General features: G+C 61.9%; 395 protein-coding genes, 1 tRNA gene, 8 pseudogenes and 1 riboswitch (2 of these 405 cut by a window edge). Of the genes and pseudogenes, 217 read left to right on the forward strand and 187 right to left on the reverse strand.

Features of this window, described 5'->3' with window-relative positions; genetic code table 11:
- The 6 genes from E0D86_RS06780 to E0D86_RS06805 all read left to right on the forward strand — a co-directional run.
- Window positions 1–708, forward strand: partial view of a PA0069 family radical SAM protein gene (locus E0D86_RS06780; RefSeq protein WP_131649233.1) — the 3' portion only. The gene continues 357 nt to the left of window position 1, outside the view; only the last 708 of its 1065 coding nucleotides appear in the window; its start codon lies off the left edge, out of view; its stop codon occupies window positions 706–708.
- Window positions 709–932: 224 nt separating this feature from the next.
- Window positions 933–1193 carry a hypothetical protein gene (locus tag E0D86_RS06785; protein ID WP_131649234.1) on the forward strand — a complete coding sequence of 87 codons (261 nt, stop codon included), beginning with the start codon at window positions 933–935 and terminating at the stop codon, window positions 1191–1193.
- A 209-nt stretch (window positions 1194–1402) separates the two neighbouring features.
- Window positions 1403–2536 (forward strand): cytochrome c oxidase subunit II, encoded by a 1134-nt coding sequence (gene coxB / locus E0D86_RS06790; RefSeq protein ID WP_131649235.1) that lies wholly within the window; start codon window positions 1403–1405, stop codon window positions 2534–2536.
- 12 nt (window positions 2537–2548) lie between these two features.
- Window positions 2549–4177 (forward strand): cytochrome c oxidase subunit I, encoded by a 1629-nt coding sequence (ctaD, locus tag E0D86_RS06795; RefSeq protein WP_131649236.1) that lies wholly within the window; start codon window positions 2549–2551, stop codon window positions 4175–4177.
- Between the two features lie 276 nt (window positions 4178–4453).
- Window positions 4454–5035: a cytochrome c oxidase assembly protein gene (locus E0D86_RS06800; protein ID WP_131649237.1), complete on the forward strand. Its 582-nt coding sequence runs from the start codon at window positions 4454–4456 to the stop codon at window positions 5033–5035.
- A complete protein-coding gene (locus E0D86_RS06805) occupies window positions 5032–5931 on the forward strand; it encodes a cytochrome c oxidase subunit 3 (protein ID WP_131649238.1) in 900 nt (299 codons plus the stop codon). The genes E0D86_RS06800 and E0D86_RS06805 overlap by 4 nt, the downstream gene beginning before the upstream one ends.
- Window positions 5932–5953: 22 nt before the next feature.
- Here E0D86_RS06805 and E0D86_RS06810 read toward each other — a convergent pair whose 3' ends face one another.
- Window positions 5954–6154, reverse strand: a complete 201-nt coding sequence (locus E0D86_RS06810; RefSeq protein WP_131649240.1) for a twin transmembrane helix small protein — start codon at window positions 6152–6154, stop codon at window positions 5954–5956.
- An 83-nt stretch (window positions 6155–6237) separates the two neighbouring features.
- Between E0D86_RS06810 and E0D86_RS06815 the strand changes: the two genes are divergently transcribed.
- The 5 genes from E0D86_RS06815 to E0D86_RS06835 all read left to right on the forward strand — a co-directional run bounded on the left by E0D86_RS06815 (window position 6238) and on the right by E0D86_RS06835 (window position 10309).
- Window positions 6238–6945, forward strand: a complete 708-nt coding sequence (locus E0D86_RS06815) for an SURF1 family protein (RefSeq protein ID WP_131650007.1) — start codon at window positions 6238–6240, stop codon at window positions 6943–6945.
- A gap of 5 nt (window positions 6946–6950) precedes the next feature.
- Window positions 6951–7532: a hypothetical protein gene (locus tag E0D86_RS06820; protein WP_131650008.1), complete on the forward strand. Its 582-nt coding sequence runs from the start codon at window positions 6951–6953 to the stop codon at window positions 7530–7532.
- Between the two features lie 140 nt (window positions 7533–7672).
- Window positions 7673–8740 carry a heme A synthase gene (locus tag E0D86_RS06825; protein WP_131649241.1) on the forward strand — a complete coding sequence of 356 codons (1068 nt, stop codon included), beginning with the start codon at window positions 7673–7675 and terminating at the stop codon, window positions 8738–8740.
- Between the two features lie 16 nt (window positions 8741–8756).
- Window positions 8757–9656: a heme o synthase gene (gene cyoE, locus E0D86_RS06830; RefSeq protein ID WP_131649243.1), complete on the forward strand. Its 900-nt coding sequence runs from the start codon at window positions 8757–8759 to the stop codon at window positions 9654–9656.
- A gap of 20 nt (window positions 9657–9676) precedes the next feature.
- Complete coding sequence (locus tag E0D86_RS06835; RefSeq protein WP_131649244.1) at window positions 9677–10309, forward strand: SCO family protein; 633 nt, start codon at window positions 9677–9679, stop codon at window positions 10307–10309.
- Window positions 10310–10469: 160 nt separating this feature from the next.
- Here the strand turns inward: E0D86_RS06835 and E0D86_RS06840 are convergent, their stop codons facing one another.
- The 3 genes from E0D86_RS06840 to E0D86_RS06850 are packed head-to-tail and all read right to left on the reverse strand — an operon-like array spanning window position 10470 to window position 12974.
- Entirely contained in the window at window positions 10470–11243 is a 774-nt protein-coding gene (locus E0D86_RS06840) for a MetQ/NlpA family ABC transporter substrate-binding protein (protein ID WP_131649245.1), read from the reverse strand.
- Window positions 11244–11301: 58 nt separating this feature from the next.
- On the reverse strand, window positions 11302–11967 hold the full coding sequence (locus E0D86_RS06845; protein ID WP_131649247.1) for a methionine ABC transporter permease: 666 nt from the start codon (window positions 11965–11967) through the stop codon (window positions 11302–11304).
- A complete protein-coding gene (locus E0D86_RS06850; RefSeq protein WP_131649249.1) occupies window positions 11967–12974 on the reverse strand; it encodes a methionine ABC transporter ATP-binding protein in 1008 nt (335 codons plus the stop codon). Before E0D86_RS06850 ends, E0D86_RS06845 begins: the two co-directional genes overlap by 1 nt.
- Window positions 12975–13240: 266 nt before the next feature.
- Here E0D86_RS06850 and katE point away from each other — a divergent pair, with 266 nt between their 5' ends.
- Complete coding sequence (katE, locus tag E0D86_RS06855; protein ID WP_131649251.1) at window positions 13241–15376, forward strand: catalase HPII; 2136 nt, start codon at window positions 13241–13243, stop codon at window positions 15374–15376.
- 116 nt (window positions 15377–15492) lie between these two features.
- Here katE and E0D86_RS06860 read toward each other — a convergent pair whose 3' ends face one another.
- Genes E0D86_RS06860 through zur form a run of 4 tightly spaced genes read right to left on the reverse strand, consistent with a single transcriptional unit; the run spans window position 15493 to window position 18036 of the window.
- Window positions 15493–15990, reverse strand: a complete 498-nt coding sequence (locus E0D86_RS06860; protein WP_131649252.1) for a M48 family metallopeptidase — start codon at window positions 15988–15990, stop codon at window positions 15493–15495.
- Window positions 15991–15996: 6 nt separating this feature from the next.
- Window positions 15997–16782, reverse strand: a complete 786-nt coding sequence (gene znuB / locus E0D86_RS06865) for a zinc ABC transporter permease subunit ZnuB (RefSeq protein WP_131649254.1) — start codon at window positions 16780–16782, stop codon at window positions 15997–15999.
- Between the two features lies 1 nt (window position 16783).
- Entirely contained in the window at window positions 16784–17554 is a 771-nt protein-coding gene (znuC, locus tag E0D86_RS06870) for a zinc ABC transporter ATP-binding protein ZnuC (RefSeq protein ID WP_131649256.1), read from the reverse strand.
- Window positions 17551–18036 (reverse strand): zinc uptake transcriptional repressor Zur, encoded by a 486-nt coding sequence (gene zur / locus E0D86_RS06875; RefSeq protein ID WP_131649258.1) that lies wholly within the window; start codon window positions 18034–18036, stop codon window positions 17551–17553. The genes znuC and zur overlap by 4 nt, the downstream gene beginning before the upstream one ends.
- Window positions 18037–18068: 32 nt before the next feature.
- On the opposite strand from zur, the gene E0D86_RS06880 reads away from it, so the two are divergent.
- From E0D86_RS06880 to E0D86_RS06890, 3 genes are all read left to right on the forward strand, one after another.
- Window positions 18069–19082: a zinc ABC transporter substrate-binding protein gene (locus E0D86_RS06880; protein ID WP_371924045.1), complete on the forward strand. Its 1014-nt coding sequence runs from the start codon at window positions 18069–18071 to the stop codon at window positions 19080–19082.
- Between the two features lie 165 nt (window positions 19083–19247).
- Complete coding sequence (locus tag E0D86_RS06885) at window positions 19248–21398, forward strand: adenosylcobalamin-dependent ribonucleoside-diphosphate reductase (RefSeq protein ID WP_131649261.1); 2151 nt, start codon at window positions 19248–19250, stop codon at window positions 21396–21398.
- A gap of 50 nt (window positions 21399–21448) precedes the next feature.
- On the forward strand, window positions 21449–22144 hold the full coding sequence (locus E0D86_RS06890) for an NrdJb (RefSeq protein ID WP_131649263.1): 696 nt from the start codon (window positions 21449–21451) through the stop codon (window positions 22142–22144).
- A 189-nt stretch (window positions 22145–22333) separates the two neighbouring features.
- Here E0D86_RS06890 and ppnN read toward each other — a convergent pair whose 3' ends face one another.
- The 6 genes from ppnN to E0D86_RS06920 all read right to left on the reverse strand — a co-directional run bounded on the left by ppnN (window position 22334) and on the right by E0D86_RS06920 (window position 27920).
- Complete coding sequence (ppnN, locus tag E0D86_RS06895; protein WP_131649265.1) at window positions 22334–23707, reverse strand: nucleotide 5'-monophosphate nucleosidase PpnN; 1374 nt, start codon at window positions 23705–23707, stop codon at window positions 22334–22336.
- Between the two features lie 376 nt (window positions 23708–24083).
- Window positions 24084–25016 (reverse strand): phosphatidate cytidylyltransferase, encoded by a 933-nt coding sequence (locus tag E0D86_RS06900; protein WP_131649267.1) that lies wholly within the window; start codon window positions 25014–25016, stop codon window positions 24084–24086.
- A 1-nt stretch (window position 25017) separates the two neighbouring features.
- The gene (locus E0D86_RS06905) at window positions 25018–25638 is read right to left on the reverse strand and encodes a 1-acyl-sn-glycerol-3-phosphate acyltransferase (RefSeq protein WP_131649269.1); all 621 of its coding nucleotides are present in this window, start codon (window positions 25636–25638) and stop codon (window positions 25018–25020) included.
- Between the two features lie 70 nt (window positions 25639–25708).
- On the reverse strand, window positions 25709–26317 hold the full coding sequence (locus tag E0D86_RS06910) for a CDP-alcohol phosphatidyltransferase family protein (protein ID WP_131649270.1): 609 nt from the start codon (window positions 26315–26317) through the stop codon (window positions 25709–25711).
- Between the two features lie 340 nt (window positions 26318–26657).
- A complete protein-coding gene (locus E0D86_RS06915) occupies window positions 26658–27608 on the reverse strand; it encodes a homoserine kinase (RefSeq protein WP_131649271.1) in 951 nt (316 codons plus the stop codon).
- 30 nt (window positions 27609–27638) lie between these two features.
- Entirely contained in the window at window positions 27639–27920 is a 282-nt protein-coding gene (locus tag E0D86_RS06920) for a DUF2782 domain-containing protein (protein WP_131649273.1), read from the reverse strand.
- Window positions 27921–27994: 74 nt separating this feature from the next.
- Here E0D86_RS06920 and polA point away from each other — a divergent pair, with 74 nt between their 5' ends.
- The 8 genes from polA to E0D86_RS06960 all read left to right on the forward strand — a co-directional run bounded on the left by polA (window position 27995) and on the right by E0D86_RS06960 (window position 40772).
- The gene (polA, locus tag E0D86_RS06925) at window positions 27995–30733 is read left to right on the forward strand and encodes a DNA polymerase I (RefSeq protein WP_131649275.1); all 2739 of its coding nucleotides are present in this window, start codon (window positions 27995–27997) and stop codon (window positions 30731–30733) included.
- A 623-nt stretch (window positions 30734–31356) separates the two neighbouring features.
- Window positions 31357–32328 carry a TRAP transporter substrate-binding protein gene (locus E0D86_RS06930; protein ID WP_131649277.1) on the forward strand — a complete coding sequence of 324 codons (972 nt, stop codon included), beginning with the start codon at window positions 31357–31359 and terminating at the stop codon, window positions 32326–32328.
- 85 nt (window positions 32329–32413) lie between these two features.
- The gene (locus E0D86_RS06935; RefSeq protein ID WP_131649279.1) at window positions 32414–32938 is read left to right on the forward strand and encodes a TRAP transporter small permease; all 525 of its coding nucleotides are present in this window, start codon (window positions 32414–32416) and stop codon (window positions 32936–32938) included.
- A 53-nt stretch (window positions 32939–32991) separates the two neighbouring features.
- Entirely contained in the window at window positions 32992–34278 is a 1287-nt protein-coding gene (locus tag E0D86_RS06940; RefSeq protein WP_177493031.1) for a TRAP transporter large permease, read from the forward strand.
- A 67-nt stretch (window positions 34279–34345) separates the two neighbouring features.
- Window positions 34346–35137, forward strand: coding sequence for an enoyl-CoA hydratase/isomerase family protein (locus E0D86_RS06945; protein WP_131649281.1), 792 nt, complete (start codon window positions 34346–34348; stop codon window positions 35135–35137).
- Window positions 35138–35170: 33 nt separating this feature from the next.
- On the forward strand, window positions 35171–36358 hold the full coding sequence (locus E0D86_RS06950; protein WP_131649283.1) for a CaiB/BaiF CoA-transferase family protein: 1188 nt from the start codon (window positions 35171–35173) through the stop codon (window positions 36356–36358).
- A 10-nt stretch (window positions 36359–36368) separates the two neighbouring features.
- A complete protein-coding gene (locus tag E0D86_RS06955; protein WP_231752150.1) occupies window positions 36369–37649 on the forward strand; it encodes an alanine--glyoxylate aminotransferase family protein in 1281 nt (426 codons plus the stop codon).
- A 117-nt stretch (window positions 37650–37766) separates the two neighbouring features.
- Complete coding sequence (locus tag E0D86_RS06960) at window positions 37767–40772, forward strand: FAD-binding and (Fe-S)-binding domain-containing protein (RefSeq protein WP_131649285.1); 3006 nt, start codon at window positions 37767–37769, stop codon at window positions 40770–40772.
- A 153-nt stretch (window positions 40773–40925) separates the two neighbouring features.
- Here E0D86_RS06960 and E0D86_RS06965 read toward each other — a convergent pair whose 3' ends face one another.
- Complete coding sequence (locus tag E0D86_RS06965) at window positions 40926–41576, reverse strand: GntR family transcriptional regulator (protein ID WP_131649287.1); 651 nt, start codon at window positions 41574–41576, stop codon at window positions 40926–40928.
- 331 nt (window positions 41577–41907) lie between these two features.
- On the opposite strand from E0D86_RS06965, the gene E0D86_RS06970 reads away from it, so the two are divergent.
- Window positions 41908–42369 carry a heme-binding protein gene (locus E0D86_RS06970; RefSeq protein ID WP_131649289.1) on the forward strand — a complete coding sequence of 154 codons (462 nt, stop codon included), beginning with the start codon at window positions 41908–41910 and terminating at the stop codon, window positions 42367–42369.
- A 136-nt stretch (window positions 42370–42505) separates the two neighbouring features.
- Here E0D86_RS06970 and E0D86_RS06975 read toward each other — a convergent pair whose 3' ends face one another.
- The 6 genes from E0D86_RS06975 to E0D86_RS07000 all read right to left on the reverse strand — a co-directional run bounded on the left by E0D86_RS06975 (window position 42506) and on the right by E0D86_RS07000 (window position 46289).
- Complete coding sequence (locus E0D86_RS06975) at window positions 42506–44440, reverse strand: DUF4105 domain-containing protein (protein WP_131649290.1); 1935 nt, start codon at window positions 44438–44440, stop codon at window positions 42506–42508.
- 20 nt (window positions 44441–44460) lie between these two features.
- On the reverse strand, window positions 44461–44781 hold the full coding sequence (locus E0D86_RS06980) for a DUF2388 domain-containing protein (RefSeq protein WP_131649291.1): 321 nt from the start codon (window positions 44779–44781) through the stop codon (window positions 44461–44463).
- A gap of 25 nt (window positions 44782–44806) precedes the next feature.
- Window positions 44807–45100: a DUF2388 domain-containing protein gene (locus E0D86_RS06985; protein WP_131649292.1), complete on the reverse strand. Its 294-nt coding sequence runs from the start codon at window positions 45098–45100 to the stop codon at window positions 44807–44809.
- Window positions 45101–45186: 86 nt separating this feature from the next.
- Complete coding sequence (locus tag E0D86_RS06990) at window positions 45187–45504, reverse strand: DUF2388 domain-containing protein (protein ID WP_131649293.1); 318 nt, start codon at window positions 45502–45504, stop codon at window positions 45187–45189.
- 88 nt (window positions 45505–45592) lie between these two features.
- Window positions 45593–45793 carry a DUF1127 domain-containing protein gene (locus E0D86_RS06995; protein ID WP_131649294.1) on the reverse strand — a complete coding sequence of 67 codons (201 nt, stop codon included), beginning with the start codon at window positions 45791–45793 and terminating at the stop codon, window positions 45593–45595.
- 181 nt (window positions 45794–45974) lie between these two features.
- The gene (locus tag E0D86_RS07000) at window positions 45975–46289 is read right to left on the reverse strand and encodes a putative quinol monooxygenase (RefSeq protein ID WP_131649295.1); all 315 of its coding nucleotides are present in this window, start codon (window positions 46287–46289) and stop codon (window positions 45975–45977) included.
- Between the two features lie 165 nt (window positions 46290–46454).
- Between E0D86_RS07000 and E0D86_RS07005 the strand changes: the two genes are divergently transcribed.
- Window positions 46455–47039, forward strand: a complete 585-nt coding sequence (locus E0D86_RS07005) for an NAD(P)H-dependent oxidoreductase (RefSeq protein ID WP_131649296.1) — start codon at window positions 46455–46457, stop codon at window positions 47037–47039.
- Between the two features lie 63 nt (window positions 47040–47102).
- On the opposite strand, the gene E0D86_RS07010 is transcribed toward E0D86_RS07005, so the two are convergent.
- The 7 genes from E0D86_RS07010 to E0D86_RS07040 form a co-directional block, all read right to left on the reverse strand.
- Window positions 47103–48554 (reverse strand): NAD(P)(+) transhydrogenase (Re/Si-specific) subunit beta, encoded by a 1452-nt coding sequence (locus tag E0D86_RS07010; protein WP_131649297.1) that lies wholly within the window; start codon window positions 48552–48554, stop codon window positions 47103–47105.
- Complete coding sequence (locus E0D86_RS07015) at window positions 48551–48883, reverse strand: NAD(P) transhydrogenase subunit alpha (RefSeq protein ID WP_131649298.1); 333 nt, start codon at window positions 48881–48883, stop codon at window positions 48551–48553. The genes E0D86_RS07010 and E0D86_RS07015 overlap by 4 nt, the downstream gene beginning before the upstream one ends.
- 12 nt (window positions 48884–48895) lie before the next feature.
- Window positions 48896–50017: a Re/Si-specific NAD(P)(+) transhydrogenase subunit alpha gene (locus tag E0D86_RS07020; protein ID WP_131649299.1), complete on the reverse strand. Its 1122-nt coding sequence runs from the start codon at window positions 50015–50017 to the stop codon at window positions 48896–48898.
- A gap of 555 nt (window positions 50018–50572) precedes the next feature.
- Window positions 50573–51148, reverse strand: a complete 576-nt coding sequence (locus E0D86_RS07025) for a type II secretion system protein N (RefSeq protein WP_165914212.1) — start codon at window positions 51146–51148, stop codon at window positions 50573–50575.
- Window positions 51055–53829 (reverse strand): M66 family metalloprotease, encoded by a 2775-nt coding sequence (locus tag E0D86_RS07030; protein WP_131649301.1) that lies wholly within the window; start codon window positions 53827–53829, stop codon window positions 51055–51057. The genes E0D86_RS07025 and E0D86_RS07030 overlap by 94 nt, the downstream gene beginning before the upstream one ends.
- Window positions 53830–53921: 92 nt before the next feature.
- Window positions 53922–56189 (reverse strand): type II secretion system secretin GspD, encoded by a 2268-nt coding sequence (gene gspD, locus E0D86_RS07035; protein ID WP_131649302.1) that lies wholly within the window; start codon window positions 56187–56189, stop codon window positions 53922–53924.
- Window positions 56186–56590 (reverse strand): type II secretion system protein N, encoded by a 405-nt coding sequence (locus E0D86_RS07040; RefSeq protein ID WP_165914213.1) that lies wholly within the window; start codon window positions 56588–56590, stop codon window positions 56186–56188. The genes gspD and E0D86_RS07040 overlap by 4 nt, the downstream gene beginning before the upstream one ends.
- Before the next feature lie 271 nt (window positions 56591–56861).
- On the opposite strand from E0D86_RS07040, the gene gspE reads away from it, so the two are divergent.
- The 9 genes from gspE (at window position 56862) to E0D86_RS07085 (ending at window position 64473) form a co-directional block, all read left to right on the forward strand.
- A complete protein-coding gene (gene gspE / locus E0D86_RS07045; RefSeq protein WP_131649304.1) occupies window positions 56862–58358 on the forward strand; it encodes a type II secretion system ATPase GspE in 1497 nt (498 codons plus the stop codon).
- A gap of 93 nt (window positions 58359–58451) precedes the next feature.
- On the forward strand, window positions 58452–59666 hold the full coding sequence (gene xcpS / locus E0D86_RS07050; protein ID WP_131649305.1) for a GspF family T2SS innner membrane protein variant XcpS: 1215 nt from the start codon (window positions 58452–58454) through the stop codon (window positions 59664–59666).
- 5 nt (window positions 59667–59671) lie between these two features.
- On the forward strand, window positions 59672–60106 hold the full coding sequence (gene gspG, locus E0D86_RS07055; protein WP_131649306.1) for a type II secretion system major pseudopilin GspG: 435 nt from the start codon (window positions 59672–59674) through the stop codon (window positions 60104–60106).
- Window positions 60107–60109: 3 nt separating this feature from the next.
- Window positions 60110–60685 (forward strand): type II secretion system minor pseudopilin GspH, encoded by a 576-nt coding sequence (gene gspH, locus E0D86_RS07060; protein ID WP_131649307.1) that lies wholly within the window; start codon window positions 60110–60112, stop codon window positions 60683–60685.
- The gene (gene gspI, locus E0D86_RS07065) at window positions 60682–61086 is read left to right on the forward strand and encodes a type II secretion system minor pseudopilin GspI (RefSeq protein ID WP_131649308.1); all 405 of its coding nucleotides are present in this window, start codon (window positions 60682–60684) and stop codon (window positions 61084–61086) included. Before gspH ends, gspI begins: the two co-directional genes overlap by 4 nt.
- Window positions 61086–61790: a type II secretion system minor pseudopilin GspJ gene (gene gspJ, locus E0D86_RS07070; protein ID WP_131650011.1), complete on the forward strand. Its 705-nt coding sequence runs from the start codon at window positions 61086–61088 to the stop codon at window positions 61788–61790. The genes gspI and gspJ overlap by 1 nt, the downstream gene beginning before the upstream one ends.
- Window positions 61787–62818 carry a type II secretion system minor pseudopilin GspK gene (gene gspK, locus E0D86_RS07075; RefSeq protein WP_131649309.1) on the forward strand — a complete coding sequence of 344 codons (1032 nt, stop codon included), beginning with the start codon at window positions 61787–61789 and terminating at the stop codon, window positions 62816–62818. The genes gspJ and gspK overlap by 4 nt, the downstream gene beginning before the upstream one ends.
- A 3-nt stretch (window positions 62819–62821) precedes the next feature.
- Window positions 62822–63964: a type II secretion system protein GspL gene (gspL, locus tag E0D86_RS07080; protein WP_131649310.1), complete on the forward strand. Its 1143-nt coding sequence runs from the start codon at window positions 62822–62824 to the stop codon at window positions 63962–63964.
- A complete protein-coding gene (locus tag E0D86_RS07085; RefSeq protein WP_131649311.1) occupies window positions 63961–64473 on the forward strand; it encodes a type II secretion system protein M in 513 nt (170 codons plus the stop codon). The genes gspL and E0D86_RS07085 overlap by 4 nt, the downstream gene beginning before the upstream one ends.
- A 51-nt stretch (window positions 64474–64524) precedes the next feature.
- Here the strand turns inward: E0D86_RS07085 and E0D86_RS07090 are convergent, their stop codons facing one another.
- From E0D86_RS07090 to E0D86_RS07100, 3 genes are all read right to left on the reverse strand, one after another.
- Entirely contained in the window at window positions 64525–65928 is a 1404-nt protein-coding gene (locus E0D86_RS07090; RefSeq protein ID WP_131649312.1) for an aminoacyl-tRNA deacylase and HDOD domain-containing protein, read from the reverse strand.
- Between the two features lie 77 nt (window positions 65929–66005).
- A complete protein-coding gene (gene recG / locus E0D86_RS07095; protein ID WP_131649313.1) occupies window positions 66006–68078 on the reverse strand; it encodes an ATP-dependent DNA helicase RecG in 2073 nt (690 codons plus the stop codon).
- Window positions 68079–68082: 4 nt separating this feature from the next.
- Window positions 68083–69003 (reverse strand): hydrogen peroxide-inducible genes activator, encoded by a 921-nt coding sequence (locus E0D86_RS07100; protein WP_131649314.1) that lies wholly within the window; start codon window positions 69001–69003, stop codon window positions 68083–68085.
- A gap of 166 nt (window positions 69004–69169) precedes the next feature.
- On the opposite strand from E0D86_RS07100, the gene E0D86_RS07105 reads away from it, so the two are divergent.
- From E0D86_RS07105 to E0D86_RS07115, 3 genes are all read left to right on the forward strand, one after another.
- The gene (locus tag E0D86_RS07105) at window positions 69170–70030 is read left to right on the forward strand and encodes an NAD(P)H-binding protein (RefSeq protein WP_131649315.1); all 861 of its coding nucleotides are present in this window, start codon (window positions 69170–69172) and stop codon (window positions 70028–70030) included.
- A 219-nt stretch (window positions 70031–70249) separates the two neighbouring features.
- The gene (locus E0D86_RS07110) at window positions 70250–71422 is read left to right on the forward strand and encodes a zinc-dependent alcohol dehydrogenase (protein ID WP_131649316.1); all 1173 of its coding nucleotides are present in this window, start codon (window positions 70250–70252) and stop codon (window positions 71420–71422) included.
- A gap of 69 nt (window positions 71423–71491) precedes the next feature.
- Window positions 71492–72016 carry a transcriptional regulator gene (locus E0D86_RS07115; RefSeq protein WP_131649317.1) on the forward strand — a complete coding sequence of 175 codons (525 nt, stop codon included), beginning with the start codon at window positions 71492–71494 and terminating at the stop codon, window positions 72014–72016.
- A 135-nt stretch (window positions 72017–72151) separates the two neighbouring features.
- On the opposite strand, the gene E0D86_RS07120 is transcribed toward E0D86_RS07115, so the two are convergent.
- Window positions 72152–73171, reverse strand: a complete 1020-nt coding sequence (locus E0D86_RS07120; protein WP_131649318.1) for an AraC family transcriptional regulator — start codon at window positions 73169–73171, stop codon at window positions 72152–72154.
- A gap of 143 nt (window positions 73172–73314) precedes the next feature.
- On the opposite strand from E0D86_RS07120, the pseudogene E0D86_RS21860 reads away from it, so the two are divergent.
- From E0D86_RS21860 to E0D86_RS07140, 5 genes and pseudogenes are all read left to right on the forward strand, one after another.
- Window positions 73315–73887, forward strand: a pseudogene (locus E0D86_RS21860) (TauD/TfdA dioxygenase family protein); the annotation flags it as partial.
- Between the two features lie 77 nt (window positions 73888–73964).
- On the forward strand, window positions 73965–74213 hold the full coding sequence (locus tag E0D86_RS21865; RefSeq protein ID WP_371924047.1) for a TauD/TfdA dioxygenase family protein: 249 nt from the start codon (window positions 73965–73967) through the stop codon (window positions 74211–74213).
- Entirely contained in the window at window positions 74210–75001 is a 792-nt protein-coding gene (locus tag E0D86_RS07130) for a 2-keto-4-pentenoate hydratase (protein ID WP_131649319.1), read from the forward strand. Before E0D86_RS21865 ends, E0D86_RS07130 begins: the two co-directional genes overlap by 4 nt.
- Window positions 75002–75446: 445 nt before the next feature.
- A complete protein-coding gene (locus E0D86_RS07135; RefSeq protein WP_371924048.1) occupies window positions 75447–76694 on the forward strand; it encodes an MFS transporter in 1248 nt (415 codons plus the stop codon).
- A 326-nt stretch (window positions 76695–77020) separates the two neighbouring features.
- Window positions 77021–77953 carry an AEC family transporter gene (locus tag E0D86_RS07140; protein ID WP_131649321.1) on the forward strand — a complete coding sequence of 311 codons (933 nt, stop codon included), beginning with the start codon at window positions 77021–77023 and terminating at the stop codon, window positions 77951–77953.
- Window positions 77954–78030: 77 nt separating this feature from the next.
- Here E0D86_RS07140 and E0D86_RS07145 read toward each other — a convergent pair whose 3' ends face one another.
- Together E0D86_RS07145 and E0D86_RS07150 are read right to left on the reverse strand one after the other, a co-directional pair.
- Window positions 78031–78978 (reverse strand): class I SAM-dependent methyltransferase, encoded by a 948-nt coding sequence (locus E0D86_RS07145; RefSeq protein WP_131649322.1) that lies wholly within the window; start codon window positions 78976–78978, stop codon window positions 78031–78033.
- 36 nt (window positions 78979–79014) lie between these two features.
- Window positions 79015–80466, reverse strand: coding sequence for an iron-containing redox enzyme family protein (locus E0D86_RS07150; protein ID WP_131649323.1), 1452 nt, complete (start codon window positions 80464–80466; stop codon window positions 79015–79017).
- A 190-nt stretch (window positions 80467–80656) separates the two neighbouring features.
- Here E0D86_RS07150 and E0D86_RS07155 point away from each other — a divergent pair, with 190 nt between their 5' ends.
- Together E0D86_RS07155 and E0D86_RS07160 are read left to right on the forward strand one after the other, a co-directional pair.
- Window positions 80657–80875: a hypothetical protein gene (locus tag E0D86_RS07155; protein ID WP_131649324.1), complete on the forward strand. Its 219-nt coding sequence runs from the start codon at window positions 80657–80659 to the stop codon at window positions 80873–80875.
- A 166-nt stretch (window positions 80876–81041) separates the two neighbouring features.
- Complete coding sequence (locus E0D86_RS07160; RefSeq protein ID WP_131649325.1) at window positions 81042–81374, forward strand: PilZ domain-containing protein; 333 nt, start codon at window positions 81042–81044, stop codon at window positions 81372–81374.
- Between the two features lie 130 nt (window positions 81375–81504).
- Here E0D86_RS07160 and E0D86_RS07165 read toward each other — a convergent pair whose 3' ends face one another.
- The 7 genes from E0D86_RS07165 to E0D86_RS07195 form a co-directional block, all read right to left on the reverse strand.
- Window positions 81505–83601 (reverse strand): flagellar biosynthesis protein FlhA, encoded by a 2097-nt coding sequence (locus E0D86_RS07165; protein ID WP_131649326.1) that lies wholly within the window; start codon window positions 83599–83601, stop codon window positions 81505–81507.
- On the reverse strand, window positions 83598–84737 hold the full coding sequence (gene flhB / locus E0D86_RS07170) for a flagellar biosynthesis protein FlhB (protein ID WP_131649327.1): 1140 nt from the start codon (window positions 84735–84737) through the stop codon (window positions 83598–83600). The genes E0D86_RS07165 and flhB overlap by 4 nt, the downstream gene beginning before the upstream one ends.
- Entirely contained in the window at window positions 84730–85509 is a 780-nt protein-coding gene (gene fliR, locus E0D86_RS07175; RefSeq protein WP_131650012.1) for a flagellar biosynthetic protein FliR, read from the reverse strand. The genes flhB and fliR overlap by 8 nt, the downstream gene beginning before the upstream one ends.
- 20 nt (window positions 85510–85529) lie before the next feature.
- On the reverse strand, window positions 85530–85802 hold the full coding sequence (locus tag E0D86_RS07180; protein ID WP_131649328.1) for a flagellar biosynthetic protein FliQ: 273 nt from the start codon (window positions 85800–85802) through the stop codon (window positions 85530–85532).
- Between the two features lie 989 nt (window positions 85803–86791).
- A complete protein-coding gene (gene fliP, locus E0D86_RS07185; RefSeq protein WP_131649329.1) occupies window positions 86792–87547 on the reverse strand; it encodes a flagellar type III secretion system pore protein FliP in 756 nt (251 codons plus the stop codon).
- Entirely contained in the window at window positions 87544–87915 is a 372-nt protein-coding gene (fliN, locus tag E0D86_RS07190) for a flagellar motor switch protein FliN (RefSeq protein ID WP_131649330.1), read from the reverse strand. Before fliN ends, fliP begins: the two co-directional genes overlap by 4 nt.
- Window positions 87912–88751, reverse strand: coding sequence for a FliM/FliN family flagellar motor C-terminal domain-containing protein (locus E0D86_RS07195; RefSeq protein WP_131650013.1), 840 nt, complete (start codon window positions 88749–88751; stop codon window positions 87912–87914). Before E0D86_RS07195 ends, fliN begins: the two co-directional genes overlap by 4 nt.
- 443 nt (window positions 88752–89194) lie before the next feature.
- Here E0D86_RS07195 and E0D86_RS07200 point away from each other — a divergent pair, with 443 nt between their 5' ends.
- From E0D86_RS07200 to E0D86_RS07280, 17 genes are all read left to right on the forward strand, one after another.
- Window positions 89195–90586: a sigma-54 dependent transcriptional regulator gene (locus E0D86_RS07200; RefSeq protein WP_131649331.1), complete on the forward strand. Its 1392-nt coding sequence runs from the start codon at window positions 89195–89197 to the stop codon at window positions 90584–90586.
- Window positions 90587–90613: 27 nt separating this feature from the next.
- Window positions 90614–90934 carry a flagellar hook-basal body complex protein FliE gene (locus E0D86_RS07205; RefSeq protein WP_131649332.1) on the forward strand — a complete coding sequence of 107 codons (321 nt, stop codon included), beginning with the start codon at window positions 90614–90616 and terminating at the stop codon, window positions 90932–90934.
- 20 nt (window positions 90935–90954) lie between these two features.
- Window positions 90955–92628, forward strand: a complete 1674-nt coding sequence (fliF, locus tag E0D86_RS07210; RefSeq protein WP_131649333.1) for a flagellar basal-body MS-ring/collar protein FliF — start codon at window positions 90955–90957, stop codon at window positions 92626–92628.
- Window positions 92600–93667, forward strand: coding sequence for a FliG C-terminal domain-containing protein (locus tag E0D86_RS07215; protein ID WP_131649334.1), 1068 nt, complete (start codon window positions 92600–92602; stop codon window positions 93665–93667). Before fliF ends, E0D86_RS07215 begins: the two co-directional genes overlap by 29 nt.
- A 6-nt stretch (window positions 93668–93673) precedes the next feature.
- Complete coding sequence (fliH, locus tag E0D86_RS07220) at window positions 93674–94372, forward strand: flagellar assembly protein FliH (RefSeq protein WP_131649335.1); 699 nt, start codon at window positions 93674–93676, stop codon at window positions 94370–94372.
- A gap of 1 nt (window position 94373) precedes the next feature.
- Window positions 94374–95705, forward strand: a complete 1332-nt coding sequence (gene fliI / locus E0D86_RS07225) for a flagellar protein export ATPase FliI (RefSeq protein WP_131649336.1) — start codon at window positions 94374–94376, stop codon at window positions 95703–95705.
- Window positions 95702–96127 (forward strand): flagellar FliJ family protein, encoded by a 426-nt coding sequence (locus tag E0D86_RS07230; protein ID WP_131649337.1) that lies wholly within the window; start codon window positions 95702–95704, stop codon window positions 96125–96127. Before fliI ends, E0D86_RS07230 begins: the two co-directional genes overlap by 4 nt.
- Window positions 96128–96398: 271 nt before the next feature.
- Entirely contained in the window at window positions 96399–96674 is a 276-nt protein-coding gene (flgM, locus tag E0D86_RS07235) for a flagellar biosynthesis anti-sigma factor FlgM (protein ID WP_131649338.1), read from the forward strand.
- Window positions 96671–97111, forward strand: coding sequence for a flagellar protein FlgN (gene flgN / locus E0D86_RS07240; RefSeq protein WP_131649339.1), 441 nt, complete (start codon window positions 96671–96673; stop codon window positions 97109–97111). The genes flgM and flgN overlap by 4 nt, the downstream gene beginning before the upstream one ends.
- 324 nt (window positions 97112–97435) lie before the next feature.
- Window positions 97436–98743, forward strand: a complete 1308-nt coding sequence (gene fliD / locus E0D86_RS07245; protein ID WP_131649340.1) for a flagellar filament capping protein FliD — start codon at window positions 97436–97438, stop codon at window positions 98741–98743.
- The gene (gene fliS, locus E0D86_RS07250; protein ID WP_131649341.1) at window positions 98740–99138 is read left to right on the forward strand and encodes a flagellar export chaperone FliS; all 399 of its coding nucleotides are present in this window, start codon (window positions 98740–98742) and stop codon (window positions 99136–99138) included. Before fliD ends, fliS begins: the two co-directional genes overlap by 4 nt.
- The gene (locus E0D86_RS07255; RefSeq protein WP_131649342.1) at window positions 99122–99442 is read left to right on the forward strand and encodes a hypothetical protein; all 321 of its coding nucleotides are present in this window, start codon (window positions 99122–99124) and stop codon (window positions 99440–99442) included. The genes fliS and E0D86_RS07255 overlap by 17 nt, the downstream gene beginning before the upstream one ends.
- Complete coding sequence (locus E0D86_RS07260) at window positions 99439–100647, forward strand: flagellar hook-length control protein FliK (protein WP_131649343.1); 1209 nt, start codon at window positions 99439–99441, stop codon at window positions 100645–100647. Before E0D86_RS07255 ends, E0D86_RS07260 begins: the two co-directional genes overlap by 4 nt.
- A 37-nt stretch (window positions 100648–100684) precedes the next feature.
- The gene (fliL, locus tag E0D86_RS07265) at window positions 100685–101146 is read left to right on the forward strand and encodes a flagellar basal body-associated protein FliL (protein WP_131649344.1); all 462 of its coding nucleotides are present in this window, start codon (window positions 100685–100687) and stop codon (window positions 101144–101146) included.
- A 10-nt stretch (window positions 101147–101156) separates the two neighbouring features.
- A complete protein-coding gene (locus E0D86_RS07270; protein ID WP_131649345.1) occupies window positions 101157–101891 on the forward strand; it encodes a FliA/WhiG family RNA polymerase sigma factor in 735 nt (244 codons plus the stop codon).
- Window positions 101892–101893: 2 nt separating this feature from the next.
- On the forward strand, window positions 101894–102766 hold the full coding sequence (motA, locus tag E0D86_RS07275; protein WP_131649346.1) for a flagellar motor stator protein MotA: 873 nt from the start codon (window positions 101894–101896) through the stop codon (window positions 102764–102766).
- Window positions 102763–103674 (forward strand): OmpA family protein, encoded by a 912-nt coding sequence (locus E0D86_RS07280; RefSeq protein WP_131649347.1) that lies wholly within the window; start codon window positions 102763–102765, stop codon window positions 103672–103674. The genes motA and E0D86_RS07280 overlap by 4 nt, the downstream gene beginning before the upstream one ends.
- 454 nt (window positions 103675–104128) lie before the next feature.
- Here E0D86_RS07280 and E0D86_RS07285 read toward each other — a convergent pair whose 3' ends face one another.
- The 5 genes from E0D86_RS07285 to flgA form a co-directional block, all read right to left on the reverse strand.
- Window positions 104129–104611 carry a hypothetical protein gene (locus tag E0D86_RS07285; protein WP_131649348.1) on the reverse strand — a complete coding sequence of 161 codons (483 nt, stop codon included), beginning with the start codon at window positions 104609–104611 and terminating at the stop codon, window positions 104129–104131.
- Window positions 104608–105489: a transcriptional regulator gene (locus E0D86_RS07290; protein ID WP_131649349.1), complete on the reverse strand. Its 882-nt coding sequence runs from the start codon at window positions 105487–105489 to the stop codon at window positions 104608–104610. Before E0D86_RS07290 ends, E0D86_RS07285 begins: the two co-directional genes overlap by 4 nt.
- Before the next feature lie 340 nt (window positions 105490–105829).
- Window positions 105830–106768, reverse strand: coding sequence for a lateral flagellin LafA (lafA, locus tag E0D86_RS07295; protein ID WP_131649350.1), 939 nt, complete (start codon window positions 106766–106768; stop codon window positions 105830–105832).
- Between the two features lie 97 nt (window positions 106769–106865).
- Entirely contained in the window at window positions 106866–107705 is an 840-nt protein-coding gene (gene lafA, locus E0D86_RS07300; protein WP_131649351.1) for a lateral flagellin LafA, read from the reverse strand.
- 218 nt (window positions 107706–107923) lie between these two features.
- On the reverse strand, window positions 107924–108613 hold the full coding sequence (gene flgA / locus E0D86_RS07305; protein ID WP_131649352.1) for a flagellar basal body P-ring formation chaperone FlgA: 690 nt from the start codon (window positions 108611–108613) through the stop codon (window positions 107924–107926).
- Between the two features lie 212 nt (window positions 108614–108825).
- On the opposite strand from flgA, the gene flgB reads away from it, so the two are divergent.
- From flgB to E0D86_RS07365, 12 genes are all read left to right on the forward strand, one after another.
- Complete coding sequence (gene flgB, locus E0D86_RS07310) at window positions 108826–109191, forward strand: flagellar basal body rod protein FlgB (RefSeq protein WP_131649353.1); 366 nt, start codon at window positions 108826–108828, stop codon at window positions 109189–109191.
- Window positions 109192–109195: 4 nt separating this feature from the next.
- The gene (flgC, locus tag E0D86_RS07315) at window positions 109196–109624 is read left to right on the forward strand and encodes a flagellar basal body rod protein FlgC (protein ID WP_019340573.1); all 429 of its coding nucleotides are present in this window, start codon (window positions 109196–109198) and stop codon (window positions 109622–109624) included.
- The gene (locus E0D86_RS07320) at window positions 109624–110304 is read left to right on the forward strand and encodes a flagellar hook capping FlgD N-terminal domain-containing protein (RefSeq protein ID WP_131649354.1); all 681 of its coding nucleotides are present in this window, start codon (window positions 109624–109626) and stop codon (window positions 110302–110304) included. Before flgC ends, E0D86_RS07320 begins: the two co-directional genes overlap by 1 nt.
- Window positions 110305–110354: 50 nt before the next feature.
- Window positions 110355–111545, forward strand: coding sequence for a flagellar hook protein FlgE (gene flgE, locus E0D86_RS07325; RefSeq protein ID WP_131649355.1), 1191 nt, complete (start codon window positions 110355–110357; stop codon window positions 111543–111545).
- Between the two features lie 9 nt (window positions 111546–111554).
- A complete protein-coding gene (gene flgF, locus E0D86_RS07330) occupies window positions 111555–112283 on the forward strand; it encodes a flagellar basal-body rod protein FlgF (protein ID WP_131649356.1) in 729 nt (242 codons plus the stop codon).
- 14 nt (window positions 112284–112297) lie between these two features.
- A complete protein-coding gene (gene flgG / locus E0D86_RS07335; RefSeq protein ID WP_131649357.1) occupies window positions 112298–113083 on the forward strand; it encodes a flagellar basal-body rod protein FlgG in 786 nt (261 codons plus the stop codon).
- Between the two features lie 8 nt (window positions 113084–113091).
- A complete protein-coding gene (gene flgH, locus E0D86_RS07340) occupies window positions 113092–113754 on the forward strand; it encodes a flagellar basal body L-ring protein FlgH (RefSeq protein WP_371924049.1) in 663 nt (220 codons plus the stop codon).
- Between the two features lie 15 nt (window positions 113755–113769).
- The gene (locus E0D86_RS07345) at window positions 113770–114882 is read left to right on the forward strand and encodes a flagellar basal body P-ring protein FlgI (RefSeq protein ID WP_131649359.1); all 1113 of its coding nucleotides are present in this window, start codon (window positions 113770–113772) and stop codon (window positions 114880–114882) included.
- Between the two features lie 62 nt (window positions 114883–114944).
- Complete coding sequence (locus tag E0D86_RS07350) at window positions 114945–115976, forward strand: transglycosylase SLT domain-containing protein (RefSeq protein WP_131649360.1); 1032 nt, start codon at window positions 114945–114947, stop codon at window positions 115974–115976.
- Window positions 115973–117340 carry a flagellar hook-associated protein FlgK gene (flgK, locus tag E0D86_RS07355; RefSeq protein WP_131649361.1) on the forward strand — a complete coding sequence of 456 codons (1368 nt, stop codon included), beginning with the start codon at window positions 115973–115975 and terminating at the stop codon, window positions 117338–117340. The genes E0D86_RS07350 and flgK overlap by 4 nt, the downstream gene beginning before the upstream one ends.
- 37 nt (window positions 117341–117377) lie before the next feature.
- Window positions 117378–118277, forward strand: coding sequence for a flagellar hook-associated protein FlgL (gene flgL, locus E0D86_RS07360; RefSeq protein ID WP_131649362.1), 900 nt, complete (start codon window positions 117378–117380; stop codon window positions 118275–118277).
- Between the two features lie 15 nt (window positions 118278–118292).
- Complete coding sequence (locus E0D86_RS07365) at window positions 118293–119324, forward strand: hypothetical protein (RefSeq protein WP_131649363.1); 1032 nt, start codon at window positions 118293–118295, stop codon at window positions 119322–119324.
- 17 nt (window positions 119325–119341) lie between these two features.
- Here the strand turns inward: E0D86_RS07365 and E0D86_RS07370 are convergent, their stop codons facing one another.
- Window positions 119342–120538: a lactonase family protein gene (locus E0D86_RS07370; protein ID WP_131649364.1), complete on the reverse strand. Its 1197-nt coding sequence runs from the start codon at window positions 120536–120538 to the stop codon at window positions 119342–119344.
- A 140-nt stretch (window positions 120539–120678) separates the two neighbouring features.
- Here E0D86_RS07370 and E0D86_RS07375 point away from each other — a divergent pair, with 140 nt between their 5' ends.
- The 4 genes from E0D86_RS07375 (at window position 120679) to E0D86_RS07390 (ending at window position 123253) form a co-directional block, all read left to right on the forward strand.
- Window positions 120679–121035, forward strand: a complete 357-nt coding sequence (locus E0D86_RS07375) for a YciI family protein (RefSeq protein WP_131649365.1) — start codon at window positions 120679–120681, stop codon at window positions 121033–121035.
- 45 nt (window positions 121036–121080) lie between these two features.
- Window positions 121081–121548 carry a nuclear transport factor 2 family protein gene (locus E0D86_RS07380; protein ID WP_131649366.1) on the forward strand — a complete coding sequence of 156 codons (468 nt, stop codon included), beginning with the start codon at window positions 121081–121083 and terminating at the stop codon, window positions 121546–121548.
- 67 nt (window positions 121549–121615) lie between these two features.
- Window positions 121616–121972 carry a YciI family protein gene (locus E0D86_RS07385; RefSeq protein ID WP_131649367.1) on the forward strand — a complete coding sequence of 119 codons (357 nt, stop codon included), beginning with the start codon at window positions 121616–121618 and terminating at the stop codon, window positions 121970–121972.
- A 3-nt stretch (window positions 121973–121975) separates the two neighbouring features.
- Window positions 121976–123253 carry an RNA polymerase sigma factor gene (locus E0D86_RS07390; RefSeq protein WP_131649368.1) on the forward strand — a complete coding sequence of 426 codons (1278 nt, stop codon included), beginning with the start codon at window positions 121976–121978 and terminating at the stop codon, window positions 123251–123253.
- A 296-nt stretch (window positions 123254–123549) separates the two neighbouring features.
- On the opposite strand, the gene E0D86_RS07395 is transcribed toward E0D86_RS07390, so the two are convergent.
- Both E0D86_RS07395 and E0D86_RS07400 read right to left on the reverse strand, forming a co-directional pair.
- Window positions 123550–124902, reverse strand: a complete 1353-nt coding sequence (locus E0D86_RS07395) for a sigma-54 dependent transcriptional regulator (protein ID WP_131649369.1) — start codon at window positions 124900–124902, stop codon at window positions 123550–123552.
- Between the two features lie 25 nt (window positions 124903–124927).
- On the reverse strand, window positions 124928–126691 hold the full coding sequence (locus E0D86_RS07400; protein ID WP_131649370.1) for an ATP-binding protein: 1764 nt from the start codon (window positions 126689–126691) through the stop codon (window positions 124928–124930).
- A gap of 150 nt (window positions 126692–126841) precedes the next feature.
- Between E0D86_RS07400 and E0D86_RS07405 the strand changes: the two genes are divergently transcribed.
- Both E0D86_RS07405 and E0D86_RS07410 read left to right on the forward strand, forming a co-directional pair.
- A complete protein-coding gene (locus tag E0D86_RS07405; RefSeq protein ID WP_131649371.1) occupies window positions 126842–128041 on the forward strand; it encodes an HD-GYP domain-containing protein in 1200 nt (399 codons plus the stop codon).
- 222 nt (window positions 128042–128263) lie between these two features.
- Complete coding sequence (locus E0D86_RS07410) at window positions 128264–129751, forward strand: SulP family inorganic anion transporter (protein WP_131649372.1); 1488 nt, start codon at window positions 128264–128266, stop codon at window positions 129749–129751.
- 30 nt (window positions 129752–129781) lie between these two features.
- On the opposite strand, the gene cfaB is transcribed toward E0D86_RS07410, so the two are convergent.
- The 7 genes from cfaB to uvrD all read right to left on the reverse strand — a co-directional run bounded on the left by cfaB (window position 129782) and on the right by uvrD (window position 139389).
- A complete protein-coding gene (gene cfaB / locus E0D86_RS07415; RefSeq protein ID WP_131649373.1) occupies window positions 129782–130963 on the reverse strand; it encodes a C17 cyclopropane fatty acid synthase CfaB in 1182 nt (393 codons plus the stop codon).
- Window positions 130964–131166: 203 nt separating this feature from the next.
- Window positions 131167–131262 (reverse strand) — tRNA-Sec (locus E0D86_RS07420).
- Between the two features lie 43 nt (window positions 131263–131305).
- Window positions 131306–133225, reverse strand: coding sequence for a selenocysteine-specific translation elongation factor (selB, locus tag E0D86_RS07425; RefSeq protein WP_131649374.1), 1920 nt, complete (start codon window positions 133223–133225; stop codon window positions 131306–131308).
- The gene (gene selA, locus E0D86_RS07430; RefSeq protein WP_131649375.1) at window positions 133222–134631 is read right to left on the reverse strand and encodes an L-seryl-tRNA(Sec) selenium transferase; all 1410 of its coding nucleotides are present in this window, start codon (window positions 134629–134631) and stop codon (window positions 133222–133224) included. The genes selB and selA overlap by 4 nt, the downstream gene beginning before the upstream one ends.
- A gap of 430 nt (window positions 134632–135061) precedes the next feature.
- Window positions 135062–135904: a Tim44 domain-containing protein gene (locus tag E0D86_RS07435; RefSeq protein ID WP_131649376.1), complete on the reverse strand. Its 843-nt coding sequence runs from the start codon at window positions 135902–135904 to the stop codon at window positions 135062–135064.
- 133 nt (window positions 135905–136037) lie between these two features.
- Window positions 136038–137147, reverse strand: a complete 1110-nt coding sequence (locus E0D86_RS07440) for a TRAP transporter substrate-binding protein (RefSeq protein ID WP_131649377.1) — start codon at window positions 137145–137147, stop codon at window positions 136038–136040.
- Between the two features lie 49 nt (window positions 137148–137196).
- On the reverse strand, window positions 137197–139389 hold the full coding sequence (gene uvrD, locus E0D86_RS07445; protein WP_131649378.1) for a DNA helicase II: 2193 nt from the start codon (window positions 139387–139389) through the stop codon (window positions 137197–137199).
- A gap of 230 nt (window positions 139390–139619) precedes the next feature.
- Here uvrD and E0D86_RS07450 point away from each other — a divergent pair, with 230 nt between their 5' ends.
- The 5 genes from E0D86_RS07450 to E0D86_RS07470 all read left to right on the forward strand — a co-directional run bounded on the left by E0D86_RS07450 (window position 139620) and on the right by E0D86_RS07470 (window position 148542).
- Window positions 139620–142460, forward strand: a complete 2841-nt coding sequence (locus E0D86_RS07450; RefSeq protein WP_131649379.1) for a bifunctional diguanylate cyclase/phosphodiesterase — start codon at window positions 139620–139622, stop codon at window positions 142458–142460.
- 185 nt (window positions 142461–142645) lie between these two features.
- Window positions 142646–144772: a type VI secretion system tip protein VgrG gene (locus E0D86_RS07455; RefSeq protein WP_131649380.1), complete on the forward strand. Its 2127-nt coding sequence runs from the start codon at window positions 142646–142648 to the stop codon at window positions 144770–144772.
- On the forward strand, window positions 144769–145623 hold the full coding sequence (locus E0D86_RS07460; protein WP_131649381.1) for a DUF4123 domain-containing protein: 855 nt from the start codon (window positions 144769–144771) through the stop codon (window positions 145621–145623). The genes E0D86_RS07455 and E0D86_RS07460 overlap by 4 nt, the downstream gene beginning before the upstream one ends.
- A complete protein-coding gene (locus E0D86_RS07465) occupies window positions 145620–146375 on the forward strand; it encodes a hypothetical protein (protein ID WP_256681158.1) in 756 nt (251 codons plus the stop codon). Before E0D86_RS07460 ends, E0D86_RS07465 begins: the two co-directional genes overlap by 4 nt.
- A gap of 7 nt (window positions 146376–146382) precedes the next feature.
- A complete protein-coding gene (locus tag E0D86_RS07470; protein ID WP_256681159.1) occupies window positions 146383–148542 on the forward strand; it encodes a lipase family protein in 2160 nt (719 codons plus the stop codon).
- 133 nt (window positions 148543–148675) lie between these two features.
- Here E0D86_RS07470 and yegQ read toward each other — a convergent pair whose 3' ends face one another.
- Window positions 148676–150031, reverse strand: a complete 1356-nt coding sequence (gene yegQ / locus E0D86_RS07475) for a tRNA 5-hydroxyuridine modification protein YegQ (RefSeq protein ID WP_131649382.1) — start codon at window positions 150029–150031, stop codon at window positions 148676–148678.
- Window positions 150032–150211: 180 nt separating this feature from the next.
- Between yegQ and E0D86_RS07480 the strand changes: the two genes are divergently transcribed.
- The 12 genes and pseudogenes from E0D86_RS07480 (at window position 150212) to E0D86_RS07530 (ending at window position 160533) form a co-directional block, all read left to right on the forward strand.
- On the forward strand, window positions 150212–150679 hold the full coding sequence (locus E0D86_RS07480; protein ID WP_131649383.1) for a DUF2243 domain-containing protein: 468 nt from the start codon (window positions 150212–150214) through the stop codon (window positions 150677–150679).
- 3 nt (window positions 150680–150682) lie between these two features.
- On the forward strand, window positions 150683–151540 hold the full coding sequence (locus E0D86_RS07485; RefSeq protein ID WP_131649384.1) for a cytochrome c oxidase assembly protein: 858 nt from the start codon (window positions 150683–150685) through the stop codon (window positions 151538–151540).
- A gap of 739 nt (window positions 151541–152279) precedes the next feature.
- Window positions 152280–153023, forward strand: a complete 744-nt coding sequence (locus E0D86_RS21870; protein WP_371924056.1) for a methyl-accepting chemotaxis protein — start codon at window positions 152280–152282, stop codon at window positions 153021–153023.
- Window positions 153024–153071: 48 nt separating this feature from the next.
- Entirely contained in the window at window positions 153072–153440 is a 369-nt protein-coding gene (locus E0D86_RS07495) for a response regulator (protein WP_131649386.1), read from the forward strand.
- A gap of 2 nt (window positions 153441–153442) precedes the next feature.
- Window positions 153443–153772, forward strand: a complete 330-nt coding sequence (locus E0D86_RS07500) for a lipid asymmetry maintenance protein MlaB (protein ID WP_256681160.1) — start codon at window positions 153443–153445, stop codon at window positions 153770–153772.
- Window positions 153769–155982 carry a chemotaxis protein CheA gene (locus E0D86_RS07505; RefSeq protein WP_131649387.1) on the forward strand — a complete coding sequence of 738 codons (2214 nt, stop codon included), beginning with the start codon at window positions 153769–153771 and terminating at the stop codon, window positions 155980–155982. Before E0D86_RS07500 ends, E0D86_RS07505 begins: the two co-directional genes overlap by 4 nt.
- Window positions 155867–156511: pseudogene (locus tag E0D86_RS21875) on the forward strand (MCP four helix bundle domain-containing protein); the annotation flags it as partial. The gene E0D86_RS07505 and the pseudogene E0D86_RS21875, both read left to right, overlap by 116 nt.
- A gap of 105 nt (window positions 156512–156616) precedes the next feature.
- A pseudogene (locus E0D86_RS21880) lies at window positions 156617–157474 on the forward strand (methyl-accepting chemotaxis protein); the annotation flags it as partial.
- A gap of 161 nt (window positions 157475–157635) precedes the next feature.
- A complete protein-coding gene (locus E0D86_RS07515) occupies window positions 157636–158166 on the forward strand; it encodes a chemotaxis protein CheW (protein WP_131649388.1) in 531 nt (176 codons plus the stop codon).
- Window positions 158150–158986, forward strand: coding sequence for a protein-glutamate O-methyltransferase CheR (locus tag E0D86_RS07520; protein ID WP_131649389.1), 837 nt, complete (start codon window positions 158150–158152; stop codon window positions 158984–158986). Before E0D86_RS07515 ends, E0D86_RS07520 begins: the two co-directional genes overlap by 17 nt.
- Before the next feature lie 9 nt (window positions 158987–158995).
- Window positions 158996–159466: a chemotaxis protein CheD gene (locus E0D86_RS07525; protein ID WP_131649390.1), complete on the forward strand. Its 471-nt coding sequence runs from the start codon at window positions 158996–158998 to the stop codon at window positions 159464–159466.
- Between the two features lie 29 nt (window positions 159467–159495).
- Complete coding sequence (locus E0D86_RS07530; protein ID WP_131649391.1) at window positions 159496–160533, forward strand: chemotaxis response regulator protein-glutamate methylesterase; 1038 nt, start codon at window positions 159496–159498, stop codon at window positions 160531–160533.
- A gap of 58 nt (window positions 160534–160591) precedes the next feature.
- On the opposite strand, the gene E0D86_RS07535 is transcribed toward E0D86_RS07530, so the two are convergent.
- From E0D86_RS07535 to zwf, 6 genes are all read right to left on the reverse strand, one after another.
- Complete coding sequence (locus tag E0D86_RS07535) at window positions 160592–162022, reverse strand: aspartate kinase (protein WP_131649392.1); 1431 nt, start codon at window positions 162020–162022, stop codon at window positions 160592–160594.
- 99 nt (window positions 162023–162121) lie between these two features.
- Window positions 162122–163039 carry an ectoine hydroxylase gene (thpD, locus tag E0D86_RS07540; RefSeq protein WP_131649393.1) on the reverse strand — a complete coding sequence of 306 codons (918 nt, stop codon included), beginning with the start codon at window positions 163037–163039 and terminating at the stop codon, window positions 162122–162124.
- Window positions 163040–163185: 146 nt separating this feature from the next.
- Window positions 163186–163584: an ectoine synthase gene (locus E0D86_RS07545; protein ID WP_131649394.1), complete on the reverse strand. Its 399-nt coding sequence runs from the start codon at window positions 163582–163584 to the stop codon at window positions 163186–163188.
- Between the two features lie 12 nt (window positions 163585–163596).
- Window positions 163597–164874 (reverse strand): diaminobutyrate--2-oxoglutarate transaminase, encoded by a 1278-nt coding sequence (gene ectB, locus E0D86_RS07550; RefSeq protein ID WP_131649395.1) that lies wholly within the window; start codon window positions 164872–164874, stop codon window positions 163597–163599.
- A complete protein-coding gene (gene ectA / locus E0D86_RS07555) occupies window positions 164871–165404 on the reverse strand; it encodes a diaminobutyrate acetyltransferase (RefSeq protein WP_131649396.1) in 534 nt (177 codons plus the stop codon). Before ectA ends, ectB begins: the two co-directional genes overlap by 4 nt.
- A gap of 655 nt (window positions 165405–166059) precedes the next feature.
- On the reverse strand, window positions 166060–167484 hold the full coding sequence (gene zwf, locus E0D86_RS07560; RefSeq protein ID WP_371924057.1) for a glucose-6-phosphate dehydrogenase: 1425 nt from the start codon (window positions 167482–167484) through the stop codon (window positions 166060–166062).
- Between the two features lie 177 nt (window positions 167485–167661).
- Here zwf and hexR point away from each other — a divergent pair, with 177 nt between their 5' ends.
- Both hexR and E0D86_RS07570 read left to right on the forward strand, forming a co-directional pair.
- Window positions 167662–168528 carry a transcriptional regulator HexR gene (gene hexR / locus E0D86_RS07565; protein ID WP_131649398.1) on the forward strand — a complete coding sequence of 289 codons (867 nt, stop codon included), beginning with the start codon at window positions 167662–167664 and terminating at the stop codon, window positions 168526–168528.
- Between the two features lie 88 nt (window positions 168529–168616).
- On the forward strand, window positions 168617–168832 hold the full coding sequence (locus E0D86_RS07570) for a PA3496 family putative envelope integrity protein (RefSeq protein ID WP_131649399.1): 216 nt from the start codon (window positions 168617–168619) through the stop codon (window positions 168830–168832).
- Here E0D86_RS07570 and E0D86_RS07575 read toward each other — a convergent pair.
- A complete protein-coding gene (locus tag E0D86_RS07575) occupies window positions 168774–169721 on the reverse strand; it encodes a LysR family transcriptional regulator (RefSeq protein WP_165914223.1) in 948 nt (315 codons plus the stop codon). The two genes, E0D86_RS07570 and E0D86_RS07575, sit on opposite strands and share 59 nt — an antisense overlap.
- 248 nt (window positions 169722–169969) lie before the next feature.
- On the opposite strand from E0D86_RS07575, the gene E0D86_RS07580 reads away from it, so the two are divergent.
- The 4 genes from E0D86_RS07580 (at window position 169970) to E0D86_RS07595 (ending at window position 174622) form a co-directional block, all read left to right on the forward strand.
- The gene (locus E0D86_RS07580) at window positions 169970–171385 is read left to right on the forward strand and encodes an acetyl-CoA carboxylase biotin carboxylase subunit (RefSeq protein ID WP_131649401.1); all 1416 of its coding nucleotides are present in this window, start codon (window positions 169970–169972) and stop codon (window positions 171383–171385) included.
- Window positions 171386–171395: 10 nt separating this feature from the next.
- On the forward strand, window positions 171396–173210 hold the full coding sequence (gene oadA, locus E0D86_RS07585; RefSeq protein ID WP_131649402.1) for a sodium-extruding oxaloacetate decarboxylase subunit alpha: 1815 nt from the start codon (window positions 171396–171398) through the stop codon (window positions 173208–173210).
- Window positions 173211–173382: 172 nt separating this feature from the next.
- Window positions 173383–173820 carry a CBS domain-containing protein gene (locus tag E0D86_RS07590; protein WP_131649403.1) on the forward strand — a complete coding sequence of 146 codons (438 nt, stop codon included), beginning with the start codon at window positions 173383–173385 and terminating at the stop codon, window positions 173818–173820.
- 106 nt (window positions 173821–173926) lie between these two features.
- A complete protein-coding gene (locus E0D86_RS07595) occupies window positions 173927–174622 on the forward strand; it encodes a carbonic anhydrase (protein ID WP_131649404.1) in 696 nt (231 codons plus the stop codon).
- A 45-nt stretch (window positions 174623–174667) separates the two neighbouring features.
- Here E0D86_RS07595 and E0D86_RS07600 read toward each other — a convergent pair whose 3' ends face one another.
- Both E0D86_RS07600 and E0D86_RS07605 read right to left on the reverse strand, forming a co-directional pair.
- Entirely contained in the window at window positions 174668–175120 is a 453-nt protein-coding gene (locus E0D86_RS07600) for a thioesterase domain-containing protein (RefSeq protein ID WP_131649405.1), read from the reverse strand.
- A 123-nt stretch (window positions 175121–175243) separates the two neighbouring features.
- Window positions 175244–175648 carry a YkgJ family cysteine cluster protein gene (locus E0D86_RS07605; protein ID WP_131649406.1) on the reverse strand — a complete coding sequence of 135 codons (405 nt, stop codon included), beginning with the start codon at window positions 175646–175648 and terminating at the stop codon, window positions 175244–175246.
- A 191-nt stretch (window positions 175649–175839) separates the two neighbouring features.
- On the opposite strand from E0D86_RS07605, the gene E0D86_RS07610 reads away from it, so the two are divergent.
- The 5 genes from E0D86_RS07610 to E0D86_RS07630 all read left to right on the forward strand — a co-directional run bounded on the left by E0D86_RS07610 (window position 175840) and on the right by E0D86_RS07630 (window position 181005).
- On the forward strand, window positions 175840–178299 hold the full coding sequence (locus E0D86_RS07610) for a glycogen/starch/alpha-glucan phosphorylase (protein WP_131649407.1): 2460 nt from the start codon (window positions 175840–175842) through the stop codon (window positions 178297–178299).
- Window positions 178300–178494: 195 nt separating this feature from the next.
- Window positions 178495–179505 carry a class 1 fructose-bisphosphatase gene (locus E0D86_RS07615; protein WP_131649408.1) on the forward strand — a complete coding sequence of 337 codons (1011 nt, stop codon included), beginning with the start codon at window positions 178495–178497 and terminating at the stop codon, window positions 179503–179505.
- Between the two features lie 3 nt (window positions 179506–179508).
- The gene (locus tag E0D86_RS07620) at window positions 179509–180111 is read left to right on the forward strand and encodes a DUF924 family protein (protein ID WP_131649409.1); all 603 of its coding nucleotides are present in this window, start codon (window positions 179509–179511) and stop codon (window positions 180109–180111) included.
- Window positions 180112–180198: 87 nt separating this feature from the next.
- On the forward strand, window positions 180199–180453 hold the full coding sequence (locus tag E0D86_RS07625; RefSeq protein ID WP_131649410.1) for a hypothetical protein: 255 nt from the start codon (window positions 180199–180201) through the stop codon (window positions 180451–180453).
- Between the two features lie 9 nt (window positions 180454–180462).
- A complete protein-coding gene (locus E0D86_RS07630) occupies window positions 180463–181005 on the forward strand; it encodes a lipocalin family protein (RefSeq protein WP_131649411.1) in 543 nt (180 codons plus the stop codon).
- Between the two features lie 5 nt (window positions 181006–181010).
- On the opposite strand, the gene E0D86_RS07635 is transcribed toward E0D86_RS07630, so the two are convergent.
- The gene (locus tag E0D86_RS07635) at window positions 181011–181442 is read right to left on the reverse strand and encodes a hypothetical protein (protein WP_131649412.1); all 432 of its coding nucleotides are present in this window, start codon (window positions 181440–181442) and stop codon (window positions 181011–181013) included.
- 78 nt (window positions 181443–181520) lie between these two features.
- Here E0D86_RS07635 and pip point away from each other — a divergent pair, with 78 nt between their 5' ends.
- Both pip and dtd read left to right on the forward strand, forming a co-directional pair.
- On the forward strand, window positions 181521–182492 hold the full coding sequence (gene pip / locus E0D86_RS07640; RefSeq protein ID WP_131649413.1) for a prolyl aminopeptidase: 972 nt from the start codon (window positions 181521–181523) through the stop codon (window positions 182490–182492).
- Window positions 182492–182929, forward strand: a complete 438-nt coding sequence (dtd, locus tag E0D86_RS07645; RefSeq protein WP_131649414.1) for a D-aminoacyl-tRNA deacylase — start codon at window positions 182492–182494, stop codon at window positions 182927–182929. The genes pip and dtd overlap by 1 nt, the downstream gene beginning before the upstream one ends.
- 203 nt (window positions 182930–183132) lie before the next feature.
- Here the strand turns inward: dtd and E0D86_RS07650 are convergent, their stop codons facing one another.
- The 16 genes from E0D86_RS07650 to trmL form a co-directional block, all read right to left on the reverse strand.
- Entirely contained in the window at window positions 183133–183552 is a 420-nt protein-coding gene (locus E0D86_RS07650) for a UPF0158 family protein (protein WP_131649415.1), read from the reverse strand.
- Window positions 183553–183657: 105 nt separating this feature from the next.
- Window positions 183658–184365, reverse strand: a complete 708-nt coding sequence (locus E0D86_RS07655) for a 16S rRNA (uracil(1498)-N(3))-methyltransferase (RefSeq protein WP_131649416.1) — start codon at window positions 184363–184365, stop codon at window positions 183658–183660.
- A complete protein-coding gene (gene tatC, locus E0D86_RS07660; RefSeq protein WP_131649417.1) occupies window positions 184362–185162 on the reverse strand; it encodes a twin-arginine translocase subunit TatC in 801 nt (266 codons plus the stop codon). Before tatC ends, E0D86_RS07655 begins: the two co-directional genes overlap by 4 nt.
- On the reverse strand, window positions 185159–185548 hold the full coding sequence (tatB, locus tag E0D86_RS07665) for a Sec-independent protein translocase protein TatB (protein ID WP_131649418.1): 390 nt from the start codon (window positions 185546–185548) through the stop codon (window positions 185159–185161). The genes tatC and tatB overlap by 4 nt, the downstream gene beginning before the upstream one ends.
- A gap of 3 nt (window positions 185549–185551) precedes the next feature.
- Complete coding sequence (tatA, locus tag E0D86_RS07670) at window positions 185552–185782, reverse strand: twin-arginine translocase TatA/TatE family subunit (protein ID WP_131649419.1); 231 nt, start codon at window positions 185780–185782, stop codon at window positions 185552–185554.
- 24 nt (window positions 185783–185806) lie between these two features.
- Complete coding sequence (locus E0D86_RS07675) at window positions 185807–186139, reverse strand: phosphoribosyl-ATP diphosphatase (protein ID WP_131649420.1); 333 nt, start codon at window positions 186137–186139, stop codon at window positions 185807–185809.
- Window positions 186132–186527 (reverse strand): phosphoribosyl-AMP cyclohydrolase, encoded by a 396-nt coding sequence (hisI, locus tag E0D86_RS07680; RefSeq protein WP_131649421.1) that lies wholly within the window; start codon window positions 186525–186527, stop codon window positions 186132–186134. The genes E0D86_RS07675 and hisI overlap by 8 nt, the downstream gene beginning before the upstream one ends.
- A 49-nt stretch (window positions 186528–186576) precedes the next feature.
- Complete coding sequence (gene ubiB / locus E0D86_RS07685; protein ID WP_131649422.1) at window positions 186577–188187, reverse strand: ubiquinone biosynthesis regulatory protein kinase UbiB; 1611 nt, start codon at window positions 188185–188187, stop codon at window positions 186577–186579.
- Window positions 188184–188807 carry an SCP2 domain-containing protein gene (locus E0D86_RS07690; RefSeq protein WP_131649423.1) on the reverse strand — a complete coding sequence of 208 codons (624 nt, stop codon included), beginning with the start codon at window positions 188805–188807 and terminating at the stop codon, window positions 188184–188186. Before E0D86_RS07690 ends, ubiB begins: the two co-directional genes overlap by 4 nt.
- Window positions 188807–189577 (reverse strand): bifunctional demethylmenaquinone methyltransferase/2-methoxy-6-polyprenyl-1,4-benzoquinol methylase UbiE, encoded by a 771-nt coding sequence (ubiE, locus tag E0D86_RS07695; RefSeq protein ID WP_131649424.1) that lies wholly within the window; start codon window positions 189575–189577, stop codon window positions 188807–188809. The genes E0D86_RS07690 and ubiE overlap by 1 nt, the downstream gene beginning before the upstream one ends.
- Before the next feature lie 142 nt (window positions 189578–189719).
- Window positions 189720–190589 carry an alpha/beta fold hydrolase gene (locus tag E0D86_RS07700; RefSeq protein ID WP_131649425.1) on the reverse strand — a complete coding sequence of 290 codons (870 nt, stop codon included), beginning with the start codon at window positions 190587–190589 and terminating at the stop codon, window positions 189720–189722.
- Window positions 190590–190834: 245 nt separating this feature from the next.
- Window positions 190835–191209: a gamma-butyrobetaine hydroxylase-like domain-containing protein gene (locus tag E0D86_RS07705; RefSeq protein ID WP_131649426.1), complete on the reverse strand. Its 375-nt coding sequence runs from the start codon at window positions 191207–191209 to the stop codon at window positions 190835–190837.
- Window positions 191210–191309: 100 nt separating this feature from the next.
- On the reverse strand, window positions 191310–192650 hold the full coding sequence (gene hslU, locus E0D86_RS07710) for an ATP-dependent protease ATPase subunit HslU (protein WP_131649427.1): 1341 nt from the start codon (window positions 192648–192650) through the stop codon (window positions 191310–191312).
- A 27-nt stretch (window positions 192651–192677) separates the two neighbouring features.
- Complete coding sequence (gene hslV / locus E0D86_RS07715) at window positions 192678–193214, reverse strand: ATP-dependent protease subunit HslV (RefSeq protein ID WP_131649428.1); 537 nt, start codon at window positions 193212–193214, stop codon at window positions 192678–192680.
- Window positions 193215–193513: 299 nt separating this feature from the next.
- A complete protein-coding gene (locus E0D86_RS07720; protein ID WP_131649429.1) occupies window positions 193514–195877 on the reverse strand; it encodes an FdhF/YdeP family oxidoreductase in 2364 nt (787 codons plus the stop codon).
- Between the two features lie 106 nt (window positions 195878–195983).
- Entirely contained in the window at window positions 195984–196445 is a 462-nt protein-coding gene (gene trmL / locus E0D86_RS07725; RefSeq protein WP_131650018.1) for a tRNA (uridine(34)/cytosine(34)/5-carboxymethylaminomethyluridine(34)-2'-O)-methyltransferase TrmL, read from the reverse strand.
- Here trmL and E0D86_RS07730 point away from each other — a divergent pair.
- Window positions 196444–196899: a hypothetical protein gene (locus tag E0D86_RS07730; RefSeq protein WP_131649430.1), complete on the forward strand. Its 456-nt coding sequence runs from the start codon at window positions 196444–196446 to the stop codon at window positions 196897–196899. The genes trmL and E0D86_RS07730 overlap by 2 nt on opposite strands.
- A 27-nt stretch (window positions 196900–196926) precedes the next feature.
- Here E0D86_RS07730 and ntrC read toward each other — a convergent pair whose 3' ends face one another.
- The 5 genes and pseudogenes from ntrC to glnA form a co-directional block, all read right to left on the reverse strand.
- Window positions 196927–198363 (reverse strand): nitrogen regulation protein NR(I), encoded by a 1437-nt coding sequence (gene ntrC, locus E0D86_RS07735; protein ID WP_131649431.1) that lies wholly within the window; start codon window positions 198361–198363, stop codon window positions 196927–196929.
- Window positions 198350–199441, reverse strand: coding sequence for a nitrogen regulation protein NR(II) (glnL, locus tag E0D86_RS07740; protein WP_131649432.1), 1092 nt, complete (start codon window positions 199439–199441; stop codon window positions 198350–198352). The genes ntrC and glnL overlap by 14 nt, the downstream gene beginning before the upstream one ends.
- Before the next feature lie 167 nt (window positions 199442–199608).
- Window positions 199609–200217 carry a DUF4124 domain-containing protein gene (locus tag E0D86_RS07745; RefSeq protein WP_371924058.1) on the reverse strand — a complete coding sequence of 203 codons (609 nt, stop codon included), beginning with the start codon at window positions 200215–200217 and terminating at the stop codon, window positions 199609–199611.
- Window positions 200153–200753, reverse strand: a pseudogene (locus E0D86_RS07750) (DUF4124 domain-containing protein). Before E0D86_RS07750 ends, E0D86_RS07745 begins: the two are co-directional and overlap by 65 nt.
- A gap of 222 nt (window positions 200754–200975) precedes the next feature.
- Window positions 200976–202382 (reverse strand): glutamate--ammonia ligase, encoded by a 1407-nt coding sequence (glnA, locus tag E0D86_RS07755; RefSeq protein ID WP_131649435.1) that lies wholly within the window; start codon window positions 202380–202382, stop codon window positions 200976–200978.
- A gap of 336 nt (window positions 202383–202718) precedes the next feature.
- Here glnA and thiI point away from each other — a divergent pair, with 336 nt between their 5' ends.
- The 4 genes from thiI (at window position 202719) to E0D86_RS21460 (ending at window position 218112) form a co-directional block, all read left to right on the forward strand.
- On the forward strand, window positions 202719–204173 hold the full coding sequence (gene thiI, locus E0D86_RS07760) for a tRNA uracil 4-sulfurtransferase ThiI (protein ID WP_131649436.1): 1455 nt from the start codon (window positions 202719–202721) through the stop codon (window positions 204171–204173).
- Window positions 204174–204342: 169 nt separating this feature from the next.
- Window positions 204343–206166 carry a translational GTPase TypA gene (gene typA / locus E0D86_RS07765; RefSeq protein ID WP_131649437.1) on the forward strand — a complete coding sequence of 608 codons (1824 nt, stop codon included), beginning with the start codon at window positions 204343–204345 and terminating at the stop codon, window positions 206164–206166.
- A 225-nt stretch (window positions 206167–206391) separates the two neighbouring features.
- Window positions 206392–208098 (forward strand): ShlB/FhaC/HecB family hemolysin secretion/activation protein, encoded by a 1707-nt coding sequence (locus E0D86_RS07770; protein WP_131649438.1) that lies wholly within the window; start codon window positions 206392–206394, stop codon window positions 208096–208098.
- Between the two features lie 93 nt (window positions 208099–208191).
- Window positions 208192–218112 carry a hemagglutinin repeat-containing protein gene (locus E0D86_RS21460; RefSeq protein ID WP_371924059.1) on the forward strand — a complete coding sequence of 3307 codons (9921 nt, stop codon included), beginning with the start codon at window positions 208192–208194 and terminating at the stop codon, window positions 218110–218112.
- A gap of 370 nt (window positions 218113–218482) precedes the next feature.
- Here E0D86_RS21460 and E0D86_RS21885 read toward each other — a convergent pair whose 3' ends face one another.
- Entirely contained in the window at window positions 218483–218596 is a 114-nt protein-coding gene (locus E0D86_RS21885) for a SymE family type I addiction module toxin (protein WP_131650019.1), read from the reverse strand.
- A 362-nt stretch (window positions 218597–218958) separates the two neighbouring features.
- Between E0D86_RS21885 and E0D86_RS07785 the strand changes: the two are divergent.
- Window positions 218959–219654: pseudogene (locus E0D86_RS07785) on the forward strand (hemagglutinin repeat-containing protein); the annotation flags it as partial.
- Window positions 219655–219750: 96 nt separating this feature from the next.
- On the opposite strand, the gene E0D86_RS07790 reads toward E0D86_RS07785, so the two are convergent.
- From E0D86_RS07790 to E0D86_RS07800, 3 genes are all read right to left on the reverse strand, one after another.
- Window positions 219751–220953 carry an MFS transporter gene (locus tag E0D86_RS07790; protein WP_131649441.1) on the reverse strand — a complete coding sequence of 401 codons (1203 nt, stop codon included), beginning with the start codon at window positions 220951–220953 and terminating at the stop codon, window positions 219751–219753.
- Window positions 220954–221277: 324 nt separating this feature from the next.
- Entirely contained in the window at window positions 221278–221724 is a 447-nt protein-coding gene (locus E0D86_RS07795) for a DUF2147 domain-containing protein (RefSeq protein WP_131649442.1), read from the reverse strand.
- Window positions 221725–221832: 108 nt separating this feature from the next.
- On the reverse strand, window positions 221833–223458 hold the full coding sequence (locus E0D86_RS07800; protein WP_131649443.1) for an NAD(P)/FAD-dependent oxidoreductase: 1626 nt from the start codon (window positions 223456–223458) through the stop codon (window positions 221833–221835).
- 332 nt (window positions 223459–223790) lie between these two features.
- Here E0D86_RS07800 and E0D86_RS07805 point away from each other — a divergent pair, with 332 nt between their 5' ends.
- The 3 genes from E0D86_RS07805 to E0D86_RS07815 all read left to right on the forward strand — a co-directional run bounded on the left by E0D86_RS07805 (window position 223791) and on the right by E0D86_RS07815 (window position 226139).
- Entirely contained in the window at window positions 223791–225065 is a 1275-nt protein-coding gene (locus E0D86_RS07805; protein WP_131649444.1) for a sorbosone dehydrogenase family protein, read from the forward strand.
- 74 nt (window positions 225066–225139) lie between these two features.
- Window positions 225140–225484, forward strand: a complete 345-nt coding sequence (locus tag E0D86_RS07810) for a cytochrome c (protein WP_131649445.1) — start codon at window positions 225140–225142, stop codon at window positions 225482–225484.
- Between the two features lie 196 nt (window positions 225485–225680).
- A complete protein-coding gene (locus tag E0D86_RS07815; protein ID WP_131649446.1) occupies window positions 225681–226139 on the forward strand; it encodes a DUF1456 family protein in 459 nt (152 codons plus the stop codon).
- Between the two features lie 597 nt (window positions 226140–226736).
- Here the strand turns inward: E0D86_RS07815 and E0D86_RS07820 are convergent.
- Complete coding sequence (locus tag E0D86_RS07820; RefSeq protein WP_131649447.1) at window positions 226737–227123, reverse strand: DUF4168 domain-containing protein; 387 nt, start codon at window positions 227121–227123, stop codon at window positions 226737–226739.
- 149 nt (window positions 227124–227272) lie between these two features.
- Between E0D86_RS07820 and E0D86_RS07825 the strand changes: the two genes are divergently transcribed.
- The 4 genes from E0D86_RS07825 (at window position 227273) to E0D86_RS07840 (ending at window position 234020) form a co-directional block, all read left to right on the forward strand.
- Window positions 227273–228760 carry a sensor histidine kinase gene (locus E0D86_RS07825; RefSeq protein WP_131649448.1) on the forward strand — a complete coding sequence of 496 codons (1488 nt, stop codon included), beginning with the start codon at window positions 227273–227275 and terminating at the stop codon, window positions 228758–228760.
- The gene (locus E0D86_RS07830) at window positions 228747–230153 is read left to right on the forward strand and encodes a sigma-54 dependent transcriptional regulator (RefSeq protein ID WP_131649449.1); all 1407 of its coding nucleotides are present in this window, start codon (window positions 228747–228749) and stop codon (window positions 230151–230153) included. Before E0D86_RS07825 ends, E0D86_RS07830 begins: the two co-directional genes overlap by 14 nt.
- Before the next feature lie 203 nt (window positions 230154–230356).
- Complete coding sequence (locus E0D86_RS07835) at window positions 230357–231322, forward strand: TAXI family TRAP transporter solute-binding subunit (RefSeq protein ID WP_131649450.1); 966 nt, start codon at window positions 230357–230359, stop codon at window positions 231320–231322.
- Between the two features lie 151 nt (window positions 231323–231473).
- Complete coding sequence (locus E0D86_RS07840) at window positions 231474–234020, forward strand: TRAP transporter permease (protein ID WP_131649451.1); 2547 nt, start codon at window positions 231474–231476, stop codon at window positions 234018–234020.
- A gap of 448 nt (window positions 234021–234468) precedes the next feature.
- Here the strand turns inward: E0D86_RS07840 and E0D86_RS07845 are convergent, their stop codons facing one another.
- Window positions 234469–236154, reverse strand: coding sequence for a Na/Pi cotransporter family protein (locus E0D86_RS07845; protein ID WP_131649452.1), 1686 nt, complete (start codon window positions 236152–236154; stop codon window positions 234469–234471).
- Window positions 236155–236380: 226 nt separating this feature from the next.
- Between E0D86_RS07845 and recC the strand changes: the two genes are divergently transcribed.
- The 4 genes from recC to E0D86_RS07865 all read left to right on the forward strand — a co-directional run bounded on the left by recC (window position 236381) and on the right by E0D86_RS07865 (window position 246034).
- On the forward strand, window positions 236381–239695 hold the full coding sequence (gene recC, locus E0D86_RS07850) for an exodeoxyribonuclease V subunit gamma (protein ID WP_131650020.1): 3315 nt from the start codon (window positions 236381–236383) through the stop codon (window positions 239693–239695).
- Between the two features lie 181 nt (window positions 239696–239876).
- On the forward strand, window positions 239877–243422 hold the full coding sequence (gene recB / locus E0D86_RS07855; RefSeq protein WP_131649453.1) for an exodeoxyribonuclease V subunit beta: 3546 nt from the start codon (window positions 239877–239879) through the stop codon (window positions 243420–243422).
- 196 nt (window positions 243423–243618) lie between these two features.
- Complete coding sequence (gene recD / locus E0D86_RS07860) at window positions 243619–245472, forward strand: exodeoxyribonuclease V subunit alpha (protein ID WP_131649454.1); 1854 nt, start codon at window positions 243619–243621, stop codon at window positions 245470–245472.
- Between the two features lie 118 nt (window positions 245473–245590).
- Entirely contained in the window at window positions 245591–246034 is a 444-nt protein-coding gene (locus tag E0D86_RS07865; RefSeq protein ID WP_131649455.1) for a hypothetical protein, read from the forward strand.
- On the opposite strand, the gene E0D86_RS07870 is transcribed toward E0D86_RS07865, so the two are convergent.
- The gene (locus E0D86_RS07870) at window positions 246035–246964 is read right to left on the reverse strand and encodes an AEC family transporter (RefSeq protein WP_165914225.1); all 930 of its coding nucleotides are present in this window, start codon (window positions 246962–246964) and stop codon (window positions 246035–246037) included.
- Between the two features lie 144 nt (window positions 246965–247108).
- Here E0D86_RS07870 and E0D86_RS07875 point away from each other — a divergent pair, with 144 nt between their 5' ends.
- On the forward strand, window positions 247109–248332 hold the full coding sequence (locus tag E0D86_RS07875; protein WP_131649456.1) for a diguanylate cyclase: 1224 nt from the start codon (window positions 247109–247111) through the stop codon (window positions 248330–248332).
- On the opposite strand, the gene E0D86_RS07880 is transcribed toward E0D86_RS07875, so the two are convergent.
- Complete coding sequence (locus E0D86_RS07880; protein WP_131649457.1) at window positions 248318–248719, reverse strand: acyl-CoA thioesterase; 402 nt, start codon at window positions 248717–248719, stop codon at window positions 248318–248320. The genes E0D86_RS07875 and E0D86_RS07880 overlap by 15 nt on opposite strands.
- Window positions 248720–248937: 218 nt before the next feature.
- Between E0D86_RS07880 and E0D86_RS07885 the strand changes: the two genes are divergently transcribed.
- The 5 genes from E0D86_RS07885 (at window position 248938) to phoU (ending at window position 255992) form a co-directional block, all read left to right on the forward strand.
- A complete protein-coding gene (locus E0D86_RS07885; RefSeq protein ID WP_131649458.1) occupies window positions 248938–249909 on the forward strand; it encodes a PstS family phosphate ABC transporter substrate-binding protein in 972 nt (323 codons plus the stop codon).
- Window positions 249910–250125: 216 nt separating this feature from the next.
- On the forward strand, window positions 250126–252402 hold the full coding sequence (locus tag E0D86_RS07890) for an ABC transporter permease subunit (RefSeq protein ID WP_131649459.1): 2277 nt from the start codon (window positions 250126–250128) through the stop codon (window positions 252400–252402).
- A gap of 126 nt (window positions 252403–252528) precedes the next feature.
- On the forward strand, window positions 252529–254145 hold the full coding sequence (gene pstA / locus E0D86_RS07895) for a phosphate ABC transporter permease PstA (RefSeq protein WP_165914226.1): 1617 nt from the start codon (window positions 252529–252531) through the stop codon (window positions 254143–254145).
- Window positions 254146–254250: 105 nt separating this feature from the next.
- Complete coding sequence (gene pstB / locus E0D86_RS07900; RefSeq protein WP_131649461.1) at window positions 254251–255078, forward strand: phosphate ABC transporter ATP-binding protein PstB; 828 nt, start codon at window positions 254251–254253, stop codon at window positions 255076–255078.
- Window positions 255079–255266: 188 nt separating this feature from the next.
- Window positions 255267–255992, forward strand: a complete 726-nt coding sequence (gene phoU, locus E0D86_RS07905) for a phosphate signaling complex protein PhoU (protein WP_131649462.1) — start codon at window positions 255267–255269, stop codon at window positions 255990–255992.
- 236 nt (window positions 255993–256228) lie between these two features.
- On the opposite strand, the gene E0D86_RS07910 is transcribed toward phoU, so the two are convergent.
- Window positions 256229–257602: a GTPase/DUF3482 domain-containing protein gene (locus tag E0D86_RS07910; RefSeq protein ID WP_131649463.1), complete on the reverse strand. Its 1374-nt coding sequence runs from the start codon at window positions 257600–257602 to the stop codon at window positions 256229–256231.
- A gap of 84 nt (window positions 257603–257686) precedes the next feature.
- Window positions 257687–259081, reverse strand: coding sequence for a DUF2868 domain-containing protein (locus tag E0D86_RS07915; protein WP_371924050.1), 1395 nt, complete (start codon window positions 259079–259081; stop codon window positions 257687–257689).
- A 199-nt stretch (window positions 259082–259280) separates the two neighbouring features.
- On the opposite strand from E0D86_RS07915, the gene E0D86_RS07920 reads away from it, so the two are divergent.
- On the forward strand, window positions 259281–259526 hold the full coding sequence (locus tag E0D86_RS07920; RefSeq protein ID WP_131649465.1) for a DUF4282 domain-containing protein: 246 nt from the start codon (window positions 259281–259283) through the stop codon (window positions 259524–259526).
- A 37-nt stretch (window positions 259527–259563) separates the two neighbouring features.
- Here E0D86_RS07920 and E0D86_RS07925 read toward each other — a convergent pair whose 3' ends face one another.
- Window positions 259564–260685: a glycerophosphodiester phosphodiesterase gene (locus E0D86_RS07925; RefSeq protein WP_131649466.1), complete on the reverse strand. Its 1122-nt coding sequence runs from the start codon at window positions 260683–260685 to the stop codon at window positions 259564–259566.
- 150 nt (window positions 260686–260835) lie between these two features.
- Between E0D86_RS07925 and E0D86_RS07930 the strand changes: the two genes are divergently transcribed.
- Both E0D86_RS07930 and E0D86_RS07935 read left to right on the forward strand, forming a co-directional pair.
- Complete coding sequence (locus tag E0D86_RS07930; protein WP_131649467.1) at window positions 260836–261351, forward strand: dihydrofolate reductase; 516 nt, start codon at window positions 260836–260838, stop codon at window positions 261349–261351.
- 85 nt (window positions 261352–261436) lie between these two features.
- Complete coding sequence (locus tag E0D86_RS07935; RefSeq protein WP_131649468.1) at window positions 261437–262084, forward strand: YitT family protein; 648 nt, start codon at window positions 261437–261439, stop codon at window positions 262082–262084.
- On the opposite strand, the gene E0D86_RS07940 is transcribed toward E0D86_RS07935, so the two are convergent.
- Entirely contained in the window at window positions 262081–262536 is a 456-nt protein-coding gene (locus E0D86_RS07940) for a metallophosphoesterase family protein (RefSeq protein WP_131649469.1), read from the reverse strand. The genes E0D86_RS07935 and E0D86_RS07940 overlap by 4 nt on opposite strands.
- 103 nt (window positions 262537–262639) lie before the next feature.
- Between E0D86_RS07940 and E0D86_RS07945 the strand changes: the two genes are divergently transcribed.
- Window positions 262640–263740: an NAD(P)/FAD-dependent oxidoreductase gene (locus E0D86_RS07945; protein WP_131649470.1), complete on the forward strand. Its 1101-nt coding sequence runs from the start codon at window positions 262640–262642 to the stop codon at window positions 263738–263740.
- On the opposite strand, the gene E0D86_RS07950 is transcribed toward E0D86_RS07945, so the two are convergent.
- The gene (locus tag E0D86_RS07950) at window positions 263741–265129 is read right to left on the reverse strand and encodes a nucleobase:cation symporter-2 family protein (RefSeq protein ID WP_131649471.1); all 1389 of its coding nucleotides are present in this window, start codon (window positions 265127–265129) and stop codon (window positions 263741–263743) included.
- Window positions 265130–265291: 162 nt separating this feature from the next.
- Here E0D86_RS07950 and E0D86_RS07955 point away from each other — a divergent pair, with 162 nt between their 5' ends.
- Window positions 265292–265651, forward strand: a complete 360-nt coding sequence (locus E0D86_RS07955; RefSeq protein WP_131649472.1) for a DUF1090 domain-containing protein — start codon at window positions 265292–265294, stop codon at window positions 265649–265651.
- Window positions 265652–265745: 94 nt separating this feature from the next.
- On the opposite strand, the gene E0D86_RS07960 is transcribed toward E0D86_RS07955, so the two are convergent.
- The 3 genes from E0D86_RS07960 to E0D86_RS07970 all read right to left on the reverse strand — a co-directional run bounded on the left by E0D86_RS07960 (window position 265746) and on the right by E0D86_RS07970 (window position 271109).
- Window positions 265746–267287 carry a nucleobase:cation symporter-2 family protein gene (locus E0D86_RS07960; protein WP_131649473.1) on the reverse strand — a complete coding sequence of 514 codons (1542 nt, stop codon included), beginning with the start codon at window positions 267285–267287 and terminating at the stop codon, window positions 265746–265748.
- A 334-nt stretch (window positions 267288–267621) separates the two neighbouring features.
- Entirely contained in the window at window positions 267622–269460 is a 1839-nt protein-coding gene (ilvD, locus tag E0D86_RS07965) for a dihydroxy-acid dehydratase (protein ID WP_131649474.1), read from the reverse strand.
- A gap of 287 nt (window positions 269461–269747) precedes the next feature.
- Window positions 269748–271109: a dicarboxylate/amino acid:cation symporter gene (locus E0D86_RS07970; RefSeq protein ID WP_131649475.1), complete on the reverse strand. Its 1362-nt coding sequence runs from the start codon at window positions 271107–271109 to the stop codon at window positions 269748–269750.
- A 253-nt stretch (window positions 271110–271362) separates the two neighbouring features.
- On the opposite strand from E0D86_RS07970, the gene E0D86_RS07975 reads away from it, so the two are divergent.
- Both E0D86_RS07975 and E0D86_RS07980 read left to right on the forward strand, forming a co-directional pair.
- Entirely contained in the window at window positions 271363–273204 is a 1842-nt protein-coding gene (locus tag E0D86_RS07975) for an ATP-binding protein (protein WP_131649476.1), read from the forward strand.
- On the forward strand, window positions 273197–274552 hold the full coding sequence (locus tag E0D86_RS07980) for a sigma-54 dependent transcriptional regulator (protein WP_131649477.1): 1356 nt from the start codon (window positions 273197–273199) through the stop codon (window positions 274550–274552). The genes E0D86_RS07975 and E0D86_RS07980 overlap by 8 nt, the downstream gene beginning before the upstream one ends.
- A 153-nt stretch (window positions 274553–274705) precedes the next feature.
- Here the strand turns inward: E0D86_RS07980 and E0D86_RS07985 are convergent, their stop codons facing one another.
- Both E0D86_RS07985 and E0D86_RS07990 read right to left on the reverse strand, forming a co-directional pair.
- On the reverse strand, window positions 274706–275902 hold the full coding sequence (locus E0D86_RS07985; RefSeq protein WP_131649478.1) for a class I SAM-dependent rRNA methyltransferase: 1197 nt from the start codon (window positions 275900–275902) through the stop codon (window positions 274706–274708).
- Between the two features lie 345 nt (window positions 275903–276247).
- On the reverse strand, window positions 276248–276787 hold the full coding sequence (locus E0D86_RS07990; RefSeq protein ID WP_131649479.1) for a type 1 glutamine amidotransferase domain-containing protein: 540 nt from the start codon (window positions 276785–276787) through the stop codon (window positions 276248–276250).
- A gap of 180 nt (window positions 276788–276967) precedes the next feature.
- Here E0D86_RS07990 and mutM point away from each other — a divergent pair, with 180 nt between their 5' ends.
- Window positions 276968–277780, forward strand: coding sequence for a bifunctional DNA-formamidopyrimidine glycosylase/DNA-(apurinic or apyrimidinic site) lyase (gene mutM, locus E0D86_RS07995; RefSeq protein ID WP_131649480.1), 813 nt, complete (start codon window positions 276968–276970; stop codon window positions 277778–277780).
- A gap of 112 nt (window positions 277781–277892) precedes the next feature.
- The gene (locus E0D86_RS08000) at window positions 277893–278234 is read left to right on the forward strand and encodes a multidrug transporter (RefSeq protein ID WP_131649481.1); all 342 of its coding nucleotides are present in this window, start codon (window positions 277893–277895) and stop codon (window positions 278232–278234) included.
- 119 nt (window positions 278235–278353) lie between these two features.
- Here E0D86_RS08000 and E0D86_RS08005 read toward each other — a convergent pair whose 3' ends face one another.
- From E0D86_RS08005 to E0D86_RS08025, 5 genes are all read right to left on the reverse strand, one after another.
- A complete protein-coding gene (locus E0D86_RS08005; protein ID WP_131649482.1) occupies window positions 278354–278605 on the reverse strand; it encodes a YfhL family 4Fe-4S dicluster ferredoxin in 252 nt (83 codons plus the stop codon).
- A 137-nt stretch (window positions 278606–278742) separates the two neighbouring features.
- Complete coding sequence (coaD, locus tag E0D86_RS08010; RefSeq protein ID WP_131649483.1) at window positions 278743–279225, reverse strand: pantetheine-phosphate adenylyltransferase; 483 nt, start codon at window positions 279223–279225, stop codon at window positions 278743–278745.
- Between the two features lie 94 nt (window positions 279226–279319).
- On the reverse strand, window positions 279320–280915 hold the full coding sequence (locus tag E0D86_RS08015; protein ID WP_131649484.1) for a GMC family oxidoreductase: 1596 nt from the start codon (window positions 280913–280915) through the stop codon (window positions 279320–279322).
- Between the two features lie 32 nt (window positions 280916–280947).
- Window positions 280948–281475, reverse strand: coding sequence for a twin-arginine translocation pathway signal protein (locus tag E0D86_RS08020; protein WP_131649485.1), 528 nt, complete (start codon window positions 281473–281475; stop codon window positions 280948–280950).
- Between the two features lie 11 nt (window positions 281476–281486).
- Window positions 281487–282917, reverse strand: a complete 1431-nt coding sequence (locus E0D86_RS08025; RefSeq protein WP_131649486.1) for a coniferyl aldehyde dehydrogenase — start codon at window positions 282915–282917, stop codon at window positions 281487–281489.
- 129 nt (window positions 282918–283046) lie between these two features.
- Here E0D86_RS08025 and E0D86_RS08030 point away from each other — a divergent pair, with 129 nt between their 5' ends.
- From E0D86_RS08030 to E0D86_RS08060, 7 genes are all read left to right on the forward strand, one after another.
- Entirely contained in the window at window positions 283047–283709 is a 663-nt protein-coding gene (locus E0D86_RS08030) for a TetR/AcrR family transcriptional regulator (protein ID WP_131649487.1), read from the forward strand.
- A gap of 184 nt (window positions 283710–283893) precedes the next feature.
- Entirely contained in the window at window positions 283894–284349 is a 456-nt protein-coding gene (locus E0D86_RS08035) for a hypothetical protein (protein WP_131649488.1), read from the forward strand.
- Window positions 284340–285125, forward strand: coding sequence for a cellulose biosynthesis protein BcsQ (bcsQ, locus tag E0D86_RS08040; protein ID WP_131649489.1), 786 nt, complete (start codon window positions 284340–284342; stop codon window positions 285123–285125). The genes E0D86_RS08035 and bcsQ overlap by 10 nt, the downstream gene beginning before the upstream one ends.
- A gap of 15 nt (window positions 285126–285140) precedes the next feature.
- Window positions 285141–289520: a UDP-forming cellulose synthase catalytic subunit gene (gene bcsA / locus E0D86_RS08045; protein WP_131649490.1), complete on the forward strand. Its 4380-nt coding sequence runs from the start codon at window positions 285141–285143 to the stop codon at window positions 289518–289520.
- On the forward strand, window positions 289517–293569 hold the full coding sequence (locus E0D86_RS08050) for a cellulose biosynthesis protein BcsC (RefSeq protein WP_131649491.1): 4053 nt from the start codon (window positions 289517–289519) through the stop codon (window positions 293567–293569). The genes bcsA and E0D86_RS08050 overlap by 4 nt, the downstream gene beginning before the upstream one ends.
- Window positions 293566–294036: a cellulose biosynthesis protein BcsD gene (bcsD, locus tag E0D86_RS08055; protein ID WP_131649492.1), complete on the forward strand. Its 471-nt coding sequence runs from the start codon at window positions 293566–293568 to the stop codon at window positions 294034–294036. The genes E0D86_RS08050 and bcsD overlap by 4 nt, the downstream gene beginning before the upstream one ends.
- A complete protein-coding gene (locus E0D86_RS08060; protein ID WP_131649493.1) occupies window positions 294026–295060 on the forward strand; it encodes a glycosyl hydrolase family 8 in 1035 nt (344 codons plus the stop codon). The genes bcsD and E0D86_RS08060 overlap by 11 nt, the downstream gene beginning before the upstream one ends.
- A gap of 26 nt (window positions 295061–295086) precedes the next feature.
- Here the strand turns inward: E0D86_RS08060 and E0D86_RS08065 are convergent, their stop codons facing one another.
- Genes E0D86_RS08065 through E0D86_RS08080 form a run of 4 tightly spaced genes read right to left on the reverse strand, consistent with a single transcriptional unit; the run spans window position 295087 to window position 299617 of the window.
- On the reverse strand, window positions 295087–296106 hold the full coding sequence (locus E0D86_RS08065) for a hydrolase (RefSeq protein ID WP_131649494.1): 1020 nt from the start codon (window positions 296104–296106) through the stop codon (window positions 295087–295089).
- A 37-nt stretch (window positions 296107–296143) separates the two neighbouring features.
- Window positions 296144–296737, reverse strand: coding sequence for a 16S rRNA (guanine(966)-N(2))-methyltransferase RsmD (gene rsmD, locus E0D86_RS08070; RefSeq protein WP_131649495.1), 594 nt, complete (start codon window positions 296735–296737; stop codon window positions 296144–296146).
- Window positions 296737–298269 carry a pitrilysin family protein gene (locus E0D86_RS08075; RefSeq protein WP_131649496.1) on the reverse strand — a complete coding sequence of 511 codons (1533 nt, stop codon included), beginning with the start codon at window positions 298267–298269 and terminating at the stop codon, window positions 296737–296739. The genes rsmD and E0D86_RS08075 overlap by 1 nt, the downstream gene beginning before the upstream one ends.
- A complete protein-coding gene (locus E0D86_RS08080) occupies window positions 298262–299617 on the reverse strand; it encodes a pitrilysin family protein (RefSeq protein ID WP_131649497.1) in 1356 nt (451 codons plus the stop codon). The genes E0D86_RS08075 and E0D86_RS08080 overlap by 8 nt, the downstream gene beginning before the upstream one ends.
- Before the next feature lie 236 nt (window positions 299618–299853).
- On the opposite strand from E0D86_RS08080, the gene ftsY reads away from it, so the two are divergent.
- From ftsY to rpoH, 4 genes are all read left to right on the forward strand, one after another.
- On the forward strand, window positions 299854–301161 hold the full coding sequence (gene ftsY, locus E0D86_RS08085; protein WP_131649498.1) for a signal recognition particle-docking protein FtsY: 1308 nt from the start codon (window positions 299854–299856) through the stop codon (window positions 301159–301161).
- Entirely contained in the window at window positions 301158–301829 is a 672-nt protein-coding gene (ftsE, locus tag E0D86_RS08090) for a cell division ATP-binding protein FtsE (RefSeq protein WP_131649499.1), read from the forward strand. The genes ftsY and ftsE overlap by 4 nt, the downstream gene beginning before the upstream one ends.
- Window positions 301826–302836: a permease-like cell division protein FtsX gene (ftsX, locus tag E0D86_RS08095; RefSeq protein ID WP_131649500.1), complete on the forward strand. Its 1011-nt coding sequence runs from the start codon at window positions 301826–301828 to the stop codon at window positions 302834–302836. Before ftsE ends, ftsX begins: the two co-directional genes overlap by 4 nt.
- Before the next feature lie 111 nt (window positions 302837–302947).
- Window positions 302948–303802, forward strand: coding sequence for an RNA polymerase sigma factor RpoH (gene rpoH, locus E0D86_RS08100; protein ID WP_131649501.1), 855 nt, complete (start codon window positions 302948–302950; stop codon window positions 303800–303802).
- A gap of 83 nt (window positions 303803–303885) precedes the next feature.
- On the opposite strand, the gene E0D86_RS08105 is transcribed toward rpoH, so the two are convergent.
- Together E0D86_RS08105 and mtgA are read right to left on the reverse strand one after the other, a co-directional pair.
- Window positions 303886–306441: a CHASE domain-containing protein gene (locus E0D86_RS08105; RefSeq protein WP_131649502.1), complete on the reverse strand. Its 2556-nt coding sequence runs from the start codon at window positions 306439–306441 to the stop codon at window positions 303886–303888.
- A gap of 180 nt (window positions 306442–306621) precedes the next feature.
- Window positions 306622–307332 (reverse strand): monofunctional biosynthetic peptidoglycan transglycosylase, encoded by a 711-nt coding sequence (mtgA, locus tag E0D86_RS08110; protein ID WP_131650022.1) that lies wholly within the window; start codon window positions 307330–307332, stop codon window positions 306622–306624.
- Between the two features lie 71 nt (window positions 307333–307403).
- On the opposite strand from mtgA, the gene E0D86_RS08115 reads away from it, so the two are divergent.
- From E0D86_RS08115 to E0D86_RS08135, 5 genes are all read left to right on the forward strand, one after another.
- Complete coding sequence (locus E0D86_RS08115; RefSeq protein WP_131649503.1) at window positions 307404–307778, forward strand: DUF423 domain-containing protein; 375 nt, start codon at window positions 307404–307406, stop codon at window positions 307776–307778.
- Window positions 307779–307880: 102 nt separating this feature from the next.
- Complete coding sequence (thiS, locus tag E0D86_RS08120) at window positions 307881–308081, forward strand: sulfur carrier protein ThiS (RefSeq protein ID WP_131649504.1); 201 nt, start codon at window positions 307881–307883, stop codon at window positions 308079–308081.
- 83 nt (window positions 308082–308164) lie between these two features.
- Window positions 308165–308959, forward strand: coding sequence for a thiazole synthase (locus tag E0D86_RS08125; RefSeq protein WP_131649505.1), 795 nt, complete (start codon window positions 308165–308167; stop codon window positions 308957–308959).
- A 100-nt stretch (window positions 308960–309059) separates the two neighbouring features.
- On the forward strand, window positions 309060–309731 hold the full coding sequence (gene trmB, locus E0D86_RS08130) for a tRNA (guanosine(46)-N7)-methyltransferase TrmB (RefSeq protein WP_218568017.1): 672 nt from the start codon (window positions 309060–309062) through the stop codon (window positions 309729–309731).
- 155 nt (window positions 309732–309886) lie between these two features.
- Window positions 309887–311224, forward strand: a complete 1338-nt coding sequence (locus E0D86_RS08135) for a DUF1329 domain-containing protein (RefSeq protein WP_131649507.1) — start codon at window positions 309887–309889, stop codon at window positions 311222–311224.
- Window positions 311225–311902: 678 nt separating this feature from the next.
- On the opposite strand, the gene E0D86_RS08140 is transcribed toward E0D86_RS08135, so the two are convergent.
- From E0D86_RS08140 to E0D86_RS08185, 10 genes are all read right to left on the reverse strand, one after another.
- Complete coding sequence (locus E0D86_RS08140; RefSeq protein ID WP_131649508.1) at window positions 311903–312226, reverse strand: DUF3392 domain-containing protein; 324 nt, start codon at window positions 312224–312226, stop codon at window positions 311903–311905.
- Between the two features lie 9 nt (window positions 312227–312235).
- A complete protein-coding gene (gene hemW, locus E0D86_RS08145; RefSeq protein WP_256681164.1) occupies window positions 312236–313447 on the reverse strand; it encodes a radical SAM family heme chaperone HemW in 1212 nt (403 codons plus the stop codon).
- On the reverse strand, window positions 313444–314040 hold the full coding sequence (gene rdgB, locus E0D86_RS08150; protein WP_131649509.1) for an RdgB/HAM1 family non-canonical purine NTP pyrophosphatase: 597 nt from the start codon (window positions 314038–314040) through the stop codon (window positions 313444–313446). Before rdgB ends, hemW begins: the two co-directional genes overlap by 4 nt.
- Window positions 314037–314459, reverse strand: a complete 423-nt coding sequence (locus E0D86_RS08155; RefSeq protein WP_131649510.1) for a DUF4426 domain-containing protein — start codon at window positions 314457–314459, stop codon at window positions 314037–314039. Before E0D86_RS08155 ends, rdgB begins: the two co-directional genes overlap by 4 nt.
- A 26-nt stretch (window positions 314460–314485) precedes the next feature.
- Window positions 314486–315085 carry a methionine biosynthesis protein MetW gene (metW, locus tag E0D86_RS08160; RefSeq protein WP_131649511.1) on the reverse strand — a complete coding sequence of 200 codons (600 nt, stop codon included), beginning with the start codon at window positions 315083–315085 and terminating at the stop codon, window positions 314486–314488.
- 9 nt (window positions 315086–315094) lie between these two features.
- Complete coding sequence (locus E0D86_RS08165) at window positions 315095–316234, reverse strand: homoserine O-acetyltransferase (protein ID WP_131649512.1); 1140 nt, start codon at window positions 316232–316234, stop codon at window positions 315095–315097.
- An 81-nt stretch (window positions 316235–316315) separates the two neighbouring features.
- The gene (locus tag E0D86_RS08170) at window positions 316316–318277 is read right to left on the reverse strand and encodes a dynamin-like GTPase family protein (RefSeq protein ID WP_131649513.1); all 1962 of its coding nucleotides are present in this window, start codon (window positions 318275–318277) and stop codon (window positions 316316–316318) included.
- Between the two features lie 120 nt (window positions 318278–318397).
- Window positions 318398–318988 carry a YggT family protein gene (locus tag E0D86_RS08175; protein WP_131649514.1) on the reverse strand — a complete coding sequence of 197 codons (591 nt, stop codon included), beginning with the start codon at window positions 318986–318988 and terminating at the stop codon, window positions 318398–318400.
- A 10-nt stretch (window positions 318989–318998) separates the two neighbouring features.
- A complete protein-coding gene (proC, locus tag E0D86_RS08180; RefSeq protein WP_131649515.1) occupies window positions 318999–319826 on the reverse strand; it encodes a pyrroline-5-carboxylate reductase in 828 nt (275 codons plus the stop codon).
- Between the two features lie 12 nt (window positions 319827–319838).
- Window positions 319839–320552, reverse strand: coding sequence for a YggS family pyridoxal phosphate-dependent enzyme (locus tag E0D86_RS08185; RefSeq protein ID WP_131649516.1), 714 nt, complete (start codon window positions 320550–320552; stop codon window positions 319839–319841).
- A gap of 66 nt (window positions 320553–320618) precedes the next feature.
- Between E0D86_RS08185 and E0D86_RS08190 the strand changes: the two genes are divergently transcribed.
- Window positions 320619–321653 (forward strand): type IV pilus twitching motility protein PilT, encoded by a 1035-nt coding sequence (locus E0D86_RS08190; RefSeq protein WP_131649517.1) that lies wholly within the window; start codon window positions 320619–320621, stop codon window positions 321651–321653.
- 79 nt (window positions 321654–321732) lie between these two features.
- Complete coding sequence (locus tag E0D86_RS08195) at window positions 321733–322878, forward strand: PilT/PilU family type 4a pilus ATPase (protein WP_131649518.1); 1146 nt, start codon at window positions 321733–321735, stop codon at window positions 322876–322878.
- A gap of 130 nt (window positions 322879–323008) precedes the next feature.
- On the opposite strand, the gene E0D86_RS08200 is transcribed toward E0D86_RS08195, so the two are convergent.
- Both E0D86_RS08200 and E0D86_RS08205 read right to left on the reverse strand, forming a co-directional pair.
- The gene (locus tag E0D86_RS08200) at window positions 323009–323836 is read right to left on the reverse strand and encodes a TIGR03915 family putative DNA repair protein (RefSeq protein ID WP_131649519.1); all 828 of its coding nucleotides are present in this window, start codon (window positions 323834–323836) and stop codon (window positions 323009–323011) included.
- Window positions 323836–325047 carry a putative DNA modification/repair radical SAM protein gene (locus E0D86_RS08205; protein ID WP_131650024.1) on the reverse strand — a complete coding sequence of 404 codons (1212 nt, stop codon included), beginning with the start codon at window positions 325045–325047 and terminating at the stop codon, window positions 323836–323838. The genes E0D86_RS08200 and E0D86_RS08205 overlap by 1 nt, the downstream gene beginning before the upstream one ends.
- A 162-nt stretch (window positions 325048–325209) precedes the next feature.
- Here E0D86_RS08205 and E0D86_RS08210 point away from each other — a divergent pair, with 162 nt between their 5' ends.
- Complete coding sequence (locus tag E0D86_RS08210; RefSeq protein ID WP_131649520.1) at window positions 325210–325608, forward strand: TM2 domain-containing protein; 399 nt, start codon at window positions 325210–325212, stop codon at window positions 325606–325608.
- 46 nt (window positions 325609–325654) lie between these two features.
- On the opposite strand, the gene E0D86_RS08215 is transcribed toward E0D86_RS08210, so the two are convergent.
- The 7 genes from E0D86_RS08215 to gshB form a co-directional block, all read right to left on the reverse strand.
- Window positions 325655–326926 (reverse strand): dihydroorotase, encoded by a 1272-nt coding sequence (locus tag E0D86_RS08215; protein WP_131649521.1) that lies wholly within the window; start codon window positions 326924–326926, stop codon window positions 325655–325657.
- Window positions 326926–327942, reverse strand: a complete 1017-nt coding sequence (locus tag E0D86_RS08220; RefSeq protein WP_131649522.1) for an aspartate carbamoyltransferase catalytic subunit — start codon at window positions 327940–327942, stop codon at window positions 326926–326928. Before E0D86_RS08220 ends, E0D86_RS08215 begins: the two co-directional genes overlap by 1 nt.
- Before the next feature lie 8 nt (window positions 327943–327950).
- Window positions 327951–328463, reverse strand: a complete 513-nt coding sequence (pyrR, locus tag E0D86_RS08225; protein WP_131649523.1) for a bifunctional pyr operon transcriptional regulator/uracil phosphoribosyltransferase PyrR — start codon at window positions 328461–328463, stop codon at window positions 327951–327953.
- Between the two features lie 20 nt (window positions 328464–328483).
- The gene (ruvX, locus tag E0D86_RS08230) at window positions 328484–328912 is read right to left on the reverse strand and encodes a Holliday junction resolvase RuvX (RefSeq protein WP_131649524.1); all 429 of its coding nucleotides are present in this window, start codon (window positions 328910–328912) and stop codon (window positions 328484–328486) included.
- On the reverse strand, window positions 328909–329478 hold the full coding sequence (locus E0D86_RS08235) for a YqgE/AlgH family protein (RefSeq protein WP_131649525.1): 570 nt from the start codon (window positions 329476–329478) through the stop codon (window positions 328909–328911). The genes ruvX and E0D86_RS08235 overlap by 4 nt, the downstream gene beginning before the upstream one ends.
- 135 nt (window positions 329479–329613) lie before the next feature.
- A complete protein-coding gene (locus tag E0D86_RS08240) occupies window positions 329614–330513 on the reverse strand; it encodes an energy transducer TonB (RefSeq protein ID WP_131649526.1) in 900 nt (299 codons plus the stop codon).
- 159 nt (window positions 330514–330672) lie between these two features.
- Complete coding sequence (gshB, locus tag E0D86_RS08245; RefSeq protein WP_131649527.1) at window positions 330673–331623, reverse strand: glutathione synthase; 951 nt, start codon at window positions 331621–331623, stop codon at window positions 330673–330675.
- Between the two features lie 235 nt (window positions 331624–331858).
- Here gshB and pilG point away from each other — a divergent pair, with 235 nt between their 5' ends.
- The 8 genes from pilG (at window position 331859) to E0D86_RS08285 (ending at window position 344967) form a co-directional block, all read left to right on the forward strand.
- Window positions 331859–332266, forward strand: a complete 408-nt coding sequence (pilG, locus tag E0D86_RS08250) for a twitching motility response regulator PilG (protein WP_131649528.1) — start codon at window positions 331859–331861, stop codon at window positions 332264–332266.
- A gap of 43 nt (window positions 332267–332309) precedes the next feature.
- Window positions 332310–332675: a twitching motility response regulator PilH gene (gene pilH, locus E0D86_RS08255; RefSeq protein WP_021206021.1), complete on the forward strand. Its 366-nt coding sequence runs from the start codon at window positions 332310–332312 to the stop codon at window positions 332673–332675.
- A 38-nt stretch (window positions 332676–332713) separates the two neighbouring features.
- On the forward strand, window positions 332714–333250 hold the full coding sequence (locus tag E0D86_RS08260) for a chemotaxis protein CheW (RefSeq protein ID WP_131649529.1): 537 nt from the start codon (window positions 332714–332716) through the stop codon (window positions 333248–333250).
- 79 nt (window positions 333251–333329) lie between these two features.
- A complete protein-coding gene (locus tag E0D86_RS08265; RefSeq protein WP_131649530.1) occupies window positions 333330–335378 on the forward strand; it encodes a methyl-accepting chemotaxis protein in 2049 nt (682 codons plus the stop codon).
- Window positions 335379–335437: 59 nt separating this feature from the next.
- Complete coding sequence (locus E0D86_RS08270) at window positions 335438–336304, forward strand: CheR family methyltransferase (protein ID WP_131649531.1); 867 nt, start codon at window positions 335438–335440, stop codon at window positions 336302–336304.
- An 11-nt stretch (window positions 336305–336315) separates the two neighbouring features.
- Complete coding sequence (locus E0D86_RS08275; protein ID WP_131650025.1) at window positions 336316–343455, forward strand: Hpt domain-containing protein; 7140 nt, start codon at window positions 336316–336318, stop codon at window positions 343453–343455.
- Window positions 343448–344500 (forward strand): chemotaxis protein CheB, encoded by a 1053-nt coding sequence (locus E0D86_RS08280; protein WP_131649532.1) that lies wholly within the window; start codon window positions 343448–343450, stop codon window positions 344498–344500. The genes E0D86_RS08275 and E0D86_RS08280 overlap by 8 nt, the downstream gene beginning before the upstream one ends.
- Window positions 344497–344967: a chemotaxis protein CheW gene (locus E0D86_RS08285; protein WP_131649533.1), complete on the forward strand. Its 471-nt coding sequence runs from the start codon at window positions 344497–344499 to the stop codon at window positions 344965–344967. The genes E0D86_RS08280 and E0D86_RS08285 overlap by 4 nt, the downstream gene beginning before the upstream one ends.
- 73 nt (window positions 344968–345040) lie before the next feature.
- Here E0D86_RS08285 and E0D86_RS08290 read toward each other — a convergent pair whose 3' ends face one another.
- Both E0D86_RS08290 and E0D86_RS08295 read right to left on the reverse strand, forming a co-directional pair.
- The gene (locus E0D86_RS08290; RefSeq protein ID WP_131649534.1) at window positions 345041–345757 is read right to left on the reverse strand and encodes a 16S rRNA (uracil(1498)-N(3))-methyltransferase; all 717 of its coding nucleotides are present in this window, start codon (window positions 345755–345757) and stop codon (window positions 345041–345043) included.
- Window positions 345758–345843: 86 nt separating this feature from the next.
- Complete coding sequence (locus E0D86_RS08295; RefSeq protein WP_131649535.1) at window positions 345844–347250, reverse strand: adenosylmethionine--8-amino-7-oxononanoate transaminase; 1407 nt, start codon at window positions 347248–347250, stop codon at window positions 345844–345846.
- A 167-nt stretch (window positions 347251–347417) separates the two neighbouring features.
- Here E0D86_RS08295 and E0D86_RS08300 point away from each other — a divergent pair, with 167 nt between their 5' ends.
- The 5 genes from E0D86_RS08300 to adeC all read left to right on the forward strand — a co-directional run bounded on the left by E0D86_RS08300 (window position 347418) and on the right by adeC (window position 354516).
- Entirely contained in the window at window positions 347418–347972 is a 555-nt protein-coding gene (locus E0D86_RS08300; RefSeq protein WP_131649536.1) for a cytochrome b, read from the forward strand.
- Between the two features lie 22 nt (window positions 347973–347994).
- Window positions 347995–348570: a YceI family protein gene (locus E0D86_RS08305; RefSeq protein WP_131649537.1), complete on the forward strand. Its 576-nt coding sequence runs from the start codon at window positions 347995–347997 to the stop codon at window positions 348568–348570.
- Window positions 348571–348802: 232 nt separating this feature from the next.
- On the forward strand, window positions 348803–349930 hold the full coding sequence (locus E0D86_RS08310) for an efflux RND transporter periplasmic adaptor subunit (protein WP_131649538.1): 1128 nt from the start codon (window positions 348803–348805) through the stop codon (window positions 349928–349930).
- A 24-nt stretch (window positions 349931–349954) separates the two neighbouring features.
- Window positions 349955–353092: an efflux RND transporter permease subunit gene (locus E0D86_RS08315; RefSeq protein ID WP_131649539.1), complete on the forward strand. Its 3138-nt coding sequence runs from the start codon at window positions 349955–349957 to the stop codon at window positions 353090–353092.
- Window positions 353089–354516 (forward strand): AdeC/AdeK/OprM family multidrug efflux complex outer membrane factor, encoded by a 1428-nt coding sequence (adeC, locus tag E0D86_RS08320; protein WP_131649540.1) that lies wholly within the window; start codon window positions 353089–353091, stop codon window positions 354514–354516. The genes E0D86_RS08315 and adeC overlap by 4 nt, the downstream gene beginning before the upstream one ends.
- Before the next feature lie 99 nt (window positions 354517–354615).
- On the opposite strand, the gene E0D86_RS08325 is transcribed toward adeC, so the two are convergent.
- The 3 genes from E0D86_RS08325 to ahcY all read right to left on the reverse strand — a co-directional run bounded on the left by E0D86_RS08325 (window position 354616) and on the right by ahcY (window position 359013).
- Window positions 354616–356430 carry a DEAD/DEAH box helicase gene (locus E0D86_RS08325; protein WP_131649541.1) on the reverse strand — a complete coding sequence of 605 codons (1815 nt, stop codon included), beginning with the start codon at window positions 356428–356430 and terminating at the stop codon, window positions 354616–354618.
- Window positions 356431–356666: 236 nt separating this feature from the next.
- Complete coding sequence (metF, locus tag E0D86_RS08330; RefSeq protein ID WP_131649542.1) at window positions 356667–357518, reverse strand: methylenetetrahydrofolate reductase [NAD(P)H]; 852 nt, start codon at window positions 357516–357518, stop codon at window positions 356667–356669.
- Window positions 357519–357603: 85 nt separating this feature from the next.
- Window positions 357604–359013, reverse strand: a complete 1410-nt coding sequence (ahcY, locus tag E0D86_RS08335) for an adenosylhomocysteinase (RefSeq protein WP_131649543.1) — start codon at window positions 359011–359013, stop codon at window positions 357604–357606.
- Between the two features lie 23 nt (window positions 359014–359036).
- A riboswitch (S-adenosyl-L-homocysteine riboswitch) is annotated at window positions 359037–359188 on the reverse strand.
- A gap of 240 nt (window positions 359189–359428) precedes the next feature.
- Between ahcY and E0D86_RS08340 the strand changes: the two genes are divergently transcribed.
- Window positions 359429–359863, forward strand: a complete 435-nt coding sequence (locus E0D86_RS08340; RefSeq protein ID WP_131649544.1) for a hypothetical protein — start codon at window positions 359429–359431, stop codon at window positions 359861–359863.
- A 67-nt stretch (window positions 359864–359930) separates the two neighbouring features.
- Window positions 359931–360377 carry a cytochrome c gene (locus tag E0D86_RS08345; RefSeq protein WP_131649545.1) on the forward strand — a complete coding sequence of 149 codons (447 nt, stop codon included), beginning with the start codon at window positions 359931–359933 and terminating at the stop codon, window positions 360375–360377.
- 30 nt (window positions 360378–360407) lie between these two features.
- Here E0D86_RS08345 and E0D86_RS08350 read toward each other — a convergent pair whose 3' ends face one another.
- On the reverse strand, window positions 360408–360785 hold the full coding sequence (locus E0D86_RS08350; RefSeq protein WP_131649546.1) for a DUF1090 family protein: 378 nt from the start codon (window positions 360783–360785) through the stop codon (window positions 360408–360410).
- 55 nt (window positions 360786–360840) lie between these two features.
- Window positions 360841–362511 carry an NAD-dependent DNA ligase LigB gene (gene ligB / locus E0D86_RS08355; RefSeq protein ID WP_131649547.1) on the reverse strand — a complete coding sequence of 557 codons (1671 nt, stop codon included), beginning with the start codon at window positions 362509–362511 and terminating at the stop codon, window positions 360841–360843.
- 350 nt (window positions 362512–362861) lie between these two features.
- On the opposite strand from ligB, the gene E0D86_RS08360 reads away from it, so the two are divergent.
- From E0D86_RS08360 to E0D86_RS08370, 3 genes are all read left to right on the forward strand, one after another.
- Window positions 362862–363791, forward strand: coding sequence for an ABC transporter ATP-binding protein (locus E0D86_RS08360; RefSeq protein ID WP_131649548.1), 930 nt, complete (start codon window positions 362862–362864; stop codon window positions 363789–363791).
- Window positions 363788–364549, forward strand: a complete 762-nt coding sequence (locus E0D86_RS08365; protein WP_131649549.1) for an ABC transporter permease — start codon at window positions 363788–363790, stop codon at window positions 364547–364549. The genes E0D86_RS08360 and E0D86_RS08365 overlap by 4 nt, the downstream gene beginning before the upstream one ends.
- Before the next feature lie 63 nt (window positions 364550–364612).
- A complete protein-coding gene (locus E0D86_RS08370) occupies window positions 364613–365182 on the forward strand; it encodes a DUF2780 domain-containing protein (protein WP_131649550.1) in 570 nt (189 codons plus the stop codon).
- Between the two features lie 73 nt (window positions 365183–365255).
- Here the strand turns inward: E0D86_RS08370 and E0D86_RS08375 are convergent, their stop codons facing one another.
- From E0D86_RS08375 to E0D86_RS08400, 6 genes are all read right to left on the reverse strand, one after another.
- Window positions 365256–365894, reverse strand: a complete 639-nt coding sequence (locus tag E0D86_RS08375) for a DUF2931 family protein (protein ID WP_131649551.1) — start codon at window positions 365892–365894, stop codon at window positions 365256–365258.
- On the reverse strand, window positions 365891–367798 hold the full coding sequence (locus E0D86_RS08380) for a PAAR domain-containing protein (protein WP_131649552.1): 1908 nt from the start codon (window positions 367796–367798) through the stop codon (window positions 365891–365893). Before E0D86_RS08380 ends, E0D86_RS08375 begins: the two co-directional genes overlap by 4 nt.
- 201 nt (window positions 367799–367999) lie before the next feature.
- Window positions 368000–369190, reverse strand: coding sequence for a methionine adenosyltransferase (gene metK / locus E0D86_RS08385; protein ID WP_131649553.1), 1191 nt, complete (start codon window positions 369188–369190; stop codon window positions 368000–368002).
- 14 nt (window positions 369191–369204) lie between these two features.
- Window positions 369205–370206, reverse strand: coding sequence for a metalloregulator ArsR/SmtB family transcription factor (locus tag E0D86_RS08390; protein ID WP_131649554.1), 1002 nt, complete (start codon window positions 370204–370206; stop codon window positions 369205–369207).
- Between the two features lie 79 nt (window positions 370207–370285).
- Window positions 370286–370888: a LysE family translocator gene (locus E0D86_RS08395; protein ID WP_131649555.1), complete on the reverse strand. Its 603-nt coding sequence runs from the start codon at window positions 370886–370888 to the stop codon at window positions 370286–370288.
- Window positions 370885–371781, reverse strand: coding sequence for a TauD/TfdA family dioxygenase (locus E0D86_RS08400; RefSeq protein WP_131649556.1), 897 nt, complete (start codon window positions 371779–371781; stop codon window positions 370885–370887). The genes E0D86_RS08395 and E0D86_RS08400 overlap by 4 nt, the downstream gene beginning before the upstream one ends.
- A gap of 164 nt (window positions 371782–371945) precedes the next feature.
- On the opposite strand from E0D86_RS08400, the gene E0D86_RS08405 reads away from it, so the two are divergent.
- The 7 genes from E0D86_RS08405 (at window position 371946) to fba (ending at window position 379276) form a co-directional block, all read left to right on the forward strand.
- Entirely contained in the window at window positions 371946–372866 is a 921-nt protein-coding gene (locus tag E0D86_RS08405; RefSeq protein ID WP_131649557.1) for a LysR substrate-binding domain-containing protein, read from the forward strand.
- A gap of 91 nt (window positions 372867–372957) precedes the next feature.
- Window positions 372958–374955, forward strand: coding sequence for a transketolase (gene tkt / locus E0D86_RS08410; RefSeq protein ID WP_131649558.1), 1998 nt, complete (start codon window positions 372958–372960; stop codon window positions 374953–374955).
- Window positions 374956–375122: 167 nt separating this feature from the next.
- Window positions 375123–376169 carry an erythrose-4-phosphate dehydrogenase gene (epd, locus tag E0D86_RS08415; RefSeq protein WP_131649559.1) on the forward strand — a complete coding sequence of 349 codons (1047 nt, stop codon included), beginning with the start codon at window positions 375123–375125 and terminating at the stop codon, window positions 376167–376169.
- A 49-nt stretch (window positions 376170–376218) separates the two neighbouring features.
- The gene (locus E0D86_RS08420; RefSeq protein ID WP_131649560.1) at window positions 376219–377382 is read left to right on the forward strand and encodes a phosphoglycerate kinase; all 1164 of its coding nucleotides are present in this window, start codon (window positions 376219–376221) and stop codon (window positions 377380–377382) included.
- Window positions 377383–377473: 91 nt separating this feature from the next.
- The gene (locus E0D86_RS08425; RefSeq protein ID WP_131649561.1) at window positions 377474–377668 is read left to right on the forward strand and encodes a hypothetical protein; all 195 of its coding nucleotides are present in this window, start codon (window positions 377474–377476) and stop codon (window positions 377666–377668) included.
- A gap of 27 nt (window positions 377669–377695) precedes the next feature.
- A complete protein-coding gene (locus E0D86_RS08430) occupies window positions 377696–378028 on the forward strand; it encodes an MliC family protein (protein ID WP_131649562.1) in 333 nt (110 codons plus the stop codon).
- Between the two features lie 183 nt (window positions 378029–378211).
- Window positions 378212–379276, forward strand: a complete 1065-nt coding sequence (gene fba, locus E0D86_RS08435) for a class II fructose-bisphosphate aldolase (RefSeq protein WP_131649563.1) — start codon at window positions 378212–378214, stop codon at window positions 379274–379276.
- 248 nt (window positions 379277–379524) lie between these two features.
- Here the strand turns inward: fba and E0D86_RS08440 are convergent, their stop codons facing one another.
- Window positions 379525–379902: a response regulator gene (locus E0D86_RS08440; RefSeq protein WP_131650026.1), complete on the reverse strand. Its 378-nt coding sequence runs from the start codon at window positions 379900–379902 to the stop codon at window positions 379525–379527.
- Window positions 379903–380145: 243 nt separating this feature from the next.
- On the opposite strand from E0D86_RS08440, the gene E0D86_RS08445 reads away from it, so the two are divergent.
- The 5 genes from E0D86_RS08445 to E0D86_RS08465 all read left to right on the forward strand — a co-directional run bounded on the left by E0D86_RS08445 (window position 380146) and on the right by E0D86_RS08465 (window position 382791).
- Window positions 380146–380766, forward strand: coding sequence for a bifunctional 2-polyprenyl-6-hydroxyphenol methylase/3-demethylubiquinol 3-O-methyltransferase UbiG (locus E0D86_RS08445; RefSeq protein ID WP_131649564.1), 621 nt, complete (start codon window positions 380146–380148; stop codon window positions 380764–380766).
- A 202-nt stretch (window positions 380767–380968) separates the two neighbouring features.
- Window positions 380969–381247, forward strand: a complete 279-nt coding sequence (locus tag E0D86_RS08450) for a DUF3509 domain-containing protein (RefSeq protein WP_131649565.1) — start codon at window positions 380969–380971, stop codon at window positions 381245–381247.
- A 127-nt stretch (window positions 381248–381374) separates the two neighbouring features.
- A complete protein-coding gene (locus tag E0D86_RS08455; RefSeq protein ID WP_131649566.1) occupies window positions 381375–381848 on the forward strand; it encodes a hemerythrin domain-containing protein in 474 nt (157 codons plus the stop codon).
- 322 nt (window positions 381849–382170) lie between these two features.
- On the forward strand, window positions 382171–382545 hold the full coding sequence (locus E0D86_RS08460) for a hypothetical protein (protein WP_131649567.1): 375 nt from the start codon (window positions 382171–382173) through the stop codon (window positions 382543–382545).
- Window positions 382546–382602: 57 nt separating this feature from the next.
- Window positions 382603–382791, forward strand: coding sequence for a hypothetical protein (locus E0D86_RS08465; protein WP_131649568.1), 189 nt, complete (start codon window positions 382603–382605; stop codon window positions 382789–382791).
- Between the two features lie 31 nt (window positions 382792–382822).
- Here E0D86_RS08465 and E0D86_RS08470 read toward each other — a convergent pair whose 3' ends face one another.
- Window positions 382823–384007, reverse strand: coding sequence for an NAD(P)/FAD-dependent oxidoreductase (locus E0D86_RS08470; RefSeq protein WP_131649569.1), 1185 nt, complete (start codon window positions 384005–384007; stop codon window positions 382823–382825).
- Window positions 384008–384159: 152 nt separating this feature from the next.
- Between E0D86_RS08470 and E0D86_RS08475 the strand changes: the two genes are divergently transcribed.
- On the forward strand, window positions 384160–384918 hold the full coding sequence (locus E0D86_RS08475) for an ABC transporter substrate-binding protein (protein WP_131649570.1): 759 nt from the start codon (window positions 384160–384162) through the stop codon (window positions 384916–384918).
- Here E0D86_RS08475 and yccS read toward each other — a convergent pair.
- Window positions 384909–387095: a YccS family putative transporter gene (gene yccS / locus E0D86_RS08480; protein WP_131649571.1), complete on the reverse strand. Its 2187-nt coding sequence runs from the start codon at window positions 387093–387095 to the stop codon at window positions 384909–384911. The genes E0D86_RS08475 and yccS overlap by 10 nt on opposite strands.
- A gap of 191 nt (window positions 387096–387286) precedes the next feature.
- On the opposite strand from yccS, the gene E0D86_RS08485 reads away from it, so the two are divergent.
- Window positions 387287–388765, forward strand: a complete 1479-nt coding sequence (locus E0D86_RS08485) for a PhoX family phosphatase (protein WP_131649572.1) — start codon at window positions 387287–387289, stop codon at window positions 388763–388765.
- Window positions 388766–388830: 65 nt separating this feature from the next.
- Here E0D86_RS08485 and dbpA read toward each other — a convergent pair whose 3' ends face one another.
- On the reverse strand, window positions 388831–390210 hold the full coding sequence (gene dbpA / locus E0D86_RS08490; protein WP_131649573.1) for an ATP-dependent RNA helicase DbpA: 1380 nt from the start codon (window positions 390208–390210) through the stop codon (window positions 388831–388833).
- Window positions 390211–390392: 182 nt separating this feature from the next.
- Here dbpA and E0D86_RS08495 point away from each other — a divergent pair, with 182 nt between their 5' ends.
- The 4 genes from E0D86_RS08495 to E0D86_RS08510 all read left to right on the forward strand — a co-directional run bounded on the left by E0D86_RS08495 (window position 390393) and on the right by E0D86_RS08510 (window position 394210).
- Window positions 390393–390902 (forward strand): ATP-dependent zinc protease, encoded by a 510-nt coding sequence (locus E0D86_RS08495; protein WP_131649574.1) that lies wholly within the window; start codon window positions 390393–390395, stop codon window positions 390900–390902.
- A 647-nt stretch (window positions 390903–391549) separates the two neighbouring features.
- Window positions 391550–391813: a DUF4212 domain-containing protein gene (locus tag E0D86_RS08500; protein WP_045163945.1), complete on the forward strand. Its 264-nt coding sequence runs from the start codon at window positions 391550–391552 to the stop codon at window positions 391811–391813.
- A gap of 6 nt (window positions 391814–391819) precedes the next feature.
- On the forward strand, window positions 391820–393589 hold the full coding sequence (locus E0D86_RS08505; protein ID WP_131649575.1) for a sodium:solute symporter family protein: 1770 nt from the start codon (window positions 391820–391822) through the stop codon (window positions 393587–393589).
- A gap of 99 nt (window positions 393590–393688) precedes the next feature.
- Window positions 393689–394210: a hypothetical protein gene (locus E0D86_RS08510; RefSeq protein ID WP_131649576.1), complete on the forward strand. Its 522-nt coding sequence runs from the start codon at window positions 393689–393691 to the stop codon at window positions 394208–394210.
- A gap of 35 nt (window positions 394211–394245) precedes the next feature.
- Here the strand turns inward: E0D86_RS08510 and E0D86_RS08515 are convergent, their stop codons facing one another.
- The 12 genes and pseudogenes from E0D86_RS08515 to E0D86_RS08565 all read right to left on the reverse strand — a co-directional run bounded on the left by E0D86_RS08515 (window position 394246) and on the right by E0D86_RS08565 (window position 408330).
- Complete coding sequence (locus E0D86_RS08515; protein WP_131649577.1) at window positions 394246–394461, reverse strand: hypothetical protein; 216 nt, start codon at window positions 394459–394461, stop codon at window positions 394246–394248.
- Window positions 394458–395579: a PepSY domain-containing protein gene (locus tag E0D86_RS08520; protein ID WP_131649578.1), complete on the reverse strand. Its 1122-nt coding sequence runs from the start codon at window positions 395577–395579 to the stop codon at window positions 394458–394460. The genes E0D86_RS08515 and E0D86_RS08520 overlap by 4 nt, the downstream gene beginning before the upstream one ends.
- Window positions 395579–398011 (reverse strand): TonB-dependent receptor, encoded by a 2433-nt coding sequence (locus tag E0D86_RS08525; RefSeq protein ID WP_131649579.1) that lies wholly within the window; start codon window positions 398009–398011, stop codon window positions 395579–395581. Before E0D86_RS08525 ends, E0D86_RS08520 begins: the two co-directional genes overlap by 1 nt.
- A 127-nt stretch (window positions 398012–398138) precedes the next feature.
- On the reverse strand, window positions 398139–399125 hold the full coding sequence (locus E0D86_RS08530; protein ID WP_131649580.1) for a FecR family protein: 987 nt from the start codon (window positions 399123–399125) through the stop codon (window positions 398139–398141).
- Complete coding sequence (locus tag E0D86_RS08535) at window positions 399122–399640, reverse strand: RNA polymerase sigma factor (protein WP_131649581.1); 519 nt, start codon at window positions 399638–399640, stop codon at window positions 399122–399124. The genes E0D86_RS08530 and E0D86_RS08535 overlap by 4 nt, the downstream gene beginning before the upstream one ends.
- A 131-nt stretch (window positions 399641–399771) precedes the next feature.
- A complete protein-coding gene (locus tag E0D86_RS08540) occupies window positions 399772–400476 on the reverse strand; it encodes a PolC-type DNA polymerase III (protein WP_131649582.1) in 705 nt (234 codons plus the stop codon).
- Window positions 400473–402407, reverse strand: coding sequence for a putative nucleotidyltransferase substrate binding domain-containing protein (locus tag E0D86_RS08545; RefSeq protein ID WP_131649583.1), 1935 nt, complete (start codon window positions 402405–402407; stop codon window positions 400473–400475). The genes E0D86_RS08540 and E0D86_RS08545 overlap by 4 nt, the downstream gene beginning before the upstream one ends.
- A gap of 180 nt (window positions 402408–402587) precedes the next feature.
- Window positions 402588–402992: a phosphate ABC transporter substrate-binding protein gene (locus tag E0D86_RS08550; RefSeq protein WP_131649584.1), complete on the reverse strand. Its 405-nt coding sequence runs from the start codon at window positions 402990–402992 to the stop codon at window positions 402588–402590.
- An 11-nt stretch (window positions 402993–403003) separates the two neighbouring features.
- Window positions 403004–404152 carry a hypothetical protein gene (locus E0D86_RS08555; protein ID WP_131649585.1) on the reverse strand — a complete coding sequence of 383 codons (1149 nt, stop codon included), beginning with the start codon at window positions 404150–404152 and terminating at the stop codon, window positions 403004–403006.
- 20 nt (window positions 404153–404172) lie between these two features.
- The gene (locus E0D86_RS21890) at window positions 404173–405057 is read right to left on the reverse strand and encodes a methyl-accepting chemotaxis protein (RefSeq protein ID WP_371924060.1); all 885 of its coding nucleotides are present in this window, start codon (window positions 405055–405057) and stop codon (window positions 404173–404175) included.
- Window positions 405031–405795, reverse strand: a pseudogene (locus tag E0D86_RS21895) (HAMP domain-containing protein); the annotation flags it as partial. The pseudogene E0D86_RS21895 and the gene E0D86_RS21890, both read right to left, overlap by 27 nt.
- Before the next feature lie 354 nt (window positions 405796–406149).
- On the reverse strand, window positions 406150–408330 hold the full coding sequence (locus E0D86_RS08565; RefSeq protein ID WP_131649587.1) for a malate synthase G: 2181 nt from the start codon (window positions 408328–408330) through the stop codon (window positions 406150–406152).
- 275 nt (window positions 408331–408605) lie between these two features.
- Here E0D86_RS08565 and E0D86_RS08570 point away from each other — a divergent pair, with 275 nt between their 5' ends.
- Complete coding sequence (locus E0D86_RS08570; protein WP_131649588.1) at window positions 408606–409124, forward strand: glycine cleavage system protein R; 519 nt, start codon at window positions 408606–408608, stop codon at window positions 409122–409124.
- 29 nt (window positions 409125–409153) lie between these two features.
- On the opposite strand, the gene rarD is transcribed toward E0D86_RS08570, so the two are convergent.
- Window positions 409154–410047 carry an EamA family transporter RarD gene (rarD, locus tag E0D86_RS08575; protein ID WP_131649589.1) on the reverse strand — a complete coding sequence of 298 codons (894 nt, stop codon included), beginning with the start codon at window positions 410045–410047 and terminating at the stop codon, window positions 409154–409156.
- 190 nt (window positions 410048–410237) lie between these two features.
- Here rarD and E0D86_RS08580 point away from each other — a divergent pair, with 190 nt between their 5' ends.
- On the forward strand, window positions 410238–411005 hold the full coding sequence (locus E0D86_RS08580; RefSeq protein WP_131649590.1) for an SDR family NAD(P)-dependent oxidoreductase: 768 nt from the start codon (window positions 410238–410240) through the stop codon (window positions 411003–411005).
- On the forward strand, window positions 411002–412615 hold the full coding sequence (treF, locus tag E0D86_RS08585) for an alpha,alpha-trehalase TreF (protein WP_131649591.1): 1614 nt from the start codon (window positions 411002–411004) through the stop codon (window positions 412613–412615). The genes E0D86_RS08580 and treF overlap by 4 nt, the downstream gene beginning before the upstream one ends.
- A gap of 130 nt (window positions 412616–412745) precedes the next feature.
- On the opposite strand, the gene E0D86_RS08590 is transcribed toward treF, so the two are convergent.
- The 3 genes from E0D86_RS08590 to E0D86_RS08600 are packed head-to-tail and all read right to left on the reverse strand — an operon-like array spanning window position 412746 to window position 415399.
- The gene (locus E0D86_RS08590) at window positions 412746–413243 is read right to left on the reverse strand and encodes an LEA type 2 family protein (RefSeq protein WP_371924061.1); all 498 of its coding nucleotides are present in this window, start codon (window positions 413241–413243) and stop codon (window positions 412746–412748) included.
- Between the two features lie 14 nt (window positions 413244–413257).
- Window positions 413258–414019, reverse strand: a complete 762-nt coding sequence (locus E0D86_RS08595) for a slipin family protein (protein WP_131649592.1) — start codon at window positions 414017–414019, stop codon at window positions 413258–413260.
- Between the two features lie 3 nt (window positions 414020–414022).
- Window positions 414023–415399 carry a nodulation protein NfeD gene (locus tag E0D86_RS08600; protein WP_131649593.1) on the reverse strand — a complete coding sequence of 459 codons (1377 nt, stop codon included), beginning with the start codon at window positions 415397–415399 and terminating at the stop codon, window positions 414023–414025.
- Between the two features lie 213 nt (window positions 415400–415612).
- On the opposite strand from E0D86_RS08600, the gene E0D86_RS08605 reads away from it, so the two are divergent.
- From E0D86_RS08605 to E0D86_RS08635, 7 genes are all read left to right on the forward strand, one after another.
- Window positions 415613–416446 carry an MBL fold metallo-hydrolase gene (locus E0D86_RS08605; RefSeq protein WP_131649594.1) on the forward strand — a complete coding sequence of 278 codons (834 nt, stop codon included), beginning with the start codon at window positions 415613–415615 and terminating at the stop codon, window positions 416444–416446.
- Window positions 416446–416667 carry a hypothetical protein gene (locus E0D86_RS08610; protein WP_131649595.1) on the forward strand — a complete coding sequence of 74 codons (222 nt, stop codon included), beginning with the start codon at window positions 416446–416448 and terminating at the stop codon, window positions 416665–416667. Before E0D86_RS08605 ends, E0D86_RS08610 begins: the two co-directional genes overlap by 1 nt.
- 390 nt (window positions 416668–417057) lie before the next feature.
- Window positions 417058–417216 (forward strand): YqaE/Pmp3 family membrane protein, encoded by a 159-nt coding sequence (locus E0D86_RS08615; RefSeq protein ID WP_131649596.1) that lies wholly within the window; start codon window positions 417058–417060, stop codon window positions 417214–417216.
- A gap of 385 nt (window positions 417217–417601) precedes the next feature.
- Window positions 417602–421114, forward strand: coding sequence for a response regulator (locus E0D86_RS08620; RefSeq protein ID WP_131649597.1), 3513 nt, complete (start codon window positions 417602–417604; stop codon window positions 421112–421114).
- A 1-nt stretch (window position 421115) separates the two neighbouring features.
- Window positions 421116–421934, forward strand: coding sequence for a protein-glutamate O-methyltransferase CheR (locus E0D86_RS08625; RefSeq protein ID WP_131649598.1), 819 nt, complete (start codon window positions 421116–421118; stop codon window positions 421932–421934).
- A complete protein-coding gene (locus E0D86_RS08630) occupies window positions 421931–422533 on the forward strand; it encodes a chemotaxis protein CheB (protein WP_131649599.1) in 603 nt (200 codons plus the stop codon). The genes E0D86_RS08625 and E0D86_RS08630 overlap by 4 nt, the downstream gene beginning before the upstream one ends.
- 3 nt (window positions 422534–422536) lie before the next feature.
- On the forward strand, window positions 422537–423733 hold the full coding sequence (locus tag E0D86_RS08635; protein ID WP_131649600.1) for a hybrid sensor histidine kinase/response regulator: 1197 nt from the start codon (window positions 422537–422539) through the stop codon (window positions 423731–423733).
- A gap of 37 nt (window positions 423734–423770) precedes the next feature.
- Here E0D86_RS08635 and E0D86_RS08640 read toward each other — a convergent pair whose 3' ends face one another.
- The 3 genes and pseudogenes from E0D86_RS08640 to E0D86_RS21570 form a co-directional block, all read right to left on the reverse strand.
- Entirely contained in the window at window positions 423771–424919 is a 1149-nt protein-coding gene (locus tag E0D86_RS08640) for a catalase family protein (protein WP_131649601.1), read from the reverse strand.
- Between the two features lie 57 nt (window positions 424920–424976).
- Entirely contained in the window at window positions 424977–426848 is a 1872-nt protein-coding gene (locus tag E0D86_RS08645; protein WP_131649602.1) for a di-heme-cytochrome C peroxidase, read from the reverse strand.
- Window positions 426849–427151: 303 nt separating this feature from the next.
- A pseudogene (locus E0D86_RS21570) lies at window positions 427152–427423 on the reverse strand (transposase); the annotation flags it as partial.
- A 220-nt stretch (window positions 427424–427643) separates the two neighbouring features.
- Between E0D86_RS21570 and E0D86_RS08655 the strand changes: the two are divergent.
- Window positions 427644–427846: pseudogene (locus E0D86_RS08655) on the forward strand (UTRA domain-containing protein); the annotation flags it as partial.
- Window positions 427847–427897: 51 nt separating this feature from the next.
- Here the strand turns inward: E0D86_RS08655 and E0D86_RS08660 are convergent.
- The 11 genes from E0D86_RS08660 to E0D86_RS08710 all read right to left on the reverse strand — a co-directional run bounded on the left by E0D86_RS08660 (window position 427898) and on the right by E0D86_RS08710 (window position 447152).
- Window positions 427898–428977, reverse strand: a complete 1080-nt coding sequence (locus tag E0D86_RS08660; protein ID WP_256681165.1) for a DUF6708 domain-containing protein — start codon at window positions 428975–428977, stop codon at window positions 427898–427900.
- 7 nt (window positions 428978–428984) lie between these two features.
- Window positions 428985–430085, reverse strand: a complete 1101-nt coding sequence (locus tag E0D86_RS08665; RefSeq protein ID WP_256681166.1) for a DUF6708 domain-containing protein — start codon at window positions 430083–430085, stop codon at window positions 428985–428987.
- 17 nt (window positions 430086–430102) lie between these two features.
- The gene (locus E0D86_RS08670; RefSeq protein ID WP_131649604.1) at window positions 430103–433420 is read right to left on the reverse strand and encodes a toxin VasX; all 3318 of its coding nucleotides are present in this window, start codon (window positions 433418–433420) and stop codon (window positions 430103–430105) included.
- On the reverse strand, window positions 433417–434310 hold the full coding sequence (locus E0D86_RS08675; protein WP_131649605.1) for a DUF4123 domain-containing protein: 894 nt from the start codon (window positions 434308–434310) through the stop codon (window positions 433417–433419). Before E0D86_RS08675 ends, E0D86_RS08670 begins: the two co-directional genes overlap by 4 nt.
- On the reverse strand, window positions 434300–436411 hold the full coding sequence (tssI, locus tag E0D86_RS08680) for a type VI secretion system tip protein TssI/VgrG (RefSeq protein ID WP_131649606.1): 2112 nt from the start codon (window positions 436409–436411) through the stop codon (window positions 434300–434302). The genes E0D86_RS08675 and tssI overlap by 11 nt, the downstream gene beginning before the upstream one ends.
- A gap of 192 nt (window positions 436412–436603) precedes the next feature.
- Entirely contained in the window at window positions 436604–437122 is a 519-nt protein-coding gene (locus E0D86_RS08685) for an Hcp family type VI secretion system effector (protein ID WP_131649607.1), read from the reverse strand.
- A 281-nt stretch (window positions 437123–437403) separates the two neighbouring features.
- On the reverse strand, window positions 437404–438864 hold the full coding sequence (gene selO, locus E0D86_RS08690) for a protein adenylyltransferase SelO (RefSeq protein ID WP_131649608.1): 1461 nt from the start codon (window positions 438862–438864) through the stop codon (window positions 437404–437406).
- 84 nt (window positions 438865–438948) lie between these two features.
- Window positions 438949–442239: a mechanosensitive channel MscK gene (mscK, locus tag E0D86_RS08695; protein WP_131649609.1), complete on the reverse strand. Its 3291-nt coding sequence runs from the start codon at window positions 442237–442239 to the stop codon at window positions 438949–438951.
- Window positions 442240–442348: 109 nt separating this feature from the next.
- Window positions 442349–444094 carry a potassium/proton antiporter gene (locus tag E0D86_RS08700; RefSeq protein WP_131649610.1) on the reverse strand — a complete coding sequence of 582 codons (1746 nt, stop codon included), beginning with the start codon at window positions 444092–444094 and terminating at the stop codon, window positions 442349–442351.
- 234 nt (window positions 444095–444328) lie between these two features.
- A complete protein-coding gene (locus tag E0D86_RS08705; protein ID WP_131649611.1) occupies window positions 444329–446131 on the reverse strand; it encodes an acyl-CoA dehydrogenase in 1803 nt (600 codons plus the stop codon).
- Window positions 446132–446249: 118 nt separating this feature from the next.
- Window positions 446250–447152 (reverse strand): polyprenyl synthetase family protein, encoded by a 903-nt coding sequence (locus E0D86_RS08710; protein ID WP_131649612.1) that lies wholly within the window; start codon window positions 447150–447152, stop codon window positions 446250–446252.
- A gap of 115 nt (window positions 447153–447267) precedes the next feature.
- Here E0D86_RS08710 and fni point away from each other — a divergent pair, with 115 nt between their 5' ends.
- The 5 genes from fni to E0D86_RS08735 are packed head-to-tail and all read left to right on the forward strand — an operon-like array spanning window position 447268 to window position 453234.
- A complete protein-coding gene (fni, locus tag E0D86_RS08715) occupies window positions 447268–448317 on the forward strand; it encodes a type 2 isopentenyl-diphosphate Delta-isomerase (protein WP_131649613.1) in 1050 nt (349 codons plus the stop codon).
- Between the two features lie 46 nt (window positions 448318–448363).
- A complete protein-coding gene (locus E0D86_RS08720; protein WP_131649614.1) occupies window positions 448364–449653 on the forward strand; it encodes a glycosyltransferase in 1290 nt (429 codons plus the stop codon).
- Window positions 449646–450809 carry a lycopene beta-cyclase CrtY gene (crtY, locus tag E0D86_RS08725; protein ID WP_131649615.1) on the forward strand — a complete coding sequence of 388 codons (1164 nt, stop codon included), beginning with the start codon at window positions 449646–449648 and terminating at the stop codon, window positions 450807–450809. The genes E0D86_RS08720 and crtY overlap by 8 nt, the downstream gene beginning before the upstream one ends.
- On the forward strand, window positions 450806–452311 hold the full coding sequence (locus tag E0D86_RS08730) for a phytoene desaturase (protein WP_131649616.1): 1506 nt from the start codon (window positions 450806–450808) through the stop codon (window positions 452309–452311). The genes crtY and E0D86_RS08730 overlap by 4 nt, the downstream gene beginning before the upstream one ends.
- Window positions 452308–453234, forward strand: coding sequence for a phytoene/squalene synthase family protein (locus tag E0D86_RS08735; protein ID WP_131649617.1), 927 nt, complete (start codon window positions 452308–452310; stop codon window positions 453232–453234). Before E0D86_RS08730 ends, E0D86_RS08735 begins: the two co-directional genes overlap by 4 nt.
- A 144-nt stretch (window positions 453235–453378) precedes the next feature.
- Here the strand turns inward: E0D86_RS08735 and E0D86_RS08740 are convergent, their stop codons facing one another.
- Both E0D86_RS08740 and E0D86_RS08745 read right to left on the reverse strand, forming a co-directional pair.
- Window positions 453379–453873 carry a sterol desaturase family protein gene (locus E0D86_RS08740; RefSeq protein ID WP_131649618.1) on the reverse strand — a complete coding sequence of 165 codons (495 nt, stop codon included), beginning with the start codon at window positions 453871–453873 and terminating at the stop codon, window positions 453379–453381.
- A gap of 87 nt (window positions 453874–453960) precedes the next feature.
- The gene (locus E0D86_RS08745; protein WP_131649619.1) at window positions 453961–455004 is read right to left on the reverse strand and encodes a nitronate monooxygenase family protein; all 1044 of its coding nucleotides are present in this window, start codon (window positions 455002–455004) and stop codon (window positions 453961–453963) included.
- Between the two features lie 131 nt (window positions 455005–455135).
- Between E0D86_RS08745 and E0D86_RS08750 the strand changes: the two genes are divergently transcribed.
- Window positions 455136–455975 (forward strand): 23S rRNA (adenine(2030)-N(6))-methyltransferase RlmJ, encoded by an 840-nt coding sequence (locus E0D86_RS08750; RefSeq protein ID WP_131649620.1) that lies wholly within the window; start codon window positions 455136–455138, stop codon window positions 455973–455975.
- A gap of 169 nt (window positions 455976–456144) precedes the next feature.
- Here the strand turns inward: E0D86_RS08750 and E0D86_RS08755 are convergent, their stop codons facing one another.
- Both E0D86_RS08755 and E0D86_RS08760 read right to left on the reverse strand, forming a co-directional pair.
- The gene (locus E0D86_RS08755; protein WP_131649621.1) at window positions 456145–457119 is read right to left on the reverse strand and encodes a serine/threonine protein kinase; all 975 of its coding nucleotides are present in this window, start codon (window positions 457117–457119) and stop codon (window positions 456145–456147) included.
- A 179-nt stretch (window positions 457120–457298) separates the two neighbouring features.
- The gene (locus tag E0D86_RS08760) at window positions 457299–458009 is read right to left on the reverse strand and encodes a ComF family protein (RefSeq protein ID WP_131649622.1); all 711 of its coding nucleotides are present in this window, start codon (window positions 458007–458009) and stop codon (window positions 457299–457301) included.
- A gap of 93 nt (window positions 458010–458102) precedes the next feature.
- Here E0D86_RS08760 and bioB point away from each other — a divergent pair, with 93 nt between their 5' ends.
- The 4 genes from bioB to bioC form a co-directional block, all read left to right on the forward strand.
- The gene (gene bioB / locus E0D86_RS08765; protein WP_131649623.1) at window positions 458103–459158 is read left to right on the forward strand and encodes a biotin synthase BioB; all 1056 of its coding nucleotides are present in this window, start codon (window positions 458103–458105) and stop codon (window positions 459156–459158) included.
- An 84-nt stretch (window positions 459159–459242) separates the two neighbouring features.
- Window positions 459243–460424, forward strand: coding sequence for an 8-amino-7-oxononanoate synthase (gene bioF, locus E0D86_RS08770; RefSeq protein ID WP_131649624.1), 1182 nt, complete (start codon window positions 459243–459245; stop codon window positions 460422–460424).
- Window positions 460417–461139, forward strand: a complete 723-nt coding sequence (locus E0D86_RS08775; protein ID WP_131649625.1) for an alpha/beta fold hydrolase — start codon at window positions 460417–460419, stop codon at window positions 461137–461139. The genes bioF and E0D86_RS08775 overlap by 8 nt, the downstream gene beginning before the upstream one ends.
- Window positions 461136–461373 carry the 5' portion of a malonyl-ACP O-methyltransferase BioC gene (bioC, locus tag E0D86_RS08780; RefSeq protein WP_131649626.1) on the forward strand. Its footprint extends 584 nt past the window's final position, so only the first 238 of its 822 coding nucleotides appear in the window; its start codon is at window positions 461136–461138; its stop codon lies off the right edge, out of view. The genes E0D86_RS08775 and bioC overlap by 4 nt, the downstream gene beginning before the upstream one ends.

Below are 461373 nucleotides of genomic sequence, written 5' to 3' on the forward strand. Positions count from 1 at the left end.
GGCTACGTGCCGCAACCCATCGCGCTGGGAGTCAATACCGACGCCTATCAGCCGCTGGAGCGCGAGCAGCGGCTGACGCGTCAGGCATTGGAAATACTGCTGCGCTTCAAGCATCCGGTGCACATCATCACCAAGGGTTCGCTGGTGCTGCGCGATCTGGATCTGCTGGTGCCTTTGGCCGAGCAACGGCTGGTCAGCGTCTCGGTCAGCCTGACCACCCTGGATGACGAGCTCAAGCGCATCATGGAGCCTCGCGCGGCCTCGCCCGCGGCGCGCCTGCGCGTTTTGCGGACTCTGCACGAGGCGGGTGTTCCGGTCAGCGTGATGTGCGCGCCGATGATTCCAATGATCAACGACATGGAGCTGGAGCGCATGCTCGAGGCCGCGCGCGAGGCCGGTGCGGCGTCGGCGGGTTATGTCCTGCTGCGCCTGCCCCACGAGGTGGCGGAGCTATTCGAGGCCTGGTTGACCGAGCATTTCCCGCAGCGCGCGGCGCATGTGATGAGCCTGGTACGCCAGTCGCGCGGCGGTAAGGACTACGACAGCCGCTTCGGCAGCCGCATGCGCGGAGAAGGGCAGTTCGCTCAGCTACTCGCTCAACGGTTCCAGCTGGCCTGCAAGCGCCTGGGCTACAACCGTCGCGATCAGAACTTCGGTCTCGATTGCAGCCGCTTCGCGCCGCCAGGGCAGCAATTGAGCCTGCTCTGAGCTGTCTATGGAAGCGCCTCGGCAGCCTGCATTCGCCGCGGGGCGCGGCCTCTACAAATCGCCACGGGAGGCTTACTCGTGTGAACTGCTCGGCGCGATGCTTCTCGGTTGCCGGCAGGCCTAAACCGTCTGGTGCACGGAACCAACCCTAGCGGCGAGCGCACCAAACCCTATATTCCTGCGAGCCGGCCGGCACGGCGCTCGCTTCCGTAGGTGGAGGTGATGTGGACTGGATCGATCTGCTGCAATGGCCGGCTATGGTCATCACCGTTTTGGCGGCGTGGTTGATCGGCTCGCTGAAACCGAGCCGGCGCACGGTGGGCTTCTGGTGTTTTCTGCTGAGCAACCTGCTTTGGGTGATCTGGGGTTGGCATGCCCAGGCCTGGGCGCTGATCACGCTGCAGGTGTGTCTTGCGCTGATGAATATCCGCGGCGTGAAGAAGAACGATCAGCCGCGCGAAGCGGAAGCTAACCCGAGCACCTGATGAAATTGCCAGTCGGAGAACGCTGTCTATACTCCGATCGTAAGCGTACCGATTGAATCCGACTGCGCGTGCAAAGCGAAGGCTGGTGACCAGGAATTGGGGGGCACCGGATCAAGGCGTAGTCAGGCCGTCGAAGTGAGCGTGGCTCCCTTCGCGTCCGGACAACAGGCCAGTCGGCGGGATAACAAGAACCATAAGGGGAACCCGCAATGTCGCGACATCCACGAGTCTGGATGGGGATTGGGCTGTGGTCGCTATTCGGTCAGGCCCAGGCGGCCTGGGACGTGAATATGCGACCTGGTGTAACGGACGTCAGTCGCTCCGTATTCGATTTGCACATGACCATCTTCTGGATCTGCGTGATCATCGGCGTGCTGGTGTTCGCGGTGATGTTCTGGTCGATGTTCGCTCATCGGCGTTCCAAACGACTGGAATCGGCGCACTTCCACGAAAATACCAAGGTCGAGGTTCTCTGGACCGTCATTCCCTTGTTGATCCTGATCGCCATGGCCGTGCCGGCGACGCGCACTCTCATCCACATCTATGACGCATCCGAATCGGACGTGGATATCCAGATCACCGGCTACCAGTGGAAGTGGCATTACAAGTATCTGGGCGAAGACGTCGAGTTCTTCAGCAACCTCACGACACCGCGCGACCAGATCAACAATCAGGCGCCCAAGGGCGAACACTATCTGCTGGAGGTCGACGAACCGCTGGTGATTCCGGTGGGCGCCAAGGTGCGCTTCCTGATCACCGCCGCGGACGTCATCCATTCCTGGTGGGTACCGGCGCTGGCGGTCAAGAAAGACGCGATCCCCGGCTTCATCAACGAATCCTGGACGCGTGTCGAGGAGCCCGGCATCTATCGTGGCCAGTGCACCGAGCTGTGCGGCAAGGATCACGGCTTCATGCCGGTCGTGGTCGAGGTCAGGACCGCCGAGGACTACGCTGCCTGGCTGGGTGAGAAGAAGGCCGAAGCGGCCAAGCTTGCCGAGTTGACCAGCAAGGAATGGACGCTCGAAGAACTCGCCGCTCGCGGCGAACAGGTTTACCAGACCAATTGCGCATCCTGTCACCAGCCCACGGGTGAAGGCCTGCCGCCAATGTTCCCAGCCCTGAAAGGCTCGCCGATCGCCACCGGCGAAGCCGAGGACCACATCAGCATCGTTGTCAAGGGCGCGCCAGGCACCTCGATGCCTGCGTTCGGCCCGCAACTGTCCGAGGTCGACCTTGCCGCCGTGATTACCTACGAGCGCAACGCGTGGGGCAACGACAAGGGCGACATGGTCACGCCGAAAGACGTGCTCGTCTTCAAACAGGCCGAAGAAGCCACCCAGTAAGAGGATCAGGTGATGAGTGCAGTGATCGACGATCATGGTCATGCCGAGCATGACCATCACCACGGCCCAGCCAAGGGCCTCTCACGCTGGCTGCTGACCACCAACCACAAGGACATCGGCTCGATGTACCTGTGGTTCAGCTTCTGCGCCTTCCTGCTCGGCGGCTCGATGGCGATGGTGATTCGCGCCGAGCTGTTCCAGCCGGGCCTGCAGATCGTGCAGCCGGAATTCTTCAACCAGATGACCACCATGCACGGCCTGATCATGGTGTTCGGCGCAGTGATGCCGGCCTTCGTCGGCCTGGCCAACTGGATGATTCCGCTGATGATCGGCGCGCCGGACATGGCGCTGCCGCGGATGAACAACTTCAGCTTCTGGCTGCTGCCAGCGGCATTCGGATTGCTGGTGTCGACGCTGTTCATGGAGGGCGGAGGGCCGAACTTCGGCTGGACCTTCTATGCACCGCTGTCGACCACCTATGCGCCCGAATCGGTGACCTTCTTTATCTTCGCCATCCACTTGATGGGCATCAGCTCGATCATGGGCGCGATCAACGTGGTCGCCACCGTGCTCAACCTGCGCGCGCCGGGCATGACGCTGATGAAGATGCCGCTGTTCGTCTGGACCTGGCTGATTACCGCCTTCCTGCTGATCGCGGTGATGCCGGTACTGGCCGGCGTGGTGACCATGATGCTAATGGACATCCACTTCGGCACCAGCTTCTTCAGCGCGGCGGGCGGCGGCGATCCCGTGCTGTTTCAGCACGTGTTCTGGTTCTTCGGTCATCCCGAGGTGTACATCATGATCCTGCCGGCGTTCGGCGCGGTCAGCTCCATCATCCCGGCGTTCTCGCGCAAGCCGCTGTTCGGCTACACCTCGATGGTCTACGCCACCGGCGCGATCGCCTTCCTCTCGTTCGTCGTCTGGGCGCACCACATGTTCACCGTCGGCATTCCGCTGACCGGCGAGCTGTTCTTCATGTACGCGACCATGCTGATCGCCGTGCCGACCGGGGTGAAGGTGTTCAACTGGGTGTCGACCATGTGGCGCGGCTCGCTGACCTTCGAGGCGCCGATGCTGTTCGCCGTGGCCTTCGTCATTCTCTTCAGCATCGGTGGTTTCTCCGGATTGATGCTGGCCATCGCGCCGGCTGACTTCCAGTACCACGACACCTATTTCGTAGTGGCACATTTTCACTACGTGCTGGTGCCGGGAGCTATCTTCGGCATCTTCGCTTCGGCCTACTACTGGCTGCCCAAGTGGACCGGGCACATGTACGACGAGACGCTGGCCAAGCTGCACTTCTGGATGAGTTTCGTCGGCATGAACCTGGCGTTCTTCCCGATGCACTTCGTCGGGCTGGCCGGCATGCCGCGGCGCATCCCGGACTACAACATGATGTTCGCCAACTTCAACATGATCTCGTCGGTGGGCGCCTTCATGTTCGGCGCCACACAGCTGCTGTTCCTGTTCATCGTCATCAAGTGCATTCGTGGTGGCCCGGTCGCCGCTGCCAAGCCTTGGGACGGTGCCGAAGGGCTGGAATGGAGCGTGCCGTCGCCGGCGCCTTACCACACCTTCAGCGTGCCGCCGAGCATGGAAGAGCTGCATGAGCACCGCACGGGGCCCAAGCATGATTAGGGTGAAAGCCGCCGAAGGCTTGGCGGCTGGAAGTCGGGTGGCTTCGATGGCGTGCTCTGCGGCTGCTCGGGTAGTGGCTGATGGTTGTTTTGGTGGGCTGAAGCCCACCCTACGGGTTTCCCATGGTGGGCTGAAGCGGAGCGCCGCCCGGCTCACCCTGCATCCGCATAGTGTCGAGCTTTTTGTAGGGTGGGCTTCAGCCCACCAGGGCGGCTGCGAAAGGGCTGAGCAGGCCCCTGCGCTGCGCGATGAACGGCCCTGCGCGAGGAGAATGCAATGAGCGATTCCCTGCCCACCGCCCGCCTGGTGCGCCGTCTGCTGTTCGTCGTGGTGGCGATGTTCGCCTTCGGCTTCGCACTGGTGCCGATCTACGACGTCATGTGCCAGGCCTTCGGCATCAACGGCAAGACGGCCGGCGCCTACGAAGGAACGCAGACGACGGACGTAGCGCGGGAGATTCGCGTGCAGTTCTTGGCCACCAATGCCGCAGGCATGGAATGGGAATTCGGTCCCCAGGCCGATCAGCTCAGCGTGAATCCCGGTGCCAGCCAGGAAATGCGCTTCGTCGCCTACAACCCCACGGACAAGCCGATGACGGCCCAGGCCGTGCCCAGCGTGTCGCCCTCCAAGGCAGCTGCGTACTTTCACAAGACCGAGTGCTTCTGCTTTACCCAGCAAGTGTTGCAGCCCGGTGAGCGCATCGAGATGCCGGTGCGCTTCATCGTTGATCGTGATCTGCCCGCAGACGTGCGTCACCTGACGCTCGCCTACACCCTGTTCGACATCACGTCTCGCCAACCCCCCGTCGCCGCCATCCATCAGGCGCCCGTGGTGGCGGCCAAGGAGAGTCTGCAATGAACAAACAGACCACCACGCACGAGAATTACTACGTCCCCGCCCAGAGCAAGTGGCCCATCGTTGCCACGGTTGCGCTGCTGGTCACCGTCTACGGCCTCGGCAGCTGGTTCAACGACCTCAAGGCCGAGCGTGCCGACTCCAACGGTCCGCTGATCTTTTTCATCGGTGCGCTGCTGATCGTTTACATGATGTTCGGCTGGTTCGGCTCGGTGGTTCGCGAAGGTCGTGCCGGCCTTTATAGCGGACAGATGGATCGATCTTTCCGCTGGGGCATGACCTGGTTCATCTTCTCCGAGGTGATGTTCTTCGCTGCGTTCTTCGGCACGCTGTTCTACATCCGCTACTGGGTCGGCCCCTGGCTTGGTGGCGATGGCGACAAGGGCGTCAGCAATATGCTCTGGCCCAACTTCGAATACACCTGGCCGCTGCTGAACAACCCCGATCCCCAACTGTACCCGGCGCCGGAAGGCACCATCAGCGCCTGGGGACTACCGCTGATCAACACCATTCTCCTGGTCACCTCCAGCTTTACGCTGACCTGGGCGCACCACGCACTGCGCAAGGGCAATCGCAAACACCTCAAGCTCGGGCTAGGGCTGACCGTGCTGCTCGGCGTGGCTTTCCTCATCCTGCAGATCGAGGAGTACGTGCACGCCTATACCGAACTCGGCCTGACGCTAGGCTCGGGCATTTACGGCGCGACCTTCTTCATGCTTACCGGCTTTCACGGAGCCCACGTCACCATGGGGGCGATCATCCTGACGGTGATGCTGGTGCGCAGTTTTCGCGGCCACTTCACGCCTGAACAACATTTCGGCTTCGAGGCGGCGGCCTGGTACTGGCACTTCGTGGACGTGGTATGGCTCGGCCTGTTCGTCTTCGTTTATGTGCTTTGAAGCTGCAAACCCGCTGTAGGCGCTATCCGAAGCCAGGCTGCAGCAGCCCGGAGTAAAAGCCCCAGGCGATCAGCGCGACAGTCAATGCAGTGAGGGAGACACGAACGAACAGGGCGGTTACCAGACGGGAGGTGCGGCCTTCGTCCTTGACCAGAAAGAACAGTCCACTGAACAGACTGACCAGCGTGGCGACTAATAACAGAATAATCACCGCCTTGAGCATGAGCGGGTCCGCCGTGATAGGTGAACTGGGGGAAGTTGGGGGTGGAGTATAGCCAGCCGGATAAATACGTCGCGGGGCGCGGCATGAGCGGCTTCAAGCCGGGTTTGCTGCCAACGATGGTGGTGCTGTGCCTGTTGCCGCTGCTGGTCTGGCTGGGTTTCTGGCAGCTGGAGCGCGGCGAGCAGAAGCGCGACATGCTGGCGCGTCAGGAGGCCCGCCAAGGGGCTGCGCCAGTGTCGCCAGAGCAGATCGAAAATCTCGAAGACCCCATCTACAGCCGCATCCATCTACAGGGCAGTTTCGATGTCGAGCACAGCTTTCTGCTGGACAGCCGCACCCGCGACGGCCAGGTCGGCGTCGAACTGCTGCAGCCGTTTCAGGATCAGGCCAGCGGCCGATGGGTGCTGGTCAACCGGGGTTGGCTGCCATGGCCGGATCGCCGCATCCCGCCGAAATTCGACACACCGGATCGCCCGTTGAAGTTGGCGGCCTGGGTCTACGCCCCTTCGGGCGAGCCGTTCATCCTTAGCAAACGCATGGCTGAAGGCTGGCCGCGGCTGATCAATCACGTCGATGTCGACGAGATCTGGCAGCTGCTCGATCGCGAGGGCGTCAGCTACGAGCTGCGACTGGAGCCGGGGCCCACGGCATATCGCGCCGACTGGCCGGTGACCTTCATGAAGCCGCAGCAGCATGTGGGTTACGCGGTGCAATGGTTTGCGCTGGCGGCAGCGTTGCTGGCGTTGTTCATCTACTTCGGCGTGCACCAGGCACGGGAGAGCAAGCAGTGACCACGATGAATCCGACCTTCAACTCTGCGCCGCCGCAGCGGCGCCGTGGGCGGCTGCAACTGCTGCTGATCCTGGCCGTGGTGATCGGCCCCATGCTGCTGGCCAGCGCGATGTACCACTTCGGCTTCTGGGTGCCGCAAACCCGAACCTATGACGGCGCTCTGGTCGCGACCGGACAGGGCCGCGATGCGCTCGGGATCAGCACGCCGGTCGCCGCCGAACCGCGCTGGGAGCTGCTGGTCACGGCACCGCAAGGCTGCGCCGAGGACTGCCAACAGCTGGTCTATCTGGCCCGTCAGATCAATATCGGTTTGGCTCGCGAAGCCGGTCGCGCCGGCCATGCACTGGCCAGCGCGGAGCCTCTGGCCAACGATCATGACCAGCGGCTGCAACGTGAATATCCGCAACTGCAACGCTACTCGCTGGACGCAACCGTGTACGGCGCCAATCCCGACGTGCCCACCGGCCCGCAACTCTGGATCGTCGACCCACACGGGAATCTGGTGCTGCGCTATGACGCGAAAGCAGACGGCAAGGCGATTCTCGATGACCTGAAGTACCTGCTGAAGATTTCGCAGATAGGTTGAAAAGCAGCCTGAAGCTGGAAGAAGCACTGAGCCAACCCCCTCTCCCTCAGGGAGAGGGCTGGGGTGAGGGGAGCAAGCCAAGCCCTACGTTGAAATTGGGCACTGCACCTGCCTACAAGCTTTTCGATAACGAGGACCCTATGTCGCCAAGATCACGCCCCGGTTATCGCCTTGCCGTATTCGCCACGCTGCTGGCTGTGGTGGTGGTGTTGCTAGGCGCCTACACGCGGCTGACCCACGCTGGCCTTGGCTGCCCGGACTGGCCCGGCTGCTACGGGTTTCTCACCGTGCCCATGAGTGAAGACAAACAGAGCCTGGCCGCGCTGCGCTTCCCCGAAGCACCGCTGGAGGTGCACAAGGGTTGGAACGAGATGGTCCATCGCTACTTCGCCGGTGCGTTGGGATTAGTGATTCTCGCGCTCGCCGTGCAGGCTGTGCGCCGCCGCGCCGAGCCCGGTCAACCGGTCAAGTTGCCGTTGCTGCTGCTGGCGGTCGTGATCGCCCAGGCGGCGTTTGGCATGTGGACCGTCACCCTGCAACTCTGGCCGCAAGTGGTCACGGCGCATCTATTGGGCGGCTTCGCCACCTTGAGCCTGCTGTTCCTGCTGAGCCTGCGCTTGTCCGGTCGACAACCGGCGATCCCGAACGTGGCGCGTTGGGTCAGAACGTTAGCGGTGATCGGCATGCTGGCGGTGATCCTTCAGGTGGCGCTAGGTGGCTGGGTCAGCAGCAACTACGCCGCGGTGGCCTGCACGGATTTCCCCACCTGCCATGGCGAGTGGTGGCCGAAGATGGATTTCATCAATGCCTTCAATCTGACCCACCACGACATCGGTCCGAATTACTTGGGTGGCATGCTCTTCGGCGAGGCGCGTACGGCCATCCACGTCACTCACCGCCTGGGTGCGCTGACCGTGACGCTCATTCTGTTGGCCCTGAGCTGGCAGCTCTGGCGCAACGGGTTGCCGCGTCTGGCCGGGTTGCTGCTGGCCGCGCTGGCTCTGCAGGTCGGGCTGGGCATCAGCAATGTTCTGTTCAATCTACCCCTGGCCGTCGCCGTCGCCCATAACGGCGGCGGAGCGCTGCTGCTGCTGGTTACCGTACTGATCAACCTTCGTCTCCTGAGTCAGGGCGCCGTCGCGGCGCGCGAGCCTGCACCTCAGGAGCGCCCGAACACCGTAGGCGGGCTCGACCTGCCTCGCGCTTGACCACAAGGAGAACCCCATGGCGACTCTACTCAGCGAACGCGGCGCCCAGGCCAGCTGGCGCGATTACCTGGAGCTGACCAAGCCGAAGGTGGTGCTGCTGATGCTCATCACCTCCCTAGTGGGCATGTTCCTGGCGACGCGGGCAGGCGTGCCCTGGACCGTGTTGGTGTTCGGCAACCTCGGGATTGCGCTCTGTGCCGGGGGCGCGGCGGCGGTCAATCATGTGGTTGATCGGCGTATCGATTCAGTGATGGCGCGCACTCACAAGCGGCCACTGGCCGAGGGTCGGGTATCGCCGGCTGCCGCGCTGTTCTTCGCGTTACTGCTGAGTGTGGCGGGAATGGGCCTGCTGCTGACTTTCACCAATGCGCTGGCGGCCTGGCTGACGCTGGCTTCGCTGGTCGGTTATGCGGTCATCTACACCGGCTTTCTCAAGCGTGCCACGCCGCAGAACATCGTCATCGGCGGGCTCGCCGGCGCTGCGCCGCCGCTGCTCGGCTGGGTCGCGGTGACCGGCCAGATCACTGCCGAGCCGCTGTTGCTGGTGCTGATCATCTTCGCCTGGACGCCGCCGCACTTCTGGGCGCTGGCGATCCACCGCAAGGCCGAATACGCCAAGGTCAACGTGCCCATGCTGCCGGTCACCCATGGCGAGCACTACACCAAGGTGCACATCCTGCTCTACACGGCGGTGCTGCTGGCGGTGAGCTTCATGCCCTTCGCCATTCACATGAGCGGCCCGCTGTACCTCGCGGCGGCGGCGCTGCTGGGCGCGCGATTCCTGTTCTGGAGCATCGTGCTCTATCGCGACAGCCGGCCTCATGCGGCGATCAAGACCTTCAAATTCAGTATCTGGTACCTGTTCGCGCTGTTCATCGCGCTACTGGTTGATCATTATCTGCTGCTCAATATCTGAGCCGCTCGACAAGGAACCCCATGACCCGCATCCAGAAAACCGTATTAGTTCTCGTCGCGCTGGTCGCGCTGGTCATTGGCCTGACGGTTTCCAAAGTGCTCAATACCGAGCGCCAGCTCGATACCGCCGAGCTGCTGGATGCCGGCATCGTGCTCTTGCCCCAAGGGCGCGACATGCCGGAGCTGACGCTGACCAACCAGGACGGCGAATCGGTGTCGCTGCAGCAACTGGAAGGGCAGTGGAACCTGCTGTTCTTTGGCTACACCTTTTGCCCAGATATCTGCCCGGCGACGCTGGCTGAACTGCGCCAGCTGCGCGGCATGCTGCCGGAGGAGACGCGCCAACGGATGCAGCCGATCCTGGTGAGCGTCGACCCCGAGCGCGATACGCCGGAGCAGCTGAAAACCTATCTGGATTATTTCGATGCCGGATTTATCGGCCTTACCGGGCCGCTGGATGACATCCAGACGCTTGCCAACGCCGCTGGCGTGCCCTTCATTCCGGGCGACACCTCGAAAGAGAATTACACCGTCGACCACGGCGGCAATCTCGCGCTGATCGGCCCGGACGGCCGTCTGCGTGGCTTCATCCGCGCACCGATGCGTACCCAGAAGCTTGCAGAGCAATTGCCGATGGTACTGGCGCTGGAGTAAGCATCGCGCTTTGGGCCAGCCGGCCCGCTCTAAAAACGAAACCTTTCCGTAGGGCCGAACTTGTTCGGCCATTGCCAATTCGTGGCCGAATAAGTTAGGCCCTACAGCAATTAACGACGAACCCCGCACGCGGCGGGGTTCGTTGTCAGCTCGCAAAGGATCAGAAGGCGGGAACGACCGCGCCCTGGTACTTCTCTTCGATGAACTTGCGGACCTCTTCGCTATGCAGCGCGGCAGCCAGCTTCTGCATGGCGGCGCTGTCCTTGTTGTCCGGCCGGGCGACGAGGATGTTCACGTAGGGCGAATCGCTGCCTTCGATGATCAGGGCATCTTCGGTGGGGTTGAGTTTGGCTTCCAGCGCGTAGTTGGTGTTGATTAGCGCCAGATCGACTTGGGTCAGCACGCGCGGCAGCGTTGCGGCTTCCAGCTCACGGACCTTGATGTTTTTCGGGTTCCCGGCGATGTCCTTCGGCGTGGCGGTGATGCCGGCGCCTTCTTCAAGGGTGATCACGCCGGCTTTGGCCAGCAGCAGCAGCGCACGGCCGCCATTGGTGGCATCGTTGGGGATGACCACATTGGCGCCTTTCGGCAGATCGTCCAGCGATTTCAGCTCGCTCGAATAGGCGCCGAAGGGCTCGATATGCACCCCAGCGACGCTGACCAGCTCGGTGCCCTTGCCCTTGTTGAATTCATCTAGGTACGGCTGATGCTGGAAGAAGTTGGCGTCCAGGCGCTTTTCGGCAACCTGAATGTTCGGCTGCACATAGTCGGTGAAGACCTTCACCTTCAGATCGACGCCCTGTTCGGCCAGCTGGGGTTTGATGAATTCGAGGATTTCCGCGTGCGGAACGGCGGTTGCAGCGACGTTCAATTCGTCAGCAGCCTGGGCAGAGAAGGCCGTGACGGCGGCAAAGGCGGCAAGCAGTTTTTTCATCGTTTGGTTCCTTCAGAAGATGATCGGGTTGCGATGGTTCGCTCGCCCTGGTTGCGGTTCATTTGCGTGAAAAATGGGTGACCAGCTTGTCGCCGACGCTCTGCAGTACCTGCACCAGTACCAGCAGCAGGACCACGGTGACGACCATCACATCGGTCTGGAAACGCTGGTAGCCGAAGCGGATCGCCAGGTCGCCGAGACCGCCGGCCCCTACCACACCGGCCATCGCGGTGTAGGACACCAGGGTGATGGCGGTGACGGTGATAGCCGCGATGATGCCCGGCCTCGCCTCCGGCAGCAATGCGCTGAAGATGATCTGCCGCGTCGTCGCGCCCATGGCCTGGGTCGCCTCGATGATGCCGCGGTCGACTTCGCGCAGCGCGGTTTCCACCAGCCGCGCGAAGAACGGCGCGGCGCCCACCACCAACGGCGGGATGGCGCCGGCCACGCCCAGCGAGGTGCCGGTCAGCAGCACGGTGAAGGGAATCATCACGATCAGCAGGATGATGAACGGCAGCGAACGCAGCACGTTGACCACGAACGACAGCAGCGCATACAGCGGGCCGTTCTCGAACAATTGGCGCGGCCCGCTGAGAAACAGCAGCACGCCCAGCGGCAGGCCGAGCAGGATGGTGAACAGCAGCGAACCGCCGAGCATCAGCAGGGTGTCCAGCGTCGCCAGCCAGATTTCGTACCAATCCACATTGGTGAACAGAGCATCCATCAGCGCAGCACCTCCACGTGAACATCGGCGCTATCGAAGCGGGACAGGGCGGCTTGCATGTCGCCGCCAGTGAGCGCCAGGGTCAGCTGGCCGTAGGGGGTGTCCTTGATGCGATCGATACGCCCCGAGAGGATGCTGAAATCGACCCCCGTCTCGCGCGCCACGGTGCCTAGCAGTGGCTGGTAGGTCGACTCGCCCTGAAAAGTCAGGCGCAGGATGCGGCCCGGCACGTGGGCGAAGTCATCGCGCTGCTCACCCTCATCCACCGCCTCGTCTTCCAGCACGAAACGCTGAGTAGTCGCATGCTGTGGATGCAGGAAAACATCGGTCACCGGGCCCTGCTCGACAATCAGCCCGCCATCCATCACCGCCACGCGATCGCAGACGCGGCGGATCACGTCCATCTCGTGGGTGATCAGCACGATGGTGAGGTTCAGCTCGCGGTTGATCTCGGCCAACAGTTGTAGCACTTGGGCGGTGGTCTGCGGGTCGAGAGCGCTGGTGGCCTCGTCGCAGAGCAGGATGTCGGGCTCGGTGGCTAGCGCGCGGGCGATGCCGACGCGCTGCTTCTGTCCGCCGGACAGCTGCGCGGGGTATTTACGTGCGTGGTCCTTCAGGCCGACCCGCTCCAGGAGGGCAGCGACGCGGCGTTCGATATCGGCTTTCGAGTAGGTGCCGGCCAGGCGCAGCGGCATGGCGACGTTATCGGCCACAGTCTTGGACATCAGCAGGTTGAAGTGCTGGAAGATCATCCCGACACGCTGGCGGAAGCGGCGCAGGCCGTCGGCCTCCAGTGCGGTGACGTCTTCGCCGTTTACCAGAATGCGCCCGCCGGAAGGTTCTTCCAGTCGGTTGATCAGGCGCAGCAGGGTACTTTTGCCGGCGCCGGAGTGGCCGATCAGGCCGAACACTTCGCCGGCTTCGATACGGAAGCTCGTCGGCTGCAGCGCCATCACGTCGCGGCTGGCGACGCGATAAGTCTTGTGGACGTCGTGGAATTCGATCACGGGCGAACCTGTAGATGGGGCGATACCGGCAGCATCTGCCGGCAAAAGATCGGCATTCTACCGCATCCGACGCACAGGCTCAGCCGCTGGGCGCATGGGCTGTCGGCGCCGATCATTGAGGTCCCCTATCACCGTCATGAGAAAAGCAAATTGGCGCAAGACCGACCTTGTACACGTCGTGGCTGTCAGTTTACCGAGCGCCGTGGAAAAGCCGGGTCAAGCAGACGGTCCGCCACGGCTTGCGCAACCCATTGCGAGGCCCCTCCATGACCGACATCAATGCCCCACGTAACGAAATAGCCGGCACCGACACGCCGGACCGCGCCAACCGCAACGCCAAGCTCGACCAGCTGGAAAACGTCCGCTCCGACGCCACCGGACAGGCCCTGACCACTAATCAGGGCGTGAAGATCGCTGACAACCAGAACACCCTTCGGGCTGGCGACCGTGGCCCCTCGCTGCTCGAAGATTTCATCATGCGCGAGAAGCTCACCCACTTCGACCACGAGCGCATTCCCGAGCGCATTGTCCACGCGCGCGGCTCGGCGGCCCATGGCGTGTTCGTCAGCTACGGCGACCACAGTTGGCTGACCAAGGCCTCGTTCCTCGCCTCCGAAGGCAAGGAAACCCCGGTATTTGCGCGTTTCTCCACGGTGCAGGGTTCGCGCGGCTCCGCGGACACGGTGCGCGATGTGCGTGGTTTCGCCACCAAGTTCTACACCGACGAGGGCAACTTCGATTTGGTCGGTAACAATATGCCGGTGTTCTTCATTCAGGACGCGATCAAATTTCCGGACTTCGTGCATGCGGTCAAACCCGAACCGCACAACGAGATTCCGCAGGCGCAATCGGCCCACGACACCTTCTGGGACTTCGTCTCGCTGACCCCCGAATCGGCGCACATGGTGCTCTGGACCATGTCCGATCGTGCTTTGCCGCGCAGCTTCCGGGCAATGGAAGGTTTTGGCGTGCACACCTTCCGCCTGATCAATGCAGAGGGGGTCTCCCGCTTCGTCAAGTTCCACTGGAAGCCGGTGGCCGGCGCCTTCTCGCTGGTCTGGGACGAGACGCTGAAGATCGCCGGCAAAGACCCGGACTTCAACCGCCGCGACATGTGGGAGGCCATCGAGAGCGGCGATCCCTTCGAATGGGAGCTGGGCGTGCAGGTGGTCGAGGAAGCCGACGAGCACAGTTTCGACTTCGACCTACTCGACCCGACTAAAATCATCCCCGAGGAGCTGGTGCCGGTGCAGAAGCTCGGCAAGATGTCGCTCAATCGCAACCCGGACAACTTCTTCGCCGAGACCGAGCAGGCGGCCTTCCACATCGGTCACATCGTGCCGGGCATCGATTTCACCAACGACCCGCTGCTGCAGGGCCGGCTGTTCTCCTACACCGACACTCAGCTGCTGCGCCTGGGCGGCCCGAACTTCCACGAGATTCCGATCAACCGGCCGCTGTGCCCGCTACACAACAACCAGCGCGATGCGTTCCATCGCCAGGCCATCCACAAGGGCCGCGCCAACTACGAGCCCAACTCCATCGATGGCGGCTGGCCCAAGGAAACCCCGCCAGCGGCGCAGGGCGGCGGCTTCGAGAGTTATCCGGAGCGCGTCGAAGGGCACAAGATTCGCAACCGCAGCGCATCGTTCGGCGACCATTTCTCACAGGCCACGCTGTTCTGGAACAGCATGAGCGAGCCGGAGAAGGAGCACATCATCGGCGCCTACACCTTCGAGCTGGGCAAGGTGGAGCGGGTGTTCATCCGCGAGCGGCAGGTCAACGAGATCCTCGCCAATATCGATCTGGAACTGGCCCGCCGCGTGGCGGACAACCTCGGCCTGCCGGCGCCGAGCGCGCCCACGGTGGCGAAGAAGGAGCCGAAGGCGTCGAGCTCACCGGCGCTGAGCCTAATGAACCATGCGCCGGGCAACATCAAATCGCGCAAGGTGGCGATCCTCGTGGCCAACGGCGTGGACGGCGCAGCTATCGATGCGTTCAAGGCCAAACTCGCCGAAGAGGGCGCCTTCGCCAAACTGATCGGCCCGACGCCTGCGCCGGTAAAAACCGCCGAGGGCAAGGCGCTGGTGATCGATGCGGCTATGGATGGTATGCCGTCTGTGATGTTCGACGCCGTGTTCGTGCCCGGCGGCGCCGACGCGGCGGCGGCCATGGCTCAGTCCGGCGAGGCCAAGCACTATCTGCTCGAAGCCTACAAGCACCTGAAGCCGGTGGTGGTGATAGGCGCGGCGCGGCCGTTGCTGGCGTCGCTGAATCTCGTGCCCGACGCCGGTCTGCTGGAAGGCGATGACGTGGACGCGGTATTCGGAGCCTTCGTTCATGCGCTCGGCCAGCATCGCGTCTGGGCACGCGAGGCGGCGGCCAAGGCGGTGCCGGCGTAGGCACCTTCGCCTCCGGTCCCTCGACCTGCTATCGCCGCGAGGACGGGCCTCCTACCGGTGCGCACCGCGTGCTTTTGTAGGAGGCTCGCCCTCAGGGCGAAGCTTTCCGAGCACCGTCAGGCGCTCTGCAGCTCGCGCCAGTGTAGGTACAGTCGCAGGTCGAATTCGATCTGGCCGTAGCCCGGCAGCATGTGTTCGCAGAGCTTGTAGAAGGCGCGGTTGTGGTCGGATTCGCGCAGGTGCGCCAACTCGTGAACGACGATCATCCGCAGAAATTCCGGTGCCGCGTCCCGAAACAGCGAGGCGACGCGGATTTCCTTCTTAGCTTTCAGCTTGCCGCCCTGCACGCGTGACACCGCGGTGTGCAGGCCAAGGGCGCGGTGGGTGAGGTCGAGGCGGTTGTCGTAGAGCACCTTGTCGATCGGCGGCGCGCTTTTCAGGTGATCCTGCTTCAGGCGCTGGACATAGCCGTACAACGCCTTGTCGCTTTGGTGCTCATGGCGGCCCGGATAGCGGCGCTGCAGATAGTTGCCCAGACGCTGTTCAGCGATCAGCTGGCGGACCTGCTCCAGTAGCGGCTCGGGATAGCCACGCAGATATTTCAGATCAGTCATGGCCGTTCAATTGCGCTTGCGCCAGGCGAAGCTGAGTAGGAACAGCGCGGCGGCGCTGACCACGATGGACGGCCCGGCCGGCGTGTCTTCGTACCAGGATAGCGCCAGCCCCAGACACACCGCGACGATGCCCAACAAGCTCGCGCCCAAGGCCATCTGCTCGGGCGTTCGGGCGTGTCGCTGGGCCGCGGCGGCCGGAATGATCAGCAGCGAGGTGATCAACAGCACGCCAACGATCTTCATCGCCACGGCGATCACCATGGCGATCAGCAGCATCAGTGCCAAGCGGATGGCTGCGACGGGCAGGCCTTCGACCTTCGCCAATTCCTCATGCACCGTCACCGCCAACAGCGGACGCCACAGCGGAATCAGCACCAGCAACACTAGCGCACTGCCGCCGGCGATCCAGGCCAGGTCGGTCGGGCCCACGGCCAGCAGGTCGCCAAACAGGTAGCCCATCAGGTCGATGCGCACGTCCTGCATGAAACTCAGCGAGACCAGCCCGAGCGACAGCGTGCTGTGCGCGAGAATGCCGAGCAGCGTGTCGGAAGCTAGCGGCTGGCGCTGCTGCAGGGTCACCAGCAACACTGCCAGCAGCACGCAGCAGACGACGACCGCGAGGGTCAGGTTGACCTCCAGCATCAGTCCCAGCGCTACGCCGAGCAGCGCGGAGTGGGACAGCGTATCGCCGAAATAGGCCATGCGCCGCCAGACTACGAAAGAGCCGAGTGGGCCGGCGACCAGTGCCAGGGCGAGACCGGCGAGCAGGGCGTTCAGTAAAAAGTCAGGCATGTCAGTGCTTGCAGTTCGGACCGTGGACGTGGGGTTTACCGGTGATCACGCTGCCATGCAGGTCGTGGCTGTGATCGTGCTGGTGATGGTAGATCGCCAGACTGCGCGCGTCCTGACCGAACAGCTCGATGAAGGCCGGGTCGGCACTGACCTGTTCCGGATGCCCGGAGCAACACACGTGGCGGTTCAGGCAGACCACCTGGTCGGTGGCGCTCATCACCAGATGCAGGTCATGCGAAACCATCAGCACGCCGCAACCGTAGCGCTCGCGTAGCCGGCCGATGAGGCGATAGAGCTCGGCCTGCCCGGCGACATCGACGCCCTGCACCGGCTCGTCGAGTACCAGCAGTTCCGGTTCGCGCAGCAGCGCGCGGGCCAGCAGTACCCGTTGCATTTCACCGCCCGAAACCGATTGCAGCGGGCTGTCGATCACCTGTTCGGCACCCACTTCGCTCAGTGCGCGAAGGGCCGCGGCGCGATCCACGCCTGGGACCAGGCGCAGGAATCGCAGCACTGACAGTGGCAGTGTTGCGTCGACGTGAAGCTTCTGCGGCATATAGCCGACACGCAGCTTCGGCTTGCGCCAGACGGTGCCGCTGTCCGGTTTCAGCAACCCCAATACCGCGCGCACCAGCGTGGTCTTGCCGGCGCCGTTGGGGCCGATCAGCGTGACGATCTCGCCACGCTGCACTTGCAGCTGCGCGCCTTCGAGCACCGCCTGCTTGGCGAAGTGGACATGAATGTCATCCAGGCGGATCAGCGCCTCGCTCATGCCGCACTCCGGCAGGTCGCGCAAAGACCGACTACTTCAACGGTCTGGCCTTCGACTTGGAAATTCACGCTGTGCGCAGCCTGATTGATGGCCTCGCTGACGATCGATTGCTCGAGCTCGATCGCGGTATGGCAGTTGCGGCAAATCAGGAATTGCCCCTGATGTGGATGCTCGGGGTGGTTACAGCCGATGAAGGCGTTGAGCGATGCGATGCGATGCACCAGGCCGTTTTCCAGCAGAAAGTCCAATGCTCGGTAGACGGTTGGTGGTGCGGCGCGACGGCCGTCCTGCTCGGTCAGCGCGCCGAGAATGTCGTAGGCGCCGAGTGGCTTGTGGCTTTGCCAGACCAATTCCAGCACACGCTTGCGTAGCGCCGTCAGACGCACACCTGCGCGCGCGCAAAGCGCATCGGCTTCGGCCAGCGCGCTACTGACGCAGTGGTCATGATCATGAGGAGTGCAGGCCAGCGGGATATTGGGCATGGGCGGAGACGAGGCTTTGGAGAGACGTTATTATGTTACCCATTCAAACCAGCCGAGTGTTGCCCGTGTTCCGCCTTTTTTCGTTGCCTTTACTTGTAACTCTCATCTTTCTCGGCAGTGCGCCGGCCCGCGCCGAGGTGGCTCTTGTCACCAGCATCAAGCCTCTGCAGCTGATCGCTGCGGCTATCCAGGACGGCGTGGGCGAACCGCAGGTGCTGCTTCCGGCGGGCGCCTCTGCTCATCATTACGCGCTGCGGCCATCCGACGTACGGCAGATTCGCAGTGCCGATCTGTTTTATTGGATTGGTCCGGATATGGAAGCTTTCCTGGAACCGGTGCTGAAAGGCCGCGAAGGGCCGAGCGTTGCTGCGCAGTCGCTGCCGGGGCTGACGTTGCGTCATTTTGGTGATGAGCATGCCCAGTCTCACCATGGTCATGACGAGCATGCGCACGAAGCCGACAATCATGATCACGATGCACATGAAGCTCACGCGGCCGGCGGTCACCATGATCATGCGCACCGCCCCGGCAGTCTCGATGCTCACCTCTGGCTGTTGCCGGCCAATGCCTTGGTCATAGCCGCGAATATGGCCGACAAGCTTGCGGCCGTCGATCCAGCCAATGCATCGCATTATCAGGCGAATCTCGAGGGGTTCCGACAGCGTTTGGACGCGCTCGATCAGCGCCTGACGAAGCGGCTAAGCGATACCAGCAAAAAGCCCTTCTTCGTCTTTCATGAAGCCTACGACTATTTCGAAGCAGCCTATGGCCTCGCGCATACCGGTGTGTTCGCCGCTGGCGAGGCCCAGCCGGGGGCGCGTCACGTCGCCGAGATGCGTCAGCGCCTGGAGCAAGCCGGCCCCAGCTGCGTATTTTATGAGCCGCCGATCCGTCCGCGTCTGGCCGACAGCTTGATCCGTGAATTACCGGTACAGGTCGCCGAGCTGGACGCCATGGGTCAGGGCATCGAAGCCACCGCTGGCGGCTACGAGCGTCTGATCGAAAATCTCGGGATGTCGCTCGTTGAGTGTTTGGAAAGTCTGTAAGTAACGGGCAGCCAAGGCAATTTGCTCTAACCGGGGTTAGCGTCATCCCAATCGCCACCGGTCAGGAATAGCCCTTAGGCATCGGCAACTTGATGAATGTCATCCCAAGCCCTGCCGTGCTGGCTTAAGCTTGCGTCTTTTCCCATTTGCATGAGGATGCGCAGCATGGCGAAGACCGACGGGCCGATCACGGCAGACAGTAAAACCACCGCCGGAATCGCCCTGCAGGCGGCTTCAGAGGACATCTGGGCGCAGAAGTACCGCCTGACCGACAAGGACGGTACGCCCGTCGACGACAGCGTCGACGCCACCTGGCAGCGGGTCGCCCGTGCCTTGGCGGAGGTCGAGTCGCAAGATAAGCGCGAGCACTGGTACGAGCGCTTCCTGTGGGCACTGCGCAACGGCGCCATCCCGGCGGGGCGGATCATTTCCAACGCCGGCGCGCAGGACTACAAGCCGGCCACCTCGACTATCAACTGCACTGTTTCTGGCACCATCGACGATTCGATGGACCAGATCCTCGGCAAGGTCCACGAGGCCGGGCTGACGCTCAAGGCCGGCTGCGGCATCGGTTATGAATTCAGCACCCTGCGCCCGCGCGGCTCCTTCGTTTCCGGGGCTGGCGCGCATACCAGCGGGCCGCTGTCGTTCATGGATATCTTCGACAAGATGTGTTTCACCGTCAGCTCCGCCGGTGGTCGTCGCGGCGCGCAGATGGGCACTTTCGACGTCGGCCATCCGGACGTGCGCGAATTCATACGTGCCAAGCGCGAAGACGGCCGCCTGCGCCAGTTCAACCTCAGCCTGCTGATCACCGATGAATTCATGCAGGCGGTGGAAAACGACGCCGAGTGGCCGCTGATCTTCCCGCTGCACCTCAAGGAAAAGGCCGAGCTGGATCTGGACGACCCCGAGCAGATCGTCTGGCGCGAGTGGCCGAGCCACGAGGGCTACATCGTCCGCGACGATGGCCTAGTCGCCTGCAAGATCTACGGCCGGGTCAAGGCGCGGCACCTGTGGGACATGATCATGGTCTCCACCTACGACTACGCCGAGCCGGGCTTCATCCTCATCGACCGCGTCAACCAGTTGAACAACAACTGGTGGTGCGAGGCGATCCGCGCGACCAATCCCTGTGGCGAGCAACCATTGCCGCCCTATGGGTCCTGCCTGCTGGGTTCGATCAACCTGACCAACTTCGTGATTGATCCATTCGGTGCCGATGCCCGTTTCGACTGGGACAAATACCGCGAAGTGGTGCGTCTGTTCACCCGCATGCTCGACAATGTCGTGGAAATCAATGGCCTGCCGTTGCCGCAGCAGCGTCACGAGATCGAGCAGAAGCGCCGTCACGGTATGGGCTTCCTCGGCCTCGGCTCGACCCTGACGCTGCTCAAACTGCGTTACGGCAGCCCGGAAGCCTGCGTATTTACCGAAGAAGTCGCGCGCGAAATGGCGCTGGTCGGCTGGGAAGAGGCGCTCGAACTGTCGAAGGAGAAGGGGCCGGCGCCCCTGCTTGCCGAGACCTTTGAAGTCACCGCCGAGATGCTGCGCAAGCGCCCGGAAATGAAGAAGCACGGTTACAAGGCCGGCGACCAGGTGCCGGGTCGCGTGCTGCACGCCAAGTATTCGCGTTACATGCAGAAGATCGCCGAATATGCGCCCGAGCTGATCGAGGCGCTGGCCGAGCAGGGCGCGCGCTTCACTCATCACAGCTCCATCGCGCCCACCGGCACCATCAGCCTGAGCCTGGCCAACAACGCCTCCAACGGCATTGAGCCGAGCTTCGCCCATCATTACTCGCGCAACCTGATCCGCGCCGGACGCAAGGCGAAGGAAAAGATCGAGGTGTTCAGCTATGAGTTGCTGGCCTATCGCACTTTGATCAACGAGCGAGCCAAGCCGGGTTCCGACGTGCCGGGCGAGAAGCTGCCCGACTACTTCATCACCGCCGACGACATCACCCCGACTCAGCATGTCGACATTCAGGCGGCCGCGCAGAAGTGGGTCGACTCGTCGATTTCCAAGACTGCCAACGTGCCCACCGACTATCCGTTCGAGGCCTTCAAGGACATCTACCGCTACGCCTGGCGCCAAGGCCTCAAGGGTTGCACCACCTTCCGCTTCAACCCGGCGGCGTTTCAGGGCGTGCTGGTCAAGGAAGCCGACCTGGAAAAGACCCTTTATCGCTTCGTTCTCGAAGACGGCAGCGTGGTCGAGTTGAAAGGAAATGAAGAGGTCGAATACGACGGCGAGGTCAATTCCGCCGCCAACCTGTTCGATGCCCTCAAAGAAGGCTATTACGGCAAGTATTGAGCCCCGATCAGTAGCCGGGCGGCGCGCGCCGCCCGGATGGAGAACCTGTAATGACCGTCAAGATTACTCAGCGCATCAAGGGCTTCAAGGTTGTCGATGAGACCCTCGAACGCCCCGCCGTAACGCCCGACAGCAACGCCAGCAAGGCGAAGGTGGTGGAGATGGACGAAAGTCTGCAACGCCCGGAAACGCTGGTCGGCATGACCTACAAGATCAAGTCGCCGCTGTTCGAGCACGCACTCTACGTCACCGTTAATGATGTTGTGCTCAACGCCGGTACGCCCCACGAGCAGCGCCGGCCGTTCGAGATCTTCATCAATTCGAAGAACATGGATCATTTCCAATGGATCGTCGCGCTCACTCGGATCATGTCCGCCGTGTTCCGCAAGGGCGGCGACTGCACCTTTTTGGTCGAGGAGCTGAAAGCAGTATTCGATCCGCGTGGCGGCTACCTGAAGAAGGGCGGCGTTTACATGCCGTCCATCGTCGCCGAAATCGGCGGCGTGCTGGAGCGCCATTTGATAGCCATCGGAATGCTCGAAGGTCACGCGCTGGACGAAACCCAGCTCAAATACCTGGCTGAGAAACGCGCCGCCTACGAAGCCAGCCAGGGCGCGGTGGCGGTCGAGCCGGGCGAAGGCTTCCCGGCTGGCGCGCAACTTTGCAACAAGTGCAACACCCAGGCAGTGGTGCAGATGGATGGCTGCGCTACGTGTTTGAATTGCGGGAATTCGAAGTGCGGATGAGCGGGCGTACGTTCAGCTAGTAGCGGGCATACGAACCCGCTGTCATCACCTGCGGTGGTTGCGACAAGCTCCAATGCCTCCGCCGGAAATGGAAGGCCCGCCGCGGAGGCGGGCCTCTCCCTCAAAAGCGCGCTTATACGTTAGAAAACACTTCGCCCCTGGCTCGGGCCTTGGGGCGGGGCTGCGCCTTCAGCTCACCACTCGATAGCACGGCTCGTAAGGGCGTCCGCCGGGTAGCTTCATCCGATGCTGCAGGACGAACGCCTGCAGCAACTCGTCCAACGGTTTCATGATCGCCGCGTCGCCGTGGATCTCGTAACGGCCGAACTTTTCGATGCGGCGGATACCCTTGTCCTTCACGTTACCGGCGACGATGCCGGAGAACGCCCGGCGCAGGTTCGCCGCCAATTCATGGGGCGGTACGTCGCGGGTCAGGCGCAGGCTGGCCATGTTCTCGTGGGTCGGGTCGAACGGATGCTGGAAACCTTCGTCGATCTTCAGCAGCCAGTTGAAGTGGAAGGCGTCGTTGCGTTCGCGACGGAACTGCTTGACGGCTTTCAGCCCCTCGACCATCTGCCGGGCCACCTCGGCCGGGTCGTCGATGACGATCTGATAGTGGCGCTGGGCTTCTTCGCCGAGTGTCGCGCCGACGAAATCGCGTAGCTGCTGCAGGTAGGGCGCGGCGCTTTCCGGACCGGTGAGGATGACCGGGAAGGGCACGTCGCGGTTGTCCGGATGCAGCAGAATACCCAGCAGATAAAGGAATTCCTCCGCCGTGCCGACACCGCCGGGGAAGATGATGATGCCGTGGCCGACACGGACGAAGGCCTCCAGACGCTTCTCGATATCCGGCAGGATCACTAGTTCATTGACGATCGGGTTCGGCGCTTCGGCGGCAATGATGCCCGGCTCGGTTAGGCCCAGATAGCGGCCGCTGACGATGCGCTGTTTGGCATGGGCGATGGTTGCGCCCTTCATCGGGCCTTTCATCACGCCTGGGCCGCAACCGGTGCAGATGTTCAGGTTGCGCAGGCCCAGCTCGTGGCCGACACGCTTGCTGTACTGGTATTCCTCGGTGCTGATCGAATGCCCGCCCCAGCACACCACCATGTTCGGCTCGATGCCGGAGCGCAGGGTGCGTGCATTACGCAGCAGGTGGAAGACGTAGTCGGTGATGCCGGCGGAACTGCTCAGGTCGATGCGCGAGCTGCCCAGTTCGCTCTCGGTGTAGACGATGTCACGTAGTGCGCTGAAGAGCATTTCGCGCGTGCTGGCGATCATCTGCCCATCGACGAAGGCATCGGCGGGCGCGTTGATCAGCTCCAGGCGGACGCCGCGGTCCTGCTGATGAATGCGGACCTCAAAGTCGTCGTAGGCCTCCAGGATGGTCTTGGCGTTGTCGATGCGCGCGCCGGTGTTGAGGATCGCCAGGGCGCACTGACGGAATAGCGTATAGGTGCTGCCCGAACTGGCTTCGCTGAGCTGTTGTACTTCTCGCTGGGACAGTGTTTCCAGGCTGCCCTTGGGGGCTACCGAGGCATTGATTACATAGCGTGAGGTCATTCGTTCTGTTCCCTGAAAACAATGCCACCGAGCCAGGCAGGTCAGGTGCATCAGGTTGGTAAGCGCAGCGCGGTGTGGTCGCGCACAGTGCAATCGTCCAGGCTAGCATCGCGCCAGCTTCTTCAGTGGCAATGCCTGCTTTCAGATCGCCACGACGTCAGCCAGCTGAGACCGGCCATCTTACACCTGCCGCAGCGGCGCGCATGGCAGGGTTCACTTGACGCCCAGGACATGAGAAAGGTTCCGCACGATTAGCCATCGGTTGAGTTGGTTGGTATGCATCCGGCGCGTCTGGCCACCGGACGGTTCGACAGTGTCGGCGCAGTTGGACTGCGCCGCCTTAGTCTGTTTCGTCACAGCAGCGGGGTGCTGCGGCTCACGCCCACCAATAACGCACCGTGTGGAAAAAAATCGGCGCGGCGAAGCATACCGAGTCGAGGCGGTCGAGCATGCCGCCGTGCCCTTCGATCATGTGCCCCCAGTCCTTCACGCCACGGTCGCGCTTGATCGCCGACATCACCAACCCGCCGAAGAAGCCGAGCAGATTCAGCAGCAGTGCGATCAGCGCCGCCTGCCAGAAGGTGAAAGGCGTGATCCAGAACAGCGCCGCGCCGATCAGCGTTGCCAGCGCGATGCCGCCAACGAAGCCTTCAACGGTTTTCGATGGCGACAGGTTGGGCGCGATCTTGCGCTTGCCGGCGAGCTTGCCGCAGACGTACTGCAGCACGTCGGAGAGTTGCACCACCATCACCAGCCAGGCGATCAGCAACAGGTTGCGGCCTTCGAAACCGGCGATTTCCAGCGTCAGCAGCGCCGGCACATGCGACACGCAGAACACCGCGATCATCAGGCCCCATTGCACCTTCGAGGCACGCTCAAGATAGCGCGTGGTGTCGCCGCCCAGCGAGGCGAGGATCGGCAACAGCAGGAAGATGTACACCGGAATGAAGATCGCGAACAGGCCGTACCAGCCGATACCGACCAGCAGGTATTGCACCGGCAGCACGAAATAGAACGCCGCGACCAATGCCGGATAATCGCTGCGCCGGGTCGGCGCCAGGGTCATGAACTCGCGCAGGGCGAAGAAGGAAACCATATAGAAAAGGATCACCACCGCCGTGTGCCCGAGCCAGAAGGCGATGCCGATCACCGCGACCATCACCCACCAGGCGTTGATGCGCGCGTTGAGGTTGTCGACTACCGGGTTCTCGGCGTCGCCACTGCGGCGCTTGAGTACGAAGCCGATCAGCGAGGCCAGGGCGAGCAGGGCGCCGATTCCGGCGAACAGCATGAGTGTGTTGTTGTCCATGTCAGGCTTCCTCCGGCGCCAGTTCCAGCAGCGCCTCGCGGGCGCGGGTCAGGAAAGCGTCCTTGTCTTCGTTCTCGTCGATGCTCAGCGGCGCGCCGAAACTGACCGTGCACAGCAGCGGCAAGGGCAGCGAGCGGCCCTTCGGCATCACGCGGTTGAGGTTGGCGATCCATACCGGCACCAGCTCCACCTCGGGTCGCGCCTGGCCGAGACGGAAGAGCCCGCCCTTGAACGGCAGCAGACCCTCTTCGAGATTGCGTGTGCCCTCCGGAAACAGGATCAGCGAATGCCCTTCATCCAATGCATCGAGCATTGGCTGCAACGGATCGACCGACGGGTCGCGACGCTCACGGTCGACTAGCACGCCGTGAAACACGCGATTGATGATGAAGCGGCGCATCTGTCCCTTCTGCCAGTAATCCGCACCGGCTACCGGTCGGGTTCGTTTGCGCAGCTCGGACGGGAGGGAGGCCCAGAGCAGCACGAAGTCGCCGTGGCTGGTGTGGTTGGCGAAATAGATACGCTGAGTGCGGGTCGGCGCGCAGCCTAGCCAGAGACTGCGCGTGCCGGTGAGCAGGCGCGCCGCGGAGGTGAGAAGGAAAGCGGACAGGTAGCCGAGCATCTATGGTTCCTCGGGGGCATCGACGGTTGACGGGGCGCAGAGCTGAGCGCAATGAGAAACTTGCGAGAAATCAGGCCGCCGTTTCGTTCAATCCCTGGCGTACACGGTTGATCAGCGTGTACAGCGCAAGGGCGGCTATCAGCAGCAATGCGCCATTGATCCAGCTTGCGGACAACCAGCCGCAGGCCACGCCAGCGGCCAGCACGCCGAAGGCAAAGGCGCGATCGCTTTTGCCCATGGGGCCGTCGTAGCGGCGCGAGGCGCCCACCATCGGACCCAATACGCCGGCGTACTCACTGAACAGCGCCAGCAGGACGACTAGCACCACGGCCATCGCCGAAACGCCTGGCAACAGGGCGAAAGGAAGGTAGAGGGCGCTATCCGCGACCACATCGCAGAGCTCGTTGAGATAGGCGCCCAACCGGGACTGCTGGCCGAATTCGCGGGCCAGCATCCCGTCGATGGCATTGAGCGCCATGCGCAGGAGCATCCAGACGGGGATCAAGGCGAAAAGCCAGGCGAGCTCCACCCACAGCGCGACGGCGCCAGCGACCAGTAGCGACAGCACGAGGGCAGCGATGGTGACTTGGTTGGCGGTAATGCCGAGCGCGTGGAGGCGCTGCACCAATGGGCGCAACAGATCCTGGAAGCGTGGCTTGAGCTGATAGATGGAAAGCATCATCGATTCCTTTCGATGTGGGCATCGTGTGCGCGAATGATTGTGCAAGCGGCGAAGCGCGATCAATCGGAGCCGGACTTTGGGGAAAAACAGGGCGCGTGGCAAGTAGGCTCAGCGGTGCGCCGCTGTTTTTGGGAGATGGTCGGCGTCAATAGTAGAAGGACCCGCTATGGCGCTGGGTTCACTGCGAATTGATGTGCCAGCCAAGTATCCAACGCTCGGAGATTCACCCCGGGCTTCGGTACATGACTGCTCAGTTCGGCCAGATTTTCGATGCCTGTGGTCCGGCGATTCCTTGCGTTCGCGGTGTTCCGCCGTGTTCAACCTCTTGGCCTGGCTGCTAGAGCGCAAACGGCAATGTGCTATGGCATTGCCGGCGGGCGGCGAGCAGGCGGTGGAATTCTTCAGGGTCCTTGATCAGCACGGGTTGTCCGGCGAAGTTCTGCGCGGCGATCAGGCGCGAGAGCCAGAACCGCACGCCGGCCACGCGCAGCATCGGCTGCCATAGCTCAGCCTCGGCCGGGGTGAAGCGGCGCAGGCTGGAGTAGGCGGCGAGCAATGCCTGGCTGCGTTCCTCGTCGAGCTCGCCGTTGGGGTGGCTGCACCAGTCGTTAACCGTGATGGCGATGTCGTAGAGCATCGGCCCGGAGCAGGCGTTATAGAAGTCGATCACGCCGGTCAGGTGACCCCCCTCGAAGAGCACATTGTCGCGGAACAGATCGGCGTGCAGGTTGGCGCGGGGCAAGGCGAGGATCTTCGGCTTCAGCTCGGCGATTTCCGTCAGGCTTTCGCGCAGTAGCGGTAGCTGGTCCTCCGGCAGTCCCATGGCAATGCTGGGGCCTTCTTCCTGCATCCAGTCCAGGCCGCGGTCGCTGCGTCGCTCGAGGATGTGTTCGCGCGTCGCCAGATGCAGGCGCGCCAGCAGCCGGCCCACTTCGCTGCAGTGGTGGGCATTGGGCACCGCCACGTGCCGGCCCGGCAAGCGCGGTTGCAGCAGCGCCGGCTTGCCTGCCAGGTTGCGCAGGGCTTCGCCGTCCCGGGTGTGTAACGCGTAGGGCACCGGCAGGCCGGCTCGGTGCAGTACCTCGAGCAGCTCGATGAAGAACGGCAGGTCCTGGGTCGGGCCGCGCTCAACCAGGGTCAGAACGTACTGGCCCTGTTCCAGGCTGACGAAGAAATTGCTGTTCTCGCTGCCTGCGGCGATGCCCTCGAATTCTTGCAGACGTCCCAGTTGATAGGGCGCCAGAAAGGCTTCCAGTTCTTCGTGTTGCAGCGGGGTGAATACCGACATGAGTGGCCTTCCGTTATCGTCGTCGCGGCGTTACCAGCTGAAGATTTCCCAGGCAGGGATCAGCATGTCCGGCTGGTCGGCTCGGATGAAATTGCTGTCGCCATCGGCGCGCACCAGAAAGTAGGGTTTGCCCGACTTTGGGGTGATCTTCACAGCATAGAGGAAGCCGTTGACGCGATATTCCTCGACGGTCCGCTCACCTTCCTGGCGAATGGTCACATCGGGCTCACCCTCGACCGACTCCTGGGCAAAACCGGTCAGCGGCACGAGCGCCAGCAGGCCGGCCAGCATCAGAGGTTTGAGCGTACGCATGATAACCTTGCCCTTTATCGTCAAGTGGTCCCTGCATTCTAGCCCCGGACCCGCCGAAAAGGTTGATCCCGCTCATGAGTCAAACGCCCCTGGTTCTGGTGGACGGTTCGTCCTACCTCTATCGCGCCTTCCATGCCCTGCCGCCGCTGACCACCTCGACCGGCAAACCCACCGGCGCGGTGAAGGGTGTGCTGAACATGCTGCTGTCGCTGCGCCGACAATATCAGGACAGCCCCTTCGCGGTGGTCTTCGATGCCAAGGGGCCGACGTTCCGCGACACGTTGTTCGCCGAATACAAATCCCATCGCCCACCGATGCCGGACGACCTGCGTGGTCAGGTCGAGCCACTGCATGCCAGCGTTCGCGCGCTCGGCATGCCGCTGTTGTGCGTGGACGGGGTCGAGGCCGACGACGTGATCGGCACCTTGGCGCGCCAATGCGCAGCCCTCCAGCGCGACGTCGTCATCTCCACTGGCGACAAGGACATGGCGCAGCTGGTCTGCCCGCACGTCACGCTGGTCAACACCATGACCGGCAGCGTCTATGACATCGAGGGTGTACGGACCAAGTTCGGCGTCGGTCCCGAGCTGATCATCGATTTCCTCGCGCTGATGGGCGACAAGGTTGACAACATCCCCGGCGTGCCCGGCGTTGGCGAGAAGACCGCCTGCGGCTTGCTCAATGGCATTCCCGGCGGTCTGAAGGGGCTTTACGAGAACCTCGAAAAAGTCTGCGATTTGCCGATTCGCGGTGCCAAGTCGCTGGCCGCCAAGCTCGAAGAACACCGTGATGCGGCGTTCATGTCCTATGAGCTGGCGACGATCAAGATCGACGTGCCGCTGGATGTGCAGGTGGCCGATCTAATGCCGGGCGAACCGCATCGCGAGGCGTTGATCGCGCTGTACCGCGAGCTGGAATTCAAACAGTGGCTCGACGAGCTGCTGCGCGAGGCCAAGGCGGCGAACTGCGAAGTTACGCCTGAGGAATGCTCGATCCAGGCGGAAGCCGAGTACGACACTGTCCTCGATCAGGCCGAATTCGACGCCTGGCTGGCGCGTCTGCAGGCTGCCGACTGCTTCGCCTTCGATACCGAGACCACCAGCATCGATGCGCAGAAGGCGCAGCTGGTGGGCGTTTCATTCGCCATCGAGACCGGCAAGGCCGCCTACGTGCCGCTGTGTCACAGTTATATGGGGGTGCCGCAGCAGCTCGACCGTGACGCGGTGCTCGCTGCCCTCAAACCGCTGCTGGAAGACCCGGCCAAACGCAAGATCTGCCAGCACGGCAAGTACGACATGAACGTGCTGATGCACTACGGTATCGAAATGCGCGGCATGAGCTGCGACACCATGCTCGAATCCTACGTGCTGGACGCCACCGCGACCCGTCACGACATGGACAGCCTGGCGCTGAAATATCTCGGCCGCGGCACCATCCGCTTCGAGGACATCGCCGGCAAGGGCGCCAAGCAGCTGACCTTCGACCAGATCGCCATCGAACAGGCCGGACCCTACGCGGCCGAAGATGCCGACGTTACCCTGCGCCTGCACCAGACACTGATGGAAAGGCTCGAAGCCACGCCCTCGCTGCTCAAGGTACTGAACGAGATAGAGATGCCGTTGGTTCCGGTGCTGGCGCGTATCGAGCGCAACGGTGCGCTGGTCGACGCCAATCTGCTCGGGCTGCAGAGCGTCGAGCTGGGCGAAAAACTCGTCGCTCTAGAGCGTGAGGCTTATGACATCGCTGGCGAGGAGTTCAACCTCGGTTCGCCCAAACAGCTGTGCGCCATCCTCTATGAAAAGCTCGGCTGTCCGGTATTGTCGAAGACCGCTGGAGGCCAGCCCTCGACCGCCGAAAGTGTGCTGGCCGACCTTGCCGATAAGGATTACCCGCTGCCCAAGGTGATCATGCAGCACCGCTCCCTGAGCAAGCTCAAGGGCACCTACACCGACAAGCTGCCGCAGCAGATCAACCCTCGCACAGGACGTATCCACACCAGCTATCACCAGGCGGTAACGGCGACCGGCCGGTTGTCTTCGTCGGACCCGAATCTGCAGAACATCCCGATCAGAACGGCTGAAGGGCGGCGCATTCGCCAGGCTTTCGTCGCGGCACCCGGCTACAAGCTGCTGGCCGCCGACTACTCGCAGATCGAACTACGCATCATGGCCCATCTGGCCCAGGATGAAGGGTTGCTGCATGCTTTCCAGAACGATCTGGATGTCCACCGCGCCACCGCCGCCGAGGTCTTCGGCGTATCGCTGGATGAGGTGAGCAACGACCAGCGCCGCAGCGCCAAGGCAATCAACTTCGGTCTGATCTACGGCATGAGCGCCTTCGGCCTGGCCAAGCAGATCGACGTCGCGCGCGGCGAAGCGCAGGCCTATATCGATCGCTACTTCGCGCGCTACCCCGGCGTGCTCGCCTACATGGAGCGCACCCGTACCCAGGCCGCCGAGCAGGGCTACGTGGAGACCCTGTTCGGTCGCCGGCTGTATCTGCCCGAGATCAACTCCAAGAACGGCGCCATGCGCAAGGGCGCCGAACGCACCGCGATCAATGCGCCGATGCAGGGCACCGCGGCGGACATCATCAAGCGCGCCATGATTAGTGTGGACAACTGGCTGCAGAACAGCGGCCTGGATGCACGGGTGATCCTGCAGGTGCACGACGAACTGGTGTTGGAAGTGCGCGAGGATCTGGTCGAGCAGGTGCGCGCAGCCATCTGCCCGCTGATGAGCCAGGCCGCCGAGCTGGACGTGCCGCTGTTGGTGGAAGCGGGCGTGGGCGACAACTGGGACGAGGCGCACTGAAGGGGCGCAGACGAAGCGAGACGAAATTATTTTTTCTGACTCATTGAACTCATGACGCAAAAGGCGAGTCATAGGCTTCGGAGGGTGTCAAAACCCTTCGATGCTCCTTGTTGTGTTAAGTGTTGGCAGATCATCTGGACCTCGCCCTAGCGGTCCGGATTTGGAACCTCGAACTTCCCCCTCCCCCAACGAAGTTCGAGGTTTTTTTTCGCCTGGACAAAACACCGGCCCAGACGAGTCTTCGCGCTCGTCCGGCTGTGCTTTGACGAACCACATTTCAACGTCCCTTCTTCTTGGCGGCGAACACCTGTGTTGGCTGCAGATATCACTGCGAGAACCGCTGATCGCCAGCCATCGCAGCGCCTGATTAGGCGCTAAAAAAGCAAAATGAAATTAATGGAAAAGCCATTTGCTAGGCTGCGAATCTTAGACTAACGTCCAAAAGTGAATTATGAATTCATTTTGATCAGTCAGCTGCGCGCCCGGCAAATGCAGGGAGTTCTACTCGTCACTCTTCCCGTTCGATAGCTGCAAAAGAACAGCAACGAACTGACCGAACGGGAAAGAAATTCGGGCTTTGCGGCGTTGGGTACCAACAAAAATAACAATGAGTGGAGATCCACATGAAAGGCTCAAAGAAAGCGCTTCTTGCATCAGTACTGGCCCTCGGCGTTTCGGTAGCACAGGCTGCTGATACCCAAATCAAATTCGGCCATGTGGGCGGGCCAGGCTCCCTATTCGAGATAACAGCTAACGAATTCGCTCGGATCGCTAACGAAAAACTGGATGGGTATGAGGTTGTGCCTTACGGCTCCAGTCAGCTCGGTAGCGATTCGCAAATGCTAAACAAGCTCAAGTTAGGCACGCTTGATCTCGCATTGCCCTCCACGGTCATGAGCAGCGTCAGCCCCGAGTTCTCGCTGTTCGAAATGCCGTACCTGATCAAGGATCGGGAACACATGAAGAAGGTTCGCGACGAAGTAGTGCGCGATGTCATGTACACAGCGGCGGAAAAAAGGAACCTGAATATCATTGCCGTGTGGGAAAACGGCAGCCGGCAGATCACCAATAACAGCCGTCCGATCGTAGTACCCAAAGATCTCGAAGGGCTAAAGCTAAGAACGCCGAACGGGATCTGGCGCGTTGAAATGTTCAAGGGCTACGGCGCTAATCCTGCGCCCATGGCGCTCTCCGAAGCCTTCGTTGCATTGCAGACCGGCGCGATGGATGGCCAGGAAAACCCGCTCGTCCAGATTTACTCGCAGCGCTTCCATGAGGTTCAACGCTTTCTTTCCTTGTCCAACCATGTCTACACCCCGGCGTTTGTGGTGGCAGGCGCCAGCTGGAAGCGTTTGCCGGAAGAGGTGAGAACAGTGCTGTCGGATGCAGCGATGGAAGTTGAAGACTTTGCTCTAAAGCAAGGCGAGGAGCTCGATAACAGCCTTGTCGAAAAGATGAAAGAGGCTGGCATGGAGGTCAACGAGGTCGACCAGCAAGCGTTTATTGACGGCTCGGATGCAATTTATGCGAAGTTTTCCGAGGAAGTTGATGGCGGCAAAGAAATGCTGGAAAAAGTAAGGCAGCTCCGCGACTGATAGGTGATATCTCCGTTGTGCATGACTTGCTCATCCCGCAAGTCATGCACGGAACAATTGAGGGTCGATATATCAGGAGGAGCTGATGAGCTCTTTTAAAAAAGGTTACTTCAAGCTTCTTGAAGTCATCGTTGTAATCAATATTATCGCGCTGGCAGCGGTTGTTACAATTGGCTTTGTTTCACGCCTGGTCGGTTCGCCCTTTAGCTGGTACGACGAAGTTGCATCTGTAGGATTGGCTTGGCTGACCTATTACGGAGCCGCACTGGCTGCGGCAAAGGGCGCCCACATAGGCTGCCCAAGTGTCATTAATTACTTCTCCCCCAAGGTACGGCTGCCGATTGCACTTATCGCAGAGGCGATCACGATCGGTTTTTTCGTACTGCTCGCATATACCGGCATGCAGGTAGTGACCATTCTCGAAGGCTCAACGCTGGTCAGCCTGACCAACGTTTCGCTGCAGCTTACGCAATCAGTTATCCCGATTGGTGCAGCGATGTTCATTCTTGCCGAGTTATTACGCCTGCCCGATGTCATTGCGAGCGCCAAAGGCGCTGGGTTCGTCGACCATGAACTGGAAGAGCTAGAGGTTGAGCTCGCGAAAAGCTGAGTTCCGAACGACCCCATCGAGCCCGCAGAACTGCGCGCTCAGGAGAATAAAAAATGACGATTCTTTATATGTTTCTTGGCCTTGTCGTGCTCATTCTGATCAATGTGCCTATCGCGGTAGCGCTCGGTCTCATCGGCGCCGCTGCGACCTTCGCCACTTATGGTGTCTCGGCACTTCCCAACATAGGCATGGTGATGTTCGACGGGGCGACCAGCTTCCCGCTGATTGCGATTCCGTTGTTCATCCTGGCCGGTGCCATCATGAATGCTTCAAGCATTTCACGACGCCTCATTGATCTCGCATCAGCGATGCTGGGGTTCATAAAAGGTGGACTGTCGATGGTGACCATTGGCGCCTCTATCTTTTTCGCGGAAATTTCCGGCTCTGCGGTAGCAGGCGTTTCGGCCATTGGTAGCATCATGATTCCGGCGATGAAGAAGAAGGGGTACTCCAAGGAGTATTCGGCGGCTCTTTCATCCTCTGCCGCCAGTCTGGCGATCATCCTGCCACCTTCGATCCCCATGATTCTTTATGCGGTTATGTCTGGGGAATCAGTGGTCAAGATGTTTGTTGCCGGCATTTTTCCAGGGATTCTCGGGGCCTTGGGTTTAGCCGCCATGTGCTACTACTTGGCTAAAAAGAACAACTTTCCATCGGAAGGAAAGTTCCGGGCAGGAAAACTCTGGGAAGCATTCAAAAACTCCATCTGGGCGTTGTCGATTCCGGTAATTATTCTTGGAGGGATTTTCGGTGGCATTGTAACCGCGACAGAAGGTGCCGCACTGGCGGTCGTTGTTGCCATTTTCATCAGTGCTTTCGTATACCGGGAGTTCACCTTCAAAACTTTCTATAAGGCATGCCTTGATGCAGGTATACAAACTGCAGTGGTCATGCTCCTTGTTGCAAGCTCGGCCGTAGTTGGCCTCTATTTGACCGAGACGCAGCTTCCACAGCAGTTGGCCACCTCAATCAGCGAATGGACCAGCAACAAGTATGTAATCCTGGCGTTGTTGAACGTGATCTTCCTGATACTTGGGGTCTTTCTGCACTCAGCCGCTGCGATAATTCTGGTTGTGCCGATTGTATTGCCGCTGGTTCTTGCGGTTGGCATCGACCCCATTCACTTCGGTTTGATCGTCACGCTTAATTTGGCAATCGGGCAACAAACACCGCCGGTAGCCAGCGTTCTGATCGCTTCCTGCTCGATAGCCAAGTCGGATATTTGGGCAACCAGCCGAACCAATCTCTGGTTCCTCGGCGTGCTCTTCGCAATCCTGATCATGAACACTTACATCCCGGCCGTTGCGATGTCGCTGGTCAACTTTGTGTATGGCAGTTGATAGGCGCTGATGTTTCCAGCCTTCTGCTACCAATACCTGGCGGCAACGAACCGAAGGAATGAGAGAGATGAGTGATCAGAACCAGGGCACCGTTGAATGCCATATCGATCAAGGCGTGGCTTGGGTCGGATTCAATCGCCCCGAAAGCCGCAATGCCATGACCTGGCATATGTACGAATCGCTGGCAGCTATATGCCAACAAGTAGATGCTGACCCGGCGGTGAATGCGGTGATATTCCATGGCCGCGGGGGCGATGCCTTTGTCGCCGGTACGGATATCAAGCAGTTCACCGGTTTCGATGGCGAGCAGGGTGTTGCATATGAGCGCCGTATCGATAGCGCCATCGCCGGCCTGGAAACCATGCGCAAACCTACCATTGCCATGCTCGAAGGGTTCTGTGTCGGTGGTGGCGCGGCCATTGCCTTGGCCTGTGATTTTCGCTACTGCACGCCGTCATTGAAGTTCGGCGTTCCGATTGCCAGGACGCTAGGCAACTGCCTGTCCGTGACCAATGTTTCACGCTTGATGGACTTGATAGGCGTCGCGCGCACCAAGGAAGTGCTCATGGCCGCGAAGTTCATCGAGGCACCCGAAGCAGCCTTGATCGGTTTGGTCAACGAAATCTTCGACGCGGACGCTATCAGGCAGGAAGTCAACAACCGAGCGCAGGCATTCGCCAGTCGAGCTCCGCTGACGGTTCAAGCATCGAAAGAGGTCATCAATCGCGTGCTCGCACATCGACGTGCGGCCGCAGATGCCAGTGACGACTGGGTGCGGGCCTGTTACGGCAGCCAGGATTTCAAGGCAGCGGTCGGCAAGTTCGTTCACAAGACATCCTTTGAATGGACCGGGCGATAGCCTTCCGATCAATTTCCGGCAGTGAGGAATTCCATGCTCCCGTTGAACAATATAAAAATACTCGATGTATCCCAGATCATGGCCGGGCCATACTGCACCATGGTTTTGGGAGACATGGGCGCAGAAGTCATCAAGGTTGAGAAGGCCAACGGCGGCGATGACAGCCGGCAAATGGGCCCATACGTTAATGACGAATCCACCTGTTTCTCCCAGATCAACCGGAACAAGAAGAGCATTTCGCTGAACTTGAAGGATCAGCGGGCCAAGGACGTGTTTTACCGACTGGCCAATGAGGCCGATGTAATCGTGGAGAACTACCGCCCCGGCGTGACTCAGTCTCTGCAAATCGATTACGAGACCATCAAAAAGCTCAATCCGGGCATCATTTACTGCTCCATTTCCGGCTATGGGCAGACCGGCCCATACAGCAACAAGGGTGGTTTCGATCTGGTTGCGCAGGGCATGAGCGGCCTCATGTCGATGACTGGCGAGCCGGGTCGACGCCCTGTAAAAACAGGTATTGCGGTATATGACATAGGCGCGGGGATCACTGCGGTCTATTCCATTCTCGCGGCATACATTCACAAGATGAACACCGGAGAAGGGCAACATATCGATATCGCCATCACCGAATGCGGCTTGCCGTGGTTCAGCTGGGAGGCAGCCGCCTATTTCTCGGAGGGGAGGGTACCGGAGCCAACAGGGTGGCGACACCGAGTCTCCGCGCCTTATCAGGCATTCAAGACCCAAGACGGCTTTCTTATGCTCGGTTGTGCCAACCAGCGGACCTGGGAGCGCTTTTGCCTCGATGTCATAGCACGCCCCGAGCTGATCGATGATCCGCGCTTTGCAACGAATAGTGACCGCGGGCGCAATGTTGAAGTGCTCGAAGCCGTTATCGAAGACATCCTGACCCAACAGAACATGGACCACTGGCTTGAGCTTTGTGATGTGGCTGGCGTCCCGGCAGGCCCGATCAATAACTTCGCCCAAGCCATGGAAGACGAACATTTTCTCGCCCGGGGCATGGTTCAGGAGGTCGATCATCCGGTGATCGGCAAAATGAAAACGATTGGTTTCCCGGCAAAGTTCTCCCGCACGCCTCTGCAGATTCGTCGGCCGGCACCGCTTTTTGCCCAGCATACAGACGAGATCCTTCGCGGCATTGGTATCAGCGAGGAGGAAGTGGGCCGATTAAGGGGGGAGGGTTGCATCAGGTAAGCGTGGATTTTTGTTATTTAACGATGAATTCAAAACGCAAAATACAAAAATAACCAATAGCGAAAGGCTACGGAGATATCCCATGTTGAAGCTCGATTTTCATCCATCTGGCCGCCATTTCCTCCAAATTCCCGGCCCTTCTCCTGTACCGGATCGCATCCTGCGTGCCATGAGCCTGCCGACTATCGACCACCGTGGTCCTGAATTCGGCGCGTTGGGGCTGGAGATACTGGGCAAGATTCAGAAGATTTTCAAAACGGTGCATCCCGTTGTCATTTATCCCGCTTCAGGCACAGGCGCTTGGGAAGCGGCGCTGGTGAATACGCTGTCAGCCGGTGACAAAGTGCTGATGTTCGAGACCGGCCACTTCGCCACGCTATGGGAGAAGATGGCGCGTCGCTTGGGCGTGGAACCGGAGTTTCTCGGGTTGCCAGGGTATGAGGGTTGGCGCGCTGGAGTGCAGGCCGACATGATCGAACGGCGCCTGAGGGAGGACACCGGACACAGCATCAAAGCGGTTTGCGTCGTTCACAACGAGACCTCCACTGGCGTTACCAGCGATATTCCTGCGGTACGACGTGCCATGGATGCGGCGGGGCACCCGGCGCTGTTGATGGTCGATACCATTTCCGGGCTGGCCTGTGCCGATTATCAGCACGACGCCTGGGGTGTCGACGTCACGATTTCAGGGTCGCAGAAGGGCCTGATGTTGCCGCCAGGCATCAGCTTTAACGCGCTGTCAGATAAGGCGCTTCAAGCCAGCCGTCCCTCCCAATTGCCAAAAAGCTTCTGGGCCTGGGACGAAATCGTCGAGGCCAACAAAACTGGCTACTGGCCGTACACACCCAATACCAATCTGCTTTATGGCTTGAACGAAGCGCTGGACATGATCCTGGGGGAAGGCCTGGATAACGTGTTTCTCCGTCATCAGCGCTGGGGGGCGGGAGTGCGCACCGCTGTCGAAGCCTGGGGATTGGAAGTGCAGTGCCTGGACCCTGCCGTCCACTCACCGGTCCTGACCGGCGTCGTAATGCCAGAAGGTGTAGATGCCGATGCGGTTCGCCGGCTGGTTTACGAGCGTTTCGATCTCTCCTTAGGCATGGGGCTCGGCAAGGCCAAGGGAAAGATGTTCCGTATCGGTCACTTGGGTGATTGCAATGACCTGACTCTGATCGCGGCCCTCGGTGGCTGCGAGGCGGGAATGAAGTTATCCGGTGTTGAGTTGAAGGGAAGTGGAGTGTTGGCGGCGCTGAATTACTTTGCCGCTAATCCCCTGCGGACCGCCAACTGACACAGCATAAGCATCGCGGCTTAAGTCGCTCCTGCCGTGGGAGCGGCGCTAGCTGCGAACGGTGCTTTTTGGCGTAAGGCTCGCCACTGCCGCCCTGATGGAAACCGGGAGTTTGTGATGACTTCGTTTACTGAACAAAAATTAAAAGCGCGCAGCGCGCAAGTAGGCCTTGTCTCTGATCTTGCAGCACGCTTGCAGCGAGAGATTGCCGGCGATGTATTTTTCGATAAGGCCTCCCGGGGGCGCTATTCGACGGACGCATCGATCTACCAAGTCATGCCGGTTGGCGTAGTCATCCCGCGCCACCAGCAGGACCTACAGATTGCCTTGGATATCGCGCGTGACGCGAAGATTCCGGTACTCGCGCGGGGAGGCGGAACCAGCCAGTGCGGGCAGACGGTCGGGGAAGCGATCGTGCTGGACACTAGCCGTTGGCTGAACCAGATCGTTGAGTTCGACAAAGAAAGGATGACCGTCGTGGTCGAGCCCGGCCTCGTTCTCGATGATCTCAATCGCTGGCTGAAGCCACATGGGCTCTGGTTTCCGGTTGATGTATCGACAGCTGCGCAATGCACCATTGGAGGAATGGCCGGCAATAACTCCTGTGGGTCGCGATCGATCCGCTACGGCAACATGGTCCATAACGTTCTCAGCATCGACGCGTTACTGGCGGACGGCTCACAAGGCCATTTCGACTATATCGAGAACCTTTCGGCCGGCGGCAGAGTGCAGCGCATCGCTCAGCAACTCCAACAAATTGCCAGCCGCGAAGATGCAAATATCCTCGAGAACTTCCCCAAGGTATTACGCCGTGTCGGCGGTTATAACCTGGATATCTTCAACTGCCAGAACCCGCTGCCCTACGACCGTGACGGCCGTATCAATCTGGCACATCTGTTAATAGGGTCCGAAGGGACCTTGGCACTAACTCAACGCATCAAGCTGAAATTGGCGCCTTTGCCGAAGCAGAAAGTTCTGGGTGTGGTCAACTTCCCTACCTTTTATCAGGCGATGGACATGACCCAGCATATCGTCAAGCTGGAGCCTACGGCTGTCGAACTTGTCGATCGCACCATGATCGACCTGTCGCTTGAGAACCCAGCATTCCGCCCGGTTATTGAAAAAGCGTTAATCGGTGCACCCAAGGCCATTCTACTTGTCGAGTTCGCTGGCGATGACATGCAGGAGTTGCATCAGAAACTTGCCGGTTTGAATGAACTTATGGGCGATCTCGGCCTGCCGGGAAGTGTCGTGGACATGGTCAACGGTGCTGAGCAGACAGCACTTTGGAATGTCCGCAAGGCGGGGTTGAACATCATGATGAGTATGAAAGGCGACGGGAAGCCGGTGTCTTTCATCGAAGACTGTGCAGTCCCGTTGGATGGACTCGCCGAATACACCGATAAACTAACTCAGGTATTTCACAAGTACGGTACTGAGGGTACTTGGTATGCCCACGCCAGCGTAGGAACCTTACACGTACGCCCGATACTGGATATGCGCCGTGACGGCGGAGAGAAGATGCGTGCCATTGCCGAAGAAGCATCGGCTTTGGTCAGGGAATACAAGGGCGCCTTTTCTGGCGAACATGGCGACGGTATTTGCAGAGGCGAGTGGGTGGCCTGGCAGTTCGGCCCGCAGCTCAACGCCGCGTTCACGGAAATAAAGCAGATATTTGATCCGGAAAATCTGCTCAATCCGGGCAAGATCGTCGATACACCTCGTATGGACGATCAGAACTATTTCCGCTTTCCCAAGGACTATCAGGCGATCCCGGTTAAACCAGCACTCGATTGGTCCGGTTGGGATGTATTGCGTGATCCGCTCACTGGAGAGCAAAGTGAGCCTGGGAGCGGTGGTGATCCCACGTCAGGCCTGATCAAAGCAGTGGAAATGTGCAATAACAACGGCCACTGCCGTAAATTCGACGCGGGTACGATGTGCCCGAGCTTCCGCGCCACACGTAATGAACAGCATCTGACCCGCGGCCGCGCCAACACCTTGCGCTTGGCTTTGTCGGGTCAATTAGGGCCGGAAGGGTTAGCCAGTGAAGACGTAAAGGAAGCGCTTGATCTTTGTGTTTCCTGTAAGGGCTGCAAGCGGGAATGTCCAACCGGCGTGGACATGGCCAAAATGAAAATCGAAGCCCGCGTGGCCTGGTCGAAAACGCACCCGATGCCGCTTCGTGAACGCCTTGTAGCCGATATGCCGCAATACGCACCGTACGCCAGTTACTTCTCAGGACTGGTAAGCGCAGTCGAGCGCGTGCCGGCAGTGGCTGACTGGGTCAAGAAGAGCCTGGGGTTGGCTACGCAACGGGCGCTGCCGAGTTTTCAACGCAGCTTCCTCAGCAACGCGGGCGAGGCGCAAGGCAACGCAACACAGACGAAAGAAGTCCTGTTGTTTGTCGATACGTTCAATAACTACCTTGAACCAGCCAACGCCGAAGCCGCCCATCGGGTGCTGGTTGCAGCCGGATATAAAGTCCATTTCAACAAGGCAGCCCGCGAGCGACCACTTTGCTGCGGACGAACCTATCTGGCGTCCGGTCAGGTAGACAAAGCCAAAGCCGAAGCGAAGCGCACACTGGATTTCCTGATGCCATTCGTTGAGCGCGGGGTCAGCATTGTTGGTCTGGAGCCTTCCTGCTTGCTAACCATGCGTGACGAGTTTCTGCATTACGGATACGGCGAACAAGCCAAGGCATTGGCCAACGCCGCTCTGCTGTTCGAAGAGTTCTTGGTTCGCGAGCATGACGCCGGTCGTCTGGACCTGAAGCTGAAGGCGCTGGGTGCGTCCCGGGCGTTGTTGCACGGGCATTGCCACCAAAAAGCATTCGACGCCATGCGACCCGTGGAACAAGTGCTGCGCTGGATTCCCGAGCTGAAGGTCGAAACCATCGAAACGTCATGCTGCGGGATGGCAGGGAGCTTCGGCTACGAAAGCGAGCATTACGAAGTGTCCATGCAAATGGCCGAGATGAAGCTATTACCGGCCATTCGTCAGGCTAAAGCGGAGGATCTAGTGGTTGCAGACGGGACCAGTTGTCGCCACCAGATTCATGACGGTGCAAGCAAGGCGGCCTTGCATGTCGCCAAGGTCCTAGAGCAGGCATTGGCCTGAGCCTGACACGGCAATCGAGGGGGCGTCGGGATTGAGTTGTACTGCAACTGAAGCCTGAGGCGCTGAGGGACGGTAATGGAAAGAGACTTTTTTTACCTACCCAGCGCCTTCCATCGCAGCAGCAAATAGCTCGCTGCGAGATTTCAACAAGCTTTAAGCCACACCCGAAAGATTTTCAGCTTCAAGCTTGTGATTCAAATGTTCTCGAAGAATATCACCGAGCCTTTTGCTGTCGCGTTCCTGCAAGGCTTTAATCATTTCTTCATGGTCGTTCACTGCTTTCTGCCAAAACTCAGGGCTCATCTCTGCAGTGAAACGAAACCGTTTGATCCGTTGACTCAGATTGTTATACATCTCTAACAGTACAGCGTTACCTGAGGCGGCAAGAATACGCTCATGGATTTGTCGGTTGGCTTGGAAGTAAGCCTGCAAATCTTGGCGATTAAAATAATCAAGCATCTGTCTGTGGAGCTCGATAATGGTCGATAACTCATCTTCTGTTATACGGCGACAGGCCGCTTCGCCCGCAAGGCCTTCCAATGCGCCCATTACATCGTAGGTGTGCTGCACATCACTTAAACTGAGGCGGCTTACCCGCGCTCCTCGATTGGGGAGTATTTCTATCAATCCTTCGGAAGTGAGGACCTTCAGCGCCTCACGAAGTGGCGTCCGTGAGATTCCGAACTTGTCGCAAAGCTGTTTTTCGGAGATTTTCTCTCCTGCGGTAAGTACTCCATGCTCAATTAATTCTCGGATTCTGTCAGCCGCTTCCTGGTAAAGGATTCGGTGTTGAATTTTTTCCATAGTGGTCTCGCGAATAGAGTGCGGTTCGTTTGGCATTATATTAGACGTTAACTTAAGTTCGTCCCGTTACTATTTTTTGTGGCCGTCGTGCCTGAGGCGATACCTAACGTTAAAAATAATATCCAACCAATACACAGGCTGCGCAACGGTGCGCTTACTTATTTCAATAGCAGAAAATTACAGGAATTGCATTAAGAATTCGATCTGAGGCAAGATGATTTCAGCCAGGCTAGTTGGCGTCCGGCAAAAATCATTCAAAGCATTAATCGTCACACCGTTCCGGCGCGTTCAAATCCTGCATTAAGTATTTATCGAAAACTTGGAGGCACTAATGGCAGGCAAGGTTTTTCGTTCCAGCGTGAAAATTACCCGAGCCCAGGCTCGGCGGATTCTGGATGCAGCATTTTCTCAGGCGAGGTTGCAGGACATGGACCCGTTGACGGCGTTTGTCATGGATGGAGGTGGAAATCTGATTGCCGCCGAACGGGAGGATGGCTGCGCGCCGTTGAGACTTCCGGTGGCGCGCGGTAAGGCGTTCGCCGCGCTCGGGAATGGCGCATCCAGCCGGACGATAGGCGAGCGAAACGATCTCCGTCCGGCCTTCCTCGCCTCGGTCGCGGCTGCGTCTGATGGCACCTTCATTCCGGTGCCGGGCGGCGTTCTGATTCTCGACGCGAATGACGAAGTGATCGGCGCTGTGGGTGTGAGCGGCGCCTCCTCGGATGAAGATGAGCAGGTGGCTATCGTGGGTATCGAGGCTGCGGGCTTCAAGGTCGGCCTCGCACCCAAATAGGCCAGGGGAGCAATGTGAATGCGCCAACTATGGGCTGCGTTCGCCTCTTTCACTCAGGTGCCGTTCGGGGTTATCCGGCGAATAGCGGAAGGAACGATGGACGAAAATGCGGTTCCGGGAACCCGAGCTGCATGCATTAAGGCAGCTCCAGCCCACCGCCCGCCTTGTGCAAGGTACGTAAATGATCGCCGATCTGCGCCAGATTGGCTTCCACGTTTTCCAGCTCGAGCCGGCGTTCCTTGCCCAACAGCAAGCGGACTTCCGCGTTCAGTGTCTCGGTGAGCTGCAGCAGCCGTGCCTGGCGTTGGCTGCTTTCCTGCTCCAGCCGCGTCCATTCGCTGGCCTGTGGCAGGCCGTAGCCGTTGCCATCGAGCAGCTCGGCCGGGCGGCTCAGGTAGCCGCTGTTGGCAAGGATGCCTTGCAGCGTATCGTCAGCCTTGGCCAGGCTTTCATCGCCGCGTTCGCGGCCGCTCAGGTAGCGCTGTTTCAGTTCTTCCTGTGCCAGCAGCAGGTGTCGGCGCAGCGCCGCCTGTTCGACTAGTAGCAGAGCGGCGCTAGCGCGCAGGTCGGCTTGGGCGATCCAGGGGCGGCGTTGCTCGGCGCTGAGCTCCAGCCATTGCTCTACGCTGGTCTGCGGCAAGTCCAGCCGTTCGCGCAGCACCACGAACATGGCCTGATACCGGTCGCGGTAGGAGTCGAAGCGATAACCCAGACGCAGCGCCTCGCGCGGGTCGTCGAGCACGCTGGCATCGGCCAGACCACGATTGATCAGGATCTCCAGCAATCCGCTGGGCAGGATGCTGTCCAGCGCGTCGAATTCGGGACGGGCCGTTCCGCTGCGCAGCAACTTGAGGGTTTCCACCGCGCAGTTGTTGGACAGGAAGTAGTAGTCGCCGTCATAACTCCAATGCATCTCGGCGCTGCGCTCGACCAGCATGTCGATCTCGCGACGCTCCAGCTTCAGCGGAATCGAGGCGAGGCTGCGCAGCTCGACCTTCGTGTACTCATCGATCACCTGGCCCAGCGGCAGGACGAACAGGCGCGATGGGTAGACGCCGGTCAGACCATCCCAGCTGGATAGCTGCACATCACCGACGAAGGCGCGGAAAGAAAGCACTAGATGGTGATCGAGATCTAGCCGGCAATCTGGCCCGCGTGGACGGCCCGGCGCGCAGATCACCAGGCGCAGCATGCTGTGGCCCCAGCGGCTGACCCAGGCGTCATTGGCTTCGGCAAACAGATAGTCGACTTCATAGACGCGCTCCGGATCGAGTTCGATCAGCGGCGTGCGCGCAAAGTCGTGACCGGCGTTGAGGATCGGTAAGCCGCTCGCGCATTCATCCCCGTCTTCTGGCTGCCAGCCGAAATGGTCGCGGAAATAGCGATGCAGCGAAGGGCGGCGGCAGGCGTAACTGGGGTCCAGCAGGAAGTACTCGAGATTCACCGCGACGAATTCAAGGGGATTGGTCAGCTCGTAGAGATCCGGGCTACGGGCGGCCTGGGCATTGCTGACTTCCCGTTCGCCGCGTTGGCCGACGCGCTGGGGCCAGCCCGCCAGATCGAGCAGGCGTGGGTCGTCGCTGAGGGTGAAACGGCGTTCGGTCTGTCCGCGACAGGCATCCGGCAATCCCACCAAGCCGAGGCTGGCGGCGCGCTGGCTACAAAAAGCCAACTGCCGATGGCCCTCCGGCGACCAGAGCCGGGCGCGATCGTAGAGGTGGGTGATTTCGTGAACCAGCGTGGCCAGCAGCTCGCGGCGCACGGTGCCATGCGGGCGGCTGGTGCGTTGCGTGGCGGCGGAGCCATCGCTCAGCGCCGGCAGCAGACGGCGGTTGAGCAGCAGCAGATCGCCGCCGGCACTTCCGTAGACGTCGTGCGTCAGCCCATCGTGCCAGCGGACGCGTACGTCCCGGTCGAGGTGCTCGACCATCCGCGGTGGCAATGCCGCCATGGCTTCATTCAGTAACTGCTGACTGGCTGCCCACTCGGCCGGGTGCAGGTCGCGGTCATCCAGTGTCAGGCGCAGGTCGGCCTGAGCAACATTAGCGAACGCGGTGAGCGCAACGGCCATCCACCAGGCGCGAGATGATTTCACTGCGCGAGGATGAGTTCAGCCAGTGTCTGGTCGCTGGCTTGTCGAGCTTCGGGAAATGCGCTGCGTAGCCCGCCGAATGCCGCTTCCAGACGAGCACCGCGAATCTCGCCGCCGCTGGCGACGAAGCCGGCGGCGTCGTCACGCGCTTCGCTGACGACTTTCATGTCGCTGATGCGGCTGGTCACATCCGAGGTGAAGTTGATGCTGCGATCCAGCGCGTTGACGAGAATGTTGCTGGTGGCGACCAGCGTCTGCGCCTGTGCACCGCCGACGAACAGAACCAGTGCGAGCGGCACGGCGATCAGCTTGAAGTTCATAAGGGTTCTCGTAAAACGGGGTGGGTCATTGGACGAGGATTGCCTCGGCCAGTTCAAGGTCGCTTGCGGCTAGCTGCGGGTGGGTTTCACGCAGCCAACGCAGCGCCGATTCCAGCCGCGCTCCGCGGATCTCGCCATCGCTGGCGACGAATCGAGCGGCTTCGTCTCTGGAGTCGAGGATTAGCTTGTTGTCGAACGGGGCGCTGGTCACCTGGGTGGCGACATAGGTAGAAGCGACGCTGCTGGCAAGAAGGCTATCGAAGGCCTGCGCGCTGCCGCAAAGGCAACAGCCGGCCAATACAAGGTAAAGCGAACGCATGCGGATCCTGATGCCGAAAAAACAGCCTCATAGGCTAGCGAAACGCTAGCCCCGGGGCTAGCGCACGCTTGCTATAAAGCTCTGCGTCAGAGCGCCAGGATGGCGCTGGCCAGCTGCAGATCGCTGGCTTCGATGCCCGGCCGCTCACTGCGGATGTGTTTCAGCGCGGCTTCCAGCTGAGCACCACGCGCCTCGCCATTGCTGGCCACGAAACGGGCCGCATCGTCCCGCGCGTCGCGTACCAGCTTGTCGTCGCCCAGGTTCGAGGTGATGTCGGAGGTGCCTTCGACAGTGTTGACCAGCGAGGCGCCGATCGCATCGATGGTCCCGGTGACGCTGCCGGCGTAGGCCGTTCCGGTGACCAGGCAGGCAGCGGCGGCAACTGACAATAGATATTTGTTCATACACTTCTCCAGAGCTGAGCAACTTCGACCCGTGGCCGGGCGATGCCGTTCAGCTTATGCCGCAAGGTGTTATCAGAGAAGTGTGACGTTAACGCCAGAACGGCTTGCTCAGCTCGTCCATGCGCTCGCTGTGGCTGATGCCGACGTCGGATAGCTGGTGATCGTCCAGCGCTGCCAGATGGCGTCGGGTGCGCGCGCGTTGTTGCCAGAGCCGCAACAGTTGCAACAATCGGCGAAGCGGTGCCGTGCTAATACGGAGGGTGAGCATGCGGGGCAGTACGCGCTCCATGTGCCTCTCCTTCCCGCCGTTTCGCGGGGATGGGTTATGGGCAAATAGAGTCGCTTGCCGCGCTGTTGCGTAACAGTCACAGGCGTTGTGGATTGTGCCGGTCCAGTTGCGAGTGGAAGCGAACTGTATGGCTGGTATTCCAGCGGAACTGTTCGTCGAAACGGGACCTGCTTGGCCTGGTTCAGCCCGTAGCGGATGACGAGCTGATCATTTCGATCGGGCGTATCTCGAACTCACGCGTCAGGAAATCCATGCGCTGTTCGTGGAAGCGACGCATGTGCGGCAGCGCACTGTGCGCCTGGAGATGTTCGGACGATTGCCAGACCTCGTAGAAGATGAACAGCGTCGGGTCTTCGCTATCGCGCAGCATGTGGTATTCGATGCAGCCGTCTTCGGCCCGGCTCGCGGCGACGTAGCTGCTGAACAGCCCTTCGAACTCGTCGGCTTTTTCCGGTCGCGTGTAGGCGTGGAGGATGAAGGCACAGGTGTCGCTCATGAGTTTTACTCCGTAAGGGCAGTGGCTGGTTGCAAACGCTACCGCATGAGCCGACCAAGCATTCGTGATTTTCAGTCAATTCGTTTTTGTTGAAAAGGCTCTGTTTCGGCGGGTTAGTAATCGTTAGGCTGCTCGCCATTCGTAACTGATCAGGTCAACCTGTCTATGAAAAACGTATTGCTGCTCAATGGCGGAAAACAGTTCGCCCACTCGGATGGCCGCTACAACGCCACCCTTCACGAAACCGCGTTGAGCTTTCTTGATCGTGCCGGCTTCGACGTCAAGGAAACTCAGATCGATGCCGGCTATGACCTGGCCGAGGAAGTCGCCAAGTTTCTCTGGGCCGACGTGATCATCTACCAGATGCCCGGCTGGTGGATGGGCGCCCCCTGGACCGTGAAGAAGTACCTCGACGAGGTGTTCACCGAAGGGCATGGCAGTCTCTACGCCAACGACGGTCGCACGCGCTCCGATGCGTCGCAGAAGTATGGCAGCGGCGGTTTGTTGCAGGGCAAGCAGTACATGATCTCGGCGACCTGGAATGCACCGCAGCAGGCTTTCGACGACCCGACCGATTTCTTCGAAGGCAAGGGCGTCGATGCGGTGTATTTCCCTTTTCACAAGGCTAACGAGTTCCTCGGCATGAGCGGCCTGCCAACCTTTCTCTGCGTCGACGTGATGAAGCGGCCTTCGATCGAGGCCGACACCCTGCGCTACGAAGCGCATCTAGCGCAGGTCTTCGGTCTCTAACGTCTAGAAAAACAAAACCCCTCGCGGCGATGCCGAGAGGGGTTCTGGTGGCGCAGGGTGCGGTTATTCCACAGCTTTGACCATGTCCTCGACGACCTTCTTGGCATCGCCGAAGACCATCATGGTCTTGTCCATGTAGAACAGCTCGTTATCCAGACCGGCGTAACCGCTGGCCATGGAGCGCTTGTTGACGATGACCGTCTTGGCCTTGTACGCCTCCAGGATCGGCATGCCGGCGATGGGCGACTTGGGATCGTTTTTCGCCGCCGGGTTGACCACGTCGTTGGCGCCGAGCACCAGCACCACATCGGCCTGGCCGAATTCGGAGTTGATGTCGTCCATCTCGAACACCATCTCGTACGGCACTTCGGCCTCGGCCAGCAGCACGTTCATGTGCCCGGGCATGCGGCCGGCAACCGGGTGGATCGCGTACTTCACGGTCACGCCCATATGCGTCAGCTTTTCGGCCAGCTCCATCAGCGCATGCTGCGCGCGAGCCACCGCCAGGCCGTAGCCGGGGACGATGATCACGGTGTCGGCGTTCGACAGCAGGAAGGCAGCGTCATCGCTGGAGCCGGATTTGACCGGACGCTGCTCCTTGCTGCCCGTGGCCGGGCCGGCATCCGCGTCGCCGCCGAAGCCGCCGAGGATGACGTTGAAGAACGAACGGTTCATCGCCTTGCACATGATGTACGAGAGGATCGCGCCGCTCGAACCCACCAGGGAACCGGCAATGATCAGCATCGAGTTGTTCAGCGAGAAGCCGATACCGGCCGCCGCCCAGCCAGAGTAGCTGTTGAGCATCGAGACCACCACCGGCATGTCGGCGCCGCCGATGGGGATGATGATCAGCACGCCGATCACGAAGGCCAGCGCCACCAGAATCATGAACGCGGTGAAATTGCCGCTGAAGGTGTAGATCAGGCCCAGCACCAGAATCGCCACGCCGACGGCGAGGTTGATCTTGTGCTGGTTGGGGAACGACACCGGCGCGCCCTGGAACAGGCGGAACTTGTACTTGCCGGACAGCTTGCCGAAGGCGATCACCGAGCCGGAGAAGGTGATGGCGCCGATGGCTGCACCGAGGAACAGTTCCAGACGGTTACCGGCCGGGATCGGATAACCGATGGCCTGGACGATACCCAGCGACTGCGGCTCGAGCACCGCGGCGATAGCGATAAACACCGCGGCCAGCCCGATCATGCTGTGCATGAAGGCGACCAGCTCGGGCATCTTGGTCATTTCGACGCGCTTGGCCATCAGCGTACCGATGGTGCCGCCGATCAACAGGCCGAGGACGATGAAGCCCAGACCGCCCCAGGGGCTTGCGCTCTCGACCAGCTGATCGCCAAGCTTGAACACTAGGAAGACCGTAGTGACCACGGCGATGCCCATGCCGATCATGCCGAACAGGTTGCCGCGGCGCGAGGTGGTGGGGTGCGACAGGCCTTTAAGGGCCTGGATGAAACTCACCGAGGCGACGAGGTAGAGCAGGGTGATCAGGTTCATGCTCATGGCTTGACCTCCGCCTTGGTGCTGCCCGCAACGGAAGCGCGCTCTTTCTTCTTGAACATTTCCAGCATGCGGCGGGTGACCAGGAAGCCGCCGAATACGTTCACGGCAGCCAGGGTCACGGCCAGGGTGCCCATCAGCTTGCCCATCGGGGTGACGGTCAGAGCAGCGGCCAGCATGGCGCCAACGATGATGATCGCCGAAATGGCGTTGGTCACCGCCATCAGCGGCGTGTGCAGCGCGGGGGTGACGTTCCAGACCACGTGGTAGCCGACGTAGATCGCCAGCACAAAGATGATCAGGTTGTAGATGCCATCAGAAATCATGTCCATGTTCGGGCTCCCTTAACCGTTGGTCCGCACGACCTGGCCGTCGCGGCACATCAGGCACGCGGCGACGATGTCGTCTTCAAGATTGAGCTGGAACTTGGCTTCGCCATCGATCACCAGCTTGAGGAAGTCCAGCAGGTTGCGTGCGTATAGCGCCGAGGCATCCGCCGGCACGAGGGTCGCCAAGTTGGTGTAGCCAACCAGGGTCACGCCGTGCTTGACCACCACCTGATCGGCTTCGGTCAATGGACAGTTGCCGCCCTGAGAGGCGGCGAGGTCGATCACCACCGAGCCAGGCTTCATCTGCTGCACGGTTTCTTCCTGCAACAGCGTCGGCGCCTTGCGGCCCGGAATCAGCGCAGTGGTGATGATGATGTCGGCCTGCTTGGCGCGCTCGTGTACGGCCTGCGCCTGGCGTGCCATCCACGAAGCGGGCATCGGCCGGGCATAACCGCCGACACCTTCGGCGCACTCGCGCTCTTCATCGGTCTCGCACGGCACATCGACGAACTTGGCACCCAGCGACTCGATCTGCTCCTTCACTGCCGGACGCACGTCCGAGGCTTCGATCACTGCGCCCAGGCGCTTGGCCGTGGCGATGGCCTGCAGACCGGCGACGCCGGCACCGAGGATCAGCACCCGTGCGGCCTTCACCGTACCGGCGGCGGTCATCAGCATCGGCATGAAGCGCGGGTAGTGATGCGCGCCAACCAGCACCGCCTTGTAACCGGCAATGTTGGCCTGCGAAGACAGCACGTCGAGGCTCTGCGCGCGCGAGGTGCGCGGCGCGGCTTCCAGGGCGAACGCGGTGATGCCGCGTTCGGCCATGCGTGCGATGTTTTCATTGTCGAAGGGATTGAGCATGCCGACCAGAACCGTACCGGGCTGCATCTGCGCCAGTTCGGTATCGCTCGGTGCGTTTACCTTCAGCAGGATCTCTGCTGCGAACGCCGCAGCGGCATCGGCGATGGTTGCGCCTGCCGCTTCGTAGGCACTGTCCGGGACGCTGGCTTGTAAGCCTGCACCGCTCTGCACAGTGACCTGATGCCCTTGGCCGATCAGCTTCTTGACGGTTTCCGGTGTCGCGGCGACGCGCGTTTCACCGGGCCTGGTTTCGAGAGGAACACCAATGTGCATTGTTCTTGTTCTCCTGCTTGATCGTAACCAGCAGCTCAGCTCGGGAGCCGGTTATTGGCCGCTGGTGGTCTGTTCGTCCGGCCACTGCGTATGGCGGTCGGGCGTTCGTAACGGCTAACGGGCCCCTGCACTGCTGGTTGGGCCTGCTGCGGCGCAGCATTCTGCTATCGCCGAGAAAATCAAACAACTGTTTTAAATAAGCGATTGCTTTTGACGTAATGGTCAATGCATGACCATCAGTTCGTCGGGCACCGCTGCAGACGGCGCCACCCATGGCGTTACGGCTGACATGAGGTTGTAGCGCGGCGGCGCGGAAGGGCGAATCATGAATGACCCACCATTGACGCGGTATTCGTCATCGGTGCCGGGCATCTTCGACCGGGCGGAGGCGACGGTGTTCGCACGGCTTGCGATTAAAGTTCTGTCAGCGTTGCGCTGAAAGCGCAGCCGGCGAGATTGTCAGACTTTGCCGCTGAGCCCGTCGATGGTGCTTTCGTACTGCATTGCTATGCCGTTGTGCTTGGGTGTCACCGGGCGTTCGGACTGTTGCTGCGCTTACCTGAAGCAGACGCCAAGGCTTTGCAGTTCCTCGCGTTGTGCCTGATCGAAGCGCGCCAGAGCGTTGCACGCATCGGCGTAAGGGGCGGAGGCAGGTTCGAATGGCGTCGTGGCGATGGATGCCTGCGAAGGCAGAGGCAGCGATTCCGTCGCGCTTTGCGTGCGACCATGCAGGATCAATTGGAATGTACGGCCATCGCGTGCCAAGAGAACGCGGTCGTGAGCGATTGCCTGCAGCCGAAAACCGCCTGGTAGGAATTGGCCGATCCGTGCGGCCATGGGTTCCTGTCCCTGATTACTCACCAGTGCAGTGGAGCGGGCCATATCGGAACTGGCGAAAATGCCTAGAAGCTGTAGCTGCAAGGGAGCGTCGGCTGATGCAGTACCGATCATGGCCAGCATCGCCGCGGTACGGAAAAAAGCAGGGAAGAATGGCATCTGGTTGTCGGCCCGGTCGCTAGGCGACCGGGCCTTTTCACTCAGGGCTGGATAGCCAGCCGCAGCAGCGGCTGCAGGTTGCGGTTCTGCAGCAGCGGCAGCAGGAGGTTGTCGTTGCGACTGATGCCCTGCCACTTCTGGTTGCCACCATTGGTGCAGTTGTAGGTGATGAGCGTGCCACGGCCTTCGCTGAGGAAGCCGTTCTTCAGATCCAGGCAGCGGGACTCGCGCTTGACCTGCGGCAGCGCGGCGAGATTCCAGCTCTGTGCATCGGCATTGCTGTCGCATTCGCTCAAGCCGACTTCGCTGCTGCCGCCGCGGTCGGTGAGGCACAGATGCGGGTTCTGGGTATTGCGAATGCGGCCATTGGCGTCCGTCAGCCAGGTCTCGGCAGCCTCACCTTTGCACTGGGCTGCGGCGATAATGACTGGTGTGATCACGCCACCAACGCTCTCGGCCCGCAGGCAGTTGTTGTTCACCTTCATGGCTTGTGCCGGCGGCAACAGCGGGTCGCTGCGCAGGCCCAACTGCTCGATGAAGCCGAGCAGCGCCTTCTCCACTGCCGGATCAGCGGCCTTCAGCTGAGCCTGGTAGGCGTCCATCCAGCGGTTCAGGCGCAGGGCCTTCTGCTGCAGGCCGCGATAGCGCTCAAGCTGCGCGCGGGCCGGAGCGGAGAGTTCCGCCGCGTGTTGTGCATAGCTGTCGTAAAGCACCTTGGCCTGGCCGTTCAGGGTCGGTACCGCCTGGTTCTGCAATTTGAGCAGGGCCTGTTCCAGTTCGGGTAGTTCGATGCGACGCAGGGCCTGGTAGCCTGCCTCGCGACCGATGATGACCGGCGGTTCGATGGCAGGCAGATTCTGCGGGAAGCTGACTCGGTGCAGTTCCCGCGCCGTGCCGCCGGCTGCCTGGCAGTGCAGGCTGGCCTGCTGCGGGTTTTCATCAGCGGCCACTTGCACGTGCAGTTTATTGGCGTTGCCTTGCATGCGGTTGGGCGCCAGGGCGATGCGCTGGTTGCGTCCGCCGGCATAGTCGACGCTCAGCCAGCATTGGGCTGCCGTGGCGTCGGCGGTGGGTTGCGGCAGATCGAAGACGTTGCCCCAGTTGCTGCGCGCCGGTGGGTAGAGCAGGCCGACCCCGTTCACCGGGTCGTAGCCGCCGAGCAGGGTGAAGACAGTGATGCCCTGGCGGCGAGGTTTGGGGAAGTTGCCGGCGACGCCGTTGTACCAGACCTGGTTGGACGCCGGTTGCTTCGGCTGGAAGTTCTCCATCTTCCGGGTCGTTGCGTTCCACTTGCGGTAGCCGGTGGGCGAGCCAACGGCGAGCACGGCCTTGTCGAGCGACGGCTGGATTTTCAGGTGGGTGCTGTAGCCCGTGTAGTGGGTGTAGCGCGACAGGCTGCTGCCGGGCCAGCCACCGGACATGGAATCCCAGTTGTAGTTGTACTGTTTCTGGAACTGAGGCACCTCGGCGGGCTTGTACTTTGCCCAGTCCAGGTTGGCGCGCATGCGCTGGCGATGACCGATGTAGCCCCAGCCGCTGTCAGCGTGATGGCGGTCCCAGAGGTTCTTCGGTTCCACGTTCTGGCCCGGGTAGTGGCCCAGCCCATAATGGTGGCCGATTTCATGACTGAATTCGTTACCCACCGAGTCGATCAACGTGAGGATGCTGTTGCCGCCGCTCAGCCCGTGGTTGACCTGGCCGTTCTGATAGACGCCGCGCGCATGGTGCACCACCACGCTCTGGGTAACTTGTGGCTGCTGCTGGCTCTGCATGCTGGAGCTAGTGACGCCCCAGTTGGCCAGGTTGATGCCCACGCTGAAGGTGGACTTGGCGGTGTTCTCGCGCATGTCGCCGGCATAGACGCTGCCTTCGACGGCGCTGGCCGTGTCGTAGATGGTGCCGCTGGCGACCATCACCTTTTGCAGGATCACTTCGTCGTACTTGGCCACGATCAAGCGAGAGACGGGCACGGTCTGGAAGTAGTCGGTACCGGCCCGGGCCGGCTCCAGCAGCATGTAATGGCCGTTGCTGCGCGGCGGCTCGGTGAGCAGGCCCAGGCGCACATTGTTGATCACCAGTTCGGCCGGCGCGGCAATGTCGATCGCATCGCCGGCGAGCACGCCGTTGCGGCCACGATCGTCACTGATGGACAGGCTCATCCCCGGCTTGACCCAATCCCAGGGCAGCACGGCCGACCAGGCGCGCCGTGAATAGCGCACGTCGGGACGCGCGTCGCTGGCGTTGCGATCAGCTTCAGGCAGCTCGTCGGGATGGCGCAGGGTGACGGCGGGTTTGGTCTGGCCGTCGACCGTGACGCTCAGGGTCAGGCCGCGTACCTCGCCCTGGTCCGGATCGGGTGTGACCAGCAGCAGGGCTTCGCGTTCGCTGGTGAGCATGGGCATGTTCTTCGCGGCATTGCCCGAAGGGTCCACCGAATGGTTCTGGACGAACTGCACCATGGCGGGCAGGTTGCCGCTCAGGTCGTTACGCACGGCGCGTGGCTTGCCGCTGGCGTCGATGTCGTAGAAGCCCTCGGCACTGATTTCGTCGCGAACCGCGCCGCTGGGTTCGGGAAAGGCGGGCGCGGGCGCAGTGGTTTCCCCATCCGGCTGGGGTTGCGGATCGAGCGGCGGTACGACGGGCGGCTTCTCCGGCTCCGGCTCCGGCAGCGTCTCGTCCGGCTGCGGCTCTTCAGGAATACTGGTAGCCGGGGGCGTTTCGGTGTGGTTCGGTTTCTTGCTGCCGCCACCTTCATCGAGACAGCCGGACAAGGAGAGGGAAAGCAAAGCCAATAGCAACAAACGTTGATTTTTCATGCCGACACAAGCGAAGTGGAAAAATCCATTTTCAGCAATACGTCAACTTTTTGTCGGACGCTCTTCGCAAAATTCTCAGACTTTTCCGCTACTTAGCTGCCATCTTGACTGCGTGAGACGATGAAAGCGCCGTTTTTCGGCAGTTCTGGCGGAATAGTGTCAAGTGCCTGACGCGCAAGTTCTTTGCTTGGGTAATCGCCATAGGTCAGCGAATACCATGGTCCGCCCTGCCTCTGGCCTTGGAGCAACCGCAGTGGCTGTTCGGGATGGCGTTCGACCAACGCTCGCATCCGCTCGGAATTGCTGCCAGCGACCAGCTGAATAGTGTGGCTCTGGTGTGTTTCTGCGGGCTTGATGTCGATGATTGCCGGCGTGGGTGGCGCCAGTTGCAATGCCGGTTGTGGTGGTATCGCAAGCGCCCGAGGGGCTTCATCCGGTGCTGGCTGGGCGCGCAAGTCCAGCTCTGGCTGCGTGCCGCTTCGGTCGAAGAGCCTGCGCGGATCATCTGGCAGCGAACTGCCACTGAAGGCTTCGCTCCGGCTGAGGCCGTGCATCTCCTGGTATTTACCCAGGCTGAGGCTGCTCAACCCGGCGCCATCGCGGGTGACGCTTGGGCGCAGGAAGACCATCAGGTTGCGCTTGACCCGGCTATCGCGACTGGAGCGGAACAGCCGGCCCAGCAGAGGAATGTCCCCCAGCAGCGGCACTTTGCTCATGCTCTGGGTGACGTCGTCCTGGATCAGACCGCCCAGCACGATCACCTGGCCGTCGTCGGCGAGGATGGTGCTCTTTATGGAGCGCTTGTTGGTGATCACATCCGCCACCTGGATGCCGGTGGGGGCGTTTACCAGGGTCGAAATTTCCTGCTCGATCTCCAGGCGCAGGGTCGAGCCATCGTTGATGTGCGGGGTGATTTTCAGCGAGACGCCAATATCCTCGCGCTCGATGGTGGTGAAGGGGTTGCTGGCGCCGTCGCTGGTGGTGGTATAGGAGCCGGTCTGAAAGGGTACGTTCTGGCCGACCAGGATCTCCGCCGGCTGGTTGTCCAGGGTCAGCAGCGTCGGGGTGGATAGCAGGTTGCTTTTGCCGGTGGCCGACAGCGCCGTGATCAAGGCGCCGAAGTTGTCGTTGCCCACGCCCACGATGGCGCCGTTGGGCAGCGCGCCGGCCAGCCGACTCGGATCTTCCGAGCCGAGGGCGCCGAGCAGGGTACCGATGGATAGCCCGGTATTGCTGAAGTTTACGCCGCCGAGGCCGCCGTTTCGCCCGTCGATGGCCCACTGCACGCCCAGGGCTTCACTGACATCTCCGGACATCTCGATGATCGCCGCCTCCACCAGAACCTGGGCGCGCGGGACGTCCAGCTGGCGTACCAGGTCCTCCAGTGCGCCGAGCATGTCCGGCTCGGCGAGGATCACCAGGGCATTGAGGCTTTCGTCGGCGCGGATCATGACCTGGCGCGGTCGGGTGTTGCCGCTGGCATCCGGCTCGACCATGCTTTCGGCCAGTTCGCCGAGCGTGGTGGCGAGGTTCTTGGCATCGCCGTAACGCAGGCGGATCACCCGCGTGTTGGACGAGCGCGAGCTCGGTGTGTCGAGGGACTGGACCAGTTGTAGCAACCTGGCCCGGGCTTGTGGTGGGCCCAGCAGGATGAGCCGGTTGGCGCGGTGGTCGGCGATCACTTGGGTGGCGTCGGTCTGTCCGTGTTTCAACGACTCGCCAAGCACCTGTGCGGCATCGCGCACCCAGATATGGCGCAGCTCATAGATGCTGTAATCGCGCTGCTGGCGGCTATCGAGCTGACGCAGGACGTCTTCGATGCGGGCGATGTTGGCCGGCCGGTCGCTGACGATCAGGCTATTGGCCGAAGGCACAGCGGCAAGATGCCCATAACCGGCCACCAACGGGCGGATCAGCGCCGCCAGTTCGCCGACCGAGCCATGCTGCACCTGCAGCACGCGTGTCTCCAGGTTGCCGCCGCTGCCGGCTTCCGCCCTGGCCTCCACGTTGGGGACGATGGCGGTCTGCGCGCCCTGTGGCAGTACAGCGAAACCGTGAGTAGCCATCACCGAGAGGAATAGCTGATAAAGCTCGGCCAGGCTCAGAGGCTCTTGAGCGATCACCGTGACCTGGCCCTTGACCCGCGGATCGACGACGAAGGTCTGACCGCCGATGCTGGAAACCTGCTCGATGAAGTCACGGATGTCCGTGTCCCGCATATTGATCGTCCAGCGCTCCTCGCTGCTTTCGGCAGCCGGATTTGCCGCAATGACCAGCGACGGGATGCAGATGGATGCCAGGCAGCTGGCGGCGATCAGCCCCGTCAGCAGCACCTTGTTCGTTCGCCTGGTCAGGCTCATGGCCGTTGCTCTCCCGGGACGCGCCGCAGCCATACGCTTTCCAGCCGGCCGGCATGCGCCAGCTGCACGTGATCATGGTGGATGGCCGACAGCCTCATCCCGGGCATTACTTCGTCACCCTGAAGGAGGCGTCGAGGGCGATCGTTGTCCACAATGATCAAAGCACTGGAACGGCTCGGGTCGGAATGCACGAAGCTGGCGCGCAGCCGTAAACGTTGTTCGTTGGCGCGGGCAGACTCGCTCTTTGCACCGAACAGGCGATCCATTGCCGGGTTCATATCAACAGAATGGCGTTCGGGAATCGCGACAGGAGCGGGAATGAAGGCGGGTTGCGTCAGCCAGTCCCTTAATTCGAGAGCCTGCCAGGTGAAGCTGGCGATGGCTGCCAGTGCGATAGCCACCGGTGCTGCCCAGCGCAGAGCGGGCCATCTGTTGGTCGGTGGGTATCTATCGAACGCTCGGGACGACACTGCTGACTCCGCTGATTCCGTTGGCGACGGAGGCATGGCCGCCCCGTTCTAGGCGGCGCGAGGTTAAACAGAAGTTCCCCTACCCGCTCGGCGAGAATCCCGGACTGTGTGTGTTGTCACAGTTGGTATCGAGAATCGGACAGCATGCGATTTTTTCAGCAGAATTCTAGACTTTACCCAAGCTCCAATCAGGAAGTTTTCTATGTTGCCCCCGTCCGCCGAAGGTAATCTGCTCCCCGCGCGTCTGCCCTTCGCCTTCGCTCGGCGCCATGGTGTGATCCTGCTGGATCGTCCTGAAGGCCTGCGTTTATGCGTGCGCGAGGGGGCGCCGTTGACTGCGCTGCAGGAAGCTCAGCGCGTGGCCGGTGGGCCGTTGCCGATGCAATGGCTGACGCCAGAGGCGTTCGATCAGGCGCTCGGTGCCGCCTACCAGCACGACTCTTCGGCTGCGATGCTGATGGTCGAGGGGTTGGGCGATGAGATGGACCTGCACAGCTTGGCCGACCAGATTCAAGAAACTGAGGACCTGCTCGAACAGGAAGACGATGCGCCGATCATTCGTCTGATCAACGCCATTCTCGGTGAGGCGATCAAGGAAAACGCCTCGGATATCCACGTCGAAACCTTCGAGAAACGCTTGGTAATCCGCTTCCGCATCGACGGCATCCTCCGTGAAGTGGTGCAGCCCAAGCGCGAGTTGGCGGCATTGCTGGTGTCGCGGATCAAGGTCATGGCGCGGCTCGACATTGCCGAGAAGCGCATCCCCCAGGACGGCCGTATTTCCCTGCGCGTCGGTGGTCGCGAAGTGGACATTCGCGTCTCGACCCTGCCGTCGGCCAACGGCGAGCGGGTGGTGCTGCGTCTGCTCGACAAGCAAGCTGGGCGGCTGACGCTGCGCCATTTGGGCATGAGCGACCGGGACCGGCGGGTGATGGAGCAGGCGGTGCAGAAGCCGCACGGCATCATCCTAGTCACCGGTCCGACCGGCTCGGGTAAGACCACCACGCTTTATGCCAGCCTGGTCACGCTCAACGACCGCACGCGCAACATCCTCACCGTCGAGGATCCGATCGAATACAACCTCGAAGGCATCGGCCAGACCCAAGTCAACACCAAGGTCGACATGACCTTCGCTCGTGGGCTGCGCGCCATTCTGCGCCAAGACCCGGACGTGGTGATGGTCGGCGAGATTCGCGACCAGGAAACCGCGGACATGGCGGTGCAAGCGTCGCTGACCGGTCACCTGGTGCTCTCCACGCTGCACACCAACAGCGCCATTGGTGCGGTGACGCGCCTGGTGGACATGGGCGTGGAACCGTTCCTGATTTCCTCGTCGCTGCTCGGCGTGCTGGCCCAGCGCCTCGTGCGGGTGCTGTGTAATGACTGCAAACGCGCCTATGTCGCCGATGAAGCCGAATGTGCACTGTTCGGTATCGACCCGAGCGAGGCGCCGACGCTGTATCACGCCGAGGGTTGCGACGTCTGCCGGCAGCTGGGCTACCGTGGACGGACCGGCATCTACGAGCTGGTGATGTTCGATGACACCCTGCGCAGCATGATCCACACCCGCTTAGCCGAGCAGGACATGCTTCGTCACGCGCGTCGGCTGGGCCCGAGCATTCGCGAAGACGGGCTGCGCAAGGTGCGCGAAGGCGTGACCACCATTGAAGAAGTGTTGCGCGTGACACGTGAGGAGTGAGATGAACGCCATTGACCGGCAGGCGCCATACAGGCATGCAAGCGGATCGGATTTATGTGGAACCGATAGCCGGCTTGCCGGAGATCTTGTCTGATGGCCGCCTTCGAGTACCTGGCGCTCGACCCGCGCGGCCGCGAGCAGAAAGGCCTGATCGAGGCGGACAGCCCGCGTCAGGCACGGCAACTGTTGCGCGAGAAGCAATGGTCGCCGCTGGAGGTCAAGCAGGCCAAAGCCAAGGAAGACACCGGCGGCGGAGGGTTCGCCTTCGGCCGCGGTCTGTCCGCCCGCGATCTGGCCTTGGTGACTCGCCAGCTCGCCACCCTGGTCCAGGCTGCACTGCCTATCGAAGAGGCGCTGCGCGCGGCGGCGGCACAGGCGACTTCGCAGAAGATCAAATCGATGTTGCTGGCGGTCCGCGCGCGGGTGATGGAAGGGCATAGCCTGGCGGGATCGCTGCGCGAGTACCCCTCGGCATTTCCCGAGCTGTACCGCGCCACCGTCGCGGCCGGTGAGCATGCCGGGCATCTGGGGCTGGTGCTCGATCAGCTGGCCGACTACACCGACCAGCGCCAGCAATCGCGGCAGAAGATTCAGCTGGCGCTGTTGTATCCAGTGATCCTGCTGGTGGCCTCGCTGGCTATCGTAGTGTTGCTGCTGGGTTACGTGGTGCCCGATGTGGTCAAGGTCTTCGTCAACACCGGACAGGAACTACCGGCGCTGACTACCGGACTGATTGCCGTGAGCGAGGCAGTGCAGCGCTGGGGCTGGCTGATGTTCGTGGGGATCGTCGTGGCCGCGATCGGCATGCGTCAGGCGTTGCGCGACGAGAAGATCAAGCGCCGCTGGCACGCGGTGATCCTGCGCATTCCTCTGGTCGGGCGACTGGCGCGGGCGACCAACACCGCGCGTTTCGCCTCGACTTTGGCGATCCTCACCCGCAGCGGCGTGCCGTTGGTGGATGCGTTGGGCATTGCTGCGGCGGTCATCGCCAACCTGCGCATCCGCGACAAAGTTATCGAGGCGGCGCAGCGCGTGCGTGAAGGCGGCAGTCTGACCCGCGCGCTGGACGCGACTAACGAGTTTCCGCCGATGATGCTGCACATGATTGCCAGCGGCGAGAAATCCGGTGAGCTCGATCAGATGCTCGCCCGCACTGCGCGCAATCAGGAAAACGACCTGGCCGCGCAGATCTCGTTGCTGGTAGGTCTTTTCGAACCCTTCATGCTGGTATTCATGGGGGCCGTGGTGTTGGTGATCGTCCTGGCGATCCTGCTGCCGATCCTTTCTCTCAATCAACTGGTGGGCTAGTGAGCATGACGTTGAACGAACGCAAGCAGAGGGGCTTTACCCTCATCGAAATCATGGTGGTGGTGGTGATCCTCGGGATTCTCGCCGCGCTGGTGGTGCCACAGGTGATGAACCGTCCGGATCAGGCCAAGGTGACCGTGGCCAAGGGCGATATTAAGGCGATCAGCGCCGCCCTCGACATGTACAAGCTGGACAACTATTCCTACCCCAGCACCCAGCAGGGCCTCGATGCGCTGGTGGAAAAGCCGGGCGGCAATCCGCAGCCCAAGAACTGGAACCGCGACGGCTACCTCAAGCGTGTGCCGAAGGATCCTTGGGGCAACGACTACCAGTATCTGTCACCGGGCACCCAGGGCCAGTTCGACCTGTACTCCTACGGGGCCGACGGCAAGCAAGGCGGCTCCGACCTGAACGCGGACATCGGTAACTGGGACCTCTGATCCATGCATCGAGCGCGCCGGGAGGGCGGCTTTACGCTGATCGAGTTGCTGGTAGTGATCGTCATCCTCGGCGGCCTGGTGGGCCTGGCGGTGCTCTCGATCGGCGGTACCAACTCATCGCGCGAGATTCGCGACGAAGCGCAACGCCTGGCGACGCTGATCGGCCTGATGGCAGACGAGGCCGTGCTCGACAGCCGAGAGTACGGGCTGTTGTTCAGCCGCGACGGTTACCGAGTGATGCACTACGACGAGGCCGAAGCACGCTGGCTCGATGCCGGCGACGGCCAGGCGCACCGGGCGCCGGAGTGGATGCGTCTGGAACTCGAACTCGAAGGCTCGCCGCTAAAGTTGGTAGCACCGGTCAAGCGTGAGGATGATCCTATCGGCCTGTCCGATGACGAGGATCGTGAGCGCCGCCGCGCGCCGCGCGTGCAGCCGCAGTTGTTGATCCTGTCGAGCGGCGAGCTTTCGCCCTTCACCCTGACCTTCTCCGACGAAAGACCGGGCGGTACCGGCTGGACCGTGTCCAGCGATGGCTTTCGCATGCCCCGCGCCGAACCGCTGGAAGAGCGCCGATGAGCAACGGCCTGCCGCGAGCGCGGGGGTTCACCCTGCTGGAAGTACTGGTTGCACTAGCGATCTTCGCCATCGTCGCGGCAGTGGTACTGACCGCCGCCGGCCGCAGCGTGAGCAACGCCGGACGGCTGGAAGCGCTGACGCTGGCGGGCTGGATCGCCGATAACCGCCTCACCGAACTGCAACTGCAACAACCGGCCCCGAGCATCGGTCGCGAAGATCGACAGCTGGAATTCGGCGGCCGCCAGTGGCAGACCCTCAGTGAAGTGGAGACCAGCGGAACGCCCGGCCTGTTGCGCATCCGCGTCTGGGTGGCGGCCGCCGAATCGCGTCACGGCAATACCGGTTCGATAGAGAGGCGCGCCGTCACCAGCCTGACCGGCTTCGTCGGAGTCGATCAGTGATGCGTCGTGCCGTGGCGGGCTTCACTCTGCTCGAACTGTTGATCGCCATCGCGCTGTTCGCGCTGCTGGGGTTGGCGACCTATCGCATGCTCGAAGCCGTGTTGCGCAGCGATGAGGTGGTACGTGCTCAGGAAACCCAGCTGCGCCAGTTGGGTCGCGCCGTTTGGCGCCTCGAACAGGATCTGATACAGGCCGTGCCGCGACCGGTGCGCGATGGCTACGGTGACGAGCAGAATGCCCTGGTCGGTCAACTGTCGAGTTTCGAGGGCGGCGCCGCCCTGGAACTGACCCGCAGCGGTTGGCGCAATCCCACCGGGCTGCTTCGCTCGAATCTGCAACGGGTTCGCTGGCGCCTCAGTGGTGACAGCCTGGAACGGCTCTACTGGACCGTGCTCGACCGTGATCTGGACAGCGAACCGCGTGTGCAACGGGTGCTGGACGATGTCACCGAGCTGCGCCTGCGTTATCTCGACGCTGAAAACAGCTGGCACGAGGAATGGCCACCGTTCGACTTCGGCCGCGGCAATCCGGAAGAACAGGCGCGACGCTTGCCGGTTGCGGTGGAGGTCTCGTTCGACCATATGCGTTACGGCACCATCACCCGGCTGCTGCGCCTGCCCGATGGCCCAACGCCGGCGCCGCAATTCATCCAGCCGGACTCCCAGGGGGTTCCTGAACCTGACCCCGAAGGAGAGATGCAATGAAAGCCCAGCGCGGCGTCGCGCTGATTACCGTGCTGTTGGTGGTGGCCATCGTCACGGTGGTCTGTGCCGGCATGATCGCCCGCCAGCAACTGTCGATTCGCGGCACCGCCAACCAGGCGCAGGCGCGCCAGGCCTGGCACTACGGGTTGGGTGGCGAAGCCCTCGCGCAGTCGATATTGCGCCGCGATCTGCGCGCGTCCAGCGCCGGGACTGGCACAGGCACTGGAATCGATAATGGCACCGAAAATGGCAACGGCACCGGGCAGCCGTCCGTCGACCACCTACTCGAACCCTGGGCGTTGCCGCAGCCGGCTTACGACCTCGACGAAGGCCAGGGCCAGGTGCAGATCCGCATCGAGGACCTGGCGGGACGTTTCAACCTCAACAGCCTGGTGCAGGAGCAACAACACAATGCGGCCGCGCTGGCGCAGTTCCGCCGCCTACTGCTGCGCCTGCAAATCACCGAGCCCTATGCCGAACGGCTGCTGGACTGGCTCGATAGCGACCAGCAACCCAGCGGCGAGCTGGGCGCCGAGGACAATGCCTATCTGCTGCTCGACCCGCCCTACCGCACTGCCGGGAGTCGTATGGAGGACTTGTCCGAGTTGCGCTTGCTGCTCGACATGCGCGACGAAGACTTCCAGCGGTTGGCGCCCTATGTCACCGCGTTGCCGGCCGATACCCCGTTGAACGTCAACACCGCCAGCGCAATGGTGCTGTCGAGCCTCGCCGACAGCCTTAGCCTGAGTGCCGCCGAGGCGCTGGTCCAGGTGCGGCAGGCTGGCGGGTTTCGCGATGTTGCGAGTTTCACGGCGCAACCGGCGCTTGGCGGTGTCCAACTTGAGGGCATCCGTCTGGCGGTGGCGAGTCAATACTTCCAGGCCACTAGCGAAGTGCGGCTGGCCGATCGGCGGATGGCCCTGGTGAGCCGTCTGCGGCGCGAGGAAAACGGTGATGTCCGCGTCCTTCAGCGCAACCTGGGGCAGCCGCCACGACTGCCTCGTCAAACCAACGATGGAGAGCGATAGCTGATGGATTGCCTGTTTCTGCCCGCCGACTGCGGTGCCCGGCTCGCCACCGATACCCAGGTCTACTGGTTGCCGGGCGACGGCGAAGGCGGCTGGATGCCACTCGCCCAATGCGCCGAGCAGACGCCGGTCGCGGTGACGCTGGTGCTGCCGGCCGAGGCCTGCAGCTATTTCGCGGTCAATCTGCCGACGCGCAAGGCACGCTGGATCAGTCAGGCGCTGGCCTATGCGGTCGAAGAGCTGCTGGCTGAGAACGTCGACGATCTGCACCTGACCCACGGCGACGCGCTGGAAGATGGCCGCCGGCGGGTCATCGCGATTCGTCGGCAGCTGCTGGCCGATTGGCTGGAAGATTTACGGGCCCTGGGGCTGACCATCGTCGCCATTCACGTCGATGCCGATCTGCTGCCCCGTGACGATACCCAGCTGCTATTCATCGGCGAGCGTGCGCTACTGGGCGGCGCGCCGGAGGCGAGGCTGGCTTTCGAAAGCAGCCAGTGGCCGCATTTGGCCGCCCAATGCCCGGCACCTCGTCATGCGCATGGCAACCTTGCTGACGCACCCGAGCCGCTCGATGATTATCAGCACCTGGGCGATCCCTACCGCTTCCTCGCTTCGGGCCGTGCCGCCGCACTGAACCTGGCGCAGGGCGACTTCGCCATGCAGACCGCCGGCAGCGGGCTGGGGCAATGGAAGCCGGCGCTGATCGTACTCGCGCTGGTGCTCGCGGTGCAGCTGGTCTTCAACTTCGCGCAGGCCTGGTCGCTGGAGCGCCAGGCCGATCGTTACGCCGACGCCAGCCGAGCGCTTTACACCGAGCTGTTTCCTGAGGATCAGCGCATCGTCAACCTGCGTGCGCAGTTCGACGAACACATCGGTCAGAGCTCCGGCACCTCGGCCGAATTCATGCGTCTGCTCAACGAAGTAGCGCTGGCCATGGCTGAGGGCGTTCCAGTGTCGATCAGCCAGCTGGATTACAACCAGGCCCGCGGCGATCTGGCCCTGCAGGTTCGCGCCAGCGACTTTGCGGCGTTGGAGCAGTTGCGCCAGCGCCTGGGTGAAACCGGCGAGCCTGTCCAGCTGGGCTCGGCCAGCCGTGATGGCGACGCCGTCAGTGCCCGCGTGGTGATAGGAGGTCGGGGATGAACCTGAAACAACAGATGCAGGTGCGCCTGGCCGAGTCGCCCACGTGGTTGCGCTGGCAGCGCCTGCAACCGCGCGAACGCCTATCGCTGACGCTGCTCGGCTCTTTTCTGCTGGCGGTGCTGTTCTACCTGCTGCTCTGGCAACCGGCGCAACAGCGGGTGCACGACGCCCGAGATTATTTTCAGCAGGAGCGTGAATTGCACGCCTACCTGGAGCAGAACACCGAACTGGCGCGGCAGATGTCGCGCAGCAACCCGGTCTCGCTGGCGCCCGAACAGCTGCAGGGGCTGGTGACCCAGAGTGCACAGCAGAGCGGTCTGGTCATCGAGAGCTTCGACATCGGTAATGACGGTAGCCTGCAAGTGACCTTGCCCGGCGCGTCCTACGCCAGCCTGCTGCGCTGGTTCGATGAGTTGCAGGCCGCAGGCGCGGGGCTGGTGGAGGTCAGTATCAGCCAGGTCGGCGACGGGCTGGTGGATGCGCGGGCAAGTTTCCGCGCCGGCGGCTAGAGCTGCATCATCAGGGCAGCGCCATGAGCGGCGCTGCCTTTCATCGATCAATCAATGCGGCGGTTGCAGTTGCATCGCCAGGGCGCGCAAGGCGACTTCGGCGTCCAGCACCTTGTTCACCACATCGTTGGCCTTCTCGCGGCTTAGGCCGAGGCGATCGAACAGCTCTTGCGGAATTTCGCTGTAGGCGCCGGAGCCGATACCGCGATTGCGCAACAGGCGTATCGCCAGACAGACTAGATTGGCATGAGCGGCATGTTCGCCCTGGTAGAGCGGGTCGTGCTGGAAGCGCAGTGCGGTGGACAGCTCGTCCGGCATGCCCCAGTAGCGCATCAACCAGGCGCCGATCTGCTCGTGGGTGATACCCAGAAGGTGCTTTTCGATGACGCTGTGGCTCAGGTGCGGATTGACCTCCAGATGCCGGCAGATCAACGAGAAATGCGGCGGAAACACATGCGCCAGCACCAAATAGCCGAAGTTATGCAGCAGCCCGGCCAGATAGCTGATACCCGCCTCCGGACGCTGGACACGGGGAATCGCGCGGTTCAGTCCTTCGATCACCGCCGCGGTGTAAATCGCCTGTTGCCAGTAGGGTGTCGCCTGCTGCGGCTGATCCTTGGGCAGGCTCAGGGTCTTGCCCAGCGCCAGACCCAACGCCAGATTGATTACCAGATCGAAGCCGAGCACCCGCACGATGGCATCTTCCACCGAACGGATCTTGCCGGGCGCGGCGTAGTACGGCGAGGCGGCCCAGCTGACCACTTGTGCAGCCAGCGCCGGGTCGGTCTCGACCACGCCAGTGATGTCATCCACCGTGGCGTCGGGATCGACGCGCAGCTTGATGATCTTCTGTGCCGTTTGCGCCAAGGGTGGAATTTCGATGGTTTCTTCCAGACGCTTTTGGATGCGCCGGGCTGTGAAGCTTTGCACCGCCTGGGTGATTTCCGCGCTGTCTTGTTCGGGGCGGTCGAGGTTGAGACGGATCTCGCTCAGCGGCACGGCGAACCGGCCTGCGCTGGCCTTGCTGAGCAGCTGCTTGAAGTCGCCGCTTGACAGCGCCAGGAGCAACCCGGGCTGTCCCGACTCGATCATTAGCTCCGGCTGCTCCAGCAGTCGTTCCTCGTACAGGCAGGGCGAACTGGTCAGCGGCGGCAGGCCAGGCAATACCTGCAGATCGTGCTTGGACAGCATGCGGGTCAACCGCTCGGGTTTGACCGCGACCAATTGGCGCCCGGTCAGCTCCACCAGCCTCGGCAGATCGAGCAAATGATCGCGGGGGTAGAGCACCAGCAACGCGCCGATGGCGTCGTCGACCAATATGGCCTGCACGCGCCGAGCCGGGTCCAGATCGGAGCGGTCCTCACAGGTGCGGTAAGGCAACGCCAGCTTGTCGAGAAGCTGGATGATCATTGGCGGAAGCGAGATTTGTGTTGTTGTGTCGACAGCCGAGTTCATGAGCAAGTGATCCGTCTTATTCCCATGCGGCGCAGTATAGCCTTAGGTTTAGTGCGGTTTGGGTTTACCGACGAGCGTCAGACTTGCCCGTATTGCTGGCCGTGGCGCAACCAGCGCTCAAGCAGTGGGCTGACGTGCTGCGGCCAGCGCGCCAGCAGGGCCTGCGCGGCGTCACGCACGGCGGGTAACAAATCGGCGTCGCGCATCAGGTCGGCGACCTTGAATTGCAGCAGGCCGGTCTGGCGGGTGCCGAGCATTTCGCCGGGGCCGCGCAGCTCCAGGTCCCGTTCGGCAATGACGAAACCGTCGTTGGTGTCGCGCATGATCGCCAGCCGCTGACGACCGATCTGCGACAGCGGTGGATGATAGAGCAGCACGCAATGGCTGGCGGCGCTGCCGCGCCCGACTCGGCCCCGCAGCTGGTGCAGCTGGGCGAGGCCCAGGCGCTCGGGGTTCTCGATGATCATCAGGCTGGCGTTGGGCACGTCGACGCCGACCTCGATTACCGTGGTGGCGACCAGCAGTTGCAGCCGGCCCTCCTTGAATTCGTGCATCACCGCAGCCTTTTCCGCTGGCTTCATACGGCCATGGATCAGCCCGACGTTGAGCCCGCCCAGCGCCGCTGATAGGTCTTCGAAGGTGGTTTCGGCGGCCTGACAGGTGAGTTCCTCCGATTCTTCGATCAGGGTGCAGACCCAATACGCCTGGCGGCCCTCGTTGCAGGCGGCGCGCACCCGTTCGATGACTTCCAGACGGCGGCTGTCGGCGATCACCAGGGTGTTGACGGGCGTGCGGCCCGGCGGCAGTTCGTCAAGGATCGAGGTATCCAGGTCGGCGTAGGCGCTCATCGCCAGGGTGCGCGGGATGGGCGTGGCGGTCATGATCAGCTGATGCGGGCAGAGCCGGCCGTCGATGCCCTTCTGCCGTAGCGCCAAGCGCTGCTGCACGCCGAAGCGGTGCTGCTCGTCGATGATCACCAGCGCTAGCTTGCGAAAGCGCACCTCGTCCTGGAACAGCGCATGGGTGCCGACCACCATCGGGCAGCCACTGGCGATCTGTTCCAATGCAGCAACGCGGGCCTTGCCCTTGAGCTTGCCGGCCAGCCAGGCGACCTCGATGCCCAGGGGGTCGAGCCATTTGCAGAAGGTGATGAAGTGCTGCTCGGCAAGAATCTCGGTGGGCGCCATCAGCGCCACCTGATAGCCAGCTTCCAGCGCCTGTAGTGCGGCCAGCGCGGCGACCACCGTCTTGCCGGCACCGACGTCGCCCTGCACCAGGCGCAGCATGGGTTCGTCCTGGGCCAGGTCATAGGCGATCTCGGCACCAACGCGCTGCTGCGCGCCGGTGGGTTGGAAGCCGAGGTTGTTCAGATAGCGCTGCGGCAGGGTTCGTGCCGGTGGCAGCTGCGGTGCCTGTTGCGCGCGCACGCTTTCGCGCAGGCGTTGCAGCGATAACTGATGGGTCAGCAGTTCCTCGAAGGCCAGGCGATGCTGGGCCCAGTGGCGGCCCTCGGCGAGCTCTTCCAGATCGGCATCCGGCGGCGGTCGATGCAGGTAGCGGATGGCCTCGTCGAGCTTCGCCAATCGGTAGTCGCGCGACAGCTCTTCGGGCAGCCAGTCGGGCAGACTGTGCGGGCCGAGACGGGTCAGCGCTTGTTCGCTGAGGTTGCGCAGGCGCTGCTGAGTCAGGCCTTCGGTGGTCGGGTAGATGGGCGTCAGCGTCTGCTCGACCGGCGCTGGCTCGCTGGTCAAAGCACGGTATTCGGGGTGGTAGATTTCCAGTCCCGAGGCGCCGGGACGGGCTTCGCCATAGCAGCGCAGCTGAGTGCCGCGCTTCATGGCTTCCTTCTGGGCGTTACTGAAATGATAGAAGCGCAGACTCAGCGTGCCGCTGCCGTCCTGTAGGCGCACCAGTAGGCTGCGCCGACGGCCCATGACGATGTCGGCGCCGGTCACCACACCTTCGATCACCGCGTCCTGACCGGGGCGCAGCGCACCGATGGGCACCACGCGGGTGCGATCCTGATAGCGCAGCGGCAGGTGAAAGAGCACGTCCTGCAGGGTTTCCAGGCCGACTTTGGCGAGCTTTTCGGCCAGCGCCGCGCCGACGCCCTTGAGCGCCGTGACCGGGACGGTCGCAAGCTCGCTCATGGGTTCAGGCGTTCGCGGCCGGTGGTTTAGCGACCGAGCACAGGCGGATGGAGTCGGCCAGCACCTCGATGGCCCTCGGGCGGGGAAAGCTGGCGCGCCAGGCGATCGCCACGGTGCGGAACGGGACCGGCGGCGTCAGCGGACGGATGTCCAGCACACCGGCGGAGTAGTGATGGCTGTCGACCGCCGACAGCGGCAGGATGGATACACCCAGCCCCGAGGCAACCATATGACGGATGGTTTCCAGTGAGGAGGATTCCACCGTGGTGTGGGTCGGCGCCTCGCCCTTGCGGGTGGTCGGGCAGGCTTCGAGCACCTGATCGCGGAAGCAATGGCCTTCGCCGAGCAGCAGCAGGCTCTTGTCGTTGAGCATTTCGGCGTCGATGGTTTCTTTCTTGGACCATGAATGGTTGGCCGGCATCAGCACGTAGAACGGCTCGTCGTAGAGCGGCAGTGTCAGTACATCGGCTTCCTGGAAGGGCAGCGCGATGATGATGGCGTCCAATTCACCGGTACGCAGTTTGTCGCGCAAGACGTGAGTGAAATTTTCCTCGATATACAGCGGCATGTCCGGCGCCACGCGGTGCAGCTGCGGGATCAGGTGCGGAAACATGTAGGGGCCGACGGTATAGATGGCGCCGACCTTGAGGGGTGCGGCCAGCTGGTTCTTGCCCGCCTGAGCCAGTTCGCGGATGCTCTGCGCCTGCTCCAGAACCTTCTGCGCCTGGGTGACGATGCCTTCGCCCACCGGCGTCAGCCGCACCGCGCTCTTGGTCCGCTCGAAAATCAGCACGCCGAGTTCGTCCTCCAGCTTCTTCACCCCCACCGAGAGGGTGGGCTGGCTGACGTGGCAACGTTCGGCGGCGCGGCCGAAGTGTGATTCCTGGGCGAGCGTGACGATATAGCGCAGTTCAGTCAGTGTCATAGCGAGTTTCCATCAGAGTGCCGGCTAGCATAGCCTTTGCTCGTGTTCGAACCAACTGGCCAGTAGCCGTTCCATGCAAGCTGATCAGCGGCCAAGCCACGGCAGCGTTACACTCAGGCAAGGCGGGCCGACTGGGTGGTCCGCAACGGTTAAGGAGTAACCGACCATGGCAAATCGTCCTTCGGTAATGATCGCCGGCTGCGGTGATATTGGCATTCGTCTTGGGCTGCAACTGAGCAGAGCGGGCTGGACGGTCTACGGCCTGCGCCGCCAGGCAGCGAGCCTGCCGGTGCCGATCCTGCCGGTCAAAGGCGATCTGGCTTCCGTCCAGGTTCCGCGCAGCTGGCCCAATGGCACGCTGGACTATCTGGTTTACGCCGCATCGGCCAGCCAGCACGACGAACCGGGCTACCGCGCCGCCTATGTCGATGGGCTGCGCAATGCGCTCGGCTGGCTGCAACAGCGCGGCCAGCGTCCCAAGCGTTTGATCTTCCTCTCCAGCACCGGCGTCTATGCGCAAAATCAGGGTGAATGGATCGACGAGACGTCTGCCACTGAACCCACCGGCTACACCGGGCAGGTAATGCTCGAAGCCGAGCGGCTGGCGCTTGGCAGTGACATCCCGACTACGCTGGTGCGGATGGCCGGGCTTTACGACCCGGACCGCCCGTGGATGCAGAATCAGGTCCGCGCGGGCTTGCGTGTCGATCGCGAACCGCCGCAATACAGCAATCGCATTCATCGCGACGACGCCGCCGCGCTGCTGGCCTGTCTGCTACAGACCGATCTGCGTGGAGGTGATCTGCAGGACTGCTATCTGGGCGTCGACGACGACCCGGCGCCGCTGCATGAAGTCATCGACTGGCTACGCGAGCGACTCGGGGTAACCCACTGGGCGGAGCAGACGATGACGCGCCGGGCCGGCAGCAAGCGCTGCAGCAATGCCCGTGCGCGGGCGCTGGGCTGGACGCCGCACTATTCGAGCTATCGCAACGGCTACGCCAGTGTCCGTCCCGGCAAGGGTTGAGCCGCAGCCACAACAACAGCCCGTCGGTGTTTTGGCCATCATTGCGACATTTAAGGCAACTCTGGCGGCGCGGCGCTTACTAAAAATTTGTTAGCACGCACGCCGCACGCCCTGCCATATGGCGGCAGTCGGGTCAGGAGCAGCTGCCGCCCCAAGCGGCGATCAATCAGGAAGAACCACCACGGCGGCGTTTTCGAACACCGAACCAGGAGATTTTTCATGAGAGCCCTACGCTGGCACGGCAAGCACGATATCCGCTGTGACAACCACGTCCCCGACCCCACCATCGAGGACCCGCGCGACGCCATCATCAAGGTCAGTTCCTGCGCCATTTGTGGCTCCGACCTGCATCTATACGACGGATTCATGCCTGGCATGAAGCACGGCGACATCATGGGCCACGAGTTCATGGGCGAGGTGATGGAGGTCGGCTCGGCCAACAAGAAGCTCAAGGTTGGCGACCGCGTGGTGGTGCCCTTCACCATCGTCTGCGGCGAATGCGACCAGTGCCGGCGCGGCAATTTCTCTGTGTGCGAGCGCACCAATCGCAACAAGGACATGGCCGACAAGGTCTTCGGCCACACCACCGCCGGGCTTTACGGCTACACCCACCTCACTGGTGGTTACGCCGGAGGCCAGGCCGAATACGTCCGCGTGCCCTACGCCGATGTCGGCCCGGTGGTCGTCCCCGACGGCATGACCGATGAGCAGGTGTTGTTTCTCGGTGACATCCTGCCCACCGGCTGGCAAGCCGCGGCGCAATGCGACATTCAGCCCACCGACACCGTGGCCGTTTGGGGCGCGGGGCCGGTCGGCCAGTTCGCCATTCGTAGCGCGATCATGATGGGCGCCGAGCAGGTGATCTGCATCGACAACGTACCCGAGCGGCTGTCCATGGCCCGCGCCGGCGGCGCCATCACTATCAATTTCGATGAAGAGAGCGTGCTCGAACGGCTCAAGGAACTGACTCGCGGCAAAGGCCCGGAAAAGTGCATCGACTCGGTGGGCATGGAAGCGCACGCGGCGCGCTCCATCGACTCCATGTATGACCGCGCTAAACAGGCGCTGATGCTGGAGACCGATCGCCCGCACGTGCTGCGCGAGATGATCTACGTCTGCCGTCCGGCAGGCATCATCTCCATCCCCGGCGTCTACGGCGGGCTGATCGACAAGATCCCGTTCGGCGCCGCCATGAACAAGGGCCTGACCTTCCGCATGGGCCAGACCCACGTCAATCGCTGGACCGACGACCTGCTCAAGCGCATCCAGGAAGGCCAGATCGATCCGTCCTTCGTCATCACCCACAGCGTCAGCCTTGAGCAAGGTCCGGAGATGTACAAGACCTTCCGCGACAAGCACGACGGCTGCATCAAGGTCGTTCTCAAGCCCTGAGGGCTTCGCTCTGCTTCCCTGCTGCAGGGAAGCGGGCGGCTTCTCCACGCCCCGAGGAGGGACTGATTCATGAGCGTTCCACATCGAGTAACCCGTACCAATCATTCGGCCCGCAAGCTGGCCCGAGGCCTTGGCTGGTTCAGCATTGGCCTGGGCGTTGCGCAATTGGCTATGCCAGGCACGCTGGCGCGTTTCCTGGGCGTACCCGGCAACGAAGGGCTGATCCGTGCCTGCGGAGCCCGGGAAGTGGCCACCGGCCTCGGCCTGTTGTTGAGCGACGATCCCAAGCCCTGGATCTATGCCCGCATCGGTGGCGATGTGTTGGATCTGGCCGGGCTCGGCATGAGCATCGAGAAGGGCACCGAACAGGTGAATGCGGCGATTGCCGCAGGCGCCGTGGCCGGTGTGACTGCGCTTGACCTGTCGTGTGCCAAGGGGCTGGCGGCGGAAAGCGAGGAGGTCATTGAGTGGGATTACAGTGATCGCAGCGGCTTCTCGCAGTCGCCTGATGCCATGCGTGGGCGCGTCGAGGCGGAGTTTGCGGCCATGCGGGCTGAGCCTAATGGGTATAGTCCGTCGGCCATGTTGCACTGACGCTTGGTGAATGGCTGCAAAATCGCAGCGTCGGAGTTCCACGGGTTCAAGGTTTCCTGCCCGTGGGGCGCTGACGCACGGCACGCGGTGTGCCGATTGTCGCTTGGGGACTCAAAAATCTCAGCCGCGGCCGATCTATAGTGAGTTCCGGCGTTGCCAATGACGGGGCGAGCAGCCGGTCCAGCGGCTGAACGCCCGGGAAAAGCTGGCTGCCTCGGCATAACCCAGGCGCTGTGCAATGTCGTTGAGGTCCAGGCGCGACTTGCTCAGCAGGCGCTCGGCCAGGCGTTGTTTGATCTGCTCGTTAAGCTGTTGGAAGGCATGGCCCTCAGTCGCTAGACGGCGGTACAGCGTGCGCTCAGAAAGGCCTAACCGCTCGGCCACTGTGCGCCCGCTGAGCAGGTTGACCGAATCGCGTATCAGCACCTGCTGCACCAGACGCGCGGTGGGAGGCTTGACCAGACTGTGAGAAATCTCGACACACAGCCGCTCGCACAACTGCTCTCCCTCGCTGTGAGCGCCGATATGCGCTTGTGGAAGGCTGGACTGCAGATCGGCATGGGAAAACAGAATGCCGTTGCGCGCGGCGTTAAATTGCACTGGATAGGGAAAGTCACGCTGCAACAGGGTCACATCGGTTGGGGCGTCACAGGTCATCTCTACGACCAAGGGAGCGACCGGTCGCTGCAGCAACTCGGCAGCCACGCCCAGGCAGGCCGACAGGCCGCGCTCGATGACGAAAGCACGGGCATCCTGAGGTAGAACACTGGCATCGAACAGCAGCCAGAGGCCGCGCCGATCCGCCTCGATGTGTCGTGGACAGAGCGTCAACCCCAGCAAATGGAAACGGCCGAAGGTGGCGAACGCTTCGCCGAGGGTGCGGCTGGCCAGCATGGTAAAGCCCAGCAGCCCCAGCGAAGTCAGGTGGTAACGCTGCCCTACGGTGAAGCCCAAGCCCTGCCGTCCGGCATGTTCGATCAGGTTACGGATCACCGCTAGCTCCTGCCAGGCTTCGATCTGAGCATTCGGCTGGTGCATTGCATCGCGGGTGATAGCACTGCCAATCAGGCAGGTTGCGGCGTCCACGCCTTCCGCCTGGGCGGTTTCCAGCAGGTAGAGCACGCCAGTGAGTGGGCGGCTTTGACGCCAATCCATCAGGTGTTCTCCTCACGTCAAGCCGCGTTCGCAAACAGCAAAGCCGCTGGCAGTAACTGTCATTTATTGGCAGTCATGATCATAGATGAACGTGGCGCTCGCATCGCATCCTGCTGATACCCATCTCCACATGAGTGTTAGCCATGAGCGAGTTCATCTACACCCTGCCCAGCCACAATCGCGCAGCCGACTACCGCCATTTCCGTGTGACCCCGACGACCGGGGCCATCGGCGCGGACGCCGCAGATGTCGATCTCACTCGACTGGACACCGATGGCTTCGCCGAGCTACGCCAGGCGCTGCTCGCGCACAAAGTAATCTTCATTCGCGACCAGGCCCTGAGCGTCAGCGACCTGGAGCGGGTTACCCAGCACCTTGGTGAGTTCGGCCGCGAGCCCTATGTGACTTGCATGAAGGATCACCCGCACGTGGTGCACGTGGTCAAGGAATCCAACGAAGAGGCGCCCTTCGTGTTCGGCGGTGCCTGGCATACGGACTGGACCTTCCAGCAGCGTCCACCGGCCTTCACTCTGCTCTACGGCCACGACATTCCGCCCTACGGCGGTGACACCTGCTTCGCCAACATGGTGCTGGCCTACGAATGGCTCTCGCCGGGCATGCAGGCGCTACTGGAAACCCTCGATGCGGTACACAGCCCGGAGCGCGCCTATGGGTCGAACGCCAACCACAACGCGCTGCTGGAGAACATGACAATCAACTATGGCAGCGATACCTCGCAGGACATGCATAGCCACCCGCTGGTGATCCGGCATCCAGGGAAACCGGCAAGAAGGTGTTGTTCATCAACCCGGCATACACCTCGGGAATCAAAGGCTTGCGCGCCGATGAGGCACGGCCGTTGCTCGACTATCTGTTCAACCTGGCGACCACGGAGGCCTTTACCTGTCGCATGCGCTGGCGCCAGGGCACCCTGGCGATCTGGGACAACCGCAGCACCTGGCATATGCCAGTAGCCGACTACCATGGCATGCGCCGCGAGATGTTCCGTACCACCGTGGTCGGCGAGGTGCCAAGCCGATGAAGCAAACCATCAGCGACGCGCGCCTGCTAGCCGCGGCCAGCAGCCTGGCCGTGGCGCGTAGTCAGCGTCAGCCTGGGCCACGGGTCAGCGAAACCTTCGCCCTGGCCAGCCTGGACGAAGCCTATCAGGTGCAGACGGCAGGCCTGCAGCTCGCCCTGACGGAGGGCCGCAGCTTGAGCGGCGTGAAGGCCGGGCTGACCTCTGTTGCACTGCGGGCGGCACTCAAGGTCGAGGAGCCGCTGTATGGCTGGCTGTACGCCGACACGGCTTGTCGCTCGGGTGCAACCATCGCCTGGGAAAGTCTGCTGCAACCCAAGGTCGAGATTGAGCTGGCACTGCTGCTGGCCCACGACCTGCCGGCTGGCGAAATCAGTCAGGAGCAATTGCTGGCCAGCATTGCCGGGGTGATACCGGCGCTGGAAATCAACGACTCGGCCATCGATGGCTGGCAACTGACTATGCTCGACGCGGTTGCCGACAACCTGTCTTCGGGACTCTATGTGCTAGGCAACCAGACGGTTCCATTGGCGCAACTGCAAGGGCAGACACTGCTCGCCGACCTGTACAAGAATGGAGAGCCGGTGCAGACCGATATCGCCCTCTCGCTGCATGGCTGCTTGAGCACGGCGCTGTGGCTGGCGCGCAAACTGACCGCGCTCGGCAGGCCGCTGAGGGCTGGTGATGTGCTGCTGACCGGGGCGTTGGCGCCGATCGCCGAAATCGCCCGTGGCGACCGGCTGTGTTTTCAGGTGACGGGACTGGGCGAAGTGACGTGTTCATTCAGCTGATGGTACCAGGTGTTGTGATCAACCGGGACGCCCTTAGAGGTCATGCATTAGGGGGCCCGCTACGCGCGCTGGCACTGGGCCGACCGAGGCGTCCTGCCGACAGGCAACACACCGAAGCGCGCACGCATCCGCGACGATGGAATACTTCTCGGGCCTAGAGGAAGACCCAGACAGCAGGCGCTTGTTCTTCAGCGACTAAGGGAGGCCATTAGCGCGTGACGTGCCGGAATAAAGGCAGTGGGCAAACCGGGACCGGCAAGGTATATCCGAACGCAGCCTGGCTAGCCATGTGAGCTCGATCCGAAGAACAAAACTAACTAAGGTCGGTTGCAATCCAGAGGAATAATCAATGACAGCGATTCCACTGCCGAAGGGTGAGGCGATCGTCGAGAGCGATGCCGAAAAGGCAATCTTCTCAAAGATCAATTGGCATATCCTGCCGCTATTGCTGGTCGCCTACTGCTTCGCCTACATCGATCGCATCAATGTTGGATTCGCACAGCTCCAGATGAAGAATGACCTGTACTTCAGTGATCATATCTTCGCCCTTGGCGCCGGCCTGTTCTTCGTCGGCTATTTCCTCTTCGAAGTACCCAGCAACCTGGTGCTGGAGAAGATCGGCGCGCGCAAGACGATCCTGCGCATCATGCTGTGCTGGGGCGCCTGCGCCACGGCCATGGCCTGGGTCACGGCACCCTGGCAGTTCTACGTGCTGCGCTTCCTACTGGGGGCGTTCGAGGCCGGCTTCTTCCCTGGCGCGATCCTCTACTTCACGTTCTGGTATCCGCCTGCGCGGCGGGGGAGAGTCATCGCCACCTTCATGACGGCGACCGCCATTGCCGGGATCCTCATCGGGCCGCTCAATGGAGCGCTGATGAAGTTTGGCCAGGGCCTCATGGGCTATCACGGCTGGCAGTGGATGTTCATCGCCAACGGCGCACCCTGCATCCTGATCGGCGTGCTTGCCTACCTCCTGCTGAGCGACGGCCCGGCCACGGCATCGTGGCTGACGGACCAGGAAAAGAGGATATTGACCGAACGCTTGGCAAGGGATCGCGTCGCATCGACTCCAAGCGGCCATAGTGCCCTGCGCACTCTTCTCAGCGATCCCAAGATTTACATCCTCTCTGCGGTCTACTTCCTCATGAGCGGCGCGGTCTATGCGCTGCTGTTCTGGGCACCCACGATGATTGCGAGCTGGGGCGTAAAGGATGTGTTCCATATCGGCCTGCTCAAAGCCCTGCCCAACATCGTCGGCGCCGTCGGCATGGTGCTCATCGGGCTGAGCTCCGACCGCATGAACGATCGGCGCGGGCACTATGTGTTCTGCGTGGGCCTGATCGCGGTCAACTTCGTGGCCATGGGATTCGCCAACGACGACCTTGTGTGGTCGATGATCTTCTATTGCATCGCATCGATCGGCATCGCATCCCTCACACCACTGTTCTTCGCCTTCGTCAGCGAATATCTATCGAAGGAAACGGCGGCAGGCGGGATCGCGCTCATCAGCTCGTTGGGAAATCTGGGGCCAGCGGTGACCCCATCCATCAGCACCTGGATCCTCACTTCCACGGGGCAGAACCGGTACAGCCTGTTCTTCATCGTCTCGCTGTATGTCATGGCGGCCATCATCATGGCCGTTGCGGCGCGGCCAAGAAGGCAGGCCACGGTTGGGGTGGCTCAGCCTATTTAAAGGCGCGAACAGCCGATGCTCTGTTCCGGACTGAGTGGGCGCGGGCTCAAGGTGGAAATGTCCGCCGCAAGGAGTGTCCATGATCCATGGCTAGAACATGTTTTCCGCAACCCTTCAAGGGCGAGGCGGTGCCGGTACACCGCTTCGTCATGTGATTCTGGCGCTGGCATCGCTGAAAGCCTGCTGGCAAATGAAACGTCAGCAGGAACAGCGCTCCGATAACTCGCGAAGAAGCATTTCTGCTAAGGTTTGCCGCCATTCATTCCGGCCGCACCGCCGTTCCCGCGCCGCCAGCCTGCTGTCGGCAAGCCTGCCGTTGAGAAACCATGTCTGCCGTTGTCAATGTCGTCCTGCCGGTTTTTGCCCTGATTTTCCTTGGCTTTCTGTGCCGCCGCACGGGGCGCATGGGCCCGAACGGAGCGTCCGAACTGAATCGCTTTGTCGTCTGGCTGGGGCTGCCCGCGCTGCTGTTCAGCGTGATCGCCACCTCGACCTGGGAACAGCTTTGGCAGCCGGGCTTCATCGTCGCCTTCACGGTGGGCTGCCTCGGCGTATTCGCTTTCACCCTGATTTATCGGCTGTTGCAGAAGCAGCCGCTGGTCGATGCCAGCCTCGATGCGCTGGGCGCGTCCTACGCCAATACCGGCTACGTCGGGATTCCGCTGTGCATGCTGGTGCTCGGTGACGAAGCGCTGCAGCCGGCCATGGTGGCGTCGATCATCGTTGTCTGTGTGCTGTTCGCCATCGCCTTGGCTTGCGTGGAAACCGGGTTGCACGCCGGACAGGGCTTCACTCGTACGCTGGGTAAGGTCAGCGGCGCGCTGCTGCGCAACCCGCTGGTGGTGGCGCCTTTGCTGGGTGGCGTCTGGGCCGCGAGCGGGCTGGTGTTGCCGGTGCCGCTGGCGACCTTGCTCGAGTTGCTGGGCGCGGCGGCGGCGCCCTGCGCATTGGTGTCGCTGGGACTGTTTCTGGCCCAGCCGCAGCCTGGCGGCACGGCAACCGGCGTTTGGCCGCTGGTGATGTTGAAGCTGGTGGTGCAGCCGCTGATTACTTGGTATCTGGCTTTCGAGGTGTTCGAGCTGCCGGCGCTGTGGGCCTATTCGGCGTTGCTGCTGAGTGCGCTACCCACCGGTACCGGCCCGTACATGCTCGCTGAATTCTATGGTCGCGAGGCGTCACGGGTTTCGCGGGTGGTGCTGTACTCGACCCTGGGCTCGCTGATCACGCTGTCGGTGTGCCTAGTGCTGCTGCCAGTCTGAGCCGAGCGCTGCCCGGAGCGCCGGCCGACTCATAGGATGGATGCAACTCAACAATTCCCACTGACGCGTCGCGTCGATCACCTTGCCGGCCGGGTCACTTCCAGCACCACCGCGGCGATCCGGTCGCATTCGGTGTAGGCGCCATCGAGTAATTCTTCGCCGAACACGTCCGGGTCGACTTCGCGGTAGCGCCATTGCAGGCCACGACCTTCGAGGCGCTGGCTGACTTCCTTCAGGAAGGGGTCCCGATTGTCGACCATCGCCACGCCTGTATAGAGCAGCAGCGTGCCGCACGGGGCGAGGCGCTCCAGCGCACTGTCGAAGATCGCCAGCGACAGCCCGGCCCCTAGCGGCCCGCCTCCGTGGCGGTAGGCGCGCTCGCTGGGGTCGATCAGATAGGGCGGGTTAGCCAGGATCAGATCGAATTCGCCATCGACATCCTTGAGCAAGTCGCTGTGCTGGGCTCGCAGGTTGTCAGCACCGGCCAGCGCCGCGTTGATGCGGGTCAGGCGCAGCGCGGATGGATTGATATCCACCGCCAGCACTTCAGCCTGTGGTCGAGCCAGTGCCGTGAGCACGGCGCCGGCCCCGGAACCGCAGCCAATATCCACGGCACGAGAGATATTGCCCTGATGATTATTCAGGTGCGCCTGAATGGCGTTGGCGAAACGGTAGGTATCCGGACCGAAGAACACCGCGTCCGGCGCATCGGTGGGGTAAGCCGAATGTACGAACAACTGACCATCCAGACTCGACAGCCGTACCCGGCTGCGCCATCGCGAATCGCTGGGTGCCAGCACGCCAGCCTGATCCATCAGACTGAATAGCGCCGGTGGCAACAGCTCATGCTGGAACGGCCGGCTCCAGCCGAAGACGCCGCTCAGGTCTTTGGCCAGTGCGTTTTCGATCCGTTGATTGACCCGCTCGTGGGTCAGCGGAGTGGGGGTGATGAAGTGATAGCCGCGCTCGCGCAGCGCCTGAGCCAAGTGCAGCAGCGCACGGTCCTGGGCATTTTCCAGCGTCATGGGGTTCCCTGGCGAATTCGCCTCAGTTGAACGGTTTCAGTTGAAGAGTCCAGTGAAGATCCTGGTGGCCAAAAGGCCGGCGGCGCTGTGGTGGCGCGTCGGAGACAGCAAAGGCAACAGGTGACGCATGCGAGCGTCACGATTCGGCAGTTGTGCCAATTGCTGTTCTAGCAATTGCGTTTCCTGATCGAAGTCACTGACCATCTGGCTTCGGTTCTGCACCAATGCCGGCTTGGCCGGACGTTCGTTAGCCACCTGTCGGCGACCGCTGAATTGGCTCTGGCGCTGCGCCAACGCGGGGTGCGGCTTGCCGCGGGTCGATGGTTGCTCGGCCAGCCAGTCGCCAGCAATCCAGTCGTGGATCAGCTGCTGCTCGTGGGCGCTGAATACGCCGAACATCGGCCCTTGTTCGCCCGCCATCAGCTGCCAGAAGCGGCTGTGCTGCGGGTCTTCGTGGCGCTTGATCCAGCCGCGGCGCTGCAGGGTATCGAGAAACTGCGGAATCTGTTCCGGCTCGGCCAGCCATTGATTCACCGTGCGACCATCGAAGCGGCAGTAGTCCGAATGCACGAACTGCCCGACACCGGCTTTTTTTTCCAGCACGCGCAGCACTTCCTGCTCGGCGTTGAAGCCTCCAATCACCGACAGCGTGCTGGCGCCAAGCTCGTTGAGGCGATAGCCGTTAATGACCCGACGATAGAACTTCTCGCTGTCCCCGATCTGCGGCCAGGCCGCTAGCAGGCCCTGTATGGCCTTCTTCGCATGGCCGTTGTCGGCGTTGTCGACGGTGACATGCAGCGTGAAATAGTAGGGATCGATGCCCAGCTCGGTGAGCTCGTACGAGCTGATCAGCAGATGCAGGGGCAACTGTTCGTAACCGAGATTGAAGCCGATCACTTCGGGCAGGAAATGCTCGGCGTGTTCGGCCAACGCCAACTGGATCGCGCCCTGGATGAAGTTCTCGTCATCCAGATTCTGCCAGTCGTCGCAACCCTGGCTGGCGAGCAGCTTGCGATAAAGCACCACGTGATTCTTTTCCGGTTGACCCTCGCCGAGTTCTTCGAGATAGGTTTGGATCAATGCCGTGAAGCGCGCGTCGTCCCAGCGCTGCAACAGGCCATAGAGCCAGGCGCCGTCGACCAGTTTGGTCGGCGCTACGCCTTGCAGAAAATGCAGCGCGTGGGCCTTGCTGGAGAAATAGCGGCGCGGCGCACCGGCGCGGCGTGCATCGAGATAGCTTTGATATTGGCCGCCGACGCTGGCGGTATGCGCTTCGAGCCATTCGCCGAGCCCTGACGGGTCTGGCGGTAGATCGCAGGGCAGTGCCGCCGCGGTCTCCAACTGAGCGTTGAGATACTGCGCGGCGTCAGCACGCACGCTCTCGCTGGCCGGCGCATCGAACAGCGCGAAATAGAGCGCTCGGGACGGCGCTGCGATCTCGGGCGCAACGGGAGCAGCATCCATGGGTAGGCTTCGAGTCAGTTGCATAAGCTCACACAGCGGCTAAGGAGGAAGTCCCCGATGCTGTTTTGGCCTTTACCCACCCGTATAAGTTCAGCGCACCCGTCGAGTGGCCGGTCATCCCGCAAGGTGAGTCTTCATGCAACTTCCGAGAGGCGTCGTCTTCCTACCTATTAGGTACACAGATGTCTTCCAGCGAAACCAGAGGAGGTCCCTCATGAACCCATCCGAACGCGGCAAGGAAAATCTCGACGCCATCACCGACCGCGACGACCAGCGCATCGACCGGGCCGGTGGCAAAACCAATGGCGAAGCTGCCGGCGGCGACCGCAGTGACGTACCCGGCGGCGCTTACAACGTGCCGCCGAACATGGCCGACGAAGTCAGCGAAGACGACGCATTGCAAAATCGTAAACCGCAGAAGCCGGAGCGCTAGCTGCTTGCGTGGAGTAGGTGCGGGCCTGAACTGCCAGGGGAAAAATATTATCCCCAGCGCTTAATTTTCCCTGCGATCTGGTCGCCTGCTGCCTTTTACACCACGCCCGTCGCCGCGGCCGCGGTGACACCGGCTGTTGCCGAACAAAGGACTGCAGAGTTTCGCCATGCGCCAACACAGCCGCCTTACCTTCCGTCATCTGAGCCGTATTCAGGTGACCAATCGTCTCAGCGGCGATCCCATGGGCTACATCGGCGACCTTTCCATCGGCGGTCTGCGTTTAGTGGCCAGGCAACCCCTGGTCATTGGTGGCTGCTATGAGATGTGCCTACACGTGCCGGATCACGGCGAGCGGCTGCGCGAGGTCGATGTTGTTGTGATCTGCCAATGGGTGCGCAAGGATTCACGGCGTGATTCATTCGAGATGGGCTTTGCTCTCGATCGCCCTTGCCCAGCTTTCGTCGAAATGGTTGCGCAACTGCTGCCCAGGCGGCGTTGATCTGCGCTGGCAACCTGCGGCGGAGCCGGTTAGGCGAGGCATATTCGCAGCAGTGCGGCAACGCTTACGGGGCGACTGGGTGCCGCCACCAGACGGATGCCGCAAGGCATAGTCCTAGACCTGTTAGTTGCTAGCCTAACGTGCCGAGAATGTTCACGCCCACCCGGTCCGGAATCTCGTTTTGCGACAGCACATGCAGGCCTGGGCTGAACACCCGCGCGTAGCGTGACAGCAGCGGGCGCAACTGCGGCATCACGGTGAGGATCGGCGGATGGCCATCCTTGCGCAGCTTTTCCTTCACCACCGGCATGCTGTTCTGCAGCTGGTTGAGCAGGCTCGGCTCCACCGGAATGTTGTCCAGGCTCACCTGACCGGCCTGCTGGGCGATGGCCAGCGCGTTGAGCAGGGTGTTTTCCAGCGCGTTTTCCAGCACGAACACGGCCAGTTCGCGGCGATCTCCAGCGATCATCGAGACGATGCTGCGGCGCAACGCGTAACGCACGTCGGCTGCCAGCAGCACCGGGTCCTTGGTGGTTTCGCTGCATTCAAGCAAGGTGCTGGCGATGGTTTCGATGTCACGCAGTGACACTTCTTCCAGCAGCAGCTGGCGGTAGACGCGCATTTGCTGGGTATAGGTCAGCGCGGCCTTGAGGCTTTCGGCGAGCTTGGGCGCTTGCACGGTCAGACGCTGCATCAGGTGCTCGACATCGTCGTGCTTGAACAGGTCCGGCAGATGCTCACGCACCACCTTGTTCAGATGCGTGGCGACCACGCTGGCGCAGTCGATTACCTGATAACCCAGGTTCAACGCGCGCGACTTGTCGGACGGCTGAATCCACACCACCTGCATGCGGTACGCCGGGTCGATGCCGAGGATGCCGTCGATCTCGCCGTAGAGTTCCGGTGAAGGAATCGCCATCAGACGGTCAGCGTGCAGCTCGGCGCCATCGATCTTCTCGCCGTTAATGTAGATGTCGTATTGCGAAGCCTTGAGCCGCAGACTGTCGCGAATCTGCACTTCCGGCAGCAGAAAGCCCAGGTGCTCGGACAGCGTCTGGCGAACGCCGCGCACCCGTGCCGGCAAGGGCGCACCGGAGGCTTCGTTGACCAGCCCTACCAGCTTGTAGCCCAAGGAAATCGACAGCCGCTCGACCAGCGGAATGTCTTCCCAGGCCAGGCTCTGCGCCTTTTCCTTGTCCATCGCCTGGCCGATGGCCTGGATTTCCTTGAGATCGGCGCCGGCAGCTGGCGGCTCTTGCAGCGAGACACGCCAGCCGATGAATGCGATCAGCGCGGCGAAGCCGATGAAGGCCAGGTGTGGCATGCCCGGCACCAGGCCGATGACGAACAGGATGCCGGCCACGGTGTACAGCGACGCTGGATTGGCCAGCAACTGGCGCTGTACTTGGCTAGTGATGTCGCTGGATTCATTGATCCGGGTGACGATGATCGCTGCCGCCGTAGCCAGCAGCAGCGCCGGGATCTGCGCCACCAGACCGTCACCGATGGTCAGCAGGGCGTACTGCTTGAAGGCCTCGCCCGCCGCCAGATCGTGAACGAAGACACCGATGGCGAAACCGCCGAAGAGGTTGATCAGCAGGATCAGGATGCCGGCGATGGCGTCCCCGCGAACGAACTTCGAAGCACCGTCCATCGCACCGTAGAAGTCGGCTTCCTTGGCTACTTCCTGGCGCCGCGCCTTGGCTTCCTCGTTGGTCACCAGGCCGGCGTTGAGATCGGCGTCGATAGCCATCTGCTTGCCCGGCAGGGCGTCCAGAGTGAAGCGCGCGGTGACTTCCGATATCCGCTCGCCGCCCTTGGTGATGACGATAAAGTTGATGATCATCAGAATGATGAACACCACCAGGCCGACGATGAAGTTGCCGCCGATCACCACCTCGCCGAAGGCTTCGATCACCTTGCCCGCCGCGCCGGTGCCGGTGTGACCTTCGAGCAGCACCACCCGGGTCGATGCGACGTTAAGGCACAGGCGCATGAGCGTGGTGATCAGAATCACTGTCGGGAACAGCGAGAAGTCCAGCGGGCTTTTCGACGACACACTGACCAGCAACACCAGAATCGACATGGCGATGTTGAAGGTGAACAGCACGTCCAGGAGCTGCGGAGGCAGCGGCAGGATGATCATCGCCAGGATCGACAGGATGATCAGCGGGATTCCAATCCGACCGCTGCTGATGGTCGGCGTCAGTTTCTGAATCAGGCTCATGATCGGGCTCGGTTGAACAGTTCTTCGGGAATATGGATGTCGCTTGCCAGCTTGGGCTTGGCCCGCCGACCCTGCTTCCAGGCCTTGAGCTGGAGGATGTAGGTCAGCACATGGGCGACCGCGGTATAGAGCGGTGCCGGGATCTGCTGGTTGACCTGGGTGCTGAAGTAGATCGCCCGCGCCAGCGGCGGTAGTTCGACCACCTCCAGCCCGTTGGCCTGGGCCAGCTTGCGGATGTACAGCGCGGTTTCATCGACGCCACGGGCAATAACGAAGGGCGTCTCGGCCTTCTTCGGGTCGTACTTCAAGGCCACCGCGTAATGCGTCGGGTTGACGATCACCACGTCGGCATCCTTTATCACCCGGCTGATCTGGCGCTGGGCCAGCTGGCGTTGCAGCTGCTTGATACGCGCCTTCACTTCGGGGCGGCCTTCCTGATTCTTGTGCTCTTCCTTGCGCTCCTGCTTGGTCATGCGCATTTTTTTCAGAAAGAAGAAGCGCTGCAGCGGGATGTCGATCAGTGAGAACAGCACGAATACCAACAGCAGCGAGATGGCCAGGTTGAACGTCAGCGAAAAGGCACCGCCGATGGCGTTGGCGATATCGGTTCGCTGCAGGGCGATCAGCTGCGGCGCTGCGTAATACAGCTGGCCGATGGCGACGCCCAGCAGCGTTGTGATCTTCAGCAGCGACTTGAGCAGCTCGGTCCAGTTCTGCGCGCCGACCATCCGCCCCAGGCCCGTGATCGGGTTGAGCTTGCTGAACTTGGGCGCGAAGTTCTTCGAGGCGAATACCCAGCCACCCGGCACCAGACCAAAGGCGATGACCAGAATCGGTGTGATCAGCAGCGGCAACAGCACGCTGACGAACAGCAGCAGGTTGTGGGTAAGAATCAGCTGCAGATCGTCGAGGCTCATCTCGCTTTCGTGGAAGTTGATGTATGAGTAGCTGAACGCCTGCTGCATGCCATCGAAAAAGAAGCCGATGCTGAATTTGAGTACCAACAGCGTCACCAGCAGCGAGACCGTGGTGGCGACGTCCTTGGAGCGGGTGACCTGGCCGTCGTCGCGACTCTTCTTGAGTTTCTGCTCGGAGGCCTCTTCGGTTTTGTCCTGGCTGCTGTTCTGCTCAGACATCGCGGCCGCTCCGCAGGATCTCGCCGATGTTATCCAGCAGCTCACGCGTCAGGTGCAGATAGGCTTCCGACAGGTTCGGCAGGGTCAGGTAGATCAATACCAGCCCGGCGATGATGGCCATGGGGAAACCCAGGGAAAACAGGTTCATTGCTGGAGAAATGCGGTTGAGCAGGCCGAAGCAGAACTGCACGATCGTCATGCAGAAAACGATCGGCAGGGCAATGAGCAAGGCTGCCGAAATCACCCAGCTCATTGACCAGGCGATGGTTTGCAGCCCGTCGAAATGGATGCCGCTGCCGATCGGCCAGTAGACGAAGCTTTGGTAGATGATGGTGACGGTTACCAGATGCCCGTCGATGGCGAAGAACAGCAGCGCCAGCAGGATGAAGTACAGCTGATAGATGATCGACGCCGACGACACGCCGTTCATAGGGTCGTTGAACACTGCCATGGACAGCCCCAGCTGGGTCGAGACGATATCGCCGATCAGGGTGAACACGGTGAACACCAGCATCAGCGCCAGGCCCAGCAGCAGGCCCATGGCTATCTGCTCGAACGCGGTGAGAATGCCCTTGAGCGACAGCGGGTCGAGCGCCGGCGCGGCTGGGAGCGCGGCCGTCAGCACCACCGTCAGGGCGATGGCGAGCAGCACGCGGACGCGCACGCTTAGCGATTTGTGGCTGAACATCGGCGCCAGGCTGAACACGGCCATGATCCGGCAGAACGGCCACCAGTAACCCAGCAACGATTGCAGGTACTGACCGGCCTGCATGATGGGTTCGTTGCCCATGGCTAACCGACCAGCCGCCCGGCTTGGGTGAAGGTTTCGATGAACAGGTCGCTCAGCGTGCTCAGAATCCAGTGTCCGGCGAATACCAACATGCCCAGGGTGATCAGCAGGCGCGGGAGGAAGCTCAGCATCTGTTCGTTGATCTGAGTGGCGGCCTGGAAAATGCTGATCAGCAGACCGCCGAGCAGGCTCGGCACCACCAGCACGCAGACCACCAGCACGATGATGTGGACTGCGTTGGAAATGATATTGACGGCGGTGTCGGGGGTCAGCATGGGAGCACCTGGAAGGTGAAGGCGTTTCGTGCGATTCGGCTCACAGCACTGCTATGTAGGAGCGAGGGGGACGCCGAGTTCTTGGCTCGCGAAGCTTTTATGCTTGGGGCACGGCTTATTAGCGGAGTTGCCCGACACATTGGTTTCGCCCTACTGGGGGACTCACTTTTTTCAAACGCGAAAAAAGTAAGCAAAAACGCTTGCCCCTGCATCCGGCCCCGGCTGCGCCGAGGTTCCCTCGCTCCGGTGACGCTCCAGGGGCCCGCCGCGAAGGGCCATCCATGGCTCATCGCGGCTCTCGCGGCATCCATGCCGCTCAACCCCTTCCGCGCCACCTGCGCTCGGCCTCCTGAAAGGGGCGATACGGTGGCGTCTGATGGGCCGTGCAACGAAGCGGATATACGGGCTACAGGGGCGCGTAGGGTGGGTAATGCGGAGCTTACCCGCCGATTTTCGCAGCCGGAGTTCGACGTCAGTTCCTGCGTCGATGTCGGCGGAAAATGCTTCGCAGTTTTCCGCCCTACAGAATTTTCGTCTTTGTTCTGGGCGTAAACGCCGCAACGTTGGGTCGAGATGCTTTTCCGATTTTCCTGCGCACGATCCAGCAGACGCCGCCGGACGCCCCTTTCAGGAGGCCGAATGGAATCCGCGGGGAGGGAAGCGAGCGGCATGGATGCCGCGAGAGGCGTAAAGGGCCAGGGATGGCCCTTGTACGCCGGCCCCCGGAGCGCGGATGGAATGAGGGAAGTCGAGCGAAGCGAGACCCGGATGCAGGGGCAAGACCTTTTGGTTCCTTTTGGGGCAACTGCCAAAAGGGACACGCCCAGCAGGGCGAAACCAATGCTTCGGCCCAGTTCGATAATGAGCCTGATGCACCGAACCCAAATCCCGAAAGCTCCGCGAGCAAGGACTAGGCGTCCCCCTACGCCCCTACCAAATCGGCCGATGAGTGGGTTCAAGCGCGCACGAGCAGCATTCATCACCGCCATCTAAAACGGCTGCACGCTGGTCGTCAGCGTACCCATCAACAGCGCCCAGCCATCCACCAACACAAAGATCATCAGCTTGAACGGCAGCGAGATCATCATCGGCGACAGCATCATCATGCCCATCGCCATCAGCACGCTGGCCACGACCAGATCGATCACCAGAAACGGCACGAAAATCATGAAGCCCAGTTGGAAAGCGGTCTTCAGCTCGCTGAGCACGAAGGCTGGCAGCAGCAGCGAAAAGTCCAGATCATCAAGGTTTTCCGGGATCTGCTCGCCCGCCAAGGACACCATGGTCTCCAGTGAGGTCTTGTTGGTCTGCGCCAACATGAACCCTGAAAGGCTGTCTTTGGACAGGTCCAGCGCCTGCTCCAGACTGATCTCGTCATTCTGGAACGGCTCGAAGGCCGTGTTGTGAATCTCCTGCCAGACCGGACGCATCACCAGCAGCGTGACGATCAATGCGATACCGACCAGCACCTGATTCGGCGGGCTCTGCTGCAGGCCGATGGCCTGGCGCAGGATCGCCAATACAATGATGAAGCGGGTGAAGCAGGTCATCATCATCAGCATCGCCGGCAGGAAGCCGAGCAAGGTCATGAGGATCAGAATCTGAATCTTGACCGAGAATTCCTGACCGTTCTCGGTATCGTTCAGGTTGAACAACGTGATCTCACCGCCGGCAGCCTGAGCCACCAGCGGGAACAGGCTGACCAGCACCAGGCACAGCAGCACCAGCCCGCGACGCAGTTTCATTGGGTCAGTGCATCCAGGCTGGTGCCCGACAGTTCGACGATGCGCAGGCCGTAGCTGCCGTTCATTACCACCACTTCAGCCTTGGCGAACAGGGTTCCGTTGACCTTCACGTCCAGCGGCTCGCCGGCCACTTTGTCGAGCACGATGACGCTGCTGGTGTCGCACTCCATCAGTTCTTTCAGCGAGATTTCCGCCGAGGCCACTTCCAAGGTGACATTGACCGGGATCTTGCCGAAGAAACTCAGGTCCTGGCGCGGTACCTGCGGCTGCGGGGTGGGGGCGACGGCTGACTCTTCGGCCGCGTCGAGGCTCAGGTCGCCCTCGTTGATGAGGTTCTCGAATTCGTTGTCGGACAGTTGACCGGTCATTGGGATTTCACGCTTTCAAGTGAAGTGAGGAACAAGGCGCCGTCTTCTTCAAAGACAGTCCCCCGGAAAAGCTTCTGCTGATTGATGCGCACCTCATAGCGATCCAGCGGACGCACCATGAGGATGTCGTTGAGCTGCAGGCCGAGCACCTGCGACAACGGCATTTGCGCCGAGGCGACCACGCAGTCCAGGCGTACCGGAAGATGCTTGATGTGATCGACCGGGTTGCCGCTCTGCCGATTGGGCAGCGGGCCGGCCAGGCGACTGGTCAGTTCATCGACCAGATCAGTATCCAGATGAATGAAAATCGACGAGCGGCTGTTGGTCAGATGGCTGATGTACTCGAACTCCGCCACGTACTCCCAGCTGGTTTCTTCGTAGTCATTTTCATACCGCTCGAGTTCGCCAAAGGTTTCACCGGACAATATCGAGCGCGCAAATATATAAGTCAGGTCAAGGCCCAAGCGATTACGCATCCGTTGTTCGGATGTGCTGATCGGTGGTGTGTCCTGGCTAGGTACGATAGTTCCGCCGTAATAACACTCTAGCGCCTCGGTAAGCAGGGCGCGATCAATGGAAAAACCAACTTTCCCCATCGGGGATCGATAGATGCAGTCTGGCGGCCTTTTATTGGGCTCCTGCACATCGACTTTGCTCAGTTCCAGGCTAATACGGTAATTACGCAGGAAGTAGTCACCAATCAAGCGCGGATTCTTGTTGGTGGTTTCTTTTATGAACTGAGGAATCTTGTGATGATGCCGGCCAAGCTTCTGCGGTTTCAATACAGTCAGGCTTTGGGCGGGCACGCCATGATGGACTTTGGAATTGCCAGACATGTTGTGAACTGTATGTCCTGGTTCTTGCGCGGCCGGCGAGCCGGCAACACGGGGTATAAGCAGAAGATTATTTGGCCAGGGCGGATTTTGCGGCGCCCGAGATTCAGGCACGGCTCTAGCGTGCCGCCAGTCTAGGCATAGGCGCGAGGAAGGATTAAATCAATAAGTATCAAATGACCTTTTTTGAGATCACTTGCGAGCTTCTGATTTAATTTTAGCGGAACTGATTGGGCGGCTCCTGGAGGGCTTGTTAACGTGCGCGCATTGTTTCGGGGCAGTTAGCTATTGTTGGTCGTTCGTTCTGGTTGAGTTGGACAGGCAGGGCGACGGAAGTTCCGGAAAAGTTAAATATTTTTTCTTCGGCGAAATCCGGCGTTGTGCTCGAGCGAGTCGACAGGCGCGTCAGCGCCAAGGTGGTCACATTGAAAAGTGTTAGTCATGCAATGAGCTACTCATGCGAAGAGCTATTTGCTCCGGCGCCGGCATCAGCGCGCAAGAAAGTCATCATTTTCGATAATGCCGCCGAGACGGGTAGTGACTTCCTTAATGCCGGGTTGCGCAAGGAAGGTTGCGCGGTCTTTTCCTATGCAAGCCTGAATGATCTGGACAATGCGGCGCTGAAAGAAACCGCCCTGGTTTTTGTATTTATCGGCGGTGTGGAAGAGCAAACTTTATATACGCAGGTTGAATCACTGATGCGGCGCGGCCGTAATATCAGTGTCATTCCGGTTGTGCAGTACGCGGATCAGGAGAAGGCCGCGACATTGCTTGAGCTGGGGTGTGTGGATTACCTGCTGTCGCCGTTCAGCGACAGCCAGCTCAGCGCCCTGTTGCGCCGTCAGGAATACGCCGATGCAGCGCAAGAGAGCTTCGTAACCTGCTCTCAGGCTGGCCGTCGCTTGTTGGCCATGGCCCAACGCGTATCGCTGACCCGCGCACCAATTCTGATCACCGGCGAAACCGGCACTGGTAAGGAGCTGATGGCGCGTTACATCCATCGTTTCTCCGCCAACGCCGATGCTCCCTTCATTGCAGTGAACTGCGCAGCCATTCCCGAACAGATGCTCGAATCCATCCTGTTCGGACATGAAAAAGGCGCCTTCACGGGCGCGGTGACAGCCCAGCCCGGTAAGTTCGAGCTGGCCAATGGCGGCACCTTGCTGCTCGACGAGATCGGCGAGCTGCCGCTGGGCCTGCAAGCCAAGCTGCTGCGTGTGCTGCAAGAGCAGCGTGTCGAGCGCCTGGGCGGCCGCAAGGAAATCGAGCTCAACGTCCGAATCATTGCCGCGACCAACAGGGACCTGCAGCTGGAGGTCGCCGAAGGGCGCTTTCGCTCGGACCTGATGTTCCGTCTCGACGTGTTGCCGCTGCATATCAGCCCTCTGCGCGAGCGTAAGGAAGACGTGCTTCCGCTGGCCCGCCGTTTCGTTGCCAAGTACGCACCGCAGGAAGCCGGCGAAGAGCTGTTCACCAGCGACGCCTGCCGCGCCCTGTTGCAGCACGACTGGCCGGGCAATGCCCGCGAGCTGGAAAACACCGTGCAGCGCGCGCTGGTGCTGCGTAACGGTCTGTTCATCCAGCCGCAGGACCTGGGCCTGGCGGCGCAGCCGCAGGCGGAAATGCGTGCCGAACGCCCGCCGCAGCCCATCGTCGAGACGGGCAAGGCCGCCCTGCGTGCCAGTGGCAAGTGGGCCGAGTACCAGCACGTGATCGACACCATTCGCAGGTTCGACGGGCACAAGTCCAAGGCCGCCGCCAGCCTCGGCATGACCTCGCGGGCCCTGCGCTATCGCCTCAATGCCATGCGCGAGCAGGGCATCGAGTTGAATTTCTAATTCCGACGTATCAAGGGAGAGCCAGCGATGAGTTCAATCATGCAGGTGCAGCAGGACATGCTGGGCCGGATGCAGCAGCTTGCGAATGTCGCCGAGGGCCCGGGCATCAAGCCAGCCAGCCAGACGGCGCCGGACGCGGGCAACGTATTCATGGCGGCGATGCGTTCGGTGGATGCTCAGCAGCATCACGCCAGCGCGGCAGCGGCTGCGGTGGATAGCGGCAAGAGCGACGATCTGGTCGGCGCGATGATCGACAGCCAGAAGGCCAGCGTGTCGTTTTCCGCGTTGCTGCAGGTGCGCAACAAACTGACCACGGCGTTCGACGACGTCATGAGAATGCCGCTGTGATCGGGCGTGAGAGCTAAGACGTGCTTGAGAAATTAAAGAGCAAGCTGCCTGCCGGCGGCCTTCAATTTGACCCGCGGGTAACGCTCGCCGGCATGGCGGTGATCGCCGCCGCGCTGGCCGTGGCCGTGGCGTTCTACCTGTGGCGCGACAATGGCTCGTTCCGCCCGCTGCATGGCGCCGGCGAGGCCTTTCCAGTCTCAGAGGTGATGCAGGTGCTCGATGGCGAGGCCGTGCAATACCGCATCCATCCGCAGAGCGGACAGATTCTGGTGCGTGAGGAACAGCTGTCGCATGCGCGCATGATGCTCGCCGCCAAGGGCGTGAAGGTGGCGATGCCGGCCGGCTACGAGCTATTCGACAAGGAAGAGCCGTTAGGCACCAGCCAGTTCGTTCAGGACGTGCGTCTCAAGCGCAGCCTGGAGGGCGAACTGGCGCGTACGGTGATGTCGCTCAAGGGCGTTCAGCACGCCCGGGTTCACCTGGCACAGGAGGAGAACAGTTCCTTCGTGGTCAGCAAGCGTGCCCCGGCCAAGGCATCGGTGATGCTGCAGCTGGAACCCGGCTACAAGCTGGGCGCTGATCAGGTCGGCGCGATCGTCAATCTGGTCGCCGGCAGCGTGCCCAACCTCAAGCCCGAAGATGTCGGCGTGGTCGATCAGTACGGCGCGCTGCTCTCGCGCGGGCTGAATGTCGGCGGTGGCCCGGCGCAGAACTGGGGCGCGGTGGAGGATTACCAGCAGAAGGCCGTAGCCAATATCGAGCAGGTGCTGGCGCCGGTGCTGGGCAACGGCAACTACCGCATCAGCGTCGCTGCGGACATCGATTTCAGCCAGAAGGAAGAGACGTTCCAATCCTATGGCGATACGCCGCGCCTGCGTCGCGAGGTGCTGAGCAACGAAAGCGCACTGGATCAACTGGCACTGGGCATTCCCGGCTCGTTGGCGAATCGCCCCGTGGCGCCGCCCCAGGAAGGCGAGGAAGCGCCGGCCGAAGGCGAAACCAAGGGCGCGACCTCCCTGCGTGAGGAATCCACGCGCCAGCTGGACTACGACCAGAGTGTGGTCCATGTGAAACACGCCGGCTTCGCCCTGCGCCAGCAGAGCGTGGCGGTGGTGCTCAACGCCGATGCCGCGCCCGAGGGCGGCTGGTCCGACGAGGCGCGCGCCGAGCTTGAAGCCATGGTGCGCAGCGCTGTTGGTTTCAAGCAGGAGCGCGGTGATCTGCTGACCTTGAGCGTGCTGCCCTTCGCCGCGGTGGAAGTCGTCAATGAACAGGTGCCTTGGTGGGAGAACACCCAGATCCATTCGCTGGTCAAGCTCGGCGTAGCGGGCCTGATCGCCTTGTTGCTGTTGCTGATCGTGGTACGCCCGGCGGTACGCAGCCTGACAAAGCGCAATGACGAACCCGTCACAGAAACGCTTGAAGGCGCGCTCGCCTCTGCCCCGGTGCAAAGCGCTATCGAAGCCGAGACCCGCGCCGCCTTGACCAGCCCGCGCCCGACGGCGACCGATGGGGCGCACATTTTCGGTGAACTCAACCCGCTCTCGGAAATCCGCCTGCCGGCGCCGGGCTCGGGTCTGGAACTACAGATCGAGCACTTGCAGATGCTCGCCAAGAACGACCCGGAACGCGTTTCGGAAGTCATCAAGCACTGGATAGGCCGCAATGAAAGAGACCTCAACCCAGCCAGCTGAGTCGGCATCCGGCTCAAGCAAGGAAATCAAGGCGCGCCCGGTGCAGCTGCGCTCGGTGAGTTCGCTGGACCAGGCGGCGATCCTCATGCTGAGCATGGGCGATGACATTTCTGCCGGCATCCTGCGCAACTTTTCTCGCGAAGAAATCATCAGCATCAGCCAGGCGATGGCGCGGTTATCCAACGTCAAGCAACCAATGGTTTCCGACGTGATCAGCCGCTTTTTCGACGATTACAAAGAGCAGAGCAGCGTCAAGGGCGCTTCGCGCACCTATCTGTCGGGCATGCTCGGCAAGGCGCTGGGCGGCGACATCACGCGCAGCCTGCTGGACTCCATCTATGGCGAGGAAATCCGCGCCAAGATGGCCAAGATGGAATGGCTCGATCCCAAGCAGTTCGCCGCGTTGATCGCCAAGGAGCACGCGCAGATGCAGGCGGTGTTCCTCGCGTTCCTGCCGCCGGGCATGGCCACCGATGTGCTCGAATGCATGCCGGCCGAGCGGCAGGACGAGCTGCTCTATCGCATCGCCAACCTCAACGAGGTCAACAGCGACGTCATCGCCGAGCTCGAGCAGCTGATCGACCGCAGCCTGCAGGTGCTCTCGAACCAGGGCTCGCAGGTGCGCGGCGTCAAGCAGGCGGCAGACATCATGAACCGCTTCAAGGGCAACCGTGACCAGATGTTCGAGCTGTTGCGCGCGCATAACGAAGACCTAGTGACCAAGATCGAGGACGAGATGTATGACTTCTTCATCCTCTCGCGGCAGAACCAGGATGTACTGCAAACCCTGCTTGAGGTGATCCCGCTGGAAGAGTGGGTGGTTGCGCTCAAGGGCGCCGAGCCCGCGCTGGTCAAGGCAATTCAGGCCGCGATGCCCAAGCGTCAGGCGCAACAGATGGAGTCGATCAACCGCCGCCAAGGTCCGGTGCCGCTGTCGCGGGTCGAGCAGGTGCGCAAGGACATCATGGCGGTGGTCCGCGAGATGTCCGCCGACGGCGATCTGCAGGTACAGCTGTTCCGCGAACAGACGGTCGAGTAAGCGCCGATGAGCATCAAGATAATCAAGGGCGAAGGCCGCTCCTGGCGGCCGTTCCGTTTTCCGCCGCGCGTGCGCACCGCCGCTGAGATGTCCGACAGTGTTGCCGGGGACCCGGCTGCGCTGCAACGCGCCGTCGCCGATGGTTTTCAGGAAGGTATCGACAAAGGCTACGAGCAGGGGCTGGAGCAGGGCCGCGAAGCTGGCCACCGCGAAGGCTTCGAGCGCGGTATCGAGGATGGCAAGGCCATCGGTCGCGAGGAAGGCCGTGCCCAGGGCCGGAAGGCTTTTGACGAGGCGGCACGGCCGCTGGATCAGCTGATCGAAAGCGTCGAGCGTTTTCGCCACGATTTCGAGCAGGCGCGTCGCGAGCAGTTGCTGGAACTGGTGCAGAAGGTCTCCAAGCAGGTGATTCGTTGCGAGCTGACTCTCCATCCGACTCAGCTCTTGAGCCTGGCCGAGGAAGCCTTGGCGGCCATGCCCGGCGATCAGGAGGACGTGCGCATCCTGCTCAACCCCGAAGAGTGCACCCGGATCAAGGAACTGGCGCCCGAGCGGGCGGCGGCCTGGCGTCTGGTGCCAGATGAAAAGCTGGCGCTCGGCGAGTGCCGCGTAATTACTGCCGAATCCGAAGCCGACATCGGCTGCCAGCAGCGTCTGGATTCGTGCATGGATACGCTGGCCGAACACATCAAGGCAGAAGCCTGAAATGTCCCTGCGCGAGAGCTTCCGACTCGATGAGGCCCTGCGCTCGCTGGACACGGTGCAGTTGGCCAAGGTCAGCGGCCGGCTGGTGCGCGTCTCCGGCATGCTGTTGGAAAGCCTCGGTTGCCAGCGCATGACCGGCCAGCGCTGCTTCGTCGAACAGGGCGACGGCAGCATGCTCGAAGCGCAGGTGGTGGGCTTCAACCGTGACATCACCTACCTGATGCCGTTCAAGAAACCGGTTGGTCTGACCTCGGGTTCCCGAGTGTTTCCAGCGCCGGATGACGCCAAGCTGCACATTGATGAATCCTGGCTTGGCCGGGTGGTCAACGGCCTTGGCGAGCCGCTGGACGAGCTGGGCAAGCTCAGCGGGCGCGACCCGTTGCCTGCCGAGCTGCCGTCGGTCAATCCGCTCAAGCGCAAGCCGGTCAGCGAACCGCTGGATGTCGGCGTACGCGCGATCAATGCTACCCTGACCTTGGGCAAGGGTCAGCGTGTGGGCCTGTTTGCCGGCTCCGGCGTGGGCAAGAGCGTGCTGTTGGGGATGATCACGCGGCAAACCAAGGCCGATGTGGTGGTGGTCGGGCTGATCGGTGAACGCGGTCGTGAGGTGCAGGAGTTCCTGCTGCATTCGCTCGGCGAGGAAGGCCTGAAGAAAGCCGTGGTGGTGGTCGCGCCGGCCAACGAGTCGCCACTGATGCGCCTCAAGGCTACCGAGCTGTGCCACAGCATCGCCGCCTATTTTCGTGACCAGGGCAACGATGTGTTGTTGTTGGTCGATTCACTGACCCGCTACGCCATGGCCCAGCGCGAAATCGCCTTGGCGCTGGGCGAGCCGCCGGCGACTAAGGGCTATCCACCGTCGGTATTCGGCATGCTGCCGGAACTGGTGGAAAGCGCCGGCAATGGCTCCAACGACAATGGCAGCCTCAGCGCGCTCTACACCGTGCTGGCCGAGGGCGACGACCAGCAGGACCCGATCGTCGATTGCGCACGGGCGATTCTCGACGGGCACATCGTGCTTTCGCGGCGCCTGGCTGATGCCGGGCACTACCCGGCCATCGATGTCTGCGCTTCGGTCAGCCGCTGCATGAGTCAGGTCGGCCAGCCACCGCACCTGGGCGCGGCGCGCCAGCTCAAGGAGCTTTACAGCACTTACGAGAAGATCAAGGAGCTGATCCCGCTGGGCGGCTATACGCCCGGAGCGGACATCAAAACCGACCGCTCCGTGCAGCTCGCGCCGACCATCGAGCGTTTTCTGCGCCAGGAAGTGGGCGAGGCGGCGGAGCTGGAAACCAGCCTTACTCTCCTGCAGAGCATCATCAGGAAGCCATGAAACAGCAGATCGAGACGCTCTCGCGCCTGGCCAGCCTGCGCAGCAACCGGGTCAAGCAGATGCTTGGACAGGTGCAGTACCAGCAGAACCTTTGTCAGCGCTATCGCAACAACATTACCGGTTTGAGCCGTCTGTGTGGCTTCAGTGTGCCGATGAGCACCCCGTTGCAGCGTGATAATCAGCAGCGTTACAAAGCCACGTTGTACAAGATGGTCGAACTGCAGCGCCGCGAACTGGCTGTAGCCGAACAGGCGCTGGCGCGCATCCAGCAGGAGCTGATGCAGGCCATGCGCAGCGAGAAGGTCGTCGAGCATGTGATCGATGCCAAGATCCAGCAGTGGCAGCAGCTATTGCTGGCTCAGGAACAGAAGATTCAGGACGGCCTGGCGGCGCAGAGCTGGTGGCGGGGTCGGATTGCCTAGTGGTTGTTTGAAGTCGGGAGTCGGCTCGGCTCCGCCCCCTCACCCCGGAAGGGCGAGAGAGAGAGAAGGCCGCCGCGGCGATAATCAGCCCGCACGGCCAGCACCCTCTCCCCGCTTGCGGGGAGAGGGTTGGGGTGAGGGGCGATCCTACGCCAGTCGTTGTTTGTGGTGAGCAGCAAAGGACCCGCCTGTCAGCCGTGCGAAAAATTATTTAAGGTTTCCGTCCGAGCGGTCGCTTGTTAGGCAGTAACCACCGAGTTGGAAAGAGAACATGGAAATCAGCCGGCATTTCAAGCCCGCCATTGCGACACCCACCGAGACGGCTCCCGCTCGTCCGGCCAGCGTCCGCCCCGCCGCGCAGTCCGCTGCCCGCCCGGCCGAGAGCCTGCCGCTCGAGCAGATGCATGAAGCCTTGCGCGCAATGCCCGAGATCGATCTGGACCGCGTTGCGGCGATCAAGCAGGCGCTGCAGCGCGGCGAGATATCCACAGACATCGGTCAGTTGGCGAGCAGCATGCTCAGCTATCACCGCAGCAACGACGCGTGACCCAACGGGACAAACTGCTCGCCGTCGTCGATGACGATCTGCAGCAGGACTGCGGCGACTACCTTGCCCTGCGCGAATTGATGCAGGAGCTCTACGGTCGTCTGCTGGAACGCGATGTGCCCGAAATCGATCGCATCAATTTGCAGATCACCCTTCGCGTCGAAGCCATTGCCGCCCGCGCCCAGCGCCGCAGCAAGGTGCTTGCAGCTTTCCGTCTGGATCCAACCGGGGCTGGTATGCGCCGCCTGCTGTCCAGCTGCTCGGGCGAGCGCGGCGTGTCGTTGCAGCAACACTGGCAGCAGGTCGGCGATCTCGCCGTGCAGTGCCAGCTGTTTAATGAGCACAACGGCAAGCTTCTTGCCATGCACCACGACATCCTGCAGCAACTGCTCGCTGGCAATCAGGATGCCCGCCTCTATACACCGCAGGCTTACTGAGCCGCTTCGCAGACTTTCTGTCCGCTGCTAGTCAATGACTTGCGTAGCGTTCCCGCCAAATCCGGCCATCGTGCCGAGCCGATTCCTCGCGCGGTGCGTCCCATGGCAAATGGGTCTTCGGCCCGCTAAATAAACCGCGCGTCCAAGTCGCCTTTATAGAGCGTCGTTCCGTCATCGCCACAGGAGGAAGCGGTGTTTCCCCGTTTCCTCGTCACGTCGCGTTGCGGAAGCCTTTTTTCTGCATGGCTGCCTCTCGAACGCCCGTAATGCGGCCTTTTCGACTTGGCACCCAATTTGCTCAACAGACATCAAGAGGGGATGGTGATGGCTATAGATTCCGATTACGTACAGCAGATGTCGACGCAGTTGGCGACCTACGAAGTTCAGTCTTCGCTGGATCGGCTGAACCGCAACGAATCAAACTACAAGGCCCAGCGTGATGCGCTGAGCTCGCTGCGCAGCTCGTTGACGACCTTCAAGTCGGCCATCACCAAGCTCAATAGCAGCACTTCGAGCATGCTGACCAATAAAGCGACCTTTAGCCAGGACGGTTATGCCAGCGCTACGGTTGGCACCACCGCGCAGGCTGGCAGTTACGACTTTTTCGTCAAGCAGTTAGCCAGCAAGGATCAGATCGCATTGCAGGGCCTGACTGACGCCAGCTTGGCGGGCGGCGGTACGCTCACCATCGGCCAGGGCGGTGTGGATTCGTTCGATGTCGATATGACCGGCATCACCACCCTTGACGGCCTCGCCAGCGCGATCAATGACGCGGTCGATAACAGCGGCGTTCGGGCCACCCTGGTACGCAGCGACGGTGCGGTCAATCTGGTCCTGACCACTGAGGAAACCGGAGCCGCACAGAGCATCAGCCTGAGCGCCTCAGGCAACTCGGCGGTCGAAGCCGCAATTGCCAGCCCGACTCGTCTGTCCACCGCAGCGGACGCCGAGGTATATCTCGGTCGGGATGCCTCGGGGATCAAGCTGACCAATGCCAGCAATACCTTCGAGAACGTCATTGAAGGCGTCAGCATGACCTTCACCAAGGCGCATGCCACCGGTGAATCACCGCTAACCCTTGATATCGCGCAAGACAAGGAAGGCACCCAGGCCAAGGCTCAGAGTTTCATCGATGCATTCAATACGCTGATGGGCAGCTTCGACTCGCTAACCGCCAGCGGCAGCGAAAGTGCGGCGCGCGGCGTCCTGGCCGGCGATTCCAGCATCCGTTCCATCGAAAGCCGTCTCAATGGCCTGCTGCGTACCGATTTCGGTGGCACCAGTCTGATCAATTTCGGTATCAGCGCCGATCGCAACGGCAAGTTGACCATCGACGCCAAGCGCTTCGAAGCTGCCGTCGCCAACGATCCGGAAGGCTTCGAGGCGCTGTTCACCGGCAAGGACAACCTGCTCGAGAGCATCGACAAGACCGTCGCCAGCTATACCAGCAGCACCAACGGCATGCTGAAGAACCGTATGGACACGCTGGACATGAGCCTGCGCCGTATCGACGAGCAGTTCGAGAACCTCCAGCAGCAGTACGACACCCACTACAGCCGCTACCTCAAGCAATTCACTTCCATGATGCAGACCATGCAGAGCATGGAGCAGACCTTCGGATTGTTCGGATGAGCACCTACCTCCAAAACGACAGTTACGACAGCTACCGCTCGGTAGACCTCGAAGCCCGTGCGGCCTCCGCTTCGCCTTATGAGCTGGTGCTGGTGCTGATGGATGGCCTACTCGATGAGTTGGCCCGCGCTCGCGGACATATCGAGCACAAGCGTTATCAGCAGAAGGGCATTTCTCTGGAGAAGTGCATGAACATCCTCAACGGCCTCAACGGCGCGCTCGACGAAGAGGGTGGCGGCGAAGTGGTTCAGGGGCTGGCGCGACTCTACGAATACTGCATCTATCGTCTTTCCGATGTCAGCGTGTCGCTGTCGCTGGAAGGGCTGGATGAAGTCATCAACCTGCTCGGCATTCTGCGTGAAGGCTGGGAGGGTGTCAGTGCCGCTCGTAAGTGACAGCGAACGCCTGACGGAGCTGCACGAGCAGTTGCGCCAGGCGTTGCATGCCAGCGATTGGGGCGCCGTGGCGGTCGCCGATAAGGCCATCCGTCAGTGCCTCGAAGCACTGGCCGGTCAGGAGCTCGACGAGCCGGCCCACGCCGCCAAAAGCCAGCTCAAGCAGCTTCACGGCGAAGGTCTGCAAGCCTGCACCGACGAATGCGAACGGCTGCGCCTGCTGTTACTGAATCACCTGGAGTACGCCGAAGGGCGTGCGGCCTATCAGCGAATTGACATGTTCCAAGCCGGAGACAGGCGATGATCCAGCCGATCTCAAATGCCCACCCTTCCGCTGCGCCAGCCGACGCCGGTGGTACTCCCGTTGCTGCTCGTGGCATTGCCGCAGGTAAGTCGGGTACAGGTTCCCAGGCGGTGCCGGGAATTGGCTTCGGCGCGCGTATGAGTCTGATCGCTGGCGAAAGCGGCTCACTGCCGAATGCAGCGCTTCCGGGAGGCGTGCTCTCAGGCAAGGCGTTTCCGGCTTCGCCGCAGGCCGCTTTATCGGCAGCCGAACTGAATGAACCGTTGACCATGGGCACGAAGGCCGAACAGGGCGACGACGCACTACCCGAGCTCACGCCCGAGCAGTGGTTGCTGGGCATGATCGACCAGCAACAGACCGAGATTCAGGCGCGCGACTCCGCACGCCTGGGTGGCGTGACCGAAGAGCCGCTCTCCGATGCCTTGCCGACGTCATCGATAGCGGAACAGGCCGATGCGCTGCTTGCATGGTTGCCCGAGTCCCTGACGGGGCAGCAGGCGACGGCCCAGGCCGATCCCTTCGACGCGCTGGCCGGTCATGGCTGGCAACGCGCACCCGTCGATGCAGGTGCGATAGGCGCGCCTTTACCGCGTATGGCGGCGGAGCTGAATACCGGTTTGACGCAAGCGGCGACAACGCCGCAGCTCGCCGCCGACGTTCTGGCCGAGCCGGCACTGGAGCCGCTGCTGAGTGCCGCCGAGCCGGCGGAAGCGGGCGAGCCGCTGACGGCCACGGTTGAGCGCGGACAGGTGCCACAGCCTCAAGCCGTCGACCGCGCGCTGAAACTGCAAGCGCCAGAATCCAAGTGGGGCGAGCAGATGCTGCACGCCTTGCGCGAGAACGTCGATCTGCAGATCCAACAGAAGATTCAGAGCGCCACCATCCGCCTTGATCCGCCGGAGCTTGGCAGCATGGAAATCCTGCTCAGCCATGAATCGGGACGTTTGAACGTTCAGCTGTCTGCCGCGAATGCCGATGTGGCTCGTCTGCTGCAACAGACCAGCGATCGCCTGCGCCAGGAGCTGGTCGGCCAGCACTTCGTTCAGGTCAATGTGCAGGTGGGAGCCGATAGTGGTGGCCAGCAGGGTCAACAGCGCCAGCGTACGGCGCTGACCGGTGAGGAGCTTCCGCAGGCGGCCCGACCGCATGAACAGGAGCAGAGCCGGCAGAGCGGCCGGCCCCGAGATGTATTGATCACGGTTTGACCCGATTCAACCTAATTAGCCAATTTGTGAGTGTGTTATGTCGACGCCCCGTCTCGTCCTTCTGATGCTGCTGATCAACGTGCTGACCGTTGCCGGTGGCGTCGGTGTCAGTTATTGGCTGCTCAAGCCCGGCATGGAAGGTGCCGTTTCCGAGGAGGTCGTAGCAGACGAGCCGGCTGAGCCCTCGGAATACGAGTTCTTCCCGGTGGAGAAAGTCATCGTCAGCGTGCGTGGTGACGGTCGTGAGCATTACTTCGTGCTGGATCTCGCGTTGCAGGCGGATGCCTCCGAAGAACCACCGAAGTTCGAGCAGGCCGAACCGCTGGTGCGTAATTCGGTGGTGGGTTACCTGTCGTCGCTGCCGTTCGAAGAACTGCGTGGCCTGAAGATCAGTGATCTGCAGGATCGTCTTGAAACTGTCCTGTTCGCCGATTTTGCCTCCAAGAACGCAGCCGTGCCGTTCAAGCACGTGCTAGTCAACAAGTTGATCGTGCAATAAAGGCCACGCCATGAGCGCCACTTGCCCCATCAACTATTACGGCGCCACGCCGGCCAGCCCATCGGTGTTCGCTCCGGCGGTCGAGCAGCGCTGGCTGATGCAGTATCTGCCATTGGTCAAGCGCATCGTCAGGCAGCTATCGCTGCAGGCCAACCAAGTGCTCGACCGCGAAGATATGGAGCAGATCGGCATGATGGGCCTGCTCGAAGGGCTGCGCCGCTACGGTGAGCCGGACGAGCAGTTCGGCAAGTTCGCCGCGTTGCGTGTCCGTGGCGCGATTCTCGATGAGCTGCGCCGTCAGGATTGGCGCCCGCGCCAGGTCCGTCAGCAGGCGCACAAGGTGCGTGACGCGATTCGCGACCTGTCGCGCCAGCTGGGCCACGAGCCCAGCGACGAGGAAATCAAGGCGTATACCGGCCTGGCCGACAAGGAATACCAGGACTTCCTCTGGGCCGATTCTTCGGAGGCCATCGAGAGCCTTGATGAACTGCTGCAGAGCGGTCACGAGCATTTTCCCGACGCCACTGAGTTGTTCGAGGAGCGCCTGATCAAGGAGCGTGTTCTAGAGCAGGCGCTGGCGCGGCTGGACGAGCGTGAGCGGCTGGTGCTGACGCTCTATTACCAGCACGAACTGAGCCTGAAGGAAATCGCCCTGGTGCTGGAAGTCAGCGATGCCCGGGTTTGTCAGCTGAGCAAACAGGCGATCGGCAAGGCCAGTCGCTTTCTAACCGAGAGAAGTCAGTAGTCATGCAGAAAGTATTAGGTGCCTTGATCATCATCGGTTGTGTGCTGGGTGGTTATGCCATGGCCAACGGGGACATGCGCGTGCTCTGGCAGCCAGCAGAAGTGGTCATCATCCTCGGCGCCGCGCTGGGCAGCTTGGTGGTGGGCAACCCGAAGGAGGTGCTGATCGAGATGCTGCACCAGATCAAGGATGTCTTTGCCTACAAACGTCGTGGCGAGGAGTTTCAGCGCCAGTTGCTGATGCTGCTTTACGAACTGCTGGAAATGGTCGACGTCGGCGGCCTCAAGGTGCTCGATTCGCATATCGAGGAGCCGGAAGAGAGCGACCTGTTCGTTCGCTATCCATTGATCCTGCAGGAAAAGAACCTGATGGCCTTCATCGCCGATAACTTCCGGTTGATGGCCATGGGGAAAATCAGCGCCCACGAATTGGAAGGATTCCTCGAGCAGGAACTGGAGGCCATGGAGCACGCGCTGCTGCAGCCGGCTCGCTCGCTGCACAAGATCGGCGAGGCCATGCCCGGCTTCGGCATTCTTGCGGCGATCATGGGCATCATCATCACCATGGGCAGCATCGGCGGCAGCGTGGCGGAAATCGGCGCTCACGTGGCGGCGGCCCTGGTGGGTACCTTCCTCGGCATCTTCTTCTGCTATTGCCTGATGGACCCGCTGTCCAACGCTATGTCGCAGCGGATCAAAACCGAACTCTCGGCATTGGAATGCGTGCGCACCACCCTGGTCGCCCATGTGGCCGGCAAACCTACGCTATTGGCTGTGGATGCCGGCCGCAAGCTGATCGAGCAGGACGTCAAGCCCGCCTTCCGCCAGCTGGAAAACTGGGTCACCCAGTATGAGGAAGAAAGGGACGCCGCATGAGAAGCCGGGACAAGGGCAAGGGCGGCGGCGAGCACGAGATCATCATCAAGCGCCGCAGTAAGAAGGGCCACGGCGACGAGCACGGTGGTGCCTGGAAGGTGGCCTTTGCCGACTTCACCCTGGCGATGATGGCGCTGTTCATGGTGCTCTGGATCATCCAGCCGCAGATGGAAAAAACCAACCCCTCGTATGGGGAGATGGAAAGTAACCCGCTGATCGATGGCGGCGCCGGGATTTTCGATGGCACCAGCACCTCGCCGCTGGAACTCGATGGCGTGCCGGTGCGCCCGCCGCAGACTGAAGAGGCGGACAGTCGCGCGTCGAAAAGCGAACAGGACGGCAGCCGCAACTATGGCTCGACCGAAGAGCTGAAAAAGCTCGCCGAATTGATGCGTGAAGTCGCCAGCGAAGTCGATGCCCTGGCCAATCTCGAAGTGGACGTGGTCCCGCAGGGGCTGCGCATACTGATCAAGGACGACCAGCAGCGCTTCATGTTCCAGCGCGGCAGTGCCACGCTGAATCCTCATTTTCAGAAGCTGCTGGGTGTGCTCGCTGGTGTGCTGGCCAAGGTCGATAACAAGCTGATCATCAGCGGCCATACCGATGCCACGCCGTATCGGCAGAAGAACGGCTACAACAACTGGAATCTTTCCGGCGATCGTGCCCTGCGTGCTCGCCGTGCGCTGGTCGATGCCGGCCTGGCCGAGCGCTCGGTATTACAAGTGACCGCACAGGCCGACATCATGCCGTTGCGCCCTGAAGATCCGCAGAATGGTGCCAACCGTCGGGTCGAAATCCTGCTGCTGACCGCCTCGGCCGAAGCGCTGTACAAGGAGCTGTTCGGCGACAGTTACGGGCGGGTGCGGTTCTCAGAGAGCGGCGCGAGCTATAGCGGCGAGGGTTCCTGACGCCGGACGTGCAACCGGCCTGACGGGCGGGTAAAGCTGCACCATCATGAAAACACCGCGACACCCCCCTGGCGCCTGCGAGAGCGTTCACCGGCGTCGAGCCAGTCCGCCGAATAGCTGCCTTTTGCCTTCCCGGTGAGCGTTGGCGGCAACGAGGCCAGACGGCGCGGTAGCACGCTGACCGCCGCCGACCAAACCCGGCGCCCTCCTGAAAAGACTGCGGCATCCCCTAGCGTCTGCCAGCGAACAGCGACGTGGAGCTACTCTCCAGACAGCCCCTTCCCTGCAGGGAGAGAGTCGGGGTGAGGGGTAGAGGGGCCAGGCGCGAGATTAGGGTGCAAAGGTCCGCCGATGAGTTGTCAGCCGACCTGATAGCGTGTGGACAGTGATTTAGCGCAGCGCTCCAAGCGAGCGTTTCGCGATGGAGCGCCACGCGCCGAGCGCGGAACTGCTTTCAACCGCGATGCGGGTGATCGTCGGCGCAATAGACCTGCTGGGTCTCGACGCCGTACAGGCAGGCACCGACCTGCTCGAGGGTAATCCGTGCGCCCTTGTGTGCGCCGTAGAAGAGATTGAACAGCAGTTCGTCGTCCATCTGGTCCTGGGGGCCGAGCCCATGAACCTGGCCCTCTTCCACCACCAGCGATGCACGCCCGAGCAGGTCCGTCTCCAGCCGACCCGAAGCCTCGACGATGGCCGGTGCGTTTCGGGTCATCGAGTAAAAGCGGCCCTTGTTGAAGACCAGGCTCTGACTGACTTTCACGCTTGTGCCGTCGCTCAGCAATACCTGACCGCTGGAGCTGTACTGACCATCGAGTTTCGAGGACATGTTTCCCGTCGTGCCCATTGCCACAAAAGCCCAGAGCAACAATGCCGATGGCACCATTACCTGAAGCATGCGCTTGCCGACTGCGCCGGTTTCGTTCTGGCTGTTCATTGCAGGCACCCTTGTAGATGGTCACTGGGGATCGTCTGGATCTGGCTTTTGTGAACCTTTAGCCAATTGACCCGACCGTCGCCTTGCAGGCAACGGATCTCATAAAACCCAGGGGACATATTGACGATCAGCCGAGCCGGCTCGGCATTCATGTCGCTCATGGTATCGACCAGCATGCGCGTTTCCTTAATCAGCGAATCAAGCAGGTGCTGGTTTTTTTCGACGTAAAGTACCTCCAGATCGTCGACGGCCAATGTCTGCGTGAGGGAGGGAGTCGATGTGCTGGCCAGACGAAAGCCAAGGGTTGCCAGCCCCAACAAGACCATCATTCCCGTACCGGCGAGCGCGGCGGTCTGCCACGAGCGGTAGCGCCGGATCGTTCTGGCCGAGCCTGGTATCACTGCCTCATGAGGTGCCACTAGCAGCTGCGTCAGCACAGCAGCTGGCTCTTCGGGAGCTGTAGGAACAGACGTAGTGGCGGAATTAGCTGGCGAAGCCGGTTGTTCGACAATCAGATGCTGCGGGTTGAACAGGTAGCCTCGCCGCGGCAACGTCTGGATGACCTGGTTACGGCCGTCGAACAACGCCTGGCGCAGGGTGTAGATCTGCTGATTCAGACTGCCCTGACTGACGACCCGCCCCTCCCAGGCGTAATTCAACAGCTCCTCGCGAGAAACGACCTCGCCGGGCGAGTGCAGCAAACGCTCCAGCACGCGGCTACCAGAGAAACCGAGGTCTAGTGTTTCCTCATGTTCGTCATGGTTCAGCACGAGTTGGTAGAGCGCACGATCGAAACGAGCCGAACAACCGTCTCGACCGGTTTTCAACAGCGGGCAGATGATGGCATCGGTGGCCGTAAGGGACAGAGATGAAGTCATGAGCGCCTGATATGAAGGGAAAGTTTCCGGTGTGACAGGGTTGGCAAACCGGGCGGCGGCATATTGGCGCCGTTTTTTTGATACTACAAGCCGGTTGTTACACGAAATGCCGAACGGGCATCGGAGCGAGAAAGAAACGAAATCGTGAGCGCGGGGCAGATGTGCCGTGCGAAGCGGCAAGTTCGCCGCATAACAGGGCATATCTTGTGTTTGAGCCGTCACGCTAGACGGACTGCCGCTGGTCGGGTGACAACGATTCTCACGTTTGGAAATAAAAAAGCCCCGAAACAATCGGGGCTTTTCGAAGCCGGTCGTTGCGACCAGCGCTGTTGCGTACCGCTTAGCCCAGCAGGCCCATGACCATGCCTGGCATCTGGCCGGCTTGCTTGAGCATGGAGATGCCCGACTGCATGAGCATGGAGTTCTTGCTCATGTTGGCGCTTTCTACAGCGAAGTCGGCGTCCATGATCCGACCCTTGGCCATGTCGGTGTTGTCCTTCATGTTGGCCAGGTTGTTGTTGGTATGGTTCAGACGGTTGATGTTGGCGCCGAACTGAGCGCGTACGGAACCAATGTCGTTCAGCAAGGTTTCTAGCTTCGTAATCGTTCCGTTAGCGTTGTTCACTGCCGTATCCGGAGCGGGGGCGGTACCAGCCGTAATCGTGGCAATGTCAGTGCCAACGAAATCGGCTGTGTCGCCGTTGTCCGCGAACATAAGCGATGCTGCTTTAAGCGAACCGGCAACTGAACCCAGTGCGGTCTGAAGATCAAAACTCAGTGTTTCGCTGGAGCTTGCGCCGATTTGAAAGGTAACTGCAGCGGCACCGAATTTGCCTGTGTCGCCGTCGACGCCGGCACCGTCGCTAAACAGATTTTCGCCAGCGTACTTTGTATTTTTAAAGATGTTGCCTAGCTCTTTTCCTAGCTCGTCGTATTCAGCCTGGATGGACTTGAGGTCGGATACGCCATTGGTTCCGTTCGCCGCTTGAGTCGCAAGATCTTTCATGCGCTGCGCGATGTCGGTCATCTCGCTGAAGGCGCCCTCGGCTGTTTGGAGCATGGAGGTGGCGTCGCCTGTGTTGCGGATGGCTACGGCCATACCGCGGCTCTGGGCGTTCAGGCGAGTAGCGATCTGCAGGCCAGCAGCGTCATCAGCGGCGGAGTTAATGCGCAGGCCGGTACCCAGACGCTGTTGGTTGGTCGCCAGGGCGTTGTTGGACTTGTTCAGCGCGGTGTTGGTGGTCAGCGCGGAATAGTTGGTGTGAATGGACAAGGCCATGATCGAAATCCTTTAATTTATAGCGTTGAGCCCAATGAGAGGGCGCGGTTGCGGCGAGGTCCGGTCATGGAGTCTCGCCGCAGCCCTAAGCGATGGCTTAGCCCAGCAGACCCATGACCATGCCTGGCATCTGACCGGCTTGCTTGAGCATGGAGATACCGGATTGCATGAGCATGGAATTCTTGCTCATGTTGGCGCTCTCGATGGCGAAGTCGGCGTCCATGATCCGACCCTTGGCCATGTCGGTGTTGTCCTTCATGTTCGCCAAGTTGTTGCTGGTGTGGTTCAGGCGGTTGATGTTGGCGCCAAACTGGGCTCGCATGGCGCTCACGTCATTGAGCGAAGCTTCCAGGTTGTCAATGGCGGTCCCGGCGTTGGCGGCGGTGTCCAGCGTGCTTGCTTTGGACGTAGCCCAGTTCGTATTGATCGTGGTCAGCGCCCCGGAGACGTCCATGGCCAGCGTCTCGGCCGAGGACGCGCCGATCTGGAAATTGACCGCAGCGGTGAACTTACCGCCAGCTGCAAACAGCGACTCGCCTGCATACTTGGTGTTGGTCAGAATGTTGTCGACTTCTTTGGCCAGCTCATCGTACTCGGATTTCAGCGAAGTACGGTCGGATGCTCCGTTGGTGTCGTTCGCCGCCTGGGTGGCCAGATCCTTCATGCGCTGCAGAATATCGGTGACTTCGCTGAATGCGCCTTCGGCGGTTTGCAGCATCGAAGTGGCGTCACCGGTATTGCGTATGGCAACCGACATGCCGCGGCTTTGGGCGTTCAGGCGGGTTGCGATCTGCAGGCCAGCAGCGTCGTCAGCAGCGGAGTTGATGCGCAGGCCGGTACCCAGACGCTGCTGGTTGGTTGCCAACGCGTTGTTGGACTTGTTCAGCGCGGTATTAGTGGTCAGAGCGGAATAGTTAGTGTGAATGGACAGAGCCATGATGATCATCCTTCGTGCGATTGGCTGTTAGGAGCTGGCTTGACTGCCTGCTGAATAGATAGGGCGACAGCGCTGCGCGAAGGATTAAATCCTGACGTCAAATATTCTGTGCTTTCTTCGAAGGGCCGCTGGTGCATGCGGCTGGAGCTTAATCGCCTGCGGCGAAACCCCGGGAGCTGGGGTACGGTCAGACGATCAAATTCTTCCGGCCTCCGCCCTTAAAACATACTCGTCACCACGCCTTCTTCTATTACCTTCGCATCGATTACCTTCCCGCTGCGTACATTGCGCACGCGGATGACGTCGCCGGGCTGGCCGTCGGCGAGGGCTTCGCCGGAGGTGGAGGCTTCGATGCCTTCATTGTTGGCAACGATCTTTACCGGCTGGCCGCGTTTGACCGCCATGGCCTGTTCCAGCAGGGCCGGAGTAATGCTCTGGCCGGCGCGGATGCGGCGTTTGGCAGCCAGGCCAATTACCTCTTCGAGGCGGTTGTAGTAGCCGCGGCGGGCTTTGGCGATGTTGATGCGCTGCAGCTTGAGGTCGTTGGCGGTCAGGGTCTGGCCGCGGTCGATAATGCCTTCAGCGTGAACGGCGGGCAGAAAGACATGGGCCTGGCCGGTAGCGTTCAGTGCCCAGCCGGGCGCATCGGGGCAGCGAATCTGCAGTTGTTGACGTTCCATGGCCGAAGGTGCCTCACCGGTGGCGCGGACCTGCAACGCCTCGGAGCACATCGGCAGGTTGGTCGAGCTGGCCGGCACGCTGATGTCGTAGCGTAGCTGCATGCCGTGCCAGCCCTGGCGCGCGGCCTGTTGTTCGAGCATCTGGCGCAGATGATTTTCCACCGCCTGTCGGGCCTGAGTCGCAGCGTCAGCGCGAGCCTCGACCGATATGGCCAACAACAGCAGCATGGCGACGAAGCAGGCGGAAGGGGCTTTTCCGCTTCCGCCCGATCGCGCTTTGCCAAGCGGAAAAATACGCTTGGTGCGCGCTCTGTTCTCTGTAGAGTTTTCTATGTAAATCAAAGGATTACCTTGTAGATACGGCTTCGGCACGCTTTCTGCTATTCACATGCAAAAGCGGTGGGCTGGATTCAGCCTACTCAGGCTGCAAGGGTATCGAAATGAGTATACGGATTGACGACGCTCTGGGCGTTCACGAACGCGCCCTGGGTTTGCGCATGCAACGCAGCGAGATTCTCGCGGCGAACCTGGCCAACGAAGACACGCCCGGTTTTCAGGCGCGGGACATCGACTTCAGCAAGGAAATGCAGCGGCTGGACAGCGGCACCTCGCCGCGCGTGAGCATTGCCGGCACCGATCCGCATCTGCTGTTCCGCGTGCCGAGCCAGGCCTCGCAGGATGGCAACACAGTCGAACTGTCTACCGAACAGGCGCAGTTCTCGCGCAACTCCATGGATTTCCAGACCAGCCTGACCTTCGTCACGATGAAATTTCGTGGTTTGAAGCAGGCCATCGAGGGACGTTGAAGCCATGTCATTCGATTCCATCTACCGCATCGCCGGCTCGGCCATGAACGCCCAGACCGTGCGCCTCAACACCGTGGCCAGCAACCTGGCCAACACCGACTCGGCGGCCAACAACGCCGCCGACGTCTATCAGGCGCGCAAGCCGATGTTCGCGGCGGTGTACGAGAACAACTCGCTGACCCGTGGCGTCGGCCTCGGCGGCGCCCATGTGCAGGTGCTCGATGTGGTCACCTCCGGCGCCGAGCCCAAGCGCCGCTACGAGCCGGGCAATCCCCTGGCCGATGGCGAAGGCTACGTCTACTACCCCGACATCAACGAGATCGAAGAGATGACCGACATGATGTCGGCCACCCGTAGCTTCGAGACCGGCGTCGAGGTGCTCAATCGCGTGAAAAGCATGCAGCAGAGCCTGCTGCGGTTGGGAGAATCCTGATGGCGACGGTTAATTCCGCACTGGACGGCAGCCTGGCGAGCAATTCGATCGATCAGGTCAAGCGGGCGGTGAACATCAGCGATGCCGCGACGATGGAGAACAACTTCATCAGCCTGATGGTCGCGCAGATCAAGAACCAGGACCCGACCAAGCCGGTGGACAGCACTGAGTTCCTCAACCAGTACTCGGCGATGTCACAGGTCAAGAGCATGGAAAACATGTCCAGCCTGATGCAAAACAACCTGGTGCTGACCGACAACCTGCAGACCCTCACCGCCGCCGGTCTGGTTGGCCAGCAGGTGAGCGTCGCGGTCGAAACGCTGGACCTGAGCGGGCAGGCCGTTAACGGCCAGTTCGACCTGAGCCATGCCTCGAACCGCGCTGCGTTGTTGCTGACCGATTCCAACGGCACCCAGACCCGTATCGAGCTTGGCGCGCAGTCCCCCGGTAAGGTGCCCTTCGTGATCGATCCGGCCAAGCACGGCCTGCGTGACGGCCGGTACAGCATCAGCATCGAGTCGGAAAACGGCGAGTTTCCGCAGGTGGAAGTCGCCGGCCAGGTCTCCAACGTGCGCGTCAGCGCCGAGGGTCCGGTGCTTCAGGTTCAGGGTGTCGGTTCGGTGCCCTTCTACAACATCCTCGAATTCGCCCAGGCCGATGCCGGGCTGCTCGGCGGCTGAGCCTAGTTGCACGCCAGTCTTCATTCCATCTATCGCATCGAGATCAGCCCATGAGCTTCAATATCGCCCTGACCGGCCTGTCTGCCGTCAACGAACAACTCAACACCATCGGCAACAACATCGCTAACTCCGGCACCGTGGGCTTCAAGTCCTCGCGTACCGATTTCGGCAGCCTCTATGCCGAAAGCCAGGCGATGGGCGTCGAGGTTACCGGCACCACTCAGAGCATCAGCCAAGGCGGCGCGCTGACTACCACCAATCGCAGCCTCGATCTGGCGATTTCCGGTGGCGGCTTCTTCGTCACCCGCGCCAGCAATGGCGATGTGGCCTACACCCGCGCCGGCGTGTTCGGCACCGACAAGGACAGCTACCTGACCAATAGCCTCGGCCAGCGTTTGCAGGGCTATCCGGCCGATGCCACCGGCAATCTGCAGACCGGGACCGTTGGCGATCTTCAGCTGCGCTCCGGCGGAATACCGGCCAAGGCCACCGATGCATTGAGCTTCGTCGCCAACCTCGATGCGAACCAGGAAGTGCCGGCTGTGGCCTTCGATCCGCTGGTTGCTGACAGCTACAACTCCACCTACACCACCAAGCTGTTCGACTCCCAGGGCAAGGAACACACCCTGACCCAATACTTCGCCAAGACGGCCGATAACAGCTGGAACGCTCATTATTACGTCGATGGCGCGGCGCTGCCGGGTGCGCCTCAGGCACTGACATTCGACGGTGCCGGTACGCTCACCGCGCCGATCGGTACGGTCGCGCTGACCGCCACGCCGGGCGGCGGCGTCGATCCGCTGAACATCCAGCTCGACTACAGCGGCACCAGCCAGTACGGCTCCGAATTCAGCGTCACCAGCAACCGCGCCACGGGCTATGCCGCGGGCGAGCAGACCGGCATGAGCGTCGAGAAGGACGGCAAGGTCTACGCCAGCTACTCCAACGGCGAGCGCATGCTGCAGGGTCAGGTGGTGCTGGCCAGCTTCGTCAATGCCGAAGGCCTGAAGAACATCAGCGGCACCGCCTGGACCGAAACGGCTGCCTCCGGCGCGGCCATGCTCGGCGCGCCGGGTGTCGGCCAGTACGGCAGCCTGGCGTCTGGCGCGCTGGAAAGCTCCAACGTCGACCTCACCCAGCAGCTGGTGGGTTTGATGGAAGGCCAGCGCAACTATCAGGCCAACACTCAGGTGATTTCCACCAACAAGGAACTCACCCAGACGCTGTTCAACGCCATCTGAGGCTGATTCATGGATCGTTTGGGATACACGGCGATGACCGCCGCCAGCCGCACGATGATGTCGCTGCAGGTGCGCTCCAACAACCTCGCCAACGTCAACACGCCGGGCTTTCGCGCGGACCTCGAGCGCGCCCAGGCCGTGGCGGTGGAAGGCTACGGCTACGACAGCCGACACATGGCGGTGGTTGAGAACAACGGCGTCAGTCTGGCAGCCGGCCCGATGATTGCGACCGGTCGCGAGCTGGACTTTGCGGTCAAGGGCACCGGCCTGATTGTCCTGCAAGACGGCGAAGGCGAGGCCTATACCCGCCAGGGCAGCATGCAGATCGATGCCGAGGGTCGACTGACCCTCAACGGTCGCGCCGTGATGGGCGAGGGCGGGCCGATCGAGCTGCCCGAACATGACCGCGTGGAAATCGGTAATGACGGTACCGTCTCCGTCATGGCGCCGGGCGACTGGATGATGGCCGAGGTCGACCGTATCCGTCTGGTCGACGTAGCGGCTGCAGACCTGATGAAGAACGAGGCTGGCCTGCTGGTGACGCGCAATGGCGAGCCCGCCGCGCCCAGTGAAGACGTGCGCCTGGCCAGCGGATTCCTCGAGTCGAGCAACGTCTCGGCGATCGACGAGCTGGCCTCGACCATGAGCCTCAATCGCCTGTTCGAAACCCAGGTAAAGATGATGAAAGCCGCCGAGGACCTTTCCGACGCCGGCAACCGAATGATCCGCGGCAGCTGATCGGGAGATAACGAATGAATTCCGCACTTTGGGTCAGCAAGACCGGCCTGGCCGCCCAGGACAAGGCCATGTCCACCGTCGCCAACAACCTGGCCAACGTCAACACCAACGGCTTCAAGAGCGACCGCGCGGTCTTCGAGGATCTGTTCTACAGCATCGAGAAGCAGCCGGGCGCCCAGGCCGACGAGATCAACACCGTGCCGTCCGGCATCCAGCTGGGCAGCGGCGTGCGCGTTGCCGGTACCCAGAAAGTGTTCACCGAAGGCAGCATCCAGACCACCGGCCAGCCGATGGACCTGGCGATCGTCGGGCGTGGCTTCTTCCAGGTCGAGGCGCCCAACGGCGACCTTCTCTACACCGAGAACGGCCAGTTCCAGCTCAACGCCGAAGGCATGATGGTTAACGCCCAAGGACTGCCGCTAGCGCCAGCCATCGACGTACCGCAAGGCGCAACGGGCTTCACGGTCGGTGCCGATGGCATCGTCACCGCTGTGCTGCCTGGCGACACGCTGCCGTCTGAGCTGGGCCAGATCACGCTGGTCAACTTCACGAATCCGGCCGGCCTTGAAGCCCTGGGCGGCAATCTCTATCGCGAAACCGTCGCCAGCGGCGAGCCTGTCGAGGGCGTGCCGGGCGAAGAGGGTCTCGGCCAGCTCAAGCAGGGCGTGCTGGAAGGCTCCAACGTGCAGGTGGTCGAGGCCATGGTGGCGATGATCGCCATCCAGCGCGCTTACGAAGCCAACGCCAAGGTGCTCGATGCCGCCAGCGGCATGCAGCAGTTCCTCAACCAGACCGTCTGAGACCGATGATGCGTACCCCCGCTCTGCTCGTCGCGCTGACCCTTCTCGGCGGCTGCGCCAGCTTCAACGAGATGCTGCCGGAAGAGCCATCGACCGAGTTCGAACCGCTGGAACTGGACTACAGCCTGCCGCCGACCACTGGCGGGGGACTGTTCCGTTCCGGCTACAGAGGCTCGTTGATCAGCGACAACCGCGCGGTGCGCGTCGGCGACATTCTCACCGTGGTGCTCGACGAGTCCACTCAGTCGAGCAAGAGCGCCGGCACCAGCTTCGGTAAGGAATCGAGCGTCGGTATCGGCATTCCGACGATTCTTGGCAAGACCTATCCCGACGTTGAAACATCGGCCGGTGCCGAGCGCGAGTTCGACGGCTCGGCGAAAAGTTCGCAGCAGAACACCCTGCGCGGCGCCATCGCCGTGACCGTCCATCGCGTGCTGCCCAACGGAACGCTGCTGATCAAGGGTGAGAAGACCCTGCGGCTGAACCAGGGTGACGAATTCATTCGTCTCGCCGGGCTGGTTCGTGTCGATGACATCAACCGCTACAACCAAGTGTCGTCGCAAAGCGTGGCCAACGCGAAGATTTCCTATGCCGGGCGCGGCGTGCTGAACGACAGCAACTCGGCCGGCTGGTTGACGCGTTTCTTCACGTCGCCGCTGTTCCCTCTTTAAGTGATAGCCCCTGATATGACTAGCCCGAAGCGATCCCTGAAGCTGTTTTTCGCCGCCGTCGCGCTGTGCTGGCAATTCCCCGCGCAAGCCGTGCCGCTGATGGATCTGGTGGATGTCGAGGGCATCCGCGGCAACCAGCTGATCGGCTACGGTCTGGTGGTCGGGCTCGATGGCACCGGCGACAAGAACCAGGTCAAGTTCACCAGCCAGTCGGTGACGAACATGATCAAGCAATTCGGCGTGAACCTGCCGCCGAATGTCGACCCGAAGCTGAAGAACGTCGCTGCGGTGACCATTACCGCTACCGTGCCGCCGTCCTACAGCGCCGGCCAGACCGTGGATGTCACCGTCTCTTCATTGGGCGACGCCAAGAGTCTGCGCGGCGGCCAGTTGCTGATGACCCCGCTGCAGGGTGTCGATGGCGAGATCTATGCACTTGCCCAAGGCGCGGTGATCGTCGGTGGCGTGAACGCCGAGGGCGCCAGCGGCTCCAAGGTCGCGATCAATACCTCCAACAGCGGGCTGATTCCCAACGGCGCGACGGTCGAGCGGATGATTCCCAGCGACTTCACCGAGCGCCCGGACGTGATGCTCAACGTACGCCAACCCAGTTTCCAGACCGTCACTCGCGTGGTCGATGCGGTCGATGCCTACTTTGGCAAGGGCACCGCCACGGCCCTCAATGCCACCAAGATTTCGATCCGTGCGCCGGTCACCAGCACCCAGCGCATGAGCTTCATGGCCATGCTCGAACGGCTGGAAGTGGAAGAGGGACGGACCCGGCCGAAGGTGGTGTTCAACAGCCGCACCGGGACCGTGGTTGTCGGCCAGGGCGTGCGGGTGAAAGCCGCGGCTGTCGCCCACGGCAGCCTGACGGTGACCATCAGCGAGCGCCCTCAGGTCAGCCAGCCGAATGCGTTTGCCGGCGGCGAAACCGTGGTCACGCCGCAGTCCGATGTCGCCATCGAGCAGGACCGCAAGGCCATGTTCAAGTGGCCGGAAGGCGCCAGCCTGGAAAGCATCATCAACACCATCAACAGTCTCGGCGCCACGCCGGACGACGTGATGAGCATCCTGCAGTCGCTGGAACGCGCCGGCGCATTGAATGCGGAACTGATCGTGATGTAAGCGCTTGTCCTTGACCGGACAGGCCCGACGCGCAGCAGATTTGAACAGGTTCCAAGGCGACCATGAGCATCGTTTCCCTCCCACAGCACCTCAATACCCTGCGCCAGCGCGCCGACGGCCCGAACGCGGCGCGGCGTCAGCAACTGGAAGTCGTTGCCGAGCAGTTCGAAGCGATGTTCCTGCAGCAGATCCTCAAGCAGATGCGCAAGGCCGGCGACGTGCTCGGCGCGGGCAACCCCATGCGCAGCCGCGAGCTGGACACCATGCGCGACTTCTACGACGAGGTGCTGGCCGACACACTGGCCGGCAAGCGGCAGACGGGGATCGCCGATATGCTGGTGCAGCAGTTGAGCGGCGATGCACCCGGCACGGCGCCCGCGCCGACTGCCCTGGCCGGCCACGCCGGTAGCGGCCTGCAGGCGGGCGGTCTGCACGCACTGCGTGGCACCTGGCAGCGCGGCGTCGAGGCGCTTGATAGTGCCTGGGAAAGTGGCAAGGCAGGCTTTAAGTCGCTGGTCGACAGTGTCATCAAGCATGAATCGAGCGGCAACATCGCGGCGGTCTCGTCCAAGGGCGCTCGCGGCCTGATGCAGCTGATGCCAGGTACTGCACGCGATATGGCGGCCGAGCTCGGCCTGCCGTTCAGCGAAGCGCGGCTGACCACCGATGCCGAATACAACAAGCGCCTGGGCAGCGCCTATCTGAGCAAGATGCTCGACCGTTACGATGGCCATCAGGCGCTGGCGCTGGCCGCCTACAACGCCGGCCCTGGCAAGGTGGACGAGTGGCTGAAGAGCCATGGCGACCCGCGCAAGGGCGAGATCGGCATGACTGCCTGGGTGCAGAAGATTCCATACGCGGAAACTCGGAATTACACCCGCAACATCCTCAACGATCTGCGTGCGGCGGTACCGAGTCCGGTCGAGCCGCGCGCGCAGATCCAGCCGGCCGCCCACCCGCTGCAGCCGGCGCTTAATTCCGCGGCCGATGCGGTCGCTCTTTCCAGTCAGCAGCGTAGTGTCGTCGGCGGCAGCCACCTTTCCGTGGCGTTCGCTCAGTCGATCCGGATCGAGTCGAAGGAAATCGTGTCGTGAGTATTCTTGGTCAAATTGGCTACAGCGGCGTTCGCGCCACGCAGATCGCCCTGACGGCGACCGGGCAGAACATCGCCAACGTCAACACTCCCGGTTTCAGCCGTCTGACGCCGGAGCTGCATTCGCTTGGCGGGCAGACCTCGGTCAGCATTGGCGGCGGCGTTCAGGTCAGCAGCATTCGCCGGTTGTCCAACGACTTCCAGAACCAGCAGCTGTGGCGCGCGACGACCGACAAGCAGTACTTCAGTACCAATCAGCAGTACCTGACAGCGCTGGAGGGTTTGATCGATAGTGAAGGCTCCAGCGTCAGCGTCGGCCTGGACAATTTCTTTGCCGCCCTCAGCGAGGCCAGCTCGACGCCCGAATCCATCGCCCTGCGCCAGCAGATCATCGGCGAGTCGAAGCAGCTGGCGCAGCGTTTCAACGGCCTGAACAGCAACATCGGCACCCAGCTCAACGCCCTCCAGGGCCAGCGCGTGGCGATGGTCAGCGAGATCAACGGACTGTCCGGCAACATCGCCGAACTCAATGCTCAGATTCGCGAGATGGAATCGACCGGGCGCGACACCGCGACCCTGCGTGACTACCGCGAGAACCTGGTCAAGGATCTGAGCCAATACGCTGGCATCCGTGTTCAGGAATCCTCGGACGGCACCCTCGATGTGTCTCTAGCCAATGGTCAGCCGCTGGTGGCCGGAATCACGGCAGGGCAGCTGAAAATCAGCGAAAACATCGCTGGTGAGCAGGAAATGTCGCTGGTCTTCGCCAAGACCACTTTTCCACTCGATCAGCAGGGACTCGGCGGCTCTCTGGGCAGCCTCCATGACATGGAATACGGCGCGTTGCGTCCGGCCCAGCAGGATCTGCACGACATGGCATCGGCGCTGGCGACGATGGTCAACGACACGCTCGCAGGCGGCTTCGACCTCGACGGCAATCCTGGCCAGCCGCTGTTCGTCCACAACCCTGGCAGCACCAGCGGCATGCTCGCGGTCAATCCACTGGGGGCGACCGAGTTAGCGTTTTCCTCGATACCGGGCGAAGTGGGTAACAACAAGAACCTGCTCGCGCTGCTCGACTTGAAGTCGCAAGGCATCACTGTCGCCGGCAACACCGTGCCGCTCAACGACGCCTACGCCGGTCTGGTCGGACGCGTCGCCAGCGCCAGCCGACAGAATCAGGCGGACCGCAGCGCCGCGACCACTGTCGCCGAGCAGGCGCAAGCCCAGCGCGACAGCGTAAGCGCCGTGAACCTGGACGAGGAAGCCGTCAACCTGATGGCCTACGAGCAGGCCTACCAGGCCAACATGAAGGTCATCAGCACCTCCAACGAGCTGTTCAACGCCGTACTGGCGATGTTCTGAGCCGGCGCAAGCCGATTCGACTGACGAGTAAAAATACATGCGCATCTCCAACGCCCAGATCACCGCCATGATGCATGGCTCGATGAATACCAGCTCCGAGAAGCTCGGCAAGCTGATGCAGCAGATGGCGACCGGCGAGCGTATGTTGATGCCGTCGGACGATCCGATTTCTGCGGTGCGCGTGCTGCGTATCCAGCGTGAGGAAGCCACACTGACGCAGTACCGCACCAACATCGCAAACGTCTCGGGCAACCTGTCCAAGCAGGAGGCCAACCTCAAGGCCGCTTCGGACACCATGCTCAACGTGCGCGACATGCTGTTGTGGGCGGCCAACGGCAGCAATACCAGCGAAGATCTGGCGGCCATTGCCAACGAGCTGGGGACTCTGGAGAAGACCATTCTCAGCTTTGCCAATGTGCGCGACGAGGAAGGCCGCTATCTTTTTTCCGGCACGCTGAGCGACCGTGCGGCGATCACCTTCGATGAGGCGACCGAGACCTACAGCCTGACCGGCAACGATCAATACCGCCAGGCGGCTGTCGCCAACGGCGTGCTGGTCGAGGAAAATGTTACCGCCGCGCAAGTTTTCGGTGCCGATGCCGACATGCTCAATCAATTGCATGCACTGGTGAAGAGTCTCGCCGACCCGACAGTCGATTCCAGCGCGCAGATCAGCGACACCCTGGCCAGCCTGGACGCCACTCATAGTCAATTGCTCGGCGCGGTTACCGAACTGGGCGGCCGGCAGAACACCCTGACGTTGTTGTCGAGCAGTAACGAAGACGTGTCGCTGGTGAACCAGAAGATCGAAGGCGAGCTGTCCCAGCTCGACTACGCTGCGGCCAGCATCGACCTGAACAACTATCAGCTGTCGCTGCAGGCGACGCAGAAGACCTATTTGAAGATCAACGGGCTGTCGCTCTTCGGCATGCTCTGACCGAGGTAGCCGTGAATGAAGATTGGTAGACAGCTACCGGGTGTCGCCGTCATAAATCCGCAGGAGCGCCGTGAGGCCTTGCTGCGCAATGCACCCGCGCCGCTGCGTGTCGGGACACCGAGTGAAACGTCGCACTCGGAACCGACGACAAGCAAGAGCACCAGCTTCAGCCTGCAGCTCAACCAGCAGCTATCTTCGATGCAGTCGGCCGACAGCTACCTCGGCGATCTGCAGACCCATCTGTCACAACTCAAACTGACTCTCAGCCGCCAGATCAGCTCGCCGCCGCCCAACGGCGAAGAATCCATTCAGCAGGCGGTGCAAGAGGTCAACGCTCTGCTCAAGGAGCGCAGCAAGCGCTCTGCCAACTCGCTGGACGCCAATTTCAAGCTGCGCCTGACCGAGCCGGTACGCAGCCGCTTCAGCCTGCAGGGGTTGGAGTCGCTGGAGAAGATTCGCCAGTCGGGGCGCGAAACGCTGCTGTTCAGCGGTGGTCGCCAGCTGGCCGAGCCGGTAGCGGTGGTGCTCGATGACGAGATGAGCGATGAGCAGATCCTGCGACGTTTCAATGGGAGTCTGGGCCAGGCCGGTATCCGCGCCGAGCTGGATCAGAATGGCGAGCTGAAATTCTCCGCTCGCGAAGGGGACTGGCAGAAGCTGAAAGACCAGCTGGCGGTGCAGGGCGAGGGCAAGCTGTTCGACAAAGGCAAGTACGTCCGCGTACAGCATCAGGAGGAGCAACTGCTGAGTTTCCCTGAGGAGCTGCAGCTCGATTCCTTCCGCGAGCTGCGGCGCCTGCTCGACTCGGTGGTCGCCGGGCTCGATAAGGTCACCTCGCTGCGCGAGCAACTGAGCAACCGCCAGCAGGAAATCCGCGAGTTCCTGGCGCGCCAGGCGCATGCCGACGAGAAGCAATGGGCGATGGACTTCTCGCGTTCGGTGTTCAATCTGATGCAGCGTAGCCCCTCCAGCTACGCCGCTGTTACCCAGACGGTGGTGGCCCAGGCCACCATCAGCCGCTTCGCGGTGGTCAGCCTGCTGTCCTGATCATCCGGCTGCGGCGCTCAAAGGCCGGTACGGTCGATGAATTTCACATCCGATGGTCGACTCATCGGCAATATCTGCAGTGTGTCACCGAGCAGCCCGCTGTCGGGGTCGCGTTGCAGCACCACCAGCTGATCGCTCTTCTGATTGGCGATGAGCATGAAGCGACCGCTCGGGTCGATGGCGAATTCGCGTGGCTCCCGCCCCTCGCTGGCGCGCTGCTGGATTTCGCGCAGGCTGCCGGTTTCCTCGATGGCATAGACCATGATGCGGTTTGCCTCGGCGCGGTCGCTGACGTAGAGAAAGCGGCCATCCCGCGAGGGATGAATGGCGCCGGGCGAATGCGCGTCCAGGTTGCCGTTCTCGGCCAGATCGACCAGCTGGCGTTGTATCAGGCTGCCGTCGACATGATCGAAACGAGCGACCTGCGCGCTCAGCTCCAGGGTCGCGTAGGCCTGGCTGCCGTCCGGGCTGAATACCAAGTGACGTGGGCCGCTGCCGTCGGGCAGGCCGATGAAGGGCGACTCGGCAGGTGACAGCGGGCGTTCGGCATTGGCCGGGTTGTATTCGTAGATGAAGATTTTGTCGGCGCCCAGGTCGCTGACGAACAACCGTTTGCCGTTCGGCGACATCACCGCCGAGTGCACGTGCGCCGACTTCTGGCGCTGAGGATGTTTCTCGCTGGCCTTATGCGTGGCGAGTTGGGTCACGGGCGACAGGGTGCCATCCTCTGCCGTGGGAATTACCGCCAGGCTGCCGCCGGGGTTGGGCGCAGAGCCATAGTTGGAGACGAACAGATAGCGCCCGTCACGACTCTGGCTCAGGTGCGTGGGCTCATCGCCAAGGGTGATCTGCTGGGCCAGCGGCGACAGTTGCCCGCTGGCCGGCGCCATGGTGAACGCGCTCACCCGGCCTACCGGGTCCGGATGGCCCGGTCCGTTCTCGTTCGCCGCGTACAGCCGGTTGCGATTCAGGTCCAGCGTCAGCCAGGACGGGTTGTGGGTGCGCACCACCTGCAAAGGCTGGGGCTCGATATAGCCGCGCTCGGCATCGAATTGCATGCGGTAGATCCCTTCGCTGCCGCCCTCGCTGGTGTAGCTGCCGATCAGTAATTGATACATGGGTGCCGCCACTCCCGAAGTGCTGAATGCCAGAAGGGCCACGGCGAGGCCGAGGCGACGGTAGTGATTAAATAGACCGCGCAGTGGACCGGCCATGCCTCGCTCCTGTCTCGCTGAGTTTGTTTAGTCCCGGACTGACTTTGAGCACCGCAGGCGAAAAAGATTTGTCGGCGCTGTCGATTTTTCCCTTTCCACCTCGACTATCAGGTAACAGCAACCATCTCGGGGGCGCCGCAATGCGTTATCTGTGCCTGGTGTATCTGGATGAGCAGGTTTTGGCCAGCCTGTCGCCTGGCGCGCAGGCGGCGATGGATGCCGAATGCCGCGACTATCGCGAACGGCTTCAGCGCAGCGGCCAGCTGATCATTGGCGAAGCGCTGCAGCCAGTCCTCAGCACCACGACTGTGCGTCTGCAGGGCGACACCCTTTGCTTGCACGACGGGCCGGTGGTCGACAGCCGTGAGCAGCCTGCGGCGTTCTATCTGTTCGAGGCAAGCGACCTCAACGACGTGATCCGGCTGGCATCGCGCATTCCCCCGGGGCGGCTGGGCTGCGTCGAGGTCCGCGCCCTGCACCCAAGGGCGCCACCCTGACCCGTGCCGCAACGACCGTCAGCCATCAACCAAGAGGCAACTCGCATGAACAACTCAACTGAAAACCAGACCGGCGAAGCCCGTATCCGCGAACTCACCAACGAGTGGGAGCGCGCGGTCTGCGCCAAGGACCTCGACCGCATCATGGCCCAGTACGCCACCGACGTGCTGGCCTTCGATGCGGTAGGCCCGCTGCAATTCAAGGGCGCCGAGGCGTACCGCCAGCACTGGCAGAACTGCTTCGAATTCTGTCAGGGCGAAGGCTTTTTCGAGATCAGCGAGCTGGGCATCCACGCCAGCGCAGACCTGGCCTATAGTCATTTCCTGAACCATTGCGGCGGTACCAACGAAAAAGGCGAAATGCAGACCGGCTGGATGCGCGGCAGCCGCTGCTGGCGTCGCCAGGGCAACGACTGGAAGGTCGTCCACGAGCACTTCTCGATGCCGTTCGACATGGCCAGTGGGCAAATCGACTTCGGGATCGAGCCCTCCCAGACGGGAGCTGTCGGCTGAACCGCAATACTCGAACCGTCTCGCGGCTGCCATAGCGGCAGCCGGCGGGGCACCACCGGAGACTGAAATGAAATACCTGTGCCTGGTCTACTACGACGAACAGCGCGTCGACTCGATGACCGACGAGCAGTGGGCCGCGTTGGTCGAGCAATGCATCGCCAATGGTGAGCGCCTGCAGGAGAGTGGGCACTTCATCGCTGGCGAGCCGCTGCAATCGGTGCGTACCGCCAAGACGGTGCGAGTGCGCGAGGGCGCGGTGTCCGTGGTCGACGGCCCGTTCGCCGAAACCCGCGAGCAGCTGGCAGGTTTCTACCTGCTGGAAGCCCAGGACCTGGACGAGGCGCTGCGCCTGGCTGCGAAGATCCCGCCGGCGCAATTGGGCAGCATCGAGGTTCGCCCGTTGCGCCAGCTGCCCGATCGCTGATCGATGCATGAACGGGGCAGGCCGCCCTCGTCCGACCTAACCAGTGGGCCGACGCGGGCGGAGATCGACACCCTCTACCGCAACGAGTCGCGGCGGGTGCTGGCGACCCTTATCCGTCTGCTGGGCGACTTCGAGCTGGCCGAAGAGGCGCTGCAGGACGCCTTCTTCGCCGCGGTGCAGCAGTGGCCGCGCGACGGAATGCCGGACAACCCGCGCGCCTGGCTAGTCTCGGCCGGGCGTTTCAAGGCCATCGATGGCCTGCGTCGGCGGGCACGCTTCAACGCCTCGCTGAATGTGCTGGCCGATCAGCTGGACAGCGCCGAAGAGCCGGACTGGGACCGCGACATGCTGGAAGACGATCGCCTGCGGCTGGTCTTTACCTGCTGCCATCCGGCGCTGCCGGCCGACGCGCAAGTGGCGCTGACCCTACGTGAAGTCTGCGACCTGAAGACCGAGGAAATCGCCCGCGCCTTTCTCGCCTCGCCCAGCACCATCGCCCAGCGCATCGTGCGCGCCAAGCAGAAGATCCGCGATGCCGCGATCCCCTACCGTGTGCCTTCGCGCGAGGAGCTGCCGGCACGTCTGGATAACGTGCTGCGGGTGATCTATCTGGTGTTCAACGAGGGCTATTCTGCCTCCAGCGGCACTGAACTGACCCGCACCGATCTGAGCGCCGAAGCGATCCGGCTGGGCCGGCTGCTGCTCGAATTGCTGCCAGACCCGGAACTGATGGGGCTGCTGGCGCTGATGTTGCTGCACGACTCGCGCCGCGTCGCGCGTACCGATGGCTCGGGCGAACTGGTGCGCCTCGACGAACAGGACCGCAGTCTGTGGGACCGGGCGCAGATAGAAGAAGGCTCGGCGTTGGTGCAGCGAGCCCTGGTTTCGCGACGTTTTGGTCCTTACACCTTGCAGGCGGCGATCGTCGCCGTGCATGCCGAGGCGCCCAGTGCCGCGCTGACCGATTGGACGCAGATCGTCGGGCTCTATGACGTATTGCTGCGAGTCAGCCCGTCTCCGGTGATCGAGCTGAACCGCGCGGTGGCGGTTGCCATGCGCGACGGGCCGGAAGCAGGGCTGGCGCTGATCGACGATCTATCGGCCCGCGGACTGCTGCGCGACTATCACCTGCTGCATTCGGCCCGTGCCGATTTCTGCCGCCGCCTCGGCCGCCTGGACGAAGCACGAACCGCCTACCGCAGCGCACTGGCATTGGCGCAGCTGGAGCCGGAACGGCGTTTTCTGCAGCAACGACTGGACGAGCTGGACGGGCTCGATTGAGGGAACGCCGCCCGGCTCGCCCTTCCAGCTTGTAGGGTGGGCTTCAGCCCACCATTTGCTCTGGCACCGCCTTCATAAACGCCTCGCCTGGCCTGTGCAGCCGGCGCCGAGCTCTGGTGGGCTGAAGCCCACCCTACGGGCTGAAACGCAACGCCGCTCGGCCCACCCACCAGCTCATTGATGGTCTTTTCCACGCTCACAATGTGGGACCGATGTGTTGGACGTTCTGCGTCCATCGACGCGGAGCGTCGCAGTAACGCCCCCGCCCGGAGCATGGAGCGTTCGCCTGAGCAGAGTCAGCTATCGCTGCTGCCCGCCGGCAGATAGTCACCACGACTCAAACCGTGGCGCTGCATCTTCTCGTTGAGGGTGCGGCGGGGCAGCTGCAGTTGGGCCATGACCTCGGCGATGTTGCCTTTGCATTGCTGCAGAGCGTTGTGCAGGCATTGCGCCTCGAAGGCTTCCATCTGCTCGGCCAGTGATCTGCCGGTGTTGTCGCTCGGAGCGTTGGGCGGCGGCGGGTTCAGCCCGAGGGCGTGGCGTTCGGCGGCGTTGATCAATTCGCGGACGTTGCCCGGCCAGTCGTGGCTCAGCAGCTGCGCCAGTTCGGCGGGGCCGGCCGGCAGGGGCTCGCGGCCGTGGCGCTGGGCGGCCTGGCTGACGAAGTGGTCGAACAGCAGCGGTATGTCTTCACGACGCTCGCGCAGCGGCGGGATATGCAGTTCGGCGACGTTCAGGCGATACAGCAAGTCTTCGCGGAAACGTCCGCCGCGTACTTCTTCCAGCAGGTCCGGCTTGGCCGCGCTGATCACTCGCAGGTCGACTTCGATGCTGCGGTTGGAGCCCAGCCGTTCCAGGGTTCTTTCCTGCAGCACGCGCAACAGCTTGACCTGCTGGGCCAGCGGCATGCTTTCGATTTCATCGAGGAACAGGGTGCCGCCGTGGGCATGCTCGATGCGACCGATGCGCTTGCCCTGGGCGCCAGTGAAGGCGCCGCTTTCATGGCCGAACAGCTCGCTCTCGAAGATGCTTTCGGGGATGGCCGCGCAGTTCAGCGCCACGAATGGATGGCGTGCGCGCGGGCTGAAATCGTGCAGGCAGCGCGCCACCTGTTCCTTGCCGCTGCCGGTGTCGCCGCGAATCAGCACGTTGACGTCCGTGCCGGCCAGTTCCAGCACCTGCCGGCGCAGGTTGTCCACGGCGCGCGAAACCCCCAGCAGCATCGATTCGATACGGCCCTTGCGGGCGAACTGCTCACGCAGCTGGCGGTTTTCGCAGACCAGTCGGCGCTTGTCCTGGGCGCGGCGCACGCTGTCGAGCAGGCGTTCGGGGGTGAAGGGCTTTTCGATGAAGTCATAGGCGCCCTGGCGCAGCGCCTGCACCGCCATCGGCACGTCGCCATGGCCGGTGACCATGATGATTGGCAGTTCGGGATCCAGCGCGACCAGCTTCTCCAGCAGGCCGAGGCCGTCCAGGTCCGGCATGCGTACGTCGCTGATCAGTACGCCCGGAAAGTCACGGTCAATCAGGCCCAGCGCCTCGTGCGCGCTGGCGCAGGTGCGCACGCTGAAGCCGGACAGTTCCAGCCATTGCTGGACCGCTTGGCGGATCGCCGCTTCGTCGTCGATGAAGATGACCTGACCGCTCATGTTTCGCTCCTTTGCCGGTGCCAGTCTACTCGGTGAGGTGCTCGTCGGCTGCCGGCAGCCGAATCTCGAATACTGCACCCTGCGCATCGTTGCTCACGTCGAGATTACCGCCCAGATCGCGCACGATACCGTAGGAAACCGCCAGTCCCAGCCCGAGGCCCTGGCCGACCGGCTTGGTGGTGAAGAAGGGCTCGAATACCTGATCCAGATGTTCGCGGGCGATGCCGCCACCGCTGTCGGCGACGCTCAGTCGCCAATGGTTCGCATCGCGGCGGCAGTCGATGCGCAACTGCCGGACGGCGCTGTCCTGCATGGCATCCAGCGCATTGTTCAGCAGGTTGATCAAGACTTGCTCCAGGCGGATCGCATCGGCATTGACCCAGGCATCGGCGGATACCTGACGCACGACTTCGACGTCTTCGCCGCGGATACGCGGACCGAGTAGCTGTAGCGCCTGTTCCAGCACCTCGTCCAAACGTACGCGCTGCGGCAGCCCGGCGGGATTCTTACGGGCAAAGGTCTTCAGGTGGCTGGTCAGTGCCGCCATGCGTTCGATCAGGCCCTCGACCTGACCCAGACCTTCGCGCACTGCCTCGCTGCGGCCGCTGTCGAGCAGCAGGCGCTGGCTGGCCAGCTGCATACGCAGGGCGGTCAGCGGCTGGTTGATCTCGTGGGCGAGGGCGGCGGACATCTGCCCCAGGGCGGCCATCCGCGCGGCGTGCACCAGACCATCCTGCGCGGTATGCAGCTCGCGGGTGCGGGCTTCGACCAGCCGTTCCAGCTCGTTGCGGCTGCGCTGCTCGACCCGACGGGTTTTGCGCCGCTGGGCCAGGTAGAGCAGCAGGAAGGCCAGCGTCATCCACACGCCCGCCGCGGCCAGGCGATAGCTGCGTATGCTGGCGGCCACCAGTTGCGGCTCTTGCAGGAGGTGCAGCGTCCAGTCTTCCTCGGGCAGCGGCAGGCGCTGCCAGAAATAGGTGTGGCGGCCGTCCGGTCCTTCGACTTGGCGGCGCTCGCTGTTTTCGTCGATGCGTTGCAGGCGTCTGCTGTGCAGCGGCTGCAGATTCTGTTCGGCGTAGCGGCGGGCGGCGACCAGGCGGTCGCGTATCTCGTCGCTGAGCGGTTGCAGGTAGCGGAAGCGCCAGGCCGGTCGATTGCTTAGGATGACGATATCGAGCGAGTCGGTGATCAGCAGAATGCCGGACTGGCCGGCCCATTCGCGCTGCATGTCTTCCAGCTCCAGCTTGACCACCAGTACGCCGAGCACCTCGCCGGCGGCGTTCTTTACAGAGCTGGAGAGAAAATAACCAGGAACTCCGGTGGTCACGCCCACTGCGAAATAGCGGCCGCTGTCCTGGGTCAGCGCATCGCGAAAGTAAGGGCGAAAGCCGTAGTTGTAGCCAACGAAGCTGCTCCATTCGCGCCAGTTGCTGGCGGCCAGGGTGTCGCCATGACGGTCGATCAGGTACAGCACCGACGAGCCGGCGGCCTGGTTCTGCTGCTCCAGGCGGCGATTGAGGCGGGCGCGCAGTTGCCGGTCATCGGGATTGGCCAGCAGGCTGCGGATGTCGCTGTCCAGCGCCAGTAGAGCTGGCACCGAGCGGAAGCGCTCGACCTGCGTGTGGATCGTCTGGGCGTAGAGTTCCAGCTGCTCGCGGGCTTCCTGGCTGCGCTCGGCCCAGGCGCGCTGTTCGGCGAGCCGCCCGGCCCCGTACATGCTCAGCAGCAGGCCGGCGAGGATCAGCAGCACGATCAGGACGACGCGGTAGCGGTTGGCGTGGGCGGACATGAGCGGCTCTATTTGTAAGAACGGCTATGTTAAGCCAGAGCGGCGGATTGCCAATCACTGCCGATGGTCCGTTTTGCCGTTAACCGCGCATAACCGGACGGCGTCGATGGCTATGATTGCCACTGCGGTTATCCCCTGCAGAGGTATTGAGTGCTCAGGAAAATCTCCACAAACCAGCTCCGGTTCGGGATGTACATTCAGGCCATCGACGGGAGCTGGTTTTCGCATCCGTTCTGGCGAACCCGCTTCGTCCTCAACGATCCGTCGGATCTGCAGGCGCTGCGCAGTAGCGGGGTGCCGGCTGTCTGGATCGATACCGAGCAAGGTGTGGATATCGCCGATGCAGCTGCGGCGACAACCGAACCCCATCCCGCCGTCGAGGCACCTATCAACGAGTTACCCGCGCGGGCCGCAACCTGCAGCGCCCGCGATGAAATGCAGCGGGCCTCTTGCGTGCTCGACCGCTCGAAGCAGGCAGTGGCTTCGTTGTTCAACGAGGCGCGTCTGGGCAATGCCGTGGACGCGCAGGCGTGCCTGCCGGTGGTCGAGGAAATCAGTGAATCCCTCGCGCGTAATGCTTCGGCGTTGATCGGTCTGGCCAGGCTGAAGGATCGTGACGAGTACACCTACATGCACTCGGTCAGCGTCTGCGCCTTGATGGTGTCGCTTGCTCGCCAGCTTGGACTGAATGAAAGCCTCACTCGCGAGGCCGGCCTGGCGGGGCTGCTGCACGACGTCGGCAAGATGGCAATGCCACCGCAGGTGCTCAATAAACCCGGCAAGCTGACCGATGCCGAGTTCGACATCATGCGTGCTCATCCCGAGCGTGGCCACGCGATGCTCGTGCACAGCGGCACGATGCCCGAGGCGGTACTGGACGTTTGCTTGCACCATCATGAAAAGGTCGATGGCAGCGGTTACCCGCACGGGCTGAAGGGTGAACAAATCAGCCTGTTCGCGCGCATGGGCGCGGTGTGCGATGTGTACGATGCGATCACCTCCAGGCGCCCCTACAAGGAGGCCTGGGATGCCGCCGGTTCGCTCTCGCGAATGGCGCAGTGGAAGGGGCATTTCGATACCGGCGTGTTTCACGCGTTCGTCAAATCGGTGGGCATCTATCCGCTCGGTACGTTGGTCCGGCTGGAATCCGGTCGGCTGGGCGTGGTTGTCGACCAGAACCCCGGCAAGCTGACGGAGCCGGTGCTGCGCCTGTTCTATTCGACCAGAACGAAGATGCCCATCGCCCCGGAGGAACTGGACCTGTCGCGCCGTCACGGTGAAGACCGCATCGTCAGCCGTGAAGACCCGGCTACCTGGGGCTTCGCCAATCTGGATGATTTCTGGCGCTAGCGATGCAGGCTATCAGGTGGCCATCGCCGGTTGCGGCGTGATCCGCTATCCTTCGCCGCCCTTGCAGCGACTCTCCGCCTGAGCAGCAGCTCGGCGCGATCAATCTGCATTCCCCGCGCTTCGATTAGCGCGGTTCGCCCTACATTCGAAACTGGAACGGCTCTGTCAGCCGGCGCATCGCGTCGGGTCTGCAGCTGCCGCTTTTTCCCCTTTGGATAGCCCATGCTCCACTCGATCAAGCAAAACTGGTTCGGCAATATTCGTGGCGACGTGCTTTCCGGCCTCGTCGTCGCCCTGGCGTTGATTCCCGAGGCCATCGCCTTTTCCATCATCGCCGGCGTCGACCCTCGGGTCGGCCTGTACGCCTCCTTCTGCATCGCCGTGGTGATCGCCTTCGTCGGCGGCCGGCCGGCGATGATTTCCGCCGCCACCGGCGCCATGGCGCTGCTGATGGTGACCCTGGTGCGCGAGCACGGCCTGCAATACCTGCTGGCGGCGACGCTGCTTTGCGGCGTGCTGCAGATCATCGCCGGCTACCTGCGGCTGGGCTCGCTGATGCGCTTCGTCTCGCGCTCGGTGGTGACCGGCTTCGTCAATGCGCTGGCGATCCTGATCTTCATGGCGCAGCTGCCGGAGCTGACCAACGTCACCTGGCACGTCTACGCGATGACGGCGGCGGGCCTGGGCATCATCTACCTGTTCCCCTACGTGCCGAAGATCGGCCGGGTGATTCCGTCGCCGCTGGTGTGCATCCTCATGCTGACGGCCGTGGCCATCTATCTCGGCCTGGATATCCGCACCGTCGGCGACATGGGCGAGTTGCCCGACACCCTGCCGATTTTCCTCTGGCCCGAGGTGCCGCTGACCTTCGAGACCCTGCAGATCATCTTCCCGTACTCCGCCGCGCTGGCGGTGGTCGGCCTGCTGGAATCGCTGATGACCGCGACCATCGTCGATGAGATGACCGACACCGGCAGCGACAAGAACCGCGAATGCAAGGGCCAGGGCGTTGCCAATATCGCCTCCGGTCTGTTCGGCGGGATGGCTGGCTGCGCGATGATCGGCCAGTCGGTGATCAACGTGAAATCAGGCGGCCGCACCCGCCTGTCGACGCTGATCGCCGGCGTGGTGCTGTTGCTGTTGGTGGTGTTCCTCAGCGACTGGGTCAGCCAGATCCCCATGGCGGCGCTGGTGGCGGTGATGATTATGGTCTCCATCGGCACCTTCAGCTGGGATTCGATCCGCAACCTCCGGCGCTACCCGCTTTCCACCAATATCGTCATGGTGGTCACCGTGGCGGTCGTGGTCCTCACCCACAACCTGGCCTATGGCGTGCTGGCCGGCGTGCTGCTGGCGGCGATGTTCTTCGCCAACAAGGTCGGCCATTACCTGCATATCGACTCGGAGCTGGATGCCGAAGGCGGGCAGCGAACCTATCGTGTGGTTGGCCAGGTGTTCTTTAGCTCGTCGGAGAAATTCACCACGGCCTTCGACTGCAAGGAAGCCCTCGCCAGGGTCGTCATTGACCTCAGCCATGCGCATTTCTGGGACATCACCGCCGTCTCGGCGCTGGACAAGGTGGTGCTCAAGTTCCGCCGCGAGGGCGCTGAGGTCGAGGTGCTGGGCATGAACGAAGCCAGCGCGACCATCGTCGACCGCTTCGGCACCCACGATAAGCCTGAAACCACCGATACGCTGATGAGCCATTGATCGCGTACGCGCCAGGCAAGTGTCTGGCGCCTATCGGTACAGATCGGCCCGCGACCAGGGCACCTCATGGGAGCCATCCGGTAGCGGTTTGCTCGCCAGGATCTGGTGCAGGTTGATCCAGTTGCGACGGAAACCATAGGCACAGCCGGCCAGATAGACACGCCAGATGCGCAACGCACGCTCGGGAATCATCTGCCGGGCCTCGGCCAGATTCGCTTCCAGGCGCTGGCTCCAGAAATCCAGCGTACGTGCGTAATGCAGGCGCAGGCTCTCCACGTCGACGATTTCCAGCCCCGATTCGCTGATGCAGGCACCGATCTTCACCAGATGCGGCAGCTCGCCGTGGGGGAACACGTAACGGTCGATGAACTCGCCGGCGCCATGCCCCACCGGTCGCCCATCGATGTGCCGCGAGGTGATGCCATGGTTCATCACCAGACCACCGGGGCGCACCACTTCCGACAGTTGCTGACAGTACAGCGGCAAGTTGGCGTGGCCGACATGCTCGAACATACCGACGCTAACCACCTTGTCGAACTGGCCGTTCCTGGGCAGGTCGCGGTAGTCCATCAATTCCAGCTGCACTTGGCCTTCCAGTCCTTCGGCGGCGACGCGCTCGCGCCCAAGTTTGAGCTGCTCGCGACTGAGGGTGATGCCGAGCACTTCTGCGCCGAACTCCCGCGCGGCAAAGCGCGCTAGCCCACCCCAGCCGCAGCCGACATCCAGTAGACGATCACCGGGCTTCAGCCGCAGCTTGCGACACAGATGGCGCAGCTTGGCCTGCTGGGCCTGGTCGAGATCTTCCGTGCCGGTCTCGAAATAGGCGCATGAGTAAACCATGTCGCGGTCCAGCCAGAGCTGATAGAACTCGTTGGACAGGTCGTAGTGATAGGAAATGGCCTCGGCATCGGTGGTCTTATCGTGGGATTCGCGCGTCGGCAGGACGGTGGCATCGCCACCCAGAGCGCGGGTGATTTCATCGCCGATGCGGATTACCTCTTCAAGGGGGCCGTGCAGATCGATCTTGCCCTCGACGTAAGCACCGCCCAGCAGGGCGAGACTGGGATGAGCCAGCTGCGCGATCAGGTTCGGATCCTTGATCTCCAGCGTCACGCTCGGCGCGGGACCGATGTCGATTTCGTTGCCGTCCCATAGCCGCAGACGCAACGGCAACGCCAGGTTTTGCAGGGCCGGAAGCAATGTTGCCAACATGCTCGTTCTCCTTTTCCACGCGTGTTGAAAAGGCTAGACCAACAATTCGAGTTTGCAGCGGGCTAGGAATAGTTTTTAGCTATCGGGCAGATAGGCAAGCGGCTCAGAGCGAACCGTCGACCAGCCAAGCTCTACGAGAAGGTGCCTACAGACCTGCGCGCCGTGAGCGCCCGGGAATAGGGCGAATTGAGCGAAGCGGATAATGGCGGAAGGCAGTGGGAGTCGAACCCACCCGGGAACGGCTGCCGCCCCCAACCGGGTTTGAAGCCCGGCCGCACCACCGGGTGCGATTGCCTTCCAGAGACGTGCCCGAACGGGGCTGGAATCTGGACGTGCTGCAGCCTACCCGACCTCAGCCTCTGAGGCCAAGGCGCTGTCGGGTCGCACCTTGCGTTCGTTGCCGAAGCGCCGGGTGAGGCCGATGCGGTCGAAGTGCTCGAGCAGCTGGATGCTGCGCTTGCGGCCGAGCTGAATCTGGTCGCGGAACGCGGCAGCGCGGATCACGCCGTGTTGCCGTTCCATATCCACTACCCGATTGGCCAGCTGGCGGATGGTGGAGTCGGTGTAGAACAGGTCTTTGACGACCTGTTGCAGCATTCCTATGCGGGACAGCTTGCGCAACAGATGACGAACCTTGTCCTCGTCGATGCGCAGTTCGCCGGCCAGATCGCGGACCCAGGGTGGATCGAAACGGGCGGATTCCAGCAGCGGCCATAGCCGGGCTTTCAGCGCTTCTTCCTCGTCGCTCAGCCGAACGCGGTGCCCAGGCAGGTGCAGCCAGGGACCGCTGGCTTCGATCTTTCCGGCCGCCAGCGTTTGTTCCAGCAACGCTAAATATATCGGTCGCTCGAGCTGAGGTAGCGCGTAGCGGCGCAGGCGGTCGCGATCCGGACCCAGCTCGTCCGGTTGGGCTTCGTGGAAGCGCTGCAATGCCGCCACAAGACTTTGGCCGAGGTAGTCCCAGGTGTCGCGGTCGAACAAGCGCGGGCCAAGCCGTGTGGTAATTTCCAGGGCTTCGTCCGGCAGCTTCCAGGTGTGTCGCGGACGGTTGAACTGCCGTTCCAGCAACGCCGGCTCCAGACCGTTGATCGCGCTGGGCAGCAGCCCCGGCAGGATGTGTTCCAGTGTTTCGCCGTCCAGTGCGCGCAATACCGCTAGGCGTGCCTGGCGGTGCCGATTGCGCGGCGGAGCGAAGGGATCGAGCACCCGTCCGCCGCCCAGGGTTCGCTGTGCGGATTGGTCGCGCAGTATCACGCGATCGCCGTGTACCGCATGAGCCGGCGCATTCAGCAACAGCTGCGCATGCACGCGGCCGCCGGGCGCCAGGTATTCGCCTTCCAGCAGGGCAATCCGGCCGGTGACGTCCTGCGCACCAAGGTGAATGTGTACCGGCGTCCAATGGCGCAGTTCGCGAACTTCGCTGGGCAACAGGGTGAATTCGATATCGATGCGCTGGGTTGCGGCCTGTAGCTCGGGTTTCAGCAGCCAGTCGCCCCGGCTGATTTGCTCTGTCGCAAGGCGTTCGCCGGCGAGGTTCAGGGCGACCCGCTGACCTGCATGGGCCTCGTCGGAAGCCTGGTTCTGCGCGTGCAGTCCGCGTACCCGAACGGTTCGTCCGGCTGGGCTCAGGGTCAGTTCGTCCCCCACGCGCACCCGGCCCGCGAAGGCCGTGCCGGTGACGACGACGCCGGCACCGACGACGCTGAATGCGCGGTCAATGGCCAGGCGGAAATAGCCGTTGCCGCAACCCGAGCGTACCTCTGCGGTCTGCTCGATCAGCGCCGAACGGAGCGCATCGATCCCTTCGCCGCTGATGCTGGACACCGGGAAGATCGGCGCGCCGGCCAGCGGACCGGCCTGTAGCAGCGCTTCGACTTCCTGGCGCGCTTGGTCAGTGCGCGCTGGGTCGACCCGGTCGATCTTGGTCAGCGCCACCAGCGCGCGGCGAATGCCCAGTAGTTCGATGATGGCCAGATGCTCGCGTGTCTGCGGCATCACGCCGTCATCGGCAGCGACCACCAGCAGCACGCAGTCGATGCCGCAAGCACCGGCCAGCATGTTGTGCACGAAGCGCTCGTGACCGGGTACGTCGATGAAACCGGTGAGGTTTTCTGAATTGCCAAGCGAGGCGTACAGGTAACCGAGGTCGATGGTGATGCCGCGCAGGCGTTCCTCGCGACGACGATCGCCCTCTTGCCCGGTCAGAGCCTTGAGTAAAGCCGTCTTGCCGTGGTCGATGTGGCCGGCGGTACCGATGATCATGACATCAGCTCCCGCTGCAGGTGCGGCAGCTGTTCCAGCAGTGCCGCCTCGTCGTCCAGTTGCCGAAGGTCGAGCCAGAGCGCGTCTTCGGCGAGCCGGCCAAGGAGCGGGATCGGTAGGCAACGTAAGGCTTCTTCCAGCTGGCGCAGGCTGCGACCGCGCAGCCGCTTGGGTTGCAGCGGGCTGATACAAACCGCGGCACTTGGCAGTCGTGCCACCGGCTGTGCGCCGCTGCCGATCATGCCCAGCGCGTCGCGGACGGCAACCTGCCAGTTTTCGCCGAGCGCCGTGGCGATTGCCGGCGCAATTCGTTCGGCTTGTGCACGGATCTGCTCCTGCGGGCGGCTGAGCAGGCGCAGGCTGGTCAGGCGTTCGGCGAGGCGATCAGGGTCGCGATAGAGATTGAGCACCGCTTCCAGTGCAGCCAGGGTCAGTTTGTCGACGCGCAGGGCGCGTTTGAGCGGGTTTTTCTTGATCTTCTGGATCAGCTCGCGGCTGCCTACGATCAGCCCGGCCTGGGGGCCGCCGAGCAGTTTGTCGCCACTGAAGGTGACGATATCGGCGCCGTCGCGCAGGGCTTCCTGCACGGTCGGCTCCTTCGGTAGGCCCCAGCGCGACAGGTCGACCAGACTGCCACTGCCTAGGTCCTCCAGCAGCGGCAAGCCATGCGCTCGGGCGATGGACGCCAGCTCAGCTGTGGCGACGCTAGCAGTGAAGCCCTGCACGCTGTAATTGCTGGTATGTACACGCATCAGCAGGCCGCTGCGCGGGCCGATGGCGTTTTCGTAGTCGCGCACGTGGGTGCGGTTGGTGGTGCCCACTTCATGCAGCTTTACCCCGGCACGCGCCATGATGTCGGGAATGCGGAAGGCGCCGCCGATTTCGATCAGCTCGCCGCGAGAAATGATGCCTTCCTTGCGTGCACCTAGGCTGTTGAGGGCCAGCAGAACGGCGGCGGCATTGTTGTTGACTACGGTGACGGCTTCGGCACCGGTCAGCTCGCGGATCAGCCCTTCGATCAGGTCGTCACGGTCGCCGCGCTTGCCGCTGGCCAGATCGAATTCCAAGTTCAACGGGTAGCGAGCTGCGAGGGTGATCGCCTCGATGGCTTCGTCGGGCAGCAGCGCGCGGCCGAGGTTGGTGTGCAGCACCGTGCCGGTAAGGTTGAATACGCGACGTATGCGGCTGCGGTGCTGGCTGGCGAGGCGCTCTCCGGCGCGCCCGGCAAGCACGGCCTCTGACAGCTCCAGCGCGGCGAGCTGACCGTGGTGGGCCGGCTCGCGTAGCTCGTCGAGCAGATCGCGTAGCGTGCCGAGCAGCGCTTCGCGGCCGTAGCGCTGCTGCAGGGGCGCGCAGGCAGGCGCGCGCAACAGACGGTCGACCGAGGGCAGGCGAACGCTGCTCATGGCTGATTATCCGGTCGGTGGCTCGGTACGAAAGCGGCGATGGGAGCGCTCGTCGTGCTGACGACGTAAAACCCTGTCATGAGGTTGCCTGACACGCAGGACTCCATTCTTTTTAGTATTTTCCGAGCAGCATAGACGCTTAATTCTTCACAGGGTTCAGCCGAGCTGCGCGCTTCCTGCTGCCAAAAACGAAAAAACCCGGGCAAGCCGGGTTCAAAGTGCAGTTAAAGGAAACAGCGCCGCTCGGAGGGCGGGTCCTAAGTCGTTTCGCTGACCCTTTTTGCTGAGTTGTAGGCTCATGGTTGATGAGATCGGGTCAGGACGAGCCGCAATAAAACGATTCGCCTTAAAAACGAAACCCCGCAGCTAGCGGGGTTCGTTATCCAACTGAACCCAATTAAGCCGGGGCTCTCGGCTACGCCTGCGTGTATCAGGCGTTCTGACGGATACCCGCGACCAGCCACGGCTGGTTCTCGCCCTGTGCACGCTCCATGCGCCAGCTTTCGCTGAAGGGCTCGCCCTGATCGAAGCGCGAGTTTTTCGCGACGCCGGTGAAGGTCAGCGTGGCGGTGGTCTTCTCGGCATTGTCGTCCACGCCGTCGAGCTGGATCTGCAGATCGTCGACATAGGTCGACTGGTAGGCATCACCAATCTCGGCGCGTTCGCGCTTGAGGAACTCGAGCAGCTGCGGCGTGACGAACTCGGCGATCTTGTCCATTTCGTTGGCATCCCAGTGCTGCTGCAGCGACAGGAAATGCTCGCGAGCCGCACCGACGAAACTCTGCTCGTTGAACCAGGCGGGCGCGTTGATTACCGGTGCCTTGGCTACAGCTGCGCTGCTGCCGCCGAAAATGGACGGTTGCTGCGGCATTTCGCGCTGCATCGGTGCATGCCCTGCCACGGCTGGCTGCTGCTGGCGACGGCGGGCAGCCAGGAAGCGGAACAGCAGGAAAGCGATCAGGCCGAAGATCAGGATATCCATGAACTGAATACCCTCGAAGCCGTCGCCCATGAACATCGAGGCGAGCAGACCGCCAGCGGCGAGGCCGGCCAGCGGGCCGAGCCAGCGTGAAGCACCGCTGGCTGCGGCCGGCTGTTGGCGTCCTGCTTGCTGCGCGGCTGCGTCATTGCGTTGTTGAGGCTGCGCCTGACGGGTCTGGTGGCTGGGCGCCGAGCCAAAGCTCTTGCCGCCGCCGAAACGCTTGGCGTGCACGTCGAGACTGAGAGTCAGGCCGATACACAGCGCCATGAAAATGCTGAGCACACGTTGCATTTGGTATTCCTGGTATGGGTGAAATTACAGGCTGATGTTGCACGGCCCGCTCGGGCCGCGCCAGTTGGAGAGTGTTTCGGGTTTTTGCTCGCTGCGCTTGTTGGATAGACGACAAGCGCAGCGAGTCTTTGGCTCATCGCCAGTTGTACAGCTCTTTTTCGGAAATTTCATGCATGGGTTTGACCTGCGCCTGGAACGCCTTCATCGACGCCCAGATACGGCCGTTCAGCTCGCTTTGTGCGGCCAGCTCGCCTAGGACGGCATCGGACTGCTCACGCATGGCGGCCAGCACCTCGTCGGGGAAGCGCTTGAGCTCAGTGCCCTGCTGCTTCAACTGATCGAGCGCGAGGGCGTTGTTGTAGACATAGTCGTCGATCATGTCACGGCTTGCTGCGCCGGCGGCCTCGGTGAGAATGGCGCGCAGATCGTCCGGCAGGCTGTCGAGCGCTTTTTGATTGACCAGCAACTCCAGCACCGCCTGCGGCTCCTGCCAGCCGGGGTAGTAGTAGTACTTCGCCGCCTTGTGCAGGCCGAAAGCTAGGTCGTTGTAGGGGCTGACCCAGTCGGTGGCATCAATCGCGCCGGTCTGCAGCGCTGTGAAGACTTCGCCGCCCGGCATGTTGACGGTGGTCGCGCCGAGCCGGCTCAGCACTTCGCCGCCCAGGCCGGGGGTGCGAATCTTCAAACCTTGAAGATCCTGCAGCGAGTTGATTTCCTTGTTGAACCAGCCGCCCATCTGCATGCCGGTGTTACCCACGACGAACGGCTTGACGCCGTGCGGTGCGTAGGCTTCGTCCCAGAACGCTTGGCCGCCGCCACGGGTCAGCCAGGCATTCATTTCGCTGGTCGAGAGGCCGAAGGGAACCGAGGTGAAGAATTGCGCCGTGGGCACTTTGCCCTTCCAGTAATAGGCGGCGCCGTGGCCGACTTCGGCGGTGCCGCGCGAGACCGCGTCGAATACCTCGAGGGCAGGCACCAGCTCGCCGGCGGCATAGACCTTGATGGTCAGCCGCCCATTGCTCATGGCATTGACGCGCTCAGCCAACCGTTCGGCTGAAGTGCCCAAGCCTGGATAGTTCTTCGGCCAGGCGGTGACCATCTTCCAGTTGTAGGTTTTAGGCGCTTCGCTGGTGGCCGGTTGCGACTCAGCGGTGGATTCGACTTTCTTCTCATCGTTACAGCCTGCAAGGCCGAGCGTTGCAAGCAGGGCAGCGGCGGCGCCAAACAAGTGACGGCGTTTCATGAGTGAGGTTTTCCTTTGACGATTTTATTAGTATCGGTTGACGTGCACGTCATAGCGTTTGGAGTTTGGCATAACTGAGCATCAACCACTTGCTGCCTTCGCTTTCGAAATTCACCTGAACGCGAGCTTGTGCGCCGGAGCCCTCGAAGTTCAGGATGGTGCCCTCGCCAAATAGCGAGTGCGAGACGCGTTGGCCAAGATTGAATGGCGTTTCCGGCACATTGGCGCCGTCGAACAGGGAGCCGCCGCTCATGCCCCGGCTGTTGAAGCTACGACTCACGGTATTGCTCAGGCGGACTTCGCTGATCAGCGCGGGCGGCACTTCGCGGATGAAGCGCGAGATCTTGTTATAGGTCTCGCTGCCATATAGCCGGCGTGTTTCGGCGTAAGTGACGATCAGCTGCTGCATGGCGCGGGTGATGCCGACGTAGGCGAGGCGGCGTTCCTCTTCGAGACGGCCCGGTTCTTCCAGGCTCATCTTGTGCGGGAACAGCCCTTCCTCCATGCCCACCAGGAACACCAGCGGAAACTCCAGGCCCTTGGCGCTGTGCAGTGTCATCAACTGCACGCTGTCCTCGTGATCGCCTGCCTGCTGCTCGCCGGCTTCCAGCGAAGCGTGGTCGAGGAAGGCGGCCAGCGGTGTCTGCTCGTCTTCTTCCTCTTCGCTGTAGTTGTCGAAGGCGCGTGCGGCGGACACCAGTTCCTCAAGGTTTTCCACCCGCGCCTGGGCTTTCTCGCCTTTTTCGTCGCGGTGATAGGCGAGCAGACCGGATTGCTCGATGACCAACTGCGCCATGTTGTGCAGCTGCATGCCTTCGACTTTGAGCGCGAGGCTATCGATCAGCTCGACGAAGGCGTTCAGCGCACTGGCCGCGCGGCCCGAGACCACCTTGGTGCCGACCGCTTGGTGCAGCGCGGCCCACAGCGACAACCCTTGCGCGCGGGCCAGCTGGCGCAGCGCCTCGACAGTCTTTTCACCGATGCCGCGTGCCGGCACGTTGATCACCCGCTCCAGCGCCGCGTCGTTATCTCGGGTCTGGATCAGGCGCAGGTAGGCCATGGCGTTCTTGATCTCGGCGCGCTCGAAGAAGCGCTGGCCGCCGTAGATGCGGTAGGGAATCTTCTCGCGCAGCAACGCCTCTTCCAGCACCCGCGACTGGGCGTTGGAGCGATAGAGGATGGCGATTTCGCTGCGCGCCAGGCCTTCTTTCTTGATCGCGCTTTCGATGCTCTCGACCACATACCGCGCTTCGTCGTGTTCGTTGAACGCGGCATAAAGGCTGATCGGCTCGCCTTCGCAGCCTTCGGTCCAGAGCTCCTTGCCCAACCGCCCATGGTTGTTAGCGATCAAAGCGTTGGCGGCCTTGAGGATGCAAGCGGTGGAGCGGTAGTTCTGCTCCAGGCGGATGGTTTCGGCGTCTTGGAAGTCTTCGCTGAACTGGTGCAGGTTTTCGACCCGCGCGCCGCGCCAGCCGTAGATGGACTGATCGTCGTCGCCCACCACCATCAGGCTCTCGCCACCCTTGGCCAGCAGGCGCAGCCAGGCGTACTGCACGGCGTTGGTGTCTTGGAACTCGTCCACCAGAATGTGGCGGAAGCGGCGCTGATAGTGGTCGAGCAGCCCCGGGTTGTCGCGCCACAGATCCAGGGCGCGCAGCAGCAGCTCGGAAAAATCGATGACGCCTGCGCGCGCGCAGGCCTCTTCGTACGCCTGGTAGATGCTCAGCATCGTTGCCAGGAATAAGTCGCCGCTGGGCTGGATGTGCTTCGGCCGCAGCCCTTCATCCTTCTGCCCGTTTATCCACCATTGGGCCTGGCGCGCCGGCCAGCGCTGTTCGTCGAGCCCCAGTTCGCGGATCACCCGCTTGACCAGCCGCTGCTGGTCGTCGGAATCGAGGATCTGAAAGTTCTGTGCCAGCTTGGCTTCCTGCCAATGCGCGCGGAGCAGGCGGTGCGCCAGCCCGTGAAAGGTGCCGACCCACATGCCCTGCGGGTTGACCTGCATCAGCTGTTCGATACGCTGGCGCATCTCGGCGGCGGCCTTGTTGGTGAAGGTCACCGACAGAATCGAATGCAGCGAGGCGCGCTCGACCTGGTGCAGCCAGGCGATGCGATGCACCAATACGCGGGTTTTGCCCGAGCCGGCGCCAGCGAGGACCAGTTGGCGACCCAGCGGCGCGGCCACGGCCTGGCGCTGGGCGTCGTTGAGGGAGTTCAGGAGGAGAGAGAGATCGTCATGCATGGGCGCCATTCTATCCGCAAACCGGTTCGGCTCGCTCGCGCAACGGACGGGCGCGTTGACTCGCGCGCCAGCGGGTCGGGTTTGCCGCGCCAGACGCAACGCCCAGGATGCAAAGGCGTTCTCGTTCGTTGGTCGGAACGCACTGTTGTCTTTGGCCGGCAACATGCCATCATCCGGACCATCAGCTGCGGCGAACAATGCCTTTCAGACACCTATAACAAGAGTGCTCGATGATCGATTCCGCACAGGCAACCCAATCGGCGTTACTGACCCAGGACGACCAGGCAGTTCTCGCCTGCGCTGATGTCGAGCAGCGAACCGAGCGTACACGGTTGCTTTATCAGAGTTCCCGGATCTCGCTCGTGCTGTTGCTGGTCGCCGTTGCGGTGTTCCTCGGCCTGCTCTGGAACAAGGCCCCGCTACTGGAATTGACGTTGTGGTCGGGCTGCACCCTGTTGCTGGCGCTGTGGCGGTTGCAGCAAGCGAGCGCATTCGACAGGGCCGCTGCGCAAGATCAGCAACGACCGTATTGGCACCGGACATTCTTGCTGGGCAGCGGTATGACAGCGATCACGCTGTGCTATGCGATCGTGGCACTGGTGCCTGACGACAGTTTCATCCAGCAAACCCTGCTCTACGGCGCGACCGGGTCGGTGGTCGTTACCGGCGCCGTGACCAGCGGCGTATCGCTTCGTGCCTTCTTCATCTTCACCATACCCAGCCTGCTGCCCTCCGCCGTCGTGCTGTTGAGCAGCGACCAGTTACAACAGCTGGGCTGGGGCGTGTTGACCGTCGTGGTGCTGCTGACGCTCTGCATGATTGCCTGGCAGACCAATCACCTGCTGACTGCGAGCTTGCGCCAGCGCTATCACAACCAGCAGCTGATCGCGCGCCTGCAGCTCATGCACAGTGAGGCCACTCAGCTGAACGACGAGCTGGCAGGCGAGGTCGAGCAACGGCGGCACGCCGAAGGCCTGCTGCGCGAGACGCTTGACGGGCTCGAACAGCGTGTGACCGAACGCACGGCGGAGCTGAGCGAAAGCGAGGCGCGATTGAACCTAGCGCTCGAAGCCAGCGGTCTGGGGTTGTGGGATTGGGATCTCGAGCATGACGAGGTCCATCATTCGCGTATGGAAGTGGTGTTCGGCATTGGCCAAAGCGCCCGGTTATTGCTGGCCGACCCGCTACGGCCCAAGGTTCATCCTGATGACCTGTCGCAGGTGCGAAACGCCGTCATCGCCCACCTCAAAGGTGAAACCGAGCTATACACGGCGCGCTATCGTGCGGTGAAAGCGGACGGCAGCTGGCTGTGGATGGAAGATTGCGGGCGGGTCATCAAGCGTGATGCCAATGGCCGTGCGCATCGGATGATCGGTACTCGTCGCGATATCAGCGAGGCTCATCGACAGACCGAGCAGCAGCGTCTGGCGGCCACGGTATTCGACGCCGCTGGCGAGGGCATGGCGATCATGGATGCTGACTTCCGCCTGCTGGCGGTCAACGATGCCTGTTGTGCACTGTCCGGCTATTCGCGGGAGGAACTCATCGGGCGTAGTGTCGCGCGGCTGGCCAGTTCCGAAGACAGTCGGCAGCAGTATGCGGCGATTCGAGAATGCCTGGAGCGGGAGGGAAGCTGGCAGGGTGAGCTGATCGAAACCCGCAAGAACGGTGAAGTTTATCCTCAATGGGCGCAGTTGCATGCGGTTCGCGACAATGAGGGCAAGGTCAGCAATGTCGTGGCGTTCGTATTCGACCTCAGTGTTCGGCGGCAGGTGGAAGAGCGCCTGCGCTACCTCACGCATTTCGATGAACTGACCGGGCTGGCCAATCGCAGCCTGCTCAAGACCCGCCTGCACGATGCCTGCGAGCGGACGCACGCCAATAGCCGCGGTCTGGCGGTGCTTTATATCGACCTAGACCGTTTCAAGATCCTCAACCAGAGCCTCGGACACGAAGCGGCCGACCAGCTGCTGCGCGAAATGTCCCGGCGGCTGTCGCATACCTTTTCCGATGCGGACACCATCGCGCGGCTGTCGGGCGACGAGTTCGTGGTAGTGCTCGAAGGCTACGGCAGCCTGTCGAACCTTGCGCATAGTGGCGGCCGTCTGCTGTCACGCATCAGCAAGCCCGTGTTGATCGGTGATCAGGAACTGGTGATCAGCGCATCCATCGGTGTCAGCCTGATGCCCGACAATGCGCGCGATGCCACGTCCCTGCTGCTGCAGGCCAATATGGCGATGCAACATGCCAAACACCTGGGCGGTAACACCGTGCAGTTCTTCACCGAGCGCTTACAAAGCACCAGTCTGGAAAATCTGAAGCTTGAAAACCAGTTGCGCCAGGCACTCGAAGAGGGGCAGCTGGAAGTCTTCTATCAGCCGCGCTTGAACGTGGCGGAGGATCGCCTCGACGCAGCCGAAGCGCTGGTGCGCTGGCGTCATCCGCAGCAGGGGCTGATGGCGGCGGGTCACTTCATTCCGCTGGCCGAAGAGACCGGTCTGATCGTCCAGGTGGGCGAGTTCGTCCTGCGCGAGGCTTGCCGGCAGGCCCGCCAATGGCAACTGGACGGGCTCGCGACGATCCGGGTTTCGGTGAATCTCTCGGTCAAACAGCTGCGCCAGGGCAATTTTGTCAGCCTGGTGCGGCAGGTGCTGGTGGAAACAGGTCTGCCGGCAGAGTTGCTGGAGCTGGAGCTGACCGAGAGCCAGCTGCTCGACGACATCGACAATGCTGCCAGCATCAGCCATCAGTTGCGTGCGCTCGGCGTGAAACTCGCCATCGATGATTTCGGTACCGGCTATTCGTCGCTCAGCTACCTGAAGCGTTTCCCGGTGAACTACGTCAAGATCGACCGCTCGTTCATCTCGGAGTTGGATCAGGTCGGCGAGGACTCTGCCATCGTTCGGGCCATCATCGCGATGGTCCACAGCCTGGAGTTGAAAGTGGTCGCCGAGGGCGTGGAAACCCAGGCGCAGATGGATTTCCTCAAGGAACAGGGCTGCGACGAAATCCAGGGCTACCTGATCAGCCGCCCGGTGCCGGCCGGGCAGTTTGCCGAGTTGTTGGCGTAGGGCAGGCTGCAGCTGAGCGCCGTCTGGCTCGCACCACGATGCGAATTCGGATTCGAGCGCGACTGGCCTTGCCGGGGCCGCCCGAAACGTGATTCGAGTCATGCTGCGGCCTTGCCATCATTGAAACGGGCGTCCTCGTCGGTCAACCTCCGGCCTTCGCCTGACTCAAGGATGGAGGCCAAGGCATGCTGGATGCCAATCAAGCGCATATCACCCTCGCCATTACCGGCGCCGAAACCGATCTGCAGGTACTGGGTTTCGAAGGCCATGAAAAGCTCAACCAAACCTACCGCTTCGATATCGAAGTGGTCAGCGAACGGCCTGACCTCGATCTCCAGACTCTGATCAACCGCCCTGCCTATCTCGCTTTCGGCCCCGCTGGCAGGGGCGTGCACGGCGTGATCCATAGCATCGGCCAGGGTGACTCCGGCAAGCGTCTGACCCGCTATACCCTGAATCTTCGTCCGCAACTGGCCTATCTGGGTCACAGCCATGATCAGCGCATTTTCCAGCACCTCAGCGCGCCGCAGATCATCGCCCAGGTGCTGGAAGCCCACGGCATCCAGGCCGACGCCTACCGCTTCCAGCTTGGTCACGCTTATCCCGAGCGCGCCTACTGCGTGCAGTACGACGAATCCGACCTGCATTTCATTCAGCGGCTATGCGAGGAGGAGGGCATCAGCTTCCACTTCCAGCACAGCGAAGCCGGCCACGTCCTGGTGTTCGGCGACGATCAGACGGTGTTTCCGAAGCTGGCGCCGGTGGCCTACCAGCAGGATTCCGGCCTGGTCGCCGACCGGGCAGTCGTCAAGCGTTTCGGCGTGCGCCTGGAAACCCGAAGCAGCCATGCCACCTTCCGCGACTACGACTTCGAGCAGCCCAGGCTTCAGATGGAAACCGGCTACGGCAGCGAGTTCGCGCCGACGCTGGAGGTCTACGACTACCCCGGCCGCTTCACCACCCGCGTCCGTGGCAAGCACTTGGCTAAACGCAGCCTGGAGCGCCTGCGCGCAGACTACGAACTGGCCGAAGGCCTCAGCGACGCTTACCTGGCGTGCGGCCATTTTCTCGCCCTCACCGACCATCCCCGGCAACAGTGGAACGACCTCTGGCTGCTCACCGAAGTGTTCCATCAGGGTAAGCAGCCACAGGTGCTGGAAGAGTCGATTAATGATGTCTCGGATGCGCTCCGTCCTGCCCCCTCTCCCCGCTGGGGCGCCCGGCTTAGGGGGGAGGGGAAAGGCCACACCGACTTTCAACAAGGCTACCGCAACCATTTCACCGCCACTCCCTGGGACATCTTCTACCGCCCCCAGCTCGACCACCTCAAACCCAAAGTCTTAGGCAGCCAAACCGCCGTCGTCACCGGCCCTGCCAGCGAAGAAATCCACTGCGACCAATACGGCCGAGTGAAAGTACAGTTCCATTGGGACCGCCAGGGCCAGGCCAACGACAAGGCAAGTTGCTGGCTGCGCGTCTCCAGCAGTTGGGCTGGCGATCGCTATGGCGGCATCGCCATCCCGCGAGTCGGCATGGAGGTACTGGTGACCTTCCTCGAAGGCGATCCCGACCAGCCATTGATTACCGGCTGCCTGTACCACGCCGAACATGTCGTGCCTTATGAACTGCCGGCCCACAAGACCCGCACCGTCTTCAAAACCCTCAGCTCACCCGGTGGCGAGGGCTACAACGAACTGCGCATCGAAGACCGTAAGGGCGCCGAACAGATCTACGTGCATGCCCAGCGCGACTGGGACCAGAACATCCAGCACGACCAGAAGATCCGCGTCGGCCACGAACGCCACGATACCGTCGAGGCCAGCGCCTACAGCGAATTCCAGGCCGAAGAACACCGCACTACTCACGGCGATCGCAAGACCGAAGTCAGAGCCAGCGACCACCTCACCGTAGGCGACAGCCAGCACGTCAGGATCGGCAGCGGCCAGTTCGTCGAAGCCGGCAATGAAATCCACTACTACGCTGGCAGTAAAGTCGTCATCGACGCCGGCATGGAACTCACCGCCTCAGGCGGCGGCAGCTTCCTCAAACTCGACCCCAGTGGTGTCACGCTGAACGGCGCTGCCATAAAAATGAATTCGGGAGGGGCGCCGGGCAAGGGTTCGGGGTTGAAGGTGCTGGCGTCAGTGCTACCTAACGAGGCGGACAAGGACCAGGCCGGCGCCAAGCCAAAACTGGCCCTGGCCAACACTCAGCTACAGATGGCCCGTAAAGCAAGGCAGATCGGAGCCAGCCGCTGCCCCATCTGCGAAGCCTGCAGAGAGGGCGTCTGCGGCATCGGTGCGGCCACATGAATGATCAAGTGCGACAGTGGCTCGATGAACAGCAGGCGCAACAACGGCAACTGCTGCTCATCATCGACAGCCTGGCCGAACCCAGCCCCATTCAGGAGCTGTTTGTCAGCGACCTGATGCAGGATTACATCAATCTCTATCACGGAACCGAATTCGCCGATTTGGCGGATATCGGTCCATGGCTGGTTGCCGTAAGCGCCTCCGAGGTTGCGCAGATTCAGCCAATGCTTGATGCGCCTGAGCGCAACTGGGGCTGGCTGGCAAGTGCCGACCGCATCGATCTAACTGCCCTTGCGCAGCACTGGCGGGAACGCATGCAGGTCGATGAGAAAGGGCAGCGCTCGCTTTACCGATTTCAGGACAGCCGCGTTATCGCTCGCCATCTTGCCGAACTTGCACCGGCACAGCAGCCGTTGCTGCTCGGCCCCCTGAACAGCGCTCTTTGCTGGGATGGTGAGTGTTGGCAGTGCTTCGATAATGCACGACCGGGACAATACCCCGCTCCATTCGAAGCAGCCTGGCTGACCTTGCCTGAGCCGGATACCGTGGTGCGGGAAATCCAGCGCCATAACTTGACGCTTTGGCTGTGGCAGAACCATTCGGCGGCCACCGCTCGACTGGCCGAAACGCGAGTGCTGAGCGATTGGCTGGACGAGCAGCTCGATAAAGCCGAGCGCTGGCAGTGGAAGCCGTTGGAATACCTACAGTTCCTGCTGCGTTACCAACTCGATCCTGAATTCGCAGAAAATCCCGCCTGGAAACCTGAGGCGCGGGAATCTCCAGAGTCGCATTTCGTCAGGCTCAGCCAATTGCTAAACGCAGCTTCTACTGCACGGGAACAACAGTCATGACCTATTTCCCTAAGACGTCACGCATCCCAACGCTACTTTTACCTTGTCTACTGGCGACTTCCCTAAGTGCCTGTAGCGCACTCGGCTCGCTCGGTGAAGCAACCTTTACTTTTGAAGGCGAGCTGCCGCCCGATTTCTCCCTCAAGGCGCAAGCGGAATATGACGTCGCCAACGAGTGTAGTGGCCGCAGCCAGGTTAAAACATTCGAGGAGGATTATGGAAAATCCTCCCAACAGTATCGTTTTAAAATCCCAGTCAATTACCGCTCCGGGCTTTGCGAGATGCAACTGGGTAAGGTCAAGCTGTTTATATATGGCCGCTATGGTGAAAAAGACTGGCAGCGAACCTATGACAATGGTGGGTTAGTAATTGTCGATAAGCTTCCGGAAGGTGCGTCAGCCTTCCAAGCAAACGGGACGTTTACCAAGACGGCAAGATGTTCGTGGTTATTTCAACTAAGTAAGGCGCAATCTCGACAGGGTGAAATTAGCAAATTACTTAGTTGCAAAGGGGCAGGAGCCCATCTCACATTCGATCAGCTCGCACGGAAAACCGTACGATTAGATTTTGAAGTCGACAAGCAAGAACAGCCTTATATGAAGGGGTACTGGCTAAAGACTCAGCGCGGTTGGAAGCCCTGTACGGGACGCTGGGGCACGAGGTTTGAAGAGCTTTGCACAGACCCACCGCAGGTTCGCACGTTCATGATGAACGACCGCGAATGCATCGTTTACCCAAACTGCATAGAGTGATTCAGGGATGAATGATTCCGTTAGTTCGGTCAGACCCAGCTGCCCAGTTCGCCGCGAGTGGATTAGCTTTCGTTTAGTAGATGAACATGGGAATGGTCGTCCTTTTTCCGGCCTTGCTTACCAATTACACGACAGCCTCGGGCAAACTTACACGGGTGCATTGGATGGCGACGGGTATGCCCGCGTAGAGCCGCTCTATTGTGGACTGGTAGTTTTACAGCTATCGGATAGCTATACAGGTAGCGATCAGTGGTATGCGGCTATTTCCCGCCGGGAAAAATTCACGCTTCCCTTAACTACTTTGCAAGTAATGGCTGAACACTCTTCCTCCGGCCCACGCCGCGGCGATGGCGAAACCTACCTCGCCGAAAAGCGCGCAATAGAGGAGGGTGCCCGCTTTTTTCGTGTTGAAGTCAGCGACTTTGCCGAAGCCACTGGCCATTTACCGGAACCCGATACGTCGTGGGGTCCGCGGCCATCGGTCATGCTTAAACAAAGTGCCGGCCTGGCGGAAGACCAACCGGGAGTCACCTTGGCGTTGAACACTCACCACGTGCTCGAAGTTAAAGCGTTGCGCGCCTATAGCCCGCTTTTCTCTCGGAATAAAGATTTTTGCGCACTGAATGCCTATCACTTGGCCGTAATGAGCGCCTTTGCCTATGCGCCTTTTAGCAAAGAGCCGGGAGTCTTCGAACGCTACGAATCATCGCCGCCGCCATATACGTCTCTCGGTACCATCGGTCATGTATTGCAGAACCAGCTGGGCTGTCTGATCAAGCCAACACTATTTAACAAAGCCGGTCCCTACCATTTGTTATGCGAGGAAGTGCCCTACTCGAAACGTCTGGAAATCATGCCCTACGATCCCGAGCGCTACGTGAAAGAAGCAGAGGAGGAATGGAGGAATCCCGAGGACGTGCACTTTCTACATCACGACAAATCCAATACCCAGGCATTCATCACGCACAACGACAAAGTTGTAGTTGTCTCGGTACGCGGCACCCAAGAAATGCGCTTTGACGTCCCTACTGACCTAGACGCGCGTCAGGTCCCCTATGAAGGTAAAGGACAGGCCCACCGCGGCTTCTATGACGGCTTTGTGGCGATGAAGCCCTTTGTGGAGCGCTACCTAGAAGCTTTTCACACTGGCGAGCAGACCCTGATCGTCTGCGGTCATAGCCTCGGTGGTGCCATCGCCCTGCTGCTGGCAGAGTGGCTACGTCAGGAATGGTCCGGCAACATCCAACTTTATACCTACGGTGCCCCTCGCGCCGGCGACCGTACGTTCGTTCAGGCTGCTCAATCGCTGACCCACCATCGCATCGTCAATCACGATGATCCCATTCCCGCCTTGCCGCTACCTTGGATGGATGCCGAGTGGAAACTGGCGCTGCCTGGTACTGCGCTGCTTTTCAGTTCTCCGGTGGTGGGCATCGTGTTGTTGCTGGCAGGACTGGTCAATCTGCACGGTGATCCCTACGAGCACCATGGCGAGCAGCGGCACTTCATGCCACGCAAGCCGGGCGGCGGGAGCGAGGCGGCCGTTCTCTGGCAGCCGGGCTGTGCACTTATCGACGAGCAAACCTGCGCGCGCTACGTGGGTGAGATCGCCCTGGACGGGGATATGCCCAAACGCATTCCGCTGTGGGGACCTCATCATTCCAGCGATAGCGGCTACGCTCGGGCTGCCCTGACGACGCTGCTGCGCTGGCATGACAGCGCCGAGAAACGTGAAGGAGCATTGTTCACCGATGGTGAAATACGCGATATCTACGCTCAGGTAAGGAGCGTCCAGCAACTCCTGGAGAGCTGGCAGCCACGCTCCTTCAATGAGTTCCGTTGGGAGGCCCGGCGCAGCGGCGACATGCGTTTCTATGGCAAAAGTGATCTGGAGCTACGCGCCATTTATGCCGACGCGCTCCAGAAAGGCCAACATCTTCGTAACGAGCAGGAGCAGGCCCTCTCACGTGCACAGCAGCGCTTGCTGGCCCAAGCCGAGCGCGTCGTGACGCAGCGCAGCGTATTTGGCGAGCATGCGGGGCGAGCGGAAATAGTCGAGCTGGTTGCGCAATGGCGGGCCCTTGAAGAAAACCAAGCGGCGGAGAAGCTGGCTGGGGTCAGTGTCAAAACTTACCCAGCTATGCCTAGAGGCAAATCGCTCGCCTAACCCGGGGCTCGATGGTGCTGTCGGAAATTTATCGGCGCGTTCGCTGTAATAGGGCGCGACCGAAACACTTGGGACGCGAGGCTTGGTTTGACTGTCCGCCTGCGGAAACTTCGGCCTCCAACTCCGCGCTGCCTCACCCTCTCGTCGTCCCACCCTGCAACTCACGCATCAATAGCCCATATCGCAGATCTATATCTTCCGGCACTGGCAGATAGACGGTGTGGCCGTCGCCGGGAGCGACCTTGATGGCTTCGCCGCGCTTGTTCTCCAGTGCTTCCAGGCGCAGGTTGAGGTTGCCTTGTGGTGTCATCAGTTCCAGCTTATCGCCGACGGCGAAGCGGTTCTTCACCTTCACTTCGGCCAGGCCGTTGCGGCGTTCGCCGGTCAGTTCGCCGACGAACTGCTGGCGCTCGGACAGCGAGAAGCCGCGTTCGTAGTTCTGGTATTCGTCGTGCACGTGACGGCGCAGAAAGCCCTCGGTGTAGCCGCGGTGGGCGAGGGATTCGAGGGTGTCCATCAGCGACTTGTCGAACGGCTTGCCGGCCAGCGCGTCGTCGATGGCCTTGCGGTAGACTTGGGCGGTGCGCGCCACGTAATAGTGCGATTTGGTGCGGCCTTCGATCTTCAGCGAATGCACGCCCATCTGCACCAGACGCTCGACGTGCTGCACGGCGCGCAGGTCCTTGGAGTTCATGATGTAGGTGCCGTGCTCGTCCTCGCTGACTTCCATGAACTCGCCGAGGCGGCTGGAATCCTCCAGCAGGAACAGCGCATCGGTGGGCTTGCCTATGCCAAGAGTGGGCTCGGTTCGTTGCACGGCAATCGGCTCATATTGGTGCACCACTTCGCCGAGTTCGTTCTCCTTGGCTTCGTGGGTCTTGTATTCCCAGCGGCAGGCGTTGGTGCAGCTGCCCTGGTTGGGGTCGCGCTTGTTGATATAGCCCGATAGCAGGCAACGACCGGAATAGGCCATGCACAGCGCGCCGTGGACGAAGACCTCCAGCTCCATGCCCGGTACCTGCTGGCGGATCTCGCCGATTTCATCCAGCGACAATTCGCGCGAGAGGATCACCCGGCTTACCCCCTGCGTGTGCCAGAACTTTACCGTGGCCCAGTTCACCGCGTTGGCCTGCACCGAGAGGTGGATGGTCACCTGCGGGAAGTGCTCGCGCACCAGCATGATCAGGCCGGGATCGGACATGATCAGCGCATCCGGGCCCATCGCCACCACCGGCTCCAGGTCCTTGATGAAGGTCTTCAGCTTGGCGTTGTGTGGCGCGATGTTGACCACCACGTAGAACTGCTTGCCCAGCGCATGCGCCTCGTCGATGCCGAGCTTGAGGTTGGCATGGTCGAACTCGTTGTTGCGCACCCGCAGGCTGTAGCGTGGCTGCCCGGCATACACCGCGTCGGCGCCGTAGGCCAAGGCGTAGCGCATGGATTTCAGGGTGCCGGCGGGCGACAGCAGTTCAGGGTGCGAGCGGGGCATGGTGGGTGACTCTATACCGATAAAAACGTGCGGATTCTAAGGATCTGCCCGGTGCTTTCACTGAGCCAGATCAAGAACGTGGCGAACTCAGCCGCCGAACCTCAGTCACTCATAAACAGGGCTTGGGTCGACTGCCACACGTTCCGATGCGAGCCAAACCGCCCATAACCGGAGGCCATCGTGAGTGCCAAGCCTGTCGATGCCAGGGGCAGTCTGATCGCAACGATCTTTCTCGGGATCGGCCTGATGGCAGCGGTCGATGAGATCGTCTTTCATCAGATCCTCGCCTGGCACCACTTCTTCGATCGCTCGACGCCTGCCATCTCGCTTCTGTCCGATGGTTTGTTACATGCAGCCGAGCTGCTGATGCTAGCGGCCGGGTTCTATCTGTTCGTCAAGCTGAGCCGCGAACGAGCTGTCTCGCGCCTACATGCCTGGGCCGGTTTGTTCTTTGGCGCAGGCGGCTTCCAGCTGTTCGATGGCATCGTCGATCACAAGCTGCTGCGTCTGCATCAGGTGCGGTATGTCGACAATCTCTTGCCGTACGATCTAGCCTGGAATGGCTTTGGCATTTTGTTATTGGTGATTGGCGTGGTGATCTGGCGACGCGCCGGCGCCAGCCGACCGACTCCCAGGCCGGCCGCCTAGCCGATGGCGCACGACGCCCATCTACTGACACTGGCGGGTGCCTTCGTACTGGTGATGCTGACGCTGAACCTGTGGTTCGCCTATGTGCTCGGTGTGTATCGCCAGCGCAGGCGCCGCAAGGTCTGGAGTTGCTCGCGGCTGGTCAGCTTCACGTTCGGCTGTGTTTTGCTGGTCTTCGCACTTTCGCCGCCTATGCTCGAGTGGGGTCATGCCGACCTGCGCGGGCACATGTCGCAGCACCTGCTGCTTGGGATGTTCGCGCCTATCGCGCTGATGCTCGGTGCGCCGGGTACCTTGCTGCTGCGTAGCGTGCCGGCGACGACTGCGCGGCGCATCATGGAGATTGCGAGCACCCTACCGGTGCGCTGCCTGACTCATCCGATTGCCGCGCTGCTATTGGATATTGGCGCGCTCTATCTGTTGTATCTCACACCGCTCTACCGGCTGAGCTTCAGCGAGCCGCTGTTGCACCTGTGGTTGCATGTGCATTTCGTGCTGGCTGGTTACCTCTTCAGCTGGTCGATCGCCGGGCCTGATCCCGCGCCATATCGGCCAGACATGCGGGTGCGGCTGGCCGTACTGTTCGTCGCCACTGCCGCTCACGCCGTGCTCGGCAAGCTGATGTATGCCTACGGTTTTCCACGGAATGCCGGCCACGACTTGGCAGAAATCGAAGTAGCCGCGCAATTGATGTACTACGGCGGCGACTTCGCCGAGCTGCTGCTGGCCATCGTGTTCTTTGCCGCCTGGTATCGGCGGGGTGGGCGGCAACGCTTGTCTATCGGCAACGAAGCGCAGTATCCAGCCAGCGCAGACGGTCATCCAAATGGAAGCTGTGCTACGGCCTGCCGGGACTCTTGAAAATCGGCTGGCGCAACGATAGCGCTGACAGAGTCGAGTCAGCTAATCCTGACCCGACGCTATGCTTAACGCGGTACCCCGCGCGTTAACGTCTGCCCTTTGCTGGTTGAGGAGTCAGACGAATGGCGTCAATATTTTCTTAAGGTTCTCGTCCTTACAGTCGTTATGGATATCGTCGAGCTGCTTGGCTCGGTATATCTACCCTCTCGGCAATCGAGGACGTATGACTGAAAACATTGGGCGTCCCTCGCAGGGAAAGCCGCATTCCTACTCCCAAACAGACGTGCTTTCGCGTCTGGGCTGTGCGACGGAGAGCCCGGCGCTAGCGAGCCAGATCGGGTCCTGGCTGTTATCTCCCTACATCGGTGCATGCGTAGGCTCGGGCGCGCTGATTGCTGCCGCCCCGCTCGCCGTTGCCGCCCCGGTGTCAGCCTTTTTGTGGCTGATCGCAATCGTGGCTGAACGGAAAAGGCACCGTTCCCAGCGCCTGCTCGCCATTGCTGAGCAATCGCAACAGCACAGTGCCGATGCGGTTCGAGACGTCTTGGATCGCTTGTACCGCCCAACTCTTTCGGGCTTTGCCGAGCAGCTGTTTCCGGTCTGGGAGCGGCAGATCGAGAACGCCCGCACCCAGACGGAAGACTCGGTCGTTGAACTCTCGGGACAGTTTGCGCGAATGAGCGTCGAGCTCGACCAGGCCACGCAGCTCTTCTCCGGCATGGCGCTGGATGAGCGCGGTATGGGCGCGCTCTTCGAGCGCAGTGAAGAGCGGCTGCTCAATGTCGTGCAGGCACTCAAGACCGCGCTCGCCGAGAAGCAGTCGCAGCTCGAGCAGATCCAGCATCTGAGTTCTTTCATCGATGAGCTCAACAAGATGGCCGGCGATGTGGCGGCTGTCGCGTCGCAGACCAATCTGCTAGCCCTCAACGCTTCGATCGAGGCGGCGCGCGCTGGCGAGCAGGGGCGTGGCTTCGCAGTGGTGGCGACCGAGGTGCGCGAGCTGTCGCGCCGCTCAGGCGAGACGGGCAAAAACATCGGCGTGAAGATCGCCGCAATCAACGAGGCGATCCGCAGCACTTGTGAGGCGGCCCTCGAAGCCGAAGCGCGCGACCAATCGGTTCAGCTCTCAGAGACCGCTATCAGCAAGGTCCTCGAAGACTTCCGCCATATGGCCGAGAGCCTTGCCAGCTCGGGGCAGCATCTGCAGGAAACCAACGCGCAAATCCAGGCCGGAGTAAGCCAGGCGCTGATGGCGCTCCAGTTCCAGGACCGCACCAGCCAAATCCTTAGCCATGTGCGCGACAACATCGGCAGTGCCACGCATGCCGCTCGGGCCCAGGCGGATTCCGATGTCCAGCCCACAGCGGTGGATGTCGAGGCATTGCTTACGGAGATCGAAAGCTCTTACGCCATGGCGGACGAGCACAGCGCTCACAGTGGCAAGGCGGCCGGCGGCGATTCGGACGGCATTACATTTTTCTAGGGCATCCCAAGCGAAAGCTTGAATAACTGTTAACGAGGTGGAAGCGGCATGGCCAAGACAATACTCATCGTCGATGACTCGGCGTCCATCAGGCAGGTCGTTGGGATCGCCTTGAAAGGTGCGGGTTACGACGTCATCGAAGCCACGGACGGGCAAAACGCGCTCAATAAGCTCACCGGTCAACGGGTCCATTTGATCATTTCGGACGTGAACATGCCGGTAATGGATGGCATCACGTTCCTCAAGCAGGTCAAGACGCGGCCAGAATACAAGTTCACGCCCGTCATCATGCTTACTACCGAATCGGCCGAGGGCAAGAAGGCCCAGGGCCAGGCTGCGGGCGCCAAGGCCTGGGTGGTCAAGCCGTTCCAGCCGCAGCAGATGCTTGCTGCGGTATCCAAACTGATCATGCCCTGACCATGAGCTGCGAAATCAGCGTCATGGGCGAGGGACGCTCAAGCCTCGTCGGAGAACTCTGCGTGTTCCATGCCGCAGAGCTCAAGCCTCGGTTGCTCACAATCGCCACGACCGATTCCGATCAGGAAATCGATCTTGCCCAGGTGAGCGAAGTGGATACCGCCGGCGTCCAGCTCCTGCTGCTCGCCAAGCGTGAGGCGGCACGCGCAGGTGGCCGGCTGTCCTACGTCAATCACAGCGATCCAGTGCTGGAAGCCCTGGCGCTTCTCAACCTCGCGCCTGATTTCGGCGACCCGTTGTTGATGCCAGTCGATCAAGGGGCGGCACGATGAACCTGGACGAGGTGTTCCATACGTTCCTCGCCGAAAGCCGCGAAATGCTCGAGGAAATGGAGCGCTACCTGCTGGAAATCGAGGCGGGCGCCCAGGACTCGGAACAGCTCAATGCACTGTTCCGCTGTGTGCACACCATCAAGGGCTCGGCCGGGCTCTTCGCTCTCGACCATGTGGTGGCATTCACTCATGTAGTCGAGAACGTGCTGGACCGACTGCGCGAAGGCGAAATTGCCCTCGATCATGACCTGGCGGCACTGCTGCTCAAGTCACGGGACCACATCGCGTCGCTCATCGACTGCGATGCTGACAGCGTTCCCCCTGCGTTGACGGCGGCGGGCCATATCTTGCTGCTCGCCCTCGCCGATTATCAGGATGCGGTAGCGGACGTGCCTGTCCCTGCCGTGAATGACGCGCCTGTCGCTTTCGCTTCGGGCTGCAGCGGCGGCAATGAGAGTTGGCACATCTCCGTGCGCTTCGGCCCTGACGTGCTGCGCCACGGCATGGATCCGATGGGGTTTATCCGCTATCTGGAGACACTCGGCGAAATTATTGGTGTCGCGACGGTCACCGATGCGCTGCCGGCCGCCGAAGAAATGGACCCTGAGAGTTGCTATCTGGGCTTTGAGATCGATCTTCGCGCCGATACCGATAAAGCCGCGATCGAGGCGGTGTTCGAGTTCGTGCGGGAGGATTGCCAGCTCCGTATTCTGCCGCCGGGCAGCGAAATTGAGCGTTACATGACGCTGATCCAACAGCTACCGGAAGATGACGCGAGGCTGGGCGAAATACTGGTAGCCAGCGGCGCGTTGACCCGCGCCGAACTCGAAGCGGGCCTGGCATGCCAGCAAGCGCCCGACGGTACGGCCGAGCACGCGCCACGTATTGGCCAGGTTCTCGTGGAAAATGGGGTCGTGCTGCCCGAAATAGTGGGCGCCGCCCTGGGCAAGCAACAGCAAGCCCGCGAGACGCGCACTCAGGCGAGCCAATACGTTCGGGTGCAAGCAGACAAGCTGGATGCATTGATCAACCTGGTCGGCGAGCTGGTTATTGCCAGCGCGGCCGCTGGGCTCTGCGCCCAGCGCAACGGCGATACCGCCACCCAGGAAGCCGTGGCGGTGGTTGCCGGCTTGGTCGAAGAGATTCGGGACGGCTCGCTGGAGCTTCGGATGGTGCCGATAGGCGAGACCTTCCAGCGCTTCCAGCGCGTGGTGCGGGACGTTTCCCAGGAGCTGGGCAAAGACATCCAGCTGCATATCAGCGGTGCCGATACCGAACTCGACAAGACCGTCGTGGAAAAGATTGCCGATCCGCTCATGCACCTGGTGCGCAATGCCATGGACCATGGCATCGAATCGGCCGAGCGGCGATTGCAATCGGGCAAGCCCAGCCAGGGCACCGTGCGGCTCAACGCCTTCCACGAAGCCGGCAGCATCGTCATCGAGGTTGGCGACGATGGAGGCGGGCTCAACCGCGGAAAGATCCTGGCCAAGGCGCTGGAACGTGGCGTTATCCAGAGCAGCGAAGGCCTCATGGAAAGCGAGATCTTCCAGCTGATTTTCGAGCCGGGTTTCTCCACGGCCGATGCGGTTACCAACCTTTCCGGTCGCGGCGTGGGCATGGATGTGGTGAAGCGCAACATCGAAGCGCTCCGGGGTACCGTGGATGTCGAGTCAGTGGAGGGTCGCGGCACGACGCTGCGCATCCGCCTGCCGCTGACTCTCGCCATCATCGATGGCTTTCTCACCGGCGTGGGCGATGCGAGCTATGTGGTGCCGCTCAAGAGCGTGGTCGAGTGTGTAGAGCTCACGGCAGAGCAACACAAGGAAACGCGACGCTGCAGCTTCATCAACCTGCGCGGCGAAGTGCTGCCCTTCATTCGCCTGCGCGACTACTTCGATCTTGATGGGCAAGTTGGGCGCCGCGAGAACATCGTGGTGGTGAGTTATGGCGGCCACAAGGCGGGGTTGATCGTGGATGCGTTGCTGGGTGAATACCAGACCGTGATCAAGCCTCTCGGGCGGCTCTTCGCCAATTTAAGCGGTATTAGCGGCTCCACCATTCTCGGCAGTGGTGAGGTGGCGCTGATTCTCGATGTACCCGCGCTTGTGCAGCGGGCAGTGGAACAGGAAACCCGCTCGGCCCAGTTCGCGGGCGAGCGGTACAAATCGGTCACTTCGGACAGTGCTGTCCGGTCATGGGGTAAATAACGTGCTTAAGAATCTGAAAATTGGCATGAAAATGGGACTGGGCTTCGGCTTGGTGATCGTGCTGTTGATAATGATTATCGTGGTTGGCCTTGGCTCGCTCGGCTCGCTGAACGACAGCATCAGGACGCTCATCGACGATCGCTATCCCAAGACAATGGCGTCGAACAATGTAAAGAACAATCTCAATGAGTCGGCACGCGCATCGCGTAATCTTCTGTTGTTCGAAGGCCAGGCATTGATTGAAGAGCGCGAGCGAGTCCAGCGTCAGCGCGTACAGATCAGCGAGGCCTTGGAAAAGCTCGCAGCGACTCTCAATACTGACGAAGGGAAACGATTGTTCGCGGGCGTCACACATGCGCGCGAAGCTTATATCGTGGCCCAGGACGAGTTCCTCGGGTACGTGGATCAGGGCATGAGGGAAGCTGCCATTGCCGTATTGCGCGGCGCGCTGCGGTCTGCACAGACGGAGTACTTCGCTGCCATTGATGCCCTGCTCGGCTTCCAGCGTGAGCAAATGCAGAAGGCAGGTAGCGAGGCCGCTGAGGACTATGCAAGCAGCTGGATGCTCATGGTCTCGCTGGGTGCCGGTGCTTTCCTGATAGCGGTTTTTTCAGCCTGGGTCGTGACCCGCAGCATTACTCGGCCTCTCGGAGAGGCAGTGAGGGCGGCTGGCCAGTTGGCTGAGGGCGACATGACGGTGAAACTCGATGCGACATCTAAGGACGAAACAGGCCAGTTACTGCTTGCCATGCAGACCATGGTCGATCGTCTGACGCAGACCATCGGTGAAGTTCGCTCTGCCGCTGACAGCTTGGCCTCCGCTTCTGAAGAAGTGAGTGCGACCAGCCAGGGCCTTTCTCAGGCCTCCAGCGAGCAGGCTGCCTCGGTCGAAGAAACGTCCGCGTCGATGGAGCAGATGACCGCCTCGATCCAGCAGAACACCGAAAACGCCAAGGTCACTGACGGTATTGCCACCAAGGCCTCGAAAGATGCCGTCGAGGGCGGCGAAGCGGTGGAGAAAACCGTGGCAGCCATGAGAAACATCGCCGCCAAGATTTCGATTATCGACGATATTGCCTACCAGACAAACCTATTGGCGCTCAACGCGGCGATCGAAGCGGCGCGTGCTGGCGAGCACGGTAAGGGCTTCGCAGTGGTCGCCGCCGAGGTGCGCAAGCTGGCAGAGCGCTCTCAGGTGGCCGCTCGTGAAATCGGCGAAGTGGCGGGCTCTTCCGTGGAACTCGCCGAGAAGGCTGGAGAGCTGCTGGGCACCATCGTGCCCTCGATCAAGAAAGCAGCCGACCTCGTGCAGGAAATTTCTGCCGGCTCCGAGGAACAATCCTCCGGCGTCGGTCAAATCAACGATGCCATGGAGCAGCTCAATCAGCTGACGCAGCAGAATGCCTCTTCTTCCGAAGAGCTTTCAGCGACCGCTGAGGAGATGAGCGCGCAGGCTGAGCAGCTGCAGGATCTGATGAGCTTCTTCAAGCTGGAAAGCCAGGCAGTTTCTGGTCCCGCAAAGGCGGTTCGGGCTGGTGCGACCAAGCAGGGCTCCAATGGTTGGGGCAAGGCAAACGCCAGCGTGCAGACAAAGAGAAAGCTCGTCGCCGAGCCTGATGAAGCCGAATTCGAGCGCTTCTAGGAGAAGGGACTATGGGCGAGTTGACTAACGTGGAGCGGCCGCAGCGTGCTGCGGCTGCCGACAACCAGCAGTATCTGACCTTCCTGCTCGCCGACGAAATGTTCGCAGTGGGTATCCAGCGGGTACGTGAAATCATCGAGTACGGCAATGTCACCACCGTGCCGATGATGCCCCGCTTCGTCCGAGGTGTTATCAACCTGAGGGGCAGCGTGGTACCGGTGATCGACCTGTCCGCGCGTTTCGGCCGCGGGGTCAGCGATATCCATCGGCGCACCTGCGTCGTTATCGTCGAGATTGAGCACGAAGGTGCGAAGCAAGAGCTGGGAGTGGTTGTCGACGCAGTTTCTGAAGTGCTGGATATCCCGCAATCGGAAATCGAGCCGGCACCAGCCTTTGGGGCCAGGATTCGTGCCGATTTCATCAGCGGTATGGGCAAGGTCGGCGGGCGGTTCGTCATTTTGCTCAATGTCGATCGCGTGCTCGCGGTCGAAGAGATGGCGACGTTGTCGGAGCTGGTCGATCGGGATGCCGGTCGTGAGTGACGCCGCTGTTGCAGGGCGCGGCATTTTTTCCATCAGCGACTCGGAATTCCGGCTCTTCCAGCAATTGATGTTCAACGAGGCTGGGGTGACCTTGGCCTCTTCGAAGAAGGCGTTGGTAAACGGCAGGCTGTCCAAGCGCCTGAAAGCGCGAGGTTGTGCGAGCTTCAGGGCCTATTACGACTTGCTGGGCCAGGATGCGGAAGAGTGGCAATGGGCGATCGATTTGCTGACGACCAACGAAACCTATTTCTTTCGCGAGCCCAAGCATTTCGACTACCTACGTGAGAAGGTACTGCCAGCCCACGTCAGTGGGCGGCCCTTTCGTGTATGGAGTGCGGCCTGCTCCAGTGGGGAGGAGACATACAGCATCGCGATGGTGCTGGCCGACACGTTTGGTGGCGATGGCTGGTCCGTGATGGGCTCGGATCTCAATACACAAGTGTTGGCCAAGGCGCGCAGCGGTCACTACGGCATGGCGCGTACCGAGGGTATCCCTCGTTCTTCGCTGGAGCGGTACTGCCTGAAAGGCAAGGGAAGCCAGGCTGGAACCTTTCTAGTAGGCCGGCCGCTGCGTGAGCGACTTGAGTTTCGCCAGATCAATCTGAACACGAACCTTCCGAAGCTCGAGCAGTTCGACGTGATATTCCTGCGCAATGTCATGATTTACTTTTCGCAGGAGACCAAGGCCCAGATCGTGCGGCGTGTTCTCGGACTGCTCAAGCCCGGCGGCCACTTCTTCATCGGTCATTCCGAAAGCCTCAATGGCATTGCAGACGGCCTTGAGGCGGTGCGGCCTTCGATCTACCGCAAGCCGGCGTGATACGCAGCCTTGGCAATTGATCTGTTCATTCATCCCGGTGAATACGAATTCGCCGATGAAAACTTCTGCATTCGCACAACGCTCGGCTCCTGTGTGTCCATCGTGCTGTGGCACCGAGAGCGGCGACTCGGCGGGATGTGCCATTACATGCTGCCACGCCGGGAGCGGCGCGTCGGGCAGGCGCTCAATGGCAAGTACGCCAACGAAGCACTTGAGCTGATGCTCCGTGAGGCTCGCATATTGGGCACCAGAACCGAGCAATACGAGGTCAAGCTATTTGGCGGTGGCGATATGTTCCCTAACTATAAAAAAGGCGGGCGAACGGTGGCAGGTCGTAACATCGAAGCCGTGCGCGGTTTGATCGCAGCGCATGGGCTGCGTATCACTTCCGAAAGTTTGGGCGGTGTGGGTTATCGAAATGTGATTTTCGAGATAGCCAGCGGAAACGTTTGGGTCCGTCACGTCAATGTCGTACGTTAATTCTCCCGGACTCGATAAGGGATTCAGCTGTGAGTAAGAAAATCAGCGTCTTTATCGTCGACGATTCGGCGGTGGTCCGTCAGGTCGCCGCGGCAGTGTTGGGGCAGGATCAATCGATAGAGGTGATCGGCTCGGCAGCCGATCCGCTTTTTGCCCAGCAGAAGATGCAGGCGCAATGGCCCGACGTGATCCTGCTCGACGTCGAAATGCCGCGCATGGACGGTATCACCTTCCTGAAAAAGATCATGAGCGAACGCCCAACGCCGGTGGTGATCTGCTCCACGCTGACCGACAAAGGCGCGCAAACCAGTGTGGATGCGCTGGCCGCCGGTGCGGTGGAGATCATCACCAAGCCCAAGGTTGGGCTGAAGGATTTTCTGAACGAGTCTTCCAGCGCCCTGATCCGCGCAGTCAAGGCGGCCGCCCGGGCTCGGGTGGGTACGGCTACGGTTCGGGTTGCGGATGAGGTGCCGGCAACCACGCCTGTCCAGCGTGCGATGACCAAGACGACCGAGCGCGTCATCGCGCTGGGCACCTCGACCGGCGGCACGCAGGCATTGCAGACGGTATTGACGGGCCTGCCGGAGGACTGTCCCGGGATTGTGATTGTTCAGCACATGCCGGAGAAGTTCACCGCCGCCTTTGCCGAACGGCTCAACCGCCTTTGCCGTTGCGAGGTGAAGGAGGCCGCCAATGGTGATCGCGTGCTGCCGGGCAGGGTGCTGATCGCGCCGGGCGGGCGCCACATGCAGCTCAAACGCAGCGGAGCCCAATACTGCGTGAACATCCTCGACGGCCCGCCGGTGAACCGGCACAAGCCGTCGGTCGATGTGCTGTTTCGCTCGGTGGCGCGGGAAGCGGGCAAGAACGCCATCGGCGTGATCATGACCGGCATGGGCGACGACGGCGCCCGCGGGCTGCTGGAAATGCGCGAGGCCGGCGCGCTGACCGCGGCGCAGGATGAAGCCAGTTGCGTAGTATTCGGTATGCCGAAGGAGGCCATCGCTCGGGGCGGTGCCGCCCATGTCGTCGGCCTGGATCAGATTGGTCGATTCATTCTGAACTAGGGCCATTAATGGAACGTGCCCGGCGAAGGCTGCTTCGCCGGGCACGCAACGGCTGACGTTACGCCGCAGCGATCACGTCTCCGTGGTTTTCCGGCTCGATCAGCGCGCGGTGCAGGGCGGCGATGGCGGCGTCGTAATCTTCCTCGTTGACCACGCACTGCATCTCCACCTGGCGAATCGACTGGTGGATCGCCTGGATGCTGATGCCGGCACCGGCCAGCGCCGCAACGGTCTTGGCGAGGATGCCTTTGACTTTGAGATCCGAACCGATGGCCGAGACGATGGCGACGTTGTGCACCGTGACTTCCGCCGCCGGATAGCGCTCCTCGATCAAGTTGGCCGCGCGATTGATCAGCTTGCGCGAGCCGGAGGCGTAGTAGGTGATGCTGTTGGCGTCCGAGTCCTTGTTGACGACGTAGAGCTTGAGCTGCTTGAGCAGCTTGGTGATCTCGATGTCGTAGGCCACGTCGCCGAGCATGTCCTGATCGAACACCTCGATGCCGAAGACGTCCTTGCGTCCTGCGATGATCTCGACGCAGGGCCGCTCGCTTTTATAGTCCTGGCTGATCAGCGTGCCGGCGTGCTGCGGCTCGAAGGCATTCTTGATGCGCAGCTCGATGCCGGCGCGGCGCAGGGTCTTGGCGGCGCGTGGATGGATCGCCTCCATGCCGAGATTGGACAGCTGGTCAGCCACGTCATAGTTGGTGCGGCCGATGGTCACCACCTTGTCGGCGCCGACAAGGTTCGGGTCGGCGGAAGACAGGTGGAATTCCTTGTGGATGATCGCCTCGCGCGCGCCGGTGGCGGCGGCGATCTGGGCGAAGGTGATCTCGCTGTAGCCGCGGTCGAAGGTGTTCATCAGGCCTTCGCTGCAATGGGTGTAGCCGGTGGCGATGACCAGTTCGCGGCTCAGGTCGACGCCTTCGAAGCTCTCGCGCACCATCTCCTCGAAGGGCAACGGCGAGTCGCAGTGCCAGCCGGTCAGGTCGACCATGCGCCCGTTGATGCCGCGGTGCTTGAGTGCCAGCACGGCGTTGAAGGCGCTGTGCGCTTCGCCCAGCGAGGCGAGCATTTCGCGCACTTTCATCAGGTGTTCGCCGAGTTGGAAGTGGCCGTAGGCGCACAGACGCTGAAGGCTGCTCATGCATTCGCGGGCATCGTCGATGCGCGAGTTGATGAACTGGTCGGCGGCGTGGCGCTCGAAGTCGCCGAGGAACAGCTCGGCGTTCTTCTCCAGCATGCGCTGGCGAACGCTCTGTAGCGCATCGAGCCAGGCGCCTTCATTCTGAGCGTCGGCGAAGCGCTGGTAGACGCCCGGCTCGCCGGTTTTCTTATGCTCCAGCAACAGATTGGTCATGCCGCTGTAGGCCGAAACGACGAAGACCCGCTGATACAGCTGGGTGCCTTCACGCTGGCCAATAAAAATGTTGTCGAGTAGCTCGTCGAAGCGGCTCATGGAGGTGCCGCCGATCTTTTCTACGGTATGCATCGATTCAACGTCCCGTCTTGGGGTGAATTTTCATCCCTGGGCCGGCTTTGCAGGCCAAGCGGAAACCATCCCCGTGCTGACGGGAATGGTTCATAAAGGTCAGAGATAGCGTTGTGGCTGGATCTGCAGCGGCGTGAAATCCTCACGCTCGGCAACGAAGTCGGGGCGTGGTGCGAGCCCGCAGAACGGCGCCTGGGCAGCATTATCCACATGGTTGTAGACATAGAACAGATTGCTGCGCGCGCTGGGTGTGATGTTGCTGTTGGAGCCGTGCATGGTGTTGCAGTCGAAGAACAGCACACTGCCCGCCGGGCCGGTGGCGGTGTCGATGCCATGCTGCTCGGCCAGCCGGGTGAGGCTGTCGTGATCCGGTACGCCGAACTCCTGCTTGCGCAGGGACTTTTCGTAGTGGTTTTCCGGCGTCGCACCCACGCAGCGAACGAAATGCTTGTGCGAACCGGGGACCAGCATCAGCGGGCCGTTATGCGGCTCGTTGTCGGTCAGCAGGATCGAGCAGCTCAGCGTGCGCATGCGCGGCAGTCCGTCCTCGACGTGCCAGGTTTCGAAATCCGAGTGCCAGTAGAACTCCTTGCCGGTGAAGCCGGGCTTGAAGTTCATCCGCGACTGGTGGACATAGATGTCGCCGCCGAGAATGAAGCGGGCGATCCCGGCGGTCCGCTCGTCGGCAGCGATTCGGGCAAACAGCGCGTTGTCTTTATGAATGGCGAACACCGAGCGGATCGCACCGCTGTCGGGTTCCTTGATGGTCTTGCCGGATTCGGCAACGGCCGGATCCTGGCGCATGCGCTCGAGTTCGTCGCGGAAAAACGCGACTTCCTCGGCGCTGAAGAGATTGGGGATGACCAGATAACCGTCACGCTCGAAGCGTTCGATCAACTCGGCCGGGACCGGCGCATTGGCCATGTCGTTACGGTAGACGACTGGGTCCAGCCGTTCTTGCCAGCTGGGCTGATCCTCCTGGCGCGAGGGATACAGGTCAGCTTGCGAGGTGCTCATGTCTTCCTCCTTCGTTCCGCGATTACTTGTTATGGTCGCGGTAAATTGCGGTGGACAATGCGGCGCAGTCGTAGGGCGGGTGCAGCCGCCAATCAATGCCGGCGGGAAACGCCGTGCTGGCGAGTGCACCCGTACTACGGTTCACGTTAGACGACGGTTTCGGCCTCCAGCGGATAGACACCGCTGTCGTCATGAACTTCCTTGCCGTTAAGCGGCGGGTTGAAGACGCAGGCCATCTTCATGTCCTCGCTGCCGCCGCGCAGCAGGTGCTCGTCGTGCTTGTCGAGGATGTACAAGGTGCCGGCCTCGATCTTGTAGATCTTGCCGTCGGCAACGGTCTCGATCTCGCCGTTGCCGCTGATGCAGTACACCGATTCCAGATGGTTCTGGTAGTGAATGTGCGTCTCGGTGTTGGCGAAGATGGTGGTGATGTGGAAGGAGAAGCCCATCTTGTCGTCCTTGAGCAGCATGCGGGTGCTGTCCCAGGTTTCGGTAACGATCTTGCGGTTGGATTGCTCGCAGTCAGCCAGAGTACGTACGATCATATTTTCAGCTCCTCAAGAAACGGCTTGATTGGTGTCCTGCTCGGACATCACGGCGGCAAACGCCTTGTCCAGAATGCTCATGGCCTTGTCGATCTGCTCTTCGCTGATCACCAGCGGGCAGAGGCACTTGACCACTTCGCTGTGGGCACCGCTGGTCTCGATCACCAGACCGTTCTCGAAGGCATGGCGGCAGACCGCAGCGGCGGTGTCGCCATCCGGGCAGCTGATGCCGATCATCATCCCGCGGCCTTTGACGAACAGCGAATCCGGGCCATAGCGGCGGACGATCTTGTGCATGCCATCGGCGATGCGCTTGCCCTTGGCCTGAACACTTTTAGCGAACTCGTCGTCCTGCCAGAAATGCTCAAGGGCGGCGGCTGCGGTGACGAAGGCGTGGTTGTTGCCGCGGAAAGTGCCGTTGTGCTCGCCGGGGTTCCACTGGTCCAGCTCCTTGCGCAGTAGCACCATGGCGAACGGCAGGCCGAAGCCCGACAGCGACTTGGAGAGGGTGATCATGTCCGGCTTGATGCCCATTTCTTCGAAGCTGAAGAAGCTGCCGGTGCGGCCGCAGCCAGCCTGGATATCGTCGATGATCAGCAGCATCTCGTGCTTGCGGCAGAGTTTTTCCAGCTTGCGCACCCATTCGGCGGACGCGGCGTTCAGACCGCCTTCACCCTGTACCACTTCGACGATCACCGCAGCCGGCTTGTCGATGCCGCTGGAGGGGTCGGTCAGCAGTTTGTCCATCATGCCGATGGTGTTGACCTTGTCGCCGAAGTAGTTGGCGTAAGGCATGCGGCTGACGTCGGTCAGCGGTACGCCAGCGGCGCCGCGGTGATGCTTGTTACCGGTTGCCGCGAGGGCGCCGATGCTGCAGCCGTGAAAGCCGTTGGTGAAGCTGATGACGTTGTTGCGACCGGTCACCTTGCGCGCCAGCTTCAACGCGGCTTCAACCGCGTTAGTACCGGTCGGTCCGGTGAACTGCATGACGTAGTCCATGTTGCGCGGCTTGAGAATCAGGCGACTGAAGGTCTCGAGGAAACGCTCCTTGGCATCGGAGTACATGTCCAGGCCATGAGTGATGCCGTCGTCGCTGATGTAGTCGAGCAGCGCCTGCTTGAGCACCGGATGGTTGTGGCCGTAGTTGAGCGTGCCGGCACCAGCGAGAAAGTCGATGTAAGACTTGCCGTCGCGGGTGATCAGCTCGGCGCCACGCGCCTGTTTGAAAACCACGGGAAAGGATCGGCAGTAGCTGCGAACGCCGGATTCGTGCAGTTCGAAAGTTTTCATGCGTTTTCCTCTAATTCTTCTTCTGAATGGGGTGCGGCGAACGGGCCGGCGCGATAGAGCACTTCGTCTTCGTGCTTGCCGGCGAAATGTTCGGCGCGAGCGAACAAGGTGCGAGTGCTGTAGTCAACTTCGAGCTTGGCGAAAGCCTTCTTGAACAGCGCCTGTGATGCCCCGTTGTCCGGCGAGATGGTGGTTTCCAGATAGCGCACGTCCTGTTCTCTGGCGACCCGTGCGATCAGGGCCATCAGCATGCGCAGAGCCAGACCTTGGCCGCGCATCGACGCGTCAACCGCGACCTGCCAGACGAACAATGTGTCCGGGCGGGAAGGCGGGCGGTAACCAGAAATGAAACCTACCAATCGGCCATCCGCATCGGCGGCGGCAATGGAGGTATCGGCGAAATCGGAGCATTGCAGCAGGTTGCAGTACACCGAATTGGTGTCCAGAGGTTGGCAGCGCGCTACCAGCTCATGGAGGGGATAACCGTCGCCGTCGGTGGGGCGACGGAGCGTTACGGTAGGAACACTCAAAACAAGACCTTTGGGGTTGCTGATTGAAATCCTTTATTAGAATAAACACATCAAAAAATTAATCTCAACCCAAGTCGCCGATCATGGGTAGCGGATCGCCGCTGATATCTCCGAAGTTCGTGTTTTATCGAGAAAGTTGAATTAGCCGATGGCAGCTTGGAATTCGCTTTGATCCGAGTTGAATATCCTGCTGGATATTGGCGGGACCAGCCGCGAAGAAATAGGCCGATTCAGAGGCCTGGATTACGACTGTATTCAGAGACCATGCGCCGCCGTCGAAGGCTCCGGTGAAACCCTCATGGGGCGGGGCTTGAGGCGGATTCCGGTTGTGCGGATCCGACAACGGATCGCGGCCGCTTTTCACGGCGGTTGAATTAACCGAGCTTGCGCTGGCAACTAGGGAAAATGGGGTGGCAGAACTAAGGGCCGAGCCGCCGATATCGTTGCTGGATATCGGCGATCCGTTTCCAGGGAGATGGCGACTTCATCGCATTGATGAATTTTTTTGTGGTCGCCCGACAGAGCGGCGATGAATACGAACTTAATCCTTAGTTCTCGAGCGCCTGATACGTTAGTTGCCCTTACTTGTGCGAACCGCTCTGTCCCAATGGCTGAAATGAACGTCGGTGTGTCGAAAATCGCCCCGTTCGGCAGCTCAGCGCCACCATTGCCGACCTTGATGCTCGATCAGCTGACGGGCCTGCTCGGGGCCATCGGTGCCGGCCGGATATGGCCTCGGTTTGCGGTAATGGTTCTGCCAGCCGCGCAGGATCGGATCGACCCAGTTCCACGCCGCTTCCACCTCATCGCGGCGCATGAACAGCGTCGAATCGCCTTCGATCACATCCAGCAGCAGACGCTCGTACGCCTCCCAGCGACGCGTGCTGCTGAAGGCGTTGGCCAGGTTCAGATCCAGTTCCACCGGCTCCAGCTGCATGCCTTTGCCGGGTGCCTTGGCCATCAGTTGCAGGCTGATGCTTTCTTCGGGTTGCAGGCTGATCACCAGGCGGTTGACCTCGCCTTTGGTGAACAGCATGTGTGGCACCTGCTTGAAGGTGACGATGATTTCCGAGCGCTTGCGAGCCATGCGCTTGCCGGTGCGCAGGTAGAAGGGCACGCCGGCCCAGCGCCAGTTGTTGATCTCGGCCTTTACCGCGACGAAGGTTTCGGTATCGCTGTCGTTATCGACATCCTGTTCGAAGTAGTAGGCCTGCACATCGTGGCCGCCGATGCGCCCGGCGCTGTACTGGCCGCGCACGGTCTTGTCCTGCACGTCGTTGCCGGTGATGGGCTTGAGCGCCTCAAGGATCTTGACCTTCTCGCCGCGTATCGATTTGGCGTCGAAACGCACCGGCGCCTCCATTGCCACCAGGCAGAGCAGCTGCAGCAGATGGTTCTGCAGCATGTCGCGCATAGCGCCGGCGTGGTCGTAATAGCTGCCGCGATTCTCGACGCCGAGGGTTTCGGCCACGGTGATCTGCACATGGTCGATATGACCGCTGCGCCAGATCGGCTCGAACAGGGCGTTGGCGAAACGCAGTGCCATGAGGTTCTGCACCGTCTCCTTGCCCAAGTAGTGATCGATCCGGTAGATCCGCGACTCGGGGAAGACCGCGCCGATCGCTTCGTTGATCTCGAGCGCCGAATCCAGGGAGTGGCCGATGGGTTTCTCCAGCACGATGCGCGCGTCTTCGCCGGCCAGTCCGGCGCTTTCGAGATTGGATGCGATGGGCACGAACAGCCTCGGCGCGGTCGCCAGGTAATGCACCCGCACGCGTCCTTCGGATGGGCCGAGGTGATGCGCAAGACCGAGGAATTCGCCACGCTGGGAGGCATCCATGGCGAAGTAATCGAGGCGTCGACTGAACGCTTGCCAGATGTCGACCTCGAAATCGGTGCGCGCGATGCCGGCGCGGCAATGGCGCTCGGCCAGGGACAGGAATGCGTCGCGGTCGATCTCCTGGCGAGCAATGGCAAGGATGCGCACGTCATCGTGCAGTCGCCGCTCACGGTGCAGGTGGTAAAGCGCAGGGATGAGTTTGTGTAGCGCCAGATCGCCGGTACCGCCAAATACCAGCATGTCGCAGGAAATGGACACAGCGTCGCTCCTAGCTAGAAGGTGAACTCAATAGGTGGGCGATGCTGCAGGCCTTGTAGTATAACTACAAGCCCACTACAGCCAGCCGGCAAGGTAGCTGTGAGCGCATCGCTGCGTTTGACCTTCCTTGCCCGGTATTGATCATAGCGAGTCCGGAACGTGAACCTGCTGCAACACATCGCCCAATCGAGAAGTTCGCTGCGCAAGTCGGAGCTCAAGGTGGCCGACCATGTACTGCTCGATCCGGCTGCGGTGATGCACAGCTCCATGGCGGATCTGGCTCATGCAGTGGGCGTCAGCGAGCCGACCATCGTGCGCTTCTGTCGCGCCATCGGTTGCCTCGGTTTTCAGGATCTCAAGCTCAAACTGGCGCAGAGTCTTGCCGCTGGCGCCAGCTTCGGCCAGTTCGCCATTAGCGAGAACGATTCGGTCACCGACTTCGCGCTGAAGATTTTCGACACCACCCTGCATACCCTGATGGACGTGCGCGAACGCCTCGACTCCGACGCGCTGGAGCGTGCCGTGGCCGCCATGGCCAAGGCCGAACGGGTGGAGTTCTACGGATTCGGCGCGTCCGGTGCGGTCGCGACCGATGCCCAGCACAAATTCTTCCGCCTGCTGCTCAGCGCGGCGGCGTATTCCGATCCGCATATGCAGGCGATGTCGGCGGTCACGCTGAAGCCCACCGATGTGGCTATCTGCATTTCCCAGTCGGGGCGTTCCAAGGATCTGCTGATCACCGCCAATGTGGTGCGCGAATCCGGCGCCACGCTGATCACGCTCTGTCCGAGCCAGACGCCGCTGGCGGAGCTGGCGACCATCAACCTGGCCATCGATGTCCAGGAAGACACCGAAATCTATACGCCGCTGACCTCGCGCATCGCCCATCTGGTGGTGATCGACGTGCTGGCGATGGGCGTTGCCATGGCGCGCGGGCCGAGCTTGGTTAACCACCTCAAGAGCGTAAAGCGCAGCCTGCGCAGCTTGCGCCTGTCACCCAAGTCGGTGAAGCCGCACGAAGATTGATCGTCTTCGAAACGTCATCGACCTGACCTCATAGCGTCACCCATAGCTCCGATGCTGAACCTCCCAGTACCTTTCTCGGGAGAACCCCATGTCTCAGCACCGTGAAACCTACGTCAACCTCGATGCCCGTGCCCGCCGCAAGCTGCAGGACGAGCGCCGCATGTATTTCCGTCGCGCCATTGAAAGCTACGATGAGCAGCGCCAATTGCATGCGCAGCTGATGGAGTTCCCCGATCTGCTGATGGTCAGCCCGTTGCTGGAGGCTGGGGCGGAACGCCGGCAAAACGCGTCGCCAATGCGCTGATCTGCGCACGTTCTTCACGGATGAAGGCGAGGAAAGCTTGGGCGACCGGGCTGAGCCGCTTTGCCCTCGGGTGCACCACGCACCAGCTGCGGTACAGCGGCAGTTCCTGAACCGGCAGCTCGCGTAGCAGACCGTGCGTCAGTTCAAGGTGCACGGCGTGGCGCGGCATCAGCGCCACGCCAAGTCCAGCCACTACGCTTTCGCGCAGCGCATCCAGCGAGGCGACTTGAATCGTCTGGGCAAAATGCGCGCGCTTTTGGCGCAGATAGTCCTCGCCTGCCTTGCGCGTACCCGATCCCGGTTCGCGTACGAGCAGCGGGTAGGCGGTCAGGTCCTGCAGGGTCAGCTCGGCCGCCTGGCTCAGCGGATGATCGGCTGGCGCGACGGCGACGATCGGGTTATTCAGAAACGGCAGGAATTCCAGATCCATGTCGGTCGGGACCTGGGAAATGATCAACAGATCGTCGCGGCTGATCGACAACCGCTTGACCGCCTGCGCATGGTTGACCACGACCAGCTCCAGATTGACTTCCGGATGCTGCCGCTTGAAGGCGGCGAACAGGTGCGGGGTGATGTACTTGGCGCTCGATTCCACGGCAAGGTTCAGCTGCCCGTGTAGCGAGCCCTGCAAATCCGAAAGCTGCATGTCCAGACTGTCCAGGCGGCCGAAAATGTCGGTGCTGGCGCGCTGCAGCGCTTCGGCCGCCGGGGTGAGATGGAGCTTTTTACCCAGGTATTCGAATAGCGGCTGGCCAATCAGGTCTTCGAGTTGGCGGATCTGCAAACTCACCGCTGGCTGCGTCAGGGCCATCTCCTCGGCCGCTCGGCTGTACGAACGGCTTTCGCACACCGCCCGGAATAGCTGAAGCTGGCGCAGTGTTATGCGCATCATGGTTTTTCGCATATTTCGCCGCTCTTGCTTGTTTTTGTACCTTCGATCACGAGAACTGACCCCGCCGAGGCCGCGATCTAGCGCGCTTAAACGCAAGCTATAAGTAATTGCTTATTCAACGTCAAACAATTATTTATTTTCGGTAATCATGCCGGTGGGCGTAGGGTTTAAACGCTTGCATTGAGTGCAAGCGCCACACGGCCCCACGAGGTGGCCGCCTGCTAATCGACCGAGGGAATGACAGCGTGATCAAGAAGCTGCTGATCGCCAACCGCGGTGAAATTGCCGTCCGCATCGTGCGGGCCTGTGCCGAAATGGGCGTGCGCTCGGTGGCGGTATTCGCCGAGCCTGACCGCCATGCGCTGCACGTCAAGCGCGCCGACGAGGCGTATTTCATCGGTGACGACCCGCTGGCCGGCTACCTGAACCCGCGCAAGCTGGTGAACCTGGCCGTCGAGACCGGCTGCGATGCGTTGCATCCGGGTTACGGCTTTCTCTCGGAGAATGCCGAGCTGGCGGAAATCTGCGCCGAGCGCGGCATCAAGTTCGTCGGTCCAAGCGCCGAAGTCATTCGCCGCATGGGCGACAAGACCGAAGCCCGGCGCAGCATGATCAAGGCCGGTGTACCGGTCACGCCCGGCACCGAAGGCAACGTCGCCGATGTCGAGCAAGCGCTGGCCGAGGCCGAGCGCATCGGCTACCCGGTGATGCTCAAGGCGACTTCCGGCGGGGGCGGGCGCGGCATTCGCCGCTGCAACTCTCGCGAGGAACTGGCCCAGGCCTACCCACGGGTAATCTCCGAAGCGACCAAAGCATTCGGTTCGGCGGACGTGTTCCTCGAGAAATGCATCGTCGAGCCCAAGCACATCGAGGCGCAAATCCTGGCCGACTCCTTCGGCAGCACCGTGCATCTGTTCGAGCGCGACTGCTCGATCCAGCGCCGTAACCAGAAGCTCATCGAGATCGCGCCCAGCCCTCAGCTGACTCCGGAGCAGCGCGCCTATATTGGCGATCTGGCAGTGCGTGCGGCCAAGGCGGTGGGCTATGAGAATGCCGGCACCGTGGAGTTCCTGCTCGCCGATGGCGAGGTGTACTTCATGGAAATGAATACTCGGGTGCAGGTGGAGCACACCATCACCGAGGAGATCACCGGCATCGACATCGTCCGCGAGCAGATCCGCATCGCTTCGGGCTTGCCGCTCTCGTTCAAGCAGGAAGACATCCAGTATCGCGGCTTCGCCCTGCAGTTCCGCATCAACGCCGAGGATCCGCGCAACAACTTCCTGCCCTGTTTCGGCAAGATCACCCGTTACTACGCGCCTGGCGGCCCGGGCGTGCGTACCGACACGGCGATCTACACCGGTTACACCATTCCGCCGTACTACGACTCGATGTGCCTGAAGTTGATCGTCTGGGCGCTGACCTGGGAAGAGGCGCTGGCCCGTGGTTCCCGCGCGCTGGACGACATGCGCGTGCAGGGTGTGAAGACCACCGCCTTCTACTACCAGAAGATTCTCGAAAATCCGGATTTTCGCAGCGGGCAGTTCAACACCAGCTTTGTCGATAACCACCCGGAATTGATGACCTACTCGATCAAGCGCAAGCCGAGCGAACTGGCCCTGGCCATCGCCGCCGCCATCGCTGCCCACGCAGGACTGTGAGGAACGAACCATGACTGCTCAGAAAAAAATCACCGTTACCGACACCATCCTGCGCGACGCCCACCAGTCGCTGATCGCTACCCGCATGCGCACCGAGGACATGCTGCCGATCTGCGAGAAGCTCGATCGGGTCGGCTATTGGTCGCTCGAAGTTTGGGGCGGCGCGACCTTCGACGCCTGCGTGCGTTTCCTCAAGGAAGACCCTTGGGAGCGCCTGCGCCAGCTCAAGGCTGCGCTGCCCAATACCCGCCTGCAGATGCTCTTGCGTGGGCAGAACCTGCTTGGTTATCGGCACTACGCCGACGATGTGGTCGAGGCCTTCTGTGCCAAGGCGGCGGACAACGGCATCGACGTATTCCGCATCTTCGATGCTATGAATGATGTACGGAACCTGGAAACAGCGATTCGCGCGGTCAAGAAGACCGGCAAGCACGCCCAGGGCACCATCGCCTACACCACCAGCCCGGTACACACCATCGAGCTGTTCGTCGAACAGGGTCGGGCAATGCGCGACATGGGTGTCGATTCGATCGCCATCAAGGACATGGCTGGCCTGCTGACGCCGTTCGCCACCGGCGATCTGGTGCGTGCGTTGAAGGCAGAAATCGACCTGCCGGTGTTCATCCATTCTCACGACACCGCCGGCGTCGCCAGCATGTGCCAGCTCAAGGCCATCGAGAACGGCGCCGATCACATCGACACCGCTATATCCTCCATGGCATGGGGCACCAGCCATCCGGGGACCGAGTCGATGGTCGCTGCCCTGCGTGGCACACCCTATGACACCGGGCTCGATCTTGAACTGATTCAAGAGATCGGCCTGTACTTCTACGCAGTGCGTAAAAAGTACCATCAGTTCGAGAGTGAGTTCACCGGCGTCGATACCCGTGTGCAGGTCAATCAGGTGCCCGGCGGGATGATTTCCAACCTGGCCAACCAGCTCAAGGAGCAGGGCGCGCTCAACCGCATGGACGAAGTGCTCGCCGAGATCCCCCGCGTGCGCAAGGACCTCGGCTATCCGCCGCTGGTCACGCCGACCTCGCAGATCGTCGGCACCCAAGCATTCTTCAACGTGCTGGCCGGCGAGCGTTACAAGACCATCACCAATGAAGTGAAGCTCTACCTGCAAGGCCGCTACGGCAAGGCGCCGGGCACCATCGATGCCAAGCTGCAGCGCCAGGCCATCGGCGGCGAGGAGATCGTCGAGGTGCGTCCGGCCGATTTGATCAAGCCGGAACTGGACAAGCTGCGCACGGAGATCGGTGCGCTGGCGAAATCCGAAGAGGACGTGCTGACCTACGCCATGTTCCCGGACATCGGCCGCAAGTTCCTCGAGGAACGCGAGGCCGGCACCTTGCAGCCTGAAGTACTGCTACCGATTCCGGACGGCAACGCGGTGGGTACTGCAGGCGGGGAGGGCGTGCCGACCGAGTTCGTCATCGACGTACACGGCGAGACCTACCGTGTCGACATCACCGGAGTCGGCGTCAAGGGCGAAGGCAAGCGGCATTTCTTCCTCTCCATCGACGGCATGCCGGAAGAAGTGGTGTTCGAGCCATTGAACAACTTCGTCGGCGGCGGCGCTGGTGGTCAGCGCAAGCAGGCCAGCGGTCCGGGCGATGTCAGCACCAGCATGCCGGGCAATGTGGTCGACGTGCTGGTCAAGGAAGGCGATGTGGTCAAGGCCGGCCAGCCGGTGCTCATCAGCGAGGCGATGAAGATGGAAACCGAAATTCAGGCGCCCATTGCCGGTACCGTGAAGGCTGTGCATGTGGCCAAGGGCGATCGCGTGACGCCCGGCGACCTGCTGATCGAGATCGCCTGAGCCCGAGCCGTGCCTGGATACGTCCAGGCACGGTATAGGTGTCTTCCTTGCCGGCGCATGCGTCTTTTGGAACGGCGTGTTTCAAGCGCGGAAAAACGCTTTACCCACCCGTGCCTGCGGATGATGCTACGAACGGCGTCCGGCTTGGGGGCGGCATGGAGGAGATGAAACCATGAAAACGGTAGGACAGGTCGTCAGCAGCAAGTCGAACTTGAGCGTGCATACCATCGCGCCGACCGACACGATATTCACGGCGCTGCAGGTGCTGGCGGAAAAGAACGTCGGTGCACTGCCGGTGGCCGAAGCTGATGGTCGCTTGGTCGGCATCGTCAGTGAGCGCGACTATGCGCGCAAATGTGTCCTCAAAGGGCGTTCGTCGTTCGCGACTCCCGTGAGCACGATCATGAGCGTCAACCTGGTGACCGTCGAGCCGCATCAGGGACTGGAAGAATGCATGCAGCTGATGACCGATCGGCACTTGCGCCACCTGCCGGTACTCGAAGCGGGCAAGCTGGTCGGCATGCTTTCCATCGGCGACGTGGTCAAAGAGCTCGTCGCCGAGAAAGAAAGTTTGATCCAGCATCTCGAACAGTACATTCGCGGCGAATAATTAAACCCGCAACTGGCGTGTGAGCGCCGGTCCGGTCGGGTCTCGGCGCCCGCTTCGGCACGATCTGCCGGCGCGGGCTCAACCCATACAGAAAGAGATGTCGTACATGAGCCTCGAAGACAAGACGAGCGAAACGGCGCAGGAAGCGCTCGACAACCTGGTCGCGGGCGTCATGCGCTTTCGCGAGGATGTCTATCCGCAGCAGCGCGAGTTGTTCTCCAAACTTGCCCACGAGCAGACGCCGCGGGCGATGTTCATAACCTGCGCCGATTCACGGATTCTCCCGGAGCTGATCACCCAGAGTTCGCCGGGCGATCTGTTCGTGACCCGCAATGTCGGCAACATCGTGCCGCCTTACGGCCAGATGAACGGTGGCGTGTCGACTGCGATCGAGTTCGCCGTGATGGCGCTGGGCGTCAAGCACATCATCATCTGTGGACATTCGGATTGCGGCGCAATGAAAGCGGTGCTCGACCCGTCCGGGCTGGACCGCATGCCGACGGTCAGGGGCTGGCTGCGTCATGCCGAGGTGGCCAGGACCGTGGTGGAAGAGAATTGCGGCTGTGCCGATGACAGCACCTTGCGCATCCTCACCGAGGAGAACGTGCTGGCGCAGCTCGAACACCTGCGCACGCACCCTTCGGTAGCGGCGCGACTGGCCAGCGGCCAGCTGTTCATTCACGGCTGGCTCTACAACATCGGCACCAGTGAAATCCGCGCCTACGATGCGGCGCGCGGCGAGTTTCGCCTAATCGGCGACGGCCCGCTGCCGATGGCGACGCCCAAATCGCGTTACGTCTGAGAGGGTACGGATTGGGCTTCGCAACGAAGCCCAACGGCGCCAGCGCTATTTATGCAAGACGAACTGGCCGGTGAAGCGCACGGCGTCGCGGCCATCGGCTGCGAGAATGCGGCTGTGCAGCGTGAGACGTGAGCGGCCGCGACGCCGGTAGATCGTCTCGAAGCGCTCCCACGCGCCGTCGTCCGGCGCCGAGCAGATCGCCGTCGCGTCATCTACCACCGGTAGCGGATAGTCGATCTGGCCTTCGTGAATGACGATATGGCCGTCTTCGATACCGGCCTCGCGCAAGCGCAGGTGCAACCAACCCCAGCCAGCCAGCACCGACGCGCAATACAGGCTGCCGCCGAACATGCTGCTCTTGTGGTTGATGTTCGCTTGCAGCGGGACCTTCAGGCGCAGCTCATGGTTTTCCCACTGATCGACACGCAGGCCCATCGCCCGGGTCAGAGGGATGTCGTGATGCAGAATGGCTTCCAGATAGCGGCTATCGCGGCTCATGCCGGGTGGATTCCTAAACGTTTGCAGATACAGGCAGACGCCAAGCATGACCGCTGAGTCACGATATTGCCAGTTTCTAAAACCGCTTTTCGCCGCTTTCAGGAGACCATGCGACGGTTTGCATCAGCGCGCCGCGGCTTTCTGCTGATAAGCGCAATAACCGGGACGCGGGCCGATTCTGGGGTGGTTGCGGCAGGTGTCCGGGCGCTTGGCGTAGACCGTGCACAGGCGCGTCTTGCGGTCCAGATACAGGCAGTCGCCATTGGCCAGCCGGGTCAGGGTGAAGATGCCATGCTTCTGATTGAAGTGCTCGACGATGCCCGCTTTGCTCAGGCGCTTGGCGACGTTCTTCAGCGGCTCGTCACGTTCGAAGGCATCGACTACTTCCAGGCGAATCAGGTCGTCGATGCGCACTTCGACCGGTAGCGTGCAGCAAGTGGCGTGGCAGTCGCGACACAGCCCGTTGCTGTAGCGGGCCCAGGTTTCCAGGCGGTCGGGGTCGGCGGAGGCGATCAGGCGTGTCTTCACGGAGGCGGTATCGGTAATGGCGGCGCGCGATCATAACGACCCTGGGTTGAATTTCCAGCGAATCCGACGAGTCGAACGCCGGACAGACGGTCGCGCAGATTCAACTGAAACCTGCAAACCTGTCTGCATTGCCCTTTGCCGAGGTGGCCTGTGCTGCCATGAACCCCTTCCCAGCTCCATGAGGTCTGTCCATGTCGCAAGAACCCACTGCTCCTGACGCCGATGCTGTCGCAGCCTTCCGCAATTCGATCATCAGCAAGCTGACCTATTCGATCGGCAAAGACCCGGAGCATGCGTCCGATCACGACTGGTTCGAAGCGGTCGCGCTGGCTACGCGCGATCGCATGATCGATCAATGGATGGACCGTACGCGCGAGAGTTATCGGGAGGGCAAGAAGCGGGTTTATTACCTCTCGCTGGAATTTCTCATCGGACGTTTGCTCACCGACAGCCTGAGCAACCTCGGCCTGCTCGACGTTGCGCGCGAAGCCCTGGCGGATGTCGATGTGGATTTCGACCACATCCGCCTGACCGAGCCGGATGCGGCGTTGGGCAACGGCGGTCTTGGCCGGCTGGCGGCCTGCTTCATGGAGAGTATGGCGACGCTGGGCATTGCCGCCCATGGTTACGGGATTCGCTACGATCACGGCCTGTTCCGCCAGGCCATCGTCGATGGCTGGCAGCACGAGCAGACCGAAACCTGGCTGAATTTCGGCAACCCCTGGGAGTTCGAACGGCCCGAGGTCGGTTATCTGATCGGCTTTGGCGGTAGCGTTACGGCCATGCCGCACGACGCCGCCGGGCAGGAGCAGCCCAAGCATTTCTGGCACTGGGCCGAAGGCGTGCGCGCGATTGCCTACGACACGCCGGTGGTCGGCTGGCGCGGGGCAAGCGTCAATACGCTGCGCCTGTGGCGCGCCCGCGCCGAGGCGGATTTCCATCTGGAGCGCTTCAATGCCGGCGACCATATCGGTGCCGTCGCCGAAGAAGCCCGCGCCGAAAGCATCTCGCGCGTGCTGTATCCGGCCGATAGCACCGAGGCGGGCCAGGAGCTGCGTCTGCGCCAGGAATATTTCTTCGTGGCGGCCTCGCTGCAGGACCTGCTGCGGCGTCATCTGGATCAGCGTGGCACCTTGATGAATCTGCCGGAATTCGCCGCCATCCAGCTCAACGATACCCATCCGGCCATCGCCGTGGCGGAGCTGATGCGGCTGCTGGTCGATGTGCACGATATCCCTTGGCGCAAGGCTTGGGAGCTGACCGTCAATACGCTGTCCTATACCAACCACACGCTGCTGCCGGAGGCGCTGGAAACTTGGCCGGTGGGCCTGATGGAGCGCCTGCTGCCGCGGCACATGCAGATCATCTACCTGATCAATGCCCAGCACCTCGATGCGTTGCGCGAGCGCGGTATACATGACCTGGACCTGCTGCGTTCGGTCTCGTTGATCGAAGAAGGGCATGGCCGCCGGGTGCGCATGGGTAACCTCGCGTTCCTCGGTTCGCACTGCATCAATGGCGTGTCGGCGCTGCACACCGGGTTGATGCGCGAGACGGTGTTCACCGATCTGCATTCGCTGTACCCCGAGCGGATCAGCAACAAGACCAACGGCATCACCTTCCGCCGCTGGCTGTACCAGTCCAATCCGCAATTGACCCGGCTGCTCGTCGAGCATGTCGGCGAAGAATTGCTCGATGCGCCGGAAACGGTGCTGCGCCAGCTTGAGCCCTATGCCGATCAACCGGATTTCCGCGCGCGCTTTGCCGCCCAGCGGCTGAACAACAAGCAGCTGCTGGCGCGCATGATCCAGGAGCGGCTGGGCATCAGCGTCGACCCGAACGCACTGTTCGACGTGCACGTCAAGCGCATCCACGAATACAAGCGACAGTTGCTCAATCTGCTGCACACCGTGGCGCTGTACCAGGCGATCCGCTCCGATCCGGGCCGCAACTGGGTACCACGGGTGAAGATTTTCGCGGGCAAGGCGGCGGCCAGTTATCACACGGCCAAACTGATCATCAAATTGACCAACGACATCGCGCGGACCATCAACGATGACCCGACGGTGCGCGGCTTGCTCAAGGTGGTGTTCCTGCCCAACTACAACGTCAGTCTGGCCGAGCGCATCATCCCGGCAGCGGATCTGTCCGAGCAGATTTCCACTGCGGGACTGGAGGCTTCGGGCACCAGCAACATGAAGTTCGCCCTCAACGGCGCGCTGACCATCGGCACGCTCGATGGCGCGAACGTGGAAATGTCTGAGCAGATCGGACGCGAGCACATGTTCATCTTCGGCATGACCGCGCAGGAGGTCGAGGCGCGCAAGCAGGCCAACGAGTACAACGCCGAGGCGATCATCATCGACTCTCCGCGCCTCAACGAAGTGCTCATGGCGATTCGCAACGGCGCATTCTCGGCTGACGACCCCGGTCGTTACACAGCGCTGATCGACGGTCTGAAATGGCACGACACCTTCATGGTTTGCGCCGACTTCGAAGCCTATTGGCAGGCGCAGCTGGAAGTCGAAGCGCGTTGGAGCGATGCCGACAGCTGGTGGCGTTCCGCCGTGCTCAATACGGCGCGTACGGGCTGGTTCTCCTCGGATCGGACCATTCGTGAGTATGCCGAGGAGATCTGGAAGGTGCTCTGAGCACTAGTGCATGGCGCTGCTGCCTCGAAGGCGATCGTAGAGTCGCCAAACCCGCGCCAGAGCGGCTGAGAGGCGGCGCCTGCAGGCACTTTGCCGTTGCGCTGAACTCTGTGGTCTCAGGGCAGGTCTGAGGCAGGGTTAGTTTCCCCTCGGCCTGCTAAACTGCGCGGGTTTTTCATCCTCCGGAGCCATTCCATGTCACGCGTAACCCTGAGTCGCTACCTGATCGAGCAGACCCGCAGCAACAACACCCCGGCGGACCTGCGCTTCCTAATTGAGGTAGTGGCCCGAGCGTGCAAGGAAATCAGCCACGCCGTGTCCAAGGGCGCGCTCGGCGGCGTGCTCGGCAGCGCTGACAGCGAGAACATCCAGGGCGAAGTGCAGAAGAAGCTCGACGTGCTGTCTAACGAAATCCTGCTCGAGGCCAACGAGTGGGGCGGCCACCTGGCCGGCATGGCGTCGGAAGAAATGGACAACGCCTACCAGATTCCCGGCAAATACCCCAAGGGCGCCTACCTGTTGGTCTTCGACCCGCTGGACGGCTCCAGCAATATTGACGTCAACGTTTCGGTTGGCACCATCTTCTCGGTGCTGCGCTGCCCGGGCGAATGTTTCACGCAGAACGATGCGCTCGGCGAAGAAGCATTCCTCCAGCCCGGCACCAAGCAGGTCGCTGCCGGCTATGCCATCTACGGCCCGCAGACCATGCTGATCCTGACGCTGGGCAACGGTGTCATGGGCTTTACCCTGGACCGCGAACTGGGCAGCTTCGTCCTGTCCCACGAGAACCTGCGCGTACCCGAGTCGACGGCCGAATTCGCCATCAACATGTCCAACCAGCGTCACTGGGAGCCGCCGGTGCAGCGCTACGTCAGCGAGTTGCTGGCCGGGGCCGAAGGCCCGCTGGGCAAGAACTACAACATGCGCTGGATCGCCTCGATGGTGGCCGACGTGCATCGTATCCTGACCCGCGGCGGCATCTTCATGTACCCGCGTGATGCCCGTGAGCCGGGCAAGGCGGGCAAGCTGCGCCTGATGTATGAAGCCAATCCGATGTCCTTCATCATCGAGCAGGCCGGCGGTGCCGCCACCACAGGCACGCAGCGCATCCTCGATGTCCAGCCGACTTCGCTGCACCAGCGCGTCCCTGTCTTCCTCGGCTCCAAGGAAGAGGTCGAGCGCGCCACCGGCTACCACCAGGACTGATCGGTGAAGGCGCCCTGGCTGGATTTGCTGAACTGGTGGTTCGGCCAGGGCGCCACCGTTGGCGAAATCGCCCGGCAGAAGCACGGACTGTGGTTCGGCTACAAGCCCGAACAGGACGCCGAGGCGCGTGATCGCTTCGGCGATCTGACCGACCAAGCGCTGGCTGGCGGGTTGGGCCACTGGACCGAATCGCCGCACGGTTGGCTCGCGCTGGTGCTGCTGCTCGATCAGCTCCCCCGCATGATCTACCGCGGGACGCCGCGTGCATTCGCCGGGGACGAGCGTGCCCTGCTGCTGGTTCGCGAGGGCATGGCGCATGGCGGCGATGTACTGCTTACGCCGATTCAGCGGGTATTCATCTATCTGGTTCTCGAGCACGCGGAAAGCCTGCAGACGCAGGAGCACGCCGTTGCGCAATTCCAGATGCTCCACGGGCTCGTCGCGCCCGAAGACCGAAAGCTGTTCGCCGACTTCCTCGATTTTGCCGAACGCCATCGTGATGTGATTGCCCGGTTCGGTCGCTTTCCCCATCGCAACGATACGCTCTGTCGCCAAACCACCGAGGCCGAGCAGGCCTTTCTGGCCGAGCCCGGCTCACGTTTCTAGCGGCAGCGAGGAACCTCCCCGCCTGTTCGCTTCCTAACCTCCATCAGCCGGGCGCGGCCAGGCGCCGTCTGAATCAAGGAAACTGTCATGTCGTTGCGTCATTTGTCATTGCTTGCTCTGGTCGTATTGCTGACGGCCTGCAGTCCGGTCACCCAGGAGAATTTCGCCAAGCTGAAAGCCGGCATGCCCCGCGCGGAAGTTGAAGAATTACTCGGCAAGCCCGGTGAGTGTGCTGGAGCGCTGGGCATGTCCAGCTGCACATGGGGGCAGAAGAACCGTTTCATCAGCATTCAGTTTGCCGGCGACAAGGTGATGATGTTTTCCGGCCAAGGCCTGAAATAAGGAGCACCTATGCGTTATCTCATAGCTCTGTGTTGCGCGTTGTTAGTCACAGGATGCGCGGGTTCGCGGAATGTCGAAGGGCCGGAGACGGTCGGGCAGGTCGACCTGCAGCGCTATCAGGGAACCTGGTATGAGCTGGCGCGGCTGCCGATGTTTTTCCAGCGCAACTGTGTGCGTTCCGAGGCTGAATATCGGTTGCAGGATGACGGCAGCGTGGCGGTGACCAATCGCTGCGAAACCGCTGAAGGCGAGTGGCAGCAGGTCCAGGGTCAGGCAGTGCCCCAGCAGGCTGGCAAGACTGACAAGCTCTGGGTGCGCTTCGATAACTGGTTCAGCAATCTGTTTCCGGGACTGACCAAAGGGCATTACTGGATTCTCTACCTCGACGAGGGCTACGACGTGGCGCTGGTGGGCAGTCCGGATCGCGATTACCTGTGGCTGCTCTCGCGCGAGAAGGAGGTCGGCACGGCAATGCGCGACAGGCTGCTCGCCGAGGCCCGCGAGCGTGGTTATGACGTCGGCGAATTGATATGGCGCGGCGAGTCGTCCTGACTCGGTTATTCCCAGTCCAGCCGCGCTAGCAGCCACTCGCCGTCCTCGCGCCACCATTCGAGTCTGACGTGGTAATGCCCGACGCGTTGGGGCAGCCAACGCTCGGCGCCGGTCAGTGCTACCTGGGCTTCGCTGTAGCCTTTGTCCGAATAGATCGGATCGATCCAGCTCTGGGGATTCAGCGCTATCACCCGCACGTTGGTGTGACGCAGGAACATCAGGCCGGCCGTGCGCCGAACCCAGTCCCGGTCGAGGTTCTGGTTGGCGCGAAACTCCGGATGTATCCGCGCCATCAGGTCGCCGTTGTCCTTGTTTTCGATGCTTTCCTGTAGCGATTGCGCGGCCATTTCAAGCGCCGCCTGCGGATCGTCGCGGCCGCAACCGGCCAGCAGCAGGGCCAGGGCCGCGATAGCGATGGCTAATTTCCATACGGGCATGCCGAACCTCTCGAACCTCGTTATGATGCCGGAAACGTCAGGCGGGTCTAAGCCCGCGCACCGATCATGGAGTGTGCCATGCAGACCTTGTATCCGGAGATCAAACCCTACGCCCGGCACGAGCTGGCGGTCGACCAACCGCATGTGCTTTACGTGGACGAGAGTGGATCACCGGAGGGCCTGCCCGTGGTATTCGTGCATGGCGGCCCAGGCGGTGGCTGTGATGCCCTGAGCCGACGTTTCTTCGATCCCAACCTGTACCGCATCATCACCTTCGATCAGCGTGGCTGTGGCCGCTCGACTCCACATGCGAGCCTGGAAAACAACACCACCGCACACCTTATCGCCGACATGGATCGGATTCGTGAACATCTCGGCATCGACAAATGGGTGCTGTTCGGTGGGTCCTGGGGCTCAACCTTGTCGCTGGCCTACGCTCAGGCATTTCCCGAACATGTGCACGCGCTGATCCTGCGCGGCATTTTCCTCTGCCGGCCGAAGGAGTTCCACTGGTTCTACCAGGAAGGCGCCAGCCGATTGTTTCCGGACTACTGGCAGGATTTTCTTGCGCCGATCCCGCCGGAAGAGCGGGGCGATCTGATGCAGGCTTACTACAGGCGTTTGACGGGCAGCGACCAGATCGCCCAGATGCACGCCGCCAAGGCCTGGTCCTGCTGGGAAGGCCGTACCGCCACGCTGAGGCCCAACACCCAGGTCGTCGATCGTTTCTCCGACACCCATCGGGCGCTGGCGATGGCGCGCATCGAGTGCCATTACTTCGTCAACGATGCTTTCCTCGAGCCCGATCAACTGCTGCGTGACATGCACAAGATTGCCCATCTTCCAGGGATCATCGTGCATGGACGCTATGACGTCATCTGCCCGCTGGAAAACGCCTGGGAACTGCACGAAGCATGGCCGAACAGCGAGTTGCAGATCATTCGCGAAGCGGGTCACTCGGCAGCGGAGTCGGGTATCTGTGATGCTCTGGTGCGTGCCGCCGCGGACATCGCCCACCGCTTGCTCGATCTGCCGCCCGAGGAAGCCTGATGAAGGCATTGATCCAGCGCGTGCGGCAGGCGCGGGTCGAGGTGGCGGGCGAAGTGGTCGGCGCCATCGACCAGGGCCTGCTGGCGCTGGTCGGCGTCGAACGTGAAGATGACCATGCTCGGAGCGACAAGCTGTTGCACAAGCTGCTGCGCTATCGCGTTTTCAGCGACGAGCAGGGCCGGATGAATCGCTCGTTGACGGACATTGGTGGCGGTCTGCTGTTGGTGTCCCAGTTCACCCTGGCTGCGGATACCGGTAGCGGTCTTCGGCCCAGTTTTTCCAGCGCGGCATCGCCGCAGCTCGGCGAAGAGCTCTACGACTACCTGCTAGCGCAGGCACGGCGTCAGCATTCGCCGGTCGCCAGCGGGCGTTTCGGGGCCGATATGCAGGTCCATCTGCTAAACGATGGGCCGGTGACCTTTCTGTTGGAGAGCTGAGTGTCGGAAAGCTGGCTCGTGGATGAGGCGGCCCTCTGTGCTTCACTTCGCTCCGCCCCTCACCCCAACCCTCTCCCCGGCGGGGAGAGGGAGACAAGCCGGGTGGCAAGCGCCGTAAGGGCATGCCCACATCGCAGCAGCCACTCTTCCTTTGGAAGAAGCTTGGTGAGGGAGCGGCCATACCAGCTGGTACCGAGAAAAGGCTAGCGCCCCGAGGGCTCCAGTCCGTTGTCGTGCAGCCAGGTGATGGCGTATTCGCGTAGCTGAACGGCCTGATAGTCCAGCCAGGCCTGGCGCACCGCGGGGAAATCCTCCAGTTTGAAATCGAAGGTTCGCAAAGGCTTGCGGCCTGTCAATGCGTCGCTGAGCATCGCATGAGCGATGGGGTCATGCTGAGTGAACAGAAACGCTTCGCGCATCGCGATCGACTCGGCAAGCCCGAGGGGTTCGATATGCAGAAAGCGGTCCTCCTGCACTTCGTATTTTTCGTTCACGCCCGGCGCGGTTTCGCCGGGAAATACCGCGCGGATTTGGCCGGACTCCAGATCGAGGTAATGTTCGCTGGCGTCGCGGTTATCCAGCGCGTATTCCAGCCGGTGAAGATCGATGGTCAAAGGGCGCATGGCAGCTACTGCTTTTGGGGTTCAGTAGCTCTGACCCACATGCTCCGGATGCGTGCATTACGTTCATCGGTACTGCATCGCCACGCGACGTACGTGCCGGCTTTGTCAGAACAGGCGCGCCAGCAGCGCACTGACGGCGGTTTCCACTCGCAGGATGCGCGCGCCCAGCTGAACAGGTTGCAGACCTGCTTCGCTGAGCTTGTCGATTTCGTAGGGTATCCAGCCGCCTTCCGGACCGATGGCCAGCGTCACCGATTCGGTGATGGCGCGTGGACAGTCCGGATAGTTGCCCGGATGCCCGACCAGACCGCGAGTACCGGCGGCCAGTTGTGGCAATCGATCCTCGACGAAGGGCTTGAAGCGCTTCTCGATACTCACATCCGGAAGCACGGTATCGCGTGCTTGCTCCAGCCCGAGCAGCAGCTGCTCGCGAATGGCGGCCGGTTCAAGGAAAGGGGTTTGCCAGAAACTCTTTTCCACGCGATAACTGTTGAGCAGCACCAACCGCGGTACGCCCATGCAGGCGACGGTCTGCAGTACACGGCGGAGCATCTTCGGTCTTGGCAGCGCCAGCAGCAGGGTGATCGGCAGTTTGGCCGGCGGCGGTTGATTCAGCTCGACCTCGAGCTCCGCCTCATTGGCATCCAGCCGCAGCAAGCGGCCCTGGCCCATTTCGCCGCCGAGCAGGCCAACGCGCAGATGCTCACCTGCCTCGGCACGGTGCACCTCTCGAATATGCGTGAGGCGGCGATCATGCAGGACCACACGATTGGCGGCCACGAAATCGGCCGCCTCCAGCAGCAGCAGGTTCATGGACGAGGCGTAGGCGATTTGTCGCTGGGGTGCGGTTGGTCGTCTTCGGCATCGCCGCGAAACTCTTCACGCTTCTTGACCATGCTGCCGCAAATCAGCCCGGCCTCGAACAGCAGCCACATCGGTATGGCAAGTAGCGCTTGGGAAAACACGTCGGGCGGCGTCAGCACCATCCCAACGACGAAGCAGCCGACGATCACGTAGGGACGGCTTTTGCGCAAGGTGGCAACGTCGACGATGCCGACCCAGATCAGCAGGAAGGTTGCCACCGGAATCTCGAAGGCCACGCCAAAGGCGAAGAACAGCGTCAGTACGAAATCCAGGTACTGGCCGATGTCGGTCATCATCGCCACGCCCTCGGGCGTCACGCTGGCAAAGAAGCCGAACATGATCGGAAACACCACGAAGTAGGCGAAAGCCATGCCGCCGTAGAACAGGAAGATGCTGGAAATCAGCAGTGGGATGGCGATGCGCTTTTCGTGTTTGTACAGGCCGGGGGCGATGAACCCCCAGATCTGATGCAGGATCACCGGCATCGAGAGGAACAGCGCCACCATCATTGTCAGCTTGAACGGCGTGAGGAATGGCGAGGCCACGCCGGTGGCGATCATCGTCGCCCCTTCCGGCAGATAGGCGCGTAACGGTGCGGCAACCAGAGAGTAGATCTGCTGGGAAAAGTAGAACAAAGCGCCGAACAGCAACAGGATCGCCACCACGCAGCGAAGCAGGCGCTTGCGCAGTTCCGTCAGGTGGGCAACTAGCGGCATTTCCTGATCATCGATGGAGGTATTGCTCATGGCTCGGCGGGTCGGTCCGGTCGTGGTGCGGGGGTGGTTTCGGCGGGTTTGGGCTCGGCCGTTGGTGCGTAGATCACGTTGGCGTCAGGCGGTGGCGTTGCCGATTGTGGACTGGGCTTGGCCGGGGCGCTGGGCGAGCTCGGCGGCATGATGCTCTGCTTCATCTCGCGTTCGAGATCGAGAATGCGCTCGTTGTGCAGCTGCCGACGAATCTCATCGGCGCCGATTTCGCGTTCGACCTCGGCCTTGATGTTGGCGAAGCTGCGCTTGGCCCGGCCGATCCAAAGACCGGCGGTGCGCACCGCGCCGGGCAGGCGCTCTGGACCCAGGACGAACAGCGCTACCAGGCCGACCAGCAGCAGTTCGGTGAAGCCGATATCGAACATGCCTTAGTTCTTCTTCGTCGGATCTTCGACTTTGCGGGCCTCGGCATCGATGGTGTGGCTCTGCTTTTCTTCGACGCTGGGCTTTTCCTCATCGGTGCCCATCGATTTGCGGAAGCCCTTGATGGCGTCACCCAGATCCGACCCCAGGCCCTTGAGGCGCTTGGTGCCGAAGAGCATGACCACAATGAGCAGAACGATCAGGAGTTGCCAGATGCTGATTCCACCAAAACCCATGCTGCAGTACTCCGAAGTTGACTATCAGGATTGTGGGCGCGCGGCTTTTTCCGCATGCCCGGAGAGACCGAATCGCCGGTCGAGTTCGTCCAGTACCGCCTGTGGATGCTGATCCAGCGCGGCCAGCATCACCAGACTGTGAAACCACAGATCAGCGGTTTCATAGATCAGCTCGCTGGCATCGCCGCTGATGGCAGCATCCTTGGCGGCCAGGATGGTTTCCACCGATTCCTCGCCGACCTTCTCGAGAATCTTGTTCAGACCCTTGTGGTAGAGGCTGGCCACATAGGAGCTGTCCGCCGCCGCACCCTTGCGGGCTTCCAGCACCTCGGCCAGGCGGGCAAGGGTGTCACTCATGTCGGTGCTCCGCATAAATCGCGTGGGGATCCTTGAGGACCGGGTCGACGGTTTTCCAGTCGCCGTTCTCGAAGACCCGATAAAAGCAGCTTTCACGTCCGGTATGGCAGGCGATGCCACCGATCTGCTCGACCATCAGCACGATGACGTCGGCATCGCAGTCCAGGCGCAGTTCATGCAGTTTCTGCACATGACCGGACTCCTCGCCCTTGCGCCACAGCTTGCCACGCGAACGTGACCAGTAGATGGCGCGGTTCTCCGTCGCGGTCAGTGTCAGGGCCTCGCGATTCATCCAGGCCATCATCAGGATGCGCCCGGTCCTGTAGTCCTGTGCAATCGCCGGGACCAGGCCATCGGCATTCCAGTTGATTTCGTCCAGCCAGTTCATCGGCGTCTCCGTGCAATGCGTCAAGTTTGCCAGCCCCGCCGACCGCTGGCTATCGGCGTACGACGATGAACAGGCCGGCGGCCAGCATCAGCCAGGCCGGCCAAGCAGCGGCGGCTGTGAAAGTCTCGGCTCCGGCTGCCAGTACCGCGCCGCCAGCCAGCAGCGATGCGCCAATCAGTCGCAGCGGCCAGCCGTGGTGACGTTCGCGCCAGGGCGGTGCGGGATTGTTGGCATGGGGCTGCGACATGTGCTCAAGCAGCTCGCGGGTCATGCCGGCCAGGTGCGGCAATTGCTCTATCTGCGCGTGTGCGTTTTTCAGCAACTGCATGGGACTCATGCGTTCGCGCATCCAGCGCTCGAGGTAAGGCTGGCCGGTGGACCACAGGTCCAGTTCGGGATACAGCTCGCGGCCCAGCCCTTCGATGTTCAGCAGGGTCTTCTGCAACAGCACCAGCTGCGGCTGGACCTCCATATTGAAGCGCCGCGCCACCTGGAACAGGCGCACCAGCAACTGACCGAAGGAGATGTCCTTCAGCGGCTTCTCGAAGATCGGCTCGCAGACGGTACGGATCGCTGCTTCGAACTCGTTGACCTTGGTTTCCGCCGGCACCCAGCCCGAATCGATGTGCAGCTGCGCGACCTTGCGGTAGTCGCGCTTGAAGAAAGCCATCAGGTTGCGTGCCAGGTAATCCTGATCTTCAGGCGTCAGGCTGCCGACGATGCCGAAGTCCACCGCGATGTACTGCGGGTTCCACGGCTGATGAGTGCTGACGAAAATGTTGCCGGGGTGCATGTCGGCGTGGAAGAAGCTGTCACGAAAGACTTGGGTGAAGAAGATTTCCACGCCGCGCTCGGCCAGCTGTTTCATGTCCGTGCGCTGTTCGGCCAGGCGCTTCATATCGGTCACCGGCACACCGTAGATGCGCTCCATGACCAGCACCTGCGGGCGGCAAAGGTCCCAGTAGACCTGGGGTATGTAAAGCAGCGGTGAGCCTTGGAAGTTGCGCTTGAGCTGGCTGGCATTGGCCGCCTCGCGCAGCAGGTCGAGTTCGTCGTAGATGGTCTTGGCGTAGTCGTCGACCACTTCCACCAGGTGCAGGCGGCGAGCCTCGGTAGACGCGCGCTCGGCAGTCTTGGCCAGCAGGAACAGCCAGGCGATGTCCTGGCTGATGATCGGCCGCAGATTTGGCCGGACCACCTTGACCACCACTTCTTCGCCGCTGCGCAGCTTGGCGGCGTGGACCTGCGCGACCGAGGCGGAGGCCAGCGGTTTGCTGTCGAAACGGGCGAAGATCTCGCCGACCGATGCGCCCAACTGTCGCTCGATCAGGGCGATGGCGACGGCCGAATCGAACGGCGGTACGCGGTCCTGTAGCATCGCCAGTTCCTCGGCGATATCCAGCGGCAACAGGTCGCGGCGGGTCGAGAGAATCTGGCCGAACTTGATGAAGATCGGCCCCAGGCCTTCCAGCGCCAGGCGCAGGCGCGCGCCGCGGGACAGCACGCTACGGCGCCGTGGCAGCCAGCGCCAGGGCAGCAGATAGCTGGAGGTGCGTAGCCACCAGGGCATCGGCAGGTCGAGGATGATGTCGTCCAGGCGGTAGCGGATCACCACCAGCAGGATGCGGAACAGGCGGCGGGTGGCGGCGAACAGCTTCATTCGGCTTGGTCTGGTTTCAGAGATTGGTTGAGCCGCTCGACTCGGGCTTCGAGTCGGTCGAGGACGAGTTTGAGTCGGTCGAGTTCAGCGAAGTGGGCTTCGGCCTCGGCCATGCCGACCAGCGTTCGGGACTCTTCGCTGAGGTAGTCGGCGAGGTTCTGGCGCAGGCTTTCAGCGCTTTGCCGTGCCCAGGCGGTCTGGCCGCGCACGCCGGAGCCAAGAAGCTGAGCGCCGACCGGACCGAGCCAGTGTGAGACTTCGTATTCCCAGTCCAGCTCGAGATCCTGCAACACTTCGGCAAGGCTCATCAGCAGCGCACTGTCGCCCTCGATCTCGACGTCCGAGCCGTGCAGGATCGCGGTCTTGTTGCGGCTGGTCGCCAGTCGCACCAGGCTCGCGGCAGGCGCGCGCAGACGGCAATCGGCCTCGCGGCCCCAGTCGCCAGCCAGCCGCAGCCCTTCGCCATCGGCCAGCACGAACAGGCGGCAGGCGGGCGTCGTGCAGTCGATTTCGATGACGCGACCGCTCAGTCGGGCCAACCGCGGCAATGCGGTAGGGTCCAGGCGCAGGACGCGGTTGATGCCGCGCTCGGCCGCGGCCAGCAGGGCAGCGCGCAACATCAGGGCTTGATGCCGCGATGCAGGGCGACGATGCCGCCGGTCATGTTGTGATAGGTCACGCGCTCGAAGCCGGCGTTGGTCATCATGCCCTTGAGGGTTTCCTGGTCCGGATGCATGCGGATCGATTCGGCCAGGTAGCGGTAGCTCTCCGAGTCATTGGTGATCAACTTGCCCATCATCGGCAGCAGGCTGAACGAGTAGGCATCGTACGCCTTGGAGAACAGCTGGTTGGTGGGTTTGGAGAACTCCAGCACCAGCAGCCGCCCGCCGGGCTTGAGCACCCGCAGCATGGAGGCGATGGCGTCTTCCTTGTGGGTGACGTTGCGCAGGCCGAAGGCGATGGTGACCACGTCGAAGTGGTTGTCCGGGAAGGGCAGCTTCTCGGCATCGGCCTGGACGAACTTGACGTTGCCAGCCACGCCCTTGTCCAGCAGTTTGTCACGCCCGACCTTGAGCATCGAGGCGTTGATGTCAGCCAGCACCACTTCGCCAGTGGTGCCGACGAGGCGCGAGAACTGCCGGGTCAGGTCCCCGGTGCCGCCTGCGATATCCAACACGCGATTGCCGGGGCGCACGCCGGACAGCTCGATGGTGAAACGCTTCCAGAGGCGATGCACGCCGCCGGACATCAGGTCGTTCATCAGGTCGTACTTGGCGGCCACGGAATGGAAAACCTCGGCCACCTTGTGCGCTTTCTCGCTCTCCGGCACGTTCTTGTAGCCGAAGTGGGTGATGGGCTCTGCGTCATGCTCTTTGCGGGGATCGGTCATGTCACTGTCACCGGAAGAATGTGCGGGGCATTCTAAACCTAAAAGGCTGCGGTGAGCTTCAAGCGGCAAGCCTCAAAAGATTTGTTCGATGGGCTCGGTCGCTGGGCAGCTTGCCGGCCTCACCGACGGTGACCGCCTGCGCTCAGTGGTGACTCCGCTCCAGGAACGCCCGCGACAGGCGCGCGACTTCATCGAGGTGGGTTTCCAGCAGCCAATGACCGCCATCCTCGAACAGGTGCAGCTCGGCGTTCGGTAAGTCGCGCAGGTAGGCTTTTGCCGACCCCTCGGGCATGTAGCCGTCGCGAGGACCCCAGACGATCAGAGTGGGCGGCTGATGGTCGCGCAGGTAGGCCTGATAACGGGGAAACCAGGCTAGGTTCTCCTTGAGCCCGGCGATCACCTGCACCGTGATTTCCTTGCGGCGCGGTGTCATCAGTGCCCAATGCAGGTGCCACAGATCTGGCGGGATGCGCTTGGCTAGCTCCGGCTCCACCTCGTTGAGAAATTCTTCCTTGAAGCCTTCGAGGCTGACGGCGTCGGCCAGCCCGGCGCGCGCCTGTGGGGTCGGGTTGGCGAAGAAGCGTTGCAGTGCGGCGTACTTGGGTCCCAGTTGGTCCTCGTAGATGTCGCCGTTCTGCAGGATCAGCGCGGCAACGCGCTGCGGCTGGGCGATGGCCAGGCGCAGACCGATCTGCGAACCGAAGTCGTGCAGATAGAGTGCGAAGCGCTCTACGCCCAGGCGGCGGGTGAAGCGATCGAGGAAGTCGGCGTAGCCGTCGAAATCGTAGGCGAAGTCGTTCGGCGTCGCGCTGTAACCGCAGCCTGGGAAATCCGGCGCGAGCAGCCGCCAGCGGTCGGCAAGCAACGGCATATAGGCCCTGAATTCGTAGGACGAGCAAGGGTAACCGTGAGGCAGTAGAACCACAGGTGCGTCCTGCGGCCCGGCGGCGCGGTAGAAGACGTCGATACCGTCTAGGTCGAGATGGTGGTGGGTAACACGGTGGGCAGGCATGGCGAAGGCTCCCGGTAGTCGTATGTGGCGGGTCTGTTGACTACGTTCGAACCTGAGCTTTGACCGCGCGCGCGTCGGCGCGCTCATCAGTTGTGCTGCCATTGGGCGGGAAGGTTAGGGTGGCCACGAACACGGCTAAGTGGCTGCCGTGGGGGCGCGCAGCTGGAGAAAGCGGGTGGGTTGAAACCCGGCGAGCGAGTGTTACTTCGGCAGTTGGCTGCAGCGCAACGCAGCCAATCAGCCGTTCAAAGCATCAGCTTGACCGGCGAGATATCCGGGTCGCGGGATTTACCAGCTGCGGCCAGCGCCTGGAGGTATTCGTCCCAAAGTTGCTGCTGGTTGCGCGACAGATGGTCGAGGTATTCCCAGCTGTAAAGGCCGCTGTCGTGGCCGTCGCTGAAAGTCAGCTTCAGCGCGTACTGTCCGGCAGGTTCCACACCTTCCAGCGCAACGTTGATCTTGCCGGTCTGCAGGATCGGATTGCCATGGCCTTGGACTTCGGCGGACGGCGAATTCACCCGTAGGAATTCGGCCGGCAGGCTGTAGCGCTCGTCGGTGCCGTATTCCAGCTCCAGGGTTTTCGAAGCCTTGCGGAGTTTGATCTGAGTGGGGATGCGCATGGGCATACTCCGTATGAGCTTGAAGCCGAAGCCTGTCTGCTGCTGAACAGGTCGTGCCGCACCCTTCTTCCAGCTGCTGGCTCCCAGCTTCCAGCTGCTTTTAAAGGATATACCGCGACAGATCTTCGTCTTCCGCCAGCTCGCCCAGGTGCTCGTTGACGTAGGCGGTGTCGATGCGGATCGGCTCGCCGTTCTGCTGTCCCGCCAGGTCGCCAGCGCTGAAGGAGACTTCTTCCAGCAGGCGTTCGAGCAGGGTATGCAGACGGCGGGCGCCGATGTTCTCGGTCTTCTCATTGACCTGCCAGGCGATCTCGGCGAGACGCTTGATGCCGTCCTCGGCGAATTCTATATGCAGCCCTTCGGTCTTCAGCAGCTCGCGGTACTGCTCGGTGAGCGAGGCGTGCGGTTCGGTGAGGATACGCTCGAAGTCTTCCGGCGACAGGGCTTTGAGTTCCACTCGGATCGGCAGGCGACCCTGCAGTTCCGGCACCAGATCGCTGGGCTTGGACAGGTGGAAAGCGCCGCTGGCGATAAACAGAATGTGGTCGGTCTTGACCATGCCCAGCTTGGTGTTGACCGTGCTGCCCTCGATCAGCGGCAACAGGTCGCGCTGGACGCCCTCGCGGGACACATCGGCGCCGCTGGTGTTGCCGCGCTTGGCCACCTTGTCGATTTCGTCGATGAAGACGATGCCGTTCTGCTCCACCGCTTCCAGCGCGCGGGCCTTGAGTTCTTCCTCGTTGACTAGGCGCGCCGCTTCCTCGTCCCGCACCAGCTTGAACGCGTCCTTGATCTTCAGCTTGCGGCTCTTCTTCTTGCCTTTGCCCATGTTGGCGAAGAGATTTTGCAGTTGGCTGGTCATTTCCTCCATGCCGGGCGGGGCCATGATCTCGACGCCCGCCGGGCTGTCGGCGACTTCGATGTCGATTTCCTTGTCGTCCAGCTGGCCCTCGCGCAGACGCTTGCGGAATAGCTGGCGGGTGTTGGAATCGCTGCTTGGCGCCGGATCTTCGTTGAAGCCGGGGCGGGCCGGTGGCAGCAGGGCGTCGAGGATGCGCTCCTCTGCGGCGTCTTCGGCGCGGTGCTGCATCTTCTGCACTTCCTGCTCGCGCAGCATCTTCAATGCAGCATCGGCAAGATCGCGGATGATCGACTCCACGTCGCGGCCCACATAGCCGACTTCGGTGAATTTGGTCGCTTCCACCTTGATGAAGGGCGCGTTGGCCAGCTTGGCCAGGCGACGGGCGATCTCGGTCTTGCCGACGCCGGTCGGGCCGATCATCAGGATGTTCTTCGGCGTGACTTCCGGACGCAGTTCGGCGGAGAGCTGCATACGCCGCCAGCGGTTGCGCAGGGCGATGGCGACGGCACGCTTGGCGTCGTCCTGGCCGATGATGTGGCGGTTGAGTTCGTGGACGATTTCGCGGGGCGTCATGGACATATTTCAGTACTCCGGAATCGGGTGCGCTCAGACGGCGCTATCCAATTCCTCAATAGTCAGATTCTGATTGGTGAAGACGCAGATGCTGCCGGCAATGTTCAGCGCGGTCTCGGCGATGTCTTGGGCGGACATGTCATCGCCGCCCTTGCGCAGCAGCGCCATGGCCGCGGCCTGGGCGAAACCGCCGCCGGAGCCCATAGCGATCAGGTCGTCCTCGGGCTGCACTACGTCGCCATTGCCGGTGATGATCAGGGATGCGTCCTTGTTGGCCACGGCGAGCATGGCTTCCAGGCGGCTCAGGGAGCGGTCGGTGCGCCAGTCCTTGGCCAGTTCGACGGCGGCGCGCACCAAGTGGCCCTGGTGTTTTTCCAGCTGGCCTTCGAAGCGCTCGAAGAGGGTGAAGGCGTCGGCGGTGGCACCGGCAAAACCGGCCAGCACCTGGCCGTGGTAGAGGCGGCGGACTTTCTTGGCGTTGCCCTTCATGACGGTATTGCCCAGGGAAACCTGGCCGTCGCCGCCCATGACGACTTTGCCGTTGCGGCGTACTGAAACGATGGTGGTCAAGGAAAATTCTCCACGCGGCGGGGCGATGAATGCCCGAATGCGGTTGATATGGGGGAGGGCAACGCGCTTTTCAACCGGCCATGTTTCCGTCCGGCGGCCAGGAATCGTAAAGCTTCTATCGTGGGAGCGGTCCGCTGCTGCGGTGGAGGTGTCGTTGATAACTCCCATGCTCCAAGCGTGGGAGCGTCGGGTTGGGACGCTGAGTGTCTTCAGAGGTGCCCACGCATGAGCGCGGGCACCATCAAGACAACCGAGACGCGCGGCTGCGGCGAAGGGAGGCGGCCCGAATCTAGCTCAAGTCAGGCCGCGCCAACCCCTGTCGGTGGGTTGGGCTCGACGGGCACGCTGGAAGCGCGAGTCGCGGCGATGACCTTGCGCAAACGCACCGGAATCGATTTCGCCGCCGGCACCTTGCTGCGCTTGGCGTGGTGCCAGACCGGCAGTAGCACGTTGCACTCGGGGTAGTAGCCGGCGCAGCAGCCTTCGGGGATGTCGTAGGGTGTTACGCGCAATGGCCCGACCGCGCGATGCACGCCATCGTCCACCTCGGTCACTGCCTCGATCTGGTCGCCCTCGGCCAGGCCCAGGCGGACGATGTCGTTGCGGTTCATCATGATCACCGCGCGCGTGCCGTGGATACCGCGAAAGCGGTCGTTGTAGCCGTAGACGGTGGTGTTGAACTGGTCATTGCTGCGCAGCGTCATCAATTGCAGCACGTCGTGGCGCTCATGGCCGCCTTCTTCGGTATCGGGGTCTGCCGCCAGCTCCGGCGGGTTGATGAAGTTGGCTTTGCCGGTTTCGGTGTCCCACTGGCGCTGGCTGGCGCCTAGAGGCCGATGGAAGCCGCCCGGCTCCATCATGCGCACGTTGAAGTCATGGAATATATCGGGATAGCTCTCGGCGATGGCATTGCGGATCAAATCGTAGTTACCGACCCAGGCGTTCCAATCGAGATTTGGATTATCCACCAGCGCCGCCTTGGCCAGCCGCGCAACGATGGCCGGCTCGGATAGCAGCAGCTCGCCGGCCGGCTCGGCTGCCCCGCGCCAGGCGCGAATGCAGCCGGTGCTGTCCTCGGTGGTGTGGCGTTGCTCGCCAGTGGCCTGGCGGTCGATCTCGGTACGGCCCAGGCACGGCAGGATGTATGACACCTCGCCGGTGATCAGATGATTGCGATTGAGCTTGGTCGACACCTGCACCGACAGGCGCAGCCTGCGCCAGGCCGGTTCGATCTGCGAAGTATCGGGCACCGCGCGGGTGAAATTGCCGCCCACGGCGATGAAACCCTTGATGCTGCCGTCGAGGATGCCTTCGCAGGCTTCCACCGTATTCACGCCATCCTCGCTCGGCGACTCGAAGCCGAACTGCCGGCGCAGATTATCGGCGGGCACCTTCGCCGCCTTTTCGGTGATGCCCACGGTGCGCTGGCCCTGCACGTTGGAATGCCCCCGCACCGGCAGGATGCCGGCGCCTTCCTTGCCCATGTTGCCGCGCAGCAGCAACAGGTTGACCAGCATCTGCACCGCCTCCACCCCATGCCGATGCTGGGTGATGCCCATGCCATACGCCACGATTATCCGCTTGCAGCTAGCGTAGGCGGTGGCGGCGGCTTCCATCGCCGCGCGACTGAGGCCCGAACGGCGCTCCAGCACTGGCCAGGCATAGCCGCGTACGCGCTGTTCGAAAGCCTCGAAGCCGTGGGTGTGCTGCGCGATGAATTCGACGTCCAGCACGCGTGGTTTACTCGCGGCTTGCGCCTCGTCATCCATGGCGAACAGCGCCTTGCAGACCCCGGTGATCGCGGCGATATCCCCACCGATCGCCAGCTGATGATATTGGGTGCTGATCACCGTGCTGTCCGGTGTAAGCATTTCCCTGGGTGATTGCGGATCGACGAAGCGCTCCAGCCCGCGTTCGCGAATCGGATTGAAGGTGACGATCTCGGCGCCGCGCTCGCGGGCTTCCTGCAGTTCGTGGAGCATGCGCGGGCTGGAGGTGCCGGTGTTCTGGCCGAAGAAGAACAGGCCGTCGGTCTTTTCCATGTCGTTCAGAGTGACGGTCGCCACCGGCACGCCGATGCTCTCCGGCAGCGCCACAGAGGTGCTTTCGTGGCACATGTTAGAGCTGTCCGGCAGGTTGTTGGTGCCGTACATTCGCGCCAGCACGCCGTACATGTAGGCCGTTTCCAGTGAGGCACGGCCGGACATGTAGAAGACCACCTGGTTGGGGTCGGCCATGGCTTTCAGTTCCTGGCCGATCTCGGCGAAAGCCTCGTCCCAGCTGACTTCTCGATATTTGTCGCTGGCGGCGTCGTAGCGCATGGGGTGGGTCAGGCGGCCCTGGTGTTCTAGATCGAAGTCGGTCCAGTTCAGTAATTCACGCACTGTGTGGGCGGCGAAGAAATCCGGGCCGCAGCGACGGCTGGTGTTTTCCCAGGCGGTGGCCTTGGCGCCGTTCTCGCAGAACGACAGGGCACGCGACGGGTGCGGCTTGGCCCAGGCACAACTGACACAGGCGAAGCCATCGATGGGTTTGTTCTGTTTGAGCAACAGCGAAGCGCCAGCTAGCGGAATCTTCTCGCGGATTAGGATATTGGCGACCGAATAGGCCGAGCCCCAGCCGCCGGATGGTGCGTGGTAGGGCTTGAAGGTTGGCTGGCTCACGTCGATCTCCTGTGCTTTTGTTATGGAGGCGCATGAAGTTACGACGTGGGGACCAAGTGATCGTTCACCCCTATCGGTACAAGGGTTATACGGCTTGTTACAGGCCTTATTGCAACGCGAAATCCAGCTGGCGCCAGGCTTCGTAGACGGCCACCGCCACGGTGTTGGAAAGGTTCAGGCTGCGGCTGTCGGGCCGCATCGGCAGGCGCAGGCGCCTTTCATAGGGCTGTGCGTCGCGGATTTCCGGCGGCAGCCCGCGGCTTTCCGGGCCGAACAGGAAGGCATCGCCGCGCTGGAACTGCACTTGATGAAAAGGCTGCGAGCCTTTGGTGGTGAACGCGAACAGGCGTGTCTGGCCGATGCTCGCTAGGCAGCTGTCCAGATCAGCGTGGCGTTGCAACGGCGCATATTCGTGGTAATCCAAGCCCGCCCGGCGCAGACGCTTGTCGTCCAGTTCGAAGCCCAGGGGTTCGATCAGGTGCAGGCTGCAGCCGGCATTGGCGCAGAGCCTGATAATGTTGCCGGTATTCGGCGGAATTTCCGGCTGGAAAAGGATCACATGGAACATGCGCATCACCGACTCTGAAAACGACCGGCATTCTACTGCGGCAGGCGACCCTGCGCCGCACGATCCGCTACCTCGTTTGCGCCGGCGCTTTTTCGCCGCGCTGGTGCTGATCGGGCTGCTGGTAGGCGCCATGATCGGCCGCATTACGGCGCCCGGGCCGGTGCAGTTGCTGCGTGCCGAGCCGATCGCCGGTGGGCTGCAGCTGTGGTTCGATCGCGAGCCGGAGCTCTACAGCCAGGACGTGGACGGGGCGGTAGGCATGTTGTTCCAGGCGCAGGGCAGCGCCGAGGACGGACGGCTTGATATCGGCGGCACCAACGTCGGCTGGCGCCTGCAAACGACTGAGAACGGATTGTTGCTGCACTTCGTGGCGACCAGACCGTTGGTGGCCGAGTCGGATGGCCAGGAAGTCGACGGTGACTGGCGGTTAGACGTGCGGGTCGCGCCGCGCTGATGGCGCAACCCGGTACGTATCGGTCGGTCAGTTGTCTTCGCCTTCGTCGTCCTCGCCACCGTCCACGCCCATCCCCAGCTCCTTGATCTTGCGCGTTAGGGTGTTGCGACCCCAACCCAACAGCAGAGCCGCGTCGCGTCGCCGCCCGGCGGTGTGGCGCAGGGCGGTTTCGATCATGATCCGTTCGAATGCCGGCACCGCCTCGTCGAGCAAGCCTGATTGGCCGCGTGCCAGCGCCAGATCGGCCCATTGATGCAGCGCCTGTTCCCAGTTATGGGCCGGTAGGGCGTCGGCAGGCTGATTGAGCAGCTCCGGCGGCAGGTCGCTCACATGTACCTCGCGTCCCGAGGCCATGACCGTGATCCAGCGACAGGTGTTCTCCAGCTGACGCACGTTGCCGGGCCATGGCAGGTTCTGCAGATATTCCTCGGTCTCGCTCTTGAGCAGCTTGGTCTCGACCGCCAACTCCTGCGCGGCCCTGGCCAGGAAGTGCTGCGCGAGCGTCGGAATGTCTTGGCGTCGATCGGCCAGGCGCGGGATATGGATGCGGATGACGTTCAGGCGGTGGAACAAGTCTTCGCGAAACTTCCCGGCCTGTACCAGCGTTTCCAGGTCCTGATGCGTCGCGGCGATGATGCGCACATCGACGCGAACCGGCGTGTGACCACCAACTCGGTAAAACTCGCCGTCGGCGAGCACGCGCAGCAGGCGGGTCTGGGTATCGGCCGGCATGTCGCCGATCTCGTCAAGAAACAGGGTGCCGCCATCGGCCTGTTCGAACCGCCCACGGCGTTGGTTGGCGGCGCCGGTAAAGGAGCCTTTTTCGTGGCCGAATAGCTCCGATTCCATCAGGTCCTTGGGAATCGCCGCCATGTTCAGCGCGATGAACGGGGAAGCGGCACGCGGGCTGTGGCGATGCAGGGCATGGGCGACCAGTTCCTTGCCGGTGCCCGACTCGCCGTTGATCAGCACGGTGATGTTGGAGTGGCTGAGGCGACCGATGGCGCGAAAGACCTCCTGCATCGCCGGCGCCTCGCCGATGATTTCCGGCGTGTGGTGGCGGCTGACGGGCTCCTTGAGCTGCTCCTGTTCCTGCGCGTGCTGATGGGCGCGCTTGACCAGCGACACCGCATCGTCGACATCGAATGGCTTGGGCAGGTATTCGAATGCGCCGCCCTGGTAGGACGCCACCGCGCTGTCGAGGTCCGAGTGGGCGGTCATGATGATCACCGGCAGACGCGGATAGTGCTCGCGAATCTGCGACAGCAGGTCCAGGCCACTGATACCCGGCATGCGGATGTCGGAAATGATCACATCCGGTTGCTGCCGCGCCAGTCGGCTCAGCATGCCATCGGCGCTGTCGAAGCTCTGCGTGGCCATGCCTTCCTGCTGCAGCGCCTTTTCCAGCACCCAGCGGATGGAGCGATCATCGTCGACGATCCAGACGTTTTCACTTTGGCTCATGCTGATGGGCTCCTTGTTCCAGCGGCAGGAAGATCGAGAACGCGGTGTGCCCCGGATGGCTCTCGCATTCGATCAGGCCCTGATGCTGACTGATGATGTTCTGGGTGATCGCCAGCCCGAGGCCGGTGCCATCGGGACGCCCGCTGACCATTGGGTAGAAAAGCGTGTTCTGCAGTTCGGCGGGGATGCCCGGGCCGTTGTCGATGATTTCGATGCGCGTCACCAGGCGGTGGCGGACGTGCCCGATGGTGAACTGACGCAGTGTGCGGGTACGCAATGTCAGGCGGCCCAACCCCAGTTCCGTCTGGCCGGCAAGTGCCTGCATGGCGTTGCGCATGATGTTGAGCACGGCCTGGATCACCTGCTCGCGGTCGAGCAGCACCTCGGGAATGCTCGGGTCGTAGTCTCGCACCAAAATGAGGCGGCCTTGGCTTTCTGCTTCGATCAGGCTGGCGACATGTTCGAGCACTTCGTGAATGTTGGTCATCGTCAGGGATGGCAGCTTGTTCGAGCCGAGCATCCGGTCGACCAGGTTCCGCAGGCGGTCGGCCTCTTCGATGATCACTTCGGTGTAGTCCTTCAGGTGTTCCTCGGGCAACTCCCGCGCGAGCAGTTGCGCCGCGCCACGGATACCGCCGAGCGGGTTCTTGATCTCGTGGGCCAGGCCGCGGACCAACATTCGGGTGGTCTCGTGGGTGGACAGTTGCGCTTCTTCCTTGGTGATGCGCAGCAGTCGATCACGCGGCAGCACCTCCAGCAACAGCATGGTTTCCTGGCGGGTCAGCATCGGCGTGACCGCGTAATCCACGGTCAGCGTCTGGCCGTTGGTAGAGGTCAGCGTTGCCTCGCGCTTGGTAAAGGGGTGCGCCTGTTCGACAGCCTGGCGCAGGGCCGCCAGCGCTTCGGGCGACTCGGTGAAAAGTTCGCTGATGAACTGGCCGTGGCTACGCTGGCCACTAACCGCCAGGAGCATCTCCGCTGCCGGATTCATGTATTCCAGACGCAAGCGCGAGTCGAGCAGCAGGGTCGCGGTGGTCAGGTTTTCGATCAGCAGGCGCTGTATGGCTTCGTTGATCATGGCTGTCTGCATCCGATAGGTCGTACGGGAAATGCAAGAAGCAAACCAAAGCGCCCTTTTTTACACAGGCGCCATTTGCCCGGACGCTCCAAAGCAGAGCATGGCAGAGAGACGGTAGGGCAAGTACGGCCGATACCACTTATGCACCATTTAGGTGCATAGGATGATCACAGAAAGGGCACGAAGGGAATATCTTTCTTTTCCTCGGGTTTGTCCTTCAGCGGACATTCGGGCCGCACGCCGTAATCGGCCTTTTTGCAGGGATTAACCATACGCCGCTGCGCAAGAGAGGTGCGCAATAGATGAAAGATGCGAGGTGGGCTGCTTTGCAGTGTCTGCCCCTTGTCATCGACAACCTCCACGATCAGCTGGTGGCTGCCGCGGTCGATGTTCCCCAGTGCGAAGGTGGGTTCGCTGGTGGCCGGCGCGATCGGGCTTCCATCGAGCAGCAGGCGGTAGAGGTGGCCGGGCTGCAAGGCGGGATCGCTGGTGACGCTGACGGACAGTTCGCCGGCATTGTTGCGCAGCGTGGTGTCGTGCTCAGGCTGGACGATTTCGAGCAGCCGGTAAGTGAATTTGTTTTCGCGCGGCGCCTTGTCTGGCGTGGCTGGTGGCGCCGTCGGCTGAGCGGGCATGCTGTTGATTGACCTGGAATCGACCGATTCGGCCGCGCGGCCGCCGGGACGGTCGGTGAATACGCGATTGCCCTGTTCATCTATGTAGGTGTAGATGCCGGCGCTGACGGGCAGCGCCAGCAGCGACAGCAGGCCGAACAGGCCGAGGAGGGCTTTCATCTGCGCCCCGGATTGGACGTATGCACGCGTTGTACCGTGAATTCCTTAGCGCTGCGCTGCACGACTCGTTCGCCGCTGAGCACCTGAACCTCCACCACATGCGTGCCTCGGTCGACATTGTCCAGCTGCAGCGCAGTGCTTGCACTCGGCTCCGCCTGGGGTATGCCGTCGAGCAGAAAGCGGATCTGGTGTCCCTGGCGCAGTGATGGGTCGAGCTGGGCCGTGACGACGAACGTGCCGTTATTGGCGCGCAGCGCCTGTTCATCGGGTATGCCGCCGATGGAAAGAGTCTGGTAGGGCTGCTGGCTGCGGTCCTCGTCACGTTCGAGCGGAGGAGGGGGCGGCGGCGTGCGGATATCGACCGTATTGGCTGGCGGCAGCTCGACGGTGTCGACTGCGACGCCTTCTGGCGGCTGGTTGGTAAATACCGTGTTGCCCTTTTCATCGGTGTATTTGTAGATCTGCGCCAAGGCTGGCGCCGTGATGAGCAACAACAGGCTGAGCAATGCAAGGCGCATGGGAAGCTCCTCGGGTAAAGGTGCTGCAAGCCTTGCACCACTGATGTCGGCAGGCAAGCGTGATCAGCGCGAATTGGGAGCGGCCTCAACCTGACATCGTTGGCGGGAGTCTTGGGCCGTGTTGCACAGTGACCGAGCGGCGATCGGAAGGAAGAACGATCAGTGGCGGGACTAACAACAAGGCCTCCCGAAGGAGGCCTTGTTGTCATGCGCAGGCTGGGATCAGACGCTGTAGTACAGGTCGTATTCCAGCGGATGCACGAAGGTGCGGACCTTGATTTCTTCCTCGCTCTTGAGCTCGAGGTAGGCATCGATGAAGTCGTCGCTGAACACGCCGCCCTTGGTCAGGAACGCGCGGCCCTTGTCGAGTTCTTCCAGGGCTTCCTTCAGGCTGCCGCAAACCTGCGGGATCAGCTTGCCTTCTTCCGGCGGCAGATCGTAGAGGTTCTTGTCAGCGGCATCGCCAGGGTGAATCTTGTTCTGGATGCCGTCCAGGCCAGCCATCAGCAGTGCGGCGAAGCACAGGTAAGGGTTGGCAGCCGGATCCGGGAAGCGCGCTTCGATACGGCGGGCTTTCGGGCTGGAAACGTACGGGATACGGATCGAAGCGGAGCGGTTGCGAGCCGAGTAGGCCAGCATGACAGGTGCTTCGAAGCCAGGGACCAGACGCTTGTAGGAGTTGGTCGACGGGTTGGTGAAGCCGTTCAGGGCCTTACCGTGCTTGATGATGCCGCCGATGAAGTACAGGGCGGTTTCGGACAGGCCGGCATAGCCTTCGCCGGAGAAGGTGTTCTTGCCATCTTTGGAGATGGACATGTGCACGTGCATACCCGAGCCGTTGTCGCCGTACAGCGGCTTCGGCATGAAGGTCGCGGTCTTGCCGTAGGCATCGGCGACGTTGTGTACGCAGTACTTCAGAGTCTGAACTTCGTCAGCCTTGGCAACCAGGGTGTTGAACTTCACACCGATTTCGTTCTGGCCGGCAGTCGCCACTTCGTGGTGGTGAACTTCGATGACCAGGCCCATTTCTTCCATGGCGTTGCACATGGCAGTACGGATTTCATGGTCGTGGTCGCACGGCGGAACAGGGAAATATCCGCCTTTGACGGCAGGGCGATGGCCCTTATTGCCGCCTTCGACGTCCTGGTCGGTCATCCAGGAACCCTGCTCGGAGTAGATCTTGAACATCGAGCCGGAGATATCCGACTTGAACTTCACTTCATCGAAAATGAAGAACTCCGGCTCCGGGCCGACGAATACGGTGTCGCCGATACCGGTGGACTTGAGGAATTCTTCGGCGCGCTTGGCGATGGAGCGCGGGTCGCGGTCGTAGCCCTGCATGGTGCTCGGCTCGACGATGTCGCAGACCAGGATCAGGGTCGGTTCTTCGGTGAACGGATCCAGCACGGCGGTTTCGTCGACCGGCATCAGGATCATGTCGGAAGCTTCAATGCCCTTCCAGCCATGGATGGAGGAGCCGTCGAACATCTTGCCATGTTCGAAGAAGTCTTCATCGTGAGCATCACGAGCCGGAATGGTGACGTGGTGCTGCTTGCCCTTGGTGTCAGTGAAGCGCAGATCAATCCACTTCACATCGTAATCTTTGATCAGTTGAAGCGACTTCGACATGGTGTTCTCCAAATAGTGGAAGCGCTGACAGGGGATGCTTCCGAAGCAGGGTGAAGCCGGGCGGCGATGTTCCGCCAAGGCAACCTGCCTCACAAGAGAGCAAATTGCATGCCAGTGCTCCGTCTTGGGTCCGGGCGCCTGAAATTGAAGGGCTGTTGTAACCGTGGGTGTCCCGGTGATGCGTGCTGTCCGCTTTGTGCACTTATTTGGTGCGTCGCTTTCTGGCTTTGTTCAATTTAAGTGCAATCGTACGGCTGGAGAAAACTGACTAAAGCTTGATCAGTTCCGCTATACTCCGCCCCCCTCTTTTTACGCCATATCGGCGCGCGCTGTTACATGAAGCTGATCGTCAAGGTTTTCCCCGAAATCACCATCAAGAGCCCACCGGTGCGCAAGGGCTTCATTCGTCAACTGGCGAAGAACATCCGCACCGTGCTGCGCGACCTCGATCCCGAACTGCGGGTGGAAGGCGTGTGGGACAACGTCGAGGTGGAAACCGTGCGTAGCGAGCCAAAGCTGCTGCGCGAGATGATCGAGCGCCTGCGCTGCACGCCGGGCATCGCTCACTGCCTGGAAGTCCATGAGTACCCGCTGGGCGATCTGGACGATATCGTCGAGAAGTGCAAGGCGCACTTCGCCGATCGGCTAGCCGGCAAGATATTCGCCGTTCGCTGCAAGCGCGCCGGCAAGCATCCCTTTAGCTCGATGGACGTCGAGCGCCACGTCGGCAGCGAGCTACGACAGCAGTGCGGTGCCGCCGGTATTTCGCTGAAAGCGCCGGAAATCGAAGTGCGGATGGAAATTCGCGACCAGCGTCTGTTCGTCATCCATGCTCAGCATGACGGCATCGGCGGCTATCCGCTGGGTGCGCTGGAGCAGACCCTGGTGCTGATGTCCGGTGGTTTCGACTCCACCGTTGCGGCTTATCAAATGATGCGCCGCGGGCTGATGACCCATTTCTGCTTCTTCAACCTCGGCGGTCGCGCCCATGAACTGGGGGTGATGGAAGTCGCCCACTATCTATGGAAGAAATACGGCAGCTCGCACCGCGTGTTGTTTATCAGCGTGCCGTTCGAAGAGGTGGTCGGCGAGATTCTGAAGAAAGTCGACAACAGCCAGATGGGCGTGGTCTTGAAGCGCATGATGCTGCGTGCTTCCACGCAGATCGCCGAGCGCCTGCACATCGATGCGCTGGTCACCGGCGAGGCGATTTCCCAGGTTTCCAGCCAGACGCTGCCCAATCTCTCGGTGATCGACTCGGCCACCGACATGCTGGTGCTGCGCCCGCTGATCGCCGCGCACAAGCAGGACATCATCGATACCGCGTTCGAGATCGGCACCGCCGAGTTCGCCAAGAACATGCCCGAGTATTGCGGCGTGATCTCCAAGAACCCGACTACCCGCGCCAAGCGCTACCGCGTCGAGCACGAAGAAAAGCAATTCGATATGCAGGTGCTCGAGCGCGCTCTGGAGAACGCCCGCCAAGTCGCCATCGATCGCGTGATCGACGAGCTGGGGCAGGATATTCAGGTAGAGGAAGTAATCGAGGCGACGGCCAGCCAGGTCATTCTCGACATCCGTCACCCCGATGCCGCCGAGGACGAACCTCTGCAACTGCAGGGCATCGAAGTGCAAACACTGCCGTTCTATGCGCTTAACAACCGATTCAAGGAACTGGATGTGAACCGCCAGTACCTGCTGTATTGCGATAAAGGTGTCATGAGTCGCCTGCATGCTCATCATCTGCTGAGCGAGGGACATGTCAATGTGCGCGTTTATCGTCCGAGCTAAACAGCCCGGCCTGCTGGGCGGCAGTATCCGCCACCGCCCTCCCGACCCGCTTCGTGGCTGTATTGCCGCGACATGCCATTAACGATCTGCACTTTCTTTCATCCGTTTTTTCGCGTTGGCCGCTCGATGCATTTGCAGAGCAGCCCGACCCAACTACGAGACCACTACTGTGATCGAGAATCTACGTAACATCGCCATCATCGCTCACGTTGACCATGGCAAAACCACCCTGGTCGATGCCCTGCTGCGTCAATCCGGCACCCTGGAGCGCAACGAGCTCAACGACGAGCGCGTGATGGACAGCAATGACCAGGAAAAGGAACGCGGCATCACCATCCTGGCAAAAAACACTGCCATCAAGTGGAGCGGCTACAACATCAACATCGTCGACACCCCCGGCCACGCCGACTTCGGCGGTGAGGTCGAGCGCGTCATGTCGATGGTCGACTCGGTGCTGCTGGTGGTGGACGCCCAGGACGGCCCGATGCCGCAGACTCGTTTCGTGACGAAGAAAGCATTCGAAGCCGGCCTGCGTCCGATCGTGGTGATCAACAAGATCGACCGTCCGGGCGCGCGTCCGGACTGGGTCATGGACCAGATTTTCGACCTGTTCGACAACCTGGGCGCCACCGACGAGCAACTGGACTTCCAGGTGGTGTATGCCAGCGCCCTGAACGGCATTGCCGGTCTGGATCACAGCGACATGGCCGAAGACCTGACCCCGCTGTACCAGGCCATTGTCGACCACGTCCCGGCCCCGAACGTCGATATCGACGGCCCGTTCCAGATGCAGATCTCGGCTCTGGACTACAACAGCTTCCTCGGCATCATCGGTGTGGGCCGCATCGCCCGCGGTCGCGTCAAGCCGAACACCCCGGTCACTGCCATCGACACGCAGGGCAAGAAGCGTAACGGCCGTATTCTCAAGCTGATGGGTCACCATGGTCTGCACCGCGTCGACGTCGACGAAGCCACCGCAGGCGACATCGTCTGCGTCAGCGGTATGGATGAGCTGTTCATCTCCGACACCCTGTGCGACCAGAACAACGTCGAAGCGATGAAGCCGCTGACCGTTGACGAGCCGACCGTTTCCATGACCTTCCAGGTCAACGATTCGCCGTTCTGCGGCAAGGAAGGCAAGTTCGTCACCAGCCGTAACATCAAAGAGCGCCTGGACAAGGAGCTGCTGTACAACGTGGCCCTGCGCGTCGAAGAAGGCGATTCGGCCGATAAGTTCAAAGTCTCCGGTCGCGGCGAGCTGCACCTGTCGGTACTGATCGAAACCATGCGTCGTGAGGGCTTCGAGATGGCCGTGGGCCGTCCAGAAGTGATCATTCGCGAAGTTAACGGCGCCAAGCACGAGCCGTTCGAGAATGTCACCATCGATATCCCTGAAGAAGCTCAGGGCAAGGTCATGGAAGAGATGGGCCTGCGTAAGGGCGACCTGAGCAACATGGTCCCGGATGGCAAGGGCCGTGTACGCCTGGAGTACAACATTCCAGCGCGTGGTCTGATCGGTTTCCGTAACCAGTTCCTGACCCTGACCAACGGTGCAGGCATCCTGACCTCGATCTTTGACCGTTACGACGTGATGAAGTCCGGCCACATGTCCGGTCGTCAGAACGGCGTACTGGTTTCGATCGATACCGGTAAGGCGCTGACCTACTCGCTGGAAACCCTGCAGGCGCGCGGCAAGCTGTTCGTCGAGCACGGCCAGGAAATCTACAACGGTCAGATCGTCGGCCTGAACAGCCGTGACAACGATCTCGGCGTTAACCCCACCAAGGGTAAGAAGCTCGACAACATGCGCGCTTCGGGCAAGGACGAAACCATCGCCCTGGTCCCGCCGGTCCGCTTCACCCTTGAGCAGGCACTGGAGTTCATCCAGGACGACGAGCTCTGCGAAGTGACCCCGAAGTCGATCCGTCTGCGCAAGAAGATTCTCGACGAAGGCGAGCGTAGCCGCGCTGCGAAGAAAGCCAACAAGGCTTGATTCCCGCTTAGCTGCAACGAAAAGGCGCCTTAGGGCGCCTTTTCTGCGTTTTGGTTATGAGGCGGGGTAGTGCGTTTGCAATGGTTCCGTGCGCGGGAGGGTTTTTGCTAGGAATGTGAGGCCGTTGGGTTTCTGGCGGGCCATCTGTGACCAGAGGTAGTTGTCCGTGGTGGCACTTCGCTCCATCATCGCGGCCCTCTGCTTTGCCAAACCAAGGATGGTTGCATGCCCCCGCTGTCGTTCGCTGCCTTTGTCTCAGCCTTTTTGCTCGTTGTTGGCTCAGCGTCAGCTCAGGTTCCGCCAACAGGTGCGCCACTTCCAGGTGAGCGTGACCTTATCCGTGACCGCCAGGAGCGGTTGTTGGAGCAGCAACGCCAACGCCTCGAAGAACTGCAACAACTGCCCGGACGTGACGACGCCGAACCCGAGCTGATCCCGGATGACCAGCGCTGCTTCGATATCCACTCCATCAGCCTGAAAGGCGCCACGCTGATCTCAGCGCAGCAGCAAGCGACGCTTGTACAACCGTTCCAAGACAAGTGCCTCGGCGCCAACCAGCTCAACGCACTACTTAAGGCAATCACCCAGTTCTACATTCATCGTGGCTACGTCACCTCTCGTGCCTACCTGCCGCAGCAGGACATGGCCGATGGCGAACTGGAGGTTCTGGTTGTGGAGGGGCGCCTGGAGGAGCTCGATCAATCAGCGGTGGCCAGCGATCGCGAGCTGGCGATGGCTTTTCCAGGCCAGACGGGAGAGGCGGTTAATCTGCGTGAACTCGAACAGCTGGTCGATCAACTGAACCGTCTCCCGTCACGCCCTGCTCAGCTGGAGCTGCTGCCCGGCGAACAGGTTGGTGGGAGTCGCGTACAACTGAAGGGCGAACCGCTCAAACCGTGGCGGCTGAGCCTCAACCGACACAACAACGGTGATTCCAGCACCGGCGAGCAGCAGTGGGGCGCCGGTCTCGATTGGGACAGCCCGCTGGGACTTGCCGATCAGCTCAGGTTGTACGGCGGCGGCGACGCGGTAAGCGACGAGTTTCGGCATTCTGCCAGCCAGGGACTGGCCTACAGCGTCCCGTACGGCTGGTGGACGTTCAGCTACGGCTATAACCAAAGCTATTACCGCACCCAGGGTGAGGCGTCGGGCTTTCTCTTCGAGATGGATGGCGAGAGCAAGAGTCATCAACTCAGCGCCGAGCGTGTGCTGCACCGCGACGCAGTCAGCAAAACGGCCATCAGCTTCGGTCTTGCCCATCTACGCACCCGCAACTACATCGAGAACAGCCTGCTCGATGTCTCCAGTCAGCGGCTGTCCGAAACGCAACTGGGCCTGAATCACGGGCGTCGCATCGGTGCCGCCTTCGTCAACGCCGATCTGGGCTGGCAGCACGGCACCGGCAGCTTCGATGCCCAGCGCCGTGGCGATCCGCAATATGGGGAGCCGGACGCCCGTTACCACAAGTACAGCCTGACGCTGAGCGCGTTGCAGCCGTTCCAGCTGTGGGGCGAGTCGTTCAGCTTCGACTCGCTGCTCAATGCCCAGAAAAGCGAAGATGTTCTCTACAGCCCCCAGCGCATCAGCATCGGCGGGCTGGCCTCGGTTCGCGGCTTCAAGGAGCAGTCACTCTCCGGCGATACCGGCGGTTACTGGCGCAACCAGCTGCGCTGGCGCCGGCCGATCGGCTGGGAGCCGCTGCGGCCGTTCCTGCATGAATATGGCCTGGCTTACGCCTATGACGTCGGCGTCGTTCACGGTGGGCGCTACAACCCCGATCTTCGCGGCCGGCTATCTGGCCATGGCGTGGAACTGAGCACACGGGGCCAATACCTCGCCGCTTCCGTGACCTTCGCCCACTCACTGGAACGCCCTGACGTGATCACCGAGCGCGAGCGCCCGGTGTACTTCCGCGTCGACCTGTTCTTCTGATTGCCTCGCCTGCCGCTTGCGGCTGGCTGGGAAGAGCGCGCCTCTTCCTGCAACCCCTTTTTCCAGAACGTCGCCACCGTGCTGGTTGGCGTCATGTTCCTCAACCCCATCGTCAGCGCTGCGGCGGACCTGACCGTTGCGGCGGGAAGTGCTGCCACGGTGGGACAGGCCGGAAACGGTGTCCCGGTTGTCAACATTGCCGCTCCCAATGGCAATGGGCTGTCGCACAACAAGTTCCAGGACTACAACGTCGGCCAGCAAGGCCTGATTCTCAATAACGCCACCGAGCGCACCCAGAACACCCAGCTGGGCGGCATCATCCTTGGCAACAGCAACCTCAATGGCCGAGCGGCCAGCATGATCCTCAACGAGGTCACCGGCGCCAACGCCAGCCGCCTGCAGGGCTACACCGAAGTGGCCGGCAAGTCCGCCCACGTGATCGTCGCCAACCCTTACGGCATCAGCTGCGACGGTTGCGGCTTCATCAACACCCCGCGCGTGACCCTGAGCACCGGTACACCGATGGTCGAGAACGGCCGTCTGGATCGTTTCGACGTCAACGGTGGCAGCATCGCCATCGAAGGCCGGGGGCTGAACGCAACCAACGTCGACCAGTTCGACCTGATCACCCGCAGCGCAAAGATCAATGCCGAGCTGCATGCCAACAAGCTGAACGTCATCGCTGGACGCAACGTGGTCAAGGCCGATGACCTGAGCGCCACCGCCAAAGCGCCGGACGGCAGCGACAAGCCGCTGCTCGCCATCGACAGCTCGGCGCTCGGCGGCATGTACGCCGGCGCCATCCGCCTGGTGGGCACCGAAGCGGGTGTAGGCGTGAAGCTGGCTGGCGACATGGCGGCCAGTGCGGGGGATATTCAGATTGATGCCAATGGGCAACTGACAATGGCGCGCACGGCGTCCAGTGGCGACCTGACCGCCAAGGCCCAGTCGGTGAAGCTGGATGCGGATCTCTATGCCGGTGGCGCCGCGCGCATCGAAGCCCGGGATGCGCTCATCAACACCCAAAGCCTGGCCGCGGGCAAAGGCATCGTGCTTGCCGCGGATTCGCTGAAGAACGAGGGCGTTGTCGAAGCCGGCGTTCGCATCGACGGCAGCACCGATCCGTCGGCAAGCCTTCAGATCGACAGCCGCACCCTCGCCAATGATGGGACGCTGCTGGCCAACGGCCGCTTGCAGATCCGTACGAGTGAACAACTCGACAACCGCGGCGGGACCTTGGCCGGCACCGTTACCGACGTAAGCGCCGGGTCGCTGGCCAACGCCGGCGGGCGAGTGCTGGCCGAGCAGGCGCTGACGGTCGATACGGGTACGCTCGACAACCAGTCGGGCCTGTTACAGAGCCGCGAAAAAGCACGGATCGCCGCCGCGACCCTGGACAACCGGGAGGGCGACATCGTCGCCCTGGGCAACCTGAGCGTTTTCGCTCGCGAACTCGACAACCGCCGGGAGGGCCGCTTGCTGGCCGGTGGCGCGGCGGATGTCGTGGTTAGATCGATCGATAACCGCCAGGGTGTCGTCGCTGCTGGCTCGCTCGCGCTAGAGGCGGACGGAGTCGACAACCGTGACGGCGGACTGATCACCAGCGAAGCATCCCTGATCCTGAAGGCCGACCGGCTGGACTCCAGCAATGGCGGCGAGCTGTCCGCAGGCGGCGACATTAAGGCCACGGTCGGCACGCTGACTCAACAGCAGGGACGTCTGATCGGTGACGGTCGCATCGAGATCGACCTGCAGGATGGCACGCTGGACAACCGGCAGGGCCTGATCAAGGCGCGCGACGGCCTGGCCATCACCAACGCAGCCGACGTGAAGAATCAGGGTGGGGAGCTGTCGTCTTCCGCCGACGTGCAGCTATCCGGTAAGCGCCTGGGCAACGCGGACGGCGGCCGGGTGATTGCCAGTGGCGAACTCCGCATCGAAGCCGACGCGGTAGACAACCACAACGGCGGGCTGCTTTCCGGTTGGCAGCGACTGACCCTGCAGGGCGGTAGCCTGGACAACAGCGGGCTGGGCACGCTGTCGAGCCGCGAGGGCGGCGTCTCGGTGCAATTGACCGGCACGCTGGACAACGGCGAAGAAGGTGCCGTGGTCGGCAAGCAGGCGCTGGACATCGCCGCTGCCGAATTACGCAATACCGCCGGCGGCATCCTTTCCAGCGAGGGGGATGTCGCCGTGCGTGTCTCGGGCACGCTCGACAACACCGGCAACGGCCTTCTCAATGCGGGTGGCGTTCTGGCTGTGCAGGCCTCGGATGTACTCAATCGCGCGGGCGTCATCCGCAGCGGCGCCGACCTGCTGCTCGTCGCCGCGAACCTCGACAACCGCGCCGGCCAGCTCACCGGTGGCCAGGCGCTCACGTTGACGCTGACCGAGCGACTGCTCAATGCACAGGGCGGCCAGCTCGCCAGTGCGGGCCCGCTGCTGGTGACCGCAGGCGAGGTCGATAACCGAGGCGGGCAACTGGCGAGCCAGGGCCTGCTCGAACTCTTCGCCAACCGCCTCGACAACTCGGCGGCCGGTACCCTGGCCTCCGCCGGCCCGATGCGGCTCGAACTCGGTGGGCTGCTGGATAACAGCGGGGACGGGCTGATCTACAGCCGCGCCGGCACGGTTACCGTCGAGGCCGCCACGCTGAACAACCAGGCCGGCACAATTCAGGGCCGAACCGGTCTGGCACTAGATGTTTCCGGTGCGGTCGACAACCGCAACGGGCGCCTGCTCGGCGAGCAGGGGAGCGTCGCTGTTACGGCGGGATCGCTGGACAACCGGGCAGGCTTGCTGACAACGCTGGCCGGCTGGCTGGAAGCCACGGTCAAGGGCCTGCTCGACAACCAGGGCGGTACCGTCCAGGCTGATCACCTGGCGCTGAACGCCGGCTCGCTGGATAACCGAAGTGGTCACACCTCAGCGGTTGCGGGGGACGCGCTGATCGATACCGGCGCGCTCGACAACGCGGGTGGTGGCCTCTACGCCGGCGACGATCTGAGCGTGCAGGCTGCTGCTGTGAATAACCAGGGCGGCCGGATCGGTGCCCGTCAGATCGATTTCAGCCTGGCTGGCGCATTGAATAACGATGCGGGCCTGATCGAGAGCAGCGGTTCGCTGAGCCTCGGGGCCGCAGGCCTGACCAATGCTCAGGGTGCCATCCGTGCGCTGGGCGTTACCGGTACCACACTGATCGCCATCACGAACACGCTCGACAACCGATCAGGCCTGGTGGAAACCGCCAACACGGACCTGCAATTGCAGGTCGGCGGGCTGCTCAATGCCGGCGGCATACTGCGTCACGTCGGCACGGGCAGCCTGGCGCTGACCAGCGCCAATGCCATCCAGGCGGGCGGTACCCTCACCACCACGGGCGACTTCAGCCTCGCCGCCGCCAGCTGGACCCACAGCGGCGTATTGCAGGCGCGCAACCTGACCTTCGATGTCGGCACCTTCACCCAGACCGCCACCGGCAAGGTGCTCGCCATCCAGTCGCTGAATGCCAGCGGCGGAAACTGGATCAACGAGGGCCTGATCGCCAGTGACGGCGTGCTCGACCTGCGGCTGACCGGCAGCTACAGCGGTGCGGGTCAGCTCACCAGCGTCGGGAGCATGGACGTGCAGGTTGGATCGATGACGTTGGGGACAGCGGCACGTTTGACGGCAGCTGATGGACTGAAGCTTGAGGTTGCAGGCGCGCTGGCGAACGGTGGGCGACTCACGGCGGGCACTGACCTGGCCATTGTCGCCGGGAGCCTTGCCAACACGGGAACGCTGGGTGCTGCTGGGGAGGTTGCGCTGTCCACCGCCACGTTGGACAACGAGTGGGGCCTTATCTTCAGCGGCTCCGCTTTAACGGTCGAAGCGGACAAGTTCACTAACTGGTATGGCGACGTATATAGCCTGGGCGCGCTGACCATCGGTGGTCTATCAAATATGCGCGCTGTGCTTATCGACAACGTCTCCGGCAACCTGGAAGCGGCTGGCGACGTTTATCTGCAGGCACAAACGCTCAGGAATCGTCGTGAAGTCTTCTCGCTCGAACGCACGCTCGTGGAAAGCGCGATTGGCGTTTATTGCTACGACTGCAGCGGCGACCATTACACGGTCGACTACATCGTTCGGGATGTTTACGAGAGCAAAATCGCCGATACGACGCCGGCTGCCCATATCACATCCGGACGGGACCTGCAGTTGCTCGGCGGGGCGATCAGCAACGAGGGAAGCACACTCTCGGCGGCCCGCAACGTCACGGTAATGGCCGACAGCTTTGCCAACCAAGGTGCTGTGGGCGGTACGATCGAGCGTATTCGCACATTCCATAGCGGGTATGTGACGGACGGCACTGTAAAACGTTTCTTCGGAGACCATGCCGATCCATATAACCGTGCCTATAACCCTAACTACCCGGGGTATTACTACCGAACTACGAATGGACAGCTACGTCTTGCTGTTCCGTACCTGGATTGGACCTGCGGCGATTGCAGCGAGCCGTGGATGACCTGGACGGATTCGGTCACCGGACAGTTCGTTAGTATTCCCGTGAATTACGGCACAAGAGGCAGTTTCCCCACTTCCCAGTACAACGCGGAGGCAGTGAAGCGAGCGGTACTTCCTGGATACTTATCGAGCGATAAACTCGTAAGCGATGTTGAAGTCATCCGCGGCGGTGGCTCCGATGTGCAGAACGCCGTCGTCCAGGCAGGCGGCAAGGTCACTATCCATGCCAATCAAACCCTGACGAACAGCGTTATATCCCCCGGTTCGGCAATCCAGTCCGGTCCTCGTCAGATTGGTAATACGTCGGCAAATGGCACTGGCCAGCCTCTGGTGGTGGAGCTGGTAAGCCATCTGCCGGCCGACCTTGCGCAGCAGCAGGTCAACCCGCTCACGCTCCCGGGGTTCTCTCTACCACAAGGGGAACATGGATTATTCCGTCTCAGCGGCGAGGCGGGCTCCGTTACAGGCAGCGCCGACGTCGGTAGCTTTACGCTCGACGGTAAACCCCAGAGCCAATCGGCACCGAACGTTAACTTGTCGCGTTCTGCTGGCTCTCACCGTTACCTGATCGAGACCAACCCCGCGCTCACCGACCTGAAACAGTTCATGGGATCGGACTACTTGCTCGGCAATTTGGGCTACGACCCTGACGATGCCCAGAAGCGCCTGGGCGATGGACTTTACGAACAACGCTTGATCCGCGAAGCCATCGTCGCCCGCACCGGCCAGCGCTACCTCGCTGGGCTGACCAGCGACGAGGCCATGTACCGCTACTTGATGGACAATGCCATTGCCAGCAAGGAAGCGCTCAACCTCAGCCTTGGCGTATCCCTTACCGCCGAACAGGTCGCTGCCCTGACTCACGACATCGTCTGGATGGAAGAGCAGGAAGTGATGGGCGAAAGGGTGCTCGTTCCGGTGCTCTACCTGGCCCAGGCTGAAGGTCGCCTGGCACCTAATGGCGCATTGATCCAAGGCCAAGACGTAGCACTTATCTCTGGCGGCGACCTGATGAACCGCGGCACGCTCCGCGCGAGCCAAAACCTGGACATCACCGCCGGCAACATCACCAGCAGCGGTCTGGTGCAAGCCAATGAGCGTCTGCAACTGCTGGCCACCGACAGCATCCGCAACACCGCAGGCGGCATCATCGCCGGGCGTAACGTGACCGCCATCGCCCTCAGCGGCGACATCATCAACGAGCGTACCGTTACTCGGAACGATGTCAGCTATGGCAATCGCCGCAGTGTCACCGATTACGTCGATCAGGCTGCCACTATCGAGGCGAACAATGACCTGATGCTTGAAGCCGGTGGGGATATCGCAAGCACTGGCAGCATTCTGCGCAGTGGCGCGGCCCTTTCCCTTCTGGCCGGCGGGAATGTTTCGCTCAGCAGCGTCGAGGAGACATCCCTCGAGTCCCGTGCCGCTGGTCGCAGCTACCTCGACTCGCACACCCGTCAGCATGCCAGCGAGACCGTTGCCGGTGGCCCTCTCGCGATCCAAGCTGGATCCGACATTCGTGTGATAGGTAGTCGGGTCGAGGCCCAGGGTGATATCGCCTTGCTCGCTGGCGAAAACGTCAGCCTTCTGGCTGCTGCTGATGAGGACCATTTCTTTTCGAAGTCCAAGCGTGTAACGCAGAGCACCGACTCCATTAGACAACAGTCAAGCGTCGTGCAGAGTGGTGGCGACGTTTCGGTCATGGCTGGTAAGGATGTGGCCATGGTCGCAAGCAGTATCCAGGCTGCTAATAATGTCGCGCTCGAAGCAGGTCAGGATGTGAGCATTCTGTCCGGCAAGGATGAAAGCGCTTCCTTCTACTACAAGAAGAGCAAGGGTTCGTTCGGGAGAAGCAAGAGCACCCAGAAAGAGAACTATGACAGCACCAATGTCGCCTCGGTCATAGAGGCCGGCAATGACCTCACGATCAATACACAGAAAGCGGCAAATGGCAGCCTCACCCTTAACGGTGGCCGCGACGTGACGGTGATCGGTAGTCAGCTCTCGGCCGGCAATGACCTGCTGCTGGGCGCGACCGGCGACATCGCCGTGCTTTCCGGAGTTGAGGAGCACGGCTCCTACAGCAAGAAGACCAAGTCCGGCTTCCTCGGCCTGTCCGGTTCCGGTAAGAGCCAGTTGAAGACCACCGCCACCCAGGTCGCCAGCGAGCTGGAAGCAGGTAACGATGTGGTTATCGCTGCGGGCAACGACGTCCGTCTGCGTGCGAGCACCACAGCCGCGGGCAATGACGTCGAGCTACGAGCTGGGCTGGTCAGCGGCACTGGGGATATCAACCTGGTCTCGGCCAATGACGAGGCCTATAGCCGGAGCGAGGAATACAAGAAGAAGGTAGGTCTGTCCTTCTCCGACGCGGTCGGCCTTGCTGTCGGTACGCCTGGCTTTGGTGGCGATATCACCCTGGCCTCGGCGAAAAAAGCCGGTCAGGAGGCCATGAGCTCAACCAGCGTAGGCAGCCAGGTAATCGCCGACCGGGATGCCACCCTGGCAGCCGAGCGGGACATCAACATCGTGGGCAGTGGGGTCAGCGCCGGCCGAAATGTGCTGCTCGATGCGGGCCGGGACGTAAATGTCGTCGCTGGTACAGAGCGCACGCAAACCACGTCGTGGGAAAACACCAAGACGTTCGGCATGCAGCAGGATTTCGATCGCAACGGCTATACCACCTTCGTGGGGCAGGAAGCACTCAAGGACAAACAGCTCAACGCCCAGCAAACCGCGGCAGCCAGCCAGATACAGGCAGGGCTGGACCTGGACGTCAGGGCCGGGCGGGATGTGGTGCAACAAGGCTCGGACATGTCGGCAGGTTACGACCTGAACGTCCAGGCCGGTCGCAACATTCTCATCGATGCGGCAACCGAACAGTCGATCTACGAGCGCGAAACCAGCCAGACCCGTACCGGTACCACTACAACGGTCAACCACAACTTCGGCAACATGGTCGATGGCATCAACGGCGCGGGCGATGGCGAGAACACGGTCAGCCAGGCGTCCGGCGTCCTGAAAGCGGTTGATGGGGTTAGCCAGTTCCTCTCGGGACCGACGTTTGACGGCCACATCGGCAGTACCAGTCAAAGCCAGTCCGTCAGCCAAAGCGGTACGGCTAGCCGGGGCTCCACCCTGGACGCCGGTAACGATGTAACCCTGACGGCTGGCGACAGTGTCGTGGTCAGGGGCGGTCAGTTGCAGTCGGGCAGGGATATCAAGGTCACCGCGCAAGACATCGTGCTGGACGTTGCACGTGGCGAACAACGCTACGAACAGGAGCAGACCCAGGGCAAGGGCGGTGTCGTCGGTGGAACCACCGGTGGCTTCAAGGTGGGCATCGGAGGAAGCCACGGCACCGCCACGCAGGAGGGAAGCCAGGGCACGGCCAGCGGCGCCCAGCTGCAGGCAGGGCGCGACATCCTCTTGGATGCGAGCAACGACCTGAGCCTGATCGGCACCGAGGCCTGGGCCGGTCGCGACATTGACCTTTCTGCCGGCAATGACCTGCTGATCAGCGCAGCCGGAAACGCCCAAGGCGCTGAAGAAAAACGCCGCAGCGGAGGTGGCGAAGTCGGGCTGACCTTCGGTTCGGAAGGCATCGGCGTCTACGCCAGCGTCAACCTCGGCAAGGGAAACCTGGAGCGTGAGGGCGAACGCCAGCAGGAAGCCTACCTGTATGCCGGCAATCGGCTGGGCTTCGACAGTGGCCAGGACACCACCATTGCCGGAGCGCAACTACGGGGCAACGACGTCATAGGGCGCGTGGGTGGCGACCTGCTGGTGACCTCGCTAGCGGATACGGGTGAGGTGAAAGGACGGGAATTCGACCTCAGCGCCACCGTCACCATCGGCCCAGGGTCGGGCTTCAGCGGCTCGGTGGGCTATGGCGAGACCAGCGGCAGCACCCACTGGGTGGAAAACCAGACCCGCATCACGGCCGCCGAGCGGCTGGATATCCGCACGGAAAACCACACCCAGATCGACGGTGCGCTGATCGCCTCGGACAGCGGCGACCTGAAACTGGACACCGACACCCTGGGCTTCAGCGACATCGCGGGCCATGACAAGGAACACAGCTACTACCTCAACGTGGGTGGCTCCTATGGAACCGGGCAGCAAGACCAGAGCCAGGTTGGAAAAGGTGAAGAGGGGCAGACTGGCTGGAGCTTGAGCGGCTACGAGTACGAGAAAGAGCGTGAGCAGATCGTCCGCGCGACGGTAGGTGCGGGTGAGATCGTCGTCAGGCGCGATGCAGCGTCGGGCGAGGATTCGACCACTGGGCTGAACCGCGATGCGGAAAAGGCTTACGAGATCACAAAGGACAAAGAAGAACGGACCGATCTCTATGTCAGTAAGACATCGTTGGAGGCTGCGGGTAAGGCTGCCGAAAGAGTCACCAATGAGATCCAGGCTCAGCGGGTCAGTGCTGATCAGGTACCAACCTCTGCCAAACAGACGTTAGGCGAAGAACGGGCGGTATCCGTAGCCAAAAACCTGGTTAGGCACGGCCTGAGTCCAGATGTAATGGCTTCTCTTTCGCCTGAAACAGCTCAGTTGCTGGCGGCCTGGGCGGATGCGGCTGAAGGTTTTGACCAAGCATCTACAGGTACGAACACGAGCCAAGTTTCCGCGGACTCGCCGTCATCTTCCTCCGCTAACAACAATGGCGCGCTAGATTTGGGTAGCGTAACGACCACAGGTATCGTTACGTCTGGCGAACGTTTCCTGCAAAAAACCTCACAGCTACAGGACTACTTGCACACTCTGCCCCTAGCGGAAGCGCAGGTAGTGATGTTGGGAATGCAGGCGCTGATGGGGCCCGCCAAGGCGGCGATAGGTCTGGCGGGTAATGTATTACTGAACGCAGCTTTCGGCGATAAGATTGATGCCCTCAAAGAGGGCGCGGCTGTCGGTGTTACTGCTGGGCTTACTGGTAGTGATAAAGCTGCCGTTCAAGCAGAGCATGAAAAAGCGAAGCAGGAATATGCGGCGGGAAATGACGAGTACCTTAACGGTGATGGCTATGTCTTAGCGTCCCGGTTCCTGATTGATGTTGTTGCCGGTGAGATAGGGTCGCTTGGCGGGAAGACTGCGGGAAGAGCTATTGGGGTTGTTCCTGGGGCAAAAGGGGCAGGGAATGCTGCTGAAGCGGCTATTCAAGTTCCTGGACGTGTTCAGTCACGTGTTAACTTGATGGCCGGTGACAAGAGTGCGGGTTGGGAACACGTTGTAAGTCGTCACTTCAATCCAGAGGTAAATGCAAGTCAATTCACCATAGGGCAGGCTGAGCTTCGCACTTTGCTTCAAAGTAAAGAGGTGGTGAGTGCGCCTGTAACGCGAACGTTAGAAAGTGCGCAAGGTATTCGATATGTTCGGGAAGTGAATCTCGGTCGGCCTATTGGCATTGATAAGTTCAGTGGTCAGCCTACCTCTACCATGACTGTTCTTACTGATAGGTTTGGCAACTTGATAACGACTACTCCGGGGGTTATTAAGTGAAACTAATAGGAAGCCTTGCCGAGCAAGCTTTTCGTGAAGAGCTATCTAAGTCATGGGGCGGGCTTAGAGAACCGGGAAATCAGTTGTTCTCTATCTTGGCGGACAGGCTCGGCTTGATTGGTAGCGCATTTGTGTTGAATTGGACGCCTGAGCAAGCTGAGGATTTATATACGGTCCTGGTTAATGGGGGGGAAGTGGTTTGGCTTGAGATTTCAAGGTCGAATGGGGAGGTAGTGGATTTTCAAACTACTAGTGCGAAGGAGTACGAGAGGTCGCTTCGCTCACGACAGAGTAGGATCAAATTGGCAGTTGCTCTTGATTTAGCACGTCAGCATTGAAAATAGCCCCGGCATTGCCGGGGCTATTTATTTCACTCCGCCGTAATCACCAGACACCTCTGCATGACCCGTATCCGTATCTTTTCGTTGACCTCGAATCCGGCCTGTTGCTGCCAGAGTCCGCGCAGTTTGATGCCGGGGACGATGCGGTCGCGGTGTAGGCGGGTTCGCCGAGCGGCGGGTAGTAGTCGGCGGTGACGGTGGCGAAGCGTTCAGTTCTGGGTGCGGCTGGCCTATGATCGGTTTTAGCCATATTCAGCTCCTTCTTAGCTGCTTGTGGTCAGCGGGCCGAGTGGGTTGCCGCCCACTCGGTTCGCGTCTTCTCTTTTCTCTGCGGTCAGCGGGTCTTGGATGACCAGGACGAAGAAGGAGACAGATTTATTTTCTATGGCTGATGGGGCTGCTCAATAAATAAATCTGTCCTTTTTTCGGGAGATTATAATTCGGCTAAATACAAGTAAGGCCATATCTGAGGGGAGGAGATTAGCGAAATGAGTGAACTTTCGTCAGCGGAGGTGGCGAAGTCGGCCTGACCTTCGGCTCGGAAGGCATCGGCGTCTACGCCAGCGTCAACTTGGGCAGGGGCAACCTGGAGCGCGACGGCGAGCGCCAGCAGGAGGCTTACCTGTATGCCGGCAACCGGCTGGGCTTCGACAGCGGCCAGGACACCACCATTGCCGGCGCGCAGCTACGGGGCAACGACGTAATAGGGCGCGTGGGTGGCGACCTGCTGGTGACCTCGCTAGCGGATAGCGGTGAGGTGAAAGGACGGGAATTCGACCTCAGCGCCACCGTCACCGTCGGCCCAGGATCGGGCTTCAGCGGCTCGGTAGGCTATGGCGAAACCAGCGGCAGCACCCACTGGGTGGAAAACCAGACCCGCATCACCGCCGCCGAGCGGTTGGATATCCGTACGGAAAACCACACCCAGATCGACGGTGCGCTGATCGCCTCGGACAGCGGCGACCTGAAACTGGACACCGACACCCTGGGCTTCAGCGACATCGCGGGTCATGACAAGGAGCACAGCTACTACCTCAACGTGGGTGGCAGCTACAGCTCGGGAGGCGGCACCCAGCAGGACGCCAGCCAGGTGGGCAAGGGCAAGGAGGGTGAAACCGGTTGGAGCGTCGAAGGCTACGAATACGAGCGTGACCGCCAGCAGATCGTGCGGGCCACGGTGGGCGAAGGCGAGATCATGGTCATGTCGGTGACCGGCTCCCGTTGTGCCCCTTCGCAGGCTTTGATCTAAATCCAGGCGGTGCCTCGTCACCCTAACCCATGACGGACAGGACCTTGGTTAAGGCGCGGCCGTACGCGAATGGCAACCCGGCCTCAGTGCATCGGGCGATCCCCTTTCAGCATTCCTTCTGTAAGTAGCCGCGCCAATTGCGCAGAGCAATGCCAGAACCGTCAGACCAAGACCGACCCAGGGCGTCCAGCCCACGCCCGCAAGCGCTACGACCAGCCCGCCTACTGCCGCACCCAGTCCCACGCCCAGATGCATCGCCGAGGTGTTCAGCGCGACCCCGGCGCTGCCGCTGATGGGGTCGCTGTGGAGCAGGAAGCTTTGCACGGCCGGAGAAATCATCCAGCTGATGGTGCTCCAGAGCATCACGCTCGGGATGAAGAAAGCGCTGTGCAAGCTCAGGGGAATGGCCGCCAACGCCAGGCAGAAGGCCGCGGGAATAAGCACGAGGGCCAGGCGTGGACCGACGTGATCAGCCAGCCAGCCGCCCAGATAGCCTCCACCCAGTGCTGCCAGGCCGATTAGCAATAGCAATCCGCTAACCGCGGCGGCGTCGGTCATCCCAAGCATCGCTGCCAGGTACGGCGTGAAATAGGTGAATAAGGTGAAGTGCCCGCCGAGCAGCAGAATCGAGACGGCTTGCGCCAGCCAGAGCGGCCGATGGCTCAGCTGTCTCAAGTAGCCGGCGCGACCAGGCAGGGCGCTGGAATGGCTGTCTGGCAAATATCGCCACAGGAGCAGGCTCAGGGGCAATGAGTAGATCGCAATGGCAAAGAAGATCCCGCGCCAACCGAACCAGCTCGTGACCTGTACGCCCAGAGGCACGCCGAATACCAGCGAGGCACTGATGCCCATGAAGATGATGCCGATGGCTCGGCCTTGCTGCCCCGGTGGCGCCAGTTCCGATGCCAGCAGCGTCGACATCACGATCAGCAGCCCGCAACAGGCGGCCATGCCGATGCGTGCCAGGAGCAAGCTGGTGTAGTTCGGGCTGAGTGCGGCGAACGCATTGAACAGTGCGAAGATGAGCAGCGCCGCTACCAGCAGGCGGCGACGTTCCCAGCGTCTGGTCAACCAGGTGACCAGCGGGACGGCTATGGCAAAGGCGATGGAGAAGAGGGTCGTCAGCTGACCGGCCAGGCTGACCGAAACTCGGAGGTCGCTGGCCAATGGCGGCAAGATGCCGATAAGAACGCTCTCCGCCACGCCAGCAGCGAAGGTGGTGAGCGATAGCAGAAACAAACGAAGATCCATGACGGCTCCGATTCCCGGTGAGGGGTTTCGGGCGCTGCGTGCCTTCGGTTATCCCAAATTGAGTGGCGAGTGGGTCATTGATACGGGCTGAACCCATTCAGCCAGGTAACGATAGTGACGGGCAATCGACCCGTCAACACAGCAGTCGGCCTTCAGCGGCAGTGCCCTCGCGGTCGATTGACCGATGTGCTTACCGGGTGGAGCCGGTCCTTCCCGGTTCCGCGCGACATCGACGCGGTTGCGTTGGTCCCGCGAACAGGCGCCTGAGGTGCAGCGCTGCCAGGCCAACGCCGTGCGACCCGCCTGGTTTGAAGACTTACGGCCTTACTGGCGAATCCAGGTCTGGGTGCGGCCTAGCGCTTCGATGCCCACGTAGCCGCGCATTTCCAACTTTTTGCCGCCTTCGAGCACGGTAACCTTGGCGCGGTAGGTCTTACCCTTGGCGGGATCGAGAATGTTGCCGTCGCTCCAGACGCGTTCGCCGTCGGGCTTGAGCCCCCAGAGAATGGTCATGCCGGTGATCGGCTGGTCTTGGCGCTTGCCCTCGCAAGCGCTGCACAGCGGGTTGGGGCCTTGGTCCGACTGCAGAATTTCCGCCACCTTGCCGCTCAACGTGCCGTCAGCGGCTTCCTGGATCTCGACGATGGACCTGGGCTTGCCGGTTTCGTCATCGATGGTTTGCCAGCGGCCGGCTGGCGATTCGGCGGCGAAGGCCATTGATGTGGCGGTCAGCGGCAATGCCAGCAATAGTGCGGTGAACAGCGAGCGCATGGTTTCTCCTGCGGCGGTAATCGATGGCAGCGACTCTATCACTGGTTTCGCCTCTGGGGTCGAGCGCGGGAGTACGTCACCAGACGAGCGAAAGACGCCCGCCAGCGCTCAATGCTTCCCGACCAGGTCTGCCAACATCGCGGTCGCTACTGCCTCTGCCACCTTGATGCCGTCGACGCCTGCAGAAAGGATGCCGCCCGCGTAACCGGCGCCCTCACCGGCTGGGTACAGGCCGCGGGTGTTGATGCTTTGCAGGGATTCGTTGTCGCGTTTGATTCGCACAGGCGATGAGGTGCGCGTCTCGATACCGGTGAGTATCGCGTCGGCACGGTCGAAGCCGCGGATCTGCTTGCCGAACGCCGGCAGCGCTTCGCGGATCGCCTCGATCACGTAGCTGGGCAGCGACGGTGCCAGATCGCCCAGGCGCACGCCGGGCTTGTAGGACGGCTCGACCTCGCCGAACGCGCTCGAAGCCTTGCCGCGGATGAAGTCGCCTACCAGTTGCCCCGGTGCGCAGTAGTCATTGCCGCCCAGTTCGAAGGCGCGCGATTCCAGCTGCTCCTGCAGTTCGACGCCGGCCAGCGGGCCGCCGGGGAAATCCTCGTCCGGGTTGATGCCGACGACGATGCCGGCGTTGGCGTTGCGCTCGTTGCGCGAATACTGGCTCATGCCGTTGGTGACCACGCGGTTGGGCTCGGAGGTGGCCGCCACCACGGTGCCGCCCGGGCACATGCAGAAGCTGTAGACCGCCCGGCCATTCTTCGCGTGATAGACAAGCTTGTAGTCGGCGGCGCCCAGTTCGGGATGGCCTGCGTATTTGCCCAGGCGCGCATTGTCGATCAGCGATTGCGGGTGCTCGATGCGAAAGCCTACGGCGAAGGGTTTGGCTTCCATATACACGCCGCGCTGGTGCAGTACGCGGAAGGTGTCGCGCGAGCTATGGCCCAGAGCGAGCACCACATAGCGGCTGCGAATTTCCTCGCCGTCAGCCATGCGCACACCCTGGATGCGGCCGTCTTCGATGATGAAGTCGACCACGCGGCTGTCGAAGCGCACTTCGCCGCCCAGCGCCTTGATCTCTTCACGCATGGTCGAGACCACGCCGGTCAGGCGGAAGGTGCCGATATGCGGCTTGCTGACGAACATGATCTCGTCCGGCGCGCCGGCGCGGACGAACTCGTGCATCACCTTGCGGCCGTAGAACTTCGGGTCCTTGATCTGACTGTAGAGCTTGCCGTCGGAGAACAGCCCGGCGCCGCCCTCGCCGAATTGCACGTTGGATTCGGGGCTCAGCACCTTTTTGCGCCACAGCGCCCAGGTGTCCTTGGTGCGGCTGCGCACGTCGCGACCGCGTTCCAGCACGATCGGCCGGAAGCCCATCTGCGCCAGGCTCAGCGCGGCGAACAGGCCGCACGGGCCGAAGCCGATTACCAACGGACGCTCGCCCAGTCCTTCGGGTGCCTGGCCGACCGGGTAATAGCCGGTGTCCGGTGCTGGGCGGATGTTGCGGTCGCTGGCCAGGCGCTGCAGCACCTGGTCTTCGCTCGCCACGTCGGCATCGATGATGTAGACGAAGGTGATCTCGCTGTTCTTCTTGCGCGCGTCATAGCTGCGCTTGAAGACATTGAAGCCGAGCAGCTCGGTATCGGTGATCTTCAGGCGCGCCACGACGGCCTGGCGCAGGGCGTCGGCGGAGTGATCGAGCGGCAGTTGCAGTTCGTTGATGCGAATCATGGCGAGTCCTGGCCGGTGGCCCCGGCAGAGGTGAGCGTGAAAGGGCGCGACGGCAGCGTATGCGCGGCGCGCAGTGTAACGGCGCCGCTCAGGGCTGTCATTGCGCGAGCGGATGTGGTGGATGGCCGGCGGCGCCGATGCTCGACGGGTAAGCGTCCAGTCACGCACATCGTCTGGCAAAGGGTGTGTTTAGCGCTACGCTTTGACAACGCGCTCACTTTTCAGCTGTCGGCGAGCCAGCCACTTGCGACTGTCTATGCCGTTGTGCAGTCGCTTACAAAAACAACAACGATCGCCCCGACAAGTCGATCGACCGCAGAGGTCGCCGCCCTATGAAACTCGCTTTCGTTTCCCTCAGTGCCTTGCTGTTCATCGGGGCGGGGTCCGCCCTGGCCGCGCCGACCAGTGACGAAGCGCTGGAACGCATGCGTTCGATGAAGACCACCGGCCAGTCTCTCGATATGAAAACCGTGCCGCAGGACGGCGAGATCGCCGATGCGATTCGGGACAACCTCAAACGCATCAAACTGCCGGACGGCTTCAAGATCGACCTCTACGCTGTGGTACCGGATGCGCGGCACATGGCGGTTGGGCCGTCCAGCGGCGTGGTGTTCGTCGGCACCCGCAAGACCGATCTGTGGGCGGTTACCGACCGGACCAAGAATCGCACCGCCGATGAAGTCAAACGCTTCGCTCCGGCTATTTCCTTTACCCAGCCGGGCCCGTGCTTCAGTCCTGACGGCTTCCTGTTCGTCGCCGAGCACAACCGCGTGCTGGTGTTCCCTGCCGCCGAGTTTTTCTACGAAGGTCCGGACGTGGCGGCGGACATCGTCGTGCCGACGGGCGAGCTGATTCCGACCGATGAGGAGAGTTACAACCACGGCGCTAGAGTCTGCGCCGTGGGGCCTGACAACAAGCTGACCGTTTCGCTCGGGCAGCCACACAACGTGCCGCCCAAGGACAAGCTTGAGCTGTACAACCAGCACGGCATCGGCGGCATCGTGCGCATGGAGCGCGATGGCAGCAAACGCGAGGTTTATGCAACCGGCGTACGCAACTCGGTGGGCATCACCTATAACCCGACGACCAAGGAGCTGTGGTTTACCGACAACCAGGTAGACGGCATGGGCGATGACACCCCGCCTGGCGAGATCAACCACGCGCCGAAGGCCGGCATGCAGTTCGGCATGCCCTGGTATGGCGGCGGTCAGGTGCGCACCAATGAATACGCTGAGGAGACGCCGCCGGAGGGCCTGACCTTTCCCGTCGTGGAAACCGTGGCCCACGCCGCTGATATGGGGCTGACGTTCTACACCGGCAAAATGTTTCCCGAGAAGTATCGCGGGGGGCTGTTCAGTGCGCAGCGCGGCAGCTGGAACCGCACCGTGCCGGCTGGCGCGCGGGTGATGTTCACGCCGTTCGCCGCCGACGGCAGTGCGCCGTCCGGCGATACGGTGCCTTTCGCCGAAGGCTGGCTGAATGAGGAAACCGGCGAGTACTTCGGCCGTATCGTCGACGTGGCTCAGCTAAAGGACGGCTCGCTGCTGGTCAGCGATGACACCGCCGGCGCCATCTACCGTATCTCATACGACGGCGGCGAGAACTGAGCCACCGAGGCAACGGGGCTGGCCGGCGCCGCGCTGTTTGGCGGCGCGGCAGCCACACGCATCAAGGAGAATTCATGGCATCAGGTAATCGCAACGGTTGGCTGATTCTCCGGTTGGTCCTGCTCGCGGCGCTGTGCGCTACGACAGCGCAAGCAGCAGGCGACATTGCATCAGGCAAAACCAAGGCGAAGATGTGTGCGGCCTGCCATGGCCTCGATGGGCTGAGCAAAGCGGCGGACGCACCTAATCTGGCCGGCAACGGCGAGCTGTATTTAACTGGTCAGCTGAAGGCGTTTCGGAGCGGCGCGCGCAAACATCCGCAGATGAGCGTTATCGCCGCGAGTTTGAGCGAGGAAGATATCGCCGATCTGACGGCCTGGTATTCGGCGATCAAGGTCAGCGTGGAGTTGCCGCAGTAGCGGCCTGAACGGACGAGCGTTGCAGCCGTCAGCTCGCCGCCTTGCCGAGTACCGTTCGAGCGGCGCTTTCCTGAACATTTGTGCTATCCCCTATACTCCTCGCCCATCCGAGCCACCATCGTCATTGCCTGGATTACAGAATTCAGCGCATCACCCATCGCCGCGCTCGCTCATACAAACGAAGTAAGGATTATCCATGGTCAACAACGATGTGCTGCGCAGCCTGCGCTACATCCTCAACGTCGATGACGCGAAGATCGCCGAGATCACCCGGCTCACGGGGTGCGAACTCCCCGATGCCGAGGCGGTGGCTTATCTGAAGAAGGAAGACGAGGCAGGCTACAAACCCTGCGGCGACCGGATCATGGCGTATTTTCTCGACGGCCTGGTGATCTACAAGCGCGGCAAGGACGAGAGCCGCCCAACCCCGCCGATCGAGGTGCCAGTGACCAACAACATAGTGCTGAAGAAGCTGCGTGTGGCCTTTGAGCTGAAGGAGGACGACATACACGCAATCCTCAAGGCGGCTGATTTCCCGGTATCCAAACCGGAACTCAGCGCTCTGTTCCGCAAGGCCGGGCACAGCAACTACCGGGTCTGTGGCGACCAGCTGCTGCGCAACTTCCTCAAAGGCTTGGCGTTGCGCGGTAAGTGACCGAGCGAGCAAAGCCGCAACCGCCCGGCCCACCCAGCGCCACATGGCTAGCTATGTAGGGTGGGCTTTAGCCCACCAACATGATCGCCACGATACGAGGAAGGGCATCTAACCGACCTCCGCGCTCGTTTTGGTCGTACCCACGCGCTGGCGTGGACGCGCCTTGGTGATACTCCGCGTCATGGCGTCTTAACGGTGGGCTGAAGCCCACCCTACGTTACTGCGCAACTTCCTCAAGGGGTTGGCGTTGCGTGGGAAGTGTTGAGCGGGCAACGCCGTAACCACCCGGCCCACTTTTGTAGGGTGGGCTTTAGCCCACCAACATGACCGGCACGATACGTGGAAGGGCATCTAACCGAACTCCGCGCTCGCTTTGATCGTACCCACGCTCCGGCTTGGACCCGCCCTGGTGATATTCCGCGTCATGGCGTCTTAACGGTGGGCTGAAGCCCACCCTACGCACCACGTCACTGCGTACCTTTCTAACGGGGGGCTTGGCGCTGCGTGGAAGTGAGCGAGCAGCTTGCACGCCACGACTTTTGCGGACCGAAAAAAAGCTCCGCCGAAGTAGGCGGGGCTCGTTGATTCTGTGAGCCTTTAGTTCTGCACCATGGCGATGACGCGATCACGCAGTTGTGGGTCGCTCTGTACGGCCTGGTTGATGGCGTTGTATTCCTCGATGCTGAGGTCGTTGTCCTCGACGCTGCTCATCATTTTCTCATTGGCCTCTTGCTGTAGCTGCTGGGCCTCGGCCGGGTCGCCGGTCTTCTCGAGCTTGGCGGTGAAGTCTTCGCGAATTTCCATGATTTCGCCCAGCGAGTCGGCGAACTTCTCCAGCTTCTGGTCGCTGATGTCCGACGCCTGTATGGCCGGGGCGGGCTGAGTGGCCTGGGTGGCCTGCTGCGCCGACACCTGGGAAGCGCCGGTGGCCATGAACAGGGCGGCGAGGCTGGCGGATACAAGGCGGGTTTTCAGCTTGGTCATGTTCGATATTCCTGGCTTCTGAAAGACGCAAGGAAGGGTGCATCACCCGTGCCAAAACAGACGCAACCGTTAACCCTTTGATTCATAAGTACTTTGCCGGCCGTCTTGTTCGCGTCGACGCTTCGGAAGCGGTTCTGTATCGTGCCGAAATGGCACATGTAGCAGTTTGGCAAAGAACTTCGACCCTGCGCGGCGCGTTGCTGTTGAAGGTCGTGATCCCGCTGGTGGCGATCATGCTCGGCTTCAGTTACCTGTTGCTGTGGACGGTCGAGCGCAACAGCGAGCGGCGTTTGCAGGAAGAGGTCGAGCTGGTCGCGCGTGCGGTTCGGCTGCCGCTCAGCGATAGCCTGGAAAAGCAGCATGACCGCACTTCGCAGCAGGTACTGGAGTCGGTGCTCGGAGTCGGTCGTGTTTACGGCGCCTATCTCTATGACCATCAAGGCGAGTTGGTGGCCTTTGCCGGAGCCATCGAGCCGGATCAGGATCAATCCTCGATTCAGGAGCTGACCGCCGACGGCAAGCGTCGTGGCGGCTATCAGCGCATCCGCGGGCGCGAGGTGTATTCCTACTTCGTGCCGCTCGAACAGAGCGGCGGACGCATCAACGGGTTGTTGCAGGTCACCCGTCGCGGGACGGATTTCGAGCGCGACACACGCCGGCTGCGCGTGATCGCCGGCATTTCCACAGCGGTGCTGGCGTTGGCGGCGGTCTGCATCGTCCTGCTCGGTCACTGGTCGGCCATCGGCCGGCATTTGCAACAGCTGACCCAGAGCATGGCGCGGGTCGCTTCGGGGGATCGCCGTCATCGCGCACCTCGCAGCGGCCCCCAGGAGATCGCGGTACTGGGTCGCGCGCTGAACCAGATGCTCGACAGCATCGCCGATGCCGAACAGCGCATGGCCGAGCAGAAGGCGCGCGAGGCGGAACTCGAAGCCCGCTTGCGGCGCACCCAGCAACTGGCCGCGGTGGGTCGCCTGGCGGCCGGTGTCGCCCATGAACTGGGCAGTCCGCTCAGCGTCATCGATGGCAAGGCGCAGCGTGTTTTGCGCAGCGAGCATCTGGAAGACGGGCAACGCAAGGGCCTGTTGCAGATCCGCAGTCAGGTGCAGCGCCTGAGCCAAATCGTCCGGCAATTGCTGGAATTTGGCCGCGCCGCCGGTCTCCCGGCACGACGGATGCCCGCCGATGTACTGGCGCATTCGGCGGCCGCCGCGGTGGCCGACGAGCTGGCCGCGCTGAAGGTCGCACTTACGCTCGAGGCGCCTGCCACGGCGCTGCACTGCGAGGTCGATCCGCCGCGCTTCGAACAGGCCCTGACCAATCTACTGCGCAACGCCGCCCAGGCCAGTCCGGGCGGTCGCGTGCTGCTGCGTTGGTGGCGGGAGGACGACTGCCTGCTGTTCCAGGTCGAGGACGACGGGCCCGGTGTGGCCGAGCAGCATCGCGCGGCGCTGTTCGAGCCGTTTTTCACCACCAAACCGGTAGGCAAGGGCAGTGGGCTCGGGCTCGCCGTGGCCCATGGCGTGGTGGCCGAATGTGGCGGCCGTATCGAATTGGTCGAAAGCTCGCTGGGTGGTGCGGCGTTTCGTATTTCTCTGGCGCTGGCTGATGAGGAGGATAAGGATGCAGCAGGATGACAGCGCGCCGCAGCGGGTGCTGGTGGTGGAAGATGACGACGGTCTGCGTCAGCTATTGGTCGAGGAGTTGGAAGACCGCGCGTTAACGGTGCAAGCCGTGGCCAGCGCCGAAGATGCCGTGCCGCTGCTGGAGAGCTGGGAACCGGATCTGGTAATCAGCGACCTGCGCCTGCCGGGCGCCGATGGCATGGCGCTGCTGCGGCGGGTCAAGGCAATGCAGGCGGCGCCAGCGTTTCTGGTGATCACCGCGTTTGGCAGTATTCAGCAGGCGGTGGCGGCCTTGAAGGAAGGCGCCGATGAGTTTCTGACCAAGCCGCTGGATCTGGATCATCTTGGTCTCGCCGTTTCGCGTGCGCTGGAGACCCGTCGATTACGCGGCGAGGTGCGGCGCTTTCAGCAGCTGCTCAGCGACGACCGCTTTCACGGCATGCTCGGTCGCAGTCGAGCGATGCGCGAGTTGTTCGACCAGATCCGCCAGCTGGCCCGCGCGGCTGGTCCCGTGCTGGTGATCGGCGAAAGTGGCACCGGCAAGGAGCTGGTCGCCCGCGCCGTGCATGCCGAGAGTGAGCGGGCGCAGCGGCCTTTCCTGGCGATCAACTGTGCCGGACTGCCGGCCGAATTGCTGGAAAGCGAGTTCTTCGGCCACGCCGCCGGTGCCTTTACCGGCGCCAGTCGCGCACACAAAGGGCTGTTTCAGCAGGCCGACGGCGGCACCCTGTTTCTCGACGAGATCGGCGAAATGCCGCTGCCGTTGCAGGCCAAACTGCTGCGCGTGCTGCAGGAGGGCACCATTCGCCCGGTGGGTGGCGAGCGCGAACTGAGCGTCGACGTACGCATCATCGCCGCCAGCAACCGTCCGCTGGAAACGGCGGCCGGCCGCGAGTCGTTTCGCGAAGATCTGTTCTTCCGTCTGGAGACCTTCATCCTTCAAGTGCCCCCGCTGCGCGACCGCGAAGAGGATCGCGAGCTGCTCGCCGCCGGTTTCGTCGCGCACTTCGCTGCACGTGACGGGCGACCCGTGCGTGGCCTGTCGCGCACCGCGCTGGAACAGCTGCGGCGCTATCCCTTCCCCGGCAACGTGCGCGAACTGCAGAACGCCATGGAGCGCGCGGTGACCTTCTGTCATGGGCGTGACATCGAGCTGGAGCATTTGCCGACCCGCATCGCCAGCTATCAGGAAAGCACGCCCGCAACCCGCGCCGACGAACTGCTCGGGCTGATGATCGACGGCCCGCTGCTGCCGACTCTGGACGAGCTGGAGATGCGTTACATCCGCCACGTGCTGGAGCGGGTCGAGGGCAACAAACGTCGTGCCGCAGCGCTGCTCGGGATCGGTCGTCGCACCCTGTATCGGCGCCTGGGTGAGAAAGAGCAGGACCCGGAGGAAGGCTGAGCCGTCAGCGACGCGCATGCTGGAACGCACGCCGGGCAACTGAGTCGAAATGTCCGGTCTCGATGTGCTGGCCGCCCTCGGCGCTTCACCTGCGTCGCTCACAGCGTTACGTGTGAAACCGATGGCCTGCTAGACTCCCAACTTCTCGCCAAATGCTCACGAGGTGCGGCGAGGCAATCCAACAACCAATAAGGAGTGAATCCATGAAAGGCAAATCCTTGGCATGGATATTTTCCGCCGCGTTGGCGGGGACCGGTCTGAGCGGTGTGGCTCAGGCGCAAGAACAATTCGTGACCATCGGTACCGGTGGCCAGACGGGTGTTTACTACGTTGCTGGTCAGTCGATCTGCCGCTTCGTCAATCGCAACGCTGAAGGCGTCAAGTGCAACGCGCCAGCCAGTGGCGGCGGTGTGGCCAACGTCAACGGACTGCGTAGCGGTGAGTTCAACTTCGGCATCATGCAGTCGGACCATCAATACAAGGCGATGGAAGGTCTGTCGCCGTTCGAGAAAGAGGGCGCGATGGACGACATCCGCGCGATCTTCTCCCTGCAGAGCGAAGTTTTCACCGTATTGGCGCGCCGTGACGCCAACATCAAGGGTTTGGACGACCTCAAGGGCAAGCGCGTCAACATCGGTAACCCCGGTTCCGGCCAGCGTGACACCCTGGAAGAAATCATGAAAGTGAAGGGCTGGGACCAGTCGGTCTTCAGTCTCGCAGCGGAACTCAAGCCGGCCGAACTGGCCAGTGCGCTGGGTGACAACAACATCGATGCCATGACCTACTTCGTCGGTCACCCCAACGGCGCGATTCAGGAAGCCACCACCACCGTTGATGCGGTTCTGGTACCGATCACCGGCCCGGAAATCGACAAGCTGCTGGCTGAGAAGACCTACTACACCAAGGCTGAAATTCCGGGCGGCATGTACGCCGGCAACGACAGCGCAACCCAGTCGATCGGTGGCAAGGCGGTGCTCTCCACCACTTCCAAGGTCGATGCTGAAGTTGTCTACAAGCTGGTCAAGTCGGTGTTCGAGAACATCGAGCGGTTCCAGCGTCTGCACCCTGCGTTCAAGGACCTCAAGCCGGAAGACATGATCAAGGTCGGCCTGTCCGCGCCTTTGCATGAAGGCGCCGAGCGCTACTACAAGGAACGTGGCTGGATGTAATGGCCTGGCAGACCGCTGAAGCTGCGGTCTGCTATCAGGTTTTGCTGCATCGATGCGGCGGGCGTTAACCCGCGGCATTCGCCCGAAAACCCGTGAGCCCGGTGCCACGGGTTTTCGTGGTTCCGTTACTTGAAAAAACAGGCCTCATTCCATGCAAGACAACCAACTGTCCACCGAAGAGCTCGTTGCCAAGGACGTCGGCGCGCGAATGCCCGAAGGTGCCATGGCGAAAGCGATCGCGGGCCTGGCCCTGCTCTGGTCGCTTTTCCAGCTGTGGATCGCCTCGCCGCTGCCCTTCATGCTGCGCTTCGGTGTGCTCAATGACACCGAAACTCGCTCCATCCATCTGGCTTTTGCGCTGTTGCTGGCGTTTCTGGCCTATCCGGCGTTCAAGCGTTCACCGCGCGATAGAGTGCCGTTGATCGATATCGCGCTGGGCCTGGTGGCTGCCGCCAGCGCCGCTTATCTTTTCATCTTCTATCAGCAGCTGGCGCAGCGCCCGGGCAACCTGACGACCGCCGATCTGGTCACAGCCTGCATCGGCATTCCTCTGTTGCTGGAAGCCACTCGCCGCGCACTCGGCCCACCGCTGGCGATCATCGCGCTGATATTCATCATCTACAGCCTGGCAGGGCCCTACATGCCGGGGCTGCTGGCGCACCGCGGGGTGAGCTTCACCGCGATGGCCAACCATCAGTGGATCACCACCGAGGGCGTGTTCGGCATCGCCCTGGGCGTATCCACCAGTTTCGTCTTTCTCTTCGTGCTGTTCGGCGCCCTGCTCGAACGCGCCGGTGCCGGGCACTACTTCATCCAATTGGCGTTCAGCCTGCTCGGCCACATGCGTGGCGGGCCGGCCAAGGCAGCAGTCGTCGCTTCGGGCATGACCGGTCTGATTTCCGGGTCCTCGATCGCCAACGTGGTGACCACCGGCACCTTCACCATTCCGATGATGAAGAAGGTCGGGTTTTCCAAAGAAAAAGCCGGTGCGGTGGAGGTGGCGTCCTCGGTCAATGGCCAGATCATGCCGCCGGTGATGGGTGCCGCCGCGTTTCTGATGGTCGAGTACGTCGGCATTCCCTATGTGGAAATCATCAAGCACGCCTTCCTGCCAGCGGCAATTTCCTATATTGCGCTGCTGTACATCGTGCACCTGGAAGCGCTCAAGCAGAACATGCAGCCGATCGGCACGCACCAGCCCAAACCCTGGCTGCGCCGCCTGACCGGCTTTGCCTTCGGTGCGGCGTTGATTTCCGGACTCTCGCTGGCCGTCTACTACGGTCTCGGCTGGCTCAAGCCGACCCTTGGCGATTACGCGCTGCCCGGCATTTCGGTGCTGCTGACGCTGGTTTATCTGGCGCTGCTGAAAATCGCAGCGAGCAATCCGCCATTGCCGGCTGAGGATCCGGACAAGCCGCTGGAAGAACTACCGAACACTCGTGCGGTGCTGCTTTCGGGGCTGCACTTCCTGCTGCCGGTTGTAGTACTGGTCTGGTGCCTGATGATCGAGCGGCTGTCACCCGGCCTGTCAGCATTCTGGGGCACGGTAATGCTGGTGATCATCCTACTGACCCAGCGTCCTCTGCTCAGCTGGATGCGCCGCGACGGGCACCAGCACGGCGGCTTCGTGGATGGCATCGTCGACCTGCGCGAAGGTCTGATCGCAGGCGCGCGCAACATGATCGGCATCGGTATCGCCACCGCGGCGGCGGGCATCATCGTCGGTGCGGTCTCGCAGACTGGCGTCGGTCTGGTGCTGGCCGATCTGGTCGAAATGCTGTCGATGGGCAATCTGTTCCTGATGCTCCTACTCGTCGCGGTCTTCAGCCTGATCCTCGGCATGGGCCTGCCGACGACCGCCAACTACATCGTGGTGTCCAGTCTGCTGGCGCCGGTGGTGGTGGCGCTGGGGCAGCAGAACGGGCTGATCGTGCCGCTGATCGCCGTGCACCTGTTCGTCTTCTACTTCGGCATCATGGCTGACGTCACGCCGCCCGTGGGGCTGGCCTCGTTCGCCGCTGCTGCGGTGTCCAAGGGCGATCCGATCAAGACCGGTGTCACGGCGTTCTACTACAGCCTGCGCACCGCAGCCCTGCCATTCCTGTTCATCTTCAACACCGATCTGTTGCTGATCGATGTCGGGCTATGGCATGGCATCCTGATTTTCCTGGTTGCCACGGGTGCGATGCTGGTCTTCGCTGCCGGTACTCAAGGCTACTTCCTGGTACGTAACCGCTGGTATGAAAGCGTGCTGCTGTTGCTGGTGGCCTTTACTCTGTTCCGGCCAGGCTTCTGGATGGACATAGTGCATGACCCCTACCGCGACATCCCGCCGGCGCAATTGGTACAGGCGCTGGAAGCCGTGGACGAGGACAGCCAGCTTCGCCTGCGCATTCGCGGCGAGGACGCGGTGGGCGACGCGCGGGAATTCAGCCTGTTGGTGGCAATTCCGAATGGAGCGACCGGCGAGGAGAAGCTGGAAAAGCTTGGCCTCATGACCTATGAGCAAGACGGCAAGGTGCTGGTCGACAGCGTCACCTTCGGCAGCCCCGCCGCCGAGCTGGGCCTGGAGTTCGATCAGGAAATCCTGGCGGTCCGCGCGCCCACCGATCGTTGGGCCAAGGAATGGATGTGGCTACCCGGCCTCGCGCTGTTCGGCCTCGTCGTCTGGATGCAGCGGCGTCGTAAGTCGAGCTAACTCGACTCACCGTTCAGTGTCACTCGAACCCCGTTCATGCGCATGCATGGGCGGGGTTTTTTCTTGCTGTCGCAGCGCCAGCCTCAAGCAATGAGTGAGCGAACCGGGGTCAAGCGCAAGGGCGGAATCAGGACCAAACCAGAAACATCTATCCCATAACGCAATGCTGTTCTTAAGTAAGTTCGCCCCGAGGTCGGGCCTTTCATAAAAGCACCGGGTGTTCACCTCGCCCTAGTGGACGCGCCCCGGCGAATGCGAGCAGAAGCCAGCCAAGAGCGGAAAAAATCCTCGCCCAGAGTCGGGCCTCCCACAAAAGCGGCAGATACGCGTCCAACCTGTGGGAGGCGCGCCCTCGCGGCGAATACAGGCCGCAGGCCTGTCCGAAATGCAGGCGTGCCTTGATCGACAGCGCTTATTGATCGGCATGCTCCTCATGGGCAGGCCTCGCCTATGCAGGCCTGCCCGGCAGATGATGCTCGGCCGGCGCCGCGTCATGGGATGTTTCGGCCGACGGTCGGCTCTTGCCGCTACCTGCGCCGTCCAGCGCCGCATAGGCCGCGCTGCAGAACAACGAGTTCAGCCGCTTCATGTCGGCGATCAGCTCCAGATGCGCCGCGCTGGTTTCGATGCTTTCGACCACCTGCTGATGCAACCGATGGACATGCGCATGGGCCAGTTCGCGTTCACGCTTGCGAAATTGCCGCTTCTGCTGCAGCAGTTGCCGCGCGCTGTGCGAATCGCCGGACAGGAATACCGACAGGCCGAGGCTCAGGTTGGCGCTGAGCAGGGCGTGCAACTGGCTGAGCTCATCCAGTCCGCTGTCGGAGAACGAGCGTCGCTTGGACGTCTTGATGTTCTGCACCTTGCCGAGCATGTGCTCGATGATGTCGCCAGCCTGTTCCAGGTTGATCGCCAGCTCGATGATTTCCGCCCAGCGCAGGCTTTCCTGCTCGGCCAGATCTTCGCGCGGCATGCGCGCCAGATAGAGCTTCACGCCGCTGTAGAGCGCATCGACATCGTCATCCAGGCGACGAATTTCCTCGCCCGGCTCCGGTCGGTCCTCGCGTAGCACTTCCAGCAGGCGCGCCAGCATGGTTTCCACCAGATCACCGATGCGCAGAGTTTCGCGTACGGCGTTGGCCAGGGCCAGGCTGGGCGTGTCCAGGGCGGTCGGGTCCAGATGGCGCGGCTGAGCGATACCGCCATCGAGCACACGCTCCGGCAGCAGGCGCTCGCATAACCTGGCCATCAGGCCCACCGTGGGCAGCAACAGCACGCAGCGCGCCGTGTTGTAGACCAGGTGAAAGGCGATGACCTGAGTCTGCGCGCTGTAGCCGAGCGTCGCCATCCACTCGACCAGCATTGGCAGGAAGGGCAATACCACCAACCCGGCGAGTTTGTACAGCAGATTGCCCAGCGCCACGCGGCGTGCAGATGCCGGTTGCGCGGTGGCGTTGAACCAGGCCAGTACGCCACTGCCGACGTTGGCGCCAATCACCACGCCGAGCGCCACCGGCAGGCTGATCAATCCGGCGCTGGCGAGGGTCGCGGTGAGCAGCACCGCGGCGAGGCTGGAGTAGGAGAGCACCGCGAACAGCGCGCCCACGACCACCGCCAGCAAAGTGTCGCCGGCCAGCGACGAGAACAGCACGCGCATGCCGCGCGCTTCGGTGATCGGCGCGGCGGCCTGGACGATCAACTGCAGGGCCAAAATGATCAGCCCCAGGCCGATCAGTACGCGCCCGAGCTGGCCAGCACGGGTCTGCTTGCGCGACAGAAACAGACAGACCCCGACCAGCGTGAGCACCGGCGACAGCCATGACAGGTCGAGCGTCAGCACCCGGGCCATCAACGCCGTGCCGACATCCGCGCCGAGCATGATCGCGAGGGCGGTGGGCAGCGCCATCAGCCCCTGCGCAACGAATGAGATCGCCAGCAATGCCGTCGCGTTGCTGCTCTGCACCAAAGCGGTGACGCCGATGCCAGCGGTAAAAGCCATCGGCGCGTTGGCCATACTGTGGCCGAGCAGCCGCCGCAGATGCGACCCATAGACCCGCATGATCCCGGTCCGCACGATATGCGTGCCCCAGACTAGTAATGCGATGGAGGAAAGCAGGTGCAGCAACGTCAACATCAGTGTGGTTCTCCGGCGAGCGGCAACGGCAAGCGTCTGCGCCGAGCGACGCGATACGAATCGAGGGATATCCGGTTGACCTTCGCGCTGTAGTGCCGTTCAAGAAACTGTCATGACTGGCCGGCGCGACGCAGGTTGTCGCGAGGCCGGTGCACGATGGCGCAGTCACTCGCTAGCCGGGCGGGTGGTCTGTAACCTACCCACTTCGCTTTTCAATGGTCTGCCCATGCTCAGTCTCTACCACGCTCCCGATCTGGAAACCCTCGGCGAACTGGCGACCACCTTGCTTGCCCAGCCACTGAGTGATCCTTTCGCGCCGGCACTGGTGGTGGTGCCGAGCCAGGGCATGGGCCGCTGGCTGACGCTGGAGCTGGCGCGCAAGCAAGGCATCGCCATGCAACTGGAAATGCAGCTGCCGGCTAAGTTCGTCTGGGACCTGAGCCGCACGGTGCTGGGCAGCCTGCCGGAGCAATCAGCCTTCTCGCCGACGACGCTTACCTGGCGCCTGTACGGCTGGCTGTGCGAGCCGTCCAACCTCGAACTGGCGCCCCGTCTGGCGCAATACCTCGACGGCGGCGACGAGCGCCGGCGGCTGAGTCTAGCGGCAAAGATCGCCGATGTTTTCGACCAATACTTGCTCTACCGCGACGACTGGCTGGCGGCTTGGGAACGCGGCGATACCCTCGATCTCGGTCCCGACGAAGCCTGGCAGGCGTTGCTCTGGTGCGAGCTGACCAAGGACGGCCATCCGCATCGCGCCCGTCTGCTCGACGATCTGCTGCAGCGTCTTTATGACGACGAACCCTTGCCCGGCTTGCCCGAGCGGCTGCTGGTGTTCGGCATCAGCAGCCTGCCGCCGCACCACTTGCGCGTACTCGATGGTCTGGCTCGGCATGTCGACGTGGTCGTCTGCGCGCTCAACCCGAGCCGCGAGGCCTGGGGCGAGATCCGCGATATCCGCGAGTTGGCGCGACAGCCAGAGAGCGGTGTCGATGATTGGTATCTCGACGTCGGCCACCCTCTGCTGGCGAGCCTCGGCAAGCAGGGCCGCGACTTCTTCGATTCGCTGTTCAGTCTCGCGACGAGCGAAGGTCGCCAGGAAATCGGCCTGTATTCCGAAGACGACGACCTGCGCGACGACAGCCTGCTGCACGCGCTACAGAACGACATCCTGCGCTTGCGCACCCGCTTGCCCGACGAGCGCATGACACTGGCCGAGGATGACCGTTCGCTGGAAGTGCATATCGCTCATTCGCCGCTTCGCGAAGTAGAGATTCTTCACGATCAGTTGTTGGCACGCTTCGCCGTCGATCCGGCGCTGAGCCCGGATCAGGTCGTGGTGCTGACCCCCGATATCGAGCGTTACGCGCCCTTTATCGAAGCGGTGTTCGCCCCGCGCGAGGGCAGCCCTCGGATTCCTTACAGCCTCGCCGATCGCAGCCTGCGCGCCGAAGTCCCGCTGATCGAAGCTTTCCTCGAACTGCTGATGCTGGCGCAGAGCCGCTTCGCCGCCGAGGAAATCCTCGCCTGGCTGGAGCAACCGGCCATCGCCCGTCGCGCCGGGATCGACAGCGAAGACCTGCCGCTGCTGCGCGACTGGCTGCGCGAGGCGGGTGTGCGCTGGGGCCGCGATGGCAGCCAGCGGGCGCGACTGGGCTTGCCGGACGAATCCGCCTTCACTTGGCGCCAGGGGCTGGATCGGTTGCTACTGGGTTTCGCCGCACCACCGCAACTGGCCGGCGACTCTGCCCCGCTGCTCGGTGAACATTGGCCTCTGGACGCGCTGGAGGGCGCGCGAGGCCAGCTGTTGGGTCGGCTGGTGGAGTTCGTCGAGCGCCTCGGCAAACTGGCCGATCAGCTGGCCCGACCGCGCCCGCTGGCCGAATGGGCGGACGACCTGCAAGTGCTGCTCGATACCCTGTTCGACGAGCGCGAGGCCGGCGACACCCTGCTGTTGCTCTCCCAGGCCTGTGCTTCGCTGCGCGACCAGGCGCAGGCGGCGGACCTCGAGCGCCCCATCGAACTGGAACTGGTGCATCAACAACTCAGCTCCGCACTGCAGCAGGGCGGCGGCGCCTCAGGTTTTCTCACCGGTGCGGTGACCTTCTGCACCATGGTGCCGATGCGCAGCCTGCCGTTCCGTGTGGTCTGCCTGCTCGGCCTGGACGACGGCGCCTTTCCACGGAGAACGCCGCCGTCGGGCTTCGACCTGATCGGCCGCCACCCCCGGCGCGGCGACCGTGCACGGCGGCTGGATGATCGCTACCTGCTGCTGGAGACGCTGCTCTCGGCGCGCGAGGCGCTGTACCTGTCCTATGTCGGCCGTGACCCGCGCGACAATGCCGTCTTGCCACCTTCTGTATTGCTCAGCGAGGTGCTCGAAGCCGTCGACATAACCGCCGTCTGCGAGAGCGAACCCGCTCGCGATCCTGCCCGCGCCGATGCCTCGCAGCCGAAGCAGCCCAAGGCCAGCGAGAAGATTCTCGTCGCCCACCCATTGCAGCCGTTCTCGCCAAATAATTTCGGTGGTGCCCCCTGCGCCGGTTACTCGCTGCCCTGGTTCCGTGCCGCCCAGCGCCTGGCCGAACCGCCGCAGACACAAGTGCAACCCTTTACCAGCCTGCTCGCCGAGCCCGACGAGGCCTGGCTGACCATTGAGCCGTCCCAGCTGTTGCAGTGCTTCCGCCATCCGTCGCGCTTCCTGCTCGAACAGCGCCTGGGTCTGCGCCTGGCCGATGACCAGGAGGCGCTTGCCAGCGATGAGCCCTTCGACCTGGAAATGCCCGCCTGGAACGGTCTGCGCCGCCTGTCGCTGCAAGCGCTGGAGCACGGCTGGAGCGATGAGGAAGAGCGGCGCATGGCCTGTGCCGCCGGCTGGCTGCCCACTGGCGAACTGGGCCAGGCGCTGTGGGGTAAGTTGCGCGGCCCGGTGCGCGCGTTCGCTCCGCGACTGTTCGAACTGCGTCCCGACGACGTACCCGAACCGCTCGCTGTGGATATCACCCTGGCGGGCGTGCGTATTCACGGCTGGCTCGACGGCGTGACGCCGGGCGGGCTGTTCGGCTGGAAGCTCGGCCGTCTCGGCGAATGGGACCTGTCGCCGTTCTGGCTGCGCCACTTGCTGCTCAACCTCGCCGCCACGCCCGGCATCGAACGCAACAGTTTGATGCTGTCGCCGGCCGGTGACTGGCAACTCCGCCCGCTGGCAAACGCCGCGCAACTGCTTGAACCCTGGCTCGCCGCCTATCGCTGCGCAATTCGTGAACCGCTGCCGCTGTTGCCGCGCAGCAGCCATGCCTTTGCCAAGGGCTATCGCAAGCCGGCCCGCGGCAGCGAGCCGCTCGAGTGCGCCCGCAAGCGCGCCCGCGAAGCCTGGCTGGGCGCCGAGTTCAGCCCCATCGCCGCCGAGTCTGAAGACCCGTGGAATGCTCTGGCGTTTCGCGACCGTGATCCGCTGGATGAACGCTTCGAAACCTTGGCCGAACAGTTGATCGGTCCGGCGCTGGATGCCCTGGCCCAGGACGAGGAGCAAGACGCATGAGCCTGTCGATTTTCTGCCCACACCGTAGGGTGCGCTCCGCGCACCGCATGCGTCGAGGCTTGGTGGTGCTCGAAGCGCGCCCTACGAAAAGCTCGTGCACTGTGGAGTGGTCCCTCCGTGGCCGTACCGCATCGTTGCGAAAGCGTGCGGATAAACCCCATGCCGCCTCCGGGGGGTTCGCATGAAATTGGACTTGCTCGATTCGCCCTTCGACGGCCGCTCGCTGATCGAGGCCAGTGCCGGCACCGGCAAGACCTGGACGCTTACGGCGCTCTACGCCCGCCTTTTGCTGGAGCGGCAGCTGTCGGTGGGGCAGATTCTGGTGGTCACATACACCACCGCTGCCACCGCCGAGCTGCGCGAGCGTATCCGCGCGCGGCTGGCCGATCTGCTGGCAGTCTATGAAGGCACGCCCAGCGATGACGACTTTCTCAATCGCCTCCATGCCCGCTACCCGGACGACGCCTCGCGGCGGCGCCTGCTGCTGGCCGTGCACGGGTTCGACGAGGCGGCGATCTTTACCATCCACGGCTTCTGCCAGCGCGCCCTGCAGGACGCGGCCTTCGAGGCGGGCGGCGACTTTGATAGTGAGCTGACCGCCGACGACCGCGAGATCATCGATGCCCTACTCGCCGATGCCTGGCGCAGCGAGCTGGCCGATGCCGATCCAGCCTGGGCGCGGTTTCTGGCCAAGAGCCGGATCACCCCGCTGTGGTTGCGCCAGCGTTTGCGCAGCCATCTGGGCAAGCCCTATCTGCGTGTCGAGCCACAGGGGGCACCGGTCGCGGCTGAGCTGCGTCCGGTCGAGGCGGCATGGCAGCGGGCCGCGGCGCTCTGGCAAGAGGCCGGCAAGGCCTGGATCGCCGAGCTTTTCGCCCACGGCGGACTCAGCCAAAACACCCACAAAAGCATCAAGTTCGAGCCTTGGCAGGGCGAGCTGGACGCCTATTTCGCCGACCCGGCAGTAATGTTCGACCTGCCCGACGGCGCCGCCAAGTTTGGCGTGCGCGCCTTGAGCAAGGCCTGCAAGAAGGGCTTCGACGCGCCCGTCTGCGAACTGGCCCAGGCGCTGGATGAACTGTCCGACCAAGTCGCCGAGGCGCTGCCGGCTGGCAAGCAACGGCTGATCGCGCTGCAGGTGGCGCTGCTCGAACGGCTCAACCGCGAACTGCCGGAGCGCAAGGCGGCGCAACGGTTGCTGGCCTTCGACGACTTGCTCAATCGGCTCGATCAGGCGCTGCAGGGGCCGGTCGGCGAGGATTTGGCGACCTCGCTTCGCACTACTTACCCGCTGGCGCTGATCGACGAATTCCAGGATACCGACCCGATCCAGTACGCCATCTTCAACCGCATCTACGCCAAGGGCAGTGCGGCATCGCTGTGCTTCGTCGGCGATCCCAAGCAGGCGATCTATGCCTTCCGTGGCGCGGACCTGGCGACCTACATCACCGCACGCAATCAGGCCGACCGGCCCTACAACTTGCCGATCAACTACCGCTCCACGCCAGCATTGATCGCTGCGCTGAATCAGCTGTTCGATCATCCGCAACCGTTCGCCCAAAGCGACCTGCAATACCCGCCGGTGGGCGCCGCTGAGAAATCGCGTGCCAGCCTGTGTCTGGTAGAAGAGGGTGAGGCGGCGCCGTTGTCGCTGGTCTGGCTTGGCGACGATCCGCTCGGCAAGGGCGAGGCCGCGCAACTGGCGGCCTGCGACACCGCACGGCGCATCGCCCTGCAGCTGGCTGCTGCTGGCGAAGGTCGTGCCGGTTTTGAAAAGGACGGCGTGTTCACGCCACTCAAGGGTGGCGACATTGCCGTGCTGGTGGCAAATCACCGTCAGGCCGGCATGATTGCCGACGAGCTGGCTGCGCGCGGTGTGCCCAGCGTCCGCCGTGGGCGCGACAGCGTCTGGCGCAGCGAAGAGGCGACCGAACTTGCCGCGGTGCTGGCCGCCTACGCCGAGCCGGGTCGCGAGGGTTTGCTGCGTTACGCCCTGGCTACGCGCTTGCTGGGCCGCAGCGCCGCCGATCTCGCGCGTTGCCAGGACGACCAGCAACAGTGGGACGCCGAGCGTGAAGCCGCCGAACGCTATCACCAGCTTTGGCAGCAACAAGGTTTCATGCGCGTGTTCCGTGCCTGGCTGGACGAGCAGGCCGTGGCCGAGCGGCTGCTGGCGCGGGTTGATGGCGAGCGTCGGCTGACCAATCTGTTGCACCTGGGCGAATTGCTGCAGGCCGAGAGCTTGTTGCGCCCCGGCCTCGAACCCTTGCTCGCCTGGTTCAACGCGCAGCGCGGCAGCGAAGGTGCCGGCGAAGAATCGTTGCTACGCCTGGAAAGCGATGCCGAGCGGGTACAGATCGTCACCATCCACACCAGCAAGGGCCTCGAATACCCGCTGGTGTTCTGTCCTTTCCTCTGGGACGGCAAGCTCCTGGGCAAGAACCGAGACAGCGCCCGCTGCCACGATGACAGCGGTCAGCCGCTGCTGGATTTGGGCAGCGACGAACTGGAAGAAAACCTCGAACGTGCACGTCAGGAAGTCTTCGCCGAACAGCTGCGCCTGGCCTACGTTGCCCTGACCCGCGCCCGTGACCGGCTTTGGCTGCATTGGGGGCCAGTGAGCCTGCCTAAAGCGAAAAAGGATGGCAGCCTGCCGGACGAAGGCCTGCACAGCAGTGCTTTGGCCTGGCTGCTGCACGGTCGGGCGTTGCCCGGCAATGACGGGCTGAAAGAGCTCGGCAATCATCTGGCCGACGTGAACTGCGCCAGCCTGCGTACCGCCATCGAGCGGCTTGTCGCGGTAAGCGAAGGCAGCATGGCGCTGCTATCGCTGGAGCAGCACGAAGCCAGCGCCCAGGGACCAGGTCGCGCGGCACCTCCACAGCAGTTGTCGCAGCTCAACCGCAGCCTGCACAGCGCCTGGCGCATCGGCAGTTTTTCCGGTCTGGCCGCCGGTATGCATATGGAGGCGCCAGATCGCGACGCCCTGGCGATCCCCAATGCCGGCGAGCCGGGCAGCGGCTTTTTCGCCTTCCCTCGCGGTGCGCGTGCCGGTACCTGCCTGCACGCGATCCTCGAAGATTGGGCGCGGGGTAAGGGCGAGCTGCCGGAGCTGGTCGAGCCGGCGTTGCAGGCCTATGGGCTGCCGCTGGAGTGGAAAGAGATCGCCTCCGCCCATCTGCAACAGGTCTTGGAGACCGACCTGGATGGCGCTGGTCTGAGCCTTTCCGGCCTGCAAGCCGCGCGGCGATTGCCCGAGCTGGGCTTCACCTTTCCGGTTCAGGATCTCGATGTGACGCGCCTGCGTACGCTGCTGACAGACCCGGCCAACGGCCTCGCCGGACCTCTGCGCGAGGCGGCGGCTCGCTTGGAGTTCGACAGCCTCAAAGGTTTTCTCAAGGGCTTCATCGACTTGACCTTCGAGCATGATGGCCGCTGGTACATCGCCGACTACAAATCCAACTGGCTTGGCCCGGACGCCAGCTACTACGGCGGCGAGCGGCTGCTGCAGGCGCTCGCCGGTGAGCACTATTACCTGCAATACCTGATCTACCTGGTGGCGCTGCGCCGCTTTCTGCGCCAGCGCCTGGCAGACTTCCGCGACGAGCAGCTGGGCGGTGCCTTCTACCTGTTCCTACGCGGGATGCCCGAGGCTGGCGTGTACTTTGCGAGGCCGGACGATGCGCTGCTCGATGCGTTGGATCGGTTGTTCGAGGAAGGTAGATGATGCGAGACGCATGTTCTGTGAAGTGGGGCGAGCAGAGGTTTGCTTCAGCACAACGCCCATGTGGTGCACTTTTTGGTGGGCTAAAGCCCACCCTACAGGTGGCAAGCCTGGAGTCGGCGCGCTCCAACTTTTCTGTAGGGTGGGCTTCAGCCCACCGCGTGAACGGCGCGACGCCTACCGCGTGGAGGGACGCGCAATGACGCTTCGCTCGGATCTGCCGCTCGGCCCGTTGGAGCGTGCCTTCATTGACGGTTTGCGGCGCCTCGATCCTGAGGCCGCGGAGCCGGTGCTACTCGGCGCCGCGCTGTGTTGCGAGGCGCTTGGTAACGGCGACGTTTGTTTGCAATTGGGGAGCCTGGCCGGCAAACGTCCCTGGCCGGATCACGATGTCAGCCTGCCGCCACTCGCTAGCTGGCGTGAGCAGCTGACGATATCCCCGCTGGTCGGTGGGCCCGATGACTACGCACCGCTCACGCTCGTCGGCGACCGCCTCTATCTGTCCCGTTACCAAGCTTACGAACAGCAACTGGCCGAACAGCTGCTGTCCCGCTCGGCGGATGTGCCGGAGGTAGACGAACCGCAGCTCAGCGAGAGTCTGGCGCGGTTGTTCGCCTTCAATCAGCAAAGCCCCGACTGGCAGCGGTTGGCTGCGGCGCAGGCGGTACGCCGTCGGCTGGCAGTGATTTCTGGCGGCCCCGGCACGGGCAAGACCACCACCGTGGTGCGGTTGCTGGCGGCGCTGCTGGAACAGCCTGGCGGCGAGCGTTTGGCGATTGGTCTCGCAGCGCCCACTGGCAAAGCGGCGGCGCGCATGGCCGAGGCGATTCGCAATGCCAAGGCCAGTTTGCCGATAAGCGATGCGCTCAAGGACGCGCTGCCGGACGAGGCGCGCACGCTGCATCGCCTGCTCGGCAGTCGCGGCGACAGCCCGAAAGTGCGCCACGACGCGGCCAACCCGCTGGCGCTGGACGTGCTGGTGGTGGACGAGGCGTCGATGGTCGATCTGGCGCTGATGGCCAAACTGGTTGTCGCGCTGCCGCCAAAGGCACGGCTGATCCTGCTCGGCGACAAAGATCAACTGGCCGCGGTGGAGGCCGGCGCGGTGTTCGCCGAACTCTGCGAAGGGCGCGGCTTCGACGCCCAGGCAGCGGGTGATTTGCAACGCATCACCGGGCAAAGCGTGCCGGTTGAGACGCCGCGCTCGCGCCTGGGTGATGCGGTGGTGCTGTTGACCCACAGCCATCGCTTCGCCGGCGACAGTGGCATCGGCGAACTGGCGCGGCGGATCAACGGCGGCGACGCCAAGGGTACCGTCGCGTTGCTGCAGGAAGGCCGCGCCGATCTGGCCTGGAACGCGGCGCCCAGCTCGACGTCGCTGATCGAACGGCTGGAGCAGAGTTATGCGCCTTACCTACAGGCCGCACGGCAAGCGGACCCGACCGCTGCATTCGATGCCTTCAACGGCTTTCGCGTACTGACTGCTCAGCGCGAGGGCGCCTTTGGCGTGACCGGCCTCAACGAGGCGCTGGAGGCGCGCTTCAAGCGGCGCCTCGGCGTATCGGCTCGCGAACGCTGGTATCCGGGGCGTGCGGTGATGGTGCGGCAGAATGATTACGCGCTGGGCCTGTTCAACGGCGACATTGGTCTCTGTCTGAAAACCGAGTACGGCCTGCGCGTGTTTTTCGAGGGGGATGATGGCTATCGAGGCTTCGCCCCGGCGCGGCTGCCGAGCCATGACAGCGCCTTCGCCATGACCGTGCACAAAAGCCAGGGCTCGGAGTTCGATGAGGTGCTACTGGCGCTGCCGGAACAACCCAGTCCACTGCTGACCCGCTCGCTGTTCTACACCGGCATTACTCGAGCCAAGCGCAAGGTGGAAATTTGGGCGCTGCCGGCGCGTCTCGCCGAGGCGGTAAACACCCGTGCCGAGCGAGCTGCGGGTTTGGCTGAAAGACTGGTACTACACGAGGCAGCGACCAGAGCCACAGAAGAGCCTCTACCGGGCTCCTCTGCAACCGAGCCGACGGGAGATCAGCTCAGCTTGTTCTGAGCGTGCACAGCTAAGTCAGCATGATCGCAGCGCATCGCAACTTGTTTCGTGAAGCGGTTGTGCGTTTGGGTCGCGCAATTCTGTTCCGATGGCTGTTCGTCGATCACCGGGACACCCGATGAAAACCTTCTTTCTTCTGGTCTGGGGCTTGCTTAGCCTGTTGCTCACAGCGGCCGTATTGCGTGAGCTCTGGCTTGATCCCTCTCTGGCCAGCATTTTGGTGCTGCTGCTGGTTGGCTATTACATCTTCTGCTTCTTTCAGCTGATCCGTGCCGCCTATCTGCCGTGGGGCTTGCTGGGTTCGTATCGGCGCAGCGGTTACTGGCTGTGCCTGATGCTGCAGCCGCTGACGCTGATTCCACTGCATGCTGCCTACAAGGTTTGGGTGCAGGGCGGCTACGTGGCGGTTGAAGCTTCGCGGCGTACCGCATGGCTGCACCATCTGCTCGGTTGGCTACAGGACGCGCTAGGCTATCTCGGGCCCCTGCTTGCGCTCTGCGCGTTGGGTGTCGGCCTGGCAGTGGCGCTGCTGCGCTTGCTTCGCACGCAGGATCTGCGCTGATCATCCGTTCAACAACGTCAGCACCAACGGCAAGCTGGCCGCAGCGAGCAGCGTCTGCAGGGTGATGATGCCGGCCATCAGGTGGCTGTCGCCTCCAAGTTGGCGGGTCAGGACGTAAGCGGTGGGTGCGGTGGGGAGGGCGAAGAACAGCACCAGGATGGTCGTCTCCATGTCCGGTAATCCGAGAGCCAATGCCACGCCATAAGCCAGCAGCGGGACGGCCAGCAGGCGCACCGCGCTGTTCCAGCCCAGCGCCGGGATCTCCCCGCTCAGCTCCTGCGGCTTGAGTGCCGCGCCGACGCAGAGTAGCCCTAGCGGTAAGCTGGCAGCGGCCAGCAGGCTCAATAGTCGATCGGTCCCGGCGGGCAAACCCAGCCCTGCGAGGTTCACCAGTGCACCGGCCAGGCAGGCGAGAATCAGCGGGTTCTTGATGATCGGCAGCAGCAGCGAACGCACGTTGACGCCACGCTCGGCGGTCAGCGCCCACACCGACATCACGTTTACCGTTGGCACCATCAGCGCCAGCATCAGTGCCGCCAGCGCCAGGCCTTCCTTGCCGAACAGGCTGCCGACCGCCGCCAGGCCCAGATAGGTATTGAAGCGTAGTGCGCCCTGGGCAAACGCGCCGAAGCGAGCAGCCGGCCAGCCGCGCATCCGCTTGGCCAGCAACAGTCCGATCCATACCAGCCCCAGTCCGAGCATGACCGCGCCGGCCAGGCGCGGCAGTGCAGGATTGTTCAACGGCGCAGTGGCCAGGCTGCTGAACAGCAGCGCCGGGAACAGCACGAAATAGTTGATTCGTTCGGCGCCCGGCCAGAAGGCCTCGTTGGGGAATTCTTTCAGTCGTAGAAAATAGCCGGCAACGATCAACGCAAATAAAGGCCAGAGGGCGAGCAGAAGGGCAGTCACGCGATACATCCAGTGGTGCATGTAGATAGGCGATTGTGCGGCGTTGCGTTTGTGTCCGCAAGCCAGACGTAGTGACGCTGCACCGAGGCTGGCGCTCATCGGAAAAACGAGCACGATGATGCCTAATTGATATCATGTGCTCGCTTCTGTATATGAGCGTCTCCCATGCGAACCATAGAAACCAAGTCCGCCGAGGATTATCGGGACACACCGTACGGGCAGCAGCTGCTCGATGGTTTCCGACGCCTGCTGTTCGCACCGGACCTGGAACGCGAATTCCGCCGTTATATTGGTCGCCAGGCGCGATTGGCGCAGCAGCTAGGTGCCTGTCTGCTGATCCTGGTGGTCTGCGGTTACCTCTATGTCGAGCACCAGCTATTCGGTGATCACGATCCCGACTGGTTGCGTGAGTTGACCGTGCTGCGCCTGCTGCAGATCGTGCCCGGTCTGGCAATCCTGGTGCTGACGCTGTTCATGCGACGGGCGCGAATCATCGCTAACCGTATGTTCCCGGCGTTCCTTGTGCTGATCGGCGTGATCGCGGCGCGGATCGACATGCAATACGAGCTCACCCAGCCGGAGCTCGCCTTTCGCTATGGCGCCGGCCTGTTGATCGTCTGCTCGTTCTTCTTTCTCGGCGTAACCTTCTGGCGTGCCCTGGCCAGTGCGATGGCGATCGTTCTGTTCGATGTACTGATCGCGGTCGTGGTGCTTTCACCGAGCGAGCTGCTGGTGCACTGGATTTCGGTCAGCTATTACCTGCTGTTGCTGGTGCTCGGAGCGATCAGCCGCTACGTCCATGAATACTCGCAGCGCGAGCAGTTTCTGATGCGCAAGTTGCTCGGCTGGGTCGCTCAGCACGATGCCATGACGGGGTTGGCCAACCGCCGCAGCTTCGATAGCACCTTGCCGCAGACGCTGTTACAGGCGCGGCGCGAACGCAAGCCGCTGGCCTTGTTGTTGCTCGATCTGGATAACTTCAAGGACTACAACGACAGCCTCGGTCATCCGGCGGGCGATGCATTGATTCGGGAATTCGGTACGCTGCTCGCGGGCTTCTCGCGGCGGCCGCTGGATCTGGCGGCACGGGTGGGCGGTGAGGAGTTTGCGCTGCTACTGCTCGATTGTGATGCGCAATCGGCACAGGCCATCGCCGGACAGATACTGCAAAAGTTGGAAGAGCGTGCGTTGCCGCATCCGGCCTCGGTGCATGGTGCTCACGTCACGTCGAGCATTGGCGTGGCGGTGCTGCAGCCGGAGCAGACGCCCGAACAGCTGTATCACGCCGCCGACACGGCCTTGTACGAAGCCAAGCAGGCCGGCAAGAACCGCTACGCAATGAGCGCCGGTCAGACAACCGAGGCCCGCAGCTGCTCAGCGGCGTGGTGATACCGGGCGAGTGCGACCGCTACCGTCGATGGCCACGAAGACGAACACCGCCTCGGTAACCTTGCGCCACTCGCTGGAGACAGGATCGTCGCTCCAGACCTCCACGAGCATGCGAATCGAGCTGCGCCCGACATCCAGCGTCTGGGTATAGAAGGACAGCTGCGCGCCCACCGCCACCGGCACCATGAAGGCCATGCGATCGATGGACACCGTGGCGACGCGGCCGGCTGCCACGCGGCTGGCCATGGCGGTCCCGGCCAGATCCATCTGCGAGACCAGCCAGCCACCATAGATATCGCCGAACCCGTTGGTCTCGCGTGGCAGCGCAGTGAGTTGCAGGGCCAGATCGCCCTGTGGAATCGGATCTTCCTGTTCGTATTCTTTCATCGGTCGACTCGCGGCGCGGTTGTTGTTCTGGCGCGAAAAACCCGCGGTAGTGCGGGCCGGGGCGAGTATAGCGGCTGAATGTTTCAGCAGCGACCGTGCAGTCGCGTCTCCGTTGCCGTAACCAGATTGTCACATTCCGTTCATAGAGTGTTCACGCGGCCTGCAGACAATGGCCCCCGTTCCAACACACTCGAGCACACCCCTGCTAGGAGCAAGGTATGACACTGAATCGTTTGATGGCGGCCCTGACCTTCGTTGCCGCTGGTGTAGGCGCTGCCAGCGCTGTTGCCGCTGTTGATCCGGCACTGCCGACCTATGAGAAGACCTCCGGCGTTTCCGGCAACCTGTCCAGCGTCGGTTCCGACTCGCTGGCCAACCTGATGACCCTGTGGGCCGAAGACTTCAAGCGCAGCTACCCGAACGTCAACATCCAGATTCAAGCTGCCGGTTCCTCCACCGCACCGCCGGCTCTGACCGAAGGCACTGCCAACATGGGCCCGATGAGCCGGCCGATGAAGGACAACGAAATCCAGGCCTTCGAAGAGAAGTACGGCTACAAGCCGACCGAAGTGCCGGTCGCCATCGACGCCCTGGCTGTGTTCGTACACAAGGACAACCCGGTCAAGAGCCTCGACATCGAGCAGGTCGATGCCATTTTCTCCAGCACCCGTCTGTGCGGTGGCGAGCAGGACATCAAGACCTGGGGCGATCTGGGTCTGACTGGCGAGTGGGCCAGCAAGCCGATTCAGCTGTTCGGTCGCAACTCCGTGTCCGGCACCTACGGTTACTTCAAGGAAGAAGCCCTGTGCAAGGGTGACTTCAAGCCCAACGTCAACGAGCAGCCGGGCTCCGCCTCGGTGGTGCAGTCGATTTCCAGCACCCTGAATGCCATCGGTTACTCGGGCATCGGCTACAAGACCTCCAGCGTCCGCGCCGTTCCCCTGTCCAAGGGTGGCGAAGCCTTTGAAGCCAGCGAAGAGAACGCCCTGGCTGGCAAGTTCCCGCTGGCACGCTTCTTCTACGTCTACGTGAACAAGGCCCCGAACAAGCCACTGAGCCCGATCGATGCCGAGTTCCTCAAGCTGGTGCTGTCGAAGCAGGGTCAGGAAGTCGTGGTCAAGGACGGCTACATCCCGCTGCCGAAGACCGTCGTCGACAAGACACTGAAAGAACTGGGTCTGGAAAACTAAGACCTGCTGCCAGGCTTGCGCGCCCGCTGCGAGCCTGATCAAGACGCCCGCCACGCATTTTTGCGCTGGCGGGCGTCGTCGCGTCACCTCGCTGTAATGTTTCTGTCACACGGCTTTATTAAATTAGGCGCCCGACCGGCCCTCCGTAGCCAGTAGAAACGACTCGCTCCCAGAGGCGCGGCAGTTTTAGCGGCCTGAGCGGCCAGGACCCTTCGCATGAACGATATAGAGACCATGAGCGCGAATTCCGATGTGCAACGGCTGGACTTCAATACCCCGGCTCTGCAACGCAAGCGCCGCATTCGCGCGCTGAAAGACAACCTGGCGCGTTGGTACGTCTCCATCGGTGGCCTCGCCGTGCTGGGCGCCATCTGCCTGATTTTCTTCTACCTCGCCCAGGTCGTCCTGCCGATGTTCCAGGGCGCGGAGCTGGAGGCGCGTGATGCGCAGCAGCCCGCCTGGCTGGCCGACGCTGGCGAGCCGCTGTTGCTGGCCATGGAAGAGCAGAACCAGGTCGCCATGCGCCTGGGTAACGATGGCCTGGTGCGCTTCTTCAGCCTGCGGACCGGCGAATCCCTGCGCACCATCGAACTGCCGCTGCCGGCTGACAGCCGCATCGTCTCGGTTGGGCAGGACACGCCGGGTAACCGCCGCATCGTGCTGGGCCTGGACAATGGCCAAGTGCTGGTCGTCGAGCACAACTACAAGATCACCTACCCGAACGGCGACAAGACCATCACCCCGCAGCTGGATTATCCGTTCGGCCAGGAACCGCTGCAGCTCGACCCCGAAGGTCGGCCCATCGCCCACGCCGCGGTCAGCCTGAATGGCAAGACCCTGATGGTCGCTGGCGCCACTGACGGCGCGCTGCAGGCCCTGCGCATCTCCGCCACGGAAAATCTGCTGACCGGTGAGACCACCCTGGAGGAAGATCGCCTGGATCTGCCGCAGCTATCCGAGCCGATCAAAGCGCTGCGCATCGATCCGCGCCATATGTGGCTGTTCGCGGTGAGTGGCCGGGCCAGCGTCGACGTCTTCGATCTACGCCGCAAGCAACTCAACGGGCGCTACAAACTGCTTGGTGGCAAGGGTGAAATCACCAGCGTCGCTGCCTTGCTGGGTGGCATCTCGCTGATGGTCGGTGACTCGACGGGCGGCATCGGTCAATGGTTCATGGTGCGCGGCAGCGATGGTCAGGCCGAGCTTGAGAATGTGCGCAACTTCCAGCTAGGCAGTCAGCCGATCACGCAAATCCTTTCCGAAGAGCGCCGCAAGGGCTTCCTCGCCCTCGACAGTGCCGGCACCCTGGGGATTTTCCACAGCACCGCGCATCGCACGCTGCTGACCGAACCGGTCGCCGAGGGTGCGGCTGTCGCTGCCCTGTCGCCGCGGGCCACCCGCCTGCTGGTGGAGTCGGGCGACCAGCTGCAGCGCTTCGTGATCGATAATCCGCATCCGGAGATTTCCTGGAGCGCGCTGTGGGGCAAGGTCTGGTACGAAAGCTATCCGGAACCGGATTACGTCTGGCAGTCGACCTCCGCGACCGGTGACTTCGAACCCAAGTTGAGCCTCTCGCCACTGGCCTTCGGTACCCTCAAGGCGGCCTTCTACGCCATGCTGCTGGCGGCACCGCTGGCGATCTGCGCGGCCTTCTACACCGCTTACTTCATGGCCCCAGCCCTGCGCCGCAAGGTCAAGCCGGTGATCGAGCTGATGGAAGCGCTGCCGACGGTCATCCTGGGCTTTTTCGCCGGCCTGTTTCTCGCGCCCTATCTGGAAAACCACTTGCCCGGCATCTTCAGCCTGTTGCTGCTGATGCCGCTGGGGATTCTGCTGGCTGCCTGGCTCTGGAGCCGACTGCCGGAAAACGTTCGCCTGAGCGTGCCGGAGGGTTGGGAGGCGGTGCTGCTGATCCCGGTAATCCTGGCGGTGGGCTGGGGCTCGCTGGCCGTCAGCGGCTATCTGGAGAACTGGTTCTTCGGCGGCGACATGCGCTTGTGGCTGACTAACGAAATGGGCATTCCCTTCGATCAGCGCAACGCGTTGGTGATCGGCCTGGCGATGGGCTTCGCGGTGATCCCGACGATCTACTCGATCGCCGAAGACGCCGTGTTTAGCGTGCCAAAAAGCCTCACCCTGGGTTCCCTGGCGCTGGGTGCGACGCCCTGGCAAACGTTGACCCGCGTGGTGCTGCTGACTGCCAGCCCCGGCATCTTCTCGGCACTGATGATCGGCATGGGCCGCGCGGTCGGCGAAACCATGATTGTGCTGATGGCTACCGGCAACACACCGATTATGGAAGCCAACATTTTCGAAGGCATGCGCACCCTGGCGGCCAACGTCGCGGTGGAAATGCCCGAATCGGAGGTGGGCAGCACCCATTACCGCGTGCTGTTCCTCGCCGCGATGGTGCTGCTGATGTTCACCTTCGTGATGAACACGCTGGCCGAGCTGATTCGCCAGCGCCTGCGTCGCAAGTACGCCAGCCTCTAAGGGCCACGCCTGCGGGCACTGACAAGCGTGCAGCCCTTGGCTGCGACAAGATTTCGACAAAGGTATCGATCCGTGAAAAAGGATTCGCTGACAAACTGGATCAAGAGCGGCACTCCCTGGATCTGGATGAACGCCGGTGCGGTCTCCATCGCCGTGATCATGACCCTCGGCCTGCTGGCGGTGATCGCTGTGCGCGGGCTGGAGCACTTCTGGCCGGCCGACGTCATGGTCGCCGATTACCAGGTGCCAGGTGCCGAGCCACGCGTGCTGGCCGGCGAGCTGGTACAGGCCGAAGAGGTACCGCGTGCCCGTCTGGCCGCCAGCGGTTTGCCGGTGGACGTCGAGGGCGGCGAGTTCATGACCCGCGAGTTGCTCAAGGTCGGCAACCGTGAGGTCTATGGCGCGGACTTCTCCTGGGTCGTCGGCGAATGGTTGAGCAACCCGCGCAAGCCGGCTGAATTGATCGTCATCGAGCGTCGCGAATGGGGCAATTTCTATGGCGAGCTGCTGAGCGTCAAGGAAAGTGGACAGCTGGTAGCCGAGGGTGATGCCGCCTGGGCAGAGTTTCAGCGCCGCATCGAGCGCATCGACGAGCTGCATGCGCAGATTTCGCATCTGGAGAAGGCCGATATCGGCCGCATCAACCATGGCCTCGAGCGTTTGCGCCTGAAGACCCGCAAGCTGGAGCTCGACGGTGAACTCGATGCCGCCGCGCAGGCGCAGCTGGACGCCGAGCGCGCCCAGTGGGATGCCGAGTACAAGGCGCTCGAGGGCGAACTGGTGTCGCTCTACCAGAGCTTCAACCGCGACAGCATCGTCGTGCGCACCATGGACGGTCAGGAAAAGGAGATCACGCTCGACAAGGTCGTGCGCGCCTATCGACCGAACGCCATGTCGGTGGCCGACAAGCTGGGCTTCTACTTCGCCAAGGTCTGGGAGTTCGTCAGCGACGAGCCACGCGAGGCGAATACCGAGGGCGGCATCTTCCCGGCGATTTTCGGCACCGTGCTGATGACCATCATCATGGCGGTGATCGTTACTCCGTTCGGTGTGATCGCGGCGGTCTATCTGCGTGAATATGCCAAACAGGGCGTGCTCACCCGCATCATCCGTATCGCGGTCAACAACCTTGCCGGTGTTCCGTCCATCGTCTACGGCGTGTTCGGCCTGGGCTTCTTCGTCTATGTACTGGGTGGCTCGCTCGATCGCATCTTCTATCCCGAAGCGGCGCCGGCTCCTGTCTTCGGTACGCCAGGCCTGATGTGGGCGTCGTTGACGCTGGCGATCCTCACCCTGCCGGTGGTGATCGTTGCCACCGAGGAAGGCCTGGCGCGCATTCCGCGGATGATCCGCGAAGGCTCGTTGGCCCTCGGTGCGACCAAGTCGGAGACGCTCTGGAAGGTTGTATTGCCCATGGCCAGCCCGGCGATGATGACCGGCCTGATCCTCGCCGTGGCCCGAGCGGCCGGCGAAGTGGCGCCGCTGATGCTGGTGGGTGTGGTCAAGCTGGCGCCTTCGCTGCCGCTCAACGGCAACTACCCTTACCTGCATTTGGACCAGAAGATCATGCACCTGGGCTTCCATATCTATGACGTCGGCTTCCAGAGCCCCAACGTCGAAGCGGCGCGGCCGCTGGTCTACGCGACGGCGTTGCTGCTGGTGCTGGTGATCGCGACGCTCAACCTCAGTGCGGTCGTCATCCGCAACCACCTGCGCGAGAAATACAAGGCGCTGGACCATTAACAGCAGCTGCACGCTTTAAGCGGCAAGCCTCAAGAAAAGTGAGGAGTGCCGGTTTGAGCTTGCGGCTTGTAGCTTGCAGCTTGTGGCTGCGAACGGAGTGAGCACATGCAATCGAATACCCATTCCATCGACATTTCCGCCCTTGGCCGCGACAAGCGCAGCCTCAGCCTGGCCGACGAGCCGGTGGCCATCGAGGTGCCGGATCTGAGCCTGTACTACGGTCAGAAGCAGGCGCTGTTCAACGTCAGCATGAACATCCCGCGCCAGCGCGTGACGGCCTTCATCGGCCCGTCCGGTTGCGGCAAGTCCACGCTGCTGCGCTGCTTCAATCGGATGAACGATCTGGTCGACGGTTGCCGCATCGAAGGCGCCATCAACCTTGATGGAACCAACATCTACCGCAAGGGTGAAGATGTTGCCGACCTGCGTCGCCGTGTTGGCATGGTGTTTCAGAAACCCAACCCGTTCCCGAAGAGCATCTACGAGAACGTGGTCTACGGCCTGCGCATTCAGGGAATCAAGCAGAAGCGCGTGCTGGACGAAACCGTCGAATGGGCGCTCAAGGGTGCAGCGCTGTGGGAAGAAGTGAAGGACCGCCTGCATGAATCGGCGCTGGGCCTTTCCGGCGGTCAGCAGCAGCGTCTGGTCATCGCTCGGACCATCGCCGTGCAGCCCGAAGTGCTGCTGCTCGACGAACCCAGCTCGGCGCTCGACCCGATATCGTCGCTGAAAGTCGAAGAGCTGATCTACGAGCTCAAGGCTAAGTACACCATCGTCATCGTCACCCACAACATGCAGCAGGCCGCCCGCGTCTCCGACTACACCGCGTTCATGTACATGGGCAAACTGATCGAGTACGGCGATACCGATACGCTCTTTACCAACCCGGCTAAGAAGCAGACAGAAGATTACATCACCGGCCGCTACGGTTGATGTCTGGCCATGTCAGAGCGCGCCCGACGGCGTCGGCGGAACTTGCCGTACAAAAACGTACTGTCTGCGTTCCGCCTCCTTGCCGGACACACTCTGCCAAAGCCCAGACGGGCTCGCGTGGTTTCCAATTTACCTGGGTGCGCTGCGCACCAGCGCCGCCTAGCGGCAGCCTCCTCGGAGCGAAAGACATGATCAGCAAAGACAGCCACACCCAACACATCTCCCAGCAGTTCAACGCCGAGCTGGAAGAGGTGCGCAGTCATCTCCTGGCCATGGGCGGGCTGGTGGAGAAGCAGGTCAACGACGCAGTCACCGCGCTGATCGAGGCCGATTCCGGACTGGCCCAGCAGGTGCGCGACGTCGATGATCAGATCAACCATATGGAGCGCAACATCGATGAGGAGTGCGTGCGCATCCTCGCCCGTCGCCAGCCAGCGGCCTCCGACCTGCGGCTGATCATCAGCGTCTCCAAGTCGGTGATCGATCTCGAGCGCATCGGCGACGAAGCGACCAAAATCGCCCGCCGCGCCATCCAGCTATGCGAAGAAGGCGAGTCGCCGCGCGGCTACGTCGAGGTGCGTCATATCGGCGACCAGGTGCGCAAGATGGTGCGCGAGGCACTGGACGCCTTCGCCCGCTTCGACGCCGACCTGGCGTTGTCCGTGGCGCAGTACGACAAGACCGTCGACCGCGAATACAAGACCGCCCTGCGCGAGCTGGTCACCTTCATGATGGAAGACCCGCGCTCGATCTCCCGCGTGCTCAACGTCATCTGGGTGCTGCGCTCGCTGGAACGCATCGGCGACCACGCCCGCAACATCGCCGAACTGGTGATCTACCTGGTGCGCGGCACCGACGTACGCCACCTGGGCCTGACGCGTATGGCGGAGGAAGTTGCCAACAAGCGCGACTGAAAATCGGCGGGGCCTGTTGGTGGGCTGAAGCCCACCCTACATAACTGAACCTTGAGGCTGGCTGGTGGTGGGCTGAAACGACCGGAGTGCGTCGACTAACGACCGCTCGGTGGGCTGAAGCGGAACGCCGCCCGGCCCACCCTACATGACTTCTGCCGCCACAGTTTCGTAGGGCGGGCCGCGCGGCGTTCCGCGTAGGGTGGGCTTCAGCCCACCATCGGGACAGGCGAGCCGGGTCAGCTCCCGCGCAGCTCTGCCTGCAATGCATCGAGCGCTGCCTGGCGTTCGCTGTCCTGCAGCCGGGCGCCGGGGTTGAGCGAAGACCATGCCGGATGCGCCCGGCAGCGCTGTAGCGCTTCGGGTAGCTTGCCCTCGCGCCAGGCTTTGTCGTCCGGTGCATTGAGGCGGATGGCGTCCATGGCGGCGTGGCCTCGGGCGGCGAGGGCGATCAACAACTGCCGTTGACGCAGGGCGAGCAGGCGCAGCACCGCATCGTCGACGGTCAATTCTCGCTGGCCTTTGAGCTTGCCGAGCAGGCGGTTGCCGTAATGCCTGGCCGTCTGTGCGCCGCCGCCCGCGATGGCGCCGAGTAGCGCGGCGGCGCCGAGGGTGATGCCGCCGACCATCAGATCCACGCCGGCCCCGGCGGCTGCGCCCGCGGCCATCCCCCCACCGATTTTCACGCCCAGCTGTTTGAGCGTTTCGGGATTGAACAGGTCATCGCCCCAGCGGCCGTCGAGCAACGGCAGGTCGGCAGCGGCGGCGTCCTGTAAGCGAAAGCCGTAGAGGCGCAATAACGCTTCAACACAACGCTGCTCGCGGGCGCGCACGGCGTCGTGCAGTTCGCGGATCGCGCCGCGTTCCAGGTCCGGCTGGGCAGCGACGCTGCGACGACAGGCGGCGACATCCACCAGCAGCTCGGCAATGAGCCGATTGCCCTCGCTCAGCCGAGCAGCGGCCTGGGCTTCGTGATCATCGATCAGTCGCTGTAGTTTCGGGCGGGACTGCTCCAGCAATAGCGCCAGGCTTTCATAGAGCCGGCGTTCACCATCGATCGGCGGCGCCACGCTGTCGAAGCGCACCAGCGCATGCAGACCCAGCCGTGCCAGCGCTTCGCGCCACTGGTCTTCCCGGTGACCGGGCTGGGCGACGAAATTGAGCACCGGCAGCAGCGGTTTGCCGCAGCTGGCGAGCACCGCCAGTTCGTCCTTGTACTTGGCCAGCACCGGCTCGCGGGCATCGATCACATAGAGTCCGGCGTCGCTAGCAAGCAACTGGCGCAGCACCTTGGCTTCCTGCTCGAAACGCTGGCGCGCCTCGCTGCCGTCGAGAAAACGTGCGGTGCGCGCCGGACCATCGAGACGTTCGCCGGGGCGTTCGATTCGCTCCAGGTGGTCGAGCAGGGCGATGGCATCTTCCAGGCCGGGCGTGTCGTAGAGTTCCAGCAGCGGCTCGCCTTCGACCGACAACCGCGCGCCTTCGACGTGGCGGGTGGTGCTCGGTCGATGCGAGACCTCGCCAAAGCCGACATCGCGGGTGAGGGTGCGCAGCAGCGAGGTCTTGCCGACGTTAGTGTGGCCGACCAGCGCGAGTTTCAGAGGGGCGCTCATAGGAGGCCTCCGCCGCTCTGCAGGAAGGCAAAGGGTGGCTCAGCATTGGCGGGTTTCATTCGTCCGGCGATTTCGACGTGGTCATCAGTCATGACCGCTCTCCAGCCAAATCAATGGCGCGCTGCAGGAATGGACTATCCCAAGGCTATCCAGCGCCTGCCGCCAGTCCTCCAGGCGGTGACTATCCAGCGCCTCGCCGACTGGTGCCTGCAACAGCCAGACCCGCGTCTCATTGGCGCAACGGCTCAATTCGCCGATCAGGGCAAGCGTGCCGCGATCCGGCGAGCGACGCGGGTCGCAGGCGATGGCCAAGCGCTGCGGTGGAAACCGAGTCAGCTGATCGAGCAATCGACGGCGTTGCTCCCGGTCGTCCAGCACGCCGGCATCGGCGACCGAGTCAGGCAGCTTCGGTGGCCACGGGCGGCTCTGGTCCAGTTCGATGGCCACGAGAACGGCGCCTTCGCTGCCGTTCAATTGAGTGCCGAGGCTTGGGGCATGCAGTTGGGTCGGTGCCGCGTCGCTGACGCCGAGACGTTCGCTGGGCGGTTGCAGCCGCTCGCGCAGCAGGCGGTAGGCGGGCAGTTGCAGATCCAGACGCAGCTGCGCACGACCGCGTCGCCAGCGCCACAGGCAGAACAGCGCCAGCAGTAGCCGCGGCAGCAGCCCATAGATGAGCACCACGCCCACCAGCCAGCCGGCCCAGTTCTGACGGGCGTTCTCGAGGTCGTTGCTCAGCGCACCACTAGCGCGAATCTGGTCGATATCGGGGACGCTGAACCCCAGCAACGACGGCAGAGCGCCGAGCGCCTGGGTCAGCCCGACGAAGGTGCCTTCGCCGAGTATGGTGGTTTCCCAGACGAAGCCATAACGCCGCGTGGCCAGTAGCGCCAGCAGGGTAACGAGCGCGCTGGACATCGCTAACAGCCACAGGCCATGCACACCCAAACCCAGCAGCCAACGCCCGAGGCGACGTCGTTCGAGCACCGCCAATAGCGCCGGTGCCAGTTGCACGGCGCGTGCGTCGCGGGCGAGCTTTTCGCTGAGCCAGAGCCACAATCGTCCCAGCGCGCCGCCGCTGTCGCCGGCCAGAGCGAAGCCAAGCAGCCAGCCGAGCAGCGTTAGCAGATTCAGCCCGAGCAGACTGCCCAGCGCCCAGAACACATTGACCGGTTGCTGCCCATCGCCAAGCGCTGCCCACGCCAGCCCGGCACCGGTGAGCAGCGCGAGCAAGACCAGCGCGAAGCCGGCTAGACGCGCGCCCTGCCACCAATGCTTCTGGGCCTCGATCAGCCCGTCGCGGTGGGCCAACCACAGCGCGCGTCGCTCGATCAGCTCGGCAAGATCGCCGCCCTGCGCACGAGCTTGGCGGTTGGCTTCGGCATCGTCCAACGGCCCTGCGTGTTCTTCGCGCAGACGCACGGCTTCGGTCAGCCAGAGGCGGTCGAGGGGGTCGGGTAGCGGCAGGTGAGGTGCGGGCACACGGCTTCTCATAGTGGACGGCTCGGTCCTGAGAATAACCGGTGCCGATCCGAAGGGTGAAATGGCTATCCAGCTGGAGCGCCGGCCGACTCTGTTAGCATCCGCCGCCGATCATCCCGCGGTTCGCCGCATCATCTGCCAGAAATTCGCCAAGCGGCGCTTTGTCTGCCGCTCCTGTGCGCTTCAAAAGGACGTTGCCATGAAAGACATCTTCTTTTTCGACTCCATGCTGACGCCGAAGATCATTATCTTCATCTACTGGTTGGGCTTGATCAGCGTGGTCGTCGGGGCGATCGCCACGATGTTCAGCGATTACGGCGGAGGCTTCTGGTCCGGCCTGGGTGTGCTGCTGTTCGGCCTGATTGGTACGCGGGTCTGGTGCGAGCTGCTGATCGTGCTGTTCAAGATCAACGAGAACCTGCAGAAAATCGCCAATCGTGAGTGATCGGCTGAGGGCGGCGTCCTTGCCGCCAGAGTGCTAGTTATTCGCCCTGGGAGCGTACTTTCACCGCGACATCCGGGTGATCGATGAACAGCCCGTCGATGCCCGCATCAAGGAATGCACGGATTTCCGTTTCGATGTCGCCGCGATCGGCGGGCGAGTCACCGGCGCGCAGATTGGTCGGCAGGAAAGCGTTCTCGGCGCGGAAGGTGTAGGGATGCACCTTGAGTCCGGCGGCGTGGGCGTTCGGGACGAAGTCGGTGGCTTGGCCCAGGTTGCCGTTGGCGTCGCGCGGGATGATGTAGCTCTTCTCTGGCCCGACGCCCGCTGCGTATTGCGCGATGGTCCTGAGCCCTTCGGCGGTGGCCATCTGTGCGTAGGTCAGGTCGCTGCCGCGCACTTGCTGGTCGTACGGCTGGCCGCCGCCGAACAGCTGAACCAGACGCAGCTGCGTCAGGCGGCTCAGGGCTTTCAGGTTTTCCACTTCGAACGACTGGATATACACCGGCGCATTGCGTCCGGCGTAGCCGTTGCGGTGAAGGGTGCGCACCAGCGGTTGCTCCATGGTCAGACCAAGTTTTTGGAAATGCGTCGGATGCTTGGTTTCGATGTAGAGGCCGATGCGTCGGCGCTCGCTCAGCTGCAGGGTTTTCACCAGGTCGATGATTTCCTGCAGCGTGGGGATTTCCAGGCTGCCATCGAGACGGGCGTTGCCGGGGCGGATGTCCGGAATGCGCTCGATGGCGCGCAGGGTCTTCAGCTCGGCCAGGGTGAAGTCTTCGCTGAACCAGCCGGTCAGGCTGACCCCATCGACCATCTGCGTGCGCTTGCGATCGGCGAATTCAGGATGCTGGGACACATCGGTGGTCAGCCCGAGTTCGTTGTCGTGACGGGCGACCAGCTCTCCGTCGCGTGTCATCACCAGGTCCGGCTCGACGTAGTCGGCGCCCTGCAGGACGGCCAGGGCGTACGAGGCGAGCGTGTGCTCGGGAACGTAGCCGCTGGCGCCGCGGTGGGCGATCACCAGCGGATGGGGTTCGTTGTGGTTGCCTTGCAGCTTCGCCTCGCTGGCCGAGTTTGGGGAGGCGGCGAAGGCGACTATCGGCAGCAACAGGCCGCAGGCGGTGAACCAGTGGCGCAGGGTGAGAGTAGAGCGGACCATGGGGCGTCTCCGTGGGAGGGGAGCGATCAGCCTGAAGCGTAACAGTGACGCCCGCTTGACGCTTCGGTGGAACGAACATGACGGTTCGATGTTATTGACGTTAATTCGACGCCGCTGACTGCCCGTGGGCCCTCTGCTATTCTCGCCGCCATGACTCAGACCTCCCTTCCCCTCGCCATGATCGCCGCGCTCGCGGAAAACCGTGTCATTGGCCTCGACAACCGCATGCCCTGGCACCTGCCGGCCGATCTCAAGCACTTCAAGGCGATGACCCTCGGCAAGCCGATCATCATGGGTCGCAAGACCTGGGACTCGCTCGGGCGGCCGTTGCCGGGGCGGCTGAACCTGGTGATCAGCCGTCAGCCGGACCTGCGGCTCGAAGGTGCCGAGACGTTCTCTTCTCTCGACGCTGCGCTGGTTCGCGCCGAGCAATGGGCGCGCGAGCAGGGTGTCGACGAACTGATGCTGATCGGCGGTGCGCAACTCTATGCCCAGGCGCTGGGCCAGGCGCAGCGCCTGTATCTGACCCGTATCGAAGCCGCTCCTGACGGCGATGCGTTCTTTCCGAGCTTCGACGAAGTCGAATGGCAGCGCAGCGACTGTCAGACGCATCCCGCCGAGGGCGAGGCGCCGGGCTATCGTTTCGAGACCTGGCAGCGGCGCTGAATCACCCATCGTTCCTTGATCGACGCCAAGTCTTCGCCTGGCGTCAGGCTCTATGCTTTTCGCTCGTTTGCCACGAGACATTTCCATGCAGAACAACAGACCGGACGCCGGCCAGGCGATGACGATCGCGGCGATATTCGTGCGCCATCCGCTCTGGGAGGATGCGTTGGCCTTGGCGCTGGGCACCGCGATGGTGGCGCTGGGCATCGCCTTCTATAGCCATGCGGGACTGCTGACCGGCGGCACGGTGGGCCTGGCCTTTTTGCTCAAGTATTTCGCCGGTTGGCCCTTCGGACTGGTGTTCTTCACGCTCAACCTGCCGTTCTACCTCTTGGCGATCTGGCGCATGGGCTGGGGTTTTACCCTGCGCACCGTCGTTGCGGTGGGGCTGGTCTCGCTGCTGGCCGAGCTGACGCCACACTGGATCCGCTTCGCCGAATTGAACATCTACTACGCGACGCTGTTCGGCGGCTTCGCCATGGGCGTCGGGCTGTTGATGCTGTTCCGCCACCGCGCCAGCCTTGGCGGGGTGAACATCCTGGCGTTGTATCTGCAGGAACGCATCGGCATGCGCGCGGGCACCTTCCAGATGGGTATCGATGCGCTGATCGTGCTGGCGGCAGTCTTCATCGTGCCGCCGGAAAAGGTCGTGCTATCCGTGCTCGGTGCGGTGGCGCTGAATCTAGTGCTGGCGATCAACCATCGTGCCGATCGGTATATGGGCGTCAGCTAGCCCAGCGTAACCAGCTGCGGGCGGGGCTGGCCGTCCTCGATGTCCAGCAACGCCAGGCTGATCGGCAGCGTGAAGCGGCGCCGCCCGGCACTGCCCGGGTTGATGTAGAGCACACCGTCGATCTGCTCGATCTTCGGCTGATGGGAATGCCCGGCGATCACCACGGCGATACCGGCGTCGGCAGGGTTCAGCTCCAGTTCCTTGAGATCGTGCAGCACGTGTATGCGCAGCCCGCCAAGCTGCAGATCCAGCCGCTGGGGGATCTCGGCGGCCCATTCACCGCTGTCGACATTGCCGCGAATCGCGTCCAGCGGCGCCAGCTCTCGCAGCGCGTCGAGAACTTCCGCCTTGCCGATATCGCCGGCATGGATGAGGCGGTCGCAACTTTTCAATGCGGTCACCGCTTCGGGCCGAAGCAGGCCGTGGGTGTCGGAAATGATGCCGATGCGCATGCGGACTCCAGTCGTTCGAGTGTGCTCCAGGTTAAGGCAACCGAGACTTGGCCGCGGTTCGATGTTGCGGCAGTCTGATGCTCGAACGAACAGAGGCGAGTCAATGGAACGAGTCGATTGCATCGTCATCGGGGCGGGCGTGGTGGGGCTTGCGGTGGCACGGGCACTGGCGCGAACCGGGCGTGAGGTGCTGATTCTGGAAGCAGAGGCGGCCATCGGCACGGGCACCAGTTCGCGCAATAGCGAAGTCATTCATGCCGGCATTTATTATCCGCAAGGCTCGCTGAAGGCGCGGCTGTGCGTGGCCGGGCGAGATGCGCTCTATGACTTCTGCGACAGCCACGGCGTGCCTTATCGGCGCTGCGGCAAGCTGATCGTCGCGACCGACGAGTCGCAACTGGCCGGACTCCAGGCGCTCCAAGAACACGGAGCGGCCAACGGCGTCGAGGATTTGCAACGGCTCGATGCCGACGAGTTGAAAGCGCTGGAGCCGCAGCTCAATGCCGTCGCGGGACTTCTGTCGCCGAGCACCGGCATCGTCGACAGTCACGCGCTGATGCTGGCGCTGCAGGGTGACGCCGAGCGCGCAGGTGCATTGCTGGCGCTGCGTGCACCGGTGGAGGCGGTCGAGGTTTTGGATAGCGGGTTGCGTGTCGATATCGGTGGGGATGAACCGATGACGCTGATCGCGTCGGCCGTGATCAACTGCGCCGGGCACTCAGCGCCGGTGATCGCCGCTCGGACCCGCGGCCTGCCTGCCGATGCGGTGCCAACGCGCTATTTTGCCAAGGGCAGTTATTTCAGACTGACAACGGCGACGCCCTTCCGGCATCTGGTTTATCCGCTACCCGAGCCTGGCGGGCTGGGCGTGCACCTGACGTTGGATTTGGGTGGTCAGGCCCGCTTCGGCCCTGACGTGCAGTGGGTTGAGTCACTCGATCACGATCTGGACGCCCGTCGCGCCGATGGTTTTTACGCTGCCATCCGGCGGTATTGGCCTAGGCTGCCGGATGGCGCGCTGCAACCGGCTTATACCGGCATCCGACCGAAAATCAGCGGCCCGGGCGAGCCGGCGGCGGATTTTCGGATCGACGGCCCGGCGCAGCATGGCATCGCCGGGTTGGTGCATCTGTTCGGCATCGAGTCGCCAGGGCTGACCGCAGCCTTGGCGATTGCCGACGAGGTGTGCCAGCACCTCGGGTGATCAGGCCTGTTCGTGTGTCGTCTCTGGCGACTCGGGCAGGAACCAGTTCATCAGCAGTGCGCAGATGCCGCCGGTGGCGACGCCCGATTCCAGTACGTTGCGCAGCGCTGCCGGCAGGTTCGCCAGAAATTCCGGCACCTGGGAAAAGCCCAGGCCGAGCGCCAGGGACACCGAGATGATCAGCAGCGCGCGGCGATCCAGCTGAACGCCGGCGAGGATGTTGATGCCCGCCGCCGCCACCGCACCGAACATCACCAGCGCGGCCCCGCCCAGCACGGGTTCGGGCACCGCTTGCAGCACGCCGGCGACCGCCGGGAACAGGCCGAGCACCACCAGCATCACGGCGATCCACATGCCGATATAGCGGCTGGCAATGCCGGTCAGCTGGATGATGCCGTTGTTCTGCGCGAACACCGAGCTGGGGAAGGTGTTGAAGATGCCCGCCAGCAGCGAGTTGGCGCCATTGACCAGCACGCCGCCCTTGATGCGCTGCATCCACAACGGGCCTTCGACCGGCTGACGCGAAAGCTTGCTGGTGGCGGTGATGTCGCCGATGGCTTCCAGCGAGGTGACCAAGTAAATCACCACCATTGGGATGAACAGGCTCCAGGAGAAGCCCAGGCCGAAGTGCAACGGCATCGGGACTTCGAACAGCTCCGCTTCGCGCATGCCGGTGAAGTCTAGGCGACCGAGGTAGGCGGCCAGCGCATAGCCGATGGCCAGCGCAATGATGATTGCGCAGCTGCGCAGCCACACCACTGGCAACCGGTTGAGCACGACGATGGCTGCCAGCACCACGCCGGACAGCAGCAGGTTCTCGCGGCTGGCGAAAGTGCCGTCGCCCATGGCCGCGTAACCGCCGCCCATGCTGATCAGACCGACCTTGATCAGCGTCAGGCCGATCATCAGCACCACGATGCCGGTCACCAATGGCGTGATCAGACGTTTGATAAAGGGCAGGACGCGCGACACGCCCATCTCAATGAAGGAGCCGGCAATGACCACGCCGAAGATCGCCGCCATCACGCCTTCCACCGGCGTGCCTTGTCCTACCATCAGCACGCCGCCGGCGATCAGCGGTCCGACGAAATTGAAGCTGGTGCCCTGCACGATCAGCAATCCGGCACCCAGCGGGCCGAAGCGTTTGCACTGCACGAAGGTGGCGATGCCGGAAATCACCAGCGACATGGACACGATGATGTTGGTGTCGCGCGGCGACACGCCGATGGCCTGGCAGATCAGCAGGCCGGGGGTGACGATGGGCACAATGATTGCCAGCAGATGCTGCAGCGCGGCGAGGAAGGCGATCCAGGGACGCGGGCGGTCGTTGAGCCCGTAGACCAGTTCGTCTGGCGTTTCGGGGGCGGTTTTAGTGTCGGGAGCGCTCATGGCCGTCCTTCCAGGCGAAAAGAGCGCGATTCTACTGACCGGGATGCCGTACGGACAGTGCGGCGTTCGGGGGCCTTGAAGGCTTATCGCGGTTATTTTCCGCAACCTGTTGCATCGATACGACTCCAACAATGACCGAAGCTCAATCGAGGAGTGCTCCGAATGAAAATCGCCGTCGCAATGACACTGCTGTCGCTCGTCACCGGGTTGGCCCACGCCCAGGAAAGCTGTGCCAGCAAGGAAGCGGACATTCTCCGCCAGCTGGAGCATGCCCGCGAGCAGGGCAACGCCGGGCGTATTGGTGGGTTGGAAACCGCGCTGGGCAAGGTCCGGGCGCACTGCAGCGAAGCGGAGCTGCAGGCCGAACGGCAGGAAGATATTGACGAGGCGCGGGAGGAGATCAGCGAGCGTGAAGCCGATCTGCAAGAGGCGTTACGTGATGGCGATCCGGAGAAGATCGAAACACGCGAGCGCAAGCTGGCCGAAGCCAGGGAAGAGTTGCGCGAGATACTGGAAGATTAGGGTTGGCGTAACAGCGACAGTGTCGAACTCTGCATAAAACAATGCCCGCCTCGATGAGGCGGGCATTGTTTAATCGGGCTCTCGTGCGGCGACCTTATCCGCTGGTCGGCACCGCCTCCGTCATCTTGGCTTGCGGTGGCTGCTGCGTGGGTGCGCCGTGGTCGTCAGCGGCGATCACTGGCACCTCGTTGCCGTCTACGTCAAACAGTTTGCCATCGCGGAAGTGGTCACCATCGTGCAGGGCGGCGATATCCTGGAAGCGCAGGGTGCGTTCGTTGCCGGCGGCGAATACCGACTGCTGGTCCGAGTTGCCGGCGGTGAGGTGGTTGAACAGCAGGTTCAGCAGGATCGCCATGATTGCCGCCGAGCTGATGCCCGAGTGGAAGATGGTCTCGAACCAGCCCGGGAAGTGATGGTAGAAGCTGGGCGCGGCGATCGGGATCATGCCGAAGCCGATCGAGGTGGCGACGATGATCAGGTTCATGTTGTTGCGGTACTCGACCTGCGCCAGGGTGCGGATACCGGCAGCGGCTACGGTGCCGAACAGCACGATGCCGGCGCCGCCGAGCACTGCGGTGGGTACGGCGGCAACCAGGCGACCCATCACCGGCAGCAGGCCGAGCGTCACCAGAATCAGGCCGGCGCTGGCCACCACGTAACGGCTCTTGATGCCGGTGACGGCTACCAGGCCCACGTTCTGGGCGAAGGCACTCTGGGTAAAGGAGCCGAAGATCGGTGCCAGGCTGCTGGAAATCATGTCCGCACGCAGGCCGTCGCCCAGACGCTTGGAGTCGACCTTGGTGTCGATGATTTCGCCGACCGCGAGGATATCGGCGGAGGTTTCCACCAGCGTGACGATGACCACGATCAGCATCGACAGGATCGCGGCAAACTGGAATACCGGTGCCCCGAAATGCAGCGGTGACGGCAGGGCGACGACCGGCCCGTCCAGTACACTGGAGAAGTCAGCCATGCCGAAGAACACGGCGGCGACGGTACCGACCACCATCGCCAGGAGGATGGACAGACGGGAGATAGTGGCGCTGCCAAGTTTGCTCAGCAGCAGCACGCACGCCAGGGTGAAGCCCGCCAGGCCGATATTGGCCATGCTGCCGAAATCCGGAGCCTGACTGTTGCCACCCATGGCCCAGCGCGCCGCGACTGGCATCAGGGTCAGGCCGATCGTCGTGATGACGATGCCGGTCACCAATGGCGGGAAGAACTTGGTGATGCGCGAGAACACCGGCGTGATCAGCAAACCGATCAGCGAGGCGGCAATTACCGCGCCGAACACCACCGGAAGCCCCGCGGCGCCATCGCTGCCGATGATGGCGATCATCGTTGCCACGCCTGCGAAGGATACGCCCTGTACCAGCGGCAGCTGGCAGCCGAAGAACGGCAGGCCGAGCGTTTGCAGCAAAGTGGCCGCACCGCCAGCGAACAGCGAAGCGGCGATTAGCAGACCGATTTCGGCCGGCGACAAACCGGCTGCCTGACCGACGATCAGCGGCACCGCAACGATGCCTCCGTACATGGTCAGGACATGTTGTAGGCCATAGGCCAGGTTGGCACCGACGCCGAGGTTCTCGTCCTCTGGACGCTTCTCCGACGGGGTGCTGACGGATGAGACTGTCATGGTGTTCCTTTCTGGCTGTTGTTCTTGTGCTCCTAATGTAGACAATTCGTTACCAGGATTACTAGGCTTTTGTATACATTTACGTTTTCTTCAGTTTGTCATCATTGTGCGCCGATCAACGGCAATCAGGTCGTTTAAATACGGCACTAGATATCTTCACGAAGAGAGCAATGAATACGAAACGACGAGTGGCAGCCGCAGATGTCCTGTTTTGGCAGCTGAGCGGAGGGTGTTGGCAAAGAACGACGAAGGGAATTTTCCAGCCTTGCGCTGGCTTCGCAAAAATGACGAGCCCGGCACAAGGCCGGGCTCGATAACGGTAACGGCGTAGCGGTTAGTCTTCCAGCATCGCCTTGTTGCGCACCGCGCCCTTATCGGCGCTGGTGGCGAGCAGTGCGTAGGCCTTGAGCGCCGTGGTCACCTTACGTGCGCGTGGTGCGGCGGGTTTCCAGCCTTTCTTGTCCTGCTCGATGCGGCGGTGCGAAAGCTCTTCATCGCTGACCTGCAGCTGAATGCTGCGGTTGGGGATGTCGATCAGCACCTTGTCACCGTCGCGTACCAGGCCGATGGCGCCGCCTGCAGCGGCTTCTGGCGAGGCGTGGCCGATGGACAGGCCCGAAGTACCGCCGGAGAAACGGCCATCGGTGAGCAGGGCGCAGTCCTTGCCCAGGCCCTTGGACTTCAGGTAACTGGTCGGATAGAGCATTTCCTGCATGCCCGGACCACCTTTCGGGCCTTCGTAGCGGATGATGACGATGTCGCCAGCCTTCACTTCGTCGTTGAGGATGCCCTTTACGGCGCTGTCCTGGCTTTCGAAGATCTTCGCCGTACCTTCAAACACGTGGATGGATTCGTCCACCCCCGCGGTCTTCACCACGCAACCGTCGAGGGCGATGTTGCCGTAAAGCACGGCCAGACCGCCTTCCTGGGAGTAGGCGTGCTCGACGCTGCGGATGCAGCCGTTCTCGCGGTCATCATCCAGGCTGTCCCAGCGGGTCGACTGGCTGAATGCCGTCTGCGTCGGGATGCCGGCCGGGCCTGCCTTGAAGAAGGTGTGTACCGCCTCGTCCTGAGTCTGGGTGATGTCCCACTGGGCTATGGCTTCTTCCAGACTGCGGCTGTGCACGGTGGACACGTCGGTGTGCAGCAGGCCGCCACGGGCCAGCTCACCAAGGATGGAGAAAATACCGCCGGCGCGGTGCACGTCTTCCATGTGGTACTTCTGGATGTTCGGCGCGACCTTGCACAGCTGCGGTACCTTGCGTGACAGGGCGTCGATGGCGCGCAGGTCGAAGTCCACCTCGGCTTCCTGAGCGGCAGCCAAGAGGTGAAGGATGGTGTTGGTGGAACCGCCCATGGCGATGTCCAGGGTCATGGCGTTCTCGAAGGCGCGGCGGCTGGCGATGTTGCGCGGCAGCACTGACTCATCACCCTCACTGTAGTAGCGCTGGCACAGCTCGACGGCGGTGCGGCCGGCGCGCAGGAACAGCTGCTCGCGGTCAGCGTGGGTGGCCAAGGTCGAACCGTTGCCGGGCAGGGCGAGGCCCAGGGCTTCGGCCAGGCAGTTCATCGAGTTGGCGGTGAACATGCCGGAGCAACTGCCGCAGGTCGGGCAGGCGCTGCGCTCGTACTCGGCGACCTTCTCATCGCTGGCGCTTTCGTCCGCGGCGATGACCATGGCGTCAACCAGGTCCAGGCCATGGCTGGCCAGCTTGGTCTTGCCGGCCTCCATCGGGCCGCCGGAGACGAACACCACCGGGATGTTCAGGCGCAGCGCGGCCATGAGCATGCCGGGAGTGATCTTGTCGCAGTTGGAAATGCAGACAATGGCGTCGGCGCAGTGCGCGTTGACCATGTATTCCACCGAGTCGGCGATGATCTCGCGGCTGGGCAGCGAATAGAGCATGCCGTCGTGGCCCATGGCGATGCCGTCGTCGACCGCGATGGTGTTGAATTCCTTGGCGACGCCGCCGTGCTTCTCGATCTCGCGCGCGACCAGCTGGCCCAAGTCTTTCAGGTGCACATGGCCGGGCACGAATTGGGTGAAGGAGTTGGCAATGGCGATGATCGGCTTCTTGAAGTCTTCGTCCTTCATGCCGGTGGCACGCCACAGCGCGCGGGCACCGGCCATGTTGCGGCCGTGCGTGGAGGTTTTCGAACGGTAATCAGGCATGGCAATCGTCCTGCAAAGGCTGGTCAGGTTGTGCGTATGGTGAGCGTGCTGCTCGCCCGAGGCAAACGGAGTGGATGTCTGTCGGGGCGGGGCCGGATGGTCAGGCGGGATCGCCGCTGCTTCGGCCAGGCTCTTGAGTCCGCCTGAGGTGGGGCAGGAACGGGTGATTCTAAGCCCAGGCAGCGCGGTGGCGAAAGGTATGGTCGTCTACTGCTCGTGAATGGCAGCGCGTTGCACATATAGCACGACGCCCGAGTAAGTCGGGCGTCGTAGCGGGCAGTTGGCGATCAGGCCGTTTGTGACAGTGCGTCTGGTGCTTGTGCTGGCGCTGCTGCCGGTACGGCAGGCGTCGTGCCGGGGCGGCCCAGGGCTTTAGCCATTTGCTCCTTGTCGAGTTCGCCTTCCCAGCGGGCGACGACGATGGTCGCCACTGCATTGCCGACCAGATTGGTCAGCGCGCGGCATTCGGACATGAAGCGGTCTATGCCAAGGATCAGCGCCATGCCGGCCACCGGCACCGCCGGCACAACTGAGAGGGTAGCGGCCAGGGTGATGAAGCCGGCGCCAGTGATGCCGGCCGCGCCTTTGGAGCTGAGCATGGCCACCAGCAGAAGGGCGATCTGATCACCCAGCGACAGCGGAATGTCGGTGGCCTGGGCGATGAACAGCGCCGCCAGGGTCATGTAGATGTTGGTGCCGTCCAGGTTGAACGAATAACCGGTGGGCACCACCATGCCGACCACCGAACGCTTGCAGCCGGCCTTCTCCATCTTGTCCATCAGCGTCGGCAGCGCGGCTTCCGAGGAGCTGGTGCCGAGCACCAGCAGCAGCTCTTCCTTGATATAGCGGATCAGCGCGAGGATCGAGAAACCGTTGTAGCGCGCCACCGCGCCCAGCACCACCAGCACGAACAGCAGTGCTGTGATGTAGAAGGTGCCGATCAGCATCGCCAGGTTGGCGATCGAGCCGATGCCGTATTTGCCGATGGTGAACGCCATGGCGCCGAAGGCACCGATGGGGGCTGCTTTCATCAGGATCGATACCAGCTTGAACACCGGCGCAACCAGATCCTGCAGAAAGTTGACCACCGGCTTGCCCTTGTCGCCGACCAGCGCGAGGGACACACCGAACAGCACGGAGAAGAACAGCACCTGCAGGATGTCGCCGGAGGCGAAGGCGCCGACGATGGTGGTCGGGATGATGTTGCTCAGGAAGCCGACGATCGACTGTTCATGCGCCTTCTGGGCGTAATCGGCGACCGCTTTCGGGTCCAGTGAAGCCGGTTCGATATGCATGCCGGCGCCGGGCTGGATCATGTTGCCGACGATCAGCCCGATGATCAGCGCCAGGGTCGAGAAGGTCACGAAGTACAGCATGGCCTTGCCGGCGACGCGGCCGACCTTTTTCATGTCGGACATGCCGGCGATACCGGTGGCGATGGTGAGGAAGATCACCGGCGCGATGATCATCTTGACCAGCTTGATGAAGGCGTCGCCCAGCGGCTTCATCTCCTCGCCGACCTGCGGATAGAAGTGGCCTAGGGCGATACCGACGATGATCGCGGCGATGACCTGTACGTACAGATGCGCGTACAGCGGGGTTTTCTTGCCAAGTGGCAGGGAATCGGTGTCGGTTTGCGCAACGATCATTTTTATTCTCCAGGGCCTGCAGGCCAGGTTCATGGGGAGGTCGACGCCTCGTCATGTTCCTAATGGCAAATGTCGCGCCAGTTCTGTATGGACATATAACTATTTGATTTATATCGTTAATCTCATGGCATTCAATACGCTTCGTCGATTCTTTGTGCGGAAACTCGCACGCCAGCGTTGCTGGTTGTGTGGTTTTCTGCGCAGAATCTGCGCCCTAACCACGACTGAATCTTCACCTCAATGAAGCGGAGCCATGATTAGCAAGGCCGCCTTGCGCCGTCGCCATCGGCGAAACGGGTGGATATTCGGCTTGCTGGCTGCGGTGCTGGTGGGCGTAGCGCTATGGCTGGCCGGTACGCACGGCCGCACCGAGGCCTACGCGGCGCTAAGCGAACGCGCCCAGCAGGCCGCCGAGCTGCAGAGCGCCTTGTTGCGCACGGTGCTGGAAAAGCAGCGCTCGCTGCCGTTCGTGCTGGCCGGCGACCGCGATATCCGCGACGGCCTGCTTTCGCGCGATGCCCAGGCGCTTCGGCGCATCGATCGAAAGCTGGAGGCGCTGCTTCCCGGCACCCAGGCGTCGGTCATCTACCTGCTCGATGTGAATGGCATAGGCGTGGCGGCGAGCAACTGGCGAGAACCCACCAGCTTCGTGGGCAGCCGTTACGACTTTCGTGCCTATTTCCGCGACGCGCTGGCACATGGCAGCGCCGAGCATTACGGCTTGGGCAATGTCAGCTTGCGGCCGGGTCTGTACATTTCGCGCCGCGTGGAGGGACCATCCGGCCCGCTGGGCGTCATCGTGGTCAAGGTCGAGTTCGATCCAGTGGAGCGGGATTGGGGCCGCTCCGACGGCATCACCTATGTGGTTGACGAGCGCGCCATCGTACTGGCGACCAGCATGCCGCAGTGGCGCTTCATGGCCGTGGCGCCCATCGAGCCCCGGCGCAAGGCGGCGATCCGCGAGAGCCTGCAATTCGGTGATGCGCCCCTTGCTCCCTTGCCGATCACGCCTCGCGAGAGCGGAGCCTTCCCCGATATCGTCCAGGCATGGCTGCCCGGTCGCGAGCATGCGGAGGAATATCTGCGCATCGATACCGAGGTGGTCGGCACTCAATGGCGGCTCAACCTGCTGCTGCCCAGCGAGGCGGCGGTAGCCAAGGCCATGCGGGAAAGCCGCACGGCCACGCTGTTCGCCCTGTTGCTGCTGCTCGGTGCCGGCGGCTTGCTGCTGTACCGGCGGCAGAAGAGCGATGAACGCGTCGTGGAGCACCAGCATGCCCGCACCGAACTCGAGCGTCGCGTACTCGAACGCACCCGCGCATTGAGCGAGGCGCATGACCAGCTGCAGATGCAGATCGACGAGCGTCTCAAGGCCCAGACCAGTTTGCAGACGGTGCAGCAGGAACTGGTGCAGGCCAACCGCCTGGCGATCCTCGGCCAGGTGGCCGCCGGCGTGGCCCATGAAATCAACCAGCCGGTGGCGGCCATTCGCGCCTATGCCGACAACGCCCGCATCTATTTAGGCCGTAGCGATCAGGCCGGTACGGACCGCAAGCTCGAACAGATCGCCGGCCTGACCGAACGCATCGGCACCATCACCGATGAGCTGCGCACGTTTTCCCGCAAGGGCAGGGTAAAGGCCGAACCGACTCGGCTGGACGAGGTGATCGAGGGCGCATTGCTGCTGCTCGGCAGTCGCTTCCGTCAGCGCTATGGCTCCATCGATACGCACATGCCGGCGTCAAGGCTTCGCGTCATGGGTACGCGCATCCGCCTGGAGCAGGTGCTGATCAATCTGTTGCAGAACGGTCTGGAGGCCGTGGAAAGCCGGCCGGATGGGCGTGTCGAGGTCAGCGTGGCTGAGGCCGAGGAGGGGGTCGAGCTGATCGTCAGCGACAACGGCAGTGGCATACCGCCGTCAATCATGGAAGCGCTGTTTACCCCCTTCAACACCTCGAAGCCCACAGGACTGGGGCTTGGGCTGGTGATTTCCAAGGACATCGTCAGTGACTTCGGCGGGCGTATCGAAGTCACCAGCAGTCCGCAGGGCACCCGTTTCACCGTTCATTTGCAGAAGGCAGCCGAGCATGAATGATCGCCCGCAAGTCGCGTTCGTCGACGATGACGCCGAATTGCGCAATGCCAATCAGGAAACACTGGAGCTGGCCGGCTTCGAGGTCTTTCCCTTCGCCGATGCCGAAAGCGCGCTGGCCTTCATCGGCGCCGATTTCCCCGGCGTGGTGGTGAGCGATATCCGCATGCCGCGCATCGATGGTCTGCAACTGTTCCGCCGGCTGCAAACGCTGGACGTAGACCTGCCGGTGCTCCTCATCACGGGCCACGGCGACGTGCCGATGGCGGTCGAGGCGCTGCAGAATGGCGCCTACGACTTCATCGCCAAGCCCTACGGCGCCGACCGGCTGGTGCAGAGCGTCATGCGTGCAGCGGAAAAGCGCCGGCTGGTGCTGGAGAACCGCACCCTGCGCCTGGCCGCGGAGAGCGCCGAGGAATCGCTGCCGCTAATCGGTCAGACCCCTGCGATGGAGAACCTGCGGCGGACCATCCGCCACATCGCCGATACCGAAGTGGACGTGCTGATCGCCGGCGAGACCGGCAGCGGCAAGGAGGTGGTCGCCAGCCTGTTGCACGAGTGGAGCAGCCGGCGCAGCGGCCATTTCGTTGCGGTCAACTGCGGCGCGCTGCCGGAAACCATGATCGAGAGCGAGCTGTTCGGCCATGAGGCAGGCGCGTTTACCGGTGCGCAGAAGAAGCGCATCGGCCGCATCGAGCATTCCAGTGGCGGCACCCTGTTCCTCGACGAGATCGAAAGCATGCCGCCGGCGGCCCAGGTGCGCCTGCTGCGAGTGCTGGAACAGCGCAAGATCGATCCGCTGGGCAGCAACGAAAGCCGCGAGCTGAGCCTGCGCATCGTTGCCGCGTCGAAGATCGACCTGGGCGACCCAGCGCAGCGCGGGGATTTCCGCGAGGACCTGTACTACCGGTTGAACGTGGTCACGGTGTCGATCCCGCCGCTGCGTGAGCGCAAGGACGACATCCCGCTGTTGTTCGCCCATTTCATGCAGCGCGCCGCGGTGCGTTTCGGCATCGAAGTGCCGCACGTCTCGCAGGAGGTCAGCCGTTACCTGTTCCAGCACAATTGGCCGGGCAATGTGCGTGAATTGGCGCATTTCGCCGAGCGGCTGGTCCTTGGGCTAGGGGAGCTGACCACGCTCCCGCTCGGGGCGCCCGCAGAGGTCGGCGACGCCAGCCTGCCCGAACGCCTCGAACGCTACGAGGCGGACCTGATCCGCGAGGCGCTGCTGGCCAACGCCGGCGACGTGCGCTCCACGATCGAGGCGCTGGGCATACCGCGCAAGACCTTCTACGACAAGCTGCAGCGCCACCGGATCGATCGCGGCGAGTACGTCAGAAAGGGCGAGTAGGGCGTTTCAGGACGTTAGGGGGTTGTTGGTATTCCGCCAAGCCCAACGGATCGTAGCCGTGAAGCGAACATCACTTCCGATGCCCAGCATGACTCGAAGTAGGGTGCGCATAGCGCACCTACAAAACCGAGGCGCCATCATTGTGCGGAGCGATCAGGCGTTGGGCAGCAACCGGCAGGTCAGGCTCTTGATATAGCGAGTCTCGGGGATCGCCGGATGCACCGGATGATCGGGGCCCTGGCTGCCACGTTCGAGCAGCTGAATGTTGCGATCCAGATGACGGGCGCTGCCGAGCAGGATGTTCTGCAGGTTGTCTTCCTCCAGATGCATCGAGCAGCTGGCGCTGACCAGGATGCCGTCCTTGTTGAGCAGGCGCATCGCGGTTTCGTTAAGGCGGCGATAGGCGGCCTCGCCGTTCTTCAGGTCCTTCTTGCGCTTGATGAAGGCAGGCGGGTCGGTAATGACCACGTCGAAGCGCTCTTCGGCGTTCTTCAGCTCTCTCATCGCCTCGAAAGCATCGCCCTCGATGCAGGTCATCTTCTCCGCCACGCCATTGAGTGCAGCATTACGCTCGACGCCATCGAGGGCGAAGGCCGAAGCATCGACGCAGAACACCTCGCTGGCACCGAAGGCGGCGGCCTGCACGCCCCAGCCGCCGATATAGCTGAACAGATCGAGCACGCGCTTGCCCTTGACGTAGGGCGCCAGGCGCGCGCGATTCATTCGATGATCGTAGAACCAGCCGGTCTTCTGGCCTTGCAGCACCGGCGCTTCGAATTTCACGCCGTTCTCTTCCAGCGCGACCCACTCCGGCACCACGCCGAAGGCGGTGTCGACGTAACGTTCAAGGCCCTCAGCATCACGGGCGCTGGAGTCGTTCTTCCACAGCACGCCACGCGGTTTGAGCACCTGGACCAGCGCTTCGAGCACGGCATCCTTGTTGCGCTCCATGGTCGCCGAAGCCAGCTGCACCACCAGATGATCGTGGAAGCGATCCACCACCAAGCCCGGCAACAGGTCGGAATCACCATAGATCAGGCGGTAGCAGGGCTGATCGAACAGGCGCTCACGCAGCGACAGCGCGACCTGGATGCGATGCACCAGCAGTGACTTGTCCAGGCTGTGCTTGAGGTCGCGCGACAGCACGCGGGCGCAGATCAGGTTGTTTGGCGACACCCCGACGATGCCCAGCGGCTTGCCGCCGGCGGCTTCGAGGATGGCCTGGTCGCCAGCGGCGAAGCCGTTCAGCGGTGTGGCAGCGGTATCCACCTCGTTGCTGTAAACCCACAGATGACCGGCGCGCAGGCGGCGATCGGCGTTGGCTTTGAGGCGCAGGCTGGGCAGGGTCATCGGAGGGCTCCCGGAAAAAGGCGGGCATTGTATAGGAGTGGCAGGTTGCAAGCTTCTGGTTAAAAGCCAAGGCTATGTCTGGATCGGCTGTTGCCTAAGCGGCTCTGGGTGGGCAGGGCCTGGCAGGGCATGAGCGGCGATCCGCTAGACCGCGTTGGTGGGCTGAAGCGGAACGCGGCCCGGCCATCCTCCAGGCTGTAGCGACGTCCGTAGGGTGTGCTTTAGCGCACCGGATCATTCAGCCCCGCCCGCATCGTATTTGGTGGGCTGAAGCCCACCCTACGAGACTGGAAGCTGGACGAGTACTGTGCAGATATTCGTCAAGCCTTCAGCCTCAAACGGCTCTTATGCTGCTAGCGCCTCGATCAGTGCCTTACTGAATGCCGGGATGTCGTCCGGCCTGCGACTGCTGATCAGGTGTCCGTCGACCACCACCTGCTCATCGACCCAGTCGGCACCGGCGTTTTTCAGGTCGTCGGTGAGCGAAGGCCAACTGGTCATGCGTTTGCCCTTGACCAGGCCGGCGGAAGCCAGCAGCCAGGCGCCATGGCAGATCACCGCGATGGTCTTGTTCGCCCGTGCGGCATCGCGCACCAGTTTCTGGGCCATTTCGTCGGTGCGGATCGTGTCGGAGTTCACCACCCCGCCGGGCAACAGCAGTGCGTCGTAATCCTCCATGCGGATGGCGTCGAAGGTCCGGTCGACATGGAATTTTGTCGCCGGAGTGGTGTGATTCCAGCCGGTTACTTCGCCATTGGACGATGAAATGATCTCGGCGGTCGCGCCGGCCTTCTCCAGCGCTTCCTTCGGGCCAGTCAGCTCGACTTGCTCGAAACCGTCGGTCACCAGAATCGCCACGCGTTTGCCTTTCAGGGACTCGGTCATTTGGTTTCCTCCTGGTCGGTTTGATTTTGTCTACTTGAAATCCGACCATGAGCTCAGCCAAAGTTCGCACCTATTTGCTGATGGCCTTGCGCCATCCGTTCGGCTGATTTGCTTGCAGCCGGAAGCCCGCCGCTCTACCTCCATGCTAGGATTCGGCGGTCCTCGATCTGCCCGATAGCCATGCCTGAACTACCTGAAGTCGAAACCACTCGCCGTGGCATCGCGCCACATCTCATAGGTCAACGCGTCAGCCGTGTCATCGTGCGCGAGCGGCGGCTGCGCTGGCCGATCCCGGAAGATCTCGATGTGCGGCTGTCCGGCCAGCGCATCGAAGCGATCGAGCGCCGAGCCAAGTACCTGCTGATAAAGGCCGAGGCGGGCACCTTGATCGCTCACCTGGGGATGTCCGGTAGCCTGCGGCTGGTTCCGGCGGATCTACCTGTGGGCAAGCACGAGCACGTCGATATCGTCCTGGAGTCCGGCATGGCGCTGCGCTACACCGATCCCCGACGTTTCGGTGCTCTGCTCTGGAGCGATGAGCCGCTGAGCCATGCGCTGCTTGCCAATCTCGGTCCGGAGCCACTCGATGATGTGTTCGATGGCGATCGTCTGTTCCAGATGTCACGCGGGCGCAGCATGGCGGTCAAGCCGTTCATCATGGATAACGCGGTGGTGGTGGGCGTCGGCAACATCTATGCGAGCGAGGCGTTGTTTGCCGCTGGGATCGACCCACGGCGGGCTGCCGGTGCCGTTTCGCGGGCGCGTTATCTGAAGCTCGCCGCCGAGATCAAGCGCGTGCTCGCTCATGCCATCGAGCGCGGCGGCACGACATTGCGCGATTTCGTCGGTGGCGACGGTAAACCCGGTTATTTTCAGCAGGAGCTATTCGTCTATGGCCGTGGCGGGGATTTCTGCAAAACTTGCGGTTCGACCCTGCGTGAGATCCGGCTGGGTCAGCGGGCCAGTGTCTACTGCGGCCGCTGTCAGCGATGACCGGCGGCTGCGCAGGCATTGACGGCGTTCACGATCAACAACGGCCGGCCGCTGCTATAGTGACCGCCACAACAATCATCTGCCTCGTTTCGCCCAGCTGAAGGACCACACCATGAATCTGTTTCGTTCCACTGCTGTTGCTTTGGCCCTGACCACTGGTCTGTTGACTATGCCAGCTCAGGCGCAATCGGTGCAGCAGAACGCCAGCGGCGATCCCATGTATACCGTTGAAGCGCCCAAAGCCTTTTCGATCGTCGGCGATCTGCTGATTGCGCGGCCTTTATTGATCGCGGCGACCGTCGTCGGTGCCGGCCTGTTCGTCGTCAGCCTGCCATTTACCGCCATGGGCGGCGGCATCAAGGAAACCGGCAAGGCGCTGGTGGTCGAGCCCGGTGCTGCGGCCTTCGCCCGCTGCCTGGGTTGTACCCGCGTCGGTTACAACCGCCAGGATTGATCGCGCTGCCATCGGATCGAGGCCTCGGTCCGCTTTGCTTTTTCCCCACGGCTTCGCCGCGTTACCGCGTGCGAAGCCGTGTTGCGTTGGGCAGTAAAAAATTGCGAGCGGCTGGGTGATCAGGCTTTGCCGGTGATGATCATGTACTTCTGCATCAGCTCGGCCTTGCTTTCGACATTGCTCGCATCGAGGGGAATGCAGTCAACCGGGCAAACCTGCTGGCACTGCGGCTCATCGTAATGGCCGACGCATTCGGTGCAGAGGTTGGGGTCGATGACGTAGATTTCCTCGCCCTGGGAAATCGCGCTGTTCGGGCACTCGGGCTCGCACACGTCGCAGTTGATGCAGTCATCGGTGATTATCAGGGACATCCAACTAGCTCCAGCTGCGGCATGACCGCAGCGCAGGTAAAAACGACGCGCAATTTTGCCGCATCGGCTCGCCCGGTGCACGCGGCAGTGATCACCCTTCGGTCGCCAATCGTCCGTCTCCCGAAATCTGGGATGCCTTAGCGCGAGGCGTAGCGCTCGGTCAGCGCCTTCATCACGGATGGATGAACGAACTTCGAGACGTCGCCGCCGAGCCGGGCGATCTCGCGCACCAGCGTTGAGGAAATGTAGGAAAACTTCTCTGACGGTGTCAGGAAAAGGCTTTCCACATCCGGAACGAGCTGGCGGTTCATGTTGGCCAGTTGGAACTCGTATTCGAAGTCGGAGACCGCACGCAGACCGCGTAGCAGGACGTTGGCCTTCTGCTCGGCGACGAAGTGCGCCAGCAACGTGGAGAAGCCCATCACCTTGACGTTCGACAGATGCGAAGTGACTTCTTGCGCCAGTGCCACGCGCTGCTCCAGCGGGAACAGGGGGTTCTTGTTGGGGCTGGCAGCGACCGCAATGATCACCTCGTCGAACAGGCGTGACGCGCGTTCGACCAGGTCGGTGTGGCCCATGGTGATCGGATCGAAGGTTCCCGGATACAGCACTCGATTCATCGCGGCGTCCTGACGCATGCGTGGGGGTTGGATGGTAGCGGCTCGGTAACGGCAGCGTAAAGCATCAAAACGGATGGCCTTGGCAGAGCGGCGATCAGGCTGTTTTCAGGCGATCGGCCAGCTGGCTGGAGAGTTTGGCGGTCAAGGCGTAGATCGATAACTGCGGATTGGCGCCGATGCTGGTGGGAAACAGCGAGCCGTCGTGAATCGAGAGATTGTCCAGCTGATGGTGCCGGCCGAGGCTGTCGGTCACCGCCTGACGCGGGTCTTCACCCATGGCGCAGCCGCCCATGACGTGGGCACTGCCGAGTCGCGTGCGGTACAGCTCCGGGCTCAGCGCGTCGATGATCTGGCGCGCTTGTCCAAGACTGTTCGCGTAAATGGCGTCGTTGTGCAGCGGTAGCACCGCCTTGGCGCCGGCTGCGAACTGGATCTCCGCCATGCTGTGGTAGGCGCGGCGGATACCGTCCCAGGTATAGCTCGTCATCCGATAGTCGAGTGTGGGTGAGCCGTCGCTGCGCAGCTGTACCTGACCTTCGGCGCTGTCTGGATGGAAGCCGTCGCGCATCAGCGCAAGCATGGCGTTGGTGTGCGGCAGCTGCTGCATGCGCAAGGCGTTGTCGACACCGAAACGGCCCAGCAGCGTGGCGGCCAGGGCTGGATGAATGGGCGGCACTTCGAGCTTGTAGGACATGCGACCGCCGGTGCCGTCGTCCCACTGGAACTGATCGGAGTAGACCGATTGCGGCGCGCCATAGAAAGGGTTGATGACCTTATCGAACTGCGCGGCGGAGAAGTTCACCAGATGCAGGAAGGTGCGTCTACCGAGGCGTTGGTGTGGGTCGGGGACATCCGAGCGCAGCAGAATCGCCGGGGTATTGATGCCGCCACCGGCGAGTATGTAGTGGCGTGCGCGAACGCGGATCTTGCGTCCGGTAGGGGCAACGCAGCGTGAATCCATAGCCAAGCATTCGAGGGCGGTGACCCGCTCCCTCTCCACGACGAGTCGCTCGGCGCGGGCAAGGTAGAGGAGTTCGCCGCCGGCATCCAGGCTGGCCGGAATGGTCGTCACCAGCATCGATTGCTTGGCGTTGGTCGGGCAGCCCATGCCGCAATAGCCAAGGTTCCAGCAGCCGCGCACATTGCGCGGAATCACCGCCCAGCTGTAGCCCAGGGCCTCGCAGCCATCGCGGATCACCTGATTGTTGGCATTCGGCGGCAGTTGCCAGAGCTCGACGCCCAGGCGTCGCTCCATCCGTTCGAACCAGGGCGCCAGCGTCTTGGGCGAAAGCCCTTTGACGGCGTGTTCGCGAGCCCAGTGTTCGAGTGTCTGCGTCGGGGTACGGAAGCTCGACGTCCAGTTCACCAAGGTCGAGCCGCCGACGGCGCGTCCTTGCAGGATGGTGATGGCGCCGTCCTTGCTGGTGCGGCCGATCGCCTCTTGATAGAGCGAGGCGTACGCCGCCGGTTCCTGCATGTCGAAGTCACGACTGCTGCGAAGCGGGCCTTCCTCGATCAGCAGGACCTTGAAGCCCGCCGCGCTGAGGATTTCTGCACTGGTGCCGCCGCCCGCGCCGCTGCCGACGATGGCGATATCGGCCTCGAGGGTAATGTCCTGCTCGAGCCGTGAGCCGTCACGGACGTTCCAACCTCGGGCGAGGCCTTCTGCAAAGGGATCGGCTACCGGCATCTCTGCTCCTTGATAACGGTGGATTCAATCGATCACGAGATACTGGGCGGCCCGGGGTAACCGCAGTGCGCCCAAGATTCCACACGGCCGTACCAGGCCATCAGAATCATCTGCTGCAGCGAGGCGCAGCCTTGTCGCAGCAGGTCCAGCGAGCTGTTCTCCCAGCGCTGCAGGAACGCCTGGATTTCGGTGTCCTGCGCCTGTCCCCAGCCGCCCCAGATCCCGGTCAGCGGGCCCCGGGTGAGCGGGAGGCTGAGCAGATCGAACAGTTGCTGGACCTGTTTCGATACGGCAGGTGGCAGGTGCGCCAGCCCCTGGTCGAGGCTCGCCAGGGTGCTCGTGACGGCGCGGGCGGTATCCGGCACTGGTATCGCGCCCTCCAGCACCACAGGTGTGAGGCGACGCAGCATCGGCAGATCACTGTCGCGCAGCTGTATGAAGCCACTCGCCGGACGCTCGGCACTGCAACCGGGGAGGCTGCCGAGCAGGCCGGCGCCGGCCAGCGCGGCGCTACCGAACAGGCCGACCTTGAGCAGGCTGCGGCGGGTCGTGGTTGTCATCGGTGGCGGGCTCAGCGCACGAAGAGCTTGTAGATCAGTTTTTGCAGCGCTCTGCCGTACGGGGGATAAATCAGCCGCGCAGCGTTAAAGCGCTGCTTGACGAAAACGCCCTTGGCCTTGCTGAAGGTCAGAAATCCCTCGTGTCCGTGATAGTGGCCCATGCCGGACGGGCCGACGCCGCCGAACGGCAGATCGTCCTGTGCGACATGCAGCAGCGTGTCGTTGAGGCAGGCGCCGCCGGAGTGGGTATGACGCAGCACGTGGCGCTGCTCGGCCTTGTCATAGCCGAAGTAATAGAGCGCCAGCGGGCGGGGGCGGGCGTTGATGTAGGCAAGCGCCTGATCAAGGTCGTCGTAGGGCACGATGGGCAGCAAAGGGCCGAAAATCTCATCTTGCATCAGCTGCATGTCATCGCTGACGCCGAGCACCATGCAGTGCGGCATGCGTCGTTGCTGGCCTTGCTCGAACAGCGGCAGCACGCGGGCGCCCTTGGCTTGGGCATCGTCCAGATAACCCTGCAGCCGGGCGTACTGACGCGGATTGATGATGGAGGTGTAGTCAGGGTTGTCCGCCAGCTGCGGGTAAAAACGCCGTACGGCCTCTCGATAGGCATCGACGAAACCCTCGATACGCTGCCGTGGAACCAGCACGTAATCCGGGGCGACACAGGTTTGGCCAGCATTGAGCGTCTTGCCGAAGGCGATACGCTCGGCGGCGTCGGCCAGCGGTACCTCGGCCGAGACGATGGCGGGCGATTTGCCGCCCAGTTCGAGCGTGACGGGCGTCAGGTTTTCCGCGGCGGCGCGCATCACATGCCGCCCAACGCTGGTGCTACCGGTGAACAGCAGGTGGTCGAAGGGCAGCTGCGAGAAGGCGATGCCCGTATCGGCTTCGCCGAGGATCACCGCGACCTGCTCGTCGGGGAAGATCTGCGCCAGCAGCTTCTTTATTAGCCGCCCCGTCGCCGGAGTGGCTTCGCTCATCTTCACCATCACCCGATTGCCCGCCGCCAGCGCGCCGATCAGCGGACCGATGGCCAGATACAGCGGATAGTTCCAGGGCACGATGATGCCGACCACGCCGAGCGGCTGATAAACCACCCGTGCGCTGGCCGGCTGAAACGCCATGCCGACGCTGCGGCGCGAAGGCTTCATCCAGCGGCGCAGCCGGCGCTTGGCGTAACGAATGCCGTGCAGGCTGGGCATGATCTCTGCCAGCCGCGTTTCATCCGCCGAGCGGTTGCCGAAGTCCTCGCTGATGGCCTCGATCAGTGGCTGCTGATGGTGCGCGAGCAGATCGTGCAACGCTTCCAGCCACTGCAGGCGATCCTCGGCGCCAGGGCTGGGATAGGCCTGGAATGCCTTGCGTTGACGCTCGAACAGCGGCTGCAGGCGTTCGATCTCGGATTGTGTCGGGTCCAGATAGGCGACAGTGGCAGGCATGGCGACGTCCGATATGGGCAGGGTCGGAATGTTTTAGAGTTATTGCTCTAGTCTGTCAATCGAGGTGCTTGCACGCGGCGTCGGGGGTATCTTTGCGCCTCTGCTTCAAGCACGACGGATGAGCCGCAGATGCCTGCAAAACCCAATACCCGCGAACGCATCCTCGAGGCCAGCCTGGAGCTGTTCAACAGCCAGGGTGAGCGCAGCGTGACCACCAACCATATCGCCGCGCATCTCGGTATTTCGCCAGGCAACCTCTATTACCACTTCCGCAACAAGCAGATGATCATCGCCGAGCTGTTTGGCCGCTATGAGGCGGATGTCGATGGTTTTTTGCAGCTGCCGGTAGGTCGCGCGCTGACTATTGATGACAAGACCCTCTATCTCGAAGCCTTGCTCTCGGCGATGTGGGATTACCGCTTCATGCATCAGGATCTGGAACATCTGCTGGGCAGCGATGAGCAGCTGGCCGAGCGCTATCGCCTCTTCGCCAGGCGCCATCTGTTGAGTGCGCAGCGGATCTATCAGGGCTTCGTCGACGCCAGGATCCTCGCCATGACGCCGCGTCAGGTGGAGGCGCTGTCGGTCAACGCCTGGATCATCATGACGTCCTGGGTGCGCTTTCTCTGCACCGCCGACGGCGCGCCAAACCAGGCGCTGAACAGGGAGTCCCTGCGCCGAGGCATCTTTCAGCTGCTGGCACTCGAGGATGGTTACGTGACAGCAGATGCTCGATCGTCGATCGAAGCGCTCTACCGGCAGCTATACGCACCGATGTCTTCACTTGTCTGAATGCCGTCAGTCGGCAGACTTGATCATGATCACAAAAATTCATTGATAATGGCATGGCGCCACCATCAAACTAGCGTGGTGGCACGTTCTTTTCAGACTGATAGCAGTGCCGCAGCCGCAGGGCGAGATATCGCCTCGTTCGGCTACGCGTTTGTGCGCTGTCTATGGTTTGGGAGGAATGTAAATGAGCGGACGTGACACAGATATTCGACGTCTCAATGAGCTTACCGGTGGCAACGTCGAATTCCGCGAGTTTGGCGCCTCGATGGATGCGGGCTCCAGCGACTGGAGTTTGTTGAACGCCGTCTCTCGCAGCGTGGATCCAGCTAATGCCGCTCCCAGCACGGACGTGCCGGGTGCCCAGCCGCCGAACCAACCCATCCCCATCGCGCGTGAGGCTGATTGGTCCATGTTGACGTCCGTCGGCATGCCGCCGCTGCGCATGGTTGCCGAGGCGCCAATCGTCCCGGAGCCAATCGCTGAGAAATCGACCGTTACAGTGCAACGGCCAACGGCCGAAGCGAACGATGCAAAGCCAAGCTTTGGCCATCTGTTCCGTAAAACGATCATTAATCCACCGCCAGAAGCACAGCATACCGACCTGGTACAGCTATTGAAGGCTATCAGCCGATGCCATTGATCTGCATAACCTCGCCCAAAGGGGGCGTTGGTAAAACGACCCTGGCTGCTAACCTCGCCTTTGCCTTGCAGCGTCTTGGTCATCCGGTCGTCATCATCGATTTCGACGTGCAGAACGCGCTTCGTCTACATTTGGGCATTGCGCTCAACGACGACCGTGGTTATGTCGCTCATGCGCCACACCAGCCCAATTGGAGCCGGCTCAGCCTGACCACGCAGAGCGGAATTCGCGTGTTGCCTTATGGCGATTGCTCGGCGGAAGCGACGCAGCTTTTCGAACGGCATCTTCGTGAAGATCCCAATGTACTCGCGGAGGGGCTGCGTGACTTTCTGGCGGTCCCCGGTTTGATGGTGATAGCGGACACGCCTCCGGGGCCGACCGCGGCACTCGATGCGCTGGATCGCATCGCCGATTATCGGGTCGCGGTATTGCTGGCGGATTCGGGATCGATATCCCAGTTGCCGAAGATCGAGCAGGGCGACTTCTACCGTTATTCGCGAAACGACCTGAGCTCGGTTGGATATATCGTCAATCAGGTAGACAGGCGTCGGCGACTCAATCAGGACGTAACCGAGTTTCTTCGTGCGAGGCTTGGAAGCCAGGTGCTGGGCATGGTTCACCGTGACGAGGCGCTCGCCGAGGCCCTTGCTACGCAGCAAACCGTCTTTACCTTCGAGCCTGCCGCGGCGTCAGCGCACGACATCGACCAGATAGCTCGTCGTTTGGCGCAACGACTCGAGCATAGCCAGGCCCACCGTCAGGCTCACCGGAACTAAGGAAGGTTTGAATCCATGTCGCACGAAATTGGCCTGGCCAGGCAAGTCCTGGCCAACCTGGTGCTGTGCTGCTCGCTCGCCGCTCTGGGTCTGGTCGTCGTCGTTCCGATGGCGTTGGAAATGCAGGCCCTGCTGATGGTCACCACCATCGGTGCCGCACTCGTGCTGGGCAGGATGCGCAGCCGCTTGATGACGTTGGTGATGATCGTCATCTCGGTCACCGTCTCGCTGCGATACATGTACTGGCGCACGACCGAAACGCTGGTGTTCGGCAATGGGCTCGAAACCTTCCTCGGATTCGGGCTCTATCTGGCCGAGATTTACACCTTGGTCATCCTGATCCTTGGCTACATCCAGACCGCATGGCCACTGGAGCGCCGTATTGCGCCGTTGCCGGAGGATGTTTCGCTCTGGCCGACCGTCGATGTCTATATCCCGACCTACAACGAGAGCCTGAGCGTCGTTCAGGACACCGTGCTCGCCGCGCAGAACCTGGCGTACCCGCGTGACAAGCTGAGCATTTACATTCTCGACGACGGCAAACGCCCTGAATTCGGCGCATTCGCCGCAGCGGCGGGTGTCGGCTATATCGCCCGGTCCGACAATAACCATGCAAAGGCCGGCAATCTGAATCACGCCATGGCGAAGACCCACGGCGAGCTGATTTGCATCTTCGATTGCGACCACGTGGCGACGCAGATTTTTCTGCAGGCCACAGTCGGCGCATTTCTGGACGACCCGAAGCTGGCCTTGATCCAGACGCCGCACCACTTCTATTCCCCCGACCCGTTCGAGCGGAACCTTTCGGCGGGTCGCAAGGTGCCCAACGAGGGCGAGCTCTTTTACGGGCCCGTACAAAAGGGTAATGACTTCTGGAATGCCACATTCTTTTGTGGCTCCTGTGCCGTCATTCGCCGCCGAGCGCTGGAAGATACCAATGGGTTCGCGGTGGAAACCGTGACCGAAGATGCCCATACGGCGCTCAAACTCCAGCGTAAGGGCTGGAATACCGCATTTCTTGGAATACCGCTCGCAGCGGGGTTGGCGACAGAGCGTCTTGTCCTGCACGTAGGACAACGCATTCGCTGGGCGCGCGGAATGACACAGATCATGCGTCTGGACAATCCGCTGCTGGGGCGCGGGTTGTCGTTGCCGCAGCGGCTTTGCTACCTGAACGCGATGTTGCACTTTCAATTCGCCCTGCCGCGCATCGTCTTTTTGACGGCTCCGCTCGCGTATCTGCTGCTGGACCAGAACATCATCTTTTCGTCGGCTGCCGCCATTTTCGTCTATGCGTTGCCGCATCTGGCCGTCGCGATCATCACCAATACCCGTATCCAGGGTAAGCACCGTTACACCTTCTGGGGCGAGATATACGAGACGGTCCTTTGTTTTCACATTGCCTTGCCGACGCTCGTCACGCTATTCAGCCCGAAGCGCGGCAAATTCAACGTGACGGACAAAGGCGATCTGCTGGACAAGGATTACTTCGATGCGCGCATCGTGCGGCCTCATATCATCGTTGCCGCCGTTTTGTTGCTCGGGATCGCGCTCGGCTGCGTACGGTACTTCTGGCTCGCCACCATTGCGCCAAACCCCTACGTACTGGCTCTGAACATTGCCTGGGCCCTGTTCAGCCTGGTGCTGTTGTTCGCTGCCATCGCCGTTGCACACGAAAAGCGTCAGGTACGGGAAACGATTCGGATCGATATCAAGTTGCCGGTCGTGCTGCATCTGGACAACGGCCGCACGTTGCAAACGACTACCGAAGATATCTCGATGGGCGGAATGCGCCTGGCATTGCCGACGGAGGAAATGCTCACCGAGGTGGTCGAGTATGCCGAAATAACTTATGGCGAACGTTCCCAGATCTTCGAAGTGAAAGTGTCCGGCGCAGAGCCCGGCATCTTGCGCCTCAACTTCCAGGCGCCTGGAATCGCTCAGCGACGCGAACTCGTTCGTATCATCATGGGCCGGGCGGATGCATGGTTGCCGCTCGAATCACCAGGCCGAGACCGGCCGCTGCGCTCGCTGTTACTGGTCGTCAGAACCGCGATTTCTCCTTTGCTCCGACGACGCAAAAAGTATGCGTCCGGTGAAAGCGCGAAACCCCTTGAACGGGCTGTATCGAATGCCGCCGCCATGGTTCTGGTGGCCGTGTTCACGGCGGCATCGGTGATAGCGCCGAACACTACGCTCGCGCAGGTTTCGCCATTGCCCGATCTTCCCGCGCCGCAGGCAGAGACCGTTGAGCTACCTGTACCGGTGTTTAGCGTACCGACCCGGGTGGAGACGCTGACGTTTGGCAAACTGGGCTTTGCCAGCGATCCCTCCATTCGTGGGATGCGCGGTGAGTTGAACGTCCCGTTTTCCGTCAGCCAGCAGGATCTGGTCACCGAAGCGCGCCTGAAGCTCACCATGAGCCACTCGGACCGGCTGCTGCCGGAAACTAGCGACCTGGAAGTCCTGCTCAACGGCGAATTGATCCAGCGCGTTGCGCTCACGCCGGATACCGCGTCCGGTCAGAGCCTCGAAGTGCCGCTCGATCCAATGATGATGCTGCCCTACAACCGCTTGATTTTTCGCCTGCGCGCCCATTATTCGGACCAGTGCGAGAATCCGTTCAACCCGGCGCTCTGGGCGACACTCAGCCGCAGTTCAGCGATCGAACTGGTCACGCAGCCGCTGCCAATGGTCAACGACCTGGCCGCGTTGCCGCAGCCGTTCTTCGACCCTGCCAGCCAGGGCATCGTCACGCTGCCGTTCATCTTCGGTGCCGAGCCAAACGCCGCCATGGCCGAAAGTGCTGCGGCGGTCGCTTCGTACTTCGGTGCGCAGGCCGGCTACCGCAGCGCGCGTTTTCCTGTCCATTACGACGAGCTGCCGACCACCAACGCCATCTTGATCGCGACCGCCGGTGCACTGCCCGATGGGATCGAATTGCCAGTGATCGAAGGTCCGACGCTGGCGGTGATCGACAACCCCCGCCAGCCTCTGTCCAAGTTGTTGCTCGTGCTGGGGCGCGATGCCAACGAGCTGAAAGTCGCCGTCGACGTGCTGACGTTGCAGAGCCAGGGCCTGACCGGCGATCGCGCGCGGGTACAGGCTCGTCCGGTTGCACCCAGAGTGCCGTTCGACGCGCCCGCCTGGTTGCGCACGGATGAGCCTGTGCCGCTGGCGCAGCTGACGGAGGAGGGCGCGCTGACCAGTACCAGCCTCATGCCTGGGCAGATGACCATCGACTTCCGCGCGGCGCCCGATACCTTCGTCTGGCGCAACGGCAATATCCCGCTGCGCCTGCATTACCGCTTCCCGGAGGGCGAGTGGTTCGATGCCTCGAAGTCGCGCCTCGACATCGCCCTGAACGACAACTACCTGACCTCGCTGCCGGTGCTCAAGCCCGGACTGTTCGAAAAGGCCAAACAGCGGCTTGGCTATCCCTCGCGGCTGGAAGAAATCGTGGTGCCGATTCCCGCCTATCTGATCTACGGGCAGAACCGGCTCGACTTCTATTTCAACCTGGATTACGGCGACACCTCGGAGTGCGGTAGCAGCCTGCCGGACGCTGCCTATTCGGCCATCGAGGGCGACTCGACGATCGATCTTTCCAAGACCTACCACTTCGCGCAGCTGCCCAACCTCTCCTTTTTCGTCGGCGCGGGTTTTCCGTTCACGCGCATGGCCGACCTGTCAGAGACCCTGGCGATCCTGCCGAAATCGCCTGCGGAGTCCGAGTTGCAAGCCTTGCTGGAACTGGCCGGCCGCTTTGGCAATGCCAGCGGCTATCCCGCGCGCGGCTTGCGCGTGCAGCTCGGCAGTCAGCTGAGCGACACGATGAAGGGAAAGGATCTGCTGGTGGTCGGCCAGATCGGCGCGCGGCTCGAAGTCGATCCGCTGCTGGCGAAGTCGGCGTTTCGCCGCGAAGACGCGCATTTGCGGGTGCGGGAGCAGAGTCCGCTGGAGCGCGCGATCACCTTGGCCAAGGGCGATTGGGGGCGGGAAACCGATGCCGCCGACCGGACGCTCTCCGGCTATCAGAATTTTCAGGGGCTGCTAAGCGCTGCATCCCCCGTGGATGACACGCGGATCATGGTCATGCTGCTGGCGAGTCGTCAGGAGTGGCTGCCGGATGCGGTGCAGCGGCTCGAGAATGCCCAGCTGAACACTGACATTCGGGGTGACCTCGCCGTGTTCGAAAGCAACAATCGGGTGATGAGCTATCGAGTCGGCCAGCAACTTACCTACGGCACGCTTCCCCTCAACAAATACGCGCGCTGGCTCTTCAGTGAGCGCCCCTTCTTGTTGATGTTCATGCTGCTGATCGCCGCTGCCGTGGCGGCCGCCTGTCTTTATCCTCTGCTGCGTGCCCGTGCGGCTCGCCGGGAGCAATCATGATGAGTCGGTTCCGGCCATGTCCGCTGTCCCTTGCCATCTTCTGCAGCTTGTTGCCGGTGCTGGGCTGGTCCCAGACCGCGCCAGCGCCGAACGATGGCTTTTCCGTGCTGATGCAGCAGGCCGATCTCTGGCACGAACGTAATCGACTGGAAATGGCGCGTCAGGTGCTGGATCGCGCGCTGCTGGTGCGTCCGAATGCCGAAGAAGCGCTGTATCGCATGGCGCTCTACGCGCAGGACAAGCAGGCGCGGGAGCAATGGATCGAGCGCCTCCGAGCTGCCAGCCCCGATAGTCATTATTTGGCCAGCCTGAACAGCGCCGACCGCCGCGCACAGATAGACGACCGGGCACTCGCTGCGGTGCGCCAATTGGCAAGCCGTGGCCGTACTCAGGAAGCGATCAAAGGTTATCGCGCGCTGCTGAACGGCGGCATTCCGTCGCCGGATCTTGCTTCGGAGTACTACCAGACTCTCGCCGGCGATGCGGCATCCTGGAAGGAAGGCGTGGAGGGCCTGAAACTCCTGGCCGAAGATCAGCCCACCGATGCCGGCGTGCAACTCGCCTACGCCCGGGCACTGACTTATCGCGAAGAGACTCGCCGTCAAGGCATCGAGCGGCTCGCCGAGCTTGCGCCGGCTTCCGCATCGGCGAGCGGCGCCTGGCGTCAGGCGCTGCTCTGGCTCTCCCCGACCGAAGCGGACCGCGCGCGCTACGAGCAGTACATGGCGGCTAATCCGCAGGATCAGGAGATTGGCCAACAGTACGAAGCGGCCATGGCGCGGGCCCAGACGGCCAAGCAGGGCCAGGAACGGGGTGCGGGTTTCACTGCGTTGAGCAAGGGCGAGACAGGCACCGCGCTGGCGAACTTCAGGGCAGCGATCAGCAAGAACCCTAAGGACGCCGACGCGTGGGGCGGGCTTGGCGTCGTGCAGCTGCGCAATCAGCAGTACGCGCAGGCCGCTGCCAGCCTGAGCAAGGCCATCAAGCTGGCGCCCAAGAAAAAGCAGCAATGGGCCGCGGCCCTGCGCGATGCGAATTTCTATAGCCGACTGGCCGATGCACGCAAAGCACGCGATACAGGTGACATCGCAGGGGCCGAAAAGCAGGTCCGGCAACTGAAACCAGGCACGGCGGATCAACGCAGGACGGCGAATCTGCTTTTGGGCGAGTTGCTCTTGCGCGATGAACGGCCGGCCGAGGCCGAGGCCGTCTATCGGCAGAATCTGCAGGCTTCGCCGAACGATTCCGCGAGCCAGCTCGGCTTGTACAACAGCCTCCTGGGCCAACGGAATATTCAAGGCGCTGCGCAACTTCTGCGTAGCACGCCTGCACTGGCCAAGCAGAGTCTGGTTTCGGTTGAGCGAATAGAGGCCCAGGCGCTGCGCGAACGCGGCGAATCGCTGGAAAAAAACGGCGATGTCGACGGCGCGGCTCAACTCTACGCCGAGGCGCTTGCGATGGCGCCAGCCGATCCCTGGGTTCGGCTGGCCTATGCGCGTTTGCTGAACGTACAGGGCGAAGCCGAACAGGCGGAGCGGATGATGGCGCCACTCGGCCAGCGACCCGACGCCGAATCGCGCCATGCGGCGGCGCTGCTGGCAAGCGAGCAGTCGCGCTGGGACGAGGCGTCCGAATTGCTCGCGCAGGTTCCGCCTGCGCAGCAGACCCTGGAAATGCGCGAGCTGCAGCAGCGCGTGGCGGTCAACGAACGCATCGCAACCGCACGCCAGCGGGCAACGACCGGGAACCCGGTCGTTGCCCGCCAGGCGCTGCGTGAGCTGTACGACAATGCACCAAAGGATCTGGCGGCCCGAGGACGGATTGCCGAGGCTCTGGCCGATCTCGGCGAGCCGGGACTGGCGTTGAGTCTGGTGCGTGACGATTTGTCCGACACCGTCGACGGGCCGGTGCAAGGCTATCTGGGCCATCTCGCCGTGCTGGGCAAGACCGGTCAGAGCGCCGAGGCCGATGTGCTGATGAGGAGGCTCGCCCAGCGCGGCGAACTTACCGCGCAGGACCAGGCCAGCATCGATCAGCTGCGCGATGGGCTGGCCATTACCCAAGCCGATAATCAGCGTCTGCAAGGCGACTTCGCGGGCGCCTACGACACCCTGATGGCGCGCATCAACGTCTCGCCGGCTAACGACGAGCTGCTGCTGGCGATGGGGCGGTTGTACAACGACGGCAAGATGTATCCGGCAGCGGCGAGCGTGTACAACCACGTCCTGCAGCGCCAGCCGAACCATGCGGAGGCCATCGAAGGCGGCGTCAATGCGGCGCTTGGCAACAAGCAGCCCGACCGCGCCCATGCGTTGCTCGCGTCCGCCACTGGCATGGACGAACCGCGCCGGCTGTTCCTGCGTGCGCGTGTTGCCCAGGCTAAGGGGCAGCATCAGCAAGCGCGCATCCTGCTGGAAAACGCTCAGCGGCAGCAACAACGGCGGTTGGCGGGGCAGGGTTCGCTGCTGCTGGCTCAGGGCGCCCGGCCATTCGTCCAGACCAATCCCTTCCGCAAGGCCAGCGACCCTTCAGCCTATTCGGTGGCGGCGGTCGACAGCTCGCTGCCCGCTTATCTGCAGCGCCAGCCGTTCGCCGGTGCCGCCACGCAATCGGCGCCGGTGGGCGACCCGCTGCTACGCGATATCGGCAGAGCCCTCACGGAAGTGAGCGAGCAGACCGCATCGTTCGTTTCCGTCGGTGGCCAGCTGCGTGCCCGCGATGGCGAGGCAGGCCTGAGCAAACTCACCGAATTCTCGGCACCGATGACGCTTTCCACCGTGCCGCTGGAGTCGGGGCGACTGGAAGTGACGGCGACGCCGGTGAGCCTCAGTGCGGGTACGGCCAGCGATTCGGCGGCAACCCGCTTTGGCAGTCATGCTATCCCGGCGGGTCTCGTCAACGGCTCGGCCAGTGCCTTCCGCTTGGCTGTCGAAACGGATTACCAGACACGGCTGCAAGTACGCACCCAACAGGTGTTCCAGAGCGAAAACCGAGCGCTCACCGCTCAGGAGCGTGCCGAGCTGCTGTCCACCAGCCGCGAGGAGATGGCATCAGGCATTCAACAGGGGTTGATCGCCGAAGGCTTGTCAATCGAGGACGCCACGGCAGTTCGCAACAATCTGCTTGCGAACACGCCGGAAAAGCTGCTGGACAGCTATAAACCCGGCTCGCAGAACGAGGCTGGCGTCGCCCTCAATCTCGCCTACAAGGGAGATCTGATCAGCGCAGACATCGGCACCACGCCGTTGGGCTTCAGCCAGACCAATATCGTCGGTGGGATCAAGGTATCGCCGAAGTTGGGCCAGAATGGCCGGCTGGACATTGACGTCCATCGCCGCGCGGTCACCGACAGCCTGCTGTCCTATGCGGGCTCGAAGGACCCGCTGACCGGCAAGGAATGGGGGGCCGTAACGCGCACCGGCGCCGGCATACAGTACAGCTACGATAACGGCAGCGCGGGGTTCTATGTCGGCGGCAAGGCCGATCGTTACGCCGGGAAAAACGTCGTCGACAACACCGGCCTGGGTTTCAGTAGCGGTATCTACGTCCGGCCGATTCAGGAACAGGATCGCCAGCTGCAAGTCGGGGTTGGTCTGGACTGGATGAGCTTCGACAAGAACCTTGGTTTTTATACCTCGGGTCATGGCGGTTATTTCAGTCCGGAAAACTACGTGGGCGTCTCGCTGCCGGTGCAGTGGACGCAGTCGTTCGGCAAGCGCTGGGACATGCAGGTTGGTGGCGCGCTGGGTTACCAGTCCTACAGTCAGGACAGCGCCGATTATTTCCCCAACGACTCCGAAATGCAGGGCGCGCTGGAGGCAGTGCAGGCGGTGGTCAGCGAGTATGTCACCGACAACAGCGTCCAGGTACAGAGCCGATACAGCGGGCAAAGCGAGAGCGGTATGGCGGTCAACCTGCGCGGCAAACTCGAATACAAGCTCGGCGATCAGACCAAGGTTGGCGGTGCGCTGGGCTATGACAGTTTCGGTGAGTACAAAGAGACCACCGGCTCGATCTACATCAAACACAACCTGGAGAAACTGCCTTGACCTCGGCTAACCCAATCGAAACACGCAGCCTGGCGTACCTGGCCAAGCAGCGCGGCAGTGCCCAGGGCCTTCCCATGCTGCAGGCGCTGGTCGGAGAAATGTTCGATTCGGCGGGCGAGCACGATGGTTGTGCGTTCATGCGCCATGTAGGTCGCCGTATGGCCAACGAGCTTGGAACGCCGAGCGCGAGCACGCTCGAAGCACTCGAAGAGGCTATCAACAACCAATGGCTCGGCATGGACTGGGGCTGGGTAACCCTGACCACCGATGGAAGAAGCCTGACGCTGACCCACGGCGCCTATCCCGGTGCGGGCGGCGGCTCCAGCCAATGGCAAGCAGCGATGGCGGCGTTGCTGGAAGGCTTGTATGAGGCCTGGCTGGTGGTGCTCGGTGAAGGTGCGCCGTTGAGGGTCAGCTGTACGGAACAGGTCGAAATGGCGTTGGTGTTCCGCTGCCATGGCGCCTAGAAGCTGGATTGTGGTCCTGTTGCTTGGCATCAGCCTGTGTAGCTCCCTGGCTTATGGCGCGCCAGAAAAGCTCTGCCCGGCGGACTGGGATCAGTACCGCCAACGCTTCATGGCTTCCGACGGGCGCATTCAGGATACCGGTAACGGCAATATCAGCCACTCCGAAGGCCAAGGCTGGGGCATGTTGTTTGCCGTTGCCGCAGGCGACCGGGAAGCTTTCGACAGGCTCTGGCGCTGGACCGATACGACGCTTCGCCGCCAGGACGTTGCGCTTTTTTCGTGGCGTTACGATCCGGCCGGGGCGCCGCCGATTGCGGATCTCAACGACGCGAGCGATGGCGATGTGCTGATCGCCTGGGCGTTGCTGCGCGCTGGCCAGCGCTGGGGGGATGCCGAGCTACTGCTGAAGTCAGGTGAAATCCGTGATGCGATTACCCAGCGATTGGTCAGGCGCATTCAGGGTTACACCACGCTATTGGCCGGAATCGAGGGGTTCGATCAGCCGGCTGGAACGGTCATCAACCTTTCCTATCTGGTCATCCCGGCGTTCGTCGAATTCGACCGCGTCGACCATCAAGGGCCTTGGAAAGACTTGTTGAGCGATGCGCCGCGCCTGCTCAAGCTGGCGCGGTTCGGAAAGTACGACCTGCCGCCGGATTGGCTGCTATTGCCGGATCGCGGCCGTCCGTATCCAGCCGGTGGTTGGCCTGAGCGTTTCAGTTTCGATGCGGTGCGAATCCCGCTGTACTACCGCTGGGGCGGCGTCGATGCGAAGGAACCCGACCTGCTCAAGCCGTTCGACCGCTTCTGGCGCAGCGAAGGCAAACAGCGGCCACCGGCATGGATAAACCTTGACGATGGGTCGGTTGCGCCGTATCCGATATCCACGGGCGTGGCAGCCATTCATGCTTATCTGACAGGCGCGCCCGCGCCTGCATCTCCGGTAGGCACGGAAGACTACTATTCGGCTTCCCTGTATCTGCTTGCGCAGCTTGCCGGCGGCGGTTGTAAGACTGACAACTAACGGATGGGGCGTCCCCTGTCAGTTGATCAACAGCCGGACAGCCATCCCGGTATCCGCCGCTCCAGGTAGTAGCGCGGCCTGGTCGGCGAGCCTTCGACGAAGCCGACGTGGCCGCCGCTGCGGTGCAGCTCCAGCGTGGTGGTGGCCGAGAGTTCGGCCGGCTCGGGCACGCTGTGACGGAACACGAAGGGGTCGTCCTCGGCCTGGATCAGCAGGGTCGGGATGCTGATGTCGGGTAAAAAGTAGCGGCTCGAAGCGCGCCGGTAGTAGTCGCTGGCATCGCTATAGCCGTGCAACGGCGCAGTGAAGCGGCCGTCGAAATCCCAGAAGGTGCGCATGCCTCGCAACGAGCCGAGGCGTTGGAGTGTCGATAGATGTTCGGCGTTGCCTAGGCTGGTAAAAAGGCGCTGTTTGTCCTTCACATACGCCACCATCTCACGCATGAAATGCGCCTGGTACACGCGCGAAAAGCCGATGCCGATGCGGTCGGCGCACTGGTCCAGCCGGAACGGCACCGAAACCGCCACGGCTTTGTGCAGCGGCGTCGTGCTTCCGGTTTCGCCGAGATACTTGAGCAGCACATTACCGCCCAATGAATAGCCGACCGCATGGAGCGGCGCCAGTGGCCGTATGGCCTGCAGATGGGCGACGACTTCGGTCAGGTCGTCGCTGGCGCCGGAGTGATAGGCGCGCGGCAGCAGGTTCGGTTCGCCGGAACAGCCGCGCCAGTTGACGGCGACGCTGGCCCAGTTCCGCTCGGCCAGTTGCCGTTGCAGGCCCAGCACATAGTGCGAGTTGGACGAGCCGGTCAGGCCGTGCAGGATCAGCACCAGAGGCGCCGTCGGATCGTGCGGGCCATGCCAGTCGAGGTCGATGAAGTCGCCATCGGCCAACCACAGGCGCTCGCGCTGGCGGGATAGTTTGGTGGCGCGACGGCAACAGGGGTTCCATAGCGTTTGCAGATGACCGCCCGGCAGCCACCGGGCCGGCGTAAAGGTTTCGTCGCTGGCGGTACAGCAGCGGGTGTGCGGGTGCGTGGTGGTCATGCTCGGGTGCGACAGGTGGAGATAACGATCAGCCAGTTCAGGCGTTGCGCTCCCATAGCGCGTAATGCACCGTGCCGGCCTTCTTTTCCCGGTGCAGCCGCCAGTTGCCGGGCAGGCCGAGGCTCGATGGCACGGCTTCGCTTTCGGTATAGACCCAGGCGTGGTCGGCTAGCCAACCTTTGTTTTCCAGCAGCTCGCACGTCGGTTGCAGCAGGTTCTTGTTGAACGGCGGGTCGAGGAACACCAGGTCGAAGGGCGTTGGCGACTGGGTTTCCAGATAGCGCAAGGCATCGCTCTGCAGCAACTGGCCCTGGCCACACTTGAGCGTATCCAGATGCTTGCGCAGGCTGGCGATGGCGTTGGCATTCACGTCCAGCGCCAGCGCCATGCTGGCGCCGCGCGACAAGGCTTCGAGATAGAGCGCGCCGCTGCCGGTGAACGGATCGAGCACGCGGGCACCGGACATATAAGGCGCGAGCCAGTTGAACAGCGTTTCGCGCACCCGATCCGGCGTCGGGCGCAGGCCTTCGGCGTCGGGAAAACCGAAGCGCCGGCTGCGCCATTCGCCGCCGATGATGCGCAGCTGGCCCTGGCCGCCATGGGCGGACGGGCGAATGGGTGGGTTGGCCATCAATGCTCCGGAACGCTGCTGGGTTGCTCGAGGGGCTTGTCGCTAGGTGGCGGCAATGGTTTCTGCTCCACCTCCGGGCCCGCCGTGACGATGACGAAACCGTCCGCGTCGAGGTGTTCGTTCATCGCTGTTCTGACCTCTTCGACCGACAGCGCCTGGACCTGTTGCATGAAGTCTTCGAGATAGGTCAGCGGCAGGTCGTAGAAGCCAATGCTGCCCAGCTGGCCAACGATGTCGGCGTTGCTGGCGGTAGACAACGGAAAGCTGCCGGCGATCTCGCGCTTGCTGCGCTCCAGCTCGGCTTGGGTCGGGCCATCTTCGAGGAACTGCGCGACCAGTCGCTGCACCAGCTGCAGCGTGCCATCGGCCAGTTCGGCGCGGGTCTGCAGGTTGATCATGAAAGGGCCGTTGGTCTGCATGGGACTGAAGCCCGAATAGACGCCGTAGGTCAGGCCGCGCTTTTCACGTACTTCTTCCATCAGCCGGGTACCGAAGCCGCCGCCGCCAAGAATCTGGTTGCCCAGATAGAGCGCAGCGTAGTCCGGATGGCCACGTGGGATGCCGAGTTGCGCCAGCAGCAGGTGGGTCTGGTTGGACGGAAAGTCGATGTGCTCGTGCGTGGCTGCGGGCTGCTGCGGCGTGGGCGGTGGCGGCAACGCGGCGCCTTGGGGCAGGGCGGCAGACACCTGCGCGGCGATCGCCTCGGCCTCTTCGCGGCTGAGGTCGCCGACCAGCGCGATCACCACATTGCCGGCGGTGTAGGCCCTGGCGTGGAAGTCGCGCAGCTGCGGGGTGTCGATGCCGGGAATGGATTCAGGCGTGCCTTCGCTGGGGTGTGCGTAGGGATGGTCTTGGTACAGCTGCTCGAACAGCTCCAGACTGGCCAGCTTGCCGGGGTTCTGCTTCTGGAACTCGAAGCCGGTCAGGATCTGGTTCTTGATGCGTTGCAGCGCATCCTCTGGGAAGGTCGGCTGGCCGACCACCTGGCTGAACAGTTCCAGCGCTGGTTGGCGTTTGCCCGCTGCACTCAGGCTGCGCAGGCTGGCGATCGCCATGTCACGGTAGGAGCCGTTGCCGAAGTCGGCGCCCAGATCCTCGAAGCCTTCGGCAATGGCGGTGACATCCTTGCCCTTGATGCCTTCGTTGAGCATGGCGTTGGTCAACATCGCCAGGCCGGGTGTGGCGCCGTCCTGGCTGCTGCCGGCGGCGAAGGTCAGGCGCAGGTCGAACATCGGTAGCTGACGGGCTTCGACGAACAGCACCTTGGCGCCGCCTTCGGTCTGCCAGCTCTGGATATCCAACTCGCGACGGGGCAAGGGCTGGTCGCCCAGTTCGGCAAGCGACTCCAGGCGGGTTTCGTCCTGCTCGGCCTTGGCGATGGCCTGGCCGGATTCGGCGGGTGTCGCGACGTTCTTCGCCGGGGGGATGACCGCAGCGGTATCGCCGGTTTCGCTGCCGCAGGCGGCCAGCCCCAGGGTGCCGAGCAGGACCAGGCCGAGCAGGCCGCGACGCAATAGGGTGCGATCACTCATCGCGGGTCTCCTTGGGCAGAACATGGGCGACGCTCAGGCGCGAGCGGGTGAAATAGGTGCGGGCGGCATGCTGGATATCTTCCGGCGTCACCGCCTCCAAGGCGCTGAGCTCCTCGTCCATCAGGCGCCAGGACAGGCCCACGGTCTCCAGCATGCCGATGGTAGTGGCCTGCTGGGTGATGGAGTCGCGCTCGTAGACCAGGCCGGCAATGACCTGGGCGCGGACTCGCTCGAGCTCTTCTGTCGTGGGGGCGGTCTGCTTGAGCTGTTCGAGCTGCTGCCAGAGGCCCGCCTCCACCTCTTCGAGGGTGCGGCCCTTTTGCACGTTGGGCGCGGCGCTGAGCACGAACAGGCTGTCGCCGCGAGCGTGTGCGTTGTACCAGGCCGAGGCGCTGCTCACCAGTTCCTCGCCGCGCTCCAGCTGCCTCGGCAGGCGGGCACTGTAACCGCCATCGAGCAGTGCGGTGATCAGGCGTAGCGCATGGATCTGCCGCGGGTTATCTGTTTCGGTCGCCAGGCTGGCCGTGTTGAAAGCCATCATCAGGCTCGGCACCTGGGTGTTGAGGTGCAGGGTCAGGCGGCGTTCGCCGGGTTCGTCCAGTTCCAGCGGACGCTTGGCGCTGGGGATGGGGCGCTTCTCGATCGGGCCGAAATAACGCTCGGCCAGCGTGCGCACCTCATCAGCCGTCACGTCGCCGACCACCACCAGGGTGGCGTTATTGGGGGCGTACCAGGCCTCGTACCAGGCGCGCAGTTCCTCTACGGTCATGCGTTCGAGGTCGTCCATCCAGCCGATGGTCGGCGTGTGGTAGCCGCTGGCGGGGTAGGCCATGGCCTTGAAGCGCTCGTAGGCGAGCGAGCTGGGCTTGTCGTCGGTGCGCAGCCGGCGTTCTTCCTTGATTACCTCGATCTCGCGAGCGAATTCGTCGGCCGGCAGCTTGAGGCTGGCCAGGCGGTCGGCCTCAAGCTCGAAGGCCACCGCCAGGCGATCGCGTGCCAGCACCTGGTAATAGGCGGTGTAGTCGTCGCTGGTAAAGGCGTTTTCCTCGGCGCCGAGCTCGCGCAGGATGCGTGACGCCTCGCCAGCGCCGAGCTTGCGGCTGCCCTTGAACATCATGTGTTCCAGCGCGTGGGAAAGGCCGGTCTGCCCGGGTGACTCGTAGCTGGAGCCGACCTTGTACCAGAGCTGGGACACCACCACGGGGGCGCGGTGATCCTCGCGGACGATCACTTTGAGACCGTTATCTAGAAAGAATTCATGGGTTGGCTGAGCGTCGGCTGCGGTGACCAGCGGCAAGTACAGAGCGGCAAGTAGCAGAGCGGCGGCGCGTCGTAGCATCGGAGACATAGTGAAAGACTCGTTCAGGAATGAATCCCGCCGGGTGGCGCTGGCAGGCGAGAACACGCGGGGCATGGTACTGGGGCGTCGTGGTCGGGGCAAAGTGTCAGGGGATTCGAACTGCGTCGTGATGTTCCAGGTCCGATGGCCACGCTTAGCGCAGTCGGTTGCGCGGTGCTAGGATAGCCCCCGTCTGGCCGGTGGCGTGGCCGCCGGCGTTTCGCCCTCTTGAGAAAATCTTCTCCATGTTTGGTTCCAACGACGATAAGAAGGCGCCGGCCGAGGCCGGCGAGAAGAAAGGCCTGTTCGGCTGGTTGCGCAAGAAGCCGCAGACCCCAGCAGCCGAACCGCCTCCATCCGAGCCGCTGGAAGACAGCCAGCCGTTCGCCGATGAACCCGATGAGCAGGCCAAAGAGCAGCAGGTCGAGGCCGAGCAGCCCGAGCCCGCAGCCGAACCGGAAATCAAGCCGGAAGTCGCGCCTCAGCCCGAACCCGAGCCGGTAGCGCAACTCGATGAATCCATGGATGTGCCGGAAGCCCCGGCGCTCGCTGAAATCGCCGTTGAGCCGGTACCGGTTCCCGTTGCGGAAGAAGTACCGGCCAAGCTGGGCTTCTTCGCCCGCCTCAAGCAGGGTCTGTCCAAGACCAGCGCCAGTATCGGCGAAGGCATGGCCAGCCTGTTCCTGGGCAAGAAGGCCATCGATGACGATCTGCTGGACGAACTGGAAACCCGCCTGCTGACCGCCGACGTCGGCGTCGAGGCCACCACGGCGATCATGCAGAACCTCTCCCGTCGCGTCTCGCGCAAGGAGCTGGCCGACAGCGGCGCGCTGTACAAGGCGTTGCAGGAAGAGCTGGCCGGCCTGCTCAAGCCGGTCGAGCAGCCGCTGCGGATCGAGCCCGGCAAGCAGCCGTTCGTGATTCTGGTGGTCGGCGTCAATGGCGTCGGCAAGACCACCACCATCGGCAAGCTGGCCAAGAAGCTGCAGCTCGAAGGCAAGAAGGTCATGCTCGCCGCTGGCGACACCTTCCGTGCCGCCGCCGTGGAGCAGCTGCAGATCTGGGGCGAGCGTAACAACATCGCGGTGATCGCCCAGCACACCGGCGCCGATTCCGCCTCGGTGATCTTCGATGCCGTGCAGGCCGCCAAGGCCCGTGGCGTCGATGTGCTGATCGCCGACACCGCCGGCCGCCTGCACACCAAGGACAACCTGATGGAGGAGCTGAAGAAGGTCCGTCGGGTCATGGGCAAGCTGGACGAGACGGCGCCGCACGAAGTGCTGCTGGTGCTCGACGCCGGCACCGGCCAGAACGCCATCAACCAGACCAAGCAGTTCAATCAGGCGGTGGAGCTCACCGGGCTGGTGCTGACCAAGCTCGACGGCACCGCCAAGGGCGGGGTGATCTTCGCGCTGGCCAAGCAGTTCGGCACGCCGATTCGCTATATCGGGGTGGGTGAGGGCATCGACGACCTGCGCGCCTTCGAGGCGGATGCCTTCGTCAGTGCGCTGTTCGCCGAGAAGGGAGCGAGCGCAGGTAATCCGCCGTCATGATCCGTTTTGACCAAGTCGGCAAGCGCTATTCCAACGGTCATGTCGGGCTGCACGAACTGTCCTTTCAGGTGCAGCGCGGCGAGTTCCTGTTCGTCACCGGCCATTCCGGCGCCGGCAAGAGCACCCTGCTGCGCCTGCTGCTGGCGATGGAACGACCCACCAGCGGCAAGCTGCTGCTGGCTGGGCAGGACCTGTCGCGCATCAGCAATGCGCAGATTCCTTTTCTGCGCCGGCAGATCGGCGTGGTGTTCCAGAACCACCAGCTGCTGTTCGACCGCACCGTGTTCGACAACGCTGCGCTGCCGCTGCAGATTCTCGGCCTAAACAAGCGCGAGATCGGCCAGAGGGTAATGACTGCGCTAGAGCGGGTCAGCCTGAAGGACAAGGCGTTGCAATATCCATCGGACCTATCCACCGGCCAGCAACAACGTGTCGGCATCGCCCGCGCCGTTGTACACCGCCCGGCGCTGCTGCTGGCTGACGAGCCCACCGGTAACCTCGACCCGCGCCTGGCGGCGGAAATCATGGGCGTGTTCGAAGATATCAACAAACTCGGCACCACCGTGTTGATCGCCAGTCACGACCTGGCGCTGATCGCCCGCATGCGCCATCGCATGCTCACCCTGCAGCGTGGCCGCCTGATCGGCGATGGGGAGGCCGCCCGATGAGCGCACCCGAGAACAATCCGAACCCGGCCGAACGCGCCGGTGGCGTGCGGAGCAAGCCCGAGCAGCCGAGAGATGACGAGCCGGATTTCAAAACGCTGTTCCACGCCTGGCTGGAAAGCCATCGCGCCAGCATGGTCGACAGCGTCGGCAGGCTGATCAAGCAACCGATTGGAAGTTTCTTCACCTGTCTGGTCATGGCCGTCGCGCTGAGCCTGCCCATGGGGCTGGCGCTGTTGCTGGACAACGTCGAGCGGCTCGGCGGGTCATGGCAGCGGGCGGCGCAGATTTCGCTGTTCATGCAACTGGACGTGGACGCGCAAGAAGGAAGCGCGTTGCGCGAAGAGATCCTGACGATGCCGGACGTGTCGGAAGCCAGCTGGATCAGCCGTGAGCAGGCGTTGGAGGAATTCCAGCAGCTTTCGGGTCTCGGCGAGGCGCTACGTGAACTACCGGAAAATCCGCTGCCCGGCGTGATTCTGGTAACGCCCAGCGAGATCGATCGCGACAATCTCGAAGCGTTGCGTCAGCGTCTGGCGGAACTGCCAGGCGTCGAGCAGGCGCAGCTGGACTTGCTCTGGGTCGAGCGCCTGACGGCCATTCTGAAGCTGGGCGACCGTTTCGTCTTCGGCCTGACGTTGCTGCTGATTGCCACTCTGCTGCTGGTGATCGGCAACACCATTCGCCTGCATATCGAAAACCGCCGCACCGAGATCGAAGTGGTCAAGCTGGTCGGCGGAACCGACGGTTACGTACGGCGCCCGTTTCTCTATATGGGGGCCTTGTACGGTTTGGGCGCCGGGCTGATCGCCTGGCTGCTGCTGGCGTACGGGCTGGGCTGGCTGAACGAGGCGGTAGTGGGATTGGCCGGCCTGTATGGCAGCGATTTCGGTCTGGCCGGGGTGCCGGTCGAAGATGGTCTATCGCTGGTGCTTGGCGCGTTGCTGCTGGGCTACATCGGGGCCTGGTTGGCGGTGGCGCGGCATTTGAGTGAACTTGCGCCACGCTGACAACTCGTTGATCTATAACGATTTTAAGTGCCTGTAAGGGAACTTTTCCATAGGCTTGCAGTCTGACCCGGCAGTGCTAAACTGCTGCAGCTTCATTATTGGAGGATCTGCATGACTACTAATCTGCAACCTGTTCAAGCCCTGGTCCCGGGAGGCAATCTCGAGGCCTACGTGCAGACGGTCAACAGCATTCCGCTGCTTACGGTCGAGCAGGAACGCGACCTGGCAGAGCGCCTGTTCTACCATCAGGATCTCGAGGCCGCACGTCAGATGGTGCTTGCCCACCTGCGATTCGTCGTTCATATCGCCCGTAGCTATTCCGGCTATGGGCTGGCCCAGTCCGACCTGATCCAGGAAGGCAATGTCGGCCTGATGAAAGCGGTCAAGCGTTTCAACCCGGAAATGGGTGTGCGCCTGGTGTCCTTTGCGGTGCACTGGATCAAGGCCGAGATTCACGAATTCATTCTGCGCAACTGGCGCATCGTCAAGGTCGCTACCACCAAGGCGCAGCGCAAGCTGTTCTTCAATCTGCGTAGTCAGAAGAAGCGCCTGGCATGGCTGAGCAACGAGGAAGTCGAGCGGGTTGCCGATAGCCTCGGTGTCGAAGCGCGCGAAGTGCGGGAGATGGAGAGTCGCCTTACAGGTCACGACATGGCATTCGATCCGTCAGCCGATGCTGATGACGACAGTGCCTATCAGTCGCCAGCGCATTATCTCGAAGATCATCGTTACGATCCGGCGCGTCAGCTCGAGGATGCCGACTGGAGCGACAGTTCCAATTCCAGCCTGCACGAGGCGCTGGAAACCCTGGATGAGCGCAGCCGCGACATTCTGCAACAACGCTGGCTGAGCGAAGAGAAGGCCACCCTGCATGATCTGGCGGCCAAGTACAGCGTCTCTGCCGAGCGCATTCGCCAGCTGGAGAAGAACGCGATGAACAAGCTCAAGGGTTCCATTCAGGCTTGATCACATGGCTGCTCCCGAGGCGCTGCAACTGCAGCGCCTTTTTTATATCTGTCGAACCGGTACTTGCATGTCCTTGACGCGGCTCATGGGCGATGTTGCGAGCGCTCCAGGCTGTCGGTAACCGCAATCAGCAGCTGCGCCGCGCTGATGGGTTTGTGTAGCCAGGTGATGCCGGTATCTGTATCGCTCTGCTCGAACCGGCTGGCCGCCGTTATCACGATGATCGGAAGATCCTGCGTGTCGGGATTGGCGCGAACCTCGTCGATCAGCTCGCGCCCGCTCCCATCGGGCAGATGCCAGTCGAGGGTCATTGCCTCATAGCGAACACTGGCGAGTTTGCTTCGTGCTGTATGCAGACTCTGCACCCGATCAACCGCGTAACCGGCATCCCGCAGCATCAGATGCAGCAGTCGGCCGGTGTCCGGTTCGTCTTCGATTACCAGCAGACGTGGTTGGCCCTGATCCACTGTAGATGTGGTCGATTCGAGTATCGGCAATTCGCACCAGAAGGTCGTGCCGAGATCCTGTTCAGTATCGAAGCCGACCCGGCCGCCCATGCGCTCGATAAACTCTTTGGTAATGGCGAGTCCCAGGCCTGTGCCGCCTTGCTGGCGGCTGTCGGAGGCGTCCGCTTGGGCAAATTTTTCGAACACGCGGTTCTGGAAGCCCGGCGGGATGCCCGGCCCCTGATCCGTGACGTTGACACGAACCTGGCCGGTTTCGGTCAGATTGCAGTGCAGGGTTACTTCGCCGCCTTCCGGGGTGTATTTGATCGCGTTCGACAGGAAGTTCGTCAGCACCTGTTGCAGACGCAGCCCATCGACCCGGACGTTGATCTGAGGGGCATCGCGTAATACGCAGTTCACGCCGAAATGAGTGGCAAAGGCCTGGTTGCTGGCCAGGGCCTCTTCCAGCAGCCGGCACAGCGAGTGCTCGCGCATGTCGAAGGCCATTTTGCCTGCCGTGATCTTTTCCATGTCCAGCAGATCGTTGATCAGATGACCCAGGCGCAAACTGTTGCGATGAGCGATCTCGAGCATCTGCTCCATGCCCGGCGGAACGTCGCCCACGGCGCCGCCGGTCACCAGGCCCAGGGCGCCGCTGATAGAGGTCAATGGGGTGCGCAGCTCGTGGCTGACGGTCGAGACGAACTCGTCCTTCATCTGCTCGATGCGTTTGTGTTCGGTCAGGTCCATGCTGGTGCCGCTGATGCGCAGCGGCTGCCCGTTTCGGTCGCGTTGGATGTAGCCTCGGATCAGGGCCGGAACCAGCTTGCCGCTCTTGTGCTGGAAACGCAGCTCGGTCGTGAAGTGATCGACTGCCGAGAGCATGGTCTGCGCCAGCTGTTTTTTTGCCGGAAGCAGGTCGTCGGGCGCCATGACCCTTTCCCAGAGCTTCAGATCCGAATGCAGGTCACCGGGACGATATCCGAGCATGTGCCAGGCGCGTGGCGAGGCATAGAAGGTATCGGCTTCCAGATTCAGATCCCAGAGCCCGTCGTTGCTGCCTTTGAGGGCAAGGCTCAAGCGCTCTTCGCTTAGTTGAAGGGCGCGTTTGTTCTCCCGGATATGCTCGGTCATCTGCTGGGCCAGCGCCTCGGCACGGCTGCGTCTAAGCGATAGCGAGGAGGTGAGAAGGAACAGCAGCATGCTGAAGCCGAGACCGAGGCCGATCACCAACCCGTCGTTGCCATGGAAGAAGGCATCGAACTCCGGCAGGCTTTGCAGGTTCAGGGTCCAGGTTTGCCCATACAGGTCTAGCCGCAGGGTCTGGCTGTATCGTGGGGCTTCGGCACGCGGCTGATTGCGGCTGGCAAAGATGAGCTGTTCGGCCTGCTCTTGCGGACCGGCGTAGATGCGCAGGCTGATATTCGGATCGGCCACGCCGAGGATTCCGCGCATCAGGTCGTCCATCCGATAGGGGCTGTAGACGAACCCGCGCAGCGCCTGCATCCGCTGTTCCGGCGAATCGATGGGGATACCCTGACGGTACACCGGGACATACATCAGTACCCCGGCTTGCACCTCGCCATGGGTCTCCTGCCGCAGCTTGACCTTGCCGGTGAGGCGCGTCTGCCCGGTTTCGGCGGCTGTCGACATGGCTTGCCAGCGTACCGGTTCGGCAAACATGTCATAGCCGAATGCGGCGAGGTTGCGGTCAGCGAACGGCTCGAGATAAACGATGGGTGTATAAAGCGGGCGTTCGCCAGGAGGATGAATGTCGTAATCGGCGAAGCCTTCCTTGCGAACGCTCTCTATATGGGCGGTCCGCTGCTCCGGCAGCACCGCCTTGGCGAAGCCTACTCCCTGGATGCCGGGATAACGCTTGGCCAGTTGCAGATGTTCGTTATAAAGGCGCCACTGCTCGCGTGAAACATCGCCGCTGGTGTCGAACAGGGCGACGGCACCCAGCAGGATCTGCTCATGGTTGATCAGCCGCTTGCCGATGGCTTCGGTTGTTTTCTCCACCAGAAACTCGAACTGGGTGATGGCCGCGCTCGTTTCGTTGCTGCGCAGATGCTGCAGGATGACCAATTGCACGAGCAGCGTGAATACCAGAACGAGCCAGGCAACGCTGTTTCGCCAATTGAAAAATTGCCGCACCCCGTCGAGGGGCGTGCTGTATCCGGTTGCGCTCATGCTGTCGCTGCCATGCGTTCAGGGGCGAATCGAGCGAGAGGTTACTGCATGGGGCCGTCTACCTGACAGCCTTCCCCCTGCATCTCGCAACATGTTGGCTGCAGATTACTCGTTGCGATGGCGCCCTGCCATAACACTCCGTCAGCCGAGCTCGGTGACGCCTTGCACGATGATCGAATCTCAGCGTGCGCCTGATTCTTGCAGTCCGTTCAGGTAGTGACTGCCGCCTAACTGGCGAACCTGCTGGCGAATCCAGCCGGCACGCTGGCGGACGTGCGGACCGGGACGGCCGGCGTTCCACTCGCGCGGGTTGGGCAGCACAGCGGCCAGCTGGCTGGCCTGGGTGGGCGAGAGATTTGCAGCGCTAGTCCCGAAATGGTGCTGCGCAGCCGCTTCGGCGCCGAATATGCCGTTGCCCCATTCCACGCTGTTCAGGTAGACCTCCAGAATTCGCTGTTTCGGCCACAGCAGCTCGATCCACCCGGTGAACCAGACCTCGAAGCCCTTGCGCACCCAGCTTCGCCCGGACCAGAGAAACAGGTTCTTGGCCACCTGCTGACTCAGCGTGCTGGCGCCTCGCAGGGAGCCGCCGCGCTCGTTGTGTGCGAACGCTGCGCGAATGGCGGCGATATCGAAGCCCCAATGCTCGGCGAATTTCTGATCTTCGGCAGCGATCACCGCCATCTTCAGATCGTCTGGCAGTACGTTCCAGGGCCGCCAGGTGCGCTGCAGGTCGATACTCTGGCCATTGCTCCAGGATTCGATCTTGCGCTCGATCATGAGCGCGGTGACCGGCGGCGGAACCCAGCGCAGGGCAAGCACCAGCAGCACGGAAAGCGCGGCTAGCCAGAGCAGCAGTTTGATGAGTCGGCGCAGCAGGGCTCGGAGCATGTGGACATAGTCGCAACCAGAGGGAACGGGCATTATAGCGACCGCCATACACCCTGACCGGAAGCTGCCGAATGATTCGCGTCTATCTCCTAATTGCCGCCTTTTTTGGACTGACCGGTGTGGCGCTGGGCGCCTTCGCCGCGCATGGCTTGAAGTCCCGCCTCGGCGCCGACTACCTCGCCGTGTTCCAAACCGGCGTGCACTACCAGCTGATTCATGCCCTGGCGTTGTTCGGGGTTGCGCTGCTCGCCCTGCATGCACCGAGTCGCCTGCTGACTGCCGCGGGCGGTTTATTCTCGCTCGGCGTCCTGCTGTTCTCCGGCAGTTTGTACCTGTTGACTCTGACGGGTATGAGTAAGCTGGGCATCATCACTCCCATCGGTGGGACGGCATTTCTGGCGGGATGGATCTGTTTGATGCTTGCGGCCTGGAATCTTCGCGGCTGAAAAACGGCCTTGTGATGGCAGATGAATGGCGGCGCTTGGCGCCTTGGTGCGCCGGGTCGATCGGGCTAGAATGCGGGCCCCTTGGCTATGGTGGCGATCACTATGCACATTCAGTTGAACGGCGAGCGCTACGAGCTCCCTGACGGTCAGTCGGTGGCCGATCTGCTGCAACGCCTGGAACTGACTGGGCGCCGGCTGGCGGTCGAGCTCAATCGAGACATCGTACCGCGCAGCCAGCATGCCGCAACTCTCTTGGTCGAAGGTGATCAGGTCGAAGTCGTGCATGCCATTGGTGGCGGCTGACGAGCCCGCCATATTGATATTCCCGGACGTCGCCCGTGCAGCGGCGTATTTTTCGCTTCATTACGTCTGAACAGGATGGTCCCATGAGCCCAGTTCCGCACGACAAACCCTTTACGCTCGCAGGCCGCACCTATCAGTCGCGCTTGCTGGTGGGCACCGGCAAATACAAGGATCTCGAAGAGACACGCGCCGCCATCGAGGCGTCTGGCGCCGAGATCGTCACCGTCGCGGTGCGCCGCACGAATATTGGCCAAAACCCGGACGAGCCCAATCTGCTCGACGTTATCTCGCCTGATCGCTACACGATTCTCCCGAACACCGCCGGCTGCTATGACGCCGAAGAGGCAGTGCGTACCTGCCGCCTGGCCCGCGAGCTGCTCGACGGCCACAAGCTAGTCAAGCTGGAAGTGCTGGCCGACCAGAAGACGTTGTTCCCCAACGTCATCGAAACCCTCAAGGCCGCCGAAGTGCTGGTCAAGGACGGTTTCGACGTCATGGTTTATACCAGCGACGATCCGATCATCGCGCGCCAGCTGGCCGAGATGGGCTGCATCGCGGTGATGCCATTGGCGGGGCTGATCGGCACTGGCCTGGGTATCTGCAATCCCTATAACCTGCGCATCATCCTCGAAGAGGCCAAGGTGCCGGTGCTGGTGGATGCCGGCGTCGGCACGGCGTCCGATGCGACCATCGCCATGGAGCTGGGCTGCGAGGCGGTGTTAATGAACAGCGCTATCGCCCACGCCCAGAATCCGGTGCTGATGGCTGAAGCCATGAAGTACGCGATCGACGCCGGGCGTCTTGCCTATCTGGCCGGACGCATGCCGAAGAAGCTGTATGCCAGCGCCTCTTCGCCTCTGGAAGGTCTGATCCGCTAATTCTCCCCGTATTCCGCCGCGCACTCGCCCGACTGCGCGGCTTCTCTCCGCAGGTTCGTTCATGAGTGACACTTCTACCCCGGCCGACGGCCAACGGCGCATGCGCACCATTAAAAGCTTCGTGATGCGTGCCGGTCGCATGACCGAAGGCCAGCAGCGCGGCCTGGACCAGGGCTGGCCGCAATTCGGTCTGGAGCTGGCCGATGGTCTACGCGATTTCGACCAGGTCTTCGGCCGACAGGCGCCACGCACGTTCGAAATCGGCTTCGGCATGGGCCATTCGACGCTCGAGATGGCTGCGGCGGCGCCTGAGCAGGATTTCATCGGGGTCGAGGTGCATTCGCCGGGTGTCGGCGCGCTATTAAACGGGCTTTTGTCACAAAACCTGAATAACGTGCGGGTCTACAGTTGCGATGCGCTGGAAGTGCTGCGTGAATGCGTGCCCGACGCGAGCCTGGACCGGGTTCTGCTGTTTTTCCCCGATCCCTGGCACAAGAGTCGTCACCACAAGCGGCGCATTGTCCAGCCGGCATTCGCCGAGCTGGTACGGCAGAAACTGAGGATCGGTGGCGTATTGCATATGGCAACCGATTGGCAAGCCTATGCCGAGCACATGCTCGAGGTCATGAGTATCGCGCCTAGCTATCGCAACCAGGCCGTAAACGAGCAATACGTCGAGCGCCCTCAAGAGCGCCCTACGACCAAGTTCGAGCGCCGCGGTGAGCGCCTGGGCCACGGCGTCTGGGATCTCAAGTTCGAGCGCATCGGCTGATCGCCAATACTAGAGTCGTATCAAACGGCCACGGAAGAACTGAAAAGAACGCAAGGCCAGGAAGGCTCGATCTCCCCCAACACCTAATGAGAGCCCTGTCTGCCGGCAGAGGCCGTTACATGCAGCGCACCCGTTGCGCGGCAAGGAGCAAAGCGATGTACAGAAAATTCGGAATTCTGCTGCTGGCGGCCTGTGCCAGCCAGGCCCAGGCCAAGGTGGACGAGGCTCAGGCCGCCCGTCTGGGTCAGGACCTTACCCCGCTGGGTGCCGAGCGCGCCGCCAATGCCGCCGGCACGATTCCGGCCTGGACCGGTGGAGTCCAGGCGCCCGACAGCTACTCCGTCGGGATGCACCATCCTGATCCCTATGCCGCTGATCCGGTGCTTTACCGGGTCGACAGCAGCAATGCCGCCGAATATGCCGCACTGTTGCCGGAAGGCCTCCGTGCGCTGGTCGAGCGGTATCCGGACTTTCATCTACGCGTGTTCCCGTCACGCCGCAGCGCCTCGGCGCCACAGCGTATCTATGACGAGACGCGTGCCAATGCCGTTTCTGCCGAGCTGATCGCCAACGGCAACGGCATCAAGGGCGCTGTATCTGGTATCCCCTTCCCGATACCGCAAGACGGTATGGAAGTGATCTGGAACCACGCCGTGCATTACAAGGGCGAACAAACCCACATGATCAATAACCAGGCCGTGGTGATCAACGGCCGGGCAAGTCTGATCAAGCGGGATCGGCACGTTTATTACGTCTACAACCGCGAGGGTATGGACCAGGCGCAGTTGGACAACACGCTGCTCTATTACAAATACCGGGTCACCGCGCCTGCGAAGCTCTCCGGCACCTCGCTGGTCGTGCAGGACCCGTTGGATCAGGTGCTGGCGATCCGCAAGGCCTGGCGTTACAGCCCGAGCGACCGCCGCGTACGGCGCCTGCCTTCGCTGGCCTACGACTCGCTGCAGCCGGACACGAGCGGCTTGGCTACCGCTGACGTGGTCGATTCCTTCAATGGCGCGCCGGATCGCTATGAGTGGAAGCTGGTAGGCAAGCGCGAGATGCTGGTGCCGTACAACAGCTACGCGGTTCACCAGCAAGGCATCCCTTACGATTCGATCGTGGTCGCGCGCACCCTGAACCCCGAGCTGCTGCGCTATGAACAGCATCGCGTATGGATCGTCGAAGCGACCCTGCGCAAGGGTTTCAGCCATCCGTATGACATGCGCCGGTTCTATGTCGATGAAGACAGCTGGCAGATTCTGGCGGTGGATCTGTTCGACGAAAATGCCGAGTTGATCGGGCTGCAGGAAAGTCATCCGATCAGCTACTACGAAGTGCCAATGTTCGCCAGCACGCTGGAGACGCTGTATCACTTCAAGGACGGTAACTACTTCGTAGACGGATTGGACAACAACGAGCCGATGTACGATTTCGACGTCAGGCTCAGCCCTCGGGACTTCTCGCCTGCGGCGCTGAGGAGAGGGGGTAATTAGTAAAAGAGCAGTTTTGACGGCGTTGGGCTTGTGTGGAGCCACAACGCTTTCCTCGGCGGGGGACTGCAGGTTGCGCCTTGCACGGCGCGTCACTTTTTCTTGTTTTGCCAAGAAAAAGTAACCAAAAGAAGGCCACCCCTACATCCGGGTCTGGTCGCGTTGCGACCAGACTTCCCTCACTCCGGCGCCGCTCTGGATGCACGTCACGAAGGGACGCCCCTGTCCCTTCGTTTCTCGCTTGGCGTCGATGCCTTGCGACCTCCTACGCAACGCCTGCGTTCGGCTTCCTGAAGGGGAAGAAATCCGAGTTGCCTGTAGGCTCTTGAAAACGCTTTGCTTTTCCTCTGCACGGTCTGCCAGGCAACACCAACCGCCCTTTCAGCAGGGTGAGCGCCATCGTTGCGTAAGGGAGCGAGCCGTATGGATGCCGCGAGAGGCTTACAAGGGCCATGGATGGCCCTTGTAAGCCGGCCCCTGAAGCGACGATGGCGCGAACGAACCCCGGCGTAGCCGGGGCCGGATGGAGGGGTAATACCTTTTGGTTTCTTTTGGCGGGGCCGGCCATCCGGGCGATTGCCAAAAGAAACTCGCCCAGCAGGGCGAAACCTATGCTTCAGGCAGCTGGATAAATCTGACGAAGCACCATGCAGCAGGCCATGGAAGAGCCCGCAGCGCTTCCTAATTTCGATCAGCCACCACCCCAATGATGAACAACACCAGAATCAACACTGGCGCCAGGGTGTAATTGTTGAACTGCGCCAACCCCTTGGCCAGCCAGGGGCTGAGATAGACGATGCCGAGCCCATAAACGACCGCGCAGAACACTACGAACGCCAACGTACGCAGGATGAAATTCAGCCCACCTATGTTCTTCTGCACCCAGGCATTGAGCGCCGGCCCGAACAGCACAAAAAGCGTAGCCATGATCGCCAAGGAAATATCGAACAGATGGCCGCGGCTCCAGCGCGAGAGGGTGGCGATTAGGTCGAGTACGAGATCCATCCGGGGTCCTTAGGTCAGAAAGAGTTGCAGCAGGTCGTTGAGAAACAGCTGGCCTTTGGGCGTCGCGACCAACCGCTGCGGGTCGGCGGCCAGCAGGCCACGAGCTTCGGCTTCGCGGCGGGCATCGGCCAGTTGCCCCAGTGGCAAACCGGTGCGCTGAGTGAACAACAGCGCCGGCACGCCGTCGGTGAGGCGCAGCACATTCATCAGGAATTCGAATGGCAATTCCTCGGCTTGTAGCTGCTTCTCACCGGCACGAAAGCGCTTGGCCGGGTCGAGATAGTCCTTGGGCAGGCGGGTTTTCCAGCTGCGCAGGATTCGCCCGTCGGGCTGGCTGATCTTGCCGTGGGCACCCGCGCCGAGGCCGAGGAAGTCGCCGAAGGTCCAGTAGTTGAGGTTGTGTCGCGCCTGGCGACCGGGTTGGGCGTAGGCCGAGGTTTCGTACTGGGCGTAGCCCTGTTCGGCGAGCAGCGCCTGGCCCGCTTCCTGGATGTCCCAGAGGGTATCGTCCTCGGGCAGTTGCGGCGGTTTGCTCCAGAACTCGGTGTTCGGCTCGACGGTGAGCTGGTACCAGGACAGGTGCGTTGGCTGCTGGGCGATGGCGGTGCGCAGATCGCTCAGTGCATCCTCCAGACTCTGGTCAGGCAGGCCGTGCATGAGGTCCAGGTTGAAGTTGTCGAAACCGGCGGCGCGCGCCATGTCTGCGGCACGGATGGCTTCGTCGCCGTCGTGAATGCGGCCCAAGGCCTTCAGCTTGGCGGGCTGGAAGCTTTGTACACCGATGGACAGGCGATTGATCCCGAGACGGCGGTAATCGCGAAACTTGGCCTGCTCGAAGGTACCCGGATTAGCTTCCAGGGTAATTTCGATGTCCTCGGCAAAGCCGACGCGACGCTCCAGCCCTTCGAGAATCCTGCCCAGCGCCTGGGCAGAAAACAGGCTGGGCGTGCCGCCGCCGAAAAAGATCGAGCCAAGCCGGCGGCCCTGGATCTGATCGAAATCCTCCTCGAGGTCGGCCAGCAGCGCCGAGACATATTCATCTTCCGGCAACTGCGGCCCGGCAGCGTGGGAGTTGAAGTCGCAGTACGGGCACTTGCGCACGCACCAGGGGATATGGACGTAGGCCGCCAAGGGCGGCAGCTCGAAGCCGGAAGCCCGAAGCTGGAAGTTATCCGTGCGTTGGCTTCCAGCTTCCGGCTTTGAGCTTCCAGCTCCGCTCATGCAATCCCCAGCCGCGCTTTGAGCAACGCCATGGCGCGGGCGCGGTGGCTGAGCTGGTTCTTGTCGGCGGGCGTCAGCTCGGCGCTGGAACAGCCGCGTTCGGGCACCCAGAACAACGGGTCGTAGCCGAAGCCCTGATCGCCACGCGCTTCATGGAGGATGCGGCCGTGCCAGAGGCCTTCGCAGATGATCGGCAGCGGGTCGTCGGCATGCCTGACCAGCGCCAAGGCACAGACGAACTGTGCGCCGCGCCCGGCATCGGGCACTTCTTTCAGGGCGTCCAACAATTTTGCATTGTTCGCCGCATCGCCCTGGCCGTCGGCATAGCGCGCGGAGTAGATGCCGGGCGCGCCGCCGAGGTGATCGACCGCCAGCCCGGAATCGTCGGCCAGTGCCGGCAGGCCGGACACGCGCGCGGCGTTGCGCGCCTTGAGGATCGCGTTCTCGATGAATGACAGGCCGGTTTCTTCCGGTTCCACATCGCTGAATTCCCCTACCGAGTGCACGCGCACGGCGTCGCCCAGCATGGCCTGGAGTTCTTTGAGCTTGCCGGCATTGTGGCTGGCCAGCACCAGTTCTTTGAAGGGCATCATTCGTCAGGGAAGAATTCTTGGTTGAAGGTAAAGCTGACCGGATCGGCCCCCATGGGCTGCACGGTCAGGGCGAAGCGCAGCGTCTCGCGCGAGTCGAATGGGAACTGGGCCAGGTAGTAGATGGCTTCGTCACCTTCCTTGAGTTGCTTGAACGTCAGTGGCCGCTCCTGGCCCAGGAGGTTCTTGACCGTACCGCTGACCAGCGCCACCGTCGGCTTGCCGGCCTTGAGCACCGAGATGTTGACCACACCTTGGGTTTTGCTGCGCACCAGGCCGGCCGCCGCCGCGATGTCCGGCTGCAGGAAGCCCGAGTTGAAGGCGATGTGATGGATGTCGTACTCGCCAAAGCTGTGCTTGCGCTCGGCCCAGGCCGGCATCGTCAGCAGCAGCGCCAGAAGGCCGATGAGGCTGCGTTTCATGGTGTTTCCTCCATCATTGAAGCGGGTCATCTGTTCGGTCCGGTGACGCGGTAGATACCAATCTCGCCGATCAGGTTCGGCCACAGACGGCTCGCCCAGCCATGCTTATGGTCGCGGTCGACTGCCAGGCGCTCAAGCACCCGCGCGCCGCGCTCCTGACACAGCCGCTCGAAATCCTCGAAGGTGCAGAAGTGGATGTTGGGCGTGTTGTACCATGTGTACGGCAGGAACTCCGAGACCGGCATGCGGCCCATGCTGGCCAGGTACCAGCGGCAGCGCCAGTGGCCGAAATTGGGGAAGGTGATGATGCATTCGCGACCCACGCGCAGCATTTCCTTCATCAGCAGGTCGGGGTAATGAACGGCTTGCAGGGCCTGGGTCATGACCACCATGTCGAAGCTGTCGCTGGCGAAGTTGCCCAGGCCCTTGTCGAGGTCCTGTTCGATGACATTGACGCCCTTTTCGATACAGGCCGCGATGTTGTCAGGATCGATTTCCAGGCCGTAGCCACTGACCTGCTTGTTGTCTCGCAGCCAGGCCAGCAAATCGCCGTTGCCGCAACCGAGGTCGAGCACACGGCTACCCGCCGGTATCCAGTCTTGGATGATTTCCAGATCGGCGCGCATGTGGGTTCCTTATACGGCGATGCGGTTCATGTAACCGCGAAAGGCTTGTAGATAGCGGGGGATCGGGATCAGGAACGCATCGTGGCCCTGGGGGGCGTCGACTTCCAGATAGCAGACGTTCTTGCGTGCCGCCATCAGTGCGTCGACGATCTCATGCGAGCGCTCCGGCGAAAAACGCCAATCGGTGGTGAAGGAGATCACGCAGAAATCCGCCTTGGCAGTCGACAGGGCTTTGGCCAGATCGTCTTCATAGGCCGCGGCAGGGTCGAAGTAATCCAGTGCCTTGGTCATCAGCAGATAAGTGTTTGCATCGAAGCGACTCGAAAATTCCTCGCCCTGGTAGCGTAGATAGCTCTCAACCTGGAATTCGACGCTGTTGAAGTCATAGTTGAGCTTCTCGCTCTTCAGGCCGCGGCCGAACTTGGTGCCCATGGCGTCATCGGACAGATACGTGATGTGTCCAACCATTCGGGCCAGCATCAGCCCGCGCTTGGGAATCACGTTCTGCTCCTGAAAATGCCCGCCATGGAATTCAGGGTCGGACAGAATCGCCTGACGCGCCACCTCGTTGAAGGCGATGTTCTGCGCTGACAGTTTGGGCGCCGAAGCAATGGCCACGCAGTGACGGATCCGCTCCGGATAGCTCATGGTCCACTGCATCGCCTGCATGCCACCAAGGCTACCGCCGACGACAGCCGCCCATTGTTCGATACCCAGCACATCGGCCAGTCGCGCCTGGCTGTTGACCCAATCTTCCACCGTGACTACCGGGAAGTCCGCGCCGTAAGGCTTGCCCGTCAGCGGATTGATGCTGCTTGGGCCGGTCGAGCCGTTGCACCCGCCGAGGTTGTTCAGGCTGACCACGAAGAAGCGGTTGGTATCGATTGCCTTGCCTGGGCCGATGCAGCTGTCCCACCAGCCCGGTTTGCGCTCTTCCATATCGTGGAAGCCGGCCGCATGGTGATGGCCGGACAGGGCATGGCAGATCAGCACGGCATTGCTGCGTGCGGCGTTCAGTTCACCGTAGGTTTCGTAGATCAGCTGGTAGTCGTTGAGCGTGCGGCCACAGGCGAGTGCCAGCGGCTCGGCGAAATGCGCGACCTTCGGACTCACCAGACCAACGGAATCGGCTGGAATAGCAGTGGGCATCGACCCTGGCTCGTGCTGGAAGAAGGCGGCAAAGTCTAAAGGTTAGCGCGCGCCAATTCATCCTCAAATCGCAACGCCAGATTAACCCACAACGGCGCCGGTAAGACTGACCACCTTACCTTGGCGGCGGATCGGCGCCGGGCGTCGCAGCAGCCGCAGCATTTCGCCGGCCTGCGCCAGTTGCTCTTCCAGCTCAAGACTGTAGCGTGCCAACAGGCGACCGCGCTGGCTGCTTTGCTGGCTGTCCTGCGCCAGGCTCTTAAGGCGCAGCATGTGCGCTTCGAGTTGCTGTTTATGCTCCAGCGAATGCTGCATCAGTGGCATCAGGGCTTCGCTGGCCCACTGCTCGGCTTCCTGGCGCAGACGCTGATGCATTCCAATTACCTCCTGCACCAGGGTGGCGAAGAAGCGCCGGGTCAGGGTGCGCTGCTCAGTGAGCAAAGTCTTGAGCTGCAGGCGAAACTGATCGGCCTTGTTCTGCAAGCCCTTGAGCTCCTTCTGGTAGGGTGCAAGGCGGAACAGCGGCGCGTCCACGCCGTGCAAGGGGTTCTCTTCGTTGTGGCGGCGGTAAATCGCCGACACCATTTTGTTCGCCAGTACCGCCTCATTCTCGAGCGCGCCCAGATCCTGCTCGACTGAGCGGAAGAAGTGCAGAATGCTGAGATTGATGCCCAGTGTGGTTAGGCTGCCGGTCAGGCTGCGACGCAGGCGGGTCAGATGCTCTTCCAGGCGTTCGGCCCGCACCGTCCCACGTAATAGTTCACCTTGGCGTTGCAACAGGCGCTGGTTGGTTTTCAGTTGCAGCAGACGCTTGTGGTGCTGATTGTGATCGTGGCGAGTGCGGGCGGTTAGCTCCACCAGCATTTGGCCGCTGTCCTGACGACGACTATCGAGCAGCTCACTCTGCTCGCGCACCTTGTTCAGGCGCTCAGTCAGGATGTGTTGGCTGTTCTGCAGCAAAGCCAGAACCTGGCGCACCACTTGTTGTTCGAGCAGGCGCTCCTTCTGTGCCAGGATGCGTTCGCAAAGCAGCTGTTCCAGTGCCGCCAGTTGACTGCGCTCCAGCAGCGCCTGGTCGCCACGGATCTTGGCCAGCAGCGCCTGTTTGGCCGACAGGGGCAGCACATCTTCGACAGCGATGCCCAGCTGCTGTGCGGTGCTGGTCTGCATCTGTTGAATCGCGGCCTGGACGAACGCATCGCCTGAGACGTCGTCCCAGAGCACATCGATCTTGTTCAGTACGGCGAACAGACGGTTCCGGTTGCCATCGTCGATCTGGCGGATATGTTGTTGCCAGATATCCATGTCACTGGCGCTAACGCCGGCATCGGCCGACAGCAGAAAAATCACCGCCTGGGCATTCGGCAGCATCGAAAGGGTGAGTTCCGGCTCGCTACCCAGCGCGTTGAGGCCGGGCGTATCGAGAATGCGCAGGCCCTGACGCAGCAGTGGATGATCGAAGTTGACCATGGCATGCCGCCAGGCCGGCACCAGAACCTCGCCGACGATATCCGAGCTCTCCAGTGAGTCGGGGTGAAAGCCGAGCTGAATGGCTTGTTCCGTCGGCATCGACTTGGTTGCGGCAACCTGGGTGAAGGCTTCGACCATGTTGTCCGGATTGTCGGGCTCCAGCGGAATGTCCCGCCAGAAATGAGGGGCGCGCTTGAGCTGAGCGATGCTGGTGTCTTCCAGGCGCGATTCGATGGGTAGCAGGCGAATATAAGAGCGTTCCGCGCGCGGATCGAAGAATAGTTCGGTGGGGCACATGGTGGTGCGGCCGGCCCGCGAAGGCAGAATGCGCTGGCCGTAGCTAGAAAAGAATAGGCTGTTGATCAGCTCGGTCTTGCCGCGTGAAAACTCGCCGACGAACGCCAGGGTAATGTGATCGGTGCGCAGCAACTTCAGCGCGCGTTCCAGTCTTGCATCGACCGCGTCGGAGGTCAGGCGGTTATGCGCTAGCCAGCTGCGGTAGCGGGTGACTTCACGAATCAGGTCGCGTTTCCAGGCGACATAGGCATCCACCTGCCGGTCGAGTCGTTCCATGATCGTGATGGTCCTGATAGGCGTAATCGGGCGATTATCCCAGTCGCCTTGTGTGGGTCAATCAAGCTGCTGTGAACTACCGCCCAAAGGCTGCATGATGCGAATGGGCGGTAGCAACTTTTAAATCAGCGAGCGCAGGATGTTGGGCATGTGGCTCATCATGGCCAGGTTGTTGATTACCAACATATCCAACAGCTTTATCGCGAGAAACGCGAAGATCGGTGATATATCCAGCCCGCCAAGATTAGGCAGCAGGCGGCGAAAGGGCGCTAGCGCCGGCTCGCATATCTGGCTGACCAACTGGGCGCCAGGATTGTGGCTGCCGGGCGCAACCCAAGACAGAATCACACTGATGATCAGCGCGTAGAAGAAAATGTTGAGGAACAGGCCGGTGACACCAATCATGGCCCAGACCAGCAGCTGCAGCGGATTGCCGATAGTGCCGTAAGCGATCATCAGGATCGCCGCCATCAGCAGTATCTGCACAATGATTGCCAGTACCAATGACGACAGGTCGAGCCCGCCGATGCTGGGAATCACCCGGCGCAACGGCCGTAGCAAAGGGTGAGTGGCACGCACGATGAACTGACTCAGCGGGTTGTAGAAGTCGGCACGGACCAATTGCAGGATGAAGCGCAGCAGCACGATCAGCAGGTAAAGGCTGCCGAGCGTCTGGATTATCAGGATCAGGGCTTGCGAGAGTTGCGACATGAAGATTCCTTTATTTGCCCAATTGTTCGGCGAGCTCGGCCGAGCGTTGCGCGGCTGCGTTTACCGCCTGTTCTACCAGGGTCTCGAAGCCGCCTGCCTGAAAGGCTTTGATCGCCGCTTCGGTGGTTCCGTTCGGTGACGTAACCCGGCGCCGTAGTTCCGCTGCTTCTAGATCATTCTCACAGGCCATCCGCGCCGCGCCCAGTGCGGTCTGCAATGTCAGTTGAGCGGCAGTGGCGCGCGGCAATCCGAGCTGTTCGCCAGCCGCCGTCATGGCTTCGATCATCAAAAAGAAATACGCCGGTCCACTGCCGGATACGGCGGTAACGGCGTCGATCAGGCTTTCCTCATCGAGCCAGAGCGCCACGCCGACCGCCGACAGCAACTGCTCAGCCTGCTGCTTTTGCGTGTCGCTGACCTGGGCGTTGGCGTAGAGCCCGCTGACACCCTGACGCAGCAGTGAAGGCGTGTTCGGCATACAGCGCACGATTGCCCGCGGCGCTTGCTCGCCCAGCCAGTACTGAAGGCTTGCGCAGTTGATGCCGGCAGCGATCGAAACGATTAGTTGATCTGATTGCAGATGAGCCCCCAAGTCCCGGCAGACGGTCTGCATCACCTGCGGCTTGACGGCCAGTACCACAACATCGGCATTGGCCACGGCTTGGCCGTTGTTGTCAAAGGTCTCGATTCCGTGTGTGGTTTCAAGCTCGGCGCGCTTGTCTGCACCGGGATCGCTGGCGCAGATGGACCTGGCTGGAATGCCTTGGGCTCGCAGCCCACCGATCAGGCTCGCGGCCATATTGCCGCCGCCAATGAAGGCGATACGGGGAGTGCTCATGCGTGAGTTCCTTTAATCATGCGGAGTGGCGACCGTAGCTGTCTGCGACGGATAAGCGCGGGTGCCGAATAGGGCCGTGCCGATGCGGACCCAGGTGGCACCTTCGGCGACGGCGGCCTCCAGATCCTGGCTCATGCCCATGGAAAGTGTGTCGAGACCGAGGCCGAGTTCGCTTTGCAACTGACGCAAGCGGGCGAACGCGGCGCGTTGCTCGGCGGGGTCTTCGGTCGGTTTCGGAATCGCCATCAAACCGCGCAGGCGCAAACGAGGCAGCGCGGCAATCGCACGGGCCAGTTCCGGCACGTCCCGCGGCTCGCAGCCCGCTTTGCTGGCCTCGCCGCTGACGTTGACCTGTAGACAGATGTTGAGTGTCGGCAATTCGGCAGGCCGCTGATCGGATAGGCGCTGGGCGATCTTCAGGCGATCAACTGAGTGAACCCAGTCGAAGTGCTCGGCGATCGACTTGGTCTTGTTCGACTGAATGGGGCCAATGAAATGCCAGACAAGAGGGAGGCTGGAGAGATCGGCCTGTTTTTCGAGCGCTTCCTGCAAGTAGTTCTCGCCGAAATCGTGCACGCCGGCGTCGCAAGCCTGGCGAATGGCGTCGGCCGATTGCGTCTTGCTCACCGCTAACAGGCGCACCTCGTCGGGATCGCGCGCTACAGCTTGCGCCGCCTCACGGATGCGCGCTGTGACCTTTGCAATATTGCTCTCTATCGTGGACATTACCTGCGCCTGCCACCTTAGGGTCTGCGCGGCATTCTACCTGCTTGCTTGTAATTGGGGAGTCCCATGGATATCACAGAGCTGCTGGCCTTCAGTGCCAAGCAGGGTGCGTCTGACCTGCACCTTTCGTCCGGCTTGCCGCCAATGATCCGCGTTGACGGCGATGTGCGCCGGATCAACCTTCCGGCGATGGATCACAAGCAGGTACACGCGCTGATCTACGACATCATGAACGACAAGCAGCGCAAGGATTTCGAAGAGTTCCTCGAGACCGACTTTTCCTTTGAAGTGCCTGGCGTGGCGCGTTTCCGGGTCAACGCGTTCAACCAGAACCGCGGTGCCGGCGCGGTGTTCCGGACCATTCCGTCCAAGGTCCTGACCATGGAGGATCTCGGCATGGGCGAGGTTTTCCGCAAGATTACCGATGTGCCGCGCGGCCTGGTGCTGGTGACCGGCCCTACCGGTTCGGGCAAGTCGACCACCCTGGCGGCGATGCTCGACTACCTGAACAACACCAAATATCACCACATTCTCACTATCGAAGACCCGATCGAATTCGTTCATGAGTCGAAGAAGTGCCTGGTCAACCAGCGCGAGGTGCATCGCGACACCCTGGGCTTTTCCGAAGCGCTGCGCTCGGCGCTGCGGGAAGACCCGGACATCATCCTCGTCGGTGAGATGCGCGACCTGGAAACCATCCGCCTGGCGCTGACCGCCGCGGAAACCGGTCACCTAGTGTTCGGCACCCTGCACACCACCTCGGCTGCCAAGACCATCGACCGTGTGGTCGATGTATTCCCGGCGGAAGAAAAATCCATGGTCCGCTCGATGTTGTCCGAGTCTCTGCAGGCTGTGATTTCCCAAACCCTACTGAAGAAGGTCGGCGGCGGGCGAGTGGCTGCTCACGAGATCATGATCGGCACTCCCGCGATCCGTAACCTGATTCGCGAGGACAAAGTGGCGCAGATGTATTCCTCGATCCAGACCGGCGGCTCGTTGGGCATGCAGACACTCGACTCCTGCCTCAAGGGGCTACTCGCCAAGGGCGTGATCTCGCGGGATAGCGCCAAGGAAAAAGCCAAGCAGCCGGAAAACTTCTAATCTCAGCAGGAGGCCTGGCTGCGATCGTCAGCGCCTCCGTTTCGCTTCAACGCGGCTTCGCCAGACTACGAGAACGATGATGGAATTCGAGAAACTGTTGCGCCTGATGGTGGAAAAGGGCGGCTCCGATCTGTTCATTACCGCTGGTGTGCCGCCGTCGATGAAGGTCAACGGCAAGATCATGTCGGTGAACAAAACGCCGATGTCGCCGGAGATGACTCGCGAAACCGTCCACGCGGTCATGAACGAGCAACAGCGCCGGGAGTTCGCCGAAAACCACGAGTGCAACTTCGCGATCAGCGCGCGGGGCATCGGCCGTTTTCGTGTCAGTGCGTTTTACCAGCGCAATCTCGCCGGCATGGTGCTGCGGCGCATCGAGACCAATATCCCGACGCTCGAAGATCTCAAACTGCCGGACGTACTGAAGAAGCTGGCCATGACCAAGCGCGGGCTGGTGCTGTTCGTCGGTGCGACCGGTACCGGCAAGTCGACCTCGTTGGCGGCAATGATCGGTTACCGCAACAAGAATTCCAGCGGGCACATCATCTCCATCGAAGACCCTATCGAGTTCATCCATCAGCATCAGAGCTGTATCGTCACCCAGCGTGAAGTCGGCATCGACACCGATTCCTTCGATGTAGCGCTGAAGAACACCCTGCGACAGGCGCCCGATGTGATTCTCATCGGTGAGGTGCGGACCCGCGAGACCATGGACTACGCGGTCGCGTTCGCCGAGACCGGGCACCTTTGCCTGGCGACCTTGCACGCCAACAACGCCAACCAGGCGCTGGACCGGATCATCAACTTCTTCCCCGCCGACCGGCAGCAGCAGGTCTGGATGGATCTGTCGCTGAACCTGAAAGCCATCGTCGCTCAGCAATTGATCCCGACGCCCGATGGCAAGGGACGCCGCGCGGTCATCGAAGTGCTGATCAACACCCCGCTGGCCGCCGATCTGATCCGCAAGGGCGAAGTCCATGAACTCAAGTCGCTGATGAAACGCTCGACCGACCTTGGCATGCAGACTTTCGACCAGGCGCTATACAACCTCTACGTGCAAGGTGAAATCACCTACGAAGACGCCTTGCTGCATGCCGATTCGTCCAACGACCTGCGCCTGATGATCAAGCTGGGCTCGGAAACCGACGGTGAGCACCTGAGTAGCGTCTCCCAGGGGCTGACATTAGAGGTCAGCGACGACGATCCGGGGCGCAGCTTCCGCTAAAAAAATCGTTGCAAAAACGTAAGCGAGGCAGGCAAGACGAGGCAAAACAGCCGAAGACGCGGAGTGGTCTAAATGCGAGTCTGACTGGGCTCGCAACCGAGGCTGTTTTAACGATGTATTGGCAACGCAGCTAGTTTTGCGGGCCGATACGCTTGCCCGGCTGGCTGGCAACACGTTCGGCCTGACCGTCGCGTTGCGCACCGGCGCGGGCGCGGCTCATCAAGAGCGGAATCAGCGGCCCCTCCGGCAGGTTCTTCCAGAAGCGCACCGGCAAATTGCTCTGCATCACCTCGCGATTCAGCCGCGCGGGGTTGAAGGTGCTTTCGTAATATGTCTTCCACAGCTCGGCGCCGGTATCTTGTACCTCTTGCGCCAGCTGCCGCCAGTGAGGCGGGCAGGGGCTGGCGTAGTGCATGTTCTGGCCGTCCCATAACACCGCATCATCAGGCGTTGCGATCAGCCAAGAATGCAGGCCCATGCGTTCGGCGAAATGCGGCGCCGCGCTGGGCAGAATGTCATGTGCGGGTTCGAACCAGGCTACGTAGTCCGGAACGCCTTCTCTATTCAGTGGACTGAAGCGGAGAAAGGCATGCATATGGTGGGCTTCACGGCGTACCGCCTTGATCCGCGCATGCAGCTCGCTGCCATCGACATCGCCGGCGAGCCTGGCTGTCTGATCGCCTTTGGCGACCCGCCAGAGAATGCGATATAGCAGACTCCAGCGGTCGGCGCTGCGAAAGCGGGCGGCGCTTTCCAGCTCATCTAGTAATTGCCGCGGAATTTTGATGGGCAGTGAGGGCTCGATCGGCTCGGGGGAGGCATCGCAACAGTCGAACAGACTGCCTGGTGCATCGCCGCTCAGCCATTCGGCGTCATGAGGTGCGACGCCCGAGCCAAGCAGGGCGCGGGCAGCGGCGCGCCAGCCATCGAAGCTGCCGTCGAAACGCACCTGGAGCATCACCACAGCGCCATCTGCTGGGGGCCTTCGCTGAGCTGCTGGCGCAAGGCTGCGGACTCGCGGTAGGCCAGCGGCGGCCGGTAGTCCTGAGTGATGACGAAGGGTTTGGCCTTTTCCAGCGAGCAGCGCAGCCGCGTCAGATCTTCGAACCGGATGCGTTTTTGCCGTCGCAGGGCGACCAGACGTTTGGCGCTGAGTATTCCGATACCGGGGATACGTGCGATCAGCGACGGCTCGGCGCGGTTCAGATCGACCGGAAAGTGCTCGCGGTTGGACAGCGCCCACGCGAGCTTGGGGTCGATGTCCAGCGGCAGATTGCCTGGGCCAGCGAGTAGCTCGCCGGCCCGGAAGCCATAACCGCGCATGAGAAAGTCGGCCTGATACAGTCGATGTTCGCGCAGTAGCGGCGGCGCTTCGAACGGCACGGTCTTGGGGCTGTGCGGAATCGGACTGAATGCCGAGTAATAGACGCGCCGCAGGCGGAAGTCGCCATATAGCGACTGAGCCGTGTGGAGAATCGTGCTGTCGTCGGTGGCGTCGGCGCCGACGATCATCTGCGTGCTTTGCCCGGCCGGGGCGAAGCGCGGTGCGCGCTTTTCTGCTTGCGCTTCGGTCTCGCCCTGATGGATCGAATGCATCGCCTGTTTGATGGAGACGACCTGTTTTTCCGGTGCCAGACGGATCAGGCTGCTTTCGGTAGGAAGTTCGATATTGACGCTGAGCCGGTCGGCGTAGCGGCCAGCCTCGGCGATCAGCAGCGGATCGGCGTCCGGGATGGTCTTCAAGTGGATGTAGCCGCGAAACTCGTGTTCTTCGCGTAGCAGTTTGGCCACGCGGTTCAGCTGCTCCATGGTGTAGTCGGCCGAGCGAATGATGCCGGAGCTCAAGAACAGGCCGCTGATGCAGTTGCGGCGATAGAAATCCAGTGTCAGCGTCACCACCTCTTCCGGGGTGAAGCGCGCGCGCGGCACATCGCTGGAACGGCGGTTCACGCAGTACTGGCAGTCGTACAGGCAGAAATTGGTCAGTAGGATCTTCAGCAAGGCTACGCAGCGGCCATCGGGGGTGAAGCTGTGACAGATGCCCATGCCATCGGTGGCGCCAAGCCCGCTGCGGCCTTTCGAGCTGCGTTTTGGCGCGCCGCTGCTGGCGCATGACACGTCGTATTTCGCGGCGTCAGCCAGAACGCTGAGTTTGTCGATCAATTGCATGATAAGGAGCGTCAATATACTGTTCGTGCATACAGTATCACGACCGCTTCATCCGGCAACCTCCGCTCGGCAGAAGGTTCGAGTGCAGCGAATCGGATAAGCTCGACATGCAATGCCAACGCAGGTGCTTCAATGGCCTGCTAAACAGACAGCGAGGCTCAGATGCGGCAGAACACTCATAGCACCCTGATCGGCTATCTCCTGTGGATATTCGGTTTTCTCGGTTCCCACCGCTTCTATTACGGCAAGCCGGTCACCGGAACCATCTGGTTCTTCACGCTCGGCCTGTTCTTCATCGGCTGGATCATCGACCTGTTCCTGATTCCCTCGATGGACCGCGAGGCCGACATGCGCTTTCAGCCGGGACCGATCGATTACACGATTGCCTGGATCCTGCTGACCTTTCTCGGCGTTTTCGGCGTGCACCGGATGTATCAGGGCAAATGGATCACAGGGATCATCTACCTGTGCACGGGCGGATTGTTCTTCCTCGGCGTGCTCTACGATTTCTGGACGCTGAATGATCAGGTCTCGGTGCGTAACGTAGAAAAGAATCGATAAGCGCACCGGAGGCTGGACAAAAAAGTCGAGCCTCCGATTTCAGGCTTCAGATCTGATAGCTGACCCTGCCGTCGACAAGGGTGTAGCGCACCGCGCCCGGCAGGCAGTGGCCGATGAAGGGGCAGTTGCGGCCTTTCGAATACCAGACCTCGCCCGCGAGGGTCGAGCTGTGCGGATCGAACAGCACTAGGTCCGCTGCCTCGCCGACAGCCAGGCGTCCAGCGGGTAGCCGCAGGGCGCTAGCCGGGCCGTGGCTCAGGCGGGCGAGCAGAGTCGGCAGGTCCAGCAGGCCGTCTTCCACCAATGTCAGCGCCAGTGGCAGAAGGATGTCCGCACTGCTGATGCCGGGCTCGGTTTCGCCGAATGGGGCCTGCTTGGCATCTATTTCATGGGGTTGGTGATGACTGGAAATGGCTGAGATCACGCCGGACCTGACCGCTTCGCGCAGGCCGTCACGATCGGCCGTGCTGCGCAATGGCGGCTGGACATGGTACAGGCTGGAAAAACCATGCAACGCTTCATCGGTCAGGATCAACTGATACATCGCCACATCGGCGGTGACCGGCAGGCCGCGCGCCTGGGCATCGGCAATCATCTGTGCGCCGCGAGCGGTGGTGAGCTGGCTGAAGTGGGCGCGTACGCCGGACTGCTCCACCAGCAACAGGTTGCGGGCCAGCGCAATGGTTTCCGCCGTTTCGGGGATGCCGGCCAGGCCGAGAAATGCCGCGCTGGGGCCTTCATGCGCCAGTCCACCTTCGGCCAGGTCGCTGTCCTGGGAATGGATGATGACGGTGAGGTCGAAGGTCGCCGCATATTCCAGCGCGCGGCTGAGGTTGCGATTGCTGGTGAAGTTGGTCAGCCCGTTGCCGAAGGCCACGCAGCCTGCATCGCGCAGCGCGACCAGTTCCGATAGCTGTTCGCCGGCCAGGTTGCGGGTCAGGGCGCCAATCGGAAAGACCTTGGCGTGGCCGGACTCGCGCGCCCGATCGAGAATAAGCTCGGCCACGGCGGCGGTGTCCAATACCGGTTTGGTTGCGGGCGGACAGCACAGGCTGGTGATGCCGCCGGCGGTGGCCGCGAGTGTCTCGTTGGCAATGCTCCCCTTACGGCTGTAACCCGGCTCCCGTAGGGCGACGGACAGGTCGACGAGGCCGGGGGCGGCTACCAGCCCTTGGGCGTCGATCGTATGTGCGGCTTCGAAGCCTGCCGGCGCCTGGCCGATGGCAGCGATCTTGCCGTCTGTACAGTAGATATCGGTGATTTCATCGCGACCGCTGGCAGGGTCGATCAGCCGAGCACCGAGGATCTGGGTTGGCATCAGTTCTGCTCCTCGGCGGCATATTCGTTTTCGAGCTGGCGTTGCGCGGTTTGGCCGCTCATCGCCATGGACAGTACCGCCATGCGGATAGCGATGCCGTAGGTCACCTGATTGAGAATCACCGACTGGGCACCGTCGGCTACCGCCGATTCGATTTCCACGCCGCGATTGATCGGCCCCGGATGCATGACGATGGCGTCCGGTTTGGCCAGCGCCATGCGTTGCGTGGTCAACCCGTAGAGCCGGTAGAACTCGCCCTCGCTGGGCAGCAGGCCGCCCTGCATGCGCTCGCGTTGCAGGCGCAGCATGACCACCACGTCGACGTCGCGCAGCCCTTCGTTCATGTCGTGATGAACGCTGACGCCGTATTGCTCCAGCCCCACCGGAAGTAAGGTTTTCGGGCCGATCACGCGGATGTCTGGGCAGCCCAAGGTCTTCAATGCCAGCATGTTCGAGCGAGCGACGCGCGAATGCAGGATGTCCCCGACGATCGCTACGGAGAGTTTTTCGAAGTCGCCCTTGTGTCGACGGATGGTGAGCATGTCGAGCATGCCCTGGGTCGGGTGCGCGTGGCGCCCGTCACCGCCATTGATGACCGCAACATCCGGGCAGACGTGCTCGGCGATGAAGTGCGCCGCGCCTGAATCCGCATGGCGCACGACGAACATGTCGGCCGCCATGGCTTCAAGATTACGCAGGGTGTCGGTGAGGGTTTCGCCCTTGCTGGTCGACGAGGTCGAGACGTTCAGCGTGATCACGTCCGCGGACAGGCGTTTGGCCGCCAGTTCGAAGGTGGTGCGTGTGCGCGTGGAGTTTTCGAAAAACACATTGCAGACGGTCTTGCCGCGCAGCAGCGGAACCTTCTTGACCGCCCTGGCGCCGACTTCGAGAAAGGAGTCGGCCGTGTCGAGTATTTCAGTCAGCAGTTCGCGCGGTAGGCCGTCCAGCGACAGAAAATGGCGCAGTTGACCGTTATCGTTCAGCTGTAGCGGGCGCTTGGCGTCGAGAGGCGTCATCGAAGATCTCATTGGGCGGAAACGAGGGTCTGTAGCTCAAGAGCGAGCGGCGACGGACCGAGCAGCTTGATCCGTTGATCGGGCGCCAAGAATAGCGTCGCGCCAACCACATCTGGCCGGATAGGCAATTCGCGGGCGTCGAGATCCAGCAGGCAAACCAGGCTGACGCTGGCGGGCCGGCCGTAGTCGAACAGCTCGTTGAGCGCGGCGCGAATGGTGCGGCCGCTCATCAGCACGTCATCGATCAGCACCAAGTGCTGGCCTTCGATCTCGAATGGCAGCGCCGATGGGCGAACCTGCGGATGCAGACCGTTCTGGGTGAAATCGTCGCGATAAAAAGAGACGTCCAGCACGCCGAGCGCTTCCTGCTGGCCGCGCAGGTCTAGAAGCGCCTGAGCAACCCAGACGCCGCCAGTGTGGATGCCGATGAAATGGGGCTCGGTTATGCCGTGCCTGGTGAGGTGTCGATCCAGCGCTGCGGCCATTTCGGGCAGTAGCTGATCGGGGTTCGGCAATGTCATGGGTTCTCCTTGATGGCGGCTCAGGCGGTTTGCTGCGCGGCCAGCCAGCCTTCGAGCAAAAGCGCCGCGGCCAGGGCGTCGACAGGACGCTCGCGATAACCGCCTTGCTGTCCGTTGCGCAGGCGTTCGCCTTTGGCTTCGTAAGTCGTCAGGCGCTCGTCGTGGGTATGCACTGGCAGATTGAAGCGGCCATTGAGGCGCCGGGCGAACTTTTCCGCACGATCGCTCATTTCGCTGGGGCTGCCATCCATGTTCAGCGGCAGGCCCACCACCAGCGCGTCCGGCTGCCACTCGCGCAGCAACGCCTCGATCTGCGACCAGTTGGGCACGCCATTCTGCGCCTTGAGCACGCAGAGTTCGCGCGCCTGGCCGGTAACGGCCTGGCCGACCGCGACGCCGATCTGTTTAGTACCGTAATCGAAACCCAGCAACAGACGCAGGGTGCTCATGCGTGGCCCACCTGTGTGCTAAGCAGGCCGAGGTCGACACCCAGCGATGCGGCGGCTGCATTCAGGCGCTGATCGTAAGGCAGGTCGAAGAGAATGTGTGGTTGTGCCGGACAGCTCAGCCAGGCATTGTCGATCAGCTCAGCCTCCAGCTGGCCTGGCTCCCAACCTGCGTAGCCGAGGGCGATGAAATGCTGTTTGGGGCCGTAACCGTCGGCTATGGAGAAGAGCACGTCCTGGGAGGTGGTGACCCCTAGCTGACCGAGGCCGAGCGTAGCTTGAAACTGAGCATCGGCCGGATGCAGCACGAAGCCTCTATCAGTTTGTACCGGCCCGCCTGAGAAGACCGTTACCTGTTGGCTCGCAGGGTCGGCGGGCTCATCCGGGCGCAACTGTTCCAGTATGTCGAGCAGGTTCAATCCGCTTGGGCGATTGATGATGAGGCCCATCGCGCCGTCCCGATTGTGCTCCACCAGATAGATCAATGCCTGGGCAAAATTAGGGTCCGCCATGTGCGGCATGGCAATCAGGAAATGATGCTTGAGATAGGACGTCTTGGCGTTTTTCATGCGGGCTAGTTTCGGGCTTCGACGCGGCGGCTTCAAGCTTCAAAAAGCAGCGATAAGCTTCAAGCGGCGAGCTTCAGGTAAAGCGGAAGCCTGGCAGCCGTTCGGGGCCAGTCGCTACTCCTGGCCGCTTGCGGCTTATTGGCTCGACAGGCGGTCGCCGCGCTCGAAACGCCAGGTTCTGATAATTTCCACCTGATCGAATTTCTGCGCGAGCTCTCCCGAGAAGGGCGCGAACGGTGCTGCGAGCCTGACGATGCGCATGGCGGCCTCGTCGAGCACCGCCTGCCCCGACGACTCAAGCACCCGAAGCTCCTGCACGGTACCGTTGCGGTCAACCACCACCAGCATGCGCAAACTACCGTAGATCCTTTGACGACGCGCTTCGTCGGGGTAGTTGAGATTGCCGATGCGCTCGACTTTTTTGCGCCATTCATCGCGATACCAGGCGCTGATGTCACGCATGGTGGCCGCGCTGTTCTGGCGGCTGACGCGCGGCCGTTTGGCATATTGCTCGACCTGCTGGGCGAGCTCTGCCTCGAGGCTGGCGATTTCAGCGCTCAGTTGCGAGCTGTCAAAGACCGGTGCCGGCTGTGCCTGCGGTTGCGGCTCGTTCTTCTGCGGCTTGGTCGGGGTCTTGTCCGGCTGCGGCGCGCGCGTTGATACGGCGGTCTTTTCCGGTGCCTCGCTCCGGTTGCTTGGTGGCGGCGAGGCGGCCGGCGTGACCTTGCGCACCTGGTTGTCCTGGAACGGCGCCTGCTCGGTCGTTTTCGGAGATGCCTTGTGTTCCAGGGTGCCGCTGCCCTGTTGGTTATCTTGAGCCAGGAAATCCGCGTCCTTGGGTTTTTCTTCGCTTTTGAAGGTGGAGAGGGTGATTTCCAGCGACTTGCTGATCTGCTTCGGTTCGCTCAGGGAGAAGCCAAGGCCAAGGATCAAGGCTGCGTGCAGTACGGCTGCGAGAAATATCGTGAAGCCGAGACGATCCGCCGGACGAACGCCGGTGTTGGCAGGGAGGGGTTGGCGTGTAGCGGCGTTCATCGAATGTCGGTCGGCTAGAGGTGCGCGCAGTCTGCCGACTTTGAGCTTGAGGCCGCAAGCTTCAAACTCAAAGCTGATAGCTCGGTCATAGAAAAGCGGTTAGAAGCTTGAAGCTGGAAGGAAAGAGCTGGCAGCCCCTGCATTTCCAGTTTCCAACTTTTAGCGCTTCAGCTTTCCGGCGATCGCGTCCATCAGGCGTTCCCCGATACGGGTGTCGAACGCATTGTCGATCTCGCGAATGCAGGTTGGGCTGGTGATGTTGATTTCAGTAAGGAAGTCACCGATCACGTCCAGCCCGACGAACAGCAGCCCGCGCTTGCGCAGCTCTGGCCCGACGATGGCTGCGATCTCCCGGTCGCGGTCGGATAGCGGTTGTGCGACGCCGCGCCCGCCAGCGGCGAGATTGCCGCGGGTTTCGCCGGCTGCCGGAATGCGAGCCAGACAGTAGGGCACCGGCTCGCCATCGATCATCAGAATTCGCTTGTCGCCGTCCTTGATGGCCGGGATGTAGCGCTGCGCCATGATCTGGCGGTTGCCGTGTTCAGTCAGCACTTCGAGGATCACCGAGAGGTTGGGGTCGCCTTCGCGGTGACGGAAAATCGAGGCGCCGCCCATTTCATCCAGTGGTTTGAGAATGATGTCACGCTGCTCGCGGGCAAACTCCCGCAGAATGTCGGACCGTCGACTGACAAGCGTCGGCGGCGTGCATTGCGGGAATTGGGTAGCGAAGAACTTCTCGTTGCAATCACGCAGGCTCTGCGGTCGGTTCACTACCAGCGTGCCGGCTTGTTCAGCGAGTTCCAGCAGGTAGGTCGCGTATACGTACTCGCTGTTGAAAGGCGGGTCTTTGCGCATCAGGATGACGTCGAGTTCAGCGAGAGGGATGTCAAGCTCGTCGCCGGTTTCGTACCAGTGCTGGGGATCGTTGAAGGCCTTGAGCGGACGCATGCGGGCGCGCGCTTCGCCGCCTAGCTGGTACAAGTCGCGCTGCTCCATATAGTAGATCGTCCAGCTGCGAGCCTGGGCTGCCAGCAGCATGGCCAGGGAGCTGTCCTTCTTGAATGCGATCTGCGCGATTGGGTCCATGATGATCCCGACGCGAACAGTCATGTGATGATCTCCAACGAGGGGGCAGAACAGGGCTGCCGAGGCTGAAATGTCGACGCAGATTGGCGGTGGATGTGCGTTGGGTCAAGGAAAATCCCGCTGCTACGGTGGCGGATGGCTTGCATTTGAGGAGTGTGCTAAAAAGGTCCGGCGATTGGGTGCAGCCCATCGATGGCAGGGCCTCTAGCGCACTGACATAACGATAAACTACGACTCACCGAGGCGATGGTAGGGCGAAATGGAACAGCACTCCGAGGGCTTGAAGGTCATGGTGATCGACGATTCGAAAACGATTCGTCGCACCGCCGAAACGCTGCTGAAGAAAGTAGGTTGTGATGTGATCACGGCGGTGGATGGCTTCGATGCGCTCGCCAAGATAGCGGATAGCCGCCCACGCATCATTTTCGTCGATATCATGATGCCTCGGCTTGATGGTTATCAGACTTGCGCGCTGATCAAGAACAACAGTTCGTTCAAGTCCACGCCGGTAATCATGCTGTCTTCCAAAGATGGCCTGTTCGACAAGGCCAAAGGGCGGATTGTGGGGTCGGACCAATACCTCACCAAGCCTTTCAGCAAAGAAGAGTTGCTCGGTGCTATCAAGGCTCACGTGCCTGATTTCGCACCGATAGAGCAAGTATCCTGAAGTTCGGCCCTGTGTGCCGCTGAAGCCTTTCCGTGGAGAAATCATGGCTCGCGTTCTGATTGTTGATGACTCGCCGACCGAGATGTACAAGTTGACGGCCATGCTGGAGAAGCATGGTCATGTCGTTCTGAAGGCCGAAAACGGCGCCGATGGCGTAGCGCTCGCTCGTCAGGAAAAACCCGATGCGGTTCTGATGGACATCGTCATGCCTGGCCTGAATGGCTTTCAGGCTACTCGCCAACTGACCAAAGATGCTGAAACCAGTCACATTCCGGTGATCATTGTGACGACCAAGGATCAGGAAACCGATAAGGTCTGGGGCAAGCGTCAAGGCGCCAAGGATTATCTGACCAAACCGGTAGATGAAGCGACACTGCTGAAGACCCTGAACGCGGTACTCGCCGGTTAGTCGGCGGTTTGCAATTCGAACAAGGGATGTTGCCAGTAATGTCGGATACGCCTACGCCGTTTCAGCGACTCCTAGAGATTGATGCTCGTTGTCGCGCAATGGCCGCCGGACTGCCTTCGCAGCAGGAAGCCATTCAGACCTGGGCTGGTATCGGTTTTCGGATGGGGGGGCGACTGTTCGTTGCTCCGATGGGAGAGGTCGGCGAAATACTCCATGAGCCACGCTATACCTTGCTGCCCGGTGTGAAAACCTGGGTCAAGGGTGTGGCGAACGTGCGCGGCAGGCTATTGCCGATCATGGATCTGTGCGGTTATTTCGGCCTGGAATTGTCGGCGCTGCGCAAACAGCGGCGCGTGCTGGTGGTCGATCACCGGGAAGTGTTTGCGGGACTGACGGTCGATGAAGTGTTCGGCATGCAATATTTCCCGGTAGATGCCTTCTCCGAGCAATTGCCCCCGGTCGAGGCGTCGATTCAGCCCTTCATTCATGGTGTCTTTCAGCGTGAGCAGCCCTGGCTGGTCTTCAGTCCGCACGCGCTTGCCGCGCACCAGACATTTCTGGACGTGGCGTATTGATTTAGGTGGGGTCGGCTGATGCCGGCCTTTTGGTTCTTGGAAGGAAACGTACGGGTGGTCCAGGCGGGGGCCGGAAAAAATGAAAAAAATGAACGCAAAAGCATTGCTGGCAGGGGTGCGTAGCAATACGTTGATCGCCGGGCTGTTTATCCTTCTGATCGTATCGATGGTGCTGTTGTTCGTGAACTTCGCGTACATCAATACCCAGGCCGACTATGACAACGAATACATAGGACACGCAGGTGAGCTGCGAGTTCTGTCTCAGCGCATCGCGAAGAACGCGGTGGAAGCGGCCGCCGGTACGCCGGAAGCGTTCGCCTCGCTGAAAGACGCACGAAACGACTTCAGCCAGCGCTGGGGTTATCTGTCCGAAGGTGACGACCGTATCGGCCTACCCGCCGTTCCGCAGTCGCTCCAGGCAGAAGTGGCCACGGTACAGCAGGACTGGGATACGTTGCGGCAGAACACCGACGCGATCCTCGCCAGCGAACAAACCGTGCTGTCGCTGCATCAGGTCGCCGCGACCCTCGCCGAAACCATCCCGCAGCTGCAGGTTGAGTACGAAGAGGTCGTCGACATTCTTCTCGAGAGTGGTGCGCCGGCGGCTCAGGTTTCGGTTGCTCAGCGCCAGTCGCTGCTTGCGGAACGTATTCTGGGCTCGGTGAACAAGGTGCTGTCCGGCGACCAGGACTCGGTTCAGGCCGCCGACATGTTCGGTCGTGATGCCAGCCTGTTCGGTCGTGTACTCACGGCGATGCTCGAAGGCAATGAAGCCATGGGCATCACCCGCGTCAACGATGTCGAAGCGCTGGATCGCCTGGCCGCGATTTCCGAGCTGTTTCAGTTCGTTTCCGGCTCGGTGGACGAGATCCTCGAAACCTCACCTGAACTGTTCCAGGTACGCGAATCGTCGAACAGCATTTTCGAGGTTTCGCAGACGCTGCTTGAAAAGACTTCCGTGCTGACTCAGGGCCTACAAGAGCGTGCTGACGCCCGTTACGTCAATACGCTCGCCGGTTATGTTCTCGGTGCGCTGGCCCTTGCGTCGATTCTGCTGATCGGTCTGGTCATGGTGCAGGAAACGCGCCGTCGTCTGACTGAGACAGCGGAAAAGAACGAGCGTAACCAGACCGCGATTCTGCGTCTGCTCGACGAAATCGGCGACTTGGCTGACGGTGACCTTACGGTGGCCGCTACGGTTACCGAAGACTTTACCGGCGCCATCGCCGACTCGATCAACTACTCCATTGACCAGCTGCGTGATCTGGTCGAGACAATCAACCAGACAGCCGTTCAGGTGTCGGGTGCGGCGCAGGAGACCCAGGCGACCGCGATGCACCTGGCCGAGGCGTCCGAGCATCAGGCCCAGGAAATCGCCGGGGCCTCGGCGGCCATCAACGAAATGGCCGTCTCGATTGACCAGGTCTCGGCTAACGCCGCCGAGTCGTCCGCGGTAGCGGAGCGCTCGGTAGCTATTGCCAACAAGGGTAACGAGGTCGTTCACAACACCATCACCGGCATGGATAACATCCGTGAGCAGATTCAGGACACCTCCAAGCGGATCAAACGTCTCGGTGAGTCCTCCCAGGAGATCGGTGACATCGTAAGTCTGATCAACGACATTGCCGACCAGACCAACATCCTCGCACTTAACGCCGCCATCCAGGCGTCCATGGCCGGCGACGCGGGTCGAGGCTTCGCGGTGGTTGCGGACGAAGTACAGCGTCTTGCTGAGCGTTCATCCGCTGCAACCAAGCAGATCGAAGCGCTGGTCAAGACCATTCAGACCGACACCAACGAAGCCGTTATCTCCATGGAGCAGACGACCTCCGAAGTGGTACGAGGCGCTCGCCTGGCACAGGACGCCGGTGTCGCGCTGGAGGAGATCGAGAAGGTATCCAGGAGCCTCGCGGCACTCATCCAGAATATTTCCAATGCCGCTCGCCAGCAGGCGTCTTCGGCCGGTCATATTTCCAACACCATGAACGTCATCCAGGAAATCACCTCGCAAACCTCGTCGGGCACCACCGCGACCGCGAAGAGCATTGGTAATCTCGCAAAGATGGCCAACGAAATGCGGCATTCGGTTTCCGGCTTTACCTTGCCGGAAACACAGGAACAGGCCTGATTGAGAACACGGCAGCCGGATGACGGCTGTCGTGAACGTTCATGAGTGAGGGGCAGGGCATGCAGCCAAGCGTTGACTGGTCACTGAGACCCTTGGCCGATATGTCGTCAGCGGAGTTCCATGATTGGCAGGCGTTGCTCGAAGAACGCTCCGGCATGGTGGTCACGGAGCAACGACGAGCATTCCTGCAAGCGAACCTGAGCAGCCGTATGCGCGAAGTCGGTGTGGCTGATTACGCCAGCTACTATCGTCAGGTTACCGATGGCCCACGGGGTGCGGTGGAGTGGTCGTCCCTGATGGACCGCCTGACGGTGCAGGAAACCCGCTTCTTTCGCCACCCGCCTTCGTTTGCGCTGCTTTCGCGCTACATGCAGCAACGCTGTGACGTGCGCAACGATGCGCAGCCCTGGTCGTTATGGAGCGTAGGTTGTGCAAGCGGTGAGGAAACTTACTCGTTGGCGATCTGTGCTGCCGAGGCGCTGACACGCAGCGGTGACGAGGCGCAATACGGCGTGATCGGCACCGATATCAGCCTCAGCGCCTTGGCACGGTCGCGGGATGGCTTCTACAGTCATCGTCGACTCGAGCACCTGGCCTCAGACCTGCGCGAACGGTATTTCCAGTTGCTACCGGATGATCGTTTTCAAGTGTTACCCGGCTTGGCGGCACGTGTGTGCTTCGCCAGGCTTAACGTGCTGGAGCTGGCCGGCGCGCCCATGTCCAATATGGACGTCATCTTTTGTCAGAACCTGTTGATTTACTTCCGTCGCTGGCGCCGCCGCGAAATCCTCAATCGTCTGGCCGAGCGCCTGGCGCCGGGAGGGTTGCTGGTCATCGGTGCGGGAGAGGTAGTCGGCTGGCAGCACCCGGAGCTGGTGCCGGTGGCTGATAGTCAGGTTTTGGCTTTTACCCGGAAATGTTTATGAGCGGAGTCGCTATGGGTGATCGGCACGATTATGTCGCCCTGGAGTGGGTGAAGGGCGAAATTGCCGAAACGCTGAAGCAGGCGCGGCAGGCCTTGGAAGCGTTCGTCGAAAACCCACAGGACTCGACACGGATGCGCTTCTGCCTGACCTATGTGCATCAGGTGCACGGCACCTTGCAAATGGTCGAGTTCTACGGTGCTGCGCTGCTTGCCGAAGAAATGGAGCAGCTTGCCAGTGCCTTGCTGGATGAGCGCGTCGCCAGCCAGACCGAAGCGCTAGAAGTGCTGATGCAGGCCATTCTGCAGATGCCGGTGTACCTCGACCGTATTCAGAGCGCCCGTCGTGACCTGCCGATGGTCGTGCTTCCGTTGCTCAACGACCTGCGTGCCGCGCGCGGCGAGAAGCTGTTGTCGGAGACCAGCCTGTTCTCGCCCAATATGACTGTCCGAGCACCGGCGCTTGCGGATGAGTTTCTGGCCCAGCGGCAAACCGCCGATCTACCAGGACTGCTTCGTAAGCTGCGGCAGATGCTGCAAGTCGCATTGGTCGGGGTTATCCGTAACCAGGACCTGCCTACCAATCTGGGATATATGGCGCGGGTGTTCGCGCGCCTGGAAATGCTCTGCAAGGATGCCCCGCTGGGCGCGTTGTGGCGGGTCGCATCGGGTGTGGTCGAGGGGATGGCCAGTGGCGCGGTCGTCAACGGCACCACGGTCCGAAACCTGCTGCGCCAAGTCGACAAGGAACTCAAGCGGCTTGTCGCGCAAGGCGCCGATGGTATCAACCAGGCTGCACCTGACGAGCTGACCAAAAATCTACTTTTCTATATAGCCAAGGCGCCAACCCAGTCCCCGCGCATCCAGGCCTTGAAAGCCGAGTACAGCCTGGACGATGCGCTGCCCGACAGCACTGTAGTCGATGAAGAGCGCGCACAGCTGTCAGGCCCGGATCGCGGCGCCATGCGTTCGGTTGTAGCGGCGCTATGCGAAGAATTGGTGCGGGTAAAAGACAGCCTGGATCTGTTCGTGCGCAGCGATCGCATGGGCGTGACCGAGCTTGGCGCGCTACAGCCGCCGCTCAAGCAGATTGCCGACACGCTTGCGGTGTTGGGGTTCGGTCAGCCACGCCGGATCATTCTCGATCAGATCGGGGTGATCGAAAGCTTGATGCAAGGGCAGCAGCAGCCTGACGATGCGGCGCTGATGGATGTCGCGGGGGCGCTGCTGTACGTCGAGGCGACGCTGTCTGGCATGGTCGGTGGCACGCCCGAAGAACGGCGGGAGGAAAGTCATCTTCCGACAACGGATGTCGCGCAGATCCACCAGCTGGTCATCCGCGAAGCGCGCACGGGGCTCGAGCAGGCCAAGGATGCGATCATCGAATTCATCGCGTCCCAGTGGAATCACCAGCACCTGGCTCGCGTGCCGGAACTACTGACCCAGTCACGAGGTGGGCTTGCGATGGTCCCGCTTGCACGGGCCGCTGCTTTGCTGGATGCCTGCAATCGCTATATTCAGGAGCAATTGCTCGAGCCACAGGCGATCCCCGACTGGCAGAGTCTGGATACGCTCGCCGATGCCATCACCAGCGTTGAATATTACCTAGAGCGCCTTAGCGAGGATCGCGGTTCGCAAGGCGATCTCATTCTCGACGTGGCCGAAGAGAGCCTGCAGACGCTGGGCTATCCGCTGCGAGAGCAGTCAATGCCGAATACCCGCGACGAATTCAGTCGTGAAGCGGACCTCGATTTGTCCGATCCGCTGGATGAAATCGAAATACTGTTGCCCGAACCTGCGGTGGATGTGCTGGCAGATGAACCGTCGGGTCAGGGCGATGCCCTGATACATGCATCGATTGATGGGCAACTGTCAGACGTTACCTGGCCGGCCGTCGATTGGAGTGGCGAAGAACGAGCAGCTTCTGCCGAGGATCTAGCCGAGCCCGAAGTCGCCGACCTGCCGGGCGAGACCGCCGAGCTTGCGTCCTCCCCGGAAAACATTCCTGATAGCAACGATCTCTTGGTTGACGAGCAGACTGCCGGCGACTCGCTCGGCTATGGGGTGGAGTGGAGCGAAGCCGAAATGGCAGAGCTCGACATCCCAGAGGTGATCCTGCCTGAGCTGATGGAGCAGCCGACGGCTGTCGAACCGGCGTTGAGCATGGAAGACGTCATGGCTGCGCCGGTCGTCTCGATCAATCCTCCGGCACAGAACGTTCCGCCAAGCTTGCTGCCACCGCCTGAGGATGAGGAGCCGGTCGACGAAGACCTGCTCGAAGTCTTCATTGAGGAAGCAGCCGAAGTGCTCGAAACCATCGACGAGCACCTGCCACGCTGGTGCGTCGATACCACCGACAAGGGCGCGCTCGGTGAAGTGCGGCGAGCCTTCCATACCCTCAAGGGCAGCGGACGCATGGTGCGTGCACTGATCATCGGCGAGCTCGCCTGGTCTGTGGAAAATCTGCTCAATCGCGTTCTCGACCGAAGCATCGACGCCAGTGAGCCCGTGAAGAAACTTGTGGCCGATGTGGTCGCGCTGATGCCGGCCCTGGTCGAAGAATTTGCAGCGAAGGCACAGCGTCAGCGCGACGATGTCGATCGGTTAGCGGCCGACGCCCACGCGCTCGCTAAGGGTCAGCCGATCGACCCTGGTCCGCAGGGTGGCGTAGCGCTCGATGAGTCACCGGCTCCGGAATCTGCAGCTAAAGAAATGCTCGATCCGCAGTTGCTGGAGATCTTTCGTAACGAGGCGGAAGCCCATCTCGGTACGCTGGTCGACTTCCTCGCCGACTGTGCGCAACGCCTGCCTCAGCCGGTCACCGACGCCTTGCAGCGAGCGTTGCATACCCTCAAGGGTAGCGCGCACATGGCCGGAATCTTGCCAGTGGCGGAGATTGCCACTCCACTGGAAAAAATGGTCAAGGAATTCAAGGCCAACCTGATTCCAATGGATCTGGCCGAGGCGGAATTGCTGCACGCTGCGGAGCAGCTGTTGCGTCATGGGCTGGAGAACCTTGAGCGCGACCCGCTGGCGCCCATCGATGGGGCCAGTGAGTTCATCACCCGAGTCCATGCACAGCATCAGGCTCGGCTAGACGCTGCCAGCGAGCGTGGTGACAACGATCAGGGCGAGCCGCGGGATCCGGGCATGATCTCGCTCTTTCTCTCGGAAGGCATGAACATCCTGCTGGATGCCGAAGACCTGTTGCAGCGCTGGCGCGAGCATCCTGCCGAGCGCCAAGAGTTAACTGCGCTGCTCGAAGAGCTGGCGACGCTCGGCCGTGGTGCGCAAATGGCCGACTTGCCGCAGATCGATGCGCTATGTCAGGTGCTGCTGAATCTGTATGCCGTAGTACAGGATGGTCGTCTCGCGATCAGCGGGCGCTTCTTCGATGACGTCGAGCAGGCTCACGAGGCGCTGGTTGGCATGATGGATCAGGTTGCCGCCGGTCTGCAGGTTACCGGGCAGCCTGAACTGGTCGCCCGTCTCGAAGAATTGCTCGCCGAGGCGATCGACCCGCACGCATACGAAATCCCTGCTGATGACATGCAAGTGGAAACCGCTGCCTCGCCTTCCGCTATCGAGAGTGCCGCCGAGCATATTGCCGAAGCCGAAGCCTGGCCTCTCGACACATCCTTGGTTGAGGATGACCTGAATGAGGAAATGGTCGACATCTTCCTCGATGAGGCGGTCGACCTGCTCGAAAGTGCCGGTGGTGCGCTGGAGCGCTGGCTGGGTACCCCCACTAACCAATTGGCACTATCTGCTCTATTGCGAGATCTGCACACCCTCAAGGGTGGCGCGCGGATGGCTGAGATCCGTCCGATCGGCGATTTGGCCCATGAGCTTGAAACCCTCTATGAAGGGCTTTCGGATGGTCGCTACGTGTATGCGGACGATCTTGCCGCGCTGCTGCAGCGCAGTCACGATCATCTGGCGGTGCAGTTGGAACAACTGCAAGCACGCAGGCCGATGGACGCCGCTGCGGAGCTAATCGAGCATATTCGAGCCTATCGTCAAGGCGTTACGCCGACGTTCGAAAGTGGTGCTTTCACGCGCGAAGAACTGGTAGTCACGGGTGAGGATCAGCTGCCGGAACTCCCCGCGGATGGCTTCCTGCTTTCGGCCAGTGAGCCGGCGGATCGGACCGATGCGACGGCCGACATGGATATCGGTCAGGTTGAAACCGAAGCTCCATCGGACGAAGCCTTCGCTTTCGAACCCGAAATTTCGGACGAGGACGCGTTGCAACTCGCGGCCAATGAGCTGGACCCCGAGCAGTTCGAGACTGCCGAGGAACAGGTGCCGACAGAGATGGCGGAGCCCGTCAAGACAGCAGCAGAGAGTTGGGAAGAGCGTGACCCTGAGCTGGCGGAGATCTTCCTGGAGGAAGGCTTCGACATCATCGAACGCGCCGGAGCATCGCTACAGCGCTGGATGGAGGACGTCGACAATACGTACGAAGTCGAAGCGCTACAACGGGATCTGCACACCCTCAAAGGTGGCGCGCGAATGGCGGACATCCGTGAGATCGGTGATCTTGCGCATGAGCTGGAGTATCTATACGAGGGGCTGTGCGCCGGTAGTTACCGGGCAAGTCCGTCCCTGTTCACTGTGCTGCAGAGCTGCCACGACCGGTTGGCCGCGATGCTCGATGCGGTGCGCGCCTATCGCGAACTGCCGAGCGGGTTGGATCTGATCGAAACGATCCGGCGCTTCCGGGCGAACCCGGAAGAGCAATTGAGCATGCCCAGCAGTGTCTCCTTGACCTCGGCTCAGGACGCCGCCGAAGCCGAGATTCTGGATATCTTCGTCGAAGAAGCCGATGAGCTGCTGGAAGAGATGGAGTCCGCCCTGGGACGCTGGGAAGCCACGCGTGATGGCGTAGCGCCCTTGGCCGACATGATGCGCGTTCTACACACGCTGAAGGGTGGCGCGCGGCTGGCGGCTCAAGGTCGCCTGGGTGATATGGCGCACGACCTGGAGCACAGGCTCGGTGAGGCGCAGCTGCAGGGCGAGTCCTGGACGGACAACTTGTTTCTTGATGTACAGGGCGGCTACGACGGGTTGCTCAAGGAAGTCGAATCGATGCGTTCGCGGTTGTCGAGCGAGCCTGACGTCGTTTTCACTGAGCAAATGCCGGAAGGTGTTGAAGAAGATCAGCCGCAGTCCTCGGTTATCGTGCTCGAAACACCGATCGTCGCCGCCAGCGTGCAGGCGCCGACAACCAATGCACCAGCCAAGGTACTGCCGTTCGTCCGCAAGGCCGAACAGGCGGCGCTGGATGCCGCATCACGTCGCGCGCCGCAGGAACTGGTCAAAGTACCGGCCGAGCTTCTCGAAGGGCTAGTCAACCTGGCCGGCGAAACATCCATTTTCCGCGGTCGGGTCGAGCAGCAAGTCAGTGACGTCGGTTTCACGCTGAGCGAAATGGAAGCCACCATCGAGCGGGTTCGCGATCAGCTGCGGCGGTTGGATACCGAAACCCAGGCGCAAATTCTCAGCCGTTATCAGGCCGAGGCAGAGCGCGCGGGCTACGACGATTTCGATCCGCTTGAAATGGACCGCCACTCGCAGCTCCAGCAGCTCTCCCGCGCCTTGTTCGAGTCGGCTTCCGACTTGCTGGATCTAAAGGAAACCCTGGCCGCGCGTAATCGCGATGCTGAAACCTTGCTGCTGCAGCAGGCACGGGTAAATACGGAACTCCAGGAAGGACTCATGCGCACTCGCATGGTGCCCTTCGACCGACTGGTGCCGCGCTTGCGTCGAATCGTTCGGCAGGTCGCCGGTGAACTGGGCAAGCAGGTTGAATTCCACGTCGGCAACGCAACGGGGGAGATGGACCGCAGCGTTCTCGAGCGGATCGTTGCGCCGCTTGAGCACATGCTGCGTAACGCCGTAGATCACGGTATCGAAACCGCGGTTAAGCGCGCGGCCGCAGGCAAGCCCGAACAGGGCAACATCCGTCTGGATCTGACGCGCGAAGGCGGCGACATCGTTCTCTCGCTGAGCGACGATGGCGCGGGTATCAATCTGGAAGCCGTGCGACGCAAGGCGTTGGAGCGGGGCCTGATGGTGCCCGGTAATGATCTGTCGGACCATGAGATCCTGCAGTTCATCCTCGAGGCAGGGTTCTCCACTGCCGAACAGGTAACGCAGATATCCGGCCGCGGTGTCGGCATGGACGTGGTGCACTCGGAAGTCAAACAGCTCGGCGGCTCCATGAGCATCGAGTCGACGCTTGGCAGTGGCACGCGCTTTCTGATCCGCCTGCCATTCACCGTATCGGTCAACCGGGCGCTGATGGTGTATTCCGGCGAAGACCTTTATGCAATCCCGCTGAACACGATCGAGGGTATCGTGCGTGTGTCGCCATACGAGCTGGAGGCCTACTACCAGCCGGGCGCGTCGCGCTTCGAGTACGCAGGTCAGACATACGAGCTGCGTTATCTCGGCGAGCTGCTGAATAACGGACAGCGACCCAAGCTGGTTGGTCAGAGCCTGCCTCTCCCGGTGATTCTGGTGCGCTCGAACGAGCACAGCGTGGCGGTACAGGTCGATAGCCTCGCCGGCTCCCGCGAGATCGTGGTGAAGAGTCTTGGCCCGCAATTCGCCACGGTTCCGGGCATCTCCGGTGCGACCATTCTGGGTGATGGTCGCGTGGTGGTGATTCTCGACTTGCTCGCGACCATCCGTGTGTTGCATGCGCATCTGCTCACGCAGCAACAACCGCTTCGGTTGCTGAGCAATGACGAGCCGGTCGAGACCGAAGTCGATCGACCGACGCTGGTCATGGTCGTCGACGACTCGGTTACCGTGCGCAAGGTCACCAGCCGCTTGCTCGAGCGCAACGGCATGAACGTCATGACTGCCAAGGATGGTGTCGATGCGATCACGCAGCTGCAGGAACGCAAGCCGGACATCATGCTGCTGGACATCGAAATGCCGCGGATGGACGGTTTCGAAGTGGCGACCCTGGTGCGTCACGATGAGCAGCTGAAGGATCTGCCGATCATCATGATTACCTCGCGAACCGGTGAAAAGCACAGGGATCGAGCAATGGGCATCGGTGTAAACGAGTATCTGGGCAAGCCGTATCAGGAATCCCTGCTACTCGAGGCCATCCAGCAACTGGTCACGCGTCATGAGTGACGTTACCGCGGCACGCATCGGCGTGATCGCCGATACTTCGTTGCAGCGCCATGTGCTGCAGCAAGCCTTGAGTGCCAACGGATACCAAGTGGTGCTGAACAGCGATCCAGCACGGCTGGAAGATGCGGACCTGACAGCGGTGGAAGCCGATTTGTGGCTGGTCGATCTGGCGCAGACGGAAGATTCGCCGCTGGTCAACGCCCTGCTCGAGCGGGACAGTTGTCCAGTACTGTTCGGCGAAGGCCATGCGCCAGAGCGTCATTCCGAGCACTATCCGCGTTGGGAGCGGCGCTTGTTCGGCAAGCTGAAGCGACTTGTCGGTGATCCGTCGAGGGTCGTCGGCCCTCGTCTTGAAGGGCTGCGTGGGGATGCGGAGCGTCCCGCTTGCCTGGAATTACCCGCGGCCTTGGCAAATGCCAATCCGGTAGCGGGCCAACCGGCCCAAGAGGTCTGGTTGCTGGCGGCTTCGTTAGGTGGACCTGAGGCGGTAAAGGCCTTTCTCGATGCGCTACCGGCAGGCTTGCCCGTTGGTTTCGTCTACGCCCAGCACATCGAGGCCAGTTTCGAGTCGGCACTGTCGCAAGTAGTCGGACGGCACAGCCAATGGAGCGTCAACCAGAGCCGGCAGCGCGACTCGATTCGCTGCGGCGAAGTCGTGGTAGCGCCCATCGGTCAGGAAATGGGTTTCGACAGGGATAGCGCCATGCTGCTCAGTGGCCGTAGCTGGCCCGAGCCCTACAGCCCTTCCATCGATCAGATGATGCTCAATCTGGCGCAGCAGTTCGGCAGCCGTTGCGGCGTGATCGCCTTTAGCGGCATGGGCAGCGATGGCAACGCCGCGGCGGCTTATGTACTACGTCAGGGTGGCCGTGTCTGGACCCAGCGTGCCGATTCCTGCGTTTGCTCCAGCATGCCGGACAGCCTTCGCGAAGGCGGCTACAGCTCGTTCAGCGGCGACCCACGCGAACTGGCCCAAGCGCTGGTCAATCATTTTTTGCAGCAGGCTCGCCCGCCCGTTGCGGCTTTGCAAATGGATAACTTATGAGTCAATCCGCTATCGCTCAGGATACGCCCGCCAGCATCACCGGTCTTTTGGTGCCACTGGCCGACCGGACGCTACTGTTACCTAACGTCGCCGTTGCCGAGCTGATCCCTTATCGCGCGCCGCAGCCAGCCCAGGACGCCCCGGCCTGGTTTCTCGGACAGGTGTCGTGGCGAGATTTGACTCTGCCGCTACTATCGTTCGAGGCGGCGTCCGATGGCCAACCGGAAACGGGATCGCGGGCTCGGGTGGCGGTACTCAACGCTGTGGGCGGACGTGATCATGTGAGATTCATTGCGTTGCTGGTGCAGGGCATCCCTCGCTCGGTCAAGGTTGACCCGAGCCTGGCGCGTTCGGACATCGTGCCGGCTCCGCTGGAGCTGGACGTGGTGAACCTCGGCGACGTACAGGCGAGAATTCCGGACCTGGTCGCGCTGGAGCAGAAGCTGGCTGATGCGGGGTTGGTCTGACGCTATAAAAGCAGCGGTGAGCTTCAAGCCATGAGCTTCAAGTAGATGGCGCTGAACAGCTTGCAGCTGCAGCTTAAAAATCCCCCCACAACTGCTGCGCTACGCTCAGGGCGACGACAGGTGCGGTTTCGGTGCGCAGCACGCGAGGGCCGAGGCGGGCAGGATGGAACCCGGCGGCGCGCGCCTGCTCGACTTCCGTATCGCTCAGTCCACCTTCAGGGCCGATCAGAAATGCCAGAGAGCCTGGTTGTTCATGGCGTGCCAGTGGTTCGGCGACAGGATGCAGGACCAGCTTCAGCTCGGCCTCCACGGCGAGCCATTGCGCAAGTGGCGCGGGTGGATGGATCACTGGAATGACCGAGCGCCCACACTGCTCGCAAGCGCTGATGGCGACTTGGTGCCAATGAGCCAGGCGCTTGTCGGCCCGCTCATCCTTCAGCCGCACTTCGCAGCGCTCGCTGACAATAGGGGTGATTTCCGCAACGCCCAGCTCAATGGCCTTCTGGATCGCCCAGTCCATCCGCTCTCCACGCGACAGGCCTTGACCAAGGTGAATTCGCAGTCGCGATTCGGGCAGACCGACGAGTTGTTCATGCAGCTCTACCCGCACCTGCTTCTTGCCAACCTCGACTAGTTCGCCTTGATACTCCCGGCCGCTGCCGTCGAATAATTGCACGGCCGCGCCCGGCGAGAGGCGCAGCACTCGACCGATGTAATGGGCCTGGGCCTCGGGCAGTTCGTGCTGGCCGAGGGAGAGCGAGGTGTCGACGAAGAAGCGGGATAGGCGCATGAGAGCAGCTGCGAGCGACAAGTTGGGAGCGGCAAGTTTAAAGCATCTACCGTCCTGCTAGCAGTGCTTGGCTTGCCACCCGGGCGTCAGCCCGGATCGTGAAAGTTCGCAGGAGCGCCGGGCGCCACGGCTACGGTGACCGAGGCCCGGGTGGCTATGTCGATGCCCTCGGTGGCGACTTCGGCGAGAAAGTCGATCTGCTCTTCGGTGATGGTGTAGGGCGGCAGGAAGTACACGACGCTACCGAGTGGGCGCAGCAGGGCGCCGCGCTGCAGCGCATGCTGGTAGACCTTGAGGCCGCGCCGTTCCTGCCACGGATAGGGCGTCTTGCTGGCTTTGTCGGCGACCATCTCGATAGCGACGGCCATACCGGTCTGTCTGACTTCAGCAACCTGCGGGTGATCGGCCAGGTGCGCGGTGGCCGTTGCCATGCGCGCCGCCAGCGTTTTGTTCGCTTCGATCACCCGGTCCTGCTCAAATATATCCAGCGTCGCCAGCGCCGCGGCGCAAGCCAGTGGGTTGCCGGTGTAGGTATGCGAATGGAGGAAGGCGCGCAACGTCGAGTAATCGTCGTAGAACGCCTGATATAACTTGTCGGTGGTCAGCACGGCGGCCATCGGCAGGTAGCCGCCAGTGAGCGCCTTGGACAGGCACAAGAAGTCGGGCGTGATGCCGGCCTGTTCGCAGGCGAACATGGTTCCGGTGCGTCCGAAGCCGACGGCGATCTCATCGTGGATCAGGTGCACATCGTAGCGATCGCAGGCTTCGCGCAGCAGCTGCAGATAGACCGGATGGTACATGCGCATGCCGCCCGCGCCCTGGATCAGCGGCTCGACGATCACCGCCGCGATTTCACGGTGATGATCGGCCAGGGTCTGCTCCATGTGCGCGAACATATTGCGCGAATGTTCTTCCCAGTGCATGCCATCGGGACGCAGATAGCAGTCGGGGCTCGGCACCTTGAAGGTGTCCAGCAGCAGCGGTTTGTAAGTGTCGGTGAACAGCGCGACGTCGCCCACGGACATCGCCGCGACGGTTTCGCCGTGGTAACTGTTGGTCAGGGTGACGAAGCGCTGTTTGTTCGGCTGCCCACTGTTGCGCCAGTAGTGAAAGCTCATCTTGAGCGCAACCTCGATACCGGTCGAGCCGTTGTCGGTGTAGAACACTCGATCGAGACCTGGCGGCGTAATCTGTACCAGGCGCTCGGACAGTTCGACCACCGGTTGATGGCTGAACCCGGCGAGCATCACGTGCTCCAACTGGTCGAGCTGATCCTTGATGCGCTGATTGATGCGCTGGTTGGCGTGGCCGAACACGTTGACCCACCAGGAGCTGACCGCGTCGAGGTAGCGCTTGCCGTCGAAATCTTCCAGCCAGACGCCATCGCCGCGCCGGATCGGAATCAGGGGCAGCTGTTCGTGATCCTTCATCTGGGTGCAGGGGTGCCAGAGAACGGCAAGGTCGCGCTGCATCCAGCTGTCGTTCAGGCTCATCATCGTTCCTCGTACAGGTGAGACGGCGCAGCCTAGCAGAAGTAATGCCGGCTTTAGGGAGTCGGACGGAAACATCAACCTGTTCGATATTTTGCAACGAAAAAATACGCTCTACTTCGATCGGTTACTCGTTAGGCTTGCCTCACCTCAATTCCGGAGACCCGTCGATGCAATGGCGAAACTCATCCACCAACTATGGCCTCGTCAGCATCCTGCTGCATTGGCTGGTTGCGATTGCCATGGTTGGCTTGTTCGCGTTGGGTTACTGGATGGTCGGGCTGACCTATTACAGCAGCTGGTACCGCACGGCTCCGGATATTCACAAAAGTGTCGGACTATTGCTGCTTGCTCTGATGGTGGTTCGGGTCGCCTGGCGATTCGTCAGCGACGGTCCCGCTCCGTTGCAGAGCCACGGTCGTATGACACGTCTTGCGACGAAGGTGGGACATGGCGTCCTCTATATCGGTTTGTTCGCCCTGATGATCTCCGGTTACCTGATTTCCACTGCCGATGGGCGACCAATCGGGGTGTTCGGTTGGTTCGAGGTGCCCGCGCTGATCACTTCGATTCCGAAACAGGAGGATATCGCCGGCCTGGTTCATGAATATCTGGCCTGGGGCCTGCTGATCTTTGCCGGTCTGCATGCCCTGGCGGCACTCAAGCACCACTTCATCGATCGCGATCCGACTCTGAAACGGATGTTCGGCCGCGCCGATGACTAATCTCACTCAAAGGAAAATTCCTATGCTCAAGAAAACCTTTGCTGCACTTACCCTGGGTTCGATGCTTTTCGCCGGACAGGCGATGGCCGCCGACTATGTGATCGATAAGGAAGGCCAGCATGCCTTCGTCAATTTCAAAATCAGCCACCTTGGCTACAGCTGGCTGTGGGGCACCTTCAAGGATTTCGAGGGCAGCTTCAGCTTCGATGCCGCGCAGCCGGAAGCCAGCAAGGTCGAGGTGACTCTGCAGACCGACAGTGTCGACTCGAACCATGCCGAGCGTGACAAGCACCTGCGCAGCGAGGACTTCCTCAATGTCTCCGAGCACCCGACCGCGACCTTCGAGTCCACTTCGGTGAAGCCGACTGGCGAAGGTACTGCCGATATCACGGGCGACCTGACTCTTAATGGCGTGACCAAGCCGGTCGTGATCTCTGCCAAGTTCATTGGTGAAGGTAAGGATCCATGGGGCGGCTATCGCGCCGGTTTCGAAGGCACCACGACCTTGAAACTGAAAGATTTCGACATCAAGATGGACTTGGGTCCGGCATCGCAGACCGTGGATCTGATCATCTCGGTCGAAGGTGTTCGTCAGTAATAGAACACGTGTAAAACCACGCCGGCGCAAGCCGGCGTTTTGCTTTTCGGCCAGCGGGCGGGGCGGCTGGAAGCAGGTTGCAGTTGGCTTGTATGGGCTGCTGTAGCCGGGTTAAAGCACTATCGGCTATTTACAAACAGTCGTGCATGTAAGTATATTCGCCGCATTCTGCCATCATTATCTGGCCCAGGGGCGTCCGCTTTCCTGGTTTGCCTGTTCAACGAGGTTCCCAATGTCCATCAAGTCGGCCAGCGCTGCATTGATCTCTCTTTTCGCCGTGGCAACACTGCTCGTAGGCTGCCAGGACGAACAGGCAGCGGTACCTGCCGCGCAGGAGACGCCTCAAGTCGGAGTGGTGACGCTTGAGGCCGAGTCTTTTGCGCTGACTACCGAGCTGCCCGGTCGGGCTCAACCCTATCGCATCGCTGAAGTCCGGCCTCAGGTAGATGGGATCATTCAGAAGCGCTTGTTCACCGAGGGCCGTGACGTCAAGGCCGGACAGCAGCTCTACCAGATCGATGATTCGGTTTATCAGGCTGCATACAAGAGCGCCCAGGCCAGCCTGGCCTCTGCCAAGTCGCTATCCGATCGCTACGCGTTGCTGGTCGAAGAGCAAGCGGTGAGCAAGCAGGCTTACGACGAGGCGCGGGCGACCAGCCTGCAAGCCGAAGCCAATCTGGAGCAGGCACGCATCAATCTGCGCTATACCAAGGTGCTGGCGCCGATTTCGGGACGCATAGGCCGCTCGGCTGTAACTGAGGGTGCGCTGGTGAATAATGGCCAGGCTCAGGAGATGGCGATCATCCAGCAACTGGATCCAATCTATGTCGATGTGACCCAGCCGGCCCGGGAACTGCTCAATCTGCGTCGCGATCTTGCGGAAGGCCGCTTGGAAAAAGCCGGTGAGAACGCCGCCAAGGTGACGCTGACTCTGGAAGACGGCACCGAGTACAGCCACGAAGGCACGCTCGAATTTTCTGAAGTATCCGTGGATGCCGGCACCGGTTCCGTGGTGCTTCGCGCCGTGTTCCCAAACCCCGACAAAGTGCTGCTGCCCGGCATGTTCGTTCATGCGCAACTGGTCGCCGGGGTGAAAAGCGAAGCCATCCTGGCGCCGCAGCAGGGCATTACCCGTACGCCTAATGGCAATGCGACGGCACTAGTCGTCAACGCGGAGAACAAGGTCGAGCTCCGCCAGGTCGTGGCTTCTCGTACCGTTGGTAATCGCTGGCTGATCAATGAAGGGTTGAATGCCGGAGATCGCCTGATCACCGAGGGGCTGCAGTTCATTCAGCCTGGTATCGAAGTCAAGGCCGTGCCGGCTTCAAACGTTGCGTCTGCCCAGCCACAAGCCCAGTAAGGCTGAGCCAAGGATTATCACCTAATGTCCAGATTCTTTATCGATCGTCCCATCTTCGCCTGGGTAATTGCCCTGGTGATCATGCTTGCCGGGGGGCTGGCGATCCTTGGTCTTCCGGTCAACCAGTACCCCAGCATTGCTCCACCTGCGGTCGGCATTTCCGTGAGCTATCCCGGTGCCTCGGCACAGACGGTCCAGGATACCGTGGTGCAGGTCATCGAGCAGCAGATGAATGGTATCGACGGTCTGCGCTACATCTCCTCGGAGAGCAACTCCGACGGCAGCATGACGATCACCATTACCTTCAACCAGGGCACCGATCCGGACATCGCCCAGGTTCAGGTGCAGAACAAACTGCAGCTCGCCACGCCCCTGTTGCCGCAGGAAGTCCAGCAGCAGGGCATCCGCGTAACCAAGGCCGTTCGAAACTTCCTGATGGTGGTCGGCGTCGTCTCGGCGGACGGCAGCATGAACCAGAGCGACCTGGCCGACTATATCGTCTCCAACATCCAGGACCCCTTGTCGCGTACCAACGGGGTGGGCGATTTCCAGGTGTTCGGTTCGCAGTACGCCATGCGCATCTGGCTGGATCCGGCCAAGCTGAACAACTTCCAGCTCACGCCGACCGACGTCGCCAATGCGATCCGCACCCAGAACGTACAGGTCTCCGCCGGCCAATTTGGTGGGTTGCCAGCGGTTCCCGGGCAGCAACTGAGCGCCACCATCATCGGCAAGACGCGTCTGCAAACGCCCGAGCAGTTCCGCGAGATTTTGTTGAAGGTCAACGGTGACGGCTCCCAGGTACGTCTGAAGGATGTCGCCAGGGTCGAACTGGGCGCCGAGCGCGCAGCCATCACCGCGCTCTACAACGGCATGCCGGCTGCCGGTATTGGCATCAAACTGGCCACCGGCGCCAACGCGCTGGACACCGCCAAAGCGGTACGCCAGACCATCAGTGACTTGCAGCCGTTCTTCCCTGCGGGGATGGAAATCGTCTATCCGTACGACACGTCCCCGGTAGTCTCGACGTCCATTACCAACGTAGTGCACACCCTGTTCGAAGCCATCGTGCTGGTGTTCCTGGTGATGTACCTGTTCCTGCAGAACTTCCGCGCAACGCTGATTCCAACGCTGGCGGTGCCAGTGGTACTGCTGGGTACGTTCGGCCTGCTGGCAGTGTTTGGCTTCAGCGTTAATACCCTGACCATGTTCGCCATGGTCCTGGCGATCGGCCTGTTGGTGGACGATGCCATCGTCGTGGTGGAAAACGTCGAACGGGTAATGGCCGAGGAGGGGCTGTCGCCGCTGGAAGCGACACGCAAATCCATGGGCCAGATCCAGGGCGCGCTGATCGGTATCGGTCTGGTTCTTTCGGCCGTGTTCTTGCCGATGGCCTTCTTTGGCGGCTCTACGGGCGTCATTTACCGACAGTTCTCGATCACCATCGCCTCGGCGATGACCCTGTCGGTACTGGTTGCGCTGATTTTCACTCCAGCGCTTTGCGCGACCATGCTCAAGCCGATCGAGAAGGGCCATCATCACGAAAAGCGCGGCTTCTTCGGTTGGTTCAACCGCACCTTCGATCGCGGCGTGAATCGCTACGAGAAGGGTGTCGTTGCGGTACTGAAGCGCAAGATCCCCTTCATCATCGTGTATCTGGTCATCGTTGCGGCGCTGGCGGTGCTGTTTAGTCGTTTGCCCAGCGCGTTTTTGCCGGACGAAGATCAGGGCGTGCTGTTTGCCCAGGTGCAGACGCCGGTGGGTTCGACCGCCGAGCGTACCCAGAAGACCGTCGATGCGATGCGCGAATACCTGCTGACCGAAGAAAGTGAAGTGGTCAACTCGGTGTTTACTGTCACCGGCTTCAATTTCGCTGGCCGCGGTCAGAATTCGGCATTGGCGTTCATCGGACTCAAGCCCTGGGATGAGCGTCCGGACGCCGAAGATAGCGTCTTCGCTCTGGCGCAGCGCGCCCAGCAACATTTCGCCATTTATCGAGATGCACAGGTGTTCGCCTTCGCGCCGCCTGCGGTCATGGAGCTCGGCAATGCCACCGGCTTCAACTTCTTCCTCCAGGACCGCGCCGGCCTTGGTCATGAAGCCCTGATGGCTGCGCGCAATCAGTTCCTCGGGATGGCGGCGCAGAGCCCAGTGCTGCAGGCGGTACGCCCGAACGGCCTGAACGACGAGCCTCAGTATCAGCTGCTGATCGATGACGAGAAGGCCCGGACGCTGGGTATCTCCCTGGACCAGATCAACAGTGCACTGTCGATTGGCTGGGGGTCGAGCTATGTCAACGACTTCATCGATCGTGGTCGGGTGAAGAAGGTCTACATGCAGGGCGCGGCGCCTTCGCGCATGGGACCGGAGGACTTCGACAAGTGGTTCGTGCGCAACGATCAAGGTGAAATGGTGCCGTTCAGCGCGTTCGGCAGTGGCAAATGGGTTTATGGCTCGCCCAAGCTGTCGCGCTACAACGGCGTTTCGGCGATGGAGATCCTCGGTGAGGCGGCCCCGGGTTACAGTACGGGTGACGCGATGGCCGAGGTCGAGCGCCTCGCGCAACAGCTACCGTCAGGCGTAGGTGTGTCCTGGACGGGACTGTCCTATGAGGAGCGCCTGTCCGGCGATCAGGCGCCGGCGCTCTACGCGCTGTCGCTGCTGGTGGTGTTCCTCTGTCTGGCGGCGCTCTATGAAAGCTGGTCGATTCCGTTCGCGGTGATGCTGGTGGTCCCGCTGGGTGTCATCGGCGCACTGCTTGCGACCCTGGGCCGCGGTTTGTCCAATGACGTGTTCTTCCAGGTGGGTCTGCTGACGACCATCGGTCTGACCGCGAAGAACGCGATTCTGATCGTCGAGTTCGCCAAGGATCTGCACGAACAAGGCATGAGTCGCTTCGATGCGGCGGTCCAGGCATGCCGCATGCGCCTGCGCCCAATCATCATGACCTCGCTGGCCTTCACCCTTGGCGTGGTACCGCTGGCGTTGGCGAGCGGTGCGGGTGCTGGCAGTTCGCATGCTATCGGTACGGGTGTCATCGGCGGCATGGTGACGGCCACGGTGCTGGTCATTTTCTGGGTGCCGCTGTTCTATGTTCTGGTGTCTTCACTGGGCGAGCGTAAAAAAAACGCCGCTGAAGAACCGAAGGGAGATGCGCAATGAACAAGTCGGTACTGGCCCTTGCACTGCTGACAGCGCTTAGTGGTTGCTCGCTGATTCCCGAATATCAGCGCCCTGATGCGCCCACGGCGGCCAGCTGGCCGGAAGGCGAAGCCTATGAGGGCACATCTGCTGCGACCCAGGAGCAGATCAATCTGGGCTGGGAAGCGTTTTTCCGCGATCCCGCGCTGCGCCAGCTGATCGAAGTGGCGCTGGAAAATAACCGTGATCTACGGGTCGCGGCACTTAACGTCGACGCCTATCGCGCGTTGTATCGCATCCAGCGCGCCGATCTGCTGCCGCTGGTAAGTGCCGACGGTAGCGGCAGTCGCACCCGTACACCTGGCGATCTCAACCAGACCGGGCAGAGCGGCATCAGCAGTCAGTACAGCGCGACGTTCGGCGTCTCCTGGGAGCTGGATCTGTTTGGCCGTCTCGACAGCCTGCGTGAGCAGGCGCTGCAGGAATACTTCGCGACCGAAGCGGCGCAGCGCAGCACGCAGATCAGCCTGATCGCCAGTGTCGCCAACGCCTGGTTGACCCTGCAGGCTGATCAGGCCCTGCTTCAGGTCAGCCGCGATACGCTGAAGACCTACGAGCAGAGCCTCGGATTGACGCAGCACAGCTTCGATGTGGGCGTCGCTTCGGCGCTTGAGCTCAGCCAGGCCCGCAGTGCAGTGGATACGGCGCGGGTGCGCATCGAACAGTACACCCGCCAGGTCGCTCAGGACCGTAACGCGCTGACCCTGCTTCTCGGTCAGAACATTCCCGCCGGCCTTCCGGCTGCCGGCGATCTGGAACGCGAGCAACTGGCGGTGCTGCCAATCGGCCTGCCTTCCGACCTGCTCCACAAGCGTCCCGACATCATTCAGGCCGAGCGTCAGCTCAGGGCGGCAAATGCGAATATTGGCGCGGCCCGAGCGGCGTTTTTTCCGCGTATCAGCCTGACCGGCGCGGCGGGTACGGCGAGCAGCGAGCTATCCGGCTTGTTTGATGGTGGCTCCAGCTATTGGACGTTCTCACCGAGCATCAGCGTGCCCATCTTCAATGCCGGGCAGTTGCGCGCCAATCTCGATTACGCGGAAATCAGCCGTAACATCCAGGTTGCACAGTACGAGACGGCCATCCAGACCGCATTTCGTGAGGTGTCCGATGGCTTGGCCGCCCAGGCGACCTATACCCGTCAGGTCCAGGCTCAACGTGACTTGCTGAATACCAGTGAAGATTATTTCCGTCTGGCGGAACGACGTTACCGCACCGGCGTGGATAGCTACCTGACCTTGCTCGACGCTCAGCGCCAGCTGTTCGACGTGCAGCAGCAGTACATCGCTGATCGTCTGGCGCAGATGATCAGCGAGGTCAATCTGTTCAAGGCATTGGGTGGCGGTTGGGACGTGCAAGCCGAGCCGATTCCCGGCGAAGGCTGATCGTCTTCGGTGGGCGCCAGCGCCCGCCGGACACCTACCCGCTGCTGTACAAACAAGAACGCCGCCCCGAAGGGCGGCGTTCTTGCTTAGCGTCCCGAATCAGCGATTGCGGGTCAGCAACGCTGGCTTCTCGCCGCGGGGCTTTGTCGGAAGCTGATCCAGTTGCTCCACGCTTGGCAATCGATCGAGTTTCGATTCCTTATGGATGATCACTGGCTGCTTTTCCTTCGGCTTGGCCGCGACATCCTGACGGGCACGGCTATCGTTGTCGATCCGACGTCCTTCGTTCTTGCGTCGTGGTTGACCTTCGCCGCGGGGTTGGCCTGGCTTCCGTTTGCCTTTGCTGGCGCCGCCTGGCGAGCCCGCACCGCCGCCGCGCGGACCTGCCGCAGCACGGGGTTGGCCGGTGCCGGGTTGCGCGGGAGTGCCCGGTCGACGGCCACGGCCCTGCTTGTTCTGGTAAGGGCTGACGTAATCGACACGATTGCCAAAGTTGTCGAGATCGTCATCGAGAAACACTTCTGGATCTCGGTCACTGGGCAGGCGTGGAGGACGACTGACCGGTGCCGCGGCGGCTCCCGCAGTCGGTGAGCCCTGGCTGGCATTGGCGTTGCGCGGTTTGTTCCGGCCGCGGCGGTTGCGCTCACGCTCTTTTGGCTCGGCATTGGTTTCGGCCGCCTTGGCTGCACGCGGCTTGCGCTCGCTGTTGCGTGCTGGGCGCGGTTGGCGTGCTTCGCGCACTTCGGGTTTTTCCGCCTCGATGGTGCTAGCGTCGAAACCCATCAGGTCGCCATCCGGAATCCTTTGCTTGGTCATCCGCTCGATGCCTTTGAGCAGCTTTTCCTCGTCCGGCGCGACCAGCGAGATGGCCTCACCGCTGCGACCGGCTCGGCCGGTACGACCGATGCGGTGAACGTAGTCTTCTTCGACGTTGGGCAGCTCGAAGTTGACCACGTGCGGCAGCTGATCGATATCCAGGCCGCGTGCGGCGATATCGGTGGCGACCAGGATTCTTACCTGATTGGCTTTGAAGTCGGCCAGCGCCTTGGTCCGAGCATTCTGGCTCTTGTTGCCGTGAATCGCGACGGCCGGCAAGCCGTGCTTGTCGAGGTATTCGGCAAGGCGGTTGGCGCCATGCTTGGTACGGGTGAACACCAGCACCTGTTCCCAGGCGCCCTGAGTGATCAGGTGCGCAAGCAATGCGCGCTTGTGGCTGGAGGCGATGCGGAACACGCGTTGCTCGATGCGCTCGACCGTAGTGTTCGGCGGCGTGACCTCGATGCGCTCCGGCTCGTGCAGCAGCTTGCCGGCCAGGTCGGTGATGTCCTTGGAGAAGGTCGCCGAGAACAGCAGGTTCTGCCGCTTGGCGGGCAGCTTGGCCAGCACCTTCTTGACGTCATGGATGAAGCCCATGTCGAGCATGCGGTCGGCTTCATCGAGGACGAGGATTTCCACGTGGCTGAGATCGACGGCCTTCTGGTTGGCCAGATCGAGCAGGCGACCCGGGCAAGCCACGAGCACGTCGAGGCCCTTGGCGATAGCCTGGACCTGCGGATTCATGCCGACGCCACCGAAGATCACTGCGCTTTTCAGCGGCAGATCGCGGGCGTAGACCTTGAAACTGTCGTGCACCTGCGCGGCGAGTTCGCGGGTCGGTGTCAGCACCAGCACGCGCGGCTGGCGCGGGCCGTGGCGGTGCTCCCGGTCCGGATGACCGCCTGGGAACAGCAATTCGAGTACAGGAAGGGCGAACCCACCGGTCTTACCGGTGCCTGTCTGTGCGGCGACCATCAGGTCGCGACCCTGCAACACGGCGGGAATGGCCCGCTGTTGCACTGGTGTAGGCTGGGTATAGCCAGCGGCCTCGACGGCACCGGCTAAAGCCTCGGAGAGACCGAGGGAAGCAAAGGACATGAGTGATCCTGTCTTGTATAGGGCAAGGCCCTGGGATGGTCATGCCTGACTCGAATCGCGACTGGCGTGCGATCCCGTCCGGTCCTGTCGCATTTGGGTGAATGCTGACATCCGGACGTAAGCCTGGCGGAAACGCGGAGTATAACAGAGCCTGTTAACGCCGCATTGGTGGGACAGTGTGGCAGTTCGCAGGTTCATTGGCCAGCTCCCTGTTTCCCAGGGAGCTGGCCAAGTGATCAGCGGGACAGCCCGAGGTTATCCCAGATCGCCAGGCTCGGCTCGGCTTGGTTCAACGTGTAGAAGTGCAGGCCCGGCGCGCCGCCGACTAGCAGCTTCTCGCACATCTCACTGATGACCTGCTCGCCGAAGGCCTGGATGCTGGACATGTCGTCACCATAGGACTCCAGCTGCTTGCGCACCCAGCGCGGGATTTCCGCGCCGCAGGCGTCGGAGAAGCGCGCCAGCTTGCTGTAGTTTGTGATCGGCATGATGCCCGGCACGATCGGCGTTTCCACGCCCAGCTTGCGCACCCGCTCGACGAAGTAGAAGTAGCAGTCGGCGTTGAAGAAGTACTGGGTAATGGCACTGCTCGCGCCGGCCTTGGCCTTGCGCACGAAGTTGGCCAGGTCGTCCTCGAAATTGCGCGCCTGCGGATGCATCTCCGGGTAGGCAGCGATTTCGATGTGGAAGTGATCGCCCGTTTCGGCGCGAATGAATTCCACCAGTTCGTTGGCGTAGCGCAGCTCGCCGCTGGCCATGCCCATGCCCGACGGCAGGTCGCCCCGTAGCGCGACGATGCGTTTGATGCCTGCTTCCTTGTAGAGATTCAGCAGCTCGCGCAGCTCCTGCTTGCTGTCGCCCACGCAGGACAGGTGCGGCGCCGTCGGCACCTTCACCTCGCCGTCGAGCTGCAATACGGTGTTCAGCGTGCGATCGCGGGTCGAGCCGCCAGCGCCATAGGTGCAGGAGAAGAAGTCCGGCTTGTACTCGGCCAGTCGCCGTGCGGTGGCCAACAGTTTTTCATGCCCGGCTTCGGTCTTGGTGGGGAAGAACTCGAAGCTGATGGAGGGGCGATTCAGAGAAGTCATTTATTTTTACCAAGCTTGAAGCCTGAAGCTGGAAGCCAAAGCAGCGGGAACTCCCCGACTACTTCTGGCTTCCAACTTCCAGCTATTAATACCGATAGCTGTCCGGCTTGAACGGCCCTTCAACCTCGACGCCGATGTACTCGGCCTGTTTCGGCGTCAGCTGGGTGATCACCCCGCCGAAGCCACGGACCATTTCAGCCGCGACTTCCTCGTCGAGCTTCTTCGGCAGGACCATGACGGTGACGTTCTTGGTCTTTTCCACAACCGGCAGGTCGGCGAACTTCTCGTTGAACAGGTGGATTTGCGCCAGCACCTGGTTGGCGAAGGAGCCGTCCATGATGCGGCTCGGGTGACCGGTGGCGTTGCCCAGGTTCACCAGGCGGCCTTCGGCGAGCAGGATCAGGTAGTCGTCGTTCTGTGCATCGAAGCTGCCGGCGCCGGTGCGGTGGATCTTGTGCACCTGCGGCTTGACCTCTTCCCAGGCCCAGTTCTTGCGCATGAAGGCGGTGTCGATCTCGTTGTCGAAGTGACCGATGTTGCAGACCACGGCGCGCTTCTTCAGCGCCTTGAGCATGCCCGCGTCGCAGACGTTGGCGTTGCCGGTGGTGGTGACGATCAGGTCGATCTTGCCCAGCAGAGCGGCGTCGATACAGGCGTCAGTGCCGTCATTGATGCCATTGTTGTACGGGGAGACCAGCTCGAAGCCGTCCATGCAGGCCTGCATGGCGCAGATCGGGTCGACTTCCGAAACCTTGACGATCATGCCTTCCTGGCGCAGCGACTGCGCCGAGCCCTTGCCCACATCGCCGTAGCCGATCACCAGCGCCTGCTTGCCCGACAGCAGGTGGTCGGTGGCGCGCTTGATTGCGTCGTTGAGGCTGTGACGGCAGCCGTATTTGTTGTCGTTCTTGCTTTTGGTGACCGAGTCGTTGACGTTGATCGCCGGAATCTTCAGGGTGCCTTTCTTCAGCATGTCCTGCAGGCGATGCACGCCGGTGGTGGTTTCTTCGGTCACGCCGTGCACGCGCTCGAGGACCTGCGGGTATTTGTCGTGCAGGATCTGGGTCAGATCGCCGCCGTCGTCGAGGATCATGTTGGCATCCCAGGGCTGGCCATCCTTGAGGATGGTCTGCTCGATGCACCATTCGTATTCTTCTTCGGTCTCGCCTTTCCAGGCGAACACCGGGATGCCGGCGGCAGCGATGGCCGCAGCGGCCTGATCCTGAGTCGAGAAGATGTTACAGCTGGACCAGCGTACTTCGGCGCCGAGGGCGGTGAGCGTCTCGATCAGCACGGCGGTCTGGATGGTCATATGGATGCAGCCGAGGATCTTCGCGCCTTTGAGCGGCTGCTCGCCGGCGTATTTACGGCGCAGGCCCATCAGTGCGGGCATTTCCGATTCGGCGATGATGATCTCGCGGCGACCCCAGTCAGCCAGGGAAATGTCGGCGACCTTGAAATCAGTGAAACCGGCAGGCGTCATGACAGCGCTCATTGAAGAGTTCTCCATTCGTTTTGTGCGAATGGGCGCCGTTGATGCGTATGGTTAACGCCCCATCCGAGCCTGACAGGTGATGCCTGATTGGATCTGCTGCGGCGCGCCAGGTAAACAGCGTCGCTTGCAAGATCAAACAAGTTTTCAAAAACCTGCTGCAGCGCCCCTCGGACAGGTGGCGGGCACGGTCGAACAGTGTCGACCGTGTGAAACCCGGCGATTATAGCTGCGACCGCGAGTAATCCCAAGCCCGGTGCAGCGCATGCTGGCGGGGATTCTCGGGGCCGTAGCGCGATTCGACGCATGGTGTGAGCGCCGATGCGCCGTCCGTTTGCCGAACTCCAACAGGACCCCGGCGGTCGAACCTGAAGGTTCGGTGAGCCTCGCCGGGCGACGATCTACAGGAGCTGCCAACATGAACCTCTTGTTCCGTTCTGTTCTGCTTGCATTTATCGCTGCGTTGAGCCTGCCGGCGGCAGCCAATTCCTGTTATGTCACAGCCGAAACGTCCGGCGCCGTGCCGCCACCGGTGGTCACCGAGAAGTGCTTCGAACTCCAGGGGCTGGATGTTGAAGCCCTCGACTGGGTCTGTAGTGACACCGAGGCGGTGAAGAATTCTCGCCGTGAAATCCGCGACAGCTGCCCGTCTGGCCATTTTGGTGTATGCACCGCTGCGGTTACGCCAGAAACGCTGGCCAACGAACGCGCCACAGGCACACAGGCAGACGGCTCGCCAGCCCCGACGACTTTGCCCGAAGACGCGCGCATCGTGACCTATAACTACGAATCGACTGATCGCGCGCAGGCCAAGATTGACTGTGAAAGCGCGGGCGGTGAATGGTCGCAGTAGCGGACGTTTGGTGAAACTGCCGCTTGCGGGGATAATCGCCAGCCGTCGTGTTTCGAGTGGTTGAACCGTGAAGCTGATCCCGTTGAGTGTTTTGCTGGTCACCGTTTTCGCATTGGCCGGCTGTGATCGCATCGATCCCGACTCGCCGCTCGGCAAGCGCAAGGCCATCTATCAGCAGATGCTTGATACCAAGGAAGACCTTGGCGGCATGCTGCGAGGTCGGCTGCCGTTCGATTCGCAGAGCTTTGCCAGCGGCGCGATAGAGCTAGACGAGCTGTCGCGGCAACCCTGGCAGCATTATCCGAAAGTCAAGGAAGAGCAGAGCGATGCCCGCGAGGACGTCTGGCACAAGCAAGAGCGTTTCAATCAGCTGGCCCGCGAGCTGGAAGCGCATACTGCCGCGCTGGTCGCCGTGACGGCTCAGAAGCCGGTGACGGCCGAGAGCGTCGCGCCGACTTTCCAGCGAGTGGAGGATGCCTGCGAGGCTTGCCACAAGGAGTTTCGTGCCTATTGATACGGACCTTGGATCAGGCCTCTTTTGCCATCAGCGCTTGGCCGCTTCGAGCTTTTCCCTAGCCTGATCCAGGCGTCGCTTGTGCAGTTCGATCATCTGCGCATCACCCGTCCCGAGCGCTTCGCGCAGCTGCGCTTCCCGTTCGCTGGCCAGTCGAGTCGCCCGCTCCACCTCGGCATGGTTGGGTTGGATCGGGACCATGCCGCGGCAGCGTTCGTTAAGGATATTTACGCGTTCTTCGAGTGCCCGGCGATGGCCGTCCTCGCCCTTCAGGCGGGCATCTTGAATCTGCTCGCCAAGGATTTTGCGCTCGTCACGGCAGGCTTCCGCAGGTTGTGGTGCGGCAATGGGTGTTTGAGTGGCGCAAAGGCCGAAGAGCAGCAGCGATAAAATGCTTCGCCGGAACATGGGGACTCCTTTCTTATTGTTGATCTTCTGACTGAGTCAAGCCGGCTAAGTGCCGTCAGAAGCCGGCAATCCCGGCGTTGCGTAGCTGATCACGCAGTTTGACGACTTCCGGCTCTCTGAAGAACGCATGCAACTGGTTGGCGCGGGTGGCCCCGATTCCGGGCTCGGCCTGCCATTGCGCGGTGCTTCTGGCCACGAGGGTTTCCCAATCCGCCTCGATGAAAGCACTGCCGCTTGGCGGCAGACCGATTGCCCGCAGCCAGGCGGCGAATGGGCGTTCGCGCGCGAGTTGATAGCTGGCCATCAGTGCTTCGGCGCTGGTTTGGCCGATGCCGGGGATCCGATGGAGATCGGCCTCATCGAGATTGAGCCAGCCGAGCAGTTCGTGAAGCACGCCTGCATCTACCAGTGCCTTCCATGTGCCTGGCCCCAGGCGCGGCAGGTCCAACCCCTTTTTTCCGCTCAGCCAAGCGAGTCGGGCAACGAACTGCTGATCGCAGCCAGGGCTGGCGTTCCAGCAACTCTGCCAGTGGTAGTTGGCGGGATCGGGCGCCTCGATCACCTGCCGCTGTTGCGCACGCCAGACGACGGAATCCAGCTGTGGAATCGTCAGGCCGGCGAGCTTGATCGCGACCTGATCGCCAGGCTGAATGTCGTCCGTACGCCAGCGTTCAAGGGAGCCGAGGCTGACGCGGGTGATGTGGCGATCATCCAGCCGGACCGGCTCGATCTGCAGAATCGGCGTGATTCGGCCGCTGCGGCCGATCGTGAACTGCACCTGCCGAACCTGCGCCAGGGCGGTGCGAAACGGATATTTCCACGCCGCCGCCCAGTGCGGCGGTTGAGCTTGCCAACGTGTGCCGTTCGGCCGCGTTCCTTGGCGCAGCACGACGCCATCGGTAGCGAAGGGCAGCGGGTGACGATACCAGTAATCACGCCAATGCTCGGCTCGCGCAAGGTCGCTGATCGGCTGGGTCAGTTCCTCGCTAGCTTTGAAGCCAAGGGCTGCCAGCCCCTCCAGGCGCGCCTGCATCCGTGACGGCCCATTCGGCCAGTCCCAAACGAACAGCCCAATCTGCGCGGCCGTGTCGTCATCGATGGTCTGGCGTGCCATGGCGCCGGAGATTTTGCCGCGCGCGCCAACGCCGCCAGCCTGCATCTGGATATGGGCATCGAGACGCCAGTAAAGCTCGCCCTGCAGAATCAGCTCACCGTCGCTTGTCAGGTTTTGCGGTATCGCCGGTAGTTGCCGCGCCCGTTCGGTCCAATCCTGGCCATGGCTGCCATCGCCGCGACTGATGGCTTGGACGAGGCGGCCGTCCCGGTAGTGCAACGTGACCGCGACGCCATCGACTTTCGGCTGGATCCACAAGCCGTTGCGCGCTTCGATCCAGGCCTGCACCGAGGCAGCGTCGGCCAGTTTGGTGAGCCCCGTCTGAGCAATGGGGTGCTCGATGGGGCCAGCGCTATTGGCCAGCGGATCCGAAGTGTCCGTGGCGACCCCTGGAAAGCAGGCTTGCCATGCCCTTAACCGACTGCGGGATTGGTCGTAGAGCTCATCGTCCACCAGCGAGATGCCACGCCCGTGATAGGCGTCGTCCCATAGCCGAAGCTGCTGGGTCAGCGCAGTGAGCTCGCTGGTGGCGCGTGATTCGGACCAGTCCGGACAGTTGGCCTGTACGGCGGACGTCAAAAGAAGCAGGGTTAACGCGATCAGGCGTGACATGGCGGAGCATCCTTGCTCGATTTAAAATGCAGGGAAGCCGCTTGGCATGGCTGGCAACTCACTCGATCGTGGTCGCCCTGTGCTCGGCGGCGGTGCTGACGCATGTTAAACAATTTCGGCTTAAAGTCTTCGGCAGTCGGACCTCGGCCGATCAAACCGTGCCGCAAGTCACTCCAATGTTGTGGGTCCGCAGCGCGATATGGCGCGGTTTCGCCTGTCCGGCTCCTGTCTATGATGTCTGTCAGACGCTGCCGGCGATCACCTCGCAGCCCATCGCAGCACCTGGTTAATGAGCGAGCTAACCAGTTGCGCTTACAATCGCCGGTCAATCCTTATGGAGTTATCAGTCCGTGCAACCCGTGATCTCCATCGAACTACTGAGCAAGACTTATGCGTCCGGGCATCCGGCGCTCAAGCAGATCGATCTGCACATTCGCAAGGGCGAAATCTTCGCCCTGCTCGGGCCCAACGGAGCGGGCAAGACCACGCTGATCAGCATCATTTGCGGCATCGTCAATCCCGGTAGCGGGAGGGTGCTCGTCGATGGCTACGACATCATTGGCGATTACCGCCAAGCCCGCTCGAAGATCGGCCTGGTTCCGCAGGAATTGTTCAACGAAGGCTTCGAGAGTGTCTGGGCCACGGTGCGCTTCTCCCGCGGCCTGTTCGGCAAGGCGCCGGACGATGCCTATCTGGAAAAGCTGCTGCGTGACCTGTCGCTGTGGGACAAGAAAAACGCGCGCATCATCGAGCTGTCCGGCGGGATGAAGCGCCGAGTGATGATCGCCAAGGCGCTGTCCCACGAGCCGAGCATCCTGTTTCTCGACGAGCCCACCGCAGGCGTCGATGTCGAGCTGCGCCGGGACATGTGGGAGATGGTTCGCGGTCTGCGTGAGCGCGGCGTGACCATCATCCTCACCACGCACTACATCGAAGAGGCAGAGGAAATGGCCGATCGCATCGGCGTGATCAGCCGGGGCGAGATCATTCTGGTCGAGGACAAGCACGTCCTGATGCACAAGCTAGGTAAGAAGCAGCTGACGCTGCATTTGCAACGGCCGTTGGCGGAAATCCCGGCGGAGCTGGCTGGATATCCGCTGGAGTTGATCGACGGCGGCAACGAACTGGTCTTTACCTTCGACGCCCAGCACGAGGACACCGGCATCGCCGATCTGCTCAGGCGTCTCGCGGCACACGGGATCGATTTCAAGGATCTGCAATCGAGTCAGAGCTCGCTGGAAGAAATCTTCGTCAACCTGGTTAAGGGAAGCCGCACATGAACTTCCATGCAATTCGCGCCATTTACCTGTTCGAGCTGGCACGCACTTGGCGTACGTTGCTGCAGAGCATCGCCACGCCGGTCATCTCCACTTCGCTGTACTTCGTGGTGTTCGGCTCGGCCATTGGTTCGCGGATGGAAGCCATGCACGGTATCCCGTACGGCGCTTTCATCATTCCCGGCCTGATCATGATGGCGCTGCTTACGGAGAGTGTTTCCAACGCCTCGTTTGGCATCTACATGCCGCGCTACTCCGGGACCATCTATGAGGTGCTGTCGGCGCCGGTTTCCTATCTAGAAATCGTCATCGGCTATGTCGGCGCGGCGGCGACCAAGTCCATCATTCTTGGCTTGGTGATTCTGGTCACCGCGCGGCTGTTCGTCGATTATCAGATCCAGCATCCGCTGATGATGGCGCTATTCTTAGTACTCACGGCGGTGACCTTCTGTCTGTTCGGCTTCATCATCGGCATCTGGGCTGACGGCTGGGAAAAGCTGCAGATCGTGCCGTCGCTGATCGTCATGCCGTTGGCCTTTCTCGGCGGCAGCTTCTATTCGATCGAGATGCTGCCGCCGCTGTGGCAGAAGATCACCCTGTTCAATCCGGTGGTCTACCTGATCAGCGGTTTTCGTTGGAGCTTCTACGGTGTTTCGGACATCGGTGTCGGTATCAGCCTCGCGATGATCTTCGGCTTCCTCGTCGCCTGCTTGCTGGCCGTGTGGTGGATCTTCCGGACGGGTTACCGGCTGAAAAACTGAGGCACAACGCTTTCCGACCCGCATCGCCGGTAACATGCGATCACCCTTCTTTTCGAGGCAAACATGAAACTCGTTTCTTCTCTCGCCGTTCTGGCCGCTCTCAGTCTGGCAACCGGCTCGGCTACCGCCTTCAACCTCGGCGAGGCCGCGCGTGCGGTTTCGGGCATTACCGGTAACGACGCCACGCAGAACTCGTCGCAGGGTCAGGCGCTTAATCTGATCGGTCAGCTCGACGGGCTGGACGTCACGCCCACCCAGGCGCTCGGTGGCAGCGGTGCGCTGCTGCAATTGGCGAAACAGCAATTGGGCAGCAACGATTACGCCCAGCTGGCCAAATCCGTGCCGGGGATCGACAAACTCACCGGCGACAGCGGGCTGGATCAGCTCGGCCAGCTGGGTGCGCTGACCGGACTGCTGGGTCAGTCGGATACCAACCTCAATGCGCAGACGGCCGCCGCGGTGGACAACGTGCAGAGTCTGGGCGACGTCAATCAGGCCTTCTCCGCGCTGGGCATGGACGCCGGCATGGTTAGCCAGTTCGCGCCGATTCTGCTGCAGTATTTGGGCAGTCAAGGAGTGGGCGGCTCGCTGTTGCAGAGCCTGAGCGGCATCTGGGGCGTCGGCGGCGCTTGATTCGTACGCAGTCAGGATAGAAGCCCCGTTCGGCATCGCTCGGCGGGGCTTTTTTCATTTCACTGAGTGCGTGCTACCAGGAGCCATAAGGGATGCCGTGTTTTTCAATATAGGCTTTTGACTCTGCTTCCAAGGGAAGCGCGTACTGGCCGCCAGTCCTTCCTTGCGAAGGGCCCTTTGGCTCGATTTCTGCTTGGGCTTGCAAAACTTCGATAGGACCGCCGCATGTGCTCATGACCCAGCCCTTAACTACGCCGCCTGGCGCTAGCCCCAGCGCCAAGGCATGTCGATAGTCACTGGTACGGCAGGGCGGATCGAGCCGCTCACTCATTAGCTGCCGCGCACGTTCGGGAATCTCGAGGGTGACCCGGTAGGTTTGTGGCTCAGCGAGCGATTGCCAGCGTACGTAGATGCGCCTGGGCAGGTCAGAGCCGTTAACGTGGCGGCCCGCGCCCCAGCCTAAATTGCTACGCCAGCCTGCAGCGTTCCCGCTGCCATCTGATGGTTTGGCGATCGATGCAGTCCCGCCGCCCATTCGATAAAAGCGGCTGCCGTGGATATCTTCCACGTCGGCCGTTTCCACCCAGACCTCCATATAGTCCGGTGCAAGAAAACCTAAGCGCCAATAAGGATAGGGCAGGTTGCCGGCGTGCTGTTCAGGATTGGCGCATCCAGTAAGTAGGAAAAGCAGGCCAAGCAGTACCAATCTCATCGTTTCGTTCCTATGGCATCGTCATGGTGTGCCCGACCATTTACGGCTGGGGCATTAATGAAGACTGCGCTCCATCTGCCACCGCCTTGTCCCATTGCGGCGTTCCAATTGGACGAGAGGTGGATATAGCGCTGGCGAAGTAGACGTTCCTCCTCCTTATCTAGCGGCCCGCTGCCGCTCATGGCCAACTTCAGCAACTTGTCGCAGATCGGTAGGAGCTCCTCTGGCACGCTCAAATCCGCGGTTTTAGGTACCTCCCTAAAGGGTACTTCCTCGCCAATGGCTAGCCCATGCATCACGCGCAGATACACCCGAGACAGATGCCCATATACCGTGCGCTCCAGATAAGGCGCCGCCATTACGTACTTCATTTGGTCGTTACGCCCACCGCTGAATGGTGGGTAATGCTCCCAGACATCGGTTTCCAGGCGCGCGGTGCGGTCCTGCGGATCGAGCAGGTCGGCCTGGCGAGCGAGGGCGGTGTCCTGCCGCGCCTGTTGATAGGCCAACGTGCGTAGCGGATCGGTTTCACGGCTGACCCAGTTGCGGCGGGGGCGAACAAGGTAGAGCCGTTCCACGGACTCGGGCAGGTAACCGCCGCCTAGGTCCGAATGAGCGCCGGGCAGCATGATTTCGCGGTGTGGCGCGGAGACCCGGTTGAGCGCGAAGTTGCGGCGGTGTTCGTCACGAGCCACCAGATGCACCACCTGACGAGCCGCGTCGGGCGCCAGGTAAAGGTCGATACCGCCGTTTATGGCGTCGCTGGGATCGGCCCAGTCATCCCAGCCGCCGATCGCCGCGACGGTATCGAACAGGCCGATGAAGTTGATGACGACGTCGCGGTCCCAATCGAAATCTGGTCCAGGCGTGAATTTCCTTTGGCGATGTAATGCGCCCAATGGCCCGTTAGCACGTTGCAGTACTTGATTGGCAAAGTGTCGAGCCGCAGCCGCGCCACGGCTGAAGCCGAATACGTCCAGCTCCAGGATCCCGAGCGACGAGCCCGGGTTCGCTTGCTGAAAAGCATCCAATGCCTGAGTGATGAGCGAGAAACCTTCATCGACCTTGGCCAATACACCAGTGTCGCCTCGCCCAAGCGCTTGCCCGGGAAATGGTGTGTCTTTCTTGCCGGTTGTCGTGCCGGCTCCGGTGACGTAAACGCGAAAGATGCTGGGTGTCTCGGCATCCTTGGGTATCGGCTCGTCACGATAAAGCTCGTACAACCGCCAGATATTGCTGACGTCGTTCCCATAGCTGCTGTCCGGGTCGAGGTGATGCGCTTCGCAGCGCTGGACGATGGCCTGCGCTTCTTGTTCGCCCAAGCCGATATCCGAGGCTCGGCACTGCGCGCCGATAGCGCTATTGCTGGCGTTGTTGCCGGTGCCGTCGAAGAACACGCCGATGCGTAGGGTGACGGCTTGGCGGCTGTCGAGTTCTTCCTCTTCCTCCTCTTCTTCCAGGCCGTGCGGAGCATCGCGGCCAGGGCCCGTCTGCGAAATTCGGGCCTGGCTGGGAGTCGGTTGCGGCGGATGCGGTGAGCGCAGCGATATGGTTGGATCGGAGGCCTGGGCTTGCGCCGCTGGCTGAAGGTTCATGGATGCCGGCGGTATGAATGGTGCCGAGACTGGATAGTTGCCGATGATGACAGTGCCGGAGCCGCCGACGATCACGTCGCCGTGAGCGCCAACGCTGCCCAGCGTGGCGGCCGGTTTGCCGTTGATCAACACGCCGGGGATGAGGTTGCCCGATAGCGCACTACCACAACCAGTGGCATCACCCAGGCGAGCGGCGGGCAAGCTGTCGAACAGTACGTCAGGTGAGCCGGTGGCAATGGGGTTATTACCGTGCCCAGTCTTTGGGCAGGCCGTAGGATCACCGAGGCGGGCGGCAGGTTTGCCGGACATGACCAATCTCCTTATCGGTATGCAGCCGGCACCTTGCCCAAGAACGATGCCGAGAGCAAACGACGCGCCGTTTTTTATGGGCTGGTTCGCAGCCTGCGCCTCGGCTGTGCCAGAACCTGCGCAGCGAAAAGAAAAGCCCCGCACAGCAAAGAGCTGGCGGGGCTTTACTTACAGCTTGACGCTTGCAGTTTGCAGCTGCTTTTACAGCCCGGCAGCCGCGCGCAGGGCGTCGGCCTTGTCGGTCTTTTCCCACGTGAAGGCGGTGAAGGTGTCGCCACCGACCGTCATTTCATAAGGATCGCGACCGAAGTGGCCGTACGCGGCGGTAGCCTTGTACATCGGGTGCAGCAGGTCGAGCATGGTGGTGATCGCGTAGGGACGCAGGTCGAAATGCTCGCGCACCAGGGCGACGATCCGCTCGTCGCTGAGCTTGCCGGTGCCGAAGGTGTTGATCGAGATCGAGGTCGGCTGGGCCACGCCGATGGCGTAGGAAACTTGGATTTCGCAGCGCTCGGCGAGGCCTGCGGCGACGATATTCTTGGCCACGTAGCGGCCGGCGTAGGCCGCCGAACGGTCGACCTTGGACGGGTCCTTGCCGGAGAAGGCTCCGCCGCCGTGACGGGCCATGCCGCCGTAGGTGTCTACGATGATCTTGCGCCCGGTCAGGCCGCAGTCGCCCACTGGGCCGCCGATGATGAACTGGCCGGTCGGGTTGATGTGGAACTGGGTGTCCTTGTGCAGCAATTCGGCCGGGATGACGTGCTTGACGATCAACTCCATCACCGCTTCCTTGAGGTCGGAATGCTTGACCTCGGGGTTGTGCTGGGTGGAGAGGACGATGGCGTCGATGCCTACGACTTTACCGCCTTCGTAACGGCAGGTGACCTGGCTCTTGGCATCCGGGCGCAGCCACGGCAGCAGGCCGTTCTTGCGCGCTTCGGCCTGGCGCTCGACCAGTGCATGGGAAAAGCGGATCGGCGCGGGCATCAGCACATCGGTTTCGTTGCTGGCGTAGCCGAACATCAGGCCCTGATCTCCCGCGCCCTGGTCTTCCGGCTTACTGCGGTCGACGCCCTGGGCGATATCTACCGACTGCTTGCCGATGATATTGATGATGCCGCAGGTGGCGCCATCGAAGCCGACTTCCGAGCTGTTGTAGCCGATGTCGATGATGACGTCGCGCACCAACTGCTCAAGGTCAACCCAGGCGCTGGTGGTGACTTCGCCGGCGACGATCGCCACACCGGTCTTGACCAGGGTTTCACAGGCCACGCGGGCGTGTGTGTCTTCGGCAATGATTGCGTCCAGCACCGCATCGGAGATCTGGTCGGCGATCTTGTCCGGGTGCCCTTCGGACACGGACTCGGAGGTGAAAATCGAATATTCGCTCATCTATCGGTTCCTAATTACCGGTGGGTGAGTCGGCTGTCAGTGGCGGGCCGGGAAAAGTACCGGGCCTGGATCTGAAAACCGTTCTTCAAGCCAATGTAGAGGCTCTCGCCGGGCGTGAGCCCCGCGGCATCGGCCCAACGGGCCAGATCGTCCTGTTCGAAGCCCAACCAGAGATCGCCGCAGGCCTTCCTGGCCCAACTCTGATTGTGGCTGCACAGCTCGGTGAGCAGTAGGCTGCCGCCCGCGTTCACCAGCCGCGCTAGTTGCTTGAGTGCATCACCCGGCGCGGCCAGGTGATGCAGAACCATGTTCAAAACGACGCAATCGGCCGATGGGCATTCGTCCTGTAAAGCATCGGCGAGTTTCAATTCGACGTTGTCCAGCGCCTCTTCTTCGCAACGTGTGCGCGCCAGTTCCAACATTGCCGGGCTGTTGTCGACAGCGACCACCCGCGCGAAGCGTGCGGCCAGCTCCGGTAGAAAACTGCCATCGCCGGGGCCGACTTCCAGCGCGGTCGCGGTCGGCGCGAAGTTCAGTGCATCGAGCAGCGCCACCACGCTATCGCGGTATTGCGGCAGTCCGGCGATCAAATCCTGGCGTGCCTGGAAGCTGCCAGCCATGCGCGTGAAAAAGTCTTCGCTGGCGGCGCTGCGTTGGGCATGCACCGCGCTAATCCGAGCCTGGACGTCGCCTGGCAACATCAGTTGATCGACTTCCTCCAGCAGGGCGGCATGCAGCTTGCCGCCGAGAGATTCGCCCTGGGGCAGGCTGCGACGATAGAAGATGGCGTTGCCTTCACGTCGTGTCGCCAGCAGACCGGCCTGGCTCAGCACTTTCAGGTGGTGGCTGATGCCGGACTGGCCGGTGGCGAAGATCTGCGCCAGCTCCAGTACGCCGAACGAATCGCTGGCCAGCGCCCGCAACACATTCAGCCGCAACGAGTCGCCGCCGGCCTTGCACAGGGCGGCGAGCTGATCGCTGTCGTCGAAGGAAATCCGGGGGATGCGCAGGCTCATAAGTCGCGCAGTCTAGTCGGTCGTTTTTCGTCCAGCAATGGCAGTATCAAAAAGTTTTGATATTGGACAAGCCGGCTGTTCAGCTCACCAGGCTGTTAATGCCCATTGCGCACGACACCAACCCGAGGGCGAGCAGGAAGAAGCTCGGTAGCAGGTCGAGTGCCCGCTGCAGTTTGTCGTGACTGGACAGGCGACGTGATACCAGGCTGTAGGCGACCAGAATGGACACATCGACCAATGCCCAGATGATGATCAGTGCTGCGGCCTGGGGCGCGAAGGGTTGCGCGGGAAGAATGAACCCCGGCAGAAACGCGAGAAAGAACAGGATGTCCTTGGGGTTCGACAAGCCTACCGCCATCGCACGCCAGAAGTAATGCGCGTGTGGCCGCCCCTGTTTCGGTTTTTCGTCATCGCCGCCACACAGGCCATCCGCGCCGAGCCAGATCAGATAGAGGCCACCGAGTACCTGGCCCCATTCAAGAATGGCCGGCTTCAGATCGAGCGCCAGATAGATCAGTACCAGGGCGGCGATCAACAGAAGCTGAGCAGAGAGCACGCCGCCGAGAATGGTCCAGGCCGGCCAGCTGCGCCGCGCATCGGCGATGACCAGCGCGACCACTGGCCCTGGGGAGGCGATCAGCAAGGTGACCGCGGCGGCAAAGGCTAAGTAAGTGGCGCTCATAGCTCGGTCACCAGCTCGAAGATGCGTGATTGGCGGCCCAATTTTTCGGTGTAGAAAGCCAGGTTGCAGCTGGCGAAGGTGCGCTGCATCCAGCGGTCGCTGCCATCGAAGCGGGCTGGGAAGGGGCTGCGCGCGTGCGCGGTGCGTCGATTGTCGATGATCAGCAGATCGCCGCGGGCCAGCCGTACCGGCTCGACGACATCCCAGGCGATGCGGCGCAACGCATCGAGCGAGTGCTGCGCGCGGTCGCTGTAGGCCACCATGAACTGCGGATCGAAGCGAAAGAAGGGCGCATCGGGGTCGCCGTACAGCACGGTCTGATGTTTGTTGATGTCGATGCGCTGGTTCTTCTCGGTCGGGCCGTAATCGGAGAGGAAGTTGTAAGGCTCGTTGAGAAAGAAAGCCTGCTGTTCGTAGCTCAGGTGCTCAAGGATGTGATCGACCGAAGCGATGTAGGTAATGGCTTGCGCTGTAGGATCCTGGCGCAGGCAAAGCAGTAGCAGGTAGTCCGGCTGGATCGCATGAAAGGCGTTTTCGGTATGCAGGTCGAGCTCGGTATCGAAGCTGTCCGAGCTGGCGGCGCGCGATTGTGTCGGCTGCGGGAAGAGGTTGTTGACGATGCAGCCGCCGGATTCCTGCACGTAGCCGATCGGGTCACCCAGCAGGGCGGTGGCTTGCAGCAGCAGCTTTTCGCTGCGCTCATCCGGCTTGTGCACGTCGGCGCGGGATTGAGGTGTCGGCGGGATATCGCCTATCTCCATGCCTTGCAGCCGTAGAAAACCCTGCGGGTTGCCGAACATCTTGAAATCGAGAATCTGCGCAATCTGCTCCTGGCCCAGTCCCCCGTTACTGATGGCGGCAGACAAAAGTACGTCAAAGTTGCGATTGGACATGTCATTCTTCCCTGCGGTTTTCTACGGCATACGCCACGCTTGTGAGCCGAAGCCATCGCACTGTTGGCTCGGCTGCTGGCGCAGTATTGGTGGGGTTCGGAGGGTTGAAAAATGGAAAAAAGGGCCGGCTGTCATGAGTTTTACTCATGCCGGAGTGGGGCGGCATGACAGTGCGGATGCCTCCCCTGTATGCGCTGCGAGCTTTCGAAGTGGCGGCGCGATTCGGCTCGTTCACCCAGGCGGCTGAAAGCCTGTGCATCACGCAGAGCGCGGTCAGCCGGCATGTGAAGGCACTCGAGGAGAATCTCGGTTGTCAGCTCTTCGACCGGCGCGGCTCCAAGCTGGCGCTGACCGACACGGGGCGGATGCTGGCGCAGGAACTCAAGGTGGGCTTTCGCACCATCGAAAACGCCTGCATCGCGGTCAATCGACAGCAGAACGCGCTCCGGCTGAAGGCCCCGTCGACGCTGACCATGCGCTGGTTGCTGGGTGCGCTGGAAACATTCCAGCTAGCCCACCCGCAGAATCAGGTACAGCTCACCAGTGCCTGGATGGACCTGGACGCGGTGGATTTTCATAACGAGCCGTTCGATTGCGCGATTCTGCTCGGACACGGCGGTTTCCCGGCTGACTGGAACCGCGTGAAGTTGTTCGATGAATGGCTGGTGCCCGTGTGTTCACCGGACATCCTCGGTGACGGATGCTGGACCGCGTCCCAGCTGGCGTCCGCCGAGTTGATCCATCCCTCGCGTGACTGCCGCGACTGGCGGCGCTGGCTGCAGCGGGTCGGGCTGATCGACGTGATCGCGTGGCAGCAGGGCAAGCTGTTCGACACGCTGGAACTGGGCATCTCCGCCGCAGCGCAGGGGCATGGCGTCTCCATCGGCGATCTCGCCTTGGTCGGTGCGGAGCTGCACAAGGGCACGCTGGCGCTGCCGTTCGAGCAGGCGGTGCGCTCCGGCGATAGCTACTATCTGGTCTGGCCGGCGACCGGCGAAACCCCGGAAACGCTCACTCGGATGAAGGATTACCTGCTGCGGCATCTGCCGGATGCCGGAAGCTGCGGCGTCAGTCTGCTCGACTAGAACGCGCAGCGCGCATCAGTCATTGCCCCCCATCCCGCGAAAGGGGAAAATGGCCGCCTTTTTCACGTACTACCCCGCAGGAGATTCAGCGATGCCCAGCCGTCGTGAGCGAGCCAATGCCATCCGCGCCCTCAGCATGGATGCTGTGCAGAAAGCCAACAGCGGCCATCCCGGTGCCCCGATGGGCATGGCGGACATCGCCGAAGTACTCTGGCGCGACCACCTGAAACACAGCCCGACCAACCCCTTGTGGGCCGATCGCGACCGCTTCGTGCTGTCCAACGGCCACGGTTCGATGCTGATTTATTCGCTGCTGCACCTGACCGGCTACGACCTGTCCATCGATGACCTGAAGAATTTCCGCCAGCTGCACAGCAAGACGCCTGGCCACCCGGAGTTCGGTTACACCGCCGGCGTCGAGACCACCACCGGCCCGCTCGGTCAGGGTCTGGCCAACGCCGTGGGCTTCGCCCTGGCGGAAAAGGTCATGGCGGCGCAGTTCAACCAGCCCGGCCATCAGGTCGTCGACCACAACACCTACGTGTTTCTCGGCGATGGCTGCCTGATGGAAGGCATCTCCCATGAAGTCTGCTCGCTGGCCGGCACCCTGGGGCTGAACAAGCTCACCGCCTTCTACGATGACAACGGCATCTCCATCGATGGCGAAGTGCACGGCTGGTTCACCGACGATACCCCGCGCCGCTTCGAGGCCTACGGCTGGCAGGTGATTCGCAACGTCGACGGTCACGACGCAGACGAGATTCAGATGGCCATCGAGACCGCGCGCAAGAGCGACCGTCCGACGCTGATTTGCTGCAAGACCATCATCGGCTTTGGCTCGCCGAACAAGCAGGGCAAGGAAGAATCCCACGGTGCCGCGCTTGGCGACGCCGAAATCGCCTTGACTCGTGAGGCGCTGGGCTGGAAGCACGGCCCGTTCGAAATTCCCGCCGAGATCTACGCCGAGTGGGATGCCAAGCAGAAGGGCGCCGACGCCGAAAACGAATGGAACAAGCGCTTCGCCGCCTACGAAACCGAATTCCCGGCGCTGGCCGCTGAATTCAAGCGGCGCATGGCCGGCGAACTGCCCGCCGACTTCGCCGAGAAAGCCAGCGAATTCATCCGCGAAGTGGCCACCAAGGGCGAGACCATCGCCAGCCGCAAGGCCAGCCAGAACTGCCTGAACGCCTTCGGCCCGCTGCTGCCAGAACTGCTCGGCGGCTCGGCGGACCTGGCCGGCTCCAACCTGACCCTTTGGAAGGGCTGCAAGCCGGTAGTCGCCGAGGATGCCTCGGGCAACTATATGTACTACGGCGTGCGCGAGTTCGGCATGGCCGCGATCATGAACGGCGTCGCCCTGCATGGCGGCCTGATCCCCTACGGCGCGACCTTCCTGATGTTCATGGAATACGCGCGCAATGCCGTGCGTATGTCGGCGCTGATGAAGCAGCGGGTGATCTACGTCTTCACCCACGACTCCATCGGCCTCGGCGAAGACGGCCCGACCCACCAGCCGATCGAGCAACTGACCAGCCTGCGTACCACGCCGAACCTAGATACCTGGCGTCCGGCCGACACCGTCGAGTCCGCGGTAGCCTGGAAGCATGCCGTCGAGCGCAAGGACGGCCCGAGCGCGCTGATTTTCTCGCGCCAGAACCTGCCCTATCACGTACGCGACAACGAAACCGAGGCCGCCATCGCCCGCGGCGGCTACATCCTGAAAAACTGCGAAGGCGAGCCGGAGCTGATCCTCATCGCCACTGGTTCGGAAGTGAGCCTTGCGGTCGACGCCGCCGACAAGCTGACCGCGCAAGGTCGTAAGGTGCGCGTGGTGTCCATGCCCTGCACCAGCGTGTTCGATGCCCAGGACGCCGCCTACAAGCAGCAGGTGCTGCCGGTGGAAGTCGGTGCGCGCATCGCCATCGAGGCGGCGCATGCGGACTACTGGTACAAGTACGTCGGCCTCGAAGGCCAAATCATCGGCATGACCACCTATGGCGAGTCGGCCCCGGCCGGTCAGCTGTTCGAGGAGTTCGGTTTTACCGTCGATAACGTTCTCGCGGTTGCCGAAGAGCTGTTGGAAGACTAATGAGTCAGCTGGAAGCCTGAAGCTGGAGGCTTGAATAAAAGCAGCCGGCTCGGGCTTAAGGGATCACAGCAGCTGAGAGGTTGCGGCTGGATGGTGGAAGTGCCAGCGGCATGAGTACTTCCAGCTTCCGGCTTCCAGCTTTCAGCTCGCCCAGAAACGAGCCGCGAATGTCCCGAACTCCCTCTTACCGCATCGCGCTTAACGGCTACGGCCGTATCGGCCGCTGCGTGCTGCGCGCCTTCTACGAACGTGATGCCGCATTCGATTTTCAGATCGTTGCCCTCAACGACCTGGCCGACATGGCCAGCCTGGAATACCTGACCCGCTTCGACTCCACCCATGGGCGCTTTCCCGGCGAGGTGAGCGTGGACGGAGACTGTCTGCACCTCAATGGCGACTGCGTGAAGGTGCTGCGTGAGTCTACGCCGGAGGCTATCGACTGGTCGGTGCTGGGCGTGGACCTGGTGTTGGAATGTTCGGGCGCCTACAACACCCGCGCCGGTGGTGAGCGTTTTCTCGCTGCCGGTGTGCCCCGCGTGCTGTTTTCCCAGCCGATGATGGGAGCCGCGGATGTCGATGCCACCGTAGTGATGGGCATCAACCACACGCAGCTGACCGGCGCCGAACGGCTGGTTTCAAATGCGTCCTGCACCACCAACTGCGGTGTGCCGTTGCTGAAACTGCTCAACGACGCGGTGGGCATCGAGTACGCCTCCATCACTACCATCCACTCGGCGATGAACGACCAGCCGGTGATCGACGCCTATCACCACGACGACCTGCGCCGCACGCGCTCGGCCTTCCAGTCTGTGATTCCGGTGTCCACCGGATTGGCCAAGGGAATTGAACGGCTGCTGCCGGAACTCTCCGGACGGATTCAGGCCAAAGCCGTTCGGGTGCCGACGGTGAACGTGTCCTGCCTGGATATCACCCTGCAGACGTCCCGTGACACGGACGCCCAGGCGATCAACCGGGTGCTGCGCGAGGCCGCCGAATCCGGCCCGTTGAAGGGGTTGCTGGCGTACACCGAGCTGCCCCATGCCAGCTGCGACTTCAATCACGACCCGCATTCGGCGATCGTCGATGGCAGCCTGACGCGAGCCTCCGGGCCGCGGCTGGTGAATCTGCTGGCCTGGTTCGACAACGAATGGGGATTCGCCAACCGTATGCTGGACGTCGCCGAACACTATCTGCGCGTGGCTCATCGCCCCTAGCGGGCCGCGTCTTGAATTTCGCTGTTTCGTACTTTTAAGGAAGATCGACATGACCGTTTTGAAGATGAACGACCTCGACCTGCAGGGTAAGCGCGTACTGATCCGCGAAGACCTCAACGTGCCGGTGAAGGATGGCGCGGTGAAGAGCGATGCGCGCATCCTGGCTTCGCTGCCGACCATCAAGCTGGCGCTGGAGAAGGGCGCGGCGGTGCTGGTCTGCTCGCACCTGGGTCGCCCGGAGGAGGGCGTGTTCAGCGAAGAAGACAGTCTCAAGCCGGTCGCCGACTATTTGAGCAAGGCGCTGAACCGCGAAGTCCCGCTGGTCCGCGATTACCTCGACGGCATCGAGGTCAAGGCCGGTGAGCTGGTGCTGCTGGAAAATGTACGCTTCAACAAAGGTGAGAAGAAGAACACCGACGAGCTGGCGCAAAAGTACGCGGCACTGTGCGACGTCTTCGTGATGGATGCCTTCGGCACCGCTCACCGCGCCCAAGGCTCGACTCATGGCGTGGCCAAATTCGCCAAGGTCGCCTGTGCCGGTCCGCTGCTGGCCGCTGAACTCGATGCGCTGGGCAAGGCGCTGAAGAGCCCGGCCAAGCCGATGGCGGCCATCGTTGCCGGTTCCAAGGTCTCGACCAAGCTCGATGTATTGAACAGCCTGAGCCAGGTGTGCGACCAGCTGATCGTCGGTGGCGGCATCGCCAATACGTTCCTCGCCGCTGCTGGCTTCCCGGTGGGCAAGTCGCTGTATGAAGCCGATCTGGTGGACACCGCCAAGGCCATCGCGGCCAAGGTCAGCGTGCCGCTGCCGGTGGACGTGGTGGTAGCCAAGGCCTTCGCCGAGGACGCCGAGGCCACGGTGAAAGCCGCTGCCGATGTGTCCGACGACGACATGATTCTGGACATCGGCCCGCAGACCGCGGCCAATTTCGCCGAGCTGCTCAAGTCCTCGAAAACCATTCTCTGGAACGGCCCGGTTGGGGTATTCGAGTTCGATCAGTTCGGCAACGGCACCAAGGTGCTGGCCGAGGCCATCGCTGAAAGCCCGGCATTCTCCATCGCGGGCGGCGGTGACACCCTGGCGGCCATCGACAAATATCGTGTGAGCGAGAAGATTTCCTACATCTCCACCGGTGGCGGCGCCTTCCTCGAATTCGTCGAGGGTAAGGTGCTCCCGGCAGTGGAAATCCTCGAGCAGCGAGCCGCACAGTAGCGCTCGTCAGGCATAACAAGCGAAACGCCAAGGCAACCCCTGGAGCTTGATGAGGTCTCTGTTTTGTCTGAGCACGGAATGGAGACTTACCATGCGTTATGCCGCTCTAGCTGTTTGCTGTCTTGGCTTGGCCGGTTGTGCCGGTGGCGCGCCGGATTCGCTTTGCGAAGTGATCGACCCGCCACCAATCGAAAGCCCCACTGCACAGAACGATCAGCGGGTGCAGATGCAAAGCACCGGCGATCCAACCGCTGGAACCGCTGCGGACGTTCAGGATTGCCCGTGAGCCGATGCAGCCAAGCAAGGAGAAGCGATGAAAGGCCTGTATATCCCGTTTGCCGCACTGCTGCTCAGTGGTTGCGGTCACTGGCAGTCCGGCCCCGACGCACCCTTCGTTCGCTGGAAATGCCAGAGCCAACAGAACATCGCCTGGCGCTACGCCGATGACAGTCGCCAAACGGTGGAGCTGAAGATCGGCGATAGCGAGCAGGTTCACCGGCTGCGCAAGGAACCTGCCACTCGTGGTGCTTTCTATAGCGACGGTGTGGTGGCTTTCCACGACAAAGGTAACCAGGCGTTGGTCTTTCGGACCGCCGACGACAAGCTGCTGGCCCATGGCTGCAGCGCTTCGCTGATCACCATTTGAGATGCCGAGACGCCCCTACGCAGCGGGTCGGCATGGAGCGATTTGCGGCGTTTCGCCAGAACTGATGGTTTTTGAGCCGTCCGCCACTACAATGCCGCGCCTTACCGCGCGGTGCTTGAACAGCGCCCGCCCCTGCGGCAGGCTTTAAACGAATAAACGACCCAAACCGGGAGAAAGGAAAACATGGCACTCATCAGCATGCGCCAGATGCTCGACCACGCCGCCGAGTTCGGCTACGGCGTGCCGGCCTTCAACGTGAACAACCTCGAGCAGATGCGAGCCATCATGGAAGCGGCCGATAAGACCGACTCCCCGGTGATCGTCCAGGCTTCTGCCGGTGCCCGCAAATACGCTGGCGCCCCCTTCCTGCGCCACCTGATCCTGGCGGCGATCGAAGAATTCCCGCATATCCCGGTGTGCATGCACCAGGACCACGGCACGAGCCCGGATATCTGCCAGCGCTCGATCCAGCTGGGCTTCAGCTCGGTAATGATGGACGGCTCGCTGCGTGAAGACGGCAAGACGCCGTCCGATTACGAATACAACGTGCGTGTCACTCAGCAGACCGTTGCTTTTTCCCACGCCTGCGGCGTATCGGTGGAAGGCGAACTGGGCTGCCTGGGTAGCCTGGAAACCGGCATGGCCGGTGAAGAAGACGGCGTCGGTGCCGAAGGCACCCTGGATCACAGCCAGCTGCTGACCGATCCGGAAGAAGCCGCCGATTTCGTGAAGAAGACCAAGGTGGACGCCCTGGCCATCGCCATCGGCACCAGCCACGGTGCCTACAAGTTCACCAAGCCGCCGACTGGCGACACGCTGTCGATCCAGCGCATCAAGGAAATCCACCAGCGCATTCCCGATACGCACCTGGTGATGCACGGCTCCTCCTCCGTTCCGCAGGAGTGGCTGAAAATCATCAATGAGTACGGTGGTGACATCAAGGAAACCTACGGCGTGCCGGTCGAGGAAATCGTCGAAGGCATCAAATATGGCGTGCGCAAGGTCAATATCGACACCGACCTACGCCTGGCATCCACCGGTGCGATCCGCGAATTCATGGCGAAGAACCCCGCCGAATTCGATCCGCGCAAGTACCTGGCCAAGACCGTCGCGGCCATGCGTGACATCTGCATTCTGCGCTACGAAGCCTTCGGCACCGCTGGCAATGCCTCGAAGATCAAGCCGATCTCCCTGGAAGGCATGTTCCAGCGTTATGCCTCCGGTGAGTTGGATCCCAAGGTCAACTGAGTCGGCGCTGACGACTGAACAAGGGCCCGCTTGAAGTGGGCTCGAAATAACAAACCCCGCCTTGGCGGGGTTTTGTTTTTAAGTGTTGTGCCGGCCGAAGCATTTGTCGCGGGTCGCGCCTCTTATGAGCTTTTGCGGGAGGCCCGCCCTCGGGGCGAAGCTTTTGCCTTGCCCGGTACTACCAGGCGCACTTGTCTTTGGAGTACGACTCGGACACCGGCTACGCTGAGCGTTAGATGGAGAACCCCTTAGTCCAATAGTTGCTGAATCTGGCTGTGCAGATTATCGAGCGAGAAGGGCTTTGCGATGATCGGAGCGGAGCGGGCAATGGGGCTTCCGGACTCGTGGATTTCGATCGGATAACCGCTGATGAAGATGACTTTCAGATCGGGCCGCAACTTGATTGCCGGTTCCGCGATCATCACGCCTGAAACTCCACCGGGCAGTCTGAAATCGGTTACCAGCAGGTCCAGTCGCGGCTTGGTTGCCAAAATCTCGAAAGCTCGAGCCGAACTCGCCGCCTCCAGAACCGTGTAGCCTTCCCCGGCTAGATAGTCAGACAACAGGCCGAGAATGTGGGGTTCGTCCTCAACGAGCAGGACAACTTTGGTTGGTGCTTGGCTCATCGGGGTGATTCTCGATTCTTGTGAAAATTGCTTGTGAACGTATTTTGTGTCAAGCCAGTGATGGTTCCGGCGCGGGACGAGCACTTGGAGCACGGCGACGCTCCGCAAGTTCATGAGTGCACTGGCAATCGGCTGATCCAGTCGAGTGTTTGTCAGTACATGCCCAGCAGAGTACTGAACTATGGTACGAACCTCTATCGAAGAAGCCCCCACGGCTCATGTCAGTTACTTCGGAAGCCCACCATGACCAATGAAGACCCCCGTACCATCGCTGATCGGACGCTGGATGACTATCGTGCCAATGCCGAGGCGTTTCGCGAGGGCACGCGCGACCACGACGTCAGCCAGAATATCGATGCATTGTTGCGAAACATCCACGGCGAACCGCCGTTTCGCATTCTCGACCTGGGTTGCGGTCCGGGGCGAGACCTTAGGACATTCACGTCGCTCGGCCATATCGCCGTCGGGTTGGATGGCGCTGAACCCTTCGTGCGCATGGCGCGGGTCGATAGCGGTTGCGAGGTGCTGCACCAGGACTTTCTGCAGCTGAACCTGCCCGCCGAAGCGTTCGACGGCATCTTTGCCAATGCGGTGCTGTTTCATCTTCCCAGCCGTGAAATCGGCGCGGTTCTGCTGAAGTTGCATGCTGCGCTTCGCAGTGGTGGCGTGCTGTTCAGCTCCAATCCGCGCGGCGACAATCAGGAGGGCTGGAGCGGTGCGCGTTATGGCACTTGGTATGACTGGTCAGCCTGGCGGGAATTGCTGCAGTCGGCGGGCTTCATCGAGCTTGAACACTATTACCGGCCGACAGGTCTGCCTCGCGAACGGCAACCGTGGCTTGCCAGCGTCTGGCGCAAGGGCTGAAGTGGCGGACAGCGGCAAGCGGCGGTTGTTCATCCGTAACGCAGAATGCATGTCGTGAAGCTTGGCTTCATGCGTTTTGCATGCATCCAAAACGCTATTATGTGACGCAAGTCACTGAATTTCGTGGGTTTCGTGATCTATCCCGGTTGGCATGAACGCTGCTCTAGTTAAGGAAGCTGGACCATAACCGGAGTACACAATAATGATCGCCGCTGAAAAAAACCTCTCTGCCGCGTTTCCTGAGTTCGAAGTACTCACCACCCCTCGTCCGGATGGGGGGCTTCTCTTGACGCTGCGTAACGATGATCGGGACATCATCAAGCGCGCCCTTTCCAAGGGTCAGACCCAGACCAATATTCAGCTGGAATGGGTCATCAGCTCGATCCGCCGCGATCTGGCGCTGGAGGCTGGCATGTCGCCTGCCATTGCCCGTTTGCAGAGCCAGAGCCGCACTGGGCTGCCGACCTACGATTACGCCTGAACCGATCGTTGGGCCCGCAGTGCAGTGGGCCCACCTTCGGATAAGCACTGCGCGATCTGGCGCAGGCGAACCTACCGGATCAGAAGAGTCCGGGTGCAGCAAGCCGTTTAGTGATGAGGAATCCCACATGAATGCCATTGACCTGTTGATTGAAGACCACGAACGAGTGAAGGACATCCTGACGCGCCTGACCGAGAGCACAGAGCGTGCGGTAAAGACTCGTACCGATCTGCTGCAAAAACTTGAAATGGAAGTGACCATCCATACCCAGCTCGAAGAGCAGATTCTCTACCCGGCCTATAAGGAAGCGGGTGGAAAGGAAGAGCTGAAAATGTACTACGAGGCCAAGGAGGAGCATCGCGCGGTGGATTCTCTCGTGCTGCCTGATCTCAAGGTGACCGATCCGGGGAGCGTTGAGTTCTCCGGCCGCGCGAAAGTGTGCAAGGAGTTGCTCGAACATCACATCGAGGAAGAGGAATCGGAAATGTTTCCCCAGGCGCGCGAGCTGTTCGACGAGGCCAGGCTGGAAGAGATGGGTAAGCAGATGAGCGAACTCCGAGACCGCCTGAAGAAGGAATTCGTTGCCAGCAAAGCGGCTTGACGTATTTCGTACCGGGGGGCGCAACGCCTCGGCACATTGTTCACACCTAACCGGCGCGCAGGTAACTGTCGCGCCGGTTGACGTATCGGCTCGATAGCCAGGCCGAACGGCCCGCAAAGCATCGACTGAGATCGATCAGAGCCTTCGTTTTATACGCCAGCGTGCTGGATATGCATGGCAGGACCGATACCGTTGAGCGGTTGACGCCCAGTCTGCGGGGTTGCGTGGGCACTCTCCTCCTTGTGAAAGGTCAGTTTCAGAAGGATTGATTTGTCCTATCTCCGGCTTGTTAGTCGGCTTTCATCTTTCTGGAGGGTTATCCATGCGTCTTGCTTACTTGTCTGCCCCTGTTCTAGGTCTGCTGCTGGTCGGCTGCGGCCCGGATGAGGATCTTGAGCGCGAACAGACCCCGCCGCCACCTGCAACTGAGCAGCCTGCGGCTCCTGCAACTACGCCGCCTGCTGCCACACCGCCGGCTACCGGAACTGGCGCTGGAACGGGTGCAGGGCCGGGCACTACCGGAACCGGTACGGGCGCCGGCGCGGAAACCGGCACCGGAACCGGCGTCACAACTGGAACGGGTAATTCGGATGGCATGAACACCGCACCGGCCGACAACGGCAGCGGTCTGGGCACCGAGTCGGGTGCCGGCACCGCGCCCAATCCCACCGGCACCGGTACGGGTGCGTCCCAGTAAGATTTTAAATTCAACGGCGCCTCGCGAGCTTGGCGAGGCGCTCTGCTGGAGGTTTGGATGAAGACGAAATATATCGCCGTCGCCGCTGCGCTACCTGTTGCGCTGATGCTGAGCGCCTGCTCGCCGGACGAAGAGCCGTCGGCAATGGATAACACCAGCGAAAATCAACAGGAATACCAGAACACGGCCACCGACCCGGCCGGGCCGCGCGAGATTTCGCCACCTTCGAATATGGCCAACGAATGACAGGGCTCGTACGCTGCGGCTGAGCGAGCCGCTACACGTACTGGGCCGCCGCGTAGCCGGATGCCCAGGCCCATTGGAAATTGAAACCGCCGAGATGGCCGGTAACATCCAGCACTTCACCCACGAAGTACAAGCCCGGTGCCTTCTGCGACTCCATGGTCTTCGACGACACTTCGCGCGTGTCGACGCCACCCAATGTCACCTCCGCGGTGCGATAGCCTTCGGTGCCGGCCGGGACCAGTTGCCAGTTGCCGAGCTTTTCCGCCACGTCTTCGAGTTCAGCCGGGCTGTACTGCTTCAGCGGCCTGGAAATGAACCAATGCTCGGCCAGCAGCCCCGCCATCTTGCGTGTGAACAGCTCGCCGAGCAGCGTTTTCAACTCGGTATTGGGGCGTTCACGGCGCTGTTCGTCCAGCCAGTCGACGAGGTTCAGGTGCGGCAACAGGTTGATTTCGATGACATCGCCCGGCTGCCAGTACGAGGAAATCTGCAGAATCGCCGGCCCGGAAAGTCCGCGATGGGTGAACAGGATGTTTTCCTTGAAACTCTGGCCGTTGCAGCTGACCAGGCAATCCTCGACCGAGGTGCCCGACAGGGCTTCGCACATCCCCTTGAGCTGCGGTTCGGTGATGGTGAATGGCACCAGGCCGGCGCGAGTCGGCAGCACGCTGTGGCCGAACTGACGCGCAATCTGATAGCCGAAACCGCTGGCGCCGAGCGTCGGAATCGACAGCCCGCCCGTCGCGATCACCAACGACTGGCAGGCCAGTTCGCCGGCATCGCTTTGCAACCGATAGCCGTCCTCGTTGCGTTCGACCGACTGCACGCTCGTATTCAGGTGAAGGTCGACGCCCGCTTGTCGGCACTCCTCGAGCAACATGTCGAGGATGTCGCTGGCCTTGTTGTCGCAAAACAGCTGACCGAGTTTTTTCTCGTGATAGGGCACGCCATGACGGCTGACCATCTCGATGAAATCCCATTGGGTATAACGCGCCAGAGCGGATTTACAGAAATGCGGATTGCCGGAGAGGAAGTTGGCCGGCTCGGTGTACATATTGGTGAAATTGCAGCGTCCGCCGCCGGACATGAGAATTTTCTTGCCGGCCTTGTTGGCATGGTCGAGCAGCAGAACGCGGCGGCCGCGTGCCGCCGCCGTGAAAGCGCACATCAGTCCGGCAGCCCCCGCGCCAATTACCACCACATCCGTTTGCAACACCGCTCACCTCGACTCGAAAACGCGAGATGGTACTCCTGCCGCCGGGCTACTGCAGCCTGGGCTTGGGACAGCCGACGAGACGAACATGGCAATCGGTTCACCGTGTGCTTTGCTATGAGTAATGGCGCTTCGCTATGAGGGGCGAGAAGTCCATGAAAGATTCAAGCCGTCTTCTATGGTTGGCATTGCTGCTGGCGAGCACGTCCCTTTCGGCCGACGTGCTGCGTCTGGCTGGCAACGCTTGGCCGCCTTATACGGATCGACGTCTGCCCGAGGATGGTTTGTCGGTCGAGCTCATCCGCACTGCGCTTGGCCGTGCGGGCTACCGGATCGAATACATCGAGGTGCCCTGGGAGCGCGCTCTGCTGGGGCTGAAGACTGGCAGCTACGACATGGTCAATGGTTGGCCGGCCCTCAACCGAGCTGATTATGTACGCCGCTCACAGCCTTTTTTGACCAATCGCATGCGTTGGGTGCAGCGACGCGACAGTGACATTCGCTATGACGGCCTCGCCAGTCTTGCGGCCTATCCCGTTGCGCTGAGCCGCGGCTATGGCTATAGCGAGGAGCTGGAAAACGATTCGCGCCTGAACAAGGGGTACGTCGCGAACTTCGTGCAGGCGGCGAGGATGCTGCTGGTCGGGCGCGTCGATCTGACGCTGGAAGATGAGCGCACCGCCCTGTTCCATTTCCGCCGCGAACTGAAGCAGGTAAGCGACGCCTTGTCGTTCGTGCCGGGTGAATTCAGCCTGCGCGATTTGTCGCTGGCGGTACGCAACAGCCATCCGCAGCAGGCGGCGATCCTCGCAGCGTTCAATCGCGAGATCGCGGCGATGGAAAAAGAAGGCAGCTATGCGGCGATCTTCCTCCGCCATGGGCTGCCTGCGCCCGAAGCGTTGCCTCAGCCCTGAGCCGGCGGCGCCTGGCGCACCAGGTGGCTGGCCATACTGCGCAGCGGCGCGAGCTGGCGGCAGATCAGACCCAGCTGGGTCTGTAGCAGACGGTGTGCATCGTCCTGGTCCTCGGAGGCCTGTTCGAGCTGTTGCGCGAGCGCTTCTTCCTCATCGCTGTAGACCGCCACTGGCTGGTTGGTTTGCAGGGCCGTCGCCAGCTCGTCGAGGCTGCTCGCCAGTTGCTGCGCCGCACGTTCGAGCATGTCGTCGCGGGCATCGTCGGGCAGGCTTTCGCGGTGTGCGCCCAGCCCTGACAGATAGTTGAGCAGCGTGTGGGAGAGAATCAGAAAGCGAAAGCCGGTCTCGGCATCCTTTCGGAAATGGCCGGGCTCCAGCAGCATGTTCGACAGCGTGGTCGATAGCGCGGCATCAGCGTTATGCGCGTTGCGTCGGGCCAGCCGGTACGCCAGATCGTCGCGTTTGCCGCTCTCGTACTGGCGCATGATCTGACGCAGGTAATCCGCGCTGCGGCTGAGGGTATTGGCAACCATCCGATTGAGCCGGCGACCCTGCCAGTCCGGAAGAATCAGGAACACTGCCGCCGCGGCGATCAGGCTGCCCAGCAGGGTATCGACCAGCCGCGGCCAGATCAGCCCGTAGCCGTCGCCGACCTGGTTGAAGCAGAACAGTACCAGCAAGGTGATCGCCGCCGTCGCCAGGGTATAGCGGCTGCTACGTGTGGCGAAGAACACCACGCCGGCGACCACGGCGAACAGCGCCTGGATCTGCTGGCTCGGGAACAGATCGAACAGCGCCCAGCCCACCACCAGCCCGAGCATAGTGCCGGTCACGCGCTGCACCAGCTTGATCCGTGTCGCGCCGTAGTTCGGCTGGCAGACGAACACCGTCGTCAGCAGCACCCAGTAACCCTGTTCCGGGTGGATCGCGTGCAGCACCGCGTAGCCGCACACCAATGCCAGGCTCATGCGCAAGGCATGACGGAACAGCAGCGAGGTGGGCGTCAGCTGCAAGCGGATGCGGGCGAGGGCGTCGCGTAACGATTGCGGCTCGCGGTCCAGCAGGCTGCTGTCCTGTTCGCCTTCCAGGGCATCGGGGTTGCTGGCACTGGCGAGTTGGCGCTGCATTGTCGACAGGTTGCTCGACAGCGCTCGCAGCGAGCGCAACAGCCCGCGCCAGGCCGGATTGCTCTGCATGCGCAAGTGTTCCAGCGACGATTCCAGATCGCCCAGTGCCTGGGCATTGGCTTCGCTGTAGCGAAAAGGCTGGCGCAGCTGAATGACCTTGGCCAGTTCGGCGCAGGCGATGCCCTGCAGGCGCAGCAGCCTGCCGCAGCGGAACAGCACGTCGCTGTGGAAGAAGGCCTCGGCCAGCGCCTGGTAGGGATAGTGCGAGGAGCTGACGCGCTCGTGCAGGTCCTGGGCGAGGAAATAGAGTTTGAGGTAATGGCTGATCTTGACGCCAGGACGACCGTTACCGAGGCGGTGCAGTAGGGTTTCCTTGGTGGCATTCAGCGCGCTGACCACCCGACAGTTCTGCTGCGCCAACTGCAGGCGGCGCTCCTCCACATCGAGTTGGCGCACCGGCTCGAACAGCGTGGCCTTGAGCTTGAAATACTGACCCAGTTCCCGATACAGCCTGGCCAGGCTCTGTTGCACCGGCTGATGCGAGAACAGGGCGTTCCAGAGCACCGACAGCAGTCCGTACCAAGTCGCCCCTGCGAGCAGCAGCAAGGGTCCTCGCCAGGAGTCGAGATCAGCACCGTCGCGCTGATCAGCGGCGATCATGCTGTAAATGGACAGAATCAGCGTGGCCTGGGCAATGGTCGCGTAGCGCTCGCCCAGCGCGCCCAGCATCACCAGCACGAATGCAGCCACGGCCATGCCGCCGACGAACAGCGGCGGGTACGGGAATAGCAACTGCACCGAGGCGGCGGCGACGCTGAAACACAGCAGCGTGACCATTAAAGCCGAGAGCCGACCGAACCAGCTGTCGTCGGTTTCAGCCAGAGCGCTGGCAATCACGCCGAGAAACAGCGGGATGGCCATCGACGGCTGCCCGAGGTGCCAGCTCAGGCCCATGCTGCCGGCCAGCGCAATCAGCACGCGCAGGCTGTAGCCGAATTTCTCCAGCGCCCAGAGGCGGCGTAGGGAATGGCTGAGCGATGGTGAGCGCATGGACGTTCGGACCCGACTGAGAAGCTATTTGGACGCCCGAAGCGTTCGGACGTCACGGCGACCATGGCAAAGCTTATACCGTCCGTCCGTCCCGCATCACCGGAACGCCATCGCTTGGTCATGGTTCTGCCGTATTTCGCTGGCTTTATTCATGCGGCCCCTCCACCCATTCCGATAAAAGAGGACAACGCATGAACCGTGAACATGATGCCAGCCGCCGCAGCCTGCTCAAGGGTGGCGCTATCGCCGCCGTAGTCGCCACCACGCCGTTTCTCGGGACCCTGGAAGCTTTTGCCGCGCGCAATGCGCAGGGCCGCGGTGCTGGCCTGGTCCGCAGCAGCTACGGCCCGCTGCGCCCCACCAAGGATCTGAGCACGGGTCTGGAACTGCTGCAGCTACCCGATGGCTTCCAGTACAGGAGCTTCTCCTGGACCGGCGATCTGATGGAAAACGGCCAGCCGGTGCCCGGTTCGCATGACGGCATGGGCGTTATCGACGTCCGTCGCGGGCACAACGGCCCGGAGATTGTTCTGGTGCGCAACCATGAAGCCGGCACCGGCAAGCTGATCGAGGCCGATGGAATCTACGACGGCATTACCCTTGCCAACGGCCAGCGTCCCGCCGGCGGCACCACCAATCTGTATTTCTCCCATGGCATCGACGATGCGGTACGCACCATGCCGAGCCTTGGCGGCACGCGCACCAATTGCGCTGGCGGCGTAACGCCGTGGGGCACTTGGCTGTCATGTGAGGAAACCACCGAGGATTACCGCAGCGTCGGTGGCCGTGCCCACGGTTATGTGTTCGAAGTCACCGCCGACCCTGCGCTGACCACCGGCCAGCCGATCGTGCAGATGGGCCGCTTCGCCCACGAGGCGGTGGCCGTGGATCCCCGCAACAGCTACGTCTACCTGACCGAAGATTCCCGCAATCGCTCCGGTTACTATCGCTACATTCCCACCGATGCCAGCCAGCAACCCGGCTCACTGGCGGCCGGAGGCATCCTGCAGGCGGCACGCGTCCGTAATCGCGCGTTGGTCGATCTGCACGCGCCGAAGCAGGGCGACAGCTACCAGCTGGAATGGGTCGAAGTGTCGAATCCTGACCTTGATCCGCAGCCTGAAGGAAGCGGCCCCTATGCCCAGGCACGCCAGGCCGGCGGCCTGAGCATGAGCCGCGGCGAAGGCATCTGGTACAGCGAAGGCAAGCTGTTCATCGTCGACACCAGCGCCGGCACCGACGCCCAGGGTCGCGCTGGCTATGGTCGCGGCGCGGTATGGATGCACGATCTGGTCAGTGATCGTCTGACCTGCATTTTCGCGTCCACCGATGCCGAAATCGCCAACAACCCGGACAACATCACCGTCAGCCCGCGCGGCGGTTTGCTGCTCTGTGAAGATGGCGGTGGCGTGCAGGATGCGTTCGGCTTCGGTGAGCGGCTGCTGGGTCTGACCACGGCGGGCGAGGCTTACATCTTCGCCAAGAACAACGTGGTGTTCGATGATGTGCAAGCCGCGGCGACGGGTAAGCAGGTCTCAGGGGGCGACTACCGCAACAGGGAATTCTGCGGGGCGTGCTTCGATCCGACCGGGCGCTATTTGTTCGTCAACATCCAGACCCCGGGCATCACCTTCGCCATCTGGGGGCCTTGGGCGCGCGGGTCGTTGTAAGAGAGGCAGCTGAAAGCTTGAAGCCGGAAGCTGGAAGTCAGAGCTGCTTGCTTCCGGCTTCCGGCTTAAAGCTGTCTGACTTTCAACGACCGCCCTTTGATCTTCCCGGCGTTGAGGCGATTCAACGCCTGTTTGGCGACGTCGCGCTCGACGGCGACGAACGCCTGGAAATCGAAGATCGCGATCTTGCCGACCTGGGTGCCGGGGATGCCCGCATCGCCAGTCAGCGCACCCAGAATGTCGCCAGGGCGCAACTTGTCCTTGCGTCCCGCGCCGATGCAGAGCGTCACCATCGGTGGTCGCAGCGGCTCGCCGGGCTGCGCTTTCAGGTCGCTCAGCGGCTGCCAGTTGAGCGACGCTTTCTGCCGCTCTTCGATGGCGCGGGCGCGATGGGCTTCGGCGGGCGCCACCAGGCTGATTGCGATCCCTTTTTTGCCGGCGCGTCCGGTGCGCCCGACGCGGTGAATATGTATTTCCGAATCGCGCGCCAGCTCGACGTTGATCACCATGTCCAGCGCGTCGATGTCCAGGCCGCGCGCGGCAACGTCGGTGGCCACCAGCACCGACAGGCTACGGTTGGCGAACATCGCCAGCACCTGATCGCGGTCGCGTTGTTCCAAGTCACCATTGAGCGCCATGGCGGAGATGCCTTTGGCCGTGAGCTGTTCCACCAGCTCCTGGCATTGCTGCTTGGTAAAGCAGAAGGCGACGCAGGTTTCCGGGCGGAAGCTGGCGAGCACACGCACCACGGCGTCCATTCGGTCATCCGCATCGATTTCGTAGAAGCGCTGTTCGATCTGTGAGTCGTCATGCAGCGCCTCGGCCTTCACCTGCTGCGGGTCGCGCATGAAGGTGGCCGAAAGCTGCTTGATGCCTGAAGGATAGGTCGCCGAGAACAGCAGCGTCTGCCGCTTGCTTGGCGTCTGCTCGATGATCTCCGCGATGACGTCGTAAAAGCCCATGTCGAGCATACGATCGGCTTCATCGAGCACCAATTTGTTGAGGCCGTCGAGTTTCAGCGTGCCTTTTTTCAGGTGCTCCTGAATGCGCCCAGGGGTGCCGACGATGACGTGAGCGCCGTGCTCCAGCGAGCCGATCTGCGGGCCGATGGAGACGCCGCCGCAGAGCGTGAGGATCTTGATGTTGTCCGCCGCGCGCGCCAGCCGGCGCAGTTCCTTGGCAACCTGATCGGCCAGCTCGCGGGTCGGGCAAAGCACTAAAGCCTGACAACCGAAGTAGCGCGGATTGAGTGGTTCGAGCAGGGCGATGCCGAAGGCGGCGGTCTTGCCGCTGCCGGTCTTGGCCTGAGCGATGAGGTCCATGCCCTTGAGCATCACAGGCAGGCTCTGGGCCTGGATCGCGGTCATCTCGCTGTAACCGAGGGCCTCGAGGTTGGCCAGCATGGCTGCGGAAAGAGGCAGGGAAGAAAATGCGGTACTGGGCACGGGGAAAGTCTTCAGCGGGGATCGGCCTGCAGTCTATCAGGCCGCTGGCTCACGCGGAGATCAAGCGTGCCACCGAGGCGGCCCGCCATCGCGGCGAAACGTTTTGTAGGACAAGCAAACGGAACCCAGCCAGCGAGTGGTTGATCGATAGCTTGTCCATGACTCGTTCCAGGAGGTTGTTTTTGTCTCGCGTTCTTTTCCTTGCAGGTCTGTTGGCGCTTCCGGCGTTCGCGGCCGAACCCACTCTTTATGGGCGTTACGAACACATCAAGATCGAAGAAATCGGCAAGACCCTGCCAGCCAAAATGGACACCGGGGCTATGACCGCATCGCTGTCAGCGCGCGACATCGAGCAGTTCCAGCGTGACGGTGAGGACTGGGTGCGCTTCCGTCTGGCCGTCGATGGCGCTGATGACACCATTTATGAACAGCCGCTGATTGGCATCAGTCAGATCAAAACCCGCGCCGAAGAGGGCGTTGAGGTCGATCCGGATAGCGAGCCGCCACGGGCGGAGCGGCCGGTTATCGGCATGCAGCTGTGCATCGGCGACCAGCTACGCGAGGCTGAGGTGAATCTCACCGATCGTACCCACTTCAGTTATCCGCTACTGATCGGCGCCCAAACCATCCGCGACCTGAACGCCGCGATCGATCCGGCCGATAAGTACACGGCAGGGCGACCGACCTGCTAAGACGCATGCACATGCATCTGATGGCGGATATGCGAAAGAACGAGCTGATGAGTAGTAGTCAGGGAACACGTTCTGAATTGCATTTGTCCGCCTTTCTTTAAGTGCAAAGCTTAAAAAACAGAATAGCCATAACTATGCGTCGCATTGTCGGAAGGCTGGATTTTGTTTTCGATATTAAATTGTTTATTTCATTTGATTAATATGATTCTTAATTTAAGTGTCTGGATTTAAGGCTTGTATTAGATTTTAAATTTAACGTATTGAAGTTCATATCTGATTATTCATGCTGCTTTGATTGGATGTAATCAAGAGCAGGAATGATTGGCGCGCTTTTATGTTCGATTAAGGTTGGTAGTTTCGAGCCGCCGGGGGTGACCGGGTGCTGTTCGCGTTGGCAAGGGGGGCTGGTTTATCCCCGGTCGTAGCGGGACATCGAGCGTCGGACTGTCATGTCGAGGATTGAACGCTATCGAGCGACAGCTTGTTCAGCCATGAAAGCCTGTACGGAATGCCGTAATTCAGCGGTTTAGATGGCATTCGGTAGCGTTCGTCAGACTAAAGTCGGGGCTTTCTTTTCAGAACCCATCCTTGCTAGATTCACGATGTGGTTCCTCTCACTCGTAATAAAAATAAGACGGAGAACGTCAATGGCCGACGCCGATAAAGAAAATGCTGCTGCGTACTGGAAGGCGAACGTTCGCCTCATAACATGGAGCCTTGTGGTTTGGGCTCTCGTCTCATATGGCTTTGCTATCCTCTTGCGCCCGTTGCTGTCCGGTATACCGGTCGGCGGAACAGATCTGGGGTTCTGGTTCGCTCAGCAAGGTTCCATCATTACGTTCATTTTGATCATCTTCCACTACGCGTGGCGGTTGAACAAACTGGACAAGGAATTTGGGGTCGAGGAGTAAGCCAGAATGAGTCAATATTGGATTAACATGTTGTTCGTGGGCGCATCCTTTCTCCTATATATAGGGATTGCGGTGTGGGCTCGAGCTGGGTCGACCAAAGAGTTCTATGTAGCTGGCGGTGGCGTCCATCCCGTAACAAACGGTATGGCGACAGCGGCTGACTGGATGTCTGCGGCTTCGTTCATCTCCATGGCGGGGATCATCGCTTCCGGTGGTTATGCCACTTCGGTCTACCTGATGGGTTGGACCGGTGGCTACGTGCTGCTGGCAATGTTGCTGGCGCCCTATCTGCGCAAATTCGGCAAGTTCACCGTACCTGACTTCATCGGTGATCGTTTCTACAGCCGAGGCGCGCGCCTGGTCGCGGTTGTCTGCCTGATTCTGATCTCCGTCACTTATGTAATCGGCCAGATGTCCGGTGCTGGCGTGGCCTTCTCCCGCTTCCTCGAAGTGAGCAACTCCGCCGGTATCTGGATTGCCGCTGCGATCGTGTTCGCCTATGCGGTATTCGGTGGCATGAAGGGCATTACTTATACCCAGGTGGCTCAGTACGTGGTGCTGATCATCGCGTACACCATTCCGGCCGTGTTCATTGCCATGCAACTGACTGGCAACCCGATCCCGATGTTCGGCATGTTCGGCACTCACGTCGAATCCGGTATGCCGCTGCTGGACAAGCTGGATACTGTCGTTCAGGACCTGGGCTTCGCTGCCTACACTGCTGATGTCGACAACAAGCTGAACATGTTCCTGTTCACCCTGTCGCTGATGATCGGTACCGCTGGTCTGCCGCACGTCATCATCCGCTTCTTCACCGTACCGAAAGTAGCTGATGCTCGCTGGTCGGCTGGCTGGACGCTGATCTTCATCGCCCTCTTGTACCTGACTGCTCCGGCCGTTGCGTCCATGGCTCGTCTGAACCTTGTCGATACCATCTATCCGGAAGGCCCGCAGGCTGAAGCGATTCAGTACGAAGCGCGTCCGGGCTGGATCCAGACGTGGGAACAAACCGGTCTGATCACTTGGGAAGACAAGAACAGCGATGGTCGTATCCAGATGTACAACGACACCAACGCTACCTTCGCCCCCACTGCCCAAGAGCGTGGTTGGAACGGTAACGAGCTGGTCGTCAACAACGACATCATCGTGCTGGCCAACCCGGAAATCGCCAACCTGCCGGGCTGGGTTATCGGTCTGATCGCTGCGGGTGCCATCGCGGCAGCCTTGTCGACAGCTGCGGGCTTGCTGCTGGCAATCTCTTCTGCCATCAGTCACGACTTGATCAAGACGATCATCAATCCGAAGATCAGCGAGAAGAACGAGATGATGGCGGCGCGTCTATCCATGACCGCAGCAATCATCCTGGCTACCTGGCTGGGGCTGAACCCGCCGGGCTTCGCGGCACAGGTGGTGGCGCTAGCGTTCGGTCTTGCTGCAGCGAGCCTGTTCCCAGCGCTGATGATGGGGATCTTCTCCAAGCGCGTGAACAGCAAGGGTGCCGTTGCTGGCATGCTGGTTGGTCTGGTGAGCACTAGCGTGTACATCTTCCTGTACCTGGGCTGGTTCTTCATCCCAGGCACTGCGTCCATCGCCAACACGCCTGACAACTGGATATTCGGCATCTCTCCGCAGGCCTTCGGCGCCATCGGAGCGGTACTGAACTTCGCAGTTGCTTACGCTGTGTCTATGGCCACTGAGGCTCCGCCGCAGGAAATCCAGGATCTGGTGGAAAGCGTTCGTACTCCGAAAGGTGCTGGCGTTGCGCTTGATCACTAAGTAACAGTTCGACCAGAAGTTGGGTTTAGAATCTGGCCCATGGTTGAGATATAAGTCGGGCTTCCATTTGGAAGCCCGACTTTTTTAAGGAAGATTCATATGATCTGGCATCTAATCGCTGCAATCGTCGCCGCAGTGGCGGGTGCGGGGGTCGCGCTGCTGCTGCGCAGCCTGACTCGTAAACGACTGCCGAAGTGGATCATCCCGGCGTTCGCCGGTCTGGGCATGCTCGGCTACACCATCCATTACGAATACACCTGGTTCGATACCAAGCAAGCGCGCCTGCCGCAGGGCTCCGTTGTGGTATCGAGTGAACAAGGCGAGATGTTCTGGCGCCCCTGGACCATCAAGTTTCCGATGCCACTGGTCTATACGGTGCTCGATGGCGCGAACGCGCAGATCGAAGAGACCAGCAAGGGGCCCGTCGCTCGTTTCACCCTGTATCGCTTTGAAAAGCATCATCTGATGTCCACGGTAAAAAGCGCGAATTACCAGGCGCTTTGCACCGAGAAGGTGATGTTCCGGCTGAACGAGGAAGGTCAGGCGAAGTTTGAAACCATGACCGAACTGGACGTGGCTGCGCCGCTTTACCAGGCCGTTTGCACAGCCGATCACTCTTGATCACTCCATGCCAGCAATGCCGCCTGCTATGGCGGTCAGGGCTGCTGGCGCCGGGGGATGATCCTTTCGCTACCGGCTCGGCCTCCGCGGCCGGGTAGCAGGGGCCATAGCCCCAGTCCCGCCTGCGCGCCCAACCCGAGCCAGGCCAACGTATCCCACCAGCCATCACCCAACAGCGCGGCGAATAGTCCGGCCATACCGAGCAGGGCGATGAGGCTGGGCAGCAGGAAAGTCGATTGGCGCCAACTCATGCCATCACCTCGCGCGTCGTTGTCGCGCCGCGGCGTCGTACCCACCATAGGTAGAGCCCACTGCCGAGTACGATTATCGTCAGCACGTCCAGCACCGCCCAGAGAATCTGCATTGGACGTCCGCCGTAGTCGCCGAAGTGCAGCGGCGAGGACAGCGACAGCGCATCCATATACCAGGGGCGGCTGCCGGCAGCTGTGATGTCGAGCGTTTGCGCATCGATCAGCACCGGTGTGAGCAGATGCGAGGTCAAATGGCTACTGCCGTTCATGAACACCGTGTAATGATGCTCGCTGGAAAAACGCGTACCGGGAAATGCAATGAAATCCGGCTGCATGCCTGGTGCTGCCTGAGCGGCGATTTCCAGCAACTGACTGGCCGGTGCGCGTTCCGTCAACGGCGGGGCATCCCGGTAGGGCTCGAGCATCGCGCTCAGAGATTCGGCACGCCAAGCCTCGATCAGCAGGTCCGCACAGGCGCTGACCACGCCGGTGATGCCCACCACCAAGGCCCAACTGAGCGTGACGACACCGATCAGGTTGTGCAGATCGAGCCAGCGCGTCCTGCTGGAACGGTCGTGGCGCACCTGAGCAAATTCCAGACGCCGCATAAAGGGCGCGTATAGCACCACGCCCGAAATGATCGCCACAATGAACATAATGCCCATGAAGGCCAGGAATAACTTGCCCGGTAATCCGGCGAACATGTCCACGTGCATGCGCAGAAAGAACATCATCAGGCCGCCATTGGCCGCAGGCATCTCCACCGCTTCTCCGGTGCGCGCATCGAGCATGAAGGTATAGGAGGAGTTTGGTTCGGTGCCGGCGGTCGCAGCGGTAATGGCCACGACGCCGTTAGGTTCGTCGGCTTCCCAGCCAAAGTACTGTACTACCTCGCCGGTCCGGTGCTGCTCGGCGGCACTGACCAACTGCTGCAGATCCAGATGTGGGGTGTCGGCAGGCATCTCACGCAGCTCGGGCGCCTCGCCAAGCAGGTGCTCCAGCTCGTGGTGAAATATCAACGGTAGCCCGGTAATGGCAAGCATCAGCAGGAACAGTGTGCAGATCAGGCTGGTCCAGGTGTGGACGAAGGACCAGCGACGGATGGTGGTGGTTCGCATTAGAACTCCAGCTGCGCCGACAGCTTGAGCGTGCGTGGTGCTCCAAGGTAATGGCTGCTCAGCCAGTATTCCTCGTCGGTCAGGTTGCTCAGGTTGGCGCGCAGAGTCAGGGCACGCTCATCCCCCAAGGCCATGCGATAGCGACCGCCCAGGTCGAAAGTTGTGAATGAGGGAATGGTGTGGTCGTTGGCCTCGTCGGTGTATTGCTTGCCCGTGTAGAAGGCGCCACCGGTGAGTGTCAGCCCGGGTACGCCGAATATTGCGTATTCGCCGTACAGCTTGGCCAGGTGCCGCGCCACGTCTACCGGGCGGTTGCCGTCGTTGGCAGCGTTCGCCGCGCCTTCTACGACCGGATCGAGCAAAGTGACGCCGCCCACCAGCGTCAGTGCTGGGGTAACGTTGCCCGTTACGCTGAACTCCAGGCCCTTGTTGTTCTGCATGCCATCCTGAACGAAGAAGTTGGCTGCATTGGTGTAGGTGTTGGGCTTCTCGATGTCGAACAGCGCAACGGTGTACAGGGCACCGCCGAGCTCGGCTTTCGCACCGATTTCGTACTGCTCGCTGACGATCGGCGCCAGTGCCTGGCCGGCGTTGTTCGAGCCGCTCGGCGCCACGCCACCCGTCTGCAGACCTTCGATGTAGGTCACGTACGTAGTCAGCCACTCGACTGGCTTGTAGACGAGCGAGACGTTGGGCGAGGTTTTGGTCTCGCTGTAGTCCTCAATTTCCGGCTCGCTGCCGAACGCCTCGACCCAGACGAAGTTGTCGCTGAAGGTCTTGATGCGCGAGTGCGTCACACCAAGGATCGTCGACCACTGCTCATTGAAGGTGATGACGTCGCCGATCAGCACGCTGTCGGCCTGGCTGCGGCTGGCCAGATGGTAGTCGCCATCGCCCAGGTCGTAATCCGGCTTGGCCACTTGCGGCCGCTCGCTGAACGGCACTTCGGGCGTGACCGACACATATTGCGGACCTGGGAAGGGGATGTAATCGGTGTTGTAGCGAACCCGGGCGATGTTGCCCTGGTAGCCGAAGGTCATCGCGTGGCCGATGCCGGCGGTGTCGAAAACCGTATCGAGGAACAGGTTGGCCGAGGTTTCTTCGGTCTCTACCGGGGCGAAGGCATAGAGCGGCTGGACGTATACGCCGGCCGAATTCACGGTTGGCCCCGTATAGGCGTATTCGGTGGTGTATTGGCTGTAGCCCAGTGCACCGCGCAAGCTGAACACATCGTCCAGGCGCCACTGGAAGCGGCTGCCGACGCGGTCATGGCGGCTGTCGTTGTAAGCCCAGCGCTGGCTATAGAGTTCATCGTTCTCCAGGTCGTCGGCATCGGGCCGGAATGCTTGATCGGCGAAGTACCAGTAGCTGGTGAGGCCCCGCGTCTCGCTCTGCTTGTGCGAGGCGTCGAACTGGATGAGCAGGTCGTCGCTGACGTTCCAGTCCAGGGCGACGCTGGCCATGTGGCGGCGTTCGACCTGGCCGTCGATGGCGGTTTCACCATCCTGAGCGAGCAGGTTGACGCGGTAGGCAAAGCGACCTTCGCTATCGATCGGCCCTCCGAAGTCGCCGTGCAGGTACTGGTTCTCGCCGCCCGGAGTGCCGTAGGTCACGCTGTTGTAGCGCTCGGCAGTGGGGCGCTTGAGCACGTAATTGACCAGCCCGCCGGGGCTGGCCGGACCATAGAGAAAGCCGGACAGGCCGCTGAGAATCTCCAGCCGCTCCATTTCCTCGATGAAGTTGCCGCCGTCGTAGCCGTTGCTGAAGCGCAGGCCGTCATTGGCGATGCTCAGGTTGCCGACACCGCTGAAGCCTCGAATGGCCACCGCGCTGGCGTAGCCGGCACTGGTCGGGGAGGTGAACTGCGTGGTAGGGCTGAGCTTGAAAATGTCGTCGCTGGAAGTGGCTTGGATGTTGTCCATCAGTTCCGAGGAAATCACCGTCACTGAATAGGGCGCATCCTGAAGTGGCATCCCACCCAGCGCGCCGACGTTGCGCACGGTGCTGGTGCGATAGCCGCTTTCTTCACTGCCTTCGGCCAGCGCCTCGGTTGCCGTCACGGTGACATCCGGAAGCGCCATCGCATCGGTCGCAGCGGGATGAAGGCTATAGCTACCCGCCGCACTCTGGCGCAGCTCCAGCCCGGTGCCTCGCAGGGCTTCTTGCAGCGCGCCCTGGCTATCGAAGCGGCCTTCCACCGGCTCGGCCATGCGATCGCGGGTCAATGCGGGATCGATGCTCAGAACCAGCCCGGCCTCTGCGGCAATACGGTTGAGTGTGGTGGCAAGGGGCGCGGTAGGGAGTGAGTAATCGCGCGTTTCGTCACGGACAACGGCACCGTCGACGGCAGATTGCGCCAGCAGCGGCGAAGGCGCGAACGCGATGGCAATGGCCAGCAGGCTGGGGCGAAACAGCGGAGTCAGTGACGGCATTGTGAATTGCTCCCGAATAGGAATGTGTCTCAGTCATTCACCAAGCCGAAGCAGAACGAAAAAGTGATAGGGGCAAATAAGAATTTTTTCGTTCGGGCATCCACGCATCTGGCGTGGATGCCATGGGCTACTTGCTGGGGACAGCCGCCGGCTCGGCCGGGACCACCTTTATCCACCAGTCGGTGTGACGTTCGATCCGCACCGGAAGGCTGGGCGGAAGGGCCGCCAGGGCCCAGTCGGTGTCATGCAGCGGAAAGCTGCCGCTGATGCGCAGGGACTCGAGGCTCGGATCGAGACCGAGATAGCCGCGGCGGTATTCGCCCAGTTTTTTCAGCAGTTCACCCAGCGGCAGGTCATCGACCACCAGCATGCCGTGGCTCCAGGCATCTGCTGCGATGGGTGCGGCCGAACTCTCTCCGAGGCGATTGCGATGCATCAGCACCTGTTCGCCAGCGCCTATGGTGCGGCCCGTTTGCCCGTCGTCTGGATGCGCGGCGACCGCCGAGCGCAGCACGATCAGCCGAGTGGCATTGCCTTCGCGGCGAACGATGAAGCGCGTACCCAGCGCTCGAAGGTCGCCCTGTGCGGTTTCCACGATGAACGGTCGCGGGTCGCTTCCCGGCGCCGTTTCCACTAGCACTTCTCCCTGATGCAGGAACAGTCCGCGTCGCCGCTCGTCGAAGTGGATGTCCAGTGCGCTGCGGCTGTTCAGCTGGATGCGGCTGTTGTCATCCAGCGTAAGGCTGCGCTGCTCGCCTGCGCCGGTGCTTGCGTCGGCGAGCCAGACCGGCAGCGGGCGCGCCTGAAGCGCAAGGCCGATACCTAGTGAGCCGAGCAAGACCAACCCCAGAAGCGTGCGGCTAACGGCATGCTGCCGTTTGGTCGCGGCATTGCGCTGCAGGGCGCGCCTGGCGCTTGGCGAGTTGATCGTTCCCAGACGCCGATCGATACCCCCCAGCTGCGCCCAAGCCTTGGCATGCTCGGCGCTTTGGTTCAGCCAGCGCTGGAGTTCGGCGTCGAGCTGCATGCTCGCCGCGTGGTCCCCCAGGCGCAATTGCCAGGCGATAGCCTCATCGAGAACACGGGCCGATACCGGTGTGCGGTCCAAGCTCATGTCGGCTCGCCGTAGACGGCGATGTAACACTGGCGCAGCGCCTGGGCCAGATACTGTCGTACGCGCGGGACCGACACGCCGAGGCGCTGGGCGATCTCGGCATGTGTCAGGCCATCCAGGCGGCTGTAGAAGAACGCCGCGCGCGCATTCGCGGACAATTGGTCAAGCAGCGCATTCACCTCGCGCAGCGCCTCGATGATCTGCAGCTGCTCCTCGGCGCTGGGTTGTGTTTCTTCCGGCTGGAGCGCCAGTTCATCGAGGTAGGCGCGTTCCAGCGCATTGCGGCGGAAATGGTCGATCAGCAGGCCGCGGGCGATCGTCGCCAGCAGCGCCCGTGGCTCGCGAACCTCACCCAGGTCATTGCGTTTGAGCAGACGCAGAAAGGCATCCTGGCTCAGGTCCTCGGCGCGATGCGGGCAGGTCTGGTAGCGCCGCAGCCAGCTGAGCAGCCAATCACGGTGGTCGCGATACAGCGTGCCTACAAAAAGTTGATTGGACGATCCACCCGCCGACAAGACGAACGCTCCGAGGCCTGGATTGGCCGGTAACGAGAACTATTCGCAGCATGATCGCAAGTTGCCGTCATCGGTGCAACGGCTGGCTATCGGTTACGCGGCGGATCCGGAGAGATTCGTGTGCGGCGGTGCTACATCAATTGCGCCTGTTGGCGCCGACGCCAATTAGTCAGCCGCTGATTCAGCGCCGCCAAGCTATCCAGTCCTTGCCGGCGCGCCTTACTGAGCAGGATCAGCGCCAGCTCGGCCGTTACGAGCGCGTCGGCGCTGGCATGGTGACGCTGCAGCACTTGCAGGCCGAAACGACTGCACCAGTCATCCAGCCCGTTCTGTCGCGGTCGATTGTCGTGACACAGCATCGGCGCGAGTTCGGCCACGTCGAGAAACGGATGACGCAATTTGTGGCCGAGCGTCTGCTTGAGCGCGCGAGCCAGCATGCGCTGATCGAAACCGGCATGAAACGCCAGAATCGGGCTGTCAGCGACGAACTCCATGAAATCCAGCAACGCTTCGGCGGGATCTTCGCCGGCTTCCAACTCGCTCGGCGCGATGCCGTGGATAAGTACGCTCTCGCTGATTCTCTGAGCCGGTCGCAGCAACGTCGACTCGAACTGCTGGCCCAGGTCGATACCGCCGTTCTCGATGACAACCGCGCCAATGGACAGAACGATGTCGCGGCGCATATCCAGCCCGCTGGTTTCCAGGTCCAGCACCACCAGACGCGTTTCACTAAGCGGGCAGGTAGCGGGCGTCGCCGGCACGGGTAGCCGGTCGCGTCGCTGCAGCTGTTCAAGGTCCAATACCGGACCACGCATGTTGAACCAAGGCATATTCATAACTGATAACGCAGGGTCAGGCTGCTCTGCAGGCGCTGGGCCTGACGGAAGGACTCGCGCAGGATACGACGGTCCAGGTGGTTCAGGGTGTCAGGGTCGAGCCGGTTGGAATATGGCCGCCCCTCGCGTGCCTGCTGCTGGTGTTGCTGCATGCGCGTCTGCTGGATGAAATGGTAGGCCTCTTCGTAAGCTGCGCCGTCTTTTTCGTCGATGACCTGCTTTTCCACCAGCTGCCGCAGCCGGTCGAGCGTGTTGGTGCTGGAGATACCATTGGCCAACGCCAGCAGCCGGGCACCATCGACGAAGGGCGTCAGGCCCTGCACCTTGAGATCCAGCGTCGCCTTGCCGTCGCCTTTGCGGGTCATGACGAAGTCACGGAACCGGCCTACTGGTGGCCGGTGACGCAGCGCATTTTCGGCCATCATCCGCTGAAACAGCCGATTTTCTGCCATCTCTTCGAGCAGGTCGCTGCGCAGCCGCTCACAGCCATCGCTGGAGCCGCAGACCGCTCTCAGGTCGAAGAAGATGGTGCTGCCGAGCAGGTTCTCCGGCGTCGACTCGCGGATGAACGAGCTGAAGCGTCGACGCCATTCCTGGCGCGATAAACACAGCTGCGGGTTGCCGGCCATGATGTTGCCCTTGCACAGGGTAAAGCCGCAGGTGCCGAGGTCCTGGTTGATGCGCTCGGCGAGCGGCAGCAGTCGTCCACGGATATGTGCGGCTTCAGCCGCGTCCTCGGCTTCGAAAAGGATGCCGTTGTCCTGGTCGGTATGCAGCGTCTGCTCGCGCCGGCCCTCGCTGCCGAAACACAGCCAAGTAAAGGGGACGCCTGGATCGCCCAGCGCGTCGATGGCCAGCTCGATCACCCGGCAGACCGAGTGGTCGTTGAGCAGCGTGATGATGCGGGTGATCTGGGTGGACGAGGCGCCGTGCGCCAGCATGTTGTCCACCAATTGCTGAATACGGCTGCGAATGATTACCAGCGTCTCGACGCTATCGGCATGAGAAATGGCCTGCGCCAGATGAACAAGATCGACGCGCTGCAGCGAGAACAGATCGCGCTCGGAAATGACGCCGCGCAGCAAGCCGTTCTCCACCACACAGATATGGCCGATGTGCCGCTCGGTCATGGCAATCGCAGCGTCGAATGCAGATGCGTCCGGCGGCAGATGGAACGGGTCATGCGTCATGAGCTGGGCGATCGGCATCGACAGATCGGCCGTGCCGGTGCCAATCACGCGGCGCAGATCACGTAGCGTGAAGATGCCCTGGGGGTGGAGGTCCGCGTCGGTCACCACGATGCTGCCGACATTGTGTTCATGCATCAGGGCGACCGCTTCATTCAGCGGCATCGAGGGCAGGCAGGAAACGGGATGATGCAAGGCCAACTCACCGATTCCGGTTTCCAGCGAATATTGAGATCCGAGATTTTCCACCGCACGCATCTGCGCCTGCTGGTTGACCAGATCCAGCAAGCTACTCACGCCGCGCATGGCGAAGTCGCGAAACGCGGCGGATTTGGACACCAGCTTGATGAAGGCCGGCTTGTTCAGCAGAAAACAGAAAGTGTCCTCGGCGGCGAAATGACCGGTGCGGGTTGCGCGCTCACCCATCAGCGCGGCCATCGGGAAGCATTCGCCGAGGATCACTTCGAAGGTGGTTTCGGTGCCGCGCTTGCTGGAATGCGGTCGCTGGCCGTGAACGCGACCCTGCTTGACGATATAGAAGTGCTCGACGATGCCATCATCGGGCGAAATGATGCAGTCGCCTTCACTGTAGAAGCGCAGCTGGCAGTTTTCGACCAGATAGGCGAGGTGACCCGGTTCCATCTGATTGAACGGCGGATACTTGCGCAGAAATTCCATGGTCCCGTGAATATTCTGCAGCACGGCGGTCTTGCCTGCCTCGGCGAAGGCATCGGCTTTGCTCATGGTTCGCTTCCATTTTTCAAGCGGCCAATGGTGGGCTGTGGGTCCGGAAGGTCACATTGGACGTAAGTCTAGTCGCCGAGGGGAATGGCGTGACAACAGCTGCTTTTGCTGATGTGTTGCGGTTTTCTCAGGCAAAAAGAAACCGCCCCGTGGGGCGGTTTCTTGGCGGCGCATAATCAATTACGGCAGGGTGAACAGCACCTTGACCGAATCGTTGACCGCGGCGCTATCGACGTAACCGATGGCATCGGCTTCGGCGGCGACCTTGGCCACCACCGCCGCGTCATCGGCGACGCTGGCCATCGGCTGGCCCTTGCCGGTGAATACGAGGCCGGACCAATAGGACTTCAGCTGCGATTCGTTCTTGTTGGTGACCGCCGAGTAGAAGCTCTCCTTGGCCGGAGTCCAATCCTTGAGGTCAACGCCTTTCATGGACTTGTCCTTGCCCAGGAAGATGTTGGCGACCTCGGGCTGCGAAGGTGCCTTGGCCGCGCCTGGATTGACGATCACAGCGACTTCCGCCTGAGCCAGTGCGGCCATGCCGAGCAGCGCTGCGCCGCTGAGGATGCGAAGGGATGCTTTCATCTGGACGCTCCTCAGAATACAAAGTCGACGCCGACGGAAACGATGTCGCCGTCGAAGTTGCGGGCAGGGGCAGCACCTACTGCGTTGTTGAACACCTCCTGAGCGCTACGGGTAAACACGCCGTCATAACCATTGGAGGTATCGACGCGCTTGTATTCTCCTTTGACTACTACGGTAGGCGTAGCCTGATAGTTCAGGCCTAAGGTCCAAGAGTTCTGGCGACCACCGTTGTCGTCCAGCTGCGCGTAGGTTACATGCGGCAGGAAATCACCGAAGCGACGACCACCCATCAGGTAGAAGGAATTGATCGATTCCAAGCCATCGTTCTCGATCATGCGCGAGGTCCACTCGTTGCTGCTGATCCAGGTTCCGTTGTCGTACTGGTAGCCTATCGAGGTGAACTTGCCTTTCTCTTTATCCAGGCTCAGAAGGGAAAGCGATTGGTTCGCACCGAGGCCTACAGCGGTAGCGTCTACGGTGCCGCTGATATCGGTTTTGATATCTGCCTCAACATAGCCGATGCGCAGCGTGCCGAAGTTATTAGTAGCCAAGCTCACGCTGGCACCGAACAGCTTGCCGTAGTCGATATCAAACAGCTCGTCGTAGGCGTAGTAGTCGCGATTCTTAGCTTGACCGCCGGCTACCTGGAAGGTCACCGAGCCGTAGGAAAGCGGAAGCGTGTAGACCGCATCGACACCTTCGTAATTGGTCACCTGAACCTGACTGTAGACCTCGTCGGGCAGGCGCAACCAAGGGTAGCTATAGCCGACATCAAGGCTTTCGGAATACATGTAGACCGGGCTACGCAGTCGACCGGCACGAAGCATCAGCTGATCGTTGGTCTGCCAAGAAAGGTAGGCCCACTCCAGATTGGCTTTCCAGTCGTCCTGTTCGGCCTTGGCCGTGACCTGCACAGTGGCACCCACAGTGTCGGTGACACCGTACTGCAGCTGCGCGCCGAACTTGGACAGCTGGTCGCCGCGCCAGGAATCGTTGGTCTGGCCTTGTACGCCATAGCTGCGGCCATCGTCTTCGCCACCCAGATGGGTCACGCCGACAGTGCCGAAACCGTTGAAGCGGTGCTCGCCCTGTTCCAGCGCGAAGGCTGGGGTAGTTGCCAGGCAGATGGCTGCCAGGCCGATAACACGTACTGCGGTCATCAGGATGCTCCTAAAGCAATTTAAACGCGGAATTGGGCCGTGGCCGCACGCAGGTGATCGCCCGTGCTGACCAATTGTTCGCCCAGACGGGCAGTGGCTTCGGCGCCGTTTGCGGTTGCTTGTGCGTCCTGCTGCAACACTTGAGTTTCTTGTTGGATGGAACTCGACAGGCCGATCTGCTCCTGAGTGAACTGGGCGATGCCGGCGTTGAGTTCGTCGATCTGGTTGACGGTCTGCGCGATGGTTTCGAGCAGCTGGGTGGCTTCTACCGAGCGCTCGATGCTCGCCCGCGATTTCTCGCCATTGCTGGTCATGACGTTGAGCACCGTATTGGCGCTGGTTTGCAGGCGCTGGATGATTTGCTGGATTTCGGCGGTGGAGGCGGCCGTCTTCTGCGCCAGGTTGCGCACCTCGTCGGCGACCACCGCGAAACCGCGGCCCTGCTCACCCGCACGCGCGGCCTCGATGGCGGCGTTGAGCGCCAGCAGATTGGTCTGCTCGGCGATGCTGCGGATCACCGTCAACACGGAGCCGACTTCCTGGGTTTCCTCTTCCAGTTGTTCCATGGCCTGTACGGCGCTCATCACGCTGTTGCCCAGGTCGCTGATGCCGCTGGACAGACTGCCGACGTGCTCGCGGGCAGCGGCTGCTTGGCGGGCGGCCGAGTTGGCTTCGTCGGAGGCCTGCTGCGAGCGTTGCGCAACTTCCTGGATGCTGCCGGTCATGGTGAGAATGTCACGGGTGATCGAGTCGGTATGGTGCTGTTGCGATTTGGCGTTCTCTTCCGAACCCTGGGTCAGGTTGTAGAGCTCTTTGGACACCTGGCCAAGCGGGCTGGCGGCTTCGATGATCTGGCGGATGGTGCGCTGCAGCTTGTCGAGGAAACCGTTGAACAGCTCGATCATCGCGCCGATTTCATCGTTCGAGGAAACATTGACGCGCTGCGTCAGGTCGCCATCGCCGCGGGCGATGGATTTTAGCGAGGCGATCACGCCGCGCACGTTGGCCATCACGCTACGAATCACCAGCCAGGCGCCGAGGCTCACCACAACCACCAGCACAAGGCTGAGGATAATGCCCAGGCGCGTGGTCGCGGCGTTGGCTTCGCGGGTCTGGGCGAGCGTTTGACGGAAATCTTCGTACGCGCCGGTGCGGAACTCGGAGGCAAGTTTTTGCGCCTGGGCCAGATCGCTGGCCATGCGATCTAGGCTCGGACGCAAATCATTGAACGAGGCGCTGCCGTCGATCAGCTTTGCCGAGGCATCAAGCGCATTGTCGGCGTAGGCCTTGACTGCGCTGCGCCAGTTGTCGAGTGCCTGTCGCCTCTGCGGTTCGCCCGCTAGCAGGGCAGCCAGCGCCTGTTGCTGGGTGTCGATATCCGCCAGGACTTCGCGCGCCTCGCCGAGCAGACCGGCCTCGCCCGCAGCCACGGCGTTGTTGAGCAGGCCGGGAATACGGGAAAACTGGAAGATCACCGCATCGGCTTTTTCCAAAGTGGGATAGCTCTGCTTTTCCAGCGTCACCAGCCGAGAGTCGGTCGCTGAGAGCTGCAGCGAGGTGTAACCCACATACAGAATCAGCCCGAACAGGGCAACGGCAGGCACCAACATTAACTTGGTGGTGAGCGAGAAATTCTTGAACATTGGATCACTCCACGACGGGGCGGCGGATACTACAAAACAGTGAATGATGCCGAAAGGCCATCAGTCGGAAAAATTGTGACTACATTTTCTTTTCCGGTCACGTTATCGGCTGCCGCAGGTGGAGGTTGAATACCGTTCGGCGCTTTCAAGTATTCGTTTCTGCGCGTGGCTCGGTGCTGTTTTGCTGGCAGTCGCACTGACCTTTCGCCGGGTGCGCTCCGCATCGAAAAAAGCAAAAGGCTGTGAACAGCACTCCCAGTGCACAGTTCGAACCATCGACAGTTCAGGCGCTGGCTCCGGAAACCCATAAAAAAACCGCCCCGAAGGGCGGTTTCTCTGGCTCTGCTGCGCGAGTTACAGACCGTTCTTGGCCTTGAATTCGCGGCGGCGGCGGTGCAGGACCGGCTCGGTGTAGCCGTTGGGCTGCTTGGTGCCTTCGAGGACCAGTTCCAGCGCAGCCTGGAAGGCGACACTGTTGTCGAAGTCCGGCGCCATCGGGCGGTACAGCGGGTCACCTTCGTTCTGGCGGTCGACCACCGGCGCCATGCGCTTGAGGCTTTCGACGACCTGATCTTCGGTCACCACGCCGTGGCGCATCCAGTTGGCCACGTGCTGGCTGGAGATGCGCAGGGTGGCGCGGTCTTCCATCAGTGCGACGTCATTGATGTCCGGCACCTTGGAGCAGCCGACGCCCTGCTCGACCCAGCGCACCATGTAGCCGAGGATGCCTTGCGAGTTGTTGTCCAGCTCGTTGCGCTTTTCCTCGTCGCTCCAGTTGGTGTCCTTGGCCAGCGGGATGGTCAGGATGTCGTCTACCGAGGCCTTGCTGCGCTTGGCCAGTTCGGCCTGACGGGCGAACACGTCGACCTTATGGTAGTGCATGGCGTGCAGGGTGGCGGCGGTCGGCGAGGGGACCCAGGCAGTGTTGGCGCCGGCCATCGGGTGGCCGATCTTCTGCTCCAGCATGCCGGCCATCAGGTCGGGCATGGCCCACATGCCCTTGCCGATCTGCGCTTTGCCCTGCAGGCCGCAGGCCAGACCGACGTCGACGTTGTTGTCCTCGTAGGAGCTGATCCACTTCTCACCTTTCATTGCGGCCTTGCGTACCACCGGGCCGGCTTCCATGGAGGTGTGGATTTCGTCGCCGGTGCGGTCGAGGAAGCCGGTGTTGATGAACACCACGCGCTCGCGCGCTTCCTTGATGCAGGCCTTGAGGTTGATGGAGGTGCGACGCTCCTCGTCCATGATGCCGACCTTCAGGGTATTGCGCGGCAGCTTGAGCACATCCTCGACGCGGCCGAACAGTTCGGTGGCGAAGGCCACCTCTTCCGGGCCGTGCATCTTCGGCTTGACGATGTAGACCGAGCCGGTGCGGGTATTCTTGCGGGTCGTGTTGCCGTTGAGGTTATGCATGGCGGCGAGGCTGGTGAACAGGCCGTCCATGATGCCTTCCGGCACTTCGTTGCCTTCCTTGTCGAGGATGGCGTCGTTGGTCATCAGGTGACCGACGTTACGGATGAACAGCAGCGAACGGCCATGCAGGGTTAGCTCGCCGTTGCCGTCGGCCTTGCTGTAGACGCGGTCCGGGTTCATGGCGCGGGTGATCCGCTTGCCGCCCTTTTCCAGGTTCTCGACCAGGTCGCCCTTCATCAGGCCGAGCCAGTTGCGGTAGACGATGGTCTTGTCGTCGGCGTCAACGGCGGCGATGGAGTCTTCGCAGTCCATGATGGTGGTCAGCGCCGCTTCCATCAGGATGTCTTTCACGCCAGCGGCGTCGGTCTGGCCGATGGGGCTGGCCGGGTCGATCTGGATCTCGAAATGGATGCCGTTGTGCTTGAGCAGCACGGCGATCGGCGCGCTCGCATCGCCCTGGAAGCCGAGCAGCTGCTGCGGGCTCTTCAGGCCGGTGGTGCTGCCGTCTTTCAGCGAGACGACCAGCTTGCCGCCCTCGATGCGGTAGCCGGTGGAATCGGCATGGGAGCCGTTTTCCAGCGCTGCGGCTTCGTCGAGGAAGGCGCGGGCGTAGGCGATGACCTTGTTGCCGCGGATCTCGTTGTAGCCGGGGCCTTTGGTGGCGCCATCTTCTTCGGAGATGGCGTCGGTGCCGTAGAGCGCGTCGTACAGCGAGCCCCAGCGGGCGTTGGCGGCGTTCAGGGCGAAACGCGCGTTCATGATCGGCACGACAAGCTGCGGGCCGGCCATGCTGGTGATTTCTTCGTCGACGTTCTGGGTGGTCGCCTGGAAGTCTTCGGCTTCGGGCAGCAGGTAGCCAATTTCCTGCAGGAAGGTCTTGTAGGCGGCGAAGTCGTGAGTCTGACCGGCGCGGGCCTGGTGCCAGGCGTCGATTTTCGCCTGCAGTTCGTCACGCTTGGCCAGCAGAGCGCGGTTTTTCGGCGCCAGATCATGGATGACGCTGTCGGCGCCGGCCCAGAAGGCCGCGGCGTCGACGCCAGTACCGGGGATCGCTTCGTTGTTGACGAAGTCATACAGGACTTTGGCGACCTGCAGGCCACCGACTTGAACGCGCTCAGTCATTACTCGCCTCACTTGGTTCTTCAAATCTTCGGACGATTCTTCTTGTAGTCCGGGTCGGCGGATACTACAGGAAGCCGTTCGGAAAAGCAGTTCGTTGCGCTTGGTCAGCCCAGGTCGACGGCTCGGCATTAAGAGATCATTTTGGCCGTGCTAAAGCGGCGAAACCGGCACCTTGTTCTATACCTATGGAACCGGGCTCCACGGGTGCACGACTCACGCTCAGGCGCACTGGGCATTCGCCGGTAGCGCACGAACCAACTGAAGAGGAGCCAGACATGGACCATCTCGTCCTGACAGTCATCGCCGAAGATCAGCCGGGGCTGGTCGAACGTATCGCCAATTGCATCGTCGGGCATGGCGGCAACTGGTTGGAGAGCCGCATGTCGCGCATGGCCGGGCAGTTCGCCGGGATTCTACGGGTTGCGGTGCCGGCCGAAGCGCATGCCGACCTGATCGCCGCGTTGCAGCAGCTGGAGCGTCAAGGCATCCGCGTGGTGTTCGCGCACAGCGGCGAAGAGCCCGAGCGCAGCTGGCGGATGATCCAATTGCAACTGGTGGGCAATGATCGTCCCGGCATCGTTCGCGACATCACCCGACTGCTGGCAGGGCACGGCGTAAACCTGGAAAGCCTGGACACCGATGTGTTGCCCGCGCCGATGACTAACGAATTGCTATTTCATGCCGATGCGCGCCTGGCGGTGCCGACCGAGCTGTCGCTGGAAGCGTTGCAGCAGCACCTGGAAACCCTGGCCGACGATCTGATGGTGGAGCTGAAATTGCAGTCGGCGGACTGACCGCTAACTACACGGGCGCATGCGTCGCCTCAGGCTTCAACGCTCCTGCGCATCAGCCGCCAGGCGTCATAGCTGTACACCGCCAGCCCGGCCCAGATGCAGATGAACGCCACTTGGCGGTCGGCAGGGAAGGGCTCGTTGAACACCCACACCGCGAGGATCAGCAACAGTGTCGGAGTGATGTACTGCAAAAATCCGAGGGTCGAATAGGGCAGATGACGTGCCGCGGCGTTGAAGCACAACAGCGGCAGCAGGGTGACCGGGCCGGCGGCTATCAGCCACAGTGCCTGGGGTTCGGTCCAGAACGACCATTCGGTGGTCGGCCCGCTGCCAAAGAAAAACAGCCAGATCAGGGCGACCGGCAGCAGCAGCCAGGTTTCTACCACCAGACCAGGCAGCGCCGCCACCGGCGCCTGCTTGCGCAACAGGCCGTAGCTGCCAAAGCTCAGCGCCAGCACGATCGCGACCACAGGAAAGTCGCCGAGCGTGACCAACTGCAGCAGCACGCCGGTCGCCGCCATGGCGACGGCAAGCCACTGCAGCGGACGCAGTCGTTCACGCAGCACGATCAAGCCGAGCAGTACGTTTACCAGTGGGTTGATGTAGTAGCCCAGGCTCGCCTCGAGCATGTGATCGTTGTTGACCGCCCACACGTAGATCAGCCAGTTGGTCGCGATCAATACACTGGAAATCATCAGCACGCCGATTCGGCGCGGATGCGCCAGCAGCTCCTGCCACCAGCCCGGATGGCGCCAGAGCATGAGCACCAGCGTGCCGAACACCGCCGACCAGATGGCGCGCTGGGTAACGATCTCGAGCGCCGCGTACTGCTCGATGGATTTGAAGTAGAGCGGGAACATGCCCCAGATGCAGAAGGTCGTCAGACCCAGCAAATACCCTTTACGCAGATCGGCGGTGGCCATGGTGGTCCTGTAACGGAGCAACGGAGAGCCGGACATTTTGCGCCTGCGGCAGGCCCTTTGTCTGCCGCTGCGATGGTCGCGCCGTTGAAGCAATTGGCAAACACACAGGTTGAACGCAGCCGACGGCAACCCGTCTCACCTGAACGACTCAGGGGCGTCGTTGCGCTCCGATAGCCACATGAGGTCTGCGATGAATTTGCACGACAAGGTTGCATTGGTTACCGGTGGCTCGCAGGGCATCGGTCGCGGTATCGCCGTACGTCTGGCGGAGGCGGGAGCCGATCTGGTCATCAACGGACGGCACGATGACGACGACGTTCGGGAGACCCTCGAACAGATCCGCGCGCAAGGCCGGCGTGCCTGCTTCATCTCTGCCGATGTCGGCGTGGTCGCCGAATGTCAGCGGTTGGTCGAGCAAGCGGTCGAGCAGATGGGCCGCCTGGATATCCTCGTCAACAACGCCGGCGTGCAGAAGCATGCGGCCTTCCTCGAGGCCAGCGAGGCCGACTACGACCAGGTGCTGAACGTCAACCTGCGAGGGCCCTTCTTTACCGCTCAGGCGTTCGCCCGGTACTTGCGCGAGAACGGGCGGGGCGGGCGCATCATCAATAACAGTTCGGTTCACGAGGAGCTGCCATTCCCCAACTTCACCAGCTATTGCACCAGCAAGGGCGGCTTGAAAATGCTCATGCGCAACCTGGCGATCGAGTTGGCGCCGCTGGGCATCACCGTCAATAACGTCGCGCCCGGCGCGATCGAAACGCCGATCAACCGCTCGCTGATGAACCAGCCGGAAAAACTCGCCGGCCTGCTGTGCAACATCCCCGCCGGTCGCCTTGGCCAGCCGCGCGACGTGGCGGGCGCGGTGGCCTTTCTAGCCTCCGACGAGGCCGATTACATCACTGGCACCACGCTGGTGATAGACGGCGGACTGCTATGGAATTACAGCGAGCAATGACCGATATCGATCACAAAGGCCCCTTCGATTACGACACGCATGCGGTCTCCGCCGCCGATACCCTGACCCCGGCGGATCGTTATCAGGAACTCTTCGTGGCGGTGCAGACGCAGCGCGTGTTCCCCGACAGCAAGACCTTCGTCGACTGCGCGCCGCGCCAGCATCCCGAGCGCATTCTCGAGGCCTATCGCGAACGCTCCGGCGCCCCCGATTTCAATCTGCGCGCCTTTGTGCACGAGCACTTCAGCGTGTTCGAATTGTCGGCGAGCGAGTTCGTCGCCAACCCCAACGACAGTCTGAGCGAGCACATCGATCGGCTCTGGCCTGTTCTGACCCGCCATCCACGCCAGCACCCGGAATTCTCGTCACTGCTGCCGCTGCCGCACGACTACGTAGTGCCGGGCGGGCGTTTTACCGAGCTGTATTACTGGGATTCCTACTTCACCATGCTCGGCCTGGACGAGAGTGGGCATTGCGAGCTGCTGCGTTCGATGGCAGACAACTTCGCCTACCTGATCGACACGTACGGCCATGTGCCCAACGCCAATCGCTCCTATTACCTGAGCCGTTCGCAGCCGCCGGTCTTCGCTCTGATGATCGATCTGTTCGAAGACACCGGCGTGCATCGCGCCAGCGATTACCTGCCACAGCTGCGCAAGGAATATGCCTTCTGGACCGAGGGTGGCGAACATCTGCGCCCCGGTGAGGCGCATCGGCGCTGCGTCTGCCTGGCCGATGGCAGCGTACTCAACCGTTACTGGGATGACCGTGACACGCCACGCGAGGAGTCCTACCTCGAAGACGTCGAGACCGCGCGCTCATCGAGCCGGCCGGCGCATGAGGTCTACCGCGACCTGCGCGCCGGCGCCGAATCGGGCTGGGATTTCAGTTCGCGCTGGCTGGGCGACCCGCAGCGGTTATCGAGCATTCGCACCACAAACATCATTCCGGTGGACCTCAACTGCTTTCTCTACAAGCTCGAACGGCAGATCGCCCGCCTGAGTGACATGAAGCAGCACGGCTGCGCCGAGGAATTCCGCCAACGTGCCGAGGCGCGCCTGCAGGCTATCGATCGCTACCTGTGGAGCGAGCAGAGCGGCGCCTATTTCGATTACGACTGGACGCTGCAGAAACCGCGCGGCAACCTCACAGCCGCGACGTTGACGCCGCTGTTCGTGCAACTGGCCAGCGCCGAACAGGCGGCGCGCGTTGCCGACATCGTGCGCGAACGGCTGCTCGCGCCGGGCGGGCTGTCAACGACCGAGATTGGCGACAGCGGCGAGCAATGGGACCGCCCCAACGGCTGGGCGCCGCTGCAGTGGATGGGGATTCGTGGGTTGCAAGCCTACGGTCACGAGGCGCTGGCGCTGCAAATCGAAGAGCGCTGGCTGAGCATCGTCTCGCACCTCTTCGAACGGGAAAGCAAACTGGTGGAGAAGTATGTGCTGCGGCCTTGCGTCGAACATGCGACCGGTGGGGAATATCCTCTGCAGGACGGTTTCGGCTGGACCAATGGCGTGACCCGCAAGCTGATGCAAGAAGACCCGACCCACGAAGTCCATCGTTGTCGGGCGGGGCAGTGTCGCCCGGAGTGGGCCAGTTCGCCGTGAGGTTCGGTGCGGGCTCAGGCTCGGCCTCGACGCTCTGATCCTGTTGGTAGGCTGGCGCCTACATTCGCCGCGAGGGCGCGCCGCCAACAAAAACGGTGCGGTGGGTTTTATTTTGTAGCCGACCTGAATGTCAGGGCGCCCGTCGATAGGGATTAGCCAGCGCCCCCGACAGATCCAGCGTCCCCTTCTCGACGAACCGCTGCGTGCCGAAAAGCCCACCGGCGAGCTTGCCGCGCAGCACGTAGGGCACCTCCTCCATGCCGATGTCCTCGGCCAGCCCCAGCGCTTGTCGCGCGGCGGAGAACGCCGAAATGGTCACCGGAACGGTCAGCACGGTTTCGCCGAAGCGCGGCACGCTGCCGCGCTCATCGCTGACACCGCTGGCCAGGCGTCGACCGTTGATTTCCAGATCGAGCGCCACGCCGTTGTACTCCAGCGCCATGTCGTTGGGGTTCTGCACCCGCAGCTTGACCGCCATGCGCAGCTCCAAGCCCTCACCGGGCAGCGGCTGAATGCCGGCGACCTGGACGTTGAGCGGGTCGCGCGGACTGAGCGCCGCGCAGCCGGCCAGGCTCAGCAGAAGCATGATGATCGATAGCAGAGCAGTGGCGGGGGCGGCTCGACGCATGCACATAAAAGTATTCACTCGGATTTCTTGGTGAGATTGCCCAGACCCTGCAACAGCTCCATGGGCAGCGGGAAGACGATGGTCGAGTTCTTGTCGCCAGCGATGTTGCTCAGGGTCTGCATGTAGCGCAGCTGCATTGCCCCACTCTGACGGCCAAGCATCTCGGCAGCCTGCATCAGTTTTTCCGACGCCTGCAGCTCGCCTTCAGCATGAATGACCTTGGCCCGCCGCTCACGTTCCGCTTCGGCCTGGCGGGCGATGGCGCGGATCATCGATTCGTCGAGATCGACGTGCTTGATCTCGACGTTGGCCACCTTGATGCCCCAGGCGTCGGTCTGCGCATCGAGCACTTGCTGGATGTCGTTGTTGAGTTGTTCGCGTTCGGCCAGCATGTCGTCCAGATCGTGCTTGCCGAGCACGGCGCGCAGGGTGGTCTGGGCCAGCTGGCTGGTTGCCGAATGGTAATCCTCTACCTGAATGATGGCCTTTTCGGCATCCAGCACGCGGTAGTAAACCACCGCATTGACCTTGACCGAGACGTTATCGCGAGAGATCACGTCCTGCGTCGGCACGTCCAGCACCAGGGTGCGCAGATCGACCCGCACCATTTGCTGAATGCCGGGAATGACCATGATCAGCCCCGGCCCCTTGACCTTCCAGAAGCGCCCTAGCTGGAACACCACGCCACGCTCGTATTCGCGCAAGATGCGGAAGGTCGATGCGAGCAGCGCGAAAAACAGCACCAGCACCGCGATGAAGCTCATTTCAAAACCCATGGTTCACCTCTCCTCGATTGGCGGCGCGTCGGCCGCGGTGACGTCCAGTTGCAGCCCGTGTCTCGCCACGACACGGACTTGTTGACCCAGATGCAAGGGAGCCGCGCTGCGGACCTGCCAATGCTCGCCCTGCAGCAGCACCCAGCCGCAAGCCGGGTCGGCCGCCTGAACGCGGCTGATCGGCGCCAGGCTACCGATCAGCTCGGCATCACCGCTGACCACGCGCTGCCGGCGCGCCTTGAGCGCCATGCTGACGATGGCGAACACCAGCAGCGCGCTGACCACCGCCAGGGTGCCGATTAAGGTCAGGGGAATACCGTAGCCCGGCACCTCGGTATCGATCAGGATTACCGAGCCGGTGACGAAGGCGGCGACGCCGCCCAGGCCGAGCACGCCGAAACTGGGCGCGAACGCCTCGGCGATCATGAAGCCCAGGCCCAGCAGAATCAGCGCTACCCCGGCGTAGTTCACCGGCAGCAGCTGCAAGGAATACAACGCCAGCAGCAGGCAGATGCCGCCGATCACGCCACCGCCGGTCGTGCCCGGATTGGAGAATTCGAATATCAATCCGTAGATGCCGATCATCATCAGGATCAGCGCCACGCTGGGGTTGGTGATCACGGCCAGCAAGCGCACCCGCCAGTCCGGTTCGTAGTGATCGAGCGTTGCGTTGGCGGTCTGTAGCCTTCGCTCGCCAGCGCTGGTCTGGATAGTTTTGCCGTCGAGTTTGCCGAGCAGCTCGTCGACATCGGCAGCGAGGTAATCGATCACCTTGAGTTCCAGTGCCTCGCTGGCCGACAGGCTCACCGCCTCGCGCACTGCCTGTTCCGCCCATTCGGCATTGCGCCCGCGCAGCTGCGCCAGGCCACGGATATACGCAGCGGCGTCGTTGACCTGCTTGCGGCTCATGGCATCGCCGCCGTCGGCGGAATCAGAATTTTCGGCGTCTGGCGGCTTCTCGGACGGGCTGCCTGGCGAGCCGCCGATCTGCACCGGCGTGGCGGCGCCGAGGTTGGTGCCCGGGGCCATCGCGGCGATATGGCTGGCGTAGAGCATATAGGTGCCAGCGCTGGCTGCGCGCGAGCCGCTGGGCGTGACATAGGTGGCGATCGGGACGGGACTGGCGAGCACTTCCTTGATGATGGCGCGCATCGAGCTGTCCAGCCCGCCGGGTGTGTCCAGCTCCAGCACCAACAGCTGCGCATTGGTTTGCGCGGCGCGCTGTATGCCGCTGGTGATGTAGTCGGCGCTGGCCGGACCGATCACGCCGTCGACCCGCAGCACCGTCACCGGAGCCGCAGCCAGCGTCGTCCCGACGATACCCAGCCATATTGTCAGGAGCGTCAGCAGCCAGGCCAATCGATCAATGGGGCGTCGCATCGGCGTGATCCTCCCGAATCGACGATGGCGCGACGAGGTATCGCGGCACTACCAGAGAGGGTAGTCCAGTTGACGCGAGGTTCCCGTCACGACGTCGGATCGTCCGCAAGAGACCGGCGTCTGAACTCTCGGGCGCCATCGGGCCTCACAATTCAAGCGAGGCTGATATCCGCGCGGGTTTGCCGCGCCGGCCCGCTCCATGAGGAGTCTTCCATGCGTATTCACCATCTCAACTGCGGCTGCATGTGCCCGGTGGGCGGCAAGCTGTTCGATGGTTTCAGCGATGGGCTGACCGCCAGCCTGGTCTGCCACTGCCTGTTGATCGAGACCGAGCAGCACGGGCTGGTGCTGGTCGACACCGGCTTTGGCAGCTGCGATGTGCTGGAGCCGCGCAAGCGCCTCAGCCAGTTCTTTATCGCCTTCAACAACATCAAGTTCGAGCGTCGCTTCACGGCGCTGGAGCAGGTGCGCCAGCTTGGTTTCAAGCCCGAAGACGTTCGGCACATCCTGCTTACTCATCTGGATTTCGATCACGCCGGTGGCCTCGAGGATTTCCCCGAGGCCCAGGTCCACGTGCTGCAGCGTGAAATGGATGCGGCGCGCTCGACTCACAGCTTCATTGGTCATCGGCGCTACCGTCATCGGCAATGGGACGAGGTGCGCAACTGGCAGTTCTACGAGCCGGGCGGCGATAACTGGTTCGGTTTCCAGGCCGTCAAAGAGCTGCGCGGGCTGCCGCCAGAGCTTTTGCTCATCCCGCTGACCGGCCATACCCACGGCCATGCGGGCGTCGCGCTGCAGACCGATCAGGGCTGGCTGCTGCACGCCGGCGATGCCTATTTCTACCGCGACGAAGTCAGTCAGACCGAGCGTTACTGCACGCCGGGCCTGCGTTTGTACCAGCGCATGATGGAAGTCGACCGTCCGGCGCGCCTGTCCAATCAGCATCGACTCTGGACCTTGTCGCTGGAACACAAGGGCGAGGTGACGCTGTTCTGCAGCCACGACGCCAAGGAACTCGAACGCATGCGCGCGAGGCAGGGTTGATGTCGCGACATGACGAAGAGCGCTTGGGCGGACCGGTAGGCGCCATGATGAAGTACGTCCGCTGGGTCGGACTGGTGACCTGCACAATCGCGGGGCTGGGCTACATGCTGGTAGGCAACTTCAACATGGCTGGCTTGATGGTGGCGCTGGCCGTTCTGTCGTGGATCAACATTCGTCGCAAACGCCGAGACCGATCTGGAGCGCCGCCGACCGAGGACTGACCTTGATCCGCTGGCAGATGGAAATGGAGCCAGTTCCAGCCCATTCGCGGGGTTCGACTTTCTGCGTATGGAGCGCCTGCGCCGCTTCTGTAATAGTTAGCAGGCTAAGCGAAGCCGTTTGGCAATGCGTACCGCCCACAAGGTGATGCGTATCGCAACGATTGGCCAACCACGCCGCCTGTTGCGTTTCTTCCCTATCGGTGCCTGTAGGCGCCCCCTGCGGCTCAAACGGCCGCAACCGATTCTGACAACCGCTGTCCATCGACGGCGGTTGTCGCTCCTTCCGCGTTGCTGCTGCGCTTGTGCGCCGTAGACCGAAGGAACCCCCAAGGTGTGATCAGGGTCGACTCAAGTGAGCTTTTCAGCCTGCACAGACCCGAGGGGACACACATGGACCTGATCCGAATCATCATCGCGATACTTCTGCCTCCATTGGGGGTGTTTCTACAAGTCGGCTTCGGTGGAGCCTTTTGGCTGAATATCCTGCTGACGCTACTGGGCTACATTCCAGGCATCATCCACGCGGTCTGGATTATCGCGCGGCGCTGATAGCGTTGCGGTAGAACAGTCCGGCTCAGCTTGGCGCAGGCGCCGGACGCTTTGTCCTCAAGGGCGCGTCTCCCGCATCGCCTGCTGTTTCGTCGAACAACCAGCGAGATCCGGCTCGGGAGTTATTACGGGCCGGATGAATCGTTCTGGCGCGAGTGAAACGAACCCTTGCCCCGCAGGACGGTCTGAACCCGGCCATTCAGCCGGGTTTTTTGTGCTCGCAACCGCAGCGGTGTAAAGTCCCCGGTCGACTTGCTGCGTGAGCCTATCTCGCGCGAATCACCTTTGAACTTGACGGGATGTGGAGCGTTCGCTTGCTAGCGACGCAGCTGCCCGCGCTGCTGTGGGTATCGGTCATCGCGCCAGCACCCGGGAAGGAAACCAAATGGGCGACTCTTTCATCAATCGAGAAAACTTCAGGCGCATCCTCAACCGCAATGTGGCCGTGCCCCTTGGTTTCGGGTTTCTCAGCGCATTCTTCTTCAGCGCTATCGTCTATTACCTGTTGAACGTCAGCCATTGGGTCGAGCGCTCGGTTCATGGCGTTGCCTACGCGCACGACATGCTGAAAGTCGCAGGCGATATGGAAGCCTCCATGCGTGGCTATCTCATCGCCGGCGAGGAGATTTTTCTCGAGCCTTACCGAAAAGAGCTGCCCGCATTCGTCGACCTGATGAACCGGCTCGAGGAGTACGCGAGCGATACCCCGGTGCAATTGGGTCGTGTCGAGCGTATGAAACAACTTCATGGGCAGTGGCTCGGATATGCCGAAGAAGCCATTGAGCGTCGTGCACGGAACGAGCCCGTGACCGAGTACGTACGCAGCAAGCGCGGGCTGGACCTGAAGGAGGAGCAGCGTCGGCTGCTCAACGACTTCATTGCCTATGAACGTCAGACTCGCACCGAGCTTACCGACACGTCGGAAGTGGTCACTACGGTTCTGATCGGCGGTTTTCTGCTGTTCAGCCTGGTATTCAGTGGCCTGCTGGTTTACTTCGGGCGCCGCGACCTGATCAATCTGTCGGACAGCTATGCCAAATCACTGGAGCAACAACAGGCGCATGCCGCGGCGCTGGAGAAGCAGGCCTGGTACCGCACCGGCCAGACCCAACTCAGCGAGTCGATGATCGGTGAGCAGGCGCTGCCGACGCTGGGGCAGAACGTTCTGAGCTTCCTCTCGCGTTACCTCGACGTGGCGGTCGGAGCGCTCTACGTGACGCAGGACGGCAAGCTGCAGCGGGTCGCGGAGTTCGGCTGGGACAAGGACAAGCTGCACGGTGACCGGACGCTGGAAATCGGCGAAGGGCTGGTCGGGCAGACTGCCCTGGAGCGGCGAGCGATGGCGCTCGACAGCGTGCCGCCCGGTTATATGAAGGTCACTTCGGCGTTGGGCAACACCGACGCCAGATCGGTATTGATCGTTCCCGTGGAAGACAGCGGTATGCTCAATGCCGTATTGGAGATCGGCTTTCTGCGGCCCCTGCACGAAGAAGACAGCGAGTTGCTGCGGCGCGTCAGCGAAAGCATCGGTTCGGCCATCGAGGCCGCGCGCTATCGCCAGCGCCTGCAGCGTATGCTGGCCGAGACCCAGCAGCTCAACGAAGAACTGCAGGTGCAGCAGGAAGAACTGCGCGCCGCCAATGAGGAGCTCGAAGAGCAATCCAACGCCCTGCGTGAATCGCAGGCGCACATGGAAGAGCAGCAGGCCGAACTGGAACAGACCAACGAGCAACTCGCCGAGCATTCCGAAGAGCTGGCGCGTCAGCGCGATGAGATGGATCTGAAGAACAATCGCCTGCATGAAGTGCAGCTGATGCTCGAAGAGCGCGCCGACGAGCTGCAGCGCGCCAGTCGCTACAAGTCGGAATTCCTCGCCAACATGTCGCACGAGCTGCGCACGCCGCTCAACAGCTCACTGATTCTCGCCAAGCTGCTGTCCGATAATCCCGAAGGCAATCTGAGCGACGATCAGGTGCAGTTCGCGCGCTCGATCTATTCGGCAGGCAACGATCTGCTCAACCTGATCAACGACATTCTCGACATCTCCAAAGTCGAAGCCGGCAAGCTCGACGTGCGGCCTGAACTGCTCGTTCTGACACGCATGATCGACGGGCTGAAGAGCCTGTTTCTCGCGCAGGCGCTGGAGAAGTCGCTGCAGTTCCAGGTCGAACTGGCCGAAGACTTGCCATCGAGCCTCTACACGGACCGACAGCGACTGGAGCAGATTCTCAAGAACCTGCTGTCGAATGCCTTCAAATTCACCGAGAAGGGCTCGGTGGAGCTGCATGTGATGCGCCATGGCGATGGTCAGGTCGCCTTCGCCGTGCGTGATTCGGGGATCGGCATTCCGGTCGATCAGCAGGATGTGATCTTCGAGGCGTTCCGTCAGGCCGACGGCACCACTAATCGCCGCTATGGCGGCACTGGCCTGGGCCTGTCGATTTCTCGCGAACTCGCCCAATTGCTGGGCGGCACCATCGAGGTGAGCAGCGAGCCGGGCGCAGGCAGCCTGTTCACGCTGATCGTCCCAGAAAACTACAGCGCCCCGGTGGCTGTTCAGGAGCCGGAATTGCCTGCCGCCGCGCCGATCGAAGCGTCTGCCGCATCGGTGTCCATGGCGCGTGTGCAGCCCGTGCCTTCGCCGGCCGCGCCGCTACGCGCGCAGGAGCCGAGCGTGCCGGCTCTGGCCGACGACCGTGACGCCCTTCCATTCGGACGCTCGGTGCTGGTGATCGAAGACGAGCCGCAGTTCGCCTGCATTCTCCGCGACCTCGCGCACGAGCTGAAGTACAGCTGTCTGATCGCGCAGAACGCCGATCACGGTTTCGACACTGCCGTGCAGTACCGCCCTGATGCCATCTTGCTGGACATGCGACTGCCCGATCATTCCGGTCTGACCGTGCTCGAGCGGCTCAAGGAGAATCCTGTCACGCGGCATATCCCGGTGCATATCGTGTCCGTCGAAGACCGCAAGGAGGCCGCCCTGCAAATGGGCGCCATCGGCTACGCCACCAAACCCACCACCCGCGACGACCTCAAGGAAGTATTCGGCCGGCTGGAAGCGAAGCTGGCGCAGAAGGTCAAGCGCATCCTGCTGGTCGAGGACGACGCCCGCCAGCGTGAAAGCGTGTCGCGATTGATCGAAGACATCGACGTGGAAATCACGGCGGTGGAGTTCGGCGCGCAGGCTCTCGAACTGCTGCGCTCGACGCTCTACGACTGCATGATCATCGACCTCAAGCTGCCGGACATGGATGGCCATGAACTGCTCGAGCGCATGGCTCACGAGGACATCTGCTCCTTCCCGCCAGTCATCGTCTACACCGGGCGCAACCTGACGCGCGATGAAGAAGCGTCGCTGATGAAGTACTCGCGCTCGATCATCATCAAGGGCGCGCGGTCGCCGGAGCGGCTGCTCGACGAGGTCACGCTGTTCCTGCACAAGGTCGAATCGGACATGGCGCCGGAGCGGCAGAAGATGCTGAAAAGCGTGCGCAGCCGCGAGAAGGCCTTCGAGGGACGCAAGATTCTGGTGGTCGACGACGATGTGCGTAACGTCTTCGCACTGACCAGTGCGCTGGAACAGAAGGGCGCGCTGATCGAGATCGCCCGCAACGGTCACGAGGCCATCGCTCAATTGCAGAGTGTGACCGATATCGATCTGGTGTTGATGGACATCATGATGCCGGAGATGGACGGTTTTACCGCGATGCAGGAGATCCGCAAGGATTCGCGCTTCGCCAAGCTGCCGATCATCGCGGTCACCGCTAAAGCCATGAACAACGATCAGGACCGCTGCTTGCGCGCCGGGGCCAACGACTACCTGGCCAAGCCAATCGAGCTTGATCGCCTGTTCTCACTGATTCGTGTATGGCTACCTAAAGTGGAGCTGTTGTGACATGCCTCACCGCAATCAGGCCATCGAGCTGAAGCTGCTGATCGAAGCCATCTATCTGCGCTACAGCTACGATTTCCGCGACTATTCCGGCGCTTCGCTCAAGCGCCGGGTGCTGCTGGCATTGAAGCAGATGCAATGCGAAAGCATCTCGGAGCTGCAGCGCAAGATTCTCTACGATCCGCAAGCCTTCATGGAGCTCTTGCAGTTCCTCACGATCCCGGTCAGCGAGATGTTCCGCGACCCCAGTTATTACCTGGCGCTGCGCGAGCAGGTGGTCCCGGTGCTGCGCACCTACCCGTCGCTGAAGATCTGGATCGCCGGCTGTAGCACCGGCGAAGAGGTCTACTCGATGGCGATCCTGCTCAGGGAGGAGGGCCTGCTGGAACGCACCATTCTCTACGCCACCGATATCAACCCACGGTCGCTGGAACAGGCACGCCAGGGCATCTTCGATATTGGCGACATGCAGCAGTACACGACCAACTACCAGCGCGCCGGCGGCAAGCGCAGCCTCAGCGATTACTACACGGCCGCCTACGACTCGGCGATCATGGACAAGACCTTGAAGGACCAGGTGACCTTTGCCGACCATAGCCTGGCGACCGACAGCGTCTTCGCCGAGACCCAGTTGATTTCCTGCCGCAACGTGCTGATCTACTTCAACAAGCCGCTGCAGGATCGGGCCTTTGGCCTATTCCATGAATCCCTCTGCCATCGCGGCTTTCTCGGCCTGGGTAGCAAGGAGACCGTTGAATTCTCCGGTCATGCCGACCGTTACGAGGCGTTCGACAAGCCACAACGGATCTTTCGCAAGCTATGACGTTCGCGACCCGAGATGTTTCAGGCAAATCACCTGCGCGGGCCATCGATGCCATAGTGATCGGCGCCTCGGCGGGCGGTCTGGCCGCCCTCAGTGCCTTGGTCGACGGCCTGCCGGGAGATTTTCGTCAGCCGCTGCTGATGGTCCAGCACGTGCCGCCGTACGGGCCGACACAACTGGTCGAGATCTTCCAGCGCAAGACCGCGCTGCGGGTCAAGGAAGCGGACGACAAGGAGCCGGTGTGCGGAGCGACGCTGTATTTCGCCGCGCCCGGCTATCACCTGTTGGTGGAAGCGGACCTGACGCTATCGCTCAGCCAGGACGAGGCGATGCACTTTTCTCGTCCCTCGATCGATGTCTTGTTCGAATCGGCCGCCGATGCCTGGGGCGAGCGCGTTGCCGGTATCCTGCTGACCGGCGCCAACGAAGACGGCGCGGCAGGCCTCGAAGCGATCAAGCGGGCCGGCGGCATGACCATCGTTCAGGACCCTGGCGAAGCCGAGGTTCAGACCATGCCCTTGGCCGCACTCCAGCGCTTTGCGCCGGATTACATTTTGCCCTTGCGCGATATTCATCGACTGTTGCGTGAACTGGAGTGACCCATGCCCGACCATACCGATGAAGCGAACCTACTGATCGTCGATGACCTGCCGGAAAACCTGCTGGCGCTGGACGCCATTCTCAGGAACCCGGGGGTTCGCGTGCATCAGGCCGAATCGGCGGAACAGGCACTCGAACTGTTGCTTCAGCATGAGTTCGCACTGGCTATTCTCGACGTGCAGATGCCTGGCATGGACGGTTTCCAGCTGGCGGAGATGATGCGCGGTACCGAGCGCACCAAGCAGATCCCTATCGTGTTCGTCAGCGCCGCCGGGCGCGAACTCAATTACGCCTTCAAGGGCTACGAGAGCGGCGCGGTGGATTTCATGCACAAGCCGCTCGATACCCATGCGGTTCGTAGCAAAGTCAGTGTATTCGTCGATCTTTACCGCAACCGCAAGCGGATGGCGCGTCAGCTCGAAGCGCTCGAGCGCAGCCGCCGCGAGCAGGAAGTGTTGCTCGATCAGCTACGCAGTACCAAGGCCGAACTGGAAGACGCCGTGCGCATGCGCGACGACTTCATGTCGATCGTCTCCCACGAGCTGAAAACGCCCCTCAATACCCTCATTCTCGAAGTCCAGCTGCGCAAGCTGCAGCTGGGGCGGAACAACTTCGCCGCGTTCAGCGACGACAAGCTGCGGCAGATGGTCGACAAGGACGAGCGGCAGATCCGCAGCCTGATCCGTCTGATCGACGACATGCTCGATGTCTCGCGCATTCGCACCGGCAAACTGTCGATCCGCCCCGACCGCCTCGATCTGGGCAAGCTGGTCGCTAGCGTCGTCGAGAATTTCGCGCCGCAGATGGAAGCCAGCGGTTGCACGCTGCTGTTTCAGCGACCGGAGCCGATCATCGGTGTCTGGGATGAATTCCGCATCGAACAGGTGCTGGCTAATCTGCTGACCAACGCAATGCGCTACGGCGCCGGCAAGCCTGTGCAGGTCAACGTCAGCGCGACTCCGGTGACTGCCTGTATCGAAGTGCGCGATCAGGGCATCGGCATCAGCCAGAAGAGTCTCGAAAGAATCTTCTGCCAGTTCGAACGCGCCGAAGGCAGCGAAAGCAGCGCCGGACTGGGGCTTGGGCTGTTTATTGCCGAACAGATCGTCAAGGCGCATGACGGTCGCATTCAGGTCGAAAGCGAAGAGGGCAATGGCGCGCTATTTAGAGTCTTGCTGCCGTTGAGCGATGAGGCCTAAAGCCGGCCCAACGCCCATTCAACTCCAAGCTGCGGTACTAGTAGACAGCTCGGAGCGCGCCGTTGCGGTCCAGACGGTACGCGCTAACGGCTTCGTACACTGCTTTCCTCAAGCGGTTGATGCCGCCGATTGGCCGGTGCTCAGGTAGCGAATGCCAAGGGTTGAAGGACAGGTTGTCACAGTCGATATTCTGCGCCGGACTGTCGAAATCCTGAGCGAGAAGGCGGATATCCGCGACGGACTCAAAAGCGGAGATCGCCTCGTCCCACTCAACGCTGGGATCCTCGATAGGCATGTAGAAATCGGCGTTCTGCCGTTGTACCTGCAAGGTAAAGCAGGCGGGCGTCTGGTCGAGCGAAAGCTGCTGGTAGAGCGCGTTGCGCAAGAAGTTGGGTAGGTCGCGGTTCTGTTCGGGTAATTGGTAAGCCGGGCAGTTCTCCGGCGCAGGTATCACTCGGTATTTGATATTCAGCGGTCCATGCTTGAACGGCGCCACCGAGTTGTAGGTGGTCGCCACTGGGCTGTCGGGCGCTGGCGATAGGGTTTTCAGCGCAATCGCCAGATGGCGGATTTCCCAGTCGCGGGGATCCCAGCCTGGGAAGAATGCCAGCACTTTCTTGCCCTCGGCCTGAGCAGCGAAATTGCTTCGGTATTCGGCTACGTCGCGGACGAAGAATGCGGGGTGATTAAACATGACGAAATCCTGCTCAGCGGCGTGAGCCGGGTTCGCTGTCAACTTCTGTCCCGGTACTTCGAGCAGCTTTATCGCCATGCCTCGCGCATCACGAACGCGATCGAACTGAGGATAAGCATTGCCGTTCGAAAGCCTTACCCAGGCCTGCCAGCTATGGCCGGGTTGGCTGAAGACGCCATGCTGTAGGCCGCTGTCGATGTCCCCGCGGACGGAAACCTCCGCCCTGAGGCAACCATGCGCTTTGGCGTGCGCGTCGCGCAGCACCCGGGTGTTGTCCCGGTGTTGTTCGACGACCCGGATTGCGTCAGCAATAATGGCCTGCGTGTCCGCTTTTTCGGTGACAGGAATCTGTTCCTCGCGTGACACCGGGCCGGAAAATTTCCAGCTATAGAGCAGGCTGCCGATCAGCCAGCCGCCGAGGCCTACGGCCAGAGCCAACAATAGGATTTTGCCGAGCCAGCTACCGAGGCAGAGCCAGAATTTCTTGAGCATGGTGAAGTCCCTTTTGACCTTTCCATTATGGGAGCAGCAGCGCTGCGATCCGTGGCGTTACCCGCAGTTGGGGCCCGGTGCCCATGGTTTGGCTGGCAAATCTTGCAGTCGCGGCTCGAGTCGATCGTCGCCCAGCACTTTCAAATACTCGATCAGAGCCCAGCGCTCATGAGGTAGCAGGGCGCGTCCTATGACGCCCTGTTCGCGACAGCCAGCGCGAAACTCATGCCCACGGTTGCTGTTTCCGGTAATCGAGGTGTCGAGCAGGAAGCCACCGGGAAAAGCACCGGTTTCAAAACCGAGGCGCTTGGTGTCGTATTCGAAGGTACCCACCCAAAACTGGTCCTGCCGTTCGGCCACTGGCGACAACAATTCGAACAGGTTCGCGACCGAACCGTTATGCAGAAAAGGCGGTGTGGCCCAGATACCATGGAGGGGGCGGGCTTTATAACCGCGTATCTCCTGGACGCCGATAGGTAGTCCGAACCCGTCCATGCTCGCGCGCTCGTCCGGATGAATACCGGCGTCACGGTATGCGCGCTGTTCGACATAGGCCGTGATGTAAGCCAGCCCTTTTGCACTGGATATCTTTTGTAGGTCCACTTCCCCTGACGAGGCGCCAAAGAGCCTGACATCTAGTGCTTTCAGCTCGTCCTGCGTCCAGCCTAATTGGCTGACATCGAAGCGATGGTCAGCAATATTGTCGGCGGTGGTGGGGTCGGTGCCGATGACGTCGGTTGGTACGATTCGCATACGCCATTCAGGGTCCCTGCTTGCAGCAAAGCGCTCGCCCACGGGCTTGGGAGCGGCTGCGTGGCAATAGGCGCAATTTTCCTCGAACAGTGCTCGGCCGAGACTGGCCTTTTCGATATCAACCTTGCCCAACACCTCTTCGGGCCAGCGCGGCGGCTCCAGGCGTTTAAGCGTCTGCTCCAGCCTATCGAGGTCGCGCACGCGAACGCTCGATGGGTAGCGTTCGGCGAGCGGTATGGGGCTGCCATCTTCGTGCAGCAGGCGCAGTGGCGCGCCCACGCCTAATGCCTCGCCAATATTGCGCGCCATTGGCTGCATGGCTGAACCGTTCCACTGAACCCAGTCGAACTTCCATATATCCCATACCTGCGGATAGCTGACCGGTGCGTTGGCGACCCGATAGTTATCCGCATCAATGGCATCACCAAACACAGTATTGGCGATTCGCCCGAATGCATCGGTACGGCCGAAGCCCTCTTCGGTTGGGTAGAGGCCTCTATGCCAATCGTTGAAGGCTGTGCTGAGCAGCCGATCCAGCACCCGCTTGAAATCGACCCGCAGCTGCTCTCGGTCGCGTGCGTAGTTGTCGCCTAGAACTTCCAGCGCGAACCGTTTGAATTTGAGCGGGTTGTAGTAGGTTGCGGCCATGCTCATTCCCAGAGCCTGGCCGAACGCTCCGCCTCGCAATGTGGGTACCGTCGAGGCAAGCGAGTGCAGTGCCGCCCCGCCATCGATGCGTACGGCTTGGCCGCGGTGGCGCAGCTCGCCCGTATGGCACGCGGCACAACTTATATCGAGATAGGCAAAGCCGGTTTCGCTGTCTTCGTGTCGCGCAAAGCCAACGGGAAGGTTGGCCGGATTGTGTGGGGAGGGTTGCTGCTGCGGGTCCACAAGAAAACCGAACCTGGCCAGATAGTCCGGCGCGGCGAGCTTTCCTCGTCCGAATGGCTTTTCAAGCGCTTGGAACCATTCGTACCTTAAGCCCCTAACTTGTGTGCCTTGCGGCGTGTAGTAAAAGGTCTGCCGATCTGCCTCGCTCCACTGGTTGAGATAGTGAAGCTGCTCGGGCTGTTGGTAAGCGGGCAGGTTGGGGTAGGCAACAAAATACGCGCCAATGCCCGCGAACAAGGCTACTAGCAATAAAAGCCCGAGCAGGGGGCGGCGGAGCAGTTGCATGGGTGAACATCCATGTAGTCAAGACAGTCACGCTTTATGCCAATCCCTTGGCTTAATGGCAATATGCCAGGCCGCCCGTAACGTTCCTATGTTTGGGTGTGAAATATAGAGCTTGCTGGTTTCGATCTGATAAGGAGTACGTCATCCGGCTGGGCCTTCGCAGCCGGGCGGTTTCTGAGCGCTGGTTCAGGCTTGCCAGCGTTTAATGGTTCAATTTTCTCCGAAGGGTTCTACCGCATCTCCACGGAAAGTCTTGAAAGGGCTGAAAAATTTCAGGTCTCTGCTAGGCGACGCTACGGCGCATTGCCGCTCGCGGATCTGCTTCATCGCATCGGCCATCTCCGAAGCCTTACCACAGCCTCACCGGCACTGACCACCGACAAGTTGCCGTTCCTGATAAAGCTTGCGCCGATGAAATAACTGGTTGGGGTTGGTGCCGTTGCGTCGAGCCACGACGGAAACGCTTTGCCCGGCCTCAGGCTCTCGCGAACTATGGTGAGCTTTTCCTCGACGCTCCAACGGCGACGCCGCTCTTGGCCATGCACTTCGATATGTCTGTCTTTGCTGATAGTCATAAACCCGACCGTTTGCCTATCCCTTATGGTAAGGGGAAACGGTGTCTGGTGTTTCAGAGGGCTCGTTCACCCGCCCTACCTTGTGTATGCCCATCGTTTGGGCCATCGCGGGTGCCCAGCATCAGCCCGTACGGGCAGCGGAGGGGCTTCGTTGCGCCTCGGCAAAGATATCGATGATCAAGCGCTGCGGGTCGAGTTGGCGTAGGGCCGACACCTGCCTGGCATCCACTACGGCCGCGTCCGCTTCGACATGGTCCCCACAGCCTTACACTCCGAGCCGCCTCAACCCTACGCATCGCCCCCGGCAGCCCAGCCCTGCGCATCATTCGCCTCAACCGCGATCAAGGCGAGCGCATTATCGACTGCGATGTGGAGTACTGGCGGCATGATGCGATACATGTGAGCGTGGAGGTGCCGGAGTAGCGGGGGCTGGCCGGCGTCGCTGGCCATTTTCCTCGCGGGTTATTGCTGGGCCTAGGCTACGCTCGCGGCTTCGCCCAGCGTGCTGTTGAAGTAGTCCATAAAGCTTTGGCCCTTGGCGAAGGCTTTTTCGATTTCGGCGGTTTGCGCCAGCAGCGCGCTGCTGGGTTTGGCCCATTGGGCGGGCGGCAAGGGTTGCGACCATTGTTCAATGCTGGCGGGCATGGGTTTCATGCTGTAGCGGTGGTCCCACTCGGCGACCCAGTATGGGAAGCGCCACCAGGTGACGACATTGCGCACGTACCAAAACGCCACGCCGAAGGCTGAGCAGTCGCCCTCACGGTAGGCCTCGCGCATGGATTCGCGCTTTTCATCAAAAGTATAGCGGCCCTCGTAGGGGGCTTTGCCGGGGCAAAAGGCCGGGCCTTTTTCCATATACACGCGAATGGCTTCCCATTTGGACAGGCCGTGGGCTGGGGTCAGCACGCCCTGGTTGAGGAAGTGGGTCTTGTCGGTTTTCGGGTTGTCGAGGGCCATACCCAAGGTATAGGTACTCATGATGCCCTCGCCCGTGGTGCCGGTACTGACCGACACCCAGGCCACCAGTTCTTCCCACGGCTGGATGATCGGCTCGTCCGAACCGCTTGGGAAATAGCACACCTCGCGGCGCTGGCGGTTAAAGCGCATGGGCCGGGTGCGGGCTTTTTGCAGGGTGGTGCGAATGACTGGAAACACACACAAAACGGCTATAAACAAAATTATTAGCCCTAACTCTGTTGCAATAAATTCAAGGCCTTCCCCGAAAACCTGCCAGAAATCTAGTTGATAAATGCTGAAAGCTCGCATAGTTGCCGCCGACAGCGGGACAACAAGAAAACTCATAATCAGAACACTCATTAGCCCCCAAATCATCAGTTGGGCCTGAAAGGCTTTGTTGAAGTTGCTTTGCCCCACATCGAGGTAGGTGTCGTTAACCTCCAGAAAACTACCGCCCAGGTCCATCGGTGCATGGCCGGTGGGCAGCGGCAGGGGGGCCAGAAACCAAGCTTGGCCTGTGGCGAAGCTGCGCATTTCTCCCGCACTGGGTCGCTGGTTTTTCAGGTAGACTTCAAGGTCTGCAGGGGCTTTGGCCATAGTGGAGTCAGCTGTGCTCGGGCTGCGCGCGCGTCGGTTCATCGAGGGTTGTCTTGCAGTAGTCCATGAAGCTCTGCCCCCTGGCGAAGGCTTTTTCAATTTCAGCGGTTTGCGCCAGCAGCGCGCTGCTGGGTTTGGCCCATTGCGCTGGCGGCAAGGGTTGAGACCATTGCTCAATGCTGGCGGGCATGGGTTTCATGCTGTAGCGGTGGTCCCACTCGGCGACCCAGTAAGGGAAGCGCCACCAGGTAACGACATTGCGCACGTACCAAAACGCCACGCCGAAGGCTGAACAGTCGCCCTCACGGTAATCCTCGCGCATAGATTCGCGCTTTTCATCAAAAGTGTGGCGGCCCTCGTAGGGGGCTTTGCCGGGGCAAAAGGCCGGGCCTTTTTCCATATACACGCGAATGGCCTCCCACTTGGATAGGCCGTGGGCCGGGGTCAGTACGCCCTGGTTGAGGAAGTGGGTCTTGTCGGTTTTCGGGTTATCAAGGGCCATACCCAGGGTATAGGTACTTATAATGCCCTCGCCCGTGGTGCCGGTGCTGACCGAAACCCAGGCCACCAGCTCTTCCCACGGCTGAATGATCGGCTCGTCCGAACCGCAGGGGAAATAGCAGACCTCGCGGCGCTGGCGGTTAAAGCGCATGGGCCGTGTGCGGGCTTTTTGCAGGGTGGTGCGGATGACGGCGGTGGCACCCAAAATTGCAAAGAAGCCGCCGCCTAGTAAGGCCAGTTGCGAATAAAAACGGAGGCCTTCAAGCATGCTCATTACATGAGTCATAAACGTCCGTTCGTGAGGGTCACCAAAAAACATGGCCAATTCAACTAATGGAAGCACAATCAAACATGCAATCAGAGCGCACATTACTCCCCAAATCATCAGTTGGGCCTGGAACGCTTTATTGAAGTTGCTTTGCCCTACATCGATGTAAGTGTCGTTAACCTCCAAAAAACTACCACCCTGGTCCATCGGTGCATGGCCGGTGGGCAGCGGCAGGGGGGCAAGAAACAGCGCTTGGCCGGTGGCGAAGCTGCGCACTTCTCCCGCACTGGGTCGCTGGTTCTTCAGGTCGAAGTCGGGGTCTGCGGGGGCTTTGGCCATGAGAGCAATTGGGTCCTTTAGCTGGTGGCAGGTTGGTCGAGGGTATCCAGCGTAAGCGGCAGGCTGGGAGCATTGGCGGTGCGTACACGCAGCAAGGCGACTTCGGCCATGGGTTTGCCTTGCTGGGCAAGCAGGGTCAGGCTTTCAAAGCGTTTTGTGTGTACCGCGTTGCTGCCTGTCAACGGCGGGTAACGCAGCTCGATGGCCAGGCCATGTTGGGCATTCGCCTCTTGGGGGTAGATCTCCAGACCCAGCAGCAGCGGCTCGTGCAGTTTACTGAGTAATTTGAATTGATAGAGCAGCGGCTCGGTCCAGGGTTGCCAGTCATTACGCTGGTGATTACTCAGCCAGTAGGCGGCCAGGCTGATGCCACTGTCATCCAGCTCAGCGGTGATAACACCGGGCACCTGCAGGATAAACAGCCCGGCGGCCTTGTCGGGTTGTAACGCCGCCTTTGGCGCAGCGGTGATGGTGGCCAGGCGCAGGTGCTCGGCCGCCAAGGGGCGCTGAGCGTCACGCAGGCCCCAGGGGCCCTGTTGCAGCCAGTCATCGAGTTGGCTCAGGTTATTGCGGTTGTAAATCCACTCGCCGCCCAGTTGCAGGCCGGTCAGGGCCAAACCAATCAGGTTGGCCCGCGCAGCGATGCTGACCAGGCGGCCACCGGCTACAGCCCAGGCGGCTGCGCGGGCTTGCTGGTTGTCTTTTAGCACCCCAATTACAATGCCAGCAGACCTGTAAGAGGCCCAGCCGTTAATACCCACTTGCCCGGCATCGCCCACGCCGGCCATGCCGGCACCCGCCAGCATGCCCGCATCGCCCCGGCGTAGCCCTTCGTTAAATTTGTCGATACTGCTCTTCAAGCTGGTGGATGCAGCGAACACGCTAAATACATACGCGGGTATACCAAAGCTGGCGGTCAGCTTGCCCAGCCGGGCGGCCATGCTGATTTTACCGGGGACACTGACATAATTATTCACTGCCACCGAAAGGCTGGTTACCGCAATGCCCTGAGCGGCAGCTGCTACTCCCGCCATCATTGAGAAAAATGCATTTGCAAGGGCGACACGGTCTACCCAGTTACTATCTGCTTTACGCTGAAACTCAGCACTCACCACTACAAAATTGCGTATCTGCCAAACCGCCACGGCCGAAGCAAATATATCCGCCCCGACCGAACGGAACACGTTCTCGCCTAACCCCTTAAATGGCCGCTTTAGACGAAAGTCTTCCGCCATGCGCTGAAACTCGGCGACCTGGGTGCTGTTAAGGCCCTTGATCTTAACGCCGGCTTTGCTCGGCCCTTCGCCCACCGGGCTGAGGGCGCTGGCCACGCGGCTTTCTAACGGCAGCAGGCTTGCTTGCAGGGCTTTGCGCTCTGCCAGCAGGCTGCGGTGGCTACCTTGGGGCAGCCGGCCCCGGCGCTCAAAGGCGAGGGTTTGTCTGATCTGATGTTTCAGCGCGGTAAGCGTGCTGCGCAGCTCGGCCAGCTTACGGGTATCGGTCTCAAACGCCTGAATCTGGCTGGCCGACGCGAACTCCAGGGTGATGCCACCTTGGCCGAAGGCCCGCAGTACATCCAGCCATGCTGCCCCTGGCAGGGCACGCAGCACTTTGCCGGGGTCCAGCGGGGCTGCGTTGCGCAGCCCTTGCATCGCCCCGTCCATGGCCGCGGCCAGTCTCAGTTGTTTGGCCGGCTCGTAGGCGGTATTACGCAACTGATTGAGGGTAATGCCCGTTTCGCTGAGGTGGAAAACACTCGGCAATTGTTGCTGGACCAAGCCAGTGAACTGGACGCTAAGCTCATGTGCGCCGCTGTAGTCATTGCCAGCCATAGCCGTATCACGCATGCCTTTGATCATGCTGGAGAGCTTGGTCTGCATATCAATCTGGTCGGTATGACTCAGAGTGTAAAAGCCCGGCAAGCTCAGTTGCGGGTATTTATCCAGCAGCGCTGCCAAGGCATCGGTGGCTTTGTCGGTACGGCAGATATCTTTCAGGCAGGCGTATTCAGTGGCGAGCGCTAGCTCTATCTGCGCGCTCGACTGTGGGTCGAAGTACCAGGCCGCGCGATGGAAACGTTCTGCCGCAACCATGGCAATGCGGTCTTCGCTGATCAGGTCAAGTCGCTCGTTCCAGCGCTTGAGCTGGGCGCGCTGCTGTTTGAGAAACGCCTCCATACCGGGGCGATCAGTCAGGTCGCTTATGCCTTGCTGCCCCCACTTTGCGCCGTCCAGGGCATCTTCGGCATTCTCATCGAGGCTCTCGATAAAGTCCTCGTACTTCGCATAGAGGGACGCGCCGAGGCTCTGGCGCATGCGCATACGTGAAGCACTGATGGCGCCACTGTGCGTACCAGGGCCATGCCATTGGGCCTGATGCTTGACGTTGATGTAGTCACTGATGCTCTGACACTGAGCCGGACCGGTTTCCTCTTCAAGCTTGGCGAAGCGCGGATCCTGCTTAGCTGCGCTGAGCATGTGTTGCCCATTCAGGCGGTACAGCGACTCGATGTAGCAGCCAATCACATACTTCTTCTGGGTTGTTTCGGCATTGCTCCAGTCGATGATCCAGCCGGCAGCCAGATCTTGGTGGCTGGCCAGGTCACGCAGCACACCAATGTCGTCACGCACCACCAGGTAGAGGTGATCATTTTCGTACTGAGGGTTCAGGCTTTTCTTCAGCATGCCTAGCTGGGTTGGCTGGTACAGCGAAGGTTGCTCCCACGCGTAATCCTTTACCTCTTCAGGCTGCACATCTTGACCTGCGCTTGTTGTGGCGGGCTTTTCCGCCACTTCGGCCAGCCATTTGTTGGCTTGGTGAGTGGTCAAAAGGTCGGCGGCACCTTTCTCACAATCAACCCGGCTGAGATCAATGGCCTGCATAAAGTAATGGCGCTCTTTGGGGCTCTTGAGCACCTGAGCGCATTTTGCGGCAGTCCACTGCACTTCGGAGTAGGCCACATGCAGCGGTTCATTACGGAAGAAAATCAGCTGGGCTTCGCCGACGCTCGTTTCTCGTTTGTCGGCAGTGACCTCGGCCTTGTTCCACAGCAGTTGGGTAATCACGCCCTTGGCAATGCGGTACTCATGCAGAATGGCTTTAGACTGCTTGCCGACGGTGACATACAACCAGCCATCGCGGATCAGTCGAATACCCAGTGGCCGCGATTTGAGCTCGTAAGGCAGGCTGAGCTGAGCTGAGGGATCGAGCCGTTCGACCAGACCGTAACGCAGGGGCAGTAGCTGCACCTTGTTTTTCATTAGTGGGCAAGCACCAATTGCACTCTTGGCGTCATTTTTGGCCTTGTCGGCGTGATTGGGGTTCTTGTTGGTCACAGGGAAGTCCTTTCCACTGGCCGGGCGCGGGCATAGGCCAGATCCGCAGCCTGTTCGATGCGCTGGGAAGGCGTTAGTGGCGAGGCCTGGCCCAGCAGCTCGGCGATATCTGTATGGGTCTGCAGAGCGTCTTCGCCGAGCAAGCCGAAAATATTGGCATAGAGAGTTATCTCGTGTTCGCTTTGGAAGCCTTGGGCGTAGGCCCGCTCAGCCAGCTCACGTAGGTATTGCCAACGCTCAGGCGGGCTCAATGCAGACTGGTAATTCGGAAAATAATCGCGCAGGTGTTCGTCAAGCCGGATGAGGACGCCGCGAAAACCCATTTCTCCGAGCATCTCCAGTTGGAATTCTGATAGTTGGTAGGGGCGATCATGGGGGGTAGCGACTTTCGTCGATCCGGGGCATTGATACTGATACCAGCAAGCTTGGATTCGGTCGGCGGCAACTAGTCGCCCGATCGGGCCGAATAGCGTTGCGTCATTGTCCCGCACAGACTGCCCGAATAACGCATGAACGACCGCGGGATCGGCCAGGCGCAGCAGCATATCTTCGCCCTGCGCGTGACGAACTCTGACCAGCCAGCGCAAGTGGCTTAGCACCTCATCCCGGCTCGCGTGACTGAATAGTAGATAACCCCATTCGTCATGACTGTTTTCAACAAAAGCGACAAGTGCCGGGTCCTGCTGCCCACTCAGACGAACCAGACTGGGGGATATATCGGCCAGCTCGGCCCACGGTGTGTCCAAGTACAACACGTCGAAGTCAGGCGAATCGGACCATTGATAAAGGCGTTGCGCCAAGTTGTCGACGCTGACGCCGTCCAGTAGCAGATATGCGGGGACGTCCCAGGGCAACTCTACTGGCAGCTGGCGCAGATCGTTAGCCGGCATCTGCGGCCTCCAGCTTTGCTGCTTCGCAGATGACGCAGAGCGGTTGCTTGCGTTGCAGCGCCTGCTTCTGCGCCTGGATCAACAACTGCCCCGCCCTATCCGCATCCGCCGCCTTTACCTTGCCCGGCAGCACCGGCGCCGCACCCGTGCCTTTCCCCGGACTCCCGCCCGAGTTCATTCTGATCAAAGGCCCAACCATCGTGATGCCGCTCGCATCGAGTTTGATAAAGCTACCGGCGGCTTTGAAGGTGAGTTCGCTGCCGGCTTGGAGAACGACTTTCAGGCCGCTGGAAAGATGAATTTCCTGACCCGCCTCGACGAACTGCCCGGTGCCGATTTTCACGTGCTGGTTGTTGCCAGCGGTCAGGTGGTCGTTGGCTTTGACTTCGCTGCGGCGGTCGCCGTGGGTGGTGCGGTGTTCTTCGGCTCGGAATTCGCTGTAGCTGTTGGCTTCGACGGTGTCGTGGCGTTCGTGGCCGACGCGGATTTTCTGGTCGTGCCTGATGTTCTGGTCCCAGTCGCGCTGGGCGTGGATGTAGATTTGCTCCTGTCCCTTGCGATCCTCGATGCGCAGTTCGTTGTATCCGTCGCCACCTGGCGAGCTGAGGGTTTTGAACAGGCTGCGGGTCTTGTTCGCCGGTAGGTCGTAGGGAGCGGCGTTTTCCTTGTGGTACAGGCAGCCGGTGATCAGCGGCTGGTCGGGGTCGCCTTCGAGAAAGGTGACCAGCACTTCCATGCCGACACGGGGGATGGCAATGCCGCCGTAGCGGTCTCCGGCCCAGCTGCTGGCGACGCGCAGCCAGCAGCTCGTCTTGTCGTTGGCTTGGCCCTCGCGGTCCCATTGAAACTGGACCTTTACGCGCCCGTAATCGTCGCAGTGGATTTCTTCGCCGGCAGGGCCGGTGACGACTGCGCTCTGGCTGCCGAGAATGCGGGACTTGGGATGCTTGAGCTCCGGGCGGAAGGGGACAGCCCAACGCGTGGCGGTGAAGTGGTTGCGGTAGCCTTGGGTGAAGGCGTCTGCTCCGAAACGTTGGGTAATGCTCCCTAGCCCCTCACCCCCAAGGGGAGAGGGCTGGGGTGCGTGCGGGCGTGACGCGTCGGTAACTGACTCCTCCAGTACCTGCGGTTGCTTGCCCTCATGAAGTACTTCGGTGATCAGCCACAGCTGATTCCAGTCACTACGTGGGTGCTCGCTGAGCGGGAGGAAGTGACCGCTGACCATCAGCGGCTGATCGCTTTCGCCTTCGGCCAGTTCGAAGTCGTGACGGTGCCGTTCCAAGGCTCGCTGGGACAGCAGCTTGCCGCGCTCGCGATTGGCGAAGCGGCCGGGATAGTCGTAATCCTCCAGGTCCGGCTGGGCGTCGCTTCGAACGCCGGCTTCCAGCGTGAGGCGGGGCTTCTCGAAGTCGTAATCGCGGCGGGTGACGCGGCCGGTGCGGGTCTCGATGCGTACACCGAAGCGCTTGACGACTGGCGCGTCGGCAACCAGCCCGCTGTCCTGCTGGTAAGCGACTGGTGCAAGTTTGGGGAACACCGTCTGGTCATCGCCGAATACCAGCATGTGGCCGGCTTCGCTGTGCCGGAAGTGGTAGTGAATGCCTTCTTCCTCACACAGACGCTGGATGAAATGCAGGTCGGTTTCGTCGTACTGAACGCAGTAGTCACGCTCAGGGTAAATCACTGGGCCAAGGTCGAAGCGGTGACCGTCGCCGGCGAGAATGCCGTGCTCTTCCAGCACCAGAGCGATGATCTGCGGGACCGACAGATGCTGAAAGATGCGCTGGTTGGTCCGGTGCGCCAGATAGGCGAGCTTCGGAACGATGACCAACCGATAGCGAGTCAGGCGTTTGCCGGATTCGCCCCGTGCGGCTCGGTGGAGCAGGCCGTGAATACCGGCGCCATCCGCTGTGAATGCCAGAAACGCGGATTTCTGCAACAGGCTTTCCAGATCCAGGTCGGGACGCTCGCTGACCAGCTCCAGGTCGAAGCGATAGGGGCGGCTGATGGCTTCGCTGCCACGGAATTCGAGAACCTGAAGGTCATGTTCGATGCCTTCGATGTGCAGGGAAAAATGAGTCTGGTTGGCGGGGGCGAACATCCGTGTTCCTCCTGGATCCGTCCATGGGTGTGCGCCAGGGCGCATGCGGGGGACTTGATGTACCACGCGTCGGCGGCGTTGCGGTGCGCTGAGTCGCGCATTGCGACGCCGCGGTCCGATTTTCCGCTACTGTTTCGCAAAAAGGCTTCAGCCGGGGTGCGCCCGACCGAAGCCTGTCTTGCCGCGATTGCCTTAACCGGCGATCGGGGTGCGCCAGTCATCGGAGCCGGAAGTGCCGGAGACTTCGTGGGTCCAGACGATTTTGCGGTAGGTGAAGTACACGTCTTCCAGATGGGTGAAATGGGACATGTTCGGGTCTTGGCAGTTGGGCATGCGCGACTGCACGTCGACGATCACCGCGTCTTCCAGTTCGATGGTGTAGTAATGCTCTTGGGTACCGGTGGCGGACGTGCGGTACCACTCCAGCCGGCACTTGTTCAGACGCTCGCCTGAGGTCAGGGCGTTGAAGATCAGTGGCGACGATTTGTCGAACACCTTGGTGATCATCAGCGGCTTATGCACGCGCTGGCCGGTGGGTTGACCGGACTGCGGATCGCGCGGAATGATGACTTGGTGCTGAAAGGCCTGCACCAGAATCTGGTCTTCGTGTCCTTCCTGGAAGATGTTGCCGACCGAGTCCTCGGTGAAAGTGCCTGCGGTGATCAGGCCTTGCTTAGTGCCTTCGAGGGACAGATACGCGGGTGTTGGCATGAACGCTCTCCTTGCCTTTGTTGAATGCCGGAATGGCAATCAGAGAGGTACAAGGTGCATGCCAGTTATAAAAAATATTTAAATATCAGAGAGTTACGATATCTCAATGGATACGCACGGTCTGATCTGCGGGACGGCGCACATTAAGTTGAGCAACTTCCTGCCAGCGCTGTGCAAGGTTTGGCACAGATGCGCGCCAGCCCAGCGTTTACGGGCTGCGAGGTGGAGGGGAGTAGGGTGGCGAGCGAAATTCTGCGCAGCATATTGCGCAACGCCATGGCTCACGACGAACAGCTGATTTCGAGATGCTTGCCCCATTCCGGTGGGCGCTCGGCGTAGCGTTCCATGCCCGGTTGCTCCTCGAAAGGACGGCTGAGCACCGCATGCAGCTCGCGCACCGGACCGTAGTCGCCGGCCTCGGCAGCGTCGATTGCCTGCTGGGCCAAGTAGTTGCGCAGGATGTACTTGGGATTGACGGCTTGCATGCGCGTCCGCCGCGCCTGCTGTTCGCCATCCTCGCTTTCGGTGCGCTTGCGATAGCTTGCAGCCCACTCGTCGAACGATTTGATATCGATGAAGTCCTCACGCAGGCGAGCCAAGGCCTGTTCCGCTGGGCTCTCGCCGAGTTCGCGGAAGAAGTTTGTGTAGTCGATGGCACTGCTCTGCATCAGCTGCAGCAGGCGCTGCACCAGCTCTTTGTCGCTGTCGTCAGCGGTCTGCAGGCCCAGCCGCAGGCGCATCAGGTCGAGCCAGGCAGCTTCGTAGATCGGCAGGAACAGATCCATCGTCTCGCGTAGCTGCTCGATGGCGATGAACGGCGTCAGCGCTTGGGCCAGCGCGGCGAGATTCCAGTGCGCGATGGGCACCTGATTCTCGTAGGAATAACGGCCGGTGTGGTCGGAATGGTTGCAGATGAAGCGCGCATCGAAGTCGTCGAGAAAAGCGTAGGGACCGAAATCGAAGGTGATGCCCAAGATCGACATGTTGTCGGTATTCATCACGCCATGACAGAAGCCATAGGCCTGCCAACGGGCGATCAGCTCGGCGGTGCGCTGCAGCACCTCGCGGAAGAAGGAGTGGTAGGGCTCTGGATGTTCCAGGCAATCGGCGAAGTGAGATTCGACGACGTGATCGAGCAGCTGCTTCAGTTCGTCGTGCTGCTTGGTGTAATAGAAAAATTCGAAATGGCCGAAGCGTACATGGCTGGGCGCCAGGCGCAGCAGCATCGCGCCGCGCTCCTGGCGCTCGCGATAGACCGGCGTATCCGAGCCGGTCACGCACAGCGCGCGTGAGCTGGGAATGCCCAAGGCATGAAGATGCTCGCTGGCGAGAAATTCGCGGATCGAGGAGCGCAGTACGGCGCGACCATCGCCCATACGCGAGTAAGGCGTGAGGCCGGCGCCCTTGAGATGCATGTCCCACTGCTCGCCGGCATCGTTGACCAACTCGCCCAGCAATAAGCCGCGACCGTCGCCTAGCTGCGGGTTGTAGCTGCCGAATTGATGACCGGAATAGACCATCGCTCGCGGCTCGGCGGTGCTCCAGAGCTTGTGGCCGGAGAACAATTCGGTGAACAGCGGATCGTCCGCCACCGCTGGGTCGAGATCGAGCAGCCTCATTGCTGCCTCGCTGGCCACCACCAGGCGCGGTTCGACCAGGGGCTGGGGCGTCACCTTGGTGGAGAATAAGTCGCCGAGTCGGGCGAAGCGGTTATCGAAATGCAGCTCGGTGAGGGTTTTCACGTTGGCTCCGGCGCTGTCTTGAAAGATAGCGCCCGCCGGGCGAGCGCATTTGAATTTTGGAGGTCGCGTCTGTCGGGGTGTTCCTCAGGGCTGACCGCTGGCAGGTGTGTCGATGAGATTTTCGTCCTTATCGACCCGCCGGATTTCCAGCGCTGGCGGCGGGTTCTTTAGGTGTACATCTAGCTGCCGGAAGGCGATAACGATTCCGCGCGTGCGGAATTCCTGGTCGAGCCAGCGGTTTATCTCGTCGATTACCGGGTTGCGGTCGGCGAGGTCGCGCACATGCAGGCGCAGCTCATGCTCCAGCCGGCTCTCGCCGAAGTTGAGGAAGAACACCTGCGGCTCGGGCTCCTTGAGTACGCGAGGATTTTCTCGAGCCGCCTGGAACAACAGGCTGCGAACCACCTCCAGATCGGAACCGAACTGTACGCCGATGCGAATGGTGACCCGGGTGACGGTGTCGTTGAGCGACCAGTTGACCAGCTGGTCGGTCACGAAGGTCTTGTTCGGGACGATGATTTCCTTGTTGTCGAAATCGGTGATGGTCGTCGCCCGAATTCGGATGCGGCTGACGGTCCCGGACAGGTTGCCGATGGTCACCACGTCGCCGATGCGGACCGGCTTTTCGAACAGAATGATCAGGCCCGAAACGAAGTTGGCAAAGATCTCCTGCAGGCCGAAACCCAGCCCCACCGACAAGGCAGCGACCAGCCATTGCAGCTTGTCCCAGCTCACGCCAAGCGTCGAAAGCGTCGTGACGATGCCGATGCCGACCAACGTGTATGAAAGCAAGGTGCCGGTGGCGTAGGCGCTGCCCTGCGCGAGGCGCATTCGGGACAGCACCAGGACCTCGAGAAGCCCTGGCAGATTTCGCGCCAGCGCGATGGTTATGACCACCGTGGCCAGTGCGCCGATTAGATTGTTGAGCGTGATGGCCGAGGTAGTGGCGGTCTCACCGCTGCCGCTGGTGAATTCATACAGGGTGACGTTATCGAGATACGACACCACGCTGATAAGGTCGGCCCAGACCCAGTACAGCACGACGAAGAACAGGCCGAACATGGCCAGCCGGGTCAGGCGCAGGGATTGTTGGTTGACCTGGTCGATCGCCAGACCGGGCTCGGCGGCGTCTTCGTGGGGCGTGGTCGTTTCATCGGGATTCGCTTCTCGCCTGGCGACCGCGCGCTTGTATGCCAGACGCCGCGCAGCCACCGTAAGACCACGGATCAGCGCTGCCTCGATAACGACCCAGGCCAGCAAGAGATAGAGCGTGTCGATCAGCCGGCCGGTCAATTTCAACGCGGTGTAGTAGTACCCCAGGCCCACCACCACGATCAGCGCCAATGGCAGCATGCTGAACAGCAGGCCTATGAAGCGGCGAACCGGCGGTGCGTTCTGGCTCGATGGGCCTTTGAGCAGCAGGCGTGTCAGTCTCCAGCTCATCAGTGCGTAGCAGGTGATGACGACCACGATGCCGATCACGTCATCCACCAGGCTTCCCGGCTGATGCTCGGCGATCGCCACGACCGCCACCAGCGCCATGACCACTAGCCCCAGCCGGCGGATTTCGTTGCGCAGGAAGGCTACCTGCGGCTGGAACCAACCGAAATGCGTTTCGGCAACACGGTTGGGCGAGAGCATGCGATAGGCGCTGTAGAACACGAGCCAGGCCTGCGCCATCTGATAGAAAGCGGCGCCGAGGCTGATGTTCTGACCGCGCCCGTCCATCTGTAGCAAGTACCCACACAGCGCCAGAAACAGCGCACCGGGCAGCGCCAATAGAAGGTTCAGCATCAGCGCCAGCGGTGTATGCAACTGACTGTCGTTGCGGAAATGGCCGATGTCCGCACTGAGCGAGTCGAGCTTGGCGTTTATGACATTGCGGCGCCACAGCAGCGCGCCGATCACCAGCAGCAGTGGCACGAAGAACAGTGGCCGCTCCACCAGTCCGGCGCCGAGCGCGTCGAACGCGGACCCCCAGGGCATCGCACGCAACTGGCGATCGAGCAGGGTCGGTATGTTCTTGAACCAGTCCAGATCCAGCGGCTTATTGCTCGGGATCCAGAACATCTGCTCGTCCAGCGTTTCGCTCAGCGCCTGGGCCTTGGTTTGAAGCTGGCGCTGATTCAGCTGCAGTGTGATCGACTCACTCAGCAGCGCATTGAGCACGTGGTTGAGTCGATCGAGCAGCTCGCCACGGGTGCGCACGAGCTCCAGCAGCGCGCTGCGCAGCTCCGGCGTTACCTCGTCGGGAGGCTGGCTGGCGAGCTGTTGCTCGACATACGCCTCGACGTTACCGCTGAGCTCGCGACGCTGATTCAGCTCGAATTGATAAAGGCGGATATCGGCGATTTCATCCGCCAGGTTCTTGTTCAGGCTCAGCTGTGGCAGCGCCTGCTTTTGCTGGTAGAGAACCTTCGACAGCAACAGGCTGCCTTCGAGCACGGCGATCTGCTCTTCCAGCGCCTGATCGGCCTGATTGAGCGTATCGAGCTGCTGGCGAGTCTGCAGATTTTCCTGGGTCAGGTCGTTGAGACGCTCGGTGGCGCGTAGCAGATAACCCGAAAGTTTGCGGTTCTCCGCGCTCTCGGCCGGTAACAGTTTGTCCGAGCCGGCTTTCTCGGCCTTTAGCGAGAATTCGGCGACGGTCTGCTCCGATTCCTCACGGCGTTTGTTGTTGATTGCCGTCTGCAGCGCCATGGTTTCCTGTTCGGCGCGCGCGATGCGCTCGGACAGCAGGTCGCGGCGGGCAATGCCCAAGTCCTGCAGCAGGCTGTTACTGGCCAGCTCGTTGCGACGTAATTCGATCTGCGCATTGAGCGCCGATTTCTCTGCGTTGAGCAGCTCGCGACGCTCGTCGGACAGGGGTTTGCCGCTCTCACGGCCCGTCTTGAGGAGGTTGTTGATTTCGTCGATGCGCGTCTGAAATTTGCTGATATCGGCCTGGGCACGCTCCGGACGCGTCTGCGCGCTGATGATCATGCTATTGGCCGACGTCAGGGCCGTTTGCCAGGCCGAGAGTTCGTCAACTCGTTCGCTCAGTCGCTGTTCGAGTTCGGGGACGCTCTGCTTGGCCAGCTTCGACGCCAGTTCGCTGGTGTCGCTGCCCTTGAGCTTGCTCAGCTCACGTTGCGCCTCGGCAATTTCCTTTGGCGCGCCGGCGAGCTCGGCCTTGAGTTCGGTCAGCCGCTGCTGCGCCTGGCTCGCCTGGTCGGCGAACCGGCTGGCGCGTTCATCGTTGCTCGGTTGCGCGGGTTTCGCCTCTTCCCCGGCGCTCTGATTGCCCGTAAGCCCTGGGATGGTCGGGGCGGCGTGGAGAAGGGGCGGGGCGATAAGGAGCAGTGTCGCCAGCAGCAAGTTACGCAATGAGGCCATGGGTACTATCGAAATGAAGAACGAGCGCGGAGTCTAAGGGCTGCGGATGGCCGCGGCGAGTCCATAGATCGGAACGTCCCGCCATCCTGACCGCGACCCAGGCGCCTCGTCAGAACTGCAGCGACGGGCCTGGTTTTTCGCCTTCCGGGAACCTCAGTCCGACCTTGCGGACTTCCCCCTGTTCCATGGCGGCAATGGTCCAGGTCAGGCCGCTCCACTCGATATAGTCGCCAATGACCGGTTTGCCGCCGACGCGCTCGGTAATGAAGCGGCCTATCTGTTGATGCTCATCGACATCACCCAGCTTCAAGCCATACAGCGCAGCGAGAGCGCCCATTTCGGCTTCGCTTTCGAGAATGAAGTCACCGAAGAACCGCATGTCGCGGCCCCGTTGCGGCGCTTGGCTGAACAGTTTGCCGAGTGCCGGCAGATCTTCTTCATGGCCGATGACGCAAAGGATGTCATCGACCTGCAGGCGCGTACTGCCGGACGGGTGCAGCAGCGCCCTGCCACGGAACAGCGCGGCAATCCGCGTCCCTTCGGGCATCTTCAGTTCGCGCAGGGCCGCGCCGACACACCATTTGCTGGCGCTCAGACGATAGATGAAAAGCTCCCACTGGCTGGTGGGGTGGACTTGCAGACCGGTACGTGAAATCGGCGATGGTGAAGGCGGAACCTCGACCTTGGCCTTCTTGGCCGCCCAGCCGAGCGTGGTGCCCTGCAACAGCAGCGAGACCAGCACGATGAAAAACGCCACATTGAAGAACAGCTGCGCATTGTCCAGGCCGGCGACCAGCGGGAATACGGCTAGAATGACCGGCACCGCGCCGCGCAGGCCGATCCAGGAAATGAACATCCGCTCGCGCAGGTTGAAGCTCTTGAACGGCAGCAGGCCGATGAACACCGAGAGCGGCCGAGCGAACAGGATCATCCACAGCGACAGCAGCAGGGCGGGAACGGCGATGGGCAGCAGTTCGCTGGGTGTCAACAGCAGGCCGAGTACGAGGAACATACCGATCTGGCTGAGCCAGGCCAAGCCGTCGAACATATGCAGAATGCCGTAGCGGTTGCGAATCGGACGGTTGCCCAGCAGCAAACCGCAGACGTATACCGCCATGATCCCGCTGCCGCCCGCCGCGCCGGATAAGGCGTAAATCATGATGCCGCCACTGACCGCGAGCAGTGGATAAAGGCCATCGGCTACGGAGAGGCGGTTGATCAGCTGCTGCAACAGCCAACCACCGGTCAGGCCAAGCAGAATGCCGATGCCGAACTGTTGGATCAGGCTGACCAGAACGGTCCAGCTGAATGAGGTTTGCCCCGACGCGATCATTCCGATCAGGGTTACGGTGAGGAACATCGCCATCGGGTCGTTGGTGCCCGATTCGATTTCCAGTGTCGGCCCGACGCGTTCGTTGAGGCCTTTGCCGTTGAGCAGGTTGAACACCACCGCAGCATCTGTGGAGCCGACGATGGCGCCGATCAACAGGCCCTCGATCAGGCGCAGGTCGAACAGCCAGGCGGCCGCTACGCCCGTCAGGCCGGCGGTGATCGCCACCCCGAGCGTGGCCAGCGACATCGACGGCCAGAGCGCGACGCGAAAGGTGGCCTTGCGGGTTCGCATGCCGCCGTCGAGCAGAATCACCGCGAGTGCCAGGTTGCTGATGATGAAGGCGAGCCGGTAGTCCTCAAAGACGATGCCGCCGATACCATCGACTCCAGCCAGCATGCCGACACCGAGGACGATGACCAGGATCGGCACGCCCAGGCGCGCGGACAAAGAGCTCATCAGGATACTGGCAGCAACCAACAGGGCACCGACGAAAAAAAGGTGGTTGATGTTGCCGACGTCCAAGTGTGGTCTCCGAGAAAAGCGAGTTTCCCGGCAGTTTATGCACGGGACATGCCAGCGATTCTAACCCGATGATTTGACGGGCTGTCAAAAAAAATGCCCCTTGTGCTAAGAGGCATTCATCGAGCGTTCCGTGATGGTGGCGGCTGGCTTTGAGGCTCTGTCTCGGTTTATCGGAATGGTCGCTAGAGCTTCGGCGACACCGCCCAGTGCGGTGCGCCGGTAACGGTAATCGACCTAGAACCAGCTGTCGTTCATCGCCAGGCAGGTATCGTCGCGCGCGTCCAGCAGGCTCAGCTCGTGCTGGCAACCCGGCACTTCCCAAATCAGGAAGTAGCGTGCGGCCTGCAGCTTGCCTTTGTAGAAGTCGACGTCGGACGGATTGCCTGCCGCAAGCCCCTGTTCGGCGTGAATCGCCTGCTCCAACCAGCGCCAGCCGATCACGGTGTGACCGAAGACCTTCAGGTACAGCGCGGAGTTGGCCAGCGCCAGATTGACCTTGCCGGCTATCAGGTCGCCCAGCAGTGCCTGGGTTACCGCTGTCAGGCGCGCAACCAGCTGTTGCAACGGTTCGATCAACGGCTCCAGCGATGGATATTCGGCGGCGCGTGCGCAGCAGTTCTGGATCAGCCCGAGCAACTGGCGCAGGCCGGCGCCCTTGTTCTGCATCAGCTTGCGGCCCAGCAGATCCAGAGACTGAATGCCGTGGGTGCCTTCATGAATCGGATTCAGACGATTATCGCGGTAGTACTGTTCGACCGGATACTCGCGGGTATAGCCGTGGCCGCCGAGGATCTGAATCGCCAGTTCATTGGCCTTCAGGCAGAACTCCGACGGCCAGGATTTGACGATGGGGGTGAGCAGGTCGAGCAGCTCGGCGGCGTTGCGCCGTTCTTCCTCACTTTCGGCGGTGTGTTCGTCGTCCACCAGCCGCGCGGCATACAGGCCCAGATCGAAGGCGCCCTCGACGTAGGCTTTCTGCGTCAGCAGCATGCGTTTGACGTCGGTGTGCTCGATGATCGGCACCTGCGTCGAGGCGGGGTCCTTGCCGCCCGGCAGTCGGCCCTGCGGTCGTTCGCGGGCGTAATTCAATGAGTACAGATAGCCGGCATAGCCGAGCATGATGGCGCCCATGCCAACGCCGATGCGCGCCTCGTTCATCATCTGGAACATGTAGGCGAGACCTTTGTGCGGCTCGCCCACTAGATAGCCGACGCAGTTGCCGTTATCCCCAAAGTTCAGCGCTGTGCTGGTGGTGCCGCGCCAGCCCATCTTGTGGAACAACCCGGCAAGCAGCACGTCGTTGCGCGGGCCGAGGCTGCCATCGTCGTTGACCAGAAACTTCGGCACGATGAACAGGCTGATGCCCTTCACCCCGGCCGGGGCGTCCGGCAGTTTGGCCAGCACCATGTGCACGATGTTCTCAGACAGCGGGTGATCGCCGCCGGAGATGAATATCTTGTTGCCCTTCAGGCGATAGGTGCCGTCGCCGGCCGGTTCGGCGCGGGTGCGGATATCCGACAGTGACGAGCCAGCATGCGGCTCGGTGAGCGCCATGGTGCCGAAGAAACGACCCTCGATCATCGGCTGCAGAAAGCGCCGCTTCTGCTCGTCGCTGCCGAAGGTTTCGATCAGATGCGCCGCGCCCATGGTCAGCATTGGGTAGGAACTGGTGGCGATGTTGGCGGACTGGAAATGCGCGAAGCAGGCCCGTGACAGCAGGTTCGGTAACTGCATGCCGCTATCTTCGAAGCTGCGCTGGGCATTGTGGAAGCCGGCCTCGATGAAGGCATTCACCGCCGGTTTGACCTCGGGAATCAACACTGCCTCGCCGTTCTGATAGAGCGGCTCGTTTTCGTCCGATTTGCGGTTGTGCGGGGCGAAATACTTTTCCGCGATCTGGCGGGCGGTACCCACGGCGGCGTCGAAGGTCTCGCGGCTGTGGTCGGCGAAGCGTTCGCGTCGGGTCAGCGCTTCGGCGTCGAGCACTTCGTAGAGCTCGAAGGCGAGGTTGCGTGGGCAAAGCAGCATCTCGGGCATGGGGTGTCCTCCGTTTTATGGGCCGGAGTCTAAGGAGACGGCGAGATGGCTGCCTAGCACCATACATTCGAGTGATGAAACGACACAGCGGTCTGTGGCGGGGCTTGCGGATGTCGCTTCAGCGTGGCCAGACGTCGATATAGTCCAGCAGCCGCGCTAGATAGCCATCGCCAATATCGGCATCGATCAGGTGCTGACCCGCGCGGGTCAGGTGCCTTTCGACATGCTGTCGGGCCACTTCTGGTCCGAGCAGCGTGACCATTGTGCTCTTGCCGTGATCTTTACCGGCATCCTTGCCGCTGTGCTGCGGGCTAAGCCCGTCGGCCAAATCATCGAGCAGTTGGAACGCCATGCCGAGCTCCGTGGCGAAACCGTTCAGATGCCGTGTACAGCTGTCGCTGGCGCCTCCCAGCAGGGCTGCGAATTCCACCGCAGCGGTAAACAACGGGCAGGTTTTCAGTCGATTGCTATGAGCGATGGCTTCGAGCGGTCGGTTTCGCAAACCTTCTCTCAGATCGTGGTACTGCCCGCGAACCAGCCCCTGCGCGCCGGTCGCCGTCGCGAGCAAGCGAACCAGCCGGTTGCGTGTCGCAGGATCGATGCCTTCGACAGAGGCTGCTATGCCGAAGGCCTGGCTGAGCAGCGCCACCGAGCCGAGGACAGCGACGTCCTCGCCGAACTGCCTGTGGATGGTCGGCTGGCCTCGGCGCAGCTCGGCGTTATCCATGCAGGGCATGTCGTCCAGAAACAGCGAGGCGGCATGCACCATTTCCAGGGCGCAGCCGAGATCGAGCGCTGACTCCACTGATCCTTCATGTTGCAGATCCTTGAGAGCCAGAAGCAGCAGCAATGGACGAATGCGTTTGCCCGGCGCCAGGCTGCCGGCACGCATTGCGGTGCCGATGGCGTCTTCAAGCGGGCAATGAGGCAGCCATATAGCCAGCCGGTCGTTGACCTGTGCACGCAATGCGCTGAGCGTTCGCTCGAGGTCGAATTGCGAGTTGGGCATAACGGTGGCCATGACGACCTCCTATATTGTTCTTCGGAATACTTAGACAAATATGATTTGGTTGTACAGGTTTTGGCACTTTTAATGACCACGTCCGTCAACATAAGGTCACGAGCGAGGCGGTTGCATGAGCAAAGATCTTTTCGCGGAACGCAAAAACGAACACCTGGATATCGTTCTAGATCCGCGCCGCGCCTGCTCCAAGGCGGATACCGGCTTCGCCGCACTAAGATTCGAGCACTGCGCTATGCCTGAGTTGTGTCTGAACGACATCGATATCCGCAGTTCGCTTTTTGGACGCGATCTTGCAGCGCCCTTGCTGATCAGCTCAATGACCGGTGGCGCAGCGCGAGCCGCGCAAATCAACCGTAATCTGGCCGAAGCTGCCGAGGCGCTGGGCATCGCACTGGCAGTCGGTTCGCAGCGCATTGCGCTGGAAACCGGAGCGGATCAAGGGCTGACGCGGCAATTGAGGCAGCTGGCACCGTCCATTCCGCTGCTGGCGAATTTCGGCGCTGCGCAGCTGGTGGCCGGCTATGGGTTGGACGAGGCGCAGCGTGCGGTGGAGATGATCGAAGCGGACGCGCTGATCATTCATCTCAATCCATTGCAGGAAGCGGTACAGATGGGTGGTGACCGGAACTGGCGCGGCGTGTTGAGCGCGATCCAGGCACTGGCAGCGCGGCTTACGGTTCCGCTGGTGGCCAAGGAAGTGGGCGCTGGGATTTCTCCGAGCGTGGCGCAGCGATTGCTCGATGCAGGCGTGTCGGTCATTGATGTAGCCGGTGCGGGCGGCACCAGCTGGGCTGCGGTTGAGGCCGAACGCACCCTGGATCCACAACAGCGCGCCATAGCCCAGGCGTTTGCCGGTTGGGGAATTCCCAGCGCACAGGCTATCGCGTCGGTGCGTCGAGCCTGTCCGGATGCGCATCTGATCGCGTCGGGCGGCATTCGTGACGGCATTGATGTGGCCAAGGCGATTCGCCTCGGTGCTGATCTGGTTGGCCAGGCAGCCGGCGTGCTGGACGCAGCGCTGCTCGGGCCACAAGCGGTCGTCGAGCATTTTCAGGTTCTCATCCAGCAGCTGCGCATCGCCTGCTTTTGCACCGGTTCGGCTGACCTTGCGGCTTTATTGCAGGCGCCGCTGTTGCCAGCCTTCGATCCGTCTAGCGCCTGATGCGAACGCAGCGATCGGCCACTCGCAGCCGGCAAGGTGCGTTCCGATGACGCACTTCGCGGTGATCACACCGCCTTTCTATAGTCATTTGCGCGCGATGGAGGCCATCGCCGCCGAATTGCTTGCTCGCGGGCATCGTGTGACGGTCGTGCAACAGGCGGATGTCGCTGCGGCATTGCGCCATCCATCGCTGGGCTTTCACCGGATCGGTGCCGGCTCACATCCGCCTGGCTCGCTCACCGCAGTGGTCGAACGGGCGGCACGTCCTGGCGGCCCTTGGGGCATACGTCGGGTCATCACAGATATGGCCGCTGCGACCGAGATGTACTGTCGAGAGGCGCCGGCCGTGCTGCGCGCCATCGGCGCCGACGCCATCATCGCAGATCAGATGGAGCCTGCTGGTGGGCTGGTGGCCGAGCATCTTGGGCTACCGTTCGTCTCGGTGGCCTGTGCGCTGCCGGTCAACCGCGAAGCGTTTGTGCCGCTGCCGGTGATGCCTTGGCGTTATCGGGCCACGGCCTGGGGCGAGCAGTTGAACCACCACAGCAGCCGCGTTTACGATCGGGCGATGCAAGCCCTTGCTGCAGTGATCGCGCGCTATGCCGCCGAGTTCGGCCTGTCGCCGCGCCAGCGCCTCGATGAATGCCTGTCGCCCTTGCTGCAGCTGAGCCAGACCACCACCGGCTTCGACTTCCCGCGTATTGGATTGCCAGACCACTTTCATTGTGTCGGCCCGCTGCGTTCGGCGTTGACTGAAGAACCTGCGCTGGACTTATCCGTCGTGAGCGGACGGCCGTTTGTGTTCGCTTCCCTCGGCACTTTGCAAGGTGATCGCTTCGGGCTGTTCACGCGCATTGCCGAGGCCTGCCGCGAGCTCGAGGTGCAACTGCTGATCGTTCACTGCGGCCGCCTCGATGTGCGGCAGGAAAAAAAGTTGCTACAGACCGGCGCCAGCTGGGTCACCGACTTCGCGCCGCAGCGTGCGGTGCTGGCGCGGGCCGATGCGCTGATCACCCATGCAGGGTTGAACACAGCGCTCGACGCGCTGGAAGCCGGTGTGCCGAGCCTGGCGCTGCCGATCGCCTTCGATCAACCCGGCGTTGCTGCGCGGATAGTCCATGCGGGCGTGGGGCTGAAGCTCGATCCGCGCCTGGCCAGCTGCCGAGGTATCGTACAGGCGCTACGCCGATTGTTGCGCGAGCCCGGTTTTGCCCAGCGTGCGCGAGGTCTGGGCGAGGAGATTCGCGCCGCCGGGGGTGCGCCGCGAGCGGCGCTGCTGATTGAACGGGCACTCGGCATTAAGTGGCCGGCAGTGCAGGGAGCCGAGCATGGCTGATGCGGACCTGATCCTCGTCGGCGGCGGTCTGGCCAACGGGCTGTTGGCGCTGCGGTTGCAGCAGCAGCGTCCGGACCTGCGTCTGCTGATTCTGGAACAGGGCGAAACCTTGGGCGGCAACCACACCTGGTCCTTTCACCAACACGACCTGACGCCCGCGCAACAGGCCTGGCTGGAGCCGCTCGTGGACAACCGCTGGCCGGCTTATGAGGTGATCTTTCCCAACCTTCAGCGGCGGCTGGACAGCGGTTACGCGAGCATCTTTTCGCGGCGCTTTCATCAGCACCTGATGGCCGAACTGGGCGACCGCGTGCGTCTGGGTACAGACGCCGCGGAAGTTGAGCCACAACGGGTGCGCCTGGCGTCGGGGGGCACCCTGCAAGCCGGCGCGGTAATCGATGGGCGCGGCGCGCGCCGGACCGCCCAGCTGGCGCTGGGCTTTCAGAAGTTCCTCGGTCAGGAGCTGCGCCTGCAGCAGCCTCACGGCCTGCAACAGCCGATCATTATGGATGCCAGCGTCGCCCAGCAGGACGGCTACCGGTTCGTCTACGTCCTGCCGCTCAGCGCTGATCACCTGCTGATCGAGGACACCTATTACGCCGACGGCGATGCCGTCGCACTCGACACCCTGCGAAACAACATCGAGCGCTACGCCGATGCGCGAGGCTGGCGCATCGCCGAACGGCTGCGCGAAGAGCAGGGTGTGTTACCCATCGTGCTTTCTGGAGATCTTCCTGCGTTCTGGGACGAGGCGGCCGGTGTGCCGCAAAGCGGATTGTCGGCAGCCTTGTTTCATCCCACCACCGGCTACTCGCTGCCCGATGCGGTGCGCCTGGCTGATCATCTGATCGCGCTGGATCGCTGGAATGCCGCTGAGCTATTCACGGCAATCCGCGACTATTCACTGGCGCAGTGGCGCCAGCGCGGCTTCTTCCGCCTGCTCAATCGCATGCTGTTCATGGCTGGCCCGGCAGATCGCCGCTGGGCGGTAATGCAGCGTTTCTATCGTCTGCGCGAGCCGCTGATTCAGCGCTTCTACGCCGCGAACCTGACCACCTGGGACCGCTTGCGCATCGTCTCGGGCAAACCTCCCGTACCGGTGGGCGAGGCGCTGCACGCGCTGGCCGCCCGTAATCTTCACAAGGACAAGCGATGAACGAGCCAGCAGGCGATGTACCCACGCGGGCCGTGGTGATCGGCGCCGGATTTGGCGGCCTGGCGCTGGCGATCCGCCTGCAACGCAGCGGCGTGCAGACCACGCTGCTGGAGAAACGCGACAAGCCGGGCGGCCGCGCCTACGTCTATCACGACCAGGGTTTTACCTTCGATGCCGGCCCGACGGTGATCACCGACCCGCAGGCCCTCGAAGAATTGTTCACCGGCGCGGGCAAGCGCATGGCCGACTACGTCGAGCTGCTGCCGGTCAGCCCGTTCTACCGGCTGTGCTGGGAAGACGGCTACAGCTTCGATTACGTCAATGACCAGGCGGAGCTGGACAGGCAAATCCATGCGTTGAACCCCAAGGATGTCGCCGGATACCAACGCTTCCTCGCCTATTCCCGTGCGGTGTACGAGGAAGGCTACGTCAAGCTGGGAACCGTGCCCTTTCTGTCGTTTCGCAGCATGATCGGCGTCGCCCCGCAGTTGGCCAAGCTGCAGGCTTGGCGCAACGTGTACAGCATGGTGTCGAGCTTTGTGGAGAACGACCGGCTGCGGCAGGCCCTATCCTTTCACTCTCTGCTGGTGGGCGGCAACCCATTCGAAACATCGTCGATCTACACGCTGATCCATGCGCTGGAGCGCCAGGGCGGCGTCTGGTTTCCGCGTGGTGGCACTGGTGCACTGGTGCAGGGCATGGTCCGGCTGTTCGAGGATATGGGTGGCACGCTGGAGCTGAACGCCGAGGTCGCTCGCATCGAACTGGTAGGAGGGCGAGCAAAGGCCGTGGTGACTCAGGATGGCCGCCGCTTCGAGACCGATGCTGTGGCGTCGAACGCCGATGTGGTGAATACCTACAAGCAGTTATTGGGCCACGAGCAGCGCGGACGTGACGAGGCGCAGCGGCTGAGCGGCAAGCGTTTCTCGATGTCGCTGTTCGTCATCCATTTCGGCCTCAAGCGACGCCATGAGCACCTGCAGCATCACACCGTGTGCTTCGGTCCGCGCTACCGGGAGTTGATCGACGAAATTTTCAAACGCGAAACCCTGGCCGACGACTTTTCCCTATACCTGCATGCACCCTGTGTGACCGACCCGTCGCTGGCACCTGAAGGCTGCGCCAGTCATTACGTGCTGGCGCCGGTGCCGCATCTGGGCACGGCCGATATCGACTGGACGGTGGAGGGGCCCAAGTACCGCGACCGCATCTTCGAATACCTCGAGCGTCACTACATTCCGGGCCTGCGCGAGGACCTGGTCACCCACCGGATCTTCACGCCGCACGATTTCCGTGACGAGCTAAACGCGCATCTTGGCTCAGCGTTCTCGCTGGAGCCAATCCTCACCCAGAGCGCCTGGTTCCGGCCGCACAACCGCGATGACACGATTCCTAACCTCTACATCGTTGGCGCCGGCACCCATCCCGGCGCAGGCGTACCCGGCGTGGTGGGCTCGGCCAAAGCTACAGCTGGATTGATGCTGGAGGATTTCGCCCGATGAACGATCAGGTCATCGATCACTCGACGCAAGCGATCAATGTCGGCTCCAAGAGCTTTGCTGCGGCGGCGAGACTGTTCGACGAGCGCACCCGCCAGAGCGCGGTGATGCTCTACGCCTGGTGCCGGCACTGCGATGACGTGATCGATGGCCAGATCCTCGGCCATGGCCAGGTCGACGGCGACCGCTCCACCGGCGAGGCGCGCCTCACCGAGCTGGTGGAGCTGACCGAACGCGCCTATGCCGGCGAGCCGATGAGCGATCCGGCGTTCGCCGCGTTTCAGCAGGTCATTCAACGCCACCAGATCCCACGGGAATATCCCTTGGAGCATCTGGCGGGCTTTGGCATGGATGTGCAGGATTATCAGTACCAGACCCTCGACGACACGCTGCTCTACTGCTATCGCGTCGCCGGCGTGGTGGGCCTGATGATGGCCAAGGTGATGGGCGCCGAAGCCGAGCCGACCCTGGATCGCGCCTGCGATCTGGGGCTGGCGTTTCAGCTGACCAACATCGCCCGCGATATCGTCGAAGATGCTCAGATCGGGCGTATCTATCTGCCGGCTGACTGGTTGGCCGAAGCGGGAATCCCGCCGGATGAAATTGGCCTGCCGCAGCACCGCGCTGCATTGTCGACCTTAGCGACGCGGCTGGTCGAACTGGCCGAGCCCTATTACCAATCGGCGGCGCAGGGGTTGCGTGATCTGCCATTGCGCTCGGCCTGGTCGATCGCCACGGCACATGGCGTTTATCGGCAGATCGGCATCGACGTGAAGGCGCGCGGCGCGGCCGCTTGGGATACGCGGGTCTCGACTAGCAAGGTGCAGAAGCTGCAATTTCTGCTCGGCGGTGGCGCGCTGGCGCTGGCCTCGCGGCGGATGCCGGTCAGGCCGCGTCCTGCTTCTTTGTGGCGACGTCCGCGCTAGCCCACAAGCAACCGTTGAAACCTGCGGCGCTAGGCTAGGCGGCGTTGAAAGCAACTTCGGAGTGCTCATTTGCAGCACGTAGACTCCGTTTTCTCAGCGCGCCCTGAGTGCATTCGCCTTGCCTGGCCATCGCTCGCTACGATTTCAGTGGCGGCTTGTTTTGCGCAGTGGTCCGTCATGCAACTCGCGCAATTGCTGTTTCAGGACGGCGAGTGGCGGCGCGTAAAGGAAGCCGAAGGATACGCAGCGTTCCTTGCCTTCCACTGCGTGGTGCAGACGATGAGCCTGGTAAAGACGCTTGAGGTACCCGTTGCGCGGCACGTAGCGTAGCGGCCAACGGTGATGAACCAGCCCGTCATGGGCAACGAAATACAGCAGGCCGTACGCGGTCATGCCGGCGCCAATCCACTCCAGCGGGCCGTAGCCGGCGGTGCCGAGCGCGATCAGCACGATCGCGACGCCAGCGAACACCACAGCGTACAGGTCATTCTTCTCGAACCAGCCACTGCGCGGCTCGTGGTGGGACTTGTGCCAGCCCCAGCCCCAGCCGTGCATCACATACTTGTGCGCCCACCAGGCGAACAGCTCCATGCCGGCCAAGGTGACGAGAAATACCAATGTATTGGTCAGCACGGTCATACCGATCCGTTCGCTTTGCAGATTGCACCAGTCTACTCGTTGGGCAGCGCCGGCCGGTGCGGCGCCGACGCTTGGCAGTGGCCTGTCTCAACGGTGCCAGCCGGCCCCCAGCGCCTCGGTCAGTTGCATCGCTGGAACGGCACGGCAGCCGCTGGTGTTCTGCCCCGCCCAGAGCGGCGAGAAATGATCGATCCCCAGGCTTTCGGTCTTGGCCCGCAGCGCACTGATCGCGTTGCCTGCCAGCGGAAACGCCGGCACCGCAGCGGGCCGAGGCCCCAGTTCGCGGATGATTCGATTGACCATGCCGCGTGCTGGTCGCCCGGTGAACAGCGTGGTCAGTACGGTGTGCCGCGCGGCGGGACTCTGCAATGCCTGACGGTGCAAGGGACTGGCGCGGCTCTCGTCACACAGCAGATAGGCGGTGCCGATCTGCACGCCCGCCGCGCCGAGCGTTTGCGCGGCAGCGACACCGCGCGCATCGGCGATCCCTCCGGCGGCGATCACCGGAATGTCCAGCGCGCCAACCAGCCGCGGCAACAGGGCGAAGGTGCCGATCTGGCCGTCGATATCTTCGCTGAGAAAGATGCCGCGATGACCGCCTGCTTCGACGCCCTGGGCGATCACCGCATCCACACCCTGTTCCTGCAGCCAGCGGCCTTCTTCAAGCGTCGTGGCGCTGGATAGGATCTTCGCGCCGGTGGCCTGTACGCGCTGCAGCAACTCGTGAGCAGGCAGCCCGAAATGGAAGCTGACAACAGGCGGGCGGTGCCGCTCGACCACCTCGGCCATCGCCGCGTCGAAGGGTTGGCGCGTGGCTCCGTTGGGGATGCTCGCCGGGTCGATTTGCAGCTCTTCGAGAAACGGCGCCAGCAGCGCCAGCCAGGCTTCGTGGCGTGCGGGATCGGCTGTCGGCGTCTGATGGCAGAAAAAATTGACGTTGTAGGGCTTGCGCGTCAGCGCGGCCATGGCTGTCAGTTCGGCATCCAGGGTCTCGGCATTGAGCATGCCGGCGGGAATCGAGCCGAGCCCGCCAGCCTCGGATACCGCTGCAGCGAGCTGATGGTTCTGCGATCCGGCCATCGGTGCCTGGATGACTGGCAGCGTGATCTGAAACAGGTCGCGAATGTCCATTGGAAGGTCCTGGTCTCTGGCTGGCGGGGTGCCACTGTAGCAGCCATCTGTCGTCGTTTTGCATGGCGTATCGCGCCCCCTGCGAAACAGGTCGCTGCGCAGTTAGACTGTGCGCTCTTCAGGAGTGCCCGATGAACTACCGCCACGCTTTTCACGCCGGCAATCACGCCGACGTCTTCAAACATCTCGTATTGTCCCGGCTGTTTGCCTTGCTGGCCCGCAAGGACGCGCCTCTTGCCTATCTCGACAGCCACGCCGGCGTCGGTCTGTATGACCTGGCCGGCGACCAGGCCAGTCGTACCGGCGAATGGCTGCAGGGTATTGCGCGGCTGTGGCAGGCCGAGGATGTCCCGGCGATGGCGAAGCCTTATCTGGATGTGATTCGAGCACTCAACCCTGACGGCGCCCTGCGTTACTACCCCGGCTCGCCAGAACTGGCGCGACAGCTGACACGCCCGCAGGATCGTCTGCAGCTCAACGAGAAACACCCCGAAGATGGCCGCCTGCTGAAAGACAACATGGCCGGCGACCGCCGCGTGGCGGTGCATTTGGGCGAAGGCTGGCATGTGCCGCGAGCGTTGATGCCGACCGCGGAAAAGCGCGTCGTGTTGCTGATCGATCCGCCATTCGAGAAGGCCGATGAGCTGAGTCGCTGTGTCCAAGCACTGTCCGAAGCGCTCGGCCGCATGCGCCAGACCATTGGCGTGATCTGGTATCCGATCAAAGATGAACGCCAACTCAGGCGTTTCTATCAGGATCTGTCGCGTAGCGGTGCGCCAAAACTGTTGCGCGCCGAACTGTTCGTCCACCCCACCGATGAGGCGCTGCGGCTGAACGGCTCGGGCCTGGCCATCGCCAACCCACCGTGGGGGCTGGAAGAGGAGTTGCGCGAACTGCTGCCTTGGCTGGCCACATTGCTGGAGCAAAGCGAGGGCGGCTGGCGGCTGGACTGGTTGATCGAAGAGGCCTGACCGCGGCGTAGCTGCCGTCTGTGAATCTGGTGCGCTAAAGCACACCCTACGGAAGCCACTCAGTTTGGTAGGGTGGGCTTCAGCCCGCCCAAGACGAGGTCGGTGCTTGCCTCGGTGGGTTGAAGCGGGACGCCTCCCGGCCCAACCCTACGGTGCGCCCAGCTTCCCGCTAAAACAACTTCAACGGCTCTTCCTGCAGCGCGGACATCTGCTCACGCAGAATCAGCACCTGATCGCCCCAATAGCGCTCCGTGCCAAACCACGGAAAGCTCATCGGAAAGGCCGGATCGTCCCAGCGGCGTGCCAGCCAGGCGCTGTAGTGCAGCAAGCGCAGAGCGCGAAGGGCTTCGATCAGTGGTAGTTCGCGTGGCGCGAAATCATGGAATTCGTTGTAGCCGTCAACCAACTCGGACAGTTGCCCGAGCCGCTCGTGACGCTCACCGGCCAGCATCATCCAGATATCCTGCACCGATGGGCCCATGCGGCAATCGTCCAGATCGACCAGATGGAAAGCGTCGTCGCGGGCGAGGATGTTGCCGGGGTGGCAGTCGCCGTGCAGGCGGATCGGCTGGAATTCGGTGCGGTTGAAGACCTCATCGACGCGCTTCAACAGATCGCGTGCCACCGACTCGTAGGCCGGCAGCAGGCTTTTCGGCACGAAGCCACCATCGAGCAAGGTCGCCAGCGATTCGTGACCGAAGTGCTGAGCATTCAACGTTTCGCGGTGTTCGAAGGGCCGGCTGGCACTGACCGCGTGCATGCGGCCGAGTAATTGGCCCAAGCGATAGAGCTGGTCGAGATTGCCCGGCTCCGGCGCGCGCCCTCCGCGACGGGGAAAGAGCGCGAAGCGAAAACCGGCATGCTCGAACAGTGTTTCGCCGTTGCGCTCCAATGGCGCCACCACCGGAATCTCGCGGTCAGCCAGTTCAATGGAAAACTGATGCTCTTCGAGGATCGCCTCGTTGCTCCAGCGGCCTGGGCGGTAGAACTTCGCGACCACAGGTGCGTCATCTTCGATGCCCACCTGATAGACCCGGTTTTCATAGCTGTTCAACGCCAACACGCGCGCATCGCTGATAAAGCCCGCACTTTCCACCGCATCGAGCACAAGGTCAGGCGTGAGAGTGTCGAAGGGATGGCTCATGGTCGGCTCCGCGAATGGGCCGGTCAGTGTATTGCACCCGGGCTTTTAAACAACCGCATGGCTTGCCGCAAGTCTAGGCTGGCGCAATCGCCGGGAGGGGCTGTCCGTGAAAGCGGTGCCATGTAGGACGAAACATGCGGAGCCTGGGTTCGCGCGCATGGCTCGCTCCGCTCGTGGTTTCAGGTATCCCCCGGCTTCGGCGTGCGCGCCAGACAATACACATCGACTCGTACAGCGCCGGCGCGTTTCAACAGACGAGCCAGTGCTTCGGCAGTGGCGCCGGTAGTAAGTACGTCGTCGACGATTGCGATGTGACGTCCGGCGAGTCTCTCTTGGTCAGCCAGGCGAAACGCTTGTCGCAAATTTCGGCGCCGGCTCGCAGCGTCGAGTTGTTGTTGCGATTGAGTGTCCTGAACCCGTTGCAGCAGTTGCATATCGACCGGGACCGCCAGTGCCGGGCTCAGCCAGTCGGCGATCATTTTCGCCTGATTGAAACCTCGCTTTCGCAGCCGCTTGCGCGCCAGCGGGACCGGCAGAAGCACGTCGGGACGCGGCAGACCTTCGGCGTAGGCGTGTTGCAGATGGCGAGTCAGCTGCTCCGCCAGCAATCTCCCCAGCGGCCAGCGTGACTGGTGCTTGAAGCGGGTGATCAGGCTGTCTACGGGAAAGGCGAAGCGCCAGGGTACTGCGACGTGATCGAAGGTGGGTGGGCGTTTGAGGCAGTCGCCACAGATCAGGCCTGACGTTGGTAGCGGCAGCGCGCAGATCGAGCACTGCCCGTCGAGCCAAGGCAAATCGGCTTCGCAGGGCGCGCACAGCGATTGGTCGGCTTCGCAGCGTTCATCGCAAAGTTGGCAGTAGTGCTCATATTTTAACCAGTCGTAAACCATGATTCCTTTCCAGGTTGACAGCCACATCGCCTTGGCTAACCATTTCGCATCCGTGCCAGGCCGCCGAGCCGCTATTAATTACAAGGAATGCCCATGAGCGCCACCGCCGCTTCCGTTACCCGTCACGACTGGAGCCTCGCCGAAGTCAAGGCGCTCTTTGAACAACCGTTCAACGACCTGATCTTCCAGGCTCAGGGCGTGCATCGCCAGCACTTCGATGCCAACCGCGTCCAGGTTTCGACATTGTTGTCGATCAAAACTGGCGCCTGCCCGGAAGACTGTAAGTACTGCCCGCAGTCGGGCCACTACAACACCGGCCTTGATAAAGAAAAACTGATGGAAGTGCAAAAGGTGCTGGATGCCGCGGCTGACGCCAAAGCCATCGGTTCGACGCGCTTCTGCATGGGCGCGGCCTGGAAGCATCCGTCCGCCAAGGACATGCCCTACGTATTGAAAATGGTCGAGGGCGTGAAAGCCCTGGGGTTGGAAACCTGCATGACCCTCGGCAAGCTCGATCAGGAACAGACCAAAGCACTGGCGGCGGCGGGCCTGGACTATTACAACCACAACCTCGACACCTCGCCTGAGTTCTACGGCAACATCATCACCACCCGCACCTACGCTGACCGTCTGGAGACCCTGAGCTACGTGCGCGAGTCGGGGATGAAGATCTGCTCCGGCGGCATCCTCGGCATGGGTGAATCGCTGGACGACCGCGCCGGCCTGCTGATCCAACTGGCCAACCTGCCGGAGCATCCTGAATCGGTACCGATCAACATGCTGGTCAAAGTGAAAGGCACGCCGCTGGCCGAGGAGCAGGACGTCGATCCCTTCGACTTCATTCGCATGCTCGCCGTGGCGCGGATCATGATGCCCAAGTCCCACGTGCGCCTGTCGGCTGGTCGCGAGCAGATGAACGAGCAGATGCAGGCCCTGGCCTTCCTCGCCGGCGCCAACTCGATTTTCTACGGCGAAAAGCTGCTGACCACCGGCAACCCGCAGGCCGACAAGGACATGCTGTTGTTCAAGCGCCTGGGCATCCAGCCCGAAGCGCGTGAGGAGCACGATGACGAAGTGCATCAGGCCGCCATCGAGCAGGCGCTGGTCGAGCAGCGCGATTCGAAGCTGTTCTATAACGCGGTCGTATAAACACGGAGCTGGAAGCCTTAAGCCGGAAGCGTGAAGCGATTCGGCGCCGCTTCCAGCTTCAGGCCTCCAGCTTCGAGCTTATTCATGTCCTTTGACCTGCAATCCCGCCTCGCGGCCCGCTGTGCCGAGCATCTTTACCGCCAACGACCCTTGCTGGAAACACCGCAGCAGCCGGAAGCGACCGTCGATGGCGAGCGGCTGCTGGCTTTCTGTTCCAATGACTATCTGGGGCTTGCGAATCACCCCGAGGTGATCGCCGCGATGCAGCAGGGCGCGGCGAAATGGGGCGTCGGCGGTGGCGCCTCGCATCTGGTGATCGGCCACAGCACGCCGCATCACGAGTTGGAAGAGGCGCTGGCGGAATTCACCGGACGGCCGCGTGCGCTGCTGTTTTCCACTGGCTATATGGCCAATCTTGCAGCTGTCACGGCGTTGGTGGGGCAGGGCGATACGGTGCTGGAGGATCGCCTCAACCATGCTTCGCTGCTCGATGCCGGCCTGCTGTCCGGCGCGCGTTTTTCCCGATACCTGCACAACGATACGGCTAGCCTGGCCAAGCGACTAGAGAAGGCTAGCGGTAATACGCTGGTGGTCACCGATGGTGTGTTCAGCATGGACGGCGATCTGGCCGACCTGCCGACGCTGTGCGCTGAGGCCAAGCGCCGCGATGCCTGGGTGATGGTCGATGACGCCCACGGTTTCGGCCCGCTGGGCAAAACCGGCAGCGGCATCGTCGAACATTTCGGGCTGGGCATCGATGACGTGCAGGTTCTGGTCGGCACCCTAGGCAAGGCCTTCGGTACGGCGGGCGCTTTCGTTGCCGGCAGCGAGGAGCTGATCGAGACGCTGATCCAGTTCGCTCGGCCCTACATCTATACGACTAGCCAGCCACCGGCCGTCGCCTGTGCAACGCTCACGAGTCTCGAATTGCTGCGCCGTGAAGGCTGGCGCCGTGAGCACCTAAACTGGGTGATCGCCCGCTTCCGCCAGGGCGCCGCCGACATCGGCCTGACTCTGATGGACAGCCCGACGCCGATCCAGCCGATTCTGGTCGGCAGCAGCGAGCGGGCCCTGGCATTGTCCGCTGCGCTCAAGGCGCGCGGCATTCTGGTCGGCGCGATCAGGCCGCCCACCGTGCCGGTCGGCAGTGCGCGGCTGCGCGTGACCTTCAGTGCGTTGCACAGCGAGGCGCAGGTGGAACGACTGCTGGATATCCTGGCCGAATGCTGGAATCGATTGGCCGAGGAGCCTGAAGCGGATGCGTGATCAGCTGATTTTGCTGCCTGGATGGGCGTTCGGCCCGGCTGCGTTGCAGCCTTTGTGCGAGGCACTGACCGAGCTCGCACCGGATATTGAGGTGATCATCGAACCCTTGCCCGAGCTGGCAGACGCCAATGCCTGGTTCGATGAACTCGACCGGCGTGTACCACACGACAGCTGGCTGGCCGGCTGGTCGCTGGGCGGCATGCTCGCCGCTCAGCTGGCGGCGCGACGCCTGGATACCTGCCGCGGGTTGATCACCATCGCCAGTAACCCCTGCTTCCGCGCCCACCCGCAATGGCCGGAAGGCATGGCGCCGGAAATCTTCGATGCCTTTCACGAGGCGTTCCGGCTCGATCCTGAAGAAACTCTCAAGCGCTTTCGTTCGTTATGCAGCCGTGGTGGTTACGATCCGCGAACGCTGGCGCGCCAGCTGCTGGTCAGCCAGTCGGAGTCTGCGCCGGCCGTGCTGGACGCCGGCCTGCAGTTGTTGGCGGAGCTGGATGGGCGCGCGGCCCTGCATGGTTATTTTGGTCGTCAGCTGCATCTGTTCGCCGATGGTGACGCACTGGTTCCGGCGGCCGCCTGCGATGCGTTGCGGCGCTGGATGCCCGGAATAGAGACCAAAATGATTCCAGGCGCGAGCCATGCGCTGGCTCTGGAACGCGCTGATGATGTCGCGGCGGAGATGGTGGCATTTATCAGAGGCAGCGCTGTATGAGTGAATGGGTTGCGGTGACGCCTGCCAATGCCGCATCCGGCCTGCCGGACAAACGCCTGGTCGCCGCATCGTTCTCCCGTGCCGCCGCTAGCTATGACGCCGTGGCCGAGCTGCAGCGCACCGTCGGCAGCGTATTGATCGAACGGTTGCCGACTGATCTGCAACCCTCGCGCTGGCTCGATCTGGGTGCAGGCACCGGTTACTTTTCGAGGGTTTTGGCGAGTCGCTTTTCTA

Origin of the sequence: Pseudomonas sp. IC_126 (genome assembly GCF_004331835.1) — a bacterium.
In the GTDB taxonomy this organism is placed as follows: Bacteria; Pseudomonadota; Gammaproteobacteria; order Pseudomonadales; family Pseudomonadaceae; genus Stutzerimonas.

Excerpts from the sequence above, each read along its gene's own strand:
- ubiB (WP_131649422.1), bottom strand. The coding sequence starts at position 188,187 with ATGAAGCTGTTCGCCGCCACCCGCCGCCTGTTCCGCATCCTGCTGGTG.
- pstA (WP_165914226.1), top strand. The coding sequence starts at position 252,529 with ATGAACGCCGGTGCGGTCTCCATCGCCGTGATCATGACCCTCGGCCTG.
- E0D86_RS08165 (WP_131649512.1), bottom strand. The coding sequence starts at position 316,234 with ATGCCCACTGCTATTCCAGCCGATTCCGTTGGTCTGGTGAGTCCGAAG.
- coaD (WP_131649483.1), bottom strand. The coding sequence starts at position 279,225 with ATGAATCGAGTGCTGTATCCGGGAACCTTCGATCCGATCACCATGGGC.
- E0D86_RS08115 (WP_131649503.1), top strand. The coding sequence starts at position 307,404 with ATGATTCGCGTCTATCTCCTAATTGCCGCCTTTTTTGGACTGACCGGT.
- E0D86_RS07195 (WP_131650013.1), bottom strand. The coding sequence starts at position 88,751 with ATGTCTGGCAATTCCAAAGTCCATCATGGCGTGCCCGCCCAAAGCCTG.
- E0D86_RS07655 (WP_131649416.1), bottom strand. The coding sequence starts at position 184,365 with ATGAACCTGCTGCTGCTGGAGGCGGCCGATTTCGTGGCCGCCAATCGT.
- E0D86_RS08050 (WP_131649491.1), top strand. The coding sequence starts at position 289,517 with ATGATGAGTCGGTTCCGGCCATGTCCGCTGTCCCTTGCCATCTTCTGC.
- E0D86_RS08610 (WP_131649595.1), top strand. The coding sequence starts at position 416,446 with ATGTCGCGACATGACGAAGAGCGCTTGGGCGGACCGGTAGGCGCCATG.
- trmL (WP_131650018.1), bottom strand. The coding sequence starts at position 196,445 with ATGTTCCATGTGATCCTTTTCCAGCCGGAAATTCCGCCGAATACCGGC.
- E0D86_RS08645 (WP_131649602.1), bottom strand. The coding sequence starts at position 426,848 with ATGCAACTGCTCCGCCGCCCCCTGCTCGGGCTTTTATTGCTAGTAGCC.
- rsmD (WP_131649495.1), bottom strand. The coding sequence starts at position 296,737 with ATGGCCAACCCACCCATTCGCCCGTCCGCCCATGGCGGCCAGGGCCAG.
- E0D86_RS08745 (WP_131649619.1), bottom strand. The coding sequence starts at position 455,004 with ATGGACATTCGCGACCTGTTTCAGATCACGCTGCCAGTCATCCAGGCA.
- E0D86_RS08500 (WP_045163945.1), top strand. The coding sequence starts at position 391,550 with ATGGCCGACGCCGATAAAGAAAATGCTGCTGCGTACTGGAAGGCGAAC.
- E0D86_RS07385 (WP_131649367.1), top strand. The coding sequence starts at position 121,616 with ATGAAATACCTGTGCCTGGTCTACTACGACGAACAGCGCGTCGACTCG.
- E0D86_RS07200 (WP_131649331.1), top strand. The coding sequence starts at position 89,195 with ATGAGCTACTCATGCGAAGAGCTATTTGCTCCGGCGCCGGCATCAGCG.
- E0D86_RS07790 (WP_131649441.1), bottom strand. The coding sequence starts at position 220,953 with ATGGATCTTCGTTTGTTTCTGCTATCGCTCACCACCTTCGCTGCTGGC.
- E0D86_RS07410 (WP_131649372.1), top strand. The coding sequence starts at position 128,264 with ATGCTCCACTCGATCAAGCAAAACTGGTTCGGCAATATTCGTGGCGAC.
- E0D86_RS07495 (WP_131649386.1), top strand. The coding sequence starts at position 153,072 with ATGGCCAAGACAATACTCATCGTCGATGACTCGGCGTCCATCAGGCAG.
- E0D86_RS07960 (WP_131649473.1), bottom strand. The coding sequence starts at position 267,287 with ATGACAGTCTCATCCGTCAGCACCCCGTCGGAGAAGCGTCCAGAGGAC.
- E0D86_RS08550 (WP_131649584.1), bottom strand. The coding sequence starts at position 402,992 with ATGAAAGCATCCCTTCGCATCCTCAGCGGCGCAGCGCTGCTCGGCATG.
- E0D86_RS06995 (WP_131649294.1), bottom strand. The coding sequence starts at position 45,793 with ATGGAGCGCGTACTGCCCCGCATGCTCACCCTCCGTATTAGCACGGCA.
- E0D86_RS08235 (WP_131649525.1), bottom strand. The coding sequence starts at position 329,478 with ATGAAAAACGCCAAGACGTCCTATCTCAAGCATCATTTCCTGATTGCC.
- E0D86_RS07000 (WP_131649295.1), bottom strand. The coding sequence starts at position 46,289 with ATGAGCGACACCTGTGCCTTCATCCTCCACGCCTACACGCGACCGGAA.
- E0D86_RS07650 (WP_131649415.1), bottom strand. The coding sequence starts at position 183,552 with ATGCGCCCTTTGACCATCGATCTTCACCGGCTGGAATACGCGCTGGAT.
- bioF (WP_131649624.1), top strand. The coding sequence starts at position 459,243 with ATGTCCTTTGACCTGCAATCCCGCCTCGCGGCCCGCTGTGCCGAGCAT.
- E0D86_RS08005 (WP_131649482.1), bottom strand. The coding sequence starts at position 278,605 with ATGTCCCTGATAATCACCGATGACTGCATCAACTGCGACGTGTGCGAG.
- pstB (WP_131649461.1), top strand. The coding sequence starts at position 254,251 with ATGCAATCGAATACCCATTCCATCGACATTTCCGCCCTTGGCCGCGAC.
- E0D86_RS08555 (WP_131649585.1), bottom strand. The coding sequence starts at position 404,152 with ATGACCGCAGTACGTGTTATCGGCCTGGCAGCCATCTGCCTGGCAACT.
- fliS (WP_131649341.1), top strand. The coding sequence starts at position 98,740 with ATGAGCACCTACCTCCAAAACGACAGTTACGACAGCTACCGCTCGGTA.
- tatC (WP_131649417.1), bottom strand. The coding sequence starts at position 185,162 with ATGAGCAATACCTCCATCGATGATCAGGAAATGCCGCTAGTTGCCCAC.
- yccS (WP_131649571.1), bottom strand. The coding sequence starts at position 387,095 with ATGCGCTCACCATCGCTCAGCCATTCCCTACGCCGCCTCTGGGCGCTG.
- E0D86_RS08540 (WP_131649582.1), bottom strand. The coding sequence starts at position 400,476 with ATGAATATGCCTTGGTTCAACATGCGTGGTCCGGTATTGGACCTTGAA.
- thiS (WP_131649504.1), top strand. The coding sequence starts at position 307,881 with ATGCACATTCAGTTGAACGGCGAGCGCTACGAGCTCCCTGACGGTCAG.
- zur (WP_131649258.1), bottom strand. The coding sequence starts at position 18,036 with ATGCCCAATATCCCGCTGGCCTGCACTCCTCATGATCATGACCACTGC.
- E0D86_RS08300 (WP_131649536.1), top strand. The coding sequence starts at position 347,418 with ATGCAATGGCGAAACTCATCCACCAACTATGGCCTCGTCAGCATCCTG.
- E0D86_RS08455 (WP_131649566.1), top strand. The coding sequence starts at position 381,375 with ATGAATGCCATTGACCTGTTGATTGAAGACCACGAACGAGTGAAGGAC.
- motA (WP_131649346.1), top strand. The coding sequence starts at position 101,894 with ATGCAGAAAGTATTAGGTGCCTTGATCATCATCGGTTGTGTGCTGGGT.
- E0D86_RS07215 (WP_131649334.1), top strand. The coding sequence starts at position 92,600 with ATGAAAGAGACCTCAACCCAGCCAGCTGAGTCGGCATCCGGCTCAAGC.
- E0D86_RS07450 (WP_131649379.1), top strand. The coding sequence starts at position 139,620 with ATGATCGATTCCGCACAGGCAACCCAATCGGCGTTACTGACCCAGGAC.
- E0D86_RS07885 (WP_131649458.1), top strand. The coding sequence starts at position 248,938 with ATGACACTGAATCGTTTGATGGCGGCCCTGACCTTCGTTGCCGCTGGT.
- E0D86_RS07120 (WP_131649318.1), bottom strand. The coding sequence starts at position 73,171 with ATGGATTGGCGTCAAAGCCGCCCACTCACTGGCGTGCTCTACCTGCTG.
- pilG (WP_131649528.1), top strand. The coding sequence starts at position 331,859 with ATGGAACAGCACTCCGAGGGCTTGAAGGTCATGGTGATCGACGATTCG.
- E0D86_RS07825 (WP_131649448.1), top strand. The coding sequence starts at position 227,273 with ATGGCACATGTAGCAGTTTGGCAAAGAACTTCGACCCTGCGCGGCGCG.
- E0D86_RS07350 (WP_131649360.1), top strand. The coding sequence starts at position 114,945 with ATGAGCATCGTTTCCCTCCCACAGCACCTCAATACCCTGCGCCAGCGC.
- rarD (WP_131649589.1), bottom strand. The coding sequence starts at position 410,047 with ATGGCCACCGCCGATCTGCGTAAAGGGTATTTGCTGGGTCTGACGACC.
- E0D86_RS08240 (WP_131649526.1), bottom strand. The coding sequence starts at position 330,513 with ATGAACGCCGCTACACGCCAACCCCTCCCTGCCAACACCGGCGTTCGT.
- glnA (WP_131649435.1), bottom strand. The coding sequence starts at position 202,382 with ATGTCGAAGTCGCTTCAACTGATCAAAGATTACGATGTGAAGTGGATT.
- E0D86_RS08080 (WP_131649497.1), bottom strand. The coding sequence starts at position 299,617 with ATGTCTCCGATGCTACGACGCGCCGCCGCTCTGCTACTTGCCGCTCTG.
- fba (WP_131649563.1), top strand. The coding sequence starts at position 378,212 with ATGGCACTCATCAGCATGCGCCAGATGCTCGACCACGCCGCCGAGTTC.
- E0D86_RS08125 (WP_131649505.1), top strand. The coding sequence starts at position 308,165 with ATGAGCCCAGTTCCGCACGACAAACCCTTTACGCTCGCAGGCCGCACC.
- E0D86_RS07345 (WP_131649359.1), top strand. The coding sequence starts at position 113,770 with ATGACTAGCCCGAAGCGATCCCTGAAGCTGTTTTTCGCCGCCGTCGCG.
- E0D86_RS08140 (WP_131649508.1), bottom strand. The coding sequence starts at position 312,226 with ATGGATCTCGTACTCGACCTAATCGCCACCCTCTCGCGCTGGAGCCGC.
- E0D86_RS08635 (WP_131649600.1), top strand. The coding sequence starts at position 422,537 with ATGCCCGACCATACCGATGAAGCGAACCTACTGATCGTCGATGACCTG.
- ilvD (WP_131649474.1), bottom strand. The coding sequence starts at position 269,460 with ATGCCTGATTACCGTTCGAAAACCTCCACGCACGGCCGCAACATGGCC.
- E0D86_RS07975 (WP_131649476.1), top strand. The coding sequence starts at position 271,363 with ATGATTAGCAAGGCCGCCTTGCGCCGTCGCCATCGGCGAAACGGGTGG.
- E0D86_RS07460 (WP_131649381.1), top strand. The coding sequence starts at position 144,769 with ATGAATGATCAAGTGCGACAGTGGCTCGATGAACAGCAGGCGCAACAA.
- E0D86_RS06970 (WP_131649289.1), top strand. The coding sequence starts at position 41,908 with ATGGCAGGCAAGGTTTTTCGTTCCAGCGTGAAAATTACCCGAGCCCAG.
- ahcY (WP_131649543.1), bottom strand. The coding sequence starts at position 359,013 with ATGAGCGCTGTCATGACGCCTGCCGGTTTCACTGATTTCAAGGTCGCC.
- E0D86_RS06945 (WP_131649281.1), top strand. The coding sequence starts at position 34,346 with ATGAGTGATCAGAACCAGGGCACCGTTGAATGCCATATCGATCAAGGC.
- E0D86_RS06905 (WP_131649269.1), bottom strand. The coding sequence starts at position 25,638 with ATGCTCGGCTACCTGTCCGCTTTCCTTCTCACCTCCGCGGCGCGCCTG.
- E0D86_RS07810 (WP_131649445.1), top strand. The coding sequence starts at position 225,140 with ATGGCATCAGGTAATCGCAACGGTTGGCTGATTCTCCGGTTGGTCCTG.
- E0D86_RS07020 (WP_131649299.1), bottom strand. The coding sequence starts at position 50,017 with ATGCACATTGGTGTTCCTCTCGAAACCAGGCCCGGTGAAACGCGCGTC.
- E0D86_RS07830 (WP_131649449.1), top strand. The coding sequence starts at position 228,747 with ATGCAGCAGGATGACAGCGCGCCGCAGCGGGTGCTGGTGGTGGAAGAT.
- cyoE (WP_131649243.1), top strand. The coding sequence starts at position 8,757 with ATGGCGACTCTACTCAGCGAACGCGGCGCCCAGGCCAGCTGGCGCGAT.
- E0D86_RS07180 (WP_131649328.1), bottom strand. The coding sequence starts at position 85,802 with ATGCTGACCCCCGACACCGCCGTCAATATCATTTCCAACGCAGTCCAC.
- E0D86_RS07100 (WP_131649314.1), bottom strand. The coding sequence starts at position 69,003 with ATGACACTGACTGAACTGCGCTATATCGTCACGCTCGCCCAGGAATCA.
- fliD (WP_131649340.1), top strand. The coding sequence starts at position 97,436 with ATGGCTATAGATTCCGATTACGTACAGCAGATGTCGACGCAGTTGGCG.
- hisI (WP_131649421.1), bottom strand. The coding sequence starts at position 186,527 with ATGAACTGGCTGGACGAAATCAACTGGAATGCCGATGGCCTGGTCCCG.
- E0D86_RS08775 (WP_131649625.1), top strand. The coding sequence starts at position 460,417 with ATGCGTGATCAGCTGATTTTGCTGCCTGGATGGGCGTTCGGCCCGGCT.
- E0D86_RS07690 (WP_131649423.1), bottom strand. The coding sequence starts at position 188,807 with ATGTTGCGCGCTGCCCTGCTGGCCGCGGCCGAGCGCGGCATCAACCGC.
- E0D86_RS08155 (WP_131649510.1), bottom strand. The coding sequence starts at position 314,459 with ATGAAACGCAGCCTCATCGGCCTTCTGGCGCTGCTGCTGACGATGCCG.
- E0D86_RS06805 (WP_131649238.1), top strand. The coding sequence starts at position 5,032 with ATGAACAAACAGACCACCACGCACGAGAATTACTACGTCCCCGCCCAG.
- fliP (WP_131649329.1), bottom strand. The coding sequence starts at position 87,547 with ATGAAACTGCGTCGCGGGCTGGTGCTGCTGTGCCTGGTGCTGGTCAGC.
- E0D86_RS07730 (WP_131649430.1), top strand. The coding sequence starts at position 196,444 with ATGCGCATCACCGACTCTGAAAACGACCGGCATTCTACTGCGGCAGGC.
- E0D86_RS08175 (WP_131649514.1), bottom strand. The coding sequence starts at position 318,988 with ATGTCGCAACTCTCGCAAGCCCTGATCCTGATAATCCAGACGCTCGGC.
- E0D86_RS08170 (WP_131649513.1), bottom strand. The coding sequence starts at position 318,277 with ATGGAACGACTCGACCGGCAGGTGGATGCCTATGTCGCCTGGAAACGC.
- E0D86_RS07880 (WP_131649457.1), bottom strand. The coding sequence starts at position 248,719 with ATGAAAGAATACGAACAGGAAGATCCGATTCCACAGGGCGATCTGGCC.
- gspE (WP_131649304.1), top strand. The coding sequence starts at position 56,862 with ATGTTGCCCCCGTCCGCCGAAGGTAATCTGCTCCCCGCGCGTCTGCCC.
- E0D86_RS08270 (WP_131649531.1), top strand. The coding sequence starts at position 335,438 with ATGCAGCCAAGCGTTGACTGGTCACTGAGACCCTTGGCCGATATGTCG.
- E0D86_RS08735 (WP_131649617.1), top strand. The coding sequence starts at position 452,308 with ATGAACGATCAGGTCATCGATCACTCGACGCAAGCGATCAATGTCGGC.
- E0D86_RS08020 (WP_131649485.1), bottom strand. The coding sequence starts at position 281,475 with ATGACAACCACGACCCGCCGCAGCCTGCTCAAGGTCGGCCTGTTCGGT.
- E0D86_RS06890 (WP_131649263.1), top strand. The coding sequence starts at position 21,449 with ATGACCGTCAAGATTACTCAGCGCATCAAGGGCTTCAAGGTTGTCGAT.
- E0D86_RS07205 (WP_131649332.1), top strand. The coding sequence starts at position 90,614 with ATGAGTTCAATCATGCAGGTGCAGCAGGACATGCTGGGCCGGATGCAG.
- E0D86_RS07840 (WP_131649451.1), top strand. The coding sequence starts at position 231,474 with ATGCAAGACAACCAACTGTCCACCGAAGAGCTCGTTGCCAAGGACGTC.
- cfaB (WP_131649373.1), bottom strand. The coding sequence starts at position 130,963 with ATGTTGGCAACATTGCTTCCGGCCCTGCAAAACCTGGCGTTGCCGTTG.
- adeC (WP_131649540.1), top strand. The coding sequence starts at position 353,089 with ATGAACAAGTCGGTACTGGCCCTTGCACTGCTGACAGCGCTTAGTGGT.
- flgM (WP_131649338.1), top strand. The coding sequence starts at position 96,399 with ATGGAAATCAGCCGGCATTTCAAGCCCGCCATTGCGACACCCACCGAG.
- E0D86_RS08675 (WP_131649605.1), bottom strand. The coding sequence starts at position 434,310 with ATGCCGGCTAACGATCTGCGCCAGCTGCCAGTAGAGTTGCCCTGGGAC.
- E0D86_RS06975 (WP_131649290.1), bottom strand. The coding sequence starts at position 44,440 with ATGGCCGTTGCGCTCACCGCGTTCGCTAATGTTGCTCAGGCCGACCTG.
- E0D86_RS07870 (WP_165914225.1), bottom strand. The coding sequence starts at position 246,964 with ATGCACCACTGGATGTATCGCGTGACTGCCCTTCTGCTCGCCCTCTGG.
- flhB (WP_131649327.1), bottom strand. The coding sequence starts at position 84,737 with ATGTCTGAGCAGAACAGCAGCCAGGACAAAACCGAAGAGGCCTCCGAG.
- E0D86_RS07270 (WP_131649345.1), top strand. The coding sequence starts at position 101,157 with ATGAGCGCCACTTGCCCCATCAACTATTACGGCGCCACGCCGGCCAGC.
- E0D86_RS07805 (WP_131649444.1), top strand. The coding sequence starts at position 223,791 with ATGAAACTCGCTTTCGTTTCCCTCAGTGCCTTGCTGTTCATCGGGGCG.
- gspD (WP_131649302.1), bottom strand. The coding sequence starts at position 56,189 with ATGAGCCTGACCAGGCGAACGAACAAGGTGCTGCTGACGGGGCTGATC.
- E0D86_RS08065 (WP_131649494.1), bottom strand. The coding sequence starts at position 296,106 with ATGACCACCACGCACCCGCACACCCGCTGCTGTACCGCCAGCGACGAA.
- E0D86_RS08035 (WP_131649488.1), top strand. The coding sequence starts at position 283,894 with ATGAGCGGACGTGACACAGATATTCGACGTCTCAATGAGCTTACCGGT.
- E0D86_RS07610 (WP_131649407.1), top strand. The coding sequence starts at position 175,840 with ATGTCGCAAGAACCCACTGCTCCTGACGCCGATGCTGTCGCAGCCTTC.
- E0D86_RS06940 (WP_177493031.1), top strand. The coding sequence starts at position 32,992 with ATGACGATTCTTTATATGTTTCTTGGCCTTGTCGTGCTCATTCTGATC.
- E0D86_RS07505 (WP_131649387.1), top strand. The coding sequence starts at position 153,769 with ATGAACCTGGACGAGGTGTTCCATACGTTCCTCGCCGAAAGCCGCGAA.
- crtY (WP_131649615.1), top strand. The coding sequence starts at position 449,646 with ATGGCTGATGCGGACCTGATCCTCGTCGGCGGCGGTCTGGCCAACGGG.
- trmB (WP_218568017.1), top strand. The coding sequence starts at position 309,060 with ATGCGCACCATTAAAAGCTTCGTGATGCGTGCCGGTCGCATGACCGAA.
- E0D86_RS08075 (WP_131649496.1), bottom strand. The coding sequence starts at position 298,269 with ATGAGTGATCGCACCCTATTGCGTCGCGGCCTGCTCGGCCTGGTCCTG.
- E0D86_RS07140 (WP_131649321.1), top strand. The coding sequence starts at position 77,021 with ATGTCTGCCGTTGTCAATGTCGTCCTGCCGGTTTTTGCCCTGATTTTC.
- E0D86_RS08615 (WP_131649596.1), top strand. The coding sequence starts at position 417,058 with ATGGACCTGATCCGAATCATCATCGCGATACTTCTGCCTCCATTGGGG.
- E0D86_RS08295 (WP_131649535.1), bottom strand. The coding sequence starts at position 347,250 with ATGAGCCTGAACGACAGCTGGATGCAGCGCGACCTTGCCGTTCTCTGG.
- ftsE (WP_131649499.1), top strand. The coding sequence starts at position 301,158 with ATGATCCGTTTTGACCAAGTCGGCAAGCGCTATTCCAACGGTCATGTC.
- lafA (WP_131649351.1), bottom strand. The coding sequence starts at position 107,705 with ATGGCTCTGTCCATTCACACTAACTATTCCGCTCTGACCACTAATACC.
- E0D86_RS21460 (WP_371924059.1), top strand. The coding sequence starts at position 208,192 with ATGTTCCTCAACCCCATCGTCAGCGCTGCGGCGGACCTGACCGTTGCG.
- E0D86_RS07920 (WP_131649465.1), top strand. The coding sequence starts at position 259,281 with ATGAAAGACATCTTCTTTTTCGACTCCATGCTGACGCCGAAGATCATT.
- E0D86_RS08660 (WP_256681165.1), bottom strand. The coding sequence starts at position 428,977 with ATGGCCAAAGCCCCTGCAGACCTTGAAGTCTACCTGAAAAACCAGCGA.
- E0D86_RS08365 (WP_131649549.1), top strand. The coding sequence starts at position 363,788 with ATGAACTTCCATGCAATTCGCGCCATTTACCTGTTCGAGCTGGCACGC.
- E0D86_RS07925 (WP_131649466.1), bottom strand. The coding sequence starts at position 260,685 with ATGGTCCGCTCTACTCTCACCCTGCGCCACTGGTTCACCGCCTGCGGC.
- E0D86_RS07985 (WP_131649478.1), bottom strand. The coding sequence starts at position 275,902 with ATGACCCTGCCCAGCCTGCGCCTCAAAGCCAACGCCGATCGCCGCCTG.
- E0D86_RS07935 (WP_131649468.1), top strand. The coding sequence starts at position 261,437 with ATGCAGAACAACAGACCGGACGCCGGCCAGGCGATGACGATCGCGGCG.
- E0D86_RS07700 (WP_131649425.1), bottom strand. The coding sequence starts at position 190,589 with ATGCCTGCCCACCGTGTTACCCACCACCATCTCGACCTAGACGGTATC.
- E0D86_RS08505 (WP_131649575.1), top strand. The coding sequence starts at position 391,820 with ATGAGTCAATATTGGATTAACATGTTGTTCGTGGGCGCATCCTTTCTC.
- glnL (WP_131649432.1), bottom strand. The coding sequence starts at position 199,441 with ATGATCAACGAAGCCATACAGCGCCTGCTGATCGAAAACCTGACCACC.
- E0D86_RS08760 (WP_131649622.1), bottom strand. The coding sequence starts at position 458,009 with ATGGTTTACGACTGGTTAAAATATGAGCACTACTGCCAACTTTGCGAT.
- lafA (WP_131649350.1), bottom strand. The coding sequence starts at position 106,768 with ATGGCCTTGTCCATTCACACCAACTATTCCGCGCTGACCACCAACACC.
- metK (WP_131649553.1), bottom strand. The coding sequence starts at position 369,190 with ATGAGCGAATATTCGATTTTCACCTCCGAGTCCGTGTCCGAAGGGCAC.
- zwf (WP_371924057.1), bottom strand. The coding sequence starts at position 167,484 with ATGCTGGTATTTGGCGGTACCGGCGATCTGGCGCTACACAAACTCATC.
- E0D86_RS08340 (WP_131649544.1), top strand. The coding sequence starts at position 359,429 with ATGAACCTCTTGTTCCGTTCTGTTCTGCTTGCATTTATCGCTGCGTTG.
- E0D86_RS08205 (WP_131650024.1), bottom strand. The coding sequence starts at position 325,047 with ATGCAATTGATCGACAAACTCAGCGTTCTGGCTGACGCCGCGAAATAC.
- E0D86_RS08740 (WP_131649618.1), bottom strand. The coding sequence starts at position 453,873 with ATGACCGTGCTGACCAATACATTGGTATTTCTCGTCACCTTGGCCGGC.
- tatB (WP_131649418.1), bottom strand. The coding sequence starts at position 185,548 with ATGTTCGATATCGGCTTCACCGAACTGCTGCTGGTCGGCCTGGTAGCG.
- E0D86_RS08290 (WP_131649534.1), bottom strand. The coding sequence starts at position 345,757 with ATGCGCCTATCCCGCTTCTTCGTCGACACCTCGCTCTCCCTCGGCCAG.
- E0D86_RS07010 (WP_131649297.1), bottom strand. The coding sequence starts at position 48,554 with ATGAGCATGAACCTGATCACCCTGCTCTACCTCGTCGCCTCGGTGAGT.
- E0D86_RS07955 (WP_131649472.1), top strand. The coding sequence starts at position 265,292 with ATGAAAATCGCCGTCGCAATGACACTGCTGTCGCTCGTCACCGGGTTG.
- E0D86_RS06900 (WP_131649267.1), bottom strand. The coding sequence starts at position 25,016 with ATGGACAACAACACACTCATGCTGTTCGCCGGAATCGGCGCCCTGCTC.
- E0D86_RS08370 (WP_131649550.1), top strand. The coding sequence starts at position 364,613 with ATGAAACTCGTTTCTTCTCTCGCCGTTCTGGCCGCTCTCAGTCTGGCA.
- mscK (WP_131649609.1), bottom strand. The coding sequence starts at position 442,239 with ATGGCCTCATTGCGTAACTTGCTGCTGGCGACACTGCTCCTTATCGCC.
- bcsA (WP_131649490.1), top strand. The coding sequence starts at position 285,141 with ATGTCGCACGAAATTGGCCTGGCCAGGCAAGTCCTGGCCAACCTGGTG.
- E0D86_RS08280 (WP_131649532.1), top strand. The coding sequence starts at position 343,448 with ATGAGTGACGTTACCGCGGCACGCATCGGCGTGATCGCCGATACTTCG.
- proC (WP_131649515.1), bottom strand. The coding sequence starts at position 319,826 with ATGAGCACTCCCCGTATCGCCTTCATTGGCGGCGGCAATATGGCCGCG.
- E0D86_RS07230 (WP_131649337.1), top strand. The coding sequence starts at position 95,702 with ATGAAACAGCAGATCGAGACGCTCTCGCGCCTGGCCAGCCTGCGCAGC.
- E0D86_RS07570 (WP_131649399.1), top strand. The coding sequence starts at position 168,617 with ATGTCTCAGCACCGTGAAACCTACGTCAACCTCGATGCCCGTGCCCGC.
- E0D86_RS07520 (WP_131649389.1), top strand. The coding sequence starts at position 158,150 with ATGCCGGTCGTGAGTGACGCCGCTGTTGCAGGGCGCGGCATTTTTTCC.
- pyrR (WP_131649523.1), bottom strand. The coding sequence starts at position 328,463 with ATGACATTGCCGAACCCCGATCAGCTACTGCCCGAAATGGCCGCAGCG.
- E0D86_RS08580 (WP_131649590.1), top strand. The coding sequence starts at position 410,238 with ATGAATTTGCACGACAAGGTTGCATTGGTTACCGGTGGCTCGCAGGGC.
- coxB (WP_131649235.1), top strand. The coding sequence starts at position 1,403 with ATGTCGCGACATCCACGAGTCTGGATGGGGATTGGGCTGTGGTCGCTA.
- gspI (WP_131649308.1), top strand. The coding sequence starts at position 60,682 with ATGAGCAACGGCCTGCCGCGAGCGCGGGGGTTCACCCTGCTGGAAGTA.
- fliI (WP_131649336.1), top strand. The coding sequence starts at position 94,374 with ATGTCCCTGCGCGAGAGCTTCCGACTCGATGAGGCCCTGCGCTCGCTG.
- E0D86_RS07380 (WP_131649366.1), top strand. The coding sequence starts at position 121,081 with ATGAACAACTCAACTGAAAACCAGACCGGCGAAGCCCGTATCCGCGAA.
- E0D86_RS08755 (WP_131649621.1), bottom strand. The coding sequence starts at position 457,119 with ATGAGCCATCCCTTCGACACTCTCACGCCTGACCTTGTGCTCGATGCG.
- E0D86_RS08510 (WP_131649576.1), top strand. The coding sequence starts at position 393,689 with ATGATCTGGCATCTAATCGCTGCAATCGTCGCCGCAGTGGCGGGTGCG.
- flgB (WP_131649353.1), top strand. The coding sequence starts at position 108,826 with ATGAGTATACGGATTGACGACGCTCTGGGCGTTCACGAACGCGCCCTG.
- E0D86_RS08625 (WP_131649598.1), top strand. The coding sequence starts at position 421,116 with ATGCCTCACCGCAATCAGGCCATCGAGCTGAAGCTGCTGATCGAAGCC.
- ectB (WP_131649395.1), bottom strand. The coding sequence starts at position 164,874 with ATGAAAACTTTCGAACTGCACGAATCCGGCGTTCGCAGCTACTGCCGA.
- recB (WP_131649453.1), top strand. The coding sequence starts at position 239,877 with ATGAAATTGGACTTGCTCGATTCGCCCTTCGACGGCCGCTCGCTGATC.
- E0D86_RS08590 (WP_371924061.1), bottom strand. The coding sequence starts at position 413,243 with ATGCGTCGAGCCGCCCCCGCCACTGCTCTGCTATCGATCATCATGCTT.
- E0D86_RS08530 (WP_131649580.1), bottom strand. The coding sequence starts at position 399,125 with ATGAGCTTGGACCGCACACCGGTATCGGCCCGTGTTCTCGATGAGGCT.
- E0D86_RS08710 (WP_131649612.1), bottom strand. The coding sequence starts at position 447,152 with ATGGCCACCGTTATGCCCAACTCGCAATTCGACCTCGAGCGAACGCTC.
- flgE (WP_131649355.1), top strand. The coding sequence starts at position 110,355 with ATGAGCTTCAATATCGCCCTGACCGGCCTGTCTGCCGTCAACGAACAA.
- flgA (WP_131649352.1), bottom strand. The coding sequence starts at position 108,613 with ATGCTGCTGTTGTTGGCCATATCGGTCGAGGCTCGCGCTGACGCTGCG.
- dtd (WP_131649414.1), top strand. The coding sequence starts at position 182,492 with ATGAAGGCATTGATCCAGCGCGTGCGGCAGGCGCGGGTCGAGGTGGCG.
- E0D86_RS08185 (WP_131649516.1), bottom strand. The coding sequence starts at position 320,552 with ATGTCCACGATAGAGAGCAATATTGCAAAGGTCACAGCGCGCATCCGT.
- gspL (WP_131649310.1), top strand. The coding sequence starts at position 62,822 with ATGGATTGCCTGTTTCTGCCCGCCGACTGCGGTGCCCGGCTCGCCACC.
- ruvX (WP_131649524.1), bottom strand. The coding sequence starts at position 328,912 with ATGAGCACCCTGCGTCTGTTGCTGGGTTTCGATTACGGTACTAAACAG.
- hemW (WP_256681164.1), bottom strand. The coding sequence starts at position 313,447 with ATGAGCGGAGCTGGAAGCTCAAAGCCGGAAGCTGGAAGCCAACGCACG.
- E0D86_RS07160 (WP_131649325.1), top strand. The coding sequence starts at position 81,042 with ATGCGCCAACACAGCCGCCTTACCTTCCGTCATCTGAGCCGTATTCAG.
- E0D86_RS08060 (WP_131649493.1), top strand. The coding sequence starts at position 294,026 with ATGGCGCCTAGAAGCTGGATTGTGGTCCTGTTGCTTGGCATCAGCCTG.
- pip (WP_131649413.1), top strand. The coding sequence starts at position 181,521 with ATGCAGACCTTGTATCCGGAGATCAAACCCTACGCCCGGCACGAGCTG.
- E0D86_RS07440 (WP_131649377.1), bottom strand. The coding sequence starts at position 137,147 with ATGAAACGCCGTCACTTGTTTGGCGCCGCCGCTGCCCTGCTTGCAACG.
- E0D86_RS07085 (WP_131649311.1), top strand. The coding sequence starts at position 63,961 with ATGAACCTGAAACAACAGATGCAGGTGCGCCTGGCCGAGTCGCCCACG.
- E0D86_RS08265 (WP_131649530.1), top strand. The coding sequence starts at position 333,330 with ATGAAAAAAATGAACGCAAAAGCATTGCTGGCAGGGGTGCGTAGCAAT.
- bioB (WP_131649623.1), top strand. The coding sequence starts at position 458,103 with ATGAGCGCCACCGCCGCTTCCGTTACCCGTCACGACTGGAGCCTCGCC.
- E0D86_RS06800 (WP_131649237.1), top strand. The coding sequence starts at position 4,454 with ATGAGCGATTCCCTGCCCACCGCCCGCCTGGTGCGCCGTCTGCTGTTC.
- E0D86_RS08425 (WP_131649561.1), top strand. The coding sequence starts at position 377,474 with ATGCGTTATGCCGCTCTAGCTGTTTGCTGTCTTGGCTTGGCCGGTTGT.
- treF (WP_131649591.1), top strand. The coding sequence starts at position 411,002 with ATGACCGATATCGATCACAAAGGCCCCTTCGATTACGACACGCATGCG.
- E0D86_RS06935 (WP_131649279.1), top strand. The coding sequence starts at position 32,414 with ATGAGCTCTTTTAAAAAAGGTTACTTCAAGCTTCTTGAAGTCATCGTT.
- E0D86_RS07575 (WP_165914223.1), bottom strand. The coding sequence starts at position 169,721 with ATGCGCATAACACTGCGCCAGCTTCAGCTATTCCGGGCGGTGTGCGAA.
- E0D86_RS07675 (WP_131649420.1), bottom strand. The coding sequence starts at position 186,139 with ATGAGTGACACCCTTGCCCGCCTGGCCGAGGTGCTGGAAGCCCGCAAG.
- E0D86_RS07835 (WP_131649450.1), top strand. The coding sequence starts at position 230,357 with ATGAAAGGCAAATCCTTGGCATGGATATTTTCCGCCGCGTTGGCGGGG.
- E0D86_RS07150 (WP_131649323.1), bottom strand. The coding sequence starts at position 80,466 with ATGCAACTGACTCGAAGCCTACCCATGGATGCTGCTCCCGTTGCGCCC.
- tkt (WP_131649558.1), top strand. The coding sequence starts at position 372,958 with ATGCCCAGCCGTCGTGAGCGAGCCAATGCCATCCGCGCCCTCAGCATG.
- E0D86_RS08420 (WP_131649560.1), top strand. The coding sequence starts at position 376,219 with ATGACCGTTTTGAAGATGAACGACCTCGACCTGCAGGGTAAGCGCGTA.
- znuB (WP_131649254.1), bottom strand. The coding sequence starts at position 16,782 with ATGCCTGACTTTTTACTGAACGCCCTGCTCGCCGGTCTCGCCCTGGCA.
- E0D86_RS07980 (WP_131649477.1), top strand. The coding sequence starts at position 273,197 with ATGAATGATCGCCCGCAAGTCGCGTTCGTCGACGATGACGCCGAATTG.
- E0D86_RS08570 (WP_131649588.1), top strand. The coding sequence starts at position 408,606 with ATGGACCATCTCGTCCTGACAGTCATCGCCGAAGATCAGCCGGGGCTG.
- E0D86_RS06980 (WP_131649291.1), bottom strand. The coding sequence starts at position 44,781 with ATGAACTTCAAGCTGATCGCCGTGCCGCTCGCACTGGTTCTGTTCGTC.
- E0D86_RS07165 (WP_131649326.1), bottom strand. The coding sequence starts at position 83,601 with ATGAGCCTGATTCAGAAACTGACGCCGACCATCAGCAGCGGTCGGATT.
- E0D86_RS08400 (WP_131649556.1), bottom strand. The coding sequence starts at position 371,781 with ATGTCCAATCGCAACTTTGACGTACTTTTGTCTGCCGCCATCAGTAAC.
- polA (WP_131649275.1), top strand. The coding sequence starts at position 27,995 with ATGAGTCAAACGCCCCTGGTTCTGGTGGACGGTTCGTCCTACCTCTAT.
- E0D86_RS08390 (WP_131649554.1), bottom strand. The coding sequence starts at position 370,206 with ATGAGCCTGCGCATCCCCCGGATTTCCTTCGACGACAGCGATCAGCTC.
- E0D86_RS07820 (WP_131649447.1), bottom strand. The coding sequence starts at position 227,123 with ATGACCAAGCTGAAAACCCGCCTTGTATCCGCCAGCCTCGCCGCCCTG.
- E0D86_RS08520 (WP_131649578.1), bottom strand. The coding sequence starts at position 395,579 with ATGCGAACCACCACCATCCGTCGCTGGTCCTTCGTCCACACCTGGACC.
- E0D86_RS07455 (WP_131649380.1), top strand. The coding sequence starts at position 142,646 with ATGCTGGATGCCAATCAAGCGCATATCACCCTCGCCATTACCGGCGCC.
- E0D86_RS07365 (WP_131649363.1), top strand. The coding sequence starts at position 118,293 with ATGAAGATTGGTAGACAGCTACCGGGTGTCGCCGTCATAAATCCGCAG.
- E0D86_RS07630 (WP_131649411.1), top strand. The coding sequence starts at position 180,463 with ATGCGTTATCTCATAGCTCTGTGTTGCGCGTTGTTAGTCACAGGATGC.
- E0D86_RS06950 (WP_131649283.1), top strand. The coding sequence starts at position 35,171 with ATGCTCCCGTTGAACAATATAAAAATACTCGATGTATCCCAGATCATG.
- tssI (WP_131649606.1), bottom strand. The coding sequence starts at position 436,411 with ATGTTCGCCCCCGCCAACCAGACTCATTTTTCCCTGCACATCGAAGGC.
- E0D86_RS06885 (WP_131649261.1), top strand. The coding sequence starts at position 19,248 with ATGGCGAAGACCGACGGGCCGATCACGGCAGACAGTAAAACCACCGCC.
- E0D86_RS08430 (WP_131649562.1), top strand. The coding sequence starts at position 377,696 with ATGAAAGGCCTGTATATCCCGTTTGCCGCACTGCTGCTCAGTGGTTGC.
- E0D86_RS07320 (WP_131649354.1), top strand. The coding sequence starts at position 109,624 with ATGGCGACGGTTAATTCCGCACTGGACGGCAGCCTGGCGAGCAATTCG.
- E0D86_RS06960 (WP_131649285.1), top strand. The coding sequence starts at position 37,767 with ATGACTTCGTTTACTGAACAAAAATTAAAAGCGCGCAGCGCGCAAGTA.
- fliN (WP_131649330.1), bottom strand. The coding sequence starts at position 87,915 with ATGACCGGTCAACTGTCCGACAACGAATTCGAGAACCTCATCAACGAG.
- E0D86_RS07635 (WP_131649412.1), bottom strand. The coding sequence starts at position 181,442 with ATGCCCGTATGGAAATTAGCCATCGCTATCGCGGCCCTGGCCCTGCTG.
- metW (WP_131649511.1), bottom strand. The coding sequence starts at position 315,085 with ATGCGCGCCGATCTGGAAATCATCCAAGACTGGATACCGGCGGGTAGC.
- E0D86_RS08605 (WP_131649594.1), top strand. The coding sequence starts at position 415,613 with ATGCGTATTCACCATCTCAACTGCGGCTGCATGTGCCCGGTGGGCGGC.
- E0D86_RS07375 (WP_131649365.1), top strand. The coding sequence starts at position 120,679 with ATGCGTTATCTGTGCCTGGTGTATCTGGATGAGCAGGTTTTGGCCAGC.
- E0D86_RS07970 (WP_131649475.1), bottom strand. The coding sequence starts at position 271,109 with ATGATCGTTGCGCAAACCGACACCGATTCCCTGCCACTTGGCAAGAAA.
- E0D86_RS06825 (WP_131649241.1), top strand. The coding sequence starts at position 7,673 with ATGTCGCCAAGATCACGCCCCGGTTATCGCCTTGCCGTATTCGCCACG.
- E0D86_RS07545 (WP_131649394.1), bottom strand. The coding sequence starts at position 163,584 with ATGATCGTACGTACTCTGGCTGACTGCGAGCAATCCAACCGCAAGATC.
- thpD (WP_131649393.1), bottom strand. The coding sequence starts at position 163,039 with ATGAGCACCTCGCAAGCTGACCTGTATCCCTCGCGCCAGGAGGATCAG.
- oadA (WP_131649402.1), top strand. The coding sequence starts at position 171,396 with ATGACTGCTCAGAAAAAAATCACCGTTACCGACACCATCCTGCGCGAC.
- E0D86_RS08620 (WP_131649597.1), top strand. The coding sequence starts at position 417,602 with ATGGGCGACTCTTTCATCAATCGAGAAAACTTCAGGCGCATCCTCAAC.
- E0D86_RS08440 (WP_131650026.1), bottom strand. The coding sequence starts at position 379,902 with ATGAGCCAAGCACCAACCAAAGTTGTCCTGCTCGTTGAGGACGAACCC.
- selB (WP_131649374.1), bottom strand. The coding sequence starts at position 133,225 with ATGATCATCGGTACCGCCGGCCACATCGACCACGGCAAGACGGCTTTA.
- selA (WP_131649375.1), bottom strand. The coding sequence starts at position 134,631 with ATGAGCAGCGTTCGCCTGCCCTCGGTCGACCGTCTGTTGCGCGCGCCT.
- E0D86_RS08220 (WP_131649522.1), bottom strand. The coding sequence starts at position 327,942 with ATGACGCCTCTCGACGCCAAGCGCCCGCTACAGCTGAACGATAACGGT.
- E0D86_RS07990 (WP_131649479.1), bottom strand. The coding sequence starts at position 276,787 with ATGACCGAGTCCCTGAAAGGCAAACGCGTGGCGATTCTGGTGACCGAC.
- recG (WP_131649313.1), bottom strand. The coding sequence starts at position 68,078 with ATGAGCGAGCTTGCGACCGTCCCGGTCACGGCGCTCAAGGGCGTCGGC.
- E0D86_RS06985 (WP_131649292.1), bottom strand. The coding sequence starts at position 45,100 with ATGCGTTCGCTTTACCTTGTATTGGCCGGCTGTTGCCTTTGCGGCAGC.
- E0D86_RS07950 (WP_131649471.1), bottom strand. The coding sequence starts at position 265,129 with ATGAGCGCTCCCGACACTAAAACCGCCCCCGAAACGCCAGACGAACTG.
- E0D86_RS08720 (WP_131649614.1), top strand. The coding sequence starts at position 448,364 with ATGACGCACTTCGCGGTGATCACACCGCCTTTCTATAGTCATTTGCGC.
- ctaD (WP_131649236.1), top strand. The coding sequence starts at position 2,549 with ATGAGTGCAGTGATCGACGATCATGGTCATGCCGAGCATGACCATCAC.
- E0D86_RS07595 (WP_131649404.1), top strand. The coding sequence starts at position 173,927 with ATGAGCCTCGAAGACAAGACGAGCGAAACGGCGCAGGAAGCGCTCGAC.
- E0D86_RS07435 (WP_131649376.1), bottom strand. The coding sequence starts at position 135,904 with ATGCAACGTGTGCTCAGCATTTTCATGGCGCTGTGTATCGGCCTGACT.
- E0D86_RS07625 (WP_131649410.1), top strand. The coding sequence starts at position 180,199 with ATGTCGTTGCGTCATTTGTCATTGCTTGCTCTGGTCGTATTGCTGACG.
- E0D86_RS07465 (WP_256681158.1), top strand. The coding sequence starts at position 145,620 with ATGACCTATTTCCCTAAGACGTCACGCATCCCAACGCTACTTTTACCT.
- E0D86_RS08275 (WP_131650025.1), top strand. The coding sequence starts at position 336,316 with ATGGGTGATCGGCACGATTATGTCGCCCTGGAGTGGGTGAAGGGCGAA.
- E0D86_RS07930 (WP_131649467.1), top strand. The coding sequence starts at position 260,836 with ATGACTCAGACCTCCCTTCCCCTCGCCATGATCGCCGCGCTCGCGGAA.
- E0D86_RS08445 (WP_131649564.1), top strand. The coding sequence starts at position 380,146 with ATGACCAATGAAGACCCCCGTACCATCGCTGATCGGACGCTGGATGAC.
- E0D86_RS07910 (WP_131649463.1), bottom strand. The coding sequence starts at position 257,602 with ATGAGCGCCCCTCTGAAACTCGCGCTGGTCGGCCACACTAACGTCGGC.
- E0D86_RS06880 (WP_371924045.1), top strand. The coding sequence starts at position 18,069 with ATGTTACCCATTCAAACCAGCCGAGTGTTGCCCGTGTTCCGCCTTTTT.
- E0D86_RS08025 (WP_131649486.1), bottom strand. The coding sequence starts at position 282,917 with ATGCCTGCCACTGTCGCCTATCTGGACCCGACACAATCCGAGATCGAA.
- E0D86_RS08310 (WP_131649538.1), top strand. The coding sequence starts at position 348,803 with ATGTCCATCAAGTCGGCCAGCGCTGCATTGATCTCTCTTTTCGCCGTG.
- E0D86_RS07090 (WP_131649312.1), bottom strand. The coding sequence starts at position 65,928 with ATGAACTCGGCTGTCGACACAACAACACAAATCTCGCTTCCGCCAATG.
- gspG (WP_131649306.1), top strand. The coding sequence starts at position 59,672 with ATGACGTTGAACGAACGCAAGCAGAGGGGCTTTACCCTCATCGAAATC.
- E0D86_RS08525 (WP_131649579.1), bottom strand. The coding sequence starts at position 398,011 with ATGCCGTCACTGACTCCGCTGTTTCGCCCCAGCCTGCTGGCCATTGCC.
- E0D86_RS08730 (WP_131649616.1), top strand. The coding sequence starts at position 450,806 with ATGAACGAGCCAGCAGGCGATGTACCCACGCGGGCCGTGGTGATCGGC.
- E0D86_RS07795 (WP_131649442.1), bottom strand. The coding sequence starts at position 221,724 with ATGCGCTCGCTGTTCACCGCACTATTGCTGGCATTGCCGCTGACCGCC.
- E0D86_RS07875 (WP_131649456.1), top strand. The coding sequence starts at position 247,109 with ATGCGAACCATAGAAACCAAGTCCGCCGAGGATTATCGGGACACACCG.
- ubiE (WP_131649424.1), bottom strand. The coding sequence starts at position 189,577 with ATGACCGATCCCCGCAAAGAGCATGACGCAGAGCCCATCACCCACTTC.
- gshB (WP_131649527.1), bottom strand. The coding sequence starts at position 331,623 with ATGACTGTTCGCGTCGGGATCATCATGGACCCAATCGCGCAGATCGCA.
- E0D86_RS07395 (WP_131649369.1), bottom strand. The coding sequence starts at position 124,902 with ATGAGCGGTCAGGTCATCTTCATCGACGACGAAGCGGCGATCCGCCAA.
- E0D86_RS07485 (WP_131649384.1), top strand. The coding sequence starts at position 150,683 with ATGGCGCACGACGCCCATCTACTGACACTGGCGGGTGCCTTCGTACTG.
- E0D86_RS07865 (WP_131649455.1), top strand. The coding sequence starts at position 245,591 with ATGAAAACCTTCTTTCTTCTGGTCTGGGGCTTGCTTAGCCTGTTGCTC.
- E0D86_RS06930 (WP_131649277.1), top strand. The coding sequence starts at position 31,357 with ATGAAAGGCTCAAAGAAAGCGCTTCTTGCATCAGTACTGGCCCTCGGC.
- flgG (WP_131649357.1), top strand. The coding sequence starts at position 112,298 with ATGAATTCCGCACTTTGGGTCAGCAAGACCGGCCTGGCCGCCCAGGAC.
- E0D86_RS08395 (WP_131649555.1), bottom strand. The coding sequence starts at position 370,888 with ATGAGCGCCACTTACTTAGCCTTTGCCGCCGCGGTCACCTTGCTGATC.
- E0D86_RS08640 (WP_131649601.1), bottom strand. The coding sequence starts at position 424,919 with ATGCTCAAGAAATTCTGGCTCTGCCTCGGTAGCTGGCTCGGCAAAATC.
- E0D86_RS08305 (WP_131649537.1), top strand. The coding sequence starts at position 347,995 with ATGCTCAAGAAAACCTTTGCTGCACTTACCCTGGGTTCGATGCTTTTC.
- tatA (WP_131649419.1), bottom strand. The coding sequence starts at position 185,782 with ATGGGTTTTGGTGGAATCAGCATCTGGCAACTCCTGATCGTTCTGCTC.
- E0D86_RS08460 (WP_131649567.1), top strand. The coding sequence starts at position 382,171 with ATGCGTCTTGCTTACTTGTCTGCCCCTGTTCTAGGTCTGCTGCTGGTC.
- E0D86_RS07400 (WP_131649370.1), bottom strand. The coding sequence starts at position 126,691 with ATGTCCGCCCACGCCAACCGCTACCGCGTCGTCCTGATCGTGCTGCTG.
- E0D86_RS07945 (WP_131649470.1), top strand. The coding sequence starts at position 262,640 with ATGGAACGAGTCGATTGCATCGTCATCGGGGCGGGCGTGGTGGGGCTT.
- E0D86_RS07290 (WP_131649349.1), bottom strand. The coding sequence starts at position 105,489 with ATGACTTCATCTCTGTCCCTTACGGCCACCGATGCCATCATCTGCCCG.
- fni (WP_131649613.1), top strand. The coding sequence starts at position 447,268 with ATGAGCAAAGATCTTTTCGCGGAACGCAAAAACGAACACCTGGATATC.
- E0D86_RS08015 (WP_131649484.1), bottom strand. The coding sequence starts at position 280,915 with ATGCCGGTAGCCGATCCCTTTGCAGAAGGCCTCGCCCGAGGTTGGAAC.
- E0D86_RS08215 (WP_131649521.1), bottom strand. The coding sequence starts at position 326,926 with ATGCCAACCCAGATCCTCGGTGCTCGGCTGATCGACCCTGCCAGCGGT.
- E0D86_RS07155 (WP_131649324.1), top strand. The coding sequence starts at position 80,657 with ATGAACCCATCCGAACGCGGCAAGGAAAATCTCGACGCCATCACCGAC.
- E0D86_RS08315 (WP_131649539.1), top strand. The coding sequence starts at position 349,955 with ATGTCCAGATTCTTTATCGATCGTCCCATCTTCGCCTGGGTAATTGCC.
- bcsQ (WP_131649489.1), top strand. The coding sequence starts at position 284,340 with ATGCCATTGATCTGCATAACCTCGCCCAAAGGGGGCGTTGGTAAAACG.
- E0D86_RS07705 (WP_131649426.1), bottom strand. The coding sequence starts at position 191,209 with ATGCGCATCCCCACTCAGATCAAACTCCGCAAGGCTTCGAAAACCCTG.
- yegQ (WP_131649382.1), bottom strand. The coding sequence starts at position 150,031 with ATGCCCCGCTCGCACCCTGAACTGCTGTCGCCCGCCGGCACCCTGAAA.
- E0D86_RS07600 (WP_131649405.1), bottom strand. The coding sequence starts at position 175,120 with ATGAGCCGCGATAGCCGCTATCTGGAAGCCATTCTGCATCACGACATC.
- recC (WP_131650020.1), top strand. The coding sequence starts at position 236,381 with ATGCTCAGTCTCTACCACGCTCCCGATCTGGAAACCCTCGGCGAACTG.
- E0D86_RS06815 (WP_131650007.1), top strand. The coding sequence starts at position 6,238 with ATGAGCGGCTTCAAGCCGGGTTTGCTGCCAACGATGGTGGTGCTGTGC.
- E0D86_RS08350 (WP_131649546.1), bottom strand. The coding sequence starts at position 360,785 with ATGTTCCGGCGAAGCATTTTATCGCTGCTGCTCTTCGGCCTTTGCGCC.
- E0D86_RS08405 (WP_131649557.1), top strand. The coding sequence starts at position 371,946 with ATGACAGTGCGGATGCCTCCCCTGTATGCGCTGCGAGCTTTCGAAGTG.
- E0D86_RS07815 (WP_131649446.1), top strand. The coding sequence starts at position 225,681 with ATGGTCAACAACGATGTGCTGCGCAGCCTGCGCTACATCCTCAACGTC.
- flgC (WP_019340573.1), top strand. The coding sequence starts at position 109,196 with ATGTCATTCGATTCCATCTACCGCATCGCCGGCTCGGCCATGAACGCC.
- E0D86_RS08475 (WP_131649570.1), top strand. The coding sequence starts at position 384,160 with ATGAAAGATTCAAGCCGTCTTCTATGGTTGGCATTGCTGCTGGCGAGC.
- E0D86_RS06920 (WP_131649273.1), bottom strand. The coding sequence starts at position 27,920 with ATGCGTACGCTCAAACCTCTGATGCTGGCCGGCCTGCTGGCGCTCGTG.
- flgH (WP_371924049.1), top strand. The coding sequence starts at position 113,092 with ATGCGTACCCCCGCTCTGCTCGTCGCGCTGACCCTTCTCGGCGGCTGC.
- E0D86_RS08195 (WP_131649518.1), top strand. The coding sequence starts at position 321,733 with ATGGAATTCGAGAAACTGTTGCGCCTGATGGTGGAAAAGGGCGGCTCC.
- E0D86_RS07515 (WP_131649388.1), top strand. The coding sequence starts at position 157,636 with ATGGGCGAGTTGACTAACGTGGAGCGGCCGCAGCGTGCTGCGGCTGCC.
- E0D86_RS06965 (WP_131649287.1), bottom strand. The coding sequence starts at position 41,576 with ATGGAAAAAATTCAACACCGAATCCTTTACCAGGAAGCGGCTGACAGA.
- E0D86_RS07015 (WP_131649298.1), bottom strand. The coding sequence starts at position 48,883 with ATGGACATGATTTCTGATGGCATCTACAACCTGATCATCTTTGTGCTG.
- E0D86_RS07030 (WP_131649301.1), bottom strand. The coding sequence starts at position 53,829 with ATGAAAAATCAACGTTTGTTGCTATTGGCTTTGCTTTCCCTCTCCTTG.
- E0D86_RS08545 (WP_131649583.1), bottom strand. The coding sequence starts at position 402,407 with ATGAGCAAAGCCGATGCCTTCGCCGAGGCAGGCAAGACCGCCGTGCTG.
- gspK (WP_131649309.1), top strand. The coding sequence starts at position 61,787 with ATGAAAGCCCAGCGCGGCGTCGCGCTGATTACCGTGCTGTTGGTGGTG.
- E0D86_RS08685 (WP_131649607.1), bottom strand. The coding sequence starts at position 437,122 with ATGCCAACACCCGCGTATCTGTCCCTCGAAGGCACTAAGCAAGGCCTG.
- E0D86_RS06910 (WP_131649270.1), bottom strand. The coding sequence starts at position 26,317 with ATGCTTTCCATCTATCAGCTCAAGCCACGCTTCCAGGATCTGTTGCGC.
- E0D86_RS08515 (WP_131649577.1), bottom strand. The coding sequence starts at position 394,461 with ATGAGTTGGCGCCAATCGACTTTCCTGCTGCCCAGCCTCATCGCCCTG.
- xcpS (WP_131649305.1), top strand. The coding sequence starts at position 58,452 with ATGGCCGCCTTCGAGTACCTGGCGCTCGACCCGCGCGGCCGCGAGCAG.
- mutM (WP_131649480.1), top strand. The coding sequence starts at position 276,968 with ATGCCTGAACTACCTGAAGTCGAAACCACTCGCCGTGGCATCGCGCCA.
- flgL (WP_131649362.1), top strand. The coding sequence starts at position 117,378 with ATGCGCATCTCCAACGCCCAGATCACCGCCATGATGCATGGCTCGATG.
- E0D86_RS08465 (WP_131649568.1), top strand. The coding sequence starts at position 382,603 with ATGAAGACGAAATATATCGCCGTCGCCGCTGCGCTACCTGTTGCGCTG.
- katE (WP_131649251.1), top strand. The coding sequence starts at position 13,241 with ATGACCGACATCAATGCCCCACGTAACGAAATAGCCGGCACCGACACG.
- E0D86_RS08375 (WP_131649551.1), bottom strand. The coding sequence starts at position 365,894 with ATGAGATTGGTACTGCTTGGCCTGCTTTTCCTACTTACTGGATGCGCC.
- E0D86_RS07615 (WP_131649408.1), top strand. The coding sequence starts at position 178,495 with ATGTCACGCGTAACCCTGAGTCGCTACCTGATCGAGCAGACCCGCAGC.
- E0D86_RS06915 (WP_131649271.1), bottom strand. The coding sequence starts at position 27,608 with ATGTCGGTATTCACCCCGCTGCAACACGAAGAACTGGAAGCCTTTCTG.
- E0D86_RS07260 (WP_131649343.1), top strand. The coding sequence starts at position 99,439 with ATGATCCAGCCGATCTCAAATGCCCACCCTTCCGCTGCGCCAGCCGAC.
- E0D86_RS08325 (WP_131649541.1), bottom strand. The coding sequence starts at position 356,430 with ATGTCCTTTGCTTCCCTCGGTCTCTCCGAGGCTTTAGCCGGTGCCGTC.
- ntrC (WP_131649431.1), bottom strand. The coding sequence starts at position 198,363 with ATGAGCCAAAGTGAAAACGTCTGGATCGTCGACGATGATCGCTCCATC.
- E0D86_RS08600 (WP_131649593.1), bottom strand. The coding sequence starts at position 415,399 with ATGCGACGCCCCATTGATCGATTGGCCTGGCTGCTGACGCTCCTGACA.
- E0D86_RS07535 (WP_131649392.1), bottom strand. The coding sequence starts at position 162,022 with ATGCATACCGTAGAAAAGATCGGCGGCACCTCCATGAGCCGCTTCGAC.
- E0D86_RS08260 (WP_131649529.1), top strand. The coding sequence starts at position 332,714 with ATGTCGGATACGCCTACGCCGTTTCAGCGACTCCTAGAGATTGATGCT.
- E0D86_RS07115 (WP_131649317.1), top strand. The coding sequence starts at position 71,492 with ATGAGCGTTCCACATCGAGTAACCCGTACCAATCATTCGGCCCGCAAG.
- E0D86_RS08105 (WP_131649502.1), bottom strand. The coding sequence starts at position 306,441 with ATGAGCGCAACCGGATACAGCACGCCCCTCGACGGGGTGCGGCAATTT.
- E0D86_RS08565 (WP_131649587.1), bottom strand. The coding sequence starts at position 408,330 with ATGACTGAGCGCGTTCAAGTCGGTGGCCTGCAGGTCGCCAAAGTCCTG.
- E0D86_RS21890 (WP_371924060.1), bottom strand. The coding sequence starts at position 405,057 with ATGATCGAGCTGTTCAACGGTTTCCTCGACAAGCTGCAGCGCACCATC.
- E0D86_RS07800 (WP_131649443.1), bottom strand. The coding sequence starts at position 223,458 with ATGATTCGCATCAACGAACTGCAACTGCCGCTCGATCACTCCGCCGAC.
- E0D86_RS07280 (WP_131649347.1), top strand. The coding sequence starts at position 102,763 with ATGAGAAGCCGGGACAAGGGCAAGGGCGGCGGCGAGCACGAGATCATC.
- E0D86_RS08285 (WP_131649533.1), top strand. The coding sequence starts at position 344,497 with ATGAGTCAATCCGCTATCGCTCAGGATACGCCCGCCAGCATCACCGGT.
- E0D86_RS07105 (WP_131649315.1), top strand. The coding sequence starts at position 69,170 with ATGGCAAATCGTCCTTCGGTAATGATCGCCGGCTGCGGTGATATTGGC.
- rpoH (WP_131649501.1), top strand. The coding sequence starts at position 302,948 with ATGACTACTAATCTGCAACCTGTTCAAGCCCTGGTCCCGGGAGGCAAT.
- hslU (WP_131649427.1), bottom strand. The coding sequence starts at position 192,650 with ATGTCCATGACGCCCCGCGAAATCGTCCACGAACTCAACCGCCACATC.
- fliR (WP_131650012.1), bottom strand. The coding sequence starts at position 85,509 with ATGCAGGCCGGTCAGTACCTGCAATCGTTGCTGGGTTACTGGTGGCCG.
- uvrD (WP_131649378.1), bottom strand. The coding sequence starts at position 139,389 with ATGCATGACGATCTCTCTCTCCTCCTGAACTCCCTCAACGACGCCCAG.
- phoU (WP_131649462.1), top strand. The coding sequence starts at position 255,267 with ATGATCAGCAAAGACAGCCACACCCAACACATCTCCCAGCAGTTCAAC.
- E0D86_RS07390 (WP_131649368.1), top strand. The coding sequence starts at position 121,976 with ATGCATGAACGGGGCAGGCCGCCCTCGTCCGACCTAACCAGTGGGCCG.
- E0D86_RS07940 (WP_131649469.1), bottom strand. The coding sequence starts at position 262,536 with ATGCGCATCGGCATCATTTCCGACACCCACGGCCTGCTTCGGCCCGAA.
- rdgB (WP_131649509.1), bottom strand. The coding sequence starts at position 314,040 with ATGATGCCCTTCAAAGAACTGGTGCTGGCCAGCCACAATGCCGGCAAG.
- E0D86_RS07145 (WP_131649322.1), bottom strand. The coding sequence starts at position 78,978 with ATGACGCTGGAAAATGCCCAGGACCGTGCGCTGCTGCACTTGGCTCAG.
- E0D86_RS07890 (WP_131649459.1), top strand. The coding sequence starts at position 250,126 with ATGAACGATATAGAGACCATGAGCGCGAATTCCGATGTGCAACGGCTG.
- E0D86_RS21870 (WP_371924056.1), top strand. The coding sequence starts at position 152,280 with ATGGGCGCGCTCTTCGAGCGCAGTGAAGAGCGGCTGCTCAATGTCGTG.
- E0D86_RS06990 (WP_131649293.1), bottom strand. The coding sequence starts at position 45,504 with ATGAACAAATATCTATTGTCAGTTGCCGCCGCTGCCTGCCTGGTCACC.
- E0D86_RS07130 (WP_131649319.1), top strand. The coding sequence starts at position 74,210 with ATGAAGCAAACCATCAGCGACGCGCGCCTGCTAGCCGCGGCCAGCAGC.
- gspH (WP_131649307.1), top strand. The coding sequence starts at position 60,110 with ATGCATCGAGCGCGCCGGGAGGGCGGCTTTACGCTGATCGAGTTGCTG.
- E0D86_RS08705 (WP_131649611.1), bottom strand. The coding sequence starts at position 446,131 with ATGCCCGAGATGCTGCTTTGCCCACGCAACCTCGCCTTCGAGCTCTAC.
- E0D86_RS08595 (WP_131649592.1), bottom strand. The coding sequence starts at position 414,019 with ATGGGTTTTGAAATGAGCTTCATCGCGGTGCTGGTGCTGTTTTTCGCG.
- E0D86_RS08200 (WP_131649519.1), bottom strand. The coding sequence starts at position 323,836 with ATGCTCCAGGTGCGTTTCGACGGCAGCTTCGATGGCTGGCGCGCCGCT.
- E0D86_RS06835 (WP_131649244.1), top strand. The coding sequence starts at position 9,677 with ATGACCCGCATCCAGAAAACCGTATTAGTTCTCGTCGCGCTGGTCGCG.
- E0D86_RS07005 (WP_131649296.1), top strand. The coding sequence starts at position 46,455 with ATGAAAAACGTATTGCTGCTCAATGGCGGAAAACAGTTCGCCCACTCG.
- E0D86_RS08665 (WP_256681166.1), bottom strand. The coding sequence starts at position 430,085 with ATGGCCAAAGCCCCCGCAGACCCCGACTTCGACCTGAAGAACCAGCGA.
- E0D86_RS08210 (WP_131649520.1), top strand. The coding sequence starts at position 325,210 with ATGCGGCAGAACACTCATAGCACCCTGATCGGCTATCTCCTGTGGATA.
- E0D86_RS07370 (WP_131649364.1), bottom strand. The coding sequence starts at position 120,538 with ATGGCCGGTCCACTGCGCGGTCTATTTAATCACTACCGTCGCCTCGGC.
- thiI (WP_131649436.1), top strand. The coding sequence starts at position 202,719 with ATGAAGCTGATCGTCAAGGTTTTCCCCGAAATCACCATCAAGAGCCCA.
- E0D86_RS06810 (WP_131649240.1), bottom strand. The coding sequence starts at position 6,154 with ATGCTCAAGGCGGTGATTATTCTGTTATTAGTCGCCACGCTGGTCAGT.
- E0D86_RS08485 (WP_131649572.1), top strand. The coding sequence starts at position 387,287 with ATGAACCGTGAACATGATGCCAGCCGCCGCAGCCTGCTCAAGGGTGGC.
- E0D86_RS08000 (WP_131649481.1), top strand. The coding sequence starts at position 277,893 with ATGAATCTGTTTCGTTCCACTGCTGTTGCTTTGGCCCTGACCACTGGT.
- E0D86_RS08750 (WP_131649620.1), top strand. The coding sequence starts at position 455,136 with ATGAACTACCGCCACGCTTTTCACGCCGGCAATCACGCCGACGTCTTC.
- metF (WP_131649542.1), bottom strand. The coding sequence starts at position 357,518 with ATGACTTCTCTGAATCGCCCCTCCATCAGCTTCGAGTTCTTCCCCACC.
- recD (WP_131649454.1), top strand. The coding sequence starts at position 243,619 with ATGACGCTTCGCTCGGATCTGCCGCTCGGCCCGTTGGAGCGTGCCTTC.
- E0D86_RS07500 (WP_256681160.1), top strand. The coding sequence starts at position 153,443 with ATGAGCTGCGAAATCAGCGTCATGGGCGAGGGACGCTCAAGCCTCGTC.
- mtgA (WP_131650022.1), bottom strand. The coding sequence starts at position 307,332 with ATGCTCCGAGCCCTGCTGCGCCGACTCATCAAACTGCTGCTCTGGCTA.
- E0D86_RS06845 (WP_131649247.1), bottom strand. The coding sequence starts at position 11,967 with ATGGATGCTCTGTTCACCAATGTGGATTGGTACGAAATCTGGCTGGCG.
- ftsX (WP_131649500.1), top strand. The coding sequence starts at position 301,826 with ATGAGCGCACCCGAGAACAATCCGAACCCGGCCGAACGCGCCGGTGGC.
- E0D86_RS07590 (WP_131649403.1), top strand. The coding sequence starts at position 173,383 with ATGAAAACGGTAGGACAGGTCGTCAGCAGCAAGTCGAACTTGAGCGTG.
- E0D86_RS06840 (WP_131649245.1), bottom strand. The coding sequence starts at position 11,243 with ATGAAAAAACTGCTTGCCGCCTTTGCCGCCGTCACGGCCTTCTCTGCC.
- znuC (WP_131649256.1), bottom strand. The coding sequence starts at position 17,554 with ATGAGCGAGGCGCTGATCCGCCTGGATGACATTCATGTCCACTTCGCC.
- E0D86_RS07845 (WP_131649452.1), bottom strand. The coding sequence starts at position 236,154 with ATGTTGACGTTGCTGCACCTGCTTTCCTCCATCGCATTACTAGTCTGG.
- gspJ (WP_131650011.1), top strand. The coding sequence starts at position 61,086 with ATGCGTCGTGCCGTGGCGGGCTTCACTCTGCTCGAACTGTTGATCGCC.
- ppnN (WP_131649265.1), bottom strand. The coding sequence starts at position 23,707 with ATGACCTCACGCTATGTAATCAATGCCTCGGTAGCCCCCAAGGGCAGC.
- E0D86_RS08030 (WP_131649487.1), top strand. The coding sequence starts at position 283,047 with ATGCCTGCAAAACCCAATACCCGCGAACGCATCCTCGAGGCCAGCCTG.
- E0D86_RS06860 (WP_131649252.1), bottom strand. The coding sequence starts at position 15,990 with ATGACTGATCTGAAATATCTGCGTGGCTATCCCGAGCCGCTACTGGAG.
- epd (WP_131649559.1), top strand. The coding sequence starts at position 375,123 with ATGTCCCGAACTCCCTCTTACCGCATCGCGCTTAACGGCTACGGCCGT.
- E0D86_RS07470 (WP_256681159.1), top strand. The coding sequence starts at position 146,383 with ATGAATGATTCCGTTAGTTCGGTCAGACCCAGCTGCCCAGTTCGCCGC.
- E0D86_RS06820 (WP_131650008.1), top strand. The coding sequence starts at position 6,951 with ATGAATCCGACCTTCAACTCTGCGCCGCCGCAGCGGCGCCGTGGGCGG.
- E0D86_RS07770 (WP_131649438.1), top strand. The coding sequence starts at position 206,392 with ATGCCCCCGCTGTCGTTCGCTGCCTTTGTCTCAGCCTTTTTGCTCGTT.
- ligB (WP_131649547.1), bottom strand. The coding sequence starts at position 362,511 with ATGTCACGCCTGATCGCGTTAACCCTGCTTCTTTTGACGTCCGCCGTA.
- E0D86_RS08630 (WP_131649599.1), top strand. The coding sequence starts at position 421,931 with ATGACGTTCGCGACCCGAGATGTTTCAGGCAAATCACCTGCGCGGGCC.
- flgF (WP_131649356.1), top strand. The coding sequence starts at position 111,555 with ATGGATCGTTTGGGATACACGGCGATGACCGCCGCCAGCCGCACGATG.
- ftsY (WP_131649498.1), top strand. The coding sequence starts at position 299,854 with ATGTTTGGTTCCAACGACGATAAGAAGGCGCCGGCCGAGGCCGGCGAG.
- E0D86_RS08135 (WP_131649507.1), top strand. The coding sequence starts at position 309,887 with ATGTACAGAAAATTCGGAATTCTGCTGCTGGCGGCCTGTGCCAGCCAG.
- fliH (WP_131649335.1), top strand. The coding sequence starts at position 93,674 with ATGAGCATCAAGATAATCAAGGGCGAAGGCCGCTCCTGGCGGCCGTTC.
- pilH (WP_021206021.1), top strand. The coding sequence starts at position 332,310 with ATGGCTCGCGTTCTGATTGTTGATGACTCGCCGACCGAGATGTACAAG.
- E0D86_RS08380 (WP_131649552.1), bottom strand. The coding sequence starts at position 367,798 with ATGTCCGGCAAACCTGCCGCCCGCCTCGGTGATCCTACGGCCTGCCCA.
- fliL (WP_131649344.1), top strand. The coding sequence starts at position 100,685 with ATGTCGACGCCCCGTCTCGTCCTTCTGATGCTGCTGATCAACGTGCTG.
- E0D86_RS07110 (WP_131649316.1), top strand. The coding sequence starts at position 70,250 with ATGAGAGCCCTACGCTGGCACGGCAAGCACGATATCCGCTGTGACAAC.
- E0D86_RS08190 (WP_131649517.1), top strand. The coding sequence starts at position 320,619 with ATGGATATCACAGAGCTGCTGGCCTTCAGTGCCAAGCAGGGTGCGTCT.
- E0D86_RS08450 (WP_131649565.1), top strand. The coding sequence starts at position 380,969 with ATGATCGCCGCTGAAAAAAACCTCTCTGCCGCGTTTCCTGAGTTCGAA.
- E0D86_RS07285 (WP_131649348.1), bottom strand. The coding sequence starts at position 104,611 with ATGAACAGCCAGAACGAAACCGGCGCAGTCGGCAAGCGCATGCTTCAG.